Origin of the sequence: Klebsiella sp. PCX, assembly GCF_021869705.1 — a bacterium.
Classification (GTDB): domain Bacteria; phylum Pseudomonadota; class Gammaproteobacteria; order Enterobacterales; family Enterobacteriaceae; genus Klebsiella; species Klebsiella quasipneumoniae.
This window is the reverse complement of the sequence record NZ_CP091527.1, coordinates 3025708-3487080: the sequence shown is the minus strand read 5'-3', so window position 1 is coordinate 3487080 and position 461373 is coordinate 3025708. Positions and strand designations below refer to the sequence as shown.

Genomic DNA, 461373 nt, shown 5'->3' with positions numbered 1-461373 from the left:
CGTTGGGCGCGCGCTGCTGCAGCTGCATCCGAAAAAGGCCCGCGTCAGCGCCAGCCGGATGCAGTTTGCCGACCTCGATCTGCAGCATCTTAGCGAAGCGCAGATGCGCGGCGTACGCGGCAAACGTATCTCTATGATTATGCAGGACCCGAAATATTCGCTTAATCCGGTGGTCTGCGTGGGTAAGCAAATCGCCGAGGCCTGGCTTACTCATCATCCCGGGCGCAAAGATGAGGCGAAAGCCAGGGCGCTGGAGATGCTGGAGGTGGTGCGTATTCGCCAGCCGGAGCGCGTTTATCAGCTTTATCCGCATGAAATATCCGGCGGACAGGGGCAGCGCATCATGATCGCCATGATGCTGATTACCGACCCGGAGCTGATCATTGCCGATGAGCCCACCTCCGCGCTGGACGTGTCGGTGCGCCTGCAGGTGCTGGGCCTGCTGGATGACCTGGTTCAGTCGCGCGGGCTGGGGCTGATTTTTATCAGCCACGATATCAACCTGGTGCGCAGCTTCTGCGACCGGGTGCTGGTGATGTACGCCGGACGGGTAGTGGAGTCCATCGCCGCTAAAGATCTCGATCACGCCCGTCACCCCTACACTCAGGGATTGATTAACTCGCTGCCGGATATGCAGCATCGTCGCCCGATACTGCCGGTGCTGCAGCGTCAGGCCAGCTGGTTAACGGATTAAGGAGCGGATAATGATTGAAGTTCAACATCTCAACCTCGCGTTTGGCGAGGGGGAGAAGCGTAACCAGGTGCTGTATGACGTCAGTTTCCACGTTAAGCCCGGCGAGATCTACGGTCTGGTAGGAGAGTCCGGTTCCGGTAAAACGACGGTGCTCAAGTGCCTGGCGGGGCTGTTTACCCACTGGCAGGGGGAACTGACCATCGATGCTCAGCCCTTAGGGCATGAAATTAGCCGCGAGCGCTGCCGTCAGGTGCAGATGGTATTTCAGGACCCTTACGGATCGCTGCATCCCCGTCACACCATTGGCGATATCCTCGAAGAGCCGCTGCAGATCCATCGTATCAACGACCGCGACCGGCGGATCAATGTGCTGCTGGATAAAGTTGGCCTCAACCGCGCCTTTCGCGAGCGCTATCCGCATCAGCTCTCCGGCGGGCAGCGGCAGCGCGTGGCGATAGCCAGAGCGCTGATTCTTGAGCCTCAGGTGCTGCTGCTGGATGAGCCGACGTCGGCGCTGGATGTGTCGGTGCAGGCTGAGATCCTTAACCTGCTGGCAGAATTGCAGCGGGAGGCTAAGCTCACTTACCTGATGGTCACCCACGATCTTGGGGTTATTGCCCACTTATGCCAGAAAGTGGCGGTGATGCAGTACGGGAAGATCCTCGAAACCCTGACGGTCGATGCGCTGGTCAGCGGCCAGGCGCAGACGGCCTATACGCAGATGCTGGTTAACGCCAGTCGGCAATATACGCGCGAAATGGCGCGTGAGGTGGCGGAATACTAAGCTTTATGGCGCATTGTCTCACGGCAGATGCGCCCATTTTAATAGGTAACTATTTGATGTTATAGGTTTTTTGTGGTTGTGGGTATCGTCTATTAATGTAAGCGCGTTGTTTGGATCGATATCCTGCCTAGGTTTTTCCTGCAGCCGCAGGTGCCGTTTTACCTTAACATTCAGAGGCTCAATCAACGAACCCGGCTGCTGTATACCAGCCGGGCACCGTCTTTGCTTTGCGAAGCCTGATCAGCGCAACAGCGGGCAGTCGGGCGGCAGCCGGCAGCGCAGGGCCGCCGGTAACAGCTCCATACGGAAGGTTTTTCCGCTGAGCGGCTCGCCGTCGAGGTTAAACGTCATCTCATGGGGGGCGGTGATCTCAAACCAGGAGGAGACGCCGTCGACAATATTCGGCGAGTTTTCCGGATTCGCCAGGGTGCTGAAGAGGGCAGGGATCAGCTCTTCGCCGGTGAAAATGCGCAGATGCAGCAGACCATCGTTAATCAACGCCTCCGGACATAGCTGCTGGCCGCCGCCCGCCTGGCGGCCGTTGCCGATGCCGATGACCAGCGCATCGCCCTGCCAGTGAAAGTTTTCCCCGCGGATCTCGCAGCGGTCCGGCTTCAGGGTATCCATGCGCATCAGGCCGTGGATTAAATAAGAGACACCGCCGAGCGCGGCTTTGAGCTTTTCCGGCGTTTCGGTGGTGATCCGGGTGCCGAACCCGCCGGTCGCCATATTAATAAAGCCGGTCTTATCATTAACCCGGGCGATATCTATCGGCACATCGCGACCGACGATCGCCAGCTTGAGGGCGCTGGCCAGATCCTGTGGAATACCGACGCTGGTGGCGAAGTCGTTGGCCGTGCCCAGCGGTAAAATCCCCAGCGCCATGTTGCTGCCGCGCTCCACCAGCCCGGTCGCCACTTCATTAATCGTGCCGTCGCCGCCGCCGGCGATCACCGTTTCAACGTTCAGCTGCAGGGCTTCATCGATAAACCGCGCGGCATCGCCCTTTTCCCAGGTCACGCGGACGTGAATATCAATCCCTTCATCGCGTAACAGGTTAACCGCTTCGCGTAGCTGCGGTTCATTGGCACCTTTGCCGTTAAGGATCAGTAAGCTGGCAGGAAACGTAGACATCATCAAGGGAACCTTTATTGCTCAATGTTGCATAAAGTGTACCGCATGACGCAAGTGAAGGCCGGAAGAGAGGCAAAAAAATAAGCCCGCGTAAGGGAGATTACGCAGGCTAAGGAGGTGGTTCCTGGTACAACTAGCATTTATGGGTTATGTTTTTCAGCGAAATGGATGATACCTGTTTCGATCGAAACGGTATGTGATCCGATTCTAATATCCTTACATCGTGAAAAAATAACGCAAATTAACTAGTTACCGTGCGGGTTTCTGGTTGTCTGACCAGTAAAGTTGCGCATCAGCAGCGCATACTGCAGGGGCAGGTCGTCCGGCACAGGCAACCATACGGTATAGCCGTCGCCCGGGGCCACCGGCATGGCTTCGCCTTTGCCATTTTCCATGTGCTCGAGGGTGAAGTTGACGTTACCCTGCGGAGTCATCAGTTCAAGGCTGTCGCCAACGCTGAACTTATTTTTGACCGCCACTGCCGCCAGCGGGCCGTTCCGCTCCCCGGTGAATTCGCCGACAAACTGCTGGCGTTCGGAGAGGGAGTAGCCATATTCGTAGTTCTGGTAATCGTCATGGGTATGGCGGCGCAGGAAGCCTTCGGTGTACCCGCGATGGGCCAGCCCCTCAAGGGTTTCCAGCAGGCTGGTATCAAACGGTTTGCCGGCGGCGGCATCATCGATCGCCTTGCGGTAAACCTGGGCGGTGCGCGCGCAGTAGTAGAAGGATTTGGTGCGGCCTTCGATCTTCAGCGAGTGAACGCCCATCTGGGTCAGACGCTCAACGTGGGCGATAGCCCGCAGATCTTTCGAGTTCATGATGTAGGTGCCGTGCTCATCTTCGAAGGCGGTCATGTACTCGCCCGGACGTTTGGCTTCCTCGATCATAAAGACTTTATCGGTCGGCGCGCCAATGCCGAGGGTTGGCTCCACGGTCTGCACCGGAATCGGCTCATATTTGTGAACGATATTGCCGACGTCGTCTTCTTTACCTTCCGCCACGTTGTATTCCCAGCGGCAGGCGTTGGTGCAGGTTCCCTGATTCGGGTCGCGCTTGTTGATATACCCGGAGAGCAGGCAGCGGCCGGAGTAGGCCATGCACAGCGCGCCGTGGACGAAAATCTCAATTTCCATCTCCGGCACCTGGCGGCGGATCTCTTCGATTTCATCCAGCGACAGTTCACGCGACAGGATCACGCGGGTGAGGCCCATCTGCTGCCAGAATTTTACCGTCGCCCAGTTGACGGCGTTGGCCTGCACCGAAAGATGGATCGGCATATCCGGAAAGTTTTCCCGCACCAGCATGATTAAACCCGGATCGGACATGATCAGCGCGTCCGGACCCATCTCCACCACCGGCTTCAGATCGCGAATAAACGTTTTCAGCTTGGCGTTATGCGGGGCGATGTTGACCACCACATAGAATTTTTTACCCAACGCGTGGGCTTCATTGATGCCGAGCTGCAGATTTTCGTGATTGAATTCGTTGTTACGCACGCGCAGCGAGTAGCGCGGCTGGCCGGCATAAACGGCATCGGCGCCATAGGCGAAAGCGTAACGCATATTCTTCAGCGTTCCCGCCGGGGAAAGGAGTTCTGGTTTAAACATGGTGTTCTCGTTCTGATGACAGGTCAGATTCGCCGCACCGGGTGCGGCGAGTTGGGGAGTGTCCCCACATTAAGGGCGGGCATTGTAGCGCCGCGGCGAAGGGGAGTAAATATCAGATGGGTATCTTTCAGTATGGCTAATTTGTTTGCCATTTTGAACCTGGGCAGTGCTCACACTGACAGCACTCATAACGCCTGGTGGGATAGACGCTACGGAGTTTCCCGGGTTGCGGCGTAAACGCCTTACCCGGGTTACGGATTGCAGACGGCGGTGGACTTGTAGCCCGGCTAAGCGCAGCGCGAGCCGGGAAAGGCTCACTACGCCAGCCGGCAGGCGTCGGCTTCCCAGCGGTAGCCAACCCCGTACACGGCGCGGATAAACGACTGTTCGGCGTCCAGCGCCTCCAGCTTGCGCCGCAGGTTCTTGATGTGGCTGTCGATGGTGCGGTCGGTGACTACCCGATAGTCGTCATACAGATGGTTGAGTAGCTGTTCGCGGGAGAACACTTTGCCCGGCTCCTGGGAGAGGGTTTTCAGCAGCCGAAACTCGGCGGGGGTGAGGTCCAGCAGCTTGTCGCGCCACGAGGCCTGAAAACGGCCCTCGTCGACAATCAGCGGACTCTGCGCGTCCAGCGCCTGCAGGTCGCGCTGCGGCTTGCAGCGGCGGAGAATGGTTTTCACCCGGGCGACCACTTCCCGCGGGCTGTAAGGCTTGCAGATATAGTCGTCGGCGCCAATCTCCAGCCCCAGCAGGCGGTCGATCTCTTCGATTTTCGCCGTCACCATCACCACCGGAACGTCGGAGAAGCGGCGAATTTCGCGGCACAGCGTCAGGCCGTCGGTACCGGGCAGCATCAGATCCAGCAGGATCAGGTGCGGCGGAGTCTGCCGAACGTAGGGCAGGACCCTGTCGCCATGGTTAATCAGCGTAGGCGCATAGCCGGCGGCCTGCAGATAATCAATCAGCAGCTGGCCGAGCTTGGGTTCATCTTCCACGATAAGAATGCGCGGGGTGTTTTCATCTACAGGCAATTCAGTCATACGTCTCTCGGTAAATCATGTTCCAGAGGTAACTCAACTTTAATGCTAACCCCGCCAAAAGGCGAATGGTCGGCACGCAGGGTGCCGCCGTGGGCCGCTACGATATTGAGGCAAATCGCCAGCCCAAGGCCGGAGCCGCCGCTGGCGCGGTTGCGCGATCCTTCTGCCCGGTAAAAGCGCTCGCACAGGCGGGCCAGCTGCTCATCGCTGACCCCGGGGGCGCTGTCGGCGAAGTCGATCACCAGCATCCGTCCGCTGCGGCGGGCGGTGATGTGCAGGCTGCCGCCGCTGTCGGTATAGCGCAGGCTGTTTTCCAGCAGATTGTTAAAGAGCTGCATCAGGCGGTCGCGGTCGCCGAAGATCATCGCCTGCTCCGGGAGCGACACCTGGATGCTCAGCTGCCGGCCGGCGAAGCGCTCGCGAAAAGCGCCTGCAGCCACCTCCAGCAGGGTGATGATATCCAGCGAGGTTTTCTGGTAGGCCAGCGCTCCCTCATCGGACATCGACAGCTGATGGAGATCGTCTACCAGCTTGGTGAGGGTGGCCACTTCAGCCTGCAGAGAGGGAATGGATTCAGGGGTAAAACGCCGGACCCCGTCCTGAATCGCCTCCAGCTCGCCGCGCAGCACCGCCAGCGGGGTACGCAGTTCATGGGAGATATCGGCCATCAGGTCGCGACGCATCTGCTGGTTGCGCTCCAGGGTGCTGGCGAGCTGGTTAAAATCCTGCGCCAGGCGGCCGAGCTCATCGCCGCCGGTCACCGTCACGCGGGTGGAAAAGTCGCCCGCCGCCAGCTTATGGGTGCCTTCCACCAGCCGTTTCACCGGCGCCAGCAGGCCGCGGGCCAGCGGGAAGGTGGCCAGCGCGGCAAGCAGGGTGGCGAGGGCGACAATCAGCCAGCTGGTGCGCTTCTGCTGCCGGTCGAAGTTAATGTCGGTATTGCGGGTTAGCCGCTCCACCGGCGAGGCGATCACTCTGCCTACCTCCACGCCGTTGACCATAATGCTGCGCTGGCTGCCGTCCTCCGGCACGCGCTCGCGGGGGCCCACCAGCACCCGGCCAGACTGATCGACCACCCAGAACATGGTGCGCCAGCCGTGGGGCGGCATTTCCGGCCTCGGGCGCGGGCCGTCAGGGGGACCATCCGGCGGCGGCCCATCGGGACCGGCGTCCATCGCCCCCGGCTTCATGGCGTGCCCCGGCGGCGAGCGGTCGTCATTATCCCGTTCGAAGGTGCGCAGCAGCTGGAAGATAAAGCGGTCATTGTTGCGCAGAAACGCCCAGCTGCCGTGCTGGGCATACTGCTCGCTCAGCGCGTCGCTAAGCATGGTTAACCGCTGCTCATTGCCGCGCTTGATGTAATCGATAAACCCGCGTTCGAAACTGATGCGCACCGCCCAGTGCATGCTGATCAGCAGCACGATGCAGGTGGCGAAAATAGCGAGGAACAGCTTGCCGGTAATGCCCGGGCGCCAAAATTTCACGATCCACTCCTGTTGCGTCGACGGATGACGGTATTGCTGCCGACGTCATCCGGTACCCGGGAAAAGATGAGCGCCGGCAGGGCGATGATCGCCGCCATGCTCAGATAGGTATAGAGAAAGACCTGATGGGTGCCGGCGGCGTCGAGGCTCAGATGCTGCTGGCCGTACAGCCCCAGCAGCAGCCCGGCGATGGTCACGCCAATACTCATCGACAGCTGCATCACCATCGACAGCAGGCTGTTGCCGCTGCTGGCCAGATCGTCCGGGAGATCTTTCAGGGTCAGGGTATTCATCGACGAGAAGCGGCTGGCGTTGATCATCCCCTGCAGAAACAGGATCAGCGGCAGCGCGTAATACCAGCCCGCCAGGGCGCAAAACATAAACAGCAGGCTGACCGCCGCCAGCCCCAGAGTGCTGGCGACCAGCACCCGACGGTAGCCGAAGCGGTTGACCACCTGGACCACGATCCGCTTCATCCCCATGCTGCCGAGCACCATCGGGATCATCATCAGCCCGGCGTGGAAGGGGCTAAAACCGAGGCCGATCTGCAGAAACACCGGGGTCATAAACGGCAGCATGCCGCTGCCGATGCGCCCGGCGAAGCTGCCGCCGAGGCCAAGGGAGAAGGTGCGGTTGCGAAACAGGTTAAGGCTGAACAGCGCCCGGGCGTTACCGCGGGCGTGCCACAGGTAGAGCAGCAGGGCGGCGAGGCCAACGGCCACCAGTCCCGCCAGCCAGGCGGGGGAAATGCCGAGCCCTTTCTGGCCATCCAGCGCCAGTGTCAGGGTCGCCATCCCGGCCGCCAGCAGCACAAAGCCGGCGAGATCGAAGCGTCGGGTCTGCATGGTGTAGTTGGGCATCAGGCAGAGGGTGGCGATGGCGCCGACGATCCCCACCGGGATGTTAATGAGGAAGATCCAGTGCCAGGAGGCGTACTCCACCAGTACCCCGCCCAGCGCCGGGCCGAGCAGCGGGCCGATCTGGCCCGGCAGGGTAACGAAGGTCATCGCCGCCATGTACTGATCGCGCGGGACGATCTTCATCACCGTCAGGCGGCCGACCGGCACCATCATCGCGCCGCCGATACCCTGCAGCACCCGCGCCATCACCAGCTGGTCAAGGGTGCTGGCCCGGGCGCAAAACAGCGATCCAGCGGTAAACAGCACGATGGCGGTAAAGAAAATATTGCGCACCCCGACCCGGTCGGCCAGCCAGCCGCTGGCCGGCAGCATCACCGCCACCGTCAGGACATAGGAGACGATGATCATATGCATATGCAGCGGACTCTCCCCGAGGCTTTTGGCCATCGAGGGGAGGGCGGTGTTGACGATGGTGGTGTCCAGCGACTGCATAAAGAAGCCGAACGCCACTATCCATAGCTGCCAGCGCACGCTGGCCGGGAGGTCTGTCATCTTATTCGCTTACCGGTTGAGTGGAATGACGCGAAAAACGCAGCCGCAAACGGTCAAAGAAAAGATAGACCACCGGCGTGGTGTAGAGCGTTAACAGCTGGCTCATCACCAGACCGCCGACGATAGTGATCCCCAGCGGCTGGCGCAGTTCGGAGCCGTCGCCGCCGGAGAGCACCAGCGGCAGGGCGCCGAACAGCGCGGCGAGGGTGGTCATCATAATCGGCCGGAAACGCAGCAGGCAGGCCTGGAAAATCGCCTCTTCCGGCGTCAGGTTGCCGGTGCGCTGCGCCTCAAGGGCAAAATCAACCATCATGATGGCGTTTTTCTTCACGATGCCAATTAATAACATGATCCCGATAAGGGCGATTAGGCTGAACGGGGCATCGAATATCTCCAGCGCCAGCAGCGCGCCCACCCCGGCGGAGGGTAGCGTCGAAAGGATGGTCAACGGATGTACATAGCTCTCGTAGAGCATCCCCAGCACGATATAGACCGTGGCAATGGCCGCGAGGATCAGGATCACCTGCGCGTTCATGGTCTGCTGGAACACCTGAGCGGTACCGGCAAAGGAGCCACGTACGGTGGACGGCACCCCGAGCTGGGTCATCGCGCGGTTAATCGCCTCGCTGGCTTCCGACAGCGAGCGGCCGGTGGGCAGGTTAAAGGAGATTGTGGACGCCGCCGACAGCCCCTGGTGGTTCACCGACAGCGGGGCGTTGGCCGGCTGCCATTTGGCGAAGTAGGCCAGCGGGATCGGCTTGCCCTCGCTGTTGATGACAAACATCTTATCCAGGGCGCTGACGTCCTGGGTGTAGGCCGGATCCACCTCCATCACCACCTTGTACTGGTTAAGCGGCTGGTAGATGGTGGAGATCTGCCGCTGGCCGAAGGCGTTGTTCAGCAGGTTGTTGGCGTCCTGAACGCTGATGCCGAGTCGCGACATGGTATCCCGGTCATAGACCAGGTCCATTTCGGCGCCATTGTCCTGCTGATCCGAGTTGACGTCCGCCAGCTCAGGCAGCGCCGCCAGCGCTTTGCGGATCTTCGGCTCCCACTCGCGCAGCGCCGACAGGTCATCGGACAGCAGGGTGTACTGATAGCTAGCGTTCGACTGCCGGCCACCGACGCGGATATCCTGCACCGCCATCAGGAACAGGTTAGCCCCGGGCTCGTTGGCCAGCTTTTTGCGCAGCCGGTCGATCACCTGCTGCGCCGTCTCGTGGCGCTGGTCGCGCGGCTTGAGGGTGATAAACATCATCCCGCTGTTGACCCGCGAGCCGCCGGTAAATCCGGTGACGTTATCCACCGCCGGATCTTCGCGAATGATTTTCATAAAGTCCTGCAGCTTGCCGCGCATCGCCTGGAAGGAGATGCTCTGGTCGGCCTGAATGCCGCCCATCAGCACGCCGGTGTCCTGCTCCGGGAAGAAGGTTTTCGGGATCGAGATATAGAGCCAGACGCTGAGGGCGATGGTGCCCAGCACCACCAGGCCGGTCAGGCGGCTGTGCTTCAGCACCCATTTTAACGATTTACCATAGCCGCCCTGTACGGCCACCAGCAGGCGGCCAAAGCCGCGGTTGCGCGTCGGCTGGTGGGGTTTGCCGCTTTTCAGCAGCCAGCCGCACATCATCGGCGTCAGGGTGAGGGAGACCGCCAGCGAGATGCCGATCGCCACCGACAGGGTGACGGCGAACTCGCGCAGCAGGCGGCCGGGCAGGCCGCCCATCAGCAGCAGCGGCAGGAACACCGCCACCAGCGACAGGCTCATCGACAGCACGGTAAAGCCGACTTCGCGGCTCCCCTGCAGCGCCGCCTGCAGCGGTTTCATCCCCGCCTCCAGATGGCGGGAGATATTCTCCAGCACCACGATAGCGTCATCCACCACGAAGCCGGTGGCGATGGTCAGGGCCATCAGCGACAGGTTATTGAGGCTGAAGCCGCACAAATACATCGCGGCGAAGGTGCCGATTAAGGATACCGGGACGGCGACGGCCGGGATCAGCGTGGCGCGCCCCGAGCGCAGGAACAGGAACACCACCAGGATCACCAGCGCCACCGAAATCACCAGCGTCTGCTCCACCTCCTCCAGCGAGGCGCGGATGGTCGGCGAGCGGTCCTGGGCGATCTGCAGGTCGATAGCCGCCGGAATGGTCTGCTGCAGCTCCGGCAGGCGGGCGCGGATGCTGTCCACCGTCTGGATAATATTGGCTTCCGGCAGTTTGCGGATCATCAGCAGGATCGCCGGTTTGGCGTTGGTCATCCCGGCGTTGCGTACGTCCTGCACCGAATCTGAGACGGTGGCGACATCCCCCAGCCGCACCGCGGCGCCATTCTGGTAGTGGACGATCAGCGGCTGATAGTCGGCGGCGGTCTTCAGCTCATCGTTGGTATGCACCTGCCAGCGGTGGGCGCTGTCCTCCAGCGCCCCCTGCGGCTTGCGCACGTTGGCGTCGCTGATGGCGGTGCGCACCGCGTCCAGCGACACGCCCTGGTTGAACAGCGCCTGCGGGTTGAGGTCGACGCGCACCGCCGGCAGGGAGCTGCCGCCGACGTCGACATCGCCGACGCCGTCAATCTGCGCGATGGTCTGCGCCAGCTGGGTGGAGGCGAAATCATACAGCTCACCCTGGGAGTAGGTGTCGGAGGTCAGCGTCAGGATCATGATCGGCGCATCCGACGGGTTGGCTTTGCGGTAGGTCGGCCGGCTGGGCATCCCGCTCGGCAGCAGGCTTTGCGCGGCGTTGATCGCTGCCTGGACATCGCGCGCCGCGCCGTTGATATCGCGGTCGAAGTTAAACTCGAGAATGATGCGGGTGCTGCCGAGTGAACTGGAGGAGGTCATCTCATTGACCCCGGCAATCCGCCCCAGGGAGCGCTCCAGCGGGGTGGCCACCGACGAGGCCATGGTCTCCGGCGAGGCCCCCGGCAGCGAGGCGCTGACCATAATCACCGGGAAATCGACCTGCGGCAGCGGGGCCACCGGCAGCAGCCGGAAGCCGAGAATGCCGCACAGGGTGATGGCCAGCGAGATGAGGATCGTCGCCACCGGGCGGTAAATGAAGAGGGCGAAAAACTTCACTTACGCCTCCTCTTCCTGACGCGGGAAGCGGCGCTTCAGGTGCAGCGACAGGCGGTCGAACAGCAGATAGATCACCGGGGTGGTGAACAGGGTCAGCACCTGGCTGAGCATCAGGCCGCCAACCATGCCGATCCCCAACGGACGCCGCAGCTCCGCGCCGACGCCGGTGCTCAGCATCAGCGGCAGGGCGCCGAGCAGGGCGGCGAGGGTGGTCATCAGGATCGGTCGGAAGCGGAGCAGACAGGCCTGGTAGATCGCCTCCCGCGGCGGCATGCCCTGCTCGCGCTCGGCGGCCAGCGCGAAGTCGATCATCATGATGGCGTTCTTCTTCACGATGCCGATCAGCAGAATGATGCCGATGATGGCGATCACGTCCAGCTCGCTGCCCGCCAGCCACAGCGCCAGCAGCGCCCCGACCCCGGCCGTGGGCAGAGTGGAGAGAATGGTGATCGGATGGATAAAGCTCTCATATAGCACCCCCAGGACGATATACATCGCCACCACCGCGGCCACGACCAGCCAGACGGTGCTGCCCAGCGCCGACTGGAAGGCCAGCGAGCTGCCCTGGAACTGAGTGCGAATATCGCTCGGGAAATCCAGCGACTGTTCGGCGGTGAGGATTGCCTCTACCGCTTCGCCCAGCGAGTAGTTGTCCGGAACGTTAAACGAGATGGTGGTCACCGGGAACTGATCGAGGTGGTTCACCGACAGCGGGGTAAAGCGCTGCTCCACCGTGGCGATGGCGGTCAGCGGCACGATGCCGCCGTCGCTGCTGGTCAGGCGGATATTATCCAGCGCCGCCAGGCCCGGGGTCGCCTCGGTATCCTGCTCTAGCACCACGCGATACTGATTCGCCTGGGTGTAAATGGTGGAGATCAGCCGCTGGCCGAAGGCGTTGTACAGCGCGTTATCGACATCGGCCATCGAGATGCCGAGGCGGCTGGCGCTGTCGCGATCCACCTTGATATAGGCGGCCAGGCCTTTGTCCTGCCAGTCGCTGCTGACGTCGGCCAGCTGCGGCTGAGCCTGCAGGCGACTGAGCAGCGGCGGCACCCACGTGCTCAGCGCCTCGAGAGAGTTCGCCTGCAGAGTGAACTGGTACTGGGTGCGGCTCACCGTGGTGTCGATGGTCAGATCCTGGGTCGGCTGTAGATAGAGCGCCACGCCCGGGACACCGGCCACCGCCTGCTGCAGACGGCTAATCACCGTCTGGACGCGGTCGTCGCGTTCATCCAGCGGCTTGAGGTTGATCTGCAGGCGGGCGCTGTTCAGCGCCGGGTTGGTGCCGTCAACGCCGACGAACGAGGTCAGGCTCTCCACCGCCGGATCCTTGAGAATAATGTCGGAAACCTGCTGCTGGCGCTGGGCCATACTGGCGAAGGAGACCGACTGCGGCGCCTGGAGGGTGCCCTGGATAATGCCGTTATCCTGGATCGGGAAAAAGCCTTTCGGGATAAAGACCCACAGGAGGATCGACAGCGCCAGGGTGCTCAGGGCGACGCTGAGCGTCAGCCAAGGATGGTTCAGCACCCGGCTCAGCCAGCGGCCATAGACGGCGATCACCCGGTCGAAGAAGCGCTCGCTGGCCCGCGAGAAGCGGTTCTGCTTACGCAGCGATTCGTGGCTTAACATGCGGGCGCACATCATCGGCGTCAGGGTCAGGGAGACCACCGCCGAGATCAGGATGGCGACGGCAAGGGTAACGGCGAATTCGCGGAACAGGCGGCCAACGATATCGCCCATAAACAGCAGCGGGATCAGCACCGCGATCAGCGAGAAGGTGAGGGAGATAATGGTGAAGCCGATTTCTCCCGCGCCTTTCAGCGCAGCGGCCAGCGGCTTCTCGCCTTTCTCGATATAGCGCGAGATGTTCTCGATCACCACGATGGCGTCATCCACCACAAAGCCGGTGGCGATGGTCAGGGCCATCAGCGTCAGGTTGTTGATCGAGAAGTCGAGGAACACCATCACCGCGAAGGTGCCCACCAGCGACAGCGGCACCGCGACGCCGGGAATAATGGTCGCTGGCACGTTGCGCAGGAACAGGTAAATGATCATCACCACCAGGGCGATGGCCAGCATCAGCTCAAACTGGGTGTCGCGCACCGAGGCGCGAATGTTGGTGGTCCGGTCAGAGAGAACCTGCACCTTCACCGATTTCGGCAGGCTCTCGGTGAGCTGCGGCAGCATCTGGCGAATGCTGTCGGCGGTGTCGATGATGTTGGCCCCCGGCTGGCGCTGGACGTTCATCACGATCGCCCGCTGCTGGTTGGCCCACGCCCCGAGCCAGCTGTTTTCGGCCCCTTGTTCGACGCTGGCGACATCGCCGAGCCGGATCGGCGCCCCGTTCTGATAAGCGATAATCAGGCGGCGGTAATCCTCAGCGGACTGCATCTGATCGTTAGCGGAAAGCGTTACCGCGCGGGCCGGGCCGTCGAGGCTGCCTTTCGCCGAGTTAACGTTGGCGCTGGTGATGGCGGTGCGCACGGTTTCGCTGGTCAGGCCGAGGGCGGCGATGGCCTGGGCGTTAAGCTTCACCCGCACCGCCGGGCGCTGGCCGCCGGCGAGGGTCACCAGACCGACGCCGGAAACCTGAGAGATCTTCTGCGCCACCCGCGTCTCCACCATATCCTCTACCTGGGTCATCGGGATCGCGGAGGAGGTAACGGCGAGGGTCATGATCGGCGGATCCGCCGGGTTCACCTTGCTGTAGACCGGCGGGTTGGGCAGATCGTTCGGCAGCAGGTTGGTGGCGGCGTTGATGGCCGCCTGCACTTCCTGCTCGGCAACGTCCAGCGGCAGGGTCAGCTGGAACTGGAGCGTGACGACCGAGGCGCCGCCGGAACTTTGCGATGACATCTGCTTAAGCCCGGACATCTGGCCGAACTGGCGTTCCAGCGGGGCGGTGATGGCGGAGGTCACCACGTCCGGGCTGGCGCCCGGATAGAGGGTGACTACCTGAATGGTCGGGTAATCCACCTCCGGTAACGCGGAGACCGGCAGAAAGCGGTAGCCGATGATCCCGGCTAACAGGATCGCCACCATCAGCAGAGTGGTGGCCACCGGACGCATAATAAACAGCCGGGACGGGCCGCCGGTGCGGCCTGGGGGTAACACCTGCATCAGGAACGCGCTCCGTGTTTACCGCTCTGGCGCGGGGCGGGCTGCGCCTGCTCGCTGCCGCTGGCGGTGACAACTTCCACTTTCGCCCCTTCGGTCAGGCGGTCAATCCCGTCGGTGACCACGCGATCCCCGGCGGAAAGCCCGGCGCTGATGACCACTTTCTGGCTGTCCTGGATCCCCGGGGTGACGCTGTGTTTGCTGACCTTATTCTCATCGTTCAGCACCCATACAAAATGCCCTTCGTTGCCCATCTGCAGAGCGGCGGCAGGGATGACTACCGCGTTCTGCTGGGTGTCCACCAGCAGGCGGGCGTTAACGAACTGGTTGGGGAACAGGGCGTCGTCCAGATTGCTGAAGCGCGCCTTCAGCTTGATGGTCCCGGTGGTCGCATCGATCTGGTTGTCGAGGCTCAGCAGCTCCCCGACGCTGATTTTCTGCTTATTGGTACGGTCCCAGGCTTCGACGCTGAGCGCTTTACCCGCTTTCTGCGCCTGCACCACCGTGGCGATGCTGTTTTCCGGCAGGGTAAAGACCACGTCGATCGGATGCGTCTGGGTGAGAACCACAATCCCGGTGGTATCCCCGCTGGAAATTTGGTTGCCGATATCCACCTGCTTTAAGCCGACGCGGCCGTCGATCGGCGCGGTAATGCGCGTCCAGTCGAGCTGCAGCTGGGCGCTGGCGACGGCTGCTTCATCGGCTTTTACGGTGCCAGCGGATTCCACCACCAGCGACTGCTGGGTGTCGAGCTCCTGGCGGGAGACGAGATTGGTTTTCACCAGCTGCTGGTAACGGGCGAGATCGCGGCGGGCATTCGCCAGAGTGGCGTTATCTTTCGCCAGCTGACCCTGCGCCTGGGCGAGGGCGACTTTAAACTGGCTGGGATCGATCTGCGCCAGCAGATCGCCGGCTTTGACCTGCTGACCCTCCTGGAAGTGAAGGCTAAGCAGCTGGCCGTCGACCCGGCTGCGCACGGTGACGGTATTGGCTGCCGTCACGGTACCCAGCCCGGTGAGATAGCGCGGGACCGCTTGTTCGGTCGCGGTGGCGGCCTGCACCGGCGCCAGCGCGCCGCCAAAGCGGCCATGGCGCGCGCCACCCGGCCCCTGCGGACCCTGCCCGGCGGCGGGCGTCCCGCTGCCGCTCGTTCCACGATCGTGCCAGAACCAGTAGGCGGCCCCGGCGATAATCACTACCGCCAGCGCGGCGCCCCAACGACGTATGTTACTGCCTTTCATTAGTTTACGGTCTCATCCTGAAGCGTTTCGCTGAATGATACTAGTTTAGTGAGGGAAGGGGCCGTAAAAATGGAGGAATTATGAAAAGAAGGTTGAGAAATGTCTGGATAACGGCCGCGACGCCGGGCGTTCTCGCCGCTGATTTCCGGTGTGATATCAACTTTTAGTTTAAAAAAGCAAAAAATAGTTGTATCCGCGGGGGCTTTAATTAGATTTATGCGGTGAATAAATCAGTGCATTCTCATAATAATAAAATATGCACTTAAAAATCAACGTGTTAAATAATCAGGGGTCATTGCTGTGGCAAACGCAAACAAACTCACGCTCTTCATCGTCGTTTTTATGCTGATGGGGATCCTCTCCGGCGCGGCTATCCATGCCTACGCGACGCCGACTACTATCTCCGCCTGGGCAGACAACATCACGCTGCTGACCGATCTGTTTCTGCGCTTAATCAAAATGGTTATCGCGCCCTTGGTGTTCAGCACCCTGACGGTCGGGATCATGCGCCTCGGCGAGACGGCGACCATCGGCCGGGTGGGCGGTAAGGCGATGGTGTGGTTTATCACTTCATCGGTATTATCCATTCTCGTCGGGCTGGTGATCGTCACCTTCCAGCACCCGGGCGCCGGGCTGAACCTGACGGTACCGAAAGAGGCGGTGGATACCGGCCTGGCGGTCAGCGGCATGACCCTGAAAGGGTTCCTGTCGCATACCATCCCTACCAGCATCACCGAGGCGATGGCCAACAACGAGATCCTGCAGATCGTGGTGTTCTCGATGTTCTTTGGCATCGCCGGCGCGTCGCTGGGCGAGAAGTTTAATGCTCCGCTGGTGGCGGCCCTTAACGTGGTGTCGCACATTATGCTGAAGGTGACCGGCTATGTGATGTACGTTGCGCCGCTGGCCATCTTCGCCGCCATCTCGTCGGTGATTGCCTCGCAGGGGTTGGGGATTTTACTCAACTACGCTTCGTTCATCGGCGGTTATTACCTGGCGGTGCTGTTGACCAGCGCGGTGCTGATTGCCGTCGGCTATATGGTGCTGAAGAAAGAGGTCTTCCGTCTGCTGAACATGCTGAAAGATCCGGTGCTGGTAGCCTTTACCACCAGCAGCTCGGAAGCTGCCTATCCGAAGACCCTCGAACGGCTGGTGAAGTTTGGTTGTTCGCGCAATATCGTCTCGTTCGTTCTGCCGATTGGCTACTCGTTTAACCTCGTCGGCTCGATGGTCTACTGCTCCTTCGCCGCGATGTTTATCGCCCAGGCCTATAACGTGCCGCTGAGCTTCAGCGAGATTACGGTCATGATGTTGACCCTGATGCTGGCCTCGAAAGGCATCGCCGGGGTACCGCGCTCGGCGCTGGTGGTGCTGGCGGCCACTATCCCCAGCTTCCATATCCCGGTTGCCGGGATCCTGCTGCTGATGGGCATCGACCATTTCCTCGATATGGGGCGCTCCGCCATCAACGTACTGGGTAACGGCATCGCCACCGCTATGCTGTCGAAAAACGAAGGTCTGCTGACCGACGAGGAAGCGCAGCCGGACTGGCAAGTGGAGAAAGTGGAAGCCTGATCCTGCCGCGCCCTCGCGCAGAGGGCGCCATTTCACACCGAAAAAAAGACCCCTGACAGGCACGTCAGGGGCAATGTGACGAAGTATCAGTTTTCCTCGTAAATAGTCTTTTTTCTTATATAAAGGCGCGCGGTAACGTCTTTATACCGAGGAAGCGTCAGAGTTTAACGTTATGTCTGGCAGCGCTGGCGCTTTTTTAGCATCCTGTGGCTATTTTCGGATTTACGACAATATCGCCAGGCGAATATCTTATTCTCTTCTGCTCGCTATTTACCTACCAGCGCTCTCGTAACAGATTCATAAACTGGAAAAAGTCATGGTTATTATTCAGACTGTATTTTTCCATAATCTTATTTTTATGATAGGCGGCGGTACGGGGACTGACGCGCTGCAGGGCGGCGATTTTACTCATATCCATCCCTTCGAGAATACCGTGCACCACGGCGGTCTGCGAGCGCGACAGCACGCGGTGCGGGCAGCTGGCGCAGCTGAGTTCCCGACCCGCGGCGTCGGTGGCTGACGGGCTCATACAATGCTGGAGCTCGCTTTTAATGATCGTCAGCAGTTGCGGAATACTGGCGGTTTTTAGCGAAACAAAAATAACCCCTTTCAGGCAGTTAATCATGAAATCATCTTCCGGCAACTGGTCGTAGCTGTGGAGGATAATCAGCGAACTGCCTTTTTTCCTGTTTTTAATCAGCGTATTGCACAGGTAGATTTCGCCGGGGATCACTTCGCAAATGATGATGTCTTCCCCTGACAGGTCATTATTACGCCAGGAAAAACGCGCCCGTATTTCGCCCTGCGTGAGGTCATTGACCATAGCCATCAGCGATTCACGGACAAAGGTATTGCGGGTGTTGATGGTGACATTAATGTTTCTCATGGCGTTATTTCCTTACGCAAAAACATAACGCCATGCTGTGACACATCCTCCGGGCGTATGCGGTGTGTTGACTGTATTAAAGTACCTACAATATGTTTTTATTATTCTACAGTGAATTATTTACGACGCATTGAACGCTTATCGTTAAAGGTAAATTTCTGCCGTCTCCTGTCTTTCAGATAGGAAATAAAACTGTATACAGAGATGCTGAAGAAAAAAATGCATAGCAATAAAACTAACCACGTTTGCATGGCCATTGTTTATACCTTGTTTGTGTTGCATGGTGTCAGAATTTGCCGCGAACGGCTAATACGTTTTGTTATATGCTTTTCTGTCCGATGAAAATCATACGACATCATCCTGATGTAGTAGCACTATAAGAAAGTTCTTAAGGTCATCGTCAGTCTCATTCCTCTCATTTCTCTCAGAAAATGAGAAAAATTAACACTTGCGAGTCATTCATATCCCGCGCGGCCGCCGACATGCCCCGTCGTTCAGGAGATAAAGGCCAGCCCCTTACCAAAGATTGCGCGTACGGGCAGATGGATCCCCTGCTGGCGAGCCTTGTGGCGCAGGCGGCTAACCACCACGTCGATACGGTGCAGGTCAGGCTCGCTTTCATGGGCAAACAGGCAAGCATGAAGCTCCAGTTTGCTACACACTTCGTTGCGATTGCGCATTAAGAGTTCCACCAGGCGATATTCCTGCTGGGTTAATTCCAGCGTCCGCGCGTCTGGGGAGATCAGTTTATCCTCATGCAGACGCCACAGTCCGGTGGCGGGAGCGGGGGCGGCGCTGGCCATCTCTGGCTGCTGGGGGGCCGGCCGATCCTGCTGCAGGCGGGCGCCGAGGGCGGTCAGGGTCTCCGCGAGATGGGCGAAGTTAACCGGCTTGATCAGATAGGCATCGGCCCCGAGGCTCAGCGCCTGCAGTTTATCCTGCTGTTGGCCGCGGGCGCTGACCACCACCAGACCGTAGTGCCCCAGCTCGTGCAGGTAGCTCAGCACGCTGAAGCCATCCTCGCCGGGCAGACCGATATCAATCAGCACGATGTCCACCGGATGGCTGTGCAGTTGCCGCCAGAAGGCCTCAGCGCTCCGCGTCCCCCATACCTCGAAGCCGCGATAGCCCAACCAGGCCAGCAGTTCATCCAGCAGATCGGGGTTATCTTCAATTATCGCCAGCCGTAAAGCCATGCGTCGTTCTCCTCTTAAGCAACCGTGGGGAGGGTGAGAATAAAGGTGCAGCCGTCCGGGCCATGCTCGGCCAGCCACAGTTTGCCATCATGAGCCTGCACGATCTGACGCGCAACATACAGTCCGAGACCGGTGCCGCCCGGCACCGGCGACGTATGTTCCCCGCGGCGATAGCGCTCAAAGATCAGTTCCGCCTGTCCGGCGGGGAGCCCAGGACCGTAGTCGCGAATGCGCAGCTCTGTTTGCCCGGCATCAGCGTGAATATCGATGGTGATTTCGCCCGGCGGCGAATACTTGACCGCGTTATCCAGCAGGTTAGCGATGGCGATGCACAGCAGGCCGGCATCGGCCTGCAGCTGGGGGCTTTCCACCGCGCCGTGATGGCGGATGTTCAGGTAGTGATCATGGGAGATGGCCACCACCGAGGCGGCCATGTTGATCACCGCCAGCAGGGCGGTCTGCTGGCGGTCGACGTGCAGATCGTGGGAGGCGAGGCGCGCGTCGGCGAGGCAGTTATCGGTGAGCTGTACCAGACGGGTGGCGGCGCGGCCGATGCGATCGAAGCGCGCCTCCTGGCTGGCGGAAGCTGCCGAGAGGCGGAGATTCTCCAGCGCCGCCTGGATCACCGCCAGCGGGGTGCGGAATTCGTGCGCCACCATGCCCATAAACTGCCGCTGGTGGAAGCTGGCCTCGCGCTCAATCTGCAGCTCGCGCGCCAGGCGCTGCTTCTGCTCCAGCTGGCGGTTTTCAGCCCGCACCCGCAGGATGGCAATGATCAGCACCGTAATAATGTGGACGATCAGCGCGTACTGCCAGAGGGAATAGATCGCCATATGGAATGGAATAATCCCATGGATCGACAGCTGCACCAACACCGCGGCGGCGACATAGAACGGCGGCAGGAGCCCCAGCAGGAGGGTGTTGCGGTCGATAGCTTTTTTGCGCCACAGCCACCAGGAGGTGAACAGCAGCACCGGGGTGATAATGATAAAGATCACTCCTTCAATCTGCATCGCGAGGCCGTAAAAACCCAGCGGAATACTGACCTGCAGCAGCAGGTTGAGCACCACAGCGGCGATCAGCAGCCGGTAAAGCCGCGGCATATTTTTCTTTAAATCGAATATCTCACTGTGCAGCCAGAGGGCGGTGGCATAGCTGAACAGCGAGAGGCTACTGATCATAAAATCCTGGAAGGGCAGCGCGGCGTGGCCGAAGAACCACTCCGGGAAGCCGTGCAGGGCAGCCACCAGCGGATAATTGAGCGAGAAGAAGCAGATGCCCCATAGCAGACGCCGGCGCAGGGCCAGGGCCAGCCACAGCGCCACGCCGCTGGCGACCGCCGCGAGACCAAAATAGAAGCTCCAGAAGGCGGTGTCGGCGGCGGCCCGTTGCACGTAGGCCTGCGGCGAAGAGAGCGAGGCCAGCAGGATCAGAGTGCTGGTGCTCTGCAGGCGAAAGACTATCTCATAGCCGGCGGCGGTCGGCGGCGGAGGGAGGATCAGCACGCTTTCCCGATAGTGAAGATCGCTCTCGCGGGCCGGGTCGCGGTCGCCAAAGGTACGCGCTGTCCACGGGGCATCGCTACCCAACGGCCGGTAATAGAGAGTCAGGTGGTCGACGAAAGAGGGGCCAATCTGCAGCCAGCGCGACTCGCCGGCAAACCAATCACCCGGCAGCTCGCTGCGCAGCCACAGGGTTTTGCGTGAATAGCCGAAGGAGGGGATTTGCCGGGTGGTGGCGAGCTGGTCCACGGGCAGGTCGGCAAAGCGATCGATGGTCATCTGGCCGCTGTCGTCCGCGTACCATTCGACGGGGATATCCGTCCCCAGTTGTCGGGGCGCCGCCTGCGCCTGCGGAGCGATCAGCAGCAAGAGCAATCCACAGCTGACCAGCCAGCCTGCCAGGAATCGCGGCCGGCAACGCCGGACCGCTGCGAAGATCGCAGACACCCTTTTCAATCACGCCCCCTTGCGGCATGGAAAGATTACTGACCGCAGACGACTGGCTACGGTATGGATAATACGCCCCCGGAAGCGGAGGAAAGTGGACTGGCCTGTCCGGAAGAACAGGCCATTTTGCGTGGGAGACCAGGAATATTCCAGCGTAATCTGCAGCGCCACGATCAGGACAGACCTGCTGCGCGGCAGCGCCGGGGGGGACTAGCGGAAAACCACCTGCGCCCAGCGGGCCAGCCCGGCGGTTACCGAGCCAAAATCATCGCCACCGGCCAGCGGAATACCGGGCAGCCGGGCCGCCAGCGCCTTTTTGATCAGCGGCGAGCGGGCGCTACCGCCGGTAAGATAGATCACATCCGGGGTGGTCTGGCTGCTGTCGAGGGCGAGCTGCACCTGCTCCATAATGCGGGCCAGAGGCTGATCCAGCGCCGCTTCCAGACCCTGCTGAGCGATATCGGTAGCCAGCTCGTCCTGAATAAACGGCAGCGCGGTCTCAACGCGGGCGGCGCTGGAGAGGGCGATTTTGCTCTCTTCGGCGCTGCGCACCAGGCGATAGCTCAGACGCTGACGCCAGACCTTCAGCAGCAGGGCCACCTTATCGGCATCCCGGGCGCTGCGCAGCAGATCGTTCAGCAGTCGGCCATTGGCGGTACTGTAGAAATCGCTCTGCGCCGGGACGTCGTTGATCGCCACCGCATTCCACCACGGGAGGATCGGCAGCGCGGTGCCTTTCTCCGTTTCGCCGCCCATGCCGAGAAGGGGCATCAGGCATTTAAAGGCCAGGGCAATGTCGAGGTCGTTACCGCCGACGCGGCAGCCGCTGTGGCCGAGCAGGCTCTGCTGGCGGTCGGCGCGCTCCCGCCACTGCGGACCCATCAGCAGCAGAGAACAGTCGGTGGTGCCGCCGCCGATATCGACGACCAGCACCCTCTTCTCTTCATTGAGGGTAGCTTCGAAATCCAGGCCGGCGGCCACCGGTTCAAACTGGAAGACCACGTCGCGGAAACCGGCGCGGAGGGCTGCCCGCTCAAGGATCCCCTGCGCCTGGGCGTTGGCGTCGTCGCCGCCGAGGCCCTGGAAGTTAATCGGTCGGCCAATCACCGCCTGGTCAATCTGCTCGGGCAGCTGGCTTTCCGCCTGCAGTTTGATGTGCAGCATCATGGCGCAGACCAGGTCTTCAAACAGGGCCACCTGCTGCGGCTTGAGGCCGCTGGCGCCGAGGAAGGACTTTGGCGATTTAACGAAGTAGACCTCTTGCGGATCTTCAACATATTGATGCAGTGAGGCGAGGCCGAACTGCACGCTGTTGCGCAGCACCTCGATGTCTTCGTCGCGGTTGGCGGCAATCGCCCGGCGCAGCAGCGCCTGGTTTTCGTCGCTGTGGGTAGGCACATCGTGATGGCGATAGAGCCACTCACTGACCGCTTCGCGCGTCGGCGCGCAGAGCATCGAGGGCAATAGGGCGCTGCCGTTTTCCAGCGTCAACAGCTGGGGCTTGTTTTCCCGCATCACGGCCACCGAACAGTTGGCGGTGCCGTAGTCAAAACCAATAAACATCGTCTGCAAAATCCCCATGCCGGTGAAGAAGGGGGGCGACTTTAGCGGATCGCCGTCATGCCGACAACCGGAATTTAAAAGCAAGGCGCTGACGGTGAAGGGCGACTATCATTGAAACGCTATATAAAGGAGAGCTTATGGTGTTGTTACCCTGGACCCCGCCTTACGACTGGGCGTGGATGGTTGGTTTTCTGCAGGCGCGTGCGGTCGCTGGCGTCGAGCGTTTTCATGACGGCGGCTACAGCCGCAGCTTTCGCGTAGCAGGCCACGGCGGGCTGATTCATCTGGCGCCGGACGAGGAGGCGCAGGGCCTGCGGGTGACGCTCTCCCCGGGGCTGCAGCCGGTGGCTGAGATCTGCTATGCGCGAATTGGCCAGCTGTTCGATCTGGCCTGCGACCCGCAGCAGGTCGCTCGCACGCTTGGCGACCTGGCGCAGGCGCGACCGGGGCTGCGCCTGCCCGGGGCGCTGGACGCTTTCGAACAGGCGGTGCGCGCGGTGCTCGGCCAGCTGGTGAGCGTGGCGATGGCCGCCCGGCTCACCGGCAAAGTGGTGGCCGGCTGGGGCGAACCGCTGGCGGACGCCCCCGGCTATGTCTTATTCCCGACGCCGGAGGCGCTCTCCCGGGCCGATCCGCAGGGGCTGAAGGCGCTGGGGATGCCGCTTCGCCGCGCGGAGGCGCTGATCCACCTCTCCCGGGCGGCGCTCAGCGGCGAGCTGCCCCTGACGGCACCGGCGGATATCGACGCCGGGCTGCGTCAGCTGCAGACTCTGCCCGGGATTGGCCGCTGGACGGCAAACTACTTTGCCCTGCGCGGCTGGCAGGCGAAGGATATCTTTTTGCCGGACGACTACCTGATTAAACAGCGCTTTCCGGGAATGACGCCAGCCGCCATCGCCCGCTATGCCCGCCGCTGGCAGCCGATGCGATCTTATGCGCTGTTGCATATCTGGTATACCGATGACTGGGCGCCGGCGGCGGAATAGCCGTCCGGGGCGCATACCACTGGTATCGGGACGCTGAAATCCCTATAATTGCCGCGTTTGGCGGTCCGCCGCCACCCTCCATCTCTATCCAGGTTAATCAGGTCGCAAAAATTTATGACTGATATGTCCCATCAGTGCGTCATTGTAGGTATCGCCGGCGCATCGGCTTCTGGCAAAAGTCTTATTGCCAGTACTCTCTATCGCGAATTGCGTGAACAAGTTGGCGACGAACATATTGGCGTCATTCCGGAAGACAGCTATTACAAAGATCAAAGTCATCTGTCGATGGAAGAGCGCGTCAAAACCAACTATGACCACCCGAGCTCAATGGACCACAGTCTGTTGTTCCAGCACCTGCAGATGCTGAAAAGCGGCCAGCCGATTGAACTGCCGGTCTACAGCTACGTCGAGCATACCCGCACGCCGAACACCATTCACGTCGAGCCGAAGAAGGTGATTATTCTTGAAGGGATCCTGCTGCTGACCGACGCGCGTCTGCGTAACGAGCTCAACTTCTCTATTTTCGTCGACACCCCGCTCGATATTTGCCTGATGCGCCGCATTAAGCGCGACGTAAACGAGCGCGGCCGCTCCATGGACTCGGTGATGGCCCAGTATCAGAAAACCGTGCGCCCGATGTTCCTGCAGTTTATTGAACCGTCGAAGCAGTATGCCGACATCATCGTGCCGCGCGGCGGCAAAAACCGCATCGCGATTGATATTCTGAAGGCCAAAATCAGTCAGTTCTTTGAATAACCTGGCCGAATTGTGTAACGTGCAAAGAGTAGCCCTGTTGCCCTCTCCGCCGCGAAGCGTGCGGGAAGCAGCCTTATAAGGAGAAAGCCCATGCGTCTGTGTGACCGAGATATCGAAGCCTGGTTGGATGAAGGGCGACTGGCCATCAATCCGCGCCCGCCCATTGAGCGGATTAATGGCGCGACGGTTGATGTACGGCTGGGTAATAAATTCCGCACCTTCCGCGGCCACACGGCGCCGTTTATCGATTTAAGCGGCCCGAAGGCCGAGGTCAGCGCCGCGCTGGACCGCGTGATGAGCGAAGAGATCGTTCTGCCGGAAGGGGAGGCCTTTTTCCTGCATCCGGGCGAACTGGCGCTGGCGGTGACCTACGAGTCGGTCACCCTGCCTGCCGACCTTGTGGGCTGGCTCGACGGTCGCTCCTCGCTGGCGCGCCTGGGGCTGATGGTGCACGTGACCGCGCACCGCATCGACCCGGGCTGGTCCGGCTGCATCGTGCTTGAGTTCTACAACTCCGGCAAACTGCCGCTGGCGCTGCGCCCGGGGATGCCCATCGGCGCGCTGAGCTTTGAACCCTTATCGGGCCCGGCGGCGCGGCCATATAACCGCCGTGAAGACGCCAAATATCGCGACCAACAGGGCGCGGTGGCGAGCCGAATCGACAAGGATTGATAACGTCAACGGGGTGTTGCTGAGGGTGCCATGAGACGAATACTGACAACGCTGATGATCCTGCTGGCGGTCATTGTCGCCGGGCTTACCTCGTTGGTATTGCTGGTCAATCCCAACGATTTTCGCGCCTATATGGTGCATCAGGTGGCAGAGCGCAGCGGTTATCAGCTTGAACTCGATGGCCCGTTGCGCTGGCACGTCTGGCCGCAGCTCAGCATTCTCAGCGGACGCATGACGCTGACCGCCCGAGGCGCCGAAGAGCCGGTGATCCGCGCCGACAACATGCGCCTCGACGTGGCGCTGTTGCCGCTGCTTTCGCACCAGCTGCAGGTGAAGCAGGTGATGCTCAAGGGGGCGGTGATCCAGCTGACCCCGAAAACCGAGGCGGTTCGCGACAGCGCCGCGCCGGTGGTGCCGCATGACAACACCCTGCCGCTGGCTCCGGAGGACCGCGGATGGTCGTACGACGTGCGCCAGCTGCAGGTGGCCGACAGCGTGCTCTTCTTCCAGCATGAGAACGGCGAGCAGGTGACCGTGCGCGACATCCGCCTGCAGATGGAGCAGGATGAGAACCACCGGGCCACCGTCGATTTCTCCGGCCGCGTCAACCGCGACCAGCGCGACCTGGCGCTGAGCTTCTCCGCCACCGTGCAGGGTGGCGACTATCCGCACTCGTTAAAAGCCGACTTTAGCCAGCTCAGCTGGCAGCTGCGCGGCGCCGAGCTGCCCCCCGACGGCATCAATGGTCAGGGGAGCCTGCAGGCCAGCTGGCAGGAAGATAGCAAGACGCTGCGCTTTGATAATCTGAACCTGATGGCCAGCGGCAGCACCCTCACCGGCAACGGCAGCGTGGTGCTGGGAGACCGCCCGGACTGGTCATTGGATCTGCATGCCACCACCCTGAATCTCGACAGTCTGCTGGCATCCTCTTCGCCGGCGATCGACAGCAGCGCCAGCCAGCAGGGCCAGAGCCAGACGCGACCGCTGCGTCCGGTGATCGCCGACAGCGATGAGCGCGAAGATTATCAGAGCCTGCGCGGTTTTAACGGCCGGATGGCCCTGAGCGCCGACCAGCTGCAGTGGCGCGGCCTGAACTTCACCCAGGTGCAGAGCGAAATCAGCAATCAGCAGGGGCTGCTGACGGTCAGCAAAATGCAGGGCACCCTCGACGGCGGCCAGCTCTCCCTCCCCGGGACCCTTGATGCCCGCGGCGACACGCCGCAGGCGACGTTCCAGCCGGCGCTGCAGAACGTGGAGATTGGTTCGCTGATCAAAGCCTTCAACTATTCATTAAGCCTGACCGGCAAGCTGTCACTGACCGGCGAGTTTTCCGGAACGCGCATTGACGCAGATGATTTCCGCCGTCACTGGCAGGGCCAGGCGCAGCTCCAGATGACCGATACCCGAACCGAAGGACTTAACTTCCAGCAGCTGGTGCAACAGGCCGTGGAGCGCAGCACCAACGTGCGGGCGCAGGAAAACTATGACAATGCCACCCGCCTGGATGCCGTGAGCAGCCAGCTGACGCTGGATAACGGGCTGGTGACGCTGAACCGCCTGCAGGGGCAGTCCGATGTGATGGCGATGACCGGCGAAGGTCAGCTCGATCTGCAGAAAGAGAACTGCGATATGCGCTTTAACGTGCGCGTGCTCGGCGGCTGGAAAGGCGAGGGCAAACTTATCGACCGCCTGAAACAGACCGCCATCCCGCTGCGCATCTATGGCGACTGGCAGTCGCTGAGCTACAGCCTGCAGGTCGACCAGATCCTGCGCAAACAGCTGCAGGATGAAGCGAAGCAGCGCCTCAACGACTGGGTCGAACGTAATAAAGGCAGCAAAGAGAGCAAAGACGCCAAAAAGCTGCTCGATAAGCTGTAATCGTCCAGACCATCAGCCCGGGACTTCCGGGCTGTGTCATTGCCGTCAAAGGGTGATGTCATATTGGTGCCGGGCGGCGGCTACGCCTGACTCGGCCAGGGTTGTGCGATAGGGGGAATTCCCCGGTTTGTGTCGCCCTCCCGTAGGCCTGATAAGCGAAGCGCCATCAGGCAGTGTGGCGGCTGTAGAGCATCAATTCCCTGTGATGTGAGCATGTCGTCAAAGTGTGATGTCACGTTAATGTCGGGCGGCGGCTACGCCTGATCCGGCCAGGATTGTGCGGTGGGGGAGTCCCCCGGTTTGTGTCGCCATTCCGTAGGCCTGATAAGCGAAGCGCCATCAGGCAATAAACAGGGTACCTGGCTATCAATTCTACGGCCCGGGATACCCCGGGCCGTTATTTATCCCTTAGGATTACACCTCATAATCCAGCTCATCCTGCTTTACCGGCGGGACGATCTGCACCTTTTGCACCCGATGGCTGTCGACCTGAAGCGTGCTCAGGGTATAACCGTCAATCTCAATGGTTTCCCCCACCTGCGGCACATGCTGCAGATACTCCATCAGCAGACCGGCAACGGTGTGGTACTCACGCTTATCATCCAGCGGCAGCGGAACGTACTGCACCAGATCCTCCAGCGGCATATGGCCGTTAACTGTCCACGAACCGTCCTGATGATGCTGAATATCATGTCGGGCGTCGATCTCCTCCACCTCGTTGGGCAGATTGCCGGCGATAGTCTCCATCACGTCGCTCAGGGTCACAATCCCCTCGACGGAGCCAAACTCGTCCACCACAAAGGCAAAGTGGGTGCGGGCCTGACGGAACTGCTCGAGCGCGGAGAGGAGCGGCAGCCCCTCAGGAAAGACCAGCGGTTGGCGCACCAGCGCCTGCAGATCCAGCGGCTCCTGGCGCAGGGACTGCTGGAGCAGGTCGATAACATGCACCACTCCCAGCAGGTCTTCATTATCTTTCCCGCCGGTCACCACCAGGCGGGTATGCTGATTTTTTTCCACCAGGCTGCGGATCTCTTCCTCCGGCGCACTGAGGTTGATGCGCTCGATATCATGGCGGGAGGTCATAATACTGCTGACGCTGCGCTGATTCAGGTTCAGCACCCGCTCAATCATCAAGCGTTCCTGCGGATTAAACAGTGGATGATGATCCTGATCGGCGACTAGTGACGCTGTGTCAGCATCCAGTTCAGCTTTTTCTTTCTGACCGCTCAGCAGGCTCATCACCGCCTCGGTGGTGCGCTGACGCAGCGTCATATTGGCGGAAAGAAAGCGACGGCGGTTAAACAGCGCCAGCTGGTTAAGGGCTTCAATCATCACCGAGAAGCCAATTGCCGCATATAAATAGCCTTTCGGAATAATAAAGCTGAAGCCTTCAGCAATCAGGCTGAAGCCGATCATCAGCAGGAAGCTAAGACAGAGGATCACGATGGTTGGATGGCTGTTAACAAAGCGCGTCAGCGCCTTGCTGGCCATCAGCATCAGGCTGATGGCGATAACCACGGCGGCCATCATCACCGCCAGGTGATCGACCATGCCGACGGCGGTGATCACCGAGTCGAGGGAGAAAATGGCGTCGAGCACCACGATCTGCGCCACCACGGCCCAGAATTTCGCCCCTTTGCGCTGGGTGGGGTTATCGCTGTCTTTCCCCTCCAGCCGCTCATTAAGCTCAACGGTCGCTTTGAACAGCAGGAATAAGCCGCCAAACAGCATGATTAAATCGCGGGCGCTAAAGCTGAAGTCGCGAAAAGCAATTAACGGTTTGGTCAGGGTGACCAGCCAGGAGATAGAGGCCAGCAGCAGGAGACGCATGACCATCGCCAGCATCAGACCAGTGATCCGCGCGCGGTCGCGCTGGGCGGGCGGGAGCTTTTCGGCGAGGATAGCGATAAAGACCAGGTTATCGATGCCCAACACCAGTTCGATAACCACCAGCGTGACGAGACCTGCCCAGATTGACGGATCGGCAATCCATTCCATATGTATTAAAACCTGTACGACTGCGGTATGTGTTACCACGATCATGGATAAGATGAGTCTAAAATGCAATAACGACGCGGATATCGCCCTGCCATGGATGGATATATTTCCAGCACATAAAGCGAACCGATAAGAATTATGTTCCGGTAAAGAACAGTGAAAAAATAACACCATGGCGACTGCTCTGGAATAAGCGAGACGGTATAAGAACTTTTCGGCTGCGTATCAGCGAGGGCGGTAAAAGGGCTTCATCCCACGGTTCGTTACGGCGAGCATTGATGCGCACAGGAGAAACGAAGCGCGAAGCCCGCTCACAAAACCGGCAAAATTCATATTATGAAGTGAGCGCAGAATAGGGCAGATCGCAGCTCATAGACGCGGAATTGCGGTAATATGTCACCATATCTGGCTGTTTATGCTGAAATATATTGTCTGGCGAAATTTATTATCTATATCTATTCTTTCCGGGCACAGGCGCGGCGTGGCGGGTCCGGCGCCCCGGAAAGCCCGCCTGGCGCGCCTCTCCGCCACATGGCGCGGTGCAGGAAACGAGCCGCTGAATAACCTGAACGAAAATAAGATTATTCTCAGCTCTAACTGTTGGTAAATGGAAGTTGTGTGTATTCTTTTACGTGACAGTGAATTTAAGAATTTGGCGGGCAGATGCCCGGGCAGTATCCGTGTATTATCAGTTTCAATGGATTTGTGACATGTACAATTTTGCATAACTGCGTGTTTTGCAACCAAACAGGTGAAGATGAATATGGCGAATTTGAAAGCGGTTATTCCGGTCGCAGGACTAGGCATGCATATGCTGCCGGCCACAAAGGCAATTCCAAAGGAGATGCTGCCGATCGTTGATAAGCCAATGATTCAGTACATCGTTGATGAAATCGTCGCCGCCGGGATCAAAGAGATTGTCCTGGTGACGCACTCCTCGAAGAACGCGGTGGAAAACCACTTCGACACCTCCTACGAGCTGGAAGCCCTGCTTGAGCAGCGCGTGAAGCGCCAGCTGCTGGCGGAAGTCCAGGCCATTTGCCCGCCGGGCGTAACTATCATGAACGTGCGCCAGGCGCAGCCGCTAGGTCTCGGCCACTCCATCCTCTGCGCCCGCCCGGTAGTCGGAGACAACCCGTTTGTCGTGGTGCTGCCGGATATCATCCTCGACGGCGGCACTGCGGACCCGCTGCGCTATAACCTAGCCGCCATGGTCGCCCGCTTTAACGAGACCGGCCGCAGCCAGGTGCTGGCAAAACGCATGCCGGGGGATCTCTCCGAATATTCCGTGATTCAGACCAAAGAGCCGATGGTGGCGGAAGGGCAGGTAGCGCGTATCGTTGAGTTTATTGAAAAACCGGACGAGCCGCAGACCCTGGACTCCGACCTGATGGCGGTGGGCCGCTACGTGCTGTCGGCGGATATCTGGGCCGAACTGGAGCGTACCGAACCGGGTGCCTGGGGCCGTATCCAGCTGACCGACGCCATTGCCGAACTGGCGAAAAAGCAGTCTGTTGACGCGATGCTGATGACCGGCGAAAGTTATGACTGCGGTAAGAAAATGGGCTACATGCAGGCCTTCGTCACCTACGGAATGCGTAACCTGAAAGAAGGTGCCAAATTCCGCGAAAGCATTAAAAAACTGCTGGCCTGACCGCTGGCGTAAAGATGAGCGGCAGGGCAGAACCTTTCGCCACGCCGCTCATAACGTTATGCAGAAATTATTCATAACGTGAATGTTATAACGATTGTAAAGAAACGTATGGCTTCGGAGACTTCTGGTAGTTTGTCTCTGGCCTCTGTGGTGCAATGGTCGGAGTAGCGGCAATAATGCTTTGCGAATAGTCACTTAGTGCGACAATTCCTAAAGTGCAGGGTAAGCGGTTAACGTCAGCCAAAAATAAAACTTGACTGCGATCATGTTTCCGCTTTAAACATCTCACTTGCATGCATAAAAATGTGAAATGAATTGGCATGCGAGCTGGTACAGACATTACGGATAATCCCTGAGCACGGCAGTGGACATCATCGAAGGATCACAGGTATATGAACTGGCAACTCATCTCATTTTTTGGCGATAGCACCGTTTTGCTGCCCAGCGCAGCGGCGCTGTTTATTGTCCTGATGCTGCGTAAAACGTCGCGGTTGCTGGCGTGGCAGTGGAGTTTGCTGTTCGGCATCACCGGCGCTATCGTCTGCGCCTCTAAACTGGCCTTTATGGGCTGGGGGCTGGGTATTCGCGAGCTGGATTACACCGGCTTCAGCGGCCACTCAGCGCTCTCCGCAGCCTTCTGGCCTATCTTCTTATGGCTGCTCAGCGCCCGTTTTTCGGCGGGTGTGCAAAGAGCAGCGGTCGCCACCGGCTATGTTTTAGCCGCAGTGGTGGGGTATTCACGGCTGGTCATCCATGCGCATTCCGTCTCGGAAGTGATAGCTGGCCTGCTGCTGGGCGCTGCCGGCAGCGCTTTGTTCCTGCTGCTGCAAAAACGTACCGCCCGTGCGGATAGCGTGAATATTTCCTGGGGCGGCGCTGTGTGCCTGGTGATGGTCCCGCTTATCCTGTTGCATAGCGGCAATAAGGCGCCAACTCAGTCCCTGCTGGGGCAAATTGCTATTGCGGTAGGCCCGCTGGATAAACCCTTTACCCGCAACGACCTGTACAAGCAGGTCTGGTAATTGCCATTTGTTTTACAGGGGAAATTAAGTTTTTGCTGGTTAATTAGTCAAATAAGAAAATAATCTACTATATGCCGGGCTATTGATAATTCATATTTATGAAATAATGAAGTGCTACTACATTGCTATTGCATATTTGCCTGGATATAGCCGTGTTCAGACGTTTCTTAAATGCGATGAGAAAGAACCTGGAGCACGTCTGCTGAATATTCCGTTACCAGGAAACTATTAGAAATTGTAGTTGACTTAGACGCCATCATCTGATTTTTGAACGACGCGACATTAACGTAAAAGATCTTGTTTTACAGATGGTTAGCTTCATGCTTGATAGGTTAGCAACAACGGGACACTGTCTGGCCGTTTAACTTAGTGAATAATCTTAAGTGTTGACCGCTTATTTTTGCCAATAAAAGAGCAGGCGGTATTAAATGGCAGATATTCGGTAACAAGACTCCCAATTGTGACCGAAATCCCGTAAACTTAACGCCGCAAAAAATAAAGGCCTGACCAATTATTCATCCACAGGTCGATAAAATAAGTCGTTCAGGTAGTCAGTGCGCTGGTAGCTGTGAAGCCAGGGGCGGTAGCGTCGCTGAAGCCGCTTGCTGCTGTACAAAGGCTCCTGTTCAACGGCTGTAAAAATCGACCTAGTAAGGATGAATACCCTCATCAGATATCTATCCATCTTCCACGGATATCCTCAGAAGTTGGTCAGGAGCGGCTGCTAATATCACCTGGACATTAATTTTCCCATCTCATCGATAGCCTGTAGGGTAAAATTCGCCTACATTGTGAGCTGGATGGATGTGATAATGGTTACGAGCAGCTTAGGGTAACTGGTACTTGCCTCGCCGGTGTTGCACAGTGAAGTCAGCTGGTGCCGCGAGCGCTTTCTATCTTGCTATTCCCCTCATTCTCATTGAGATACGACAGCGGGGCTGAAAATGGATCTTGTACAATGATAAAAATTGCGCGCATTGCCGTGACGTTGGGTTTGCTTTCCTCCCTGGGTGCCCAGGCTTACGCGGCCGGGTTAGTGGTAAATGATAACGATCTGCGTAACGACCTTGCCTGGCTTTCCGATCGCGGGGTCATCCATCTAAGCCTGTCGACCTGGCCGCTGAGTCAGGAAGAGATCGCCCGGGCGCTAAAAAAAGCTAAACCGTCCTATTCTTCTGAGCAAGTGGTTCTGGCTCGTATCAACCAGCGACTGTCTGCTTTAAAAGCCGATTTCCGGGTCACCGGCTACACCTCGACCGACCAGCCGGGCACCCCGCAGGGGTTTGGCCAGACGCAGCCAGCAGATAACTCGTTAGGCCTGGCGTTTAACAACAGCGGTGAGTGGTGGGATGTCCACCTGCAGGGTAACGTCGAAGGGGGAGAGCGGATCAGCAACGGATCGCGCTTCAACGCCAACGGCGCCTATGGCGCGGTGAAGTTCTGGAACCAGTGGCTCTCCTTTGGCCAGGTACCGCAGTGGTGGGGGCCGGGCTATGAAGGAAGCCTGATTCGTGGGGATGCCATGCGGCCGATGACCGGCTTTTTGATGCAGAGAGCCGAACAGGCCGCACCAGAGACCTGGTGGCTACGCTGGGTGGGCCCATGGCAGTACCAGATCTCTGCCAGCCAGATGAATCAGTACACTGCTGTCCCACATACTAAAATTATCGGCGGGCGCTTCACCTTCTCACCTTTCCAGTCTTTAGAGTTAGGCGCATCGCGTATTATGCAGTGGGGTGGGGAAGGCCGACCGGAATCCTTCAGCAGCTTCTGGGATGGCTTTACCGGGAAAGACAATACCGGAACGGATAACGAGCCGGGCAACCAGCTTGCCGGATTTGACTTTAAATTCAAACTCGAGCCGACTCTTGGCTGGCCGGTGAGTTTCTACGGACAGATGATCGGTGAGGATGAATCTGGTTACCTGCCATCGGCAAATATGTTCCTCGGTGGGGTCGAAGGACACCACGGCTGGGGTAAGGATGCAGTGAACTGGTATCTGGAAGCGCATGATACTCGTACAAATATGAGCCGGACAGGTTATAGCTACAATCATCACATTTATAAAGATGGTTATTATCAACAGGGCTACCCGCTTGGAGATGCCATGGGGGGGGATGGGCAGTTATTAGCTGGAAAAGTTGAATTAGTGACAGAGAGCGGCCAAAGATGGAGTTCTCGTTTAGTGTATTCAAAAGTAAATCCAGATAACCAATCATTTAATAAAGTCTTCCCGCATTCCGATACTTTGAAAGGCATTCAGCTGGGCTGGAGTGGTGATGTTTACAAGTCTGTTCGTCTGAATACCTCCCTGTGGTACACCAACGCTAACAACAGCGACAGCGATGACGTTGGGGCCAGTGCAGGGATAGAAATACCATTTAGTTTATAAGGCTGAATGCTGAAAATAGGGGAGAGAGGGTGGAAACGCTGCAGGACGCAGTCAAGATTACTCTCTCCACAAGCCGGCAGGGAAGCAATGGCGATGACAGCGGCTCAGGAATTGGCAAATTTTGATTTACTGATGATGTGACATTATGAAGAAAAAAATTGTTAGATTTTCGGCATTAGCGTTAGCGATTGGGTTTTTATCAGGTTGTACCATTATCCCTGGTCAGGGATTAAACAGTCTGCGTAAGAACGTAGTTGAACTACCAGACAGTGACTATGATTTGGATAAATTGGTCAATGTTTATCCGATGACGCCGGGGCTTATTGATCAACTCCGCCCTGCAACTGTTTTGGCACAGCCTAATCCTCAATTAGAGGATTTAATAAGAAATTATGAATACCGCATTGGAATAGGGGATGTTCTGATGGTAACAGTTTGGGATCACCCTGAGCTGACTACTCCAGCAGGGCAGTACCGTAGCGCAAGTGATACAGGTAACTGGGTTAATTCCGATGGTACGATTTTCTATCCTTACATCGGTAAAGTTCATGTGGCAGGTAAAACGCTAAGTCAAGTTCGTCAAGATATTGCAAGTAGACTAACAACTTATATCGAGAGTCCACAGGTTGATGTAAGTGTTGCGGCATTTAGGTCTCAAAAAACATATGTAACTGGTGAAGTTATAAAATCAGGACAGCAACCAATAACGAATATACCTCTCACAGTTATGGATGCTATTAATGCTGCAGGTGGTCTTGCTCCTGATGCTGACTGGCGCAATGTAGTTTTAACTCATAATGGTAAAGACACAAAAGTGTCTTTATATGCCCTTATGCAAAAGGGCGACTTAACTCAGAATCATCTTTTATATCCTGGAGATATACTTTTTGTTCCACGTAACGATGATCTGAAGGTTTTTGTAATGGGTGAAGTTGGTAAGCAAAGCACGCTTAAAATGGATCGTAGCGGCATGACTCTTGCTGAAGCAATTGGTAACGCAGAAGGTATGTCACAAGCCTTCAGTGATGCCACTGGCGTATTTGTTATCAGGCAATTAAAACAAAGTCAAGATGGTAAAATTGCGAATATTTATCAACTTAATGCACAGGATGCATCAGCTATGGTGTTAGGCACAGAGTTTCAACTTCAGCCTTATGACATAGTTTATGTCACCTCCGCTCCAATTGTACGTTGGAATCGTGTCATTTCTCAATTGGTTCCAACAATAACGGGCGTTCATGATTTGACTGAAACGGGTAAATTTATTAGAACCTGGTGAAATTAATGTTTGATTCGATTTTAATAGTATGCACGGGAAATATATGTCGCTCACCGATAGGTGAACGGTACCTAAGAGCCTTATTACCTGAAAAAAAAATTGATTCAGCGGGTACTGGAGCTTTGATAGATCATGAGGCTGATCCAATGGCCGTTAAAATCGCAGAGAAGCATGGCCTTTCTCTAAGCGGGCATAACGGAAAACAATTTACACCCCAATTAGCTAGGAACTATGATTTGATATTGGTTATGGAAAAAAACCATATTGAACAAATTGGTAGATTAGCGCCTGAAGCCAGAGGGAAAACCATGCTATTTGGTCATTGGATAGAGCAAAGAGACATCCCCGATCCCTATCGTAAAAGTGAAGAAGCATTTGCTTCAGTATTCCAACTCATCGAGCAGGCAGGTAAATGCTGGGCCGAAAAACTAGGTGTTTAACTTAGGAATTTTTTCATGTCATCAATTAAAAATAAGCCAGAAGTAAAAGACTCAGAAGATTTTGATATTGGCCGTTTGCTAGGCGAAATTATAGATCATCGCAAATTAATTATTTCCATAACTTCTCTTTTTGCGTTTACTGGGTTGTTATATATACTCTTATCAACTCCTGTATATCAAGCAGATGCATTAATACAGGTCGAGCAGAAACAAGCAAATGCTATTTTGGGTAATTTAAGTCAGATTTTACCTGATAGCCAGCCTCAATCAGCTCCAGAAATAGCGTTGCTGCAGTCGCGAATGATCTTAGGAAAAACGGTTGATGATCTTAATCTCCAGATAAGAGTTGAACAAGAGCATTTTCCAATTATTGGGAAGGGATTGTCACGGTTACTTGGACAAAAGGATGGCACATTAAATATCTCCATATTTTCTCCGGTTGACCAAACAGAAGATATACAAAAGTTTAAATTAACGGTTGAGGAAAATGGAAGTTATGTTATATATGGGGAAAATGTAGAATTAAAAGGTAAGGTTGGTGAAACCTTAGATGAAAATGGTTTTACAGTAAAATTAAGCTCTATACAAGCAGAGCCTGGTACCACATTTACTGTAACTTATGTTTCAAAGTTAAAGGCGATTTCTGATATTCAAGAGTCTTTAACAATTAATGATCAAGGTAAAGATACCGGAATATTAGCTATATCATTAAATGGAACGAACCCTTTCCTAATTAAGGATATTATTAATAGTATAAGCCAAAACTATTTAGCTCAGAATATTGCACGACAAGCAGCCCAAGATGCAAAGAGTCTGGATTTCTTAAACCAGCAACTTCCTAAAGTACGTAGTGATTTAGACGAAGCAGAAAGTAAATTAAATGATTATCGAAGAAAAAATGATTCAGTTGATTTATCTTTAGAAGCTAAGGCTGTATTAGATCAGATAGTAAATGTCGACAATCAATTAAATGAATTGACTTTCAGAGAGTCTGAGATTTCACAGTTATATACCAAAGAACATCCTACTTATAAGGCTCTTTTAGAAAAGAGAAAAACCTTACAGGAAGAAAAAGGTAAACTTAATAAACGAGTTTCAGCAATGCCTGAAACCCAGCAGGAGATATTACGTCTTAGTCGAGATGTTGAATCAGGACGCGCGGTTTACATGCAGTTGCTTAATCGGCAACAGGAACTCAATATCTCTAAGTCTAGCGCTATAGGGAACGTTAGGATTATTGATAATGCTGTAACTCAGCCTAAACCCGTGAAACCCAAAAAAGTTATCACACTGCTGGCAAGTATAATTTTAGGATTATTTGTTGCCGTCGGAGTAGTTCTTTTAAGAGTATTTTTAAGACGGGGCATTGAAACACCTGAGCAACTAGAGGAACTAGGTATAAATGTTTATGCCAGCATTCCAGTATCAGAAACATTCTCGCTCAAAAAAACGGTGAAGAAATCTAAGAGAAATAGCTACAGTGATGCTGAAATATTTCTGGCTTTAGAAAACCCCGCAGACTTAGCTATCGAGGCAATTCGTGGGCTTCGTACTAGCCTCCATTTTGCGATGATGGAAGCTAGGAATAATATATTGATGATTTCTGGTGCAAGCCCGAATGCAGGTAAAACATTCGTAAGTACAAATTTGGCAGCTGTAATTTCACAGACGGGAAAAAAAGTTTTGCTTATTGATACTGACATGCGTAAGGGGTATACGCATAAGTTATTTAATATCAATAACGATCATGGGTTATCAGATTTTCTTTCTGGAAAGAACGATATTAACAAAACTATAAAAACTATCGATGTTGCAGGTTTTGATTTTATACCTAGGGGAATTGTACCACCCAATCCTGCAGAATTGCTTATGCATAAACGATTCGGTGAGTTATTGAAATGGGCTAATGAAAACTATGATCTTGTAATATTAGATACACCTCCTATTTTAGCAGTGACTGATGCCGCAATAATAGGTAATTATAGCGGAACCACTTTGCTTGTCGCTAGATTTGAGCTTAATTCACCAAAAGAAATTGAAGTGAGTATTAAACGTTTTGAGCAAAGCGGAGTACACATTAAAGGTTGTATTCTTAATGGTATGGTCAAAAAAGCTAGCAGTTATTATAGCTATGGCTATAGCCATTATGGGTACTCTTATACCGATAAAAAATAATGGAATGCCGGAATATCCGGCTTTTCAAAATTAAACGGCTTAGGTAAAAATGAAAGCTTATATTGCTATTCCTACATATAATGGTGGTTCAGTCTGGGAAGAATCAGCGAAAAATATCAGCCTATATACTCCTAAAGATACATTGGTACAGGTTATAGACTCTTCAAGTAGAGATAATACTGTTGATATAGCGCTGAATTATGGATTTCAGGTATTAAAGATTGATCCCGCTAATTTCAACCATGGTGGAACACGAAATTTAGCTGTAGAATTACATAAACATGAATTTGATATTGTTATCTTTTTAACTCAAGATGCTATTCCAGAATCAAACTTTTTTGAAAATATAATCTCTGAGTTCCATGATCCATGTGTAGCATGTGCTTTTGGGCGCCAACTACCGCATAAAGATGCAACAGCTATTGCTAAGCATGCGCGTTATTTTAATTATTCGGATAAAAAGTATATCTCTTCTAAAGATAAAATATCTGAAATGGGGATTAAAACAGTATTCTCGTCCAATTCATTTAGTGCTTATAGAATATCAGCATTTATGAATCTAGGTGGGTTTCCTGATAATACTATATTAAGCGAAGATATGTACTTTGCAGCGAAGGCTATAATGGAAGGTTACAAGCTGGCGTATTGTCCTGATGCGACAGTTCGTCATTCTCATAACTATAATAGTATAGAAGAATTCAAAAGGTATTTCGATATTGGTGTGTTTCATACTGATGAATCGTGGATAAGAGATAATTTTGGCGGTGCAGGTGGAGAAGGGCTTCGTTTTATCAGGTCTGAATTTAATTATCTTATTAAAAACAAACCCACTGAAATATTATCTGCTGGCGTCCATAACTTCGCCAAAATTGTAGGGTATAAACTAGGGCAAAACTATAAAAAAATACCGAAAAAATATCTAAAGAATTTGAGTATGCATAAACGATACTGGAGTTAGAACCCTGTTAGGGAATTCTACGCAGAATACCACTTAAAATAAATGATAAGTGAAATTTATGACAAGATTACCTCATCACGTGCGAGCCAAAACAAATGCGTCATTGATATCCATGGTTCAACGTTTTTCAGACATTATAATAATTTTGTTTGGGCTATATTTAGTATTTTATTTAAATGGTAAAGATTATGGATATAATCAAATTTTAGCGAGCATGATTGTTCTTGTCTTATATCAAATGACAGGAGGAATAACAGATTTTTACCGTTCATGGCGTGGAGTAAAATTCTCATCAGAGTTTATTTTAGTTCTTAAAAATTGGACAGTAAGTATTTTATTATCATTAGGAGTTCTTTCATATCTCAATGGATTATGGCTTCCCTTTCAGATTTTTATAGAGTGGTTCATTTTAGTATGCGTTTGCTTGCTTTTTTCACGAATGTCAATACGAGCAGGGGCACGTATAATCAGACATTTAGGTTATAATACAAGAAATGTTGCTATTGCTGGTTCTATGCCTGTCGGTTTAAATCTTGCAAAGAGTTTTATTGAGGAACCATGGTTGGGATTTAAGGTAGTTGGAATTTATGATACCAAAACCTTAGTCGAAGAAGCTGAAGAGTACGGTATTGAATATAAAGGTGATTTTGATGCTTTAGTTCAAGATGCGAGAGCTGGCCACTTGGACCGTATATATATTGCAATGAGCATGAGTGAAGAAGCGAAAATGAGAGGGTTAATCAAATCACTTACTGATACAACATGCTCGGTAATTTTAATACCCGATATTTTCACTTTTAATATATTGCAATCTCGTACAGAAGAGGTCAATGGCGTACCAGTTGTTCCATTATTTGACACCCCTCTTAATGGAATTAATATGGTATTTAAGAGAATGGAGGATATTATTTTATCTTTATTTATTTTACTATTAATTTCGCCATTGCTAATTATTATCTCCTTAGCTGTTAAAATTACATCACCTGGACCAGTCATATTTAGACAGACGCGCTATGGAATGGACGGCAAGCCTATCAAGGTATGGAAGTTTCGTTCAATGGTTGTTATGGAAAACGATACAGAAGTTAAACAGGCAACAAAGGATGATGTTAGAGTTACAGCTGTTGGGAAATTCTTGAGGAGAACTTCTTTAGATGAGTTACCTCAGTTTTTCAATGTGCTGTTTGGGGAGATGTCTATTGTTGGTCCAAGGCCACATGCAGTATCGCACAATGAGCAATACCGAAGCTTAATTGAGGGGTATATGCTTAGACATAAAGTTAAACCAGGAATTACTGGTTGGGCTCAAATTAATGGATGGCGTGGAGAAACTGATACACTAGATAAGATGGAGAAAAGGATTGAGTTTGACTTAGAATATATACGGTCATGGAGTGTATGGCTTGATCTAAAAATCATTATCATGACTATTTTTAAAGGTTTTGTTAATAAATCTGCATATTGATTATATATATCATTACTGGTTTTTAATTCAGAAAAACGATAAATATTCAGTCCATGAATGTATTAATATCGATTGAGTTTAGGGATTAATAGAATGCATACGCAAAAAGAAGATTATATTAAAAACAACATTGTCGTTTACACGGCTCTTTTTGGTGACTACGATGAATTAATCGAAATTCCTGAGGGAATGCATAAGTGTGATTTTATTTGTTTTACTGACCAAGAAATTAAAAATAATAAAGGTTGGAAAGTTATTAAGATAGAAAATAGTAGTGATAGTAATGTCTTGCAAAATAGGAAGTATAAAATTTTACCCCATGTTTATTTGTCTGAGTATGTATATAGTGTATATATCGATTCAAACATTCGATTATTAAGAAGTCCTGAATCTTTAGTAATAAAGTATCTGCAAGATGTTGATATTGCACTTCCAAAACATTTTGAAAGAGACTGCATATATACTGAAAGTGAAATGTGTATATCTAGCGGGAAGGCTATCAAAAAAGAAGTAGAGCTATTGATTAATGAAATAAAAAGTGCTGGTTTTCCAGAGAAATATGGATTGGCTGAAAATAATATAATTATGCGCCGACATAATTCAGAGCGTGTAATTAAACTCATGGAGTCATGGTGGGATATTTTTTCTAAAAACGGATATCCAAAAAGAGATCAGCTTTCATTAATGTATTTATTATGGTTGTTGAAAATAGAATATAAATATATGGATGAGTCATCTCGGAATAATAATTCTTTTTTCAGATTTAAAATGCACAAAAATGCGAGCAACATGCCCATTATAAAAAAAGTTGCATTTTATGTAAGCTCAACGAGGGATCAGAATATGTTGCATAGATTGGCTTTCGAAATAATAAGTATATTGTCAAACATTAAGAAAAAAATCAACTGAACTAGGATTGAAAATGCGGAAGCTACCATGGTACCTCAGTATTTACTTGCTTATAATGTTGACTATCGTTCTATCATGTGTTGTAGGCTTCAAAAATTTTTATATTTGGCGAGATGTCGATACATATTGGGCTTATTATGATTTTGCATATTTCTACAATGTTAGTTATATTTTTTCAAATGTTCAGGACCCAATATTTACTATACTAATTAAACCTTTTGTTCATAGCGGGAGAAACGAAGGTTTTCATTTATTTCTGATTGTTATAGCATTTGTAACTATTGCTCTGAAATTAATTTCAATGTATAAAAGATGCCAGAACTTTTATATTTTTTTGTTGTTGTATTGCTCTTATTTACTATTTCTTCATGATTATGTCCAGATACGAGTTGCATTGGCTCTTGGGGTTTTTGTTCTGGCTTTGTACTGCGCTGATAGTAAAATAATTAAGGCATTATTGTTTGTAGTTGCATGCTTGATACATTTGTCATGTATATTGCTTGTATTATTTTATTATGCATTTAGAATTCTAGGCCCTAAAAAAATTATAAAATTATTGCCTTTTGCTTTAATTATACCGTCCATTGTATTTTCAGGCGTTATTCCCGTAGAACGAATAACAACTTATATAAATATGTTAGGAAATGAAAAGAAATTCGATCAAATAAACTTGCTTTCAACTTTACCAATCCTGCAAATAATAGGATTGTTGATTATTTATTTTTCGAAATCAATAAAAGATTTATCGAATAAGTTCGAATTTAGTATATCTGCACTTGGGGTTATTCTCTTTTATTCACTACATATGATACCTGTTTTTGCGTTCAGATTTTTTGAAATGACTAATTTGTTTTTTATCATTCTTTTATCTGATGGATTTAAAAAATCATTATATCTGAAGTTGGTGTTCGCACTTTATATATTGATTGGTTTGAAAAATAGTTTTTATGGCGAATCTTCATTGTTTAATTTAATTTAATTCAATTTAGCGGGATACTTTGTGAATACCTTAAAATTATCAATTTGTGTAGTTACCTATGAATCGTTAGATATGGTTAAAAAATTCCATACTGAGCTTACAAGAAGCTTAGAGGGATATTCTGAATGGGAGGTTTTATACTTTGATAATTCTAAGTCAGATGAGGTAATTAACTATATAAAATCAGTTAAAACGGATAACGTTACAATCGATTTTGATAAAAGAAACATGGGCTTTTCATATGGAAATAACAGGTTAATTATTAATTGTAAATATGATAATGTGCTGCTTTTAAATCCTGATGTTTTTGATATAACAAATAGCTTTTGGAGCGAATTAAAGTCAAATTACGATAAACAAGATGTATTATTTATTAAGCTTTTGAATGAGGATGGAACATTTCAGGACTGTATTGGTAAATATGCATCATTTTCAAGAGCCTTTGGGGCGAAGGTTAATTATGAAGCAATTAATAAAACTACGCCAATTGAAATGGGGATAATGGCTTTCATGTTAACTTCGAAAAAAGTGCTTGCCCATGTTGGTTTGCTAGACTGCGATTATCCTCTTTATGCTGAAGATATGGATTGGTGTTATAGAGCTAAGAGATTAGGTTACTCAATAATGTATAATCCATGTCTTGTCTTAACCCATACTGGAGGTGGGTCTTCTAGAACTCGTTGGCGTAATAACAAAACACAGCTAAAGAAATATTATGCTGAGGAAATTTTCATTAAAAAACATTATAAGGGATTACATAGGACTGCCATGCTGGTACTCAATTTTGTAAAAAAAATTAATAATAAAATGAGATCTTTTAAATGAGTCAAAATGTTATTTTTCCAATGTTATCCATTTCAAATCATGGTGGTGTAAGAATTTTATTGCAGATAGCAAATAGCATTGCTAATAAAGGTGGTCGTACTAAAATCATATGTCCTAAGGGTACATATGATACTAGGTATAATATTTCTGATAAGGTTGAAATAATTGAAATAGGGCCTGCGATATCTAATAAAATTTGTCGTTGGTTTTACTTTACAATCCTTTTTCCATTTTACGTTAAAAATAACGACACTGTATTTGCTAATTTTTTTGTTACTTTTTATGCTTCGCTTCTTTCCCGAATATTATATAAAAAAATTAAAATCGTATATTTCATTCAAGATATAGAATATGAGTTTTTCAGAGGATTGATTAAAAAAATTGCAAGAAAATTATGCGAGTTTTCGTATACTTATAAAAAAGCAGATATTGTCGCTGCAAACAGATATTTATATGATCAGTTATTAGTTAAAAACGATGCTATTAAATTATTCAATGTTTGGATTGATGAGAAATTTATCACAACTGCTTCTGTTGAAACGCACAGACAATACGACTTGATATATTTTCTTAGACAAGACCCCAGGAAAAGAATTGATAGATTTGATGAGATGCTACCTTTCCTTCATAAAAATAATATTTCTGTTTTATGTGTTACTCAATCTCTTGACTTAGCTGAAAGATACTCTTCGCAACTTTCTGTTTTTATTCCAGAAAATGATCAAGAACTTATTTCATTAATAGATAAATGTAAGCTCTATCTTCTAACTAGTTCGCAAGAGGGGTTTTCATTACCTCCACTGGAATGTATGGCTCGCGGTGTAATCCCTGTTGTTTTTAAATGTGGCGGGCCTGAAATATACATTGAAGATGGCTTGAATGGTTTTATAGTCAATTCAATTGATGAAGCTTCTAAGAGAATTTTTGAGCTGGTCAATAGTTATGATTCCTTATGTGAAATTAAAGATAAAGCGGTCAGAACAGCTAGAAAAATATCTTTTTCAGAAGAGGTAGATGCCTTAGCTAATAGAGTAATACAAATGTAATAGGAGGGTTATATGAAAAGACGTTCTTTTTTAGGTGGCGGTTTTTTATATCCGCTACTAAGTTTTTTTTTTCGGGTGAAGTGTTATCTAAAAATATCAAAAATGATAGTAAGCAAAAAAATATCACTAGTATTAGAAAAGTTTCCTCCGTGGCTGAGTTGCGTAAGACAGAACCAAACTATGCATCTGAAATAATTTTTGTATCAGGATATTATGAAGACACTCCTTTTCAAGGAGGTGGGTATTTTTTATATGATATAAATAATACCAATTTAGATGATAGCGGTATTAATATCCGAACAAGATCTGGAAGTTGCTGGCGACGAACTGATGATTTTTCCTCAGGTCTCAATGCTCAGATATTTGGTGTATTAGATACTGGGGAAGACATAACTGAACAGTTAAATAATGCAACTAAATATGCATTAATAAACAATATAGAATTAGTTTTGCCTAGGGGTTATCTCAGAGTAGATGGTGTCTGGAAATGTAATGGTGAAGGATTTCGTTGTAGAGGTCAAGGATCAAATAACACTTTCGTTTTCGGTACCAATGTATCAGCAAATTCTCCAATTTTTTTGATAAAAAATAAAAATTGGGATATTAATTCTGATCCAGCTCTTTGTCGATTACATGGGTTGAAGCTTAGCGATTTCTGCTTTACTGGAAAAATAGAAGGAAATAAAGAGCAATCATCTTGCCGCGATGCACTTTCTTTGCATGGAATTGGCTTTGATTTTGAACTATCATCATTAAATTTTTATAATATTGGCTGTCGAGCGATTGTTGCAGAAGATTTATGGGATGGGGATATTCATAATTGCAAGTTTCATGAATGTGGACAGTGCTTACTATGGGAGACTGATGATGATTATTATCAGGCACTCGTTTTTAAAAGAAAATATGATAGTTGCAATGCAATAAGAATTACCAATTGCCATTTCGAACACCTTAAAAGAGGTGCGATATACATTGAAGATTATTGTTATTCTTTTTTTCTTACAAATAATAAGTTTGAAGCGATTAATCAAGATCAGAGATATAAAGAAGAATACCCTATATATATAGGTAATAATCATAGATGCTTTACTATGTCTGGTGGATTTATCACGCTCACACAACAAAATAAAAACATGCACTATATAAGAGGTGGAGGTGATATAATTCGTATTGATAATGTATCTTTTATTGCTCCTCAAAACAAAGACGGTGCTGCTGTACTTAATCTTTCAACTGGTAGATTTAAAGTTGGTGCTATAATTTCATCCCACTTTGACATAAGAGGTGACTTACAAGTAGAACCATTGCTCATCAAAGGCGATGCCGATTTTAGGGGCTCAACTATAAAATGCTTTCGACCCTTAAGAAATTTAGAAAAAAACGAGCGAATGATAAATAATGCATCATTTATATATGATATAAATTAAAATTTGATTTTAGATGATTACTTCTTAAGGCCTTTTATGAAGAAATATGTTTATAATGCGACTTGGATTTTTGCAGAAAAAATAGCTCGGGTTATAATTACATTTATAACCTTTGCATTTATTTCTAGACAGCTTGGCCCCGCTGATACAGGTATTCTAAGTTTTAGTCAAAGTCTAGTTATAATGTTATTGTGCGTAACAAATTTAGGGCTCGATAGCATTTTAATTAGCGAGTTTTCAAATGATAAATCAGAGCGTCTTAACGAAAATAAAAATGAAGATTTTATTTATTCAACAGTTATGATTGCTAAATTTTTCATTTCTTTTGTCTGTGTGATTGTATGCTTATTGATATTACTTATAGCAAATATATCATTTAATAATAAGCTGATTTTTGTATTATCTCTTATATCACTTGTGTTTCAGTCAAACAGCACTTTCTATGCATATTTTCAGGCTAAATCAAAAGCGCTTCTCTTGGCTAAGTTCAGTTTTATTGCAATAATTATTTCAACAATTTTTAAAGTTATACTTTTGATTTTACATGCAAATGTTTATTGGTTTTCTTTTTCTTTTTCTTTTGATGTTATCGTTCTTTTTTATTTGCTGTTGATTGGAATGAGGAATCAAGATAAATATATTTCATTTTCTGATTTTAGACGAGATGTTTTATTTGCCTTGTTAAAAAAATCTTACCCAATAATCCTTTCATCTTTATTGGTGGTTTTATATACGCGATTAGACCAAGTCATGATTTTGAAAATGATGGGTTCTGAGTCGCTCGGAATATTCAGCGTCGCCGTTAAGATTTCGGAGTCTTATTCCTTCATACCCGTAGCGGTCGTTACAGCCTTTTTTCCATTGATAATAAATAACAAGAACAATAACAGCGATATCAGAACCTATTTTGACCTTGTTTTTGCTAGCGCTTTTTTTTCTGCGTTGCTTGTAATACTTTTTTCATGGCTTTTTTTAGAGGATATCTTTGGGCCTGCTTATACCGGAAGTTTCTCAGTACTTTCAATAACTGTATTTTCCACAGTGTTTGCAGTAATGGGGGCGGCAAGCACTAATTATTTAGTAGTCATAAATCTTACTTATATGCGATTAATTCGTGCTGTTGCGGGGTTGATAGTTAATTTCATTTTAAATATCATCTTGATCCCTCGCATTGGTATCGTTGGCGCAGCTTACGCATCTTTATTTAGTCAGTTTTTTTCTGGATTTTTAGCAAACGGACTTAATAAAAGAACATGGTTATGTTTTAAGCTACAATTTTTGTCAGTAGTTACCCTTGGTATTCCCGGGATTGTAAGCCTACTTAAGAAAACAATGAAGGAGAGAAAAAGTGAGTCAATTAATTAAAAATCATATAAAAAAGACTAATTATTTGTATGCTTTGTTGGTTTTTATTCACGGGAAGGTTTTTTTTAATATTAAATCTCTGGCTAGATATTTTAATGATCGTTATTTTTCGTTAACTTACTATAATAGTTTATCTCTTGTTCGAGCTTGTCATATAACAGTAGGTATAAAGTATCTTTTTTTAAAAAGAACATTAATCCCTCATCCTGTTGGTATTGTAATAGGTAAAAATGTAGTTCTTGGGAGTGGTTGCACAATATATCAAAATGTTACAATTGGTGTTCGAAATAATAATGAAGAAAAATATCCTGTCTTAGGTGATAATGTTATAGTGTACGCCAATGCATGCATTATTGGTGATATAAAAGTAGGCAATAATGTTATTATTGGATCGGGCAGTTTGGTCAACAAAGATATTCCAGACAATGCTATTGTTAAAGGTAGTCCAGCTGTCGTGATCAGATTCCAATAATGTTTTTTTAACAAAAAACCATTAACTTTAAACATAGTTACGTTTTTGTCTTTTCTTATTTTTTATCTCCTAATTAATTTCACTATACCTTTTGTTTGTTTTAAACTAAAATGTATTTTCAGAATATAAACTGTGATTTTCTCGCAGTGTTTACACCTGACAGGAGTATGTAATGTCCAAGCAACAGATCGGGGTTGTCGGTATGGCTGTGATGGGGCGTAACCTTGCCCTTAACATCGAAAGCCGTGGTTATACCGTCTCCGTTTTCAACCGCTCCCGTGAAAAGACCGAGGAAGTAATTGCCGAAAATCCAGGCAAGAAACTGGTTCCTTACTACACAGTACAGGAGTTTGTTGAATCCCTCGAAACACCACGTCGTATTCTGTTGATGGTGAAGGCCGGGGCTGGCACCGACAGCGCCATCGATTCCCTGAAGCCTTACCTTGACAAAGGCGACATCATCATTGATGGCGGCAACACCTTCTTCCAGGACACCATCCGTCGTAACCGTGAACTGTCTGCCGAAGGTTTCAACTTTATCGGTACCGGTGTTTCCGGTGGTGAAGAGGGGGCTTTGAAAGGACCTTCCATCATGCCTGGTGGCCAAAAAGAAGCCTATGAGCTGGTTGCACCAATTCTGAAGCAGATCGCAGCGGTTGCTGAAGACGGTGAGCCGTGTGTGACCTATATCGGTGCTGATGGCGCAGGCCATTATGTGAAAATGGTTCATAACGGCATCGAGTATGGCGACATGCAGCTGATTGCTGAAGCTTATGCGCTGTTGAAAGGCGGTCTGGCTCTTTCCAACGAAGAGCTGGCGCAAACTTTCACTGAATGGAACGAAGGCGAGCTGAGCAGCTACCTGATCGACATTACCAAAGATATCTTCACCAAGAAGGATGAAGAGGGTAATTACCTAGTCGATGTCATTCTTGATGAAGCAGCAAACAAAGGTACCGGTAAATGGACCAGCCAGAGCTCACTGGATCTCGGCGAACCACTGTCCCTTATCACCGAGTCCGTGTTTGCTCGCTATATTTCTTCGCTTAAAGACCAGCGTGTAGCTGCGTCGAAAGTGCTGAGTGGTCCGCAGGCTCAGCCGGCCGGTGATAAAGCTGAGTTTATCGAAAAAGTTCGTCGCGCGTTGTACCTCGGTAAAATTGTTTCCTATGCTCAGGGCTTCTCACAGCTGCGTGCTGCTTCAGATGAGTACAACTGGGCTCTGAACTACGGCGAGATCGCTAAGATTTTCCGCGCTGGTTGCATCATTCGTGCGCAGTTCCTGCAGAAGATCACCGATGCTTATGCACAAAACGCTGGTATTGCTAACCTCCTGCTGGCGCCATACTTCAAACAGATCGCTGATGACTATCAGCAAGCGCTGCGTGATGTTGTAGCTTATGCCGTGCAGAATGGTATTCCGGTACCAACGTTCTCAGCCGCCATTGCCTACTACGACAGCTACCGTTCCGCTGTTCTGCCCGCTAACCTGATTCAGGCTCAGCGTGATTACTTTGGTGCGCACACCTATAAGCGTACTGATAAGGAAGGCGTTTTCCATACTGAGTGGTTAGATTAATATTTATCTTGTTAGACCTCCTGAAATTTATTGGAGGTCTAATGTCAAAGTACATATATAATCAAGTTTTATTCTGACAAATAGCGGAAATTTAAGAGTTTCGCTATTTGTTTTTAAAGTGTTCCTTCGATATTATCCCCATAAAATTACATCTCAAACATTTTAATATGAAGATGTATGCAATTATTTTCTTTTTGCATGAGTAATCAAAGGTAAATAAAATATGAAGATTCTTGTCACCGGTGGCGCAGGCTTTATCGGCTCTGCCGTGGTTCGTCATATCATTGAAAATACCCAGGACGAAGTCCGTGTGATGGACTGCCTGACCTATGCCGGCAACCTCGAATCCCTAGCACCGGTGGCCGGGAACGAACGCTATTCGTTTTCCCAGACTGATATCACGGATGCCGCTGCCGTGGCAGCCCAGTTCAGCGAGTTCCGCCCGGATATCGTGATGCACCTGGCGGCAGAAAGCCATGTAGACCGTTCCATTGATGGCCCGGCTGCTTTTATCCAGACCAACGTGATCGGCACCTTCACTCTTCTGGAGGCGGCCCGTCACTACTGGTCCGGGCTTGGAGAAGCGCAGAAAAAAGCTTTCCGCTTCCATCATATCTCCACCGATGAAGTGTACGGAGACCTGCACGGCACCGATGACCTGTTCACCGAAGAAACCCCGTACGCGCCGAGCAGCCCGTACTCCGCCTCCAAAGCGGGCAGCGACCATTTGGTTCGCGCCTGGAACCGCACGTACGGCCTGCCGGTGGTGGTGACCAACTGTTCCAACAACTATGGTCCGTATCACTTCCCGGAGAAACTAATCCCGCTGACTATCCTTAATGCCCTGGCGGGTAAACCGCTGCCGGTATATGGCAACGGGGAGCAGATCCGTGACTGGCTGTATGTTGAAGACCATGCCCGTGCGCTGTACAAAGTGGCGACCGAAGGCAAGAGCGGCGAGACCTACAATATCGGCGGTCATAACGAGCGTAAAAATATCGATGTGGTGCGCACCATCTGCGCCATTCTCGACAAGGTAGTGGCGCAGAAGCCGGGTAACATCACTCATTTCGCAGACCTGATCACTTTTGTCACCGACCGTCCTGGACATGACCTACGTTATGCCATTGATGCCGCGAAAATTCAGCGCGATCTGGGCTGGGTACCACAGGAGACCTTCGAGAGCGGGATTGAAAAAACCGTGCACTGGTATCTGAACAACCAGACCTGGTGGCAGCGCGTGCTGGACGGCTCCTACGCCGGCGAGCGTCTGGGCCTAAATAACTGATATCTGACAAATTAAGGAATAGATTTATGAAAGGTATTGTTCTGGCCGGCGGCTCCGGCACGCGTTTATATCCGATCACCCAGGGCGTCTCCAAGCAGCTGCTGCCTATCTACGATAAGCCGATGATTTTCTACCCGGTGTCTGTCCTGATGCTGGCGGGCATTCGCGATATTCTTATCATCTCCACGCCGGACGATATGCCTTCCTTCCAGCGCCTGCTGGGTGACGGGTCGCAGTTCGGGGTGAACTTCAGCTACGCCGTCCAGCCGTCACCAGACGGCCTGGCGCAGGCCTTTATCATTGGCGAGAAGTTTATCGGCAACGATGCCTGCGCCCTGGTGCTGGGAGATAATATCTACTTTGGCCAGAGCTTCGGTAAAAAGCTGGAAGCGGCGGCGGCGAAGACCTCCGGTGCCACGGTATTTGGTTATCAGGTGCTGGATCCGGAGCGCTTCGGGGTGGTGGAGTTCGATGAGAACTTTAAGGCGCTGTCCATCGAGGAGAAACCGCTGAAGCCGAAATCCGACTGGGCGGTGACCGGGCTCTACTTTTACGACAACAACGTGGTGGAGATGGCGAAGGACGTGAAGCCTTCTGAGCGCGGTGAGCTGGAGATCACCACTCTGAATCAAATGTATCTGGAGCAAGGTGATCTGCATGTTGAACTGCTGGGGCGCGGTTTTGCCTGGCTGGACACGGGCACCCACGACAGCCTGATGGACGCATCACAGTTTATTCACACCATTGAGAAGCGCCAGGGGATGAAGGTCGCCTGCCTGGAAGAGATTGGTTACCGCAATCAGTGGCTGTCGGCGGAAGGGGTGGCGGCTCAGGCCGAACGCCTGAAGAAAACCGAGTACGGTGCTTATCTGAAGCGCCTGCTGAACGAGCGTTAATGCCCTCTCCGTCAACGACAGGATACAGAGAATGAAGATTTTACTGATTGGCAAGAATGGCCAGGTGGGCTGGGAGCTGCAGCGTTCACTGTCCACCCTCGGCGACGTGGTCGCGGTGGACTATTTTGACAAAGAGCTGTGCGGCGACCTGACGAATCTGGAAGGCATCGCGCAGACCGTGCGTACCGTCCGCCCGGATGTTGTGGTCAATGCAGCCGCGCACACGGCGGTGGACAAGGCAGAAAGCGAGCGGGAGCTCTCCGACCTGCTGAACGACAAAGGGGTGGCGGTGCTGGCGGCAGAGTCGGCGAAGCTGGGTGCCCTGATGGTGCATTATTCCACAGACTATGTGTTCGACGGTGCCGGCAGCCATTATCGCCGGGAAGATGAAGCGACTGGCCCGTTGAACGTCTACGGTGAAACCAAGCGCGCCGGTGAGCTGGCGCTGGAGCAGGGCAACCCGCGTCATCTGATTTTCCGTACCAGCTGGGTGTATGCCACCCGCGGCGCCAACTTTGCCAAAACCATGCTCCGCCTGGCGGGTGAGAAAGAGACGCTCTCCATCATTGACGACCAGCACGGGGCGCCCACCGGCGCTGAGCTGCTGGCAGACTGCACGGCGACGGCAATCCGTGAAACGCTGCGTAATCCGGCCCTGGCCGGTACCTATCATCTGGTGGCCAGCGGCGAGACCAGCTGGTGCGACTACGCCCGCTATGTGTTTGAGGTGGCGAAAGCCCACGGGGCAGAGCTGGCGGTTCAGGAAGTGAAGGGCATTCCGACGACGGCCTATCCGACGCCGGCGAAGCGTCCGCTCAACTCGCGCCTGTCGAATGAAAAATTTCAGCAGGCATTTGGGGTGACTCTCCCGGACTGGCGTCAGGGTGTGGCTCGCGTGGTAACAGAAGTCCTGGGCAAATAAACGGGTAGCAAAAGATGAACATTATTAAAACAGATATTCCTGACGTGCTGATTTTTGAACCGCGCGTGTTTGGTGATGCGCGAGGCTTCTTCTTTGAGAGCTTCAGCAGCAAGGTGTTTAATGAGGCGGTGGGCCGCCAGGTGGAATTCGTCCAGGACAACCACTCCCAGTCCCAGAAAGGCGTATTGCGCGGGCTGCACTATCAGCTGGATCCGCACGCCCAGGGCAAACTGGTCCGCTGTGTGGAAGGCGAGGTATTTGACGTGGCGGTGGATATCCGTCGTTCATCGCCAACCTTTGGCAAATGGGTGGGAGTGGTGCTCAGCGCAGAGAATAAACGTCAGTTGTGGATCCCGGAAGGGTTCGCCCACGGTTTTATGGCGCTGAGCGAAACTGTGCAGTTTGTCTACAAGGCGACGAATTACTACGCGCCGCAGTCAGAACGGAGCATCATCTGGAACGATCCGGAGATAGGGATTGACTGGCCGGCGCTGAGCGACTGCGCACTGTCGCTGTCGGAGAAAGATCTACAGGCACATACTCTGGCCACCGCAGAAGTATATAAATAATTAGGTTGTTTTTTCCTCAAATGGCGGGTTCCAGATGGAACTCGTCATGTTTATTCGTTAACAAGCCGGGTCAACCGGCTGACTTGACTAACCTTCTTTCTAAGCGTAAAACCGCCCACAGCATTATTTAATTTTGTGGCTATCCGCCATTATCCAGTTAACTGATTAAAGTGTAATCTCATGAAAATTACTATTTCCGGTACAGGTTATGTTGGTTTATCGAACGGTATCCTGATTGCGCAAAACCACGAAGTAGTGGCCCTGGATATCGTACAGGCCAAAGTGGATATGCTTAACCAGAAGATCTCTCCGATTGTCGATAAAGAGATTCAGGAATATCTGGCAGAAAAACCGTTAAATTTCCGTGCCACTACGGATAAGCACGACGCATACCGTAATGCCGACTACGTGATCATTGCCACGCCGACCGATTACGATCCCAAAACTAACTACTTCAACACCTCTACGGTGGAAGCGGTTATTCGCGATGTCACAGAGATCAACCCGAATGCGGTGATGATCATTAAATCGACCATCCCGGTGGGGTTCACCCGCGACATCAAAGAACGTTTAGGGATTGATAATGTTATTTTCTCCCCTGAGTTCCTGCGTGAAGGCCGTGCGCTGTACGACAACCTGCACCCGTCGCGTATTGTCATCGGTGAGCGCTCTGCGCGTGCCGAACGTTTCGCAGACCTGCTGAAGGAAGGCGCGATCAAGCAGGATATCCCGACTCTGTTTACCGATTCCACCGAAGCGGAAGCGATCAAACTGTTCGCTAACACCTATCTGGCGCTGCGTGTTGCCTATTTCAACGAACTCGATAGCTATGCTGAAAGCCAGGGGCTGAACAGCAAGCAGATTATCGAAGGGGTATGCCTGGATCCGCGTATCGGCAACCACTATAACAACCCGTCCTTTGGCTACGGCGGCTACTGCTTGCCGAAAGATACCAAGCAGCTGCTCGCGAACTACGAATCGGTCCCGAACAATATCATTGCCGCTATAGTGGATGCCAACCGTACCCGTAAGGACTTTATTTCTGATTCCATCCTCGCTCGTAAGCCGAAAGTGGTGGGTGTATATCGCCTGATCATGAAGAGCGGGTCAGACAACTTCCGTGCCTCTTCTATCCAGGGCATCATGAAACGCATCAAGGCGAAAGGTATTCCGGTTATTATCTATGAACCGGTGATGCAGGAAGATGAGTTCTTCAACTCACGCGTCGTGCGCGACCTGGATGCCTTCAAACAAGAGGCAGATGTGATAATTTCCAATCGTATGGCCGAAGAACTTGCTGATGTCGCGGACAAGGTTTATACCCGCGATCTGTTTGGTAATGATTAGGATTTTAACCTTTGGCTGGATGAGTATATCTCCAGCCAAATTTTATATGAAATTGGATTTCATTGATGTTAATTAACTTATGGAAATGGTTATCCAGATAGTTATTTACGGTTAGTGAGTTTTTTCTGGTGATATAAACTTATTTTGTAAAACATCAATGCTGCCAATCGAGTATTTCTTAGGAGTTTAAATATGAAATTTTTAGTCACTGGTGCGGCTGGTTTTATTGGGTTTCATGTCAGCAAACGCCTTTTGAATGATGGGCATCAAGTTGTTGGGATTGATAACATTAATGATTATTATGATGTAAAGTTAAAAGAATCTCGTCTTGAACAATTAGAATCTCCCGCTTTTACTTTCTATAAGTTAGATCTCGCTGACCGTGATGGTATGGCTAAACTGTTCGAAACAGAGCAGTTTGAACGTGTTATCCATCTTGCGGCTCAAGCAGGTGTGCGTTATTCTCTCGAAAATCCATATGCTTACGCAGACTCCAATTTAACGGGCTACCTGAATATTTTGGAAGGTTGCCGTCACAATAAAGTACAACATCTATTATATGCTTCATCTAGTTCTGTCTACGGTCTAAACCGTAAAATGCCATTCTCAACAGATGATTCAGTCGACCACCCCGTTTCGTTGTATGCTGCAACAAAAAAAGCCAATGAGCTGATGGCACATACTTATTCCCACCTGTACAGCATCCCGACGACAGGGCTGCGCTTCTTTACGGTCTATGGTCCCTGGGGACGTCCGGACATGGCGTTATTCAAATTCACTAAAGCGATGCTGGAAGGGAAAAGCATTGATGTTTATAACTACGGTAAAATGAAGCGTGATTTTACCTATATAGATGATATTGTCGAAGCTATTGTTCGTATCCAGGATGTAATCCCTCAGCCTGATCCTGAATGGACAGTCGAGGAAGGATCTCCGGCTACCAGCTCCGCGCCATATCGGGTCTACAACATTGGTAACAGCTCACCGGTGGAACTGATGGATTATATCAATGCATTGGAGCAGGCATTGGGATTGGAAGCGAAGAAGAATATGATGCCTATCCAGCCGGGTGATGTGTTGAATACCAGTGCCGAAACACAAGCTCTCTATAAAACTATTGGTTTTAAACCGGAAACGCCAGTACAGCAAGGTGTTAAAAACTTTGTAGATTGGTATAAAGAGTACTATCAATATAACTAGTTTATTGGAAGTGGGGGATAGAAACGTTTTCGCGTCTCCTTCATGCCGGCATCAAGTAGCGGATGTATCATTTCCAACCGTATGGCGGAAGAGCTGGCGGATGTCGCAGAAAAGGTTTATACCCGCGATCTGTTTGGTAACGATTAATCCTGCCTGTCTGACACTGGCGGCTCCCTGCCGCCAGTGTGCTTCTTTATCTCCCCGCTCTATCCCTCACTGCGCGTATTTCTCGCACATTCAGATTAACCTCAATAAATTGTGATGGACATTACGATCCTGCTCAAAAGCCGTTGCGGGTCGAAAACAGGTCCGATAAGTTAAACTTACCTTGTGAAGAGCTACCGTCACTGTGATGTAGATGCCGGAGATAAGCGCCGGGAGGTAAAACAAAGCCTGCAACGCAGGCTTTTGTTATTTATGCCCTGGGGAAATATGAGGAACAGGGCGTGAGTAATGTTATTTTTTCTTGCCTTAAGGCCACGCCAAAACGCAGAATGAACGGTCATTCTGTCATATCATTTTTTTATCTCTTAATATTATCTTAATCTAATTGCAATATGGAGTGGGCCTTACCACTTGCGTTTATTAAACGTCAGTTTCGTTTTCTTTCTGTCTTTCAGATATGAAATTAAAAAGAAAACCGACACAGCAAGTAGTATGGCAGCCACCACTAAGAAAAACAGGTTTTCCATAATATCTACCACAGCTTTAGTTGGTTGAATCATTAGCAAGTTAAGCAATATATCAGCGTGGAAGGTGCTGTATTGCGATCTCTAACATATCCTGTTCTTAAGAAAATTCCTACAGAAAGTAATGTCTTTTATTTATCAGGAGAAAATGCTGAAGAAGCCATTAAAAATAGTATTGAAAAGGGTGACTGCAGATAACCTGGCTTAAAGTTGTTGGCTTTTTCGCTGGCGGGTAGATGAAACTGGTTTCAGCACCGTCGTTAAAACCAGTAAAAATTATTCTTTAGCACAAAAAAGTATAGCCTGTGCCAGGCTCGGGTAAAGAAATGAATGATCAATGAAGAGAATACGGGAGGTTTATCCATTGCCGCAATCAGCTGATCGCGGCAGGGCAGAGACAGGTTAGATCTGATAGTAATCCTTATACCACTCGACGAAGTTCTTCACGCCTTCCTTCACTGACTTCTGTGGCTTGAAACCCACCAGGTCATTCAGCGGCTGGGTGTCTGCGCTGGTCTCCAGCACATCGCCCGGCTGAATCGGCATCATATTTTTCTTTGCTTCCATCCCCAGCGCCTCTTCCAGAGCGGTGATGTAGTCCATCAGTTCCACTGGCGAGCTGTTGCCAATATTTATAGACCTGATACGGCGCGGAACTGGTGGCCGGGGAACCGCTCTCAACGGTCCAGTCAGCATTAGCCTGTGGGATCACATCCTGAACGCGCACCACCTCATTTGACCGTTAGCTGTCGAATAATAACCTTGTGACTGGTCAGCGGCTTAGCGATTCGTGGCGATACCATGAAGGCAGTCAATACCCTCAGGCACGGCGTAATTTTGTTTAAAGTTATATTTTTGGTCGGCGGATCATTTAGCAAATGGGCAAAATTCTCGTCGAATTTGCATTTTTTGTCTTAAATATCAATTGCTTAATGATTATCTTTTTGTTTAACAAATGTTTGAGATGTGTATTATTTGAGTAATCCATTAATCAGTAGGCTTTTTTATTTTTATTCCCTGCGACCAGCGCTATAATCTGCGGACGATTTTCTTAGTGGAATGTGCATTGTAGAGCATGAGTCGTTTATCCCACCTGTCGGAACGTAGCGCCGTCGCCATGTGCAAAGGGCAACCAGGCCCGCAAGCGCGTTGTCTCCTCAGCGGCGAAGACGATGTCTCTTCTCATCTTTCCCTTTATCGTGAACGCCCCTCTATGACGGTTACTGGCATCGGTAAACCGCCGGTTTCGTTTTCCTCGGTGGCGGCAAGCGCGTGCGTTTTGCCCTGCGTAAATGAGAAAGTCCTGATGGTTAACCCGGCGGCAAATGCGGAAAGTGTGGTGCGTTTGGCGGCCAGGTGAGGGAAGATGCATGTTAAAAGCAGAGATATGCCTGAAGGTATATCTCTGCTTTTAGGTTTTCAGGACACCCGTTCCGTCAGGCTGGCTTTTCAGACCGCTGAGTGAACGTTCTGCCGACAACCTGAAGCGAAAGAGGGTGGCGTTTAGCCTGAAGCACGGGAGCAGTACGCATTTTGGTTGCGACAGCCAATGGCGGTAGCGTGCCTGAAAAAGGCCATTCCACCCGACGGTCGATTGATTGATAGTAAAATAAAGCAATTATTTATTTAAGGATTTCATTATGTTACTTCCTGTAATTATGGCTGGTGGTACCGGCAGTCGTCTCTGGCCGATGTCTCGCGAGCTTTACCCGAAACAGTTCCTCCGTCTGTTCGGGCAGAACTCCATGCTGCAGGAAACCATCACCCGACTCTCGGGCCTTGAAATCCATGAACCGATGGTCATCTGTAACGAAGAGCACCGCTTCCTGGTGGCCGAACAGCTGCGCCAGCTCAACAAGCTGTCCAACAACATTATTCTCGAGCCGGTCGGGCGCAACACCGCCCCGGCCATCGCCCTGGCGGCCCTCCAGGCCACCCGCCACGGCGACGACCCGCTGATGCTGGTCCTCGCCGCCGACCATATCATCAATAACCAGCCGGTCTTCCACGACGCCATCCGCGTCGCCGAGCAGTATGCCGATGAAGGCCATCTGGTCACCTTCGGTATCGTGCCGAACGCCCCGGAAACCGGCTACGGCTATATCCAGCGCGGCGTGGCCCTCACCGACAGCGCCCACACCCCGTACCAGGTGGCCCGTTTCGTGGAGAAGCCGGACCGCGAGCGCGCCGAGGCCTACCTCGCCTCCGGGGAGTACTACTGGAACAGCGGCATGTTTATGTTCCGCGCCAAAAAATACCTCTCCGAGCTGGCCAAATTCCGCCCGGATATCCTCGAAGCCTGCCAGGCCGCGGTCAATGCCGCCGACAACGGCAGCGACTTCATCAGCATTCCGCATGACATTTTCTGCGAGTGCCCGGATGAGTCTGTGGACTACGCGGTGATGGAGAAAACCGCCGACGCGGTGGTGGTCGGTCTCGATGCCGACTGGAGCGACGTCGGCTCCTGGTCCGCCCTGTGGGAGGTCAGCCCGAAAGATGAGCAGGGTAACGTCCTCAGCGGTGACGCGTGGGTGCACAACAGCGAAAACTGCTACATCAACAGCGACGAGAAGCTGGTGGCGGCCATCGGCGTGGAGAACCTGGTGATTGTCAGCACCAAGGACGCCGTGCTGGTGATGAACCGCGAGCGTTCCCAGGACGTGAAGAAGGCGGTCGAGTTCCTCAAGCAGAACCAGCGCAGCGAATACAAGCGCCACCGCGAGATTTACCGTCCCTGGGGCCGCTGCGACGTGGTGGTCCAGACCCCGCGCTTCAACGTCAACCGCATTACCGTGAAACCGGGTGGCGCCTTCTCGATGCAGATGCACCACCACCGTGCCGAGCACTGGGTCATTCTCGCCGGCACCGGCCAGGTGACGGTCAACGGCAAGCAGTTCCTGCTGACCGAGAACCAGTCCACCTTTATTCCGATTGGCGCCGAGCACAGCCTGGAAAACCCGGGCCGTATTCCGCTGGAAGTGCTGGAGATCCAGTCGGGGTCGTACCTCGGCGAGGACGACATTATTCGTATTAAAGACCAGTATGGTCGTTGCTAATTTTTTCGGGACAAAACGCAGAATGACACAGTTAACATGCTTTAAGGCTTATGACATCCGTGGTGAACTGGGCGAGGAGCTGAACGAGGATATCGCCTACCGTATCGGCCGCGCCTACGGCGAATTTCTGAAACCCGGGAAGATAGTGGTGGGGGGCGATGTACGCCTCACCAGCGAGTCGCTGAAGCTGGCGCTGGCCCGCGGGCTGATGGACGCCGGCACCGACGTGCTGGACATCGGCCTGAGCGGCACGGAAGAGATTTACTTCGCCACCTTCCACCTCGGGGTGGACGGCGGCATCGAGGTGACGGCCAGCCATAACCCGATGAACTACAACGGCATGAAGCTGGTGCGCGAGAACGCGAAGCCCATCAGCGGCGACACCGGCCTGCGTGACATCCAGCGCCTGGCGGAGGAAAACCAGTTCCCGCCGGTGGACCCGGCGCGTCGCGGCACCCTGCGCCAGATATCGGTGCTGAAGGAGTACGTCGACCACCTGATGGGCTACGTGGACCTGGCGAACTTCACCCGTCCGCTGAAGCTGGTGGTGAACTCCGGCAACGGGGCGGCGGGGCACGTGATTGATGAGGTGGAGAAACGCTTCGCGGCGGCCGGGGCGCCGGTGACCTTTATCAAGGTGCATCACCAGCCGGACGGCCATTTCCCGAACGGTATCCCGAACCCGCTGCTGCCGGAGTGCCGCCAGGACACCGCCGACGCGGTGCGTGCGCATCAGGCAGACATGGGCATCGCCTTTGACGGCGACTTCGACCGCTGCTTCCTGTTCGATGACGAGGCGTCGTTTATCGAGGGGTACTATATTGTCGGCCTGCTGGCGGAAGCGTTCCTGCAGAAGCAGCCGGGGGCGAAAATCATTCACGACCCGCGCCTGACGTGGAACACGGTGGACATCGTGACCCGCAGCGGCGGGCAGCCGGTGATGTCGAAGACCGGGCATGCGTTCATCAAGGAGCGGATGCGCCAGGAAGATGCCATCTACGGCGGGGAGATGAGCGCGCACCACTACTTCCGCGACTTCGCCTACTGCGACAGCGGGATGATCCCGTGGCTGCTGGTGGCGGAGCTGCTGTGTCTGAAGAACAGTTCGCTGAAATCGCTGGTGGCGGACCGCCAGGCGGCATTCCCGGCGTCGGGGGAGATCAACCGCAAGCTGGGTAATGCGGCGGAGGCGATCGCGCGCATCCGGGCGCAGTATGAGCCGGCGGCCGCCCACATCGACACAACGGACGGTATCAGTATTGAATACCCTGAGTGGCGCTTTAACCTGCGCACGTCCAATACCGAGCCGGTGGTGCGTCTGAACGTGGAGTCCAGAGCGGATGTAGCGCTTATGAATGAAAAAACGACCGAGCTGTTACACCTGTTAAGCGGGGAATAAGGTGAGAGATTTACTAACGACGATTTATCGTTATCGGGGATTTATCTGGAGCAGTGTTAAGCGTGACTTTCAGGCACGCTATCAAACCAGTATGCTGGGCGCATTATGGCTCGTTTTACAACCGCTCTCTATGATTCTGGTCTATACTTTGGTTTTTTCCGAGGTAATGAAAGCCAGAATGCCCGATAATACGGGGCCGTTTGCCTACAGTATTTATCTCTGCTCCGGGGTGCTGACCTGGGGATTATTTACAGAGATGCTGGATAAAGGTCAGAGCGTATTCATTAATAATGCTAATCTGATTAAGAAACTCAGTTTTCCGAAAATCTGTCTGCCGATCATCGTGACGTTATCGGCGGTACTTAATTTCGCGATTATCTTTAGTCTGTTTCTTATTTTTATCATTGTCACAGGTAACTTCCCTGGCTGGCTCTTTCTCTCGGTAATACCAGTACTGCTTTTGCAGATCCTGTTTGCCGGTGGGCTGGGAATGATCCTTGGTGTGATGAACGTCTTTTTCAGGGACGTGGGACAATTGGTTGGGGTTGCACTGCAATTCTGGTTTTGGTTCACCCCTATTGTTTATGTACTAAATTCATTGCCAGCATGGGCAAAAAATCTGCTGCTGTATAACCCAATGACGCGGGTGATGCAATCTTATCAGTCCATCTTTGCCTATCATCAGGCTCCTAACTGGTATTCGCTATGGCCAGTATTGGCTCTCGCCATTATTTTCTGCGTCATCGGTTTCAGGATGTTCCGCAAACATGCGGCGGATATGGTGGATGAATTATAATGAGTTACATCAGAGTAAAGAATGTCGGTAAGGCGTATCGCCAGTATCACTCAAAGACAGGGAGACTAATCGAATGGTTATCTCCACTGAATACCAAACGCCATAATTTGAAATGGATCCTCAGCGATATTAATTTCGAAGTCGCTCCGGGAGAGGCTGTCGGTATTATCGGTATCAACGGTGCGGGTAAGAGTACCCTACTTAAACTCATTACCGGGACGTCCAGGCCTACGACCGGAGAAATTGAAATCTCCGGTCGTGTCGCTGCATTACTCGAACTGGGGATGGGGTTTCACTCTGATTTCACGGGTCGGCAGAATGTTTATATGTCTGGGCAACTGCTGGGATTATCCTCAGAGAAAATAACTGAACTGATGCCGCAAATTGAAGAATTTGCGGAGATTGGGGACTATATTGATCAACCTGTGCGTGTCTATTCCAGTGGTATGCAGGTTCGATTAGCTTTTAGCGTAGCGACGGCTATCCGTCCCGATGTGCTAATTATTGATGAAGCATTATCTGTTGGGGATGCTTATTTTCAGCATAAAAGCTTTGAGCGTATCCGAAAATTTCGTCAGGAAGGGACCACGCTGTTGCTGGTATCCCATGATAAACAGGCGATCCAAAGCATTTGCGATCGGGCCATTTTGTTGAATAAAGGCCACATTGAGATGGAAGGCGAACCTGAAGCAGTGATGGATTATTACAATGCGCTTCTGGCCGATAAGCAGAATCAGTCCATTAAACAAGTTGAGCACAATGGTAAAAAGCAAACTGTTTCAGGCACTGGTGAAGTGACTATCTCTGAGGTTCATCTTCTCGATGAACAGGGCAATGTGACTGAATTTGCCTCAGTAGGGCATCGTGTTAGCTTGCAGGTCAACGTTGAGGTCAAGGACGATATTCCTGAGCTTGTCGTCGGATATATGATTAAGGATCGACTAGGGCAGCCGATTTTTGGGACCAATACGCATCATCTCAAACAGACTCTCACTTCCCTGAAAAAAGGAGAAAAGCGCTCGTTCTTATTCTCTTTCGATGCGAGATTGGGGGTTGGTTCCTATTCTGTCGCTGTCGCGTTGCATACTTCCAGTACGCACCTCGGCAAAAACTATGAATGGCGCGATCTGGCCGTGGTATTCAACGTCGTTAACACGGAACAACAAGAGTTTGTCGGCGTGTCCTGGTTGCCACCTGAACTGGAGATTTCTTAATGGGTTCGTCGTTTTATCGTTCATTTGAAGAACGACACAGAGGTTCGGTTGAAGATATCAAGAGCCGCCTGAGTTTTTATTTGCCTTTTCTGTCACGTCTTAAGGAAATTTATCCTGATGGCGTGATTGCGGATATTGGTTGCGGGCGTGGCGAATGGCTGGAGATCCTGACTGAAAATGGCATTGCGAACATCGGCGTCGATCTCGATGATGGCATGCTGGCGCGCGCAAAGGAAGCCGGACTGAACGTGCAGAAAATGGATTGTCTGCAGTTTCTACAAAATCAGGCGGATCAGAGCCTGATTGCGTTGACAGGTTTTCATATTGCTGAACATTTGCCTTTTGAGGTACTGCAGCAGCTCGTCATGCATACCTTGCGGGTGCTGAAACCTGGCGGTTTACTGATCCTCGAAACGCCGAACCCTGAGAATGTAAGTGTCGGCACCTGTTCATTTTATATGGATCCCACGCATAATCACCCTCTGCCGCCGCCACTGCTTGAGTTTTTACCTATTCATTATGGTTTTAAGCGGGCAATTACCGTTCGTCTTCAGGAAAAAGAGGCTCTTAAATCTCCGGATGCTGCCGTCAATTTGATCGATGTACTAAAAGGGGTTAGCCCAGACTACAGCATCATTGCTCAGAAAGCCGCGCCTGAAGGTATTCTTGAAGGCTTTGAAACCCTGTTTACTCAACAGTATGGTCTGACGCTGGATGCCCTGAGCAACCGTTACGATGAGATTTTGCGCGAACAGTTTTCGTCCTATGCCTCACAGCTGGAGACGTTGAACCATACCTATACGCGCCAGATAAGCAAAATGTCGGACACTATTCAGACGTTGCAAGGTCAGATCGACGAACTGAGCCATATCATCGGTCAGAATCATCAGCTTCATCAGCAAATGGCGGACTTACATAACAGTCGTTCATGGCGTATCACTCAACCACTACGCTGGTTGTCTTTGCAACGTCAATTATTACGTCAGGAAGGGGCAAAAGTGAGAGCCCGTAGGGCGGCGAAAAAAATATTGCGCAAAGGAATGGCGCTCTCGCTGGTCTTTTTCCATCGCTATCCTAAGTCAAAGGTTTATCTGTTTAAGGTTTTGAGAAAAACAGGCTGCTACACATTGCTACAACGTTTGTTCCAGCGGGTCATGCTGGTGCACTCTGACACGATGATGATGCAGTCCAGAAGATATGATGTGGGTACTGAAGAAATGACAAGCCGCGCGTTGAGTATTTATAACGATTTAAAAAATAAAAATACGGAGAAATAACGATGCGTATTGTCATTGATTTACAAGGCGCGCAGACGGAAAGCCGCTTTCGTGGCATTGGTCGTTATAGTATCGCTATCGCCAGAGCCATAATCAGAAATAACAGCCAGCATGAGATTTTCATCGCGCTATCTGCCATGCTGGATGAGTCAATTGCGGATGTTAAGGCGCAATTTGCCGATCTCTTGCCGGCTGAAAATATTGTCGTCTGGCATGCCGCAGGCCCTGTGCGTGCGATGGACCAAGGTAATGAATGGCGTCGGGAGAGCGCGGAACTGATTCGGGAAGCATTTCTTGAATCATTGCGTCCAGATGTCGTTTTCATTACGAGCTTGTTTGAAGGTCATGTCGACGATGCGGCCACATCGGTACACAAATTTAGTCGTCAGTATAAAGTAGCCGTACTGCACCACGATCTTATCCCCCTGGTGCAGGCGGAAACCTATCTTCTGGACGATGTATTCAAACCCTACTATTTACAGAAAGTTGAATGGTTAAAAAACGCTGACCTTTTATTGACGAACTCAGCGTATACCGCCCAGGAAGCGATCGAGCATCTGCATTTGCAGGGCGATCATGTACAGAATATTGCAGCCGCAGCTGATCCTCAGTTTTGTATGGCGGAGGTGACAACGAGAGAAAAAGAGACGGTCCTTGGCCATTACGATATTCAGCGCGAGTTCGTGTTGTATGCGCCCGGAGGATTTGACTCAAGGAAAAACTTTAAACGTTTAATTGAGGCCTATGCCGGGCTCAGTGATGCCTTACGTCGCAGTCATCAACTGGTTATCGTCAGTAAGCTTTCCATTGGCGATCGTCAGTATTTGGAATCCCTGGCATCAGGTAATGGTTTACAGCAGGGCGAACTTGTGCTGACTGGTTATGTGCCGGAAAATGAGCTGATCCAGCTCTATCGCCTGTGTAAGCTGTTCATCTTTGCTTCGTTACATGAAGGTTTTGGATTGCCTGTTCTGGAAGCCATGTCGTGTGGTGCGCCGGCCATTGGCTCAAATGTCACCAGTATTCCTGAAGTCATCGGTAATCCTGAGGCATTATTCGACCCGTATTCTGTCTCTTCCATTCGGGATAAGATGGCGCAATGTTTGACTGATGATTCCTTCCTGGCACGTCTGAAAGAAATGGCGCAGCAGCAAGCGGGTAATTTTTCTTGGGATAAAGCTGCGGTGACTGCTCTGGAAGCTTTCGAGAAGATTGCGACAGAAGATACAGGTATTGCGCAGATGTTGCCTGAGGCATTGATTCAGAAGATCCTTGCAATCTCTCATGGACAACCAGATGAGCGCGATCTGCGCTTGTGCGCAACGGCCATTGATTACAATCTGAAGACGGCAGAACTTTATCAAATTGACGATAAGGCGATGACCTGGCGTGTGGAAGGCCCATTCGATAGTTCATATAGTCTGGCGCTAGTCAACCGGGAATTTGCCCGGGCACTCTCAGCCGATAGTGTAGAAGTACTATTGCACTCCACTGAAGGGCCGGGCGATTTTGCGCCGGATGCCTCGTTTATGGCACAGCCGGAAAATAGCGATCTTCTGGCATTTTATAATCAATGTCGTACCCGCAAGAGTAACGAAAAGATAGATATTCTTAGCAGAAATATCTATCCACCGCGGGTTGCCGATATGGATGCCAAAGTAAAACTCCTTCATTGCTATGCCTGGGAAGAAACGGGTTTTCCACAGCCGTGGATTAATGAATTTAACCGGGAACTTGACGGCGTGCTGTGTACTTCAGAACATGTCCGTAAGGTATTGATTGACAACGGCTTGAATGTGCCTGCATTTGTTGTAGGCAACGGCTGCGATCATTGGCTCACCACAGCAGCTGAAACGGCAAAAGATGTGGATGAGGGAACCTTCCGTTTCCTGCATGTCTCTTCCTGCTTCCCACGAAAAGGGGTGCAGGCAATGCTTCAGGCTTGGGGCAGGGCGTTCACTCGTCGTGACAATGTTATCTTGATCATCAAGACTTTTAACAATCCACACAATGAAATTGACGCGTGGCTGGCACACGCCCAGGCTCAATTCGCGGAATATCCCAAAGTTGAAGTGATCAAAGAGGATATGTCTGCCAGCCAGCTTAAGGGGCTTTATGAAAGCTGCGATGTTCTGGTTGCTCCAGGTTGCGCCGAAGGCTTTGGCTTACCTATCGCTGAAGCAATGCTGAGTGGGCTACCGGCCATCGTCACCAACTGGAGCGGGCAACTTGATTTTGTTAATTCACAAAATTCATGGCTGGTTGATTATCAGTTTACCCGGGTAAAAACACACTTTGGTCTGTTTTCCTCAACCTGGGCCAGTGTGGACATTGACAACTTAACGGATGCGTTAAAAGCCGCAGCCTCGACCGATAAATCGGTGCTGCGTGGCATGGCCGATTCTGGACGCGAGCTTATTCTGCAGCAGTTTACATGGAAAGCAGTGGCCGATCGTTCTTGGCAGGCGGTCAAGACCCTGCGTGCGCATATTGATATTGCTCAGCATCGGGCGCGTATTGGCTGGTTGACGACCTGGAACACGAAATGTGGGATCGCAACCTATTCCCAACATCTGGTGGAGAGTGCACCGCATGGCGCGGATGTTGTTTTTGCTCCTCAGGTCAGTGCTGAAGATCTTGTATGTGCAGACGAAGAGTTTGTACTGCGGAACTGGATTGTAGGTAAAGAGAGCAACTATCTGGAAAACCTCCAGCCACAAATTGATGCTCTGCGACTCAATGTCATCGTGATCCAGTTCAATTATGGATTCTTCAATCATCGCGAACTGTCGGCCTTTATTCGTCGCCAGCATGATGCTGGTCGTTCAGTTGTCATGACGATGCATTCAACTGTGGATCCGTTGGAAAAAGAGCCGACCTGGAATTTCCGTCTTGCCGAAATGGCGGAGGCGCTGGCGCTTTGCGACCGGTTGTTGGTGCATTCTATTGCCGATATGAACCGCCTTAAAGATTTAGGCTTAACTGAGAATGTTGCTTTATTCCCGCACGGTGTAATCAACTACTCCGCAGCGAGCGTCGCGCGTCAACAGCAGGCTTTACCGTTGATTGCGAGCTATGGCTTCTGCTTACCGCATAAGGGCCTGATGGAGCTGGTCGAATCCGTCCATCGTCTCAAGCAAGCCGGTAAGCCGGTTCGTTTACGCCTGGTGAACGCGGAGTATCCGGTTGGAGAGTCACGCGATCTGGTGGCTGAGCTCAAAGCAGCAGCTCAGCGGCTAGGTGTTACCGATCTCATTGAGATGCATAATGATTTCCTGCCGGACGCAGATAGTCTGCGGCTGCTCTCGGAAGCTGACCTTCTGATTTTTGCTTATCAGAATACCGGGGAGTCTGCTAGCGGGGCGGTACGTTATGGTATGGCGACGCAAAAACCTGTCGCGGTAACGCCTCTGGCGATATTTGATGACCTGGACGATGCAGTCTTTAAATTTGATGGATGCAGCGTCGATGATATCAGTCAGGGGATTGACCGGATCCTGCATTCCATCCGTGAACAGGACGCTTGGGCGACCAGGACTCAACAACGTGCCGATGCATGGCGGGAACAACATGATTATCATGCTGTTTCACGCCGTCTGGTTAATATGTGTCAAGGCTTAGCTAAAGCTAAATACTTTAAATAAAAATATCCCTCTTGTATTTTTGCCTTTGAATACAAGGGGGATAGATGATGATGTGTCATTTATAATGAAAATTATTTTTGCTACTGAGCCAATTAAATATCCGTTAACGGGCATCGGTCGGTATTCCCTGGAACTGGTTAAGCGGCTGGCGGTTGCTCGTGAAATCGAAGAGCTGAAGCTGTTTCACGGCGCGTCGTTTATCGACCAGATCCCCCAGGTTGAGAATAAAAGCGATACCAAAGCCAGCAATCATGGTCGTCTGTCGGCGTTACTGCGCCGCCAGCCGCTGCTGATTGAGGCGTATCGCCTGCTGCATCCGCGGCGCCAGGCGTGGGCATTGCGCGATTACAAAGACTACATTTACCATGGCCCTAACTTCTATCTGCCGCATCGCCTGGAACGCGCCGTAACCACGTTTCATGACATCTCTATATTTACCTGCCCGGAATATCATCCAAAAGATCGGGTTCGCTATATGGAGAAGTCCCTGCACGAGAGCCTGGATTCGGCAAAGCTGATCCTGACCGTCTCTGACTTCTCGCGCAGTGAAATCATCCGCCTGTTCAACTATCCGGCGGAGCGGATCGTCACCACCAAGCTGGCCTGCAGCAGCGACTATATTCCGCGCAGCCCGGCGGAGTGCCTGCCGGTCCTGCAGAAATATCAGCTGGCGTGGCAGGGCTATGCGTTGTATATCGGCACCATGGAGCCGCGTAAAAATATCCGCGGTCTGCTGCAGGCCTATCAGCTGCTGCCGATGGAGACCCGCATGCGCTACCCGCTGATCCTCAGCGGTTATCGCGGATGGGAAGACGATGTGCTGTGGCAGTTAGTCGAGCGCGGTACGCGAGAAGGGTGGATCCGTTACCTGGGCTATGTCCCGGATGAAGACCTGCCTTATCTGTACGCGGCGGCCAGAACCTTTGTTTATCCCTCCTTCTACGAGGGATTCGGTTTACCTATTCTTGAAGCGATGTCTTGCGGTGTGCCGGTAGTATGTTCCAATGTCACTTCTTTGCCTGAGGTGGTTGGCGATGCCGGCCTCGTTGCCGATCCTAATGATGTAGACGCGATTAGCGCGCATATTTTGCAGAGCCTGCAGGATGATAGCTGGCGGGAAATCGCCACCGCGCGCGGTCTTGCCCAGGCGAAACAGTTTTCGTGGGAGAACTGTACGACCCAGACCATTAACGCCTATAAATTACTCTAAGGGTGTCAGTTGAGAGTTCTACACGTCTATAAGACCTACTATCCCGATACCTACGGCGGTATTGAGCAGGTCATTTATCAGCTCAGTCAGGGCTGCGCCCGCCGGGGAATCGCAGCCGATGTTTTTACTTTTAGCCCGGACAAAGAGACAGGACCTGTCGCCTACGAAGACCATAGGGTCATTTATAATAAGCAGCTTTTTGAAATTGCCTCCACGCCGTTTTCGCTGAAAGCGTTAACGCGTTTTAAGCAGATTAAAGATGACTACGACATCATCAACTACCATTTTCCGTTTCCATTCATGGATATGTTGCATCTCTCGGCGCGGCCTGACGCCAGAACAGTGGTGACCTATCACTCGGATATTGTGAAACAAAAACGGTTAATGAAGCTGTACCAGCCGCTGCAGGAGCGATTTCTCGCCAGCGTCGACTGCATCGTCGCCTCGTCGCCCAACTACGTGGCCTCCAGCCAGACCCTGAAAAAATATCAGGATAAAACGGTGGTGATCCCGTTTGGTCTGGAGCAGCATGACGTGCAGCACGATCCGCAGCGGGTGGCGCACTGGCGGGAAACCGTCGGCGATAACTTCTTCCTCTTCGTCGGCGCTTTCCGCTACTACAAAGGGCTGCACATTCTGCTGGATGCCGCCGAGCGTAGCCGGCTGCCGGTGGTGATCGTCGGGGGCGGGCCGCTGGAGGCGGAAGTGCGTCGTGAAGCGCAGCAGCGCGGGCTGAGCAATGTGGTGTTTACCGGCATGCTCAACGACGAAGATAAATACATTCTCTTCCAGCTCTGCCGTGGCGTGGTCTTCCCCTCGCATCTGCGCTCCGAGGCGTTTGGCATTACGTTACTGGAAGGCGCGCGCTTCGCCAGGCCGCTGATCTCCTGCGAGATCGGCACCGGGACCTCGTTCATTAACCAGGACAAAGTGAATGGCTGCGTGATCCCGCCGAATGACAGTCAGGCGCTGGTGGAGGCGATGAATGAGCTCTGGCAAAACGATGAAACCGCCAGCCGCTATGGCGAAAACTCGCGTCGTCGTTTTGAAGAGATGTTTACTGCCGACCATATGATTGACGCTTACGTCAATCTCTACACTACTCTGCTGGAAAGCAAATCCTGAGGCTAGCTACCCCCGCCGTTGCGGCGGGGGTCAACGCGTTAGTGACGACTCTTCAGATTATCAATCACTTCCCCGAGATCCAGCCCCTGGTCCTGCAGCAGCACCAGCAGGTGATACATCAGGTCTGACGCCTCATTCTTCAGCTCGAAGCGGTCGTTCACCGTGGCGGCCAGCGCGGTCTCCACGCCTTCTTCTCCCACTTTCTGCGCGATGCGCTTGGTGCCGCTGGCATACAGCTTCGCCGTGTAGGAGCTCTCCGGGTCGGCGTGCTTACGCTCGGCCAGCAGCTGCTCCAGCTGATACAGGAACAGCCACTGGTGGCCGGCGTCGCCGAAGCAGCTGGTGGTGCCTTTGTGGCAGGTCGGCCCAATCGGGTTCACCAGCACCAGCAGCGTATCGTTGTCGCAGTCCGGTGTGATGCTCACCACGTTGAGGACATTTCCCGAGGTTTCACCCTTGGTCCACAGCCGCTGTTTGGTGCGTGAGTAAAAGGTGACCTTGCCGGTGGCTTCGGTTTTCTCCAGCGCGTCCTTGTTCATGTAGCCCAGCATCAGCACTTCGCCGGATACGGCGTGCTGCACGATGGCCGGCATCATGCCGTCCGTTTTTTCCCAGTCCAGCTGTTCAGTCAACATACCCTTATCTCCACGCCCTGTGCCGCCAGGTACGCTTTCAGTTCGCCAATATTAATAATCTGTTTGTGGAATACCGAGGCCGCCAGCGCGCCGTCAACGTCGGCGTCGCGGAAGGCTTCGAGGAAGTGTTCCATGGTGCCTGCGCCGCCGGAGGCGATCAGCGGCACATGGCACACCGCGCGGACCTTCGCCAGCTGCTGCAGGTCGTAGCCGTTGCGCACCCCGTCCTGGTTCATCATATTGAGGACGATCTCGCCCGCGCCACGCTTCTGTACTTCCTCCACCCAGTCTAGGGTTTCCCACTGCGTCACCCGGGTGCGGCTCTCGTCGCCGGTGTACTGATTAACGTGATACTTGCCGGTCTGTGCATCAAACCAGGTATCGATCCCCACCACGATGCACTGCACGCCAAAGCGGTCTGCAAGGCGGGTGATTAGCGTCGGGTCGGCGAGAGCAGGGGAGTTAATCGAGATCTTATCGGCGCCGAAGGAGAGGATCTGCGCCGCGTCTTCCAGCGACTTGATCCCGCCCGCCACGCAGAAAGGAATATCGATTACTTCCGCCACCCGCGACACCCAGCTCTTGTCGACCACCCGGCCGTCGCTGGAGGCGGTGATATCATAGAACACCAGCTCGTCGGCGCCTTCGTCGGCATAGCGCTTAGCCAGCGGGACGATATCGCCGATGATCTCGTGATTACGGAACTGCACGCCTTTCACTACCTGGCCGTCGCGGACGTCGAGGCAGGGGATTATCCGTTTTGCCAGCATTGAATGGCCTCCGTTACGTTGAATTTGCCTTCCAGCAGCGCGCGACCGACAATCACGCCGCGCACCCCGGTGCCGCGCAGGGCGGCAATATCATTGAGATCGCCGATGCCGCCGGACGACTGAAACGCCACCTGCGGGTAGCGGGCGCAGACCTCCTCGTACAGCGAGACGTTGGAGCCCGCCAGCGTGCCGTCGCGGGAGATATCGGTGCACAGCACATGCTGCAGGCCGACCGGCAGATAGCTCTCCACCAGCTCCTCCAGGGTCACGCCGGAGTTTTCCTGCCAGCCGCTGACCGCCACCTGCTTATTGCCGTCGGCGTCGATACGCACGTCGAGGGCCAGCACCAGCCGCTCAGGGCCAAAGCGTTTAAACCAGCCTTTCACTTCCTCCGGGGATTTCACCGCAGTGGAGCCGACCACCACGCGGGCGACGCCGGCTTCAAGCAGGGCCGCGACATCCGCCTCGGTCCGCACGCCGCCGCCGACCTGCACCGGGACGTCAACGCCGGCGACCAGCGATTTCAGCAGCGGGATCTGGCGCTTCGCCGGATCCTTCGCCCCGGTCAGGTCGACCAGGTGCAGGACTTCCGCTCCCTGAGCGGCATAGGACTGCAGGCGCGGCAGCGGATCGCTGCCATAGTCGCGCTGCTGGCCATAATCGCCCTGGTGGAGACGAACGACGGTGCCGTCGATTAAATCTAAAGCAGGAATAATCATCACATCTCCAGGAAGTTTTTCAGCAGCTGCGCCCCGGCGCTCCCGGAGCGCTCCGGATGGAACTGCACGCCAAAGAAGTTATCTTTCTGCACCGCGGCGGTGAACGCCTCGCCGTAATTGCACTGGGCGATGGTGTACGGGTTGACCGGCATGGCGTAGCTGTGCACGAAGTAGAAGTAAGCCCCTTCTTCAATGCCGCGGAACAGACGATCGCCTGCTTTGGCATACACCCGGTTCCAGCCCATGTGCGGCAGCGGCAGGCCGTAGTCGGTCATCTTCGGCACCTCTTCCTCGATAATGCCCAGCAGATCGACGCCGTTGTTCTCTTCACTGCGCTTGCCGAGCAGCTGCATGCCCAGGCAAATCCCCAGCACCGGCTGGGTACAGGCTTTGATCAGGTCGATCAGTTCGCGGTCGCGCAGCTGGTCCATCGCCGCCTGGGCGGTGCCGACGCCGGGAAGAAACAGTTTATCGGCACGCAATACCACCTCCGGGTCGCGGCTGACCACCGGCTCATAGCCGTGGCGGCCAATCGCCGATTTCACCGAATTGAGGTTGGCGCACCCGGTATCAAGGATCACCACATTCATTACAGCACCCCTTTGGAAGACGGCAGGGCATCGCCCTGGACGCGGATCGCCTGGCGCAGCGTACGGCCAAAGGCTTTGAACAGGCTCTCCACGCGGTGGTGATCGTTCTTGCCCTTGGTTTTCAGGTGCAGCGTCACCGCCATGGTGTAAGAGAGCGAGCGGAAGAAGTGTTCCACCATCTCGGTGCTCAGATCGCCGACGCGCTGATAGGTGAAGTCCGCCTTATACTCCAGGTGCGGACGGCCGGAGATATCCAGCGCGCAGCGGGCGAGACACTCGTCCATCGGCAGCACGAAGCCGAAGCGGTTGATGCCGCGCTTGTCGCCAAGCGCCAGCTTCAGGGCTTCGCCGAGGGCCAGGCCGGTATCTTCCACCGTGTGGTGATCGTCGATGTACAGATCGCCGCCGACGTTGACCTCCATGCGGAAGCCGCCATGGGTGGCGATTTGGTCGAGCATATGGTCAAAAAAGCCGACGCCGGTGTGGATCTTGCTGCCGCCTTCGCGGTCCAGCCACACTTTTACATCCACCTGGGTCTCTTTGGTGATGCGCTCGACGTGGGCATAGCGGTCACGGCGGGTCAGCTGCTCGCAGATGGTCGGCCAGTTCAGCGTCTCGCGGTCATAGCGCAGACCGATAATCCCCATGTTATCCGCCAGCTCAAGGTCGGTGGCCCTGTCGCCAATCACATAGCTGTGGGCTTTATCCAGTACGCCCTCTTCCAGCCACGGCAGCACCAGCTGGGTTTTCGGCTTGCGGCAGGCGCAGTTGTCGCCCGGGAAGTGCGGACAAATCAGCACTTCTTCAAAGTTAACGCTCTGCGAGGCGAAGATCTGCATCATCAGGTTGTGCGGGCCATCAAACGCCTCCTGCGGCAGGCTGTCGGTGCCCAGACCATCCTGGTTGGTGATCATCACCAGCTTATAGCCTTCCTGCTGCAGCTTCAGCAGCGCCGGGATCACCTGCGGCTCAAACGCCAGCTTGTCGAAACGGTCCACCTGGAAATCCACCGGCGGTTCGGAAATCAGGGTGCCGTCACGGTCAATAAAGAGATACTTCTGGGTCATACATTCTCCGCAGTCAAGGCGTCAATCACGCGCTGGCTCTCGGCACGGGTACCGATAGTGATACGCAAACAGCCGCTCAATGAAGGTTGTTTATTCTGGTCACGTAAGATAATGCCCTGATCCCACAAAGATTTAAACACTGCGCTGGAGGCGGTTATCCGCGCCAGGACGTAGTTGGTTTCGGAATCGAAGACCTGCTCCACGCAGGCGATGCCGCGCAGCTGTTCCACCAGGTAGCGGCGCTCGTCGAGGATCTGCGCCACGCGCTGACGCATCGCGGCGATCCCTTCCGCGCTCAGGGCCTGGGCGGCGATATCGGCCACCGGCGTGGAGAGCGGGTACGGGGCGATCACTTTCAGCAGCACGTTAATCACCTCGGCGTTGGCGAGGGTGAAGCCGCAGCGCAGGCCGGCGAGGGCGAAGGCTTTGGACAGCGTGCGCAGCACCACCAGGTGCGGATAGTCGCTGAGCCAGCCGGCCAGCGTCGCCTGCGGGCAGAATTCAATATAGGCTTCGTCGGCCACCACGATAGCTTTGCCGCGGGTCATCTCCAGCAGGTCGCGCATCGACTGCGGGTCGATAATCTGCCCGGTCGGGTTGTTCGGGCTGCAGACGAAGACCACCTTCACCCCGTCCAGCTGCGCCTCGATGCCCGGCAGGTCGAGCTGCCAGTCGGCCAGCGTCGGCACGGTGCGGCACTCGACGCCGATGGTCTCGGCGCTGACGCTGTACATGCCGTAGGTCGGCGGGCAGTAGAGCACGGCGTCTTCGCCTGGCTCGCAGAAGGCGCGGATCAGCAGCTCAATGCCTTCGTCGGCGCCGCGGCTGACCAGCACCTGCTCCGGTTTAACCTCGGCGTAGCGGGCGTAGCTCTCAATCACCGCCTTCGGCTGCGGCTCCGGATAGCGGTTCAGCGTCTGCTCGGTCAGCTGAAAGGCCACGGCGGTGGGGAATTCGTTAGCGTTCAGCCAGACGTCGCCTTTCCCGCCCAGGCGGCGAGCGGATTGATACGGGGTCAGCGCGCGAACGTTGGCGCGGGCTAAATCTTCAATGCTCATGCTTGCTCCTTCAGGGCGGCAACGCGCAGCGTTACGGCGTTTTTGTGGGCGTCAAGGCGTTCGGCGGCGGCCAGAATCTCAATCGTCGAGGCGAGGGCGGCAAAGCCGTCGCGCGACAGCTCCTGCACGGTCATCCGTTTCTGGAAGTCGGCCAGGCCGAGGCTCGAACAGGTGGCGGTATAGCCATAGGTCGGCAGGACGTGGTTGGTGCCCGAGGCATAGTCGCCCGCGGATTCCGGCGACCAGTCGCCAAGGAAAACCGAGCCGGCGCTGGTGATGCTGTCCACCAGCTCACGGGCCTGGCGGGTCTGAATGATCAGGTGCTCCGGGCCGTACTGGTTGGAGATGGCCACGCACTGCGCCAGGTCGCGGGCCACGATGATCCGGCTGGCGGAGAGCGCCACGCGGGCGGTTTCGGCGCGCGGCAGGGCGGCCAGCTGGCGCTCCACGGCCTCGGCGACGCGGTTGCCCATCCCGGCGTCCGGGGTCAGGAGGATCACCTGCGAGTCCGGGCCGTGTTCCGCCTGCGACAGCAGGTCGGAGGCGACAAAGTCCGGATTGGCGCCGCTGTCGGCGATCACCAGCACTTCCGACGGGCCGGCCGGCATGTCGATGGCCGCGCCGTCCAGACGCTGGCTGACCTGGCGTTTGGCCTCCGTGACGTAAGCGTTACCCGGGCCAAAGATTTTATCCACCTTCGGCACCGACTCGGTACCGAGGGCGAGGGCGGCGATGGCCTGCGCGCCGCCGACGTTAAAGATGGTTTTCACGCCGCACAGCTGCGCGGCGTAGAGGATCTCATCGGCGATAGGCGGCGGCGAGCAGAGCACCACCTGCTGACAGCCGGCGATGCGCGCCGGCGTCGCCAGCATCAGCACCGTGGAGAACAGCGGCGCCGAGCCGCCGGGAATGTACAGCCCGACGGAGGCGATAGGGCGGGTGACCTGCTGGCAGCGCACCCCCGGCAGCGTTTCGACATCCACCGCCTGCAGCTTTTGCGCGTTGTGGAAGGTCTCGATGTTTTGCACCGCCACCGCCATCGCCTGCTTCAGCTCGTCGCTGAGGCGCTCGCCGGCGGCGGCGATCTCCGCCTCGCTCACCTGCAGCGCGGCGACGGTGGTTTTATCAAACTTCGCGCTGTATTCGCGCAGCGCCGCGTCGCCGTTGGCTTTGACGTTATCGAGGATCTCCGCCACCGTTTTACTGATGCTGTCGGAGGCGGAAATCGCCGGGCGCGTTAAGAGTTGTTGCTGTTGGTCTGCGCTACAGCCGTTCCAGTCGATGATTGTGTTGAAGCTCATGATTGTTTTCCCCTGTGTGTCCCGTGACCGGCTGGCCGATTACTCCATCATCTTCTCAATCGGCAGCACCAGAATGGAGCTGGCGCCCAGCGCCTTCAGTTTTTCCATGGTCTCCCAGAACAGGGTTTCGCTGCTGACCATGTGCATCGCCACGCGCTGCTTGTCGCCCGCCAGCGGCAGAATGGTCGGCCGTTCGGCGCCCGGCAGCAGGGCAACCACTTCCTCAAGGCGTTCGGTCGGGGCGTGCATCATGATGTATTTCGACTCGCGGGCCTGGATCACGCCCTGAATACGGGTCAGCAGGCGGTCAATCAGCTGCTGTTTGGCGTCGGCCATTTCGCCGTCGCGCTGGATCAGGCAGGCTTTGGAGCGGTAGATCACTTCCACTTCGCGCAGGCCGTTGGCTTCCAGGGTGGCGCCGGTGGAGACGAGGTCGCAAATGGCGTCGGCGAGGCCGGCGCGCGGCGCCACTTCCACGGAGCCGTTCAGCAGACAGGATTTAAAGGAGATACCTTTTTGATCGAGGTAGCGCTTCAGCAGGTGCGGGTAAGAGGTGGCGATACGTTTGCCGTCCAGCGCCGCCGGGCCGTTCCAGGCTTCATCCACCGGGGTCGCCAGCGACAGGCGGCAGCCGCCGAAGTCCAGACGACGCAGGGTGAAGTAGCGCGGGTCTTCGCCCTGGGCGCGGCGGCTGAGCAGCTCTTCTTCCAGCACGTTTTCGCCGATAATCCCGAGGTCGACAACACCGTCCATCACCAGGCCCGGGATATCGTCATCACGCACGCGCAGAATGTCGATTGGCATATTTTCCGCCAGCGCAATCAGACGCTGGGTGTGCAAATTGACTTTAATGCCGCAGCGGCTGAGTAATTCGCGTGAATCTTCGCTTAAACGGCCTGATTTCTGAATAGCTATGCGTAAACGGGTGTTGTCTAACATTGTTCTTTTCCTCTGAATACCTGTCTGAATCTGTCCGAATTTGGTCCAAAAAAAAGCCCCCGGAAGTGAATCTTCCGGGGGCTCTCTGCGCGTTCATGCACCACTGGAAGATCCAAATGTCTTCCAGCACACATCGCCTGAAAGACTAGTCAGGATGATGGTGATGATGGTGGTGTTTAAATTGAACGCGGTTCATAAAATTCTCTGTGAATGACTATGCATTTGATGTCCTTTAACCTAAACCACTTCCGCCGCAGAAAGCAAGGGCTTTTTTCTATCATTAATTCATTTCACATTGAGCGAAGAAATTGTCAGTTGCCGCTGGCTGGCGTAGCCTGTAATCAGCACAGCGAAAGAGTCAGGAGCCTGGGATGAAAAAGGTCGCGATAGTCGGTTTGGGATGGCTGGGGATGCCGCTGGCGCTGTCGTTGACGGCGCGAGGCTGGCAGGTCACCGGCAGTAAAACCACGCAGGATGGCGTGGAGGCGGCGCGGATGTGCGGGATCGACAGCTATCCGCTGCGCCTGGAGCCGCAGCTGGTCTGTGATACCGAGGACCTCGACGCGCTGATGAACGTCGATGCGCTGGTGATCACGCTGCCGGCCCGGCGGACCGGCGCGGGGGAAGGGTTTTATCTGCAGGCGGTGCAGGAGATCGTCGATACCGCGCTGGCGTACCATATTCCGCGGATCGTCTTCACCAGCTCCACCTCGGTGTATGGCAACGTCAACGGCACGGTGAAAGAGAACTCCCCGCGCCTGCCGGAGACCGCCAGCGGGCAGGTGCTCAAGGAGCTGGAAGACTGGCTGCACAACCTGCCGGGGACGTCGGTGGATATTCTGCGCCTGGCCGGGCTGGTGGGGCCGTCCCGACATCCGGGACGTTTTTTCGCCGGCAAGTCGGCGCCGGATGGCCAGCATGTGGTCAATCTGGTGCATTTGCAGGATGTGGTGGCCGCCATCGAACTGCTGCTGCAGGCTCCGAAGGGCGGGCACATCTATAATCTATGTGCGCCCCGCCATCCGGCGCGCGGCCTCTTTTATCCGCAGATGGCCCGCGAGCTGGGGCTGCCGCCGCCGGTGTTCAGTGACAGCCCGGACGGCGGCCAGGGCAAGATTGTGGATGGCAATCGAATCTGCAATGAGCTGGGGTTTGAATACCAGTACCCCGATCCGCTGGTGATGCCGATGGAGTGATTCGCCAGCGGTGATTCGCATACCGTAAGGGGGTAGCGATGAAACCACTGCTGGATGTCCTCGTGATCCTCGACGCACTGGAAAAAGAGGGGAGCTTTGCCGCGGCGTCGGCAAGGCTCTTTAAAACGCCCTCGGCGCTGAGCTACACCATTCACCGGCTGGAAAGCGATCTCAATATTCAGCTGCTCGACCGCAGCGGTCACCGCGCGCGCTTTACCCCCACCGGACAGATGCTGCTGGAGAAAGGACGGGAAGTGCTGCATATTGCCCGCGAACTGGAGATCCGGGCGGTTAAGCTGCAGCAGGGGTGGGAGCATACCCTCCGCCTGGCGGTGGACAGCACTTTTCCCGTGGCGCAACTCTCGCCGCTGATCGCCGCATTTTATCAACAGCAGCCGCTGACCCGGCTGCACTTCACGCTGAACCCCTCGCTGCTGGACTGGCGGCCGCTGACTGAAGGGCAGGCCGATCTCCTGCTGGGGGCGCTCGGCGAGCCGCCGCCGCTGAGCGGCTATGATTATCTTCCCCTTGGCGAGCTGGATCTGGAGCTGGTGGTCTCCCCGCAGCATCCTCTGGCGGAGCGTCGCGCCCCGTTGAGCTGGCGAACTCTGCGTCGTTACCGCGCGGTCGCCACCGGCGAGGGCGGGGCGCTGCTCGGCGATCAGGAGACCCTGACGGTATGTGACGTTACGGGGCAGCTGGCGCTGCTGCGAATGGGGCTGGGGTGGGGCTGCCTGCCGCGTTACCAGGTGCAGGGGCTGCTGGAGAGCGGCGAACTGGTCAGCTTGACCGTGCGCGGGCAGTCGCCTCGTCAGCACGCGTGGATCGGCTGGAATGACGCTACCTGCGGTTTGGCTGGCAAATGGTGGCGGGAAACGCTATTAGCAAATAGTGCTATTTTTACAATTTATCATATGGAAACCGTATAGATATTAGCACGTTAAAAAATATGCTTACGCAATGAACTTCATAACATCTTGTCAACGCCGTTGAATTTGTTGCAAAATATGCGGCCTGAAAACCAGAGACTAGCCGACGCTTTTTTTTAAAGTGTCGGTTATTTTTTTGGTCGAAAGACACATCATTCAATACCAAGAGGCCGGGCTTCGTACCGGATAGATATTTACTAAAAACCGACAGTCGTTGTCGCTGAGGAATAGAAAGAAATGGGGCAATTTTTTGCTTACGCGCTGGCGTTCACCGTAAAAGGGGATAACTATGTCGCATAACGCTACTCCAAATACCTCTCGCGTGGAATTACGTAAAACGCTTACGCTAGTTCCGGTTGTAATGATGGGCCTGGCCTATATGCAGCCGATGACGCTGTTCGATACGTTTGGTATCGTCTCTGGTATGACCGACGGTCACGTGCCGACGGCCTACGCCTTTGCGTTAATCGCTATCCTGTTTACTGCGCTGAGCTACGGCAAGCTGGTACGTCGTTACCCGTCCGCCGGCTCGGCGTATACCTATGCGCAGAAATCCATCAGCCCGACCGTTGGCTTTATGGTGGGTTGGTCCTCGCTGCTCGACTACCTGTTCGCGCCGATGATCAACATTCTGCTGGCGAAAATCTATTTTGAAGCGCTGGTGCCTTCGATTCCGTCGTGGGTGTTTGTTATCGCGCTGGTCGCCTTTATGACCGCCTTTAACTTGCGCAGCATTAAATCCGTGGCCAACTTCAACACCGTGATCGTGGTGCTGCAGGTGGTGCTGATTGCCGTCATTCTCGGCATGGTGATTTATGGCGTGTTTGAAGGCGAAGGCGCCGGTACGCTGGCCAGCAGCCGTCCGTTCTGGTCCGGTGACGCGCACGTGATCCCGATGATTACCGGGGCGACGATCCTGTGCTTCTCGTTTACCGGCTTCGACGGCATCAGCAACCTGTCTGAAGAGACCAAAGATGCAGAGCGCGTCATTCCGCGCGCGATCTTCCTGACCGCGCTGATCGGCGGCCTGATCTTCATCTTTGCCACCTACTTCCTGCAGCTGTACTTCCCGGATATCTCGCGCTTTAAAGATCCGGATGCGTCACAGCCGGAAATTATGCTCTACGTGGCAGGTAAAGCCTTCCAGGTGGGCGCGCTGATCTTCTCCACCATCACCGTACTGGCTTCCGGTATGGCGGCGCACGCTGGCGTGGCGCGTCTGATGTACGTGATGGGTCGTGACGGCGTATTCCCGAAAAGCTTCTTCGGCTACGTCCACCCGACCTGGCGCACCCCGGCGATGAACATCATCCTGGTCGGCGCTATTGCCCTGCTGGCGATTAACTTCGACCTGGTGATGGCGACGGCGCTGATTAACTTTGGTGCGCTGGTGGCGTTTACCTTTGTTAACCTGTCGGTAATTTCGCAGTTCTGGATCCGTGAGAAACGCAACAAGACGCTGAAAGACCACTTCCAGTATCTGTTCCTGCCGATGTGCGGCGCCCTGACCGTCGGCGCGCTGTGGGTCAACCTGGAAGAGAGCTCGATGATTCTGGGCCTGATCTGGGCCGGTATCGGTCTGGTCTATCTGGCCTGCGTGACCAAAAGCTTCCGCAACCCGGTGCCGCAGTACGAAGACGTGGCGTAAGGCGTAGCGTGATCTGAATGAGAAAAGCCGGAGGGAAACCTCCGGCTTTTTTTCGTTTGGCCCGGTGCTATATCTTTTGCCCGGCGGCGCTGCGCTTGCCGGGTCTGGGGGATATAAGCTGACGGCAGGTCTTTGCAGGACGGGTCAGGCGCAGTGGCTACCCGGCACAAAAGCGGCTCCGTGCCCGCTGTCCTTGCCCGGCAATATGTTGGCCACGGAAACGACTGCCGGACGGTTCCCTCTCCCCCCGGGAGAGGTTAGGGTGAGGGAAAGCACTGCTGGGAAGTCTTTTATGTTATCTGTGGCTTCAGCGGGCATTGCGCTCCCGGTAAGTCTTCTGCGTTATGTCTCTCATGGCGCAGGGAGCGCACAGGGGGCGGCCAGTCGCCGCCGCCCCCTGTACCCCCGGGCTCCGGCCAGCAAAATCGCCGCTACGCGGTACCTTCGACTTATCCCTGCAGGCTTCGGGTCGGGCCGAGGCAGCGTCCATGCAAAACACGGCCCTCAGCCCGCATCCATGCGGGCTGCCCCGGCCTTCCGGGAACGTCTCAGCGATTTTGAGGCCGCCAGCACCGGCAGTTTCAGTCACGCAAGTGGGTAAATCAAGGACAGGTCGCACGAACCCTGTAGGCCGGGTAAGGCGCCAGCCGCCACCCGGCACAAAAGCGGCTCCGCGCCCGCTGTCCTTGCCCGGCGGCGCTGCGCTTGCCGGGCCTACGGTGTTGAATAACCTTCTGATATATAAATGGCTTTGTAGGCCGGGTCAGGCGCAGCCGCCACCCGGCACAAAAGCGGCTCCGCGGCCGCTACCCTTGCCCGGCGGCGCTGCGCTTGCCGGGCCTACGGTAATGAATAACCTTCTGATATATAAATGGCTTTGTAGGCCGGGTAAGCGAAGCGCCACCCGGCAGATATTCGCGTAAAGCGGTAAAACAGAAGCAGTATTGGGTTAGCGGTCAGGACACCTGCGGGTTGTTTATTGCGGCGGCGGTTCGAAGCAGAGGCTGCGCTCCAGGCACTCGTCGCAGCTCGGCGAGCGGCAGACGATCTCCCCCTGCGACTGCAGGCAGCGTTGGCGATAAAAGAACTTTTTCCAGCGCATATGGTGAACGTTCTGCGCCACCAGCTGCGGAAAGCAGTCGCGCATCAGCCGGCCCAGTTCCGCCCGCGAATCCAGACCCAGATCCTCCCACAGATGATTAAACGCCAGCGCCGCCCCGGCGACGATCGGCGCCATCGGTTCGGCTCCCGGCGCCATCCACTCCGCCAGCCACCGCGCCAGCTGGCGGCGCTCTTCGTCGCGGGTGGCATTCAGCTCCGTCATCAGCCGGCGGCGGCTCAGCGCCTCGCTGTCCAGCGGCGTCGCCATCTCGCCCAACCGCTGCTGCAGGGCCAGCCACGCCTCGACGCTCAGACCCATCCGCAGCGGAAAGCAGCCTTTTCCGGCGTGATACAGTTGCCACAGGCGGGTCAACCAGTCGACCGGCGCCATCAGGCGACCCCCTGACGCAGACGCGATGCCGCCAGGCTCTGTCGCCGCCGCTGCCACCAGGCGGGCAGCACCTCGGCGACCGACCGCCACGCGCCGTCCACCTGCGGCTCAATGCCCTGTCGCTCGAGCTGTTGCCATGGCGTATGGCCGATACGCACGCAGAACACCGCTTTCACGTCGGCGAGCAGCGCGAGGAGCGCCGCCAGTCTGGCCTCGTTCTCCTGCGGTTCGCACTCCCCCGCGCCGCGGCAATATTTCGGCGTAAAGCGCTCGCCTACCAGCACCATGCCGGCGGCCGACAGGCTGTAGATCGAGAAGCGGTCGGCATGGCCAAAATGACAATCAATCACCTCGCCGCGGCTGGAGGCTACCGCCACCAGACAGGCGTCATCCGCCTCCGACTCTCCCCGGGTGGCGAGGCTGGCATGAAGTTCGGCGCGTTGGTGGAGGATGGGCAGCCAGTCGGGGAGGCTGTCCGGGTCCGGAAGCTGGGTAAACTGCTGGCTGCGATCTTCGCCCAGCATGCCGATGGCGTCGGCGCGGCACTGGTGGCAGTGGGTCATCTGCGGCATCGCGGCCCCGCACTGGCTGCGGATCGCGGCGAGCATCCCGGCGTCTGGCTCTGGCTGGCCGTTGAGGCCAAAGACCGTGCCGTGCTCCGGTCTGGCAATCAGCGGCATAATATTGTGAATAAACGCGCCGCTTTCCCGCAAACAACGGCTGACCTCGGCCATGCCGCTGTCGTTGATCCCCGGGATCAGCACCGAGTTTATCTTGACCAGCACCCCGGCGTTGGTTAGCCTGCGGACCCCCTCCAGCTGGCGGGCTATCAGGATCTCCCCGGCTTCCCGCCCGCGGTAGCGTTCGCCGTCGAGCCACAGCCAGGCGTAGATTTGCCCGGCGATCTCGGCATCCAGAGTGTTGATGGTCACCGTAACGTGATCCACGCCGACCTCCAGCAGGCGATCCACCGCGTCGGGCAGCATCAGCCCGTTGGTCGACAGGCATAATTTCAGGTCCGGAAGCTGGTCGCGGACCAGCTCCAGGGTGCGGAAGGTGCGGGTCATATTGGCCAGCGGATCGCCGGGCCCGGCAATGCCAACCACCGACAGCTGCGGGATGGCCTGGGCCACCTGGCGCACTTTCAGCACCGCCTGCTCGGGGGTCAGCAGCGTCGAAGACACCCCGGGGCGGGATTCATTGCTGCAGTCGAATTTACGGTTGCAGTAGTTGCACTGCAGATTGCAGGCCGGGGCGACCGGGAGATGCATCCGGGCGAAACGGTGGTGCCCGCTGCGGGAGTAGCAGGGGTGCGCGGCGACCTTGTCGGCCACCCGCGGCGCTAGCGCGCTGGCGTCCGCCGACTGACAGGCGTTGCCGCCGGAAAAAGAAGAGCAGGAAGTCATGGTCGTACCTTCTTGGTTGGGCGATACCTTCCTGCTGCAAAGGGCATACCAGAGAGGTTTTTTTTATCTTTCTGAAAAGAAAGGTGTTATTCCGCATCCCTGCGGCAAAATATTGTCGTGTTCCCGCCGCACGGGCGACAATGTCCTGAACCTGACACCGCGGCCTACAGACGCGGCAGGGTGATATCCATGATCTGGATCCGGTAGGCGACCTGGCGCGGCGTCATCCCCAGCAGCCGCGCCGCCTTGGCCTGCACCCAGCCGGCTTTTTCCAGCGCGGCGATCAGCCGCTGGCGTTCATCCAGGCTGTTGTCCAGCCAGCTGTCTTCCGCTGGCCCGCTGGCGGGCAGGGCTTTGGCCGGACGTTCCTGGTGGGTGAAGAGGATCACGTCGCGATCGATCAGGCCGCTCTCGGACATCACCGCCGATCGTTCGAGGCAGTTCTCCAGTTCGCGGACGTTGCCCGGCCAGCTGTACTCCATCAGCAGGCGGATCGCCCCCTCGCTGATCCGCAGCGTGCGCCCCTGATGCTGGCCAATTTTGCGCACCAGAAAGTGCGCCAGCTCGGCGATGTCCTCCTGACGCTCGCGCAGCGGGGGCAGGGCGATGGGCATCACATTCAGGCGATAGTAAAGATCCTCGCGGAAGTGGCCCAGCCGGACCTCCTCCTCCAGGTGGCGGTTGGTGGCAGCGATGATGCGGACATTCACCCGCAGGGTCTCATCGCCGCCGACCCGCTCCATCTCCCCCTCCTGGAGGATGCGCAGCAGCTTAGCCTGGAATGAGGCGCTGCTTTCGCCAATCTCGTCGAGAAACAGGGTGCCACCATCCGCCAGCTCAAAACGCCCCTTACGCTGGCGCACCGCCCCGGTAAAGGCGCCTTTTTCATGGCCGAACAGTTCGCTTTCCAGCAGGTTGTCCGGCAGCGCCGCGCAGTTAAATTTGACGAAGGCGGCGCCAGCCCGCGGCGAATGGTGGTGGATGGCATTGGCGATCAGCTCCTTCCCGGTGCCGCTTTCGCCGCGCACCAGCACGGTGGTGTCCCAGCGCGAAACCTGGCGGATCACCTCCACGATCTGGCGCATCGCCGGGCTCTTGCCGACCATATTGTCAAGGCCCACCCCGCGCGACGACGAGCAGGCCGGCGGCCGTTCCACCTTCGGCGGCTGGCGGCCCGGCAGGGTGGCGGAGGCCGGGAGGATCATCAACCGGATGGTCTGGGCGATGAGGTTGGCGACGGTTTCGAGAAAGCGGGTGCAGGCCGGCAGCCGCTCTTCCTGGCGCGCCATCGGCTGGGCCGCCAGCACTCCCATGGGCCGGGCGTTGGGCCCCATCAGCGGCACGGCGATAAACGGCAGGTCATAATCGTAGAGGCTCAGACGGTCGAGAAAACGCTGATCGTCGGCGACCCGCGGCAGCACCAGCGACTGCCCCTGGGCCAGCACCGTCCCCACCAGCCCCTCGCCGGGACGATAGCGGATCTGCGCGCTGCCGGGGAGGGTCTGCTGCTCGGTTTGCTGCAGCGCTTCGATACTGAGGATCTCCTGCTCGCTGTCGTAAAGACAGATCATCCCGTGCTGCATAAAGGCATCGTTGTGCAATACGCTGAGCACCTCCTGTAGCGTTTTGCTGGCCTCGGTGGCGCGGCTCAGCACCACGCTTATCCGCTGCATGGCGGTGAACTGCTGAGAGAGGTCGAAGCGTCTGACGGTGGTGTCCGGGTCGGATTCGGGGATCATGCTTCACCTCCGTTCAGGGTGTTAAACAACGGGAAACGCAGGGTCAGGCAGGTGCCGCCCTGCGGCCGGGAAGCCAGCTCGATGGCCCCGCGATGGTGCGCCACCAGGGTCTGGATCAGCCGCAGCTCCATGCCTTTGCCCGGCGAATTCAGCGCGTCGGGGGAGTGGGCGTAGCGCACCTGCAGCAGCGGCACGTTGTCGGTCAGGTACAGCGCCAGCCAGCCGTCGTTTTCCTCGGCATAGAGCTGCATCGCCAGCGGGACGGAAGGCAGCTCGGCGGCGAGGGCCAGGGTGCGGTCGAGCCACAGGCTTAAGCACGCCAGCAGCTGAGTGCGCTGGCCAAAGCCGATCAGATGCGGTGAGGCCATGTCCAGCTGTAGCCCCTCGGGATCGAAGCGGGTGCGGTAGAGGGCGCACAGGTCGTCGAAAAAGGGCTGCAGCGGCCAGACGGCGGGGCTTTCGAGTTCCAGCGACGGGCGACAGCGCTGGAGCCGGGCCATCGCCTCTTCCCCTTCTCGCCAGGCGGCCTCCAGCGCCACGTTGCCGCTGCTCTCGCCGTTCAGCCGACGGGCCGCCGCCAGCATGTTAATCGGGCAGTTCAGCTGGATCAGCGCGGCGTCCAGCGACTCGCGGATCGCCGCCAGCAGCTTGCCGGCGGTCATTTGCTGCTTCAGCCGGTCGAGGCGGCCCTGCTCCTGCTGCTGGCGCTGCTGGGTACAGTCGGCGATCACCACCAGGCTTCGCGCCAGGGCGCTGTCGATAAAGTAGCGGCTGGCCTCTTCGCTGACGCCGGGCAGCGGCCAGCAGGTCACCGACAGCCAGCGCGCGGCCCCGCGGATAGCCACCGGCAGGATCTGTTCCACGCCGGGCGTCATTCGGCCAGGGGAGACCTGCAGCTCGGTGAGCAGCTCCCGGCCGCCGCAGTCGGCGCAGAAGGTTTTATAGGCGAGGTTGTCCATCACCACCCGATCCTGCTCGTCCACCACCACCACGGCGGCGGGAATATTATTCAGCACCGCCTCCATCAGGGTCATATGGTTGCGCAGCCGCTGCTCCAGGGTATAGCTGACGCTGATATCCCGCTGCATCGCCAGATAGTGCTCCAGTTCCCCCTGCGGACTGAGCACCGGAGTGATGTCAATCTCCACCAGGTACAGGCCGCCGTCACGCCGCTGGTTAATCAACTGGCCGCGCCACGGCTGACGCTGGAGCAGGGTGTGCCACATCTCCTGATAGATCTCGCGCGGCGTCTGGCTGCTGGCCAGCAGGCGCGGGTTCTGATTTAACAATTGCGCCAGCGAATAGCCGGTCTGGCGGCAAAACGCCGGGTTGGCGTAGATGATCCTGGCGCTGGCGTCGGTGAGGGAGATCGCCACCGAGGCCTGTTCCACCATGGTAAAAAACAGCCCCGGATGTTGTTGAGTCAGCGCGCCGGCGATGGCTTCCGGCGCGGCGTTATCGAGCATCATATTCAGGGTCATCGTAAACTCCTGTGTCGCAGTTATGACAAATTGTCCGACACCGTGCGCGGATCGCGGCGGGCTGAGCCGAACCCGTATAACCATGCAAACTGTGCGCCCTTATCGAAACGACCGAACGAAACATTGATCCGACAGGGGGAAAATCCGCTGATTTTTACCTTTAGGCCCGCCGGGGGCGCCTTTCGCGGGCGCTGCTGCGGCGGGAAGCGATCCTGATGGGGCAGGGATGGGCCGTCACGGTGCAGGGCAACCTGGCACAGCCTTCGCAATACCCCTGCGGTTATCCCTATTTCCGACACCATTCCGACAGGAGCGTACTATGGCCAACATTGGCATTTTCTTTGGCACCGATACCGGTAAAACCCGCAAAATCGCGAAAATGATCCACAAGCAATTAGGGGAGGCCGCCGCCGCCCCGGTCAATATTAACCGCGCCACGCTGGCGGACCTGCTGGCCTACCCGGCGCTGCTGCTGGGCACGCCGACGCTTGGCGACGGCCAGCTGCCGGGCCTTGAGGCCGGGGGCGAGAGCGAGTCGTGGGCGGAATTTCTTCAGACCCTCGGCGACGTCAGCCTGCAGGGGAAAACGGTGGCGCTGTTTGGCCTCGGCGATCAGCGCGGCTATCCCGATAACTTCGCCAGCGGGCTGCGGCCGCTGTACGACGCCCTGCGCGCCCGCGGGGCGACGATGATCGGCAGCTGGCCGAACGAGGGGTATGAGTTCAGCGCCTCATCGGCGCTGGAGGGGGAGCGGTTTGTCGGGCTGGTGCTGGACCAGGATAACCAGTTCGACGAAACCGAAACGCGCCTGGCTACTTGGCTTGAGGAGATTAAACCGCACCTGCTGTAAACGCTGGCGGGTGGCCTGTCGGCTACCCGCACAGCCCCGGCTGGCGCGCTAACATCTCAGCCAGCCACTGGCGCTGGTGGCGGCGCTGGCTCTGTTGACTAAGGTAATCGCGGGCGCTTTCCAGCGCCTGCTCAGGCGTCATCGGCGCGGCGGGGCGGATGGCTTCGCACCATACCAGGTGCCAGCCCAGCTCGCTGGCCACCGGCGCGCTCAGCGCGTTTTCCGTCAGCGCGAACAGGGCCTCCTCCAGCTGCGGATAAAGCAACCCCCGGCCGATCCACCCCAGCAGTCCGCCGTCGAGGGCGCTTGGACAGTGGGAGTGTCGCTGGGCCAGCGGCGCAAACGCCTCGCGGGAGGCCGCGATTTGCCCATGAAGCGCCTGGATGCGCGAGTAAACCGCCTGGTCGTCGCCATCGACGGTGAGCAGCAGATGGCGGGTCAACCGCTGTTCCGGGCGGATAAACTGCGCCTGATGCCGCAGATACCAGGCCTGCACCGTGGCGGGATCCGGCTGCGGCGCCTGGCTGGCAATCCCGGCGAAGGCGGTTTCCAGCCGGGCATGATGCAGGACGATCGCCGCCCGCTCCGGCGGCGTAAACCCGCCCTCATCCAGCCAGGCGCCCAGCGAAGCGGCGAGGCCTTCCCGTAGCGCGGCGGGGATCGCCTCCGCCGCAATCTGGCCGACCAGCGCCTGCTCCACGCTGGCCTGACGCTGCCAGGCCGCCTCGAAGGCCTCCCGGTCCGCCGCGGCGATGGCCGCCGGTTCGCAGTTCCAGCGGCTCTGCGCCAGCCGCCGCCGGCCAAATCGTTGCCATGGCTGCATTATTCTTCCTCCTCTGCCAGGGCCAGCGCGGTCACCGGCACCTGGAACCAGCGGCCGCCGAAGTCGACGATATAGCCGTCGCCGCGCTCGCCCCGATCGGTGGCTTCAATGCGCCCCTGCTGACCGACGTTGACCACCACTTCGCCCTGCAACGTCAGCGCCGTCTGGCAGGTGACGTTATCGCCATACTGCAGATTCCCCGCCAGCCAGGGCCGATCGCCGGCAATCAGCTCCTGTTCGCGGCAGCCGACAACCCGGTCACAGTCCGGGAAGTGGATCTGGTAGATGATCTGGTCCTGCAAGAACACCCCCCAGTCGCGGACATAGCCGATGCTGCCCCGGCGCACCAGCAGGGCGCCGGATGGCAGGCCCGCATAGGTGCCATCGTTGCGGATGGCGCGCACGACGCGGACCGCTTCGCTAAAGGTGAATGTGGGTCTCATGGCCTGTTCTCCTCGAACTGTTGCTGATAACTCTCCGCCAGCAGCCGGCGCGCCAGCAGCCAGTGCGCGCGCGGGTTCTCCTCCAGCTGGTTGAGCAGAGGCACTTCCGCCTTCAGCTTACGGTGAAAGGCGGCCAGCACCGGCAGGCTGCAATGGGCCAGACGCTCGGGCTGGAAGGGAACGGCGAAAAACTGAAAGAAGGCGTCGGCGGAGCGCAGGTCGTCTACGCCGGGGATCTGATAAAACCACTCCATGCTTACCCCCTGGCCTGCAGCGTTTCGGCGCCGCAGAGCGCGTGAAAGATTGCCGCCAGCTCATCATCCCGCGGGCTGCGTTTGCCGTTTTCGGCAAAGCGACGGAGCGCTGGCAGCAGCTGGTCAATCTGCGCTGATGTCAGGTGATAGCCCATCCGGTCGAAGACGCCGTTAACCGCCTGGCGACCAGAGTGTTTGCCCAGCACCAGCCGATAGCCGCGGCCCAGCAGGGCGGGGTCGATCGCCTGATAGCTCTCGCTGTCGCGCAGCAGCGCCGCGACGTGCACGCCGGACTCATGGGTAAAGACCAGCTCGCCCACCAGCGGTTGCTGGGGATCGACAGGGCGACGGGTGGCGAGGGCCACCTGTTCGCACAGCGCCGGCAGGGCGGTGAAACGCACCCCGGTCTCGACGCCCAGGCAGCGCTCCAGTCCGAGCGCCACCGTTTCCAGCGCCGCGTTGCCCGCCCGTTCGCCCAGGCCCAGCACGGTGGTGTTCACGCTGGTGGCCCCGGCGCGTACCGCCGCGAGGGTGTTGGCGGTGGCCAGCCCGAGATCGTTATGGGCGTGCATCTCAAGTTCGCCGGGCCAGACGTTACGCAGGGCGGCGATCTGCGCCGCGGTAGTGAACGGTTCGAGGATACCGACGGTATCGGCATAGCGCAGACGGGTGGCTCCCGCCTCCCGGGCCAGGCGGGCAATGTCCTGCAGCGTCGCGTCGCTGGCTCGCGAGGCGTCCTCACAGCCAATGCAGACCTTCAGGCCAAGGGTGTGGGCGAGGTGGATCAGGGCCGCCAGCCGCTCCAGCAGCAGCGGTAAGCTCTCGCGCAGTTTGTATTGCCGCAGCTTGTCGGAGGCGGGAATGGAGATATCCACCCAGTCCATGCCCAGCTCGGCGCTCTGGCGAATTTCGCCGGCCTGCATTCGGCACCAGGTCATCAGCGTGGCGCCCGGGAGCTGACGGCGCACCAGCCGGATACGGGCGCACTCCTCCTCGCCCATCGCCGGGGTGCCGACCTCCAGCGCCTCGATCCCCGCCGCGTACAGCGCCTCGGCGATGGCGATTTTTTCGCTGGCCTGGAAGGCCACGCCGGGACTCTGTTCGCCATCGCGCAGGGTGGTGTCATTGATCAGTATGCGTCCCATTTTCGTCTCTCCGTCTTAACCATAGACCGGCGTGAAGGCGCCATCCTGCAGGTGCGGCTGGCCGTTCCGCCAGTAGGGCGACAGGGCGCGCAGCCGGTCGATAATGGGCGGCAGGGCGGCGATGACGTAGTCGATCTCTTTTTCCCGGGTGTAGCGCGAGAGGGAGAAGCGAACGGTGCCGTGGGCCGCGGTGTAGGGGATATTCATCGCCCGCATGACGTGCGACGGCTCCAGCGAGCCGGAGGTGCAGGCGCTGCCGCTGGAGGCGGCGATCCCGGCCTGATTCATCAGCAGCAGGATCGCCTCGCCTTCAATGCACTCGAAGGCCAGATTAAGCGTGCCGGGCACCCGCGGCTGGCTGCCGCCCATCACCGTTACCGCCGGGATAGTGGCCTGGAGATGGTGTGCAAGGCGATCGCGCAGCTGGCTAATCTGCGCCATGCCCGGGAGATGGACCTGCGCCAGCTCGCTGGCGGCACCCATCCCGACAATGCCGCTGATATTTTCCGTACCGGCCCGCCGGCCATGCGCCTGGTGGCCGCCGCGCAGCAGCGGGCGAAACCGCGTTCCCCGCCGCAGCCAGAGGCAGCCCACCCCTTTGGGGCCGTGGAATTTATGCGCCGAGCAGGAGAGCATATCGATCCGCGTCTGGCTGAGCGCCATCGGGATTTTGCCCACCACCTGCACGGCGTCGCAGTGAAACAGCGCGCCCTGCTCATGGGCCAGCTCCGCCAGCTCGGGCACCGGGAACATGACGCCGGTTTCGTTATTGGCCCACATAATGCTGACCAGCGCCACGCGCGGGCTAAGCGCCGCCCGAAACTGCGCCATATCGAGGGCCCCCTGCCGATCCACGGCGATACGGTGGATCAGGTATCCCTGGCGCTCCAGCTGTTCGCACACCGCCAGGGTGGCGGGATGTTCGACCACGCTGGTGATGATCTCGCGCCGCTCCGGCATCAGGGCCACCGCCGAGGCGATGGCGGTGGTGGTGGCCTCGGTGGCGCAGGAGGTAAAGATGATCTCGCTGGGGTAGTCGGCTCCGAGCAGGGCGGCCACCTGTTGGTGCGCCCGTTCAAGGGCGGCCTGCGCCGGCAGACCAAAATCGTGTATCGACGAAGGGTTGCCGTAAAAGTCGGTCAAAAAGGGCATCATCGCGTCGAGAACCATCGGGTCGAGACGGGTGGTGGCGTTGTTATCGAGATAAACAGGTTTCATCGTATCCCCCTTGGGTTAGTTAACCGCGGCCGGGGCCGCCACCACGTCCATGTAACTTCCGGTACGCTCCATCAGCTTCTGCTGCAGCCAGGCGAGGGTCATGTCGGTCATCATGCAGCCGCTGCAGCTGCCGGAGAGGCTGACGGTCACCTGGCGCGGGGTGACGCTCACCAGCGTCATGTCGCCGCCGTCGGCCTGAATGTGCGGGCGCAGCTCGTTGATGGTATCGACCACGCTTTGCCAGTGCGCATCCTGGGTCGTCTCCGCCGGCAGGGGGGCGGGCGGCTGTTGGGCGAGGATCGCCGCCAGCGCCAGCTCAATTTTTTCATGGCAGGCGGTACAGCCCCCGCCGGCCTTGGTGTAGTTGATCACTTCCTCGAGGGTGGTCAGGCCGTTGTTCACCACGGCCCGGCGAATATGCCCTTCGTCGACGCCGAAGCATTTACAGATCAGCTTGCCCTCCTCATGCTCCTCCTCAAGGCTTTCGCCGCGAAAATGGGCGATGGCCGCACGCAGCGCCTCCTGGCCCATCACCGAGCAGTGCATTTTCTCCGGCGGCAGACCGTCGAGGTAGTCGGCGATCTGCTGGTTGGTGATCTGCCCGGCTTCGGTCAGGGTGTGGCCGAAAATCAGCTCCGTCAGCGCGGAAGAGGAGGCGATGGCGCTGCCGCAACCGAAGGTCTGGAAGCCGGCCTCCTCGATGATCTCGGTGTGCGGATCAACCCGCAGCATCAGGCGCAGCGCATCGCCGCAGCTTAATGAACCCACATCGCCCACCGCGTTGGCGTTGTCGACCACGCGCGCGTTGCGGGGATGAAAAAAATGGTCTTTCACTTTCTCGGAGTAGTTCCACATGCTGTCAGCTCCAGGGATGATGACGAAAACGCCGGGGCGCGGTGCACCGCAGACTGGCGGTGGTACTGTTCCCCAAGCAATTGCAGTACCAACGCATAAAAACCTTATTTATTAATTACCTGGCTGAATCAGCTCCCCCGACAGAGCCGACACTGTTGTGGCGTTTTGTGGGCTTTGTCACATAAACGACAGGCTCAGGGCTGCGGGTCGGGCTCCTCCCGCCATGTCTGCTCCTCCAGCAGGCGGTTAAAGCGCTGCGGGTCGCGTTGCCGCGCGCTGCGGCGCTGCGCTTTTTCATACCAGGAGAGCTGGATCTCCTGCAGTAAGCCGAGGATGGTGGTCTGGTCGGGAACCCGTTCGGCGCGGACGCCCACCTGCAGCAGCTGGCGAAAAACCGCCTCGCCAATCGCCACGCAGAACAGGGTGACGCAATCCTCCAGGGCGTGGACACGCTCGGCTATCTTCTCGGTCTGATGGCCGCTGACGACCGGGAACTCCACCACCCGCAGCAGGGTGACCCGATCCGCCTTGACGCCGTAGACCACCAGCCGCGGCGTGGCGCCAAAATGCTGATCGACGTGGCGGTAATCGGAGCTGGCGAAGGCGACTTTCATCGACCACTCGTCGGCGTGGACCATCTCAAACTGTCGGTTAATGGGCGGCATAAGCGTCTCCTGAAGCCGGCTGGGGGTCGGCGCCCTGGCGAAGCGGCGAGCGGTAGAGGGCGGTGTGGTGATGGCGGTCGCGCAGCAGATTGGCCAGCTCAAACAGCGTGTCGCGCATGCCGGCGTACCCCTGGCGGACCCGGCGAAACTCGCCGAGTCGGTCGAAGATGGGAAAGCCGACGCGGATCAGCGGCAGGGCAAACTGCTCCGCCAGATCGCGGGCGTGCGAGTTAGCCACCAGCAGATCGGCGGGTTGGTGGCTCAGCAGCTGCTGGAGATCCTCAAGATCCCCCGGCACCACCTGCTCGACCGGCAGCTGGCGCAGGCTGGGGTGGCTGGTGGGGGCAACCAGCGGGCCGGGCTGGATCCCCTGGCTGCGGGCGAAATCACACCATGCCGCCAGCAGGTCGCCCTCCGCGGCCATCGCCATGCGCTGGCCCTGCAGCCACATATGACAATCGATCATCGCATCCTGCAGCTGGCCGCGCTGGCGCTCAATCCAGGCCGGTACGCGGCGTCCGGACAGCTTCGCCAGCTGATGGATAAAGGTATCGCAGTGGTCGAGAGTCATCAGGTGCGGCAGGGCGATCACGTCCCCCCGGCTGCGCTGGCTCAGGAGGGATGCCGCCCGCTGCATTGACACGCCGATGGCGAAGCTGCCCAGACTCTGGCCCATCTGCGCAATCTGGCGCAGCGAGGCGCCGCCCTGGGTCAGGGGCGTAAAATCCCCCTGACCGAGGTGGCCATCCATCGACAGCGAGAGGTCCGGCAGGACCACCGGCTGCAGGCCAAAGGCCTCCACGCAGCGGCTCAGCCATTCGATATCCCCTGGCGAACAGAGATGGCTGACCAGCAGGTTGACCCGCCGGGGGCGCTGCCCCGGCCGCGGCGTCGGCGCCACCCACTGCTCGATGATGCTCTCGATCACCGCGCTGTAGCCGTTTTCCATAGAGCCAAAAAAATCCGGGGTGTTGACGGTGAGGATCGCCACCCCGTTATGGCGGGGATGCGCCTCGCGAAACTGGCGCACCACCCGGGCGATATCGCTGCCCTGCGCTTCCGCCAGACCGGTGCTGAGCAGCACGATGGCCTGCGGACTGTGGCGCTGGCAGAGGGTGTCGAGCGCGGTGAAGATATTGCCGTCGGCCCCCATGATCGTGGCGGTCGGATCCATGGCCGTCGACTGCAGCGGCACCGGGTCATGAAAATGCTGAATAAAGAAAACCTTGGCGAAGGCGCTGCAGCCCTGGGCGCCGTGGACCAGCGGGATGGCCTGGGCCAGCCCGAGGCTGGCGAGGATCGCCCCGAGCGGTTGCCCGGTTTTAATCGGGCTCACCGCCAGCGGTTTTTCGCTACGGATAAGGTCTGCCATGGTGTTCTCCTAGCGCCACGGGGCGCGGGCATGCGTTTGCGGCCAGACGGGGCTGGCGAGGGTCAGACAAAGCTGGCGGGCGAGGGTGATGATGCCCTGGTAGCCAGCGTAGGCGTGCTCCCGCTCCTGATTGATATCGAGAAACGGCAGCCGGGCTTTCCAGGCGGTGTACATATTGCGTCCGCCGGCGATCATCAGATCCGCCTGATAGCGGTACACCACGTCGAGCAGGGTGCGGGCGTTGCCCTCCTCAAGCATCACCGCCTCGTCGCCCATCAGCTCCCGGATCCGCTGTTTATCCTCCTCGGTGGATTTCCGCGTGCCGGTGGCCACCACGGTCATGCCGAGATCCTGCAGGGCCGAGACCACCGACCAGGATTTCACGCCGCCGGTGTAGAGCAGCACCTTGCGCCCGCGGAGCTGCTCGCGCCACGGCGCCAGCGCCTGCTCCGCCGCTCGCTCCTCGCGGGCGATCAGCGCCTCGGTGCGGCGGCACAGGTCGTCATCCCCCAGCAGCGCCGCCAGCTGGCGCAGGGCGTCGGAGGTGGCGCGGATCCCGTAGAAGCTGCCTTCAAACCACGGCGTGCCGTAGCGCAGCTCCAGCCCCCGGGCGACGTTGATCAGCGCCCGCGAGCAGACCAGCATATTGGCCTGCGCCCGGTGCAGGGTCTGGATCTCGGCAAAGCGGCCGTCGCCGGAGAGGCTGCCGAGGACGCGGATCCCCAGCTCGTCGAGCAGCGGCTGGACCTGCCAGAACTCGCCGGCGATATTGAATTCGCCAATCAGGCCGATATCGTGGCGCTGGGCCGGGGCAAAGGGCGTGTTGTCCGGCCACGGGGCGGGTTCGCGCTGGCCAATCACCTGCCTGAGCATCACATCGCCCGCCATCCGGTTGCCAAGATTTTTGCTGCCGTAGAAGCCGGCGGCGTCAATGGCGATGACCGGCACGCCGGTGGCGGTCTGCGCGGCCTGGCATACCGCCTCGATGTCATCGCCCTCCATCGCCGGTACGCAGGTGTTGTAGATAAAGACCGCCGCCGGATGATAGCGGTCGACGATGTGACGCACGGCGTGGAACAGGCGGCGTTCGCCGCGGCCCATAATCACATCCTGTTCGTTGAGATCGGTGGTAAAGCCGAGCCGGTTGAGGGCCGGGCCGGCGCTGATGCTGCCGCGGTTATCCCACGAGCTGCCCGCGCAGCCGATGGGGCCGTGCACCAGGTGCGCGACGTCGGCGATGGGCAGGAGCGTTATCTGCGCGCCGTCGAAGGCGCAGCCGCCGGCGGTGGCGCCGGGCTTAGGGGCGCTGCAGCCGGATTTTTGCTTCTGGTTGTGCTCGCAGGCGGATTCGTCCAGCAGCGCCAGAATTTCCTTTCCCTTCATAGTGACCTCGTTGACGGTGGGAGACCGGAGAGGTGATGCAATTCGCGCTCCAGGGAGAGGGGGATTGATTTTTAAGGAAAAAGGGTTGTGGGTTTTGCGACAAAGGCAACAATCGGACAAGGGGGGCATGATTTATCGCGCTGATAACTGGATTTACCGCGACAGTATTGCTGCAGACTGGTGAATGGCGGGAAAGGTCGATAAGGTGGACTATTCCGTTCACCGACCTTCCTCTCTATTTCATCGCGCCCTCTGCGGGTGAACGGCATGGGGGGCGTTTCGCCCGCCCCCCATGACCCCCCGCATGGCGCTGAAAATTGCCGCTGCGCGGTCCGCTCCACTCCGGCTTCATCTGGCGGAACGGGCGGACTCGACATCCCTGTCTCGACCGCCCTCTGGCCGCCGTCCTGGCGGCCAGTCCTGGATGCGCGCCTGCGTTCTCGCCAATTTTCCTGATGCGCCCAACCCCCCGCTGTCACTTTTGTCCCTGTCCTGCGGCGCTTGCCTTGCTGAAAGAAAGGATGTCCCTGCAGGGGTAAAAAAAGGCCCGCGGGGTCGGCGGGCAACAAGCACAACACAACGATTAAAAAACACGTTCCTCCAGAGGGTTATCCCGGTTGAGGCGCTTCGCCAGCCACGGCGGCAGCCGACCGGCCAGCATCGCGCTCACCGCGGCGCACTGAGCCTGAATCGTCGTGCCCGGCGGCGCTTTCATCGGATGGATCTGATGGCGGATCAACCTCGCGGCGGCAGGCCCGCCAATCTCCTGACAAAACAGCAGATGGCAATCCTCCAGTAGCCTGGCGCGCATCTCGCTGGCGTCAGACGCCGCCGAAGGGGAGGCATAGCGGCGCAGATCTGCCAGCCAGCCGCCCTGGTCATCGAAGGCATAGATAAAAAACAGCCGGTTCTGGCCAAAATGACCATTGATGGTCAGGCCATCCTGCGAGCAAAAAGCGACCCGCAGCTGCGGCGTTCGCTGAGGGTGGCGGGCGATGCGTAAATGGCCGGGCAGCGCCCCCTGAAGGCAGGCGATGACCCGCGCCCAGCGGGCCGGGGACATCACCGCCGTCGCCGAAGGAAAGCTGGCGGCCAGCTGGGGCTGCGTCAGGGTGGTTAAGCGTGCCGGGGTCAAGGTCTCGCCGCACTCCTGCGCCAGCCAGTCGACGACTTGCACCGGCTGCAGCTCCGGCAGCGTCTGGAACAGCGCCAGCAGACGCCAGAAAAGGGTATCGTTATCGGACATTTCCAGCTCCTTATAGCAGCGTGCTGCGGGTGGCGCGCAGGCTTATCGGGAAGACTGGTCGACCCGGCTGCGGATTGACGTAGTAGCGACGTCCCCCTTCAAGGGCAATCGCGCCGCCCCAGCGGTCGGTCTCGTCATGTTCGACCTGGAGCACCCGAGCCTCCAGATCCTGTTTGGCGATATAGGCATACAGCGCCTCGCCGCGCTCACGGAAAATCACGATGGGCATACTCCCTCCTGGCCCCGCCTGCGGCGGGGCGCCTGATGGTTAACGAACGAGGTCGAAGCTGTAATCGGTTTTGCCCAGCTGGCTGGTGTCGTGGTCCAGTTTTTCCAGCACGGCGTTCACCAGCGTCGTGACGATGTTCATCGCGCCTTCATAGCCCCAGGTGGTCTGGCGGTGCAGATGATGGCGGTCGAACAGCGGAAAGCCGAGACGGATCAGCGGCACTTCGAAGGCTTCGCCCTTCGCCAGAGTATCGCGCTGGATAAACTTGCCGTAGGAGTTACCGATCATAAAGTCCGGCTGGCGGGTGAACATCAGCGACCGGAAGTGCCACAGGTCGCAGTTGATGAACACTTCGCTGTCCTGGCCGTACGGCGAGGCATCGAGCATTTTCTTCATCGCTTTTTGCCAGCGTTTATTGGCGTTATGGCTGAGGATCACCGTCGGCTCGCAGCCCAGCTCCAGCAGGAAGCGCGTCAGGCCCATCACGAAATCCGGATCGCCATAGAGGCCGAATTTTTTGCCGTGCAGCCAGGTGTGGGAGTCCAGCATCATGTCCACCAGCCGGCCGCGCTCCAGGGTCAGGGCGTCGGCGATCGGTTTGCCGGTTAGCTGACTAACGGTCATGAGCAGCGCGTCGGTAGCGGCCAGACCCAACGGAACGGCCACCTCCGTCGCGGGCTGATTCCACATCTCCTGAACCACCTTTTTGCTTTTCACCAGCTGCCACGGCTGCAGCAGCAGGGTGTCAATGGCGTCCGGCGCGGTTTTGATCTCCTGCTGGCTGGTGCCGCCGGCGTACATCCGGTAATGGCCGTCGGCGGGGGTGTCGAGCACCTCGGATGGGTCGGAGAGCAGGCTGCACGGGACATCCATCTGCGCCATCATCCGCTTCAGCACGCGGAAGTTGCCGAGATAGGTCTCAAATCCGGTCACCAGATTGAGCTTTTGCTGTTTGCCCGGCTGCCCGGCGTAGTCAGCGGTAAAGGTCTTCGCGAACCCTTCGAACATATTGTCCCAGCCGGTGACATGGCTGCCGATAAAGCTGGGGGTATGGGCGTAAGGAATGGCGATGCTGTCGTCAACAAATCCCTCTTTTTTGGCGTTGGCGATAAACGCCTGCAGATCGTCGCCGATCACCTCGGCCATGCAGGTGGTGGAGACGGCGATAATCTCGGGTTTATACAACGCGCTGGCATTCTGCAGGCCCAGATTCATGTTGTTGTTGCCGCCGAACACCGCCGCGTCCTCGGTCATGGAGTCGGAGACGCAGGCCACCGGCTCTTTAAAATGGCGGTTAAAGTAGGTGCGAAAATAGGCGACGCAGCCCTGGGAACCGTGCACGTAGGGCAGGGTGCCGGCGAACCCCAGCGCGCAGAGTACGGCGCCGAGCGGCTGGCAGGCTTTGGCCGGGTCGACGGTCAGTGCCTCGCGCTGGAAGTTCAGCGCTTCATACTCGGCGGTGGTGGTCCAGGCAAACACCTCCTGTACACGCTGTGCGTCGTGCGCCTCTTCAAGGCTCTTTTTATTCTGGAACAGGGTCTGGTATTCATCCTGTTCAAACAGCGGATAACAGCTGTGAATTTTATCGATCGTTTGGCTCATGGTGTTCTCCTCCCGCGCCACAAATCGGTGGACTGACGGGACAGTGAAGGGGCAATCACGCAGACTTCAGCCACGGGGCAGTCAGTTCGTTCCACGCCGGATTGTTCAGGGTCATATCCATATCGCGGGCAAAGATGGCGAAGCCGTCATAGCCGTGATAGGGGCCGGAATAGTCCCAGGAGTGCATCTGGCGGAACGGCACCCCCATTTTCTGGAAGATATATTTCTCTTTGATCCCGGAGCCGATGAGGTCGGGCTTCAGCGCTTTGACGAAGGCCTCCAGCTCATAGCTGCTGGCATCGTCAAACAGCAGAGTGCCCTCTTTCAGGTCCGGCAGGGTGCGGTCGTAATCATCGTTATGGGCAAACTCGTAGCCGGCGGCGATGATCTCCATCCCGAGATCCTCATAGGCGCCGATGACGTGGCGCGGCCGCAGCCCCCCCATGTACAGCAGCACTTTGCGCCCCTCCAGCCGCGGGCGATATTTGGCGATGATGGCCGCCATCTGCCCCTCATATTTGGCGATCACCGCTTCCGCATTGGCGCGAATGGTGTCATCAAATTGATCGGCGATCTTGCGCAGTGATTCGGCGATTTTGGTCGGGCCGAAGAAGTTATATTCCATCCACGGGATCTGATGTTTCTCCTCCATATGGCGGGCGATATAGTTCATCGAGCGGTAGCAGTGGACGAGGTTGAGCTTAACGAACGGGGTGTTCTCCATCTCCACCAGGGTGCCGTCGCCGGACCACTGCGCCACTACCCGCAGCCCCATCTCTTCCAGCAGAATGCGCGAGGCCCAGGCGTCGCCGCCGATGTTGTAATCGCCAATGATGGCAACATCGTACGGGGTGCTGGCAAACGGCTGCCCTTCGCGATTGTTCAGCACCCAGTCGCGCACCACGTCGTTGGCGATATGGTGGCCCAGCGACTGCGATACGCCGCGAAAGCCTTCGCAGCGCACCGGGATCACCGGTTTATCCAGCGCCTTGCTGCTGGCGTTGGCCACGGCGCTGATGTCATCGCCGATGAGGCCCACCGGGCACTCCGACTGGATGGTGATCCCTTTGGTCAGCGGGAACAGCAGCTCCATCTCTTCAATCAGTTTGCTCAGCTTTTTATCGCCGCCGAAGACAATATCGCGCTCCTGAAAATCAGAGGTGAAGTTCAGGGTGCCGAAGCTGTCGACACCGCTGACGCCGGTATAGTAGTTGCGCCGTCCGGCGCGCGAGTACTGGCCGCAGCCGATGGGGCCGTGCGAGATATGGGCCATGTCTTTGATTGGCCCAAACACCACCCCTTTCGAGCCCGCATAGGCGCAGCCGCGCACGGTCATCACCCCGGGCTGCGATTTACGGTTCGAGATAATGCACTTGCCGACGCTCTCCATCTGCGGATCGCTGATCATCATGTGCTTTCTGCGCTCTTTGCGCGCGGTTTCGGGAAACACCTCCAGGACTTCCTGGATGAGCGCAAGGTTACGTTCGCCTGTTGCGTTGGTCATGGTGAGGATCCTGTACTCAGGCCGCGTTTTCTTCAGCGGCGGTTTTACCAATGATGCTGGTGTCTTCTTCTTCCATGATGCCGAACTCCATCAGCAGCGACTCCAGCTCGTCCATGGTGCAGGGGGTCGGCACCACTTTTTTGGTGTTATTGACGATCTTCTGCGCCAGTTGACGATATTCGTTGGCCTGCTGACAGGTCGGGTCGTACTCGATCACCGTCATCCGGCGGATCTCCGCGCGCTGCACAATGTTGTCGCGGGGAACGAAGTGGATCATCTGGGTGCCAAGCTTCTCCGCCAGGGCGATGATCAGCTCATCTTCGCGGTCGGTTTTACGCGAGTTACAGATCAGGCCGCCGAGGCGTACCTTGCCGGATTTGGCGTACTTCACGATCCCTTTGGAGATATTGTTGGCGGCATACATCGCCATCATCTCGCCGGAGCAGACGATGTAGATCTCCTGGGCTTTGTTTTCGCGGATCGGCATAGCGAAGCCGCCGCAGACCACATCGCCGAGGACGTCATAGAAGACGAAATCCAGATCTTCTTCATAGGCGCCTTCTTCTTCGAGGAAGTTGATGGCGGTGATCACCCCGCGTCCGGCACAGCCGACGCCTGGCTCCGGGCCGCCGGATTCGGCGCAACGGACATCGCCATAGCCGATTTGCAGCACGTCTTCGAGCTCCAGATCCTCGACCGAGCCCACTTCCGCCGCCATCTCCATAATGGTGTTCTGGGCTTTCGCATGGAGGATCAGACGGGTGGAGTCCGCCTTCGGATCGCAGCCGACGATCATCACTTTCTTACCCATCTCGGCGAGAGCCGCGACGAGATTCTGGGTGGTGGTGGATTTACCGATACCGCCTTTACCGTAGATAGCGCATTGACGCATGGTCATGGTGAGTTCTCCTGTTGTTGAGTGTTTGCCAGCAGAGAAGTGCAGGGAACATACCAGCTGTAATTTTTTATTTATGCGTTTGATAAGTAAGTATTTTTTGTAAACCGGCCGCGCAGGGGGCCTGCGCAAACGGCACAATAACGCCACCAAATGTGCGAAACAGAACAATTTCCCGCCACCGGCCCGGCGCGGCGCTTTGTCGCCTGTTCAACAGCTTGTCGCGCCCTGTGTCTTATTCCCCGCAATTGCGCCGGACGGATCTGCGCCTTTCTTCCCTTAACCTGTTGAATTAATAAGCGACAGGCGGTAATTCGCGAGCTGGCACAGGCTGTGCTTGAAGAGGAAACAGGGTTTGCCGCGGGCTGTCGCGGTAAAGAGAACGCTCACCTTCGAGGATTGAACGATGTCCGGAAACATGAAAACAATGGATGGCAACGCGGCGGCGGCCTGGATCTCCTACGCCTTTACCGACGTGGCGGCCATCTATCCCATCACCCCCTCCACGCCGATGGCGGAAAATGTCGATGAATGGGCCGCTAAGGGGAAAAAGAACCTTTTTGGTCGGCCGGTGCGCCTGATGGAGATGCAGTCTGAAGCCGGCGCCGCCGGGGCGGTGCACGGCGCGCTGCAGGCGGGGGCGCTTACCACTACCTACACCGCGTCGCAGGGGCTGCTGCTGATGATCCCCAATTTATACAAAATCGCCGGGGAGCTGCTGCCGGGCGTCTTTCACGTCAGCGCCCGGGCGCTGGCGACCAATTCGCTGAATATTTTTGGCGACCATCAGGACGTGATGGCGGTGCGCCAGACCGGCTGCGCCATGCTGGTGGAGAATAACGTTCAGCAGGTGATGGACCTGTCGGCGGTGGCGCATCTGGCGGCGATCGCCGGGCGGATACCGTTTATCAACTTCTTCGACGGCTTTCGTACTTCGCACGAAATACAGAAGATCGAGGTGCTGGCGTATGAGCAACTGGCGACGCTGCTGGACCGCCCGGCGCTGGAGCGCTTTCGTCGTCAGGCGCTGCACCCGGATCACCCGGTGATCCGCGGCACCGCGCAAAACCCGGATATCTACTTCCAGGAGCGGGAGGCCGGTAACCGCTTCTACCTCGCGCTGCCCGATCTGGTGGAAAGCTATATGGCGAAGATCACCGCGCTTACCGGGCGGGAATATCACCTGTTTAATTACCACGGCGCGCCGGACGCCGAGCGGGTGATTATCGCCATGGGCTCAGTGTGCGACACCGTCCAGGAGGTGGTGGAGACGCTCAATGCGGCGGGGGAGAAGGTGGGGCTGCTCAGCGTCCATCTCTATCGGCCGTTCTCGCTGGCGCACTTCTTCGCCCAACTGCCCGCCAGCGTGCAGCGCATTGCCGTCCTTGACCGCACCAAAGAGCCGGGGGCGCAGGCGGAACCGCTGTGCCTCGACGTCAAAAACGCCTTCTATCAGCGCGACGATGCGCCGCTGATCGTCGGCGGCCGCTACGCGCTCGGCGGTAAGGACGTGCTGCCCAACGATATCGCCGCGGTGTTTGATAACCTCAGGCAGCCGCTGCCGAAGGACGGCTTTACCCTGGGCATTGTCGATGATGTCACTTTTACCTCGCTGCCCGCCCGGCAGGAACCGCTGGCGGTCTCCCATGCCGGGATCACTGCCTGCAAATTCTGGGGCATGGGCTCGGATGGTACCGTCGGGGCGAACAAAAGCGCCATCAAGATCATCGGCGATAACACGCCGCTCTACGCTCAGGCCTACTTTTCCTACGACTCGAAAAAGTCCGGGGGGATCACCGTCTCACACCTGCGCTTTGGCGATCGGCCGATCACCTCGCCCTACCTGATCCACCGGGCCGATTTTATCGCCTGCTCTCAGCAATCCTATGTCGACCGCTACGACCTGCTGGAGGGGCTGAAGCCGGGGGGCACTTTTCTGCTCAACTGCAGCTGGTCCGAGGCGGAGCTGGAGCAGCACCTGCCGGTCAGCGTCCGGCGCTATCTGGCGCAGGAAAAGATCGACTTTTATACCCTCAACGCGGTGGACATCGCCCGCGAGCTGGGCCTCGGCGGGCGCTTTAACATGCTGATGCAGGCGGCGTTCTTTAAGCTGACGGCCATTATCGATCCGCAAACCGCGGCGGACTATCTCAAGCAGGCGGTGGAGAAAAGCTATGGCAGCAAAGGGGCGAGCGTCATTGAGATGAACCAGCGGGCTATCGAGCTGGGGATGGCGGCGCTGCGTCGGGTGACGGTTCCCGCCCACTGGGCGACCCTCGAGGCGCCGGCGCCGCAGGCGACAACCCTGATGCCGGACTTTATCCGCGATATTCTGCAGCCCATGAACCGCCAGCGCGGCGACCTGCTGCCGGTGAGCGCCTTCGCCGGGATGGAAGACGGCACCTTTCCCTCCGGCACCGCCGCCTGGGAGAAGCGCGGCATTGCCCTGGAGGTGCCGGTCTGGCAGCCCGACGGCTGCACCCAGTGTAACCAGTGCGCTTTCGTCTGCCCGCATGCGGCGATCCGCCCGGCGTTGCTGAGCGCTGAAGAGCAGGACGCGGCGCCCGCCGGGCTGCTGAGCAAACCGGCCCAGGGGGCCAAAGACTACCACTATCATCTGGCTATCTCGCCGCTGGACTGCTCCGGCTGCGGCAACTGTGTGGAGAGCTGCCCGTCGCGCGGCAAGGCGCTGCAGATGGTCTCCCTCGACAGCCAGCGCGCGATGGCCCCGGTCTGGGATTACGCCCTGGGGCTGGCGCCAAAAGACAACCCGTTTCGCAAAACGACGGTCAAAGGCAGCCAGTTCGAAACGCCGCTGCTGGAGTTTTCCGGCGCCTGCGCGGGCTGCGGCGAAACCCCTTATGCCCGGCTGATCACCCAGCTGTTTGGCGACCGGATGCTGATCGCCAACGCCACGGGCTGTTCTTCGATTTGGGGCGCCAGCGCGCCTTCAATGCCCTATACCACCAACCACCGCGGCCACGGGCCGGCCTGGGCAAACTCGCTGTTCGAGGATAACGCCGAGTTCGGGCTTGGCATGATGCTTGGCGGCCAGGCGATCCGCCAACAGATCGCCGAGGAGATGACCCGCGCCCTGGCCCTGCCGGTCAGCGACGCGCTTCACGCCGCGATGCGGCAGTGGCTGGCGCAGCAGGATGAGGGGGAGGGGACCCGCGAACGCGCGGACCGCCTCAGTGCGTTGCTGGCGGCGGAAAAAGAGGGGGTTCCGCTGCTTGAGCAGCTCTGGCAGAACCGTGACTATTTCGTCCGGCGTTCGCAGTGGATCTTCGGCGGCGATGGCTGGGCCTACGATATCGGCTTCGGCGGCCTCGATCATGTGCTGGCCAGCGGGGAAGACGTCAATATTCTGGTGTTTGATACCGAGGTCTACTCCAACACCGGCGGCCAGTCGTCCAAGTCGACCCCGGTGGCGGCGATCGCCAAATTTGCCGCGCAGGGGAAACGCACGCGGAAAAAAGATCTCGGCATGATGGCGATGAGCTACGGCAATGTTTACGTCGCCCAGATCGCCATGGGCGCCGATAAAGATCAGACCCTGCGGGCCATCGCCGAGGCCGAAGCCTGGCCGGGGCCGTCGCTGGTGATCGCCTACGCCGCCTGTATCAACCACGGTCTGAAAGCCGGGATGCGCTGCAGTCAGCGCGAGGCGAAGCAGGCGGTGGAGGCGGGATACTGGCACCTGTGGCGCTATCATCCGCAGCGCGAAGCCGAGGGCAAAACGCCGTTTATACTGGACTCCGAAGAGCCGGAAGAGAGCTTCCGCGACTTTTTGCTCGGCGAGGTGCGCTATGCCGCGCTGCACAAAACCACACCGGATCTGGCGGACGCCCTGTTCCGGCAAACGGAGGACGATGCCCGGGCCCGTTTCAGACAGTATCAGCGGCTGGCGGGGGAGGAGTAGGCTGTCGGTTAGCGATTCACGGCTGCTGCATCACGTTCAGCAGCGTATCCAGCAGGCCGGGAAAACGGGCGTCCAGATCTTCCCGGCGCAGCGAAATCATATTCTCCCGTCCCTGAGGCCGCTGCCAGATCACACCGCTGTCGCGCAGGACGCGCCAGTGGTGGGTCATGGTGGACTTGGCCACCTCTTGCTGACGCAGCGCGTTGCAGCTCTGCTCGCTGCCGTCGGCCAGCGTGCGGATGATCTCCAGTCGCAGCGGGTTGCCGAGCGCGGAAAGGACATTTTCCAGGCGAATTTGTTCTCGTTCGGGGTGATTGGCGATCATAATAATCCTGTGTCGGCGGTGGCGCGGCGCATGGCGGTCGCAGCCCGTATCGGCGGCTGGCGGCTACTATACCCAAACTCCAGGTCTGATGCCACGCGCGCCGCCGCAACCTGACCAATCATAATAATAGTCAAAATAGTTCGAATATACTCGTACAATTGTACTATCATAAGCGGCAGTGAAATGAACTGCGGATCATTCCGACCGCAGACTGACAGTCAAAACGACTAAGGACGCATCATGCCCCGACCCATCCCCCTCGAACGTTATCGCAACATCGGTATCTCCGCGCATATCGATGCCGGTAAAACCACCACCACCGAGCGCATCCTGTTTTACACCGGGATGAGCCATAAGCTGGGTGAAGTACACGATGGCGCGGCAACCACCGACTGGATGGCCCAGGAGCAGGAGCGCGGGATCACTATTACCTCGGCGGCGGTGAGCTGCTTCTGGCCGGGTATGGACCGCAGCTTCGAGCCGCACCGGATCAATATCATCGACACCCCGGGGCACGTGGATTTCACCATTGAGGTGGAACGTTCCATGCGCGTGCTCGACGGCGCAGTGATGGTGTATGACTCCGTCGGCGGAGTGCAGCCCCAGTCGGAGACCGTCTGGCGCCAGGCGAATAAATACCATGTCCCGCGGCTGGCCTTCGTCAACAAGATGGACCGCCCCGGGGCGGATTTCTTCCGCGTGGTGCAGATGATGATCGACCGCCTGAAGGCCAACCCGGTGCCGATTGTCATCCCCATTGGCGCCGAAGAGCATTTCACCGGCGTCGTCGACCTGGTGAAAATGCGTGCCATCCTGTGGGATGACGCCACTCAGGGCATGACCTTCAGCTACGGGCCGGTCCCTGACGATCTGCTGGCGACTGCCCGCGAGTGGCGGGAGAAAATGGTCTCGGCGGCGGCGGAGGCCAGCGACGCGCTGATGGACAAATACCTCGAAACCGGCGAGCTGGACGAGGCGGAGATCGTCGCCGGTCTGCGCCAGCGCACGGTGAAGGGTGAAATCCAGGCGGTGCTCTGCGGGAGCGCCTTTAAAAACAAAGGCGTGCAGCGCATGCTCGACGCGGTGGTGGAGCTGATGCCGTCGCCGCTGGATATTCCGGCGATACAGGGCGTGGATGAGAAAGGCCAGCCGGCGGAACGCCATCCGAGCGACGAAGAGCCGCTGTCGGCGCTGGCGTTCAAACTGATGACCGACCCCTACGTCGGCCAGCTGACCTTTATCCGCGTCTACTCCGGGACGCTGAAGAAAGGCGATGCGGTGTGGAACTCGGTGAAGGGCAAGAAAGAGCGCATCGGGCGTATCGTGCTGATGCAGGCCAACGATCGCCATGAAGTTGACGAACTGCACGCCGGGGATATCGCGGCCTGCGTTGGGCTGAAGGATGTGACCACCGGTGATACGCTATGCGATCCGGATGCGATTATTACCCTTGAGCGCATGGAGTTTCCGGAGCCGGTGATTTCGCTGGCGATTGAGCCGAAGACCAAAGCGGACCAGGAAAAAATGGGCATCGCGCTGCAGCGGCTGGCGGCGGAAGATCCGTCGTTCCGTCTGCATACCGATGAAGAGTCCGGCCAGACGATTATCTCCGGCATGGGCGAGCTGCATCTGGAGATCATTGTCGACCGGATGAAGCGCGAGTTTGGCGTTGAGGCCAACATTGGTCGTCCGCAGGTCACCTACCGCGAAACCCTGCGCAAGAAAGTGACGGACGTGGAAGGCAAATTTGTGCGCCAGTCCGGCGGTAAAGGACAGTACGGGCACGTCGTGCTGACCCTGGAGCCGCTGGAGCCGGGCAGCGGTTTCGTCTTCGAGGACGCCACCAAAGGCGGGGTAGTGCCGCGCGAGTACATCCCTTCCGTGGAGAAAGGGCTGCGCGAAGCGATGGGCACCGGCGTGCTGGCGGGCTATCCGGTGGTTGACGTGAAAGCGACCCTGACCTTCGGGTCGTACCACGACGTGGACTCCTCGGAAATGGCGTTCCGCATGGCGGCGATCTTCGGCTTCCGGGAAGGGGCGCGCAAAGCGGACCCGGTGATCCTTGAGCCGGTGATGCACGTGGAGGTGGAGACGCCGGAAGAGTACGCCGGGAATATCATGGGCGATCTCTCTTCCCGTCGCGGGATGGTGCAGGGGATGGAAGAGCGCTTCGGCAGCCAGATCATCCGCGCCGATGTGCCGCTGGCGGAGATGTTTGGTTATTCCACCACGCTGCGCTCGATGTCTCAGGGACGAGCAACCTACAGCATGGAGTTCCACCACTACGCGGAAGCGCCGCGCAACGTAGCGGATGAAATCATCGCCAGCCGTGCGAAAAGTTAAGCCAGTCATCCCGGGTAGCGGCTAGCGCCTTACCCGGGCTACTCTGGTACCAGCGTCCAGGCCCGGTAAGGCGAAGCCGCCACCGGGCAAAAAGGTAAGCACGAACTGGGGAGGCAATGCCCGGCGGCGCTGCGCTTGCGCGGGCCTACGGTCAGGCGTCCTCCCCGGTCATCGTTTGTAGCCCGGGTAAGGCGTTAGCCGCAACCCGGGCATATCTGCCAATCAGACGATATCCTGAGCGTACTGCCACAACGCCTTCAGCTGCGCCAGCTTCTCTTTATCATCCGCATACTGCTGATACAGCATCTGCAGCTCATCGGCATAGGCCTGCAAAAACTCAGGCGTAAATACCTGACGACGGTGCTCTAACCAGCGCTGCTGCTCATGTTCATCGAGCGTGCCGGGGAAGTTGCGCGCCCGGTAGTTAAACAGCAGGCGTTCGATGCGCTTGTCGGCGAAGGTGATATCCAGCGCCGGCAGATTGCGCGGTTCGGTTTCCAGCACGATTTTCATCGCCGCGCGGTCGGCATCGCTAAAGAACCCATTGTAAAGCTGGGCGTCGACGTTTTCGGACGGCACGAACGGCTCGGCTTCGGCATACACCGCCACCACTTTCTCCCGCACCTGCGGATTCGCCCGCAGCAGCTGGGCATTCTCCAGACAGCGTTGAATGGAGATCCCCAGCCGGTCGGCATCCTGCGGGCGCAGGGTATTGGCCTGGGCCAGCACCGGACATTTGTTCAAATGCACCAGCTTAATCGGCGCCGCCGGAAGATCGCCAAGCTCGGCGCGCGGGGTGTAAAGCCGCTCGCGCAGGGCGTCGGCATCCAGTTCCAGCAGCGGCGCCATATCCCCCGCCAGATCGACCATGATCACCGCATTGCGGTTTTCCGGATGCCAGGCCAGGGGCGCCACCAGGCTGGTGTTGCCGCGCGCGGCGCCGAACATGCCGGAGACATGCACCAGCGGCTTCATCTGCGGCACGTCGATGAGCGTCGCCAGCTTGCGCTTATTGCGGTGGCTGTAGAGATAGTCAAACAGCCGCGGCTGCCGGTTTTTCACCAGCTTCGCCATGGCGATGGTGGCGTAAACGTCGGCCATCGCGTCATGGGCGTTCTGGTGTTCAATACCGTTGGCGACGGTCAGATGTTCAAGCCGGAAGCTAGGCAGACCCTCGTCATTCTCCGGCCAGGCGATCCCTTCCGGACGCAGGGCATAGCAGGCGCGCATCACGTCGAGCAGATCCCAGCGCGAGTTATCGTGCTGCCAGCTCCAGGCATAAGGGTCATAGAAGTTGCGATAGAAGATATTCCGCGTCACTTCGTCGTCAAAGCGCACGTTGTTATAGCCGACGATGCAGGTCTGCGGCACCGTGAACAGATCGTGGATGCGGCGGGCAAACGCGGCCTCGTTATCCCCTTTGGCCAGCGCTTCCTGCGGGGTGATCCCGGTGATCATCACCGCCTGCGGCTGCGGCAGATAATCGTCAGCGGGCTTGCAGTAAAACACCTCGGGCTCGCCGAGCACGTTTAACTCCGCGTCGGTGCGGATGGCGGCGAACTGCGCCGGCCGGTCGAGGGAAGGGCTGGTGCCGAAGGTTTCATAATCGTGGAATAAAAATCCGGGCTGGTTGACGCTATCTTGCATAGTCTGTTCATTATCCGTGGTGGCGTGCGACCGGTATGGTAAACGATTTGCCCGGTCATCAGAAGGGTAACGGCAAGCAACTTCCTCTGCTGTGTCATATTTTCTTGCAATTAAACCCTGATATGAAACGCGAAGTTCCGTAAAAAGGACGGCGGATCTGTAAATCTAGAGGATATGCCGTTGAAAGGCCGTTTGTTTATTGCTGTATCTTTGCTCGCTTCGAGCGTTTCCTGCGCATTTGCCGTCGACTTACCTGCTACGGTCGCGCCGCCTTCCATTCAGGCTGGCTCCTGGGTGCTGATGGATTACACCACCGGTCAGGTGCTGACCGCGGGTAACGAACATCAGCTGCGTAATCCTGCCAGCCTGACCAAACTGATGACCGGCTACGTGGTCGATCGTGCCATCGACAGCCATCGTATCACCTTTGACGATATCGTCACCGTAGGTAAAGACGCCTGGGCGAAGGGCAACCCGGTGTTCGACGGGTCATCCCTGATGTTCTTAAAGCCAGGGGACCGCGTCAGCGTCCGCGACCTCAGCCGTGGGCTGATTGTCGACTCCGGCAACGACGCCTGCGTCGCGCTGGCCGACTATGTCGCCGGCGGTCAGCCGCAGTTTGTCGCCCTGATGAATCAGTATGTCGAAAAACTGCATCTGCAGGACACCCATTTCGAAACCGTCCACGGCCTCGATGCCCCGGGCCAGCACAGTTCGGCCTATGACCTGGCGGTGCTGTCGCGGGCGATTATCCATGGCGAGCCTGACGTCTACCACATGTACAGCCAGAAAAGCCTGACGTGGAACGGCATTACTCAGCAAAACCGTAACGGTCTGCTGTGGGATAAAACCATGAACGTCGATGGCCTGAAAACCGGCCACACATCGGGCGCCGGGTTCAACCTGATCGCCTCGGCGGTGGACGGTCAGCGCCGGCTGATCGCCGTGGTGATGGGGGCCGACAGCCCGAAAGGCCGCGAGCAGCAGGCCGCTAAACTGCTGCACTGGGGGCAGCAGAACTTCGACACCGTGCAGGTGCTGCAGAAGGGGCAGAAGGTCGGCACTGAGCGCATCTGGTACGGCGATAAAGAGCAGATTAAGCTCGGCACCGATCAAGATTTCTGGTTAGCGCTGCCGAAGGCGGAAGTATCGCGGATTAAGGCGAAATATGTGCTGGATAAAAAGGATCTGGAGGCGCCGATCGCCGCCAACCAGCGGGTCGGCGAGATTTCGCTGTATGACGGCGACAAGGTCGTGGGCCACTATCCGCTGGTCACCCTCGAAAGCATTAATAAAGGCGGGGTATTCTCGCGAATGAGCGATTACCTGCACCACGAGCTGTAACCATGATAACCGCCTCTTTGCAGGCGGTTTTTTTTCGGCTACCGCCCGGCAGACGCGGCGACAAAATCGCCGTTTTTTTCATCAGCCGCAATGGCGACTCTGTGAATTCGCGCACATACTGAGGGGGGATCTCCTGCTAGATTAACTGTACATTTATACAGTAATATATTCACGAAGGAGGCAAGATGAACTACAGCGTCACCACCCTCGGCAAGAAAACCATTGCCGGTTTCCATCTGGTCGGGCCCTGGGATCAAACCGTCAAGCAGGGGTTTGAGCAACTGATGATGTGGGTTGAGAACCATCAGGTGCCCGCCCGCGAGTGGCTTGCCGTCTACTACGATAACCCGGAGGACGTGCCAGCGGAAAAACTACGCTGCGCCACCGTGGTCGCCGTTGACGAGGATTACGTCATTCCCGCCAACAGCGAAGGGGTGATACTGGCGGCGATTGCCGGCGGGGATTACGCCTGCGCCCGCGCGCGAGTGGTGGATTACGATTTTGCTACCCCGTGGATGCAGTTTTTCGACAGTCTGCTGCAGAGCACAACGCATCGCGTGGCCCCCAGGCCCTGTTTTGAGATCTATCTCAACGATGGCAACCATGACGGCTACTGGGATATCGACATGTATGTCCCCGTTGAGCGCGTTGCGTCGTAGCGGTTTACCCCTGTTCCGGACAAGGATTTTTACATTCCCGGCATGCTCCGGGCGAAAAAGCAGTTACAATTGGCCTTTTCGTTTTGCCGGAGAGGGTTGTGCGCGCTGATAAATCACTCAAGCCATTTGAGATCCGCTTGTATCGCCATTATCGGGTGGTGCATGGTGTGCGGATTGCGCTGGCCTTTGTGCTCACCTTTTTGCTGGTGCGGCTGCTGAACGTGCCCGAGGGGACCTGGCCTCTTATTACCCTGGTGGTGGTGATGGGGCCGATCTCCTTCTGGGGCAACGTCGTGCCGCGGGCGTTTCAGCGCATCGGCGGCACGATCCTCGGCTCGGCGCTGGGGCTGGTGGCGCTGAAGCTTGAGCTTATCTCCCTGCCGCTGATGGTCCTCTGGTGCGCGGCGGCAATGTTCCTCTGCGGCTGGCTGGCGCTGGGCAAGAAACCCTATCAGGCGCTGCTGATCGGCATTACCCTGTCGGTGGTGGTCGGGGCGCCGCCCGGCGATATGCATACCGCGCTGTGGCGAAGCGGCGACGTGATCTTCGGCTCGCTGCTGGCAATGTTGTTTACCGGTATCTGGCCGCAGCGGGCGTTTATCCACTGGCGTATCCAGATGGCCAGCTACGTCACCAACTTCAACCGCCTCTACCAGGCCGGCTTCTCGCCAAATCTGGTGGATCGGCCGCGGCTGGAAAAACATCTTCAGCAGGCGCTCAACGACGTCGTCAAAATGCGCGGGCTGATCACTCCCGCCAGCAAAGAGACGCATATCCAGAAGGCGATCTTCGAGGCTATCCAGACCGTCAGCCGCAACCTCGTGTGCATGCTGGAGCTGCAGATCAACGCCTGGTGGGCAACCCGTCCGGGTCACTTCGTGATGCTCAATGCGCACACCCTGCGCGAGACGCAGCAGATGACCCAGCAGACGCTGTTGGCCATCGCCCACGCGCTGTACGAAGGAAACCCTCAGCCTGTGCGCGCCAACAATGAAAAGCTGAATGAGATTGTCCTCGAACTGCGCCAGCTGATGAAAGAGCAGGGGGACGACAGCCTGGCGGAAACCCCGATCCATGGCTATGTTTGGCTCTCTATTGAACTGGCACGCCAGCTGGAGCTGCTGTCGCATCTGATCTGCCGCGCATTGCGCAAATAAGCACCAGATGCGCCGGGTAACTGCATGGGTTGTTTCGATTCAGCAGCGTTTAGGGTTATGATAAACGCAAAGGAAAAAACATTGTCATCAGCGACTGCTAGCAGTTATGTTAGCCCTATAACGCAGTCGCTTTACGAATCCGAATCTCAATTATTAGGGGTGTAAAAATGGAAACAACTAAGCCTTCTTTCCAGGACGTACTGGAGTTTGTTCGTCTGTACCGTCGTAAGAACAAACTGCAGCGTGAAATTCAGGACGTTGAGAAAAAGATCCGTGATAACCAGAAGCGCGTTCTGCTGCTGGACAACCTCAGCGACTACATCAAGCCGGGCATGAGCGTGGAAGCCATCCAGGGCATCATCGCCAGCATGAAGAGCGATTACGAAGACCGCGTTGACGACTACATCATCAAGAATGCCGAGCTGTCCAAAGAGCGTCGTGACATCTCCAAAAAACTGAAAGTGATGGGCGAAGCCAAAGTCGAAGGCTAATGCCTGCTGTCCGGCGGCGGTCAGCGTCGCCGGACTGTTCAGCACTACCATCTCCTGTCTCTTTTTCTGCGAAAACTTTGTCCCGGCAACTGCCTCTCCTCACCGACTCTTTGCTATACTGCCCCGCGAAAACGTATTGATATCGGAAAGGTTTCTCTCATCCTGGCCGGGCATCTGACGCAGCGGCGTCAGGGCGATATCTCAACACCTCTCACCTCTCCGACGATCGATTCGCCAGAAGACAAACTCAGGTGCTGACCGGGCGCGACAGAACTCTTCCGCTGCTTTCGCCGACAGGAGTCAACCCCACGTGATTAAGTCATTCTTTGCTGCACTCTCGTTTATCAGCCGTCTGCCGGTCCCGGCGCGGTTATCCCAGGGCCTGGAGATCGAACAGTACCAGCGCAGTATCGTTACCTTCCCGCTGGTCGGTTTACTGCTCGGCGCCATCGCCGGCGCGGTGGTGTACCTCCTGCAGCCATGGTGCGGCGTCCCGCTGGCGGCGCTGTTCGGCGCGCTGGCGCTGGCGCTGCTCACCGGCGGATTTCACCTTGACGGGCTGGCCGATACCTGCGACGGCATCTTCTCCGCCCGCACCCGCGATCGGATGCTGGAGATCATGCGCGACAGCCGGCTGGGGACCCACGGCGGGCTGGCGCTGATTTTTGTGCTGGTGGCCAAGGTGCTGGTGGTCGGCGAACTGCTGCTGCGCGATGTCAACCCCATCGCAGCGCTGGCGGCGGCCTGCGCCGTCGGTCGCGGGATGGCGGTACTGCTGATGTATCGCCATCGCTATGCGCGGGAAAAAGGGTTGGGCAATCTGTTTATTGGCAAGATTAGCCTGCAGCAGACGCTAACGACGTTGGCGATAGCGATCGCGCTGGCCACCGCCCTGCTGGGGCTGCAGGGGCTGCGCGCCGCGCTGATCGCCCTGGTGCTGATCGGGGGGCTGGGGTGGGCGCTGAAGCGCACCCTCGGCGGGCAGACCGGGGATACCCTCGGAGCGGCGATCGAGCTGGGCGAAGTATGCTTTTTACTGGCGCTACTGTAAGGCCTGGCATCCACGGTGAGGAACAGAATGGAAACACTTTCGGCGTTACTGGCTGCCATTCCGCAGCCCGATGTGGCGGGCATGGCGCGCGCGCAGCAGCATATTGATGGCCTGTTAAAGCCGCCCGGCAGCCTTGGCCGTCTGGAGAGCCTGGCGGTGCAGCTGGCCGGTCTGCCGGGGCTGCAGGGGCAGCTGGCGCTGAGCGATAAAGCCATCGTGGTCATGTGCGCCGACCATGGCGTCTGGCATGAAGGCGTGACCCCTTCGCCGCAGGCGGTGACGGCCATTCATGCCGGCAATATGGTGCGGGGCAACACCGGGGTCTGCGTGCTGGCGGCGCAGGCAGGGGTGAGAGTGGAGGTGGTGGATGTCGGCATCGACGCCGAGCCGCTTCCGGGCCTGATCAACCTCAAGGTGGCCCGCGGTAGCGGGAATATCGGCCGGGCGGCGGCGATGAGCCGTCAGCAGGCGGAGACGGTGCTGCTGGCCAGCATGCGTTTCACCCGCCAGCTTGCCGCCGACGGAGTGAAAGTCTTTGGCGTGGGAGAGCTGGGGATGGCCAATACCACTCCGGCGGCAGCGACGATCAGCGTCCTGACCGGCAGCGACCCCGACGCGGTGGTGGGCTGCGGGGCTAATCTGCCGCTGGCGCAGCGGGGCCATAAGGTGGCGGTGGTGCGCCAGGCGATCGCTCATAACCAGCCGAACCCGGCGGACGGGCTGGACGTGCTGGCGAAGGTGGGCGGTTTTGATCTGGTGGGTATGACCGGGGTGATCCTCGGGGCGGCCTCCTGCGGCCTGCCGGTGGTGCTGGATGGCTTCCTCTCCTACGCTTCGGCTCTGGCGGCCTGCCGCATGGCCCCGGCGGCGCATCCGTATCTTATCCCTTCGCACCTGTCGGCGGAGAAAGGGGCGCGGATCGCCCTCGACGCGCTGGGTCTGCGCCCGTATCTCGATATGGACATGCGCCTGGGGGAGGGCAGCGGCGCGGCGCTGGCCATGCACCTGCTGGATGCCGCCAGCGCGATGTACCACCAGATGGGGACCCTGGCGCAGAGCAACATTGTGCTGCCCGATAGCGCGCCAGCGTCCTGATGATAAAGCGCATCGTCTCGAGGATGGGGGACGGTGCGCCGGGTTTACAGCGCCTGCTGCCAGACCGCCTGCGGCAGCAGGTAAACCTGCGCCGGGGCGCGCATACCGTCGCTGACAATATGGCCGATACCGCTGGCCATCACCGCCAGGGTGACGTCAAAGGCGTTCAGGCTGTCGCCGAAGCCGGCGGTCAGGTTGAGCATCGAGCCATTGGCCATCAGGTAGACGGTTTTGTCAGCCATGCGGTAGGCGTTGATATACGGCATCACCTCTTCCTGAGGGTACTGGCGCAGGTATTCGCCATCGATCTCTTCCGCCACGTGGCCGACGTTAAGGATAAACACTCCCGCTTTCGCCCGGTCCAGAGCCTGGCGATTAACCACGTTTTTACCGCCGGTCGCCGTGGCGACCACGTCCGCCGAGGCGATAGCCTCCTGGAGATCGACCACGTGCCAGCCGTCATAGGCCGCCTGCAGTCGACGGGCAGGATCGATCTCCGCCACCATCACCTGGCCGCCAAAAGCTTTTGCCGCCGCCGCGACGCCCTGGCCAACCAGGCCGTAGCCGATGACCAGCACTTTTTTCTCATGCAGGGTGAGATGAGTGGTCTGGAAGAAGGTATGCCAGGCGGTGAGTCCGACCATATGGCGGTTATGCAGCCCCTCTTTGACCGGCAGATCGTCCCAGTTAAAGATCGGATAGCCGGGCTGAATATCCCCCAGCCGATTGACGCCGGAGCCGGTGGCTTCCAGACCCGCCACGATGTTGCCGAACTCGCCGCGCTGGTGGAGGAGGGTGGTGATATCGGCTCCCATTTCGCACAGGTGAGTCGGCTGCCAGGCGATCGCTTTTTCCCATGACTGTTGCCAGTCGGCATCGCTCATATTGCGCCAGGCGCAGGCCTCGGCGCCACGCTCCACCAGCCAGGCCACCACGTCGTCCTGCACGGTGGTGGGGTTACAGGTGGTTAAAAAGACCTGAGCGCCCTTGTCGAGGATCCCCTGCACCAGCGGGATCATTTTCATGTCGAGGTGCATACAGCAGGCCAGGCGGACGCCGCTGAGGTCGGGCAGGGCGGCGACCTGGCGCAGGGTACGCGGCATATTCTGGCTGGCCCATGCCACTTCTTTCGCTAAAGAGATTTTATTATTCACTGGGTTATGACCTTCAGTTCGCAAAGGGGTATCCCCCTGACAGAAAAGGGATTCTATCAGTCCGGGCGAGAATTCACAGCCCTGTGCCGCCTGGAAATCGCCGCCCGTGCAATCCCCTGCGAAATACAGGGTTGTTAATGAAAGGTTAAAAAAAGAAAATAAAATATAAGTTATTCCTATGATCTGAGCGATAAAGCGATGTTGAGTGTCATTCCCGCGGGCCTGTTTTCACGGCTGCGGATTTTCCTTGGGCGGTTGAAGCCGCATGCGCTGCCGGTGGCTCGACGGCATATTGTGCTGGGATCCATCGGCGCCGGCACCGGCCTGGCGGTGACCAGCATGTTCAGCCACTGGCTGCTGGGCGAAGTTAACCTGTGGTTTATTGCCCCCATGGGCGCCTCGGCGGTACTCCTGTTTGGCGTGCCGAGCAGTCCGCTGGCGCAGCCGTGGTCGATTGTCGGCGGCAATGTGCTGTCGGCGCTGATCGGCGTCACGGTGGGTATGCTGGTGCCCGACCCGGCGCTGGCCTGCGGGCTGGCGGCGGCGCTGGCCATCGCCGGAATGTATTTTCTGCGCTGCCTGCATCCTCCCGGCGGCGCGGTGGCCCTGACGGCGATCCTCGGCGGCGCCGGGGTGCACAGCGAAGGCTATCACTTTGTGCTGACGCCGGTGCTGCTCAACTCCCTGATGCTGGCGCTGCTGGCCATCGTGTTTAACAATCTGGTTGGCCGCCGCTACCCCCATCCGCTGGCGGCAGAGGAGGTCAAATCCCGGACGGTGCCGCTGGGCATTTCGGTTACCCGGGAAGATATTCACGCCGCGCTGCTGGAAGGACAGTTCCTCGATATTGACGAAGACGATGTCCAGGAACTGCTGGAAAATATCGAACAGCAGGCGTGCCAGCGCATCGCGGCGGCTGGCCGCCGCTGACAGCGCTCTCCCGGCCGCGGGTTAAAGATCGCCGGTAAGATACTGGGCGACCCCGCGGCCAAAGCTCCAGTCGCCTTTCTGGTTGCTGATAATCGACACCATCAGATCATCGCCGCTCAGGCCGCAGTGTTCCGCCAGCTCCTCCTGCAATATGGCGAAGAAGCGCTGCTTCTGCGCGTCGCTGCGCGGGCTGGTATAGACCCGCACCACCACCAGATCCCGCGTGCGGGTCAGTCCGAGACCGGTATCTTCAATCACCATATGATGGGCCTTGTTTTCGTGAACAATCTGGTAGCGGTCGCGTTCCGGTACCTCGAAGGCGCGCAGCACGGCGCGATGAGCGGCATCCAGCAGGGTTCTGATCTCCTGTTCTGTACGGCCTTCAATCAGGTCAAATGTCAGTAATGGCATGCAGGTGTTCCTTATGGTTAGGCAATAATCGCGGTCTGATAAAGATGCTAGCCGATGCCGTCGCGGGCAAAAACCGCTATAGTCGAATACATTGTTTTTACTGGTGAACAATCAACATGAGTGAGAGTCGTCCGGAGAGTTACTGGGCCCATCTGTACTGGCTGACGGTGCTGGAAGAGCAGAAAAGCTATACCCGGGCCGCGGAAAAGCTGGGGATCAGCAAGTCGGCCATCAGCCAGAAAATCAGCGAGCTGGAGCGGGTGACCGGTAAAACGCTGGTCCATCGCACCACCCGCAGCGTCAGCCTCAGCGACGACGGGCTGCGGCTGGTGGCGGAGCTCAATGAGCCGTTTGGCCAGCTGCGGGATATTTTCACCGGCGCTTGCGATGAGGGCGGGCCGCTGCGGGGGACGCTGCGCCTGACCGCGCCGGTGGCTTTTTCCCGTCAACAGCTGGTGCCGGCGATCGCGCCGTTTTTGCATCAGCATCCCCAGCTGCATCTGCAGCTGGAGGTGACCGATCGGCTGGTCTCTCTCGGCAGCGAAGGGTTCGACCTCGCCATCCGCCACTGTCGGCGCGAGGCGCTCCCGGACACCCACGTCGCCTGGCCGCTGTGCCACACCGCGACGCTGATCGTCGCTTCCGCCGACTATATTCGCCGCCATGGCCGCCCGGAGACGCCTGACGATCTGCGTCATCACCAGTGCCTGACCTATCCCCGTGGGCCCCAGCGCCCGCAGTGGACGTTTGCCTCCCGCCAGACGCCCGATGAACGGGTGACCATCAACGTGCAGGGGCCGTTCGCCACCAACAACAGCGAGTCGCTGCGCGATGCGGTGCTGGCGGGGTTGGGGGTGGCGCTGCTGCCGGATTTTAGCGCCCGGGAGGCTATCGGCCGCGGGCAGGTGCAGGAGCTGCTGCCGGTGTGGCAGCCGGTGGAGGTGTTCGCCGATCGGCTGTACGTCATCCGGCCCTATACTCCGCGGGTGTCGCGCGCGGTGGAGACATTCAGCCGCTACCTGAAAGCGACCTTCAGCGAGCCGCGTCCAGCTCCCGCGCCAGCGCTTCGCTGAATCGGGGGAGCAGATGGCGCTCGCCGGGAAGCAACTGCGCCAGGGTGACGGTTTTGTCGGCGCGGTAGACCCGCTCGCTGCCGAGCTGCGCTTCGAAGGCGTTCGCCGCCTGATGCGCCGCGCTAAGGTCGGCGTCAATAAGGATCACCGCATGGGCCAGCACCACATGGCCGCCGCTCGCCGTCAGCGGCCGCCAGTACTGGGCGGTACCGACAATCTTACGCGCCGCCTCTCCCTCCCCGCAGGCGAGGTTATACCGGCCATCGCAAAAGGAACCGCTCACCGCCCGGGGGTGGCTGGCAACGCCGAAGCGCGCGAGGGTGCGCTGAAGCACAGCGCACAGCGAGTGATAGATGGGTTCGGCGGCTTCGCCGAGCGGCTGCTGCACCGGCCAGGCGAGGCTGAGGTTGATAATCCCCGGCCCCTGGGGCACCAGACCGCCCCCGGAGCGGCGGAGCCATACCGGCCAGCCCCGCGCGGCAAAATGCGCGCTGACCGCCGGCAGGTCCGCAAACTGACGATAGCTCCCCGGCACCACGAATCCCTGCGGCGCCTGCCAGAGCTGGGCGACGGCTTCGCCGGCGCAGGCTTTGGCAAACAGCGGCTGTTCTGCCAGGGTGGGGTCCTCGCAAAACTGCAGCGCCAGCGAGGCGGGGGTAAAGCGGCGTGGCCAGCAGTCGGCCAGAGGCAATAAAGACATGCATTCTCCTTACCGGAGGGCGCGGGTCGCGCCCTCCGAAGGCTGGTCAGTCGACGGTACGTTTTTTCATCAGCAGCGCGGTGAGTGCTGACAGCAGGCATCCCGCGGTCAGATAGAGGGCCACGCTGTGCCAGGCTCCCCCGGAGAAGGTGACCAGCGCCGCGGCGATAAACGGCGTAAAGCCGCCGCCGACTACGCTCGCTACCTGGTAGCCGACGCCGGCGCCGCTATAGCGATAGCTGGCGCCGAACAGCTCGGTAAACATCGGCTGCTGGACGCAGACCACCATATCATGAGCGATATTGGCCAGCATCAGGGCGAAGAACAGGATCCAGAAAACGGACTGACTCTCCAGCGCCATAAAGAACGGGAAACCGCTCAGCGTGCCGATTAGCGCCCCGGTAATGTAGATCCGCCGACGGCCAAAACGGTCCGCCAGCCAGGCGAAGCAGGGGATAGTCAGACAGCTGAGGCCGCCCACCAGCAGGCCGATGTTGAGGAACAGCTCGCGCGGCAGGCCGAGGTTTTGCGTTGAGTAATTGAGGGCGAAGGCGGTAACGATATACATGGTCAGCAGTTCGCACAACCGCAGGGCAATAATCAGTAAAAACGCCCCGGGATGGCGAAGCAGGGCTTCCACCACCGGCAGCCGCTTTTTCACCTGCGGCGCGTTGGTCTGGCGCTGTTGGGCCTCAAACTCCTGCGATTCGGCCATACCGTTACGGATCCACAGCGCAATCAGGACCAGCGCCACGCTGAACAGGAAGGGTAAGCGCCAGCCCCAGCTGAGAAACTGCTCATCGGTGGTCAGGCTGCTGATCAGCGATACCAGCCCGGTGGAGAGCAGCAGGCCGACGCCGTAGCCCACCTGCACGCCGCTGCTGTAAAAGGCTTTTTTTCCCTTCGGCGCGTTCTCCACCGAGAGCAGCGCCGCGCCGCCCCATTCGCCGCCGACGGCAAAGCCCTGAACCGCCCGCAGAAACACCAGCAGCACCGGCGCCCACCAGCCGATCTGGCTGAACGACGGGAGCAGGCCGATGCAGGCGGTGGCGATACCCATCATCCAGACGGTCATCATCAGCATCCGCTTGCGCCCGAGACGGTCGCCGAAGTGGCCAAAGATAATCCCGCCCAGCGGGCGAAAAAGAAACCCGACGCCGAAGGTGGCAAATGCGGCAAGGGTGCCCATCGCCGGGCTGATTTGCGGGAAAAATTCGCGGTTGAACACCAGCGCGGCGGTAATGCCATAGAGAAGAAAATCGTACCAGTCGACCACGGCGCCGGCAAAGCTGCCCCATGCCGCCCGCCGGGCCCGATGCAGCGAATCCGGCGCCTCGTCGGGCTGCACGCTTATTGTTGAATCCATACCCTGTCCTGTCAGTCACATATTCGTTGTTATTGGAATGAGACGCTTTTAGCATTGCGTCTGCTCTGAGACTACCGCGCGGCGGCCGTGGAGGAAAGTAGTTTGCCTGCTAAGCGGAGAACTGGTGCAAAAATAAGCGGCCGGAAAGGCGGGCGAAATCACACCCTTTACTAAACATTCTGGCAATTTGCCAGCCAGCTTATACTTTTAATTAAATCAACGGATAACAAAGAGGAGCACCTTTTAAGAATTGACGTAAATGGTTTACACTTAACATGTCTCCTTCTCTGGAATGGTGAGTTAAATGCGTCTACTTCTTGCAGTTTTATTTTGTTCTGTCATGTTGCCTTCTGCTTATGCTGAAAAACTGCCTGCGCCGACAGGAAAACCTGTACTGACCATTTCCGGGAAAATCGGGAATACGAACGTCGGTGACAAGGCGGTTTTTGATCTCGCGATGCTGGAAAAACTGGGTATGAAGACGGTGGAAACTACCACCCCCTGGTACACCGGGAAGGTCCGTTTTGATGGCATTCCCCTTAATAAACTCATGGATTTAGTCGGTGCTAAAGGCCAATCCGTCCGCGTGCTGGCGCTCAACGACTACACCACCCTTATCCCGATGGACGATTTTTATAAATTCCCGGTCATTATGGCGTTAAAAATGAACGGCGAATATATGCGCGTTCGGGATAAAGGCCCGTTATTTATCGTCTACCCTTACGACAGCAGTGCTGAATTACAGAACCAGATCTATTATTCCCGATCGGCCTGGCAAGTTTCTAAGATTATTATAGAGTAAGGGTTGGATCTTGAATCGAATACTCACGGCTATTATTTTGTCGTTGTTTATTGTTACTGGATATATTACTTATCTGGTGCATGAGCGACAAAGTGAGTTGCAAAAATTTACCCGCTATACGGACTCGTGGTCAATGTCGCAGATGGTATCGGAATATATGCGACTGGAGTCTCGTCTGGCGGGCATGGCGATTGGGGCCGAAGGGGCGGACCACGATGAGGTGCGCCTGCGCCTCGAGATCATGATGAGCCAGATCGAACTTCTGCAGCAGGGCGATCTGGGTCGCTTTATTAATAAAAGCGAACAGCGGAAGGCGGTGGTCGCCACGCTGATCCGCAATCTCCATTTGCTTGATAAACAAGTTGACACCATGACGCCGGCGCAGGTTAAAGCGATCCTGCCGGTGTTAAGCGAGCTGGATGGTCCTCTGACCTCAATGGCGGCCGCCACGCTGACGCAAGATATTAATATCGTTAATATCACCCATGATAAAATTCAGCATCTCTATTATATCTACTCGGTGATCTCCATTTTGCTGATCGCCATGTGTATTACCCTCGGGCTGCTGATGCTGCGGCAGAATAATAACCTGCGGCGCGCCCACGTTCATATGAAAACCCTGGCCAACGATCTGCAGGCCTCGAAAGAGAAGCTGCAGGTGCAGAACCGTCGTCTGCAGTACGATGCCTACCATGATTCGCTGACCGGTATGCCAAACCGTCTCTCTTTCTGGCAGCGTCTGCAGGAGATCGTCAATCAGGTGCGTCCCTATAACGGATGCGCCGTGGTGATGCTTTTTGACCTCGACAGCTTTAAGGATGTAAACGATACCCTCGGCCATGACGCCGGCGATAAGCTGCTGCAGGATCTGGCCAGCCGCCTCTCTTTTTTCCGTAAAACCTCTGAGACGCTGTATCGCCTCGGCGGCGATGAGTTCGCGATGCTCTCTTACGATCTGACCGAAGAGATGGCCCTTGAGCGGGCCAATGTTATCCGGGAGAAGATCAGCCAGCCCTATCAGATCTACGATGCGCAGATTAATATCGACGCCTGCATCGGGATCGTGATCTCTGATGGCGAAAGCCGGACCGATTATCTGTACAAGTGCGCCGACCTCGCGCTGTATGAGGCGAAAAAAGAGGGCAGCGGCCATGTACAAATCTTCCGGCCGGGGATGCTGCAGCGTCTGCAGGAGAATAAATCGTTTGAAGACGATCTGCTGCAGGCCCTGTCCCATGACGAATTCAAAGTCTACTACCAGCCGATCGCCGATACCGTCACGCGCGAAATCTACGGCTACGAAGCGCTGGTTCGCTGGTTCCATCCGGTGCGCGGCGCCGTGCCGCCGACGGTGTTTATCCCGGTGGCAGAGAAAATCGGCCTTATCAATGCCCTCGGCGAGTGGGTGCTGAAAACCGCCTGTGCCGAAGCGGCCAGCTGGGCGACGCCGCTCAAGGTCTCGGTCAACGTTTCGCCGATTCAGCTGATGAACACCTCGCTGACCGACACCATTATCAGCGTATTGCAGCAGACTGGCCTCGACCCGCGACGGTTGGATCTGGAGATCACCGAGTCGGACGTGTTCAATGAGAACACCCGTTCGCTGGAAATTCTCAGCCAGCTGCGCGAGCAGGGCATTCAAATCTCCATCGATGACTTCGGTACCGGCTATTCTTCGTTGTCACGTTTAAGCTACTTCCCGTTCGACAAAATCAAAATCGACCGCTCGTTTGTTATTAATATTCCGGAGCAAAAAGACGATCTGGATATCGTGCGCCTGATTATCAGCATGGGAAAGAGCCTGCATATGCGTATTGTGGCTGAAGGCGTGGAGACCGAAGAGCAGTTGGCCTCGCTACAGGCGCTGGGCTGCGACCTGGTGCAGGGCTATTTAATCGGCAAACCGAGTCCGCTGCGCTAATTTAAATGTAAACGGCTTAACATAATTATTGCGGGGTGATTTCAGGACACTGTAATCGCCTTTTTTATTTTATCAAAGCGTTAATCCCTGAGGGGTATAAAAAGGAGTAGAGGTAAAATTCACCAGCAAAATAATATCCTTCCCCTTTGAAAGAGGTATATGATATGCATCGTATCGATTATTTCTGACCGTATCCTGTGCGACGGTAAAGTGAGGCGCAATCATGCAGCGAATTATTATTCCCACCCATTACGTTCATACCCGCAGCACGCCGCTGTGGACAAAGGAGACCGCTCCGGCCTCTATCTGGCGCCGCCATCTGGACGCTGGCACCCGCCAGGGGGTCTATCCCCGGCTGTCGGTGATGCAGGGGGCGATCCGCTATCTCGGCTATGCCGATGAGAGCAGCCCCGAGCCGGTTGAAACCCTGACCATTGAAGCCGGCCAGTTTGGCGTTTTTCCGCCGGAAAAATGGCACTGCATTGAGGCCCTGTCGGAGGACACGGTATTTAATGTCGACTTCTATGTTGATCCGAATATTCTCATCGAGGGCTAAAAGCATGAACAGTGAAAATAAAGGTTATACCTTAGCGGTAGAGAATGGCCGCCTTCAGCGGAAACAAGAAAAAATATTCCTCAAACCGATGGTATTGTATATTCCGCAGCAGGCGGTGGAGGCCGTTAATGGGCTGCTGAGCGATCTGCCGGACGACAATTTAGAGGGGGAGTTTGTGCTGACGGTCATCAATAACAATAACGGCGTCTCGGTCGATAAAAGCTTTTCCTCGCTGGCGGCGCTGCGCGACCCGCTCACCGCGGCCGATGCGGTGAAGGAGCTGATCAATATCGTCCGCGGCTATGAGTCCGACGAAGAGACCAACGTTTGCGGCTGGTAAGGCCGCTATCCCGCTGCCGGCTGGCCGCTGTCGCCCGAGGCCATCTGCCCCACCAGCCACTCCCGCAGCGCGATAATATCCCCCCGCTGCGCTGCCGCCTCGGTGGTGACCAGGTAGTAGCTGGCGCCCGGTAACGCGCTGCTGAATGGCGCGGATAACACTCCGCGCTGCAGCAGATCCCGCGCCAGCAGTTCGCTGGCGATCACCGCCCCCTGGCCAGCCACCGCCGCCTGCAGGGCATGGGTTTCATCGCTAAATGTTAACCCCGCGTCAATATTCAGCGTCGGCGGTCCATAGCGGCGACGCCAGTTCTCCCAGCTCGGCGAATCCGCCGGTACGTGCCGGTTGGCGACGTGAAACAGTGTTACTTCCGCCAGATCGTCAGGCCGACTGAGGGCCAGCGTCGGGCTGGCGACCACGATAAAGCGATCCTCATGCAGCAGCGTACAGCACAGATCCGGCTCGGGCGTTTCGCGATAGCGAATCGCGGCGTCCACCGTGCCCAGATGCAGATCCACCCGTTCGACGCTGGTGTGCAGACGCAGGTCGATAGCAGGAAAGCGGGCGGTGAAGTCCGCCAGCCGTGGCACCAGCCAGTGGGTGAGAAAATTGGAGGTGGTGGTGACGGTTAAGGATGGCGGCTGGCGGGCCTGGGCAATCTGCACAACGGCCTGCTCCAGGGCGCTGAAGGCGCGCTGGGTGGCGGCGTAGAGGATCTCGCCGTCGGCGGTCAGGCTGACGCCCTGCGCGCTGCGCTCGCAGACCCGGCACTCCAGGACTGATTCCAGCAGTTTAATCTGATGGCTGACCGCCGTCGCGCTGACGCCGAGCGCCCCGGCGGCCAGTTTAAAACTACGCTGGCGGGCGACGGCGTGAAATGCGCGCAGGGCGCCCAGCGGCGGCAGGCGGGGTGTTCTCATGGCTGAGTTTTTCTCATCTATGGCTGAAAACTATGCGTTTGTGTGTCCCTGTATAGTGGCGATAGGCTACGGGCATGTAAAGACGATGACATGAGTTATTTTCATGTCGTTTGCGGTGTCAGGAGCTGAATATGCACGTTTTACACCACCATGCCGCCGCGGACGCGGCGGGAACCATCGACCCGCGCGGCCGCGCCATCGCTCTCAGCGTGGTCTTCGCCGCCGGGGCCTTGCTGTTAATCATGGCCCCCGTTATCGGGGCGAGCGGCACGCTGGGTCTGCTGGCGCTCCTGAGCGCGGCCTTCGGCGCCGGATGGGGATTCGCGCGCGCGCAGCCCAGGCTCTATCGGGCGCCCCTGGCGGCGACGCGCTGGGCTTTCCTGCTGTCGGCGGCCGGCTGGCTGCTGGCGCTGGTGGCGTGGTATGGCGGCCAGGCCTGGCCGGCGCTGCTCCCCGGCGTGACGTTCGGCAGCGCGGGGGCGGCTGTCGCCTGGCGCGTTGCCGCGGGACGGGCGGCACTGTCGGGTAGCCGCATCAGCGGCGCCACGGCGCTGAGCGTGGCTGTCGCCATCGCGGCGACGCTGCTGACCTGGCACACCGCCGGGGCAGGACGCGGCGGCGTGTGCTTTGCCTTCGCCGTGCTGCTGGACTGGGCGCTGCTCGGCGCGCTGATTGTGCGGATCCGTCAGCAGGAGAGTGCGGCGTAGCCGCTGGCGCTTGCTGGGCTTGAGCGAGCCGATCAAGCGAGACGGGATAAGTCGTCCGGCGGGGTGATAAATTTCTTCTACACTGTTACTGGCATCACATTCCTGCGCGGCTGGCATCTCAGCCGGCCGCCGTCGGCATTCAGCCCAGGCACGGGCCTGCAGGCTGGTTATCCTGAGAGAGGAGTCTGTAACATGGCATTTGTCACCACCCAAGACGGCGTCAATATTTACTTCAAAGACTGGGGTCCAAAGGAAGCTCAGCCGATTGTTTTCCATCACGGCTGGCCGTTAAGCGCCGACGACTGGGATAACCAGATGTTGTTTTTCCTTGCCGAAGGTTTTCGGGTCATCGCTATCGACCGCCGGGGCCATGGCCGCTCCGATCAGGTCAGCGAGGGGCATGATATGGACCATTATGCGGCAGACGTCTCGGCGGTAGTGGAGCATCTGGATCTGCACAATGCGGTCCATGTTGGACACTCTACCGGCGGTGGCCAGGTCGCCCGCTACGTGGCCCGCTACGGTCAGCCGCAGGGGCGGGTGGCGAAGGCGGTGCTCATCAGCGCCGTCCCGCCCCTGATGGTTAAGACCGAACAGAATCCTGGCGGCACGCCGATCGAGGTGTTTGACGGTTTCCGCAAAGCGCTGGCGGCTAACCGCGCCCAGTTCTATCTCGACGTCGCCTCTGGCCCGTTCTATGGCTTCAATCGTGACGGGGCGGAGGTGTCGCAGGGGACGATCCAGAACTGGTGGCGACAGGGGATGATCGGTAGCGCCAAAGCCCATTATGAAGGCATCAAGGCGTTTTCAGAAACCGACCAGACCGAAGATCTTAAGTCGATTACGCTGCCGGTGCTGGTTATGCAGGGGGATGACGATCAGGTCGTTCCCTATAAAAATGCCGCTATCCTGCAGGACCAGCTGCTGCCCAACAGCCAGCTGATCATTTATCCTGGCTTCCCGCACGGGATGCACACTTCTCACGCCGATACCATCAACGCCGACCTGCTGGCGTTTATCCGCGCCTGATCTTCCCTTTCGCCGGGCGGAAAGCCGTCAATGGCCTTCCGCCAGCGCCCTGGCCGCCAGTCGCCGGGGCGCGCCGGTTGACGAGCAGGGGAAATCTGCTTAACTCATGGGATACCTGACGACTATTTTTCCCCTGGCAGGATAAAACACCGGGTTTCCAGCGGGAATCCCGGTGGAATTCTGCGCAAGAGACAAGAGAGAGACAATGAAATTAGCCGGACTTCATCCCGACGAGCAGCGTCGCCTGCAATCGCTTCGCTCTTCCGGGCTGTTGAATAGCGGAAAAGAAGAACGCTTTGATCGCCTGACCAGGCTTGCCCGTTCGCTGTATAACCTGCCGGTGGCCTCCATCAGCCTGGTAGGGGAAGATCTGCTGCACATCAAATCCTGTGCCGGTCTGGATGTGGACACGGTGCCGAGAGATATTTCATTTTGCGCCCATACCATTTTGCAAACCGACCCGCTTATCGTTAACGACATGCAGCAGGACGAGCGTTTTCACGACAATCCGCTGGTGATTCAGGCGCCGTTTATCCGCTTTTACGCCGGGTACCCGGTTCAGCTGCCGGATGGCGCGACGGTGGGGTCTTTTTGTCTGATGGACCATCAGCCGCGTTCGTTCTCCGCGCATGAAATACAGATCTTAAGCGATCTGGCGGCGATCGTGGAGGATGAGTTCAAGGTGCTGGATGCGGCAACCTCCGATGAGCTGACGGGACTGTTTAACCGCCGGGGATTCCTCACCCTCGCCGAGTATGCCCTGCTGACGGCCCAGCGCCGCCATGAGCCGGTGAGCCTGGCGTTTGTCGACCTCGATCGCTTTAAGCACATCAACGATACCTGGGGGCATGAAGAGGGCGATCGCGCGCTGATCGCCATCGCCGATTTGATGAAAAGCGCCTTCCGTGAATCCGATATCCTCGCCAGGCAGGGAGGCGATGAGTTTATTATTCTGTTCGCCAATACCAGCCGCCACGATGCCGCGGCGGCAATGGAGACGCTCAGCCACAACGTAGCGCGTTTCAATCAACAGGCGGCTCACCCCTGGCAGCTGGCGTTCTCCTGGGGCTGCGTCGAGTACGATCCCGCCAGCCATCCCAGTCTCAACGCGCTGGTGGCCACCGCCGACCGCCTGATGTATCAGGCGAAGCAGAAACAGGGGCGCGAACGCCGTTAATCCTTTGCCGCGGCGGCATTGAGCAGGTACTGCTGCGCCTGCTGCCGCTTCTGCGCATAGTCACCGAGTAGCGCCTGCTGCGATTTCCCAGCGTTGTCGTAAAACAGGCCGCCTTCGTCGGCGATAAAGCGATAATGCTGTTCCAGCTGGCCTATCACCCAGTCGATACGTTGCAGGGTGAGCAAGGTGCAGGACTGGCCATGCAGGTCGTCTTCAATATCCAGCACATGGGAGCGGAAGGCTTCCAGGGCGAACAAGCGGCGCAGCGCGGCAGGGTCAGCCAGCGCCGTCTCCCAGCGCGTCGTTATCTGCTGAAAATGAGCCTGCACCTGCGGGGCTGCCCGCCGGGCGCGAAGCCAGACCAGCTTGCGCCGGTAGCTTTCGACGGCCAGCCGCTTCATCTCGCGATACTGCGCCAGCTGCTGTTCGGCATCGGGCACCCGGGTCATCAGCCAGCTAAAAAAGAAGCGGGTCTCAAAGCGCTCGACAAAGTGAAACAGGGGATCGGCCAGACCGTTGCTGTTGAATTCTTTCAGCGGGTCGAAGGGATACATATAGCCAAAATCGAACAGCCACAGCTGCTCCTCCCGGTCCACCAACAGGTTCCCGCTACAGAGATCCCACTCCATCAGCCCCTGCTCCTCGCAGGCTTCCAGCGTGGTGAACAGCTGGGCGATCAGCGGCGGGGTCAGCTGGTGAATCGGCTCGCCATCGATCCAGGGGGAGAGCAGGATGCCGAGGCGATAGTCGGCATACAGCGTTGGGACGATGTGGGTGAAGCGCGGTGCGGTATTTGGGTCATCCTTCAGCCGTTGCAACGCCTGCCGGCGCTGTACCTCATTCAAAAACGACAGCTGGCCGTTAAGGTTGGCAACGCCGGCGACGGCACGTCGTTTCTTTAAATTATACTCTTTACCGGCGATGCGCAGCCGGTAAACCTCGCCGGTCAGACCCGAACCGTATACCTGCACCACATAGGGGGAATCCGGACCCAGCGCGGCGAGGGTCTCCGGCGGCAGTGGACAGTGGTTGACGTCGCCGACGGTAAGCGGCTGACCGCTGCGGTCAAACGCCTGCTGCTGCTGTTGTCTGAGGTTCATGGCGCCTCCTTATAAGACATGGGACAGAGTGATTCATTCACGCTATCTCACCCGCAAGCGTCAGCAAAATCATCCTACCGCCGGGCGCTTTTTCAGGCTGAGCGGCGGCGTGTTCATGGAGGATACCTGGGGCGTAGGGCGGCGGTAGCGAAAGGCAAGCGTCTGAAACGCATACCTGTCGCCGTTGTCAATGAGGTGCTTGCCGGGCTGGATGCGATTCTGCGTTAAGGCCAGAGACGCAGAAAAGCAAAAAGCCTGCTCGAAAGCAGGCTTTTTTAAATTTGGCTCCTCTGACTGGACTCGAACCAGTGACATACGGATTAACAGTCCGCCGTTCTACCGACTGAACTACAGAGGAATCGTGTGGAGTCGTATCTTAGCGGCGAAAAATCTTTTGTCAAACATCAATTCGTCCGTTCAGGTGCAACTGCCGCTTCCATCAACAATTTGTTGTCATTTCCGACAATTATTACGGAAAAATACTTTGCAGGATATCCATTTCTCGATCATCATTTGAAATGTTGTTTCAACATCTCTCACTAAGGTCTCTCTTGAACGTCACCTCCGCCGTACGCCAGGCAGTCGAACGGACATCCTGGTTTAAAAAACGTCAGCGTTATCGTGTGCTGTACTGGCGCGAAATCAGCCCCCTCGCTGTGCCCATTCTGCTGGAAAATGCCTGCGTATTGTTGATGGGGGTGTTGAGCACCTTCCTTGTCAGCTGGCTGGGAAAAGAGGCCATGGCCGGGGTGGGTCTGGCCGATAGCTTTAACATGGTGATCATGTCGTTCTTTGCCGCCATCGATCTGGGTACCACGGTGGTGGTGGCCTTTAGCCTTGGCAAGCGAGATCGGCGGCGGGCGAGAGCGGCCGCGCGCCAGTCGCTGGCCATTATGACCCTGTTTTCCATTGTGCTGGCGGGGGTGATCCACGCCTTTGGTCAGGAAATTATTAATTTTGTCGCCGGCGATGCCACCCCGCAGGTCAAGGACCTGGCGCTGACCTATCTCGAGCTGACGGTGCTGAGCTATCCGGCGGCGGCGATTGCGCTGATCGGCAGCGGGGCGCTGCGCGGGGCCGGTACCACTAAAATCCCGCTGTTGATCAACGGCGGGATGAACATCCTCAATATCCTAATCAGCAGCGTGCTCATCTATGGCCTCTTCTCCTGGCCGGGGCTGGGCTTTGTCGGCGCCGGTCTCGGGCTGACCATTGCCCGCTATATTGGCGCCATCGCCACTATCTGGGTGCTGATGGTGGGCCTCAATCCCGCGCTGCGGCTGTCGCTGAAAGGCTACTTCAAACCCTTTAACTTCGCCATTATCTGGGAAGTGATGGGGATCGGCATCCCGGCCAGTATCGAATCGGTTCTCTTCAATGGCGGTAAGCTGCTGACCCAGATGTTCGTCGCCGGGATGGGCACCAACGTTATCGCCGGCAACTTCATTGCTTTTTCGGTGGCGTCGCTGATTAACCTGCCGGGCAACGCCCTCGGCTCCGCCTCGACGATCATCACCGGCAAGCGGCTGGGGAAAGGGCAGATTGGTCAGGCGGAATTCCAGGCCTGGCATGTGTTCTGGCTGTCGACCATTATTCTGACGCTGATTGCCTGGGGCAGCGCCCCGTTCGCGGGCTTTATCGCCTCTTTCTATACCCATGAAGAGGATGTAAAAGAGGTGGTGAAGCAGCTGCTGTGGCTCAACGCCCTGTTTATGCCGATCTGGTCGCTGTCGTGGACTTTACCCTGCGCCTTCAAAGGCGCCCGTGACGTACGCTATACCATGTGGGTGTCGATGCTCGGTATGTGGGGCTGTCGGGTGGTGGCGGGCTATACGCTGGGCATCGTGCTGGGGATGGGGGTGATCGGCGTCTGGTTAGGGATGGTGCTCGACTGGGCCGTGCGCGGCGCGCTGTTTTACTTCCGCATGGTGAGCGGCCGCTGGCTGTGGAAGTACCCGCGGGTGAAGGCCTCAACGCCGGAAACCTGATCCGTTTGCCGGATAAACGCCATTTTTTGCGCAAAGTGAGGAATTATTCGGCAAACGATTCATTTTATTAAAAACAGGCTTTACAGCGTCCGGCGTCATCGTTAATATGCGCCCCGTTCACACGATTCCTCTGTAGTTCAGTCGGTAGAACGGCGGACTGTTAATCCGTATGTCACTGGTTCGAGTCCAGTCAGAGGAGCCAAATTTAAAAAAGCCTGCTTTCGAGCAGGCTTTTTGCTTTTCTGTCTGCCTGTTTCCTTGCGGACGAAAAATCTGGATTCACCGCCGGGACGTTTGTTTCGCTCACCCGAGCGCTGACGCTCCCCTGCGGGGAACGCCAGCGTTTTCCTCTTTATTCCCACGTCACCGGTTAGCGGAACGGCGGTTCGTTGAAGGTGCGTAGCTTACGCGAGTGCATGTGATCCCCCTCGGCGCGCAGCAGATCGATGGCCCGGATGCCGATCTGCAGATGCTCAGAGATGGCCCCCTCATAGAAGCGGTTGGCCTGACCGGGGAGCTTGATCTCACCGTGCAGCGGTTTGTCCGAGACGCAGAGCAGCGTGCCGTAGGGGACGCGAAAGCGATAGCCCTGGGCGGCGATGGTCGCGCTCTCCATATCGATAGCCACCGCCCGGCTGAGATTAAAGCGCAGCGCCGAAGCGGAATAGCGCAGCTCCCAGTTACGGTCGTCGGTGGTGACCACCGTCCCGGTACGCAGCCGCTGCTTCACCTCCTCGCCCGGCATCCCGCTCACCTGCTTGGTGGCGTCGTACAGGGCGCGCTGCACTTCGGCAATGCTGGGGATGGGGATATCCGGCGGCAGCACCGCATCCAGTACATGGTCGTCGCGCAGATAGGCGTGGGCCAGCACATAGTCGCCGATGGCCTGGCTTTCGCGCAGGCCGCCGCAGTGGCCGATCATCAGCCAGACATCCGGGCGCAGCACCGCCAGGTGGTCGCAGATGGTTTTGGCGTTGGCCGGGCCGACGCCAATGTTAATCAGGGTGATCCCTTTGCCGTCGTGGGTGATCAGATGCCAGGCCGGCATCTGGTGCTTCTTCCACGCCAGATCGGAAATGGCCTGCTCCGGCGCTTCGGTTTCGGCGGTGATCCAGATCCCGCCGGCGCAGGAGAGAGCGATATAGGGGCTGTCGGGATCGAGGATCTGGCTGCAGCCCCAGCTGACGAACTCATCCACGTAGCGGGTATAGTTGGTGAACAGCACGTAGGGCTGGAAGTGTTCCGCCGGCGTGCCGGTATAGTGCCGCAGACGCGCCAGCGAAAAATCGACGCGGCGGGCGTCAAAGTGCGACAGCGGATAGAACTCGGTAGGATGGAACAGGCCGTCTGCGGTCTCATCGCCAATCTGCGACAGCTCGGTGGTAGGGAAATAGCGCGTCAGACCGGCGCTCATCGAGCGGTCGAGTGTCAGGGTGGAACCATCTATCACGTAAGGATAGGGGATCTCATGCTGCGACAGCTCGACGCTGATATGCGCGCCATAGTCCTGATACAGCAGGGTCAGCTGTTCCAGCAAATAGTGGCGGAACAGTTTCGGATTCGTGATGGTGGTGGTATAGCACCCGGCATGGGTGAAACGTCCCCAGGCGCGCGTTTTGAGGGCTTTATGATCGGCGCCGTCCCAGGAGACCGAGAGCTGCGGGTAGACAAAAAGACCTTCCGCGCGGGCTTCGGTATCGGGGAGCGTATTATGGTCGATATAGTCGCCGATGGCTTTGCGTAATGCCGTGACCGAGGCTTCATAGCGCGCTTCCAGCTCGGCAAGCGCTTGTTCCGGGGTCAGACTGGCGGCCTTGTTATTCATGATTCGCTCCTTGTTTCAGGTCTGCTGACATTCCCGATAGTATGTCACAGCGTGAAAAGGGCGAAGGGGAATTTATCTGTCAGATGCGAAGAGACCCAGATCATCTCTGGCAAAGGGGTCGGACCCGATTTATTTGCCGGCGTTTGCCCAGCGCTCACTGCTATAATGGGTTGCTTTGAGGATCTTCAACGTCTGTGTCGGGTTATTATTCAGACAATAACGCGCATCGGCCAGCGGAGTAAGTTTATCGCCTTCCTGCAGGTCAAGGCGACAGGCTTCAATTTCAGCAATCATCGCTAATGTACCGCTCTGAAGCACGACGCAGCAGGGGCTGGTCATTGAATTTTTTCTCACTTTTTTTACCCACCACTCCATCTATATCTTCCTGTCCTGATCACATCCCTGCCGATAATTCATGTTTCCTGAAGGCCTGACAATAAGATTATCCCCTTGGTTTATACAGTGTTTAAAAATAGGCGACCTAACGTTGATCTCAGCGGTAGGCTTTTTTTCGCTGAACATGAATGATCTGCCGGGTTTAATTTGCCGGAGCCGATGACTATGCTGAGAAGCAGACAGTGAAAATAGCCTGTCAGGAATAGGGCAGCTGAGTTCGGCTATGCGAAAAATAATAGAGAGAGCGTCATGAAGCATCTTTTACGCCACTGGCGAACGTCAGGCGCCGTTATTGGCTCACTGTTAAAAAAAGGGATCGTTGCGGTGCTGGCGCTGCTGGTGGTGTTTCTCGCCGGACGGATCTATGAGTCCCAGCGCGGCCCCGCGCTGCATTCCTGGCATACCTGGCATGGCAACGAGATGACGGCCAAAGAGATCGACCAGGCGACCTTTGCCCAGTATCTGGCGCGGGAGAAAACGATTTTCGCCGATCTTCAGCGCGAGGTGACAGAGGCCTTGCCGGAAGAAGATAAAACCCCAGTCAACCGCTTTTATCGCCATAGCCGGGTCTGGCCGGGACAGTTTACGCAGGACTGGAACCGCTCTTTTGTACTATTGCCGCAGGGCAAACCGCGCGGCAGCGTGGTGCTGCTCCATGGCCTGACCGATTCGCCCTACAGCGTGCGCTATCTGGCGCAACTCTGGCGGCAGCGGGGCTATGTGGCGGTGGCGCCGCGTTTGCCGGGCCATGGCACCGCGCCGGGGGCGTTAACCGCCGTTGACTGGGAGACCTGGCTGGCGGCAACGCGTCTGGCGGTGCGCGAAGCGACGCGCCTGGCCGGGGCGGACGTGCCGCTGCATCTGGTCGGCTACTCTAACGGCGGCGCGCTGGCGCTCAAGTATGCCCTCGATAGCCTGGAGGACAGCCATTTACGCCAGCCGCAGCAGATTATCCTGCTGTCGCCGATGATCGGCGTGACGGCGTTTGCCCGTTTTGCCGGTCTCGCCGGGCTGCCGTCCATCTTCCCGGCGTTTGCCCGTGCGGCCTGGCTAAACGTGGCGCCTGAATTTAACCCGTTCAAGTACAACTCTTTTCCGGTAAAAGCGGCGAGACAGTCCTGGCTGTTAAGCCAGGCGCTGCAGCAGCAGATTATTCGCGCGTCCCGTCAGGGGGAGCTGAAAGCGCTGCCGCCAGTCCTCACCTTTCAGTCGGTGATGGATTCCACCGTCAGCACCCGGGCGGTGGTGGAGTCCCTGTATCGCTACCTGCCGGACAACGGCAGTGAGCTGGTGGTGTTCGACATAAACCAGGCGGCGGATCTCCGGGTCCTGTTCCGTCCCGCGCTCTATGCGGCGGTGAATACGCTGCTGCCGCCGGCGCCGAGGGCCTATACCACCACGGTGGTGACCAACGCGACGGCGCATACGCTGCAGACCGTCGCCCGCACTACGCTGGCGCAGGAACGGGAAGAGCATCGTTATCCTCTACACCTTGCCTGGCCGGCGGATATGTACTCCCTGTCGCATGTGGCGGTGCCGTTTCCCCTGAGCGACTCGCTGTATGGCCGCGAGCCGGACGAGAAGAACCGCTACGGCATTAGCCTGGGCACCATTTCACTGCGTGGAGAAACCGGAACGCTGAGCGTGGGGCTGGAGACGTTAATGCGCGTCACCTCTAATCCTTTCTTTCCGTGGATGCTGGCGCGCGTCGATGAGCATATCGCCTGCGGCGAGCAAGCGGCGGTAGTGGCCTGCCTGAAGGCGCAGGCCAGCGCGCAGGCGTTAAAAGAGGCTCAGGTGCAGGACGGTGCGCAGCAGAATGCCGACGATCGCCGCGGGAACCACGAAGCGAAACAGGCGGACAAACCGTGAGCTGATGCCGAGGAAAATACCGATTCCGGGCAGATCGAAGGTCTGGATCAGCAGGCCTGCCGAGGCGTTGACCTGGCTGACGGTGACTTTGCCCTGCTGGATCAGCTCGGAAATGACGCCAAAGTAAGCGGTGCCTCCGGCGACGCACTTCACCAGCGCCGGCAGCACAAAGTTCTGCGGAATGTGCAGCCAGCCGAGCACCGGTTTCAGCAGCTGCTGCAGCAGGTCGATGGCGCCAGCGCCCTGCAGCAGTCCGACGATGGTTAACGACAGGATCAGCATCGGCACCGCGCCGAGCGCCAGGCGGATGGCGTCGGAGCCGGCGCTATTGATCACCGCCAGAATGCCCTGACTGTTCTGCTCGGCGTTGGGCAGCGCTTCCGCGCGAGGATTCTCGGCGACTGATAAGCGCCGTCCGGTGACGTGCCAGGCGACTGCTGCCGCGCACAGGCCGCCGACCACTGAGATAACGATCGAGGCCAGCCAGTGGAGGCCGAAAGGGGTGAGGGGATAGAAGACGTTGCCTTGCCCCATGGCGAAGACCATGGCCAGCGTGGCGGCCATTTGCCGGTCAGAAACGCCGCGTTTGTCCATAATGGACAGCGTGGCCAGCGGGGCGGCGAAGCTGACAAAGTTAATCTGGATCAGGGCGAAGGCGCTCATCCCGGTTAAGCCGAAGGGCTTCAGCAATGGCGCAACCCAGCGCACAATCACATCGAGGATGCCGCGGACCTCCAGATATTTCATGATAATCAGCATGATCACCATGATCGGCAACAGCGTATACAGCGCGACGTCAACGGACGATTTGCCCGCCGCCATAATGATGCTTATGACATCCATTTACGTTCTTTACCACTCGCAAAGCCATTCGTTCGCGTCATCATAATCCCGTGGGGAAGGAAATGATATGTCAGGATCGCCCGGGGGACCGGCGCCATGGGGCGCCGGGAGGAGAGAATTACTGGCCGATGTTGACCAGCGTGCGGCCATGAATATTGTTGCTGAGGAAATCTGCGGCATACGCTGGCGCCTGCTCCAGCGTGATTTCGGTGGCTGTCTGCTGGTAGTAGCCCTCCGGCAGCAGCTGGGCCAGACGCTGCCAGACCGCGTCACGTTCTGCGGTGGGCACCATCACCGAATCCACCCCCTGCAGACGCACATTGCGCAGAATAAACGGCATTACGGTGGTCGGCAGATCGAAGCCCCCGGCCAGACCGCAGGCGGCGACGCAGCCGCGATATTGCGTTTGCGCCAGCACTTTAGCCAGCATCGTGCCGCCAACGGTATCCACCGCGCCCGCCCACAGCTGTTTCTCCAGCGGGCGGGTCTCTGCGAAGTCGCTGCGCGGCAGGATGGCGTCGGCGCCGAGCTGGCGAAGGTAATCGTGCGTCGACTCGCGGCCCGATACTGCTGTCACCCGGTAGCCGAGCGCTTTCAGCAGTACCACGGCGGTGCTGCCGACCCCGCCGCTGGCGCCGGTGACCAGGATATCACCGCTTTCCGGGGTGATGCCCGCACTGACGAGGGCATCGACGCACAGCATTGCGGTAAAGCCGGCGGTGCCGATGATCATCGCCTGGCGCGCGCTGAGTGCCTCCGGCAGGGCAACCAGCCAGTCGCCTTTGACACAGGCCTCGGTGGCCAGACCGCCCCAGTGGTTTTCGCCCACGCCCCAGCCGGTGAGGATCACGGCCTGGCCGGGAACAAAGCGCGGATCGCGGCTTTCACTTACCCTGCCGGCAAAATCAATCCCCGGCACCATCGGGAACTGGCGGATGATTTTGCCTTTGCCGGTGATCGCCAGGGCATCTTTATAGTTGAGACTCGACCAGTCGATGGCGACCCGCACGTCGCCTTCGGCAAGGGCGGGCAGGTCAATCGCTTTGACGGCGGCCACGGTGCGGTTGTCAATCTGGTCCAGAACTAATGCTTTCATGACTGAGTATTCCTCGTCTGAAGGGAGTTATCGGCGCTATCGCCGTCCTGTGCAGGTGTTATTGTCATCATATTGTGCGCAAAGAAATCCCAGTACTGGTTAAGGGGAGCGGCGGACTGGACCAGCCTGGCGCGCATCACCGCGCCTTCCCAGCCGATCCAGAACACCTGGGCCAGCGCCTCCGGTGAGGTGTCGCTGGCAATCGCCCCGGCAGCCTGCGCCTCGTGCAGGCAGCGGGCCACGCGCGCCTCCCATGCCGCCAGGATGGCCTGCAACCGCTGTGTAAATGCCTCGGGCAACAGCGGAGCTTCCTGCAGCAGGTTGCCTACCAGACAGCCGCGACGAAACTGGTATTTCTCCATTCCCTGACCGGCATCTCGCACGAAGGCCGCCATCCGTTCCAGCGGCGGCACGGCGTCGTCCAGCAGGAATTTATCTAATTTATGCGCAAAGTAGTCGCCATAGGCGGCAAGCACGGCGAGGCCAAAGGCCTCCTTGCTTTTGAAACAGTGGTAAAACGACCCCTTTGGCACGGCGATATTCTTGATTACCGCATCAATCCCCGCCGCGAGATAGCCCGTTTCGGTCAGCACCTCCAGGCCCGAGCGAATCAGCGCCTGGCGGGTGTCGACAAACTGCCGATTGGCCTTTGGCGGTCGGCCGCGGCGGGGCTTCATGTTGGCGGAGATAGCGGGATTCATCATTTAGACCGTGTGGTTTAATTGTTTGTCAGGGTACCCCCAATCCTGGTATGGGGCAAGCAATGTATGGCAGCGAAGGGCGGGATTTCGAGGCATTCGGCTTATGAAGGCGACGCGGATTATCCATAATGGCTAATGCATGGATATCGGGCCGTTACGACAGAGAATATCAATCCGCTGAGGCTATTCCGCTGACCATATATCTCTCTGGTCGCCACGGAATGATAAGGATGAATGGTAGAGATTATATTGCCGGGCTGACGATGATTTGCAGACCATGGCGGATTGACAATGCCGGCATGATAAAACACATTGTCCCCCCTGAACGGGCGCCGGTTGCCACCTCAGTTTAAATAAACACGCCGCCAGACAGGAAAGCCTGTCCTTTATTATCGGCGTCTGGATAAATAACCCGCCGCTGAAACCACACCTGCGAAAAAGGAATAACAGCCTGATGTACAGAATGAATATTGCCGTCAAAGGAGGGGAGGAATGTCGCTAATCGCTATTGTGCTGGTCTTTATCATGGCCATCGTGGTGACGGTGTTCATTTCCCATCTTCTGCCCGTTAAAGTGCCGCTGCCGTTGATCCAGATTGCGGCGGGCGCCGCGCTGGCCGCCGGTGGTTTTCAGGTCGATTTCGATCCGCACATCTTTTTGCTGTTGTTTATCCCGCCGCTGCTTTTCCTCGATGGCTGGCGGATCCCGAAAGACGCGTTTTTCCGCGATATGAAGCCTATTCTGTCGCTGGCGATAGGCCTGGTGATGGTGACTATCCTCGGTATTGGCCTGTTTATTCACTGGCTTATTCCGGCGATTACCGTGGCGGCGGGGTTCGCCCTGGCGGCGATTCTGTCACCCACCGATCCGGTGGCGGTATCGGCAATGACCGCCAGCTCGCCGCTGCCTTCCCGGATGGCGCATATCCTCGAAGGGGAGTCGCTGTTAAACGATGCTTCGGGTCTCGTCGCTTTTAATTTCGCCATCGCCGCGGTGCTGACCGGCAGCTTCTCACCGGGAGAGGCGGTGATGAAGTTTTTCCTGATGGCGTTCGGGGGCATCCTCAGTGGGCTCGTGGTGGTGTGGGTCACCGGCAAATGTAATAACTTTCTGGTGCGGCGCACCCGCGAGGAGCCGGCCATCCAGATCCTGATCAGCCTGCTCATCCCCTTCGCCGCCTACCTGCTGGCCGAGGCGTTCCATGTCTCCGGCATTCTTGCCGCCGTCGCCGCCGGCATTGCGATGCACTATGAGCAGCTGTCGGGGCCACGGCTTCCCGCGACGCGCATGAAAAGCAGCGCGGTGTGGTCCATGCTGCAGACTACCCTCAATGGGATGATCTTCCTGATGCTGGGCGAGCAGTTGCCCCGCATGCTCAGGACGTTGCCGGCGGTAGCCAGCCAGGCCGGCGTCCCTTCGCCCTGGTATCTGCTGCTGTACGCCGTGGCCATCACTCTCGCGCTCGGTCTGATGCGTTTCGCCTGGGTATGGCTGTCGATGACGCTGACCATTTTTCGCCGTAAACGCCGGGGCAAGGCCATCACCGTCCGTCCGCGATTCAGCATCCTCGCCGTCATGGCGCTGGCGGGGGTTAAAGGCTCCGTGACGCTCGCCGGTATTCTGACGCTGCCGGCGGTGCTGGCGGATGGTTCACCATTCCCGGGCCGCGAACTGCTGATCTTTCTCTCAATGGCGGTGATCCTGATGTCGCTGGTGGTGGCGGCTATCGGTCTGCCGTTCATGACCCGCTATCTTGCCGATGATTTACCCCATGACACCGGCAAGGACGATATTGGCGCCGTCATGACCGAAGTGGCCATCAACCGGCTAAATGCGCTACTCGACGAGCCGGTGGAGGATCCCACTGAGCAGGCCCTGCGGGCGGATGCCGGTAATATGCTACTGGAAACCTACCAGCGTCGGCTTCACTATAACGACAATGACGAAGGGCAGGACGTCGGGCTGGAGCTGGCGAAGCGCGCCAGGCTGGAGAAATATATGCAAAGAGAGGTCATTATCGCCCAGCGTCAGGAGCTGTTCCGGCTGCGTCGCGCCCACAACATTAGCGATATCACCTTTTATGAGGTGCTGCGGGAGATAGACCTGAAGGAAGAGAGTTTGCGCTAGGGGCGCCATTGCTGGAGGGGAGCCTTCGCCCTCCGGCCGCGCAGCTGGCGCGGAAAAGCAAAAAGCCTGCTCGAAAGCAGGCTTTTTTAAATTTGGCTCCTCTGACTGGACTCGAACCAGTGACATACGGATTAACAGTCCGCCGTTCTACCGACTGAACTACAGAGGAATCGTGTGAACGGGGCGCATATTAACGATGCCACCCGGCCTTGTCAAAGCCTGATTCAAAGAATTGCGTTCGACTGCTGACAATTTCAGCAACCCTCACTCGTGCGCTGTTTTTTTCAGCAGATTGCACCGTTGTAGTGCGAATGTACCCCTAATGGGGCATACCACAATCTGCTTACCGGGCAAATAAAAACCGGATTGCTATCACTATCCCTTATAACACCGCCTGTGGCGGGCAGCGGCAGCGGAAATGAAAAGCTGGCAAGCAAATTGCAAAACCAGTTTCATCATACTTCCAGCGTTGACGCTGGCGTTCCTTACAGGAGGCAAAATGAACTTAAGACGACTGAAATATTTTGTGAAAATCGTCGATATCGGCAGTCTGACCCAGGCCGCTGAAGTCTTGCACATCGCCCAACCGGCCCTCAGCCAGCAGGTTGCGACCCTGGAAGGTGAAATGGACCAGCAGCTGCTGATACGCACTAAGCGAGGGGTCACGCCAACGGAAGCCGGTAAAATCCTGTATACCCATGCGCGGACCATCCTGCGCCAGTGTGAGCAGGCGCAGCTGGCGGTCAATAACGTCGGTCAGACGCTGCGTGGCCAGGTCTCGATCGGCCTGGCGCCGGGCACGGCGGCCTCTGCCATTACTATGCCGTTGCTGCAGACGGTGCGTAATGAACTGCCCGAGGTGATGGTCTATCTGCAGGAGAGCAGCGGCACGGCGCTGAATGACAAGCTGCTGGCGGGCCAGCTGGATATGGCGGTGCTGTATGAGCGTTCGCCGGTGGCCGGCATCGTCAGCCAGCCGCTGCTGAAAGAAGATCTCTACCTGGTCGGTACTCGCGATTGCCCGGGGCAGAGCGTGGACCTCACGGCGGTGGCGGAGATGAACCTGTTTCTGCCGCGCGACTACAGCGCTGTACGGGCGCGGGTCACCGAAGCGTTCACCCTGCGTCGGCTGTCGGCGAAAATTATCGGCGAGATTGAATCCATTACCACCCTGACCGCGGCCATCGCCAGCGGCATGGGGGCGACGGTCCTGCCGGAATCCGCTGCCCGCTCCCTGTGCGGCGCGGCGAACGGCTGGATGGCGCGGATTAGCACGCCGTCAATGAGCCTGTCGCTGTCGCTGAACATGTCGGCGCGCGGCGGTTTGTCGCCGCAGGCGCAGGCGGTGAAGGAGATCCTGCTGTCTCTGGTGAGCCGTCCATCGCTGGAGAACCGCGAACTGCAGCTGGTGAGTTAGGCTATATTCTCTTAAAGAATAAGTTGCTGGTTTTTATTATTTGTTACCCGGGACAACAGACTTTAACAATAGCAGATACGTTAAGTCCATTGGCCCGGAGGAAAGGGTGAACTTCCAGCAACTGAAAATTATCCGTGAGGCGGCCCGTCAGGATTACAACCTGACGGAAGTCGCGAATATGCTCTATACCTCGCAGTCAGGCGTCAGCCGCCATATCCGGGAACTGGAAGAGGAACTGGGGATTGAGATCTTTATCCGTCGCGGCAAACGCCTGTTAGGCATGACCGAGCCGGGTAAAGCGCTGTTATCCATTGCGGAGCGGATCCTCAATGAAGCCAGCAACGTCCGGCGGCTGGCGGATCTCTTTACTAACGATGCCTCCGGCGTCTTAACCATCGCCACCACTCACACCCAGGCGCGCTACAGCCTGCCCCCGGTGATTAAAGCCTTCCGCGAGCTGTTCTCCGACGTTCGCGTCGAGCTGGTGCAGGGCACCCCGCAGGAAATTGAAGCGCTGCTGCATAACGGCGGGGCGGATATCGGCATCGCCAGCGAGCGTCTGAGCAACGACCCGACGCTGGCGGCTTTCCCCTGGTTTCGTTGGCATCATAGCCTGCTGGTACCCAAAGACCATCCCCTGACCCAGGTGTCTCCTCTGACGCTGGAGGCGATTGCCCGCTGGCCGTTAATCACCTATCGCCAGGGGATCACCGGCCGTTCGCGGATCGATGAGGCCTTCAACCGCAAAGGGCTGATGCCGGATATTGTGCTGAGCGCCCAGGATTCCGATGTCATCAAGACCTACGTCGAGCTGGGGCTGGGCGTCGGGCTGGTCGCCGAGCAGTCCGGGGATGCCCGCGAAGCGGACACCTTTACGCGCCTCGATACCCGCCATCTGTTTGATGCCAATACCGTGTGGCTGGGACTGAAGCGGGGCCAGCTGCAGCGTAATTACGTCTGGCGCTTTATCGAATTGTGCAATGCCGGACTGTCGCTGGATGAGATCAAGCGCCAGGCGATGGAGCCGGAAGAGGCCGCTATCGACTATCAGATTTAAGGAAATGCTGGCCAGCGGATCGGGGAGAGGAAATACCGCTATAATTCACACACGAGAGTCGCGACTGAGGAAGGGAAAATGACGATGCGGCGTGTGAAATTACTTTGTTCGGCGCTGATGCTGCTCGCCAGCCACAGCGCGCTGGCCGTTAGCTATCCGCTGCCGCCGGAGGGGAGCCGTCTGGTGGGCAGCGCATTTACCATTGCCGTGCCGGAGAACAACACTCAACCACTGGAAAGTTTTGCCGCCCAGTACGGCCAGGGGTTGAGCAATATGCTGGAGGCTAACCCCGGCGTCGATGTCTATTTGCCGCACTCCGGTTCGACGCTGACCATTCCGCAACAGCTGATCCTGCCTGACACCGTGCGGGAGGGGATCGTCATCAACGTCGCCGAGATGCGTCTCTATTATTACCCGCCGCTGGGCAATAGCGTGGAAGTCCTGCCAATCGGCATTGGTCAGGCGGGACGTGAAACGCCGCGTAACTGGGTGACGGCGGTAGAGCGCAAGCAGGAGGGACCCACCTGGGTACCGACCGCCAATACCCGCCGCGAGTATGCGAAAGAGGGCAAAACGCTGCCGGCGATGGTGCCGCCCGGGCCCGATAATCCGATGGGGCTGTATGCGATCTATATCGGCAGGCTGTACGCCATCCACGGCACCAATGCCAACTTTGGTATCGGGCTGCGCGTCAGCCAGGGATGCATCCGCCTGCGTAATGACGACATTAAATTCCTGTTTGATAACGTGCCGGTTGGGACGCGCGTCCAGCTCATCGATCAGCCGGTGAAGTACAGCGTGGAGCCGGACGGCAGTCACTGGCTGGAGGTGCACGAGCCGCTGTCGCGCAACCGCGCGGAGTTTGAATCCGACAGAAAAGTCCCGTTGCCGATGACCTCGGCGCTGCGCGAGTTTACTCAGGGGCCGGGAGTGAGTCCTTCGCAGGCCGAGCAAACCCTGCAGCGCCGCTCCGGCATGCCGGTGAATATCAGCGCCACAGCGGCGCAGGGAAGTTTGTAGCGGTGGAAAAAGTTAAGCCTTGATGCGGGATGGCGGCCCGGCGGGGCCCGAAAAGCAAAAAGCCTGCTTAAAAGCAGGCTTTTTAAATTTGGCTCCTCTGACTGGACTCGAACCAGTGACATACGGATTAACAGTCCGCCGTTCTACCGACTGAACTACAGAGGAATCGTGTGAACGAGGCGCATACTACTGGCCCGGCATTTTTGTGTCAACACTAAAATTAACTTGCTGATTCAAATGGCTAAATTTAGCTCAACACGTTGTTTTAGTGAACAGTGCGCCGATCGTCTTCGTCCTGCAGGCCATTCTCCCGTCTGCGCGCCAGCGGATCCTGGCGGTAAAAATGGCAAAAACGCTGCCACAGGGCCGGGAAGCGGGGCGCGAACAGTTCAGGCGCGCTGAAAAAATATTCCGATAGGACGGCAAAGCACTCAGCGGGATCGGTGGCGGCATAGGCGTCAATGCTGGCTGCGCTTTCCCCCACCAGATCTATCTCATCCTGAATGTTGTTCATCGCCGCGTGGAGATCGTGCTCCCAGCCGGCGACTTCGCGCAGTGGGATCAGCGGTACCCCGCTGGCCCGATCGCCATTCCGCGTATCGAGCTTATGCGCTACCTCATGCACCACAAGGTTAAAGCCTGACGCATCAAAGGAGTCCTGAATATCCAGCCAGTTCAGCACCACGGGACCCTGCTGCCAGCTTTGCCCCGATTGCACCACCCGCTGGTTGTGGACCAGGCCAATATCATCCTCCCATTCATCATCCACGACAAACGGGGCAGGGTAGATCAGCACTTCATGAAAACCGTCCAGCCACTCTATCCCCAGCTCAAGTACCGGCAGGCAAAAGAGCATAGCTATCCGCGCCTGATGCAGCGGAGTCAGCTCCAGTCCCTGAAGCGCTACCAGACGTTTTTGCTGTAGGAAACGGCCAGCCATCTGCGTCAGCTTATGCTGCTCAGCGGGCGAAAGGTGGGCTAAAACCGGAATGGCAAGCGCTTGCTCCCAGGGCATCTCTGCGTTGCCGGACTCATCATCTGCTTTCCAGGGCCATTTAAACATCATATTGCTCGCAAAGTCGTCACTTGAACACGATTACCGAAACGGGAGCTATTAAAATGCCAAAGATCCTGGCATTATAGCAACCACAACAGCGGAGAGATGCCGGAGCGGCTGAACGGACCGGTCTCGAAAACCGGAGTAGGGGCAACTCTACCGGGGGTTCAAATCCCCCTCTCTCCGCCACTATTCTTTCTCTGACCATTCCCCTTCAATAACACCGTTAGCTTCAGGTATAACGCCTGCGCTGGGGTATCGCCATCATCATCGTCCTGGTTTCAGCGTAAAGACGCGGTACTTTGCCTTGTCCTTGTGTGGTCTTACCGCCGCAATTTGCCCGAACGAGCTTAAACGCATCATAAAGAGGGAAGGTACGCCTGGAAAGCGGCAATGTCGAAAAGAGTGATCTCAACGGAGCGGGAACAAGAAAAAGCCCGCTGAGCGCGGGCTTAGATGGGGATCAGAACTGGTAAACCAGACCGAGGGCCACGATATCATCGGTCGAGATACCGTTGTTGCTGTAGAAGCGGTCGTCTTCGTCCAGCAGATTGATTTTATAATCCACATAGGTGGACATATTTTTATTGAAGTAGTAGGTCATGCCGATGTCGACATACTTGACCAGATCCTTGTCGCCGAAGCGAGAAGAGGAGTAGAGATCTTTACCCTTTGATTGCAGATAGGCCACAGACGGACGCAGCGGTAAATTATACTCATCGAACTGGTACTGGGCGACGACTTCAAAGTTCTGCGTCTTGTTGGCAATAGCGCCGTTGCCGTAGAAGGTCATGTTGCGGGTTTCCGCATACATGGCGGCCAGATAGATGTTGTTGGCGTCATATTTGGCGCCGACGGTCCAGGCGTCGGCTTTATCACCGTTGGCATAAATATGGCTGCTACGTGCTGCCGCCAGCTGGTTATGGGTACGGTCGGAAGATGAGTAGGCGGCCCCGAAGCTGATGCCCATATCGAGATCGTAGTAGCTGGAGATACCAAACCCGTCGCCATTTTCCCGCGCCAGTTTACGAGCACCACCGTTGTTAGTGCCTTCGCCAGAACCGGCGTTTTCATTATTACCCTGATACTGCAGGGCGAAATGCAGGCCGTCGACGAGGCCGAAGAAATCGCTGTTACGGTAGGTGGCCACCCCGTTGGTGCGGCCGGTCATGTAAACGTCGGTCTGGGTGTAGGTATCGCCGCCGAATTCTGGCAGCATATCAGTCCAGGATTCGATGTCGTACACCACGCCGTAATTACGGCCATAGTCCAGTGAGCCATAGTCAGCAAACTTCAGACCGGCGAAGGCCAGACGGGTCCAGGAATTCGCTCCTTCATTTTCGCTGGTATTGGCCTTGATATTGTATTCCCACTGACCGTAGCCGGTTAACTCGGAAGCGATCTGCGTTTCGCCTTTGATGCCAAAGCGTGCATAGGTCTGATCGCCGTCCTCTGAAGTGTCGTCTGAGAAATAGTGCAGGCCGGCGACTTTCCCGTAAAGGTCCAGTTTGTTGCCGTTGTTGTTATAGATTTCCGCGGCATTAACGGCATTGGCCATTAATAATGCCGGAACCATGAGAGCCAGTACTTTTCTTTTCATTATATATTCCCTTTTAATAATAATTTCTGTGAATTATGACAATCCCTCCGGAATGACTATCAGATACTAACGACCAGGTTCATTTTTATTTAAAATAAAATATGTAAATAAATAATGTAAGATATTGCAAAATATTTCCAAACGGTTCGTTATATTAAATTTAAATGAATCTTCTTTTATTATTATTTTATTATATAGCAATGGGTTATGTTGCTTTGTCGCGGCCTCGGTTAACCAAATGAAATTATTTGTATAAATTTACGGCGAGAGGGTTATTCAGCATTTAAATATAATTTATGAGTAAAACTCGCCGGGGGAGATAAGTACAATACGCGGCATGGTTGATGTCGTTAATGTTTAATCCTGTGGGTAAGTAATAAAGAACAAACCCTTGGGTATTTCCATTGGCAGCATAAGAGATAAGTAGGTGCAGAAGACAAGGATGAAACTGCTGCCTGTGGCGCAGGTTGGCGGTATAATGTGATGCGTGTCACGTTTTGGGTGGCAGTAGTATGATTTGTCACGGAGAAGAATGAGATGGAAGAGCAGGCAAAACGCAGCCCGGGCGGCAAACTCGCGCTCTGGGCGTTGTATGCCTTTTGCGGATATTGTGTCTGGGTCATTGTGCGTTACTGGTGGGTGGTAGGGAAAATTCACAGCGTTCCCGGCGCCAGCGCGGAGTGCGACTTTGGCACAATGGCAGGGAAATGGCTTGGCGCCCTGTTGGGGATGCTGGTGCTCGCCGGCATTGGCGCGATCCTTGGTGCTGTCGTCTGGTATACACGGCCCGCCAGAAGCAGGCGGGATCATCGGTCGTAAAGTTGCTATGCTCGAGGCTGACCTTCAGATAAGGAACGCCTATGAACCTGGTAGACTGGCAGCAACGATTTGAGCACTGGATACTGACGCACCACGCCCAGGAGGATGCGGCGCACGATCTGTCCCATTTTCGTCGCGTCTGGGCCACCGCCACCCGGCTGGCCGCCGGGGAGGTGGAAGTCGACAGGCTGGTGCTTCTCACGGCCTGCTATTTTCATGACATTGTCAGTCTGCCTAAAAATCATCCGGAGCGAAGCCGCTCCTCGATGATGGCTGCCGAGAAAACCCTGGCGATTTTGCAGTCGTCGTTTACCGATTTTCCCGCAGACCGCTATGCGGCGGTCAGCCATGCTATTGAGGCGCACAGCTTTAGCGCGGCGATCCCGCCGCGCACGCTGGAGGCGAAAATCGTCCAGGACGCCGACCGTCTCGAGTCGCTTGGGGCGATTGGCCTGGCGCGGGTCTTCGCCGTCGCCGGCGCCCTGAACACCATTCTGTTTGATGCCGACGATCCTTTCGCCGACCGGCGAGCGCTGGATGACAGAAAATATGCCCTCGACCATTTCCAGTGCAAACTCCTGCGCCTGCCGGAAACCATGCAGACCGCCGCAGGAAGGGCTATGGCGCAGCATAATGCGCGCTTCCTCGTTGAGTTTATGGCCAAGATCAGCGCGGAGCTGAAGGGGGAGCCTATGACGCTGGATGAGGCGGTTTTACGCCGCTTTGCACCGCAGCCGTCAACCGACCAGTGATTTATGGTACTCTCTGCAAAAATCGTCCGCGCTGGTTGAGGATATGCCACAAAAGTTAATCAAGGAAAACAGGTCGTTGTCATTGACGGAGCAGGCCGGTGAAGAGGCTCAGGCGCTGCTGCGTCAGCTGATGACGATCTACGATGTGAAAACGCTGGTCGCCGAGCTGGTTAGCGTCGGGGAGCAGCACTGGAGCGCGGCGATCCTCAAGCGCGTGGCGGCCCTCGGCCGCGCGGCGGGGCGTTTGCGTCCGCAGGAGGTCGCTCATCTGGCGACGCTGCTGCCGTCGCCGCCGGCCCATCATCCACACTATGGGTTCCGCTTTGTCGATCTGTTTGCCGGTATCGGCGGGATCCGCAGCGGTTTTGAAGCCATCGGCGGGCAGTGCGTCTTTACCAGCGAGTGGAATAAGCATGCGGTGCGCACCTATAAGGCCAACTGGTATTGCGATCCGCAGCAACACCGTTTCAATGAAGATATCCGCGATATCACCCTCAGCCATCGCCCCGACGTTAGCGATGACGAGGCGGCGCAGCATATCCGCGAGACTATCCCGCAGCATGATGTGCTGCTGGCCGGCTTTCCCTGCCAGCCTTTCTCACTCGCCGGCGTATCGAAAAAAAATGCCATGGGTCGCGCCCACGGCTTTGCCTGCGAAACCCAGGGGACGCTGTTTTTTGATGTGGTGAGAATTATCGCCGCCCGTCAGCCGGCGATCTTTGTGCTGGAGAATGTTAAAAATCTCAAAAGTCACGATCAGGGACGCACCTTCCGCATCATCATGCAGACACTGGATGAGCTGGGGTATGAGGTCGCTGACGCCGGGCATAGCGGGCCGGACGATCCGAAAGTGATCGACGGGCGCCATTTCTTACCACAGCACCGGGAGCGCATCGTGCTGGTAGGCTTCCGTCGCGATCTGCACCTGCACGAAGGGTTTACGCTGCGCGATATCGCGGCGCTTTACCCGGCGGTTCGGCCAACATTTGGCGAGCTGCTGGAGCCGACGGTGGATGCCAAATTTATCCTCACGCCGGTACTGTGGAAATATCTTTATCGCTATGCGCGCAAGCATCAGGCGCGGGGCAATGGCTTTGGTTATGGCCTGGTGGACCCCGCCAATCCCCACAGCGTGGCCCGGACGCTTTCCGCCCGCTACTATAAAGATGGCGCCGAAATTCTCGTCGATCGCGGCTGGGACCGGCCGCTGGGCGAGACGCATTTTGACGATCCGCAGAATCAACAGCGGCGTCCTCGTCGGCTGACGCCGCGGGAGTGCGCCCGATTGATGGGCTTCGAATCGCCTCAGGGGGCGCGTTTCCGCATCCCGGTGTCGGATACCCAGGCCTATCGTCAGTTCGGCAACTCGGTGGTGGTTCCGGTCTTCGCCGCGGTGGCGAAGCTCCTGGCCCCGCGCATCGCTCAGGCGGTGGCGCTTCGCGAAGCGGATGATAACGATGGCGGATGTTCACGATAAAGCCACACGCAGTAAAAATATGCGGGCTATCGCCACGCGCGATACGGCGATCGAAAAGCGGATAGCGGCGCTGTTGACTCAGGCGGGATTCACCTTTATTGCTCAGGATCGCGAGCTGCCGGGGCGCCCCGATTTCGCTTTACCCGACTACCGTTGCGTCATCTTTACCCACGGCTGTTTCTGGCACCACCATGACTGTTACCTGTTTAAGGTGCCGGCCACCCGGACGGCGTTCTGGCTGGACAAGATCGCCGGCAACGTAGCGCGCGATGCCCGTGACCGGCAAAAGCTGGCCGCGCAGGGCTGGCGGGTGCTTATCGTCTGGGAGTGCGCCCTGCGCGGTCGCCTGAAGCTGAATGACGAGGCGCTCACCGAGCGTCTGGAAGAGTGGATCTGCGGCGCCGGACACGACGCGCAGATCGACACCCAGGGGATCCGCGAACTGGCGCTTATTTCGACGCCTTACAAGGAGTAACTTCGCTGCGAACCGGGAAGAGATATTTGCCCAGCGTCACCAGCACGACGGCGAAAATAATCACCGCCAGCGCCAGCCACTCGATCAGTGACAGGCTTTCGCCACCGAATCCGGTGCCAAGGAGAACCGCTACCACCGGGTTGACATAGGCGTAGCTGGTGGCCACCGCCGGGGTGACATTGCGGATCAAAAACATGTAGGCGTTGATGGCAATCAGCGAGCCAAAGATAGCCAGATAGGCTACGGCGGCGATCCCGGACCACGACGGAACGCGGGTTAAGGTTTCACCGCTCAGCCATGAGGCGGCCAGCAGGACGATCCCGGCGGCGAGCATCTCGATTGCCCCCGCCATCATGCCGGTCGGCAGCACGATCCGCGAGCCGTAAACCGAGCCGAAGGCCCAGCTCAGAGAGCCAATCAGAATCAGCAGTGCGCCCCAGGGGTTGCCGTTCAGGTTGCCCCCGCTGTTAAGCATCACAATACCCGCGAGGCCAATGGCAATCCCCAGCCACTCCAGCTTCCGAGTGGCGATGCCGAAAAAGCGGCTGAAGCACAGGGTGAACAGCGGAACGGTGGCGACCATCACCGCGGCGATCCCGGAGGGAACGTGCTGATGTTCGGCCAGGGTGACAAAGCCGTTGCCGACGGCCAGCAGCAAAACCCCGATCAGCGCGGCATTAAGCAACGGCCTGCGGGCCGGCAGTTTATGGCCGGTGGCCAACAGCCATCCCAGCAGCAGCACGCCGGCAGAGAGAAAGCGAATTCCGGCCATCATCAGCGGCGGCCAGCTGGCGACGCCGACGGCGATGGCGAAATAGGTAGAGCCCCAAATGATATACAGCGCAAACAGCGCCCCGATAAGCGGTAACAGCTGACGGGTAGACATACTTCCTCACGACGGTGCAGAGATAGAAAGGGGACATATAGTAAACGTGAAAACTATCCTGCTGGCGAGCGCTTAATTTGCGCCAGGTTGTTAAATTTATATTGACTAATTGTACCTTGGGCAGCGGCCGTTTTTTAACGCATACTCGAGGGAGACATTGATGAAAAGAGAAGGAAAATCATTTTGGCAGGAAGTAGTCTTTTAACATTACTTGATGATATCGCCACGCTGCTGGACGATATCTCCATGATGGGCAAGCTGGCGGCGAAAAAAACGGCGGGGGTGCTGGGCGACGATCTTTCCCTGAATGCCCAACAGGTGACCGGCGTGCGGGCAAATCGTGAGCTGCCCGTGGTCTGGGGTGTGGCGAAAGGGTCGTTCGTCAATAAAATCATCCTCGTGCCGCTGGCCCTGCTGATCAGCGCCTTTATTCCCTGGGCGATCACGCCGCTGCTGATGGTGGGTGGCGCGTTTCTCTGTTTTGAAGGGGTGGAGAAGGTGCTCCACAGTCTGGAAGCGCGTAAGCACAAGGAGGACCCAGCGCAACGGCAGCAGCGTCTTCAGGCGTTGGCGGATCGTGACCCGCTGGCCTTTGAGCGTGACAAAGTAAAAGGGGCGATTCGCACCGACTTTATTTTGTCCGCGGAAATTGTCGCCATCACCCTCGGCATTGTCGCGGAAGCGCCGCTGCTGAATCAGATCCTCATTCTCTCAGGGATCGCGATTCTGGTCACCGTCGGGGTCTATGGCCTGGTGGGGGTGATCGTCAAGCTGGATGACATGGGTTACTGGCTGGCGGAGAAACGCAGTACGCTGGCGCAGTGGCTGGGCAAAGGGTTATTGGCCGTGGCTCCCTGGCTGATGAAACTGCTCTCTGTCGTCGGGACGCTGGCCATGTTCCTCGTTGGCGGCGGGATTGTGGTCCACGGTATTGCGCCGCTGCACCATGCCATTGAGCACTGGAGCGCGGGCCTGGGCGGCATGTTGGCCGCCTTGCTGCCGATGGTGGTCAATCTGGTGCTGGGTTTTATCATCGGTGCGGTGGTACTGGCCGGCGTCAAGGCGGTGAGCCGCCTGCGTGGCGCGGCGAAGTAGTCAGGTGCGGCGCAGCGGATTGGCGCCGCGTGGTCTACGCTAAAAAGCGCGTCCGGTATCGACAGAAACCGCGTGCGCTGACAACGTCAGGTTTGCGCAACGTACTACGAGAGAAAGATGGATAAGCCACTGCGGTTGAAGTTGAAAAAGCGCTACTTCCTGACTCGCCCGGCACATGTGGTTAACGTTTGTTTTATCGTGGTGCTATTTTTCTCCACGCTGTTGATCTGGCGTGAAATCAACGTCCTGGAAGAGGCCTACGTGGCGAACCAGCGCAATAATCTGGCTAACGTCGCGCATGAAATGGATGGGCTGCTGCAGTTTAACATCGACAGGATGATGTTTTTTCGCCACGGTATGCAGTCCGCACTTGAACGCCCCCTCGACGTCGATGTGTTGCACGAGGCCAGCCAGCGCTATCTGAACCAGCGCCATCAGGAGATTTGGCGGGTGGCGCTCCCGAACCGCCGGACGCTGCCGGTGTTTGGCGTCTCGGAGAGCGTCGTCAGGGAGCACCCGCTGCTCTTGCCGGACGATCCGCTGGTGGTCAATGAACTGATGGCGACGCTGGAGCTGGGTTATCTGTTAAATCTGACGCAGCATGACCGCGATTTTGCCGAGCGGATGCAATATATCTCCCGCAGCGGCTTTTTCACCTCGACCCTGCCGCTGCGCGATGAATCGCAGGTGAAGACGCACTATTCGCGCGCTATCAGCGCCCTCTGGTTTACCCGGCAGACCCAGCGGAACAATCCGTACCGCGGCGTTATCTGGCAAACCTTTCCTGACGATGACCCACAGCTGGAAGAGCAGGTGGTTACCGCCTCGATACCGCTGGATTTTGCCGGTTACTGGCGCGGCGTGCTGGCGATGGATTTCTCAGTCAGCGAAATAAAAGCATTTTTAATCAGCGCGATGAAGGGCGGGCAGGAGGGGGAATACCAGCTTTATGACAGCCATCTTAGCCTGCTGACCTCCTCTGCGCCGGGGAATGTCCTGACGCTGCTGTCGCCGCGCGAGCAGGAGCTGCTCAGCCGCGCGTTTGCCCATGATAACCAGGGCGGCCTGCGTCTGCTGACGCGCTATATCAGTTGGGCCAAACTACGGAATTTTGACGGCGTGCTGCTGCGGATCCACACCCTGCGGGAAGGCGTACGCGGCAACTTTGGCACCATCACCATCGCCCTGACCCTGATGTGGATCCTCTTCACCTTGATGCTGCTGCTCTCCTGGCTGGTGATCCGCCGTATGGTCCGCAATATGAGCGTCCTCCAGACCTCTCTGGAGTGGCAGGCCTGGCACGATGCCTTAACCCGCCTGCTCAATCGCGGGGCGCTGTTTGAAAAGGCGATGGCGCTCGCCAGCGCCTGCCAGCGCAGCGGACTACCGCTGGCGGTGATCCAGCTCGATCTGGATCACTTTAAGAGCATTAACGATCGCTATGGTCATCAGGCGGGTGACAGGGTGCTGTCGATGGTGGCCAGTACCCTTGCCGGCACTGTGCGGGAAGGCGATTTGCTGGGCCGCGTGGGGGGAGAGGAGTTTTGTGTCGTGCTGCCGAATACCACGCTGCAGGAAGCGGCGGCGATAGCGGAGCGGCTACGCCTGCGTATTCATGGCCGGGAGGTCTTTTTGCATAACAACGTGACGCTGCGGGTCAGCGCGTCGTTAGGGGTAAGCGCCAGCGAAGAGCAGGGAGAGTATCACTTTGAAGCGCTGCAGTCGGTCGCCGATGGTCGACTGTATCTGGCCAAGCAGAATGGCCGCAACCAGGTCTGTTTTCGCAGCGAAGCGTGAGTAAAACGTTTCGCTCGCGCCAGCGGATTTGAGATTTATCTTAAAGTAATGTCTGGCGATCGTACTATCGGATGAAACCGGTTTGCGGCTAAGCCTTCTCGCATCAGCCTTGCAGCCCTTTCTGCTGCGAAGCGCCGACTTTCTCAATATTTTGCGTCATGAATATCGCTTGTCATGCAAAATAATTGAGGATAATGTTTCAACGCATCGGATTTCCCGGTGTAACGAATTTTCAAGTGCTTCTTGCATTAGCAAGTTTGATCCCGACTCCTGCGAGTCGGGATTTTTTTCGCCCATCACTAGCGGTTGGCTTCACTGGCGCTGAAATCATGAATATCGAGTTCAAATGCCTCCGCCAGTTCGCGCCAGGTATGCGCCCCGCGGCCATCAATACTGGCGCGCTGAGGGTCATCGAGGATGCGGTGGACTTCGCTTTCGCTGATCTCATTAATCGCCGCCAGTAGAGCATCAACGTTGACATCAACGTCGTTCCCGGTCTGGTCTGTCAATCGGTTCTTCATCATTACCCCCCTCGCTGAGCGTCGCTCAAGCCTTTTTAAGTATAGTCGGTCTAAAAAAACGCCAGTCACCGGCCGCGACGCTGCGAGCGGCGTGGTTTTGTTCTACACTGGCTGAAAATAGAGAGGAGATGGATTATGCAGGTGAACGATCGTGTCACGGTGAAGACCGACGGTGGCCCACGTCGATCGGGCGTAGTGCTGGCAATTGAGTCGTTTAGCGAAGGGACGATGTATCTGGTTTCGCTGGAAGACTATCCCCTGGGGATCTGGTTTTTCAATGAAATAGGGCACCCGGATGGGATCTTCGTGGAAAAAGAAATCTCGTAAAACCGAACTGGCGGGACCACCGCCAGTTTGTTTCAGCGTAGATTCACCTGAATACCACTGGTAATGTTTTCGGTCAGCCGAACGATGTGGTAAATCACCTGCTTATTATGCGTCTGTATTTTCTTTTTAATATTACCTTTGTGCGATGATACCGTTTTCGCTTTGATGTTCATTTGCGTTGAAATTTGCGAAGTACCATGCCCGGCCATCCACATTTGCAGCATATTTGATTCTGTTTTGCTTAGCGACAACGTCGGTAAATTCAACTGCCCCAGGCTCGTGTTCTTGTATTTAAGATAATTAACCAGAATGACATCAAGGTCTTTTGGGGTGATCGATTTTGAACTGATTAGCAGATTCTTACGTACCCGCAGATAGCGGTCAAAATGGATGTTCGCCAGCGACATAAAAATCACAAACAGCGTCGCCGGATTTTGCGTGATGATCTGGCGAATAATGTTATTACTTTCATCATCATGCACAAAGCAATCTTCATTCAGAAACACCACCGCCGGGCAACATGACGCACAGTGCCTGTGCAGATCCTCAGCGCAGTTGACCTCAACGATTTCCTGTTTTTTAATTCCCCGACTGGTCAGATATCCCGTAAGTCCTAACCGGGTATAACTGCACAAATCCATAATCATCGTTGACATGACCCATCCTCAATCAACACGTAACGATATACACTTCGCACTGGCTGTGCGAAGCAGTCCTTGCGGGCGGTAATAATAGTAGGTTTAAGAAAGAACCCATTAGTTCCATTAAACTATTCCGCATCTCTGCATATAATTTGCCAGGAAAACTCTTAAAGTAAAGTCGAGAACCGGTAGTGTGAGCGAATTAAAAACAAAAAGTGCCCGTGGCTGCTATGGTTAGGCGCCAAAGATTCTTTTACTTTCAGAATTTCCTTATTTCATATGAAGGTCGCGATGCCTGGCCGTGTTTTACCCGGCTTCTCCGTCCGCTGCGGGGGTGGAAGGCTTAACGCTTTAATGCCACAATACTTTTTTATCAGCTTGTGGGATGAATGATGAAACAGTTAGTTTTTGCTGGCATGGTGGTGGCGCTGGCCGGATGCGTGCAGGTTGATCGTTACGAAGACGTTGTTAAAGCCCCCGCGCCGGCAGGCCTGGAAGGCTACTGGCAGACGAAAGGGCCGCAGAGTGAGATGATGAGTCCGGACGCCATCGCCAGCCTGATCGTCACCAAAGATGGGGACACCTTCGACTGCCGCCAGTGGCAGCGCGTGATCGCCCAGCCGGGGAAACTGATGAACCGCGATAGCGATATCTACAACGTGACCGCTTCCCTGGATATCTACCCGATCGAGCGCGAGGGCAACACCCTTTCCTACGATCGTATGACGTTGACCCGCGTTGAACGTCTCACCCCGGAGTGCGAGAAAGCGTGGGCTAAAGCGCGTGCCACCGCTCCAGTCAGCGCGCCGACCACCGCGCACTAAGATTCCGGCGGGCCACCGCTGGCCCGTCCGGCGTCAGATGACTACAGCACCGCCTCCAGCACCCACACGCTGACGCTTCCTCCGTTACAGGTAAAGGTGGCGCAGCCTTCGCCGTCGGTTTCGACAATCTCTTCCCGATTGCCCAGGAAATCCCGCCAGCGTTTGTTGCCATAATTCTCGCCCAGCGTCAGGGTCTTTTCTCCCTCATCACCATTGGACATCACCACCACGCAGCCGGGATCCTCGTCCGTGCCGCTGCGGCTGAAGGCAATGCAGTTGGGGTGATCGAACCAGAGAGTCTGCACGCCGTGGGCAAAACGCTGACGGGCGTCGATCAGCTCGTGGAGTTGTTCGATAACGGGCATTTCTATGGCGTAGGTTTGTCCGTCGCCGCCGGTATCCTCATAGGAGGCGCCGAAGAGATCGGCATAGAAGACCGAGGGTACGCCATTTTCACGCAACAGGATCAGCGCATAGGCCAGCGGTTTAAACCATGGCTCAACAGGCGCCTCGAGCGCCTGCAGCGGCTGGGTATCATGGTTGGTGACCAGGGTGACGGCATGGAAGGGGTCGGCTTCCACCAGCGTCCCGCTGAAAATCTGGCTCATGTCGTAATCGCGCCCCTGGCGGGACGCTTCATGAAATTTCATCTGCAGCGGGGCGTCAAACAGCATCGTCTTGCCCTCGACCAGATCGATATACTGCTGGAGCTTTTCCACTTCATGGGACCAGTATTCCGCAACAATAAACAGCGGCTGCGGGGCTACCTCCTGAACATGCTCGATCCACGCTTTGTAAAACCATGCGGGGATATGCTTCACAGCGTCAAGACGAAAACCGTCGCAACCGGTTTGCTCCATCACCCAGCGCGCCCAGTATTTGATCTCTTCGGTGACGGCGTGATTACGAAAATCGATATTGGCGCCCATCAGGTAGTCGAAGTTGCCAAGCTCGTCATCGACCTGTTCATTCCAGCCTTCGCCGGTGTAGTCGTTGACGATTTTAAATACACCGTCTTCCGTCGGATTCTCGATGTGGTCAATGCCGCTAAAGCACTTGTAGTCCCAGACAAACTGCGAATACTGTCCGGCGCGCACCGGGAAGGTATAGCGAGTCCATGCCTCGCACTCGATGATCGTCTCGTCAATTTGCGTGCGATCCTGCTCATCAACGCGCTGCACGCGCAGGGCCTCTTTTTCATCGGCGCCCATTTTATGGTTCACCACCACGTCCAGCAGCACGGCGATGTCGTGCTCCTTCAGGGCGTTGATTGCCGCCAGCAGCTGGGTCTTATCGCCATATTTGGTGGCGACAGAGCCCTTTTGATCAAACTCGCCGAGGTCGAAGAGATCGTAGGTGTCATAGCCGACGGAATAGCCGCCCGAGGCGCCTTTGTAGGCGGGGGGCAACCAGACCATATTGATGCCGATTTCGTTAAGACTGGGGGCCAGCGCTTCGACTTCACGCCACAGTTCGCCGCCGGCGGGGTAGTACCAGTGAAAACATTGCAACAAGGTGGGGTTTTTCATCTTCCATGCTCCTGACGTCAACAGGCTGACCTTTGCAGTATGGGAGATATCCCGCAAAACGGGTGAGGAAAGCCCTGAATTTCGCTATACCCTAAAGCGGATCATATATAATAAATTTGCATAAGATGTAGCGTAACGATGTTGGTGTCGGGCCGTTAAGCGCTTTACACTACAGGAAAATCCTAACCTTCGGGGTATCTATGAAATTAGCACTTCTGGGTCGTCAGGCGCTGATGGGCGCGATGGCCGTTGTTTTGATGGCTGGCGTTAGCGTGAAAACTTTTGCGGCGGAAAACCTGCTCAATCAGATTAAAGAGCGCGGCACCCTGCGCGTGGGCCTCGAAGGCACCTATCCTCCTTTTAGCTTCCAGGGCGATGACGGTAAGCTGACCGGCTTTGAAGTGGAGTTCGCCAACGAGCTGGCGAAACATCTGGGCGTGAAGGCTGACCTCAAACCGACCAAGTGGGACGGTATGCTGGCCTCGCTGGATTCCAAGCGCATTGACGTGGTGATTAACCAGGTCACTATCTCTGATGAACGTAAGAAAAAATACGATTTCTCCACCCCGTACACCATCTCCGGTGTGCAGGCGCTGGTGAAGAAAGGCAACGAAGGCGCGATTAAAACCGCAGCGGATCTGAAAGGCAAGAAAGTGGGCGTCGGGCTGGGCACAAACTATGAAGAGTGGCTACGTCAGAACGTCCAGGGCGTGGATGTCCGCACCTATGATGACGATCCGACCAAATACCAGGATCTGCGCGTAGGCCGTATTGACGCCATTCTGGTTGACCGTCTGGCGGCGCTGGATCTGGTGAAGAAAACTAACAACACGCTGGCGGTAACCGGCGAAGCGTTCTCCCGTCAGGAAGCTGGCGTTGCACTACGCAAAGGCAACGATGACCTGCTGAAAGCGGTAGATGGCGCGATCGCGGATATGCAGAAAGATGGCAGCCTGAAGGCCCTGTCAGAGAAATGGTTTGGCGCTGACGTGACAAAATAAAGGCCAGCGGTGAAAAAAGGCGCTCCTGGAAGCGCCTTTTTTTATTTAGCGCGTAACTGTGTGCATAATGAAGCATAACTGAGTCAGGAGGGGCCATGTCACTGCAAAATTTAACCCGCTTTCCGCGTCTGGAATTGATCGGCGCGCCGACGCCGCTGGAGTATCTGCCGCGTCTGTCCGATCACCTCGGGCGCGAAATATTTATCAAACGTGATGATACGACGCCGTTGGCGATGGGGGGAAACAAACTGCGCAAGCTGGAGTTTCTCGCCGCCGATGCGCTGCGCGAAGGGGCGGATACTTTAATTACCGCCGGCGCGATCCAGTCTAACCATGTGCGCCAGACGGCGGCGGTCGCCGCCAAACTGGGCCTGCACTGCGTGGCGCTGCTGGAAAATCCCATCGGCACCCGTGCGGAGAACTATCTGAGCAATGGCAACCGCCTGCTGCTGGATCTGTTTAATACCCAGGTTGAGATGTGCGATGCCCTGACCGATCCCGCTGCGCAGCTCGACGAGCTGGCGACCCGTATCGAAGCGCAGGGGTACCGCCCGTATGTCATTCCGGTCGGCGGTTCAAACGCCCTTGGGGCGCTAGGCTATGTGGAAAGCGCGCTGGAAATCGCCCAGCAGTGCGAAGACGCGGTGGAGATTTCGTCGGTGGTGGTCGCCTCCGGGAGCGCCGGCACCCATGCCGGACTGGCGGTCGGCCTTGAACAGCTGATGCCGCAGGCGGAACTGATTGGGGTGACGGTGTCGCGCGCTGTTGCCGACCAGCTGCCGAAAGTGGTAGCGCTGCAGCAGGCCGTGGCCAACAGCCTTGAGCTGCAGGCGAAAGCCGACATCATCCTGTGGGACGATTACTTTGCCCCAGGCTACGGGACGCCAAATGAGGAAGGAATGGCCGCCGTGAAGCTGCTGGCGCAACTGGAAGGTATTTTGCTCGACCCGGTTTATACCGGCAAAGCGATGGCCGGACTTATCGATGGCATTACGCAGAAACGCTTTAAGGATGAAGGGCCGATTTTGTTCGTCCATACCGGCGGAGCGCCGGCGCTGTTTGCCTATCATCCTCACCTCTAATACAGAAACCACAGCATGCAAGAAAGTATTCAACTGGTCATCGATTCTGCGCCTTTTCTGCTGAAAGGCGCCGTCTTTACGCTGCAGCTGAGCATTGGCGGGATGTTTTTCGGCCTGGTGCTGGGCTTTATCCTGGCGCTGATGCGCATGTCGACCCTCTGGCCGGTAAAATGGCTGGCGCGCATGTATATCTCCATTTTTCGCGGGACACCGCTTATCGCCCAGCTGTTCATGATCTACTACGGCTTGCCGCAGTTTGGCATTGAGCTTGACCCGATCCCGGCGGCGATGATCGGCTTATCGCTGAACACGGCGGCCTACGCGGCGGAAACCCTGCGCGCGGCCATCGCCTCGATTGACAAAGGGCAATGGGAAGCGGCGGCCAGTATCGGTATGACCCCCTGGCAGACGATGCGTCGGGCTATTTTACCCCAGGCGGCGCGGGTCGCTTTGCCGCCGCTCTCTAACAGTTTTATCAGCCTGGTAAAAGATACCTCGCTGGCGGCGACGATCCAGGTGCCGGAGCTGTTCCGTCAGGCGCAGCTTATCACCTCGCGTACGCTGGAGGTCTTCACCATGTATCTGGCCGCCTCTCTGATCTACTGGGTGATGGCGACGGTACTCTCCTCGCTGCAGAACTATTTTGAAAACCAGCTGAACCGCCAGGAGCGTGATCCGAAATGAGTGCGATTGAAGTAAAAAGCCTGGTGAAAAAATTCCATGGCCAGACGGTGCTCCACGGTATCGACCTGGAGGTGCAGGAAGGCGAAGTGGTGGCAATCATCGGCCCCAGCGGCTCGGGTAAAACCACCCTGCTGCGCAGCATTAATCTGCTGGAGCAACCGGAGAGCGGCACTATCCGCGTCGGCGATGTGACGATCGACGCTGGTCGCAGCCTCGGGCCGCAAAAAGGGCTTATCCGTCGGCTGCGCCAGCACGTTGGCTTTGTCTTCCAGAACTTCAACCTGTTTCCCCACCGGACGGTGCTGGAGAACATCATTGAAGGGCCGGTCATCGTAAAAGGTGAAGACAAGCAGGAGTCGATGGCGCGGGCGCGCGATCTACTGGCGAAAGTGGGCCTCAGCGGCAAAGAGAACAGCTATCCGCGCCGCCTCTCTGGCGGGCAGCAGCAGCGGGTCGCGATTGCCCGCGCGCTGGCCATGCGTCCGGACGTGATCCTGTTTGATGAACCGACCTCGGCTCTCGATCCCGAGCTGGTAGGGGAGGTGCTCAATACCATCCGCCAGCTGGCGCAGGAGAAACGTACCATGGTTATCGTGACCCATGAAATGAGCTTCGCTCGCGACGTTGCCGATCGGGCGATTTTTATGGATCAGGGACGCATCGTTGAACAAGGCGAGGCCAAAGCGCTGTTCGCCTCGCCTCAGCAGCCGCGAACCCGCCAGTTCCTCGAAAAATTCCTGATGCAATAGAGCAGGCGCAGGCGCGGCGGCTCGCCTTCGTGTGAGCCGCCGCAATGAGCCCAATTCCACGCTGGGGCAACACCCCATCGTCACGTCTTTGTGCTATTTACTCCCCTGGCCGTATACACCGCTTCCCATCCCCCCTTGTAGGGTGTAGAAAATGAAGGGAGGGGCCTTAGTTTCAGCGCAGCTAACTGGGAAAAGGCAAGTCTTCAGGCTAATAAATGCGACAGCTACGATATTTTATACATATAAATAAGATTTATGTGTTAGTTTTCTGTATTTATAATAATGATTATCAATCAGGAGTTATTTGCACAGCTATGAGGGACAATGATTTTTTCAGCTGGCGGCGGGATATGCTGCATCAATTTCAGTCCATGGCCGCCGCTCAGGAGGTTTATAATCTCCTGCAACGAGAAACAGAAACGCTGGAATATGATTTCTATACGCTTTGTGTGCGTCACCCGGTGCCTTTCACTCGCCCCCGCGTCACGTTTCAGTCGACCTATCCCCGCGCATGGATGTCTCATTACCAGGCAGAGAATTATTTCGCCATAGATCCCGTATTACGCCCGGAGAATTTTATGCGTGGCCATCTGCCGTGGGAAGATGGGTTGTTTCGCGATGCGCAGGCGTTATGGGACGGCGCGCGCGACCATGGTCTGCAAAAAGGGGTGACACAGTGCCTGACGTTGCCAAATCATGCTCAGGGTTTTCTCTCCGTCTCCGCGAACAACCGTTTGCCGAACGCTTATGCTGAAGATGAGCTGGAGCTGCGCTTGCGAACGCTGACGGAGCTGAGCCTGCTGACGCTCTTGCGTCTTGAAGATGAGATGGTGATGCCGCCGGAGATGAAATTCAGCCGGCGCGAACTGGAGATCCTCAAATGGACCGCGGAAGGAAAGACCTCTGCGGAGGTGGCGATGATTCTCTCGATTTCGGAAAATACGGTCAATTTCCATCAGAAGAATATGCAACGGAAATTTAACGCGCCGAATAAAACGCAAATTGCCTGTTACGCTGTGGCGACAGGGTTAATCTGAAGGCGCCTGCCGTTCTGCGTGCCAGACGTGATACCGGCTGTCAGTCATACTTTCAGCCGGTACAGGATTACTGCCGATAAGCTTGTTTAATTTGCTTAACGGTGCTGGAGAATACGGCGGCCTGAGCCTCATCTTCCATCTGCGCGATCTGCTTTTCCATTTTAATAATCACGCGACCAGCATCTGCCTGGCCCATCGCCTGCAGCATCAGCGTCATCATCGCTTTCAGGCAGGAGACTTCCTGCGCCAGTTCCTGATTATTTTCTGCAGTGGAAAAATCTGGTGTGCTCATCGATATCCTCGTTTACTCGCTGCGCTATTGCGCTCTACTCAATGTGAAGGCCGCGCAGTATACCACAAGCGACAGAAAAAAAAGGAGTGCTTAATTTCTGTTCTCTCATCTGAGCTGTGAATGGTTTTATGCTTCAGATAAGACGTAATAGCCATCGTCAGGCCAATAATTGCCACTATCTATTTAGTACGTTAATAATTGTTACATATTTAGCTTCGTATTTATGCGCTACGTAATCTGTTGTGTTTTTTGTGCCTTCTGTATGGGGATTGTTAAAAAATAAGACTCGTGCAACCGACTGTTCGCAATGACTTTCCACTGAGTGTGCACAGACATTGCCATAAATGAGAGCCAAATCGAGGCGAGGGCATTTTTTTGCCTTTTAAAATAGCAATAAAACCCGGTAATATGTGGGAGATAAAGTATCAGTAGCGTTATCCCTCATTCTGGAGATTATTCCTTTGATCAACGTTCTTCTTGTTGATGACCACGAACTGGTGCGCGCAGGGATACGACGCATTCTGGAAGATATAAAAGGGATTAAAGTCGCTGGCGAAGCCTGCTGCGGCGAAGACGCCGTCAAGTGGTGCCGGGCTAATTCCGCCGATGTCGTCCTGATGGACATGAACATGCCCGGGATCGGGGGTCTGGAAGCGACGCGCAAAATTGCGCGCTCGGTAGCGGGCACGAAAGTGATCATGTTGACCGTGCATACTGAGAATCCCTTACCTGCCAAGGTCATGCAGGCGGGGGCGGCAGGTTATCTCAGTAAGGGCGCCGCGCCACAGGAAGTGGTGAATGCGATTCGCTGCGTCGCGTCAGGGCAACGTTATATTGCCTCTGATATTGCTCAGCAAATGGCGTTAAGTCAGATTGAACCGGAAAAAACAGAATCGCCGTTTGCCAGTTTGTCTGAACGCGAATTGCAGATTATGCTGATGATCACCAAAGGTCAGAAGGTGAATGAGATCTCAGAGCAGCTGAATCTGAGTCCAAAAACGGTTAACAGCTATCGCTATCGGATGTTCAGCAAATTGAACATTCATGGCGATGTCGAGCTGACCCACCTGGCAATTCGCCATGGCCTGTGTAATGCGGAGTCGTTAGCAAGCCAGTGAGTGATGTTTTTGACGCAAAAGCTTTCCTGAAAACGGTAACTAGCCAGCCCGGTGTGTATCGGATGTATGATGCTGGCGGAACCGTCATCTATGTTGGCAAAGCCAAAGATTTGAAAAAGCGGCTCAGCAGCTACTTCCGCAGCAACCTCGCGTCGCGTAAAACGGAAGCGCTGGTGGCGCTGATCGCGCAAATCGACGTGACCGTCACCCATACCGAGACGGAAGCGCTGCTGCTTGAGCACAACTATATCAAGCTGTACCAGCCGCGGTACAACGTGCTGTTGCGCGACGATAAGTCGTATCCTTTTATTTTCCTCAGTGGCGATACCCATCCGCGTCTGGCGATGCATCGTGGCGCCAAACATGCGAAGGGCGAGTATTTTGGTCCTTTTCCCAACGGCTATGCCGTGCGCGAGACCCTGGCGCTGCTGCAGAAGATCTTTCCCATCCGTCAGTGTGAAAACAGCGTCTACCGCAATCGCTCCCGTCCCTGTCTACAGTATCAGATTGGCCGCTGCCTCGGGCCGTGCGTGGCGGGGCTGGTCAGTGAAGACGAGTATGCACAGCAGGTGGAGTATGTGCGGCTGTTTCTTGCCGGCAAAGATGACCAGGTGCTGACTCAGCTCATCGCGCGGATGGAGAAGGCGAGCCAGAACCTTGAGTTTGAAGAGGCGGCGCGCATTCGCGACCAGATTCAGGCCGTCCGCCGCGTGACTGAGAAACAGTTTGTCTCTAACACCGGCGACGATCTTGACGTGATCGGGGTTGCCTTCGATGCCGGCATGGCTTGCGTCCATGTACTGTTTATCCGCCAGGGTAAAGTACTGGGCAGCCGCAGCTACTTCCCGAAAGTGCCTGGCGGCACCGAGCTGGGCGAGGTCGTCGAGACCTTTGTCGGCCAGTTCTATCTGCAGGGCAGCCAGATGCGCACGCTGCCGGGGGAAATTTTGCTCGACTTTAACCTCGGAGATAAGACGCTGCTGGCCGAGTCGCTGTCAGAACTGGCGGGGCGTCGAATCCATGTGCAGACCAGGCCGCGCGGCGACCGGGCTCGTTATCTTAAGCTGGCGCGCACCAATGCCGCGACGGCGTTAACCACCAAATTGTCTCAGCAATCGACCATTCATCAGCGTCTGCAGGCGCTGGCCTCCGTGCTGGAGCTGCCGGCGGTGAAGCGGATGGAGTGCTTTGATATCAGCCACACCATGGGCGAACAGACCGTCGCCTCCTGCGTGGTATTTGACAGCAATGGTCCGCTGCGCGCGGAGTACCGGCGATACAATATCGCCGGCATCACCCCGGGCGATGACTATGCGGCGATGAATCAGGTCCTGCGCCGTCGCTATGGCAAAGCGATTGATGACAACAAGATTCCTGATGTGATCCTGATAGACGGCGGCAAGGGGCAGCTGGCGCAGGCGAAAGCGGTATTTGCGGAGCTGGACGTCCCCTGGGATAAACATCATCCGCTGCTGCTGGGCGTGGCGAAAGGTAGCGATCGTAAAGCCGGCCTGGAAACGTTATTCTTTGAGCCGGAAGGCGAGGGGTTTAGCCTGCCACCGGATTCGCCGGCTCTGCACGTGATCCAGCATATCCGCGATGAATCGCATGATCATGCAATCTCCGGCCATCGCAAAAAACGGGCGAAAGTGAAGAACACCAGCTCGCTTGAGACTATCGAGGGGGTGGGGCCGAAGCGTCGCCAGATGCTGCTGAAGTACATGGGTGGACTGCAGGGGCTGCAGCAGGCCAGCGTCGAAGAAATTGCCAAAGTACCGGGCATCTCTCACGCTCTGGCAGAAAAGATCTTCTACTCGTTGAAACATTAGGGGCTCTGTAGCAACATAGGGCTAATTTTTACTTACAACAGATAGTTACCCGTCACTATGCAATTTAATATCCCTACGTTGCTTACTCTGTTCCGCGTCATCCTGATCCCGTTCTTTGTGCTGGCGTTTTATCTGCCCTTTAGCTGGGCGCCGTTTGCCTGCGCGCTGATTTTCTTTGTTGCCGCTGTGACCGACTGGTTTGATGGTTTCCTCGCCCGTCGCTGGAACCAGAGTACCCGGTTCGGCGCCTTCCTCGATCCGGTGGCCGATAAAGTCATGGTGGCTATCGCCATGGTGCTGGTCGCTGAGCACTATCACACCTGGTGGGTCACGCTGCCGGCGGCGACGATGATTGCCCGGGAAATTATTATCTCCGCGCTGCGCGAGTGGATGGCGGAGTTGGGAAAACGCAGCAGCGTGGCGGTCTCGTGGATTGGCAAAGTAAAAACCACCGCGCAGATGACCGCCCTGGTGTGGATGCTGTGGCGTCCTTATCCGTGGGTGGAATGGGCAGGGATCGCGCTTTTCCTCGTGGCGGCGGTGCTGACGCTGTGGTCGATGCTGCAATATTTGAACGCGGCGCGCGGCGATTTGCTTGATCAGTGATCGTTTCGCCGTTATTTTCAGCAAACGATGCAAAGTTGCGAAAAATACCGTTGACTCACCGCGAGAGATAAGTAGAATGCAACGCATCGAACGGCGGCACAGTCTTCCAGACGATAACAAAATCAAGTGATTAGCAAATAACTTGATGATGCGGGAATAGCTCAGTTGGTAGAGCACGACCTTGCCAAGGTCGGGGTCGCGAGTTCGAGTCTCGTTTCCCGCTCCAAATTAATAGCATCGGCATAGGCGGGTGCTTCAGTATCAAAGGCGCGTTAGCAAAGCGGTTATGTAGCGGATTGCAAATCCGTCTAGTCCGGTTCGACTCCGGAACGCGCCTCCACTTTATATCCCGAGCCCGGATGGTGGAATCGGTAGACACAAGGGATTTAAAATCCCTCGGCGTTCGCGCTGTGTGGGTTCAAGTCCCACTCCGGGTACCATTGGGAAATATAGAATAATCAAAGCAATAAGCAGTGTCGTGAAACCACCTACGGGTGGTTTTTTTGTTCCAAAACCACCCATTTCATAATATCACTTCATAATATTTTTCCTTTCCACCTGTCCATCTACAACCGGAACTACCGCAATTTTTCTGTCATACCGGGCAGTTTGCTCAACGTTCTTATGCCCTGATATTGCCTGTTTCTCGTACAGATTACCCTGGAGGTCAGATATCCCTTTTGCTTTGAGATCGTGGAACGTGAAGTCAAAGGAAAGGTGAGGGTACTGTTCCTGCGCCTCAATTTTTGCTTTTCTCCAGCGGCTGTTAAAGCCGTCTCGTGTGTATTTTCCGCCTGCTGGCTGGTGGATGACATACAGACTGCTCATGCCAGCGTTAAGAGGTAAATTTTTTGCCAACTCAAGTGCAGCGTTCAAGCGCGGGCTCCATGCTTTTATCTGAGCAACAGACGTTTTACTTTGCTTTATCAGGATACCTTCTTCCATAAATTGGCTTTTTTTCATCTCCAGTACATCGTTTTGTCTGGCACAGCAGAGGTAAGCGAGTTCCATTGCGACTTTCACAATGTCTGGCGCTACAGAGTACAGCGCCTGGTATTCCTCATTGGTTATGTAGCGATCTCGGCTAACTTCTTTATACTGGCGGACACCCTTTGTGGGGTTCCCTTTAACGAACCCGCGTTCATAAGCCCAGCGATACACGCGAGACATGAAAGCTTTTTCTCTGTTAGCTTGTGTCCTGCTTTTTATTCCCCGCTTGTCCATGTAACGCCGGACATGTTCAGGTTTGATAGCGTCCGGCGGCATTTTCCCAAATACATCAATAATTTTTTTTGAGTACTTTCTATAGTCCTTTTGGGTTTCCAGAGCCAGCTCGAAAAATTCACCAGATTTAAAGAAGCGTTCGATAAGTCCTTCCATCATGGAGTCGTCCGGGCGATCGTTCATTAGCGCTTCCCATGCACTCCATACCTGAGCTTGTGTACTGGTTTTGTCGCAGAGGCGAATGTTGCCGCCTCCTTTAGGATGATATTCATATGCTGATCTCCCGAGGTAAACCCTCGGTGGCATCCAGGCATCGTCTTTATTTTTTCTTGGGCGTGGCATTAATCAAGTGCTCCAAAGTTGGGCTGCAGCGAATTATCGACGTTGTTCTGTCGTAATCTCTGAGCTAAAGGATTATTGAAATGCGCCCAGGTAGTGCGTGGTCTTCCGTCTCGCCCTTCAACAAAGAAAATCCCGGCATCACGTAAACACTGTGATTGCTTTGAGGGGATCTTGTATCCAGTAATTCGTTCGAGGTCTGCGTTTGAAATGATCTCGTTATCAAGATTCATAGTGTATCTCCACAAGTCCGGCTGCAACCGGCTTAACTTCTACAATTCTTTTCTCCGGGCCAGTCGTCACTCGATAGGCTTGATGGTGTCGAGCAGCAGCCGGCGGCGCGTATTTTCTGCAAAATGACGGCATCCGGTCGCTTTGTGGTAAAACTCGTTTTTGCCAACGACCCACATCCGCTCTGTCTGATGCAGTTTTTTAACCTTCGGACCGTCTTTGGTGATCACGGTACCGGTATGGGTTTTTATGATTGTCATACGGACTCCCCAAGTACCCAACGGAGTGCGCTTGCATACTCACCTTCGGCAGATTCCAGGGCTTTAGTAATTTCTTTGCGGGTTTTCAGACGCGGCTTTTGCTCGCCGAGAATCTTACGCTGACGCCGGGCTTTTTCATGGCCGGTTGTGCCAGCTGTCGCCAGCTCGATTGCTGACACTTTTGCACGCTGTTCTTCAGGTGGGAGCGCACCAAGCTGACGCGCCTGGGTAACGGTGACCGTTCCGGACTCCACTGCATCGCGAACAGCCTGGGTGGCATCCAGCAGTGACAGCGTTGCGCGTACGGTCTGAACGCTGCAGCCAAACAACACCGCAATGTCGTCCTCATCGAGCCCGCGGTCGAGCGCGTCTGACATTTTTTTAGCCCGGCCCAGCGGCGTATCGGGTCGGCGAATTTCGTTTTCGCTGACCATATATTTAGCCATCTGATTTGCCGAACCACGCTTAACGACTCCGGGAACAAGCAGTGGGTCTTTGCCCTCTTTCAAAAGAAGCTTATTTGCCTCCAGCGTATGTTTAACGCGCTGACGGCCTGCAACTACGCAGGTGAGTCCAATTTCAGGGTCTTTCCAGACAATAATCGGCTCCAGTACACCCAGCTCCTTGATGTTCAGTACCATCCCTTCGTCGATCGGCAGGTTGATACGTTCATCGTAGAGAAGATGGGTTTTGTCGGTAACAAGATGCAGCTTTTCCGGTTCGAACATCAGAACGTTGGTTTTGCCGTTGGCGCCGTATACAAGCTTTGAGTCTTTAGCCATCAGAGAGCCTCCACGTTACGGAAGCTGGTGGGGCAAATTGCTTTCAAATCGCGCATTGCTTCGAGGACATGCAGATTTGTGCGTTTCTTGGTATGTCGCTCAGTAATACGATCACACTCCTTCGCCCATGATTTGACTTCGATGAGAAGAGCGTCTCGTTCGACACGAACCTGGCGAAGAGCTACGTTCGAAACATCGAGGATAGCCGCCAGTTCTTTGACGATCGTTCCCTGAGCTGGTGGCATATCTCTGGCAATTTCGTATGCCTCTTTAATTAGTTGATTTGCTGTCTTAGCCATCTCTTATTCTCCATCTGACGCGCTGCAAAGCGTGAATTTAGGGTGCAGCAACCCAACCCATGAAAGTGGGTGAATAGCTGGTTAGAATTTCTTGCTGATGGGTTAGCCGCCACTGCAATGGCGGCACGTTAGTTCTCCACACAACTGGAAGCGCACTCCTTCAGTTACAAACCGATCCCCACCGGAAGAAGAGGAATGCGCTTCCGTGTTGTGTGCTATTCACCTATTCCTTACGACATTAATGTAGGATAACTTACCTTTTGGTGTCAATGCCGTTTGTAGGAAAACTTACATTAAGGTGTAAAAAAAACCGGCTTTGATGCCGGTTTCATTGTTCTTCAAAAATCAGAGGTCCGTGACAACCTGCCTGACAACACCAACGATCTTACAGTTGCCATTAACTTCCATCACACGATAGTTCGGATTAAGAGGAACCAAATATTTTATAGGTCCATCAATTACAAATTTTTTCAGCGTTGCCTCTGCTGAGCCCATCACTTGGGCAACGACAATCTTACCGTTTACTTCGTAAATACTGCCGTAGTCTGGGTCAACAACAACGATTGAGCCCTCAGGTATGCTTGGGGCACCGTTAGGGTTAGTCATTGAATCACCACGTACTTTCAGAGCGAATCCTTCATCACAAAGATTTGCGGTTGTGTAAATCCATTCTGAAACATCATTTTCGGTAACTGGCGCGCCGCTTTCGGTCCATTCACCAGCCTGAACCCAAGATAAGACTGGAATCCTTTTCACGCCAAAACGTTCGGTAGGCTTATAGGTTGGTGCCTCCGATACAGGATCTCCAATACCATGAATTATCCATTGAGGATTCGTTTTTAACGCAGCAGCAAGCGCCTGAAGGTTAGAACCCCCTGGCTCATAATCTCCTGACTCCCACCCAGTAACAGTCACACGGTTAACGCCCACTAATTTGGCTAAGACCGCTTGGGTTAGTTTCAGCTCTTTACGTCTTGCACGGATGCGTTCATTCATTTTCATGTAGGCAATCCTACCATTTTGTAATGTAGGAATCCTTGACCTTTGAGTGTAAGATATCCTACCATTTGTTTGTCTGCTTCCCTTACATATGAGGAAAAAATGAAAAAAGTTGACGTGATTACTTACTTTGGCTCCGTCGGTAATGTGGCAAAAGCGCTGGGTATATCTCATGCCTCTGTATCCGGTTGGGGGGAGGTCATTCCAAAAGGGCGAGCATTTGAAATCCAAGCTCTAACAGAAATGAAGCTGAAAGTTAACCCGGAGTTGTATTTAAAGGCTAATCAAACAGCAGCTTAACCGTTACTACTAATTGTAAGCAAAAAGGGTAGGTATGAACTTGAAAGAAGTCGTGAAAGGTATGTGCAAATCATATCCGGGTGGCCGCGAAGCAATGGCTGGCGCCTTGGGTATGACCGTGACGCAGTTCAACAACAACCTCTACGAGAAAAACGGCTGTCGATTTTTTGAAGTATCGGAGCTGGAAGCGATGGAAGACATTTCCAACACGTCGCTGCTGGCAGACTACTTCGCCCGCCGTCGTGGCGCCCTGCTGGTGGATGTGCCGCACCTGGAAGAACTCGATCGCGTGGACCTGTTTAGTCGTGCAATGCGTACCTCTGCTGCCAGGGGACAGGTTGATCAGATTATCGAACAGGCGCTTGAAGATGGCGTTATTGAAAGGCATGAGGCCGAAGAAATCATGGTGCATCACCGCCGCCATCTGGCAGCTCGGGAAGAAGAGATTGCCGCAATTATCACGTTATTTTCACGCAAAAAGAAGTGACGCCAGCGAGTTGCAGCTCCTGGCGTCGTGGCGTGTCGTTATCAGTGGAGATTACTAACGCATGAACAGTCTACCAACACAGTACCGCAGGTCGCAACTTGTGGCGCGGCCGGTCCCTGGAGGAGAGGGGCCGGTGCAGTTCGTGTATGGGGTAAGAGTACCCGGTGGGATAGAACCTGTCTGCTACCAGTTTGCTCAATGGGCGGTAGATGACTTTAGAAGTCAGGCGGAAAGCGTATGCGAGAACTTAACCGATGGTTCAGAGATCACTACGGCGTCCCGGTCAGGGTCATACGCTGGGAGCCCCAAACACAGCGCGTTATATACCTGCGCGAAGGGTATCAGCATGAGTGTTTCAGCCCACTTGAACAGTTCAAACGAAAATTCAGGGAAATAGAGGGGTCTTATGAGCCTGTTAATGCCATCAAGGCCGATAGTCATTAATCCCGACCTTGCGTACAGCATTGGCCTGAATGAAGCCATTGCGCTGCAGCAGGTTAACTACTGGCTGCAGGAAACTAACTCAGGGCTGGAGCGTGACGGCGTACGCTGGATCTACAACACAACAGAGCAATGGCTGGAACAATTCCCGTTCTGGTCTGAGTCCACTCTGAAGCGCACCTTCACCCGGCTGAAGAGCCTGGGCGTGCTTAAAGTTGAGCAGCTTAACAAGTCGCAGCGTGACATGACGAACTACTACACGATCAACTACGAGAGCGAGCTTTTAGATGAGGTCAAAGTGACCAAATCGAAGAAGTCAAAATGCGCCGTTCCATCAGTTCAAAATGACACGATGGAAGAGGTCAATGTTAAACGCTCCACTAGGTCAAAACGAACCGCTGTCATCAGGTCAAATTGGCACGATGATCTTACAGAGAATACAACAGAGAGTACTACAGAGATTACAGGTAAAGACTCTTGTCCGGTTGCGCTGCAACCAGACCAGACCGATCCGGCTGCACTCGTTCTGGATCATTTTAATCGAGTAACTAATTCGACCTATGGCAAGGGGGGACGAACCAAAACGACGCTGGGTTATATCCGGGGACGGCTGGCCGAAGATTACAGCCCTGAAGACCTGATGCTGGTGGTTGACTACCTGAACGAGAAATGGGCTCAGGATCCGAAGATGAGCGACTACCTGCGGCCCAAAACGCTGTTTGCTCCCGAGAACTGCGTCGAGTATTTCGACAAGGCCAAAAAATGGGAAGCAGCCGGGCGCCCAGCCTGGACTGGCGGAAAGTGGGTTAAACAAGACACGGCGTTCAAGTCCAGTTATTCCGACGTGGATTATTCAGTGCCAGCGGGGTTCCGTTCATGAGCAAGCCATTTCTGAAATGGGCTGGTGGAAAGTATACCCAGCTGGCTGACCTGTTCGTGCATATCCCGGCAGGGAAACGCCTGATAGAGCCATTCGTTGGTGGTGGGGCGGTATTCCTGAACAGCGATAAGCACGCAGATTACCTGCTGGCGGACGTTAACCCGGACCTGATTAATCTGTATCAGATGTTAGCGGTGGTGCCGGATGAAGTGGAATTAAAGGCCCGCTGGATGTTTGAGCACATGCGGTCATCAGATGGCTATGAGCTGATCCGTTCAGAGTTCAACGCTCAGACGCTGGATGCTACTGAACGCGCAGCTGCATTCCTGTATCTCAACCGGCATTGCTTCAATGGCCTGATGCGCTACAACCAGGCGAATAAGTTCAATGTGGGGTGGGGGGGGTACAAGGCTCCGTATTATCCGCTGGGCGAAATGAAATCCTTCGCCGCTATGGCGCATAACTGCGTCTTCATGACTGCTGACTATCGCCGAACTATCAGCCTGGCTGGGAAAGGGGATGTGGTTTACTGCGATCCGCCTTACGAACCGATGCCAGGAACAACCGGATTCACCGCCTACGCCGCTGGTGGTTTTAACTGGGAGAGCCAGGTAGACCTGGCGAAGCAATGTGTATCTGCTTTTCACCGTGGAGCTCATGTAGTGATTTCAAACTCATCCGCCCCGAAGGTTCTCGACCTGTACCGGGAGCATGGTTTTAACCTGGAGTTCATCAAAGCGCGCCGTTCGATCTCCTGCAAAAGCAGTACGCGGGAAGTCGCAAAAGATGTCGTGGCTATCCTGTGAGTTACCTGCCGTGGAGAAAATGACATGAGAGCATTACTGACTCCTGAAATTGCCCCACGCATGGGCATTGTTCTGCTTCGCCCTGGCGCCGATCTAATGCCGATGTTCAGGAGAGGGCGGGTACTGATTGAGCCTGCACCGGAAAAATACAGTGACTACGAAACCGGCGCCATCCCTCCCGCCACGCAGCCACTGGCAGAAGACCTGGTATTGAAACAAATTTTCGAAAGCAAAGACGTCATTCTGCGCGCGGGTGGTATCAGCGCGCTGGAGGCTGAGCTGGAGCGTCGTTTTGAATGCCAGTACCCGTATGGTTCGTGGCATAGCGATAATTTTACTCTGTTCCGGCATGAGCCTGGCAGTATCCGCCTTTGCTGGGCCTGCGATAACCTGGTGCGTGATCAGTACACAGAGACGCTTGCAGGCATTGCGCGTGAGAACCTGGTATCCTGGTTGATAACGGTCATCCGCGCTCAGCTGGGGTTCAACGAAGACCATCAACTGACGATACCGGAATTGTGCTGGTGGCTGGTGATAAACAATCTGGCGCACGTCATCCCTGAATCGCTGGCCCGGAAAGCCCTGCGATTGCCGGAAACAAAGCATCAACCGGTGATGAAGGAGAGCGATATAGTGCCGGAGCCAGCGGCGAGCGAAGTGGTGCAGAAAAAGATTCTCGGTCTTCGCGTAGATCCTGAAACGCCGGAATCTTTCATGCTGCGACCAAAGCGCCGCCGCTGGGTTAACGATAGCTGGACTCGCTGGGTTAAGTCCCAGCAGTGTGTCTGTTGTAACAAACCAGCAGATGATCCCCACCACCTGATAGGCCACGGACAAGGTGGAATGGGAACGAAAGCGCACGACCTGTTTGTGTTGCCGCTTTGCAGAGCGCATCACGACGAGTTGCACGCTGACACCGTGGCATTTGAGGAGAAGCACGGCTCACAGCTGGAGCTGCTGTTTCGATTTCTGGATCGTTCGCTGGCAATTGGCGTAGTAGCATGAAAAGTGGAGAAAACATGCGTGATATTCAAATGGTATTAGAGCGTTGGGGGGCTTGGGCCGCGAGCGATAGTTCAGGCGTGGATTACTCACCAATCGCTGCTGGTTTCAAAGGGCTTCTTCCTCAAACAAGTAAATCGCGCCTTTCATGCACTGACGACGACGCCCTGATTATCGAAGGGTGTTTGGCTCGGCTTCAAAAACGAAAACCCTATGAGCATTCACTATTGGTTGCACATTATTTGTATGGCATCTCGAAGCGGAAGATAGCAAAGGCACGAAAGAAGGATGAAAAACTGATTCGTATAGAGATACAGATGGCAGAGGGGTTTATAGAGGGTTGTCTAGCTATTCTAAATGTTAGTTTAGATATGGATTAATATCTGGGTTTGGATAAGCAGGTGTGCTTGCACCTGCTTAATATTATATATGGGGCAATATCCAGTTGATTTTTCTCCAAGTACTTGCAAATGAAACTATAGATACGATTAGAGTCGAGAAACCATATAAGGTAAGGGTGAAATCAAGTCTTACCGAGGTAATGATGATTTTTTCATTTATAAACATTGCGATCAACGGGAAAATACATGCTAATATTAAGGTGACGCCCGTAGATAACAGGTTACGAATAATTTTAGGTAAAATTTTATTTTGTTTTAAAGCAAAAATAATTCCATCAGTGCTTGAACTTGCAGAACTAAAGATGGAAATGGCGGCCAATACAAACCCAAACAAAATGCCTGCCACCGTAGATAATACTCCGGCTGTACTTAAGATATCAGAGTGAGCCATAGGTGCTAGGTATTTCCCAAGCACCCAAGCTAACAGCCCACTGATAACTATGTTAATTAAAACTTTAATAAGCATAATCATCATCCATAAAAATAAGATCAGATTTCATATTGCCTTAAATACTGACTATGTTCAATTTTAGCACTGATCAAGGCAGTACGCACATCAGTTTCTTTTGCGTAGCCATCTTTTGTATTAACGTTTTTTTCACTGATCAGAACTTGATCGAGAAGACTCCTTGAGCGAGTATTTTTAGGTTCGGTAACATTAGCTTTACGTAATAAATGAGGAACTTTTTCTAGTAATTCCTTTATTCCGCTTTTTACTTCATCGCTGAGATATCCACGGACTAATTTACGTTGCGATGCTCTACCTCTGAGCGATAGTTTTAAATGTGAACCGCCCATCCCAGCCATCATTTCAATCATACTCTTGGAAAATGAATTCGAAAGGTCATAATCCGTTGCGCTAAAATTACGCGGAGCGGCGAGTGTAATTTCACAGCTACGTAAAGTGCTTCCTGTCTCAAGTAGTTCTTTTACGCTTTCTTTTTTCCAAATTGCCTCAAACGCTACAGGTTTGTTTACTTCAGAAAAATTGAATAAAAGAAATGCTAAATCGGAATCTTTAGGCCCTAAATGATTTTGAGATAAAACAAGAATATCTTTCTTATAGTAGTAAATAAAATAAGTGCGTTCGACTATATATTTTTTATCATCCAATGGAATATTGTGTTCGTCCCAATTTTCATCACCAATATAAGGTAAGTGGAAACCATCACGAGAGCATGATAGATAACCAAAATAGAACTCTGCCTGTGAGTCTTTTTCTAAGAATACAATCTTTAATTTTTTCTTATTGAACTCAGCTGTATAAGAGTTTTGCGAAGGTGTAACAACGGTTGTATACATTTTGTCAAATGCAAGTTGTGCATTTGATGTAGTTGACTTCGTTCCTGAAGAGCTTTGGAAGAAACCGATACGCATCTTTTTTTGTTTGGTTAGTGGCGCGGAGGTGGCTGTAGTAGTCATTAAAAGTACCCTTTATTATCCTTTTGAATCAATGTGTTGTGATTCATGAATGATCCTAGGTTCGTTGCATATGCGTAATCTATCAAAAAAAACTTACGCGGTCCGCATTTTCTCGTTTACTGTGTTAAGAGTGGTCACTTCGACACACAGCTTAATCATCAGAACCTCGTCAAACTGCGGGACTGTTGCATCTCAGGCCTAGGCTTGAGCCTCCAGAACTCATTTGTCACCTGAGCCTGAGACTTATACTATCTCTTTCCAGGAACCCGTTAAGCCGGATGTGGATACATTGAAAGGGTCCAGGTTCCACAATAGCCAGCTTGAGCTATTAGAGTTGCGCGCAAGTAGTTTGGTGATATGCCGCTAGGTAACCTTGCTGCGTTCTGTGGTTAAGGCTGGGAGGTTTTTTAGCATCGGCAGTTATGTTTCTGACATTGACGCTTCAAATGTTTGGATCATAAATTATCGATGTGGTGAATCCCCCTATGCGGAGGGGCGGCCAGTCAGTTACAGAAACCTGTAAATGCAGCGCGGGCCATGCCGGCTGGGGCATGCTCACCGGGAGGCACCCGGCACCACACTGCCACTAAACATATTTAAGATTTATGGCAGGTTTACTTTTGCGGTTGCCCTTCTATGTTTATAGAACGTAACGGCAAAAGTGAATGCTTCTTGGTAAATCGGTAGCTCGGACTATTAGGAGTGCCTTCGTTTCGTTACTACCTAGAATGCCTACTTTCTGCCCGCCTTCAGGCGGGCTTTTTTACGCCATCAATAGGGCGCTTCAGAAAGAAAAGGTAAACATCATTTGAAGGCTGCGCTTTGCGTGGCCTTTCTTATTTCAGGCTCACGGGAATCATCATCGATACGGCTCGTTGTTAAATCAGCCCGATGAGCCTGACCCCTACACGCACAAAGCACCCCGTTAACCCGGAGGTGGAGTATGTATCGAATGGACAAGCTAACAACAGGTATTGCCTACGGAACGTCCGCAGGTAACGCGGGGTTCTGGATGTTGCAATTGCTCGACAAAGTATCCCCATCTCAGTGGGCCGCGATCGGTGTTCTGGGAAGTCTGGTATTTGGCTTGCTGACATACCTGACGAATCTGTATTTCAAAATTAAAGAAGACCGGCGAAAAGCTGTGCGAGGTGAATAATGTCTCCGACACTACGTAAAAGTGTTCTTGCGGCAGTCGGCGGCGGGGCCCTGGCGATTGCCTCTGCACTCATCACTGGCCCTATGGGTAATGATGGGCTTGAGGGAGTGCGATACGACCCTTATCAGGATGTGGTAGGTGTCTGGACGGTTTGTTACGGCCACACAGGTAAAGACATCATGCTCGGCAAAACCTATACCGAGGCAGAGTGTCGGGCGCTACTAAATAAAGACCTGAATACCGTCGCCAGGCAGATCAACCCTTACATCAAAAAACCGATCCCAGAAACAATGCGTGGGGCTCTGTACTCATTCGCCTATAACGTCGGAGCCGGGAACTTCCAGACCTCTACTCTGCTTCGCAAAATCAACCAGGGTGACCAGAAAGGTGCGTGTGATCAGCTGCGCCGCTGGACCTATGCCAAAGGTAAGCAGTGGAAAGGACTTATTACCCGGAGGGAAATTGAGCGTGAAGTGTGTTTATGGGAGCAAAGATGAGTCGCTTAACCGCCGTTATCATCGCAATAGCAATCCTGCTAATGTCCTGTGCCATTTCATGGCGTATGGGATGGAGTTCCCACGCTGACCACATCAATGCTCAGGCTGCGAAGAAGAGAGAGAAGGCCGAGAATGCCATTAAGCCTGTAGAGGAAAAGGCCGCTACTGCTAACGAAGCGGGTAAGGTCATCTACAAAACAATAACCCGCGACGTGGTGAAATATGTTCAGTCTCCGAATCGTACTGTGTGTAGGTTTGATGATGCTGCTGTGCAGTTGCGTCAGCGCGCCATCGATGCTGCCAACTCCATCCCCGGATTTGATGAGTCCGCCGTGCAAAGCAAGTGACGCAGGGAATGACAGCGATGAAGATTTACAGTCTGATGTAGAAACCGCTCAATGCCTGCGCCAGCTCCGTTTGGATAAGTATCGCTGGCAGGCGTACTATCGGGCGGTGAGTAAGTAACAGGCATAGCACATGAAATAAGTGGCCTTAAGTGAACAAAAAATCTGAAAACAAGACATTCAAGCTTTCAGCATCGAAATGTTTGTATCTAATTCAGGGAGTGTCATGCACTATAGGATCTCAAACCACTCTTAACTAAGTAGCCACTCATGACAGTAAACTTACTACCACAACTACCATGCGGTTATCGTTACGGCATTGAGCGCTCGATCCGGCCCCAGACTGGTGCGGAATTTTTTCCGCCACAAGGGTGTGTTATCAAATCTGTTAACTTTGGGGATGGTGTGGTTATTTGTGTGCCCATCCAATGGTACATTAAACAATTAGATTTATGGGTCACTGTCTAAGGAACCATCGAATAATATGTTAGTTACCAGCCTCGTTAGGGCGAACTGATAATTGCTCTCAAAAGACCAGCATAGAAGCCTGTTGCTCTGGTTGAATGTTCCGGCAAGTTGAAAATGATTGGTTCAATGAGCTCTTTCGATATTTAAATGCTATCGATAACTTAAATGAAGCTATCATCACGTTATCACTGCCAGCCAACACCGAAACGGCAGTGGTCAGTTAAAAAGCAGAAAAGCCTCTCTTGGGTGGCTCCTGAGAGATTTTAGTTTTCTAACTGGTACTAACCAAAGGTCGCATATCTATGCGGCCTTTTTTTTAGCCGGTTTCATGGCTTGAGGACATCCTGGACGAGAATATGTGACAAAACCAATCAGGGGAAACAGGAATGCCCTGTAAGCGGATTCACGAATCAATGAGAACGTCTATCCCCAGAAAGGGATAAGATGCCATTTATCCCTTTCTGGGGGTAAAAACCGTATGGCCTCGCATCTGCGGGGCTTTTTTATTCGCAAAGGTAAGACGATGAAGAGCCTAAAAATTGAATACGTAGACGGGAAGCTGGTGGCCCTCGAACGGGATGGTAAATCCTACATGGATTTGCCGGTAAGCGCGGTTCACTTCACACACAGTATGAAAACTAACCCGTATCTCAAGGTAGAGATTGAGGCTGGTGGTGAGCCATATGTCCCGGCAGAACCGGTGCAGCCACCAGCGGCCGCCGAAAAAACGGTGACAGTGAAGGAAGGAGAGCTTATGCCTCCTGATGATAGTGCCCCCAGGGCAGAACGCCGTTCCCGTCATCGCAACCGTAACCGTAACAGGAGCCAGTAATGTTTAACCGTAATGATCTAACCCTCACACTGTTCTATGCATCCAGCACGAGTGATGAGGGGAGTAAAGTCGCAATGTTTACTGTGCAGGTAATCAATACAGACATGGTGGCTGTGCAGAGCAATACGCTGCAATGCATTACTGACAAGTCTGGTAAGAAGGGTTATTCCGTTGGTGAACAAACGATAAGTGATGGCTCAGATCCACTGCTGATTGCCCTCGAAAACTACTGGCGAGTGAATACCGAGGCCGTCGTTAATGGATTGATGGCAGATGTGAGCGACTTTATCGCGGGTAACGTCAGCCAGTCCTCTACATACCTTGGATTCAGTGGTTTGAAGATCTTCAACAATGTGCCGTTGGCGGAGCGTATCCCTGAAAGTGTATTGCAGGCCGACGGTGGCGCATCTGCAGGCTGAGTATTCACAGAGGCTGTTCAATGAGCGGCCTCGATAATTGCCCAGCAATTACAAACGATAATCATTATCTAATGGGTCCTCCCGGCGGGGTGGCCTTCCACGGGGCGGCGCGCTCGCGGGAATCGGCTGGTTTTCTGGATCCATGGTCATCATCATCATTTGCGCAGGTTCTTGATTTTATTGAACCGTGTTTTGCAATGATGTCGAATTGGTTAAAAAGTGCTCATCATCATGGATCAGGAAATCGCTTCTCTGAAGCTGAATATCAATCAGCTGGCGGGCATAACCAATGTCCACCGTCAGACGGTGGCCGCCAGACTGAAAAATGTCGAGCCGGCGCCGGGCAGCAACAGCAAACTAAAACTGTATTTAGTTACCGACGTTCTGGCTGAGTTAATGATCCCCACGGTTGCAACAAATCTTGAGGACATGCCGCCGGCTGACAGGCTGGCGCACTGGAAAGCAGAGAATGAGCGGATCAAGTTTGAGCAGGATACGGGGCAACTGATCCCGGCAGATGAAGTTGCCAGGGAGTTTTCAGTAATGGCAAAAGCTGTAGTGATGGTGCTGGAAACCCTCCCTGATGTACTCGAGCGCGATTGTGCGCTTCCACCTGCAGCTGTTTCCCGTGTTCAAAGTGTGATCGACGATTTGCGCGACCAGATGGCCCAGAAGGTCATGGAAGCCGAAGCAGAGGAGGACGAGCCAGAGGAGGACTGATGGCAAAGCGGGCATCCGCCAGGGGGATCCGTCGGGATGTCTCCGGAATTTTACGCGCGCCACGCCGCATGCTGGTTGCCGACGCGGTGGCCGAGTATATGCGTGTACCAATGGGCGCTGGTAACTCGGTCCCGTGGGATCCTAATCTGGCCCCTTATGTTATCGAGCCAATGAATTGCCTGGCGTCACGCGAGTATGATGCTGTGGTGTTTGTCGGCCCGGCACGAACGGGTAAGACGATTGGTCTGATTGATGGCTGGATTGTATACAGCATCGTTTGTGACCCGGCGGATATGCTGGTAATCCAGGTCTCCGAAGAGAAAGCGCGCGAACATTCAAAAAAGCGTCTTGATCGCACATTCCGTTGCAGCCCGCAGGTTAAATCAAGACTGAGTCCGCGTCGTAACGATAACAACGTTCACGATCGTACTTTCCGCGCTGGTAACTATCTGAAACTTGGCTGGCCCTCAGTCAATATTATGTCCTCGTCGGACTATAAATTTGTTGCTCTAACCGACTACGACCGATTCCCGGAGGACATCGACGGGGAAGGGGACGGATTCTCGCTTGCCTCCAAACGTACCACCACATTTATGTCATCGGGGATGACCCTGGTCGAAAGTTCACCGGGCCGCGACATTCTCGATACGAAATGGCGGCAGAGTTCCCCCCATGAAGCACCGCCCACAACGGGCGTGTTGTCGCTGTATAACCGCGGGGACCGCCGGCGGCTTTACTGGCCTTGCCCGCATTGTGGGGAATATTTTCAGCCTGAAGTTGCCAACATGACGGGCTACCGCGACACGACGGACCTGGTCACAGCCAGCGAAGCGGCCTATCTGCAATGCCCGGCCTGCAAAGGAAAAGTGCTTCCTGCGATGAAGCGCGAGCTGAACATGAAAAGCGTCTGGCTACGTGACGGGCAGTCAATTGATCGGGATGGAAACATTACAGGGGAGGGCCGGCGGTCACGCATTGCTTCTTTCTGGATGGAAGGGCCTGCAGCTGCTTACCAGACCTGGTCACAGCTAATTTATAAATATCTGGCGGCTGAACAGGAGTACGAAAAAACCCAAAGCGAAGAGACACTAAAAACGGTCGTTAACACTGACTTTGGTCGCCCTTATCTGCCGCGGGCGAGTACCGAACAGCGTAAAAGCGAATTGCTCGAACAACGGGCCGAGGATGTCCCGAAACGTTGTGTGCCTGATGGTGTTTGTTTCCTGGTGGCAACGGTTGACGTTCAGGGGGGACGTAATCGCCGCTTTGTCGTTCAGGTTACTGGCTACGGAAGCATGGGCGAACGGTGGCTGGTGGACCGTTACAACATTCGCCAGTCACTCCGGTGCGATGCGGACGGTGAAAGCCTGCCAATCGATCCTGCCAGTTACCCGGAGGACTGGGATCTGCTGCTGACTGATGTCTTTTGCAAGACGTGGCGAATGGCATCCGATCCCCGCCTGTGTATGCGCCTGATGGCAATGGCAGTCGATTCCGGCGGTGAAGATGGTGTCACCGATAATGCCTACCGATTCTGGCGTAAATGCCGTCGGGAGGGGATTGGCCGGAATGTTTACCTGTTTAAAGGTGACGGTCATCGACGCGAAAAGCTGATCACTCAATCCCTGCCAGATAACACCGGCCGTTCGGCGCGCCGGGCGAAAGCCGCGGGGGATGTCCCGCTATATCTGCTGCAAACCAATGACCTCAAAGACCGGGTAAACAATGCCTTGTGGCGCGAAACACCGGGGCCGAATTACATCCATTTCCCGAAGTGGCTGGGGAGCTGGTTTTACGACGAACTGACTTACGAGGAGCGTGATTCTGATGGCAAATGGAGCAAGCCGGGTCGCGGCGCCAACGAAGCTTTTGACCTGCTGGTTTACGCTGATGCGCTGGTTATCCTTCGCGGATACGAAAAAATTAAATGGCCTGATGCGCCTGACTGGGCGCGGCGGGAAACGTGGATGGAGAACGTGCCGCCGGAAACTGGCGAAGAAGCACCCCCGGCGCCAGCGCCGGTGCAGACCAAAAAGCGCAAACGCAAAAAAACCGTAACTGATGATGCTAACCCATGGGCCACCTCAGGAGGTTGGTTATGAATAAAAGTGATATTGAGGCCATGATCCAGCGCTATGCCGAAGCGGAGATGGCGGTACTGGATGGCAAATCCATCAAATTTAACGGTCAGGAAATGACTATGGAAAACCTGTCCGAAATCCGTAAAGGGCGGCAGGAGTGGGAGCGGCGTCTTTCTTCCCTGAATAATCAGCGCCGGGGGCGGCCTGGCTACAAACTGGCGAGGTTTTAATGTCTTTACTTGATGATGCGATAGGTGTCATTTCTCCCGGCTGGAAGGCTGCGAGGCTAAGATCCCGCGCCATGATACAGGCATATGAAGCCGTTAAGCCCACCCGTACCCACAAAGCCCGAAGAGAGAATCGTTCCGCTGACCAGCTCAGCAAGATGGGGGCCGTCTCTCTCCGTGAGCAGGCGAGGTGGCTTGATAATAACCACGATTTAGTGATTGGCATTTTCGATAAGCTTGAAGAGCGGGTGGTAGGTAAAAGCGGGATTATCGTGGAGCCGCATCCGAAGCTCAAGAACGGCAAGATTGCTAAAAAGCTGGCGGCGGATATCCGGCAGAAATGGGGGGAATGGTCTATTCGACCGGAAGTGACCCATCAGTTTACCCGCCCCATGCTGGAGCGCCTGATGTTACGCAGCTGGTTGCGCGACGGGGAGGTTTTTGCACAGATCGTCAGCGGCACAGGCAATGGCCTGACGCCTACCGCCGGGGTGCCGTTCTGGCTGGAAGCGCTTGAGGCTGATTTTGTTCCCCAGACCAGCAACGAGTCAGACAAGCTAAATCAGGGGGTATATACCGATAACTGGGGAAGGCCAAAGGGCTATCTGGTCTATAAAAGCCTGCCGGTCTCTGGCAGGCAACTGGAAACGAAACGGGTTGATGCGGAAAACATGCTCCACCTGAAGTTTGTCCGCCGGCTGCATCAGACGCGCGGAACGTCGCTTTTGTCCGGCGTTCTTATGCGTCTCAGTGCTCTGAAAGAGTACGAAGATGCTGAACTGACTGCAGCACGCATCGCCGCCGCCCTTGGGATGTATATCAAAAAAGGGGATGGGCAAAGCTGGGATGAAAACGCCGGTAAGGATGATGATCGTGAGCTGAATATTCAGCCCGGCATTATCTACGACGACCTGCTGCCTGGCGAGGATATCGGCATGGTCAAATCCGACCGCCCGAATCCCAATCTTGAAACCTTCCGCAACGGCCAGCTGCGAGCTGTGTCCGCCGGCAGCCGTCTGAGTTTTTCCAGTACCGCCAGAAACTATAACGGCACTTACAGTGCTCAGCGGCAGGAGCTGGTGGAATCGACAGACGGATATCTCATTCTTCAGGACTGGTTTATTGGCGCCGTGACACGTCCGATGTATCGCGCCTGGCTGAAAATGGCAGTCGCCAGCGGCGAGATCACCTTACCGCGTGGGCTGGATGTTGAGTCCTTATACACCGCGGTGTATTCCGGCCCCGTGATGCCATGGATTGATCCCGTCAAGGAGGCGAATGCCTGGAAGGCTCAAATCCGTGGTGGTGCGGCGACGGAGTCAGACTGGGTTCGCGCCAGCGGACGCCATCCGGATGATGTGAAAGCGCGCCGCAAGGCCGAAATAGACGAAAACCGTGAGCAGGGGCTGGTATTTGATACTGATCCTGCCAATGACAGAGGAGGCACCAGTGCCGATGCCAAAGAAACGGGCGTATCAACGTCCGAAAGCCAGCGTAAAAAGTAATTCATGGTTCCGCATGAAGGCCAGCGCCAACAATGAAGCGGATATCTATATCTATGATGAAATTGGTTATTGGGGAGTAACGGCCAAACAGTTTGTTAGCGATCTTAAAGCGCTGGGTGATATCAGCCACATTAACCTTCACATTAATTCGCCCGGTGGCGATGTCTTTGATGGCATCGCCATTTTTAATGCCCTGAAACATCACGGCGCCGCGATCACCGTTCATATCGACGGCCTGGCTGCCTCCATGGCTTCTGTTATCGCAATGGTGGGTAACCCGGTCATCATGCCGGAAAACACTATGATGATGATCCATAAGCCATGGGGCTTTGCCGGCGGCGATGCCAACGACATGCGCGACTACGCTGATTTGCTGGATAAAGTTGAATCGGTGTTAATCCCCGCCTATGCAGCCAAAACCGGAAAAACCTCTGATGAGATTGCCGCAATGCTGGAAGGCGAAACCTGGCTGGATGGCGCTGAATGCCTTGCCATGGGTTTTGCTGACCAGGTGATCCCATCTCTTCAGGCAATGGCCTGTATCCATTCAAAACGTATTGAGGAATTTGAAAAAATGCCAAGCAGCATTCGTAATATGGTCACCCCGCCGCGTAATTCCACCCAGCGCGAACCGCAGCAGCCGGTACCACAACCTCAGGCACACCAACCTTCCGCCCCTCAGTCTGCAGCTGTGGATGAGAATGCTATCCGGGCGCAGGTTTATGCCGAACAGCGTAACCGTGTGAACGGGATTAATGATCTGTTCGCTATGTTCGGCGGTAAGCACCAGGAGCTGCAAAACCAGTGTATTGCGGACCCAGATTGCACTGTGGAGCAGGCGAAAGATGTGCTGCTGGCTGCCCTGGGCAAGACTGCGACCCCGTCAAACAAAAACGAACAGGCTCACATTTATGCCGGCAACGGCAATTTTGTAGGTGATGGCATCCGCCAGGCGCTGATGGCCCGTGCAGGGTACGAAAATCAGGAACGCGATAACGTGTACAACGGGATGACGCTGCGCGAGTATGCGCGTATGGCGCTTACTGAACGCGGTATCGGCGTCGCGAGTTACAATCCTATGCAGATGGTTGGGCTGGCGTTGACCCACAGTACCTCGGATTTTGGCAATATTCTTCTCGACGTCGCAAACAAGGCACTTCTGCAGGGGTGGGATGAAGCAGCTGAAACCTTTGATCTCTGGACGAAGAAAGGCCAGTTGTCTGACTTTAAAACGGCACACCGTGTGGGAATGGGGGGCTTCAATTCCCTGCGTAAGGTTCGCGAAGGGGCTGAATATAAATATGTGACCACGGGCGATAAAGGTGAAACGATCGCGCTGGCTACCTATGGGGAAATTTTCTCCATCACACGCCAGGCCATCATCAACGATGACCTGAACGCGTTAACTGACGTCCCGGCGAAAATGGGGCGCGCTGCGAAAGCCACTATCGGTGATTTGGTGTATGCGATTCTGCTGGATAATCCGAAACTGTCTGACGGCAAGCCGCTATTCCATGCCGATCATAAAAACCTCTCCTCTGGCGCCATTTCGGTTTCGAGCATTGATGATGCCCGCAAACTGATGCGCCTGCAGAAAGAAGGGGAACGATCGCTGAATATTCGTCCAGCTTACATGCTGGTGCCGGTAGGGCTCGAAACGATTGCCAGTCAGACCATTAAATCAGCAAGCGTTAAGGGCGCAGATATTAACGCCGGGATCATTAACCCTATCCAGAACTTTGCCGAAGTGATTGCTGAAGCACGGCTGGATGACAAGGATCCGAACGCCTGGTACCTGGCCGCTGCGAAAGGCACCGATACCATCGAAGTAGCTTATCTGAATGGTGTTGACACGCCTTACATTGACCAGCAGGAAGGTTTCAATACCGACGGGATCGCCACGAAGGTGCGTATCGATGCGGGTGTTGCTCCGTTAGACTTCCGTGGCCTGGCGAAATCAACTGGCAAGTAATTCTCTGCCAACTCAAATCTCATTAGCCCATCAGGGCTTTTTTTATACCTGAAATCAGCCCTGCGGGGCTGCCAGGAGATGTTATGGCTAAAAACTTTGTGCAGGAAGGAAAGACGATTCATCTGGTTAATGCCGGACAGGAACCGATTCTGAGTGGGGCAGCTGTTGTTGTCGGTGAGCTGATTGCTATCGCGATCACTGATATCCCCGGCGGCGATACTGGCGATGGTCTTACTGAAGGGGTATTCCAGCTGCCGAAGCTGCCCGCTGATGAAATTGAAGCGGGAAAGAAGGTGTATTTCAAGGCGGGCAAGGTACAGCTGGAAGCAACAGACGCAGTTTTTGCTGGGGTTGCCTGGGAAGATGCGGGCGCAAACAGTACCGTCATTGACGTCAAGATCAATGCCTAACCCTTTCGACAAGATGGCGGCCCGGATGGATGCCGCCACCCTCAAAAAAATGGGCAGGGAAGCGGTCATTAACGGCATAAGCGTTGACGTCGTGCCTGCTGAGTTGCTGGAGGAGATGGGCGTACTTTCCGGTGCCGCCACGGTGCTGGTCGTGTTTGCTGCTGGTTATCGGCCAGCCAGAAACGATGCCGTGGAATATGACGGTAAAGACTGGATCGTTACTCGCTATCAGCTTTTTAACGGGAAGCCTCAAATCTGGCTGGAGTGAATCATGTCTCTGAAAGGTCTTGAGCGTGCTATCCAGAATCTGAACAGTCTGAGCCGACTGATGGTACCGACGGCTACCGCGCAGGCGCTTAACCGGGTTGCCGGGCGGACGATTACGCAAGGTAGCCGCAAGGTGGCGAAAGAGGCAACGGTTGGTGATAACCGCAAAAAAGGGTTACCGGTGAGGCTGGTCCGGCAGCGGTCACGTCTTAAGCGCGCGAAACCTGATCGTCTGGTGGCAGCCATTCGTATTAACAGAGGGAACCTGCCTGCAATCAAACTGGGTGCTGCACGGGTGCAGCTTTCGAGGCGAAAAGGCGAAAAACGCGGGCGCGGGAGCGTGCTTCGTGTTGGACCGTACATTTTCAAAAATGCATTTATCCAGCAGCTTGCGAACGGGCGGTGGCAGGTGATGCACCGTCTGGGCAAATCCCGCTATCCGATTGATGTTGTAAAAGTTCCTCTCGAAACCCCGTTAACCCAAAACTTCACCACTATATCAAAGCAGCTTATCGACAGTGACATGCCGAAGGAGCTGTCGTCCGCGCTGAAAAATCAACTGAGGATCCACCTGAAGCGATGAGCAAACACACCGCTATTCGTCTTGCTGTTCTGGACCAGTTAAAGACGTCCATTCCGGACCGCGTGACATGGTTTGACGGACGCCCTGTCTTTCTGGAAGAGCAGGATCTACCGGCGCTCGCAGTCTATCTGACGGATGCCGAATACACGGGAGAAAGCCTGGATGAGGATAGCTGGCAAGCAGTCCTTCATATCGAGGTATTTCTGAAATCCACCACGCCGGATAGCGCGCTGGATGCGTGGATGGAAGAGAAGGTGTATCCGGCCCTCGAAACTATTCCGGCGCTATTCCCCTTAATCGAAACGATGATCCCCATGGGCTACGACTACCAGCGTGATGACGAAATGGCCACCTGGGGATCGGTCGATCTGACCTATACCCTCACTTATTTTAGATAAGGAATTTTATGGCAACTCCTAATCCAATGGCCCCGGTAAAAGGGGCCGGTACCACGCTCTGGCTGTATACCGGAACGGGAAATCCCTACGCTAACCCGCTTTCAGATGCTGACTGGCAACGCCTGGCGAAAATTAAGGAACTGACGCCGGGCGAAATGACGGCGGAGTCCTACGATGACACCTACCTTGACGATGACGACGCAGACTGGACCGCGACTGCACAGGGGGCAAAATCGGCAGGTGATACATCATTAACGCTGGCCTGGAAACCGGGTGAAGAAGGGCAAAAGTCGCTGGTGGCCTGGTTTGTCGACGGCGATGTGCGGGCCTACAAAATTAAATACCCGAATGGCACCGTGGATGTGTTCAAAGGCTGGTGCAGTAGCCTGGGTAAAGCCATCCCCGCGAAGGAAGTGATCACGCGTACCGCCAAAATCACCAATACCGGGAAACCGGAACTGGCGGAAGAAAGCGGCAACCCGCCGATCGCAGTGACCGGGATCAAACTCGATAAGGCAACGGCCAGCGTGGCAGTTGGCGCCACCACAACGCTAAACGTCACCTTCCTGCCTGCCAGCGCGTCGGAACAGTCTTTCCGTGCGGCGACCTCGGATAGCACGAAGGCGACCGTGGCCGTGAGTGGCAAATCTCTGATTGTTACCGGCGTGGCGGCTGGCGCGGCCGACATTATTGTCATGAGCAATGACGGTAATTTTGTGGCGACCTGCAAAACCACCGTGACGGCGTCCTGAGGATAAAGGCATGAGCATGTTTTTGAAGAAAGACGAATTTACCCATAACGGCGCTACGGTGACGATCACCGAATTGTCGGCACTGCAGCGCATTACTTATCTCGAATATCTGGCCGCAGAAGAAAAAGCCTTATCCGCCATTTCTGATGACGTGGATGACCAGACAATGTCCGCCGGGCTGGTCAGCATGAGTATTCGCGCAGGCGCGCGCCTGATTGCGCTCTCGCTCTGGCATAACGATCCGAAGGGGCCTTCTGAAGAGGAACTCCACCAGCAGGTGATGAGTACCTGGCCGGCGGAAGCGATTGGCAAAGCGGAAATGCAGATCAAGCTGCTCTCCGGCATGCTGGCGCCGGTTGCCGAAGAAGAGCAATCCACGGATGAAGATATTGATACCACCGCGCTGGGGGATGAACCTGTTACAGCGGAAAAGCCCTAGCCAGCGAGCTTGATTTTGTCCTGAAGCTGGCGCGTGAGTTCGGGCGACCTGACTGGCGCGCCATGCTTGCTGGCATGACGTCCTCCGAGCTGGGCGACTGGCATCACTTTTACCGGGAGCGTTTTTTTCAGGACGCGCAGCTCGATGCCCACTTCTCCGGGCTGCTTTACACCATTTCAACCTTCTTATACCGGGATCCGGACATCACCCCTGCACACTTCAGCCTGCTGTCTCCCTCCGCTGAGGCTGCAGCGGATAATGTACAGGACGATGAAGCCATGATGCTGGCCGCGGAGGGAATTACAGGAGGCACCAGATATGGCCCAGCAGATTAGCGACCTTGTCATTAACCTGGATGTCGACAGCGCCACATTCACCGAACAGATTGCCAGGATTAAGGGGCAACTATCCGGTGTGGCGAATGAGTCGGAAAAAGTGCAGACGCGCATGCGCAGTGCGGCAGAGGCGCAAATCACCGCGCTGAAAACGACCAGCGATGCCGGTGCCGGCGCCGTGTCCGATATGCAGAGGCGACAGGCGGATGCCGCCGCCGGGCTTCAGAGCGAACTGCAGCGGGTCTCCAAATCGGTCGACGAGACTTACCAGCGCGTAACAGGGTTGAATCAGCGATATCGTGAGAACGACACGCAGGCAGAGGCACTGGCGCGGCGGCAGGATGCGCTTGCGGAGTCGTTCTTCAGGCAGATAGATGGTGTCAGAACACTCAACGGCGAAACACGAACGCTTGCCAGTATCCAGGAACAATTCCGTAAGGCACGCGCGCAGGGAAATATTACCCAGGGCGATTACCTTTCTCTGATCTCCCATACCACGGCCCGGCAGAAAGAGCTCCAGCAGGTTGAGGAAAAAGCGAACCTGGCTCGCGAAAAATTTCTTCGCCAGCTTAAGGCCCTGGTGGTCGAACAAAAACTATCTGGCACTGAGCTGCTGAGAATGAAAGCCGCGCAGGTAGGCGCCAGCGATGCTGCTGAAGTTTATATCTGCAAACTGGAAGCGGCAAAGGTCGCAACGCACAGCCTTGGTCTCGAGAGCGCCGGCGCACGTCGGGAGCTTGGTGTACTGGCTGGAGAGTTATTGCGGGGCAACTTCGGCGCGCTGCGTGGCTCCGGGATAACCCTGGCGAATCAGGCCGGGTGGCTCGAAAAAATGATGACGCTACGCGGACTGGGGATCGCCGGCGTGGTCGGTGGCATAGCGGCATCCGTCGTTCTGCTGGGAAAAGCGTGGTACGAGGGCGGGAAGGAAGCCGAGGAGTTTAACAAACAGCTCATTCTCACCGGGAACTATGCCGGTAAAACCTCGGGACAACTGCAGGCGCTGGCACGGAACATCTCAGGAAATGGAGTCACTCAGCACGCCGCGGCAGCCGTATTAGCGCAGGTTGTGGGAAGCGGGGCATTCGGTGGCGCCGACGTCGAACGGGTTGCCAATGTGGCGGCAAGGCTTCAACAGGCTACCGGCCAGGCGGTAAATGAAACCATTAACCAGTTTAAGCGGCTAAAAGAAGATCCGGTTAATGCGGTCGCAACGCTGAATGAATCTCTGCATTTTCTGACCGCAAGTCAGTTTGAGCAGATTTCAGCTGCTCAGGCAATGGGGGATTCGCAGCGCGCTGCCGAGCTTGCGATGCGCGCCTATTCCGACAGCGTTATCCAGCGTGCGAATGCGATAAAGGAAAATCTGGGGACACTGGAAACCGCGTGGAACTGGGTGAAAAATGCTGCCAGCGGCGCCTGGGATGCCATGATGGGTATTGGTCGGAATCCTGATACGGCCATGAAGCGGCAGGGGGCTTTTGCGGACTGGCAAGCTGCGGAAAAAGAACGCCGGGCGCTGGAAGCCAACTTAAAGGTCGATCCCAACTATTCCGGTAATAACCCCCTCATTAAGGCTGATGCAGAACGTTTGCGTATTGCCACTCAACGTGCTGAGTTGCTGAAACAAACTTATGATGAAGCCGACAAAGCATACGCTAAGGAAGGTTTAGCCGCGGCACGCGAGAAGCTGCGTAACGAACAACAACAGCAAGCCATCAGGAACCAGCAGCAGTTTAATCAACTTCTGGAAGCAGGCCTCAAGCCGGCAGAGAGACGGGCTCGCGCTCAGGCCGAATTTAATAAGCTTGTTGAGAAAAACAAGCAAGATGCGATCGATGGGATTGCGACCCGCTGGACAGCCAGCGATATAGAAAAAATTCGCGCAAGTATTGATGCGAAGTACAAAGACCCTAAAACGCCGAAAGGGAGGCAGTACACAACACCCGCGGGGAGTAAAGCAGAGGAAGGGGCTCAGGCCGAATTACTGACCCTGCAGGCTCAGTTGAAAACCCTCCAGCAGCATACAGACGTCAACGACGTGATCAGTAAGCAACGTCGGGATCTCTGGCAGGCAGAAAATCAGTATGCTGTTTTGCAGGAAGCGGCCGGCCGCCGCCAGCTCTCCGCCCAGGAAAAATCACTGCTGGCCCACAAAAACGAAACCCTGGAATACAAACGTCAGTTGGCAGATCTCGGTGATAAGGTCGCCCGGCAGCAGAAGCTGAATAATCTGGCAGATCAGGCCAATAAATTCGCTCAGCAGCAGAGTGCGATCCGGGCGGGGATCAAGGCTCAGGCCGACGGACTTTCTGGCAGGGAAGCGAACAGAAGAAGCACGCTTGAAAAGCTGAGTGAAACGTATGCTTTCAACCCTGATGCGCAGCGCAAGGTGCTGGAGGAACAGCAAGCCACCTATGAAGCCGAGGACGCATTGCGCGGTAACTGGCTGGCCGGCGCCAAACAGGGCTGGGCTGAGTATCAGGATTCTGCCACTAATGTATTTTCCTCTGTTCAACAAATTTCGCAGGCCACTTTTGGGGGGCTGGCAAATCAGCTGACATTGCTCAATACCACCGGCAAAGCGAGTTTTAAGGAATTCACCACATCCATTCTGAAGATGATCGCTCAGGTCATCGATCAGCTTATTGTGGCCTACACCTTTCAGGCTGCAATGGGGTGGATCAGCGGCGGGAGCAGTTCTTCAAATTCTGGTCAGTCTTTTGCCGTTCCTTTCTATCGTCCCTCTGGCTTTGATGGTGGCGGTTATACCGGGCATGGGGGGAAATACGAGCCCGCTGGGGTTGTCCACCGCGGCGAATTCGTTTTCAACAAGGAGGCAACCAGCCGCATCGGCGTTAGCAACCTTTACCGGATGATGCGCGGTTATGCCTCCGGCGGGTATGTCGGCAACGCTGCCAGTCCGGCGAGTGTGTCCTCTGGTGGTGTGATGGTCAACATGGGCGGCGTCTATATCAGTAGCAGCAACGAACAGCAGTCTACGCAGCGGTCAGCGATTGACAGTAACGGTATCCTCAAGCAACTGAAACCCGCCATTATTAGTGTCGTCAGTGAACAGGCCCAACGGCCCGGAACGCCACTCTGGAAGGCAATAAAAGAAGGGCGTTAATACCTGAAGCCGCTTTGCGGCCTTTTTACTGGCTGAGATAAAGGCTATTTATGACTATTGAAACATTTTCCTGGCGAATTCAGGCCGCCAGTCAGCCCGCAATAACGAGTAAGGATAATATTCGAAAGGCGCAATTTGGCGACGGCTATGCGCAGGTTTCAGGGGAGGGAATAAACCCGGAAACCTTAAATTATGCATTTTCATTTACCGGAGATCTGCAAACAGGCCTGGATATATATAAATTCCTGCGACGGCATAAAACAAAATCCTTTGCGTTTAAACCACCCTATGACGAGCTGGCGCTATGGCGGGTTCAGGCCGACAGCCTGCAAAAAGCCGTTCTGAATAACAGAGTCATGACAGTCACTGCAACATTTGAACAGGCATTCGTACCATGAGTCTTCACGCTGATTATCAGAAACTGGAGCCGGGAGATGAAGTCCGGCTTTTAGAAATTGATGGTAGTGCTTTTAACATGGGGGATGTTTTATATTTCCACGGATATAACATTCCCCATACTGAAGCGGAAATTTTAGCCGCTGGTGGCGATGAATCGAAATTGCCCGCTAAAAGTATCTGGTGGCAGGGAACCGAATATAAAGCGTGGCCGTGTGAATTAGAGGGGATCGAATCCTCGACTTCAGGAAGCGACGCGCAGCCGACACTGAGGGTGGGCAACATTGATGGTTCGATTTCCGCGTTGTGTTTGCATTATGACGATCTGGCGATGGCTCGGGTCATTATCCATGAGACACAAAAGCAGTATCTGGATGCGCGAAACTTCCCTGAAGGTAATGCCACAACGGACCCGACGCAGGAAAAACGTCATCTGTATTTTATCGACACCAAAAGTCTTGAAACCGATGAAACAGTGGAGTTCACGCTTTCCAGCCCGATGGACCTACAGGGGATGATGATTCCGACCCGGCAATATCATTCGGTTTGCACCTGGTGTATTCGCAATAAATACCGAAGTGGCGATGGCTGCGATTATACAGGGACAAAGTATTTCGACAAGAATAACAAGCCGGTTGATGACCCATCGAAAGACGTCTGCAACGGAACACTCACAGCCTGCAAACTGCGTTTTGGTGAGCATAACGAGTTGCCGTTTGGCGGATTTCCTGGCACGTCGCTGATAAGGAGCTGATATGCGCCAGAAAACGATTATGGCGATACAGGCCCATGCTGCCGCTGATTACCCGCGTGAGGCATGCGGCCTGATTGCCCAAAAGGGGCGAGTGGAGCGCTATTTCCCCTGCAGAAATATGGCCAGTGAGTCGAATGATAATTTTGTAATGGCGCCAGATGATTACGCAGCGGTAGAAGACTGGGGGACGATCATCGGCATTGTTCACAGCCATCCTGATGCGACCACTCAACCCAGTGAACTGGATAAGGCGCAGTGCGATGCCACTCTGCTCCCCTGGCATATTATCAGTTGGCCGGAAGGCGATCTGCGTACCATCCACCCACGCGGAGAGTTGCCCCTCCTTGAGCGTCCGTTCGTGCTTGGTCATTATGATTGCTGGGGCCTGGTGATGAGCTATTTTAGGCAAACCCACGGCATCGAGCTGCACGATTACCGCGTCGATTATCCGTGGTGGGAAAAGGAGTATTCGGACAATTTTTATCAGGACTGCTGGTATGAATGCGGGTTCCGGGAGTTTGATGGTCCGCCGCAACCGGGTGATATGGTGATCATGCAGGTGCAGGCGGATAAGTGGAACCATGCCGGGATTCTACTGGAAGGCAACATGCTGTTGCACCACCTTTATGGTCATCTCAGCAAGCGCGTGCCGTATGGTGGATACTGGTTAGACAGGACGATGAAAATCGTCCGATATCGTTCTCTGTGTTAATCTTTTGTGGATTTTTAACTATAAAGCAAAAGGGACACCGAGATGAAAAAAATTGCACTGGCGTTAGTGATCGTGGGAATTACAGGATGCGCGACTAAGCCTGTAACTAATGAGCAGGCAAAAAACATACCTTCTAAACAAATTTTAAATCCATCGCTTTTCACTAAAAAAGAAGGTACGGGCGAAGTCATCATAAAAAGAGATTCGGGCTTTATGGGAAGTGCTTGTATGACTCGAATTTATATTGATGGTAAAGAAATTGCTGATTTGGATACGGCGGAAAAAGCAGTTATTTATCCTGTAATAGGTACTCATATCTTCAGTGCCTGGCCTAAAGGAATGTGTGGTGGGGGTATGAGTGAACAATCAGGAGAAGTTACCGAAGGGAAAACGTTAATGTATCGTGTAGGTTATGGGACCAACGGTGATTTTGGTATATACCCTACAGCTTTTTAATTTTTTACCGGAAAAGCCGCCGTCAGGCGGTTTTTTTAAGAGAAAACATGAAAGAAGTCATGACGCGTATTGAACTAAGTGGAACGCTCGGTAAAAAGTTTGGGGAAACTCATCATCGCCTTATTTCATGCCCCCATGAAGCAGGAATAGCATTGGCGAGTACCATTCCTGGATTTGAAAAATTCATGATTACCAGCGAAGAGCGTGGACTAACCTATGCGGTATTTAAAGGAGAAAAAAACATAGGGGTAGACGACCTAGGATTTCCAATAGCAGGAGAGGTAATTCGGATTGTGCCTATAATTATTGGCAGCAAAAAAGCTGGTTTCCTTCAAACTATTTTAGGCGCGGTTATTGTCGCAGTTGGAGCCATAGCCTCTATCGGATTTGGCCAGGCATGGGGGGCTAATGTAATGATGGCAGGGGCAGCAATGTCGATAGGTGGTGTAGCTCAGATGCTTTCCCCTCAGCCTGGAGGGCTGGCACGAAAAGAATCCCCCGACAATAAAGCCAGCTATGCCTTTGGTAGCGTAACCAATACCGCCTCACAGGGTTATCCTGTTGGTTGGCTATATGGTAAGCGGCGAATTGGCGGGGCGATTATTTCCGCCGGTATCTATGTCGAAGACCAGCAATAAATAATTAGTAAGTTATACCATCCAATTCAGGCCACCTCGCGGTGGCTTTTTTTATGGACGTAATATGGCAAATAACATCATTAAAGGGCGCAAAGGTGGCAGTTCAAGCCAACGTACACCTACAGAACAGCCGGACGATTTACAGTCTGTAGCAAAAGCCAAAATTCTTATCGCATTGGGTGAGGGTGAATTTGCGGGTGGTTTAACCGGGAAAGATATTTATCTCGACGGTACTCCTCTTGAGAATGCCGATGGTTCTCAAAACTTCAGCGGAGTAGCCTGGGAGTTTCGTCCTGGCACGCAGGCGCAGAGTTATATTCAGGGTATTCCCGGTACCGAGAATGAAATTAGCGTAGGGACGGAAGTTTCCAGCCAGACCGCCTGGACCCACACGTTTACGAATACCCAGCTTTCTGCCGTTCGCGTCCGCCTGAAATGGCCCTCCCTGATGAAGCAGGAAGACGACGGCGATGTGGTGGGGAATACCGTTAAATACTCCATCGATTTACAGACGGATGGCGGAGCCTGGCAGACCGTACTCGAGACCGCCGTCTCCGGCAAAACTACTTCCGGGTATGAACGTAGCCACCGCATCGATTTACCGCAGGCAGGCAGCACCTGGACGCTGCGTCTTCGCAAGATATCGCCGGACGCGAACAGCGTGAAAATCGGCGACGTCATGACGCTGCAGAGCTACACCGAGGTTATTGACGCGAAGCTGCGTTACCCACACACCGCGCTGCTGTACATCGAATTCGACTCCAGCCAGTTCAATGGTTCCATCCCGCAAATCTCCTGCGAGCCGCGTGGGCGTGTTATCCGTGTCCCGGATAACTACAACCCGGAAACGCGCGAATATATCGGCACATGGACAGGGGGCTTCAAATGGGCATGGACTGATAACCCGGCATGGATTTATTACGACATTGTTGTCTCTGATCGTTTCGGTCTTGGCGATCGTCTGACCAGCGCGAATATCTCCAAATGGGCGCTCTACCCGATTGCGCAGTATTGTGATCAGTTAGTTCCCGATGGCAGGGGCGGCGATGGCATGGAGCCTCGTTATATCTGCAATGTCTATGTTCAGGAGCGTAACGACGCCTACACCGTACTGCGCGATTTCGCTGCTATTTTCCGGGGGATGACCTGCTGGAGTGGTGAGCAGATTATCGTTCAGGCCGATATGCCGCGTGATGTCGATTTCAACTATACGCGCGCAAATATTCTTGGTAGCCCGCGATATTCCAGTAGCACCAGTAAGGCCCGCTACACCAACGCGCTGGTTTCCTGGTCTGATCCGGATAACGCCTATGCCGATGCGATGGAGCCCGCATTTATCCCGGAACTGGTTTCCCGATACAGTTTTAACCAGCTGGAAGTCACGGCCATTGGTTGTACGCGGCAGAGTGAAGCCCATCGTAAAGGGTTGTGGGGGATCCTGACCAACAATAAGGACCGCATGGTCGAAATTGATGTCGGGCTGGACGGCAGGATCCCGCAGCCGGGTTACATCATTGGGCTGGGCGACGAACGGTTGGCCGGGCGAGTTAATGGTGGTCGTATCAGCGCGGTGAATGGACGCGTAATCACGCTTGATCGTGATATCGATGCAAAAGAGGGCGACCGCCTGCATCTGAACCTGCCATCGGGTATTTCGCAGGCACGGACCATTCAGTCGGTAAACGGTCGTCGGCAGGTGACGGTTACAACGGCATACAGTGAGGCACTAGAGGCGGAGTGCGTCTGGATCGTCGAATATACTGACCTGGTGCCGCAGCAGTACCGCGTCATTGGTGTAAAGGACAACAATAACGGCACGCTCACCATTACCGGCGTGGCACATGACCCGGATAAATTTCCCCGCATCGATACCGGCGCTATTATCGACCAGCGTCCGGTTAGCGTATTGCCGGCGGGCAACCAGTCACCTCCTGACGATATTGTCATCACATCCCGCTCGGTCGTAAATCAGGGGATCAGCGTCGAAACGATGCAGGTCAACTGGTCAGCGGTCAGCGGTGCGATTTCCTATGAGGCGCAGTGGCGACGAAATGAGGGAAACTGGATCAGCGTGCCACGTAACTCAACCACTTCGTTCGAGGTTAGCGGTATTTATGCCGGCCGCTATCTGGTGCGTGTCCGCGCGATCAATGCGGCGGAGATTTCGAGCGGCTGGGCGTATTCCGAAGAGAAGACCCTGACCGGGAAAGTTGGTGAACCGCTGCCGCCGCTGGCGTTAACGACGGCATCACTGACCGCGGGAATTGAGATCCGCTGGGAGTTCCCTGAGGGGGCGGAGGATACCCAGCGCACTGAGCTGCAGTACAGTCCTGATCAGGACGGTAAAGGCGCGCTGCCGCTGACCGATTTAGCGTATCCTGGTAAAAAGTACCAGCAGATGGGGCTGAAGATTGCCACACAGTTCTGGTATCGCGCACGCCTGATCGACCGCCTCGGTAATGCCTCGCCATGGACCGGCTGGGTGCATGGAATGTCCAGCGATAACGTCGATGACTATTACCAGCAACTCGATGATGCGATTAAAGACACGGATACCTACGAAGAGCTAACTGGCGGTATTAAAGAGGTTTCAGACAGCGCGCAGGCTGCTAAGGATGCCGCACAGGCTGCACAGGTGACTGCTGACGGCGCTGTAGCAACCAACAAGCAGCAACAGCAGCAGCTGAACGACCAGCTTGCTGATATCCGGCAGAACGCGAAGGACATCACCGATGCTGCGAACGCTGGCGCCGCTAACGCCGGGGCTATTGCTCAGGAGATCCTCGATCGTAAGGCTGGCGATATAGCCACCGCCAATAAGGCGGCCAGTGACGTCGCGGACGCTATCGCCAAAGCTGAGACTGACGATGCAGCGGTTGCGGCGCAGGCTGCGGCCAATCTGCTGACGGCGAAGAACGAAGTTGAAGCGCAGATCAGCACCACGAACACCACGATGCAGGACGGTTTCGACAGCCTGGCGCAGCAGATGGCCTCCATCTCCGCTGGCACTGGCGAGCAGTTCGACAGTATCGCGATCTGGTACTTCGACAACGGTCCTGAAGGCTGGGCATCGAACGACAACAACACCAACCTGTTGCCGGTCGATCAAGACGGCTGGATCTACCCGGCTGGCGCAACGTCAACGATGCGCTCACCGAACCCGCTGGCGATCGATGCGCGCAGCTACAAGTACATGCGGCTTCGCATGAAGCGCACAGGCAATCCTGCATGGGCTGGCAAACTGTACTGGATCGGAGCTGAGGAAACAGGCTGGACTGACGCCCGTTCACTGACCATCCCGGCACCTGACTTTGACCCGGCAACCGGCGTGACTGTTCTATCGCTTCCCGATCTGCTGTGGGCGACATCCGGCACCCTGCGCCGCCTGCGTCTGGACTTTTCTACCAACCAGGATGCCAATAACTACTACGCCGTTGACTGGTTGGCAGTAGGCCGTCCGACACCTGGCGCTTCGCAGGCGCAGATACAGGATCTCAAGACTGCCATGACCGCTGCGGATTCTGCAGAGGCTGCGGAACGTAACACGCTGGCTGTTCAGCTACGCGGCAACTATGAGGGAACCGACCCGGCGAAGCTGGTAACTGGCATCATTTACAACGAGCGCCAGACACGCGTTACCGCAGAACAGGCGATCGCCAGCGACGTCAACACCCTGCGCACCGACTACAACGCGAACAAGGCGGTAGTAACCCAGCGCCTCGACACGCTGACCAGTGAGAATCAGGCGCAGGCGCAGGCACTCACCCAACTGCAAAGCGGTCTGACCGACGCGAACGGCAGGATCACGGCGAACGCCACCGCCATCACCCAGCTCAAGACTGATGTGACAAACATTGACGGGCGCGTGACGGCGAACAGCCAGCTTATCACCGGGCTTGAGAGCACGCTGAACGGCGACGCTATCGCACTGGCCGCTAACCCGAATAACCTCCTGACGAACACCGGCTTCGAGCGCAAAACGGCAGCGTGGACTGGCTTTAACGCCTATTCCGACGTGTACGCAGCACAGGTGCCTAAATCCGGCTCTATGATCCTTCGCGGGAAGGCTGGCGGCATTGCCTCCATCGGCCAGAACGTCGCCAACGTTCAGAAAGGGCGAACCTATCGCTACGGTGGCTGGGTCAAGCGCTCCGGCGACATGGCGATGAGTCCGAACACCACCGGGAATAACAAGTTCCGGTTAGGCAACGCTGATACTGGTACCGGCCCGCTGTCCGAACTCCTGTACAACGCCACCAACGTCGGCACTAACTGGACGCTGTTCACCAAGGACTTCACCGCTTCCAGCGACATGACGATTTTGTATAGCGTCAACTGGATCCTCACCGCTGGTGAAATCTACTTCGACGACGTCTTTTTCATCGACGTGACAGAAGAAATCAGGAATAACGCCAACGCCAGCGCGATCACCGGGCTGACTACCCGCGTCACCGCCGCAGAGGGTGCCATCACCACCAACAGCCAGGCGATCACCCAGCTCAAAGGCGACGTGAGCACCTTGCAGGGTCAGATGGCGACCAAAGCCGAAGCGAGCGCATTGCAGCAGCTGGCAACCACTGTTACCCAGCAGGGGAATACGCTGGCGTCGCAGGGGCAGGCTATCACCGATTTGCAGAACACTGCGCAGAACGGGAAAGCGAAGTACTGGCTGACCAAGGTCTTCGACATCAAGGTGAGCGGTAGCGGGTACATCCCGAAACTGTCCGACCTGTCTGGCGTTCCGCCGCTGGCCGTGTCTGAGATGGCCGACGCTGCAAAACTGGACTTCCTGACTTACGGCGACTACAAAATCGCGTATGCGAAGTCGCTGGTGTATGTCGCAGCTGACAAGACTATCGCAATTGCTCCTGGCTCACGCATCGTGGACGACACCGCGCGCCTGTACATCAACGGGGCAGAGGTAGCCACCTTCGGTGCTGGGACTATCACCTATAGTTTGGTGCTCAAGAAGGGCTGGAACACGCTGGAATTTGTGGTTGCACAGATCACCGGCCAGTTCTTTATCAACTTCGGGCTCAAACTCTCCGACAACGTTGATCAGCTGTTCAGTGGTGCCGGTCAGCTGGCGGCTGCATCCGCATCGCAGATCCTCTCTTCTCAGGTTGAGCAGACCTCCGGGAAGGTTGACGCGAACAGCGCCGCGATTGTCACGCTGAACAACTCAGTGCAGGACATCAACACCGCGCTGAACAACAAGGCCGATGCGAACGCGTTGCAGTCACTGACCACCCGTGTCACCTCTGCCGAAGGGAAGATCACCGCGCAGGGTAACGCCATAACCCAGCTGACCAGCGACTTGTCGACGGCGAACGGGAAGATCACCGCGAACTCCACGGCGATCACGAACCTGACCACCCGCGTCACCACCGCAGAAGGGAAGATTGATTCACAGGCTGAGTCCATCACTACAATCAACTCCTCTCTCAAGGGGGGGCTGACTCAGGCCGCGAACCTCATCCCGAACCCGACGGTAGACCCGGCATACCCGCAAATGGGGATGACCGTAGTTTCCACTGCATCCGAAGGCGTTCCGGGGGGATGCCCTTACGCGTGGGCGATCAAGTGTCAGTACCGCGATCACGTGCCGGTGATGAATAACATCCCGTGCCGTGAAGGTCAGGTGTTTGAGCTGTCTGTACTGGCTGCATGTGGCACCGGCACCGCGCCGTTCCAGCACTACATCGGGACAGCGTCTAGCGTGGCCTCTGGTATCGGCTCACCGCAGGCGAATGGCGGCCAGATCTCCGCAGCAACCGGCGCACAGTGGACGCGCACCACCTGGCGCTTCAAGGCTAACGCCACGCATGCGGCGAAGGGTTATTTCCGACCGTTCCTGCAAATCGCGCAGACTGGCCCGGACTTCGGCTCTGTCTGGTACGCCACTGACTGGAGCGTTCGGGACGTCACCGCAGCAGCGACCGCAGAAGGCAAGGCAGACGCCAATGCCACAGCGATCACCCAGCTGACCACCCGTATCACCACGGCGGAAGGCTCGATCACGTCTCAGGGCCAGGCCATCACGAAACTGACCAGCGACCTCAACACGCTGACCGGCATCGTCAACACTAAAGCCGACGCTGCGGCGCTGATTGCGCTCACCACCCGGGTCACGACTGCCGAAGGCAAGATTGATTCTCAAGGGACGGCCATTACCCAGCTTACCAACAGCATCATCAACACCGAGTCGGCCATGGATGCCCAAGGCAAGATCCCGGGGAACCTGCTGGCAAACGCCTCGTTTGAACGCGGACAGGTTGCTTTTGATGGGTGGTCGGATCTAGCAGATGTTATTGATGCCACTAACCCGCATTCTGGAGGGAAAATCCTTAGAATGAATGCTGGCGCTGGCGTCAAAATCGGCCAAAGCATTGAGGTTACACAAGGCCGCCGTTACCGCTTCGGGGTGTTCGCAAGACAGAACGCAGGAACCGAGATTCAAGATCCTGCTAACACTAAATTCCGCATTGCTGACGGTTCAGATAACCTGCTGGCCGGTGTCAATTACGGGCCGTTTACCAATATGTGGCAACACGTATCCATGGACTGGACAGCGTCAAAAAACACCGTCGCAAAATTCCAGCTTACTGCGTTTCTTAAAACCGGCGTGATGTACTTTGACGACGTCTATGTGGTCGATATCACCAACGAGACGAACATTAAAGGGAACGCCGACGCGATCACCTCGCTGAACACGAAGGTAACGCAGCAGGGCAACGACATTACGTCGCAGAGCAACGCGATCACCAACCTTACTAACAGCCTCAAGACTAAGCAGTATTCGAACAGCAACCCATGGGTGGACGGGTCGTTTGAATCATACGCAGATGGGCAGACCATCGGCGGGGCCAATGCTGCCGTAACCACTGAATACGCGTTCAGCGGTTCGAAGTCGCTTAAGTGTCGCCGTGCTGACGGTGAAACCGGCAACTCTGATAAGCAGTTCGGCTATGAAACCACCATCCGCGAAAACGCCGTTTATCGCTATGAGTGCTGGGCAATGATGCCGGAAGGCGAGACGCCGCCGGATGGCTGGGGCTGTAACGTCGGGATGATCGTTCGCACCGCAGCAGGCACCGCAGCATGGCCGACAGCTTTTGCCATCAATGAGGCAGCGCTGACCGCTGGCGGCGGACGTGGTAAATGGGTCAAGTTCTCCGGCAAGCTGGCGATTGACGGCAAGCAGAAGACTCGCGGCCGTCTGTGGATCTCCACTCGCGGCACCGCTGGCGGCCCGGGGTATCGTCTGTACATCGACGATCTGGTGATCACCGACGTTACCGACGCGCACGCAGCGCAGACCACCGCCGACGCGAACTCTTCGGCCATCTCCGGCTTGACCAGCCGCGTGAGCACGGCGGAAGGCAAGATCACCGCACAAGCTGACTCGATCACCAAGCTAACCGGCGAAATCAACACCATTAACGGCACGTTGAGCCAGAAGGCCGACGCCAGCGCGGTAAACGCGTTGCAGTCCCGCGTTACCACCGCAGAAGGCAAGATCGAGAGCCAGGGTACAGCCATCACCCAGCTTACGAATGGGCTTGAGGCGTATCGCCGCACCGGTGAAAACCTCGTTCAGAACTTCGACTTCCTGCAAGGCGACACCGCCTACAACGTGCAGAACGCCAGCAAGGTGACTTTCGGCGACTATGGCGACGGCAAGGTGGGCGTGCGCATGGTTCGCACCGACGGCAACTCGCCTGGCATCTTCGCCAACAACAAGAAGCCGATCCCGCAGAACGGGCAGCGCCGCTACCGCTATGTCGTGCGCGCTAAGGGTGTAAGCGGGGCTATGAACCTGCTAATGCGTCGCTGGAACTATAACGGCAGCGTAGAAGGCTCTTATGCAGATAAGAACTTTACTCTTACGACCAGCTGGCAGACTCTGACATGGGAAACCGATCTCAGCCAGGCGACAGGCGTTGATGGGGCGGCTTTTGGTCTCTATTGCCACCCTACAAACGCGGAGATCTGGATCGACTCCTTCAAGGTTTACGACATTACCGAAGAAGTGACGATCAAGGCGAACAGCGACGCGCTAAACACGCTGACCAGCACCGTGACGCAGAACGGGAAAGATATCACAGCGCAGGCGAACGCTCTCACGCAGCTGAAATCCAGCTTGACGAATGACGCAGTAGCACTGGCTACTAATCCCAACAACATGGTTGCAAACTCTGGTTTTGAGCGTGGCACTGATAACTGGAGTGGCTTTAACGCTTACGCGGATATCTATGCGGCTCAATCGCCGAGAACTGGCGCATATATTATGCGCGGGCTTCCTGGCGGTAACGCGGCCGTGTCTCAGGTCATCCTCGGGATCAAGAAAGGCCGCACCTACCGTTACGGCGGATACATGCGCCGCGATTCAAATACGACCATCGGAAACCAAGGTAATAACAAGTTCAGGATCGGCAATGCCGACACCGGCACTGGCCCGATTCATCAGGTCGAATACTCGCAAAGTAACGTAGGGACAAGCTGGACTCTCATTACTGGCGATTGGGTGCCAGCAAGCGATCAAAACATCACTTTCAGCATTAACGTGCTTTTGACTGCCGGTAACTTCTACTTTGACGACATTTTCTTTGTGGACGTCACCGACGAAATCAACAACGCAGCGAACGCGACGGCCATCACCAACCTAACGACTCGCGTTACGTCGGCGGAAGGCAAGATCACGTCGCAGGGTACGGCGATCACTCAACTTACCGCAGACCTCAGCACTGCGAACGGGAAGATCACGGCGAACGCCAACGCCATCACCAGCTTGCAGTCGACAGTTACCCAGCAGGGCAACACCCTGACCACTCAGGGGCAGGCCATCACCAAGCTGAACAGCGACCTTTCCGACCTGTCCGGTGTGGTCGACACGAAGGCCAGTGCGTCAGCCGTATCTCAGCTGACTACCCGCGTTACCAACGCGGAAGGGAAGATCACCGCCAACTCCACGGCGCTGAATAGCATCACTTCCCGCGTTGACGATGCCGAGTCGGCGATTGACGGCCTGAACGAGACGACAGCGGCGAACGGGCTGGCGATGGCTAACGGCTTCCAGCAACTGCGCGCGCAAATCGGTGACAACCAGGCGGCCATCACGCAGACGAACAAGGCAGTGGTGGATCTTGAGTCTGCAACGGCGCAGCAGATCGACACGATCAACGCGTCAATGGATGGCATGAGCGCCACCGTACAGCAGACCTCAACGGCGGTTGCGGATATCAACGGCAAGCTGTCGGCGCAGTGGGGCGTAAAAGTTCAGACTGACACCGGCGGCGGCAACCCGCGCATCGCTGGTATTCAGCTTGGGATCGACGCAAGCGGATCATCTCAGTTCCTGGTTATGGCCGACACCTTCGCCGTGTACACCGGCGGGACGAACAAAACTTACCCGTTCGTGGTTCAGAACGGCGTGGCGTACATGCAGGAAGCGCTGATCCGCGACGGTTCGATCACCAACGCGAAGATCGGCAACGAGATCAAGTCTAACAACTTCGTGGATGGCTCGCAGGGCTGGCGCATCGGCAAAGACGGCAGCTCGCAGTTCAATAATGTGATCGTGCGCGGCAGGGTTGAGGCGAATAGCGGTGTTTTCAAGGGAACGGTGCAAGCTGACGCTTTTATAGGTGATATTGCAGTGGCGAAGGGCTATGACAGCCTGACGCTTCGCCGCAACCAGACCGTGCAGCGTAACGGAGCTTATCAGAATCGCGGTTACAGCATGACTGTCGTACTCGCATGTACGCTGGTTTGTGAGACATACGGCAACGGTAACAATCAGCTCGGGTACACCATTGACGTTACTTTCAACATCGGCGGCCAGCAGGTTACGCGACGCATTTACGTAGACGCCGGGAACATTGTTCTTGGTACTACGGCCTATGAGCTTCGCTTCGCTGCACGCCTTGATGCGGATAACAACAAGGTTAGCTTCTTCATCAAAGCCAGCGGTCGTGATGCAGTGACCGACTACACCGTGTCGGTTGAGAATATCACCGCCACGGCTTTCCGCACCGATAGCAACTCATTCAGCTAATGGAGGCGGCCCCTTCGGGGGCCGATATTAAATGGCAACAATTAGCGACCAACTCGCGGCGGACATTCACAACGCTTTCAGCAAATACTACACAGACCTAGCCAATCAGGATCAGATCTTTTTCGGCGTTGGTGACGTGACAATCACGAAGCAGGACGGCACCACCGCGACCGTGCGATCTTGGAACAAGGTGATTGGCTCACTGGATACCGCAGCACAGCGCGGAGCAGAGAACAACTTCACCGCCGTTCAGACGTTCAGTGCAGGGATGAAGGTTAACGGGAATATTAACTGTACTGCTGACAACGCAATGATCTACCTGGGCAAGAACTCAGATCTTGCGCTGCTGAAAAAGAGTGGTCAGGGCGGGACTATTGCCGTGGGCAGCGGGACGCCGTTTAGGATCCAGCGCACGAACACAGCGACCGTTTCGCCATCATCGACGGTAGAGGACATTCTCGTTATTGGCACGAACAAGCAGGTCACGCTGGCTGGGCCTCTTGCTGCTGGTGGCAGCATTGACAATACATCGAAAGGGAAACTTCTCACGCAGGCAATTGAGCTGTCTATGTCGACACCTTACATTGACTTCCACTACAACAACAGCACTGCGGACTATACCGCGCGCCTCATCCACGACAGGCAGAACCGCCTGAACGCGCAGGTGCAAAGCTTTTGGGTAACGGACGGAAGGATCACTGCATCATCGACCATGCCAGCCAACCCATCCATCGGAACACAACTGACCTCCAACCCGGTACGCTCGTTGATGGCCGGGCGTGGGGCATATGGTGACGTAGACGGCGCTTACGTTCAGATGTACATGGAAGAGCAGGTCGGCAATGAGCATCGCCTGGTGTTGTACGCGGATGGTTTCGGACGCACTGACGCATGGATTTTTCGGGCTGGTGGCACCATCTCCACCGGGAAAGGTGACGTCATGACCACTGGATCAGACGTGCGGCTGAAAGAGGGTTTTACGGAAGCTCCTCAAAATGCGCTGCAGCGCGTTGGAAGGTTAGGGGTGTGCGAGTATCAGATGAAAGGAGAAAACCGGCGACGCAGGGGATTTATCGCGCAGCAGGCTGACACCGTGGACACAACTTACACCTTCATGGGATGTGAACAGGAGATCGATGGGGAAAAGTTTCAGGTAATGAACGTGGACTATGTAGCCATCATTGCTGATCTTGTTTCGTCAGTGCAGGAGCTTAGAAAGCAGCTTTCTGATTTAATGGAAATGAATAAACAAATTAATTGTCACAGTACCGGTGCGCTTAATCAATAGCTATAAAAAGCATTGATCAAATTTCTGAAAAATAATACTGTGCATAAATATAGTTATTGTGAGAGTGAAATTATGCCGCGGAACTCAGATTTCGAAAAGGCCTGGCGTCACGCAATAGTTATTGAGCCAAATGGTCGCCGTGCAGTGACAACCTCCGGGTTTATTCGTGAATTCGCAAAAGTTAACTGGATATGGTCACCTCGCCAAGCTAACGAGTGGATAGAGCATTATGTGACGGCCTTCCGTGATGTCTCAACGCAGGAAGGCGATGAGCGAACGTTCCAGCTATACAACCCGGACTGAGGGGTGTAACCGCGTTTGTTCCGTGTTCAGCATCATTCTATGTAGAGGGGGCCTAACTTTCGATAAACTCTTTTACTCCGGTCTTATCACACGGATTGTTCAACAGATAGAAAATGGATATTTTATCGTGGAATTCTCAGTAAACAAAGAAAGCATGTACCGCACTAATTTAACAGGGCAGCAGAAATGAATTTGTAAAAATTACGGAGAAAGTGCTTGTGCCAAGATATGGTAAGGTGTTGGACGATGTGGCAGTTGCAAATATTTTTCAATAATAGGTTTAAATTCTCCCATGATTCATGTATGGTAAAAAAAATATTGATGAGAAAAAAACATGGACCCATTACTTAATCAAATAGTTATTAGTGGTACAGGCGAAGCGGTAAAAGTCATGACCGAGAAACTCCTCTCTTCTAGATGGCTTAAAGGGACAGAGGAGGCCATTGGGATAATTGAACAATTAGACCAACCTGAAATAAGGTCTAAATATATAGAGAAACATGTGTCTAATGCGCTACGCATGAGAACGCTCCACCAACGAGAACATGATATCTTGCTTGATGATATCTACTTCCCGTTAACAATTGTAAACGTATCAAATAAAGATGAATTCATAGTTGACAATGAGTGCATCATAACACACTCACGGATTTTAAATATTATTGGTATCGCAGGCCAAGGTAAAAGCACCATACTAAGAAAGTTATTTCAAAATGAAATTAGATTAAATAACAGAATCCCTTTTTTTATAGAGTTAAGAAGAATTGAAAAAGGGACATTGATAGAATATTTTAAATCAACACTTGAGTCACTCGGTGTTGATATAAATCGTACCAACAATCATGTTGAATTGCTTCTACAATCCGGAAAGATTGTTTTAATGCTTGATGGGTTCGATGAAGTAAAAGCTAACTCAAGGTACGAAATGCTTTCTCAGATAACAGAGTTGAATATACGATATAATTGCCCCGTTATAGTTACAAGCCGTCCAGAAACTGAAGTGTGCAGAGAGACATCCATTAGTAACCTATTAGTTAAAGAGTTGGACGAGGAAAGTCAACTAGGAATATTAAAAGTATTATCAAATCAATCTGAATTTGTTGAATTATCAAGTGTAATTAGAGACAACCCACAACTCAAAGAAACTCTCAAAACACCCATCTTGATAAACCTTTTATATGTATGCTATCCATATTGGGATGAGTTACCCAGTAACGTTGTTGAGTTTTATAACAAGCTTTACATTACACTTTATCTTAAACATGATAGGATGAAATCTTGGGCTCGTGAACGTAAATCAACGCTTAACACAGATGATTCGCTATGGTGTTTTTCTGCCTTGTGCTATTTTTCGATGAGAGATGAAGTTTTTGAATTTGACACATTATCACTTACCAAATATGCGAAAAAATCCTTAAGCGCTGCTAGTTTCGATGTAAAACAATACGAAGCGTTTGTAGATGATATCATTAATATTACTTGTTTAATTCAGCAGGATGGTTTAGACCGGTATGTATTTCTCCATAAGTCAGTACAGGAATATCATGCCGCTTATACAATAAGCAACCTTCCCAAAGAAATAAAAAAACAATTTTACGATTCGATTACAGAAAACTTATTGTCTAATGATAAATTCGATAATGTTTTGACTTTTTTACATTACATAGATAAAGATGCCTTCCAGAAATATATATCCATCGAATATTTCGAAAGGTTAGGCCTGGCGGCTATTGCAGAAGCTGAACTGAATAAAGTGTGCGATTTTATTATTAGTAAAATAAAAAAAATGTGCCTATATGCTGAGAAAACAGAAAACGAGAAAGTTACATGGCAATTGGTTGCGTTAATCTCTTCAGAGATTGGAGTTGACCTCTTGCCACTGATGAGAGGAGGGCAGCGCCTACATGATGAATTTTTAGATGAATCGATACTCGAAGCCGCGGCTGGAAGTTTTCATATTTCTGAACTCGAAAAGTATGAATATTCCTATGTTGTTAATCCGATAACCAAAAAAAATTCTATAACTCAGTTTAGAGTAAATCTTGCCAGTTTCATGATAGCAAATAATTTACTTTTAGATGTCGCTGAAAGATTAAAGAAAGTTACATCTGAATACTATCATTGTGTTTACGCCCCATTAATTGAAGAGAGGAAAAAGAAGGCTCATGCATTATATAAAGAATTTGAAATAAAGCGCGAGCCCTGAATAAAAGCTACTCTCAAAGGATTTTAGGCAGGATAAATTGGCGCAGCTCATTATTCTGCCTTTTGATTATATGTATTAATTGCTAATTTATTATCCTGTGATTAATGTTATAACCTTGCATTCATATTTATTGCGTCTAGATCCATTGGTAAGTACAACTTGGGTTTTTGTTATGTTCGCTATTGCCACTTTGCGGACAGCTTACTGATTGAAATGTCCGCATGGAGCGGACATTGATATTATTAGAACTTGGATTATCTACAAATTAGACTTATAGGTATTTCTGATATCCCTCTATCTATACTTTGTGAATATTAATCTATGCTATCAAGAAGGTCAAAAATATTGTCTGGCTGCAATGCCCATCTGTACGCAGGGTGTACCTCCCAATCATAGCCGAAATCAGCAAACTTGCTGGAAAGATATCTATTTTGCTCGAAGTATTTTCTGTCTATTGTTCCGTCTGGCAGAACTTTTCTTGCTGTAATGAAACCTATTTTATATAAGAATGCTGCTAATTCTTTTGTTGATAGAGTTTTATTGTTTCTTCCTTTGAATATGCCTTGTTGTTCTATTGATTTTATTTTTTCCAGCAAGGAGTTCGTAGAGTAGTTATAATTCTCTGATGCTTTAAGTTGTCGTTTTGAGGGCTTCATTCCCAGTATTAAGCGTTCGACATCTGGTAATTCAGATACAAATTCATTAATTGTATCTTGTAATCTGCCTTGAGAATATTCATCTAGTATTGCCTGCAAATGTTTCGTCTTAATTATTGGGGATTCATCATCCTGAGCCTGCCTAGCAGCGAGGGTTAAAAGCTTTACTAGGTCTCGAGGTCTTTTTCTAATCAATGACATTAAAATTTTATGCATGGGTGCATTAGACCACTTACCTCTTCCTGTAAATCTATCTTCAATTATATCTGTTAAGTAATTCATCAAGTCTGATTGTTTTTTTTGTAGAAGTTCTTTATCACTTACACCATAATGTCCATTATATGTTGCAACCCTTTTTATCAGAAGTGCAAATATTTCATGGTTTGACCAGTCGAACCAAATAACAGAGCCTTCAGTTTTATCGGTAGACTCATCCGATGTTCTTGAAAGGAAATAAACATCTGATCTCAAGTTTACCCTGAAATACACACCACGATTTTCACTGGAAATATCTCTCACAGCATTAAGTAGTGCGGAGATTCTCTGTATGTCTTCTAATCTTCCTTGCCATCCTCGGTCAAGATCATCTATATAAATTGAAACTTTGTTTGTGTCTAAAAAATTACGTATTGCCTTGGCTTTTATTTCGGAGTTTATCCTGGATAAATCAACTTTATCTTTGATATTGATTGTTTCACTCAAAACATCTAATAGAGTTACACCCGCCCCCAATGCTTTATGTATTATGCTTTTGTCCTCGTCGAATAAACCGAAGTAGGTCATAATCTTATTAGTTATGATTTCGTTTATTCCTAATTTCCAACGAGTAATGAGGGATAAAAAATCCTCATCTTTACCGCCAATACCTGCTATATCATCTGGTTTTATAATGAAAGTTAACCGCCCATTATTTCTTTCATCATCCATGCCAATTTGAAATAAAGCCGACTTACCGATTCCCTTATGCCCAACCAATATTCTTAAAGGAATGTCAACAATGACTTTTGAATAAATTTTTCCTTTAAAATAGTATTCTTTTAGTCGATCTATTTCTTCACTTTCAGCCGCCTCTTGACCAAAAAGGCGTTGTATGTTTAGTTCTGAAAAATCCATCTCCAACCCTCTTCAATAAGTAACTGTTAGTACATTACATAAAATATCAAATACATTACAACATAAATATACTATAACACTAGAATTTTCATAGGCGAAGTATGAAGCCTAAATGTCAGTTGCGATCTTTCTCACAAAAGCTACACCCGTTACGTAACTAATGGCACTTGCCCTGCTGTCTGTATAGAAGGAACCGTCACCACCATAGTCTGTATCATTGAGGAAGGAATTAAGGTGCGAATAAATTTTCCTTATGGAACTCAAGTGTCTAGTCTTAATCTGACTTCGTAGGTGACGAGATACGTTCAGTTTTATCAGAAACTGACACAAAAAAATGAGCGGGTAGTTTTTATTATCTAGCGCTAAAAAATATAATTAACTTTCAGAGATATAATTACCTTAAAAGACTCTACAGCTGGTACAAGCCATTTAACCTCCTTTATAACATAATCCAGTCCAGCAGATTCAGAAAAACGATCATTGTTGTATAAGATGAAGTATTCAATAACAACGGTTTACGCTGTTTGCGCAGGACTTCTACATAATCCAAAGCGAACGTTAGAGGTGAGGTTGTTGCGGAAATTGAGACCTACTATAAAAAACTGCTATGACGAGTTTCCAACAAATTTATGGACAATTCCTTCATAATTAAACTGTTTAATAACCTATAACCATTTGATAACTATAGCTAAGCTAAAAAAGTTTGTTATGAAATTCGATCATAAGCCTTTGATTATGACATTAAAAGCGCACGATTTAAAATCCCTCGGCGTTCGCGCTGTGTGGGTTCAAGTCCCACTCCGGGTACCATTGGGATAAAAGCAGAATAATCAAAGCAATAAGCAGTGTCGTGAAACCACCTACGGGTGGTTTTTTTGTTTTTAAATCCCTCTTCATCACGACATGTCATCCTGTTTCTCTTGTCCATCTTGCGCTACACCCGAATTATTGTCACTGGTTAAGCCTGCGCCTGATGATACGGTATGGCGTTCTGACTCCGGGCAAGGAGAGGCTTGAAGTCAAGGTCTGTGGTTGGCACAGACTTCTGGCATAGAAGCTTACCGTAGTGAAGCAGGTCCGGGTCGCCGTGGATAATCGGCTTAACGGGTGGGGGATAAGGCGTTCGGGACGATCTCGCTCCCCCAGGCCAGCAGGGAGGAAGCGAGTGGGTACAAGACGAGACAGCGGACCGGCGTTGAAACCGTCTCTATAGTTCGAGGTTGAAAGAAAGTACTGTCGATATAAATACCATCTCATCCGTAAGCGAAGGGAATTTGCCGGTAAATTTTTCTTCAGACTCTGGAGTAAAACGATATAGCGAATAATTGTCCCCAGGAGCGATGCTCTCCAGCTGAATATGAGAGGGTTTCCGCAGTGAAAAAGCTAACAGATAGAAGTTCGTCGTGTGCTGAGCCAGTTCAGCGACTAATGCCGGGGGCACCTTTACAAGATTGATCTCTTATCTGCAGCAAATGACAAAAAGCTTGCCATCCGCGCTTTTTAATATGTTCCTGAACCTCTTTACTGCCCGGACGTAATACGCCTAAACGGTTCGAGGGATCGCGATGGGTGAAAATCGTCCCTCAGGCAATCGATGACCATCGCGGGGCAGGAAAAAATCCAGTCAAAAGGCAGAGAGGTGTTTTCAGATTGAATTTTTTCAGTGTCCGCGATGTTAAACAATGGCTTCCTGGCGACACAATGTGCTTTACAGCCAACCGCTCTTGAGTCTCCGTCCCTGATACACAATGTGGCGGGAGACACATATTCTCGAATGCCATTCTGGATGTTGTTAATCCCTTGAACTCGTCACTGTTTATCAGCGATGCGTTAAGAAGTTGTGTTGATTCTGCAAGCGGCTTGTCAGAAGTTGCGTGAGGATCTCCAGGTCGACCCAGTAATATTTTATACGTTGACTTTATTAATCATATTTTTAGATATTTTTCCTGGTTGTCATCTGCCATTTTTTATCCATTTGAAGCCGTAGTGGTACCTTATTTAATTGCTGCTTATATATAACAACATCAATCATGCGGTCTTATGGCAAATTGATTCAAGATTGGCAATGCAGCAAAAAATAGCGACTGCAGGGAACGGCGTCGTTGAATATCCTCGGCAGAAACTGGTGGCTATCGATGCCTGGGCTGACAGCGGCAATATCGCGAATAGGAACGCCACGTAGTGGGGAACCACTCCATTGTCACCGGCAATCGCTCATTTGTCCCAGGACAAAACGATCTCTCCCTGCTACTATCGTCCGGACACTTCTCCCAGCCTGCCGGAGGCATCATGTTCACAGGGCTTTGCGCATTTCCGTTGACGCCGCTGCATCAGCAAAATATCGATGAAAAAGCGTTTATTCGTATTCTTGCTCGTCTTACCGATGCCGGAGTCGACTCCCTGGGCATCTTAGGCTCAACCGGCAGCTACGCTTATCTCAGTCGTGAGCAGCGCAAGCGGGTCGTGCAGGTGGCAAAGGCGCATGCCGGGCCGACCCCGATGATGGTCGGCGTCGGCGCCATCGCCACCAGCGAGGTGCTGCGGCTGGTGGAGGATGCTCAGCAGGCCGGGGCGGATGCATTGCTCCTGCCGATGATGTCCTATCAGCCGCTGTTTGCGGAGGAGATCTATGCTTTTTACGAGGAGGTCTGCCGGCATGCCTCGGTGCCGGTTTGCCTGTATGACAATCCCCGTACCACCCATGTGACGTTATCGGATGAGCTGCAGGGGCGTATTGCCGCCTTACCGGCCATCGCCTCGATTAAAATTCCCGGTCTGCCCGCGCCACAGGCCAGCGAACGGGTGGCGGCGCTGCGTCGTCATCTGCCTTGCGGCGTCACGCTTGGCGTGAGCGGTGACGTCCGGGCGACAGCGGGCTTGCAGGCCGGCTGTGAGGTCTGGTACTCGGTCTGCGGCGGACTCTTTCCCCGGATCTCACTGGCGCTGGTAAAAGCCATCCGTCACGGCGACGCGGAACAGGTGGCGGCACTGAATAAGGAACTGGCGCCCCTCTGGCGGTGCTTTGACCGCTACGGCGGCAGCCTGCGGGTGGTCGCCGCCGCTGCGGCCATTCTGGGATTGTGCGACCCTGACTCGCTTCCCCGCCCCTTGCTGCCGTTAGGGGAGGAGGCCTGTCGCGACGTGGCGGCGGCGCTGCAAGGGCTGGCCTGATTGTGTCGGGTCAGCGCAGGCGCAATGGGCGCTGCCGGGTGGCTTTCTGCCGGCATTTCGGCTACTGTAGGCCCGATTTTTACCATGCGAGCCTGTGAATGAATACCGGACCCTTAAACGAAAACGAACTGGAATGGCTGGACGAGACGCTGGCGAAATACGCCACCGAAGGCGCTATTCTGGATGTCTCTGAACTGGATGGCCTGCTGACGGCGATCCTCTCGGCGCCCACCGCTATTGAACCCGCCCAGTGGCTGTTGGCGATCTGGGGTGGCGCAGATAATGTGCCACGCTGGGCCAACGACCGCGAGCGCGATCGCTTTGTCAATCTGACGCTGCAGCATATGAGCGATATCGCCGAACGGCTTGAGTCTTATCCCGATCAGTTCGAACCGCTGTTCGGCACCCGCGAAGCGGAAGGTCAGGAGCTAACCATCGTTGAAGAGTGGTGTTTTGGCTATCTGCGCGGCGTGGCGCTGAGCGACTGGTCGACGCTACCCGCTGAACTTCAGCCTGAGCTGGAGGCGATTGCGCTTCACGGTAGCGAAGAACAGTTTTCCGCGCTGGATAATCTGACGGCGGATGAATTTATCGCCAGTATCGAGCGTATCACCCCGGCGGCGCTGGCGCTTTACCAGTACTGGATGGCGAATCCGCAGCCGGAGGTGGTCCCGCAGCCGGTAAGAAATGAGACGAAAGTCGGACGTAACGATCCCTGCCCGTGCGGCAGCGGTAAAAAGTATAAGCAGTGTTGCTTAGCGAAATGAAAAAGGGGCCGGCTGGCCCCTTCTTTTATCCCACCGCCGGTAACAGCCCGGCGACGATGCAGAACTGGATCGCCACGATGCCGATCCCGCACAGCAGGACCAGCCACAGCGCCGGGGCGCCGCCGGCCACCCGCCAGGCGGCCTGCGGATGCAGTCGGCGACTCTTCATGACCAGCATGGCCGGTAACATCAGGGCCAGAACGGCCAACGCCACCCCGGCGTAGCCCAGGGCCATGACGAAGCCGCGGGGATAGAACAGGGCGAACGCCAGCGGCGGCAAAAAGGTGATCATCCCGCTCTGCAGACGCCCGCTGACGTTGTTTTTGCGCTGAAACATATCGGCCAGATAATCAAACAGCCCGAGCGAGACGCCGAGGAAGGAGGTCGCCAGCGCAAGGTCGGCAAACAGGTGTACTGCCAGCTCCACGTGCGGTGACGCTACCACTTCGCGGATCGCCTCCAGCAGACCGTTCAGACCGGCATGTTGCGCCAGCAGGGCGGTAAAGGCTGGGGCGTCAATACTGCCCAGCGTCGCCAGCTGCCAGAAAATATAGGCCACCAGCGGAATAAAACTGCCGATAATAAACACCCGACGCAGTTTACGGATATCGCCCCCCAGATAGCTGACGATGCTCGGCACGCTGCCGTGAAAGCCGAAGGAGGTAAAGATCACCGGAATGGCCGACAGCGCCAGGCCTTGCTCAACCGGCAGCGTGAGGAGATTCACCTGATGAATGTGCGGCATCAGCAGGGCCAGCATAATCACCAGGAAGACGATTTTGGCGCTAAACAGGAAGCGATTGAACAGGTCGACCAGCGCGGTGCCAATGCACACCACCGCCCCGCCGAGCAGGGTGAAGATCAGTACGCCTGCGGCCGGCGGCAGCTGCCAGTCCAGCCACTGGTTGAGGCTGGAAGCGAGTAATTCGCCGGCGCCACTGATGTAGGCCGCCGTGAGGGCGTATAACAGAAACAGCATGCACAACCCGGTGATCCACTGTCCGTAACGGCCCAGATAGCGCGCCGCCAGAGAACCGAGCCCCATATCGGCAGGGACATGCTGGTAGACTTCCAGCAGCAAAAGGGCGGTATAGCACATCAATGCCCACAGGGTGAAAAGTAAACCCAGCGTGACGGTAAACCCGACGCCTGCGGCGGCCAATGGCATTGCCAACATTCCTGCACCGATTGTGGTGCCGGCTACGATTAAAATACTGCCCAGAGTGCGGTTCTTCACGCTTTTCGCTATCCCTACAGCAAATCACAATAATTTATGCCGCGCAGAGTAGGGGATATTGCGTCTTTCGTCAAATCAGGGTTACAAGCAGTGTAATAAAAACTTTACGAATTCGAAAGGGCGAAAGCCTGCGCTGGCGCAAGGCGCGGGCCGCCGGTCTGGCCTAAGCTGACGTTTTTTTCCGGAGGGGTTATGTCTTCTATACATGGTCATGAAGTGCTGCAGATGATGCTGGCGTCGGGGGAGTGCTGGACGGCAGCTTCGCTGGAGGTGGCCATACACCGTCGCTTTGGCGCAGAGGCGCGCTTTCACACCTGTTCGGCGGAAAATCTGAGCGCTGCGGAGCTGGTGGCGTTTTTAGAGCAAAAAGGTAAATTTATTGCCAGAGCGACAGGGTTTACCACCGCAGAAAATAAGATTTGCCAGCATTAAAAATGCCGCGACGGAGAAGCGTCGCGGCGCGAGCAATTAATTCTGCGTATCGAGAGTGGCCAGCTCTTTGTCGATAAAGTACAGACCTTCACCGCTTTTCCCGGCGAGGGTCAGTTTGTCAATTACCGATTTAAATAATTTCTCTTCTTCATGCTGTTCGGCGACATACCACTGCAGGAAATTAAAGGTCGGGTAATCCTGACTGGTCATAGCCGCGTGCGCCAGTTCATTAATTTTTTGCGTGATCAGCTGCTCGTGCTCATAGGTCTGGCGGAACAGTTCATCCAGTGACGCATACTCGGCAAACGGGGAGGCGATGGCGTTGATGCGCGGCAGGCTGCCGGTGTCGGTCAGGTAGTCGAACAGGCGCTGCATATGGGTCATCTCTTCCTGGGCATGGCGACGCAGGAAGGCCGCAGCCCCTTCAAAACTATGGTAACTGCACCAGGCGCTCATCTGCTGATAAAGAAGAGAAGAATAAAGTTCAAGATTCATCTGTTCATTCAGTTTGTCGATCATTTCCGTTTTCAGCATCGTCGCGCTCCTGGAATTAAAAAATAGATGTTATCGGCTGCCACTATAATTTGTTATTTAATTATTTGCAAAAAGTAAATTTAAAAAGAATTTATTTAAAATGCTAATGGGAATAACACGCATTGGCAATTTAATAATAAATGAGAATGGTTTTAATTTATTATTAGTTTTTTGCGGAGGCGAAACGACGCCCTCTGCGGGTTGCCAGGTAGGGAGCGCCAGGCGGAGTGGTCCTGATGAGGGGCGACACGCTAACCTGAGCGGCAGAGGCGGTGAAAGTGTGAAGCGCTGCGTAATTTTTAAAACAACTTTTCATAAAATTTGAAAGTTTGTTTTCCAGGTAGTAGAGTGCAGTCAACGCCAATGACATTCTGCGGGCAGGCCCGCACAGCATTCAGGAGAGTAAACCATGAAGATTGCACTGATGATGGAGAACAGCCAGGCGAACAAAAACGCCATCATCCTCAAGGAGCTTAACGCGGTTGCCGACGAAAAAGGATTTCCGGTCTTTAACGTCGGTATGAGCGATGAGAACGATCATCATCTGACCTATATTCACCTCGGGATCATGGCCAGCATCCTGCTGAATTCGAAGGCGGTTGACTTCGTGGTCACCGGCTGCGGTACCGGCCAGGGAGCACTGATGTCGCTGAACATCCATCCTGGCGTGGTCTGCGGCTACTGTATCGACCCGGCGGACGCGTTCCTGTTTGCCCAGATCAACAACGGTAACGCGCTGTCGCTGCCGTTTGCCAAAGGTTTCGGGTGGGGCGCCGAGCTGAATGTGCGCTTTATCTTTGAAAAAGCCTTTACCGGTCGTAACGGGGAAGGCTATCCGCCGGAGCGCAAAGAACCGCAGGTGCGTAATGCCGGGATCCTCAACCAGGTCAAAGCGGCGGTAGTCAAAGAAAATTATCTCGACACCCTGCGCGCCATCGATCCGGAGCTGGTGAAAACTGCGGTCTCTGGCCCTCGCTTCCAGCAATGCTTCTTCGAAAACTGCCAGGATAAAGCGATCGAAGCGTTCGTCCGTCAGATCGTCGGGTAATCGTTATCAGGGCCAGCGCCGCTGGCCCTTCCATCATTCAGGTTTTCTTCGCCGACACGCTGCTGCCTGCCGTTTTAGCCAGATGCAGGCTGTCGATCATCCCCACCAGACAGATCACCGCGATAAACACAAATGCCAGGCGAAAGCTGATCCCCGGCACGGCGGAAAGGTGCAGCCAGTCGCCGACCTGTTCCCCCAGGCGAATGCCGATCGCCCCAAGCGTGATCCCCAGCCCCACCGCCAGCTGCGACGCGGTACTGAACAGGGTATTGGCATCGCTCATCTGCGCGGCGGGGACATCGGCAAAGGCCAGCGTGCTCACGCCCGTGAACTGGACAGAGCGAAACACCCCGCCGAGATAAAGGATCAGCATGATCGCCCAGACCGGGGTTTGTGGCGTGAGCAGCGCGCAGGCCAGCAGCGAACAGACGTTCAGCGCGCCGTTGATCAACAGCAGGCGACGAAAGCCCAGCCAGCGGATCAGCGGCGTGGTGGCGGGTTTAATGGTTAAATTGCCGACAAATACCGCCAGCACCAGCAGGCCGGAGTGAAAAGGATCCATACCGAACCCCACCTGGAACAGCAGGGGGAGCAGAAAGGGCACTGCGCTGATGGAGGCCCGGAACAGCGAGCCGCCGTACATCGTCACCCGGAACGTCGGCACCTGCAACGCCGTCAGACGAACCATTGGCGCTGTCGCCCGGCGGAAGTGGCGGACAGCATACGCCAGACAGCCGAAGCCCAGCGCGGCGAGGGCCAGCGTCGGCCAGAACTGCGGCTGACGATCGCCGAGCCGTTCCATCGCCGTGACCAGGCTAACCATCGCCACCGCGGTCGTGATAAATCCTGTCATATCGAAGGCGCGCCGCTCCGTTTCGCGGATATCAGGAATGATGCGCAGCGACAGGATAATCGCCGCAACGCCCAGCGGGACATTGATAAAGAAGATCCAGTGCCAGCTGGCGTATCGGGTAATAAAGCCTCCCAAAGGCGGGCCGATAATGGGGGCCACCAGCGCAGGCCAGGTGAGGGTGGCGATGGCTTTAATCAGCAGGTGTTTCGGCGTGGTGCGCAGTACCGCCAGACGGCCGACGGGGACCATCAGCGCGCCGCCGATCCCCTGCAGGATACGCATGGCGACAAAGGTATGCACGTCGCTGGAGAGGCCGCAAAAGATCGAGGCAAGGGTAAAAATGGCCAGAGCGAGGGTGAAGATAGCCCGGGCGCCGAAGCGATCGGCGATCCAGCCGCTGGCCGGGATCAGCACCGCGAGGGTTATCAGATAGGCGCTGATGCCGATATTAAGCTCGACGGCGGTGACGCCAAAATCTCTCGCCATGTCGGGCAGGGCGGTAGCGATCACCGTCCCGTCGAGAAACTCCATAAAAAAGGCGCCAGCCACCAGCAGCGCCGGGGCTGAAAAGGCACGTTCGTTACCGGAAGAGATCGCGGTGTTCATGTTGTCGCTGCCATCAAGAGGATCCTCGGCAAAGCGGCAGCAGAGGCGCCGCCAGCCACTCGGGTGGTGAAAAAAACCTGCCGCGGCAGGTTTTATTATCGTTATCGATTTAGGGTACTATTACGCTCCTGAAAAAAGGAGTAATTAATGTCTCAATATCTTACCGAACACGACGAGCTGGTTTCCGATGTGGTTGCCTGCCAGCTGGTTATCAAGCAGATCCTCGACGTGATTGACGTCATCGCGCCGGTGGAAGTGCGTGAAAAAATGACCAGTCAGCTGAAAGCCATCGACTTCGCCAGTCACCCGGCTTCTGCCGACCCGGTGACGCTTCGCGCGGTGCAAAAAGCGATTGCCCTGATTGAGCTGAAGTTTACCCCGCAGGAAGAAACGCATTAATAACCGGCCCCGCGGATTACCGCCGGGGCCTTTTTCTTTAATGAGAAACCACGGTCTGCACTGGCGCAGGCTCAGCGGTTTTAAACAATTTGCTGTTGCCCCAGCACTCTTCGTAGCGATGGCCAACCAGATCCTCAACGATTGCCCGCACCTCCGGCGCAATATCACTGATTTTACCGCCAGCTTTAATCCGCGCGACTTCCTGCAGAACCACCAGATGGGCTTTACGGTCCAGTTTCATCTGCTTACTGAAGACGATGGCGGCCAGGGCTAAGGCGACGACACCGACGCAGAATACCACCGCGATGGCGGTCACGGCGCTTTCCGGTTGGCTGTGCGCTTTTGACTGGAAACCGTAAAAGCTCAGGATGGCCCCCATCGAAAACACCACAATCGAGCGCAGAATTTTCCCTGAGAAGGTCATGGCGCCGGCATAGATGCCTTCCCGGCGGCGTCCGGTGTAGATTTCGTCGACATCGGCGAGGAAGGTGTAAACGGTCCAGGGAATATAGTAAACCCCGCCGGTCCCCAGGCCGAACAGCACGGTAATACCGAACATCAGCACTGTCGCCAGGCCTGACGGCAGATGGAAGAACCACAGCGAGGTATACAGCAGGACTGCGAAAATCACGATCCCCAGCGCGAGGATATAGGGTTTGCTAAAGCCCTTTTTCACACACAGGCCGATAAACAGCGCGGTGGAGATCAGCTGCAGAATCGAGTTCAGGCTGTTCAGCCCGGCCACCATTGCCGGATCGTGCTGCAGAACGAATATCACGAAATAGGTGAAGATGGAGGCAAACAGCCATTCCGCGCCAAACCCGCACAGGTACATACCGAGATGTTTGCGGAACACGCGCAGATAAAAGGTGGAACGCATGTCTTTCGCCAGCGACAGCAGGGTGCTCAGCAGCCCCTTTTTCGCGCTGGTATCCACGGCTTCCGCACGCTCGCGCTCCCAGCTGCACAGCCACAGGCAGGTAATCGCGACGATCAGGATCGCGCCATAGGTCAGCCCGGTGAGGAAGAAAGGGGTGGCGGAATCTTTGCCGTACAGCAGAATGAACTGTCCGGGAATAAACGCGGCGAGGAAGTTGGCCAGCTTGCCGAAGATGGCTTTATAGCCGGTGAGCTTTGAGCGTAGCGAGAAATCATCGGTCATCTCTGTCGCCAGCGTCTCATAGGGCACCATGATGGAGGTATAGATGATCTCAAACACCACATAGGTACACAGGTAGTACCAGAAACTCAGGCCCTCTACCCATAGCAGCGGGTAGAACAGCATCAGAGGAATGCCGATCAGCAAAAAGAAGCGCCGACGTCCAAAGCGCTTGCCTAACCGCGTTTTGCCAAAATTATCCGTCAGATAGCCCATCAGCGGGTTGCTGATGGCGTCGATGATGCTGGCGACGGAGAAGATAAATGAGGCCTCGATCAGCGTCAGGCCGCAAAAGGTCGTATAAAAATAGAGTAGCCATGCTCCGCTTATCGCCAGTGCGCCACTCCCTAACAGGTTACCGCCGCCGTAGGCTAACTGATGGCGTAACAAGATCGGTCTTCCCTGCAGCCCTTCAGAGGCTGAAGCCGTGTATCTAGCCATAAAAAATAAACCTCGTGTTTTATATTTTTGAAACAGTGTTTTTATATTTCTTTATGACTCAACAAAAAGTGACCGCGCTCACTAATCCCCCCTAAGGGGTAACGGTGACGAGGGAATGGGATCGAGTTAAAACTTTTTTATTCGTTTGAGGAATAAATAGCAGGGGAGAATAGCAAGAACGGATTAATAAACAGGGCGGGGCAGCGCGAACGCGCTCCCCCTGACCGGGCGAGAAAGGCCCGGCGCGTCTGATTAGTGGGGGTTCTGTGACGCTCCGACGAGGGTCATCAGACGGCGATCGGTCTGTTCCATACCTATCCCGGCTTTGTCGGCATTGCGAATTTCCTCGAGCACGCTTTGCAGCAGCAGCCCATCCTGCTGCTGCTCTTCCGCCAGGCGGGTCAGAAAACGCCAGGTGTTGTCATCGCTCTGCGCTTTGGCTTCCTCGGCGAGACCGCTCAGCATACTGCTCCGCTGGCGGTAATCGACCAGGGTTTGGGTAAAGAGATCTTCCAGCGAGGTACATTCGGGATTACAGGCGCGGTCGGGATTGACTATCGGCCAGCTGCCGGCTTTTTTCAGATAGTCAAATACGCGCATGGTGAGGGTGATGCTGCATTGCGCGCGGTTGCGCAGAAATGTCGCGGCGCCGTCGAAGCGATGCCGGGCACACCACTCGCTTAAGTTCAGGTAAACGTTAGAGGCGTGGAACTCAAGGTTCATCTGGGTGTTTAGCTTTTGTGCCATTCCTGGAACTGCCATAAAAATATCCTTATTAACCGGGAAGGGGTTACTGGTGCGCGTCAGCGGTTCCTGGAGCAAACAACAGGATAAAAGAGTGACGCGCTGCACTGTTGCAGAATAATAAAACTCTACACATTCCGTATGAGTCGGGTAATTTTTCCACTTGCCGACAATTTAAGAATACTCGCTGAATGCGATTAAGAAAACTCTCAAGATGGATAATTTACGTTTTGTTACACCATTATTCCTGCATGACGACATGCAGTGGGATTGCGGCTCAGGCTGGGGCGTGGGTGCGGTGTGTCAGGTATAAGTTATAGATATTTGACTACGAGATTCATCGTATAACTCAAAGCTATAAGTTATTTCAGAGGGCAATGTTTCGTTGTGATGATAATTATTTTTATTTTTTGTTGCAGGCTTTTCTATGCAGCGGGAATATCTTTTATCAATTCGGAATAAATTACGCAAAAGATCCGTTTTATCGCGATATAAAACGGCCGACGCTGGACTGGCGGCGCGCGTCTGTTGCACAACAGCGCCGGCGGGCAGTCGACCGCCGCTGCGACCCCCTTAGCCGCTGGTTATAACAGTGCCGTAACCCTCTGTTAAACACCCACTGACATCACAAGGATAAGCCTGCTGGTGGTATAGATGATCCTGCTATTCACTGGTTAAATTGTATGACAATTATGTCTTTTTTTATGTCTTTTTTTGCTAAATCTATGTACGCAATTACTGTAATTCCGCGATGTGATAATGCTCTCGTATGGAGAAATAATTTCCGGGTATTACTACTCTAACAACGGCAGTAGGGGATGCGATTTTTCTAATGCCTTGTTTTGATGCTGATAAAAAAGTTAATTCCGATTTTTCCCTACATGAAAGCGAATTAAAGCTGGAGTTTACCATGCACAAATTTACTAAAGCGCTGGCGGCCATTGGTCTCGCAGCGGTTATGTCACAATCAGCTATGGCGGAAAACCTTAAATTAGGTTTTCTGGTGAAACAGCCGGAAGAGCCATGGTTCCAGACCGAGTGGAAATTTGCTGATAAAGCAGGAAAAGATTTAGGCTTTGACGTCATTAAAATAGCGGTACCGGATGGTGAGAAAACCCTGAACGCCATCGATAGCCTGGCGGCCAGCGGCGCGAAGGGCTTTGTCATCTGTACCCCCGATCCTAAGCTCGGCTCGGCGATAGTCGCTAAAGCACGCGGCTATGACATGAAGGTGATTACCGTCGATGACCAGTTCGTCAACGCCAAAGGTAAACCGATGGAGAGCGTGCCGCTGGTGATGATGGCGGCCAGCGAAATTGGCGCCCGCCAGGGACAGGAGCTGTATAAAGAAATGCAGAAACGCGGCTGGGATGTCAAAGACACTGCGGTGATGGCCATCACCGCCGATGAGCTGGACACCGCCCGTCGTCGCACCACCGGCTCCATCGATGCCCTGAAGGCGGCCGGCTTCCCGGAAGCGCAAATCTACCGCGTTCCGACAAAATCTAACGATATCCCGGGGGCGTTTGACGCCGGTAACTCAATGCTGGTCCAGCACCCGCAGGTGAAACACTGGCTGATCGTTGGGATGAACGATAACACTGTGCTTGGCGGCGTGCGTGCCACTGAAGGGCAGGGCTTTAAAGCGCCGGATGTGATTGGTATTGGCATCAACGGCGTGGATGCTGTCAACGAACTGTCGAAGGCGCAGGCGACCGGCTTCTATGGCTCCCTGCTGCCAAGCCCGGACATCCATGGCTATAAAACCAGTGAAATGCTCTACAACTGGGTCACCAAGGGCGTTGAGCCGCCGAAGTTCACTGCGGTGACCGATGTGGTGCTGATTACCCGCGATAACTTCAAAGAAGAGCTGGCGAAAAAAGGGCTGTAACAGCCCGGTTGAACTGGCCCCCGCCGCGGCGGGGGCTGAGTGCAGAAGAGCGGAGTCGTTATGCAACAGTCTACCCCTTATCTCTCATTTCGCGGCATCACCATGACGTTCCCTGGCGTAAAGGCCTTGTCCGATATCAGTTTTGACTGCTACCCAGGACAGATCCACGCGCTGATGGGCGAAAATGGCGCAGGCAAATCGACGCTGTTGAAAATTCTCAGCGGTAACTACATCCCCACCGCTGGCCACCTGCAGATCGGCGGCCAGCAGATGGCGTTCACTAATACGATGGCGGCGCTCAACGCCGGCGTGGCGATTATCTATCAGGAGCTGCATCTGATCCCGGAGATGACCGTCGCGGAAAATATCTATCTTGGCCAGCTGCCGCACAAAGGCGGCATCGTCAACCGCTCGCTGCTCAACTATGAGGCCCGTCTGCAGCTGGAGCATCTGGGGCTGGATATCGACCCGGAGACGCCGCTGAAGTATCTCTCCATTGGCCAGTGGCAGATGGTGGAGATTGCCAAAGCGCTGGCGCGTAACGCCAAGATTATCGCCTTCGATGAACCGACCAGCTCGCTCTCCGCCCGGGAGATCGACAACCTGTTTCGCGTTATCCGCGAGCTACGGGAGGAGGGGCGGGTCATCATCTATGTCTCACACCGGATGGAAGAAATTTTTGCCCTCAGCGATGCCATCACCGTCTTTAAGGATGGTCGCTACGTCTGCACCTTTGACGATATGTCGAGCGTCAGCCACGACGCGCTGGTCCAGGCGATGGTCGGGCGCAATCTGGGTGATATTTACGGCTGGAATCCTCGTCCCTATGGCGAAGAGCGGCTGCGTCTGGAGGAGGTCAAAGCCCCGGGCGTGCGCACGCCGGTCAGCCTCTCGGTGCGCAGTGGCGAAATCGTCGGCCTGTTCGGGCTGGTGGGCGCCGGGCGCAGCGAACTGATGAAAGGTCTGTTCGGCGGGACGCGGATCACCGGCGGTCAGGTGTATATCGATGGCCAGCCCGTCGACATCCGCAAACCGGCCCAGGCCATCCAGGCCGGGATGATGCTGTGTCCGGAAGATCGTAAAGCGGAGGGGATTATTCCGGTTCACTCCGTGCGCGACAATATCAATATCAGCGCCCGGCGCAAGCATATCCACGCCGGCTGCCTGATCAACAACGCCTGGGAGGCGGACAACGCCGATCAGCATATCCAGTCGCTGAACATTAAAACGCCGGGCCCGGAACAGCTGATCATGAACCTGTCTGGCGGCAACCAGCAGAAAGCGATCCTTGGCCGCTGGCTGTCGGAAGAGATGAAGGTGATCCTGCTCGATGAGCCCACCCGCGGCATCGATGTCGGCGCCAAACATGAAATTTACAACGTGATATATGGCCTCGCCGCCGCCGGTGTCGCCGTGGTATTTGCCTCCAGCGACCTGCCGGAAGTGCTGGGCGTCGCCGACCGCATCGTGGTGATGCGTGAAGGGCAAGTCGCCGGCGAACTGCTGCATGAAGAAGCCAATGAACAGCAGGCGTTAAGCCTTGCGATGCCAAAAGTGAGTCAGGCTGTCGCCTGAGTAAGGAGTAAATGATGTCATCAGTGACTACGTCCGGCGCTACCCGCTCTGCCTTTAGCTTCGCCCGTATCTGGGATCAGTTTGGCATGCTGGTGGTGTTTGCGGTGCTGTTTATCGGCTGCGTAATTTTTGTGCCTAACTTTGCCTCATTCGTCAATATGAAGGGGCTGGGGCTGGCGATCTCGATGTCCGGGATGGTGGCCTGCGGCATGCTCTTCTGCCTGGCCTCCGGCGATTTCGACCTGTCGGTGGCGTCGGTTATCGCCTGTGCCGGGGTCACTACCGCGGTGGTGATTAACCTGAGCGAAAGCCTGTGGCTGGGGATTGCCGCCGGTCTGCTGCTGGGGGCAGTCAGTGGCCTGGTCAACGGCTTTGTCATTGCCCGTCTGAAGATAAACGCCCTGATCACCACGCTGGCCACTATGCAGATTGTCCGCGGCCTGGCCTACATTATCTCCGACGGTAAAGCGGTGGGGATCGAAGATGAGCGCTTCTTCACCCTCGGTTACGCCAACTGGTTTGGTCTGCCGGCGCCGATCTGGCTGACGGTCGCCTGCCTGGTGGTTTTCGGATTATTACTAAACAAAACCACCTTTGGCCGTAATACGCTGGCTATAGGCGGCAATGAAGAGGCGGCGCGTCTGGCCGGTGTTCCGGTGGTGCGCACCAAGATTATTATCTTTGTGCTCTCCGGTCTGGTGTCGGCCGCGGCGGGGATTATCCTGGCGTCGCGAATGACCAGCGGCCAGCCGATGACTTCGATTGGCTATGAGCTGATTGTTATTTCGGCCTGTGTGCTGGGCGGGGTGTCGCTGAAGGGCGGGATCGGCAAGATCTCCTACGTGGTGGCCGGGATCCTGATCCTCGGGACCGTGGAAAATGCGATGAACCTGCTTAACATCTCGCCGTTCTCGCAATACGTCGTGCGCGGGGTCATCCTGCTGGCGGCGGTGATCTTTGACCGTTACAAACAAAAAGCCAAACGTGCGGCCTGATTTCAGGCATAACTTTTAAGTCTACAGAGTAATTGCCGCCAGCGCCCGTTTCGCTGGCGGTATCTATCAAAAATGGCGAGGTTGGTCACACTGTCTATACTTACATGGCTAACATATAATTAACAACCAGCTTCGGCTGGCCATGATAAGGAGGAAACAGGGTGGATAACCAGATATCTGTACCGCCTGCGCTAACCGGAAACTACGCTTTTTTCTTTGACCTCGACGGTACTCTTGCCGATATCCAGCCGCACCCCGATCAGGTGGTGATACCCGACAACACGCTGCAGGCGCTCAACGCGCTGGCCCGGCAGCAGGGCGGGGCGGTGGCATTGATTTCAGGGCGCTCAATGGCTGAACTTGACGCGCTGACCCATCCCTGGCGGCTACCGCTGGCCGGCGTTCACGGGGCCGAGCGCCGTGATATCAATGGTAAAACCTATATTGTCTCTCTGCCGTCGGCCCTGCGGGATGAAATCGCGGCTGAGCTGAGCTCGGCACTGCAGGCGCTCCCCGGGTGCGAGCTGGAGAGTAAAGAGATGGCCTTCGCGCTGCACTACCGTCAGGCCCCGCAGCAGCAGACCGCGGTGCTGGAGCTGGCGCAGCGCATTGTTCAGCGCTACCCGCTGCTGGCGCTGCAGCTTGGCAAGTGCGTGGTGGAGATTAAACCCCGCGGTGTCAACAAAGGGGAGGCGATCACTGCCTTCATGCAGGAAGCGCCGTTTGCCGGTCGCGAACCGGTTTTTGTCGGCGATGATTTGACCGACGAGGCGGGATTCAGCGTGGTGAATCAACTGCAGGGAATGTCGATAAAAGTTGGCGCCGGGGAAACTCAGGCGCACTGGCGGTTGGCGGATGCCGCCGCCGTAAGGACGTGGTTGCAACATCTGGCGTATGACGCGCAAACCGAAAGGAGGGATGACCATGAGTCGTTTAGTCGTAGTCTCTAACCGTATCGCCTTACCGGACGATAAAAAATCGAGCGCTGGCGGTCTGGCCGTCGGCATCCTGGGGGCACTGAAAGCGGCAGGGGGTCTGTGGTTTGGCTGGAGCGGCGAAATTGGCGATGACCAGCAGCCGCTGAAGCAGGTCTCCCGCGGAAATATTTCATGGGCATCGTTCAACCTTAACGAACGTGACCATGATGAATACTACAACCAGTTCTCTAACGCCGTGCTGTGGCCGGCCTTCCACTATCGTCTTGATCTGGTCAGCTTCCAGCGCGAAGCCTGGGAGGGATATCAGCGAGTTAACGCCATGCTGGCGGACAAGCTTCTACCGCTGATCGAGCCAGATGATACGTTGTGGATCCATGATTACCATCTGCTGCCCTTCGCCAGCGAACTGCGCAAGCGCGGGGTCAACAACCGCATCGGCTTCTTCTTGCATATTCCTTTCCCGACGCCGGAGATTTTTAATGCGCTACCGCCGCACGCTGAGCTGCTGGAGCAACTGTGCGACTACGATCTGTTGGGCTTCCAGACTGAAAGCGACAGAACCGCCTTTCTCGACAGCATTGCCATGCAGACCCGACTCTCCGACCTCGGAGACAAACGCTATCAGGCGTGGGGTAAAGCGTTTAGCACCGAGGTTTATCCGATAGGGATCGATCCGGACGAGATTACGCGCAACGCCAAAGGTCCGCTGCCGCCGAAGCTGGTCCAGCTGAAAAACGAGCTCAAAAACGTGAAGAATATCTTCTCAGTGGAGCGCCTTGACTACTCGAAAGGGTTGCCGGAGCGGTTCCTCGCCTATGAGACGCTGCTCGAAAAGTATCCTCAGCATCACGGTAAGATCCGTTATACCCAGATCGCGCCGACGTCCCGCGGCGATGTGCAGGCCTATCAGGATATCCGCCACCAGCTGGAAACCGCAGCCGGACGCATCAATGGCCAGTTCGGCCAGCTTGGCTGGACTCCGCTTTACTATCTGAACCAGCATTTTGACCGTAAGCTGCTGATGAAGGTCTTCCGCTACTCTGACGTTGGGCTGGTGACGCCGCTGCGCGATGGCATGAACCTGGTGGCGAAGGAATACGTGGCGGCGCAAGATCCGGATAACCCTGGCGTACTGGTCCTGTCGCAGTTTGCCGGCGCGGCGCAGGAGCTGAACAGCGCCCTGATCGTCAATCCCTACGATCGCGACGAGGTTGCCGCCGCGCTGGATCGCGCCCTAAGCATGCCGCTGGCGGAACGTATTGCCCGTCATTCCGCGATGCTGGATGTGATCAGAGAAAATGATATTCATAACTGGCAGGCGCGCTTTGTCGACGATCTGCAGCATATTTCGCCGCGCAGCGAGGAGAGCCGCCTGCGGGGGAAGATAGCCACGTTCCCTAAACTGGCCTAGTTCAGGAAAAGGGCTAACCGGCGTTAGCCCTTTTCAAGGGAAACCAGCAGGACATCGACGCCGCAGCTGCCGACGATATTTTTCGCCGAGCAGGTGGCGCGCGAAAAAAGGGAATGATTATGATTGCCGCAGATCACCAGATCGACCTGGTGTGACCGGCAGAAGTCCTTAATATGATGGCCCAGTTCGCCGCAGGCGATGGTCATTTTTTCTATCGGGTAGTCCGCGTGACGCGCCAGCTCGTTGAGAAAATCACGCGTCTCTTCCTGCATCACCTCGCGCAGATTTTCCATCATCGGCGCGGCGAACTGGTTATACAGCTCCGGATCCGTGGCGAGGGTGATAAAGCTCACTTTCGCGTTCACGGGGCGGGCAATTGACACCGCTTTTGTAATTAATACCTGACTCTCCGGCGTTGGCGCGACGGCAACCAGCAGATGTGAATAAGGCATCTGGCCTCCTTGAGATACGCGGAATAACCCTTTCTTTCCTTCTTTACTCCTGTTTACCCTGCTACGCAAGGGCCGCTCCCGTGATTTGCGACGCTCTTCGCCAGTCCGTGTTTCCCCGACAAGATCACATAAATGAACCTAATTTTTTATTTAAAAGAAATGCTGTTTTATAAATGAGTGAAGTTGAGACATCGTCTCTTTGTCATTTTGCCATCGGCGGTTCTTCCGTGGCAAAAACACAAAGGTAACGTCGTTTCACTGCTTTTAGTGTAGCCAGGTACCCACTCCCTTCCGGTGGCAAATCCGGAAAGATTGTCGGCGTTCTCTTAAAAAAAGACACAGGATCACGGCGATGAAAACACGAAAGATTGGACTGGCTAACTACCTGGCCTACGGCGCGGGCGATTTCCTCGGCGCCGGCACCACGGCGCTAACCGCCGCATGGCTGCTCTACTTTTACACCACCTTCTGCGGACTCTCCCCGATAGAAGCCACGCTTATATTCGCTTCCGCCCGCGTACTGGATGCGGTGGTGAGCCCGCTGATGGGCTTTCTCACCGATAACTTCGGCACCACCTGGCTCGGCAAGCGCTTCGGCCGCAGAAAATTCTTTATTCTGCTCGGCATCCCCTGCGTATTCAGCTACTCGGCGATGTGGGTCGGCGAGATGGGATTCTGGTACTACCTGGTCACCTATCTGCTGTTTGATATGGTCTACACCATGATTCTGGTGCCCTACGAGACGCTGGTGCCGGAGATGACCGATGACTTTAAACAGAAAACCAAATTCTCCGGCGCGCGCATCTCAATGGCGCAAATGTCGGCGATTTTAGCCTCCTTTCTGCCGGGGATCCTCCTTACCTGGCTCGGCAAAGACAATGCCAGCTCGTTCTTTTATGCCAGTCTGGTGTTCTCGGTCCTGTGCGCGGTGATGCTGACCTTCGTCTGGTGTTTCACCTGGGAGCGGCCGCGTGAGGCCTGGTCAGAGGCGGCGCTGCGGGCGGAAGCGGAAAAACAGAACCTCACTCTCGCCCAGAGCCTCAATCGCCTGGTGATTGAGCTGAGCTCTACGCTGCGGATAAAAATTTTCCGCCAGCACCTCGGCATGTATCTGGGGGGCTATATCGCCCAGGACGTCTTCAATGCCGTGTTTACCTACTACGTGGTCTTTGTTCTGATGCAGGAAGCTTCTGTCGCCTCGAATCTGCTGGGGACGATGGCGATTTTCCAGTTTATTGCCGTGATCGCCATGATCCCGCTGTGCATTCGCTTTGGCCCCGCGCCGTCGTACCGCATGGTGGTGGTCCTCTTTGGCCTGAGTTCGCTCTCCTATGCGCTGCTCTATTACGCCGGACTGAGCGACGTCTATTCATTATTGTTGCTCATCTCTGCTGTCGCCGGACTGGGACGCGGCGGGATTAACTACGTGCCGTGGAATACCTACACCTATATTGCCGACGTCGACGAAGCGATCACCGGCCAGCGCCGGGAGGGGATTTTTGCCGGCATCATGACCCTGACCCGCAAAGCCTCGCAGGCGGGGGCGGTGATGCTGGTGGGCATCATTATGCAACTGTCGGGGTTTGTCTCCGGGCAAAAAATACAGCCTGAAGGGGTCAGCCATACCATTCTGCTGATCCTCAGCGTCGGTACATTGGTGGTGTTAGCCTGCGGCTTCCTCGTTTCACTGCGCTTCAAACTCAATCTGCACACCCACAGCGTCCTGCGCAGCGAAACCCTCAGAATGCGCGAAAGCGGTCACGCCCGGCCGGAGCTGACCAGTGCGGAACACCGCGCGGTGGTCGAGATGCTGGCGGGGATGCCCTACGACTGCCTGTGGGGGAATAACAATATTGGCTATCTGAATCGTCATAAACCTGCTGCCCCGGCGCTCACCCAGGGCGGCGCTTTGAATTCGACATATACCCGAGGTTAACAACATGAAAGTTTGGCCGGTCAAACATAGCCCATTACTCTGTCAGCCTGAGCGTTTTATCGCCCGCAGCGAACTGCAGGCGCTGATCCGCAACGTGACGCAAAACCTGGTGAATATTAAGGATGAGAGCGGGCAATTTTTACTGCGCCTGGATGACGGGCGCGTTATTGATACCAAAGGCTGGGCCGGCTGGGAGTGGACCCACGGCGTAGGGCTGTACGGCATCTATCAGTATTATCAGCAAACCGGCGATATCGAGATGCGCGATATCATCGACCGCTGGTTTGCCGACCGCTTCGCCGAGGGGGCAACGACCAAAAACGTCAACACCATGGCGCCGTTCCTGACCCTGGCTTATCGCTTTGAAGAGACCGGATGTAAGGCGTATCTGCCGTGGCTGGAGAGCTGGGCGGAGTGGGCGATGTATGAGATGCCGCGTACCGAGCAGGGCGGTATGCAGCACATCACCCTGGCGGAAGAGAACCACCAGCAAATGTGGGATGACACGCTGATGATGACCGTGTTGCCGTTAGCCAAAATAGGCAAGCTGCTTCACCGTCCGCATTATGTGGAGGAGGCGACCTATCAGTTCCTGCTTCATGTGCAAAACCTGATGGACCGGGAAACCGGACTGTGGTTTCACGGCTGGAGCTATGACGGTCGGCATAACTTTGCCCGGGCGCGCTGGGCACGGGGCAACAGCTGGCTAACCATGGTGATCCCGGATTTTCTTGAGTTAGTGGATCTTCCAGAAGGGAATGCGGTACGGCGCTATCTGACCGAGGTGCTGAACGCGCAAATTGCCGCTTTAGCGAAATGCCAGGATGACAGCGGCCTGTGGCATACCCTGCTGGACGACCCGCACTCTTATCCTGAGGCTTCGGCGACCGCCGGCTTTGCCTACGGCATACTTAAAGCGGTGCGCAAGCGATATGTCGGGCAGCACTATGCCGGAGTGGCAGAAAAAGCGATTCGCGGAATTGTGCAGAATATATCGCCGCAGGGGGAGCTGCTGCAGACTTCCTTTGGCACCGGAATGGGGTCAGACCTCGATTTCTATCGCCAGATCCCACTCACCTCGATGCCCTACGGCCAGGCGATGGCGATCCTCTGTCTGACCGAGTATCTGCGCAAGTATTTCTGAGCAAGAGAGCCCGCTGGCGCGGCGCCTGAAAAAATTAACCCGGCTTTCGCCGGGTTGGTTTTACATACGCTCGACGGTTTCGATACCGAGGGTATCAAGACCCAGCTTGAGGGTTTTCGCCGTCAGCAGCGCCAGCTTCAGGCGGCTGTTGCGGGTCGCTTCGCTCTCCGCGCTGAGGATCGGGCAGTGCTCGTAGAAACCGGAGAACAGGCCTGCCAGATCGTAGAGGTAGGCGCACATCACGTGCGGCGTCCCTTCGCGAGCGACCACGGAGAGGGTCTCTTCAAACTGCAGCAGGCGCGCGGCCAGCTGGGCTTCGCGATCTTCTGCAATCACCACCGGTGCGTCGGTGAGGGCGTTTTCATCAATGCCGGCTTTGCGGAACACGGAGAGCACGCGGGTATAGGCATACTGCATATACGGCGCGGTGTTGCCTTCGAACGCCAGCATATTATCCCAGTCGAAAACGTAGTCGGTGGTGCGGTTTTTCGACAGGTCGGCATATTTCACCGCGCCGATACCCACCACTTTCGCCAGATTTTCCAGCTCATCAGCGGACATCTCCGGGTTCTTCTCGGCCACCAGGCGACGCGCGCGCTCCAGCGCTTCGTCCAGCAGATCCGCCAGCTTCACGGTGCCGCCGGCGCGGGTTTTAAACGGCTTGCCATCTTTACCCAGCATCATGCCGAACATATGGTGCTCCAGCGGCACGGAGTCCGGCACATAGCCTGCCTTGCGCACGATGGTCCACGCCTGCATCAGGTGCTGGTGCTGACGGGAGTCGATGTAGTAGAGCACGCGGTCGGCGTGCAGCGTTTCATAGCGATACTTCGCACAGGCGATATCGGTGGTGGTATAGAGGTAGCCGCCATCCTTTTTCTGGATGATGACGCCCATCGGTTCGCCTTCCTTGTTTTTATACTCATCAAGGAACACCACGGTGGCGCCTTCGCTCTCAACGGCCAGCCCTTTGGCTTTCAGATCGGCGACGATCCCCGGCAGCATCGGGTTGTACAGGCTTTCGCCCATCACGTCATCGCGGGTCAGCGTCACATTCAGGCGATCGTAGGTGATCTGGTTCTGCGACATGGTGATGTCGACCAGCTTACGCCACATCTGCAGGAAGTACTCATCGCCGCCCTGCAGCTTAACCACGTAGCTGCGTGCGCGCTCGGCGAAGGCTTCGTCTTCGTCGTAGTGTTTTTTCGCTTCGCGATAGAAACCTTCGAGGTCGGCCAGGGCCATCTCACCGGCGTTTTCCTGCTGCTGTTTTTCCAGATACGCGATCAGCATGCCGAACTGGGTGCCCCAGTCGCCGACGTGGTTGGCGCGGATCACCTTATGGCCAAGAAACTCCAGGGTACGGACCGAGGCATCGCCAATGATGGTCGAACGCAGATGGCCGACGTGCATCTCTTTCGCCACGTTCGGCGCCGAGTAGTCGACGACGATGGTCTGTACCTGCGGCGTGGCGACGCCCAGGCGTTCGGACTGCAGCGCGCGGTTGACGTTGTCCGCCAGGAACGCGGGGTCAAGGAAAATATTGATAAAGCCCGGCCCGGCGATTTCAACCTTGCTGGCAATGCCGTTGAGGTCAAGATGAGACAGTACCTGCTCTGCAAGTTGTCGCGGCGCCATGCCCAGTTTTTTGGCGACAGCCATCACGCCGTTGGCCTGATAGTCACCGAACTGAACTTTTGCTGACTGGCGGACCTGAGGTTCGCAATCGGCAGGCGCGCCTGCCGCGATCAGGGCCTGGCTGACTTTTTCTGAGAGAAGAGCCTGAATATTCACCGGAATACCTTACGTGTAATGCGCCAGCCCCCGAGGGAGGCGGCGCCGGAATGTGGACAAATTAGGGCGGGAGTATACTGCATTTGTCCCCGTCCGTCAGCATCGCGCGCGGCCCGGCGGCGTGGGCAATCCATCGCCGGTCAGTCACGTATCGGCAGGGTGGCGGTTGGTCAGCGGCCGGAAACACGGTAGATTAGCCTTTTTATTATTGACGAACCTAATTGACGAGCAAACCCATGGCGAACTGGCAGCAGATTGAACAACTGGCCGATATTACGGCGGATCTCCCGCGATTTTCCGATGCGCTGCAGCGCTTCGCTGCGCGAGTGGGACTGGAGATCGGCGGACTCGACGCCGACCATATCTCCCTGCGCTGTCATCAGAACGCTACCGCGGAGCGCTGGCGCAGCGGTCTGGCGCAGTGCGGCACTCTGCTGTCGGAGAATATAATCAACGGCCGGCCTATCTGCCTGTTTAAACTGGCGGAGCCGGTCTGCGTGGCGCACTGGCGCTTCCATATCGTTGAGCTGCCGTGGCCGGGTGAAAAGCGCTATCCCCATGAAGGCTGGGAGCATATCGAAATTGTCCTGCCCGGCGATCCGGCTACCTTAAATGCCCGCGCTCTGGCGCTGCTGGCCGATGACGGACTCAGCCAGCCGGGGATCGTCGTCAAAACCAGCTCGCCGAAAGGGGAACACGAGCGCCTGCCTAATCCCACCCTGGCGGTCACCGACGGCAGCGTGACGGTCAAATTTCATCCGTGGTCTATTGAACAAATCGTCGCCAGCGAGCAAGCCGATACGTAACAGTGTGAAGCTGCGCGGCGTCTGCCGCGTGAAATCATGACATGCTAAGAAAGTTGTCTGGATCAGGGAGTGAGGAATGGCGGTACTGGAAGTTTGTTGTTACAGCATGGCGTGCGCCAGGGAAGCTGAGCGCTGCGGCGCCGATCGTATTGAACTCTGCGCCGCGCCGCAGGAAGGGGGATTAACCCCCTCTTACGGGGTGCTGGTCTCGGTCCGCGAGGCGATTACTCTCCCGGTGCATCCGATTATCCGCCCGCGTGGCGGCGACTTCTGCTATACCGAAGAGGAGTTCGCCGCGATGCTTAGCGACATCCGCATGGTGCGGGAGCTCGGCTTTCCCGGGCTGGTGACCGGCGTACTGGATGTCGATGGTCAGGTCGATATCCCGCGGATGAAAAAAATAATGGCTGCGGCCGGGCCGCTGGCGGTGACCTTTCATCGCGCGTTCGATCTGTGCGCCGACCCGCGTCAGGCCTGGAAGACGCTGGGTGAGCTGGGGGTTAAACGTATCCTGACTTCCGGTCAGCAATCCTCGGCGGAGAAAGGTATTTCATTAATTACGGAACTTATTGCCGCAGGGGATACTCCAATCATTATGGCCGGTGCGGGAGTGCGCGCCGCGAACCTGCCGCTGTTTCTGCAGGCGGGGGTGAAAGAGGTTCATAGCTCTGCAGGCCAGTGGTTGCCATCGGAAATGCGTTTTCGTCATCCAGGCGTTTCGATGTCAGCCGATCCCGATGCAGACGAATACAGACGCTACGCCGTGAATGGCGCAGCGGTGGCGGAGATGAAAAAGATAATTTCCGCTAACAGAAGTTAAACGGTTTTTGCTGCACATCATGTCGCCCAATATGATGATTGCCCGTACCAGGCCCCTGCCCATTAAACAGGGGCCTTTTTTTATCTCGCTTTTTTCGCCAGCGACTGCTGGGTTTCCGGTTTAGTGGCGATAATCACCGCGCGCAGCGGCGCCGGATAGCCTTCCACGGTTTTGCGCTGATCCTGCGGGTCGAGGAAATCGGCCAGCGATTCGCTGGTCATCCATTCTGTGCGCCGCTGCTCCTCCGTCGAGGTGACGCAGGCGTCGACGATGCGCACATCGATAAATCCGCACTTCTCCAGCCACATTTTCAGGGCCGCCGCCGAGGGGATAAAATAGACGTTGCGCATCTGCGCATAACGGTCGCCCGGAACCAGCACCGTATTTTCATCCCCTTCGACCACCAGCGTCTCCAGCACCAGCTCGCCTCCCGGCGCCAGCTGATCTTTCAGCTGCCACAGATGATCCAGCGGCGAGCGGCGGTGGTAGAGCACGCCCATCGAGAACACGGTGTCGAAGGCCTCCAGCGCCGGCAACTGCTCGATGCCCAGCGGCAGGAGATGCGCCCGCTGGTCGTTGCCGAGGAGCTTACGTACCGCTTCAAACTGACACAGGAACAGCTGGGTGGGATCGATGCCGACCGCCAGATGCGCGCCGGCGCCGATCATCCGCCATATGTGATAGCCGCTGCCGCAGCCCACGTCGAGGATGGTTCGTCCGCTAAGATCGGACAGGTGCGGCAGGACGCGCTCCCATTTCCAGTCGGAGCGCCATTCGGTATCGATGTTGATGCCGTACAGCGAATAAGGCCCTTTGCGCCATGGCATCAGGTTTTTCAGCAGATTTTCTATCCGCAGCCGATGGCCTTCGCTGAGCGGCGTTTCGCTTTCGGCGGTGACGCTGTGCAGGAGGTCCAGACGCCAGGGCGTTAATTCCGGAAGAAACTCAACGGCGCGCTCCCATTCGCGAAACTTGCCGTGCAGGGCCTCGCGCTGCCAGGCGGCTACCTGGGCAGGCAGCGTCTCCAGCCAGTGAGACAGCGGGCTTTTGGCGATCAGCTGATAGAAGTTACTGAAGTCGATCATGCCTGCTCCCCGGATTTTACTGCCACCAGCGAGCCAAAGTTAAAGCACTGGAACCACAGTTCGGCATGTTCGAACCCAGCCTGACGCAGGCGTTTTTTATGGGTTTCCACAGAGTCGGTCAGCATTACATTTTCCAGCATGCTGCGTTTTTGACTGATCTCCAGCTCGCTGTAGCCGTTCGCGCGCTTAAAGTCATGATGCATATTGAACAGCAGCTCGCCGACGTGGGCGTCTTCGAAGCTAAATTTCTCCGAGAGCACCAGCGCGCCGCCGGGATTCAGCCCCTGATAGACTTTATTGAGGATCGCCTGGCGATCGCCCGGCTCAAGGAACTGAATGGTAAAGTTCAGGATCACCAGCGAGGCGTTTTCAATGGCCACATCGCGGATATCCCCTTCAATCACCTCGACCGGCGTCGGTGCTTTATAGGCGTCAATATGGCGACGGCAGCGCTCCACCATCGCCGGGGAGTTATCGATGGCGATAATGCGGCAGCCCGGGTGGCTAATATTGCGGCGCACGGAAAGAGTGGCGGCGCCCAGCGAACAGCCAAGATCGTAAACCTGGGTGTGGGGCTGAACGAAGCGCTCGGCCAGCATGCCGATCATCGAGATGATATTGGAGTAGCCAGGCACAGAACGCTGGATCATATCGGGGAAGACTTCAGCAACCCGTTCATCAAAGGTCCAGTCGCCGAGGCTGGCAATCGGCGCGGAAAAAAGCGTATCGCGGTGAGACATAACGTTAAACCCGAAAAAACGAAAACGGCGTATTGTGCGCTAACGGAGGGAGAAAACCAACTCCCAGGGCATATACCAGAGATTGGCCAGCACCATCAGCAACAACGCGCACCAGGTGGCGCTCATGCCGGAGCGGCGCCAGTGGTAGACACGGTGATGAAAACCCCAGGAGTGCATCAGTCGTCCGAGGATCAATAAAATGCCGCAAACGTGCACCATCCAGGTCTGGGCGCCGTTCATCTCCATAAATAACAGCAAAATGAGGCCAATCGGCACATATTCGACGGCATTGCCGTGAACGCGGATGGCGACCTGCAGCTCGCTGAAGCCGCCGTCGCCATAGCCTACATGGTATTGGGTGCGCAAACGCACCACGTCAAATGAGAACTTCACTAACAATAACGCACCTAAAACGGCATACAGCGCGCTGACCATACGAAAACTCCCTTTAACTCTGGCAGATGGCTCCGGATATGATAGCAGGATATCAGAAAAGAGAAGATTGCTGCGGAATCGACGGCGCATTTCCTAGCGCCGGCAGGGCAGCGCGCAGATCGCCCCACAGGGTATCCACCAGCGCCGGCACGTAAGCAATGTCGGGGGTATGGAGGAACAGCCACGGCGTCCCCGACTGATGCCATTTCGGCAGCGTCTGCAGCCAGACGCGAAACAGTTCCCGATTATGGACCATATCGTCGCCGCCAATAAAGCGCACCATTGGCTGCCGGGCGGTCATCACTGCATGCACCGGCACCTTCGGTTTCTTTTGTTGCGCGTCGATCATCGCCGGACTGGTGGCCGCGGCGCTGTGGACCGGGCGGCTGTCGAGGATCACGCGGTTGACGTTGCGCTGGTGCAGCCCGCGGTTGAGCTGCTGTTCCGCTTCCCCTTTGGCGAAGAACTCGGGGTGACGAACTTCGACGCCGTAGGTGAAATCCTTCGGTAGCCCATCGAGAAAGTGCCATAGCGCGGGCAGATCGCGAGGACCAAAGGTCGCCGGCAGCTGCAGCCAGTACTGGCCGATGCGCGAGGCCAGCGGCGCCAGGCGGGTGAAGAATTCACTACTTAACTCGTCGCAATGGCGCAGGGCGGCCTGGTGCGAGATAGTCGCCGGGAATTTAAAGCAGAAGCGGAAGTCATCGTGGGTCTGCTCGTACCAGCGGGCGACAATCTCCGGCTTGGGCAGCGCATACAGGGTGGTGTTGCCCTCGACGCAATTGAAGTGGCGGGCGTACTCTTCAAGGCTGGTGATGCCAAGGCGCACCCATTTCGGGTGCGACCACTGGGGAAGCCCAATATAAATCATAACGCGGCGAGGATCTCCTCGGTGCTGCGCACGCGGCCGATGCGCGGGAAAATATGCGTCATGCTGCCCTGATGCTGTTCGGCGGAGGCGGCGCTGCAGGCATCTTCGGCGATGACCAGGTTAAAGCCCAGCTCCCAGGCGTTGCGGGCGGTGGATTCGACACCGATGTTGGTGGAGATGCCGCAGAGAATAATGGTGTCGATACCGCGGCGGCGCAGCTGAAGCTCAAGGTCGGTGCCATAGAACGCGCCCCACTGGCGTTTGGTCACTTCGATATCGCGCTCTTGTTTACCCAGCGCGGCCGGATAGGTCCACCAGTTCTCAGGCAGCGTATGCGCCCCGGCCTGAGCGTCGACAGGCTGTTTCAGCGCTTCGGCGAAATCGGCCGACCAGCCGACGCGGACCATGATCACCGGCGAACCCTGTTGCCGGCATTTGTCTGCCAGGCGAGCGGCGCGCGCCACCACCTCGTCAGCCCGATGTGGGCCGCCGGCGAAAGGCAGAATGCCTTCCTGCAGATCGATCACCACCAGCGCCGTGTTTTTCGCATTGAGTTCTAACATGGTATCCCCGTATCTTCATCTGTTGTCAGGCGGCTACAATACCTTTGCGGCTTCAGCAAAAGGGTAACAAATTTTGTTAATTTATGTGAGTGTGGACGTTAAGCGCGCAGCAAAGCAGCGTACATCGTGCGTCGGACTTATCGAACGACAGAATTTCCAGTATAATAGCCGCCTTTTTTCATTCAGTTGTGACATCAGCTAAAGCTGCGACCTCGTCGCCTGCAGGGCAGACGACAATCCGCCGACGGCTAAGTTAAGGGATATCTCATGCGTACAGAATATTGCGGACAGCTTCGACAGTCCCACGTTGGGCAGCAGGTGACTCTGTGTGGTTGGGTCAACCGCCGTCGCGATCTCGGTAGCCTCATTTTTATCGATATGCGCGACCGCGAAGGCATCGTTCAGGTGTTTTTCGATCCGGATCGTGCGGATGCGTTGAAGTTAGCCTCTGAACTGCGTAATGAGTTCTGCATTCAGGTCACTGGCACCGTTCGCGCGCGTGAAGAGAAAAACATCAACGCGGACATGGCCACCGGCGCTATCGAAGTGCTGGCTTCCGATCTGACGATCATTAACCGCTCAGAATCGCTGCCGCTGGACTCCAATCACGTCAACACCGAAGAAGCGCGTCTGAAATACCGCTACCTCGACCTGCGTCGTCCGGAAATGGCGCAGCGTCTGAAGACCCGCGCGAAAATCACCAGCTTTGTGCGCCGCTTTATGGATGACCATGGCTTCCTCGACATCGAAACCCCGATGCTGACCAAAGCCACCCCGGAAGGCGCCCGCGATTACCTCGTGCCTTCCCGCGTGCATAAAGGCAAATTCTACGCGCTGCCGCAGTCGCCGCAGCTGTTTAAACAGCTGCTGATGATGTCCGGCTTCGACCGCTACTATCAGATCGTCAAATGCTTCCGCGATGAAGACCTGCGTGCCGACCGTCAGCCTGAATTTACCCAGATCGACGTGGAAACCTCCTTTATGACCGCGCCGCAGGTGCGTGAGATCATGGAAGCGATGGTGCGTCAGCTGTGGCTGGAGATTAAAGGCGTCGACCTGGGCGATTTCCCGATCATGACCTTCGCCGAAGCCGAACGTCGCTACGGTTCCGATAAACCGGATCTGCGTAACCCGATGGAGCTGGTGGACGTCGCCGACCTGCTGAAATCGGTGGAGTTCGCGGTCTTTGCCGGCCCGGCCAACGATCCGAAAGGGCGCGTGGCGGCGCTGCGCGTTCCGGGCGGGGCTTCTCTGACCCGCAAGCTGATTGACGAATACGGCAACTTTGTGAAGATCTACGGCGCGAAGGGGCTGGCCTATATTAAAGTGACCGAGCGTGCCAAAGGCATGGACGGGATCAACAGCCCGGTGGCCAAATTCCTCACCGCTGAAATCGTGGAAGCGATCCTTGACCGCACCGGTGCGCAGGACGGAGACATGATCTTCTTCGGCGCCGATAATAAGAAAGTGGTGGCCGACGCGCTGGGCGCGCTGCGTCTGAAGCTGGGTAAAGACCTGAGCCTGACTGACGAGAGCAAATGGGCGCCGCTGTGGGTGATCGACTTCCCGATGTTCGAAGACGACGGCGAAGGCGGCCTGACGGCGATGCACCATCCGTTCACCTCGCCGAAAGATATGACGGCGGACGAGCTGAAAGCCGCGCCGGAAGAGGCCGTGGCCAACGCCTACGATATGGTGATTAACGGTTATGAAGTCGGCGGCGGTTCGGTGCGTATCCACCGCGGCGACATGCAGCAGACGGTATTTGGTATTCTGGGCATTAACGAGCAAGAGCAGCGTGAGAAATTCGGCTTCCTGCTCGATGCGCTGAAATACGGTACCCCGCCGCATGCGGGCCTGGCGTTCGGTCTTGACCGTCTGACCATGCTGCTGACCGGTACCGATAACATCCGCGACGTTATCGCTTTCCCGAAAACCACCGCGGCCGCCTGCCTGATGACCGAAGCGCCAAGCTTCGCCAATCCGGCGGCGCTCGGTGAACTGGGTATTCAGGTTGTGGAGAAAGAGGCAAAAGCGTCTCTGGAGAACAAGTAATATGTCATTTAAGCTGCCCGTTTCGGTGCTGGTGGTGATTTACGCCGAAGATACGAAACGGGTGCTGATGTTGCAGCGGCGCGACGATCCCGCGTTCTGGCAGTCGGTCACCGGCAGCCTGGAAGCAGGAGAGACCGCGCTGCAGGCTGCCGCGCGTGAAGTAAAGGAAGAGGTCGCCATTGACGTTGCCTGCGAGCAACTGACCTTAATCGACTGTCAGCGCACGGTGGAGTTTGAGATCTTTTCTCATTTGCGTCATCGCTATGCGCCGGGAGTGGAGCGAAATACGGAATTCTGGTTCTGTCTTGCGCTGCCTCATGAGCGGGAAATTACCTTTACCGAACATCTGGCCTACCGCTGGGTCAGCGCGACGGAAGCCGCTGCGCTGACCAAGTCGTGGAGCAACCGGCAGGCGATTGAAGAATTTGTAATTAACGCCGCCTGAAAGGGCGCGCTTTTTGGAGAGTTTTTTATGGCAGGTCATAGTAAATGGGCCAACACCAAACACCGCAAAGCGGCACAGGATGCCAAGCGCGGTAAAATCTTTACGAAAATCATTCGCGAACTGGTTACCGCAGCGCGTCTGGGCGGCGGCGATCCGGCGTCCAACCCGCGTCTGCGTGCGGCGGTGGATAAAGCGCTGTCTAACAACATGACCCGCGACACCCTGAACCGCGCCATCGCGCGCGGCGTCGGCGGCGATGAAGACGCGAACATGGAAACCATCATTTACGAAGGCTATGGCCCTGGCGGCACCGCGGTGATGGTGGAATGTCTGTCCGACAACCGTAACCGTACCGTTGCGGAAGTGCGTCACGCCTTCACTAAAACCGGTGGTAACCTCGGCACCGACGGTTCTGTCTCCTACCTGTTCAGCAAAAAAGGCGTCATCTCCTTCGAGAAAGGCGATGAAGACACTATCATGGAAGCGGCGCTGGAAGCTGGCGCTGAAGACGTGGTGACCTATGACGACGGCGCGATCGACGTCTACACCGCATGGGAAGAGATGGGCGCCGTGCGCGACGCCCTGGAAGCCGCTGGCCTGAAAGCCGACGCTGCTGAAGTCTCGATGATCCCGTCCACCAAAGCGGATATGGATGCCGAGACGGCGCCGAAGCTGCTGCGTCTGATCGATATGCTCGAAGACTGCGACGACGTGCAGGAAGTGTACCATAACGGCGAGATCTCCGACGAGGTCGCAGCCACCCTGTGATGCAGCCGCATCCACGGTTCACCGGAGGCGCGTGATGGCTATTATTCTCGGCATTGACCCGGGGTCGCGCGTTACCGGTTATGGCGTGATCCGTCAGGTCGGCCGGCAGCTGAGCTACCTTGGCAGCGGCTGTATCCGCACCAAAGTGGACGATCTGCCGTCGCGGCTGAAGCTGATCTACGCCGGGGTGACGGAGATCATCACCCAGTTCCAGCCCGACTTTTTCGCCATTGAGCAGGTCTTTATGGCCAAGAATGCCGACTCGGCGTTAAAGCTCGGGCAGGCGCGCGGGGTGGCGATCGTGGCGGCAACCAATCAGTCGCTACCGGTGTTTGAATACGCCGCCCGCCAGGTTAAGCAGACGGTTGTCGGCATTGGCAGCGCTGAAAAGAGTCAGGTCCAGCACATGGTGCGCACCTTGCTCAAGCTGCCTGCCAATCCGCAGGCGGATGCGGCGGATGCGCTGGCGATCGCCATCACCCATTGCCATGTCAGCCAGAATGCCGCTCAGATCAGCGAGACCCGGCTCAATCTGGCGCGAGGGCGCTTACGATAATCGCAAATCAGGCTGGATATCTATCCAGCCTTTTTTTATGATACCGCCAGATACTTAGACCATAACGCAGGAGCCCCACGTGATAGGCAGACTCAGAGGCATCATTCTCGAAAAACAACCCCCGCTGGTGTTGCTGGAAACGGCGGGCGTCGGCTATGAAGTGCACATGCCAATGACCTGCTTTTATGAGCTGCCGGAGGCCGGGCAGGAGGCGATTGTCTTCACCCACTTTGTGGTGCGTGAAGATGCCCAGCTGCTGTATGGGTTTAACAATAAACAGGAGCGTACCCTGTTTAAAGAGTTGATTAAAACCAACGGCGTAGGGCCAAAGCTGGCGCTGGCGATCCTCTCCGGCATGTCGGCGCAGCAGTTCGTCAACGCCGTTGAGCGGGAAGAGGTCGCCTCGCTGGTGAAGCTGCCGGGGATTGGTAAAAAAACCGCTGAACGCCTGATCGTCGAGATGAAAGACCGCTTCAAAGGGCTTCACGGCGATCTGTTCACCCCGGCGGCCGATCTGGTGCTAACCTCGCCGGCAGGCCCGACGGCGGACGATGCCGAGCAGGAAGCGGTTGCCGCGCTGGTCGCGCTGGGCTATAAACCGCAGGAGGCCAGCCGGATGGTCAGCAAGATCGCGCGTCCGGACGCCAACAGTGAAACGCTAATCCGCGAAGCGCTGCGCGCCGCGTTGTGAGGTAAGGGATGATTGAAGCAGACCGGCTGGTATCGGCAGACAGCAGCGGCTTCGAAGAGGCCGCTGACCGCGCCATCCGCCCAAAATTGCTGGCAGAGTATGTCGGCCAGCCGCAGGTGCGTTCGCAGATGGAGATCTTTATCCAGGCGGCGAAGCTGCGCGGCGACGCCCTCGATCACCTGCTGATTTTTGGCCCGCCAGGGTTGGGGAAAACCACCCTGGCCAATATCGTCGCCAATGAAATGGGGGTGAATCTGCGTACCACCTCCGGCCCGGTGCTGGAGAAAGCGGGCGATCTCGCCGCGATGCTCACCAACCTCGAACCGCACGATGTGCTGTTTATCGATGAGATCCATCGCCTCTCGCCGGTGGTGGAAGAGGTGCTCTATCCGGCAATGGAAGACTACCAGCTGGATATCATGATTGGCGAAGGGCCGGCGGCGCGCTCGATTAAAATCGACCTGCCGCCGTTTACCCTGATTGGCGCCACCACCCGGGCCGGTTCGTTGACCTCGCCGCTGCGCGACCGCTTTGGCATCGTGCAGCGTCTGGAGTTCTATCAGATCCCCGATCTGCAGCATATTGTCAGCCGCAGCGCCCGCCATATGGGGCTGGAGATGAGCGACGAGGGCGCGCTGGAAGTGGCCCGCCGTTCACGCGGCACGCCGCGTATTGCCAACCGTCTGCTGCGCCGGGTGCGTGACTTCGCGGAAGTGCGCCACGACGGCACCATCTCCGCCGACATTGCCGCCCAGGCGCTGGATATGCTCAACGTCGATGCGGAAGGGTTCGACTATATGGACCGCAAGCTGCTGCTGGCGGTGATAGATAAGTTCTTCGGCGGGCCGGTGGGGCTGGATAACCTCGCCGCCGCGATTGGCGAAGAGCGGGAAACCATTGAAGATGTGCTGGAGCCCTACTTAATTCAGCAGGGTTTTCTACAGCGTACGCCGCGGGGAAGAATGGCGACGGTGCGCGCCTGGAACCATTTCGGGATTACGCCGCCGGAAATGCCGTAGCGCGTTGTGGTTGAGCCGTTCATGGTGAAGCCCGGTCAGCAGCGCGACCGGGCTTTTTCACTTTTAGCTGGCGGCTTTTTTCGTCATGCTGAGAATAAACAGCACCGCAGCGCACAGCACCACCGACGGCCCGGCCGGCGTGTCGTAGAAAGCCGAGAAGGTTAACCCGCCGGTGACGGCCAGCATGCCAACGCCCACCGCCACGGCGGCCATCTGCTCCGGCGTGCGGGCAAAACGGCGGGCGGTAGCGGCCGGGATAATCAGCAGAGAAGTGATGATCAGCGCCCCGACGAACTTCATCGCCACGCCGATAGTCAGGGCGGTGACCAGCATCAACAGCAGCTTGACCCGCTGCAGCTTCACGCCATCGACAAACGCCAGGTCCGGACTGATGGTCATCGCCAGCAGATTCCGCCACTGCCAGAGCAGAATGCCAATCACAATCACCACGCCAATAGCAATGGCGATCAGATCCTGCGGCGTGACCGCCAGCAGATCGCCGAACAGGTACGCCATCAAATCGACGCGGACGTTAGACATCAGACTGACCACCACCAGCCCAAGGGACAGCGCGCTGTGCGCCATGATGCCCAGCAGGGTATCAATCGCCAGATGCGGCCGTTTTTCCAGCCATACCAGCCCGCCGGCCAGCAGCAGGGTCACGGCGATCACCGCATAAAACGGATTGACGTTAAGCAGTAAACCGAAAGCGACACCGAGTAGCGACGCATGCGCCAGCGTATCGCCGAAATAGGACATGCGGCGCCAGACCACAAAGGAGCCCAGCGGGCCGGCGGCGCAGGCCAGCATCATCCCGGCCAGCCAGCCAGGTAAGAGAAGTTCAATCATTAGCGGCTGTTTCCCCGACGCAATACAATTCGCCCCTGAAGATCGTGGCGGTGATTATGGTGATGGCGGTAGATCCCCAGCTGTTCCGCGCCGCGCGGGCCGAACATGGAGATAAACTCCGGATGCATCGAGACGACTTCCGGTGCGCCAGAGCAGCAGATATGCTGGTTCAGGCACAATACCTCGTCGGTTTTGGCCATCACCAGATGCAGGTCGTGGGAGACCATCAGCACCGCGCAGTCCAGCTCATGGCGCAGCTGGTCGATAAGATCGTAGAGCGCCACCTGGCCATTGACGTCGACGCCCTGGGTCGGTTCATCCAGCACCAGCAGCTGCGGACGATTGAGCAGGGCGCGGGCCAGCAGCACGCGCTGGGTTTCGCCGCCGGAAAGTTTTTGCATCGGCGCGTCGATCAGATGCCCGGCCTGCACGCGCTTCAGCGCCGGCAGGATGTCGTCTTTGCGGGTGCCCGGACGTAAACGCAGGAAGCGGCTGACGGTCAGCGGCAGCGTGGCGTCCAGATGCAGTTTCTGCGGTACATAGCCGATCCGCAGGCGTTCTTCGCGCTTGATAACACCCTCTGTCGGTGCTACCAGCCCGAGAACCACCCGCACGAGCGTCGATTTACCGGCGCCGTTGGGCCCCAGCAGGGTTAATATTTTGCCTGGCGTGAGAGCCAGCGAGATGTCAGACAGCACGCGGCGTTGGCCAAAGGCCACCGAGACATTTTCCAGCGTTACAAGGTTTGTCATAATCATTTAGGGGTTGCACAAGCTAGTGAATGTTATAATATCACATCACACTCACTCGTTTCGATGACTAGACGCATTATGTTACATAAAAATACGCTTCTTTGCGCTGGACTTGGCGCTGTTTTTTTGTTCGCACAGGTACCGCAGGCCAGCGCCGCCGTGGTGACTTCCATGAAACCGCTGGGCTTTATCGCAGCAGCCATCGCAGATGGGGTCACCGACACCCAGGTGCTGCTGCCCGATGGTGCCTCTGAGCATGATTATTCCCTGCGTCCTTCCGATGTAAAACGCTTACAGAACGCAGACTTAGTGGTGTGGATCGGTCCGGAAATGGAAGCCTTTATGGATAAGTCGACGCAAAGCATTGCGGCGAATAAAAAGGTGACCATCGCTGAGCTGGATGGGGTCAAACCGCTGCTGATCGCTGGCGCTGACGATGATGACGATCATCATGGTCATGACCATGGCGCAGCGGAAAAAAGTGACGGCGATCACCATCACGGTATCTACAATATGCATCTGTGGTTATCCCCAGAGATAGCGCGGCTTTCGGCGGTTGCAATCCACGATAAATTATTGGAACTTATGCCGCAGAGTCGAGCCAAACTCGACAGCAACCTACAGCAGTTCGAGGCCGCGCTGGCGGCGACCGACAAGCAGGTTAGCAATGAGCTGGCACCGCTGAAAGGAAAGGGCTATTTCGTTTTTCATGACGCCTACGGTTACTTTGAAAAACACTACGGTTTAACCTCGCTGGGGCATTTTACCGTCAACCCTGAAATACAGCCTGGTGCGCAGCGTTTACACGAAATCAGAACACAACTGGTTGAGCAGAAAGCCACTTGCGTTTTTGCTGAGCCACAGTTCAGGCCAGCGGTTATCGAAGCTGTTGCCCGGGGCACGTCTGTGCGCATGGGGACCCTGGATCCACTGGGTAGCGGAATTAAGCTGGGTAAAGCGAGTTACCCGCAATTCCTCACCCAACTGGCGAATCAGTATTCGAGCTGCCTGAAAGGAGATTAACGAGGAAGTGAATACGTGCAACAGATAGCCCGCGCTGTCACTCAGGCATTTAACAATCTGCCACGACCTCATCGCGTTATGCTGGGGTCGCTTAGCGTTCTTACCTTAGCGGTCGCCGTCTGGCGACCCTACATTTACCACCCGGAATCCGCCCCCATCGTCAGAACCATTGAGCTGGAAAAAAGCGAGATCCGCTCCCTGCTGCCGGAAGCCTCCGAGCCGATCGATCAGGCCCCGCAGGAAGAAGAAGCCATTCCTCAGGATGAACTCGACGAAAAAGCCGATAGCGATGCCGGCGGGCACGAATACGTGGTGTCGACCGGCGATACCCTCAGCAGCATCCTGAATCAGTACGGTATCGATATGGGTGATATCGCCCAGCTCTCCTCCGCCGATAAAGAGCTGCGTAATCTGAAGATTGGCCAGCAGCTCTCCTGGACCCTGACCGCCGACGGCGATCTGCAGAGTCTGACCTGGGAGATGTCCCGCCGCGAAACCCGCACCTACACCCGCGTGGATAACGGCTTTAAAATGAGCAGCGAGCTGCAGAAAGGCGACTGGGTCAACAGCGTGCTGAAGGGCACCGTCGGCGCCAGCTTTGTCTCAAGCGCGCGCGATGCCGGGCTGACCAGCACGGAAATCAGCGCGGTGATCAAGGCCATGCAGTGGCAGATGGATTTCCGTAAGCTGAAGAAAGGCGATGAGTTCTCGGTATTGATGTCCCGCGAAATGCTTGACGGCAAACGCGAGCAAAGCCAGCTGCTCGGCGTGCGTCTGCGCTCCGACGGTAAGGACTACTTTGCCATCCGTGCCGAAGACGGTAAATTCTACGACCGCAACGGGACAGGGCTGGCGAAAGGCTTTATGCGCTTCCCGACAGCGCGTCAGTTCCGCGTCTCCTCTAATTTTAACCCGCGTCGTCTGAATCCGGTCACCGGGCGCGTCGCGCCGCACCGTGGCGTCGATTTTGCGATGCCGCAGGGAACGCCGGTGCTGGCAGTGGGCGATGGCGAAGTGGTGGTGGCCAAGCGCAGCGGCGCCGCCGGGTATTACGTGGCGATCCGCCACGGCCGTACCTATACCACTCGCTACATGCACCTGCGTAAACTGCTGGTGAAGCCGGGGCAGAAAGTGAAGCGCGGCGATCGTATTGCGCTATCGGGGAATACCGGACGCTCTACCGGGCCGCACCTGCACTACGAAGTGTGGATCAACCAGCAGGCGGTCAACCCGCTGACGGCGAAACTGCCGCGTACCGAAGGGCTGAGCGGTTCCGACCGTACCGATTATCTGGCGCAGGTCAAAGAGGTCGTTCCGCAGCTGCGGTTTGACTAACCACCGGTCAGTGGAAAGCCGGTGCCCCAGGGCGCCGGCTTTTTCTTTTGTAGGATACCAAACGTCTCGCTACACTATCCCATTATCTTGATTAAGCAGTCGATCTGCGGATTGGGCATGGAAACGAAAAAAAATAATATTGAGTTTATCCCTAAGTTTGAAAAATCTTTTTTACTGCCGCGCTACTGGGGCGCCTGGCTGGGTGTTTTTGCCTTCGCCGGTATTGCGCTGACGCCGCCATCCTTCCGCGATCCGCTCCTCGGCAAACTCGGTCGTCTGGTCGGGCGTCTGGCGAAAAGCTCGCGCCGCCGGGCGCAGATTAATTTGCTGTATTGCTTCCCGGAAAAAAGCGAGCACGAGCGGGAAGCGATCATCGACGCCATGTACGCCTCGGCGCCGCAGGCGATGGTGATGATGGCCGAGCTGGGTCTGCGCGATCCGCAGAAAATTCTCGCCCGCGTCGACTGGCAGGGTAAAGCGATCATCGACGAGCTGCAGCGCAATAACGAGAAGGTGATTTTCCTCGTCCCGCATGCATGGGGCGTGGATATCCCGGCGATGCTGATGGCCTCCGGCGGGCAGAAGATGGCGGCGATGTTCCACAACCAGGGCAACCCGGTCTTCGATTACGTGTGGAATACCGTGCGTCGTCGTTTTGGCGGACGGATGCATGCGCGCAACGACGGGATCAAACCGTTTATTCAGTCGGTGCGCCAGGGCTACTGGGGCTACTATTTGCCCGATCAGGATCACGGCGCCGAGCACAGCGAGTTTGTGGATTTCTTCGCTACTTATAAGGCCACCCTGCCGGCGATTGGCCGCTTAATGAAGGTATGCCGCGCCCGCGTCGTTCCGCTGTTCCCGGTCTACGATGGCAAGACGCATCGCCTGACGGTGCTGGTGCGCCCGCCGATGGACGATCTGCTGGACGCTGACGATACAACAATCGCCCGGCGGATGAACGAAGAGGTGGAGGTGTTTGTTACGCCGCACACCGAGCAGTACACCTGGATCCTGAAGCTGCTGAAGACGCGCAAGCCGGGTGAAATCGAGCCCTACAAACGCAAAGAGCTGTACCCTAAGAAGTAGACTGCAAGCGCGCCAGTGGGCATTCCAGGCTCACTGGCTATATTGCGTCAGCAACATCACGCTCTCGGCCACAAGCCGGTAGCGATACTCCGGGCGGCCGGTGATGCCGTAGTGATTGCTGGTGAAGAGCACGTTGATCTGCTCCAGCCAGATCAGGTATTTGCGGCACGATACTCGGGAGATCTGCAGCGCCGCCGCCAGCTCATTGGTTGAAAAATCCCGCGCCTGATGCGCGATTATCCACCGGCACACCAGGCGAAGCGTTTGCGGCGTCAGCCCTTTCGGCAAGCGGCGGGGACCGTCCTGTTGCAGAACCCCGCGGCGTAGCAGGGTGTCGATATCCGCCTGGGCGTAGCAGGATTTCGCTTGCTTCGCATCGCGTTTATTGCGCCAGGTCCGCAGCGCCTCCTCAAAGCGCGACAACTGAAACGGTTTAATCAGGTAATCAACCACGCCATAGCGCAGTGCCGTCTGGACGGTGAGCGCATCGGCAGCGGACGTCATCATGATGACGTCAATATTCCGCCCATCAGCGCGAAGCGCTGGCAGCAGGTCCAGGCCACTCTCCTGGTGCATATAGACATCCAGCAGCAGCAGATCGACCTGCGCCAGATGGCTTAGCATCGCTTTGGCGTCGGCGATCGTCGCCGCTACTCCACAGCAGTGAAAATCAGCTACCCGGCTGATAAATAACTGGTTCAGTTCGGCCACCATGGGATCATCATCGGCAATCAGCACATTGAACATGAGTGGTTCCCCCGAGTGGCGGGAAGCCTGCCGGCTTCCCGCGAGATGAGCGATCACAATGACGAACGTTTATACGCGGTGTAGCGCGCTCGCCAGAAGGTTTTATCGATATTCGCCGCCAGTTGCACCTCGTCAATCTGCGGCGCTACGCCGTCCTGCTGAGCCGCGCGGGCGACATCAGCGGCAATGGCCCGGGAAATCATTTCGATCTCTTCTACCGGCGGCAGCAACCCGCCGGTTTCGCGGGTCGCCAGAGGCGAGTGGGCGGCCAGCGTTTTACTGCAGGTGATAAGCATTGCTTCGGTGACGCGCTCGGCTTTACTGGCAAGGATCCCCAGCCCCAGACCGGGGAAAATATAGGCGTTATTGCACTGGGCGATGTCGTAGGTTTTGCCGTCATAGAAGACGGGGTCGAACGGGCTGCCGGTGGCGATAAGCGCGCTACCCCGAGTCCACTCCAGCAGATCCTTCGGCTGGGCCTCGGCCCGGGAAGTGGGGTTAGAGAGCGGCATAATAATCGGACGCGGGCAGTGCCGATGCATCTCTTTCACTATCTCTTCGCTAAACAGCCCCGGCTGGCCTGACACGCCGATCAGCACGGTAGGGTGGACGTTGCGTACGACATCCATCAGCGACAGCTGGGCCGCCTCGGTATCCCAGTGGGCGATACTGGCTCGGGGGGTGACCAGCTCGCGCTGAAAATCGAGCAGATTAGGCATCTGATCAGTCAGCAGACCAAAGCGGTCAACCATAAAGATGCGGCGGCGTGCTTCCGTCTCTGAGAGCCCATCATCCACCATCAGCGCAATGATTTTTTCCGCAATGCCGCATCCGGCCGAACCGCCGCCAAGGAAAACCACCCGCTGATCGCGGAGCGGCGTCCCGGCGGCGGCAGCGGCGGCGATCAGCGTCCCCGATGTCACGGCGGCGGTTCCCTGAATATCATCGTTAAAACAGCAAAGCTGGTGTCGATAGCGGTTGAGCAGTCGCGTGGCATTTTTTTGGGCAAAATCTTCAAACTGGAGCAAGACATTCGGCCAGCGCTGTTGAACGGCATGGACAAACATGTCCATAAACTCCAGGTATTGCTCGTCGCTGATGCGCGGATGTCGCCAGCCCATATAAAGCGGATCTTCCAGATGCTGCGGATTGTTGGTACCGACATCTAACATAATGGGCAGCGTTGATGCCGGATGAATACCCCCGCAGGCGGTATATAACGAGAGTTTGCCGATGGGGATCCCCATCCCGCCAATCCCCTGGTCGCCCAGCCCCAGAATACGCTCGCCATCGGTCACCACGATGACTTTGATATCGTTGCGGGAAAATCCCTGCAGCATCTCGTCAATATGGTGACGATTGGGCCAGGAGATGAACAGGCCGCGTCCTCGGCGATATATTTCTGAAAAATGTTCGCATGCTTCACCCACCGTCGGGGTATAAATAATCGACAGCGTCTCTTTCATATGGCTGCGCAGCAGGTTATAGAATAACGTCTCGTTGGTGTCCTGAATATTTCTGAGATAAATATGGCGCGAAATATTTTTTTTGAACTGGCAAAACTGGCCCCATGCGCGCTCGGTTTGTTCTTCAATGGTTTCCACATTGTGCGGTAACAGTCCCTGAAGATTAAAAGCTGTGCGTTCGCTTTCCGTAAACGCGAGGCCTTTATTTAATAACGGGTTTTCCAGCAGGACGGCACCATTATAGGGGGTGTATAAGGTTTCTGTGGCTAACATGACATGACTCCTGAATATCAAATTAAAACATTGCCTGATGTCTAGGTATTTTATTTCCGTGATTACGAAATGAGATAAATCATGACGCCTTCGGTGACCACGCCGATGGCGGTGCCCAGCAAAATAGAAGATGAGGCGGGTTCAATATAGGTATCGCTGCGCAGGGCAAACATCCCTGCCGCGATAGCGGAAGGCGTCGCGCCGATGATAATAACCTGTTGCATCAGGGTATGACTGAGCCCAAAGGCTAGCCCGGCCAGCGCCATCATGGCCGGCTGGATCAGGTTTTTAATACTGATGTTGGTGCAGGTTTGAATATTGACCGTCGGACGTTCACCGTAAAACAGCAGCCCAAGGGCGAAGAGTGACAGACCGCCGGCGATTTTACCCACCATTTCAACGGGTACGCTGAGCAGATGCGGCAGCTGGATCCCGGCCAGGCTGAGCAGTACGCCGGAAATGGGGATCCAGACAATGGGGTTTCTCACGGCTTTCAGCAGGTTTTGCAGGATCAACTGCCCGGCGTGGAGCTGGGGAGCCCCAGCGTCTCCGGGCTGGTCTCCCATGCGGATCAGGATGATGGTCAGAGGGATCATCAACACGCTGGTCACCAGGTTTCCGATAAGCACCCCGAGAAAGCCCTCCGGACCTATCAGCACCGCCAGCACGGGGGCGCCGAAGTAGGCCATATCAGGGAAGGCGCAAACCAGCGACTGAATCGCGCTAGTTTTAATATCATGACGAAAAACATAGCGCGAGATCAGTAGCGTAAGAAAATACGACCCCATTAGACCGATAACCAGCACCGCCATAAAGGTGAAGTTTTTTATTTTATCCGGGCTGGTATGTAATGCGCCGATAAAAAGATGAAAAGGAAGCGCAAAGCGGATAACTACCGTGGCGAGAACGGATGCGTCCTCACGGCGAGTATAGCCGAGTTTGCCGCTAAGCCATCCGAGCAGCATGATAAATACCAACGGGAAAAGAGATTGCAAGAGCAGTGAAGGCATAAAATGTCCTGACATATATTATCGGTTTGTTGTGCTGCCAATCTAACGATCCCCTAATATTTAAAAGGTGATAGCCATCACAGTCATCTGGCTTTAAATAATTTCGCCTTGGCTACTTTACTTACAAATAGGGAAAAGAGGATTAAATCATGGGGTTGCATTAACAGGAATAATTATTTTAGCGGGCGATAACTTTAGCTTCGTGATAATAAATTAAATTACTTAAAATAAACTTTATGGCTCAGTCACAAAGCCGACAGCGTTAATACGGTTGTCGTTTTTAGTTTTAAAGTCCTGTGTTACCGTTTCGGTGTATTTAGTTGATACGGCGTTTAGCGCTTTTGAATTCATAGTGCTGCGCAATTTTAATATTGCATCCTGACCCTACGTGACCTCTTTATTATTCAGGTAAAAATATGAAAATTAATTCACTCAACCAACCGATAGATAAAACATTGCCGAACGGGCAAGCGACTCGACTTTTCACCAATATCGAAGTCGGCGCTGTGCCGTTAACGCTGTTTATCGGTATCGCCGCGATAGTGGCGCTCTCCGCGGGCGCGGGGTTGTTGCCAAAAAACATGATTGGCGGACTGGCGGTCATCATGACCCTGGGGTTCGCGCTGGCGAAAATTGGCCGCATGGTGCCGGTGTTAAAAGATATTGGCGGTCCGGCGATTTTGTGTTTGATGATGCCCTCAGTGCTGGTCTACTTTGGCGTGTTTGAAGCGCATACGCTCGATACCGTGCATTTGCTGATGAAGGAGGCCAATCTCCTCTATTTCGTCATCGCCTGCCTGGTGGTCGGCAGTATCCTGGGAATGAACCGCACGATTCTGATCCAGGGGATGGTGCGCATGTTTGTCCCGCTGGTGGTTGGGACCGGCGCGGCAATCGCCACCGGCCTGCTGGTGGGCAGCTTATTCGGCTACAGTCTGTATCACACCTTCTTCTTTATCATTGTGCCGATTATCGGCGGCGGCATTGGCGAAGGGATCCTGCCGTTGTCGCTGGCTTATTCGGCGATCCTCGGGCAGACGCCTGATGTCTACGTGGCCCAGCTGGCGCCGGCGGCGGTGGTGGGTAACATCTTCGCCATTATCTGCGCCGGCTTTCTGGCCCGCATGGGCGCCCGTCGCCCGGCGCTGTCCGGCAACGGGCTACTGATCCGCAGCCATGAAGATAACAGCGTCTTTGCGCAGAATCAGAGTACGCAGCCGACCGATTTTCAGCTCATGGGCGCCGGGTTGCTGATGATTTGCGCCTTTTTCATTGTCGGCGGCTTGCTGGAGAAGGTGGTGCATATTCCGGGGCCGGTGCTGATGATTCTGGCGGCGGTATTCTGCAAATATACCAAAGTTATCCCGGCGGCGATGGAGCTGGGGGCGCACAGCTGCTACAAGTTCGTCTCCGCCGCGCTGGTGTGGCCGCTGATGATCGGCCTGGGCATGCTGTATGTACCGCTGGAGAGCGTGGTATCGGTCTTCTCCGTTGGCTACGTCGTGGTGTGCGGCTCAATTGTCATTGCCATGGCGCTGAGCGGGTTCTTTATCGCTTCACGTCTAAATATGTATCCTGTGGAAGCCGCCATTGTCACCAGCTGCCACAGCGGGTTAGGCGGAACGGGGGATGTGGCCATTCTCTCGGCCTCAAACCGCATGGGATTGATGCCGTTTGCACAGATTGCGACGCGTATCGGCGGGGCGTCGACGGTGATCGCCGCGACGCTATTACTGAGCTGGATGGTGTAGCCTGCCGGAGGGCAAAAAAAACCTGCCAGCCGTATCGCTGGCAGGTAGACACCGAGGCTTACTCGACGGTGAGGATACGCGTGGTGTTGGTGCTGCCGATGGTGCTCATCACGTCACCCTGGGTAACAACCACCAGATCGCCGGAGACCAGGTAGCCTTTGTCCCGCAGCAGATTGACGGCATCGTGCGCAGCGGCCACCCCGTCATTCTGGCTGTCGAAGAACACCGGCGTCACCCCGCGGTAGAGGGCGGTCAGGTTCAGGGTGCGCTCGTGGCGGGACAGAGCGAAAATTGGCAGACCGGAGCTGATGCGCGAGGTCATCAGCGCGGTGCGGCCTGATTCGGTCATGGTGATGATAGCCGTGATGCCTTTCAGGTGGTTGGCGGCATACATCGCCGACATGGCAATCGCTTCTTCCACGTTGTCGAACTGGACGTCCAGACGGTGTTTGGAGACGTTGAGGCTCGGGATTTTTTCGGCGCCCAGACACACGCGCGCCATCGCGGCCACGGTTTCCGACGGGTATTGACCGGCAGCGGTTTCCGCGGAGAGCATCACGGCATCGGTACCATCCAGCACGGCGTTGGCCACGTCCATGACTTCCGCACGGGTCGGCATCGGGTTGGTGATCATCGACTCCATCATCTGGGTGGCGGTAATGACGGAACGGTTCAGCTGACGCGCACGACGAATCAGCGCTTTCTGGATGCCCACCAGCTCCGGATCGCCGATTTCGACGCCAAGGTCACCGCGGGCAACCATCACCACATCGGAGGCGAGGATCACGTCGTCCATGGCGTCCTGATCGCAGACGGCTTCCGCACGCTCGACTTTGGCGACGATTTTCGCATCACAGCCGGCATCGCGCGCCAGGCGACGGGCGTAGTTCAGGTCTTCGCCGCAGCGCGGGAAGGAGACGGCGAGATAGTCGACGCCGATTTTAGCGGCGGTGACGATATCGGCCTTGTCTTTGTCGGTCAGCGCTTCGGCAGACAGGCCGCCGCCGAGCTTGTTGATCCCTTTGTTATTGGACAGCGGGCCACCAACGGTCACTTCAGTGAAGACTTTCATCCCCTGAACTTCGAGGACTTTCAGCTGCACACGACCATCGTCGAGCAGCAGGATATCGCCAGGCACGACGTCCGCCGGCAGGCCTTTATAGTCGATTCCGACTTTCTCTTTATCGCCTTCGCCCTTGCCGAGGTTGGCATCGAGCAGGAATTTGTCGCCGACGTTGAGGAAAATTTTGCCTTCTTTGAAGGTCGATACGCGAATTTTTGGTCCCTGGAGGTCGCCGAGGATGGCCACGTGACGGCCCAGTTTTGCCGCAATCTCACGCACTTTATCGGCACGGAGCTGATGATCTTCCGGGGTGCCGTGAGAGAAGTTCATACGCACTACGTTTGCGCCCGCGGCGATAACTTTTTCCAGGTTGTTATCGCGGTCAGTTGCCGGGCCTAAGGTAGTAACGATTTTGGTTCTGCGAAGCCTTCTGGACATGTAATACTCCGTTGACTGATACAACTTTGGTGTTGCGTGAACATGGATTCGGTAGCGCCAGCCTGCAACGTCGCACAGCCGGATCGTTATCGAAGGTGTAATGGGGTACTGCTTGTTAACAACTTTTATTGATTATCACTGGGTACGAACGGTTCTTTATCAAAACGCGATTCCTTCAGCGCTTCCTTGACCCTCTTCAAGTTATCTCTGAATTTTGCCCCCCGGCGCAGGGTAAAGCCTGTCGCCAGCACGTCAATGACGGTCAACTGGGCCAGACGCGAGACCATCGGCATATAGATGTCGGTATCTTCCGGCACATCCAGGGTAATGGCCAGCGTGGCTTCCCGGGCCAGCGGCGAGCCGGGGGAGGTGAGAGCGATCACCATGGCATCGTTTTCACGCGCCAGCTGCGCCAGCTCTACCAGGCTCTTGGTTCTTCCGGTATGTGAGATAATCACCACCACATCATCGTCATCGCAATTCATACAACTCATGCGTTGCAGGACAATGTCGTCGGAATAGATGACCGGCACGTTAAAGCGGAAAAATTTGTTCATCGCGTCATGAGCGACCGCCGCCGAGGAGCCGAGGCCGAAAAAGGCGATTTTTTTTGCCTGAGTCAGCAGATCCACCGCACGATTCACCGCCGACATGTCGAGAGAATGGTGGACCTGATCTAAACTCGCCATGGCCGATTCAAATATTTTTCCCGTGTATGACTCAACGCTGTCGTCTTCATCAACATTGCGGTTAACATAGAGCGTGCCGTGCGCAAGGCTCTGGGCGAGATGCAGTTTGAAGTCAGGAAAGCCGCGGGTTTCGAGACTACGGCAGAAGCGATTGACGGTCGGTTCGCTCACTCCGGCCTCAAGGGCGAGGGCGGCGATGCTCGAATGAATGGCCTGCGCGGGGGTGGCAAGGATCACTTCCGCCACTTTGCGTTCAGATTTGCTAAGGTGTTCCAGTCGGGACTGGATTTTTTCCAGCATGTTCATTAGTAACAGGGCGCTCATCAATGGAAACGATTTCATTAATGGGTGAAATCATCGGGCGTTTTAGCAAGAATATACCCCTCCGCAAGCGCAAGCGGTGAGGAATGACGGGAAAAAATGTTGTTTTTTTTCATTACATGATCAGAGTCGTATTTTACTGACCTGAAACAGGTACAAACAACGAACAATATCAGCCAAATGCCTAAATCATCGCCGAATGTTTTCACCCTGTGCGGTTTTCCCGCTGCAAACGGAGGGGAAGGCTTTCGGGAAACAGGTAAACACAGTACAGTGCAGTGTAAGAAAATTACAAATATAGCCTGGCAAAAGCACCAGACTATCAACTGAGGAGAATGACATGGCGGTAACGCAAACGGCCCAGGCATGCGACCTGGTCATTTTCGGCGCGAAGGGCGACCTGGCGCGGCGTAAATTGTTGCCTTCCCTGTATCAGCTTGAAAAGGCGGGCCAGATCCACGCCGACACCCGGATCATTGGCGTCGGCCGTGCCGACTGGGATAAAGCGGCTTACACCAAAGTGGTGCGCGAAGCGCTGGAAACCTTCATGAAGGAAAAAATTGATGAAGGTTTGTGGGATTCCCTGAGCGGCCGCCTGGAGTTCTGTAATCTTGACGTCAATGACACCAGCGGCTTCACCCGCCTGGGTGACATGCTGGACCAAAAAAATCGCGTCACCATCAACTATTTCGCCATGCCGCCGAGCACCTTTGGCGCCATCTGTAAAGGTCTGGGCGAAGCGAAGCTCAATGCCAAGCCTGCGCGCGTGGTTATGGAAAAACCGCTGGGCACCTCGCTGGAAACCTCGCGGGAAATCAACGATCAGGTCGGCGAGTTTTTTGAAGAGTGCCAGGTCTACCGTATCGACCACTACCTCGGAAAAGAGACAGTCCTCAACCTGCTGGCGCTGCGCTTTGCCAACTCTCTGTTCGTCAATAACTGGGACTGCCGTACCATCGATCATGTGGAAATCACCGTCGCGGAAGAGGTAGGCATTGAAGGGCGCTGGGGGTACTTCGACCAGGCCGGACAGATGCGCGACATGATCCAGAACCACCTGCTGCAGATCCTGTGCATGATTGCCATGTCGCCGCCGTCCGATCTCAGCGCCGACAGCATCCGTGATGAAAAGGTCAAGGTGCTGAAATCCCTGCGCCGTATTGACCGCTCCAATGTGCGCGAGAAAACCGTTCGCGGCCAGTACACCGCCGGCTTTGCCCAGGGCAAAAAAGTGCCAGGCTACCTCGAAGAAGAGGGGGCGAACAAAACCAGCAACACCGAAACCTTCGTGGCGATCCGCGTTGATATCGATAACTGGCGCTGGGCTGGCGTACCGTTCTATCTGCGTACCGGCAAACGTCTGCCGACCAAATGTTCCGAAGTGGTGGTTTACTTCAAAACGCCGGAGCTGAACCTGTTTAAAGAGACCTGGCAGGAGCTGCCGCAGAACAAGCTGACCATTCGTCTGCAGCCGGACGAAGGGGTGGATATCCAGGTCCTGAACAAAGTGCCGGGCCTCGACCATAAGCACAACCTGCAGATCACCAAGCTGGATCTGAGCTACTCCGAAACCTTCAACCAGACGCATCTGGCCGATGCCTATGAACGTCTGCTGCTGGAGACCATGCGCGGTATCCAGGCGCTGTTCGTCCGCCGCGATGAAGTGGAAGAGGCATGGAAGTGGGTGGACTCCATCACCGAAGCCTGGGCGGCCGACCGCGATGCGCCGAAACCGTATCAGGCCGGGACCTGGGGACCGGTGGCCTCGGTGGCCATGATCACCCGCGATGGACGCTCGTGGAACGAGTTTGAGTAAGCTCGCGATCTTATCCGTCAGGGTTATTTTACCGGTAACATGATCTGACGCAGAAAGTCGCACGCTTTTTAATCTTTTAAGCCCCGTGAGGATTCACCCACGGGGCTTTTTTTATTACACTGCCTTCAGACATTTTGCCCCTGAGCGCTGGTGTTGGTGGCTTCGGACACCAAAACACGTCATCTCACAGCGGCCGGACAGATAAAATTTTGAGGAGCCTTTATGAATTCGACAATGTTACGGGTAACAAATCGCATTATCGAACGGTCGCGTGATACCCGCGCGGCTTACCTCGCAAGGATTAACCAGGCCAAAACCGACACCGTGCATCGTGCGCAACTGGCCTGCGGCAATCTGGCTCACGGTTTCGCGGCCTGTCAGGCCGACGACAAAGCCTCTCTGAAAAGCATGTTGCGCAACAACATCGCCATCATCACCTCCTACAACGATATGTTGTCCGCGCACCAGCCCTATGAACACTACCCGGATATCATTCGCAAAGCGCTGCACAGCGCCAATGCGGTCGGTCAGGTGGCCGGCGGCGTGCCGGCGATGTGCGATGGCGTGACCCAGGGACAGGACGGCATGGAGCTCTCTCTCCTGAGTCGCGAAGTGATCGCCATGTCCGCGGCCATCGGCCTGTCGCATAACATGTTCGATGGCGCTCTGTACCTCGGCGTGTGTGATAAAATTGTGCCCGGACTGACCATGGCCGCGCTCTCATTCGGCCACCTGCCGTCGGTCTTTATTCCCTCCGGTCCGATGGCCAGCGGCCTGCCTAATAAAGAAAAGGTTCGCATTCGCCAGCTGTACGCGGAGGGCAAAGTTGACCGCATGGCACTGCTGGAGTCCGAAGCCGCTTCTTACCACGCGCCGGGAACCTGTACGTTCTACGGTACGGCGAACACCAACCAGATGGTGGTGGAGTTTATGGGCATGCAGTTGCCGGGCTCGTCCTTTGTCCATCCGGATGCTCCGCTGCGGGAAGCGCTGACCGCCGCCGCCGCGCGCCAGGTCACCCGCATGACCGGCAATGGCAACGAGTGGATGCCGTTGGGCAAAATGTTTGACGAAAAAGTGGTGGTCAACGGCATTGTGGCGCTGCTGGCGACCGGCGGCTCCACCAACCACACTATGCACCTGGTGGCGATGGCCCGCGCGGCGGGCATTATCATTAACTGGGATGATTTCTCCGACCTGTCAGACGTGGTACCGCTGCTGGCGCGCCTCTACCCCAACGGTCCGGCGGATATCAACCATTTCCAGGCAGCGGGCGGCGTTCCGGTTCTGGTGCGCGAGCTGCTGAAAGGCGGCCTGCTACATGAGGACGTTCACACCGTCGCTGGCTTCGGTCTGTCGCGCTACACCCTCGAGCCGTGGCTCAACAACGGCGAGCTGGACTGGCGGGAAGGGGCGACGGCGCCGCTTGACGATCAGGTCATCGCGACATTCGAGAAACCGTTCTCACGTCACGGCGGCACCAAGGTGCTGAGCGGTAACCTGGGACGCGCGGTCATGAAAACCTCGGCAGTCCCGGCTGAGAACCAGGTGATCGAAGCGCCGGCGGTGGTGTTCGAGAGCCAGCACGACGTGTTGCCGGCCTTCGAAGCGGGTCTGCTGGACAAAGACTGCGTGGTGGTGGTCCGTCATCAGGGGCCAAAAGCGAACGGGATGCCAGAATTACATAAACTTATGCCGCCACTTGGTGTATTATTGGACCGCCGTTTCAAAATAGCGCTGGTGACCGATGGCCGACTCTCTGGCGCCTCCGGTAAAGTCCCGTCAGCCATCCACGTCACGCCTGAAGCCTATGACGGCGGGTTGCTGGCGAAAGTGCGCGATGGCGACCTTATTCGCGTGAACGGGCAGACGGGGGAACTGACGCTGCTGGTGGACGATGCCGAACTGGCGGCGCGTCAGCCGCATATCCCTGACCTCAGCGCGTCGCGCGTAGGAACCGGTCGGGAGATGTTTGGGGCGCTGCGTGAGAAGCTCTCTGGCGCGGAGCAGGGCGCAACCTGCATCACTTTTTAAGACGATTTAATTTGTAGATCTGGCGAGAGAAAATCCTGATGAAAAACTGGAAAACAACAGCAGAAGCAATCCTCACCTCCGGTCCGGTTGTCCCGGTTATCGTAGTGAAAAAGCTGGAACACGCGGTACCGATGGCGAAAGCGCTGGTCGCGGGCGGCGTGCGCGTGCTGGAAGTGACTCTGCGCACCGAGTGCGCCCTGGAGGCGATCCGCGCAATTGCTAAAGAAGTGCCGGATGCGATTGTCGGCGCGGGCACGGTTACCAACGTCGAGCAGCTGAAAGCGGTAACGGAAGCCGGCGCGCAGTTCGCTATCAGCCCGGGGCTGACCGAATCTCTGCTGAAAGCGGCGACCGAAGACGGCACTATTCCGCTGATCCCAGGGATCAGCACCGTCTCCGAGCTGATGCTGGGCATGCAGTACGGTCTGAAAGAGTTTAAATTCTTCCCGGCAGAAGCCAACGGCGGCGTGAAAGCGCTGCAGGCGATTGCTGGTCCGTTCGGTCACATTCGTTTCTGCCCGACCGGCGGTATCTCCCCGGCTAACTACCGTGATTACCTGGCGCTGAACAGCGTGCTGTGCATCGGGGGCTCCTGGCTGGTGCCGGCCGACGCCCTGGAAGCTGGCGACTACGATCGCATCACCACCCTGGCGCGTGAAGCGGTGGAAGGCGCGAAGTAAACCGCGCCTCAAGGTCAACAACCCGGTCAGCGGCAACGCGACCGGGTTTTTTTGTCTTTACCCCTCGACGATAACCGCCGCGGCGGCGGTTTTAGCCCGCGTCACAGCCTCTTCCACCGAATCGGCGACGGCGAGGGTCACCCCCAGACGACGGGTGCCGTCAATCTCCGGCTTGCCGAACAGACGCAGCTGCAGGCCAGCTCCGACGGCCGACTGCAGCTGGCCGAAGCTGACGTTCTGACTGGTCAGCTGCGGAAGGATCACCGCGGAAGCGGCCGGACCATACTGGCGGATAGCGCCGACGGGCAATCCAAGAAAGGCGCGAACGTGCAGGGCGAATTCCGAGAGATCCTGCGAAATAAGCGTCACCATTCCGGTGTCGTGCGGGCGCGGGGAGACTTCGCTGAAGATCACCTCGTCGCCGCAAACGAACAGCTCCACGCCGAACAGGCCATAACCTCCCAGCGCGAGCACCACCTTGCGGGCGATATCCTGCGCGCGTTCAAGGGCCAGGTCGCTCATCTGCTGCGGCTGCCAGGACTCGCGGTAGTCGCCGTCTTCCTGACGATGGCCGACCGGGGCGCAGAAATGCACGCCATCGACGGCGCTGACGGTGAGCAGGGTGATTTCAAAGTCGAAATTCACCACCCCTTCGACGATCACCCGCCCGGCGCCGGCGCGGCCGCCCTGCTGGGCGTAGCGCCAGGCTTCGCTGAGCTGGTCAGACGAGCGGATAAAGCTCTGGCCTTTACCGGAGGAGCTCATCACCGGCTTGACGATGCACGGCAAGCCGATCTCCGCTACCGCCGCGCGGAAGGCTTCTTCACTGTCGGCGAAACGGTAGCTGGAGGTGGGGAGCTGCAGCTCTTCGGCCGCCAGACGGCGTATGCCTTCGCGGTTCATGGTGAGCTTCGCTGCCCGCGCCGTGGGGACCACTTTTTGCCCGGCCTGCTCCAGTTCGACCAGGGTATCGGTGGCGATAGCTTCGATCTCCGGCACGATGTAATCGGGTTTTTCCTGTTCGATCAGCGCGCGCAGGCTCTCGCCGTGCAGCATATTGATGACGTGGGCGCGGTGGGCGACCTGCATCGCCGGGGCGTTGGGGTATCGGTCGACGGCGATAGTTTCAATGCCCAGACGCTGACATTCGATGGCGACTTCTTTACCCAGCTCGCCGGAGCCTAACAGCATAACTTTGGTAGCTGCCGGGCGCAGCGCGGTGCCTAATACAGTCATAACTCTCTTCCGCAGTAAAAAAAGATGCGGTCGATTATAAACGAAAACGTTTGCGTCTGTCTTTATGCGCGTGAGTTGAGTCCGGAAGGGAAATTTGCTATACTGTATAAAAATACAGTACTAAGAGGCTGCAGCATGGCGGTTGAAATTAAATATGTAGTGATCCGCGAAGGTGAGGAAAAAATGTCTTTTGCCAGCAAAAAAGAGGCCGACGCTTACGACAAAATGCTCGATCTGGCAGAGGTGCTGAATGACTGGCTGGTAGCATCGCCGCTGGAAATGGACGATGCCCAGCGCGATACCATGGCGATGTGGCTGGCGGAGCGTAAAGAGGCGCTGCAGCATATTCTGCGCGCCGGCAGACTGCCGGAGCAGGATGCGACTGTGCACGATGCGCCCGCGCCGTCAACGGACGCTGAGGCTTCCCCGGCGGAAGAGGCCGCCGCGCCGGCTGCCAAAACGCGGAAAGCCAAAGCGGCCTGATGGCTGGCGGTCAGCCGCTGATGGGCTGATGGGCTGATGGGCTGATGGGTTGATGGGCTGGTCGGTCGGTCGGCTGGACCCGGTGCCGCCGCCGCGCGCACCTTTGCGCATCTTTAGCCATGTCTAACATTTCCTGACATCGCGTCGTTTAGGCTGATAACAGTGTTTGTCACCTGAGAGGAAAACCATGGCTAACTGGCTAAATCAACTGCAGTCGCTGCTCGGACAGCAGGGCGCGTCGCCGTCCGGCGAGTCGTCAAAAGGGAGCGCCCTGCTGCCCGGCGCCATCGGCGGGCTGGCGGGGCTGCTGGTGGCCAGCAAATCGTCACGCAAGCTGCTGGCGAAATATGGCACCAGCGCGCTGCTGGCTGGCGGTGGGGCGGTGGCGGGTACCGTATTGTGGAACAAGTATCAGCAGAAAATGCGCGCTCAGAACACGCCCGCTCCGACACCCGAGACGGCTGCGGCGCCGACGGAGGTCGATCCGCGCAGCGTGCGGTTGATCACCGCCCTGGTGTTTGCCGCCAAAAGCGATGGTCATATCGACGATCACGAGCGGGCGAGGATTGAAGCCCAGCTTCGGGAGGCCAATATTGACGTGCAGGCCCGGGTGCTGATTGACCAGGCGCTGGCTCAGCCGCTGGATCCGCAGCGTCTCGCCGAGGGCATCGTTGACCCGCAGGAGGCGCTGGAGATCTACTACGTCAGCTGCGCGGTGATTGATATCGACCACTTTATGGAGCGCAGCTATCTCAACGCCCTGGGTGAGGCTCTGGCGTTGCCAAAAGATGTCCGGGCCGACATCGAACAGGACATCCAGTCACAAAAACAGGCGCTAAGCGTTTAAATTATCACGTTTCGCTTGCATCGCCCGCGTCTTTTGCCACCCTTATAGACACGTCATCATTCAGGCGCCACCCTGCGGCCTGAATGCTCTTGTGTCACGAAAAAGCAGCAGAAGAATAACATGCCACCTAAAGCCAAACGGATCCCTCACGCCATGACCTTGCATGGCGATACACGCATCGATAACTATTACTGGCTGCGCGACGATGAACGCGCGCGGCCTGATGTGCTGGAATATCTGCACGCGGAAAACGCCTACGGCAAGCAAGTGATGGATTCGCAGCTCAGCCTGCAGGAGCGTCTGCTGAAAGAGATTATCGACCGCATTCCGCAGCGTGAAGTCTCTGCCCCCTATAGTAAAAACGGCTTTCGCTACCGGCAGGTGTATGAGCCGGGCTGCGAATACGCTATCTACCAGCGACAGTCGGTGCTGAAAGAAGAGTGGGACGAGTGGGAGATCCTGCTTGATGCCAACCAGCGGGCGGCAAAGAGCGAGTTTTACACCCTGGGCGGGCTGGGTATTGCGCCCAACAACCAGTTGATGGCGGTGGCGGAAGATTATCTCTCCCGTCGCCAGTACGGTCTGCGTTTTTGCGACCTCAGCAACGGCGAGTGGTATCCGGAGACCCTGGAAAATGTCACCTCCGGCTTTGCCTGGAGCAATGATTCACGCTTTGTGTGGTACGTGCGTAAACATCCCACCACGCTGCTTCCTTATCAGGTCTGGCGCCACACCGTCGGGACGCCGGCGCAGAGCGACGTGCTGGTCTACGAGGAAAAAGATGAGACCTTCTACGTCAGCGTGCATAAAACCACATCCCAGCAGTTCGTGGTGATTTATCTCTCCAGCGCCACCACCAGCGAAGTACTGCTGCTCAACGCCGAACTGCCAGACGCTGAGCCGGTCTGCTTCCTGCCGCGGCGTAAAGATCATGAATATAGCCTCGATCACTATCAGCACGCCTTCTATCTGCGATCCAACCGGGACGGGAAGAATTTTGGTCTCTATCGTACCGTGCTACGCGATGAAGATCAGTGGACCACGCTGATCCCGCCGCGTCACGACGTGATGCTTGAAGGATTTACCCTGTTTACCGACTGGCTGGTCGTCGAGGAGCGTCAGCGCGGCCTGACCAGTCTGCGGCAGATTAACCGCAAGACCCGGGAGGTGGTGGGGATCGCCTTTGACGATCCGGCCTATGTCACCTGGCTTGCCTATAATCCGGAGCCCGAAACGTCGCGCCTGCGCTACGGCTACTCCTCGATGACCACGCCCGACACCCTGTTTGAACTGGATATGGATACCGGCGAACGACGGGTGATCAAGCAGCAGGAGGTAAAGGGGCTGGACACACGCTGCTATCAGAGCGAGCACCTGTGGGTGACCGCCCGCGATGGCGTCGAAGTCCCGGTCTCGCTGGTCTACCATCGCGACCATTTTCGTAAAGGGAGCAATCCGCTGCTGGTCTATGGCTATGGCTCGTATGGCGAGAGTATCGATGCCGATTTCAGCGCCAGTCGGCTGAGCCTGCTCAACCGCGGCTTTGTCTACGCCATCGCCCACGTCCGCGGCGGCGGCGAGCTGGGTCAGCAGTGGTATGAGGACGGTAAATTCCTGTGTAAGAAAAATACCTTTAACGACTATCTCGACGTCTGCGACGCGCTGCTGGCTCAGGGGTACGGCGACCCGCGGCTCTGCTATGGCATGGGCGGCAGCGCCGGCGGGATGCTGATGGGGGTGGCCGTTAACGAGCGTCCAGAGCTGTTCCACGGCGTGATAGCCCAGGTGCCGTTCGTCGACGTGGTAACCACGATGCTGGATGAGACCATTCCGCTGACGACCGGCGAATTTGAAGAGTGGGGGAACCCGCAGGATGAAACCTATTACCACTACATGAAAAGCTACAGCCCCTACGACGGCGTGAAGGCGCAGGCGTATCCGCATATGCTGGTGACCACCGGGCTGCACGATTCCCAGGTGCAATACTGGGAGCCGGCGAAGTGGGTGGCAAAACTGCGTGAACTGAAAACCGACGATAACCTGCTGCTGCTTTGCACCGATATGGACTCCGGGCATGGCGGAAAATCCGGGCGCTTTAAAAGCTATGAGGGGGTGGCGCTGGAGTACGCCTTTTTCATCGCCCTGGCGCAGGGGACACTGCCGGGGAAAGCGGCAGTGTAGGGGCTATTCCCCAAGGTAATGCTTGAGCGTGAGGCGCAGTTCGGGGCTCATGCGGTCGAGATTGTTGAATAACCAGCGCAGATAGCCTGGATCGTTTTCAGCAATCTCGGCGACGGCTTTACCGCGATATTTGCCGAAGGTAAAGGTGGTGAGCAGCGCCGGCCGACCTGTGATATCGGCCATTTCGTCAGGCGTCCAGCCGGAAACGTTGATGATATCCAGCAGCAGCGCAGCGGTGATATAGCAGTCATACAGCGCCCGGTGGTGATGCAGCCCCGGCGGCGTGGCCACGTTCAGCTTACGTGATTTATAGAGCCCCATATTACTGTATTTGATCCCCGGCCACAGCCGGCGGGCCAGCTTCATCGTACAGATCCACTCGCCATGCATCTCCGGTAGCACCCGACGATCGAAGCTGGCGTTATGCGCGATGTACCACGGGCTGCCATGATAGTGCGGAATAATCTCCTCAATCCACGGCTTATCGGCGACCATCTCTTCGGTAATCCGGTGGATAGCCATCGCCTGCGGGCTGATGGGGCGGTCAGGACGCACCAGATGACTCATGGGATTGGTGATTTGCCCGTCGACAATGTCGACCGAGGCGATTTCAACAATGCCCCCCTGCAGTCCGCAGGTTTCGGTATCAATGACGCGCAGCATGGCTCGCTCCAGAGCAAAACAATAAGCGTAAAGTATTTGGTCGGGCTTGCCAACCGACGGCGAGGGGGCAAGTAGGCATTATTTCTGTTTCGGCTCCCAGGGCAGGCGGGACAGTGAAACGGAGGCCAGCCGATGGGCGATCAGCCGTTCGCGGAACCAGTCGCGCAGATGGGCGGGCTGTTCACGCTCGACCAAATCAGCGACCACCGGCATATTATACCGCTCTTTAAAGGCGACGCCGGCGGCGGCGAGATCGACGTTAACTTTATCCATCTCATCTTGCGAAATTTTGGCCAGATTTCTTTCCATCATACACTCCACTCTGCTTGTAAACCCGGTCAGGGCCTGACGCCCGGCTCGACTCTGCCATTATACAGGGTTATTCTCTGTGCTACAGACATAACAAAAGGGAATGACGAATATGCGACTTCTTGCTGGACGCGCATTGCGCCTCTCCGTTGCGTTTGCCGGGCTATTAACCGCGGCGGGCGCGCTCGCCCACGCTCACCTGCAGCAGCAGATCCCCGCCGCCGGAGCGCAGCTGGCGGCCTCCCCGCAGACGTTGACGCTCAGTTTCTCCGAAGGCATTGAACCCGCGTTCAGCGGCGTGACCGTCACCGGTCCACAGCAGCATGCGGTAGCCACCGGCAAACTGACCCGCAGCGCCGACAACCCCGCCCAGGTCACCGTGCCTGTAGCGGAAACCTTGCCGCCGGGAGAATACACTGTGGCTTGGCATGTGGTCTCAGTGGATGGCCATAAAACCAAAGGGCAATACACCTTTAGCGTGAAGTAAGCGATGCTGACCGGGCTCTACATTACTCTGCGCTTTGGGCACTTTATCACCCTGATGCTGGCTTTTGGCTGCGTGCTGTATGGCGCCTGGTGGGCGCCGGTGCCGCTGCGACGCGTACTGATGCTGCGCTTCTATCCGCTGCTGCGCCCGCTGCTGCTGATCGGCGCCCTCTCTACCCTGGCGCTGTATCTGCTGCAGGGGGGATTGATGGGCGACGGCTGGGCAGATGTCTGGCAACCCGCCGTCTGGCAGGCGGTGGCGGGCACCCGCTTCGGCGGGGTGTGGATCTGGCAGATCCTGCTGGCGTGGATCGCCCTCGCCGTAGTGTGGATCCGTCCCCGACATGGCGCTCGCCAGCTGGTGGCCCTGCTGGCGGCCCAGCTGCTGCTTTCCGCTGGGGTAGGGCATGCCGCCATGCATGATGGTTTACTCGGCGCCCTGCAGCGTACTAATCATGCTGTCCACCTCTTCTGCGTTGCCAGCTGGTTCGGCGGCCTGTTGCCCTTTATCTATTGCCTGCGCCTTGCGCAGGGGCGCTGGCGGCAGGCCGCGGTCTATACCATGGCGCGCTTTTCACGTTACGGGCATCTGGCCGTCGCCGGCACCCTTGCCAGCGGGGCGATCAATGCGCTGTTGATCCAGGGAGGGATGATTGGCGCATCGCCCTGGGGACGTCTGCTGTTGATCAAATGTGCGCTGGTGGCCGGGATGGTGGTAATTGCGTTAGTGAACAGGTATGTTCTGGTACCGCGCATGTCGGCAAGCGGTTCGCGGGCGGAAAGTCTGATCCTGCGAACCACGCAGGCTGAGATAGGGCTGGGCGCGCTGGCGCTGCTGGCCGTCAGTCTGTTTGCCACCTGGGAACCTTATTGAATTAACTGGCAAAATCATGAAAAAAATTGTTCTGACCATGTTGTTACTGGCAAGCTCCGGCGCTGCACTGGCGGCGCCGCAAATTATCACCGTGAGCCGCTTTGAGGTAGGGAAGGAGAGCTGGGCGTTCAACCGTGAAGAGGTGATGTTGACCTGTCGTCCGGGCAATGCCCTTTACGCTATCAACCCGAGCACTCTGGTCCAGTATCCGCTCAATGAGGTGGCTGAGCAGCAGGTCAAAGCCGGCAAAACCACCGCCCAGCCGATCTCAGTGATCCAGATCGACGATCCGCAGCATCCTGGGCAAAAAATGAGCCTCGCGCCGTTTATCGAGCGCGCGCAGAAGCTCTGCTAGATTTTCGCGCTATCTCGCTGTAATAGCATAAAAAAAACCGCCCTTGCCGGACAACGGCAGTGGCGGTTTTTTTGCTGGCAGCGCCCACTTTTCCAGGAATTATTCGGCCACATTGGCCGCAGACTGGAAAAGCTGACGCGTTAAACTATTCTTATAGTGCAAGGCGACTTAGCCTGCATTAATGCCAACTTTTAGCGCACGGCTCTCTCCCAAGAGCCATTTCCCTGGACCGAATACAGGAATCGTATTCGGTCTCTTTTTATCTTAATCTGTCTGCTTTCGCGATCACCAGCGACATCCTGTCAGTCAATTCAGTCAATCACCAGGCTGGCCTCTGGATGTCCCGTTATAGCACACCGTTTTTAGCATACACAATTCATTTACACACAAATTGCATCCTGCGGAAGAACGGTATGGGGAAGGCGGAACCGTAAGCGAGGGGAGAGGAAAAGAAAAAACCTGCACCTAAACAGGCCCGGCGTGCAGGTTAACTGGCGGGCCAACATCGGAAGGCTGCTAGTATACATATTTGTATGATAAATAGAATAAACAAAACCTTATTGATTTGGCAATTCATGCGATTAGCCGTCCGCGCCCCACGAAAGGGCGGGAAATAATATTGAGAGGCGTAGTTCCGAGCGTCCGGTATTATTCCGGAACGCTGAAGGTGGGAAATATCTGACTTTCCAGATAGCAGAGTAAAAGCCAAATTTCATCGCTGAAAATAAACCATATGCTGCCCAGCAGGACGACCGCGAGAATAATCAGCAGGAAAATTTCGGTTTTACTCATCATGCTAACGACTATCCAGTGGTCTGCGGGGACCATGATAGTAGCGAAATAAGAACATAATAAGCAAACGCCGCGTGACGGGGCGAGTTCACTGGTCGTGAAATTACTCGCCCGGCAGTGGCTGCGTCAATATTGCCACCTGCTCCGCCAGCTGATCCAGCAGCTGGAATCGACGCCGGTATTCGGCCCGTTTTTTACTGGCGATGCTCTCCAGCGGTTTTCTTTCCAGACGCAGCGGTAGCTGCCAGCGCCAGTGGCTTTCCGGCTTGCCGTCGATGGATTGCCAGAATTCGTCGTAGCTGGCGTGGAAATGGCGCCCCTTGCTCAGGCGATAGCGCAGGGCGCGAAACACATGGCCATTATCGCTAACGCCGTAAATCGCTGCGATATGGCTGCGAGCGGCCAGCAGCCAGATAAACTCCAGCAGCAGGCGCTTCGGGAACAGACCGTAGCAGGCGCGGGTCGCCTGCTTGATCACCTCGTGAGAAACGTGGCGTCGCGGTCCCTGCAAGCCGCCGATGATCAGCTGCCAGGCTTCGCCATCCCAGGTCACGCTGAAGGTGGCGCTGGCCAGCAGGGTATGATCGCTGTCGCGCAGCCACAGGGTGGTTTCACCCTCACGCTCGGCCTTCCCGGCCGAAGAGGCCGAGAGGGAAAACTGGCGCTCATCCTTTCCATTGAGCGTCAGCAACGGGACCTCGCACACCGCGGTCATGGCATGCGCCAGCCGGGAACCGCGCAGGGTATCGACGTAGCGATAATGGCTTATTACCGCCATCGCCCGCTGCCAGGCGTTGAGATCGCGCGTTAGATATTGACGGTGCACTTTCCCCGGCAGCGTCGCCTGCGCCGCCAGCAGCTGGTTAAAATCGTCACGAGCGCTCAGCGCCTCCAGCATCGCTTTAGTCGGGCTATAAAATAATGCCGTGCGCAGTAGAAATTTAAAGCGGTAATTTTTCTGCCGCCATATAGGTGCGGGTGTTAATCTACCCATCACCAGATCGGCAATGAGATGCGAGCGCGGCGTAAGCACGCTGGATGAATGCAGGCTATTGTCTGTCACGATAAACACCTCGTTGTTATTTCCTGCTATTTTAAAACGAGGCGCTGATAAGCTTAATCCTCTGGCCGACTATATTTGCCGTTTGTTTAAAATCGATTGAGGTGTAAATAAAAAACAGCGGCTATAAGCTGGAATTACCTATAATTACAGCAGAGAGGTAATTATATGTATCAGCGTATTAATGGCAGAGACTGGCGTAATATCTGGCTGATGGGCGATCTGCATGGCTGCTTTGCGCTGCTGATGGCGCGCCTGCGCCGACTGCGCTTTGATCCCTGGGCCGATCTGCTGATCTCGGTGGGCGATCTGATCGATCGCGGGCCGCAAAGCGCTGACTGTCTCGGCCTGTTGCGCAGCCGCTGGTTCCGGGCCGTGCGCGGGAATCATGAGCAGATGGCGCTCGAGGCGCTGGAGAGCGGAGATATGACGCTCTGGCAGATGAACGGCGGCGACTGGTACGCCCGGAGCAACGTGCGGCAGCGGGCTGACGTCGATCGCCTGCTGGCGCGCTGTCAGCGGCTGCCGTTGATTATTGAAGTGGAGTGCGCAAAAGCGCGGCATGTGATCGCCCATGCCGATTATCCGGCGCCGGTCTATCGCTGGCAGCAGCCGGTGGATCCCCAGCGGGTCCTGTGGAGCCGCCATCGTCTGAGTGAACATCTGGCGGGGCGTCATGGCGCTATCGCCGGGGCTGACCATTTCTGGTTTGGCCATACGCCGCTTCGCGCGCGTTATGACTACGACAATCAACACTATATTGACACCGGCGCTGTGTTCGGCGGCACGCTGACGCTGGTGGCGCTGCAGTCGGCAGACTAAAAGTCACTGTATTCGCTGGCGGGTTGCCAGAAGCCGTCAATAAAATCTTCTATCGGGTAGCAGCCGCCGTGGCGGATCCGCTGATCTTCCATCGCCACCAGGCACTGCGTTTCCTCGCGGTAGACGTCAACCACAATGTCCTCGCAGCCGCCATCCAGATAGCAAATAAACAACACTAAGGCAAACATCCTGGCCTCATGTTCGGGGGGACATACTGTTTAGTGTAGGGGATGACGGCGGGACGGGGAAATAAATAACCCGTCTCAGGCGACGGGTTCATTGGCGTCAGGCAAGGCGCATGACCCAGGCATCGGACTGGCGGTCGTAATGTTTACGGTAGAGGACGGAATGTTCACCATTGAGAATCGCGGGAACGCTGGTGTCGGCATCCCAGGCGTCAAGCTGCATACATAAATCTGGATCGGATTTGCAGGGAATGCTTAACGTTCGCTCACCCTGATGTTCACCATGCAGTTCGGCATCGTCTATCTCAAACGCGCCGATGCGGACATTGGTTTTACTCATCGCTTCACCCCATTTTTTCAGCTGAGTTGTGGTACGACCAGTTGCGGTCGTCATTTTTCAGCGTAGTCAATGGGGGGAAAACCGCCAGTCAAAAAGTGCGTATTTTTTGCGCGGCGTCACACCTTGCCGGCAAAAAGTTTCCCATCGCGTACCAGCTCGCGCGGGTAACTGTTCTTCAGACGGGAGCCGACGCGCTTGGCCAGGCCCAGCGGCACGCCCTGGAAGGTGACAATGGCTTCATCCTGCGCTGGCGGGGTTTGCGGATAGACGTCGCGTCCGCGATACCATTCCTCCGCTTCCTCCAGCGTCAGCTCGAAGGCGCGCTGCGGCGCGGCAAAGGCAATAACCGCCTCATGCTGCCAGCGGTAACCCTTATTGTGCAGTTCCGCCAGACGCACGCCAATGCGCGAAAACCGCACCTGACCAAACAGAGGCTCCATAGACTGCGGAAATAGCCACAGCTCTTTATCCCGTTGCCACAGCGTGTGGCTCGCGTCCCATTCCAGCCCGACAGCGCGGGCGGCGGCGGTCGCCGCGGCGGCCTCCCGGCCCTTCAGCGGCGCAAACGGGAACTTGCCGACCTTGTAGCCCGGCGCCGGGAGCGGATCGATAGCCGCCGTCTTGCGCAAGCGGGCGACAAAGAAGCCTTCACAATCGTAGATCTGCGGGAAAACATGCAGAAATCCCTCGGCGGTTAAGGCATCGGCCGCGCCGGGAAACAGCTCTCCCAGCGGCTGGATCGCCACCGCCTGCGGGTAGCGGGACAGCAGCCAGTGAATGACGGACTGATTTTCTTCGCGGTTCAGGGTGCAGGTCGAATAGACCAGCGTCCCGCCGGGGCGCAGGGCATGGAAAGCGCTGTCGATAAGCTCGCGCTGGGTGGCGGCGATGTCGAGGTTGCTCTCCGGCGACCAGTTTTTCAGCGCGTCCGCATCTTTGCGTACCACCCCTTCGCCGGAGCAGGGGGCATCAAGCAGAACGGCGTCGAAGGCTTCGGGCAATGCCGCGCCGAACACCCGGCCGTCGAAATGGGTCAGGGCGACGTTGCTGATGCCGCAGCGGCTGATGTTGGCATGCAGCACTTTCACCCGGCTGGCGGAGAACTCATTCGCCAGGATGCCGCCCGCATTGCCCATCCGGGCGGCGATCTGGGTGGTTTTCGACCCCGGAGCGGCAGCAACGTCCATGACTCGTTCAGGCTGCGGGTTATCGGCGAACAGGGCGGCGACCGGCAGCATTGAGCTTGCTTCCTGTATATAGAACAGACCGCTGAGATGTTCGGCGGTGCTGCCCAGCGGCAGCGCGTCGTCGTCGTCCCGCTCGATCCAGAATCCCTCCTCGCACCAGGGGACCGGCGTCAGCTGCCAACCATAGGGGGCGACCAGAGAGAGAAAATCATCGACGCTGATTTTCAGCGTATTGACGCGAATACTTCGGCGTAGCGGGCGCTGACAGGCGGCGATAAATTCGTCGAAAGAGAGGTGCGCCGGCATCGCCGCGCGCATTTGAGCGAGAAACGCTTCAGGGAAATAGACAGTATTTTCGGCCACAGGCAGCGCACCACAGAAAAAAAGGGTGCGCAGTTTAGCACAAACGCCCCGGTGCAGGACACCGGGGCGTGAGGTTTGTGTCTGCCCGCGCCCGGCGTTTGCCGGGGCGGGAGAAGGGGAGGCGAGGATTACTGCGGCAGGGCGGTGCCCCACTCCCGCCACTCTTTCGGCTCGCTCTCCAGCAGCAGGAAGTGCTTGCCGTCCTGGGCCTTCGGCGCCAGCGGCGTACCCGGCGGCGTGGCAAAGGCGATCCCGCCGCGGATAAACTGATTGAAGGTCCCGGTTTTCACCACGCCGCCAACCAGGCCGAAGTCGAGGCTGTAACCCGAGGCCAGCCAGAACACCGAGTTATTGCGCACCAGGTACTGGTAGCGCTTGCTGATGCGCATCTTAACCATGACCCGGTCAGACATCGATCCCAGCGACAGACCGGTCACCGTCCCGACTTCCAGGCCGCGGAACAGCACCGGCGTACCGATGCCGAGCGATCCGGCCTCCGGTGCTTCCACCACGATATTCAGGCCGTCGATATAGCGCGAGTCGCTGATCGTCGTATCCTGGATCTCAAAGTCGCGGCGCGCCGGGCCGCGTCCGGGCTCAACGTTAATATAGGACTGGAACAGGGTGTCGAGATGCTCCACGCCCGCGGCGGAGATCTGCGGGGTGATCACCGAGAAGCGGGTCCCGGCGCGGGCAAACGTGCCGACGTATTCCGGATAAAGCACGGCTTTCGCCTGCACCTCGTTTTTGGCGGTGATCAGCTCCAGCGACTGGATCTGACCGATATCGATGCCGAGATAGCGAATCGGCATCCCGGCCGCCATCTTCCCGGCGTCGAACGCATGCAGGGTGATCTGGCCGCCCACGGCGCGCGCCGCCGTTTCAGAAGCGTAAAGGATACGTTTGTTATTCAGCCGCACATTGGCGCTGCTGCCGTTGAGGTTATCGAAACTGATCGCCCCTTTTATGGCGCGGGCCAGCGGCGAGGCCTGAACGGTGAGTCCGTTGCCGTCAAGTTTAACCTTCGCACCCCCTTCCGCCCAGAAGACGCTGTTGTTGGTCAGCAGGTAGCGGTATTCCGGCTTGATATGCAGATCGATATCGAAAGCGTCTTTGCGCGGTTTCACGGCGATGATCTCGCCGACGGCGAATTTACGATACAGCACCACCGAGCCAGCCTGAACGTCAGGCAGCGTCTCAGCGGAGAGGCTCAGGGTGGTGGTCGGCACTTCGCTCAGGCTGTTTTCCTGCGCCTTTTCGAGGTTGGCGTACAGCGGATAGCTGCTCTGCATTTCGCCTTTTTCACCCGGGATCACCCGGATCCCGCCGTTCACCCATTCGCTGGCGCTGGCGCCCAGCACCTGCACGCCATCAAGTCCCACTTTGACGTCCAGACGACTGTTCACCACAAACTTGCTGTCGCCGCGAATCAGATCGCGGTATTCCGGGGCAATCGCCACCTGGAAGGTTACCCCTTTGGCCGTCAGCTTGCGCTCCAGCACCTGGCCGACTTTCACTCCGTGAAGCACCAGCGGCTGGCCGCCGTCGATCCCGTAGCTCTCCGGCGCCGAAAGGGTGACGGTGGCGACATTGGGCTCCTCCAGCAGCGCTTTATCCGCTGGCATGACGGAGAAGTGATTACGCGGCTCGCCTTCGCCGGGCACCAGCTCAAAGGTATTGCCGGTGAGCAGGGCGCTGACGCTGGGGTTATCGAGGGAGATCTTCGGCTTCTTCATCTGAATCAACGTTTTCTCCCGCAGCAGGGTCACCACGCTTGGATCGACGGTCATCTCGCCAGTGACTTTGCCGCCGGGGTTAAGATTCAGTTTGCTTAACTGGCCCACTTCCAGCCCCTGATACATCAGCGGCGTCGAGCCCGCTTTCAGGCCGTCGCCGTCAGGCAGGTCAAGGGTCACCACCACCCCGCGCTGGCTGTGCGCCAGGTCTTCATACAGATGATAGTCATCGTTTTGCGACGCGACCTGCGAATCGGCAGGGGAGTCAAAGGCGATGGCACCGTTCACCAGCGCGGAAAGGTTCTCCAGCTGCACTTTGGCCCCGCTCAGGCCGACATCGGCTTTGATCCCAGAGACGTTCCAGAAACGGCTGCCTTTTTTCACCAGGTTGGTGAACCGGCGCTCGATCAGCACATCAATGGTGACCCCCTGATTATTATCATTCAGCGTGAAGTCATACACCCGCCCGACCGGGATCTTACGGAAGTAGACCAGCGAGCCGCTGCTCAGAGAGCCAAGGTCGGGCGCCTGCAGGTGGATCATCAGCTCGCCGTTGTTGATACGGTATTTTGGCTGAGTGTCGAGGGCGACGAAGTGATCTTCGGGTTCGCCCTTGCCCGGCATCATGCCGATATAGTTCCCGCCCACCAGCGCATCGAGGCCCGACACGCCGGCCAGAGAGGCTTTCGGCGTGACCAGCCAGAACTGCGTATCTTTGCGCAGCGCCTCTTTCATATCGCGCTTGATGCTGGCGGAAACTTCAATCTTGCTCAGGTCTTTACTGAGACTAATATCCTGGACGGTACCGACTTCCACCCCCTGATAGCGGATAGGCGTCCGCCCCGGCACGATGCCGTTAGCAGACTGGAAATCGATAGTAATCGTCGATCCGCGGTCGTCAAAGCTGGTCCAGATGAGCCAGGCGGCAATCAGCAGCGCGATGACCGGCAACAGCCAGAATGGCGAGATACGACGTTTGGTTTTTATTCTGGCTTCAGTCTGCGAAGCGGGCGTTTCCTGACTCATGTGCGTCCCAAAGTAAGCGGCTGTCCAGCCATTCAACTGCAAGAATAGTTAAAATTACCGCGCCGCCAAAGTAAACCGCGGCCGGCCCCATCGTAAAGGCGAGGAGCTGATCGCGATTAATGAGCGACATGGTGAGTGAGATAACAAACAGATCCAGCATCGACCAGCGGCCAATCCAGGTTATCAGCCGCAGCAGCAGGATGCGGGTGCGCAGCCCCTGCTCGCACTTGAATTGTATGCTGAGCAGCAGGGTAAATAACACTATAACTTTGGTGAATGGCACCAAAATACTGGCGATAAACACCACGCCGGCGATGGCGATATTGCTGCTGGCGAGGGAGATGATCCCGGAGAGGATGGTGTCTTCCTGGCGCGCGCCGTTGACGTAGATGATAGAGATCGGCAGCAGGTTGGCCGGTAGGAGGAAAACCAGCGAGGCAATCAGCGCCGCCCAGCTGCGCTGCAGGCTCTGCGGCCGGCGATGGTGCAGCGGCGTGTGGCAGCGTCGGCAGCGGCCGCGGGCGTCGCGGTAGCCGGTGTAGTGGCAGCCGGTGCACACCTGCAGATTGTTATCGGCGCGGGTCGCCGGCCGTTCGGGATAGAAGCGCTCCCATAGCTCTTCGACGTTCATATGGATAAGCGTCAGGATGCTCAGCAGCGTCAGGGAGATAAACGCCACCAGGCCGATGCCGGGCTGCAGAAAGGCGTAATCCTGCACCTTGATGGAGGCGACGCCGATGCCCACCAGATAGATATCCAGCATCACCCACTCCTTGAGCTTATCGAGCATCAGCAGCACCGGGCGCAGGTTCATCCCCAGCACGTTGCCCAGCCACAGATAGCTAATCGAGACCACCAGCAGTACCGGGGCGACCACCGCGCAAAACAGCACCATCGCGGCGGTAAGCGGGTCGCCCTGCGCGGTCATCTGCCAAATCCCCTGCAGGACGTTGGCGTCAATGCGAACCCCCAGCAGGTGAAGGCGCAGTAGGGGTTCGGACCAGGCAAAGGGCATTAACAGCAGCATGGCCAGGGCCATGCTGCCCAGACGGGTCAGCGACCAGTCGCGGCCATCGCGCACCTTCGCGTTACAGCGTGGACACCAGGCGCTTTGGTTGCGTTTGAGCACCGGTAAGCGGAACAGCATGTCACACTGCGTACAGCGCTGATAATGCGCATAGGGAAGCGGCGTGCTGACGGCATGCACGACCATCTTATTCGCAGGCTTAAGGGTGGGTGTTTTTATCGGCATTTATTACGTACAGGAATGAATGTATCTCACTATCTTAACCTATGAATGAATTCATCTTGAGCCCAAGCGCATTTAATGCTTATTTTAGTAGGCTGTACGTATCAGGCAGTAAGACAACCAAGTGAAGATATAATGAGCAAAACAGAATTTTACGCGGATTTGAACCGCGATTTCCAGGCATTAATGGCAGGTGAAACCAGTTTTCTGGCGATGATCGCTAATACCAGCGCGCTGCTGTTTGAACGACTGGGCGAGGTCAACTGGGCCGGTTTCTATCTTCTGGAAGGCGATACCCTGGTGCTGGGGCCGTTCCAGGGCAAACTGGCCTGCGTCCGGATCCCGGTTGGGCGCGGCGTATGCGGCGCGGCGGTGGCGCAAGCCCAGGTGCAGCGCGTCGAGGACGTCCACGCCTTTGACGGCCACATTGCCTGCGATGCCGCCAGTAATTCGGAAATTGTCTTCCCCCTGCGCGTGAACGACCAGATTATCGGCGTGCTGGATATCGACAGTCCGGCTTACGGCCGCTTCACTGCTGAAGATGAGCAGGGGTTGCGCACGCTGGTCGAGCATCTGGAAAAACTTATCGCGGCCACTGATTATCAAAAAATCTTTACCCGTGTCGTGGGATAATCAACGGATAACGTAGCATTTAGCGAGGACGTCATTATAATGTCGCCTGTTCATGCCTGCGGCTTGTTGGCTACGTCCGTTGTAATCAGGAAATTTCATGGAAAATCAACCTAAGTTGAATAGCAGTAAAGAAGTTATCGCCTTTCTGGCCGAACGTTTCCCTCAGTGCTTCAGCGCTGAAGGCGAAGCGCGCCCCCTGAAAATCGGAATTTTTCAGGATCTCGTTGAGCGAGTGGGTGGTGAGATGAATCTCAGCAAAACCCAGCTTCGCGCTGCATTACGTCTCTATACCTCGAGCTGGCGCTATCTCTACGGCGTAAAAGCCGGCGCTATCCGCGTTGACCTGGACGGCAACCCGTGCGGCGAACTGGAAGAGCAGCACATTGCCCATGCGCGTCAGCAGCTGGAAGAAGCGAAAGCTCGCGTTCAGGCGCAGCGCGCTGCCCAGCAGGCGAAAAAACGCGAGGCCGCTGCCGCTGCAGGCCAGCCGGATGAAGGCGTTCGCCGCGAGCGTAAACCGCGTCCTCAGCAGCCGCGTCGTAAAGAGGGCGCTGAACAGCGTAAACCGCGTCCTGTTGCGGCCAAAGCTCCGCGTGAAGAGCGTCTTACTCCGGTATCGGATGTTTCCGTTCTGACCGTCGGCCAGGCGCTGAAGGTAAAAGCAGGCAATAACGCAATGGACGCCACCGTTCTGGAAATCACCAAAGATGGCGTTCGTGTACAGCTGACTTCTGGTATGTCAATGATTGTACGCGCAGAACACCTGGTGTTCTGAAACGGAGGCCGGGCCAGGCATGAACACATTTTTTAAAATCACCGCGCTTGCGGGCCTGCTGGCAATAGCAGGCCATGCTTTCGCTGTTGATGAAATAACCCGTGCAGATCAAATCCCCGTGCTGAAAGAAGAGCCGCAGCACGCGACGGTGAGCGAGCGCGTGACGTCGCGCTTTACCCGCTCTCACTACCGTCAGTTCGATCTCGACAACGCCTTCTCGGCAAAAATTTTTGACCGTTATCTGAACCTGCTGGACTACAGCCATAATGTGCTGCTGGCCAGCGATGTGGCGAAGTTCGCGGCGAAAAAAAACCAAATCGGCGACGAACTGCGCACCGGGAAACTGGATGTCTTCTACGACCTCTACAACCTGGCGCAGCAGCGCCGCTTCGAGCGCTATCAGTATGCTTTGAAGGTGCTGGAACGTCCAATGGACTTTACCGGCAACGACAATTTCAACCTTGACCGCTCCAAAGCGCCGTGGCCGAAAGACGAGGCCGAGCTGAACAAGCTGTGGGACGCCAAGGTTAAATTTGACCAGTTAAGCCTGAAGCTGGCGGGAAAAGACGATAAAGAGATCCGCGACACCTTAACCCGTCGCTACAAGTTCGCTATCCGTCGTCTGGCGCAAACCAACAGCGAGGATGTCTTCTCGCTGGCGATGACCGCCTTCGCCCGCGAAATCGACCCGCACACCAACTATCTGTCGCCGCGCAATACCGAGCAGTTCAACACCGAGATGAGTCTCTCACTCGAAGGGATCGGCGCTGTGCTGCAGATGGATGATGACTACACGGTGATTAATTCGCTGGTGGCCGGTGGTCCGGCTGCGAAGAGCAAAGCGATCAGCGTCGGCGACCGCATCGTCGGCGTCGGCCAGACCGGGAAGTCGATGGTCGATGTCATTGGCTGGCGTCTGGATGACGTCGTGGCGCTAATTAAAGGGCCGAAGGGCAGCAAGGTTCGCCTTGAGATCCTGCCGGCCGGCAAAGGGGCCAAGACGCGTATCGTCACCCTGACCCGCGAGCGCATCCGTCTGGAAGATCGCGCGGTGAAGATGTCGGTGAAAACCGTTGGTAAAGAAAAAGTCGGCGTGCTGGATATCCCGGGCTTTTACGTTGGCCTGACCGATGACGTGAAGGTGCAGCTGCAGAAGCTGGAAAAACAGAACGTCAGTAGCATCGTTATCGATCTGCGCAGCAACGGCGGCGGGGCGCTGACCGAAGCGGTATCGCTGTCGGGGCTGTTTATTCCGTCCGGCCCGGTGGTGCAGGTGCGGGATAACAATGGCAAGGTGCGCGAAGACAGCGATAACGATGGCGTAGTCTATTACAAAGGGCCGCTGGTGGTGCTGGTTGACCGCTTTAGCGCCTCGGCGTCTGAGATCTTTGCCGCCGCAATGCAGGATTATGGCCGCGCGCTGATCGTTGGCGAGCCGACCTTCGGCAAAGGTACCGTACAGCAGTATCGCTCGTTGAATCGTATCTACGATCAGATGCTGCGTCCGGACTGGCCGGCGTTAGGTTCCGTGCAGTACACTATCCAGAAGTTCTACCGCATTAACGGCGGCAGTACTCAGCGCAAAGGCGTTACGCCGGATATCATGATGCCAACCGGCAATGAAGATCGCGAAACCGGCGAGCAGTATGAAGACAACGCGCTGCCGTGGGATAGCATCAACGCGGCCACCTACGTGAAGTCCGGGGATCTGACCCCATTTGGACCGGAACTGCTCAAGCGCCACGACGAGCGTATTGCCCAGGATCCTGAGTTCCAGTACATCATGAAGGATATTGCCCGTTATAACGCGATGAAGGACAAACGTAACATCGTCTCTCTGAACTACGCTCAGCGTGAAAAAGAGAACGAAGAGGATGATGCGATTCGTCTGGCGCGGATTAACGATCGCCTGAAACGCGAAGGCAAACCGCCGCTGAAAAAACTGGACGATTTGCCGAAGGATTACCAGGAGCCGGATCCGTATCTTGATGAGACGGTCCATATCGCGGTAGACCTCGCCCATCTCGAAAAAGCGCGTCCGGCGGTGGAACCGCCGGCCAGCCAATAAGTCGCCAACGGGCACCCTGAGAGGTGCCCGTTTTTTTTATGCCCTTTGTCATCGCCATTCAGCTCATCTAACAAAATGTCAACCTGCTCTGCCGCTGTCAGCAAGATGCTACAAAATGTAAAGTTGTGTTTTTATCGTGACTTAGCGGGGGCTGATGGTTGAAAATTGCAGCCTGACCCATACGATGTGGGTAATCGCATAGTGCGTTTTGTTAAATTGAGGTAAAAAGAAAATTATGATGCGAATCGCGCTTTTCCTGCTGACGAACCTGGCAGTGATGGTCGTGTTCGGGCTGGTGTTAAGCCTCACGGGGATCCAATCCAGCAGCATGACCGGTCTGTTGATTATGGCCCTGCTGTTCGGCTTCGGTGGTTCTATCGTTTCGCTGATGATGTCGAAATGGATGGCGCTGAAGTCTGTGGGTGGGGAAGTGATCGAGCAGCCGCGCAACGAAACGGAACGCTGGCTGATGAACACCGTTGCGCAGCAGGCGCAGCAGGCGGGCATTGCCATGCCGCAGGTGGCTATCTATCACGCCCCTGACATCAACGCCTTCGCTACCGGTGCGCGTCGCGACGCCTCGCTGGTCGCTGTCAGTACCGGGCTGTTGCAAAACATGAGCCGTGATGAAGCGGAAGCGGTCATCGCCCATGAAATCAGCCACATCGCCAATGGCGATATGGTCACCATGACTCTGATTCAGGGGGTGGTGAACACCTTCGTTATCTTTATCTCCCGCGTTATCGCGCAGATTGCGGCCGGCTTCCTCGGCGGCAACCGGGAAGATGAAGGCGAGAGCAGCAATGGTAATCCGCTGATCTACTTCGCCGTCGCCACGGTGCTGGAGCTGGTGTTCGGTATTCTGGCCAGCATTATCACCATGTGGTTCTCTCGTTATCGCGAATTCCATGCTGATGCCGGCTCGGCGCGTCTGGTGGGCCGCGAGAAGATGATTGCCGCCCTGCAGCGCCTGAAAACCAGCTATGAGCCGCAGGAAGCCAGCAGCATGATGGCGTTCTGCATCAACGGTAAAGCGAAGTCCATGAGCGAGCTGTTTATGACCCACCCGCCGCTGGACAAGCGTATTGAAGCGCTGCGTAGCGGAGAATATCTGAAATAGTCCGTCAATCTGACGCTGAAAATAAAAATCCGCAGCCCGAAGGCTGCGGATTTTTTTTGTCCTTAATCGTCAGGCTGCGCGCGGCTGAGTGACGCGCAGACCGCTAATCAGCGCAGCGACGGTCGCCAGGATGCCGGCCAGCAGCAGGGCGGTGTGGGTGCCGCTGTTGCCGAGCAGGTTGAATAAAAGGGCCACCAGCGCGGCGCCGGTGCTCTGGCCGAGCAGGCGAGCGGTACCCAGCATGCCGCTGGCGCCGCCGCTGCGATGGCTCGGGGCCGAGGCGACAATGGTGTGGTTGTTTGGCGACTGGAACAGCCCGAAGCCGGCGCCGCACAGCGCCATACGCCAGATAATATCCAGATCGCTGGGCGACGCCGGAAGCAGCGCCAGGCCGAACAGGCCGCAGGCCATAACCAGCAGCCCAATGGCCCCCAGCAACCCCGCATGGCATTTTTCAATTAAATAACCGGCCAGCGGCGCCATCACCATCGTTGCCAGCGGCCACGGCGTCAGCAGCAGGCCGGTCTCCACTTCGCTGCGCCCGATCATTGTTTGCAGGAAGAAGGGCAGAGAGACCATCGCCAGCATCTGCGCGCAGAAAGAGCAGATGGAGGTGCAGATAGAGAGGGAGAAGAGCGGGATGCGCAGCAGATCGACCGGCAGCAGCGGGACGGGCTTCGTGAGCTGACGGCGAACGAAGAAAAAGCCCACCACCAGCATAGCGGCGACCTCCGCCAGCACCAGCTGAGTGGACTGGCCCTGGGCGAAACCGCTCAGGGCGGTGATCAACAGCCCGAAGGTCAGCGCGTTCATGATGGCGCTCGGCAAATCGAAGCGGACGATTTTGCTGCGCGCGCTGTTGGGCGGCAGAAAGCGCATCGCCAGGAGTAAGGCGACGATGCCGAGAGGCACGTTAATTAAAAACAGCCATTGCCATGAGGCGAGGGAGAGGATCGCAGCGGCGATCGTCGGGCCTGCTGCTGAAGAGACGGCGACGACAAAGGAGTTGATACCCATGCCGCGACCGAGAAAGCGTTGCGGATAAATCAGGCGGATCAAGGCGGTGTTAACGCTCATCAGCGCGGCGCCGCCCAGCCCCTGGGCGACGCGAGCGAAAGTCAGCATTTCGAGGCTGCGCGAGAGGGCGCAGGCTAGTGAGGTAAAGATAAACACCACCAGGCCTATCTTATAGATACGGCGATAGCCGACCATGTCGCCGAGGAAAGAGAGCGGCAGCAGGGCGATAACAATGGCAATTTGGTAGGCGTTAACGATCCAGATTGAAGCCGCCGGCGAGGCGTTAAGATCGCTGGCGATGGTCGGCAGCGCGACGTTGGCGATGGCCCCGTCGAGCACGGCCATGGTCAGCCCAAGCACAATGGTCAGAATGGCGCCATAGCGCTGCGGCAGCGGCACGCCATCGGAAGAGTTTTTATCCATGGTGAAAATGAGTCTTAAATGAAACGGTTTTTTGAATGATGAGTTTAGCATTGATTATTCCGCCGTATGTCGCAGATTTGTAACGAAGTGGCAGAAGAATGATTGCGGCGCAGAGGCGGCGAATTTATAATAAAAACCGGTTCTAAATTTTATAAAACAGTTACGACGAGGTGATAAATGGCAGGTGCAGATTTGGATAAACAGCCAGATTCTGTCTCTTCGGTATTGAAGGTTTTCGGCATCCTGCAGGCGCTGGGTGAAGAGCGTGAAATTGGCATTACCGAACTGTCCCAGCGCGTCATGATGTCGAAAAGCACCGTTTATCGCTTTTTACAGACCATGAAATCACTGGGCTATGTGGCGCAGGAGGGAGAGTCTGAGAAATACTCCCTCACGCTCAAACTGTTCGAGCTGGGGGCGCGCGCGCTGCAGAACGTCGACCTGGTGCGCAGCGCTGATATTCAGATGCGGGAACTCTCCCGACTGACGAAAGAGACGATCCATCTCGGCGCGCTGGATGAAGACAGTATTGTTTACATTCACAAGATTGATTCGATGTATAACCTGCGGATGTACTCTCGTATCGGCCGTCGCAATCCGTTGTACAGCACCGCGATTGGCAAGGTACTGCTGGCGTGGCGCGATCGCAGCGAAGTGGAGCAGATCCTTGACGGCGTGGAGTATAAACGCAGCACCGAGCGGACCATCACCAGTACCGCTGAGTTGCTGAAGGTGCTGGATGGCGTTCGCGAGCAGGGATACGGCGAAGATAACGAAGAGCAGGAAGAGGGGCTGCGCTGCATTGGGGTACCGGTATTCGACCGTTTCGGCGTAGTCATCGCCGGGTTGAGCATCTCTTTCCCGACCTTACGGTTCTCTGAAGAACGTTTGCATGAATATGTGGCGATGCTGCACCAGGCGGCGCGCAAGATTTCTGAACAGATGGGCTACAACGACTACCCCTTCTGACCGCGCTGAAGCATTCGGCGACCGCGGCGCTATCGTCGCGGTCGCCGGTTCGATCTTAGCCGTTATCTACGACGGTTGCGCTTTTACGCAGCAGCGGGCAGCTGCTGACGCCGATCACGCCGCTATCGGAATGCACATAAAGTGCGGTACTGACCCCACGGGCGGTGAGATATTGACACTTCAGGCCCAGGCCGCCGACGTTTTCTTCACTGTGGAATAATACCCCGTAGCCGCTTAATAATACGCCAATCCATAAGATAGCCACGACCACAATAGTACGAATGATTAATCGCATTAATGCCTCATTATTTGTATGATCCTTGCCGTGATTTTGACACGAACACGTTTTGAAACAAGTCGATGATTCCTAAACTTGCCTTTCGTATTACAGTTAGCCGCGGTTTAAGAAGGCCGTGTTATCCTGGCGACATAAAGTACTGATGCGGAGAGTGGAGTGAAAAAATTACGGTGGGTTTTACTGATAGTCATCATAGCAGGCTGCCTGTTGCTGTGGACTCAGATGCTTAACGTAATGTGCGACCAGGATGTTCAGTTTTTCAGCGGCATTTGCACTATCAATAAATTTATCCCGTGGTAAGACATTTTTCTGACGACTGATTTCCTTCTGCGCCGCGGGTGGTAGAATGAACGCCTTCTCTTTGAGGTGGTGAAATGAGTGAGTTACTAAATCCTGGGATCTTAAATCTGGCATCGCTGGCCGTGTCTGTGGCGCTGCTGCTTGTCGGTCTGTTGTTATGGTTCTTCGTCAACCGCGCCAGCTCGCGGGCGAATGAGCAGATAGAACTGCTGCAGGCTCTGCTGGATCAGCAAAAGCGGCAGAATGCGCTGCTACGTCGCTTGTGCGAAGCCAGTGCGCCGGAAAAAGAGGACGTGGTCGAGCCGACCGTCGCCGGTAAGGCGAAAGGGGAGGATGAGTTTATCCGCCTGGTGGCAGAGCGCTAAGTACCTCGACAGGTGTGCATCATATGATGCGCACCTGCATGATAGCGGTCGGTAATATCTTATTCTTATTCCATTATTCCTTTCTCAATGCACTATCCTCTTTTATACACGCTGTAAATAAAGTGATCCCCGCCGCGTTTATTGTCGGATAACGTGACGCTGTCATCTTTTTTTCATTATTAAGGTGCAGAATTAGCACTATTTTTAGCGAGACGACTGAAAGGATTTATTATCACTACACTGGCCTGGCTTTAGCGATTTTTCGTCTGGGGTTATAACGAATTTTGCGCATCAATATTCATCACGGCTCGTCAGTCGCCCGTATACTGGCAGTTCGTATACGGACATACCTGGACGAAGCGAAGTTGTTGAGCTATGGTAAAAAAGTTGCAGTTACAAGGCAGCGCTCCGGCGTTATTGATAAACGCCATAGCGCCTTGCCAGGGGCGGCAAAGACGCATAAATGTGCAGGCGATCAAAGGATTACCTTATAATTTGTGCGAACGATCGAGACACGTTTAAAAATGGCTTGCCATTATTTACGTAGTGTGTGATAACACCTTTCGGGTTAAACGAGGTACAGTTCTGTTTATGTGTGGCATTTTCAGTAAAGAAGTCCTGAGTAAACACGTTGTCGTTGAATACCGCTTCTCTGCCGAACCTTAAATTAGTGCCTCATGCAGTTATGTGTCAGTTTTATCTATGTAAACGCCAGCAGGCGAAGAAAACAGTCTAAGGAATTTTGCAAATGGCAAAGATTAAAGGTCAAGTTAAGTGGTTCAACGAGTCTAAAGGTTTTGGTTTCATTACTCCGGCTGATGGCAGCAAAGACGTGTTCGTACACTTCTCCGCTATCCAGGGTAACGGCTTCAAAACTCTGGCTGAAGGCCAGAACGTTGAGTTCGAAATTCAGGACGGCCAGAAAGGTCCGGCTGCAGTTAACGTAACTGCTATCTGATACAAGACCACTCTTCTTGTATAAAAGCCTCGCCTGTGCGGGGCTTTTGCGTTTTTATTGCAAAGCATGTCATTTTTCCCTCTCTCGTCGCGTCTTGTTGCAAATACTCAACTTTATTAGCATTGTGTAGCAGTCTGTTTTGCTAATTTTCTGTTAAATCAGTTGGTTGCAAAACAATGCCGGAGCTATGGTGCTAAACAAAAAAATGAAGTCCGCCGCCAGCTTTACCCCGATTCGCTTCGGGTTACTCTGTGTGGCCATACTCGGTTGTCTGGGACTGCTATTGGCCCGCGTGGGCTGGCTGCAGATTGTTTCCCCCGATAATCTGGTAAAACAAGAGGATATGCGTTCTCTGCGCGAAGAGCCCGTTGCGGTTGAGCGGGGGATGATCACCGACCGGGAAGGACGACCGCTGGCGGTGAGCGTTCCGGTTAGCGCGATCTGGATCGATCCGCAGACCACCATGGAGAAAGGCGGCGTCGGCTACGGGCCCCGCTGGCAGGCGATGGCCGAAGCGCTGCATCTCAACCTCGGGGAACTGGCCCAGCGGGTACAGAGCCATCCTCACGCCCGCTTTCTCTATCTGGCGCGGCAGATCAATCCCGAGCAGGCGGAGTGGATTGATAAACTGCATCTGCCTGGCGTCTACCTGCGTGATGAATCGCGGCGTTTCTATCCGGCAGGCCACGTGGCTGCCAATCTGCTGGGCTTTACCAATGTCGATAATCAGGGCATCGAAGGGGTGGAGAAAAGCTTCAACGCCCAGTTGACCGGTAAACCCGGGCGACGTCTGGTGCGTAAAGATAAACATGGCAATGTGATTGAGAATATTACCGAAGTACCGCCGGTGCCGGCGCATAATCTGCAGTTGAGTATCGATGAGCGCCTGCAGACGGTAACGGAAGATGCCCTCGACAACGCTGTTCGCTGGAATAAAGCCGAGTCAGGGGCAGCGGTGCTGATCAAAATCGATACCGGCGAGATCCTGGCGATGGCCAGCTATCCCGACTTCAATCCAAACAATCGTGATGCCGCAACGCTGGATGATTTTCGCAATCGGGCCATCAGCGATACCTTCGAGCCGGGGTCGACCGTCAAACCGCTGGTGATCATGACCGCGCTGCAGCAGGGGATTGTCCAGCCGGACAGCGTTGTGGACACCCATCCGTTTGTCCTTGACGGCCACCGTATCCGCGATGTCGGCTATTATCCGGAGCTGAGCCTGACCGGGATCCTGCAGAAATCCAGCGATACCGGTGTGTCGCATCTCTCGCTGGCCATGCCGGTGCAGCATCTGATTGACACCTATACGGCTTTCGGTTTCGGCGAGCCGACGGGGCTGGGGTTGACCGGGGAAAGCGCCGGGCTGATGCCGCATCGTCGCTACTGGGGGCAACTGGATCGCGCCACCTTCGCTTTCGGCTATGGTTTGATGGTGACCCCGCTCCAGCTGGCGCACGTTTATGCCACCATCGGCGGCTTCGGCATTGAACGACCGTTGTCGATCACCCGCATCGACCCGCCAGTGATTGGCACGCGCGTAATGCCGGAGAATATTGTCCACAGCGTGGAGCATATGATGGAGAGCGTGGCGCTCCCGGGCGGAGGCGGCACCAAGGCGGCGGTGCGCGACTACCGGGTGGCGGTAAAAACGGGGACGGCGAAGAAGATCGGTCCGGACGGCAAATATATTGATAAATATGTGGCCTATACCGCCGGCGTGGCGCCCGCCAGCCGTCCGCAGTTCGCGCTGGTGGTAGTGATGAACGATCCGAGCAATGGCTCGTATTACGGCGGGGCCGTTTCCGCCCCGGTATTCAGCCAGATTATGGGCGACGTCCTGCGGCTGGAGAACGTCATGCCGGACGGTATGCCGCAAGGCGCGGAGAATCTGATCGTCATGCACGACAGCCACCCGCTGGCACCGGCGCTGTAACAGTGGTCTGCAAGGGCGAATAGCGCTACACTTTCGCCCTTTCAGCGACACCGGAGCCGTCATGTCATACAGTTGCCCCCTTTGCCACGCGCCGCTCAGCCGTAGCGACAACCACTATTCCTGCCCGCAGCGGCACCAGTTCGATCTGGCGAAAGAGGGGTACGTCAATCTGCTACCGGTGCAGTTCAAACGGTCGCGCGATCCCGGCGACAGCGCTGAGATGATGCAGGCCCGTCGGGCGTTCCTCGACGCCGGGCATTATCAGCCGCTGCGGGACGCTATCGCTGAGCGATTGCGGCACGCTGCCCCTCAGGCGTTACTGGATATCGGCTGTGGCGAAGGATATTACACCCACGCGTTTGCCGCCATCGCCAGCCGCAGCTGGGGGCTGGACGTATCGAAGCCGGCAATCCGCGCGGCGGCAAAACGCTATCCGCAGGTGAGTTTTTGCGTCGCCTCCAGCCAGCGTCTGCCGTTCTCCGATAACAGCTTCGATGCGGTAGTGCGCATTTACGCCCCCTGCAACGCCGGTGAGCTGGCGCGAGTGGTGCGGCCTGGCGGGTGGGTGATCACCGCCACGCCGGGACCCCGCCATTTGCTGGAGCTGAAAGGGCTGATTTACGATGAGATCCGCCTGCATGAGCTGAAGACGGAAGCGATGCCGGGGTTCCGCCTGGATGCGCAGCAGCAGCTGGCTTATCCGATGACCCTGACGGGCAGTGAAGCGCAGGCCCTGCTGCAGATGACGCCTTTCGCGTGGCGGGCCAACGCCGACGTGCATGACGCGCTGCGTCAGCAGGCAACCTTTGGCTGTCAGACCGATTTTATGATCCATTGCTGGCAGCGCGAGGAGTAAAGCTTAACCGGCGAAATGGCTCCAGAGGATTTCGCTGCCGATGCCAATCAGCACGATACCGCCGAGAATTTCGGCCCGTTTGCCCAGCAGCGGGCCGATAAAGCGACCTACCATGATCCCCAGCGTCGACATGATAAAGGTGGCGCAGCCGATCGCCAGCGCGGTGGTGACAATGCTGACCTGCAGGAAGGCCAGGCCGACGCCGACCGCCATGGCGTCAAGGCTGGTGGCGAAGGCGGTGGTGACCAGCAGCCAGAAGCCATGCCGGCGAGGCGCCTCGCACGCCTCGTCGCTGTCGCCGCGAAACCCCTCGATGATCATCCGCCCGCCGAGAAACACCAGCAGAATAAAGGCAATCCAGTGGTTCCATTCGAGAACAAACTGGCTGGCCAGCATGCCCAGTCCCCAGCCGACCAGCGGCGTCAGGGTTTCAATAGCGCCAAAAATCAGCCCGGTGCGCACTGCTTCTGAGAATTTGGGTTTGTGCAGGGTGGCGCCTTTGCCAATAGAGGCCGCGAAGGCGTCCATAGACATGCCGAAAGCGAGAAGAAGGGTTGCGGATAAATTCATGTGCCTGTCCTGACCGGGGATAATCCATATGACACATCGCTGCCCCCAGTAAATATACGCGGAGCCGCTCAATGGCTGAGCAATACGTACAGCAGTGATGTATCTATGGTCTCGCCTGATTGAATCACTTCAACCCGTACGTGCCACGTTTTGCAACGAGTATGTTGACACGTACATTTCCTGGCGGGCAGGAAATCGGCTACTCCCCAACGACGGGCGCAACCTTAACATATTTTTAGAATATAAAACAATAACAGAAGAGGGCTATTTTAATAACCAAATGATAACGATTTTCATTTGAATTTATAAGTAAATAAATAGTTAATGAAAAACAGAAGAGCAGGTGGGGAAATATAGCCATGGCTATATAATCCCCCAGACGAAATCGGAAAAAACATAGCGCTGGCTATATTTATAACTCATTGAGTTGAAACAAGAAGTTTGTATATCTTCTCCAGATCGTCGATATTTCGTACGCGAATCAGCAGCCGCCGTTGCTCTAATTGCATCACCAGCACGCCGTCTTCGGATAAATTCATCTCTTTAATTCGCTGATATTCTATCCACACGTTGGCGAAGAAAAAGCCGCGCGGTTTGAAAATGATTTTCGGCGTACGGATCCAGAATAAATAGAGTCCCATCAGCGCCAGCGCAGACAATAGCCAGGTGGTGATTGGGGTGCCGTGCTGGGTGATGTTGTTATAGATTAGAATGGCGATGAGGCCGACAAAGATCAGGCCGTCAACGCGGCTGCGGCGAAGCAGGGGAATGGCCAGCAGCACCGGGCCGTTGCGCCTCGGCATAATAAACTGGTCATACACCGCGTAGGCCAGTAGCGCAAGGATGAACAGGATGATCACCAGGTCCGTGAATGTCATTGCTTTGCGTTCCTCCTGATAAAAAAAAGCCGGGGGCTAGCCCCCGGCGTACAACCTGGAAATTACAGACCCAGCAGGCCGACAGCGTAGCCTGCGATACCGATGACGAAGAAGCCAACGATGATCCACAGCGGGTTAACTTTCTTACGCAGCAGCCACATACAGGCGAAGGTCAGCAGCAGCGGTACCAGGCCCGGCATCAGCTGGTCGAGGATCGTCTGCACCGTGGTGACATGAACCTGTCCGTCAGAGCCGGTGATTTTTGACACCACCATCGGAATATTCACGTGCGTCCACTTGTTAACCAGCGCCCCCATGACAAACAGGCCGAGGATTGACGCCCCCTCAGTCAGTTTCTGCAGGAAGCCGCCGCCCATATCTTTAACGATGTCCACGCCTTTGCGGTAACCATAGGCGACGCCATAGTAGCGGGTCAGCAGACGCACTGCGTTGAACAGGATAAAGAACAGCAGAGGACCGAGCAGGCTACCGCTCATCGCGATCCCAGCGCCTAAGGCCGCGAACACCGGACGCACAGTGCCCCAGAAGATCGGGTCGCCGACGCCGGCCAGCGGTCCCATCAGACCGACTTTGATGCCGTTGATAGCGCCATCGTCAATCTCTGCGCCATTGGCGCGCTGCTCTTCCATCGCCAGCGTTACGCCCAGTACCGGAGCGGCAACGTAAGGATGGGTATTGAAGAACTCAAGGTGACGCTTAATCGCCTGCTTACGCGCATCGTTATTCTCCGGGTACAGACGACGAATCGCCGGAACCATAGAGAAGCAGAAGCCCAGCGCCTGCATACGTTCGAAGTTCCATGAACCCTGGAACAGGTTAGAACGAATGAACACGCCACGAATATCACTCTGAGTGAGTTTTTTCTCGGTGGTATTTTTAGTCATATCAACCATTTCGCTCACCTGTTAGTCCAGTTCGTTATCGAGATCGTTGTTACCAGCCGCCTGAGCCGGGGCACCGGCGACGCGGTTATATTTCGGGCTCAGCTGGATGTAGAGGATTGCCATGACCGCGCCAATCACGCCCAGGGCCACCAGGTTGAAGTTGGTGAAGGCGGCGGTGACGAAGCCGAGGTAGAAGAACGGCATCAGGTAGCCCGCGCGCATCATATTGATGACCATCGCGTAACCAACCACCACGATCATGCCGCCGGCAATGTTCAGGCCGCTGGTGACCACTTCAGGGATTGCGTTCAGCAGGCCCTGGACTTCGCTGGTACCGACGGAAATGGCCACGATGACGGCCGGGATAGCGATACGCATCGCTTGCAGGAACAGGGACGAGACGTGCAGCCACGATAGGGCGGTCAGGTTGCCATTCTCCGCCGCTTTATCCGCCGCGTGCTGGAAGGCTACGGTGATAGTACGCACGATGATGGTCAGCACCTGGCCTGCAGCCGCCAGCGGGATAGCCAGCGCGATGCCGGCGCCGATGCTCTGATGGCCGGCAATAACCAGAACGGTGGAAATAATGGACGCCAGCGCGGCATCAGGGGCAACCGCCGCACCGATGTTCATCCAGCCCAGGGCGATCATTTCCAGCGTACCGCCGATAATAATACCGGTTTTCATATCGCCGAGAACGGCGCCGATCAGCGTACAGGCGACCAGAGGACGGTGGAACTGAAATTCATCAAGCACCGACTCCATACCCGCAATACACGCGACGATGAACACCAGCACAATCTGAAGAAGGGTAATCTCCATTGTACTTCTCCTGTTGATTAAGTCTTAAAGTGAAAACTGGGGCGCGATCGTCCGGGTTATTTATCGACCTTGGCGATCAGATCCATCATTTTCAGTTTCGGGTCGGTGGACACTTTACGTGCCTCCAGCTCGATACCGCGTGCGTTCAGCTTGTTAAACGCCTCAATATCTTTGGCATCGACCGAAATCGCGTTGTTAACCTGGGTTTTGCCCTGGCGGAACGCCATACCGCCGATGTTGACGCTGGTGATTTTCACGCCGCCCTCGACGACGCGCTCAACGTCGGTCGGGTTAGTAAACAGCAGCATGACGCGCTGTCCGGCGTACATCGGGTTGTTGTAGACGCGGATCATTTTGGCGACGTCCACCACGTGGGCGGTGACGCCCGGCGGCGCAACCTGGGTCAACAGGGTTTTGCGCACGGTATCCGCGGCGACTTCGTCGCTGACGACGATGATGCGGGTGACGTTGGTCTCTTTGGTCCAACGGGTGGCGACCTGACCATGGATCAGGCGATCGTCGATACGCGCGAGGCCAATCACCATGTAGTCATTCGGGCCCATCGGTTTGGCCGGTGCGGCGGCTTTTGGCGCCGCGGCTGGAGCGGGCGCAGGGGCCGCTTTTTCCACCGGTTTGGCCTTCAGCGCTTTCACGCCTTCGCTGCCGGTCTCTACCGCTAAGGCGACCAGCTCATCAAAGGAAGGATCGTCATCGCGGGCCATGAAGGTTTCCACCAGCATCGGGATGTTGACGCCGGCGATAACTTCGTAGTGCTCTTTATCGACGACAATGCGGCTCGCAGCGTTGAACGGGCTGCCTCCCCATGTATCGACGAGAAACAGCACGCCTTTACTGGTATCCAGTTTTGCCAACTGGGCATTGTATTTCTCGATCAGCGTTTCGGCGTTTTCACCCGGAACGAAATCGATCCAGCCAACGTTTTCCTGCTCGCCCAACAGCATCTCTGCTGTTTTCAGCAGCTGTTCTGCAGCCCAACCATGTGTGCCTATTACAATAGCAATCGTCACTTGCTACCTCCTTTATTATCGTGAATGCATCATCTGCTTTGATACATCCTGAATCACTCTTGAGGACAAAATCGATTCAGTTAGGGTGTAAGATAGAAAATAGTTACTACCGCGAATTATTTTAGACAGTGAAAAAATAATTAATGTGATGAAGATCCGTTAATCAGGCATCGCCTGCTAATAATTTTGCAGCGCAAAAAATAGCCTTAGTTATTGCAAATTCAGGTAAATCTTTTCCAATTTCGCTCTATATTTTGCTATGTTTAACTTCCGTTTAATTACTCAGGAGTATAGGGCATAGCCCGCAGTATGGACCGTCATCGACGTCTTTTCACTTTCTGGCACCTGGTTGCCACCTCCACGCATCACGCTTATCTTTCAGCATCTATTGTCGCGTCCGTGCATGACATGGCGATGACTGACCTTGCCGCTAACCGGAGTCGCACATGGAATTGTTAATGGATCCCTCAATCTGGGCCGGCCTGTTGACGCTTATCGTTCTGGAAATTGTGCTCGGTATTGATAACCTGGTGTTTATTGCCATCCTGGCGGACAAACTGCCGCCGAAGCAGCGTGATAAAGCGCGACTGATCGGCCTGTCGCTGGCGCTGGTGATGCGCCTGGGGCTGCTGTCGGTGATCTCCTGGATGGTGACGCTGACGAAGCCGCTGATTACTATCGCCGATTTCTCCTTTTCCGGGCGTGACCTCATCATGCTGCTTGGCGGGATCTTCTTGCTGTTCAAGGCGACAACTGAGCTGCATGAACGGCTGGAAAACCGCCAGCACGATGCCGGTCACGGGAAAGGCTATGCCAGTTTCTGGGTGGTGGTACTGCAGATCGTAGTGCTGGATGCCGTCTTCTCACTGGACGCGGTGATCACCGCGGTCGGGATGGTGAACCATCTGCCGGTGATGATGGCAGCGGTCGTGATCGCGATGATCATGATGCTGCTGGCCTCCAAGCCGTTGACGCGCTTTGTCAACCAGCACCCGACGGTGGTGGTGCTCTGTCTGAGCTTCCTGTTGATGATCGGCCTGAGTCTGGTGGCGGAAGGGTTTGGCTTCCATATTCCGAAAGGGTACCTTTACGCGGCGATCGGTTTCTCGATCATCATTGAGTTCTTTAACCAGGTGGCGCGCCGCAACTTTGTACGTCACCAGTCGACGTTGCCGCTGCGCGCCCGTACCGCGGATGCGATCTTGCGTCTGATGGGCGGCCGTAATAAACAGGCCTCCGTCAACCACGACGCTGACAGCCCGGCGGCGGTGCCGGTACCGGAAGGCGCCTTTGCGGAAGAAGAGCGCTACATGATTAACGGCGTGCTGACCCTGGCTCAGCGCTCTCTGCGCAGCATCATGACGCCGCGCGGGGAAATCAGCTGGGTCGACGCCGAGCAGAGTGAAGATGAAATTCGCCGTCAGCTGCTTTCGTCGCCGCACAGTCTGTTCCCGGTCTGCCGCGGAGAACTGGATGAAATCATTGGTATCGTGCGGGCGAAGGAGATGCTGGTGGCTCTGGAGTCGGGCGAAAACGTCGCGGCGCTGGCCTCCGCCTCCCCGGCGATTGTGGTACCTGAAACGCTGGATCCGATCAATCTGCTCGGCGTCCTGCGCCGCGCCCGCGGCAGTTTCGTCATCGTGACCAATGAATTTGGCGTGGTGCAGGGATTGGTGACCCCGCTGGACGTTCTGGAAGCGATCGCCGGAGAATTCCCGGACGCCGATGAGACGCCGGAGATCGTTATCGATGGCGACGGCTGGCTTATTAAGGGGTCGACCGACCTGCATGCGTTGCAGCAGGCGCTGGGGCTGGATCCGCTGATCAATGACGATGAGGATATTGCTACGGTTGCCGGTCTGGTGATCTCCGCCAATGGCCATATCCCGCGCATTGGCGACGTGGTGTCATTGCCGCCGCTGCATTTCACCGTGGTGGAAGCGAATGACTACCGGGTCGATCTGGTTCGCGCGGTGGTCACCCGTCCGCCGAGTGACGAAGAAGAGTAATCGTCCTGCGCGCCGGTCCCCGTGGGGGCCGGCGAGTTATTCTGTTGCCTCTCGACTGGCCAGCCACGCCGGGAATGCCTCCACCGGCATCGGCCGGGCATAATAAAACCCCTGTAGCACATCGACACCGTGGTCTCTGAGGTAGCTTTCCTGTTCCTGCGTCTCCACCCCTTCGGCAACGGTAATAATATTCAGCCGGTTGGCGAGGGCGATAATGATATCGGTCACCGTGGCATTGACGCTGTCTATCCCCACCGAGCTGGTAAACGAACGGTCAATCTTCAGCACGTCCGGGCGCAGTGTTTCCAGCCACGACAGGGAGCTGTTGCCGGTGCCAAAGTCATCGATCGCCAGCTGGACGCCTTTCTGGTGCAGATCTTCGGCCATGTGCTGGTCGCCATCCTGCAGGACATCGCGTTCGGTCAGCTCGACCACCAGCTGCTGTACCGGGTTCATGCTGAACCAGTAATTATGCAGGTCATGCAGCAGTAAGCCGTTGGCAAAGTGGCGGGCAGCGACGTTAATCGCGATATGAAACTGGCGGTCGCGGGGAAAAGCATCCAGACGGCGGGCGGTTTCGGCAATCACATAGCGGGTGAGGGGGATGATCAGATTGTCCCCTTCGGCGATGGGAATAAACACCTCCGGCGAAATCGCACCGCGGCGAGGGTTGTTCCAGCGCAGCAGGATCTCCACCCCGCAGCAGCGGCCGCTGCGCGCATCCTGCAGCGGCTGGCACCAGAGGGCAAACTCCCGGGCGGAAATACCGAGGCTTATCTCCCGCGAGAAGCTCATTCTGCCGGCGGTGGCCAGCCAGGCGATGCCGGTCATCAACAGGCTGAAGATCAGCGCCAGCGGCAGCTCGCCGGGCAGCTCCTCAAGCGCAATCGCCGAGGCGCCAGGGCCATTGATATTGACGATAAACGGAAACTCGGTAGAGCGCTGGCGATAAATCACCGTTCCCGGCGGGGTATGCGCTTTCTCGAGAAGCCCATGGCTGCTGCTAAAATAACGATCGCCAACCTGCAGGCTGACGTCGCTTATCAGGGATGATTTTTCGTTGAGAATTAAGGTCCCCAGCAGCTCGATATTGACAATCAGCATCACGCCGTCCACGCCTCTCTCCGAGGCTGGATACCACTGTATCAGCACCGGTGAGCCTTTGAGCAAGGAGCTGTCATTCGAAAAGAGCAGCAGAGGACGGGGTGCAGGAAGCGCAGGCTGCAGGCGATGTAAATCCGCCTGTCGCGGCCCAAAAATACTCGAACAGTAAACGATACCTGACGTCACGAGCGCGACGGAACGAACGGTCTGCAACGAGGCCGCGATTTTACGCAGCGACAGATGGATATCCGGGCAGGGGTGACCCACCAGAGGAAGCAGAGTGGTTCGCTGCGCGCTCAGCGGACGCAGGATGTTATCCAGCGCCGCCACCCGTTGGTTGGCGGCCATGCGAATATAGCCTTCATTTTCGCTACGCTGCGAAATAAATCGGATAGCTAAGGTGGCGCCCAGGGTCACCAGGGCTACCAGCAGGCAGACAATAATGCGTTTGCGACGATAGGCCGTAATGACTTTTTGTGCAGTCTGCATGTGCGACACCCTGTCGACAGGACGAGTGGTTAAGCGTGGCTTATTTAATAGAGCAATTGTAGTGGCAGAATATCGTCAGGTATAGAAAAAAGAAATGCGCCACAGAGGGCGCATCAGGAAGGCAGGGGGCTTTCAGTTCCCCTCGCTTCACGCCTGCGCACCGGGAGGGGGCAGGCGAAAGCCAACACTTTAGTCACACTGAACTTTAATCGCCAGTCCGCCGCGCGAAGTTTCGCGGTACTTGGCGTTCATGTCTTTGCCGGTTTCGTACATGGTCTCGATCACTTTATCGAGCGAGACGCGCGGTTCGCTGGTGCGGCGCATTGCCATCCGCGCGGCGTTGATCGCTTTCACGGAGGCGATGGCGTTACGTTCAATGCACGGCACCTGTACCTGGCCGGCGACCGGGTCGCAGGTCAGTCCGAGGTTGTGTTCCATGCCGATCTCCGCCGCCACGCAGACCTGTTCCGGGCTGGCGCCGAGCAGTTCGGCCAGACCCGCCGCCGCCATCGAGCAGGCGACGCCCACTTCGCCCTGACAGCCGACTTCGGCGCCGGAAATGGAGGCATTCATCTTGTACAGCGCGCCAATCGCACCGCAGGCCATAAAGTAGCGGATATAGATCTCCGGGCTGACGGATTCGATAAAGTGATCGTAATAAGCGAGTACCGCCGGAACGATGCCGCAGGCGCCGTTGGTCGGCGCGGTCACCACGCGACCGCCGGCGGCGTTCTCTTCATTGACCGCCAGCGCGAACATGTTGACCCAGTCAACGACGTTCATCGGATCGCTGGAGAGCTTATCGCTGGCCACCAGCAGACGACGCAGCGCCGAAGCGCGACGCGGTACGCGCAGCGGGCCAGGCAGCACGCCTTCGGTGTTCATGCCGCGGTCGATACAGGCGCGCATGGTCTGCCAGACATTAGCGAAATAGTCCTCGATCTCTTTTTTGCTGTGCAGCGCCAGCTCGTTCTGCATCACCATCCCGGAGAGCGACAGGCCGGTCTCCTTGCAGTAGGCCAGCATTTCCTGCGCCGATTTAAACGGGTAGGGCACCTGCAGTTCGTTGGCGTTCTCTTTGCCGAAGTGCTCTTCATCGACGATAAAGCCGCCGCCAATCGAGTAATAGGTCTTGCAGTAGATCTCTTTCTCGCCGGCCCAGGCATGAATGGTCATGCCGTTTTCGTGCAGCGGCAGATTGTCGCTGCGAAAACGCATGCCGTCATCCGCCGGGAAGTCGACTTCGTGCTGACCGTTGGCCAGCAGCAGACGGCCGCGTGTCTCGACGTCACGGATAAATGCCGGTATCGCGTCTATATCGACCGTATCGGGCTGATTGCCCGCCAGTCCCATGATAATGGCGATGTCCGTATGGTGGCCTTTGCCGGTTAATGACAGCGAACCGTAGACGTCAACCGCCACGCGGGTCACTGCATTAAGCAATCCTTTTTCGACCAGGTCATCGACGAACTGTTTACCGGCCTTCATCGGGCCAACAGTGTGGGAAGATGAGGGACCAATCCCCACCTTGAACATGTCGAATAGACTAATCACGATAATACTCCTGACAGGGTTACCGCGGGTGCGGTAACGATGTAATAACTGCGCATAGTGTAAGAGGGAAGCGCCCTGTCAGTTCAACTATTCACATGAATTAAACTAATGGATAACCGCGATTTTACTAATAGTGAGAGCGCCCTCTCATAATCAGTATAGCTAAGGGCGCGCGCCTATCTGCAGCGCCAGCTCGCGAATGATCCCGGCGGTCATTCCCCAGACAAAATAATGCTGGTACCAGGAGAGCCAGACGCGGTGGTCGTTGCCCCGGCGGTGGATATCGAGCGGATGGTAGCGCCCGAGGCGCAGGGCTTCGGCGAGCGGCATTTCAAAAACCGCGGAGACCTCGTCCTGGCTGGCGTGATAGTGCAGATCCGGCGGAATAATGCCCACCACCGGCGTCACCTGGAAGCCGGTGACACTGTCCACCGGCGGCAGAACGCCAATCACCTCAACCTTCTCTGGCGGGATCGCCACCTCTTCCTGGGCTTCGCGCAGAGCGGCGGCGATAAGCGTCGCATCGGTATTATCTACCGCCCCGCCGGGAAAGGCGACCTGGCCGGCGTGCTTGCGCAGCAACGGCGAACGCTGGGTCAACAGCAGGCCAGGCTGCGGCCGGCGTACGATCGGCACCAGCACCGCCGCCTGCCGCTGGTTTAGCGCCTGTGGCGAAGGCTGTGGACGCAGCAGCTGAAAGCGGGACAGAAAGTCATCCAGATTGAGGGCGCGGTCCGCCATGGTCTAGTTCTCCAGTTGGTGCAGGATACGATTAACTTTATCAAAAGTTTCCTGATATTCTGCGGCTTCCTCACTATCCGCCACAATCCCGCCGCCGGCGGAACAGTACAGTTGCCCCTGCCAGGCCGTTAGGGTGCGAATGGTGATGCTGGTATCCATATTGCCGCAATAGCTCAGATAGCCGATGCTCCCGCACCAGGCGTTACGTCGCTGGGGTTCCAGTTCATCAATAATCTCCATCGCCCGGACCTTCGGCGCGCCGGTGATCGACCCTCCCGGGAAGGCGGCGCGCAGCAGATCGCTGGCGTGCAGCGTCGCCGGCAGGCGGGCGGTGATGGTACTGACCAGATGATGGACCGCCGGGAAGGGCTCCACCACGAACAGCTCGGGGACCCGCACGCTGCCCGGGACGGCGACGCGGCCGATGTCGTTGCGCATCAGGTCGACAATCATTAAATTCTCGGCGCGATCTTTCGGCGAGTTCGCCAGCTTCTCCGCCTGCTGCGCATCCGCCAGCGGCGAATCGAGCCGCGGCAGGGTGCCCTTAATCGGGCGCGTCTGGATTTCCCCCTGGCGGAGCTGAATAAATCGCTCCGGCGACAGGCTTAAAATCGCCCCTTCCGCAAGGCGGATGAAGGCGCTAAAGGGGGCGCGGTTGGCGGCGTTCAACTGGCGGAAAGCCTGCCATTCATTCCCGACGTAGCGGGCCTGAAAACGCTGGGCGAGATTGACCTGATAGCAGTCACCGCTGCGCAGATAGGCCTGCACCTGACGAAATTTCTCGCCGTATTGCTGGCGGCTCATATTTGACTGCCAGGCAGAGGTCAGGGTGAAGGTTTCACCTGGCGCCGGCGTTTGCGCCTCCAGCCACTGCAGACGCTGCTGCGGGTCGTCATAGCTGAGCAGCGACACCTGCTGGCGCTGATGGTCGACGATCAGCGCCCAGTCATAAATCCCCACCGCCAGATCCGGCAGCGCGATATCGGCCTGCGCCACAGTGGGAAGTCGCTCAAAACGGCGGCCCAGATCGTAACCGAACAGCCCCAGCGCGCCGCCAAGAAACGGCAAATCCTCATGGGGCTGCGGCGTGAACGGCTGACGATCCAGCTGCTGCTGGAGTAGTTGCAGCGGATCGTCCGCCGAGACAAAAGTGGTCTCGCCGTCATCGACCCAGGTCTGTTCACCGCGCGTCAGCAGCGTGGCGCGCGGGGCCGCCACCAGGATATCAAAACGGTTATGCGGATGGTCGGCAAAGCCGGAATGTAGCAGCATCGCCCAGGGCAGGGCGCTTAACGGCGTAAAATAGTGTTCGGCGGCATCCGGGCGCCAGGGCAGGGTAATAATCGCGGGGGACAACATCTTTCTCGATCCTGAACGTTACCGTCCCTCTGGCGTAGGCGGGGACGGCGTGAAATAATTACGCCCCACAATGTAGCAGGAGTACAAGATGTTTGCAGGTTTACCTTCGCTGAGCCACGAGCAACAGCAAAAAGCGGTCGAACGTATCCAGGAACTGATGGCCCAGGGGATGAGCAGCGGCCAGGCGATTGCCCTGGTGGCGGAAGAGCTACGCGCGACGCATACCGGCGAACGGATCGTCGCGCGCTTTGAAGATGAAGACGAAGACGAGTAATTACACCGCGGCGATAATTTTGATTTCAACCTTATACTGCGGGTTCATCAGCGTTGCTTCCACCGTGCAGCGCACCGGGGCGTGACCGGCTACCACCCAGGCGTCCCACGCTTTATTCATCGCCGCAAAGTCGCTTTTGTCGGCGAGGAAAATGGTGGCGTCAAGAATGCGCGACTTGTCGCTGCCCTGTTTTTCCAGCACCGCGTCAATCTGCGCCAGGGTGTTGGCGGTCTGCTCGAAGGCATCGGCATCAAGATTCGCCGGCACGCCGGTGTAGTAAAGGGTCTGATTGTGGATCACTACATCTGACCAGCGGGCTTCGGCATCAATACGCGTAATTGTCATTTCTCATTCCTCTCTGAGCATTCCATTTAGCTGCGGCAAGACTGCCATAATGTTCCGCTCGCGTCACTACCCGGACTGGCGAAACGCCGCCCTCCCTGACATAATCACTGTCCAAATAACCAGGGGGCAATGTGATCGACGATTTTGCAGCAGACGGCCAGCTAGCCAAAGCCATACCGGGATTTAAACCGCGCGAGCCGCAGCGCCAGATGGCGGTGGCGGTCAGCGAAGCGATTGAGGCCTCCCGGCCGCTGGTGGTGGAAGCGGGGACCGGAACCGGTAAAACCTACGCTTACCTGGCGCCAGCGCTGCGGGCGAAAAAAAAGGTGATTATCTCCACAGGGTCGAAAGCGCTGCAGGATCAGCTCTACAGCCGCGATCTGCCCACCGTCGCAAAAGCGCTCAAATTCACCGGCAAACTGGCGCTGCTCAAAGGGCGCTCCAACTACCTGTGCCTAGAACGCCTGGAACAGCAGGCGCTGGCGGGCGGCGATCTGCCGGTGCAAACCCTCAGCGACGTGATCCTCCTGCGCTCCTGGTCGAACCAAACTCAGGATGGCGATATCAGCACCTGCGCCAGCGTGGCGGAAGATTCCCAGGCCTGGCCGCTGGTCACCAGTACCAACGATAACTGCCTCGGCAGCGACTGCCCGCTGTATAAAGATTGCTTCGTGGTGAAGGCGCGTAAAAAAGCGATGGACGCCGACGTAGTGGTCGTCAACCATCACCTGTTCCTTGCCGATATGGTGGTCAAAGAGAGCGGCTTTGCCGAACTGATCCCCGAGGCGGAGGTGATGATCTTCGACGAAGCCCATCAGCTGCCGGATATCGCCAGCCAGTACTTTGGCCAGTCGCTCTCCAGCCGCCAGCTGCTGGATCTGGCGAAAGACATCACTATTGCCTATCGCACCGAACTGAAAGACACTCAACAGCTGCAAAAATGCGCCGACCGCCTGGCGCAAAGCGCCCAGGATTTCCGCCTGCAGCTGGGGGACCCTGGCTACCGCGGCAACCTGCGCGAACTGCTGGCGGACAGCCACATTCAGCGGGCGCTGCTGCTGCTCGATGATGCGCTTGAACTGTGTTACGACGTCGCCAAACTCTCGCTGGGGCGCTCGGCGCTGCTCGATGCCGCCTTTGAGCGCGCCACCCTTTATCGCGGGCGCCTGAAGCGGCTGAAAGAGATCAATCAGCCGGGCTACAGTTACTGGTATGAGTGCACTTCGCGCCACTTTACCCTTGCGCTGACGCCGTTGACCGTGGCCGAGAAGTTTAAAGAGGTGATGGCGCAGAAGTCGGGGAGCTGGATCTTTACCTCGGCGACGCTGTCGGTAAACGACGATCTGCACCATTTCACCGCCCGGCTGGGGATCGACGAGGCGCAGACACTGCTGCTGCCGAGCCCCTTTGACTATCAGCATCAGGCGCTGCTCTGCGTGCCGCGTAACCTACCGCTGCCGAACCAGCCCGGCGCGGCGCGCCATCTGGCGGCGATGCTCAAGCCGCTGATCGAGGCTAACGACGGTCGCTGCTTTATGCTGTGCACTTCGCACGCCATGATGCGCGATCTGGCGGAGCAGTTCCGCGCCACCATGACTCTGCCGGTGCTGCTGCAGGGCGAGACCAGTAAAGGCCAGCTTCTGCAGCAGTTCGTCAGCGCCGGCAATGCCCTGCTGGTGGCCACCAGCAGCTTCTGGGAAGGGGTCGACGTGCGTGGCGACGCGCTGTCGCTGGTGATCATTGATAAGCTGCCGTTTACCTCGCCGGACGATCCGTTGCTGAAAGCGCGGATGGAAGATTGCCGGCTGCGCGGCGGCGATCCGTTCGATGAAGTGCAGCTCCCGGACGCGGTGATCACCCTTAAGCAGGGGGTGGGCCGCCTGATCCGCGATATCGACGATCGCGGGGTGCTGGTGATCTGCGACAACCGGCTGGTGATGCGCCCCTACGGCGCGGTCTTTCTGGCCAGTCTGCCGCCGGCGCCGCGAACCCGCGATATCCGCCGGGCGGTGCGCTTCCTCGCCGTGCCGCCGGCGAGGTAATCCGCCCTGAAATGTGTTAAGCTGCGCGCCATTTTGTTAATTAGCGGTTCCCACTAGACTTCGGGCGGTGTGGCGACGGGTTGTCCGTCTGCCGGAAAACAGGCTGCCTGAAGGCCTGAACTATGTAACGAGAGCGTGACCACCCATGCGAATTTTGGCTATCGATACCGCCACAGAAGCCTGCTCCGCAGCGCTGTGGAATGATGGCACCCTTAGTGCTCATTTCGAAATTTGTCCCCGCGAACATACCCAACGTATCCTGCCGCTGGTGCAGGAGGTCCTCGCCGAGAGCGGCACCACCCTGACCGAGCTGGACGCGCTGGCCTTTGGCCGCGGTCCTGGCAGCTTTACCGGCGTACGCATTGGCATCGGTATCGCTCAGGGGCTGGCGCTGGGCGCGGAGCTGCCGATGATCGGTGTTTCCACACTGGCCACCATGGCGCAGGGCGCGTGGCGCAAAACCGGCGCCACCCGCGTGCTGGCGGCGATTGACGCCCGGATGGGGGAAGTCTACTGGGCCGAGTATCAGCGCGACGAGCAGGGCGTCTGGCACGGCGAAGAGACGGAAGCGGTGCTCAAACCGGACGCGGTGGCCGAACGGCTGGCACAGCTTTCCGGCGAATGGGCCACCGTCGGCACCGGCTGGCAGGCGTGGCCGGATCTGGCGAAAGAGAGCGGACTGATCTTAAGCAGCGGCGAAATTGAACTGCCGGCGGCAGAGGATATGCTGCCGTTAGCCTGTTATCTGCTGGCGGCAGGGAAAACCGTGGCCGTGGAGAAAGCGGAGCCGGTTTATTTGCGTAACGAGGTGGCGTGGAAGAAACTTCCGGGCCGCGAGTGAATCTCAGTAACAAGAAGACTGAGAAAAGGAGTCGCATCATGGCGGGTCAAAAACAGGGCGTTCGCTGGCTGCTGGCCGCGGCGGTTGCCGTTGCGCTGAGCGGCTGCGTATCGGTGCCGGATGCCATCAAAGGCACCAGCCCCACGCCGCAGCAGGATTTAGTGCGGGTGATGAATGCCCCGCAGCTGTACGTCGGTCAGGAAGCGCGCTTTGGCGGCAAGGTGGTCAACGTGCAGAACCAGCAGGGTAAAACCCGCTTAGAAATCGCTACCGTGCCGCTGGACAGCGGTGCGCGACCGGAACTGGGCGAACCCTCGCGCGGGCGGATCTATGCCGATGTTAATGGCTTCCTCGATCCGGTGGACTTCCGCGGTCAGCTGGTGACCGTGGTCGGGCCGATTGCCGGGGTGGTCGAAGGCAAAGTAGGCAGCACGCCCTACAAATTTATGCTGATGAACGCCACCGGCTACAAACGCTGGAACGTGGTGCAGCAGGTGGTGATGCCCCCGCAGCCGATCGACCCGTGGATGCTGGGTCCGCGCCCCTGGGGTTACGGCTATGGCGGATGGGGGTGGTACAACCCCGGCCCAGCTGAGGTCAGAAACGTTGTAACCGAATGATTTTGTTGTTTTTGTTAGTTCAAAGAAACAGCGGCCGGTCCGCTGTTTCTTTGTTTTCAGTCGAATAAGAAAAAAAATAGTGACGCGCTTCGCAACCTGCTCATTGCCTAATTAATAAACTGGTACGCTGAGTTAATATAATGTTAACAAAATGTATTTTTCAGGGGCTGTGATGACGACGAATAACTATTTCAGAGGTGATGCAGTGAAAAAGGTTTGGCTAAACCGTTATCCCGCAGATGTTCCGGCGGAGATAAATCCTGACCGCTATCAATCCCTGGTTGAACTGTTTGAACATGCCACCACCCGCTACGCCGACCAACCGGCGTTTATCAATATGGGTGAAGTGATGACCTATCGTAAGCTGGAAGAGCGCAGTCGCGCCTTCGCCGCTTACCTTCAGGAGGGCTTAGGACTACAGAAGGGCGACCGGGTGGCCCTGATGATGCCTAACCTGCTGCAGTATCCGGTGGCCCTGTTTGGCATCCTGCGCGCCGGGATGATCGTGGTTAACGTCAACCCCTTATATACCCCGCGTGAACTGGAGCATCAGCTCAACGACAGCGGCGCGGCGGCGATCGTCATCGTCTCCAACTTTGCCCATACCCTGGAAAAAGTGGTGGCGAAGACTCAGGTGAAACATGTGATCCTGACGCGCATGGGCGACCAGCTCTCCACCGCCAAAGGCACGCTGGTGAACTTTGTGGTTAAGTACATCAAGCGCCTGGTGCCGAAGTACCATCTACCGGATGCCATCTCGTTTCGCAGCGCGCTGCAGCACGGCTATCGCATGCAGTACGTGAAGCCGGAGATCGTTGCGGAAGATCTGGCGTTTCTACAGTACACCGGGGGCACCACCGGGGTGGCTAAAGGGGCGATGCTGACCCACCGCAACATGCTGGCCAACCTTGAGCAGGTCAATGCCACCTACGGCCCGCTGCTGCATCGCGGCAAAGAGTTTGTGGTCACCGCGCTGCCGCTGTATCACATTTTCGCCCTCACCATGAACTGCCTGCTGTTTATCGAGCTGGGCGGGCAGAATCTGCTGATCACCAACCCGCGCGATATCCCCGGGCTGGTGAAGGAGCTGGCGAAATATCCGTTTACCGCCATGACCGGGGTCAATACCCTGTTCAACGCCTTGCTGAACAACAAAGAGTTCCAGCAGCTTGATTTCTCCTCGCTGCACCTCTCCGCCGGCGGCGGTATGCCGGTGCAGCAGGCGGTGGCTGAGCGCTGGGTGAAACTGACCGGACAATATCTGCTGGAGGGCTACGGCCTGACCGAGTGTTCGCCGCTGGTCAGCGTCAACCCGCACGACATCGACTACCACAGCGGCAGCATTGGCCTGCCGGTGCCCTCCACTGAAGCCAAACTGGTGGACGACGACGATAACGAAGTGGCGCCGGGTCAGCCGGGCGAGCTCTGTATCAAGGGGCCGCAGGTGATGCTGGGCTACTGGCAGCGTCCTGACGCGACGGATGAGATTATTAAAGACGGCTGGTTGCACACCGGGGACATCGCGGTGATGGATGAAGAGGGATTCCTGCGCATCGTTGACCGGAAAAAAGATATGATCCTGGTGTCGGGTTTTAACGTCTATCCGAATGAAATCGAAGATGTGGTCATGCAGCACAGCGGCGTGCTTGAGGTGGCGGCCATCGGCGTGCCGTCCGGCAGCAGCGGCGAAGCGGTGAAGATCTTCGTGGTGAAGAAAGATGCCGCGTTAACCGAAGAAGCGCTGATTACGTTCTGCCGTCGCCATTTGACCGGTTACAAGGTACCGAAGCTGGTGGAATTCCGTGACGAACTGCCGAAATCCAACGTCGGGAAAATTTTGCGGCGAGAACTGCGTGACGAAGCGCGCGCTAAAGTGGACAATAAAGGCTAAGTAACGAATGAGTCGCCAGACGCCGGCTACGCCGGCGTTTTTTATGGGCGCAAGTTAAGAGAGTATGCTTTGAACTATCAGATGATCACCACCGACGATGGCCTGCGCGCTGTCTGCGAAGCGGCAAGCGCCGCCTCCGCCGTCGCTCTGGATACGGAATTTGTCCGTACCCGTACCTATTACCCGCAGCTGGGCCTGCTGCAGCTGTTCGACGGCCGCCAGGTCTCTCTGATCGATCCCTTAACGATTACCGACTGGGCGCCGATGCGCGACCTGCTGCTCAACCCGGATGTGACCAAATACCTGCATGCCGGCAGCGAAGATTTAGAAGTCTTTCTCAACGCGTTCAACCTGATGCCGCAGCCGCTGATCGACACCCAGATCCTGGCAGCCTTCTGCGGTCGGCCGATGTCCTGGGGCTTCGCCTCGATGGTGGAAGAGTATTCCGGGGTTGCGCTGGACAAAAGCGAATCCCGCACCGACTGGCTGGCGCGTCCGCTAACCGAGCGTCAGTGTGAATATGCCGCGGCCGACGTCTGGTACCTGTTGCCGATCGCCAGCCAATTAATGGCGGAGACCGATCGCGCGGGCTGGCTATCGGCGGCACTGGACGAATGCCGCCTGATGCAGCAGCGTCGCCAGGAGGTGGTCGACCCGGCCGAGGCCTGGCGCGATATCGGCAACGCCTGGCAGTTGCGTACCCGCCAGCTGGGCTGCCTGCAGCTGCTGGCGGAGTGGCGCCTGCGCAAAGCGCGGGAGCGCGACCTGGCGGTGAACTTTGTGGTGCGGGAAGAGCATCTGTGGAGCGTGGCGCGCTATATGCCCACCAGCCTCGGCGAGCTCGACAGCCTCGGGTTGTCCGGTAGCGAAATTCGCTTTCATGGCAAAACGCTGATTAGCCTGGTCGAGAAAGCACAGGCGCTGCCGGAGTCGGCCCTGCCGGCGCCGCTGCAGAATCTGATCGACATGCCGGGCTACCGCAAAGCCTTTAAAGATATTAAAGCGCTGGTGCAGGAAGTGAGCGCTGAGAAGGGCGTAAGCGCGGAGCTGCTGGCGTCGCGTCGGCAGATCAACCAGCTGTTGAACTGGCACTGGCAGCTGAAAACGCAGGCCGCTGAGCCTGAGCTGATTTCCGGTTGGCGTGGTGAGCTGATGGCCGAACGGCTGAAGAGGCTGTTAAGCGACTATCCGCGCTAGCGGACGGTCTGGTTCAGGCCATAAAAAAACCGGCGGCGCGTGGCGTAGCCGGTTTTTTTTCGGGATGGAACAGCAGGTCAGGGTTTCGACTCTTCCGTTTCGGGTAGGGTCACGTTCAGCTCAAGAATGGAAATATCACCGTCCCGCTGCTCCAGTTGCACGCTGACCATCTCCGGGTCGATCTGCACGTATTTACAGATCACTTCCAAGATATCTTTGCGCAACTGCGGCAGGTAATGCGGCTCCGCGTCCCCGCGGCGGCGCTCGGCGACGATGATTTGCAGGCGTTCTTTCGCAATATTAGCCGTGTTCTTTTTTCGCGAGAGAAAAAAGTCGAGTAAAGCCATAATTTATCCTCCGAACAGGCGTTTGAGGAATCCTTTCTTCTCTTCTTCAATGAAGCGGAAAGGGCGTTCTTCTCCGAGCAGACGTTCAACGGTATCGGCATAGGCTTTGCCTGCGTCCGACGCGGCATCGAGGATCACAGGCTCACCCTGGTTGGATGCGCGCAGGACTGACTGGTCTTCCGGGATCACGCCCACCAGGTTGATGCGCAGAATCTCCAGCACGTCTTCCATGCTCAGCATATCGCCTTTATTGACGCGGCCTGGATTGTAGCGGGTCAGTAGCAGGTGCTCTTTGATCGGCTCTTCGCCATTTTCCGCACGACGGGATTTGGAGGCGAGAATGCCAAGGATACGGTCGGAGTCGCGAACGGAGGAGACTTCCGGGTTGGTAGTGATAATGGCTTCGTCAGCGAAATAGAGCGCCATCAGCGCACCGGTCTCAATGCCTGCCGGGGAGTCACAGACGATGAAATCGAACTCCATCTTCTTCAGTTCTTCGAGAACTTTGTCGACGCCTTCGCGGGTCAGGGCGTCTTTATCCCGGGTCTGGGACGCCGGAAGAATGTAGAGGTTTTCCGTGCGCTTATCTTTGATCAGCGCCTGGTTCAATGTGGCATCGCCCTGGATGACGTTGACGAAATCATAAACGACGCGACGTTCGCAGCCCATAATCAGGTCGAGGTTACGCAGGCCGATGTCGAAGTCGATAACGACGGTTTTCTTTCCCTTCTGGGCCAAACCTGTAGCGATGGCCGCGCTGGAGGTGGTCTTGCCAACGCCCCCTTTACCCGAAGTCACAACAATAATGCGTGCCATAGAAATTCCTTGTTAAAAAGGGATTAATTTAACGGTTGAATTGTCAAAGCGCTTTCGCCTAAACGCAGGCGTGCCGCTTTGCCATAAAATTCGGCCGGGATGTTATCGCTCAGCCAATATTCCCCGGCGATGGAGACCAGCTCCGCCGCAAGGTGGGTACAAAATATCTGGGCGTCTCTGTCGCCACCGGCGCCTGCCAATGCGCGTCCTCGCATCATGCCATATACATGGATATTGCCGTCAGCGATAAGTTCCGCACCGGCACTCACATGATTTGTAACAATAAGATCACAGTGTGGCGCATAAATGCGCTGACCGGAACGTACCGGCTGATCAATCAAACGCGTTTTTGTGATCTGACTAGCAACTGGCGGCGGCGGGGCGGGTTCGGACGGTGCCGGACGAGGGGCTTTTTCTTTCCCTTCGGTTAATAACGGGATCCCGGCGCGGTCGATTTCGGTTTTCAGGCGCGGGATTTTGCATCCGCTGACGCCCATAATGCGTAAACCGGTCGCGGCGATAGCCTCGTTGACGGCGCGCCATTCGACACTCTCCTCGACGCTGGCGATATTCACCACCACCGGAGCATGGCGTAAAAAGGCGGGAGCCTGGGCGATTTTGTCTTCTAACGCCTGACGAATAACCTCGGGATTTGCATCGTGCAAATGAACGACAGATAACGTGAAGCTACTGCCTTTAAGTTCGATTGGCGTATTTGACATCCTGGCCTTACTCAATTTGCTGTTTATCGACCGCCGAAGTGCGGTGATATTCCGAAGACTAAAAGGCATGTTATAGTCACTGATATATTGAGGCAAGTGACCACGGGTCTAATTCCGAGTAAAACTATGTTTTGTGTGATCTATCGAAGTACTAAACGTGAACAAACCTATTTATACGTCGAAAAAAAGGACGATTTCTCACGCGTTCCTGACGAGCTCATGCGCGGTTTCGGCACGCCGCAAATGGCGATGCTGCTGCCGCTTGATGGGCGCAAAAAACTGGTTAACGCCGACCTTGAAAAAGTGAAACAGGCGCTAAGCGAACAGGGCTATTACCTGCAACTTCCTCCGCCATCTGAAAATCTACTAAAGAAACACCTGGCGGAACAGGGGAAACAATCCGATTAACCCACGAGGGAAAATAATGTACCAACATCATAACTGGCAGGGAGCGCTCCTGGATTATCCGGTGAGCAAAGTGGTTTGCGTCGGCAGCAATTATGCAAAGCACATCAAGGAAATGGGCAGTGCGACGCCGGAAGAGCCGGTGCTGTTTATTAAACCTGAGAGCGCGCTGTGCGATCTCCGTCAGCCGTTGGTGCTTCCTGAGGGGCTGGGTTCGGTGCATCATGAAGTGGAGCTGGCGGTGCTGATCGGCGGTACGCTGCGTCAGGCGACGGAAGAGCATGTGCTGAAAGGGATTGCCGGCTATGGCGTCGCGCTGGATCTCACCCTGCGCGACCTGCAAGCTAAAATGAAAAAGGCCGGGCAGCCGTGGGAGAAGGCCAAAGGCTTCGATAACGCCTGTCCGATCTCCGGCTTTATTCCGGCGGCCGAGTTCCACGGCGACCCGCAGAATACGCCGTTAAGTCTGAAGATTAACGGCGAAGTGCGCCAGCAGGGCACTACCGCCGACATGATCCATAAGATTGTGCCACTGATCGCCTATATGTCGCGCTTCTTTACCCTCAAAGCCGGCGACGTGATCCTCACCGGCACCCCGGAAGGGGTGGGACCGCTGTACAGCGGCGACGAGCTGGAGGTCGGTTTCAACGGCCTGTCGCTCACCACCCGCGTACTGTAAGCGCGGTTTGCCGCCTTTTGGGGCGGCAAAACTTGCATCGTCGTGCCAGACTGGTTATAAGGTGCACCCTTAACTGGCAACGACGGACATTCCGATGAGCGAACAACCTTTCTGGCAACAAAAAACCCTGGATGACATGACCGACGCGGAGTGGGAATCGTTGTGCGACGGCTGCGGCCAGTGCTGCCTGCATAAGCTGATGGATGAAGATACCGATGAGATCTACTTCACCAACGTCGCCTGCCGTCAGCTCAATATCAAAACCTGCCAGTGCCGTAACTACGAGCGTCGCTTCGAATATGAGCCGGACTGCATCAAGCTCACTCGTGAAAATCTGCCGACCTTCGAATGGCTGCCGCCGACCTGCGCCTATCGCCTGCTGGCGGAAGGCAAACCTCTGCCGGCCTGGCACCCGCTGCTGACCGGCTCAAAAGCGGCGATGCACGGCGAACGCATCTCCGTCCGCCATATAGCGGTGCCCGAGTCCACCGTTGTCGACTGGCAGGACCATATCCTCAATCTGCCTGACAGGGCGCGGTAAGCCCGTCACGCTTTCTTCGCGTGAAACAGCCCGTTTTCACCGTCGGTTTCTTCCGCCACCCAGAAGTGAATATTGAAGCGGGCATCGTCGCTGAGTTCGACGCGGTGCCAGTACTGCGGCGGACTGGTGGCAAACTGCCCGGCATGAATCACGACTTTTTTCTCCGGCTCCGTCGCCTGTTCATTGGCAAAACCGTAATAGGTGACCGTACCTTCCATGACGCACAACTGACCGAAGACACCGGCCGCGGTGTTGTGGTGGCTCAGCAGGGCGGCGGGGACGTTCTCTTTGGTAAAGAACGGCGTGGAGCGTTTAACTTTCCAGTCTGCGGGGATCAGTAATGATGACATGTGAGCTCCTGTGGGGTTATAAAAGATGTATTTAATATGCGCCTTTTGGTGTGTGTGGTCAACCACGGACAGGAAACGATTCAGTGATGAACGGCAGGCACAAAAAAACGCCCCGTAGGGCGTTTCAGTGTGCGGTACTCACTGCGGCTTAGCGGCCAAACAGATCGCGCTTTTTGGCTTTAAAAGGCTGAGCAACGATCACCAGGATAGCGACCACCAGATAAGCCGCGAAAATCCCCACCAGCCATTGCGGCATCTCCAGCGACAGGAACTGCCACTGGCGTACCGAACAGTCGCCGGACGCGACAAACACCTGCGGCAACCATTTATCCAGCGGCAGCCAGCTCGGGAAACGGGCGGCGAAATCGCAGGTCTGGAACGGCGATGGGTGCAGCTGAATCATCGTATGTTCCCACGCCAGCTGTAGCCCACGTACCGCGCTGTACAGCCAAATCAGCATGGCGACATAGCGCAGCGGCGTTTTAGGGGCGATAGCGCCCACCAGCCCCGCGCCCATGATGCCAAACAGGGCGCAGCGTTCATAAATGCACATCACGCACGGCTGCAGCAGCATCACGTGCTGGAACCACAGCGCGACGAGTTCGAGAATGAACGCGGTCAATGCCATCAGCAGCCAGGCGCCGCGTCCCCGCGAGCACTGGTTTAAATATTGCAACATAATCATTTCCCTGGAAGATGCTAAATCATGGCAGTGTAAACGAAAACCGTACCGACGCCAGCGGCCCGGCGGAAAATATTACGTAACTGGTTATTGAATCGCCCGGGCGAACCCGGGTGACGCGTGGATCACGGCAGGGTGGGGGTAACCAGCCAGCCGTGAGCCAGCAACCATTCGGTGACCGGCATCAGGGTGAACTCGACGCACAGCAGGCCGACCAGCGTCAGTACGAGGGTGTAGGGCAGGGCCATCCACACCATGCGGCCATAGGAGAGCCGGATAAGCGGCGCCAGCGCGGAGGTCAGCAGGAACAGGAATGCCGCCTGGCCGTTCGGGGTGGCCACTGACGGCAGGTTGGTGCCGGTGTTGATTGCCACCGCCAGCATCTCAAACTGCTTCAGGCTGATGGCGCCATGCTCGAGGGCGGTTTTCGCTTCGTTGATGTAGACCGTGCCGACAAAAACGTTATCCGAGATGGACGACAGCAGGCCGTTAAACAGATAAAACAGCGACAGCTGCGCGTGCGGAGAGGCCTGCAGAACAAACTCGATGACCGGCGTGAACAGCTGCTGGTCGATGATCACCGCCACTACGGCAAAGAACACCGTGAGCAGCGCGGTGAAGGGCAACGCCTCGGTAAACGCTTTGCCAATCGCGTGCTCATCGGTCACCCCGGTAAAGGTGGTGGCGAGGATGATCACCGACAGGCCAATCAGGCCGACCTCAGCCAGGTGAAAAGCGAGGGCGACGATCAGCCAAACGCCAATGAGCGCCTGGGCAATCAGCCGTAGCCGCTCCTGACGACTGCGCTGGGCGCGGCTGCGATCGTCAAACTCCTGCAGCACCTTGCGCACCGTCGGCGGCAGCGGTTCGCCGTAGCCAAACAGGCGATACTTTTCCACCAGCAGACAGGTTAACAGACCGCAGACCATCACCGGCAGGGTGACGGGCGCCATGCGGAGAAAGAACTCGCCAAAATGCCAGCCCGCCGCTTTGGCGATAATCAGGTTTTGCGGTTCGCCGACCATGGTCATGACGCCGCCGAGCGCGGTCCCGACGCCGGCGTGCATCATCAGGCTGCGTAGAAAGCCGCGGAACTGCTCCAGCACCTCGCGGTAGTGCTGCTCGATATGGCTGTCGTCGAGCAGGTCGCTATCGTCCGGGCGCGCCGAGGCGACGCGGTGATAGATGCCGTAGAACCCGACGGCGACGCTTATCACCACCGCCACCACCGTCAGCGCATCGAGAAAGGCGGAGAGGAAGGCAGCGGCCAGGCAGAAGGCCAGCGACAGCAGCATCTTGCTGCGGATCCCTAACAGCAGGCGCGTAAAGACAAACAGCAGCAGCTGCTTCATAAAGTAGATGCCCGCCACCATAAACATCAGCAGAAGCAGCACTTCCAGGTTGCTGGCGATCTCTTCTCGCACGTGCGCTGGGCTGGTCATACCGATCAGCAGCGCCTCGATAGCCAGCAGGCCACCCGGCAGCAGCGGATAGCACTTCAGCGCCATGGCGAGGGTAAAGATAAACTCAACCACCAGCAGCCAGCCGGCGACAAATGGCGCCACGGCGAACACCAGCGGATTGATAATTAAGAAAATGATTAATGCCAGCTTGTACCAGTCAGGCGACTGGCCAAGAAAATTGCGCCACAGCGCGCGGCCATAAGAAATTTCCACGACAGAATCCTTCCCCGTCAATTAGTGCATGATTTTGTGCGTAACTATTGGCAAGAGTACCAGTTGAGCAAAATGAGAAGCAACTTTCTTCGCAGCGCGGCGGCGGTTACGGGAGATAAGGAAAAGCGTAAAGTAAAAACGGAAAATGAAACGGCGATCCCTTTTTAATTCACTTGCGATGCTATCTGCGCTATAGCGGCTCTGGTATGATGAGTGCAATTGCAACAATGTGTAATGGAAATATTATTATGGTCATTAAGGCGCAGAGCCCTGCGGGTTTCGCGGAAGAGTATATCATTGAGAGCATCTGGAATAACCGCTTCCCACCTGGATCGATTCTCCCCGCTGAACGCGAGCTTTCTGAGCTGATCGGTGTCACCCGCACCACGCTGCGCGAAGTGTTGCAGCGTCTGGCGCGTGACGGCTGGTTGACCATTCAGCACGGCAAACCCACCAAAGTGAACAACTTCTGGGAGACCTCCGGGCTGAATATCCTTGAAACACTGGCGCGTCTCGATCACGACAGCGTCCCCCAGTTGATTGATAACCTGCTCTCCGTGCGCACCAATATTTCCACGATTTTTATTCGCACCGCGTTCCGTCAGCATCCGGATAAAGCGCTGGCGGTGCTGGACAGCGCCCGGGAAGTGGAAGATCACGCCGACGCCTTCGCCGATCTCGATTACAACATTTTCCGCGGTCTGGCTTTCGCCTCCGGCAACCCGATTTATGGCCTGATCCTCAACGGCATGAAGGGGCTATATACCCGCATCGGCCGCCACTACTTCTCCAGCCCGGAAGCGCGCAGCCTGGCGCTGGGCTTTTATCATCAGCTGGCGAAGGTGTGCGAAGGCGGCCTGCACGATCAGGTGTATGAGCTGGTTCGTCGCTACGGCCATGACAGCGGCGAGATCTGGCACCGGATGCAGAAATCGCTGCCCGGCGATTTAGCCATGAATGTGCGTTAAGCCGGCTATTCGCGATCGATAAACAAAATAAGGGGGCCGATGGCCCCCTTCGTCGTTTTAACGTCCCGCAATGCTATAGCGCGTTTGGCCGCGCCGGGCAGCGGTCCAGCAGCTCAATGCTGCCGTCGGCATTCTGCTGCTCCAGCAGCACATCGAACCCCCACAGACGATGCACATGTTTCAGCACTTCGCGCCGCCCTTTGTCCAGTGGGACGCGGTTGTGCGGCACATAGCGCAACGTCAGCGAGCGGTCGCCGCGCAGGTCAACGTTCCACACCTGGATATTCGGCTCGAGATTGCTGAGGTTATATTGCGCCGAGAGCTTGTTGCGGATTTCGCGATAGCCCTCTTCGTTGTGGATCGCCGAGATCTCGAGATAATTGTTGTGATCGTCGTCGAGCACGGTAAAGAAGCGGAAATCGCGCATGATCTTCGGCGACAGGAACTGGCTGATAAAGCTCTCATCCTTGAAGTCGCGCATGGCGAAATGCAGCGTTTCCAGCCAGTCGGAACCAGCGATATCCGGGAACCAGTACTTGTCCTCTTCGGTAGGCGACTGGCAGATGCGCTTGATGTCCTGGAACATGGCGAACCCCAGCGCGTAGGGGTTAATCCCGCTGTACCACGGACTGTTGTACGGCGGCTGGAACACCACGTTCGTGTGGCTGTGGAGAAACTCCAGCATAAAGCGTTCGGTCACTTTCCCTTCATCATAGAGATGGTTGAGGATGGTATAGTGCCAGAAGGTGGCCCACCCCTCGTTCATCACCTGGGTCTGTTTCTGCGGGTAGAAATACTGGCTGACTTTACGCACGATGCGCAGGATCTCGCGCTGCCACGATTCCAGCAGCGGGGCGTTCTTCTCCATAAAGTACAGCAGGTTCTCCTGCGGTTCGGAAGGGTAGCGGCGGGCGGACTCAATCGCCTTCTCCTCTTCGCGCTTCGGCAGGGTACGCCACAGCATATTCACCTGGCTCTGCAGATACTCTTCCCGGCTTTTCTGCCGCGCCTTCTCCTCCTGCAGCGAGATTTTTTGCGGACGTTTATAGCGGTCGACGCCGTAGTTCATCAGCGCGTGGCAGGAGTCGAGCAGTTTCTCCACTTCGTCGACGCCATAGCGCTCTTCGCACTCGGTAATGTATTTGCGGGCGAAAATCAGGTAGTCGATGATTGAGCTGGCGTCGGTCCAGCTGCGAAACAGGTAATTGTTTTTGAAGAACGAGTTATGCCCGTAGCAGGCGTGCGCCATCACCAGCGCCTGCATGGTGATGGTATTTTCTTCCATCAGATAGGCGATACAGGGATTGGAATTGATGACGATCTCATACGCCAGGCCCTGCTGGCCGTGCTTATAGGCCTGCTCGGTCTCAATGAATTTTTTGCCGAACGACCAGTGCGGATAGTTGATGGGCATGCCGACGCTGGAGTAGGCATCCATCATCTGTTCGGAAGTAATGACTTCGATCTGGTGCGGGTAGGTGTCAAGACGATAGAGCTTAGCGACCCGGTCCACTTCGGCCAGGTAGGTCTCCAGTAACTCGAACGTCCAGTCGGGTCCATCGCTTAAACGGGTGGTGTCCCTGTTCATGGAGTCAATCGTAGCCATTAGCGCGCCCTCGTTGTTGTTGGTTTTCTCTGAACGGAAAACCTCTAAACAAGCATAGAACACCGCACAGCAAACTGTGTTGTCAGCCAATCGCTTTTCTTCGCGATTTCCCCATCTCAAAGCCGTTTTTTGCGCTTATTTGCAGAATTAAATGCTGGGTAAAAATAAAGCGCAGCATGAGATCGTAAATCTTACAGCTCAGGACTGGTGCGGTTTGCTGTGAGTTAAGTCACCATAAATAAAGCGTATGTTGAATAATATTTTCAACTGAGTTATCAATTTGTAATTAGATGATTGTTCTTTAACTGTTACGGAGTTGCTATGCGTGTCGTCATACTGGGAAGTGGGGTGGTTGGGGTAGCCAGCGCGTGGTATTTGAGTCAGGCGGGTCATGAGGTGACGGTCATCGACCGTCAGCCCGGTCCGGCAGAGGAGACCAGCGCGGCCAACGCCGGGCAGATATCTCCCGGCTATGCGGCGCCGTGGGCGGCGCCGGGAGTGCCGCTGAAGGCGATCAAATGGATGTTCCAGCGCCATGCGCCGCTGGCGATCGGCCTTGACGGCACATCGTTCCAGCTGAAGTGGATGTGGCAGATGCTGCGCAACTGCGACACCCGCCACTATATGGAGAACAAAGGCCGGATGGTGCGCCTGGCGGAGTACAGCCGCGACTGCCTGAAGGCGCTGCGCGACACCACCGGCATTCAGTATGAAGGGCGTCAGGGCGGGACGCTGCAGCTGTTCCGTACCGCCAAACAGTATGAAAACGCCACCCGCGACATCGCGGTGCTGGAGGACGCCGGCGTGCCCTATCAGTTGCTGGAGGCGAAGCGGCTGGCGGAAGTGGAGCCCGCGCTGGCGGAGGTTAGCCACAAACTGACCGGCGGTCTGCGTCTGCCAAACGATGAAACCGGCGACTGCCAGCTGTTTACCACCCGTCTGGCGGCGATGGCGGAACAGGCCGGGGTCACCTTCCGCTTTAACACCGCGGTGGACGCCCTGCTGCAGGAGGGCGATCGCATTGCCGGGGTGAAATGCGGCGATGAGATTATCAAGGGCGACGCCTATGTCATGGCCTTTGGCTCTTACTCGACGGCGATGCTCAAGGGGCTGGTGGATATTCCTGTCTACCCGCTGAAAGGCTATTCGTTAACCATCCCGATTGCCCAGGAAGACGGCGCGCCGGTTTCCACTATCCTTGATGAGACCTATAAAATCGCCATCACCCGTTTCGATCAGCGCATTCGCGTCGGCGGTATGGCCGAGATCGTCGGTTTTAATAAAGCGCTGCTGCAGCCGCGTCGCGAAACCCTGGAGATGGTGGTGCGCGATCTGTTCCCGCGCGGCGGCCACGTTGAGCAGGCCACCTTCTGGACCGGCCTGCGGCCGATGACGCCGGACGGCACGCCGGTGGTCGGGCGCACGGCGTTTAAAAACCTGTGGCTCAACACCGGCCACGGCACGCTTGGCTGGACCATGGCCTGCGGCTCCGGGCAGCTTATCAGCGATCTGATCTCCGGCCGCACGCCGGCGATCCCTTACGACGATCTGGCTGTCGCCCGCTATAGCCCCGGGTTTACCCCGGCGCGTCCGCAGCATCTGCATGGCGCACACAACTAAGGAGCTTGCATGACCCGTCCGGTAGTGGCCAGTATCGACTTGCTGGCCTTGCGGCAGAATTTACAGATAGTGCGTCGCGCGGCCCCCGGGTCGCGCCTGTGGGCGGTGGTCAAAGCAAATGCTTATGGCCATGGCGTGGCGCGGGTATGGAGTGCGTTAAGTGCGGCGGATGGTTTCGCCTTGCTCAACCTGGAAGAGGCGATCCTGCTGCGCGAGCAGGGCTGGAAAGGGCCGATCCTGTTGCTGGAGGGCTTCTTCCATGCCGATGAGCTGGCGGTGCTGGATCAATATCGCTTAACCACCAGCGTCCACAGCAACTGGCAGATTAAGGCGCTGCAGCAGGCGAAGCTGCGCGCGCCGCTGGATATCTATCTCAAGGTGAACAGCGGTATGAACCGGCTGGGCTTTATGCCGGAGCGGGTGCATACCGTCTGGCAGCAGCTGCGGGCGATAAGCAACGTCGGCGAGATGACGCTGATGTCGCACTTCGCGGAGGCGGAGAACCCGCAGGGGATTGTTGAGCCGATGCGCCGGATCGAACAGGCGGCGGAGGGGCTGGATTGCCCACGCTCGCTGGCCAACTCGGCGGCGACGCTCTGGCATCCGGAAGCGCATTTTGACTGGGTTCGTCCCGGCATCGTGCTGTATGGCGCATCGCCTTCCGGGCAGTGGCAGGATATCGCGAACACCGGCCTGAAGCCGGTGATGACCCTGCGCAGCGAAATCATCGCCGTGCAGAACCTGCGCCCCGGCGAAGCGATTGGCTATGGCGGCCTGTATCGCACCACCCAGGAGCAGCGGATCGGCATCGTCGCCTGCGGCTATGCCGACGGCTACCCACGGGTAGCGCCGAGCGGCACGCCGGTGCTGGTGGACGGCGTACGCACCACCACCGTCGGGCGCGTGTCGATGGATATGTTGGCGGTCGATTTAACGCCCTGTCCGCAGGCCGGGATCGGCGCGCCGGTCGAACTGTGGGGCAAAGAGATTAAAATCGACGACGTGGCGGCCAGCTGCGGCACCGTCGGCTATGAGCTGATGTGCGCCCTGGCGCCGCGGGTGCCGGTTGTGACCCTGTAACCTGTTCCGGGGCGGATCACTCCGCCTCGTCTTCCGCGACCCGTACCCCTACCTTCAGCACGTGATCGTTCTCTTTTTCCGCGACTGTCCATACCATCCCGGCGAACTCCACCTGGTCGCCCACCACCGGCGCGGCGCCCAGCAGCTGCTGCACCACTTCCCCCAGCGACTGCTGATGTTCGCGGAACTCCTCTCCGCCGTCGAGGCCGTAGATTTGCGCCACATCGGCGAAGCGGGCCTCGGCATCAAGTATAAAGTCGCCGAAAAAACGCTGATCGAGCGCCACCGGCGGCGACTGGCTGAACATTTTGCCCAGCGCCGGCAGGTCGTGCTCGCGGCCAATGACGCACAGGATATCGCCTTCCCGCAGGCGGGTGCTGCCGGTGGGGTGCAGCAGGGCATTGTTGCGAAACAGGGCGGCAATCCGCGTCTCCGGCGGCATATGCAGGTCGCGCAGCGCCGCGCCGATGCACCATTTATCGGCGCCCAGCTGGTAGACAAACTGCTCCCACGGGTTTTCCGGGTGAATATCCAGCCCGACGCGGGAGATGGGCCAGCTGACGGGCGGCACCACCACTTTGGCTTTTTTCGCCGCCCACGATAGCGATGTGCCCTGGAGCAGAAGCGACACCAGCACCACGAAGAAGGCGACATTGAAGAACAGGCGGGCGTTGTCCAGGCCGGCCATCATCGGGAACACCGCGAGAATAATCGGCACCGCGCCGCGCAGGCCGACCCAGCTGATAAATACCCGTTCGCGGAGGTTGAACCCGCGGAACGGCAGCAGACCGGCAAATACCGACAGCGGACGGGCAATGAAAATCATCCACATCGACAGCAACAGCGCCGGGATAGCGATCGGCAGCAGGTCGGAGGGCGTCACCAGCAGGCCCAGCACCAGGAACATGGCGATTTGCGCCAGCCACGCCAGACCGTCGAAGTTCTGCAGGATACCGTGCCGGTTGCGGATAGGCCGGTTGCCCAGCAGAAAGCCGCAGAGATAGACGGCGAGGATACCGCTGCCGTCGAGGGTAGTGGTGACGGCGAAAATCATGATCCCGCCGCTCAGCGCCAGCAGCGGATAGAGCCCGGCGGGCAGCACGATGCGGTTGATCATCTGCAGCAGCAGGTAGCCGCCGCCGAGGCCGATGGCGATCCCGAGACCGAACTGTTGAATGATATGCACGGCGAACATCCAGCTGAGGCCGGTCTGGTGCTGCTGGATCATTTCGATCAGGGTGATGGTCAGGAAGACCGCCATCGGGTCGTTACTGCCTGACTCAATCTCCAGCGTCGAGCCGACGCGCTCGTTGAGCCCCTTGCCGCCGAGCAGCGAGAAGACCGCCGCGGCGTCGGTGGAGCCGACAATGGCGCCGATCAGCAGGCCTTCGATCATATCCAGTTTGAACAGCCAGGCCGCCATCATCCCGGTCAGCGCCGAGGTGATCAGCACCCCGACCGTCGCCAGCGACAGTGCTGGCCACAGCGCGACGCGAAAGGAGCTGGCCTGGGTGCGCATCCCGCCGTCCAGCAGGATCACCGCCAGCGCCAGGTTACTCACCATGTAGGCGAAGGGGTAGTTGTCGAAGGGGATGCCGCCGATGCCGTCAATGCCTGCCAGCATCCCGATGGCCAGAAAGATGACCAGAATCGGGATGCCAAGGCGCGAAGAAAAGGAGCTCAATAAGATACTGCAGGTTACTAAAACAGAACCCAGAATAAACAGACTAATGACCGCAGCGGCGTCCAATGTTCACGTACTCCCTGACTGGCGTGAAAAAATGGCTAAAAGTGACACTATTTTAACAATTCGCAGGGAATCCGCCTATGCGTCTGGGAAATTTATTCTGCCAGCACCGGGTGGCCGCTGATTGTCAGGGTGGTGGCTGATGGCTGGTTGACCAGCCGCGCGCGCGCGCCCAGCGGCAGGGTCACCGTGCGCTGCTCGTGGCCAAACTCCAGTCCGCTTATCAGCGGTACAGAGAGCTGCTGGCGCAGATAATCAAACACCTGCGGCAGGTCATATCCCACGTCATAGTCGTTCGGCGCGCCGCCGGTGAAGCTGCCGAAGATCACCGCCTTCTGCGCCGCCAGTACGCCGCTGTGCAACAGCTGAAGCAGCATGCGTTCGACGCGGAACGGGTGCTCATTGATATCCTCCACCACCAGAATGCCGTCGCGGATCGCCGGCAGCCACGGGGTACCGATAAGCGAAGTCAGCATCGCCAGATTCCCGCCCCACAGGGTGCCTTCCACCCGGCAGTTCGGCCCTTCGCCCGGCCATTCGAGGGTGAATTCAGGCTGGCGCAGCGCCTGCCAGAAATGCTGTTCGGTAAACGGATCGAGGGTCTCCGCGCCGAAGTTCCCTGCGAGCATCGGCCCGCTGAAGGTGACGACGTTGCCCATGGCCAGCAGGCCCGACTGGATGACGGTGAAATCGCTGTGGCCGCAAATCAGCAACGGGTCACGCTGCTGGCGGGCAATCAGCCCCTGCCAGTCGATATGCGGCAGCAGGCGGCTGGCGCCGTAGCCGCCGCGCACCGCGAGAACGATCCGGTTGCGGCCCGGCAACTGGGCAAGCTGGTTAATATCGGCCAGCCGTTCATGTTCAGTTCCGGCGAAACGCTGCTGCCGACGGGGAATGACCTGCTGGTGGGCCACCTCGTGCCCGGCCTGCTGCAGACGCTCGACGCCGCGGGCCGCCGCCTGCTGGTTGATGCAATAACCGGATGGCGCGACCAGATAAAACTGAGACATGATAATTCCTTGCTATGAATGAAAGGGTTATGATGCCGCCTGGAATGGCGATTGTCATCTCCAGGTGGCTAACTTCAATCCGCACCCGTCATCCATCAGGCTGTCGGCGGGCGGGGGACGTACCGCTGCCGTCGTTCTGCAGCATGATGGCGTTTGGGTAGATAAGGATAGATGTGTGAAATTGAGATGGTTGCTTATTTTAGTCGTTTTTCTGGCCGGTTGTAGTTCGAAACATGATTACACCAATCCACCGTGGAACCCCGAGGTCCCGGTGAAGCGGGCGATGCAGTGGATGCCGATCAGTGAAAAAGCCGGCGCCGCCTGGGGCGTGGATCCGCAGCTGATCACGGCGATCATTGCCATCGAGTCGGGCGGTAACCCTGCGGTAGTGAGTAAATCCGGCGCCGTCGGGCTGATGCAGCTTAAGCCGTCGACCTCCGGACGCGATGTTTACCGGCGGATGGGCTGGCGCGGCGAGCCGTCGGTCAGTGAGCTGAAAAACCCGGAACGGAATATCTCGATGGGGGCCGCCTATCTGAGCATGCTGGAGAATGGTCCGCTGGCGGGGATCAAAGACCCGCAGGTGATGCGCTATGCGGTGGTGGTCTCCTATGCCAACGGCGCTGGCGCGCTGCTGCGCACCTTCTCGTCAAACCGGCAGGACGCCATCGAGGAGATTAACGACCTCGACGCCGATGAGTTCTTCGAGCATGTGGCGAAAAAACACCCGGCTCCGCAGGCGCCGCGCTATATCTGGAAGCTGCAGAAAGCGCTGGACGCCATGTAACCTTACCTTCGCCCCGCCGGCCTGGCGGGGTCCTAATCCTCTGTGCGCAGCGACGTGATAACGCTAATCGGCGCTATTAACGCTTTATATTCCCGGTAGCGCTCGGGAAGCGATTCCACGCCGTTTACCGCCACGCAGAGCATGGCCGTCGCGTCATCCTCCTGCGCGCCTTTATACGCTAACGTTTCTCGTAACGCATTGATGCAGGCATGGGCGTCATGATGCGAAATGCCGTTGATATCGAGACGAATGGTTTTGCTAATGGCCTCTATCCATAATCCGCCCCACAGAACGCAACCCGAGGGCATGAGCAGGCAACTGAAGATGCTGTAAGCGGTGAGGTCGAGCCAGATAAAGGTCTTACTGGCAACGATAACGCCGAGGGCGACCGAAGGGATGCTGATGGCCAGCATATTCCATCCGCGGCGCAGCGGACTTAAGGCTAAACCCGCACTTGCTATCTGTTCCTGCCAGAGGTTACGTCCGGCGATACTCAGGCAGCAGGGCAGATCTTCATGACACGGCTTTCGCACCGCAAAATGGTCAAATAGTATGCTTTCAATGACGTTCATTTCGTGGTTTGCATAGCGTCCGTTAGCCAAAACCTGCCCGGGCTCCGGGATCCACAGATGCTTATTACTGAGTAAGCTGAACATTGCCAGTTGAATCACCCGGGTCCCTTCTCCGGTCAGCCACGCCAGCAACCAGGGGCTAACCTCTATCGCGTGCGGCTGGGGCTGAGCCGCTGGCCGCGACAGGATAATCATTATACCAATAGCAATATAGATACCCGGGACGATAAGTATAAAACCGCCAAGAAACAGCAGTGGATGCAGATGCATTATAAAATTCCACATACCATCCCCTCGTTAATCCAGCCTCTGCAGACAAAAGGGATACTTAATAAGGTTGATGATTTTTACATATTCACCATATCTTTCGGGAAGCAGGGCGGTTTTACCGATCGCCACGCAATAATCGGCGTTTTCATCGGTCAGGGTATCTGCGTCAGCAATAAGCGTCTCCTTCAGGGTATCAATATAGTGATGAAAGATATTAACGGCGATCCCTTCCCGGTCCAGCCGGGTGGCATTTAAGGTGATGCATAACAGCCACAGCCACCACAGGCCGGAAACCATCCCCATTGTCAGCCAGCTGAACACGCTGGAGTGAATTATCGCCTGATTATCAAAAAGCGTTTTCCAGGCGAGCGCGGCGATCAATAGCAGGGAGGGCGCGGCAATCAATATCATATTCCACGTTTGGTGCGTCGGGCTGAGCCGCAGCCCTTGGCAGTGAGGATCGGTGGCCCAGTGGTTCTTTTCGGCGACGTGCAGAGAAAGCGGCAGATCCTGGTCACTGGATTTTGGCGTAGCGAAATGGTCAAACAGTATTTTTTCCACACAGGTCATTTTGCATTCTGCGTACTGCTGATTGGCGCAGAGTTGAATATTGTCCGCAGAATGGATGAGAGTGACATAGCTTTTTCTTAACAGCCTGAACATGGCCAGCTGAATGACGCTGGTGGCGCTATTACGTAGCCAGGCTAAAAAAGAGGGTGAGATAGAATAGGGCGCCGGAACGGCTGTGGTATTTTCAGTAGGGCGGGTCTTCGCAATAATTATATTTACCAGAATATATATCACTGTGGTGGATAATATATGGTAACCCATAAATGATAACGGATGTAAATTGGCGAGATAGCTAATGACAGGGTTCACTTTTATTCCTTGTGAGCGTCCTAACCTGTTTTCGCCAGCATATTAAGTCCTCTCATCACAGGGGGGCAAGTGAAATAATGGCCTGGCATCTTTAAGTTAATATTAGCCATCAAAGCGTGACGTCACCTGTTAACGAAAGCCTCCGCCGTCACGGGCGGAGGCTTATCTTTACGCTGTCAGTTAAAAGTCGTAGCCCACGGTGGCCATGACGCTGCGCTCTGCTCCCCAGTAGCAGTTGCCGGTGCCGTAGCAGCCGGAAACGTATTCACGATTGCCGATATTGTTGGCGTTGACCTGCACATAAGCGCCTTTCAGCCCCGGCGACCAGACGCCGAGGTCAGCCCGCATCATGGCGTCCATCAGCGTGACCGACGGCAGCCGCGCGGTGTTGGCATCATCCGCCCACTGTTTACCAATGTAGCGGACGCCGGCGCCCAGCGAGATCCCCGCCGGAAACTGATAGCGCGCCCAGAAGGAGGCCATCTGATCCGGGGTCAGCTGCGGCGTGTTGTTGTCGGTACCGTCCTTAGTGTCCTGGAAGCGCAGACGATTCCAGGTATACGAGGCGAGGGTGCTCAGCTGCGGGGTGATCTGGTGATGCGCTTCCAGCTCAACCCCCTGGGAATGGACCTTACCCGCCGGAATATAGGTGGCGGTGGCGATGTTGGGGTCGCGGGTGGCGACATCCTTTTGCATCAGATCGTAAATCGCGATGCTATAGAGGTCGCTGCTGCCCGGCGGCTGGAACTTCAGGCCGGCTTCGACCTGTTCGGCGGTGGTCGGTTTCAACGGTTTGCCGTCAGCGCCGGGCAGCATCGCCGGGGTAATCGCCTGGCTGTAGCTCAGGTAGGGCGAAAGACCGTTGTCCAGGGCGTACAACAGCGAGGCGCGGCCGCTGATATGGTCGTCTGAACGGCGGTTTGAGGTGCCCAGGGTATCGCTGACCTGCTGGGAAACGATACGGTCATAGCGGGCGGAAACATCCACATGCCAGCGGTCCCAGACCATCTCATCCTGCAGATACAGCCCGGTCTGGTAATAACGGCGATTATTATCATCGCTGTAGGTCACGGTATGCCCGGTCTGGGCGGTATAGCCGGTAAACGGGTTAAGGGGCGCCGCGCCGCCGGCGCCGGTCCACAGATCGTTGCGAAAGCGATGGTATTCAGCGCCGAGGATCAGGGTATGCGCCAGATCGCCAGTATTGAAATCGGCGCGCAGGCGGTTATCGATTGACCAGCCGTCCAGCGAACCGCGCGAGCCGCTGTAGCCGCGAGCCAGCATGTCGCTGTCATCTATCCAGCCGACCTGGTAGACCTGATCGAGGGAGACGTTGGTGTGGGTGTAGCTTCCCGCGGAATAGACCGACCAGACATCGGTGAACTGGTGGTCAAACTCATAGCTGTAGATCTGCTGGCGGCGCTGATAGCCATCTCCCGGATCGCCCTCGTTGGTGCTGGTGGAGAGCTTACGGCCATTGTGCGCGTAGCGGGTGCCGTCCAGCGGCAAAGAGCCATGATAGCCACCGGAAGGATCTTTTTGCAGATAGGCGCGTAGCAGCAGCGAGGTATCGCTGTCCGGCTGCCACAGCAGGGAAGGTGAAATGGCGTAGCGCTCTTCGCGGGTATGGTCATACTGCGTGTCGCTGCTGCGGGTCATACCGATCAGCCGCCATGCCCACTGCTCATTGATGGCGTCGGTGTAATCGAAGGCCGCGCCTTTGGTATTTTGCGTCCCGCCAGTCAGGCGGACGTGGCCCTGCTGACTGAACTGCGGGCGCTTGGAGGTCAGGTTGACCACGCCGCCCGGCACGCTCTGCCCGTAGAGCGCGGAGGAGGGGCCGCGGATTACATCGACGCGTTCGATAAACCACGGGTCGATCTGCACCACGTTATGGCTGCCGCCGTCGCTCATCAGACGCATGCCGTCGAGGAACAGGTTATCGACGTCGCCGCCGTGGTAGCCGCGCAGGGAGATGGCGTCAAACCGGGTGGCGCCGCCGCCGAAGCTGGAGTAGACCCCCGGGGTATATTCCAGCGCCTGGCTGATGGTATTCGCGCCCTGATCCGCCATCTGCTGGCGGGTGACAACCGACACCGACTGGGCGGTGGTGATTAACGGCTGGTCGGTTTTTGTCGCCCCGAGCGAGGTGCTGGCGCTATAGCCCTCAGTCGGCGCGCTGGCGGATGCCGGCGGGCTGGCCGTTACCACCACCGTCTCTTCGGCCTGCGCGGTGAAGGGAAGTGCGACCGCGAGGGCGTACAGCAGCCCCGGGCGTTTGCGAGAAATAGCCACGTTCATAAGATCATCCTGAACCTGCGCGGTTTGGTACTCCTGTACGCCGCCGCGGGAAAAACGAATCTGTCATTATTCGTTAAAAAGTAATGCGAATTATTATTGTTTGTATTTATGCGATCAAGCGAAAAGGTGATCTGTTCAGCGCGAGGGGATGGAGAAGGGTTTCCCGCGAGCCGCAGAATGGGCCTGCGCGGGACGGTAGTGACCAGGGAGACCGCTTCCCCCTACCGATTTTGGTAGGGGGCGGCAAAGCGTCAGGAGCCGGTCTTTTGCGGTTCCGCAGGGGCGGGGTCGTTAGCCGCGGGCGCCGCAACAGGTTTGTCCTGCGGTGAAGGCGTTGTCGCCGGACGGGTAGCAGGCAGCGCATCGCAGGGTTTCTCCTGCGGGCAGATCAGATCCAGCATCTTAAGGGTGACGCCGTTGGTCCAGCCAAAGCCGTCCTGCAGTGGATATTCCCCACCGCCGCCCCCGGTGCCGGTTGAGCTTACGTCATACTTCTCCACCAGCTTTTGCTTGCTGTCATAGGTATGCTGCACGTTGGTCAGGAAGCGCCAGGTGACCTCCATGGCGATCTTCTGCTGACCATAGTTTTGCAGCCCCTCGACGGCCACCCACTGCAGCGGCGCCCAGCCGTTGGGGGCGTCCCACTGCTGGCCGCTGTTGACGGTGGTGGTGGTCAGCCCGCCGGGTTTGAGCAGCCGCGACTCGGCGGCGGCCGCCACTTTCGTCGCTCGCTCGCGCGACGCGGCATTGACGTACAGCGGGAACAGCGCCGCGGCGGTCAGCTGATTGCGCACCTTGTGGGTTTTCAGATCGTAATCGGCGTACCACCCCTCTTTTTCATTCCACAGGTATTTCTCGATAGCCTGCTGGCGGGCGTTGGCCAGCGCGTCGTACCGGGTAGCGCCGGCGCTGTCCCCCGCTGCTTTACTGGCGCGGGCGAGGGTTTTCTCCAGATGGAACATCAGGGCATTGAGATCGACCGGGATAATCGAGGTGGTGCGAATGGTGGCGAGCTGCTGCGGATTGTCCATCCAGCGGGAGCTGAAATCCCAGCCGGAAGCGGCGGCGGAGCGCAGGTCGCGATAGATCTCGGTGGCCGGACGATTCGGGTTGCTTTTGGCGGTTTTGACGTCGTCAAGCCAGGACTCGGGACGTGGGGTGTCGTTATCGTCCCAGTAGCGGTTGAGCAGCGCGCCATCCGCCATCCGCACTGCCCGTTTGTCGGCGCTGCCGGGTGCCAGCGCGTCCGCCCCGGCCATCCAGTAGCGATACTCTTTCTCCAGCTGCGGCTGGTAGGTTTTCAGCACCTGGTCGCCATCGTGCGTCGCCAGCAGGCTTACCATAAAGGAGAAGAAGGGGGGCTGCGAACGGCTGAGGTAATAGGTGCGGTTACCGTTGGGGATATGGCCCCAGGTGTCAATTTCCGCAGCGAAGTTGGCGACCATATCTTCGACTTTATCCCAGTGACCGCTTTCGGCAAGACCCAGCATGGTGAAATAGCTGTCCCAGTAATAGACTTCGCGAAAGCGTCCTCCGGGGACCACGTAGGGCTTAGGCAGCGGCAGCAGCGAGTCCCACTTTTCCACCTCGACGGTGCTGCGGGTCAGGACCGGCCACAGGCCGTCGATATGCTGACGCAGGGTTTGCCCTTTGGGCGGCACATAGGCGTCGTTCTCTTTCGGCAGCGTGAAGTTCAGCTCAACGAAGTGGCGCAGGTCGAAGCTGGCCTGGTTTTTTTGCATCCGGTAATCGGCAAGGATCATCAGCGGATCGCTGTTAGGGATCGCGTCGGCGAAGGTTTTTTGATCGGCAAAGAGCTTTGCGCTCTGGACATCATTGAACAACGGGCCCAGCAGAATATCCGGCGAGGGTGGCGGCGCGGTTTTGCCGTCTTCCGCCTGGACATTCAGGCTCATCAGGGCGAGCAGGGCGCCGCCGATCGCCAGGCGCAGGGAACAGGGCAAAGCAGCGGGACGATGTGCATCAGTACTCGTCATGGGGAGTTCTCCTTATCATTATCGACTGCGGGCCACGACGTTTGGCCATCCAAAAACCTTAGACGAATATCTGCCGCTGCGCGTGTCAGGGGTAACATTTTGCGCGAAAACAGAGGATTTACCTGCCTGGTTTTCTGCTACAACCGCCGGCAACGCGATTAGTCTTACAGACAAGCCAACGCGCCCGGGCCACTGGCCACGGCGCGCTGGAGGCGAATACCAGCGGATCGAGAAGGGCTGTGAGGCCCGGCCTGCGGCACACTGGCTGACGGCGCTGGCGTCCACCATGGCGCAAAAATCGTCGCCCTGCCTCACGACGGTGCAACCGCAGCCGGGCGCAGGCGGCCATTGTGGCGATTTTTTGCACAATCAGACGGCGGGTCAGAACCGATTTGCACAACGCCGCGGCGGCGGATGACCTGGCATAATTAATGCTTATCTCTTATCGGGATTACCACAAAGTGAGTACAACCGGAGGAGACGGCCATGATAAAAATAACGCTTCCTGACGGGCATTATTATGACGAGATGCTGACCGCCCAGGGTGAGCAGCGGCCGCACTATAATGCCTGGTGGCAATGGTTTCGCAACACCGATCAATTCTCTATCCGGCAGAAAAAAGCGCAAGCGGAACTGCTTTTTCACCGTATCGGCATCACCTTTAACGTGTACGGCGAGGATGAGGGAACCGAGCGGCTGATCCCGTTTGATAGCGTGCCGCGGATCATACCCGCCGGGGAGTGGCAGCGCATTGACCGCGGCATTCGCCAGCGGGTGAAAGCGCTGAACGCTTTCCTCTATGACATCTATCATGAACAGAATATCCTGCGTGCGGGGCTGATACCGGCCGAGCAGGTGCTGGCCAACGAGCAGTATCAACCGTGCATGCAGGGCATCAACCTGCCAAACAACACCTATGCCCATATCACCGGCGTCGATATGGTGCGCAATAACGACGGTCAGTATTACGTGCTGGAGGATAATCTGCGCACGCCGTCCGGCGTCTCCTACATGCTCGAAAACCGTAAGATGATGATGCGCCTCTATCCGGAGATGTTCGAGCAGCATCACATTGCGCCGGTGGAGCGCTACCCGAGCTACCTCCTGCAGACCCTGCGCGAAAGTTCGCTGGTGGATGATCCCTGCGTCGTGGTGATGACCCCGGGTCGCTTCAACAGCGCCTACTTCGAGCACAGCTTCCTGGCGCAGCAGATGGGGGTCGAGCTGGTGGAAAGCGCCGATCTGTTTATTAAAAACGGCGCGGTGTATATGCGCACCACTGAGGGGCCGCGGCGGGTGGATGTGATTTATCGCCGCATCGACGATGCCTGGCTCGACCCGCTGGCCTTCCGCGCCGATTCGATGCTCGGCGTCCCGGGGCTGCTGTCCGTCTACCGCGCCGGCGGCGTAGTGCTGGCCAACGCCATCGGCACCGGGGTGGCTGACGACAAATCGATCTATCCGTACGTCCCGGAGATGATCCGCTTTTACCTCGGCGAACAGCCGATCCTCAGCAATATCCCCACCTGGCAGTGTCGGAAAGCGGAGGATCTGCGCTACGTGCTGAGCAATCTGGAGCTGATGGTGGTCAAGGAGGTCCATGGCGCCGGGGGCTACGGCATGCTGGTCGGCCCGCGTTCCACCAAAGAGGAGAGGGAGGCCTTCCGCCAGCGCCTTCTGGCCAATCCGGCCAACTATATCGCCCAGGATACCCTTGCGCTGTCGACCTGCCCAACCTTCGTTGATGAAGGGCTGTCGCCACGGCATATCGATTTACGCCCCTATGTGCTTTCCGGACAGGAGATGCGGCTGGTGCCCGGCGGCCTGACCCGCGTGGCGCTGACCGAAGGGTCGCTGGTGGTCAACTCGTCGCAGGGCGGCGGAACCAAGGATACCTGGGTGATGGAGGATGACGCATCATGCTAAGTCGTACGGCGAGTGAACTGTTCTGGATGGCCCGCTACCTTGAGCGGGCGGAGAGCTACGCCCGGGTGCTGGACGTGACCTGGAAATTATCAATGATCCCCCGCCACAGCCAGCAGTCGCGGGATCTGGCGCTACCGCTGAATTTGTCAATGACCCACGAGCTGTTTCAGGCGCGCCATGCCCGCTTTACCATGAGCAATCTACTCAACTTTTTTGCCCTCGATGGCAACAACCCCTGCAGTATTTACAGCTGCGTGGAGATGGCGTGGAACAACGCGCACGCTGTGCGCGGCAGTCTGTCGGCCGAAGTGTGGGAGAGCATCAATGCCACCCGCATCGAACTGCGGACCCTCCGCCAGCAGGGGCTGGGCGAACTGGGGAGCGACGGCTTTTTCGAGTGGGTGAAAGAGCGGGTGCATCTGTTTCGCGGAGCGGTGATAGGCACGCTGCTGCGCAACGACGCCCTGAGTTTTATCGGTATCGGCACGCTGATCGAGCGCGCGTTCGCCACCACCCAGCTGCTGCTAATTAAGGATCAACAGCTGACCAACGATCCGGACCCGGTGCGCGAATACTACCGGCTGGATACCCTGCTCAATGCGGTCAGCGCCCGCGAAGCTTACAACAGCCTCTACCGCCAGCCGGTCAGTCGCGAAACGGTGATGGAGCTGCTGATCCTGCGTAACGATATTCCACGTTCGCTGCGCGCCAGCATTGCCGACCTGGTGGGCGAACTGGAGAAGATCGCCAACGATCGCTCTTATCAGCCGCTGCGCCTCGCCCATCAGCTCAACGTTGACCTGCGCTTCAGCACCCGTGACGACCTGGCGCAGGCGGACCTGCAGACCACGCTTAACGGACTGCTGGCGAGAATTAACGCCCTGTCCGACAGCATCAGACAAACCTATCTGGAGGCCTTATGAAACTGGTCATCGATCATCTCACCCGCTATGGCTACGATGAAGAAGTGAAGTTTTCCACCCAGTATCTGCGCCTGACCCCGCGCAGCACCGGACGGCAGACGATCACCGCCTGGACGCTGACCCTGCCGGACGGCGCGGCGGTGACCACGACCGACGGCTGGGGTAATGTGCTGCATGTGCTGACGCTGGATAACCCGCATAAAGAGATCACCATCCGCGCCAGCGGGATTGTCGATATCGCCGACGAGGGGGAAGAGACGCGTGATGAAGAGGCCGAGCTGCTGTCGCCGCTGGTTTTTCTGCGCAGTACGCCGCTGACCCGCGCCGATACGGCGATCCGTGAGTTCGCCCAGCGCCTCTATCGTCCCGATGCGGCGGAAGAGAGTTTGAATCAACTGATGGCGGATCTGCTGTTAAGAATGCCATACTCCCCCGGCGCGACCCAGGTCCAGGACTCCGCTGCCGACGCCTTCGCCCGGGCGAAGGGCGTGTGCCAGGATCATACCCATGTTTTTCTCGCCTGCTGCCGGGCGCTGGAGATCCCGGCGCGCTACGTCAGCGGCTATGTCTACAGCGATAATGCCCAGCATGTCGCGATGCATGCCTGGGCGGAAGTGTGGCTCGACGGCCGTTGGCTGTCGTTTGATATCACCAATAATACCCGTCGCCTGAATCAGCATCTGCGGCTGGCGACTGGGCTGGATTATCTCGACGCCTGCCCGGTACGGGGCACCCGGCTGGGCGGCGGCGGGGAGATTATGTTAACCAACGCTGAAGTGCGCGAACACAGCCAGCAGGCGCAGCAGCAATAATACGGGAATAACCGCAATGACCTACTGTGTGGCCATGTGCCTGGCGGATGGACTGGTGTTTGCTTCCGACTCCCGCACCAACGCGGGCGTCGACCATATTGCCACTTTTAAAAAGCTGCACGTTTTCCATCAGGAAGGGGAACGGGTGCTGGTGCTGCAATCCGCCGGCAACCTGGCCACCACCCAGAGCGTGATAAGCCTGCTCAGCGCGCGGATCCGTACCCAGCAGGAGCCGAACCTGATGCAGGTGACTTCCCTCTACGACGCCGCCATGCTGATCGGTAAAACGCTGCTGGAGGTGATCCAGCGCGACAGCAGCAACCAGCAAAACTGCAGTAATACTAACTTCAACTGCAACCTGTTGCTTGGCGGCCAGATCGCCGGCGAAACCCATCGTCTGTTCCATATTTATCCGGAGGGCAACTTTATTGAAGCCACCCGCGACACGCCTTATTTCCAGATTGGCGAAAGCAAGTACGGCAAGCCGATCATCGATCGGGTGCTGACCATCGATACGCCGCTGGAGCAGGCGATGTGCTGCGCCTTGATCTCCATTGACTCGACGCTGCGCAGTAATCTGTCCGTTGGCCTGCCGCTGGATACGCTGCTCTACCGCAGCGGCAGCCTGAGCAGCGCCGGGCAGCATCGCATCACCGACAGCGATCCCTACTTCAACCGCATCCGCAAGGCGTGGTCCGAGGGGCTGTTGCACACCTTCCAGACTCTGCCGGCCTGGACGCCAGCAGAGCGGGAAGGGGAGTAGCCCTGGAATACGACCTCGCCCGGAGCCCGGCCACACGGATGATGACCGGCTCCCTTCGCCCTTAACGCGTCTCCGCCAGCCGCTCGCCGCTGGCGGCATCAAACAGATGCAGGCTCTCGCAGCGGAGAGTCAGCCCCAGCGTCTGCTGCGCCGCGACCGCCACCCTGCCGGCAACCTGCACATGCACCGGAAAACCCTGCCAGTCGAGATGAAGCAGGGTGGACTCCCCCGTCACCTCCATAATGTTTACCGTTGCCAGCGCGCCATGCGCATCCGGCAGAATATCCTGCGGGCGCAGGCCGACAATCAACGGGGCATCGCCCTGGTTCGCCACCGCCTGATGCCAGCGTTCGGCCAGCGGAAACCACAGCGCGCCGCAGGCGACGCCGGGCTGGCCATTGCGCACGTCTCGCTGACCGGGCAGGAGGTTCATCGGCGGGGAGCCGATAAAGCGGGCGACGAAGGTGTTGCATGGCTGGTCGTAAATGGCCAGCGGCGCCCCCTGCTGGACGATCTGCCCGTCGCGCATCACCACAATCTGATCGGCCAGAGTCATTGCCTCCACCTGATCATGGGTGACATAGATCATGGTGGTATTGATGCGCTGGTGCAGGGATTTGATCTCCGCGCGTAGCTCCATCCGCAGCTGAGCGTCAAGGTTCGACAGCGGCTCATCGAACAGGAAAACCTGCGGGTTCCTGACCATTGCCCGGCCCATCGCCACCCGCTGGCGCTGGCCGCCGGAGAGCGCACGCGGATAGCGAGCCAGCAGTTTATCAATCCCCAGCAGGCTGGCGACCTGCTGCACTTTGCTTTTCTGTAACTGCTTATCCACCTTTTTCACCTGCATATGAAAGGCGAGATTTTCCGCCACCGTCAGGTGGGGGTAAAGCGCATAGCTCTGAAAGACCATCGCCACATCGCGGTCGGCGGGATCCAGATCGTTGACCGGCCGCTGGTTCATCAGAATGGTGCCGCCGGAAAGCGTTTCGAGACCGGCCAGCAGGCGCAGCAGGGTCGACTTGCCACAGCCGGAAGGGCCCACCAGCACGGTAAAGCTGCCGTCGGGGATGGTGAGGTCCAGCGGCTGGAGCACCGTCTGTTTCCCGTATCGCTTGGCGACATCGATCAGTTCAACACTGGCCATCGGTGGCCTCCTCAAGGTGATGTTGCAGGGTATGCCAGTCGGGATAGCGGCGCGGGGAGGTGCCGATCGCCTGCGCGGCGACGGTATTTCCCCAGCGCAGCGCTTCTGGCACCGGTTTACCGCTTAGCAGCGCGGCAAGAAAGCCCGCGTTAAAGCTGTCGCCAGCGCCGATGGTATCGATGACGGTGACGGGCCGGGTTGGCGCATGGTGATGGCTGTCGGTCGTCCAGCAGTCCGCGCCGTCAGCGCCGCGCTTCACCACGCACCCGCCGCTGCCGCTGAGCCGTGCCGCAAGGGCTGCGGCGGCTTCGGCGAGGGTCGGGCGGGCGGCCAGCTGCTGGGTTTCAACGTCGTTGAGCAAAAGCCAGTCGCAGTCGCCCAGCCAGCGGTCGACCTCATGACGCAGCGGGTCGCTCCAGCCCTGGGGCGGCCAGCCGGTATCGACGGCAAGGGTAAACCCGCGCTGGCGGAGCGTGGCGAGCAGCTGCGGATAGTCGGACAGCAGCCTGGTACAGAGAAAGGTGCCGCAGAGCAACACGATATCGCCCTCGCCAGCGGCGGCAGGCAACTGGTCCAGCACATCCCCGGCGGTCAGGCGGGTAATGTGTCCGTGGTTGCTGAGGAACGAGCGCTCTTTGTTGGGATGGGTGACCGCCACCGTCAGCGAGGTTTCACAGGGATACTGCGGCCAGCGCGCGCTATCGCCGGGAAACTGTGCCGCCAGCCACGGGGTAAACGCGTCGTCGCCCTGACAGCCGACCGCGCAGTGCGGCAGCTGCATGGCGGCGGCGGCCAGCGCGCAGTTGCCAGCAGAGCCGCCGGGCCGCAGAGCGCTGTGCTCGAGCATCATCTCAGTTCCCTGCGCGGGCCAGTGGGGCAGGGTTCCCATCACTAAATCAATATTGTAATTGCCCACGATATAGAGCACAGGTGTCCTGGTGTTATCCATAGTTATCCTTTACTTCCCCCGTTGGTGAGGCCACTGACCAGCGATTTTTGCAACCAGATTGCAATCAGCAGCGGAGGGACTGAGGCGAGTATGCCTACCGCCGCCACCAGTCCGTCATCGGTGGCGCGGCCGGCGGTGAAGCCGGCGATGGTCACCGGCAGCGTTTGGGCGGCGAGGTTGCTGGTAAACAGTAGCGCATAGAAAAACTCATCCCACGCCAGCAGCCAACCGAACAGCGCGGCGGCGCCAAGCATCGGTTTCGCCAGCGGCAGGGTGATGCGCAGCAAGACTTGCCAGATGCGCAGACCGTCAAGCCGTGCCGCCTGTTCGATATCCTGCGGTAGGGTATCGAACTGGTTTTTTACCATCCACGTCAGAAACGGCACGATCAGCGAGCAATAGACCAGCACCAGTCCGCTGCGGGTGTTGAGCAGGCCAAAGTGTTCGAGAATAAAATAGAGCGGCAGCACAAAGGCTACGGGCGGCACCATATAGATGCCGAGGCCGGCGTACAGCCAGCCGTCGCGTCCGGGGTAGCGAGAAAAGCTGAAGGCGGCGGGGATCGCCAGCAACAACGAGACCAGCGTCGCGCCAGCGGCCACCAGCACGCTGTTGCCCAGCGCGGGGAGAAACAGCGCCCCGGGTTCGCCAGGGGCCAGCGACAGCAGATGGCCATAGCGGCTAAAGTCCCACTGCCGCGGGATCCACGCCAGCGGGACGCGGGTGAGGTCCGCGGTGGTGCTGACGCTCATCAAAAATAGCCACAGCATCGGGGCGAGGATCGAGACCGCCACCGCCAGCGCCGCCATGTAACGCAGCACGATGTACCCTTTACGCTTCATCATCAATACTCCGGCGCCGCTGACGCAGCAGCAAAAACAGATACAGGGCGATCAGTACGGCGCACATCAGGCTCATCAGCATGGCGTAGGCCGCGCCGCTGCCGGCGTGCAGATAGCTGAATGACTCCTGATAGACAAAAAAGCTCAGCGTTTTGGTACTGTCCAGCGGGCCGCCGCGGGTCATAACATAGATAATGTCGAACACTTTGAAGGCATCAATGGTGCGTAGCACCAGCGCGACGCCAAGGGGGCCCACAATGGCCGGAAAGGTAATGGCGCGAAAGCGCCGCCAGGCGGAGGCGCCGTCGAGCCGCGCCGCCTCGTACAGATCGTCGGGGACGGACTGCAGCGCGGCCAGCACCAGCAGAGTGACCAGCGGGTAGTTTTTCCAGATATCCGCCAGCATCACCGCGTGCAGCGCAGAATCCGGCGAGCCCAGCCAACTGCGATAGCTGTCAATCAGCCCCAGCTGGCTGAGCAGGGCGTTAACGCTGCCGTAGTCGGGATTAAAGTTAAGCCGCCACATCATGGCGTTGACGATCGTCGGCAACGCCCACGGCAGGATCACCAGCACCCGCAGGACATTGCGCCCGACAAAACGCTGATTCAACAACAGCGCCACCAGTACGCCGATCGCCCCCTCAATCGCCACCGAGACCACGGTGAAATAGAGCGTTCGCGCGAAGGCGGCGCGAAAGTCCGGGTCGGTCAGGGCATAAAGATAATTATCCAGCCAGACGTAGTGGGTCGCCTCGCCGCTTCCCGCCAGCGCAGTATCAGTGAAACTCAGCCACAGGGTGCGCGCCAGCGGCCACGCAGTGAGGATAAACATCGCGATAAGCATGGGCGCTAACAGCACCCATGCCTGACGATGCTCGCGTCGTTGCAGACTCAGCATCACGCCTCCTTAACGCAGACGGGCCGCGCTGGTGTCGACCGCCTTGAGGGCGACGTCGGGCGTGGCTTTACCCTGCAGTACCGATTGAAGCTGCTGTTGCAGGGTGTTTGACAGGCGCGAGTAATCTGCCGTTTCGGGGCGAGAGAGCATCACGTTCAACGACTTGTCGGCGGCGGCGATCAGGCTCTCCTGGCCTTTGGCAACGGCAGGATCCTGGTACGAGGCTTTCCATACCGGCAGGCTCAGTTTGGCATACTTGTCCTGTACCGGCTGGGAGGTTAGGTAGTGAATATACTGCCAGGCCTCTTCCGAATGCTGACTGGCTTTGGCGATGCCCAGCCCCATTGAACCGTTGACAGCGCCGGGTTTATCCGGGGTATCGCCTGGGGCGGGGACAATGCCAACATCACCTGCGACTTTACTCTGTTTCGGATCGTTGGCCATGTTGTACATATAGGTCCAGTTGAGCGCAAAGGCGGCGTCGCCATTGGAGAAAGCCTTACGCACATCTTCCTCAAGGTATTCACGTGATGCCGGGTTGCTCAGCCCCTGATCGAGCGAGGTTTTCATCAGCGTGACCGCTTTCAGCGAGGCGGGCGTCGAAAAATCGAGCTTGCCGTTCTGGTAGAAGCTCCCGCCGAAGCCGGAGACGAGGGTGGTGTAATCACAGACCAGCGCTTCCGCTTGCGACCAGCTCCACACCAGCGGATATTTAACGATCCCTTTGTCCTTAAGCACTTTAGCGTCGTCCATCACCTGCTGCCAGCTGACTGGCGGCGTTTTGATCCCTGCTTTGTCCAGCATGGCTTTGTTGTAGTACAGATATTTGGTGTCGAGGATCCACGGCATGCCGAGGGTTTTGCCTTGATACACCACGGTATTCATCGCCCCGGGGAAAATCTTCTCACGCTCGTCTGGGGCAATTCGTGAAGAGACATCCTGCAGCAGATCGAAGCGGCTAAACTCCGCCGGCCAGATCGCGTCGAACAGCACCACGTCGTAGCCGTTACCCCCCGCGCCGCGGGCGGCGACGATCTTGTCGTGCAGCGCTTCGTAGGGAACGAATTCGAGGTTGACCTTCACATCAGGATGTTGCTTTTCGAAATCGCTGGTCATCGCGCGAATGTCGTTTTCGCTATAGGCCGCCTGGGTCATAAACAGGGCATTAATCTGGGTCGCTGCGCTGACGCTCCCACTGATAACGAGCATCGCCAGCAGACAGGCGTTGACCCGTAGTGCGCTGTGGTATTTCATCTTTGCTCTCCGCTGTGCTGTACTGAAAGGGGTTATGATTTATTAAATCAATTTGATTGATTTAATCAGGGCGACACTATCGGCAACATCTCCCGAGTGGCCCTGGGACTAAGCGTAGCAAAGGGTATGCCATCGCGAAGGCTCGCCTGCGCGGGTCGTTGTCAGATCTGTGATGCCGGCTAAAATTTCACCAGTCCAGCCTGGAAGGGAAACGATGAAAACATCAGGTACAAACCTTGAACATGCCCGGGTGCATAACCGCCGGGTGATCATTGAGGCGGTGCGTTTACATGGCGAGCTGACCCGCGCCGAGCTGGCGCGGCTGACCGCGCTGACCCCGCAGACCGTGTCGAATATTGTGGCGGAGCTGGAGCAGATGGATCTCCTGACCAGCCACCAACCGCGGCGCGCCAGCGGCCGGGGACAGCCAGCGGTGCCGGTGAGCCTCAATCCCGCCAGCGCCTGGTCGATTGGCATCCATCTTGATCATCAGACGCTGATTGTGGTGCTGGTGGATCTGACTGGCGAGGTCCATTTTCGCCGACTCATTCTGGTGCAAAAGCCCCAGCCTGGTGCGACCTTTGCCCGCCTCGCTGAGGTGCTGGATGAGATCCGTGCGCTGCCGGCGCTGGACTGGTCGCGGGTGCTGGGGATGGGGGTTGTGATGCCGGGGCCCTTTGGCGTGGAAGGGATTTCGTCGACGGGACCCACGACGCTTAACGGCTGGGAAGGGGTAGACGTAGCAGCGGAGCTCGGGCGACTGAGCGGCCTGCCGGTGACCCTCGAAAACGACGCCACGGTGGCCGCCATTGGCGAACGCTTTCACGGCGTGGCGCGGCAGCTCAACTCCTTTGTCTATCTCTACATAGGCACTGGTCTGGGCGCCGGAATTTTTACCGATGGTCATGTGTATACCGGCCATGCTCATAACGCCGGCGAGGTCGGGCATATTGTGGTCGCGCCGAATGGTCGCCCTTGCTATTGCGGGAATGAGGGATGTCTTGAGCGCTATGTTTCCCTGCAGGCGGCCTATGAGTTTTGCGGCCTCGATCCCTATCGCGCCCTGCCGGAGGATCTGCTGTCGGTGGACGCTGCGCTTTTCGACCAGTGGATCACCAGCATCCTGGCGCCGTTGCGTCAGGCGATCAATTTGCTGGAGTGCGTCTTCGATGCCGAGACGGTAGTGGTGGGCGGCATGATGCCCGCCCCGCTGCTGGAGAGAGTGCTGGCGCGTCTGCCGCCGCTGTATCAGTCCGTCCGCGGGCGTTACCTGCCGGCCCAGCGTGTCAAAATGGGGATGACCGGCACCGATACCGCCGCGCTGGGCGCCGCTGCGCTGCCGATCTTTGACGAATTTAATCCGCAGTTTCAGGTGTTGATGAAAGCGGTAAATACAAACGCGCTTTTTGGCAAAGCTAAGTAAATTAAATACTTTGTTATTTAACGTGTTATCTCACATCTTCGGAGGGAATGAGGCAACACGGCAAGGTATCGGAAGTGACGGAAAAGAAGACGGCTGTCTATGTGGATGACCAACAGCGCATCCTGATCCGCCAGCTGGCGCGCAGCTGGCTGTGGCGCAGCGAGCTGCCGACCTGGCTGCTGTTGGTGACGGTTTACGGCGGCTGGTTTGCCTGCGTGGCGGGCTGGCGGACGCTGGGCCTGTTTCCGGCCACGCTGCTGCTGATCTGGTTTACCGCCTGGTATATGTCCTTACAGCATGAGCTGATCCATGGGCATCCCACCCGGCTGGCATGGTTTAACCAGCTGCTGGGGACGCTGCCGCTGGCGGTCTGGTATCCCTATGGCGTCTATCGCGACAGCCATCTGGCGCACCATCGCAACCATCTGCTGACGCACCCCGAGGATGATCCCGAATCGTACTACGTGACCGCGGAAAGCTGGCAGCGCTTCTCAGCCTGGCAACGCCGCCTTATCCACCTGCGCAATACCTTCTGGGGGCGTCTGCTGCTGGCGCCGCTGATGGATATCGTTCACACCCTGCGCAGCGCGCTTCGGGCTTTCCGCGAGGGCGACCACCGCGCCATCGCCATGTGGAGCCTGCATCTGTTGCTGCTGACGGGCCTGCTGGCCTGGATGGCGGCGCAGGGTTTATCCCCGCTGTGGTTTGTGCTGGCGGTGAGCTACCCGGCGCTGGCCCTGACCAAAGTGCGCTCTTTTCTCGAACACCGGGCCGCGGATGACCCGCTGGCCCGCTCGGTGATCAACGAGGCCGGGCTCCCCTGGCGAGTGCTGTTCCTCAATCTCAACTACCATGCGGTGCATCATGACCTGCCAGGGGTTCCCTGGTACGCTTTACGTCAGCTGTATCTGCATCGCCAGACGGCCTATCTGCAGCGTAATCAGGGGTTCCTGGTGCGTGGGTACGGTGAGTGGCGACGCCATTTTAGCCGCCGGGCGGTGGCGGTGAACGCCCATCCGGGCTTTGGCGAGCAGGCGCAGGCGGGAGGAGAACATGGCTGAACGCATGACCTTTCCGATGTATGCCATCCACCGTCAACAGACCCAGGCTCTGTGGCAGGCGGTACAGTCGCTGCTGGCCGAACGCGGCGTGATGGTGGCGGGGGACCCGCCGGCGGATGACCCCGAGGATCTGCTGGCCCACTGGCGTCAGCCGAGGCTGTTGCTGAGTCAGACCTGTGGCTATCCGCTGGTGACCCAGCTGCCGGAGGTGCAGACGGTGGGCTGCTTCCACTACGCCGCGCCCGGTTGCGAAGGGCGCCGCTACCGCAGCCTGCTGGTGGTCCGCGAAGCGGATAGTCACCGGATGCTGGCGGACTTTTTTGGCCGCCGGGCCGTGTGCAATGCCGAGCACTCGCAGTCCGGCTACAACGTGCTGCGCAAAATGGTCGCGCCGCTCTCGCGGGAGGGGCGATTTTTTTCGGCTGTGGTGTTTAGCGGCAGCCATCGGCAATCGCTGCGCGAGCTGCAGCAGGAAAACGCCGATATCGCCGCCATCGACTGTGTGACCTACGCTCTGCTGCAGCGACATCAGCCGCAGGCCCTGGCAGGACTGGTGGCGATCGGCTGGAGCCCGGACGCGCCAGGGCTGCCGCTGATCACTGCCAGCGCCACCCCGGCTTCGACGCTGAACAGCCTGCGCGAGGCGCTCCAGCAGTTAGTGAGCGATGCGCGCTATCGTTCCCTGTGCGACGCCTTGCTGATCTGCGGCTATAGCGATATGTCGCGGGAGGCCTATGCTCCGCTGCTGGCGTGGCGGGATGAGGCCGCGGCGCAGGGAGTCAGCCAGCTATAGGTAAAATGCCCCGGCCAGCGATCTGCGCCGGGGCGGGTCATGGCAGACTACGGCGTCGGCGGTAACGCGGGGCGGGAAGGGGCGGTGAAGCGGTTTGCCACCGCCGGCAGACCGAGCTTTTCACGCAGGGTGCCGGGCGGATAGCGGTCACGCATGACGCCGTTACGCTGCAGAAGCGGCACCACCTGGTCAACAAAGCGGTCAAAGTCTCCCGGCAGCAGCGGGAACATCAGGTTGAACCCATCGGCGGCGCCCGCCTGCCAGGTCTCCGTTAAGGTGGCGGCAATCTCCTCGGCGCTGCCCAGCAGCAGCCAGCTATCAGAACTCTGTAATAACAACTTCCCCAACTCCAGCAGAGTGAGCCGCGGATCGTACTGGCGGATAAGCTTCAGCGCGGTACGGATGCCGTCAAAGCTCTCTTCATCAGGGAGCGGCGGCAGGGGCTGGTCCCTCGGCAGGGCGCTGAGATCCATTCGAAGATAAGAGGAGAGCAGATCGATAGCCATCTGGTCGCTCATCAGCTGTTCGTTAAGCTGCTGGCGGGCCGCCTTCTCCTCGTCGGAGTTCACCACCACCGGCAGGACCCCGGCGATGATTTTGAAATGGGCCGGATCGCGCCCGTGCTGGCGCAGCCGTTGATTCATCTCTTCGCGATAGGCCAGCCCCTCGGCGATCGAGTGAATAAACACGAAGTGCATATCGGACCAGGCGGCGGCCAGCGCTTTCCCTGCTTCCGAAGAGCCGGCCTGCACCAGCAGTGGATGGCCCTGCGGCGGGCGAGGGACGTTGAGCGGGCCGCGCACGCGAAAGTACTCGCCCTGATACTCGAGATGATGCACCTTGTCGGCATCGGCAAATAATCCGCGCGCTTTATCGAAGATCGCCGCGCCATCTTCCCAGGAATCCCACAGGCGAGTGACCACGTCGATGAATTCATTGGCCCGCTGGTAGCGCGTGCCGTGGCGGGGAAGCTGCTCCAGACCGAAGTTTGCTGCTTCTTCTTCCAGCCACGACGTGACCACATTCCAGCTTGCCCGGCCATTGCTGAGCAAATCCAGCGAGGCAAAGTAGCGAGCCAGGTTATAGGGTTCGTTATAGGAAGTGGACGCGGTGGCCATCAGGCCGATATGCTCCGTCACCGCGGCGAGGGCGGAGAGCAGCGTCAGGGGTTCAAGCCGGGCGTTGGCGTAGTGGGTCAGGCCGCTGGGCACCGTATCCCACACCGCGATATGGTCGGCGACAAAGATAGCGTCGAGGGTCGCCGCTTCGGCCTTGCGCGCCAGACTGGCGTAATAGTTGAGGGTAAATATGTCCGCTTCAGGCGCGTCAGGGTGACGCCAGGAGAAACGGTAATCCCCCTGTGGGTTATAAAAGAACAGGTTCAGGATCATGTGTCGGGTAGACATAGCGTGGACTCGCGGCTGAACGCCATCCGTGGCGGAGTGAAGGTCAGTGTTGGGATAGGTTGGCATTAACCCACTGTTCGGCGACGGCCGCTGGATCTTTATGCTGAAGATCTACCTGCTGGTTGAGGGCAATCAGTGTGGCATTGTCCAGTTTGCCGGAGACTTCATTGAGCACGGCGCCGATCTCCGGCGTCAGACTGGCTTTGCGCACCAGCGGCACCACGTTCTGACTCGGTTGCTCATGTTTATTATCTTCCAGAACCACCCATTTCTCCTTCGCCAGATTGCCCTGGGTGGAGACGACCGTCGCGACGTCGATTTTGCCCGAATTGAGCGCCAGCCGGGTCAGCGGCCCGCCCATGTCCAGCGATTTCACCGCTTTGAACTCAAGACCATAGACGCGTTTCAGCCCCGGCAGGCCCAGGGCGCGTACCGCCAGCTCCGGCGGTCCGCCGATCACCAGCTGCGGGGCGACGGGCTTCAGGTCGGAGAGGGTGCGCAGATGGTATTTCTCCGCGGTCTCGGAACGTACCGCCCAGGCGGTGATCGAGGTGGCCGGGGCCGGGTTCAACAGAGTGAAATCGGCAGGCAGGACCTGAGCCAACTCAGCGCTGACGTCCTGCTGGCTGGTGGCCTCGGTTTTGCCGTTATAGAAATTGAGCAGGGCGCCAAGATATTCCGGAACGATATCGATCTCACCGCTCTGCAGCGCCGGAATAATAATTTCCCGGTTGCCGAGGTTGAGACGGGTGTTGGCCTCGATATGATTTTTCTTTAGCGCGCTGGCGTAGATGTTGGCGAGAATGGAACTTTCGGTAAAGTTGGCCCCGCCCACCGTGACGCTGGCGGCATAGGTGTAAACGCTCAGGCTGAACAGCCCGGCGGCCAGCAACGAGAGACGAAATCGACGGGCGGTGACGGCCTTGCCAAATAATTGCTTCATAATACCTCTTTTATTTTCAGGTTAATCAGCGCCAGGCGCTGGGGTCATGTCAGTGTCACGCTAATAAGGCGCGGCAATACGGCGATGAACCAGGCGGCCGGCGCAGCGGGCGAAAAGCAGTTCGCCACCTATCGCCAGCAGGGAAACCACCAGCGAGCCGCCGATCACCTGCGGGATATCCCGTTGCCCGAGTCCGTCGATCAGAAATCGTCCCAACCCGCCCAGACCGGCATAGGCTGCGACCACCGCCGTGGCGATAAGCTGAACCAGCGCGGTGCGCACTCCGGCGAGGATCAGCGGCGCCGCCAGCGGGATCCGCAACTGCCACAGGCTTTGCCAGGGGGTCATGCCCAGCGCGATGGCCGCATCGCACAGCGGGCGGTCGGCGTGATAAATCCCCACCCAGGTGTTAGTGAGAATCGGCGGAATAGAAAGCGCGATAAGCGCTGCCAGCACCGGGATATCGTTAAAGCCAAAAACGATGATGCATAATAAAATCAGCCCTAACGAAGGGATGGCGCGGCCAAGATTAAACAGGTTGATCACCACGAAGGCGCCTTTGCGCCAGTAGCCAAGGGCGATACCAAGCGGCAGGGCAATGGCGCAGGCCACGGCCATGCTGACCAGCACGTAATAAAGGTGTTGGCCCAGGCGCAGCAGGATGCCCTCGTCGCCCAGCCAGTGCTCCGGCTGGGTCAACCAGTGAAAGGTGGCGAGAAGCAGTGTCATCATTTCGTCCACGGCGTTAGCCAGTCGCCGAGACGGGCGATCAGCCCGTCAAAGACCAGCGACAGCAGCAGGCTCAGGACCAGGCTGACGATAATCGGCGTCAGAAAGTCCTGATTAAAACCCGCCAGCAGCAGCTGTCCCAGCCCGCCCTGGCCGATCAGCGCGGTGACGGTGACCAGGCCGACCAGCGTTACCGAGGCAATGCGCAGCCCGGCAAACAAGGAGGGCAGCAGCAGCCACAGCTCGATATCGAAGAAGCGGAATCCCCGGGTGTAGCCGAGCGCCCGCGCCGACTCCAGCGCCGCCTGTGGCAGCTTTTCTATGCCGGCCAGCATGTTGCGCAACAGGATCAGCAACGAGTACAGCGTCAGGCCAATCAGCGAGGTAGTCAGCGACAGCCCGGTAAACGGCAGCAATAAAATAAATAGCGCCAGCGAGGGAATGGTAAACAGCACGCCGCAAAGGGTGATGAGCGGCTGCGCCGTCGCGGGCCAGCGCAGGGTAATGGCTAACAGGCCGCCGGTGAGCAGGGAGCCGAAAAGTAGCGCCAGCAGGACCATCCGCGCATGCTGCCAGAGGAGATCGCCGATCATCGCGCGGTTATCGATAACCCAGCCCCAGTCAATCATGAGGTCTCACTCCCACCGCGCCGTCGAGCACTTGCTGCAGCAGGGCGTGAGACACCGCCCCCTGGTATTGTCCTTCGCCATCCACATGCACCAGCACGCCGGTCGCCACGTCGAGCAGCGCGCTATAGGCAAAACGCAGGCTGTGGCTGCTGGCGAGCGGGCGCTCCACCGGCAGGGTGAGACCCCGCAGCGGATCAAACCAGTGCAGCGGGCGTCGCTGGCGGTCAAGCACCAGGCGCAGCGGGCTGGCCAGCGGTGGATGGGCGCTGGCGATCGGCGTTAGCGCTTCGTCGAGCAGGGGGACATCGTGACGCGGCAGCTGGCCGACCTGTATCATGCCCAGCCGCTTCAGATTGGGTTCCGGACCAATAAAGCGGCGCACGAACTCGCTTGCCGGGTGGGCCAGAATACGGTCGGGGGTATCAAACTGCGCCAGCAAGCCGCCTTCCTGGAAAATGGCGATTTTATCGCCGAGACGGATCGCTTCATTGATGTCGTGGGTCACCAGTACAATGGTTTTCTGCAGCCGCTGCTGCAACAGCAACAGCTCGTCCTGGAGGCGTTCACGGACCACCGGGTCGATGGCGGCGAAGGGCTCATCCATCAGTAAAATCGGCGGATCGGCGGCGATGGCGCGGGCGATGGCTACGCGTCCCTGCTGGCCGCCGGAGAGCTGATGCGGATAGCGGTGCAGCAGATGGCTGTCGAGCGACATCAGCGCCACCAGTTCGTCAATGCGCGCGCGGATCCGCGCTTTGCTCCAGCCCGCCAGCCGCGGTACGGTGGCGATATTTTGCGCCACGGTACGATGGGGAAAGAGCGCGGCGCTTTGCATCACGAAGCCGATCTGGCGGCGGACCTGGATAATATCAGCGTCAGCGAGGCGGACGCCCTGAATATAGACGTCGCCGCTGTCGGGAATATCCAGCTGATTAATCATGCGCAGGATAGTCGTTTTTCCGCAGCCGCTCGGGCCGACGAAGGTGCAGAATTCGCCATGATCAATATCCAGACTGAGGTCGCGAATGGCCGGCTGGGCGCTGCCTGGATAGGTTTTGCAAAGATGCGTTAATTTAATCATGGTGGAATTCAACACTCTGAATAATAAAGTCCTGACCCGGATAAAGTAGCGCCGGGATCCTGGCTCAAACTACAGAGCGCCTGCGGGGAGGGCAAATACGTTATTTGCATTTGCATAGTGAAAAGCTGGTTAATCAGTTGCGGTGGAAGAAAAGCCGGAAGGTTGTTTTATGGATTTGTGATCGGCAACACAAATGACTCTCAAGCGGCCACCGTAAAAGATAAATTACCAGGGTTGATTTTAATCAAAGTATGACCGCCTGCGATAGGGCGGAAAAAGCCGCACCGTCCGCCGCACAAGAAAAACCAGATTGTGAATATAATGTTTCTTTGATGTAAATATTGCCTGTGCCCTTTTCCCGCTCGCCGCAGATAAAATGTGATGCCAAACCGACTTGTCGCTAAATAAGGGCGTTGATTACGTCTGCTTTTTATTCTTTACAGCATTAATTTAATTTTCGGCTTTCTTTTCACCCTGACAGTGTTGGTCAAATAGCGTGCAAAAGGCGTATTTTTTATCGCCATTTTGCCGTCGATGTTATTGCCATCAATTATTTTTATCCCCGCATTCGGGCACGGCAAAAGACGTGCAAATAGCGTTCATGATGCTTTTAATGTATTGATTTTAATTTATTTATTCTGACTTGTGACTCTTGCTCATCCGCCGCGGCGGAGCCTTTGTGAGAGCTCTCACATAACCCGGTGATCGCGATTTGTTACACTTTCCGCCGTCAACAAAGGAATGAAAGCGAGACGTGATGAATACTTTTTCTCTGCCTAAAACTCAGCATCTGGTGGTTTTCCAGGAAGTGATCCGCAGCGGGTCAATCGGGGCTGGAGCAAAAGCGTTAGGACTCACTCAGCCGGCGGTCAGTAAAATCATTGGCGACATGGAAAGCTATTTTGGCAGCGAGTTAATCGTTCGGCGAAATACCGGCGTCTCGCTCACCGAGGCCGGGCAGGTATTTCTTAACTGGTCAGAGACAATCACCCGTGAAATGAAAAATATGGTCAATGAAATGAATGCCCTGACCAACAGCACGGTAGTGGATGTCTCCTTTGGTTTCCCCTCGCTGGTGGGGTTTACCTTTATGTCGGAGATGGTGCATCAGTTCAAAATGACCTTCCCCAAGGCGCGGGTCTCAATGTATGAGGCGCAGCTCTCCGCCTTTTTGCCGGCAATCCGCGACGGCCGCCTCGACTTCGCCATCGGGACGCTGAGCGATGAGATGAAGCTGCAGGACCTGCACGTCGAGCCGCTGTTTGAGTCTGAGTTTGTGTTGGTGGCGAACCGGGCGCGGATCGGCAACGGCACCGTCCGCCTGGCCTCGCTCCAGCACGAGCAGTGGGTGCTGCCGGAGACCAATATGGGTTACTACAGCGAACTGCTGACCACCCTGCAGCGCAGCGGCATCCGCCGCGAAAATATCGTCAATACCGATTCGGTGGTGACGATCTATAACCTGGTGCTCAATGCCGATTTTCTGACGGTCATTCCCTGCGACATGACCACGCCGTTCGGCTCGAGCCAGTTTGTCACCATCCCCATTAAAGAGGCCTTGCCGGTGGCGCGCTATGCGGCGGTGTGGTCGAAAAATTACCGGCTGAAAACCGCGGCGGCGTCGCTGGTGGAGATGGCGAAACAGTATTCATCGGGGCAGGGCAACCGCCACTGGCAGCCAATAGAAATTGCCTGACTGATAGTTATTAAATAACCCAACACCCATCCTCGCTGTTATCAGCAGGATGACGCCCGGTTATTGACTTTATCTTAAGAAACAGAGGCCATCATGCATATTACCTACGATCTTCCGGTATCGATTAACGATATTCTCGAAGCGAAACAACGCCTGGCAGGAAAGATATATAAAACGGGTATGCCGCGCTCGAATTATTTTAGCGAACGCTGCAAGGGGGAAATATTTCTTAAATTCGAAAATATGCAGCGCACGGGCTCATTTAAAATTCGCGGCGCCTTTAATAAGCTCAGCGGGTTAACCGCGGCGGAAAAACGCAAAGGGGTGGTGGCCTGCTCAGCGGGCAACCACGCCCAGGGCGTCTCGCTCTCCTGCGCCATGCTCGGCATTGACGGGAAAGTGGTGATGCCGAAAGGGGCGCCGAAATCGAAAGTCGCCGCCACCTGCGATTATTCGGCGGAGGTGGTGCTGCATGGCGATAATTTTAACGATACCCTCGCCAAAGCCAGCGATATTGTTGAACTTGAAGGCCGTATTTTTATTCCCCCCTATGACGACCCGCAGGTTATTGCCGGGCAGGGCACCATCGGTCTCGAAATATTAGAAGATCTGTATGACGTGGATAATGTCATCGTGCCGATTGGCGGCGGTGGCTTAATTGCCGGCATCGCGATTGCGATTAAATCCATTAACCCGACGATCCGTATTATCGGCGTGCAGTCGGAGAATGTTCACGGTATGGCCGCCTCCTGGTACGCCGGAGAGATCACCAGCCATCGCCACGCCGGCACTTTAGCCGATGGCTGCGATGTCGCCCGCCCGGGGAAACTGACCTATGAAATCGCCCGCCAGCTGGTGGATGACATCGTCCTCGTCAGTGAGGACGACATTCGCCAGAGCATGGTCGCCTTAATTCAGCGCAATAAAGTGATCACCGAAGGGGCCGGGGCCTTGGCCTGCGCCGCGTTATTAAGCGGCAAATTAGACAGCTATATCCAGAACCGCAAAACGGTCAGCCTGATTTCCGGCGGCAATATCGATCTCTCGCGGGTCTCGCAAATTACGGGTTTTGTTGACGCTTAATTCAATACAGAAGTGAGGACAGGATATGAGTACGACTGAGAGCATTGCATCCAGCCAGACAAGCCTTTCGTCCTGGCGTAAATCTGACACCACCTGGACCCTGGGCCTGTTTGGCACCGCTATCGGCGCCGGGGTACTGTTTTTCCCCATCCGCGCCGGCTTCGGCGGGCTGATCCCGATCCTGGTGATGCTGGTGCTGGCCTATCCCATTGCCTTCTATTGCCATCGGGCGCTGGCGCGGCTGTGCCTGTCGGGGGCTAACCCCTCCGGCAATATCACCGAAACGGTGGAAGAGCATTTTGGCAAAACCGGCGGGGTGGTGATCACCTTTCTGTACTTCTTCGCCATCTGCCCGCTGCTGTGGATTTATGGCGTCACGATCACCAATACCTTCATGACCTTCTGGGAGAACCAGCTACAGATGCCGGCCCTCAACCGCGGGGTGGTGGCGCTGCTCCTGCTGCTGCTGATGGCGTTTGTCATCTGGTTTGGTAAAGACCTGATGGTCAAGGTGATGAGCTATCTGGTGTGGCCGTTTATCGCCAGCCTGGTGGTGATCTCCCTGTCTCTGATCCCTTACTGGAATAGCGCGGTGATTGACCAGGTGAACCTCAGCGATATCGCCTTAACCGGTCATGACGGCATTCTGGTGACAGTATGGCTGGGCATCTCCATTATGGTGTTCTCCTTCAACTTCTCGCCGATCGTCTCCTCGTTTGTGGTCTCCAAACGCGAAGAGTATGAAGCGCAGTTTGGCCGGGAGTACACCGAACAAAAATGTTCGCAGATTATCTCCCGGGCCAGCATGCTGATGGTGGCGGTGGTGATGTTCTTCGCCTTCAGCTGCCTGTTTACCCTCTCGCCGCAGAACATGGCGGACGCCAAGGCGCAGAATATCCCGGTGCTCTCCTATCTGGCGAATCACTTTGCCTCGATGTCGGGCACTAAATCCACCTTTGCCACCCTGCTGGAATATGGCGCGTCGATTATCGCCCTGGTGGCCATCTTCAAATCGTTCTTCGGCCACTATCTCGGCACCCTCGAGGGGCTGAACGGGCTGATCCTGCGCTTCGGCTATAAAGGGGATAAAACCCGCGTCTCCAGCGGCAAGCTCAATACCCTGAGCATGGTGTTCATCATGGGCTCGACCTGGGTGGTGGCGTATGCCAACCCCAATATCCTCGACCTGATTGAGGCCATGGGCGCGCCGATTATCGCCTCGCTGCTGTGTCTGCTGCCGATGTACGCCATTCGTAAAGCGCCTTCGCTGGCCAAATACCGTGGCCGTCTCGACAACCTCTTTGTGACCGCTATTGGTCTGCTGACCATCCTCAACATCGTTTACAAACTGTTCTAATCCGGCTCAGGCCACGCGGAGTACAACATGACTGAATTTCCGGTAGTTCTGGTGATCAACTGCGGCTCGTCGTCGATCAAATTTTCCGTGCTGGACGCCGCCAGCTGCGACTGCCTGCTCAACGGCGTGGCCGAGGGCATCAACGCAGACCAGGCGTCTCTCTCGCTTAACGGCGGCAAACCGGTGGCGCTGGCGCCGCGCGGCTACGAAGGCGCCCTCCAGGCGATTGCCGGGGCATTAGCCCAACGCGACCTCATCGGCAGCGTGGCCCTGATTGGCCACCGCGTCGCCCACGGCGGCGACCTCTTCACCGAGTCGGTCATTATCAGCGAGGAGGTTATCGACAATATTCGCCAGGTGTCGTCCCTGGCCCCCCTGCATAACTACGCCAGCCTCAGCGGCATCGCCTCGGCGCAGCGGCTGTTCCCGGAGGTGATGCAGGTGGCGGTCTTTGATACCAGCTTTCACCAGACCCTGGCCCCGGAAGCCTTTCTCTATGGTCTGCCGTGGGAGTATTACCAGAACCTCGGGGTGCGCCGCTATGGCTTCCACGGCACCTCGCACCGCTATGTCTCCCGGCGCGCCCTGGCGCTGCTCGGGTTGCCGGAGCAGGAGAGTGGTCTGGTGATCGCCCACCTGGGCAATGGCGCCTCGGTCTGCGCAGTGCGCAACGGCCGCAGCGTAGACACCTCGATGGGGATGACGCCGCTGGAGGGGCTGATGATGGGCACCCGCAGCGGCGATGTCGACTTCGGCGCCATGGCGTGGATTGCCGCGGAAACCCGGCAGACCCTCAGTGACCTGGAGCGGGTGGCCAACACCGCCTCCGGCCTGCTGGGGATCTCCGGCCTTTCCTCCGACCTGCGGGTGCTGGAGCAGGCCTGGCATGAGGGCCATGCCCGCGCCCGCCTGGCGATCAAAACCTTCGTCCATCGCATCGCCCGCCATATCGCCGGCCACGCCGCCGCGCTGCAGCGTCTCGACGGCATTATTTTTACCGGCGGGATTGGCGAAAACTCGGTGCTAATCCGCCGGCTGGTAAGCGAGCGGCTGGCGGTCTTTGGCCTTGAGATGGACGCCGCCCGCAACCAGCAGCCCAATTCGGACGGTGAGCGTCTGATCTCCGCCGACGGCAGCCGGGTGCGCTGTGCGGTTATCCCCACCAATGAAGAGCGCATGATTGCCCTCGATGCGATCCGCTTAGGCCGGATCCACACCGCGGCGGCGCTGGCCTGATTTTTTTATTCTGTAGAGAGACGATGTTCATGAAAGTAGATATCGACACCCACGACGCACAATACGCCGACGCCTGGCAGGGCTTTCGCGGTACGGCGTGGCAAACGCAGATTAACGTTCGCGACTTTATTCAGCATAACTACACCCCTTACGAGGGCGATGAGTCTTTCCTCGCCGACGCGACGCCGGCCACCACCGCCCTCTGGGAGCAAGTGATGGCCGGGATCCGCGTCGAGAACGCCACCCATGCGCCGGTGGATTTCGACACCAATGTCGCTACCTCCATCACCGCCCACGCGGCGGGCTATATCAACCAGCCGCTGGAAAAGATCGTCGGCCTGCAAACGGACCAGCCGCTGAAGCGCGCTCTGCATCCCTTTGGCGGCATCAATATGATCAAAAGCGCCTTCGAGGCCTATGGTCGCGAAATGGATCCTGACTTTGAGTATCAGTTTACGGCGCTGCGCAAGACCCACAATCAGGGCGTTTTTGACGTCTATTCCCCGGATATGCTGCGCTGCCGTAAATCCGGGGTGCTGACCGGGCTGCCGGACGGCTACGGTCGCGGACGGATCATCGGCGATTACCGCCGCGTGGCGCTGTACGGCATTCGCTTTCTGGTCCGCGAACGTGAGCTGCAGTTTGCCGACCTGCAGCCAGCCCTGGAGCGCGGCGAGGCGCTGGAGGCCACCCTGCGCCTGCGCGAAGAGCTGGCCGAACAGCGGCGCGCGCTGCTGCAGATGGAGGAGATGGCGGCCCGCTACGGCTGCGATATTTCCCACCCGGCGCGCACTGCCCGTGAGGCGGTACAGTGGCTCTACTTCGCCTACCTGGCGACAGTGAAGTCGCAGAACGGCGGCGCCATGTCGCTGGGGCGCACGGCCACCTTCCTCGACATCTATATTGAACGCGATCTGCGCGCCGGCTTACTGAATGAGGAGCAGGCCCAGGAGCTGATTGACCACTTCATCATGAAGATCCGCATGGTGCGTTTCCTGCGCACCCCGGAATTTGATTCGCTGTTCTCCGGGGATCCCATCTGGGCGACGGAAGTGCTGGGCGGCATGGGGCTGGATGGTCGCACCCTGGTCAGCAAAACCACCTTCCGCTATCTGCATACCCTGCACACCATGGGCCCGGCGCCGGAGCCCAACCTGACCGTGCTCTGGTCGCAGGCGCTGCCGGTGGCGTTTAAAAAATACGCCGCCCGGGTCTCTATCGCCACCTCGTCGCTGCAGTATGAGAACGACGATCTGATGCGCAGCGATTTCCACAGCGACGACTACGCCATCGCCTGCTGCGTCAGCCCGATGGTCATCGGCAAGCAGATGCAGTTCTTCGGCGCCCGCGCCAATTTGGCCAAAACGTTGCTCTACGCAATTAACGGCGGGATGGATGAGAAACTGAAGATCCAGGTGGGGCCGAAAACCGCGCCGCTGCGCGATGAGGTGCTGGACTACGACACCGTGATGGCCAGCCTCGACCACTTTATGGACTGGCTGGCGGTGCAGTACATCAGCGCGCTGAACATCATCCACTGCATGCATGATAAATACAGCTACGAGGCGGCGCTGATGGCCCTCCACGACCGCGACGTTTACCGCACGATGGCCTGTGGCATCGCCGGCCTGTCGGTGGCGGCGGATTCGCTGTCGGCAATAAAGTACGCCCGGGTGAAGCCGGTACGCGACCATCACGGGCTGGCGGTGGACTTTGTCATTGAGGGGGATTATCCGCAGTATGGCAACAACGACGATCGCGTCGATGCCATCGCCTGCGACCTGGTGGAGCGCTTTATGCGCAAAATTCAGGCGCTGCCCACCTGGCGCCAGGCGGTGCCGACCCAGTCGATCCTGACCATCACCTCCAACGTGGTGTACGGGCAGAAAACCGGCAACACGCCGGACGGACGTCGGGCGGGGACGCCGTTCGCCCCGGGGGCCAATCCGATGCATGGCCGCGATCGCAAAGGGGCGGTGGCGTCGCTGACCTCGGTGGCGAAACTGCCGTTTACCTACGCCAAAGATGGCATCTCGTACACCTTCTCCATCGTGCCGGCGGCCCTCGGCAAAGCGCCGTCGGCGCAGGAAAATAACCTGGTGGGGCTGCTGGACGGCTACTTCCATCACGAGGAGACGGTGGAGGGGGGACAGCATCTCAACGTCAATGTGCTGAACCGGGAAAAGCTGCTCGATGCGATAGAACATCCGGAGCAGTATCCGAATCTGACGATCAGGGTCTCTGGCTATGCGGTCCGCTTTAACGCGCTGACCCGCGAGCAGCAGCAGGATGTGATCTCCCGAACGTTCACCAGCCAACTCTGAGCGGCCGCCGGGCCACAGGGGAGCCCTTAACGGGCTCTCCTGTTATCATCTTCACATTACCGCAACAAAATAATCACCACTGTTGATCATATTCGCATTTTTGCACCACGCTGGCGCGCAGCGAGCGCTAACTGCATCTATGTTTAGCTCACGGGCCGGTACGGATACCGCGTTGTCCGGCTCGCCACGTGATGGCAACCAATCTCCTGACCTGAAAGGGAATGCGCCCTTGCCGGATGCGGCACGGGTTGCCGTCGCGTGCGCACCGACCGGGGCGTCCGCTCTCCGGCGCGCCCTCTCTACCTGGCGGGATTTTTGCTTCTTCCACCCTGGCCGTCCTGGCGCTGCGCCTGCGTCGGCACCACACGGTAAGTGATATTTTCTGCGTCATTCCATGACGCCAGGCTCTAAATCGCTGAGGAATATCCGAATGTCTTTGAAACTGAAAACAATGACGCTTCATGTTGTGATAGCAGGTTGTATGAGCATGGCCTTTTACGCCCAGGCTGACGTGAAGATCGGCGTCGCCGGGCCCTTCACCGGCCCCAACGCTACCTACGGCGCCCAGTACTGGAAAGGGGCCTCGCAGGCGGTGGCTGATATCAATGCCGCCGGCGGCATCAAAGGCGAAAAAATTGTGCTGGTGCAGGGGGATGACGCGTGCGAACCGAAACAGGCGGTAGCGGTGGCTAACCGGCTGGTGGACGAAGCGAAAGTCTCCGCCGTGGTGGGGCACTTTTGCTCTTCCTCAACGATGCCAGCCTCCGAGGTGTATGACGAAGCCGGGATCCTGACCATTACCCCCGGCTCCACCAACCCACAGATCACCGAGCGCGGCATGAAGGATCTCTTCCGCATGTGTGGTCGCGACGATCAGCAGGGGGCGATTGCCGCCAACTATATGCTGGACGTGCTGAAGGCGAAGAAAATTGCCGTCATCCATGATAAAGACACCTATGGCCAGGGGCTGGCCGATGCCACCCGCGCAGCGCTGGCGAAGCGGGGCACCAAAGAAGTGTTGTACGAAGGCCTCTCCCGCGGTGAAAAAGACTTTAACGCCCTGGTGACCAAGATCGGCGCCCTCAAGCCGGACGTGGTCTACTTTGGCGGCTGCCACCCTGAGGCCGGCCCGCTGGTGCGCCAGATGCGCGAGCAGGGAGTGCAGGCTAAATTCTTCTCCGGCGACTGTATCGTCACCGAGGAGCTGGTGACGGCCGCCGGCGGGCCGCAGTTCACCAACGGCGTGCTGATGACCTTTGGTCAGGACCCGCGCACCCTCCCGGAAGGCAAAGCGGTGATCGAGAAGTTCCGCGCCAGCGGCTTTGAGCCAGAAGGCTATACCCTCTACGCCTACGCCTCCATTCAGGCTATTGCCGCGGCCTGGAACGCCGTCGGCACCGATAACGCCAAAGCCAGCGACTGGCTGAAGAACCACGACGTCGAGACGGTGATGGGCAAGAAAGCCTGGGATGGCAAAGGCGACCTCAAGGTGTCCGACTACGTGGTCTATCAGTGGGATGACAAGGGCAAATATCACCAGCTCTGATCGGCCACGACCTGAGGACGTTCTGTCCTTTTGACTTGCGAATCGTCACATGACGGCGGTCGACCGGGTACCCATCCCGGCGGCCGTCGGCCTGGCGGCTGGAGGGGCTATGACGGCGTTTTTTCTACAACAACTGATCAATGGGTTGACGCTGGGGGCGGTGTACGGCTTAATCGCCATCGGCTACACCATGGTGTATGGGATCATCGGCATGATCAACTTCGCCCACGGCGAGGTGTATATGGTCTCCGCCTACCTGTGCGCCATCGGCCTGGCGCTGCTCTCTTTCTTCGGGATCCACTCCTTTCCGCTGCTGATTTTCGCCACCCTGGTGTTCACCATCGTGGTCACCGGCGTGTACGGCTGGGCGATCGAGCGCATCGCCTACCGGCCGCTGCGCAACTCGACGCGCCTGGCGCCGCTGATCTCGGCTATCGGGATGTCGCTGATCCTGCAGAACTATGTCCAGCTGAGCCAGGGGCCGAACCAGCAGGGGATCCCGACGCTGCTCAGCGGCGCGCTGCGCATGACGGTGGGCGATGGGGTGGTGCAGATCACCTGGACCAAGGTGTTTATTCTCGTCGCGGCGCTGGCGGGGATGCTGATCCTGACCTGGATTATTCAGTACACCCGGCTGGGGCGCATCTGCCGTGCCACCCAGCAGGACCGGCGCATGGCGGCGATCCTTGGCATCAATACCGACCGGGTGATCTCCCTGGTGTTTGTCATCGGCGCGGCGATGGCCGGCCTGGCCGGGGTGCTGGTGACCATGAACTACGGCACCTTCGACTTCTACATCGGATTTATTATCGGCATCAAAGCCTTCACCGCCGCGGTGTTGGGCGGGATTGGCTCGCTGCCGGGCGCGATGCTGGGCGGACTGCTGCTTGGGGTGGCCGAAGCCCAGTTCGCCGGGCTGGTGAATTCGGATTACAAAGATGTCTTTTCCTTTGCGCTGCTGGTGGCGATCCTGATTTTTCGCCCGCAGGGGCTGCTGGGTCGTCCGCTGGTGGCCAAGGTCTGAGGGGGCTCTATGGGTGAACTGACGCGCCAGCCTGCGCGGGAAATCAAACGCGCGCTGATCGACAGCGTGCTGGCCGGTCTTTGCGCATTAATTGTCTTTGGCCCGATCGTCGGCGTGGTGCTCAAAGGGTATGGCTTTACCCTCGCGCCCGCGCGGGTGGCGATCCTGGTGGCGGTGGTGATGGCCGGCAGGCTGGCGCTCAGCCTGCTGCTGCAGAGCCACAGGGGAAAAGCCTTTATTGCCCGCTTTGAGGGGGCGGATGACGGGGTGTACGTCCGGCCGCCGGGCTACCGCTCGCGGCTGCGCTGGATAATGCCGATGCTGGTGGGCCTGGCCATTGTCTTTCCGTTTCTCGCCACAAAATATCTGCTGACCGTGGCCATCCTTGGGCTGATCTACGTTCTGCTTGGCCTGGGGTTAAATATTGTGGTGGGCCTCGCGGGGCTGCTCGATCTGGGCTATGTGGCGTTTTACGCCATCGGCGCCTACGGCCTGGCGCTGGGCTACCAGTACCTCGGGCTCGGCTTCTGGGCGATGCTGCCGCTGGGGGCGGTGATGGCGGCCCTCGCCGGGGCATTGCTTGGCTTTCCGGTGTTGCGCATGCATGGCGACTACCTGGCTATCGTCACCCTCGGCTTTGGCGAAATTATCCGCCTGGTGCTCAACAACTGGGTGAGCTTCACCGGCGGCCCTAACGGCGTACCGGTGCCGTCCCCTACGCTGTTTGGCCTCGAATTTACCCGCCGGGCTAAGGATGGCGGCATCCCCGTCCATGAGTTCTTCCACGTCAGTTACAACCCCAACCTGAAATTCATCTTTCTCTACGCCGTGCTGTGCCTGGTGGTGATGCTGGTGCTGCTGGTGAAGCATCGCCTGACGCGGATGCCCATCGGCCGCGCCTGGGAGGCGCTGCGCGAGGATGAGATCGCCTGTCGGGCGATGGGGCTCAACCACGTGCTGGTCAAGCTCTCGGCGTTTATGCTCGGCGCGTCGACCGCCGGCATCGCCGGGGTGTTCTTCGCCAGCTATCAGGGATTTGTTAACCCGACGTCGTTCACCTTTTTTGAGTCGGCGCTGATCCTGGCGATTGTGGTGCTGGGAGGAATGGGCTCCACCCTGGGGGTGGTGCTGGCGGCGTTTGTCCTGACGGTCACCCCGGAGCTGCTGCGCGGGTTTGACGAATATCGCGTGCTGCTGTTTGGCGTACTGATGGTGATGATGATGATCTGGCGGCCGCGCGGCCTGGTGCGCACCAGCCGCAGCGGGGTAGCGTGGCGAAAAGGAGTCGCGCCATGACCGACAGCATCTTACGCGTTGAGCATCTGATGATGCATTTCGGCGGCATCAAAGCGCTGAATGACGTCAATCTGGAGGTGGAGCGGGGGTCGATCACCGCCCTGATCGGCCCCAACGGCGCGGGCAAAACCACGGTATTTAACTGCCTGACCGGCTTTTATCGGGCGACGGGGGGGAGCATCGTGCTGCGGGCGCGGGAAAAGGTCACCGATGTCATTCAGGTGCTGGGGCAAAAGCTTCACCCGGACGATTTTCTCCACCCGGCGCAGCTGGGGCGGCGGATCTATTACAAGATGTTCGGCGGCACCCATCTGGTGAACCGCGCCGGCCTGGCGCGTACCTTCCAGAATATTCGCCTGTTCCGCGAGATGTCGGTGATTGAGAACCTGCTGGTGGCCCAGCATACCCAGGTTAACCGCCATCTGCTGGCCGGGATCCTCAATACTCGCGGCTATCGGCAGGCGGAGAGTCAGGCGCTGGATCGCGCTTTTTACTGGCTGGAGGTGGTGGATATGGTGGACTGTGCCAACCGTCTGGCGGGAACGCTTTCCTACGGACAGCAGCGGCGGCTGGAGATCGCCCGCGCCATGTGCACCCGCCCGGAGATGATCTGTCTGGATGAGCCGGCGGCCGGACTCAACCCGGTGGAAACCCAGGCGCTGAGCCGGATTATCCGCTTTCTGCGTCAGCAGCACGGCATCACGGTGCTATTGATCGAACATGATATGGGGATGGTGATGGAGATTTCGGATCATATCATCGTGCTCGACCACGGGGACGTCATCGCCCGCGGCGCGCCGCAGGCGATCCAGGCCAACGCCAGCGTGATTGCCGCCTATCTTGGCGCTGAGGAAGAGGAGACCCGCCGATGAGCCAGCCACTGCTTGCCTTTGATGAGGTGGATGTCTTCTACGGGCCGATCCACGCCCTGAAGCAGGTCTCCCTCACCGTCAACGAGGGGGAGACGGTGGCGCTGATTGGCGCCAACGGCGCCGGTAAATCAACGCTGCTGATGTCGGTCTTCGGCCAGCCGCGCATTGCCGGCGGGGAGATTTTCTATCGCGGGGAGGCGATCAGCCGGAAATCGACCCACTTTATCGCCAGCAACGGCATCGCCCAAGCCCCGGAAGGGCGGCGCATTTTTCCCGATATGACCGTCGAGGAGAATCTGCTGATGGGGACCATTGCCATCGGCAACCGCTATCAGGCCGAGGACAAGGCCCGGATGTACCAGCTGTTCCCCCGGCTGGAAGAGCGGCGGGGACAGCGGGCGATGACCCTCTCCGGCGGCGAGCAGCAGATGCTGGCCATCGCCAGGGCGCTGATGAGCCGGCCGCGCCTGCTGCTGCTGGATGAGCCGAGCCTGGGGCTGGCGCCGCTGGTGGTGAAGCAGATATTTCAGATCCTGCGCGAGCTGACGGCCCAGGGAATGACGCTGTTTCTGGTGGAGCAGAACGCCCGCCATGCCCTCAACCTGTCGGACCGCGCCTATGTGATGGTGAACGGTCAAATCCGCCTGAGCGGTAGCGGCCAGGCGCTGCTCAACGACCCGGAGGTGCGTAAGGCGTACCTGGGGATCAGCGGCTGAGAGAGTTAATCCTGCGCTTCGTTACGGGTTTTAATGTACTGCCAGAAACGTTCGGCGGCCTGGTTAAGCCGCGAGCCGGAGCGGTAGAGCCAGGCGCCGATCGGCAGCGACAGGCTCTCATCGAGGATCGTCAGACGGCCTTCGTCCAGCTCGCGCTGAATAGAGTACTGCGGCAGCCAGCCCACGCCGTCGCCATTGAGGATCATGCGCTTGAGCAGCTCGCTCATGGAAGAGACAAAGGTGAGGGAGAAGGTGATCTCCGGCGTGCGGTCGATGACCTGGTTCACCTGGCGCCCCATATAGCTGTCGTTGGCGTATTTCATCAGCGGCAGCACGCCGCGATGTAAATGAAACAGCGGCCGGCCATGTTCGTCGCAGGGGGAGACCAGGTGCAGGTAGGAATCAAAAATTTTATGATTAATAAACGGATAGTTCATTAATTCTTCATTATAGAAGGAGAGGATAAAATCGCTTTTACCCTCTTTCAGGTTAAATACGGCGTCGTTGACGTTAATCGATTCAACATGAAAAGTCTTATTTTTACGGTCGGTGTAACCGGCGATAATTTCCGGCAGCAATAACACCGACAGCGAAGGCGCGGCGTCGATTCTTATTTTTTGCGTGGTGTTATTTAAGCCTTTAATTCGGCTGATCTGAAAATCCATATCGTCGAGCATATTTCGCGCATAGCCGACAAAAATCTTCCCGCGATTGGTCAACTGCAGGGGGTTGGCGCTGCGATCGAAGATGCTGAATCCGAGGGAAGCCTCGAGCGACTGGATGCGTCGGCTGAACGAGGACTGGGAGATATTGCGGGCTTTGGCCGCCAGGGTAAAGCTGCGTGACTCCTCGAGAGCAATCACATCATACAGCCATTTAACTTCCAGATTTGCCAACACCGATCCAGTCCTCAAAAACGCAATAAAGGCTATGCAATTTTAGCATAGCGCATAGAAACTATGCAATTAACATAATTATCGACAGGTGTTAACATTTTTTGGAAAGTTGAGATTTATGAATGCGTATCGGCGACCCTACATGAGCACGATATGAAATCGCGACTCACGGTTATTTATTGCTTTATTTCATTGCCCCGGAATTATCTTATTCAATAGCGGGCGACGAAGACGAAAGCAATGAATAACCCAGGCCTCTTACCTTAAATAGTTTGTCAGGAGTTCCATGTCACAACAAATTGAATCAGTAAAAATGGCTCTGCAGGAGCTGGGGATTAATGCAAGCGGCGAATTGTTTTACAACCCTGATTACGATTTGCTTATTGCACATGAAACCTCCCCTGAGCTGACCGGCGCGGCCCGCGGCGTGATGACCGACTCTGGTGCTGTGGCAGTGGATACCGGTATCTTCACCGGCCGCTCGCCGCGCGATAAATATATCGTCAGAGACGAGCAGACTCGCGACACCGTATGGTGGGCTGACTCCGGCCTCGGCCGCAATGACAATAAGCCATTATCGCCAGACGTGTGGCGCAGCCTGAAAAGCCTGGTCGCAGGCCAGCTGAGCGGCAAAAAACTGTACATCATCGACGCCTGGTGCGGCGCCAGCCCGGACACCCGCCTTGGCGTGCGCTTCGTTACCGAGGTGGCGTGGCAGGCCCACTTTGTCAAAAACATGTTTATCGTGCCGAGCGCCGACGAGCTGGCCAGCTTTACGCCAGACTTCGTGGTGCTCAACGGCGCCGGCTGCACCAATGCCAACTGGCAGGCGCAGGGCATGAACTCCGAGAACTTCGTCGCCTTTAACCTGAGCGAGCGTATTCAGCTCATCGGCGGCACCTGGTACGGCGGCGAAATGAAAAAAGGGATGTTCTCGGTCATGAACTACCTGCTGCCGCAGAAAGGCATCGCGTCGATGCACTGCTCGGCCAACCGTGGCGAAGCAGGGGACGTCGCGCTGTTCTTCGGCCTCTCCGGTACCGGCAAAACCACGCTGTCCACCGACCCGCATCGTCAGCTGATTGGCGATGACGAGCACGGCTGGGACGATGACGGGGTATTTAACTTCGAAGGCGGCTGCTACGCCAAGACCATTAATCTCGACCCGCAGGCGGAGCCGGAGATTTATGGCGCCATCCGCCGCAATGCGCTGCTGGAAAACGTGGTGGTGCGCGCCGACGGCAGCGTGGATTATGCCGACGGCAGCAAAACCGAGAATACCCGCGTCTCCTATCCGCTGTCGCATATCGACAATATCGTCAAGCCGGTGTCCCGCGCAGGCCATCCGTCGAAGGTCATTTTCCTTGCCGCTGACGCGTTTGGCGTCCTGCCGCCGGTCTCCCGTCTGACCACCGAGCAGATGCAGTACCATTTCCTGTCGGGCTTCACCTCGAAGCTGGCGGGCACCGAGCGTGGCATTACCCAGCCGACGCCGACCTTCTCCGCCTGCTACGGCGCGGCGTTCCTGCTGCTTCACCCGACCCAGTACGCCAGCGTCCTGGCGGCGAAGATGGCGGAATCCGGTGCGGAAGCCTGGCTGGTCAACACCGGCTGGAACGGCGAGGGCAAACGCCTGTCGCTGCGCGATACCCGCAGCATCATTAGCGCAATCCTCAACGGTACCACCGGCCCGCTGCGCGATGAGGCCATCCCGGTATTCAATCTTGCGATCCCGCAGAGCATTCCGGGAGTCGACAGCGCGGTGCTGGATCCGCGTAATGGCTGGAGCTCAGCGGATAAGTGGCAGGAGAAGGCGGAGAGTCTGGCTCAGCTGTTTATGGATAACTTTAAGCAGTACAGCGATACCGAAGCGGGCGCGCGTCTGGCGCTGGCCGGTCCGCAGCTGCAGAATAGCGCGGTCGAAGCCTGATCCGCGGCCAGCAGGTCGACGCCTGGCGCCGACCTGCTGGCGAGCCGCTTTACTCCGCAAAGGCCCGCAGCGCATCGCCCGTGAGGCGATAACGCACCCACTCATCCTGCGGCTGCGCGCCAATGCTCAGATAGAAATCAATCGCCGGCTGGTTCCAGTCGAGTACGCTCCACTCCAGACGCCCGCACTGACGCTGTACAGCATATTGCGCGATGGTTTTCAGTAGCGCTTTCCCGGCGCCGATCCCGCGATAGTCGGGGGTCACGTACAGATCTTCCATATAGATGCCATTGCGGCCAAGCCAGGTGGAGTAGCTGGTGAAGAACACGGCGTAGCCCACCGCTTTGCCCGCCACCTCGCAGATCAGCGCCTCAGTTTTGCTGCTGCTGGCAAACAGCGTCTCTCTGATCTCCTCTGCCGTCGTCACCACCTCTTCGGGGGCTTTCTCGTAGACCGCGAGTTCATAAATCATGTCGTAAATGGCGGTGGCGTCGTCCGGGGTGGCCTGGCGGATCGTGATGCTCATGGGTCGTCCTGTCTGAATGGTATCAAGGAAAGCAACATTGCTGACCCAGAGCATAAGCGGTATTGTGAAAAGAATTAAGTGCAATGAAATCAGCAAATGATGAATATTATGCATCCAGTCCTGCGCCGGATTGACCTCAACCTGCTGCCGGTCTTTGACGCGGTCTATCGCTCCCGCTCGGTGCGCCTGGCGGCGGAAGAGCTGGCGATGAGCACCTCGGCGCTGAGCCATGCGCTTTCCCGGCTGCGCAGCGCCCTCAACGACCCGCTGTTCTATCGCGAAGGCCACCGGATGTGTCCCAGCGTCTATGCCAGCCAGCTGGCGCCCTCTATCGCTTCGGCGCTGAAATTTCTCAATCAGGAGCTGACGCCGCCGGCGGCGTTTGTGCCGAGCGCCAGCACCGACTGCATGCAGATTGCGATCACCGATTTCACCGCATTCTGCGTCTTTCCGACGCTGATGCACCGCCTGCAGCGGGAGGCGCCCGGGCTGCGGTTTGAGCTTCGTTATCTGCCCCATAGCCCGGCGCTGACCGAGCTGCTGGCGGGCGAGGTCGACCTGGCTCTCGGGTTCAACACCCCTGACGAGCCAGCCCATCCCGATCTTGAGGAGATCAACTGGCTGCGGGACGAATATGTGGTCATCAGTCAGGCTGACCGCACGGCGCTGACCCTGGACGCCTATCTTGCGGCCCGTCATCTGGTGGTAACCCCGTGGAATGAGCGGCAGGGGGTGCTGGACTGCGAGCTGGAGCGGCAGGGCTATTCGCGGCAGGTGGCGGTGAAAACGCCCTCGATGCTGAGCGCCCCCTTTATTATTGAGCAGAGCGATCTGATGATGGCGCTGCCCCGGCGGGCGGCGGAGACGATGGCCCGCGCCGCCCGGCTGACCATTTTCCCGCTGCCGTTTCCGGTTCCCCCGTTTGACGTCAAGATTTACGCCCATAAACGCAGCGGGAAACGCGAGGCCACCCGCTGGCTGATCTCCCTGCTGCAGACGCTGGGGAACGTCGCCACGGCGCCGGCGCCCTGAGGCCACATCCGGGTTATTAACCTATCGCCGCTGCGCATCGCGTTAACCGTCCCGGACCGGGCATGTCTTATACCGTCGGGGGCGCAACCGCGTACCCTGGCCTCGGTCACAAAACGGAAAACTCACATTTTCATCTCCACCACCGATGCTGAGGGTACAGAAAGTGTTAAATGATTGTATATAAAAGTAATGTTAATTAGCTAAATGTTATTTATGCGTAAATTGCATCAATGGATGCGTTTATTACGCTTATTTCATACCGGGTTCTGTTTCAGTCTTCAGCAACAGGCGCGCGACAACGCGTGGATAACAAACTGGAGACCTGCATGCATTCGACAACCTCACTGATGAGTACCCGTGATCGGCTCGGCGCCATTCTGCGCGTCACGTCCGGTAACTTTCTCGAACAGTTCGACTTTTTCCTGTTCGGGTTTTATGCCACCTACATCGCACATACCTTTTTTCCGGCCAGCAGTGAATTCGCCTCGCTGATGATGACCTTTGCGGTCTTTGGCGCCGGCTTTCTGATGCGGCCCATCGGCGCCATCGTGCTTGGCGCCTATATCGACAAGGTAGGGCGGCGCAAAGGGCTGATTGTGACCCTGTCGATCATGGCCACCGGCACCTTCCTGATCGTGCTGATCCCCTCTTACCAGACCATTGGCCTGTGGGCGCCGTTGCTGGTGCTGATCGGCCGTCTGCTGCAGGGCTTCTCCGCCGGCGCTGAGCTGGGCGGGGTATCCGTCTATCTGGCCGAGATCGCCACCCCGGGCCGCAAAGGGTTTTACACCAGCTGGCAGTCGGGCAGCCAGCAGGTCGCCATCATGGTGGCGGCCGCGATGGGCTTTGCCCTCAACGCCGTGCTGGAGCAGAGCGCCATCAGCGACTGGGGATGGCGTATTCCGTTCCTTTTCGGCTGCCTGATCGTGCCGTTCATTTTTGTGCTGCGCCGTAAGCTGGAGGAGACCCAGGAGTTTACTGCCCGCCGCCATCACCTGGCGATGCGCCAGGTATTCGCCACCCTGCTGGCGAACTGGCAGGTGGTCATCGCGGGGATGATGATGGTGGCGATGACCACCACCGCGTTCTACCTGATCACTGTATATGCGCCGACCTTTGGCAAAAAAGTGCTGATGCTCAGCGCCTCTGACAGCCTGCTGGTCACGCTGCTGGTGGCGATTTCCAACTTCTTCTGGCTGCCGGTGGGCGGGGCGCTGTCCGACCGCTTTGGCCGCCGACCGGTGCTGATTGCCATGACGCTGCTGGCGCTGGCTACTGCCTGGCCTGCGCTGACCATGCTGGCGAACGCGCCGAGCTTTTTGATGATGCTGAGCGTGCTGCTGTGGCTGTCGTTTATCTACGGCATGTACAACGGGGCGATGATCCCGGCGCTGACCGAAATTATGCCCGCCGAAGTGCGCGTGGCAGGCTTCTCGCTGGCCTATAGCCTGGCGACCGCGGTGTTTGGCGGCTTCACGCCGGTGATCTCCACGGCGCTGATCGAATATACCGGTGATAAAGCCTCCCCTGGCTACTGGATGAGCTTTGCCGCCGTCTGCGGTCTGCTGGCCACCTGCTACCTCTATCGCCGCAGCGCCGTCGCGCTGCAGACGGCACGTTAATCAGGGAGAGGATGATGCGTAAAACGACAGGAACCCTGCTGGCCACGCTGCTGCTGGCCGCCACCGGCGGCAGCGCGCTGTCCGCTGAGGTCACCGTGATGATCTCCGGCGGCTTCAAAGCGGCGCTGGAAAAGCTGGCCCCGGCGTGGGAAAAACAAACTGGCAACCATCTCGTGGTGATCCCCGGCCCGTCAATGGGGAAAACGCCGCAGGCGATCCCTAACCGCCTGGCGCGGGGCGAACACGCGGACGTGGTGATTATGGTCGGCGACGCGCTGACCAGCCTCGAGAAAGCGGGCCGAACGCAGCCGGATTCGCGCCGGGAGCTGGCCGACTCGCCCATCGGCGTGGTGGTGAAAGCGGGAGCGCCGCTGCCGGCCATCCGCAGCGCAGACCAGCTGCGGGCGGCGCTGCTGGCTGCCCCGTCGGTCGCGTACTCCGACAGCGCCAGCGGACGCTATGTCAGCTCGACGCTGTTCCACCGCCTGGGCATTGATGAGGCGATGCAGAGCAAAGCGCAGATGGTGGAGCGTATTCCGGTGGCCTCGGAAGTGGCGAAGGGACGTTATGCGATCGGTTTTCAGCAGGTGAGCGAACTGCTGCCGGTGCCCGGCGTAACCTTCGTCGGCGAACTGCCGGATAACCTGCAGTACATCACCCGCTTTGCCGGGGCGGTGACCGTCAGCGCCGACCACCCGCAGGAAGGAAAGGCGCTGCTGACCTATCTGGCCTCACCGGCGGCGCAGGAGACCATCCACGCCACCGGTATGCGAAGCGTGGCCGCCGCTGCGCCGCTCAGCCAGAAGGATACTGTTCAATAATCAGCTTCTCCAGCTCTGCCGCTACGTAGGACTGAATACGGCCGCTGAGGCGGATCAGGCCTACCGTGCGGGTGACCACCGGATCAGTGAGCGGCACGGCGCGGAGAACGGAATGCTCCCCAGCGGGCATTGACATCGCGGGTACGGCGGCAATGCCGATGCCCGCTTCCACCATCCCCAGCATCGTGGTGACGTGGCGGGTTTCGCAAATGCTTGGCCGCGCCGGCGTCAGATGCGCCAGCTCCCGGTCGAGCAGCGTCCGGTTGCCGGAGACCCGATCGAGGCCAATATAATCCTGTTCAAAATATGCCTGCCAGCTGAGGTGCGTCCTGCCTGCCAGCGGATGGTCATGCCGACAGGCGGCGACATAGCGGTCGTCGGCCAGCGGGGTGAATTCGATGCTGGCCGGCAGGTTTTTGGCAAAGCAGAGCCCAAAGTCAGCCTGTCCGCTGCTGACCGCCTCGATCACATTCCCGACGCTGCTGTCAATCAGCCGGATACGCACCTGGGGATAACGCGCCTGAAAGCTGCGGATGATGTCCGGCATAAAGTAGTAGGCGGCAGAGGGTACCGTCGCCACCGTCACCAGCCCGGTGCGCGCCTTGCTGACCTGGCTGATATCCGCCAGCACCGTCTCGACGTGGGCCAGCAGCTGCTCTGAACGTTCGGCAAAATTCTGTCCATACAGCGTAAGGGTCACGCGGCGGGTGGTGCGCTCGAACAGCCGGTTGCCCAAGGCGGTCTCCAGCTTTTCGATGCGCCGGCTGAGGGCCGACTGCGACAGGCAAATGGATTCTGCGGCCAGCCGAAAGCTGCCATACTCCATCAGGGCGCGAAAGGCATAGAGATCGTTGAAGTCAAAATTTACGGGCATGGCGGCGGCATCCTTATCGGCTGTCTGACGCCTCGCCCCGTCCGGTGAGGGGCGATGGCGACGAAAATCGGCTCGGCAGGTGACTGGGCGCGCGGCTGACCGCACGCCGGGTCGTCAAACCTTGAGCAGTTTTACCGTGGCATCGATATCGATTTCGTCTTCCGAGAAGATCAGGGTTGTCCCCTGAAAGGTGGTGATCGCCAGCTTTTTCACCGAGCGCATCTCTCCCGGCTGCACCGTGGATTTTGGCCGGATGCTGTTCATCAGCAGCCCGACCGACAGCACCGCGTTTTCTTTATCCACGCGGGTCTCGACCGGCTCTTCTTCCCGGTAAACCACATAGGACTTGATGGAGGTCAGCTTCAGCCGCTCGCCGGCGATATAGATATATTTGCTCTCCGGAATGACCTTGACCGCGTAGGCCGACAGCCCTTTATTGTTGGTGGTTGGTTCGAAAGTCACCGCCGCGTCTTTCTTGATGAGATCGGGATTGGCGACCTTAATCACATGAAAATACCGGTTTTCGCCGTTTTCATCTTTGATAAATCCAAAACCTTTATCTTTAAACCACGTTGTGATTGTTCCGTTCATCGCCATTACCGTTCTTACTCGTTGGTTAACTCAAATTTTGCAGCGCGCAGTGTAAAGCACATTGCCTGCGCAGACCATGCCTTTACGATAAGTGTGGGTGATAAATGACACCGCCGCGAGGGCGGATCGTGCGCCAGCGTCGTACCGGCGGACAAAATGGGGTACTATCGCCAGCCACTCCTTCTTCGGGCCGCCTGATGTCCACCATTATCGATACCTTTGTCGCGCCGCCGTGCCGCGACCAGATCACCCTCTTGTATCAGGATGAACACCTGCTGCTGATCAATAAACCGGCCGGGCTGCTGAGCCTGTCAGGCAAAGATCCGCGCAACCTCGACTCTGTCCATCATCGACTGGTCCAGCGCTTTCCGGGCTGTACCCTTGTACACCGCCTTGACTTCGGCACTTCCGGTCTGATGGTGGTCGCCCGCAACAAGGGGATTAACGCTGCGCTGTGCCAACAGTTCAGCCAGCGCACGGTGGGTAAGGTCTATACGGCGCTGCTGTGCGGCCATCTGCCGGAAGACGAGGGGGTCGTGGAGGCGGCGATCGCCAAAGAGCCGGCCCGTTTCCCGCGCATGTCGATCAGTGTCCGGCACGGCAAACCGGCGCGTTCGCGCTACCGGGTCATTGACCGCCTGTACCAGACGCGGGAAGGGGAGAGGGCGCTGGCGCTGACGAGGGTGGCGCTTACCCCGGAGACCGGGCGCACCCATCAGCTGCGGATCCACTGTCAGCTGCTGGGCTATCCGATCCTTGGCTGCGATCTGTATGGCGGCCGGGAATTGCCGGGCACGGAACAGGCTCCGCGGCTGATGCTGCACGCCAGCGAGCTGCGCTTTGTCCATCCCGTCAGCCACGAGCCGATGCATATCCAGCAGGCAAGCTCGTTCTGATCGCCTGCCGCCGGAAGCCCGCGATCACCACATCAGGTCGTCGGGCACCTTAAAGTCGGCGTACGGATCGTCTTCATCCTGTTCATCCTGACTCAGGGCGCTGTGCAACACGATGCTGCTGGCATCGCGCTGGGCAATTTTCTCTGCCACGACCGCCGGAATAATCGCATACTCCCCTTCAGGTTTGTTATCCACCGCCAGGCGGGCAATCGCCAGACGGCCGTTAATCAGCTGGGTTTGGGTGGTCTTGTCGACCATGATTTTTTTGATCAGATTATTATCGGTAAAGTTAAAGCCGATATCGCCCCGGGCGACCGTAATGCGGTTCATCTCAATCAGCTGCTTGACCTGGGCTTTATACTCTTTCGCCAGCATCGCCTGCTTTTGCTGCTCGCTGAGCAGTTTATCGCGCTCCAGCTGGGCTTTTTTATTCTCTTCCACCGCTTCCCGGGCCTCACGGGCCTGCACGCGGGATTTTTTCGCCGTTCTCTGGACTTTGGCCATTTTTTTGCTGCTGACCAGGCCGGCTTTGAGCATCTGCTCTTGTAAGGTAAGTTTTGTCATTTGCGTATCTGAAGCTTAGGAAACATCTGGCAAGTATACCTGCATTGGCGGAAACGACGCCAGACCCGCGGACGTGCTGGGCCGCTGTGGCCAGTAGCGCGATACTGGCGGGGGATTACTCCCGGGGCTGGAGCTGATAAATCCAGGCGCTGACCTGCTGTCCATCGTCGGTGGTCACCTCAACCGACACCCGATCGTACCCCTCCTCAAACTCGTCCAGCATGGGCCAGTGCGCCGCCAGCCGGTCGGACAGGAACAAATAGCCGTTGACCCGCGGGCCGTTGGCGTCGAGGACGATCCCCGGAAAATCAGCGGCAGCGCCCCAGCCGCGCGCGTAAAAGGTGCCAGTGACGTAACCCGGACGCCACTCGCCCCCGATCGTCTCCAGAATATGCGCATTGCTGCGACCGGGACAGAGCGTCCCATAGACAAATAACGGTTTCATTGTTCCTCTCGCGATCGTGACTTCATCCGCCCACAGCGGAAACCCAAAATACGGGGTAATGTAGCGCCTGGCAATGGCCGGGTGTTGATCCGCCACCTCAACCGCCAGCAGTACCTTGACGCTCGCTCCGCCCGCTAATTCTCGCGCTGACAGACATCATGATGACAACACATACAGACCTCCGCTATTAAACCGGTGGCGACCCGCGCACGCTGGCCGATTTTATTGCGCTGCGTGCAGAAATGAACAAGCTCAACCACCCGGCGCGGCCGAATATTAACTGGCCGTATGCCGAGCAGCTTGCCCGCGGAACACCTCACCGGCTGGGCGGAGGGCATGCGGCAGCTGCAACGGCTCGCCGGTCAGCTCAATGCCCTCGACGAGCAGAAGGGGAAGCACCTGACGGTGAGCGAACTGAAAACGGCGGTGTTTGCCATCATGCAGTCGCTTAACCGCGCCGTTCCGCTGGAAGAGCAATTGCGCGAGGTGGCCGCGCTCCCCGTGGGTCAACCCTGGTCTGCCGCCCGCGGCAGCCTCGCCGAACTGCATCTGCAACAGCCGATCGTGGAGAATGCCCTACTGAAGCGAAATCAGCCGGCCTCGCCGCCCGCTGCGCTCCCCGAAACCGGTGAGGCCTTGATGAGTGAGGCGGTAAAATAAAATGTGCGCATGGCAACATTTTCTTTACATCATGATTGCAAGAACCGAACGCCCTTCGTAGTCTGAAAATGATTTAAATATACCGTTTGTGTTTATATTGAAAATTTTATTTCGACCTCTGAGGGCATGCTATGAAGCACTGTAAAATCATCCTGTTAGTAGGCCTTCTGGCCAGTTCCGCTTCGGCATTAGCGGATAAGATCGGCGTCTCGATGGCTTACTTCGATCAAAACTTTCTCACCATTATCCGTCAGTCCATTGAGAAAGAAGCTCAAGCCCGTCACGTCGATGTGCAGTTCGAAGACGCCCGCGGCGACACCGGACGCCAGGCCGATCAGGTGCAGAGCTTCATCGCCTCCGGCGTGGACGCCATCATCGTGGACCCCGTGGACTCCGCCAGCACCCCGCAGCTGACGAAGATGGCGCAGCAGGCCAGAATGCCGCTGGTGTATGTGAACCGGACGCCGGGGGATAAAACGTTACCGCCTGGCGTGGTGTTTGTCGGATCGGACGAGCGGGAGTCCGGTACATTACAGATGGAAGCGCTGGCGAAGCTGGCAAACTACAAAGGCAACGTCGCCATCATGATCGGCAATCTCACCGATGCCGGCGCGCTGCAGCGCACCAAAGACGTAGAGCAGGTGGTGGCCAAATACCCGGCGATGAAAGTGGTGCAGAAACAGCCGGCCAACTATTCCCGCAGCGAGGGAATGGATCTGATGCAGAACTGGGCAGGTAACGGGGAAGAGATTGATATTGTGGCGGCGAACAACGATGAGATGGCGATTGGCGCGGCGATGGCGCTGGAGAAGAGCCAGAAGAAGATGCTGATCGGCGGGATCGACGCCACGCCGGATGGGCTGAAAGCGTTGGCCAGCGATAAGATCCAGGTAACAGTCTTCCAGGATGCCGTTGGTCAGGGCAAAACGGCCTTAGCGGTGGCGCTGAAGCTGATTAAAGGAGAAAAAGTCGAGTCCCATGTCTGGATCCCGTTTGAGTTAGTGACCAAAGAAAATATGCAAACCTATGTGGAAAAGAGTCATTAACGGCAAGGCGGAAGTGTTCGAACTTTGCTGATAAAACCGGGCTGAGAATGTGTCGCCCGGGTAATGAAACCGGAGGATAAGACATGGCAACGGCAAAAAGCGGTTATACGCTGCAGGTGATAAAGGCAGGGCAGCAGGGGCATGTTGAAATGAGGTGGGGGCATCTCGCGGAAGTCGATACGCGCGCGGCGGCGGCGACCATCGCGCAGCATATCGGGCGACCCTCGTCTGCGGCGGATCCGCAGGAGATTAGCCTGTCGCTGACCAATGCCGCCAGCGGCATCTCGGTGGAGCTTCATCACCCGGCCTCAGGGGAAAGCGCCACCCCGGCTTTTATTGAGGACGAGTTAAAAAAGATTGTGCAGATCGTTGATGGCTACGAAGCGGCAGAAGAGACCCATATCGTGGAGTAGCGCGCCGTCTGGCGCACGAAAAAAAATCCACGCCGGAGCGTGGATTTTTTATTACTCGATGGCGGCAGAAATGCCAGCCAGCGGGATCAGACGTTGAACAGGAAGTTCATCACATCGCCATCTTTGACGATGTAATCTTTACCTTCAGCGCGCATTTTACCGGCTTCTTTCGCGCCCTGTTCGCCTTTGTAGGCGATAAAGTCTTCATAAGCGATGGTCTGCGCGCGGATAAAGCCTTTCTCGAAGTCGGTGTGGATCTTACCGGCTGCCTGCGGCGCAGTCGCCCCTACCGGGATGGTCCATGCGCGCACTTCTTTCACCCCAGCGGTGAAGTAGGTCTGCAGGTTCAGCAGGGCGTAACCAGCGCGGATCACGCGGTTCAGACCCGGCTCTTCGAGGCCCAGCTCAGCCATAAACTCGTCACGTTCTTCATCGTCCAGCTCGGCGATGTCCGCTTCAACCGCGGCGCACACCGGCACCACCACAGACCCTTCCTGCTCGGCGATGGCGCGAACCTGATCGAGGTACGGGTTGTTCTCGAAACCGTCTTCATTGACGTTCGCGATGTACATGGTCGGCTTCAGGGTCAGGAAGCTCAGATAGCGGATGGCGTCTTTCTCTTCTTTGGTCAGATCCAGCGCGCGCAGCATACCGGCGTTTTCCAGCTGCGGCAGGCATTTCTCCAGCGCGGCCAGCTCAACTTTCGCGTCTTTATCGCCGCCTTTGGCTTTTTTGGAGACGCGGTGAATCGCGCGTTCGCAGGTATCAAGGTCAGACAGCGCCAGTTCGGTGTTGATAACGTCGATATCTTCCGCCGGGTTCACTTTCCCCGCGACGTGAATGATATTGTCGTTTTCGAAGCAGCGAACCACGTGACCGATAGCTTCGGTTTCGCGGATGTTGGTCAGAAACTGGTTGCCGAGACCTTCGCCTTTGGACGCGCCTTTAACCAGGCCCGCGATATCAACGAACTCCATGGTGGTCGGCAGGATACGCTGCGGTTTGACGATTTCAGCCAGCTTGTCCAGACGCGGATCGGGCATCGGTACGACACCGGTGTTCGGCTCAATGGTACAGAAGGGGAAGTTGGCCGCTTCAATACCCGCTTTGGTGAGCGCATTGAACAGGGTGGATTTGCCGACGTTGGGCAAACCGACGATACCGCATTTGAATCCCATGATTTAAATCACCTTAATCTTTGGATAATCAATCTGTTACAAGGAACAGATTGCAGAAAATTGAATAGCTTTGCCTATTATACACGGTGCGCGGCAAAAATGCCGCACGACAACGGCTTATTGCGCCTTAAAGGCGTGTAAACGGTTGGTCGCTTTGGTGAGACCATCCTTTAACCAGATTTCCGTACAGCGCGCCGCTTCGTCGACGGCATCATCAATCAGTTTCTGCTCGCTGGCCGGCGGTTTGCCGAGCACAAAGCCGACAACCTTGTTTTTATCGCCCGGATGGCCGATCCCGACGCGTAAGCGGTGAAAGTTCGGGTTATTGCCGAGCTTGCTGATGATGTCCTTCAGGCCGTTGTGGCCGCCATGGCCGCCGCCAAGCTTAAATTTCGCCACGCCCGGCGGCAAATCCAGCTCATCATGGGCAACCAGAATTTCGTCCGGGTTGATGCGATAAAAGGTTGCCATCGCGGCCACGGCTTTACCGCTAAGGTTCATAAAGGTGGTGGGCACCAGCAGGCGAACATCCTCGCCCGCCAGGTTGATGCGCGAGGTGTAGCCGAAGAATTTGCTCTCTTCGCGCAGCGGCGCGCGATGGCGATCCGCCAGTAAATCCACATACCAGGCGCCAGCGTTGTGCCGGGTGGCGGCATATTCCGCACCGGGGTTGGCCAGGCCGACAATCAGTTTAATGGTCACGTTTTCTATCCTGCATGGGGCATTCTCTGCCGCGTAGTGTACTGTCTGCGGGCGCGCTTGACAAAATTCTGGCTATAAGACAATACCGGCATTGATGATTTACTCACTAAATCATTAGAATTTGATATGGTTCATAGACTTATTTGTAAATTTTTGTCTATTCGCTGTTCACTAATGTGATCGTGGGCGCACTCCGCAGAAGAGACCTTGTCTATACTACACCTATAAGATTTGGGGACATTCCCTGGCAACCCAAAGTCCGGAGGTGACACATGAAACGCAAAAACGCTTCGTTACTCGGTAACGTACTCATGGGGTTAGGGTTGGTGGTGATGGTTGTGGGGGTGGGTTACTCCATTCTGAACCAGCTTCCGCAGCTTAACCTGCCACAATTCTTTGCGCATGGCGCTATCTTAAGCATCTTCGTCGGTGCTGTGCTCTGGCTGGCCGGAGCCCGTATTGGCGGCCACGAGCAGGTCAGCGACCGCTACTGGTGGGTGCGCCACTACGATAAACGCTGCCGTCGTAACCAGCATCGTCACAGCTAACCGCAACCGCATTTTCCGCATCGGCCTTCCGCGGCCGATGCGTTTTTCTCTGACTCTCGTTATCGCTTCTTCTTTTTCCCGCCATATAACGACCCCCATTCCGACCTGAGCTTCGTGATGCTATGGTTGCCGCCAAAAGTGAATATTAAGCGCGTTTTATGCTTGACCCTGACGTTACGTCAGGCAGCAGAGTAGCGGACCTGGCCACAGAGAGGAGCAGTCATGTTAATTCAGGTGGGAGAGCTGGCGAAGCGCGCCGGACTGACGGTGCGTACGCTGCATCATTATGAACAGACGGGGCTGTTAATGCCTTCGGCCAGAAGCGAGGCGGGCTATCGGCTCTATAACCTGTCAGCGGTTCAGCGCCTGCATATGATAAAGGCGCTGGCGCAGACCGGGCTGACGCTCGCCACCATCAAGGACTATCTCGATCGGCAAACGCTGTCGCTGCCTGAGCTACTGACGCAGCAGATAGAGACGCTGAATGACCAACTGCGTGATGTCGCCAGGCTGCGCGACCGGCTGTTGGCGCTGCGCGAGGCGCTGGCGAGCGGCAATGAACCCGATCTGGAGTCCTGGCTACAGACGCTGGAGTTAATGAAAATGTACGATCGTTGGTTTAGTCAACAGGAGTTAGCCGCGCTGCCGTTTGCGGCACAAGATGAACAGCGCGCCCAGGCGTGGCGCGAGCTAACGGAGGAGGTGCAGACGCTGATGGCGAGCGGCTGCCCGACGGACAGTCCGCAAGCGATGAGTCTGGCGACGCGCTGGATGGAGCGCCTGGAGCAGGATACGGCCGGGCGCCCGGAGTTTCTGACCCGCCTGAACGAGATGCATGCCGCCGAGCCGCAAATGGTTGAACAGACCGGCGTCACCCCGGCCATCATCGCCTTTATCACCGAAGCCTTTGCCGAAAGCAAACTGGCCATCTGGGCGCGTTACCTCGACGACGAGGAGATGGCGTTCACCCGCCGGCACTATTTCGACCGGCTACAGGAGTGGCCTGCGCTGGTGGCGAAGCTGCATCAGGCGTGCCGGGAGGGCGTAGCGCCGGACTCGGCGTCGGGTCAGGCGCTGGCCCGGGCGTGGCTTGAGCTGTTTCAGTCCTACGCCGGTACCCGGCCGCAGACGTTGCAGAAGTTTCGTCGGGCAATGGAGCAGGAGCCGCATTTGATGAAGGGCACCTGGATGACGCCGGCGGTGCTGAGCTGGCTACAACAGGCGACGGGGGCGTTGATGCGGCAGGCGCAGGGGCCTGCCGCCGGGTGATCACAGGTCAGCCAGCGCGGCCTGACGATCGGGGTAGAAGCTCAGGCGGCCTGGCAGCGGCTTGACGCCGGCGCGCGCTAACGTGCGTAGCGGCTGAAACTCGAGGTTAGATACGCGCAATTCACAGCCTTCCGGCAGCTTATTCACAAAGCGCTGGAAGGCATCCAGACCGCCGGCGTCGAGAACCGGCACGGCGTCCCACTTCAGCACCACGATGCGCTTGCCGGCGATCCGGGTCTCCAGATCGTTGAATAAACCTTCGGCGGCGGCAAAGAACAGCGGCCCAATCACCCGCAGCACCAGCACATCGTCTGGCACTTCGACGTTGACCGGCGCCAGATGCGTCATGCGCGCGATACGGCGCATAAACAACAGCGAAGCCAGCACGATCCCGACGCTGATGGCGATCACCATATCAAACAGCACCGTCAGCGACATGCACATCAGCATCACCACGATGTCGTCCTTCGGCGCGTGGCGCAGCAGATTGATGACTTTATGCGCCTCACTCATGTTCCATGCCACCATCAGCAGCAGGGCGGCCATCGCCGACAGCGGCAGCCAGGAGAGCAGCGGGGCGAGGATCAGCAGCGCCATGATCACCAGCAGGGCGTGGATCACGGCGGCAACCGGCGATGTGGCGCCGGCGCGCACGTTCGCCGCCGAGCGGGCAATCGCCGCGGTGGCGGTGATCCCGCCGAAGAACGGCGCAACGATGTTGCCCAGCCCCTGGCCAATCAGCTCGCTGTTGGCTTTATGCTTGGTACCGGTCATACCGTCGAGCACCACCGCGCACAGCAGAGATTCAATCGCGCCGAGCATCGCCATGGAGAAGGCGGCAGGCAGCAGCGCCTGCAGCGAAGCCCAGCTCAGGGTAAAGCTGGAGCCCGGCATATCCCAGGGCAGCACCAGCTGCGGCAGCAGCTGCGGAATGCCGTTGCCCTGAGTGCCGTCCGCCAGCTGATAGTGAAACTGCGAGCCGATCGTCGCCACATCGCCGCCGAGCAAGTTGACCACCAGCATCACCGCGCAGCCGGCCAGCAGCGCGGGGAGGTGGCCCGGCAGACGGATACCCAGCCGCGGCCAGAAGATCAGGGTGCCGAGGGTGACGACGCCGATGGCGGCGTCCCCGACGTTAATGGTCGGCAGGGCCATGGCCAGCGCGGCCACTTTCTGCAGATAATGCTCCGGCACATGGGGCATCTGCAGGCCGAGAAAATCCTTAATCTGCATGGTACCGATAGTGATACCGATCCCGGAGGTGAAGCCGAGGGTGACCGACAGCGGGATATATTCGATCAGGCGGCCAAAGCGCGCCAGGCCGAAAAGAATTAAAAAGATCCCCGACATCAGCGTCGCCACCAGCAGCCCCGCCAGGCCGAACTGCTGGGAAACCGGATAGAGGATCACCACAAAGGCGGCGGTCGGGCCGGAAACGCTAAAGCGCGACCCGCCGGTTAAGGCGATCACAATCCCTGCCACCGCTGAGGTATAGAGGCCGTACTGCGGCGGCACACCGCTGCCAATCGCCAGCGCCATCGCCAGCGGAATCGCAATGATCCCGACGGTGATCCCGGCGATCAGGTCACGCGTGAAGCGGGCGGTGGTGTACTGTTCTTTCCAACAAGCGTCGATGAGGGCGCGGAAAGGCATCACATGTGAGGAAAATAATCTGTTCACAATAATGTTTCATCCATGAGCGCATCATCTGTCAACTAAATGGCAGGTGAAGGAGGCATTGATCATTTCCACGTCATCTTTCGGGATGCCTCTGTGTTGGCTGCGTTCATTTACCCCGGTCACGTACTGCCTGTACGCTCCCGGGGATTCATTCACTTGCCGCCTTGACGCATGCCGAATGATGTTGTGGAAGAATTAAAAATGCAGAGACAAAAAAACCCGCCGCAGCGGGTTTTTGTGCTCGGCTCGATTAATGTTCGAACATAGCAGAGATTGATTCTTCATTGCTGATACGGCGAATAGCTTCAGCCAGCATACCGGAGAGCGTCAGAGTACGCACTTTATCCAGCGCTTTAATTTCTGGTGCCAGCGGAATGGTATCGCAGACGACAAATTCATCGATCACAGAGTTTTTGATGTTCTGGATTGCGTTGCCGGAGAAGATTGGGTGCGTCGCGTAAGCGAATACACGTTTCGCGCCGCGCTCTTTCAGCGCTTCTGCCGCTTTACACAGGGTGCCGCCGGTGTCGATCATATCGTCGACCATCACGCAGTCACGACCAGCGACGTCGCCGATGATATGCATCACCTGGGAGACGTTGGCGCGCGGACGACGCTTGTCGATGATGGCCATATCGGTATCGTTCAGCAGTTTAGCGATAGCGCGAGCACGAACTACGCCGCCGATGTCTGGAGAAACCACGATCGGGTTGTCCAGGTTCAGCTGCAGCATATCTTCCAGCAGGATTGGGCTGCCGAACACGTTATCAACTGGCACATCGAAGAAGCCCTGGATCTGTTCTGCGTGCAGGTCAACGGTCAGCACGCGGTCAACGCCGACGCTGGACAGGAAATCCGCCACCACTTTCGCGGTGATTGGCACACGAGCAGAACGAACACGACGGTCCTGACGAGCATAACCGAAGTAAGGGATAACGGCGGTGATACGACCTGCCGAAGCACGACGCAGAGCATCAACCATAACAACCAGTTCCATCAGGTTGTCATTGGTGGGAGCACAAGTGGACTGGATGATGAAAATATCACCACCGCGTACGTTTTCATTGATTTGTACGCTGACTTCGCCGTCGCTAAAACGACCTACAGCGGCGTCGCCAAGAGAAGTGTACAGGCGGTTGGCAATACGTTGTGCTAGTTCCGGGGTGGCGTTACCAGCAAAAAGCTTCATATCAGGCACGAGAAGAACCTCAGGCATGCGTCCAGTGGTGGATGAATGGGCCAATAATGTGCGGGCTGGCGCCATTCGATCCAGTCGGTGTATTTAAAGAGCACGATGCAACGTCTGGAACAGGGTGACGTTGTCACCGTAACTCAATTTCCCCGGCTGACTCATGATCGTTGCGCCATCACAGCGCAGGAATCAGAGCAGGGCCTGCTTGAGCGGCGAAAGATTGACTCCGCGCGCCACAAAGCCATTTAGCCATGCCGGGGCAGTGTCCAGCACCTGACGGGCAGCGGATTCGGTGTTAAATTCAGCAAACACACAGGCCCCTGTGCCGGTCAGGCGTGACGGCGCATATTCTAACAGCCAGGAAAGCGCGGCATCAACCTCGCGAAAACGTTTTCTTGCGATAAGCTCGCAATCGTTGCTGAATTCACAATTTAATAACGTATTAATTGACCGGCGCGGGGTATTTCGTGGTAGCTCCGGGTCGCGAAAAATGATCGGCGTCGGAATACTGACGCCTGGATGAGCCACCAGGTACCATTTTTCCTCGGGCTCCACCGGCGTGAGAATTTCACCCACTCCCTCGGCAAAGGCGGCATGGCCGCGCACGAAGACCGGCACATCGGCCCCCAGCTGCAGACCAAGGGTCGCCAGCTCATCTTCCGAAAGCCCGCAGCCCCAGAGATGGTTAAGCGCCACCAGCACGGTGGCGGCATTGGACGAGCCGCCCCCCAGGCCGCCGCCCATCGGCAGGCGCTTATCGATACTGATATCGGCGCCGCTGCCCGCCGGCAGGCGGCCGCTTTCGCCGGCTGCGCGCATCAACAGACGCGCGGCGCGAATAATCAGATTTTCTTCATCCGGTACACCGGCCACCGGCGTCAGCAGACGCAGTTCGCCGTCAGCGCGCGGTTCGATGGTCAGCGTATCGCCATAGTCGAGGAACTGAAACAGCGTCTGCAGGGTGTGGTAACCATCGGCCCGCTGGCCGGTGATATATAAGAACAGATTCAATTTTGCAGGTGAGGGCCAGCGGCTCATCATTTCACGATCCAGTTATCCATCTTCAGCTTGATGCGCTGGGCGCCATTGTTTAGCTCGACATTAGACGGCAGGGCTGGCTGGGTATCGGTGGTGTAGCCGCCGTAGGTGACGTGCCAGGTTTTGCCGTTTTGCGTGTAGTTCAGTTCGCGCAGACGGTACCGATCGTCCAGCGAATAGTCGGTGGCGTCACCCGGCAGGCCGATGATCCACTGGCGCAGGCTGTTCAGCGGGATCGGCATCCCGGTCAGGCGGCCAATCATCTCTTCGGCATCGGTGGCGGTATAGGTCTGGCCTTTGTTGTCGATCAGCTGCACGCTGCCCGGCTGGGCGGTCAGCGACAGCTCGGTGCTACCCAGCGGGTTAGTTAACAGCAGGCGATAGCGGTCCTGACCGGTTTGCTGCCAGAAGAAGCGGGCATAGACTTTTTGCTCGTCGGAGAGATAGGCAAACGCCCCGCGGGTCTGGAACTGGTTGAGGCTGCGAACAGCCTGCTGGTGCTGGCGCCACTGCGGCGAATCCGGGCTTTTGCCAGGCCCCTGGGGGGTATGAACAGAACAAGCGGTCAGGACGAGGCTGGCCAGCGGCAGCAGGCGGAACAGTCGATTCATAATGATGACAAATCCTTGATGTCTACAGTGAAATCCGGCGGCAGGGGAACAGCGGGCCGATTTGTGTAGCAGGTTACATTTATAACCCTTAATGCTAGCGTCGCCGGGCGATAGCGTCTACGTTCAAGTTGTCTGAAATCAAAAAATTAACCTTAATGGCGGTCTTGCTTTGGCTATTACTCCAAAAGGGGAGCCTCTCTTTTATTGATTACGCGCATCCTGTATGATGCACTCAGACTAACCTTAGCAACGCTGGTACTACTCCCTCACAATGACCCTTTTAGCTCTTGGCATCAATCACAAAACAGCTCCGGTCGCCCTGCGAGAACGCGTCACGTTTTCGCCGGAAACGCTCGATAAGGCGCTGGAGAGCTTGCTGGCTCAGCCGATGGTGCAGGGTGGAGTGGTGCTGTCGACCTGCAACCGCACGGAACTCTATCTCAGCGTCGAAGAGCAGGATAACCTGCAGGAAGCGCTGATCCGCTGGCTGTGCAATTACCACGGCCTCAATGAAGAAGACCTGCGTAAAAGCCTCTACTGGCACCAGGATAACGACGCCGTCAGCCATCTGATGCGCGTCGCCAGCGGCCTTGATTCGCTGGTGCTGGGCGAACCGCAGATCCTCGGTCAGGTGAAAAAAGCCTTCGCCGATTCCAGCCGCGGCCACCTCAACGTGAGCGAACTGGAGCGGATGTTCCAGAAATCGTTCTCGGTGGCCAAGCGCGTGCGTACCGAAACCGATATCGGCGCCAGCGCCGTTTCCGTCGCCTTCGCCGCCTGTACCCTGGCGCGGCAAATCTTTGAATCCTTGTCGAGCGTGACGGTGCTGCTGGTCGGCGCCGGTGAAACCATCGAACTGGTGGCGCGTCATCTTCGCGAACATCACGTGCGCAAAATGGTGATCGCCAACCGCACTCGTGAACGCGCCCAGGCGCTAGCGGAAGAAGTGGGCGCCGAGGTGATTGCCCTTAGCGATATCGACGAACGGCTGAAAGAGGCCGACATCATTATCAGCTCCACCGCTAGTCCGCTGCCGATCATAGGCAAAGGCATGGTGGAGCGCGCGCTCAAGGCGCGGCGTAACCAGCCGATGCTGCTGGTGGATATCGCCGTCCCGCGCGACGTCGAACCGGAGGTCGGTAAACTGGCTAACGCCTACCTCTACAGCGTCGACGATCTGCAAAACATCATTCAGCATAACTTGGCGCAGCGTAAGGCCGCGGCGGTGCAGGCGGAATCGATCGTCGAGCAGGAGACCAGCGAATTTATGGCCTGGCTGCGCGCGCAGAGCGCTAGCGAGACCATTCGTGAGTACCGTTCGCAGTCTGAGCAGGTCCGTGAGGAGCTGACGGCGAAGGCGCTGGCCGCGCTGGAGCAGGGCGGCGATGCCCAGGAAATTATGCAGGATCTGGCGCGTAAGCTCACCAACCGCCTGATCCACGCGCCAACCAAATCTCTTCAGCAGGCCGCCCGTGACGGGGACGACGAACGCCTGCATATTCTGCGCAACAGCCTCGGGCTGGAATAGCGCACCTTTCTCTTATTTTCAGGACAGGGTGAATTCACGCCTATGAAGTCTTCTATTGTTGCCAAACTGGAAGCGTTGTACGAGCGCCACGAAGAAGTGCAGGCGCTGCTCGGCGATGCCGCGACGATTGCCGATCAGGATAAATTCCGCGCGCTGTCGCGGGAGTATGCTCAACTGAGCGATGTGGCGCGCTGCTATACCGACTGGCGTCAGGTGCAGGAGGATATTGAAACCGCACAGATGATGCTCGACGATCCGGAAATGCGCGAAATGGCGCAGGAAGAGCTGCGGGACGCCAAAGATAAAGGCGAACAGCTGGAGCAACAGCTGCAGGTCCTGCTCCTGCCGAAAGATCCCGATGACGAGCGTAACGCCTTCGTGGAAGTACGCGCCGGGACCGGCGGCGACGAAGCGGCGCTGTTTGCCGGCGATCTGTTCCGCATGTACACCCGTTACGCGGAATCGCGCCGCTGGCAGGTGGAGATCCTCAGCGCCAACGAAGGTGAACACGGCGGCTTTAAAGAGGTGATCGCCAAGATCAGCGGCGACGGCGTCTACGGCCGGCTCAAATTTGAATCCGGCGGTCATCGTGTGCAGCGCGTGCCGGCCACCGAGTCGCAGGGACGTATCCACACCTCCGCCTGTACGGTGGCGGTGATGCCGGAGCTGCCGGAGGCGGAAATGCCGGATATCAACCCGGCGGATCTGCGCATCGATACCTTCCGCTCCTCCGGCGCGGGCGGGCAGCACGTTAACACCACCGACTCGGCGATCCGTATTACCCACCTGCCCACCGGCATCGTGGTGGAGTGTCAGGACGAACGTTCTCAGCATAAAAACAAAGCCAAGGCGCTGTCGGTGCTCGGGGCGCGGATCCGCGCCGCCGAAGTAGCCAAGCGTCAGCAGGCGGAAGCCTCCACGCGCCGCAACCTGCTGGGCAGCGGCGACCGCAGCGATCGCAACCGTACCTACAACTTCCCGCAGGGCCGCGTGACCGACCACCGCATCAACCTGACCCTTTACCGTCTGGATGAGGCGATGGAGGGCAAACTCGACATGCTGATTGAGCCGATTGTCCAGGAACACCAGGCCGATCAGCTGGCGGCGCTGTCCGAGCAGGAATGATGACCTTTCAGGCCTGGCTGCAGCAGGCAATCGCCCGCCTGGCGGAGAGCGACAGTCCGCGACGCGACGCCGAGATCCTGCTGGGACACGTCACCGGCCGGGCGCGCACCTGGATCCTGGCCTTCGGCGAAACGACGCTCTCCGCTGACGAGGCGACGACGCTGGAGGCGCTCCTGCAGCGACGCCAGCGCGGAGAGCCCATCGCCCATCTGGTCGGGCAGCGGGAGTTCTGGTCGCTGCCGCTGTTTGTCTCCCCGGCGACGCTGATCCCCCGCCCGGATACCGAATGTCTGGTAGAGCAGGCGCTGGCGCGTCTGCCCGTCGCGCCGTGCCGTATTCTCGACCTCGGCACCGGGACCGGCGCCATTGCCCTGGCGCTGGCCAGCGAGCGTCCGGACTGTGAGATCACCGCGGTGGACGTCATGCCGGACGCCGTGGCGCTGGCGTTGCGTAATGCCGCCCATCTGGGCATCGCTAACGTGACGATACGGCAAAGCGACTGGTTTGCCGCGCTGGCCGGGCAGCGTTTCGCCATGATCGTCAGCAATCCCCCCTATATCGACGCTGCAGACCCGCATCTCGCCGAGGGCGATGTGCGCTTTGAGCCGCTAACGGCGCTGGTGGCGGGCGATGAGGGGCTGGCCGAACTGGCGCAGATTATCCGCGAGGGGCGGCAGTATCTGCAGCCCGGCGGCTGGATGCTGCTGGAGCATGGCTGGACCCAGGGCGAAGCGGTGCGCGCGCTGTTCCGCGAAGCGGGCTATCTGGACGTCGCGACCTGTCGCGACTATGGCGACAATGAGCGTCTGACCCTCGGACGTTTACCCGACATGGAGAACGTTGGCTGATGAACTTATTCACGGCTGTCCTCTATCTGCACATCGCCAGCGTGGTGGTGTCGGTAGGATTGTTCGTTTTACGTTACTGGTGGATGTATCACCAGAGCCCGCTGCTGAACCAGCGGTGGGTGCGAATTGCGCCGCACTGCAGCGATACGCTGCTGTTTCTCAGCGGTGCGGGATTAATGGCGATAACGCACTACCTGCCGTTCACAGAAGACGGCGCATGGCTGACTGAAAAGCTGTTTGGCGTTATCATTTATATCGCATTAGGTTTTATCGCGCTGGGCCGTCGTCGTCCGCGCAGCCAGCAGAGCCGCTTTATCGCGTTCCTGCTGGCGCTGGTGGTGTTGTTTATCATCATTCAACTCGCCATCACAAGAATACCGATACTGGGGTAGGTCATGGGGTCATTAGCGGATTTCGAATTTAACAAAGCGCCATTGTGTGATGGCATGGTCCTCATTTCTGAACAGGTTCGCGACGATTTTCCGACGCGTTTTGTCGAGGAAGAGCTGCAGCGGCTGCTGCGCCTCGCGCAGGAGGAGATTGCGCCTTCGTGGGACCAGGAACGCCAGATAGAACGCCTGCTGGCGCTGTTTTACGAGGAGTGGGGCTTTGGCGCCTCGCAGGGCGTTTATCGTCTTTCCGACGCGCTTTGGCTGGATAAAGTGCTGGTCAACCGTCAGGGGAGCGCGGTGTCGTTAGGCGCGATCCTGCTGTGGATCGCCCAGCGTCTGGGGCTGCCGGTGGTGCCGGTGATCTTCCCGACCCAGATGCTGCTGCGCGCGGACCCGGAAACCAGCGAAGAGATGTGGCTGATTAATCCGTTCAATGGCGAAACCCTCGACGAACATACTCTGGAGGTATGGCTGAAGGGCAACATCGGGCCGGTGGCGGAACTGTTTAATGAAGATCTCGACGAAGCGGATAACGCCGAGGTGATCCGCAAGCTGCTGGACACCCTGAAGTCGGCGCTGATGGAAGAGCGGCAGATGGAGCTGGCCCTGCGCGCCAGCGAAGCGCTGCTGCAGTTTAACCCGGAAGACCCGTATGAGATCCGCGACCGCGGGCTGATATATGCCCAGCTGGATTGCGATCACGTGGCGCTGCTGGACCTGAGCTATTTTGTCGAGCAATGTCCGGAGGATCCGATTAGCGAGATGATCCGCGCACAAATCAACACGATTTCGCACAAACAAATTACATTGCATTAGTCTGGAACCATTCCGGTTACACCCTGATAAGGCGAACTTATGAAACAAAAAGTGGTTAGCATTGGTGATATCAACGTAGCGAACGACCTGCCGTTCGTGCTGTTCGGCGGGATGAACGTGCTGGAGTCACGCGACCTGGCGATGCGTATCTGCGAACATTACGTCACCGTTACGCAGAAGCTCGGCATCCCCTACGTCTTCAAAGCCTCCTTTGATAAAGCCAACCGTTCCTCCATCCACTCCTATCGTGGGCCGGGTCTGGAAGAAGGGATGAAGATTTTCCAGGAGCTGAAGCAGACCTTTGGCGTGAAAATCATCACCGACGTTCATGAAGCCAGCCAGGCGCAGCCGGTGGCTGACGTCGTGGACGTGATCCAGCTTCCCGCCTTCCTCGCGCGCCAGACGGACCTGGTGGAAGCGATGGCCAAAACCGGGGCGGTGATCAACGTCAAGAAACCGCAGTTCGTCAGCCCGGGCCAGATGGGCAACATCGTCGATAAGTTCATCGAGGGTGGTAACGACAAAGTGATCCTCTGCGACCGCGGCGCTAACTTCGGTTACGACAACCTGGTTGTGGATATGCTTGGCTTCGGCGTGATGAAGAAAGCCTCCAACAACTCACCGGTTATCTTCGACGTCACCCACGCGCTGCAGTGCCGCGACCCGTTTGGCGCTGCCTCCGGCGGTCGCCGTGCGCAGGTGAGCGAGCTGGCCCGCGCCGGTATGGCGGTAGGTATCGCCGGTCTGTTTATCGAAGCGCATCCGGATCCGGACCACGCGAAATGCGACGGTCCGTCCGCGCTGCCGCTGGATAAACTGGAGCCGTTCCTCAAGCAGATGAAAGCGATTGACGATCTGGTGAAAAGCTTCGACGAGCTGGATACCAGCAAGTAAGCCTGACCTCATCAGTTAAAAAGCCTGCCGGCGTCAAAACCGGCAGGCTTTTTTTTCGCCCGGACTCCGCCGGGCGGGGAAGCGAGGTCAGGCGAAAATGGTCATCAGGTAGGCGGCGAAAAGCGCCAGATGGGCCGCGCCGTTCAGCACATTGGTGCGTCCGGTGGAGAAGGAGATATGGCACAGCACCAGCGAGGCGACCATCACCACCATCTCCGGCGCGCCAAGGCCAAAGCGCAGCTCATTGCCGGTCAGGAAGGCGATGAGGGTGACTACCGGGACCGTCAGTGAGATGGTGGCCAGCACGGAGCCGAAGAACAGGTTCATCGCCCGCTGTACCTGATTGTTGAGCACCGCTTTGAGCGCGCCAAGGCCTTCCGGCGACAGGATCAGCAGGGCTACCAGGAAGCCGGTAAAGGCCACCGGGGCGTTCATGCTGGTCAACAGCGTTTCCAGCGGGTTGGCGTTCATTTTCGTGACGGCGATAACCGCCACCAGGTGCACCAGCAGCCAGGCGGTATGCCACCCGCTGCTGTGGGCGGAGGGTTTACCGTGGTGCGGGTCGTCATCGTCGCCGTCGTCTTCATGCTCATAAACAAACAGACTCTGATGGGTTTTGGTCTGAATAAGCAGGAAAACACCGTACATGGCCGCCGAAATCACCGCCACCAGCAGCGATTGCCCGGTGCTAAAGTTCGCGCCCGGCAGCGCCATGGGAAACACCAGCACGATAATCGCCAGCGGAAACAGGGCGATAAGATACTGCTTAATGCCGAACAGATTCATATATTGGGTGGCGAATTTACGCCCGCCCAGCAGCAGGGAAAAACCGACCAGACCGCCGGTGACGATCATAATGATGGAGTAGAGCGTGTCACGCATCAGGGTCGGCGCGGCGTCGCCGGTGGCCATTAACGCCGAGATCAGACTGACCTCAAGGATAACCACCGACAGGCTCAGGATCAGGGAGCCATAGGGTTCGCCCAGGCGGTGGGCGAGGACGTCGGCGTGGCGGACCACGCTGAAGGCGCTGCTTAAAATACCGACCAGCGCGAGGATGTTAATCGCGATAACCACTGGCAGTGACTGGCTGCTGCCCCAGAAAAACAGCACCGCCAGCGCTAGCACCGGAAAGACGAGGGAGGACTCCTTATGGCGGGTTTTTACCGCCTCATGTGCATGGGTCATGAACCATCTCCATTTATGCAGGTGTTATAATTATAAAAACGCAGGGCGATAAAGTAACAGATTTTGCTAAATTGCCGCTGGATTTTTACTTAAATTTACGGGTGTCGAGAGATATCTTGATTAGTTTATTATAATTTGCGATTACTCTATTTTTATTATTAATATTCAGATAATTACTAAAATTCATTTTTAACTCATCATGGGCTTGATAGCCTGCCGCCTGCGTTCCAGACTTAAACTTTATGCTCAAACAGGAGGCCATAATGCCCTATCACAGTAAACAAGAGCTCCCCGACAGCGTTAAGCATGTTCTGCCTGCCCATGCGCAGGAAATTTATAAAGAAGCGTTTAACAGCGCCTGGGATCAATATAAGGATAAAGACGACCGGCGCGATGACGCCAGCCGCGAAGAGACGGCACACAAAGTCGCCTGGGCGGCGGTGAAGAACAGCTACGAGAAAGGCGATGACGATAAGTGGCATAAGAAAAAATAATTGCTGACGCCGCTTTTACGCTTGCCAGCGCCCCGCTGATTGCTTATTGAAAGATAAAGCTGGATAATATTTCAGCAATATTGACGGATGCATGAGACGAACGCCGGGAAGCGGGCAGTGGCGGAGGTAGTAAACAGTGTTAACTCGTGATTTCTTGATGAATGCGGATTGTAAGACAGCGTTTGGCGCTATTGAGGAATCGCTACTCTGGTCGGCAGAACAACGTGCAGCCTCGCTGGCGGCGACGCTGGCCTGCCGCCCGGATGATGGCTCAGTATGGATCTTTGGCTACGGTTCGCTTATCTGGAACCCGGCGCTCAATTATCGCGAGTCCTGCACCGGCACGCTGCCGGGCTGGCACCGCGCGTTTTGCCTGCGGTTGACCGCCGGGCGCGGGAGCGCCTGCCAGCCGGGACGCATGCTGGCTCTGAAAGAGGGCGGCCGGACTACCGGCGTCGCTTATCGTCTGCCGGACGACACGCTGGAAGAAGAGCTGACTCTGCTGTGGAAACGAGAGATGATCACCGGCTGCTATCTGCCCACCTGGTGCAAGCTGGAGCTGGACGACGGGCGAACGGTAAATGCTCTGGTGTTTATTATGGATCCGCGTCATCCGCTGTTTGAGCCGGATACCAGCGCCCAGGTCATCGCTCCGCTGATCGCCCGGGCCAGCGGGCCGCTCGGGACCAACGCCCAGTACCTGTTTTCGCTGGAACAGGCGTTAAGTAAGCTCGGGATGCACGACGCCAGTCTTGATGATCTGGTGGCCAGCGTCCGCGCGCTGTTGGGCGAGAGCCCGACGCCGGGCCTGGCCTGAGCGCGCGGAAAAGAAAAACGCCCGGCATGGCCGGGCGGGTGTTCTGTCAGTGACGGTCAGGCTGGCACGTAGCTGATGGAGTGCTCCAGTGACTGGCTGTGACTGTCGATAAGCACGTTCCAGGTGCCGCTGTAGGGCACCGTCAGATAGGCGCTGTCCCGATCCTGCACGCTCAGAATATCCGCATGGCTGTCGCCAGGGACCTTCGCGCTCATCAGATGAATATGGCAGCGCTCTGAGCACCGCACCACCAGCGTGTCACCGCCAAACAACGTCAAACTTGCTTTTACCATCGCCATTTTTGTACCCCGTTTCTGTCCTGCTACAGCATCCTGCCCACCCAGTCCTCGCGTGATATTGTTCACACTTTGCTCTGTTCATCACACCAAACGGCGCGGGTCGGGATGCTGATTTTGATCAAAAAAAGGGATAAAGATTAAACAAAAATGACGTTGTTCCTGAAAGCATTCAGCTAACGTTTTTTTCGCCTCTTCAGGTGGCGAAACCTGATATTTCCTGCCGTTCGGCACCCCAGATTCAGAAGGTCAGCACTTTATCTGCCGCCAGGGTCCACTGGGCCAGCTCAACGAGAGTGCCAACCTCCACCCCGTCAACTAACGGCAGTGCGCTGACCCCGCGGCCGTCCGCGCAGGTTTTGCACAGCTTCACGGGAACCTGCTGGGCGGTGAGGATCTCCAGCATCTGCTGCACATTATACCCTTCCGCCGGCTTCTGCCCGCGCAGCCCGGCGGTGACCGCGTCGGACATCAGAAACAGCTTGAGATCGAGGTCGGACTGCTGTTCGCGCAGGGCAATGGCCAGGCGCAGGCTGTTGAACAGGGATTCACTGCCGTAGGCGGCGCCGTTGGCGATAATCACAATACGTTGCATACAAACTCCTTCTTAAAGGCACGGTTATTGCTTTACCGCAGTATAAAGCGTTAACCCGGAGGAGGGGTATGAATAATACGACTGGTCACGCGGACGAGGCGACGGCCTGGCTGCAGCTGGCGCGCCGCCTGCAAAAACAACAGCTTCAGCAACTAGCCCGGCTGGGCGAGCTGGCAAGTCAGCTCAGCGCGCTGGTGCATATGCTGCAGTGCGAGCGCGGGGCGTCGAATATTTTTCTTTGCTCGGGCGGCCAGCTGTACGCGGCGGAGTGTCGGGCGGGTGGGGCGCTGGTTGATGAGCGGCTGGCCTTGTTCTATGCCGCCCTCGAACGGGCGCGCGCGGTCGCCGGCAGCGCGCTGTGCTGGCGCATCGCCCGGGCGGTAGGCGATCTGGCGCAGCTCCCGACGCTGCGTGAGCAGGTCAGCCTCCGGCAGGTAGCCGCTGAAGCCGCGACGGAGCAATTCAGCCGTATTATCCGCCATCTGCTGAATATCGTCCCGCAGCTCAATGACAGTATTGACGACCCGCCGGTAGCCGGGCGTATGGTCGCCCTGTACAGCTTTATGCAGGGAAAAGAGCTGGTGGGTCAGGAGCGCGCGCTGGGAGCGTTGGGCTTTACCCGCGGCGAGTTCAGCGACAGCCTGCGCCAGCAGCTGGTGGACCGTATTGACGGTCAGCAGCCCTGCTTCGACAGCTTCCTGGCGCTGGGCAGCCCGGCGACCGTCCAGCTGTTTACTACCCAGAGTCAGGCCGGTCTGGACATAGAGCAGCTGCGGCGGATCGCCTGCACCCGCCAGCCGGCGGCGGACGGTGGGGAAACGGCGCTGCGCTGGTTCGGCCTGCAGACCCAGCGGCTTGAGCAGCTGCGCGAAGTGGAAGAGCAACTGATCGACGATCTGCTGGACGCCACCGACGCGCTGTTAGAAGACGACGCGCCTGGCTGGCTGGCCGGGGAGGAGAGCGATAGCGTGACGCCGCGGCTGGATAAACAGCTGCTGCCGCTGGTGCGCCAGCAGGCCTATGAGCTGCAGCAGCTCTCCAGTCAGCTGGCTTCGCTGAAAGACGCACTCGAGGAACGCAAGCTGATCGAAAAAGCGAAAAGCCTGCTGATGACACACCAGGGAATGCCGGAGGAGCAGGCCTGGCAGACGCTGCGCAAGATGGCCATGGACAAGAATCAGCGGATGGTTGAGATAGCCCGCGCGCTGCTGATGGTGAAGGCGATCTGGCCAGTAACCCCAAAGGAGTAGATGCACAACCGATGGGCATTTGCTGCCTGTCGGCGGTGCACTTTTGCCTGACAAGCCGACCCGGGCGAAAGGAAAAGCCCGCCCGTGCGCCATTGCTAAAGCTGGCATCCTCTTTGCATTAGTTATAGTGAGTGAATAAAAGTCCGGGCGACGAACCAATGGCGGTTCGGGTGTCCGTGGATAAAGGCGTCCTGCAGTGCGTATGCACTGTCGGGCGCTTTTTTTTTGCGCGTGTGGAGCGGATATGAGCGATAAATTTTCAATTTCACGGCGGCGCTTGCTGCAGGCAGGGGCCGCGCTGGGCGGCGCGATGCTGCTGCCGGGCGTGATGCAGGCCGCGTGGGCCGGCGGCTCGGACAGACCGGAGCAGACCACCGTGCGGGTCGGGTTTATTCCGCTGACCGACTGCGCGCCGCTGGCCATCGCCGCGGCGAAGGGGTTTGACAAAAAATATGGCATTACCCTGGCGCCGAGTAAGGAGGCCAGCTGGGCGGCGGTGCGCGACAAGCTGGTGGCCGGTGAACTGGACGCGGCGCATATTCTCTATGGCCTGCTGTACGGACTTGAACTGGGGATCGCCAGCAAGCCGCAGGCGATGGCCAATCTGATGACCCTCAACCGCAATGGTCAGGCCATCACCCTCTCCAGCGAACTGCAGGAGAAAGGGGTGACCGACCTCGGCGGTCTGAAGCGGCTGATCGACCGCAGCGCGCCGGGCAGCTACACCTTCGCCCATACCTTTCCCACCGGCACCCATGCTATGTGGCTCTACTACTGGCTGGCGAGCGCCGGCATCGATCCCTTTAACGATGTGCGCACCGTCGTGGTGCCGCCGCCGCAGATGGTGATGAACATGCGCATCGGCAATATGAGCGGCTTTTGCGTCGGCGAGCCGTGGAACGCCCGCGCCATAAACGACCGTATCGGCTTCACCGCGGCCACTTCCCAGGATATCTGGCCCGAGCATCCGGAAAAGGTGCTGGGCGCCCGTCGCGACTGGGTGGAACGCCAGCCGAACACCGCCCGCGCGCTGGTGGCGGCCCTGATGGAGGCGCAGCGCTGGATCGCCGCCTCGGCGGAGAACACCCGGGAGACGGCCCGCCTGCTCGCCAGGCGCGGCTGGCTCAATACCAAAGAGCAGTACCTCACCGGCCGGATGCTTGGGGAGTATGACAACGGCCTCGGCCGCCGCTGGCAGGATCCCCATCCGATGCGCTTTTACGCCGAGGGCGAGGTGAGCTTCCCCTGGCTGTCGGACGGGATGTGGTTCCTCACCCAGTTTCGTCGCTGGGGGCTGCTGAAACAGGCTCCGGATTATCTCGCGGTGGCGTCGCGCATTAATCGCATCGACGTCTGGCAGGCTGCCGCCCAGGCGGTAGGGGGGATCAGCGCGCCGGCAGCCACGATGCGCAGCAGCACACTGATGGACGGTACGGTCTGGAACGGGTCCGACCCGGAAGGCTACGCCCGCCATTTCGCTATTCAACGTAAGGGGGCATGAGATGAAGCAGGCACAACGTAAGCAACCGGTCGTCAGCGTGGAGAACGCGCCTGGCGAAGTGATTCTCCTGCCGCCGGTGCAGGTCCGGCGCACCACGCCAACCGTCACGCGCTGGCTGCGTGAGCTCATCCAGCGCCTGCTGCCCCCGCTGCTGGGGCTGGGGGTGCTGCTGCTGGCCTGGCAGCTGGCGGCGATGCACAGCAAAGGCTTTCCCACGCCGCTGAGCACGCTGGACTCGGCGCTGACCCTGTTTGCCGATCCGTTCTATCAGGACGGGCCGAATGACATGGGCATCGGCTGGAACGTGCTGGCTTCCCTGCAGCGCGTGGCGGTGGGCTTCGGCCTGGCGGCGCTGGCGGGCATTCCGCTGGGGTTTTTGATCGGCCGTTCGCTGTTCTTCGCCCGCATGTTTAATCCGCTGATTGCTCTGCTGCGCCCGGTCAGCCCGCTGGCCTGGCTGCCGATTGGCCTGCTGCTGTTCCAGAAGGCGGAGCCGGCTTCCAGCTGGACCATTTTTATCTGCTCCATCTGGCCGATGGTGATCAACACCGCGGAAGGCGTGCGGCGGATCCCGCAGGACTATCTCAACGTCGCCCGCGTCCTCCAGCTCTCGGAGTGGACGGTGATGCGCAAAATCCTCTTTCCGGCGGTGCTGCCGGCGGTGCTTACCGGCGTGCGCCTCTCCATCGGCATCGCCTGGCTGGTGATCGTGGCGGCGGAAATGCTCACCGGCGGGCTGGGGATCGGCTTCTGGATCTGGAACGAGTGGAACAACCTCAATGTGGAAAACATCATCATCGCCATCGTCATTATCGGCGTCGTCGGCCTGCTGCTGGAGCAGGGTCTGATGCTGCTCGCCCGCCGCTTTAGCTGGCAGGAAAAATAAGGAGCCAACATGAAACCATTAATTCAGGTGCAGGCCGTCAGCCAGCGCTTCAACACCGCCAGCGGCGAGTTCCTGGCGCTGCAGAATGTCTCCTTCGATATCGTCGAAGGGGAGACCATTAGCCTGATCGGCCACTCGGGTTGCGGAAAATCGACTCTGCTAAACCTGATCGCCGGGATCACCACCCCTACCGAGGGCGGACTACTGTGTGATAACCGGGAAATTGCCGGTCCCGGGCCGGAGCGGGCGGTGGTTTTCCAGAACCACTCACTGCTGCCGTGGCTGAGCTGTTTCGACAATGTGGCGCTGGCGGTGGATCAGGTGTTCCGTCGCACCATGAGCAAGCATGAGCGTCGGGAGTGGATTGAACACAATCTCGCGCGCGTGCAGATGGGTCATGCGCTGCATAAACGGCCCGGGGAGATCTCCGGCGGCATGAAGCAGCGGGTGGGTATCGCCCGGGCGCTGGCGATGAAGCCGAAAGTGCTGCTGCTTGATGAGCCCTTCGGCGCTCTGGACGCGCTGACTCGCGCCCACCTCCAGGACACGGTGATGCAGATTCAGCAGGAGCTCAATACCACCATCGTCATGATCACCCACGACGTTGATGAAGCGGTGCTGCTCTCCGACCGGGTGCTGATGATGACCAACGGCCCGGCAGCGACGGTCGGCGAGATCCTCGCGGTCGATCTGCCGCGTCCGCGCCACCGCGTTCAGCTGGCGGACGACAGCCGGTATCACCATCTGCGCCAGCAGATCCTCCATTTCCTGTATGAAAAACAGCCGAAAGCGGCGTAAGGAGGCGGTCATGACGCGGCGACTGGTGGTGATCGGTAACGGCATGGCGGCCACCCGTCTGGTGCAGCGGCTGGTTGAGCGCGACCCTGCGCGGTTTGCCATTACCGTCGTCGGCGACGAGCCGCACCCGGCCTATAACCGCATCCAGCTCTCGCCGCTGCTGGCTGGCGAAAAAACAGCGGCGCAGCTCCCGTTGCTGCCGGCGGAGTGGTACACCCGGCACGGGGTGTGCCTGCGGTCTGGCGAGGCGGTGGATGAAGTCGATGTTGTGCAACGGCGGCTGCGCATCGCGGAGACCTGGCTGCCGTGGGATGAGCTGGTGTTCGCCACCGGTTCGCGGCCCTTTATCCCGCCGCTGCCGGGCATTGATCGTCCGCAGGTTATGCCCTTCCGCACCCTGGCGGACGTGGAACGTATTCTGGCGATACCCGGCCCGGCGGTGGTGATTGGCGGTGGGGTGCTGGGGGTGGAAGCGGCGGCGGCGCTGCGTCGCCACGGCGGGGAGGTCACTCTCCTGCATCGCGGCGGTGAATTAATGGCGCCGCTGACCGACGCTTTTGCCGCCGATGAGCTCAGGCAGCAGCTTGAAGCGCGCGGCATTCGCTGTGTGCTGGAGTGCCGGATCGCCGCCATCGACGCCGACGGCGTGCGGCTGGCGGATGGGCGGGTATTCCGCGCCAACAGAGTGGTGCTGGCGACCGGCGTGCAGCCCAACAGCCGTCTGGCGGCGCAGTCCGGTGTGCTGTGCCAGCGGGGGATCGTGGTTGACCGCCAGATGGCCGCCTCGCTGCCGGGGATCAGCGCCATTGGCGAATGTTGCGAAATTGACGGCCAGACCTGGGGGCTGGTGGCTCCCTGCCTGCGCCAGGCCGAAGTGCTGGCGGATCGCCTGTGCGGCGTCCCCGGCGCGGGCTTTGTCTGGCAGGACGCCGGCACCCGGCTGAAGGTCACCGGCATTGAACTCTTTAGCGCTGGCGAGCAGCAGGCCGGCGAACAGGATGACATTTTTACCAGCTGGGACCCCATCGACCGCCACTATCGTCGCCTGCTGCTGCGCGACGGCCGCCTGCGCGGCGTGCTGCTGATGGGCGATTGCACTGCCGCCGCCGCGCTCACCGCGCGCCTGGAAAGCGACGAGCCCGCCACCGCGGACTGGCTTTTTGACCCTTCTTCAACGCAGCCGCAGGCTGCAGGAATAATGACGATGACGAAACCTGTATTAGTGCTGGTGGGACATGGCATGGTCGGCCACCATTTTCTGGAACAATGCGTGAGCCGCAACCTGCATGAGCAATATCGTATCGTGGTGTTTGGCGAAGAGCGTTACGCCGCCTACGACCGGGTGCACCTCTCCGAATATTTCGCCGGACGCAGCGCCGAATCGCTGTCGCTGGTGGCCGATGATTTCTTTCACCGGCACGGCATCGAACTCCGCCTCGGCAAGGCGGTGGCGACGATCGACCGCGACGCGCGGCTGGTGCGGGACGCCGAGGGACATGAAACCCACTGGGATAAACTGGTGCTGGCGACCGGCTCCTATCCCTTTGTTCCGCCTGTCCCTGGCAGCGATCTCGACGGGTGCTTTGTCTATCGCACCCTTGACGATCTCGACCGCATCGCCGCCCATGCCGCCGCGGCGAAGCGCGGGGTGGTGATCGGTGGCGGCCTGCTCGGGCTGGAGGCCGCCAACGCCCTGAAACAGCTGGGGCTGGAGACGCACGTGGTGGAGTTTGCCCCGAACCTGATGGCCGTCCAGCTGGATAACGGCGGGGCGGCGATGCTGCGGGAGAAGATCGTCGCCCTCGGCGTGGGGGTACATACCAGCAAAGCCACCACCGCCATCGTGAGCGAGGCCGACGGCCTGCGGCTGAACTTTGCCGACGGTGGCACGCTGTTGACCGACATGGTGGTCTTCTCGGCGGGGATCCGCCCGCAGGACGCGCTGGCCCGCGGCTGCGCGCTGCAGGTCGGCGAGCGCGGGGGGATTGGCATTGATGGCCAGTGCCGCACCTCTGACCCGGACGTGCTGGCGATAGGCGAATGCGCCCTGTGGGACAATAAAATTTACGGTCTGGTGGCGCCGGGCTATCAGATGGCGCGCATCGCCGCGGCCACTCTCGCAGGAGAGGACGCCTGCTTTAGCGGTGCCGACATGAGCACCAAACTGAAGCTGCTGGGGGTTGACGTGGCCTCGTTTGGCGATGCGCAGGGGCGCACGCCGGGCTGTCAGAGCTATCAATGGACCGACGGTCCGCAGCAGATTTACAAAAAAATCGTCGTCAGTCAGGACGGCAAAGCCCTGCTTGGCGGCGTGCTGGTGGGGGACGCCAGCGACTATGCCACGCTGCTGCAGATGATGCTGAACGGCATGGCGCTGCCGCCGCGTTCGGAGAGTCTGATCCTCCCGGTGCTGGAGGGAGCCGCGCCGAAGGCGCTCGGCGTCGCGGCGCTGCCGGACAGCGCGCCGATCTGCTCCTGCCATAACGTCAGCAAAGGCGATATCTGCCAGGCGGTGAACAATGGCGCGGGGGATATGGCGGCGATAAAAAGCTGCACCAGAGCGGCCACCGGCTGCGGCGGCTGCAGCGCGCTGGTGAAACAGGTGATGGAGTACCAGCTGGCGGCGCAGGGCGTCGAAGTGAAAAAAGACGTCTGCGAGCATTTCCCGTGGTCGCGCCAGGAGATCTACCACCTGGTGCGGGTCAACCATATCCATACCTTCGAGCAGCTGATTAGCCGCTACGGCCAGGGGCACGGCTGCGAGGTTTGTAAACCGCTGGTGGCCTCGGTGCTGGCCTCCTGCTGGAACGAATACCTGCTGAAGCCGGCGCACCTGCCGCTGCAGGATACCAACGATCGCTATTTCGCCAACATTCAGAAGGACGGAACCTATTCGGTGGTGCCGCGGATGGCGGCGGGGGAAGTGACGCCGGACGGGCTGATCGCCATCGGGCAGATCGCCAAACGTTATCAGCTCTACAGCAAAGTGACCGGCGGCCAGCGCATCGACCTGTTTGGCGCGCGGCTGGAACAGCTGCCGGCTATCTGGCGCGAGCTGGCCGACGCCGGGTTTGAAACCGGCCACGCCTATGGCAAGTCGCTGCGCACGGTGAAGTCCTGCGTCGGCGCAACCTGGTGTCGCTACGGCGTGCAGGACTCCACCGGGCTCGCGGTGCGGCTTGAGCATCGCTATAAAGGGCTACGCGCCCCGCACAAGATCAAGATGGCGGTCTCTGGCTGCACCCGCGAGTGCGCCGAAGCCCAGGGCAAAGATATAGGAGTGATTGCCACCGACAAAGGCTGGAATCTGTACGTCTGCGGCAACGGTGGAATGAAACCGCGTCACGCCGACCTGTTTGCCAGCGATCTCGACGAAGCGACGCTGATCCGCAGCATCGATCGTCTGCTGATGTTCTATATCCGTACCGCCGACCGCCTGCAGCGCACCAGCACCTGGATGGACAACCTGGAGGGCGGCGTCGCCTACCTGCGGCAGGTGGTGCTGGAGGATAGCCTCGGCATTGGCGAGGAGCTGGAGCAGGAGATGGCCCGCATCGTCGACAGCTACCAGTGCGAGTGGCAGACCACCCTCAACGATCCTCAGCGTCTGGCGCTGTTCCGCTCCTTCGTTAATAGCGACCAGCCCGACGAGGCGGTGCAGCGCCACGAGCTGCGCGGTCAGCCGCAGCCGCTGCCTGCTGAAGCGTTGCCCGAAGGCGAACTCCCATCCCGCCCGTGGCAGGCGATTTGCGACCTTGACGCCATTCCGGCGCAGGCGGGGATTGGCGCCCGGTTAGGGGAGCGGCAGATCGCCCTGTTCCGCTTCGGCGATCGTGTGTATGCCCTGGATAACCGCGAGCCGGGCAGCGCGGCCAACGTGCTGTCGCGGGGGCTGCTAGGGGACGTCGGCGGGGAACCGGTGGTGATCTCCCCGCTGTACAAACAGCGGATTCGCCTGCGCGACGGCTGGCCGTGCGACGGCGGTGAACAGGCGGTGCGCGCCTGGCCGGTGAAAGTGGAAAACGGCAAAGTGTGGGTGGGCAGCCAGCAGCTGCTGGCGCGAGCGGAGGCCTCCTGATGAAGACCATCCGAACGACCTGTCCCTACTGCGGCGTAGGCTGTGGGGTGCTGGCGAGCGTAGATGACGCGGGGCGGGTGAGCGTGCGCGGCGACGACCAGCACCCGGCCAACCTCGGCCGTCTGTGCGTCAAAGGGGCTGCCCTCGGGGAGACCACGGGCCTGGCGGGGCGGCTATTGGCGCCGGAGGTGGACGGCCAGAAGGTGACCTGGCCTCAGGCGCTGGCGGAGACCGCTTCTCGCCTGCAACAGGTTATCGACCAGCACGGCCCGCAGGCGGTGGCCTTCTACGCCTCCGGCCAGCTGTTAACCGAGGATTACTATGCCGCCAACAAGCTGATGAAGGGGTTTATCGGCGCGGCGAACATCGACACCAATTCGCGGCTATGCATGTCGTCGGCGGTGACCGGCTACAAGCGGGCCTTTGGCGCCGACGTGGTGCCCTGTAGCTATGAGGATGTGGAAAACAGCGATCTGGTGGTGCTGGTCGGCTCAAACGCTGCCTGGGCGCATCCGGTGCTGTACCAGCGTCTGGCGCAGGCGAAGCGGGACAATCCCCGGTTGCAGATCGTGGCGATCGATCCCCGACGCACCGCCACCTGCGAGATCGCCGATCGCCATCTGGCGCTGGCGCCGGGAAGCGACGGCGGGCTGTTCGTGGGGTTGCTTAACGCCCTGGCGCAGGCTGGAGCCTGCGTCGACGGTTTTCGCGATGGCGCGCAGGCGCTGGCCGAAGCGAGTGGCTGGGACGTGGCGAAAGTAGCTGATTTTTGCGGCCTGGCTGCCGATGAGGTGGCGGGTTTCTATCGCGATTTTATCGCCGCCCCGCGGGCCATCACCCTCTACACCATGGGAATTAACCAGTCAGCCAGCGGCAGCGACAAATGTAATGCCATCATCAACGTCCATCTGGCTAGCGGAAAGTATGGCCGCCGCGGCTGCGGCCCCTTTTCGCTGACCGGTCAACCCAACGCCATGGGTGGGCGCGAAGTCGGCGGGCTGGCGACGATGCTGGCGGCGCACATGGATTTTGTGCCGGCTGATCTGCAGCGGCTGGCCCGCTTTTGGGGAACCGAGCGGCTGGCGCAGACCCCGGGGTTGACTGCCGTGGAGCTGTTTGCCGCCATCGGCCGCGGCGAGGTGAAAGCGGTCTGGATCATGGGCACCAATCCGGTGGTGTCCCTCCCCGACAGCCACGCGGTGAGCCAGGCGCTGGCCGGCTGTCCGCTGGTGATCGTCTCGGATGTTGCCGCTGAGACGGATACCGGACATTTCGCCCACATCCGTTTTCCGGCGCTGGCCTGGGGCGAGAAAAATGGCACGGTCACCAACTCGGAGCGGCGCATCTCCCGTCAGCGCAGCTTTCTGCCGCCGCCGGGAGAGGCGAAAGCGGACTGGTGGATCATCGCCAGAGTGGGGCAGGCGCTGGGATATCGCGAGGCGTTTGCCTGGCAGCATCCGCATGACGTTTTCCGCGAGCATGCGGCGCTGTCCGGTTTCGAAAACGACGGCCAGCGGGCGTTTGATATCGGCGCGCTGGCGGATCTCAGCCGCGAGGCGTGGGACGCCATGGCGCCGGTCCGCTGGCCAGTCAGCCGCCGCCGCGCCGACCTGGCTGTCACGCGCGGCTGGCATCGCGATGGCCGGTTGCGAATGGTGCCGGTGACGCCTCAGCCGACCCGGGCGGCAACCGATGTCTTTTATCCGCTGATCCTCAACAGCGGGCGGATCCGCGATCAGTGGCACACCATGACCCGCACCGGTGCCGTGCCGCGGCTGATGCAGCATATCGCGGAGCCGGTGGTGGAGGTGGCGCCGCAGGACGCCGTTCGTTACCAGCTTGTCGCCGAGGGGCTGGCGCGGATCTGGTCGCGCCATGGGGTGATGGTGGCGAAAGTGGCGATCAGCGAAGGCCAGCGCCCCGGCTCGCTGTTTGTCCCCATGCACTGGAACAATCAGTTCGCCCGCCAGGGGCGGGTGAATAACCTGCTGGCCGCCGTCACGGACCCGCATTCCGCCCAGCCGGAGAGTAAACAGGCGGCGGTGGCCATTGCCGCCTGGCAGCCTGCCTGGCACAGCGAACTGTTTTGTCGCGAACCGCTGCCATTTCCTGCGGCCTGGCACTGGCGGCGGCGGGCGGCGACAGGAGTGCTGCACTACTCGCTGGCCGGGGAGGCGTCAGCCCGCCAGTGGCTCAGGGTCTGGTGCGAGCAGCGCGGCTGGCAGCTGCAGATAGCAGACGGCGGCGCAGTGTGGAACCTGCTGGCGTGGCATCAGGGGAGGCTGATGCTGGGCTGGTGGAGCGATGCGCACGAGCCGGCGGTGGATAGCGCAGGAGTAAGCGCCGCCTTCGCCACGCCGCCGTCCGATGCCGCCCGGCGCCATGCGCTGCTCAGCGGCCGACCGGACGCCGCCGCCGCGCCGCCGGGGCGGATTGTCTGCAGCTGCTTTGGGGTCGGCGAGCGGGCGATCGGCGAGGCCATCGCCAGCGGCTGCGCCAGCGTCGGGGCTTTGGGCACCAGGCTGAAGTGCGGGACCAACTGCGGCTCCTGCGTGCCGGAGCTCAACGCGCTGCTGGCGACGCAACCGGCCCGCGCCGGGGCCTAACGGCGCGGCGATATCTTCTGTGGTTGGGCGACAGATTGCCCAACCGGTTTCAGCATATTCCTGGAATTGTCCGCAAGGCTGCGGGAGAGGGGAAAAAACGATAAACTAAAACCATCTTCCAATTTTTTCTGCGAGCCCGCGCAAAACCAGTTGATGCCTGTGTCGTACCGTTTGCTGCCATCCCTGATCTTTCTCCTGCTGCTGCCGGGCGTTCCCGTCTGGGCGCTGACCGCCAGTCACACCACTCTTACTCCCCAGGAAGAACCTTCCTTGCCCGATTTGGGGATCGCCCCGCAGGTCGATGACGACGCCAGACACTTTGCCGAAGTGGCTAAGAAGTTCGGCGAGGCCAGCATGAGCGATAACGGACTGACGGCGGGCGAACAGGCGCAGATGTTCGCCATCAACAAACTCGGCAATGAAGTGAGCCACCAGCTGGAGAGCTGGCTCTCGCCATGGGGCAACGCCAATGTCGACCTGCTGGTCGATAAAGAGGGGAAGTTCACTGGCAGTAAAGGGAGCTGGTTCGTGCCGTTGCAGGATAACGATCGCTACCTGACGTGGAACCAGTATTCGGTAACCCGGCGCGAGAACGATCTGGTGGGCAACATTGGGCTTGGCCAGCGCTGGCGGGTCGGCGGCTGGCTGCTGGGCTATAACTCGTTTTATGACAAGGTGCTGAGCGAAAGCCTGGCTCGCGGCAGCGTCGGCGCCGAGGCGTGGGGAGAATATCTCCGCCTGTCGGCGAACTACTACCATCCGCTGGGCGACTGGCAGCTGCGGGAGAATCAAACCCAGGAGCAGCGGATGGCCGCAGGGTATGACGTTACCGCCCAGGCGCGACTGCCGTTTTATGAGCACATCAACACCAGCGTCAGCGTCGAACAGTACTTCGGCGACAGCGTCGATCTGTTTCATACCGGCACTGGCTACCATAACCCGGTGGCCGTCTCCGTCGGGCTCAATTACACCCCGGTCCCGCTGGTCACCGTGACCGCCAAGCATAAGCAAGGGGAAAATGGCGTCAGCCAGAATAACGTTGGCCTGAAGCTCAACTACCGCTTTGGTGTGCCGCTCAAGCAGCAGCTGGCGGCGGACGAGGTGGCGTTCAGCAACTCGCTGCGCGGCAGCCGCTTCGACAGCCCGGAGCGGGATAATCTGCCGGTAGTGGAGTATCGGCAGCGCAAAAATCTGACGGTCTATCTGGCCACGCCGCCCTGGGATCTACAGTCCGGGGAGACGGTGCAGCTGAAGCTGCAGATCCATAGTCTGCACGGTATCAAGTCGCTGCACTGGCAGGGCGACACCCAGGCGCTCAGCCTGACGCCGCCGGTGGATGCCCGCAGTCCCGATGGCTGGAGCGTGATTATGCCGGTGTGGAACAGTGAACCGGGCGCCGCGAACCGCTGGCGCCTGTCGGTGGTGGTAGAGGATAAACAGGGGCAGCGCGTCTCATCCAATGAGATCGCCCTGGCGCTGACCGAGCCGCTGGTCAAGTTCACCACGCCAGGCGTCTCCTGGACGGACTCGCCTTAAAAAATTCGCTCCTGGTGGACCCATACCGCGGCTTCCACCCGGGATTTGAGCTTCATTTTCTTCAGCATGTGCTTGACGTGCACTTTGACGGTGCTTTCGGTGATATCCAGCCGGCGGGCGATCATTTTGTTCGGCAGCCCCTGGGCGATCAGCTTGAGGATGTCGCGCTCGCGCGGGGTCAGCTGGCTGATGTCGCGATCGGAGGTGGCGCGGTTGGCGCGCAGGCTGGCGGCCAGCACCGGGGTTAACGCTTCGCTTAATACCATTTCTCCGGCGGCCGCCTGCTGCAGCGCTTTCAGCAGATCTTCCGGCTCCATGTCTTTCAGCAGATAGCCATCGGCGCCGCGCTTGAGGGCGGTAACAACGTCCTCTTCATGGTTAGAGACGCTGAAGACCACCACCCGCCCAGACAGCGATTTCTCACGCAGTTTGTCCAGCGTTTCCAGGCCGTTCATGCCCGGCATATTGAGGTCCAGCAGGATCAGATCCGGATCCAGCGACTCCGCCAGCTCGATACCTTGCGCGCCATTGCTGGCTTCGCCAATCACCTGGATGTCCGGCGCCATGCTAATCAATTGTTTCACGCCGGTGCGCAGCATCGGATGGTCGTCAATGAGAAGGATGGTTGCCCGTTCCTGTTGACTCATGGGGGTCTCCTTATTGGATGGAAAACGTTTTTTCCGGGATAAACGTGACGATCACTTCGGTCCCGCCGGTTTCCCGGCGCCGAACCTGACAGTCGCCGCGCAGGCTTTGCGCGCGATCCCGCATAATAATTAAACCGTAATGGTTACTCCGCTCGGCGTGGTCCGGCACGCCGCGGCCGTTATCCGCCACCACCAGACGGACCTGGTTATCGCGTTGTGACACCGTCACGGTCACTTCCGTCGCGCAGGCATGCTTCAGGGCGTTGCTTAACGCTTCGCGGGCGATCTGCAGCAGGTGTATGGCCTGATGCGACGGCACAAAGCGCGGCGGAAGCTGATAATCAAGCTGCACCGTAAAGCCGAAGTGGGCGCTGTACTCCTGACAGCTGGCCTCCAGCGCCGGGCGCAGGCCCGGCTCGGTCAACTGCAGGCGGAAGGTGGTTAACAGCTCCCGCAGTTGGGCCCACGAGGTATTCAGCTCGTTACGAATTTGCCCCAGCAGCTGGCGGCTCTCCGCCGGCAAAGCGTCGCCCTGCATCTGCAGACAGCTAACCTGCATCTTCATACAGGATAGCGACTGGGCTATGGAGTCATGCAGCTCGCGAGCGATAGTGGCCCGCTCTTCCATGACGATCAGCTGCTGCTGTTTCTCCTGATGGCGGTCCAGCGCCAGGGTGCTGGTCAGTTGTTCAACCAACGTATCCACCAGCTGCTGCTGATCGTGGCTGAGATGACGGCCAACCGGCAGCGTCGCCAGCAGGATGCCGTACTGATTATGCGCATCTGACAGCCGCCACTTCAGCGTCGTGCCGCCATCCGGTAGCGGCGGCAGGTTGCGTGGGCAGAGGTAGCAGCCCATGTCATCACATTCATTATCCGAGTGGCAGGTAAACTCCTGATGGTTGTCTTCATCTTCCAGATCGTAGACCCGCACCTCGATATCGCGCAGCAGCGTCAGACCCTGCAGACCGTTCAGCACCGGCGAAATGCGTTCGCAGAGCGGGGCGTTGGCGTGCAGCCGGCGGTTGGCCTGCCATAAGAAGGCGAGGATCTCGTTCTTCTGTTCCAGCCCGGCGGTCTTCTCCTGCACCCGGCGCTCCAGCACGGCGTAGCTTTCCGCCAGCTCTTCCGACATGTTATTTAGCGCCATGCCAAGAGTCGCCATTTCGTTGCGCCCGCTGATGTGCGCCCGCTGGGTGAAATCACGCTGGCTCACCGCTCGCGCCATGCTCAGCAGCTGTTTCCATGGCCGCAGCAGCCGCGCGCGTAGCCAGATGATGGTGAAGATCAGCAGTAGCGCCATGCCGATGGCGAGGAGGCGATGGATCCAGACTACCCGTTCGATACGCTGCTCGGTGGTATGGTCGAATGCGGTCACCAGCTGGTCGATACGATCGACAAAGTCGGCGACATCCTGGGCGACCTCCGCCTGGTTGACCGCGCGCTGCATGCCGGGAGCCAGCGACAGCTGCCAGTACTGCTGCAGGGCCTGCAGCTGGCGCTCCTGTCCGTCGCGGCGGGCGGAGTTTTGCAGCTCCGGACTGAAGACGGTGGCGGTCATATCATCGACCAGCTTTTGATCGTGTTCATTCAGCGGGATCGCCGCCAGCAGCCGGTAGCTCTGCATGCGTAATGATCCGGCTTTGTTAATGGCGTGCGCGCTGCCCTGTACGCCGTTGACCAGGCGCGCGGAGATCGCCATGCCGGCGACGCCTGTAAGGGTGGCAAGCAGGACGATCAACGCCAGTTGATTGACCAGCGTCAGCGGGGTAAAAAGACGTTTTAACATGGAATGCGTGGCTCCTGACCGGTCGTGTCTCCGGGAGTGGCGCTTATTCTCGACTATCCCCTGGAGTATACCCATACCCCCAAAGAGTTACTCCTTAATTGTCGGTGGTAGGCACCGTTGGGAGAGGGGTTATACGCATCCCGGCAGCCGTGTGAAAAACCACACTTTTTTTCCCACCATTCTCTACTCACTTCGGAGCATGGTCTATTTTTGCACAAATTAGTCCGCGCTTTTCCTTTGATTTATATCAACTTACCGCCCCGGGCAACCCCTAAGGTAGCGGCAGGAAATATGAATAATCAGAGGTATCTATGAGTCAATCTTCCCTCCCGGAGAAGGCTAATCGCTCGGTCATTACCGACTGGCGGCCTGAAGATCCTGAATTCTGGCAACAGCGCGGCCACCATGTGGCGAGCCGCAATTTATGGATCTCCGTTCCCTGTCTGTTACTGGCGTTCTGCGTATGGATGTTGTTCAGCGCCGTTGCCGTTAACCTCAACAAAGTGGGCTTTCAGTTTACGACCGATCAGCTGTTTATGCTGACCGCGCTGCCGGCGCTCTCCGGCGCGTTGTTGCGCGTGCCTTACGCCTTTATGGTGCCGCTGTTCGGCGGCCGTCGCTGGACGGCGTTCAGCACCGGGATCATGATTGTGCCGTGCGTGTGGCTGGGCTTTGCGGTCCAGGATACTTCCACGCCGTTTAGCGTCTTCGTCATCATCTCTCTGCTGTGCGGCTTCGCCGGGGCCAACTTCGCCTCCAGTATGGCCAACATCAGTTTTTTCTTCCCGAAAGCGAAGCAGGGCGGGGCGCTGGGCGTCAACGGCGGCCTCGGCAATATGGGCGTCAGCGTGATGCAGCTGGTCGCACCGCTGGTGGTGTCGGTCTCGGTGTTTGCCATTTTTGGCGGGACCGGCAGCCAGCAGCCGGACGGCTCGATGCTGTATCTGGAAAACGCCGCGTGGATCTGGGTACCTTTCCTGATTATCTTCACCCTGGCGGCGTGGTTCTTTATGAACGACCTGTCCGCTTCCAAAGCCTCGCTGAGCGAACAGCTGCCGGTGCTTAAACGTCTGCATCTGTGGATCATGGCGCTGCTCTATCTGGCGACCTTCGGCTCCTTTATCGGTTTCTCCGCCGGTTTTGCCATGCTGTCGAAAACCCAGTTCCCGGACGTGCAGATCCTGCACTACGCCTTCTTCGGTCCGTTTATTGGCGCGCTGGCGCGTTCGATGGGCGGGGCGATCTCCGACCGTCTCGGCGGTACCCGCGTGACGCTGGTGAACTTCGTGGTGATGGCTGTATTCTGCGCGCTGCTGTTCCTGACGCTGCCGACCAATGGCCAGGGCGGCAACTTCATCGCCTTCTTTGCAGTGTTTATGGTGCTGTTCCTTACCGCCGGGCTGGGCAGCGCCTCCACCTTCCAGATGATCTCCGTGATCTTCCGTAAGCTGACCATGGACCGGGTGAAGGCCCAGGGCGGCAGCGAAGCCCAGGCGATGCGCGAGGCGGCGACCGATACCGCGGCGGCGCTGGGCTTTATCTCCGCCATTGGCGCCATCGGCGGCTTCTTTATTCCGAAGGCGTTCGGAATCTCGCTGGATCTGACCGGCTCGCCGGCCGGCGCGATGAAAGTGTTCCTGATCTTCTATATTGCCTGCGTAATCATCACCTGGGCGGTATACGGCCGTAAGCGTCAGTAATTCGCCATAGTCGTATCGCTTCATAAAGGCGCACTCCTGAGGGAGGCGCCTTTTTTACTGGCTTAATTAGTTACAACATACTATTGGGCTTTTTTATTCATTTTGGCCACTGAGCCGGGAAGGGATGGCTTACCAGCGTCACCGCTCTACCCCTTAATACCTCCCTGGTGAACAATTCCGCGCCCGGTGAGCCATTTTCCGATAAAAAACCTTAAAAAACAGAAAATTAAAAAACTGAGTTTTGTACCACCTTGGTGGTAATTGCCAATTTGCGGCACGTTAACAAGCCAGTCCGTATTGATCGCTATCAATTCCCGCCCGCTTTCATAGCGTTACCTTCGCTGCAAATCCAGCAATGTCGATTTATCAGAGAGCCGTCAGGCTCCATATCAGGAGAAACCCGATGAGTAAATTCCTGGACCGGTTTCGCTACTTCAAACAGAAGGGTGAAACCTTTGCCGATGGGCACGGCCAGCTTCTAAACACCAACCGGGACTGGGAGGATGGATACCGTCAACGTTGGCAGCATGACAAAATTGTGCGTTCCACTCACGGTGTTAACTGCACCGGTTCATGCAGCTGGAAGATTTATGTCAAAAACGGGCTGGTGACCTGGGAAACCCAGCAAACGGACTATCCGCGCACCCGTCCGGACCTGCCAAACCACGAACCGCGCGGCTGCCCGCGCGGCGCCAGCTACTCCTGGTATCTGTACAGCGCGAACCGCCTGAAATACCCGCTGATGCGCAAACGCCTGATGAAGATGTGGCGGGAGGCGAAGGTTCAGCATAGCGATCCGGTCGCGGCATGGGCCTCGATTATCGAAGACGCCGACAAAGCCAAAAGCTTCAAACAGGCTCGCGGTCGCGGCGGGTTTGTCCGCTCCTCATGGCAGGAAGTGAACGAGCTGATTGCCGCCTCCAACGTCTATACCGTGAAAACTTACGGTCCGGACCGCGTGGCCGGCTTCTCGCCGATCCCGGCGATGTCGATGGTCTCCTACGCCTCCGGCGCCCGTTACCTGTCGCTGATCGGCGGCACTTGCCTGAGCTTCTACGACTGGTACTGCGACCTGCCGCCGGCCTCGCCGATGACCTGGGGCGAGCAGACCGATGTGCCGGAATCCGCCGACTGGTACAACTCCAGCTATATCATCGCCTGGGGCTCCAACGTGCCGCAGACCCGTACCCCGGATGCGCACTTCTTTACCGAAGTTCGCTATAAAGGGACTAAAACCGTGGCCATCACTCCGGACTACGCCGAAATCGCCAAGCTCTGCGATCTGTGGCTGGCGCCGAAGCAGGGTACCGATGCCGCGATGGCGCTGGCGATGGGTCACGTGATGCTGCGTGAGTTCCATCTTGATAAGCCGAGCCAGTATTTCACCGATTACGTGCGTCGCTACACCGACATGCCGATGCTGGTGATGCTTGAGGAGCGCGACGGCTATTACGCCGCCGGCCGCACGATGCGCGCGTCCGACCTCGTAGATTCCCTTGGTCAGGAAAAGAATCCGGAATGGAAGACCGTCGCCTTTGACGAGAAAGGCGATCTCACCGTGCCGAACGGTTCCCTCGGATTCCGCTGGGGCGATAAAGGCAAATGGAACCTCGAACAGCGCGATGGCAAAACCGGCGAAGAGATTGAGCTGCGTCTGAGTCTGCTCGGCAGCCATGACGAGGTGGCGGACGTTGGCTTCCCGTACTTCGGCGGCGAAGGTTCTGAGCACTTCAACAAAGTCGCTCTTGAAAACATTCTACTGCACAAACTGCCGGTCAAACGCCTGCAGCTGGCCGACGGCTCCAGCGCGCTGGTGACCACCGTGTACGATCTGACCATGGCCAACTATGGCCTGGAGCGCGGTCTGAACGATGACAACTGCGCCGCCAGCTATGATGAAGTGAAAGCCTACACCCCGGCCTGGGCGGAGAAAATTACCGGTGTCTCCCGCGCGCATATCATCCGTACCGCCCGCGAGTTTGCCGATAACGCCGATAAAACCCATGGTCGCTCGATGATTATCGTCGGGGCGGGTCTCAACCACTGGTTCCACCTCGACATGAACTACCGCGGTCTGATCAACATGCTGATCTTCTGCGGCTGCGTCGGCCAGAGCGGTGGCGGTTGGGCGCACTATGTGGGCCAGGAAAAACTGCGTCCACAGACCGGCTGGCAGCCGCTGGCGTTCGCCCTTGACTGGCAGCGTCCGGCACGCCATATGAACAGCACCTCGTACTTTTACAACCACTCCAGCCAGTGGCGCTATGAAACCGTGACCGCGCAGGAGCTGCTGTCGCCGATGGCGGATAAATCCCGCTACAGCGGCCATCTGATCGACTTCAACGTCCGCGCCGAGCGGATGGGCTGGCTGCCGTCGGCGCCGCAGCTGGGCGTTAACCCGCTGCGCATCGCCGATGAGGCGAAAAAAGCCGGCATGACGCCGGTGGATTACACCGTCAAATCCCTGAAAGAGGGATCGATTCGCTTTGCGGCGGAGCAGCCGGAAAACGGTAAAAACCATCCGCGTAACCTGTTTATCTGGCGTTCCAACCTGCTGGGCTCCTCCGGTAAAGGCCATGAGTACATGCTCAAGTACCTGCTGGGTACGGAGAACGGCATTCAGGGTAAAGACCTTGGCAAGCAGGGCGGCGTGAAGCCGGAAGAAGTCGAATGGCGAGATAACGGCCTCGACGGCAAGCTGGATCTCGTGGTGACTCTCGACTTCCGTCTGTCGAGCACCTGTCTCTACTCAGACATCGTGCTGCCGACCGCCACCTGGTATGAAAAAGACGACATGAATACCTCGGATATGCATCCGTTTATTCATCCGCTGTCGGCGGCCGTTGACCCGGCCTGGGAATCGAAGAGCGACTGGGATATCTATAAAGGTATCGCGAAGAAATTCTCTGAACTGTGCGTGGGTCACCTCGGTAAAGAAACCGACGTCGTTACGCTGCCGATCCAGCATGATTCCGCCGCGGAAATGGCGCAGCCGCTGGACGTCAAAGACTGGAAGAAGGGCGAATGTGACCTGATTCCGGGGAAAACCGCACCGCATATTATTCCGGTCGAGCGTGATTATCCGGCGACTTACGAGCGCTTCACCTCTATTGGCCCGCTGCTGGAAACCATCGGCAACGGCGGGAAAGGCATCGCCTGGAATACCCAGAGCGAAATGGACCTGCTGCGTAAGCTCAACTACACCAAGGCGGAAGGCCCGGCGAAAGGTCAGCCGAAGCTGGAGACGGCCATTGACGCCGCGGAGATGATCCTCACCCTGGCACCGGAAACGAACGGTCAGGTGGCGGTGAAGGCGTGGAAAGCGCTGAGCGAGATCACCGGCCGTGAGCACGCGCACCTGGCGCTGAACAAAGAAGACGAGAAGATCCGTTTCCGCGACATTCAGGCGCAGCCGCGGAAAATTATCTCCAGCCCGACCTGGTCAGGTCTGGAAGACGAACACGTCTCCTATAACGCCGGATACACCAACGTTCACGAGCTGATCCCATGGCGTACCCTGTCCGGTCGTCAGTCGCTGTATCAGGATCACCAGTGGATGCGCGACTTTGGCGAAAGCCTGCTGGTTTATCGTCCGCCGATTGACACCCGCTCGGTGAAAGCGGTGATGGGCGAGAAGTCCAACGGCAACCCGGAGAAGGCGCTGAACTTCCTGACCCCGCACCAGAAATGGGGTATCCACTCGACCTACAGCGATAACCTGCTGATGCTGACCCTGTCACGCGGCGGACCGATCGTCTGGATGAGCGAGGCGGATGCGAAAGATCTGGGGATCGAAGATAACGACTGGATCGAAGTGTTCAACGCCAACGGCGCCCTGACGGCGCGCGCCGTGGTGAGCCAGCGCGTACCGGCCGGGATGACCATGATGTATCACGCACAGGAACGCATCGTGAACCTGCCTGGCTCTGAAGTTACCGGCCAGCGCGGCGGGATCCACAACTCGGTTACCCGTATTACGCCGAAACCGACCCATATGATCGGCGGCTATGGCCATCTGGCCTATGGCTTTAACTACTACGGCACCGTCGGCTCCAACCGCGATGAGTTTGTGGTGGTACGTAAGATGAAGAACATTAACTGGTTAGACGGCGAAGGCAATGACCAGGTACAGGAGAGCGTAAAATGAAAATTCGTTCACAAGTCGGCATGGTGCTGAATCTCGATAAGTGCATCGGCTGCCACACCTGCTCGGTCACCTGTAAAAACGTCTGGACCAGCCGGGAAGGGATGGAGTACGCCTGGTTCAATAACGTGGAGAGTAAGCCTGGCGTCGGTTTTCCGAACGACTGGGAAAACCAGGAGAAATGGAAGGGCGGCTGGATCCGCAAAATCAACGGCAAGCTGCAGCCGCGCATGGGCAACCGCGCGATGTTGTTAGGTAAAATCTTCGCGAACCCGCATCTGCCGGGCATCGATGATTACTACGAGCCGTTCGATTACGACTACCAGAACCTGCATAACGCCCCGGAGAGTAAACATCAGCCGATCGCCCGTCCGCGCTCGCTGATCACCGGCCAGCGGATGGACAAGATCACCAGCGGTCCGAACTGGGAAGAGATCCTCGGCGGCGAGTTTGAAAAGCGCGCCAAAGACCAGAACTTCGACAACATGCAGAAGGCGATGTACGGCCAGTTCGAGAACACCTTCATGATGTATCTGCCGCGCCTGTGCGAGCACTGCCTGAACCCGGCGTGCGTCGCGACCTGCCCAAGCGGCGCCATCTATAAGCGTGAAGAAGACGGCATCGTGCTCATCGACCAGGACAAGTGCCGCGGCTGGCGGATGTGCATCACCGGCTGCCCGTACAAGAAAATCTACTTCAACTGGAAGAGCGGAAAGTCCGAAAAGTGCATCTTCTGCTACCCGCGTATTGAATCCGGAATGCCGACGGTATGCTCCGAAACCTGCGTGGGCCGAATCCGCTATCTCGGCGTCCTGTTGTATGACGCGGATGCGATCGAAAATGCCGCCAGCACCGATAACGAGAAAGATCTCTATCAGCGTCAACTGGACGTGTTCCTCGATCCGAACGACCCGAAAGTGATTGAGCAGGCGCTGAAAGATGGCGTACCGCAGGGGGTGATTGAAGCCGCGCAGCAGTCGCCTGTCTGGAAAATGGCGATGGACTGGAAGCTGGCCCTGCCGCTGCACCCGGAATATCGCACCCTGCCGATGGTCTGGTACGTGCCGCCGCTGTCGCCGATTCAGTCCGCCGCCGATGCCGGCGAACTCGGCAGCAATGGGATCCTGCCGGACGTGGAAAGCCTGCGTATTCCGGTGCAGTATCTGGCGAACCTGCTGACCTCCGGCGATACCCAACCGGTCCTGTTGGCCCTGAAGCGGATGCTGGCGATGCGTCACTATAAGCGGGCGGAAACCGTTGACGGCGTTGTCGATACCCGCGCGCTGGATGAGGTGGGCTTAAGCGAAGCGCAGGCTCAGGAGATGTACCGCTACCTGGCGATCGCTAACTACGAAGATCGTTTCGTGGTGCCAAGCAGCCATCGTGAACAGGCGCGGGAAGCGTTCCCGGAGAAAAACGGCTGCGGCTTTAGCTTTGGTGACGGCTGCCACGGCTCTGACAGCCAGTTCAACCTGTTCAACAGCCGTCGCATCGACGCCATCGACGTGACCAGCAAAACGGAGCCGCACGCATGATTGAACTTGTGATTGTGTCGCGCCTGCTCGAATACCCTGACGCTGCCTTATGGCAGCATCAGCAGGAGATGTTCGAGGCGCTTGCGTCATCAGAGAAACTCAGCAAAGAGGATGCTCACGCGCTGGGCGTTTTTCTGCGCGATCTGCTGACTCAGGATCCGCTGGATGCCCAGGCGGCCTATAGCGAACTGTTTGACCGCGGCCGGGCCACCTCGCTGCTGCTGTTTGAACACGTGCACGGCGAATCCCGCGATCGCGGGCAGGCGATGGTTGATCTGATGGCGCAGTATGAGCGCCACGGTCTGCTGCTCGATAGCCATGAGTTGCCGGATCATCTGCCGTTGTATCTGGAGTATCTGGCGCAGCTGCCGGAAGAGGAAGCGCTTGGCGGCCTGCGGGACGTTGCGCCGATCCTCGGCCTGCTCAGCGCGCGGCTGCAGCAGCGCGAGAGCCGCTATGCGGTGCTGTTCGAACTGCTGCTGAAGCTGGCAAACACTCAGGTCGACAGCCAGAAGGTGGCGGAGAAGATTGCCGACGAAGCCCGCGACGATACGCCGCAGGCGCTGGACGCGGTCTGGGAAGAAGAACAGGTGAAATTCTTTGCCGACCAGAGCTGCGGCGAGTCGGAGATTTCCGCTCACCAGCGTCGTTTTGCCGGAGCCGTGGCCCCGCAATATCTGAATATCTCTAACGGAGGACAGCAATAATGCACTTCCTGAATATGTTCTTCTTTGACATTTATCCGTACATTGCGGGTTCAGTGTTCCTGATCGGCAGTTGGCTGCGCTACGACTACGGTCAGTACACCTGGCGCGCCGCCTCCAGCCAGATGCTGGACCGTAAGGGAATGAACCTGGCGTCGAACCTGTTCCATATCGGCATCCTCGGCATTTTCGCCGGCCACTTCCTCGGCATGCTGACCCCGCACTGGATGTATGAATCCTTCCTGCCGATCGACGTCAAGCAGAAGATGGCGATGATCGCCGGCGGCGCCTGCGGCGTGATGACCCTGGTGGGCGGTTTACTGCTGCTTAAGCGTCGTCTGCTCAGCCCACGCGTGCGTGCCACCACCACCGGCGCGGATATTCTGATCCTCTCCCTGCTGATGGTGCAGTGTGCGCTGGGTCTACTGACGATCCCATTCTCTGCCCAGCATATGGACGGCAGCGAAATGATGAAGCTGGTCGGCTGGGCGCAGTCGGTGGTCACCTTCCACGGCGGTGCGTCGCAGCACCTGGATGGCGTGGCGTTTATCTTCCGCGTCCACCTGGTGCTGGGGATGACCCTGTTCCTGCTGTTCCCATTCTCTCGCCTGGTTCATATCTGGAGCGCGCCGGTAGAGTACCTGACGCGCAAATACCAGATTGTCCGCGCCCGTCGCTAACTGGCCCGCGACCGCTGACTGACCCCGCCCTGGCGGGGTTTTTTTTCGCCCCAGCCGAGGTTATTACCGGCGGCGGCAAACAGAATAAGCATCCCGCCGAGCAACTGCACAGGGGTTAACGCATGATGGAAGACCAGATAGTCGACCCCCATCGCCACCAACGGATAAATAAAGGAGAGCGAACCGGTAATGGGCGTCGGCAGCTTCTGTATCGCGCTATATAAAAGCTGATACATGATCCCGGTATGGACGATGCCGAGGATCAGCAGATAGCGCCAGGGGAAGCTGGCAGAAAAGTCGGGCATTTGCACCAGCGGCAGCAGCATCACGACGCCGACGAGCATCTGAATAAAGGCAATATGCTGAGCAGGGAGCGGATGCAGTTTGCGGGCGATGATGGCGGTCAGGGCATAGAAAAATGCCGCGCCTAATGCCAGCAAAACGCCGGCCGTGAGACTTTCGCCGTGCGTCGGGGCAAGCTCGCTTGACAGCAGGATCACCACGCCGCCGAAGGCCAGCAGTAACCATCCCCATTTTACGGCGCTGACCCGTTCCCCCAACACCATGCCCATCAGCACCAGCATAAACGGCTGGGTGTTGTAGACCACCGTGGCCATGCCAATTGAAATACGCGAGTAGGCGGCAAACAGCAGCAGCCAGTTGATGACCAGCGCGATGCCGCCAAGTACCGCGAGGGCGAGGGTGAAGCGCGTGAGACGACTGAAGGGCTGGCGGCTGAGAACGATAAACAGCAGCAGGGTGAGCGCGCCAATCAGGCAGCGCCAGAACACCACATCAATTACCGGCAAACCAGAGAGCAGCACGAACGCGCCGATCGAGCCAGAAATTATCATCGCCAGGCTCATTTGCCAGACGCCGCGGGTAATTTGCATATTTCACCTCCAGAAGTTTTCCAGTATTGTGCGAAAAATCCTGACAGCCTGACATGGCTGAATTAAGGCAAACAGGGGGAAATCCCTTTCATAATTAGGTAAAAAACATGAATGACGTACTTGATGAAATTGACCGGGCGATCCTTACTTGCCTGACTCAGGATGCCAGAGTCTCGTTGAAGGTATTGAGCGCGCGGGTGGGGCTGACCTCGCCGAGCATCGCCGAGCGGGTGAAGCGCCTGGAGGAGCGGGGCGTGATTCAGGGCTATGGGGCGCGGGTGAATCTCGCCGCGCTGGGCTACAGCCTGCAGGCGCTGGTGCGGGTTCGGCCGCTGCCTGGTCTACTGCAGAAGGTGGATAAATATATCCAGGCGATGCCGGAGTGCATCGAAAGTGACAAAGTGACCGGAGAGGATTGTTTCGTGATGCGACTGGTGGTGCGTGATATTGCCCAGCTGGATACGCTACTGGACGGCCTGGCCGAATTTGCGCAGTGCAATACCTCGGTGGTGAAAAGTTCGCCGGTGAAGAGGCGACTGCCCCCGCTGTGAGTTTTCCCGGAGGCGGTGCGGCGCACCTGACCGGACTACCAGACGGCACACCTGTAGCCTCGCTAAGCGAAGCGCGAGCGAGGAGATAGCAGAACAGGTGGCTGACGAGAGTGCAACAGCGGTGGGGGAAGGATGACTCGGCGCTAAAGCACCTCGCCCTTCGGGCCGTTGCCTGCGGCAACGTTCTCTCGCTACGCTCGAGTCGAACCTTAGTCGAAGCTTCTCATCCTTCCCCGTAGGGCAGAATATAGAGTATCGCAGATGGAGTAAGCTGGGGATGACATGAAGAGATGGTGGTGGGGGAAGGATAACTCGGCGCTAAAGCGCCTCGCCCTTCGGACCGTTGCCTGCGGCAACGTTCTCTCGCTTCGCTCGAGTCGAACCTTAGTCGAAGCTTCTCATCCTTTCCCGTGGGGCAGAATATAGAGTATCGCAGATGGAGTAAGCTGGGGATGACATGAAGAGATGGTGGTGGGGGAAGGATTCGAACCTTCGAAGTCGATGACGGCAGATTTACAGTCTGCTCCCTTTGGCCGCTCGGGAACCCCACCAGGGGTAAAATCACATTGTAGGCTATTCAGCACATTGAATGGTGGTGGGGGAAGGATTCGAACCTTCGAAGTCGATGACGGCAGATTTACAGTCTGCTCCCTTTGGCCGCTCGGGAACCCCACCACGGGGTAATGCTTAGTACTGGCCTGCTTCCTTCTCGGGAAGCGGGGCGCATCATACCAAATGATGCGCCCCTGTAAAGCATTCCTTTGACAAAAATAAACTGGTTGCCTGATTTTTACCCGTAACGCCGTAAAGCTAACCAATTCATTTCTCAGTCGATTAAAGAATAATCGTCCGGTTGCCGTAGACGAAGACGCGCTGCGCCAGTACCTGATACAGCGCCCGGCTCAATACGTTTTTTTCGACATCGCGCCCGGCACGCATCATATCTTCTGCGGTATAAGTATGATCGACGTGAATGACGTCCTGCATAATGATGGGGCCTTCGTCCAGATTATCATTCACGTAGTGGGCGGTGGCGCCGATGATCTTCACGCCACGCTCATAGGCCTGATGATACGGACGCGCGCCGATAAACGCCGGCAGGAACGAGTGGTGAATGTTAATGATCTTGTTCGGGAAACGGGCGACAAATTCCGGCGTAAGCACGCGCATATACTTGGCCAGCACCACGTAATCCGGCTCGTGGGCGGCAATCGCGTCGCCCATCTGTTTGTCGTGCTCTTCGCGGCTCAGCCCTTCATGGCTGACCAGTTCAAACGGGATGCCAAAACGTTCCACCAGCGGGCGCAGGGTGTCATGGTTACCAATAACCGCGGCAATATCGACATCCAGCCCGCCGTAATTGGCTTTCATCAGCAGATCGCCGAGGCAGTGGGCCTCTTTCGTCACCAGAATCACCACCCGGCGGCGGCCTGCCGGATTGAGTTCACGAATCGAGCCTTCCGGCAGGGCGCTGTCCAGATCGGCCAGTAGAATAGCGTCGTTGAAAATGCCTTCCAGTTCGGTGCGCATAAAGAAACGACCGGTGCGGTGGTCAACAAATTCGTTGTTCTGCACAATGTTAAGTTCGTGCTTGTAGCAGATATTGGTGATACGCGCGATGAGGCCTTTCTGATCAGGGCAAATAGTGCGTAGTACTTTACGTTGTAATGAATGCATCGCGAGGAAAATCCTGTAGTGTTTGCAAGCGCTGCGGCAGCGTTACTGGCCGCAGCATTTTTTAAATTTTTTACCTGAACCGCAAGGGCAGGGGTCGTTACGGCCAATCAGCGGTCGTGTCCCGTCGATATAGTACCACTGTCCATTTTCTTTTAAGAATCTGGAACGTTCAATAATGGCGCCCGGGCGGTTATTGTCATTAAAGCGGGCGATAAAGCTGACAAAGCCTTCATTTGCGGCTCGTCCTTCATCGCTGGCGAACAGGGTTAAGCCCAGCCATTCTGTGTGGGCAAAGCCTTTCTCCAGTTCGGCGCGAAACTGCCGCGCCTGACAGGACGGATGCCAGGTTTTGATCAGATAGTCGGCATCTTTCATGACGAACGCGCTGTAACGTGAGCGCATAAGCTGTGACGGGCCTGGCGCAAGCTCAGCGCCGGACAGATATCGCTGGCAACATGAGCTATACTCCAGTGCGCTGCCACAGTGGCATAATTGCGACAAAACAGCCTCCATGGAAGAATGAGTAACGGCGCTTCTACGCCAAAGGGCTTTATGTTAACTGAGCCGTGACAATGTTGCCACGCTCAGAGTGGAAGGATAGTTATCAGTACTAATGAGAAAGCTTAAAATTGGTCTGGCGTTAGGTGCGGGTGCCGCCCGCGGATGGTCGCATATTGGCGTCATCAACGCCCTCCAGCAGGCCGGCATTGAGATTGATATCGTGGCCGGTTGCTCTATCGGTTCGCTGGTAGGGGCGGCGTATGCCTGTAACCGGCTCCCGGCGCTTGAGTCCTGGGTCTGCTCTTTCAGCAACTGGGACGTTCTGAAACTGATGGACCTCTCCTGGCGCCGCGGTGGACTGTTGCGGGGTGAAAAGGTATTCAATCATTATCGCCGCATCATGCCCGTGACCGATATCGAACACTGCGAACGGCGATTTGCCGCCGTCGCGACAAATTTAAGCACTGGCAGGGAGCTGTGGTTTACCGAAGGCGATCTGCATTTAGCGATTCGAGCCTCCTGCAGTATGCCGGGGTTAATGTCGCCGGTAAGGCATAATGGTTACTGGCTGGTCGATGGCGCGGTGGTCAATCCGGTTCCCGTGTCGCTTACGCGGGCAATGGGGGCCGATATCGTGATTGCCGTGGATCTGCAACATGATGCCCACCTTATGCAGCAGGATTTATTCTCCCTCGAAACGCCGCGGCGCGAAGCCGAAGCGAAGGAGGGGCCATGGCATACTCGTCTGCGCGCACGCTTGACGCAAATGAGTTCCCGCCGGACGGCCGTGACGCCGACGGCGATGGAGATCATGACCACTTCTATCCAGGTCCTGGAGAATCGTCTTAAACGCAATCGTATGGCGGGCGACCCGCCGGATATCCTGTTGCAACCGTACTGTCCACAAATCTCGACGCTTGATTTCCATCGCGCCGGCGAGGCGATTACCGCAGGGCAGCTGGCGGTAGAAAAGAAAATGGATGAATTATTACCCTTAGTGCGTACCGCGATTTGACGCACGAGTACCTGACTTAAGCAAATTCTGACAGGCGATAGTGAGAATAGCGTGCCACTATTGAATTATCGTCAGCCAGGGGAGATATCATGACGCAGCCATTGGCGGGAAAACAGATTCTGATAGTTGAAGACGAACCCGTTTTCCGCTCACTCTTGCATGGATGGCTGACCTCGCTGGGAGCAACGACCTTCCAGGCGGAAGATGGCAAGGATGCCCTGCATAAAATGACGGAGGTGCATCCGGACCTGATGATTTGCGACATTTCGATGCCGAGAATGAACGGTCTGGAGCTGGTGGAGACGTTGCGTAATCGCGGCGAGCAGCTACCGATCCTGATGATTTCCGCTACCGAAAACATGGCCGATATAGCCAAAGCGTTGCGGCTTGGCGTTCAGGACGTGTTGTTAAAGCCAGTAAAAGATTTCAATCGCCTGCGTGAAACCGTTTATGCGTGCCTCTATCCTGCGATGTTCAGTTCACGTGTGGAAGAGGAAGAGCGTCTATTTGAGGACTGGGACGCGCTGGTCAGTAATCCTACCGCCGCCTCACGATTACTGCAGGAATTACAGCCGCCGGTGCAACAGGAAATGTCGCACTGCCGCATTCATTATCGCCAGCTGGTGTCGGCGGATAAACCCGGTCTGGTACTCGATATCGCGCCGCTCTCGGACAATGATTTGGCCTTCTATTGTCTGGATGTCACACGAGCAGGAGATAATGGCGTACTGGCAGCTTTATTATTGCGCGCGTTGTTCAATGGCTTGTTACAGGAGCAACTGGCGCATCAGGGACAACGGCTTCCAGAAATGGGGAGTCTGCTAAAACAGGTGAATCAGCTGCTGCGTCAGGCAAACCTTCCCGGTCAGTTTCCTTTGTTAGTGGGGTATTACCACAGCGGACTGAAAAATTTAATTCTGGTGTCGGCGGGGCTCAATGGCACGCTGAATACCGGTGAGCATCAAATTCAGATTAGTAATGGCGTTCCTTTGGGAACGTTGGGTGATGCTTACCTTAACCAAATTAGCCAGCGTTGTACCTCATGGCAGTGCCAAATTTGGGGGGCTGGAGGGCGTTTACGCTTAATGTTGTCTGCGGAATGAGCAATTACGGTTATATCTAAGCAGACGGGATTACCCGTTGCCCTTTAGCGGTGGTAACATCGAGCAGTTTTATGCGTAAAAGTCCTAATTCGAGGCTATCGGAAGCTTTTCAGACCAGTGAATACGCGGTTGACTGATATACTCGACACGTTATTTGTAACGAGAAGTTTAAAAAACAAACAGTCCAGGAGATTTCAATGGCTGCCCTTAATTCTAAAGTCAGAAAAGCGGTTATCCCGGTTGCGGGATTAGGCACCAGGATGCTGCCGGCCACCAAAGCGATTCCAAAAGAAATGCTGCCGCTGGTAGATAAGCCGTTAATTCAGTACGTTGTTAATGAATGTATCGCTGCAGGAATTACTGAAATTGTTCTGGTAACGCACTCGTCCAAAAACTCTATCGAAAACCATTTCGATACCAGTTTTGAGCTGGAAGCGATGCTGGAAAAACGCGTAAAACGCCAGCTGCTGGAAGAAGTGCAGTCTATTTGCCCGCCGCACGTAACCATTATGCAAGTTCGTCAGGGCCTGGCGAAAGGTCTGGGGCACGCGGTACTTTGCGCCCATCCGGTAGTGGGTGATGAGCCGGTCGCGGTTATTCTGCCAGACGTTATTCTGGATGAATATGAATCCGATCTGAGCCGCGATAACCTCGCGGAGATGATTTCTCGTTTCGATGAGACCGGCGCCAGCCAGATTATGGTTGAGCCTGTCGAGGACGTGACCGCCTATGGCGTGGTTGACTGCAAAGGTGAATCTCTGCAGCCGGGCGAAAGCGTACCGATGGTGGGTGTGGTAGAGAAGCCGAAAGCTGACGTTGCGCCGTCCAACCTGGCGGTGGTGGGGCGCTATGTCCTCAGCGCCGATATCTGGCCGCTGCTGGCGAAGACTCCTCCGGGTGCCGGTGATGAAATTCAGCTGACTGACGCGATTGATATGCTGATCGAAAAAGAGACAGTCGAAGCATATCACATGAAAGGCAAGAGCCATGACTGCGGTAATAAGCTTGGCTACATGCAGGCGTTCGTCGAATATGGTATTCGCCACAAAACGCTGGGCGACGATTTTAAAGCCTGGCTGGAAACCGCGGTTGCGAAGTAATCCGCCGCGCTGCTGAAAGCACAAAACCGGGAGCTGCAGATGCGCTCCCGGTTTTTTATATCAGCCCCGAGGGCAAAAAAAATCCCGCCGCAGCGGGATTTTTTATATCAAAACAACGGAGATTAGATCAGGAAATCGTCCAGTGATTTACCTTGCTCATCCATTGCTTTTTTGATCACCGCCGGGGTACGGCCCTGGCCGGTCCAGGTTTTGGTTTCGCCGTTTTCGTCGACATAGCTGTATTTAGCCGGACGTGCAGCACGCTTGGTTTTGGTACCGGCTTTAACGGCTGCCATGGTGCTCAGCAGTTCATTCGGATCAATACCGTCAGCAATCAGCATTTCACGGTATTGCTGCAGCTTACGCGTACGTTCTTCAATTTCTGCTGCGGCGGCGTTTTCTTCTTCACGGCGCTCGTTAACAACGACTTCTAATTTTTCCAGCATTTCTTCGAGCGTTTCCAGGGTGCATTCTCTTGCCTGCGCACGAAGAGTACGGATGTTGTTCAAAATTTTAAGTGCTTCGCTCATTGTAGTAATCTCAAACTTATATTGTGGGGTGGTTTGTTGAACTAATAATAGAGCGATAAAATGCGTTGTGCAATAGGGGGGAATGTAAGGAATTCAAAATTACTGGTTATTTGTCGCGAGAATTAATTAATTTAAGTTAAAATTCCCGTGCCGCTTCACATCTTTCATCCTTATAGCGATGAGGAGAAGGTAAGCTAAAACCCTGAGACGGTATGCTTTTTCTGAGGTACGGTGAGAAAAATTATCCTTTACATGGGTAAATAACCCTCGTCAGTATTAGCGCATTTTTGGTTACGAGACTTAATATAAAACAACGTGCGGCCCAGCTTATAGCCCCATAGTTAACCGCCCTATAAGCACGAAAAGACAATGGTTACCCCGCCAGTAGCGTAACGGGGCGCACAAATAATGGCCCTGTAAATTCAATTCATCCTCTTAATCCTTTGGCTTTGCAGGCTCTTCGGCTGCGATACAATACCCCTGCTAAATGGGCGGCTGTACGCATAAAATATGGTATAATCGCCGCCGCGATAAAACACTTTGATTGGGGTCACGCAGCCGATGGCACAACTTTATTTCTACTACTCTGCAATGAATGCAGGTAAGTCGACCGCTCTGTTGCAATCTTCGTACAATTACCAGGAGCGGGGGATGCGTACCGTCGTTTATACCGCTGAGATTGATGACCGCTTTGGCGCCGGAAAAGTTAGCTCGCGTATCGGTCTCTCATCGCCGGCCCGTTTGTATAATCCACAGACGTCGCTATATAACGATATTGCCGCAGAGCACAAGTTAAAACCGATTCACTGCGTGCTGGTGGATGAAAGCCAGTTTCTGACGCGCGAGCAGGTTCATGAGCTGTCTGAAGTTGTCGATACGCTGGACATTCCGGTGCTTTGCTATGGCCTGCGGACAGACTTTCGCGGTGAGCTCTTCACCGGTAGCCAGTATTTGCTGGCCTGGTCAGATAAGCTGGTGGAGCTAAAAACCATCTGTTTCTGCGGACGAAAGGCTAGCATGGTGCTGCGCCTCGATCAGGAGGGGCGTCCTTATAATGAGGGCGAGCAGGTCGTCATCGGCGGTAATGAACGATACGTTTCAGTCTGTCGTAAGCATTATAAAGAAGCGCTGAGCGTCGGCTCGTTAACCCAGGTACAAAACCTGCACCGCCCCTGCTAATACGCGCAGAAGCTCGTCCAGGCGCCTGTAGGCGCCTTTTTTATTGCCTGCGCTCCGTTGGGTTAGCAGGGTTAAAGCATGGCTGACGGCAGGCAAAAAAAAGCCCCGTCAGATGACGGGGCTTGCAGAAAGTTTATGCTTGTTGATTAAGCGGATTTTTTCGCTTTTTTCTCAGCTTTCACTGGTGCCGCTTCGGCTTTCGCGGCGGCTTCGCCTTCGACGAACTCGCGACCGTAGTAGGTATCCAGCAGGATCTGTTTCAGTTCGGAGATCAGCGGGTAGCGCGGGTTAGCGCCGGTGCACTGGTCATCGAATGCATCTTCAGACAGCTTATCAACATGGGCCAGGAAGTCAGCTTCCTGAACGCCAGCTTCGCGGATAGATTTCGGAATACCCAGCTCAGCTTTCACGCTTTCCAGCCATGCCAGCAGTTTCTCGATTTTCGCTGCGGTGCGGTCGCCCGGTGCGGAGAGACCCAGGTGATCGGCGATTTCAGCGTAGCGACGACGAGCCTGCGGACGGTCGTACTGGCTGAACGCGGTCTGCTTGGTCGGGTTGTCATTCGCGTTGTAGCGGATAACGTTGCAGATCAGCAGGGCGTTGGCCAGACCGTGCGGGATATGGAACTGGGAACCCAGTTTGTGCGCCATGGAGTGGCACACGCCGAGGAAGGCGTTAGCAAACGCAATACCGGCGATGGTAGCGGCACTGTGTACGCGCTCGCGGGCAACCGGGTTCTTGGAACCTTCGTGGTAGGACGCCGGCAGGTACTCTTTCAGCAGCTTCAGCGCCTGCAGAGCCTGGCCGTCAGAGAACTCAGAAGCCAGAACGGAAACGTAAGCTTCCAGGGCGTGGGTCACTGCATCCAGACCACCGAACGCACACAGCGATTTCGGCATATCCATCACCAGGTTGGCATCGACGATGGCCATATCCGGGGTCAGCGCGTAGTCCGCCAGCGGATATTTCTGACCTGTCGCGTCGTCGGTCACAACGGCGAACGGCGTAACTTCAGAACCGGTACCGGAGGTGGTAGTGATCGCCACCATCTTGGCTTTAACGCCCATTTTCGGGAACTTGTAGATACGTTTACGGATATCCATAAAGCGCAGGGCCAGTTCTTCGAAGTGGGTTTCCGGATGTTCGTACATGACCCACATGATTTTCGCCGCATCCATCGGGGAACCGCCGCCCAGCGCGATGATCACGTCTGGTTTGAAGGAGTTCGCCAGTTCAGCACCTTTACGTACGATGGTCAGCGTCGGGTCAGCTTCAACTTCGAAGAAGACTTCAGTTTCCACACCCGCAGCTTTCAGTACGGAGGTGATCTGATCGGCATAACCGTTGTTGAACAGGAAGCGGTCAGTCACGATCAGCGCGCGTTTGTGACCATCAGTAATCACTTCATCCAGTGCGATAGGCAGGGAGCCACGACGGAAGTAGATAGATTTCGGAAGTTTGTGCCACAACATGTTTTCAGCTCGCTTAGCAACGGTTTTCTTGTTGATCAGGTGTTTCGGACCAACGTTTTCAGAGATGGAGTTACCACCCCAGGAACCACAACCCAGAGTCAGGGAAGGAGCGAGTTTGAAGTTGTACAGGTCACCGATACCACCCTGAGAAGCCGGGGTGTTGATCAGGATACGCGCCGTTTTCATCATCTGGCCGAAGTAAGCCACGCGAGCCGGCTGGTTATCCTGGTCGGTGTACAGGCAAGAGGTATGACCGATACCGCCCATGGCGACCAGTTTTTCTGCTTTGGTCACGGCGTCTTCGAAATCTTTCGCACGGTACATCGCCAGCGTCGGAGACAGTTTTTCGTGAGCAAACGGCTCGCTTTCGTCAACGTCGGTGACTTCGCCAATCAGGATTTTAGTCGTGGCCGGTACGGTGAAGCCTGCCAGTTCAGCGATTTTCGCTGCAGGCTGACCAACGATAGCGGCGTTCAGCGCGCCATTTTTCAGGATAATGTCCTGAACGGCTTTCAGCTCTTTACCCTGCAGCAGGTAGCCGCCGTGGCTGGCGAAACGTTCGCGAACCGCGTCATAAACGGAATCAACCACCACAACGGACTGCTCAGAAGCACAGATAACGCCGTTATCGAAGGTTTTAGACATCAGAACGGAAGCAACGGCGCGTTTGATGTCAGCCGTTTCATCAATCACCACCGGGGTGTTACCGGCACCTACGCCGATAGCAGGTTTACCGGAGCTGTATGCTGCTTTCACCATGCCTGGACCACCGGTTGCAAGGATCAGGTTGATATCCGGGTGGTGCATCAGGGCGTTAGACAGCTCAACAGACGGCTGATCGATCCAACCAATCAGGTCTTTCGGTGCGCCGGCAGCGATGGCAGCCTGCAGGACAATGTCAGCCGCTTTGTTAGTGGCTTCTTTAGCACGCGGGTGCGGAGAGAAAATGATGGCGTTACGCGTCTTCAGGCTGATGAGCGATTTGAAGATGGCTGTTGAAGTCGGGTTCGTGGTCGGAACGATACCGCAGATGATGCCGATAGGTTCAGCGATAGTGATGGTACCAAAAGTGTCGTCTTCTGACAGGACGCCACAGGTTTTTTCGTCTTTATAAGCGTTGTAGATGTATTCGGAAGCGAAGTGGTTTTTGATCACTTTGTCTTCAACGATGCCCATGCCGGATTCGGCAACGGCCATTTTGGCGAGAGGGATTCGAGCATCTGCAGCGGCCAGCGCGGCGGCGCGGAAGATTTTGTCGACTTGTTCTTGAGTGAAACTGGCATATTCACGCTGGGCTTTCTTGACACGCTCAACAAGCGCGTTCAGTTCAGCGATATTAGTAACAGCCATAATGCTCTCCTGATAATGTTAAACTTTTTTAGTAAATCAGTCGCTCGATTCGACATTATAGACAGGCTGTAAACAGCTTGCATGTAAATGTTTATGTAGGAAAATCAGGACGCTGTTTTACCGATTTACTAAAAAAGCTTTATCTTTTTAACTTTCAGGTACTGCTGCCTTCCACTCTGTTGGTGTCATCAAGATTACTCACTTCTGAGTACAAATTACGTGATTTAGATCAAGTATTGGCACTGCTGATACCTTTCAGCTGACTGCTTTTTGACCGGTTCGATCAAGTGTAATGGGAGGGTTTTGAAATTAAAAAAACGATTAGCATTAAAACTACAAATAGCTAACATTCGATACATATCACCGGGTTATGCATATTTATAATGAATATTGCATGCAAAAAGCGTATGTTTCGCGCAGTTATTTTATGCTGTTAACAGTCAACCGCCAATTTTGATGATGCTGCGGAGCCCATTGTGACTCAATCACTGTTCGATTTTTCTGCATATTTCAAGTTTTTCATCGGCTTATTTGCTCTGGTTAACCCGGTGGGCATTATTCCTGTGTTCATTAGTATGACCAGCTACCAACCGGCAGCAGTGCGCAATAAGACCAACCTGACCGCCAACCTGTCGGTGGCGATCATCCTCCTGACGTCATTGTTTCTCGGCGATGGCATTCTGCAGATTTTTGGTATCTCCATTGATTCATTCCGTATCGCCGGCGGCATCCTGGTGGTGACCATCGCGATGTCGATGATCAGCGGTAAGCTCGGTGAAGATAAGCAGAACAAGCAGGAGAAGTCGGAGACGGCGGTGCGGGAGAGCATCGGCGTGGTTCCTCTCGCGCTACCGCTGATGGCCGGACCGGGGGCAATCAGTTCCACTATCGTGTGGGGTACGCGGTATCACTCCTGGGTGCACCTCGTCGGTTTTTCACTGGCGATTGCCGTCTTTGCCCTCTGCTGCTGGGGGATTTTCCGCATGGCGCCGTGGCTGGTGCGTCTGCTAGGGCAGACAGGGATCAACGTTATCACCCGTATTATGGGCCTGCTGCTGATGGCCCTTGGCATTGAGTTTATTGTGACGGGGATTAAAGCGCTCTTTCCGGGGCTGCTGAGTTAGCTGGTTGCCACGCAGGCGGGTAGGTTCCCTTCTCGCCTGCGCGATTATTAGCAAAACCTATTAGCCAGCGCGTAACCGGCGGTAGGAATAACATTTTGCGATATCGCTATTAATTCCATAATTTTCATTAATATATGAAATATTTCTCTTAACATTCCCCTCACGTCTCCCCATCCTGTGATGTTATTTTCTTCACATCATTCTCTGGTACTTGCTGTCGGATCATCGAAATGATATTAGTAATTTTAACAAGGCTGTAGATGAATGTGCTAAAAAGTAATCTATTGTTAAATTTTTGTACAAAAAATCATCTTGCGGTCGTTGATCAGTATGTTGGCTGGTGAAAGTGTCATAACTAAATGATTAATAATGATATTTTTCTATCGGCGTTTTGTGGCAACCGCGAGTAACGCTGGCAAAGCCGGCAATAAAAGAGAATCCGGTAACATATTTGCAAATTGCATTGGCGGAGGTGTTTACCTTTTGGTACTTTCCGCCGTTATCGTCTGCTGAATTATGTGCGTAAATGAGAATCATTTTTAATGATCTCGCTATGCCGGAACTGCCCCCCAGCGAGGGGGAACGAATCGACGTTAAGACTGCCGTTCGAGCGGTCGTAATAAATAAGTCGGTGATAGCAATCTGCCAATCGCAAACACTCCTGCGCTGGACAGATCCCCTAAACGGGAAAAAAACAGGCTGGTTAAAAAACCAGTAATTATAATGACTGGAGTTACAACACAATGACCATCATCACTAAAAAACGTTTGATCGCCGCAGGAGTGCTATCCGCACTCATGGCCGGCAATATGGCTATGGCAGCGGATGTCCCGGCCGGTGTGCAGCTTTCGGATAAGCAAACGCTGGTGCGAAATAGCGGCGCCGAACCGCAATCGCTGGACCCGAATAAAATCGAAGGGGTGCCTGAGGCGAATATTAGCCGCGACCTGTTCGAAGGCTTGCTGAATACCTCGCCGAAAGATGGCCACCCGATCCCTGGCGTGGCAGAGAGCTGGGATAATAAAGATTTCAAAGTCTGGACTTTCCATCTGCGTAAAGATGCGAAATGGTCTAACGGCGAGCCGGTGACCGCCCAGGACTTCGTTTATAGCTGGCAGCGTCTGGTGGATCCGAAAACCGCGTCTCCTTATGCCAGCTATCCGCAGTATGGTCATATCGTGAACGTCGACGAAATCATTGACGGCAAGAAAGCTCCGAGCGAACTGGGCGTAAAAGCCATTGACGACCACACGCTGGAAGTCACCCTCAGCGAGCCAGTACCCTATTTTTATAAACTGCTGGTTAACCCGGCGATGTCTCCTGTCTACAAACCAGCGATTGAAAAATTTGGCGAGAAGTGGACGCAGCCTGGCAATATCGTCACCAATGGCGCGTACACCCTGAAAGACTGGGTGGTCAACGAACGTATCGTCATGGAGCGCAACCCGCATTACTGGGATAATGCCAAAACCGTTATTAACACTGTCACCTGGCTGCCGACCTCTTCTGAAGTGACCTATGTTAACCGTTACCGCAGCGGTGAGCTGGATATGACCTATAACCAGCTGCCGATCGAGCTCTTCCAGAAACTGAAAAAAGAGATCCCGAACGAGCTGCACGTTGACCCGTATCTGTGTACTTATTACTACGAAATTAACAACCAGAAAGCACCGTTCACCGACGTGCGCGTACGTACCGCGCTGAAGCTGGGTCTGGACCGCGACATTATTGCCAATAAGGTAAAAGGACAGGGCGATCTGCCGGCCTACGGCTACACCCCGCCGTATACCGATGGCGCGAAACTGACCGAGCCGGAATGGTTTACCTGGTCGCAGGAAAAACGGAATGAAGAAGCGAAAAAACTGCTGGCCGAAGCCGGCTATAGCGCCGATAAACCGTTGACCTTCAACCTGCTGTATAACACCTCTGATTTGCACAAGAAGCTGGCGATTGCCGCCGCCTCGCTGTGGCGTAAAAACCTGGGCATTGACGTGAAGTTAGTCAACCAGGAGTGGAAAACGTTCCTCGATACCCGTCATCAGGGTACCTATGACGTGGCGCGTGCAGGCTGGTGCGCCGACTATAACGAGCCAACCTCATTCCTGAATACCATGCTTTCAGACAGCTCAATGAACACTGCGCACTATAAGAGCCCGGCGTTCGATAAGATTATGGCTGAATCCGTGAAAGCATCCGATGAAGCGCAGCGCACTGCAGCCTATGCGAAAGCAGAGCAGCAGCTGGACAAAGACAGCGCGATCGTACCGGTCTATTACTACGTTAACGCCCGCCTGGTGAAACCGTGGGTCGGTGGCTACACCGGTAAAGACCCGATGGATAACGTCTATACCAAAGACCTTTACGTTATCAAACATTAATGGCAATACGTGGAGCGGGCCTGTGCTCGCTCCATCGTGTCTTATTTGAGAGCAGTGCAAAGGCACACGCCAGAAGGTACGGGCAATGTTAAAATTTATCTTACGTCGCTGTCTGGAAGCGATTCCGACGCTATTCATTCTTATTACCATTTCATTCTTCATGATGCGTCTGGCTCCGGGAAGTCCTTTTACCGGGGAACGCACGCTACCGCCGGAAGTCATGGCGAATATTGAAGCAAAATACCATTTAAACGACCCCATCATGACGCAGTACTTCAATTACCTGAAGCAGCTGGCGCATGGCGATTTTGGTCCCTCCTTTAAATACAAAGATTATTCGGTCAACGATCTGGTGGCGGCCAGCTTCCCGGTTTCGGCGAAACTGGGCTTCGCTGCCTTTTTGCTGGCGGTAGTGATCGGCGTCGCTGCGGGCGTTATTGCCGCTTTGAAGCAGAATACCCGCTGGGACTATGCGGTGATGGGGGTAGCCATGACCGGCGTGGTTATTCCGAGCTTTGTGGTGGCGCCTCTGCTGGTGATGATCTTTGCTATTACCCTGCACTGGCTGCCGGGCGGCGGCTGGAACGGCGGGGCGTTGAAATTTATGATCCTGCCGATGGTGGCGCTTTCCCTGGCCTATATCGCCAGCATCGCGCGAATTACCCGCGGCTCAATGATTGAAGTGCTGCACTCTAACTTTATCCGCACCGCGCGGGCGAAGGGGCTGCCGATGCGCCGCATTATTTTGCGCCATGCGCTGAAGCCGGCGCTGCTGCCGGTGCTCTCCTATATGGGGCCGGCTTTCGTGGGCATCATTACGGGCTCAATGGTCATTGAAACCATTTACGGCCTGCCGGGGATTGGCCAGCTGTTCGTTAACGGGGCGCTTAACCGCGACTACTCGCTGGTGCTCAGCCTGACGATCCTCGTGGGTGCCCTGACTATTCTGTTCAACGCCATCGTTGACGTGCTTTACGCCGTTATCGATCCGAAGATTCGCTACTGAAGCCGGAGTTCGCCATGATGTTAAGTAAGAAAAATAGCGAGGCGCTGGAAAACTTCAGTGAGAAGCTGGAAGTGGAGGGGCGTAGCCTCTGGCAGGATGCGCGTCGCCGCTTTATGCATAACCGCGCCGCGGTCACCAGCTTGATTATGCTGGTGCTCATTGCGCTGTTCGTGACCTTCGCGCCGATGGTGTCGTCATTCTCCTATTTCGATACCGACTGGGGCATGATGTCCAATGCCCCGGACATGGCCTCTGGCCACTACTTTGGGACCGACTCCTCCGGTCGCGATCTGCTGGTGCGCGTGGCGATCGGCGGGCGTATTTCGCTGATGGTTGGGGTGGCGGCGGCGCTGGTGGCGGTGATCCTCGGCACGCTGTATGGTTCGCTTTCCGGGTATCTCGGCGGCAAAGTGGATTCGGTGATGATGCGTCTGCTGGAGATCCTCAACTCCTTCCCGTTTATGTTCTTCGTTATCCTGCTGGTGACCTTTTTTGGTCAGAATATCCTGTTGATTTTTGTCGCTATCGGCATGGTCTCCTGGCTGGACATGGCCCGTATCGTACGCGGACAGACCTTGAGCCTGAAGCGCAAAGAGTTTATTGAGGCGGCGCAGGTCGGCGGGGTCTCCACAGCGAGCATCGTGCTGCGCCATATCGTTCCTAATGTGCTGGGTGTGGTGGTGGTGTACGCCTCGCTGCTGGTCCCCAGTATGATCCTCTTTGAATCCTTCCTCAGCTTCCTGGGGTTGGGGACGCAGGAGCCGCTCAGCAGCTGGGGGGCATTGCTCAGCGATGGCGCCAACTCAATGGAGGTCTCGCCCTGGCTGTTGCTGTTCCCGGCGGGTTTCCTGGTGGTGACCCTGTTCTGTTTCAACTTTATCGGCGATGGTCTGCGTGATGCCCTCGACCCGAAAGACCGCTAAGGAGCGCTGCCATGACCATGATTGAAACGGCAAAAGCGCCGCAAGCGCAGAGTCACAGCGGCCTGCTGCTGGACGTGAAAGATCTTCGCGTCACCTTTAAAACGCCGGATGGCGATGTCACCGCCGTCAATGATCTGAACTTCACCCTCCAGGCGGGCGAAACGCTCGGTATTGTCGGGGAGTCCGGCTCCGGTAAATCGCAGACCGCCTTCGCCCTGATGGGGCTGCTGGCGGCCAACGGTCGCATCGGTGGTTCCGCCACCTTTAACGGTCGGCAAATCCTCAATTTGCCCGAGCGTGAGCTGAACAAACTGCGCGCCGAGCAAATCTCGATGATTTTCCAGGATCCGATGACCTCTCTGAACCCATATATGCGGGTGGGAGAGCAGTTAATGGAAGTCCTGATGCTGCATAAGGGGCTGAGCAAAGCCGAAGCATTTGAGGAGTCGGTCAAAATGCTCGACGCGGTGAAAATGCCGGAAGCGCGCAAGCGCATGAAGATGTTCCCGCACGAGTTCTCCGGCGGGATGCGCCAGCGCGTGATGATTGCCATGGCGCTACTGTGCCGGCCGCGGCTGCTGATTGCCGATGAGCCGACCACCGCCCTGGACGTCACTGTGCAGGCGCAGATCATGACGTTACTGAATGAGCTGAAACGCGAATTTAATACGGCCATCATTATGATCACCCATGACCTCGGAGTCGTGGCGGGGATCTGCGATAAAGTGCTGGTGATGTATGCGGGCCGCACCATGGAGTACGGTCAGGCGCGCGATGTCTTTTATCAGCCGTCGCACCCATACTCTATTGGGCTGTTGAATGCGGTTCCTCGTCTGGATGCCGAAGGCGATGCGTTATTGACCATTCCGGGCAACCCGCCGAACCTGCTGCGTTTGCCGAAAGGCTGCCCATTCCAGCCGCGCTGTCCGCATGCAATGGAACAGTGCAGCAGCGCGCCGCCGCTGGAGTCTTTCGCGCCAGGTCGCCTGCGCGCCTGCTTTAAACCGGTGGGGGATCTGCTATGAACGCCGTAACTGAACAACGAAAAGTCCTGCTCGAAATTGCCGACCTGAAGGTGCATTTCGATATTAAAGATGGCAAACAGTGGTTCTGGCAGCCGTCGAAAACGCTGAAAGCCGTAGATGGCGTGACGCTGCGTCTCTATGAAGGCGAGACCCTCGGCGTGGTGGGGGAGTCAGGCTGCGGTAAATCGACTTTCGCCCGCGCCATCATTGGCCTGGTGAAGGCCACCGATGGCAAAGTGGCCTGGTTGGGTAAAGATCTGCTGGGCATGAAGCAGGAAGAGTGGCGCGACGTGCGCAGCGATATCCAGATGATCTTCCAGGATCCGCTGGCCTCGCTGAACCCGCGTATGACCATCGGAGAAATCATCGCTGAACCGCTGCGTACCTATCATCCGAAGATGCCGCGTCAGGAAGTGCGCGACCGCGTGAAGGCGATGATGATGAAGGTAGGATTGCTGCCGAACCTGATCAACCGCTATCCGCACGAGTTTTCCGGCGGCCAGTGCCAGCGTATCGGCATCGCCCGGGCGCTGATCCTCGAGCCGAAGCTGATTATCTGCGATGAGCCGGTGTCCGCACTTGACGTGTCCATCCAGGCCCAGGTGGTCAACCTGCTGCAGCAGCTGCAGCGTGAAATGGGACTGTCGCTGATATTTATCGCCCACGATCTGGCGGTAGTTAAGCACATCTCCGATCGCGTACTGGTGATGTATCTGGGCCATGCGGTGGAGCTGGGAACCTACGATGAGGTGTACCATAATCCGCTGCATCCCTATACCAAAGCGCTGATGTCGGCGGTGCCGATCCCCGATCCGGACCTCGAAAAAACGAAAACCATCCAACTGCTGGAGGGCGAATTACCCTCGCCGATTAATCCGCCTTCGGGCTGTGTCTTCCGCACCCGCTGTCCGCTCGCTGGACCGGAGTGCGCCAAAACCCGTCCGGTGCTGGAAGGCAGCTTCCGCCATGCGGTTTCCTGCCTTAAGGTAGACCCGTTATAATCTCAGGGGCTGACGCAGGTCAGTCCTTTTTTTTGCGAGGTTAACGAAGTGGGTATGCTTTCTGCCGCTCGCCTGCGGCTTTATCATTTGCTTTTCGATCAGAACCGACGTTCCGGCCGCCGCTTCGAAGGTCTGTGCGGACTTTTCGCATTGCTCAGCGTGGTGGTGATATTTGTCGAGTCGGGGCTGGGCACGCAATATCATCTGACATTAGATGAATGGCATATTTTCGTCTGGCTGGAGCTGCTGGTGACCGCGGTCTTTACCCTGGAGTATCTGCTGCGTATTGCGACATGGCCCAATCCGCTCCACTACATTTTCAGCTTCTGGGGGTTTATTGACTTAGCGACCATCCTGCCGCTGTACGTGATGTGGCTGTGGCCGGAAATTAGCCTCAATTATGTCTTTGCCTGGCGGGCAATGCGGGCGATCCGCGCGTTGCGTATTCTCAAACTGTTGCGCTTTATGCCTTCGCTCAATGTGTTCTGGCGGGCGATTGTCAGCGCGCGCCATCAGCTGATCCTGTTCTATTCGTTTATCGCCATTGTGATGGTGATTTTCGGCTCGTTAATGTACCTGATAGAAGGGCCAGAGTATGGTTTTACCACGCTCAACGCTTCGGTCTATTGGGCCATTGTAACCATCACTACCGTCGGCTACGGGGATATCACGCCGCATACACCGCTGGGCCGCATCCTGGCCTCCATTCTCATCCTGATCGGATACTCCATTATTGCCATTCCGACCGGGCTTATCACCACCCATATGACCAGCGCCCTGAACCGGCGGCGTCAGCAGCGGGTATGCCCGCAGTGCCAGCAGGGCCACCATGACGATAACGCCCGGTTTTGTCACGCCTGTGGCCATGCGTTACCGCAGTAAACCCTCGGCATAAAAAAAGCCTGCCGGGAGGAACGCGGCAGGCTTTTCACTGGCTAGTCAGCGTTATTCACGCCACAGAATATGACACAGCTTATGATCTTTCTCGCGGCACAGCAGTACGCGGGCGAAGATATCATTGATTTCCCCGCCGTCGGTATCCGCCAGGCCAATCACCACTTCGGCGAAGAAATCCGGGTTCAGATCGTAATCCACATGCTCTTCCCAGTCTGCAGACGGGTCGAACAGCTCGGCGCCGCCGCGCTCCTCAAACTGCAGGTTAAACAGAATGATGTCCGCCGGGTCGAGGTTATCGGCCGCCAGTTCGAGGAAGATGTCGTATGCCTGCTCAAGCGTTTCGTCTTCGGTCAGACGGTTGTTTAAATCCATATCCATGATTGCTACTCATTCGGTATCTGATGGGCACGTTTTACAGCAACGGGCTGAAGAAGTAAAACAGTCGCTCGGCGATCCGCTGCCACAGCGGACGTTTTAACCAGCGACGGGCGTCCAGCAGGCGCGAGCGCGAGATATAGTCATCCTGGACCGCCGCCAGATCGCTGCCGAAGCCGGCGTCATCGATGACCAGCGTGATTTCAAAATTGAGCCACAGGCTGCGCATATCCAGATTCACGGTACCCACCAGACTCAGTTCGCCATCGACCAGCACGCTCTTGGTATGCAACAGGCCGCCTTCGAACTGGTAAATCTTCACCCCTGCTGCCAGCAGCTCGGTGAAAAAGGCCCGGCTGGCCCAGCCCACCAGCAGCGAATCGTTCTTGCGCGGTAAAATAATACTCACGTCCACGCCGCGCTGGGCAGCGGTACAGATCGCGTGCAGCAGGTCGTCGCTGGGTACGAAGTAGGGCGTGGTCATGATCAAATGCTCTTTCGCCGCGTAGGCGGCGGTGAGCAGCGCCTGATGGATCAGATCTTCCGGAAAGCCCGGGCCGGAGGCGATCGTGTGGATGGTATGTCCACTGGCCTCTTCAAACGGCATGATATTGACGTCCGGCGGCGGCGGCAGAATACGCTTTCCGGTCTCGATCTCCCAGTCACAGGAGTAGACGATGCCCATCGAGGTCGCCACCGGGCCTTCCATGCGCGCCATCAGGTCAATCCACTGTCCGACCCCTGAGTCCTGTTTAAAGTAGCGGGGATCAACCATATTCATGCTGCCGGTGTAGGCGATATAGTTATCGATCATCACCATTTTGCGATGCTGACGCAGGTCCATCCGGCGCAGAAACACACGCATCAGATTGACCTTGAGAGCCTCGACCACTTCAATGCCGGCGTTACGCATCATTGCCGCCCATGGGCTGCGGAAAAAAGCCACACTGCCCGCGGAGTCGAGCATCAACCGGCAGTGAACCCCGCGACGGGCGGCGGCCATCAGCGATTCGGCGACGCTGTCGGCCATGCCGCCTGGCTGCCAGATATAGAAGACCATCTCAATATTATGGCGAGCCAGTTGAATATCGCGGATCAGGGCCTGCATGACGTCGTCAGATTCCGTCAGCAGCTGCAGCTGGTTGCCTTTTACGCCGCCAATGCCCTGGCGCCGTTCGCACAGCTTGAACAGGGACTCGGCCACCGGGCTGTTATCTTCGGCGAAGATATGTTTGCAGGCTTTGAGGTCGTTTAACCATTTGGCCGTGGAAGGCCACATCGCCCTCGCGCGTTCTGCCCGCCGCTTGCCAAGATGCAGCTCGCCAAAGGAGAGATAGGCGATGATCCCCACCAGCGGCAGAATATAAATGATCAATAACCAGGCCATCGCGGACGGCACAGCGCGGCGTTTCATTAGAATTCGTAATGTTACACCGGCGATCAACAGCCAGTACCCCAGAATGACCAGCCAGTTCACCACCGTGTAAAAGGTTGTCATAGATGTAAAATCCTTTTGAATGACGTTATGTGATGAGTTTACGCATCAGTATTTTTCTGGCAAATAAAAACGCAGCGAAAGCGGTGGTCAGCCGCAGGCAGAGGTTTATAATGGGGGCTGTTTTCACTCGTAGAGTCGTTGCAATGAAGCGTAGTAGAACGGAAGTAGGGCGCTGGCGCATGCTGAGACAGGTGAATCGCCGTAAAGCGCGCTGGCTGGAAGCCCAATCACGCCGCAATATGCGGATCCTCGCCATCAGAAAGGGGCTGGTAAAACGGCAGCGTCATGCTCTGCTGTTTATTTTCCCCGACTGTTAAGCGAGCAGGCTAACGGCACCGTGCGCGGTGCCGTTGTCGTTTTCTCAGCCCTGCGCCGAACTCCCTTTTAACATCGCCAGGTGGCCTAATAAAATATCTATGCGATGTCTGTCAGGGTATGACGGGGAATTACCGACAGAACTCCTTATTCTGCGACAGACATAAACCGCCCTGCAGAAGCCTGAACAGGGCGCGGGGTTGCCGATCGTTTTTCAATTTCATGCTAACTATCGGGGTGACCACTCTGATTAAAATGCACCGCTTTTGTGGGTGTAAATTTATTTGGCATAGGCTTCCGTAGATAACGTGATGGTCACGTTATCACTCACCGCCGGAACATATTTATCAAGCTTGAAGTCTGAACGTTTTATTACCCCAGTGGCATCAAAACCAATGGCCTCTTTTTTCACCATCGGATGCATGTCCTGCTTGTTCAGGGTGGCATGCAATACTACCGGTTTGGTGATGCCTTTAATGGTCAGGTTACCTTCAACATCATATTTATTGCCGCCTTTACTTTCCACCCGGGTGCTCTGAAAGGTTGCCTCAGGATACGTTTTGACATCGAAGTACTCTTTGCCTAAAAACTCATCCGTTAACGCTTTGACATGCGTATCAATGGTTTTGACTGGCAGCGTGACGTGCACAGAGGATTTCTCTGGGTTGTCTTTGTCAAAAGAGAGTTTCCCTGAAACATCAGAGATATAGGCGGTAGGGTTAGAGAAACCAAAATGGTTCCAGGCAATAACAACCGAAGTATGCTGTGGATCCAGGCTATATTCTGTCGCAGCGGCCTGTGATACAGGAATATATAAGGCAAACAGAGAAAATAATGCGGTTTTTTTCAGGGTATTCATACAAAAATCCTCATAAGCGTCAGGTGCATAAATGGTAGCCCAAAAAAATGCAGGGCTTATTGAAAACATTTGTTATTCCCGTTCAAATATTTTAACCAACCAATAATAACCCTACAATCACTCCGCGTGAATTTTACCTAACGAAATTAATAGGCATTAAAAAGTCCTCTGCAATGTAAATCTGGTCACGTGATCTTTATACGTTCATCCCTACGGGATGTGCCCGGATCAGCGCATTTTTTATTTCCGGTTGCTTTCCAGTCACCGCGATCCTGAATGCAGCAAGATAGGCGATATTTGGTCCTATGCTAGCTGAACCGGATATGCATGCTTATTTACTCCAGACGTTAATATCTGTTGCTGAGAATCCTTCTCTCTTTATCGAGCTTCTTTCAACTGTATTTAAGATTTACCGGGCGATGTCGGGATGCGCTGGCATGCAAAGCAAGCGATAGATCCATGCAAGATCTCTGTCACAGACTTATTCAATATATTAGCCATTCAATATCATGCCCGGCGTCGACGTTTGGTCGGCATTTTCTGTTGCCGCAAAAGGCGAGGTGATGGTCGATGATGTCCTCGCTGGGGAAGAGATGTGCTCATCTTCCAGGCATCTCAGGCGGATAACAGCCAGCGCTTTCGTGCGGTTAAAAAGGGCGGCATTTTAATGTTGTGTAGCAAAATGCGCCCTTTCATCTGATGGCCTGGTGTGTTTTTGCGGTTAACCAGAAAAATAGCAGGGGATTTTTTTCAAAATACTTTTTTGTACGGCTTAACAGAGACCTGGCGGTAGACGCCAGCTGCAATGTACGGATCGTCATTGGCCCAGGCCTGAGCCGCTTCCAGCGATTCAAACTCAGCGATTACCGTTGAGCCGCTGAATCCAGCTGCGCCCGGTTCGTTGCTGTCAACGGCCGGCATTGGTCCGGCGGTAAGCAACCGACCTTCATCATGTAAAAGTTGTAGACGCGCAAGATGCGCGGGGCGAACCGAGAGCCGCTTTTCCAGAGAATCGGCGATATCTTCAGCGTAGATAACGTAAAGCACGGCAAAGCTCCTTATCAATAAACAGGCGAATTACGTTAAGTTAAACGACGATGGACTGCAATGCAAAGATGCGCCCCGGCGCCGAATGCCCTGCCGACGCGGCTTTTTTCCGCAAATGCTGGCAAAAATTGACTCAGGTTAAGACGGCTTATTGAATATGATTGCTATTTGCATTTAAAATCGGAGCATCATTTTTCAACAGAAACGACTATGAGCGCAATGACCCTTGATTTACCTCGCCGCTTCCCGTGGCCAACGCTGCTGTCCGTGGCTATCCACGGTGCCGTTGTGGCGGGGCTGCTTTATACCTCGGTACATCAGGTTATTGAACAGCCTTCCCCGACGCAGCCGATAGAGATCACCATGGTGGCGCCGGCCGATCTTGAGCCGCCCCCGGCGGCGCAACCCGTCGTGCAGCCCGTTGTTGAACCCGAACCGGAGCCGGAACCTGAGGTGGTCCCTGAGCCGCCGAAAGAGGCGCCGGTGGTGATCCATAAACCGGAACCTAAGCCGAAGCCCAAACCTAAACCTAAACCGAAGCCCAAGCCGGAGAAAAAGGTTGAACAGCCGAAGCGGGACGTCAAGCCGGCAGCGGAGCCGCGTCCGGCTTCACCGTTTGAAAACAACAATACGACGCCAGCGCGCACCGCGCCGAGCACCTCCACCGCAGCGGCCAAACCCACCGTCACTGCCCCGAGCGGCCCGCGGGCCATCAGCCGTGTCCAGCCGACCTATCCGGCGCGCGCTCAGGCGCTGCGCATTGAAGGGACGGTGCGGGTGAAGTTTGACGTTACGCCAGATGGCCGAATTGATAATTTGCAGATCCTCTCCGCCCAGCCGGCGAATATGTTCGAGCGCGAGGTGAAAAGCGCGATGCGCAGATGGCGTTACGAGCAGGCAAGACCGGGAACCGGCGTGACGATGACCATTAAATTCCGCCTCAACGGCGTCGAGATTAACTGATAATGCAGGGCGGCGGACCGGTGAGGTCCGCCGTAAACCTTGTCTAACGCGTTTTTTCCATCAGGACATCGTCCAGCGCCTGCTGGACTGTCACCAGGTGCTGGCCACCGAACAATATCGCCCGGTTCAGCAGGGTATAAAGCTGGTAAATCGGCTGACGCTCGAGAAAACCAGCCGGTAGCGGCGAGACGGACTGATAGCCGTCATAGATCTGCGGGGGTTGTTCCGGGTGCATCGGCAGCATTGCTAAATCACACTCGCGGTCGCCCCAGTAGCAGGCCGGGTCGAAGATGTAGGGGCCATCCGGCCCTAAGGCGCAGTTGCCGGACCACAGGTCCCCGTGCAGCAGCGAAGGTTGCGGCTGATGGTTGGCCAGCCGCTGCTGTACCACATCGACTAAGGTATCGATATCGCCAAAGTGCAACCCTTTCTCCGCCGCCAGCTCCAGCTGCCAGCCGATACGCTGCTCGGCAAAAAACACCGACCAGCGACGCTGCCAGGCGTTGGGCTGCGGCGTGGTGGAAAGATCGTTATCAAAATCCAGACCGAACTGCGGCTGATCGCTCCACCGATGCAGGTGGGCTAACTGCTGGCCAAGCAGGAAAGCGTTATGCGCATCCAGCGGACGGGGAGGGAGGTATTCCATGACCACGAAGCTGTAGTCGCGATCGCTGCCGACGGCAAAGACCTGCGGTACGCGAACGGTTTTGCTTCGCGACAGCAGCTCCAGCTGATCGGCCTCGGCGGTGAAGATAGGCAGGAGTTCCCGTTCGTCGCATTTCACGAAGTAATCTTTGCCGCCGAAGCGCAAATGCCAGGCGGAATGGATCTCTCCGCCGGGCAGCTCGGTTTTCAGTTCGATTTCAGCGTCTTCGGTATGCCAATCGCGTAAAAGAGTACTGATTGCTTGCCACATGCTGTCTCTCCCCATGTTTTCCACCATATCATAAGGTTAGCGCATTACTACCGGGTAAACCTGGAACTGACGCACAACTGACGCTTTCCGTTGCGCTAAACGCATTTATTGAGCTTTTAACCACTCGGCGAATGTGCTGACGGCGATTTCTGCCGGACGGCCAAGGGCCGATTCCGCCAGGCCGGCGCTGAGAGCTTTCACTTCCTCGGCTGTTTGGGCGCTCAGCAGGCCAAAGGTATTGGTGCCCAGCTCATGGGGCGTGCCCTCTTCATCATTGAGCGTTAGTACAAACCCGGCACGGGTAAAATGGTTGCTGACCTCATTGATCTCCGTCAGCGCCTGCTCATGGAAGGTTACGCTGACGACCCAGGCGGTAATTTCATTGCTCATCTCGACACCCCGTTGTTATGTATGGCCTTTCCAGCATAGACCATCCTGCAAATCTCGCGGCTCCCCTCCGCCGGCGCGGAGGGGCAGGGGAAATCAACGTCCGCAGAGATAATCGTAGATTTTTTGCGTATTGGCCTGCGAACAGAGGCGGGTACCCTGGTTGATGGTCGCGGCACTACCGGCGGCGACGCCAAAGCGTACCATGTCTTCGAGGCTGGCGTTTTCCGCCAGACGCAAGGTCATGGCGCCCACCATGCTGTCGCCGGCGCCGACGGTGCTCTGGCTTTTCATTGGCGGCGGCACCACCTGAACGCTGCCGCTGGCGTCAACCCCTAACGCCCCCTGCGGACCGAGGGAGACCACCACCCGGCGCACTTTACCGGACTGGATCAACGACTGAGCGGCAAGGCGGACGTCATCAGGCTGGCTCAGATCGCGCTGCACGAGGGCGCTGAGCTCTTTCTGGTTTGGCTTCACTAATTCAATATTGCCGACGTCCAGCGCGGCGGCCAGCGCATCGCCGGAGCTGTCGATAATGCAACGCAGGCCTTGCTGTTGCGCATTTTTAACCAGCTGCATCAGATTTTCGACGCTGATACCTGGCGGCAGGCTGCCGCTGATCACCAGCAGTGAGCCGGGGTCGATGGTCAGGACTTTTTCTTCCAGGCGGCGGAATTCATCGTCTGTCAGCGCGGCGCCGGGCATCACAAAGCGATACTGTTCGCCGCTGGCGGCCACGTGAACGTGCAGGTTCTGTCGCGTCCAGTCGCGGGTTTCGACGGTCTCGATCGGCACCTGCTCATCGGCCAGCAGGGCGGCAAGGTGCTCGCCGGTGGCGCCGCCAATCGGGAAAATGGCGGTGGCTTTGCCGCCGAGAAAGGTCACGGCGCGGGCGACGTTGATCCCGCCGCCGCCGGGTTCAAATACCGGCGCGCTGCAGCGGAGTTTCCCTTCCGGGTAGATCTGCGGGGTCTGGGTGGCGCTATCCAGCGAGGGGGCCAGCGTGAGCGTATAAATTTTGGTCATTCCTTCTCCTCCTTAATACGGCGACTGTGCTTTATTTAAGCATGGCACGATGATTCAGGGAGGGAAAGTGCTGTCCCTGAGAGATTTGCAAAGAAGCCTGTATTTTCATTATGAAATAAAGATTGTTTCCGGAGCTGTCTTATTCAAAAAACGAAAGAGTAAGTGATTGCTATGTTATTCGTGCTTTTTTATAATTTGCTACCTTTCTTAGGACCAGCACTCCGCGATCCTCGCGAAAGTTTCCGGGACCCACAGGTCTCTTTTATGTTGTACGGACGCTAAATTCAATGAGCCGGCATGGTTAGGCCTGTTCATCATTTGTACTGTCCTAAAAAAATGTATTTTAGAGAGTTATAATGAAGCTTTTAAAGACAGTACCCGCAGCGGTCATGCTGGCGGGGGGGCTTTTTGCGTCTGTTGGCGCAATGGCCGATGATTCTGTATTTACCGTCATGGATGACCCTTCCGCTGCCAAAAAACCGTTCGAAGGGGTGGTCAACGCAGGTTACCTGGCGCAGTCCGGCAACACCAAGAACTCCTCAATGACGGCTGATTCCACCCTGACCTGGTATGGCAACACCACCGCCTGGTCCCTGTGGGGCAACGCCAGCAACACCTCGTCCAACGATGAGCGCTCCTCAGAGAAATATGCAGTCGGTGGTCGTAGTCGCTATAACCTGACCGATATGAACTACGTCTTTGGGCAGGGCAGTTGGCTAACCGACCGTTATAACGGCTATCAGCAGCGCGATGTCCTGACGGCGGGCTATGGTCGTCAAATCCTCAACGGACCGGTGCACAGCCTGCGGTTTGAATTTGGTCCTGGCGTCCGCTATGACGAATACACCGACGGGGATACCGACACTCAACCGCTGGGCTACGCCTCCGGAACCTGGGCCTGGCAGATGACCGATAACGCCAAATTTACCCAAGGGGTATCGGTATTTGGCGCCGAGGACACCACGGTCAACTCAGAGAGTGCGTTAAACGTGGCGATTAACGCCCACTTTGCGTTGAAAGTGGCGTACAACGTCACCTGGAACTCGGAGCCGCCGGCGTCTGCGCCGGAGCATACCGATCGCCGGACCTCGCTCTCCCTCGGGTATAAAATGTAATATTTTCAGGCCGGGTTTCCCGGCCTGATCGTTTTAGATTTAGCAATAAGTGACATTATTTTTTCTGGCAATTCGTTTTAGTTTTTATAAAAAGAAACTGGCCTCCATTTTTTCTCCATTATTCTCCATTTGCTGACAAATATTCATTCTATTTGACACGAAAAGCTAAATATTCGACGGACAAATATGTGATCTGGATCTATACTAACAGCCACTGACCGAATGGAGACATTGTTCGGTCCGTCTTCCGTAATAAGAGAATAAACATCATGAAAAAAAGCCAATTTACCATCGCAGCCCTGGCGCTGTGCGTGCTTTCCTTTGGCGCATCGGCCGCCACGCCAGTTCCGCCGTCGGGTAACCAGGACCATACGCAGGTAGGTATCGCCAAAGCTACCGACGTTGAGGCCGGATCGAATATTGCCCCCGGTTCCCGTAGCACCGGACAATCCATGAGCGATGCCTTTAATGTGCATACGCTGGTGGCAGGCGAGTGGTCTTAATATCGCAGGCTACTGCTTCACGGGCAGTCTATTAAGCCGGGTAAAGTGGTACCGGTTTAACGACCCGCGCTAAACATCACGCAGGCAATATCAACGCGTCTCTTTTAGTTTGTCCGCATAATATCGTCCGGCTTCGCTGGTGATTATTATCGCCCCTTCCTGGCGGATATTCTTCTTTTATCCGCGCCGCTCTTGTTTTCTCCGCATTCCGCCATCATTTATGCTATTGCGGCTTTAATCACGTACCAATGATGTGTAAACTACTCCCCGGTGTTATCAGCAGGCGGCAGCAGGCGGGAACGATCGCTCCGGTCGTGCTCCTCTTTTCGCAGAGTGAAGCGGGAACTGCGCCTTAACCTGATGATAATGATGATTATATTGTTTTGTATGTGCTCTTTCGTGTGGGGCACCACTGCAAATAAGGACATAAAATGCCTGTAATTACGCTTCCTGATGGCAGCCAACGCCATTTTGATCACGCCGTCAGCCCGATGGACGTCGCGCTGGATATCGGCCCAGGCCTGGCGAAAGCCACCATCGCCGGGCGGGTAAACGGTGAACTGGTAGACGCCTGCGACCCGATCGAAACCGATTCCACCCTCTCTATTATCACGGCTAAAGATGAAGAAGGGCTGGAGATCATTCGTCACTCCTGCGCGCACCTGTTAGGCCATGCTATCAAACAGCTGTGGCCCAACACCAAAATGGCTATCGGTCCGGTTGTTGATAATGGCTTCTACTATGACGTAGACCTCGACCACACCCTGACTCAGGAAGATATCGACGCGCTCGAAAAACGTATGCATGAGCTCGCCGAGAAAAACTACGATGTCATCAAGAAGAAAGTGAGCTGGCACGAAGCGCGTGAAACCTTCGTGAAGCGCGGCGAAAGCTATAAAGTTTCTATTCTTGACGAAAACATTGCTCATGATGACAAGCCTGGCCTGTATCATCATGAAGAATATATCGATATGTGCCGCGGTCCGCACGTGCCGAACATGCGTTTCTGCCATCACTTCAAGCTGATGAAAACCGCAGGCGCGTACTGGCGCGGCGACAGCAACAACAAGATGCTGCAGCGCATTTATGGTACCGCGTGGGCCGATAAGAAAGCCCTGAACGCCTACCTGCAGCGCCTGGAAGAGGCCGCGAAGCGCGACCACCGTAAAATCGGCAAGCAGCTCGACCTGTACCACATGCAGGAAGAAGCGCCGGGTATGGTCTTCTGGCATAACGACGGCTGGACTATCTTCCGTGAACTGGAAACCTTCGTGCGCTCCAAGCTCAAAGAGTACCAGTACCAGGAAGTGAAAGGTCCGTTCATGATGGACCGCGTGCTGTGGGAAAAAACCGGCCACTGGGACAACTACAAAGATGCGATGTTCACCACCTCTTCTGAGAACCGTGAATACTGCATTAAGCCGATGAACTGCCCGGGCCACGTGCAGATCTTCAACCAGGGGCTGAAATCCTACCGTGACCTGCCGCTGCGTATGGCGGAGTTCGGTAGCTGCCACCGCAACGAACCTTCAGGCGCGTTGCACGGTCTGATGCGCGTTCGTGGCTTTACCCAGGATGATGCGCATATCTTCTGTACTGAAGATCAGGTTCGCGATGAAGTGAACGCCTGTATTCGTATGGTCTACGATATGTACAGCACCTTTGGCTTCGAGAAGATCGTTGTCAAACTGTCGACTCGCCCGGAAAAACGTATCGGCAGCGACGAGACCTGGGATCGCGCGGAAGCGGATCTGGCGGTGGCGCTGGAAGAAAATAATATCCCATTTGAATATCAACTGGGTGAAGGGGCGTTCTACGGCCCGAAAATTGAATTTACCCTGTATGACTGCCTCGATCGTGCATGGCAGTGCGGTACGGTACAGCTGGACTTCTCTCTGCCGCAGCGTTTAAGCGCCTCCTATGTGGGCGAAAACAACGAGCGTCAGGTGCCGGTCATGATCCACCGTGCGATTCTCGGTTCTCTGGAGCGCTTCATTGGCATCCTGACCGAAGAGTTCGCTGGCTTCTTCCCAACTTGGATTGCGCCAGTGCAGGTGGTGGTCATGAATATCACCGATTCTCAGGCTGAATACGTTAACGAATTGACGCGTAAACTACAAAATGCGGGCATTCGTGTAAAAGCAGACTTGAGAAATGAGAAGATTGGCTTTAAAATCCGCGAGCACACTTTACGTCGTGTCCCGTATATGTTGGTCTGTGGCGACAAAGAAGTCGAAGCCGGCAAAGTGGCCGTGCGCACCCGTCGCGGGAAAGACCTCGGCAGCATGGACGTAAATGAAGTGATCGAGAAGCTGCAACAAGAGATTCGCAGCCGCAGTCTTCAACAACTGGAGGAATAAGGTATTAAAGGCGGAAAACGAGTTCAAACGGCACGTCCGAATCGTATCAATGGCGAGATTCGCGCCCAGGAAGTTCGCTTAACAGGTCTGGAAGGTGAGCAGCTGGGTATTGTGAGTCTGAGAGAAGCTATCGAAAAGGCTGAAGAGGCTGGAGTAGATTTAGTTGAAATCAGCCCTAACGCCGAGCCGCCAGTTTGTCGTATCATGGACTACGGCAAGTTCCTTTATGAAAAGAGTAAGTCTTCTAAGGAACAGAAGAAGAAGCAGAAAGTTATCCAGGTTAAGGAAATTAAATTCCGCCCTGGTACTGATGAAGGTGACTATCAGGTAAAACTCCGCAGCCTGATTCGCTTTCTCGAAGATGGCGATAAGGCCAAGATCACGCTGCGTTTCCGCGGTCGTGAGATGGCCCACCAGCAGATCGGTATGGAAGTGCTTAACCGCGTGAAAGACGATCTGGTTGAACTGGCAGTAGTCGAATCCTTCCCAACGAAGATCGAAGGCCGCCAGATGATCATGGTGCTCGCTCCTAAGAAGAAACAGTAAGGCCATCAAGAAACATTTCCGGTGGGCTTCGGCTCACTGGTTTTGTTCGCCTTTGTTTCGTTTATTAACAATGCGAAGTGGAAGTTATTAAAATGCCAAAAATTAAGACCGTACGCGGTGCTGCTAAGCGCTTCAAAAAAACCGGTAAAGGTGGTTTTAAGCACAAGCACGCTAACCTGCGTCACATTCTGACTAAAAAAGCTACCAAGCGTAAACGTCACCTGCGTCCGAAAGCCATGGTTTCCAAAGGCGATCTGGGCCTGGTTATCGCGTGCCTGCCGTACGCATAAGTCGTTAACGTTTAACTTTTTTAACTTAGAATAGATACAGGAGAGCACACATGGCTCGCGTAAAACGTGGTGTAATTGCACGTGCACGTCACAAGAAAATTTTGAAACAAGCTAAAGGCTACTACGGTGCGCGTTCTCGCGTATACCGCGTTGCCTTCCAGGCTGTTATCAAAGCTGGTCAGTACGCTTACCGTGACCGTCGTCAACGTAAACGTCAGTTCCGTCAACTGTGGATTGCACGTATCAACGCAGCAGCACGTCAGAACGGTATTTCTTACAGCAAATTCATCAATGGCCTGAAAAAAGCCTCTGTTGAAATCGACCGTAAGATCCTGGCTGACATCGCCGTATTCGACAAAGTAGCGTTCACCGCTCTGGTCGAAAAAGCGAAAGCAGCTCTGGCATAAGCCAGTTGAAAGAGGGAGCTTGTCTCCCTCTTTTCGTTTCAACACCATCAATACATTGACTTTTATCGGCGCAGGCTTTTCAATACAGGTCTGACGTTTCTTACCAGACAAGGTAATGCAAGCATGAATGCTGCTATTTTCCGCTTCTTTTTTTACTTTAGCACCTGAACTCAGGAGGCTAGCGCGTGAAAGAAGAAACGGAAAACAGCGCCAGAAAGCCTCCCCTGTGGAGGCTTTTTTCGTATATGGATTCGGAATATTAATTTCACTATAACCGGTGTCTGCACCGACATAATGAGGAAAACCATGTCACATCTCGCAGAGCTGGTTGCCAGTGCCAAGGCAGCCATTAACGAGGCATCAGATGTTGCTGCGCTGGACAACGTCCGCGTGGAATACCTGGGTAAGAAAGGGCATCTGACCCTGCAAATGACCACCCTGCGTGAGTTGCCGCCGGAAGAGCGTCCGGCAGCCGGTGCGGTCATCAACGAAGCGAAAGAGCAGGTACAGCAGGCGCTGAATGCGCGCAAAGCCGAACTGGAAGGGGCGGCGCTGAATGCTCGTCTGGCTGCAGAGACCATCGACGTCTCGCTGCCGGGTCGCCGCATTGAAAATGGCGGCCTGCATCCGGTCACCCGCACCATCGACCGTATTGAAAGTTTCTTCGGTGAGCTCGGCTTTACCGTGGCGACGGGCCCGGAAATCGAAGACGATTACCACAACTTCGATGCGCTGAATATCCCGGGTCACCATCCGGCGCGCGCTGACCACGACACTTTCTGGTTCGATGCCACTCGCCTGCTGCGCACCCAGACCTCCGGCGTGCAGATCCGCACCATGGAAAACCAGCAGCCGCCGATCCGTATTATCGCGCCGGGACGCGTCTATCGTAACGACTACGATCAGACCCACACCCCGATGTTCCACCAGATGGAAGGTCTGATCGTTGATAAAAACATCAGCTTCACCAACCTGAAAGGAACCCTGCACGATTTCCTGAACAACTTCTTTGAAGAAGATCTGCAGGTACGCTTCCGTCCGTCTTACTTCCCCTTCACCGAACCGTCCGCGGAAGTCGACGTGATGGGTAAAAACGGCAAATGGCTGGAAGTGCTGGGCTGCGGGATGGTGCACCCGAACGTGCTGCGCAACGTGGGTATCGATCCGGAAGTGTATTCCGGCTTCGCCTTCGGCATGGGCATGGAGCGTCTGACCATGCTGCGCTATGGCGTCACCGATCTGCGCGCGTTCTTCGAAAACGATCTGCGTTTCCTCAAACAGTTTAAATAAGGGCAGGACAGAACAATGAAATTCAGTGAACTGTGGTTACGCGAGTGGGTTAACCCGGCGATCGACAGCGAAGCGCTTTCCGATCAGATCACCATGGCGGGCCTCGAAGTGGACGGCGTTGAGCCGGTTGCCGGCAGCTTCAACGGCGTCGTTGTTGGTGAAGTCGTGGAGTGCGGTCAGCACCCGAACGCCGACAAACTGCGCGTCACTAAAGTCAACGTCGGCGGCGAACGCCTACTGGACATCGTCTGCGGCGCGCCAAACTGCCGTCAGGGGCTGAAAGTCGCCGTGGCGACCATCGGCGCCGTGCTGCCGGGCGATTTTAAAATCAAGGCTGCGAAGCTGCGCGGCGAACCGTCAGAAGGGATGCTGTGCTCCTTCTCCGAGCTGGGCATTTCCGACGATCATAGCGGAATTATCGAGCTGCCGGCGGATGCGCCGATCGGTACCGATATTCGCGAATACCTTAAGCTAGACGATAACACCATCGAGATCAGCGTCACCCCGAACCGCGCCGACTGCCTGGGCATCATCGGCGTCGCGCGCGACGTGGCCGTGCTGAACAAGGCGCCGCTGAACGCGCCGGAAATCACCCCGGTTGCCGCCACCATTGACGATGTGCTGCCGATTCAGGTTGACGCCCCGCAGGCGTGCCCGCGCTATCTGGGCCGCGTGGTGAAAGGCATCAACGTCAAAGCGCCGACGCCGCTGTGGATGAAAGAGAAACTGCGCCGCTGCGGGATCCGCTCCATCGACGCGGTGGTTGACGTAACCAACTATGTGCTGCTTGAGCTGGGCCAGCCGATGCACGCCTTTGACCGTGACCGTATCGAAGGCGGGATCGTGGTGCGTATGGCGAAAGAGGGCGAAACCCTGGTCCTGCTTGATGGCTCCGAAGCGAAGCTCGACAGCGATACCCTGGTCATTGCTGACCACAACAAAGCGCTGGCAATGGGCGGGATCTTCGGCGGGGAGCACTCCGGCGTTAACGACGAAACCCAGAACGTGCTGCTGGAGTGTGCCTTCTTCAGCCCGCTGTCTATCACCGGCCGCGCGCGCCGTCACGGCCTGCACACCGATGCCTCTCATCGCTATGAGCGCGGCGTCGATCCGGCCCTGCAGTATAAAGCGCTGGAGCGCGCCACGCGTCTGCTGATCGACCTCTGCGGCGGCGAAGCCGGCCCGGTGATCGACGTGACCAACGAAGAGACTCTGCCAAAACGCGCCACCATCACTCTGCGTCGTAGCAAACTGGATCGCCTGATTGGCCACCATATCGACGACGCGCAGGTCACCGACATTCTGCAGCGCCTCGGCTGCGAAGTGACGGTGGGCGAAGGCGAATGGCAGGCGGTGGCGCCGAGCTGGCGTTTCGACATGGAGATCGAAGAGGATCTGGTCGAGGAAGTGGCTCGCGTTTATGGCTACAACAACATTCCTGATGAGCCGGTGCAGGCGGGTCTGATCATGGGTACCCACCGTGAAGCCGATCTGTCGCTGAAGCGCGTGAAAACGCTGCTGAATGACAAAGGCTATCAGGAAGTGATCACCTACAGCTTCGTCGACCCGAAAGTCCAGCAGCTGATCCACGCCGGTGAAGAGGCGCTGATCCTGCCAAGCCCGATCTCCAGCGAAATGTCGGCGATGCGCCTGTCGCTGTGGACTGGCCTGCTGGGGACCGTGGTCTACAACCAGAACCGTCAGCAGAGCCGGGTACGCATCTTTGAGAGTGGTCTGCGCTTTGTGCCGGACACCAATGCGCCGCTGGGCATTCGTCAGGATGTGATGCTGGCCGGGGCCATCTGCGGCAACCGCTACGAAGAGCACTGGACACTGGCGAAAGAGACGGTCGATTTCTATGATCTGAAAGGCGATCTGGAAGCCGTTCTGGATTTAACCGGAAAATTAGCGGATATCGAATTCCGTGCTGAAGCGACCACCGCGCTGCATCCGGGGCAGTCCGCAGCGATTTATCTTAAAGGTGAACGCATTGGTTTCATTGGGGTTGTTCATCCTGAGCTGGAACGTAAACTGGATCTGAACGGTCGCACTCTGGTGTTTGAACTGGAGTGGAACAAGCTCGCAGACCGCGTGGTGCCTCAGGCGCGCGATATTTCCCGCTTCCCGGCGAACCGTCGCGACATCGCGGTGCTGGTCGCGGAAAACGTGGCTGCCGCCGATGTTTTAGCCGAATGTAAGAAAGTTGGCGTAAATCAGGTAGTTGGCGTAAACTTATTTGACGTGTACCGTGGTAAAGGTGTGGCGGAAGGGTATAAGAGCCTTGCGATTAGCCTGATCCTGCAGGATACCAGCCGTACACTCGAAGAAGAGGAGATTGCCGCTACCGTTGCCAGATGTGTAGAGGCATTAAAAGAGCGATTCCAGGCATCATTGAGGGATTGAACCTATGGCGCTTACAAAAGCTGAAATGTCAGAATATCTGTTTGATAAGCTTGGGCTTAGCAAGCGGGATGCCAAAGAACTGGTCGAGTTGTTTTTCGAAGAGATCCGTCGTGCTCTGGAAAACGGAGAACAGGTCAAACTCTCCGGGTTCGGCAACTTCGATTTGCGGGATAAAAACCAACGCCCGGGACGTAACCCGAAGACGGGGGAGGATATTCCCATTACAGCCCGGCGCGTGGTGACCTTCAGACCCGGTCAGAAGCTGAAAAGCCGTGTCGAAAACGCGTCGCCTAAAGACAAATAATCTGAACTAATTAAAAAGGCCGCATCGCGGCCTTTTTCTTTTCTGTCGAAACTTACGCTTTAACGGCAGTGAGCATGATCTCCACCAGGATTTCTGGTCGCGCCATCTCCGCCTGCACGGCCGCTCGCGCCGGGCTATGGCCGTCCGGCATCCACTCCACCCACGCCTCATTGAACGCAGCAAAGTCACGTTCGATATTTTTCAGCCAGATCTGCGCGGAGAGAATGTGCCGCTTATCGCTCCCGGACTCTGCCAGCAGGGCGTCGATCTTCTCCAGCACTTCGCGGGTCTGCAAGGTGATCTCCTCCTCGTTGCTTTTCGGCGTCTGTCCGGAGAGGAACAGCAGATTGCCATACTCAACGCTGGCGGAAAGACGAGGTTGTGGATGATTGCGAATAATTGTCATGCGGTTTGTTTCCATGTGAGACCTTCTAAAGAAATGTCTGGCATCTGATTGTCGATTAACGCGCCCAGCACCACCGCGCTGCCGGCGGCGAGGGTAAAGCCGAGGCTTCCCTGGCCGAGGTTCATCCACAGGTTGGGGTAGCCGGCGCGTCCCAGCAGCGGTGGGCCGGCTGGCGTTGAGGGGCGCATGCCGGTCCAGGCTTCGGCCTTGTCCAACCCCTCGAGTTCGGGAAAGCTACGGGCGACGATGCTCTTCAGCGCCTGAATGCGGCTTTCGCGCAGTTCGTCGCCGTCGTAGCCGATGTCCACCATCGCTGCGATGCGCAACTGCTGGCCAAGGCGGGCATAGACAATTTTGTGCCCATAGTCGGTAACGCTGATGTCCGGCGCAATGCCCGTCTGTTGGGGATAGGGAAGGGTCAGGCTATACCCCTTCAGGGCGCAGAGCGGCACGCGAACGCCCAGATGTCCCAGCAGCGGGCCGCTGCCGTTTCCGGCGGCGACGACATACTCATCGCCGGTGATGCTCCCGCGGCTGGTCTCCAGGGCGCTGACGCGTCCGCCGCGCTTAGTGAGCTGCAGCACCTCACAGTGGGTCAGCAGGCTGAAGCGGCTGCTGGCGGTGAGCTTGTCGAGCAGCGCAAGGCAAAACTGATGGCAATCCGCCGTTTCATCCCCCGGCGAATAAATGCCGCCCTGTAGCGAAGGGCTGATATGTTTTAGCGCCGGCTCCAGCCGCAGGCAGGCTTCAGCATTCAGCACCTGCTGATATTGAGGATCTATCCCTTTTGCCGCTTTAGTAAAATCGTATTCCCGGCGATGGATAATTAATTTTCCGCTGCGTCGCCAGTGAAAATCGGCAAGCCTATCCTCTTCCCGCCACGACTGCATAACCTGCCGGCTGAGCAGCGACAGACGCAATATATGGTCGCCGTTTATTTTATTGGTCTGGCTATTACAGGCGCGCAGGAACTGCAGCAGCCAGCGCCACTGCTGAAAAGAGATATTGAGACGCATATTGAGCGGCGAATCGGCTTTACCCATCCATTTCATCCCCTGCAGGGGAACGCCGCTGTCGGCAAGGGGAGCGACGTAGCGGTAACTTAATTGTCCGCCGTTGGCAAAACTGGTGGCGCTGGCCGGTTCGCCATTGCGCTCCAGTAATTGCACCTGATGGCCGCGCTTAATCAGTTCCCAGGCCGTGGCCAGACCGACCACGCCGCCGCCGATAATGACAATGCGTTTGTTCATAACCCGATATATCCACCGCTGATCAATTTATCGGGTTATGTCAAAGCATTTACCCCAGCGGCGCAATTGACTTTTTATGGTCAGGGTATAACCGCAGGTTAATCTCCTTGAGCTGCTGGCGCAGGCGCTGGCAGAGAAAATCGACGAACTTTTGCGCCATCGGGCTCATGGAAACGTCGGCCCGCCGTAACAGGCAGAGGTTAATCGCGATCGGCGGCGTAATGGGATGGATCATCTCGGGAGAAAGGTTGTGCTGGGCGGAAAAGATATCGGTAATGCTGCAGCCCATGCCGCGCTTCACGAACTCGGTGGCCATATAGTAGGTCTGGACGTTTAGCCGGGTAGTGGAAAAGTCGCGACGGGTGGCGATGGCGGCGGAGAGCGAGTGCGGCCCCGGCGAGATCCACCGCTGCTGGTCGATCTCGCTGATGTCCACCGCACCCTGACGATAATGACGGTCGATATATACCAGCGGCACTTCGGCTATCAGGGTGGTAAGGATCTCTCCCTGCTGCACCGGCTGCAGCGTCAGCGCTAAATCTATCTCGCGTAAATCCAGTTTTCTAACCAGCGTCTCGGTGTGTTCTGTGGTGAGCGTCATTACCAGGTTGCTGTTTTGTTGATAAAAATCGGTCACCAGCTCCGGTACCAGGCTTAACCCCAGGCTCGGCAGGCAGCCTAAGGTGATTTTAGCGCGCGGATCGCGGGCCAGGTTATCGGCCAGCAGGCGCAGGTTATCGAGGTCCTGATAAATAGTCTGCGCTTTTTCGAAAAGTGTGATCGCCTCGCTGGTCGGCAGCAGCTTGCCGCGCACCCGCTGAAAGAGGGTAAAGCCCAGCTTCAGCTCGGCGCTTTTTAACGCTTTGCTGGCCGCTGGCTGGGAGATATTGAGCGATTCCGCAGCCCGCGACAGAGAGCCGCAGGTCATGACGGCATAGAAGATTTCCAGATGACGCAGTTTCATGAACAGTTAACTCAGGGTTATAGCCTACCGATAAAAAGTCATTTTCTACTAACACTAAGTTAACATAAATTTAATCACCAATCAGCGCATTGGTTACATATTGTGCTGCTGGCCCCGCCTGATGGCGGAATAAAACGCTCTCAGAATCGTTTCCTTTGTACCCCACCAGACCCTCAGGCCGCGGCCAATAATGAAAAAGAGGGAGGATATTTTCTGAGCAGGCCCCAATACACCACCTGACCTTTACGGTCGGATTGATTGGCATTAAGGAGTGTTATGAGTGACTCAACGCTCGCAGGCAATACGCCTGTCAGACGAAATATCACGCGAAAAAACGTTATTACCGGTCTGTTATTGCTGCTGTTCGTGTTGATTGCGCTGTGGTGCCACGGTCGACCGGGCAGCGAGCTTGGCCTGCTGGGATTTACGCCGCTGGTGGCGTTAGCGATATTATCGCTGATCGGCGTCGATATTGTGCTGGCGGTCATCTCCTCGATTATTATCGCCATGATCATGACCTCAACCGGTCTGCCGGAAATGGGCGTGATGTTGGCGAAATCCACCGGGTCATTTATTGCCACCGTCGGGCTTATCATTATGCTCGGCGCCGGCGTGGGGGAGGTAGCCACCCGTACCGGCGCGGCGGTTGAGCTGGTGAAATTCGTGGTCCACCGTATTGGGCTGTCGAGCCAGACGCGGGTCAAGTTCGGCATTGTGGTGTCATCGATTTTAATTTGCGGTTCGCTGGGCACCATGGCCGGTGGCAACGCGATTATTGTCGCAGTGATTATCCCCGTAGCGGCGGCGGTACGCTTAACGCCGCCGACGGTGGCCGCGCTGATGATGACCGCCGGTTCCGTTGGACTCTTTACCGGGCCTTTCACCCCCAGCACCGTGACGATCCTCAGCCTTGGCGGACTGAGCTATCCGGATTATCTGCTGTATGTCGGCCTGCCGATGAGCGCCGTCACCCTGTTAGCCGGCTGGATCATGGCGGGACGGATCCAGAAGATGACCGAAGGCAAACTGTGCTATGAGGTCGATCTCTCGGAAAAGCCGCAAGAGGAACTTAACGCCGCGCAGCAGCGCCGGCGTAAATTAAGCGCGCTGGCTTTCGCCGCGACCATCATCGTGATGGCGGTAGTTGGAGTGGTGATTAAAGCCGGCTTTAGCTTTGCAATTATCGTCATGCTGCTGGTGGCGCTGATGACCGGGCTGGTGGGCGGCCTGCGGCCGACGCAGATCCTGCAGGCCCTCTATCACGGCTGCGGTCGTCTGGTGTGGATGTTTATTCTCTACTGGCTGTACAACCCGATCCTTGAGCTGATGGATGGCCTGCACGCCTATCAGGGGCTGCTGGAGTATACCCAGCCGTTGCTGGAGGGGATCTCCCCGGCCTGGCTGTGCTTTAGCATCTTCGCGTTCAATATTATCGGCCATGTGCCTGGCGCGGCGGTGGCCCAGATGACCTTTACTCATAAAATCTTTGGCCCAATGCTGATGGCCGCCGGCGTGCCGCCGCAGGGGACCACCGCGGTGCTGCTGGCCTCGTCTCAGGTGGACTGGTTCGGGCCGTTCCCCTCATCGGACATGTTCGGCCAGATGGGGCTGGCACAGTCTACTCATCTGAAATACATGCTCTATAACGGCTGGGCAATCGTGGTGGCGAACATCATTCTCTTCGCGCTGCTGTTTCAGATCCTGGTGTAAAGCGGGATGGTCGACGCGGGGGAGCCTCCTCCGCGTCGACGTTTGGCTGTGAGGTTTTCCTTTTCTCACCGCGACAGCCACCGTAAAATCAGCCTCTTGTTCCCAGTGCGTAATGGAATCTATGCTGACTCTCGCCCATCTCCAACAGCGCCGCAGCCGGCGTTGGCTCTTTGGTTTAACGCTGTTGCTGCTGGTCACCCTGCTGATCAGTCTGTGCGCGGGGGATCAATGGATCCCGCCCGGCGAGTGGTTCAGCGCCAAGGGGCATCTGTTTATCTGGCAGATCCGCCTGCCGCGGACCCTGGCGGTGCTGCTGGTGGGGGCGGCGCTGGCGCTCTCCGGGGCGATAATGCAGGCGCTGTTTGAAAATCCGCTGGCGGAACCGGGTCTGCTGGGCGTCTCCAACGGCGCGGGCGTCGGGCTGATTGCCGCCGTCCTGTTGGGCAAAGGCCTGTTACCAGGCTGGGCGCTTGGGCTGTGCGCGATCCTCGGCGCGCTGCTGATCACCTTTATTCTGCTGCGTTTCGCCCGCCGCCATCTTTCCACCAGCCGTCTGCTGCTGGCGGGGGTGGCGCTGGGCATCATCTGCAGCGCCCTGATGACCTGGGCGGTGTACTTCTCCACCTCTTTTGACCTGCGGCAGCTGATGTACTGGATGATGGGCGGGTTTGGCGGCGTCGACTGGCAGCAGCTGTGGCTGATGATAGCCCTCCTGCCGGTGCTCTGCTGGGTCTGTCTGCAGTCACAACCCCTGAATTTACTGGCGCTGGGCGAAGTCTCCGCCCGTCAGCTCGGGCTGCCGCTGTGGCTGTGGCGCAAGCTGCTGGTGGTGGCGACCGGCTGGATGGTCGGCGTGAGCGTGGCGCTGGCGGGGTCGATTGGCTTTATCGGCCTGGTGATCCCACACATTCTGCGGCTGTGCGGCTTGAGCGATCACCGGGTGTTGCTCCCGGCCTGCATGCTGGCGGGTGCAAGCGCTTTGCTGGGGGCGGATATTATCGCCCGGCTGGCGCTTTCCGCCGCTGAGCTGCCGATTGGCGTGGTGACGGCGACGCTGGGCGCGCCGGTCTTTATCTGGTTGCTGCTGCGCTCGCGGTGACGGGGATAGCGCGACGCCGTCTGCAGGGACGGCGCCGGCTCGGGCTTACCAGCCTTTGATCGCGTCGCCTTTGTAGACTTCCTTCGCTTTTTCCGCGACTTCACTGGTCTGGAAGGCGGCTTTCAGTTCCTGAATTTTCTTGCTGTCCTTGTTATCCTCGCGGGCGACGATCGCATTCACGTAAGGGGAATCCGGTCCCTCCATGAACAGGCCGTCGCGGGCGGCCGACAGGCCAGCCTGGGCGGAGAAGTTGGTGTTAATGATTGACAGGCTGACGTTCGGGTCATCCAGAGTACGAGTCAGCTGCGGGGTATCCACCTCCACAATTTTCAGCTGTTTTGGGTTGTCGATGATATCCAGCGTGGTGGGTAAATAGCCGACGCCCGGTTTCAGCTTGAGCAGTCCCTGCGCCTGCAGCAGCAGCAGGCTGCGGCCCAGGGTGGTGGTTTCATTAGAGATGGTCACTGTCGCCCCCTCAGGGAGCTCGCTGATATTTTTGATGCGATGTGAATAGGCGGCGATAGGGAAGACAAAGGTTTTACCCACCACCGCGAATTTATAGCCGCGCTCTTTCGACTGCGCCTCAAGGTAAGGCAGGGTCTGGAAGGCGTTGGCATCCACATCTTTGTTGTTCAGCGCTTCGTTAGGCAGCACGTAATCATTGAAGGAGACCACTTCGACGTCGAGGTGATATTTATCCTTCGCTACCTGCTCCACTACTTTCCAGATGGCTTCGTCCGGCCCGGTATTGATAGCGACTTTCACTTTATTATCTTCATCCGGAGAGCAGGCGCTCAGCAGGGCGACAGAGGCGGCGATTAACGCCAGGCTAAACAACTTCTTCATCAATAAAACTCTCTTAAATTAACAAGTAACAAAACCATATTACATTCATGGAACACTGTACACGGAAATGGTTGCCTGCCCAATTGAGAGGATTTCATGTTGCCGACGGGCAGCGAAGCGCTGTTACATCATGCGACAACTCGCGGGGATTGGCAGTAGAATGGCGGGCGCTGAATCCGCTACAGTAGATAGGGATCACCTTCACCGGAAACCGGTTTATCCATTGAGGACAGGCTATGCAACATGACATTCTGAATACCGAAGTGACGACCATTGATGGCGAGAAAACCACCCTGGCATCCTTTGCCGGCAAGGTACTGCTGATCGTCAATGTGGCCTCCAAATGCGGCCTGACGCCGCAGTACGAGCAACTGGAGGACCTGCAAAAGCAGTTTGCCGGCGAGGGCTTCAGCGTCCTGGGCTTCCCCTGCAACCAGTTCCTCGGCCAGGAGCCGGGCAGTGAAGAAGAGATTAAGACCTTCTGCAGCACCACCTACGGCGTCACCTTCCCGCTGTTCAGCAAGATTGACGTCAACGGCGAACATCGCGCGCCGCTCTATCAAAAGCTGGTTGCCGCCGCGCCGAAGGCGGTGGCCCCGGAAGGCAGCGGTTTTTATGAGCGGATGGCCAGCAAGGGCCGGGCGCCGCTGTACGTGGACGACATTCTGTGGAATTTCGAAAAATTCCTCGTCGATCGCCAGGGCAACGTCATTCAGCGCTTCTCTCCGGACATGACGCCGGACGATCCGCAGCTGGTGGCGGCGATTAAAGGAGCGCTGGCGAAATAATGTCGTTTCTGATGCAGCTACAGGATGTAGAAGCGGCGGGGCGTTTGGCCCCGTTTTCTGCGGCCTTTCGCGCCGGGGAGATCGTCCACCTGGTGGGGCCTAACGGCGCAGGGAAGAGCACGCTGCTGGCCCGCATGGCGGGACTGTCCGACGGCCCCGGTACGATTCATTTTAACGGACGACGGCTTGACGAGTGGCCGGCGACGGAGCTGGCGCGCCGTCGCGGATATCTGTGTCAACACCAGACCCCGCCGTTCGCCATGCCGGTGTGGCACTACCTGGCGCTGCATATGCAGCAGCAGGGTGATAGCGCCCGTCTGAGCGATATCGCGGCCCGGCTTGGTCTGGACAATAAGCTGGGCCGTCCGGTCAATCAGCTGTCGGGCGGCGAGTGGCAGCGCGTGCGGCTGGCGGCAGTGATCCTGCAGATCGATCCCTTAAGCAATCCCGTGGGTCAACTGCTGCTGCTGGATGAGCCGATGAACAGTCTGGATGTGGCCCAGCAGGCGGCGCTGGATCGGCTGTTACGCGAGCTAAGCGCGGCGGGAATTGCGGTGGTGATGAGCAGTCACGATCTCAACCACACTTTGCGCCATGCCGGACAGAGCTGGCTGCTCTGCCAGGGGGAAGCCATCGCCTGCGGGGAGACCGCCGAGGTGCTGAATGAGGAAAATTTAACCGCCGCCTATGCGATCCCGTTCCAGCGCGTGGAGGTGGCCGGTCATATTATGCTCATCGCGTCACAGTAGCACGCAGTTATCTTGTCACTATATTGATAAACAAGCTAAATTATTGCGATAAAGAGACTAGGGACAGAGGGATCATCTGAAATGCGCTTCTGGTTCATGTTGGCGGCGGCGTTAATTTTAGCCGGCTGCAGCAGCCATCGGGCACCGCCGCCGAATCCTCGGCTGGCTGACTCCATTACGGTGGTGGCGAATCTGAACGAGCAGCTGCGCAGCTGGCGCGGCGCACCGTATCGCTACGGCGGCATGACGCCGCGCGGCGTCGACTGCTCCGGCTTTGTGGTGCGCACGTTTCGCGATAAATTTGCCCTCCAGCTGCCGCGCGAAACCCGCGAGCAGGCGGAAATCGGTACCCGGATTGATAAGCGCGATCTGCTGCCTGGCGATCTGGTGTTCTTCAAAACCGGCTCAGGCGAAAGCGGCCTGCACGTCGGCATCTACGATACCGATAACCAGTTTATACATGCCTCCACCAGTCAGGGCGTCACCCGTTCCTCGCTGGATAACGTCTACTGGAACAAAAAGTTCTGGCAGGCGCGGCGTATCTGACGTCATTCAGCGGCCTGAGGGAAGCGAGCGCTTCCCTTTTTTATGCCGATAACCCTGCACTCCACCCGTGTTAATCCGCTGTTCCAGGCACTACACTGGAGAGAGGAGGAACCATGACCCTTTCTTTTACCACCCACTGGCGGGATGAACTGCCGGACTTTTACACTTCCCTGTCACCAACGCCGCTGGATAACGCCCGACTCATCTGGCGCAACGCCCCGCTGGCGCAACAGCTGGGCGTCCCTGACGCGCTGTTTGCGCCTGAAAACGGGGCCGGCGTCTGGGGCGGGGAAGCGCTGCTCCCGGGCATGTCCCCGCTGGCGCAGGTATACAGCGGCCATCAGTTTGGCGCCTGGGCCGGCCAGCTGGGCGACGGCCGCGGGATCCTGCTCGGCGAGCAGCAGCTGGCGGATGGCCGTCGTTACGACTGGCATCTGAAAGGCGCCGGCCTGACCCCCTATTCGCGGATGGGGGACGGCCGCGCCGTGCTGCGCTCGACGATCCGGGAGAGTCTGGCGTCAGAGGCGATGCACGCCCTGGGGATCCCGACGACGCGCGCCCTGGCGATGGTGACCAGCGATACGCCGGTCTACCGCGAGCGCGTGGAGCCTGGCGCGATGCTGATGCGGGTGGCCGAGAGCCATGTCCGCTTTGGCCATTTCGAACATTTTTACTATCGTCGCGAGCCGCAGAAGGTCCAGCAGCTGGCCGACTATGTCATTCGCCACCACTGGCCGCAGCTGCAGGATGAGGCGGACAAGTACCTGTTATGGTTCCGTGACGTTGTCACGCGTACCGCGCAGACCATCGCCAGCTGGCAAACCGTGGGCTTTGCCCATGGGGTGATGAATACCGACAACATGTCGATTCTCGGTTTGACCATCGACTACGGCCCGTATGGCTTCCTTGACGATTTTCAGCCGGACTTCATCTGCAACCACTCCGACTATCAGGGGCGCTACAGTTTTGAAAACCAGCCGGCGGTGGGGCTGTGGAATCTGCAGCGTCTGGCCCAGTCGCTGTCGCCGTTTATCAGCGCCGAAGCGCTGAATGCGACGCTGGATGAGTATCAGCACGCCTTGCTGACCGCCTATGGCCAGCGGATGCGCGACAAGCTTGGCCTGTTCAGCCAGCAGAAAGGGGATAACGACCTGCTCGACGGTCTGTTTGCCCTGATGATCCGCGAGAGAAGCGACTATACCCGAACGTTCCGCCTGCTGAGCCACAGCGAACAGCTCAGCGCCGCCTCGCCGCTGCGCGACGAGTTTATCGACCGTGCGGCTTTCGACAGCTGGTTCGCCGGATATCGCGCGCGGCTGCGTGATGAACAGGTGGGGGATGCCCAGCGCCAGCAGCGGATGCAGGGGGTCAACCCGGCGCTGGTATTACGTAACTGGCTTGCGCAGCGGGCGATCGAGCAGGCTGAGGCTGGCGATATGGGGGAGCTGGAGCGTCTGCATGCCGCGCTGGCCGATCCTTTCACCGATCGCGAGGACGACTACGTCCGCCGGCCGCCGGACTGGGGGAAACGTCTGGAAGTCAGCTGCTCGAGCTAACTCGCCTCGCCCCGCGCACCGCGGGGCGACTATTTGGTCAGGATCAACTTCCCGGCGTGGGTCTGGCGCAGCAGATAGCGCTGGCCGCCATGCTCAATGACTACCCGTCCTTCGCTGCCTAACAGAACCCGACTGCTGATCTGTCTGTCCGTCGCCACGGGATAGGGGGCATTGTCTTTTGGTTTTTCAGCTGTGGCAGAGTTATCCATACGCGTCATAGCTCTCAAAATAAAAATCAAAGCAACAATGATAATCATTATCAATAATGTTGTTTTTGACGGCAAGCGTTATTTATCGTGTTACCGAATTTGGTAGGGAATGTCAGAAGGGGTTCGCCCACCGCATGCGCGGCGGGCGGAGCGGTCACAGACGGGTGGCCGTGGCGGCCGCCAGCTCACTCAATAAACGTTCGCTGTCTTCCCAGCTCAGGCAGGGATCGGTGATCGACTGGCCCCAGGCCAGCGGCTGGCCGGGAACCACTTTCTGGGTCCCTTCCTGCAGGAAGCTCTCCGCCATAATGCCGGCGATGGCGGTAGAGCCCGTGCGAATTTGCTGACAGATATCGGCGCACACCTCCAGCTGACGGCGATGCTGCTTCTGGCAGTTGCCATGGCTGAAGTCGACCACCAGCTGCTCCGGCAGATCGAATTCCCGCAGCGCCTCGCCGGCGGCGGCGATGTCCTCGGCGTGATAGTTCGGCCGTTTGCCGCCGCGCATAATGATATGCCCGAACGGGTTGCCGCTGGTCTGGTAAATCGTCATCTGCCCCTGCTTGTCCGGGGAGAGG

General features: G+C 56.8%; 419 protein-coding genes, 10 tRNA genes, 2 other RNA genes, 9 pseudogenes and 2 other annotated features (2 of these 442 cut by a window edge). Of the genes and pseudogenes, 258 read left to right on the top strand and 182 right to left on the bottom strand.

The window, feature by feature from the left end; genetic code table 11:
- Positions 1–694: the 3' portion of an ABC transporter ATP-binding protein gene (locus GQR96_RS16605; protein WP_004175147.1), read on the top strand. It extends 170 nt beyond the left edge of the window; the window shows 694 of its 864 coding nt (coding positions 171–864); the start codon falls outside the window, past its left edge; its stop codon occupies positions 692–694.
- 10 nt (positions 695–704) lie between these two features.
- Entirely contained in the window at positions 705–1478 is a 774-nt protein-coding gene (locus GQR96_RS16600; RefSeq protein ID WP_004180550.1) for an ABC transporter ATP-binding protein, read from the top strand.
- A 240-nt stretch (positions 1479–1718) separates the two neighbouring features.
- On the opposite strand, the gene yegS is transcribed toward GQR96_RS16600, so the two are convergent.
- The 8 genes from yegS to GQR96_RS16560 all read right to left on the bottom strand — a co-directional run bounded on the left by yegS (position 1719) and on the right by GQR96_RS16560 (position 15595).
- Positions 1719–2615, bottom strand: coding sequence for a lipid kinase YegS (gene yegS, locus GQR96_RS16595; protein ID WP_074384518.1), 897 nt, complete (start codon positions 2613–2615; stop codon positions 1719–1721).
- 242 nt (positions 2616–2857) lie between these two features.
- On the bottom strand, positions 2858–4219 hold the full coding sequence (gene yegQ / locus GQR96_RS16590; RefSeq protein ID WP_004201559.1) for a prephenate-dependent tRNA uridine(34) hydroxylase TrhP: 1362 nt from the start codon (positions 4217–4219) through the stop codon (positions 2858–2860).
- 317 nt (positions 4220–4536) lie between these two features.
- A complete protein-coding gene (baeR, locus tag GQR96_RS16585; protein WP_048325120.1) occupies positions 4537–5259 on the bottom strand; it encodes an envelope stress response regulator BaeR in 723 nt (240 codons plus the stop codon).
- Positions 5256–6743, bottom strand: a complete 1488-nt coding sequence (gene baeS, locus GQR96_RS16580) for an envelope stress sensor histidine kinase BaeS (RefSeq protein WP_048325118.1) — start codon at positions 6741–6743, stop codon at positions 5256–5258. The genes baeR and baeS overlap by 4 nt, the downstream gene beginning before the upstream one ends.
- Complete coding sequence (locus GQR96_RS16575) at positions 6740–8155, bottom strand: MFS transporter (RefSeq protein ID WP_049093679.1); 1416 nt, start codon at positions 8153–8155, stop codon at positions 6740–6742. Before GQR96_RS16575 ends, baeS begins: the two co-directional genes overlap by 4 nt.
- A gap of 1 nt (position 8156) precedes the next feature.
- Positions 8157–11234 carry a multidrug efflux RND transporter permease subunit MdtC gene (gene mdtC / locus GQR96_RS16570; protein ID WP_004201555.1) on the bottom strand — a complete coding sequence of 1026 codons (3078 nt, stop codon included), beginning with the start codon at positions 11232–11234 and terminating at the stop codon, positions 8157–8159.
- Positions 11235–14357 (bottom strand): MdtB/MuxB family multidrug efflux RND transporter permease subunit, encoded by a 3123-nt coding sequence (locus GQR96_RS16565; RefSeq protein WP_069135510.1) that lies wholly within the window; start codon positions 14355–14357, stop codon positions 11235–11237. It abuts the gene before it with no gap.
- The gene (locus GQR96_RS16560; protein ID WP_004201552.1) at positions 14357–15595 is read right to left on the bottom strand and encodes an MdtA/MuxA family multidrug efflux RND transporter periplasmic adaptor subunit; all 1239 of its coding nucleotides are present in this window, start codon (positions 15593–15595) and stop codon (positions 14357–14359) included. Before GQR96_RS16560 ends, GQR96_RS16565 begins: the two co-directional genes overlap by 1 nt.
- Before the next feature lie 300 nt (positions 15596–15895).
- Here GQR96_RS16560 and GQR96_RS16555 point away from each other — a divergent pair, with 300 nt between their 5' ends.
- The gene (locus GQR96_RS16555) at positions 15896–17170 is read left to right on the top strand and encodes a dicarboxylate/amino acid:cation symporter (protein ID WP_032456376.1); all 1275 of its coding nucleotides are present in this window, start codon (positions 15896–15898) and stop codon (positions 17168–17170) included.
- 274 nt (positions 17171–17444) lie between these two features.
- Here GQR96_RS16555 and GQR96_RS16550 read toward each other — a convergent pair whose 3' ends face one another.
- From GQR96_RS16550 to yegD, 5 genes are all read right to left on the bottom strand, one after another.
- The gene (locus tag GQR96_RS16550; RefSeq protein ID WP_004201550.1) at positions 17445–18056 is read right to left on the bottom strand and encodes a helix-turn-helix transcriptional regulator; all 612 of its coding nucleotides are present in this window, start codon (positions 18054–18056) and stop codon (positions 17445–17447) included.
- 116 nt (positions 18057–18172) lie between these two features.
- The gene (locus tag GQR96_RS16545) at positions 18173–18313 is read right to left on the bottom strand and encodes a small membrane protein (RefSeq protein WP_004146563.1); all 141 of its coding nucleotides are present in this window, start codon (positions 18311–18313) and stop codon (positions 18173–18175) included.
- A gap of 237 nt (positions 18314–18550) precedes the next feature.
- Entirely contained in the window at positions 18551–19252 is a 702-nt protein-coding gene (locus GQR96_RS16540) for a response regulator transcription factor (protein WP_032456375.1), read from the bottom strand.
- Between the two features lie 14 nt (positions 19253–19266).
- Positions 19267–21123, bottom strand: a complete 1857-nt coding sequence (locus GQR96_RS16535) for a sensor histidine kinase (RefSeq protein ID WP_069734089.1) — start codon at positions 21121–21123, stop codon at positions 19267–19269.
- 288 nt (positions 21124–21411) lie between these two features.
- Positions 21412–22764 (bottom strand): molecular chaperone, encoded by a 1353-nt coding sequence (yegD, locus tag GQR96_RS16530; RefSeq protein WP_065697572.1) that lies wholly within the window; start codon positions 22762–22764, stop codon positions 21412–21414.
- A gap of 137 nt (positions 22765–22901) precedes the next feature.
- Between yegD and alkA the strand changes: the two genes are divergently transcribed.
- The 4 genes from alkA (at position 22902) to asmA (ending at position 27056) form a co-directional block, all read left to right on the top strand.
- Complete coding sequence (gene alkA / locus GQR96_RS16525; RefSeq protein ID WP_069135512.1) at positions 22902–23750, top strand: DNA-3-methyladenine glycosylase 2; 849 nt, start codon at positions 22902–22904, stop codon at positions 23748–23750.
- A 114-nt stretch (positions 23751–23864) separates the two neighbouring features.
- The gene (udk, locus tag GQR96_RS16520; protein WP_002912442.1) at positions 23865–24506 is read left to right on the top strand and encodes a uridine kinase; all 642 of its coding nucleotides are present in this window, start codon (positions 23865–23867) and stop codon (positions 24504–24506) included.
- Positions 24507–24596: 90 nt separating this feature from the next.
- Positions 24597–25178 carry a dCTP deaminase gene (gene dcd, locus GQR96_RS16515; protein WP_069135513.1) on the top strand — a complete coding sequence of 194 codons (582 nt, stop codon included), beginning with the start codon at positions 24597–24599 and terminating at the stop codon, positions 25176–25178.
- Positions 25179–25208: 30 nt separating this feature from the next.
- A complete protein-coding gene (asmA, locus tag GQR96_RS16510; protein ID WP_069135514.1) occupies positions 25209–27056 on the top strand; it encodes an outer membrane assembly protein AsmA in 1848 nt (615 codons plus the stop codon).
- 414 nt (positions 27057–27470) lie between these two features.
- On the opposite strand, the gene GQR96_RS16505 is transcribed toward asmA, so the two are convergent.
- A complete protein-coding gene (locus GQR96_RS16505; RefSeq protein ID WP_069135515.1) occupies positions 27471–29054 on the bottom strand; it encodes a TerC family protein in 1584 nt (527 codons plus the stop codon).
- A 757-nt stretch (positions 29055–29811) separates the two neighbouring features.
- On the opposite strand from GQR96_RS16505, the pseudogene galF reads away from it, so the two are divergent.
- Together galF and GQR96_RS16495 are read left to right on the top strand one after the other, a co-directional pair.
- Positions 29812–30785, top strand: a pseudogene (gene galF / locus GQR96_RS16500) (GalU regulator GalF).
- A gap of 315 nt (positions 30786–31100) precedes the next feature.
- A complete protein-coding gene (locus tag GQR96_RS16495; protein ID WP_069734090.1) occupies positions 31101–31730 on the top strand; it encodes a phosphatase PAP2 family protein in 630 nt (209 codons plus the stop codon).
- 543 nt (positions 31731–32273) lie between these two features.
- On the opposite strand, the pseudogene GQR96_RS16490 reads toward GQR96_RS16495, so the two are convergent.
- A pseudogene (locus tag GQR96_RS16490) lies at positions 32274–32400 on the bottom strand (hypothetical protein).
- A gap of 288 nt (positions 32401–32688) precedes the next feature.
- On the opposite strand from GQR96_RS16490, the gene GQR96_RS16485 reads away from it, so the two are divergent.
- From GQR96_RS16485 to GQR96_RS16395, 19 genes are all read left to right on the top strand, one after another.
- Positions 32689–34122 (top strand): capsule assembly Wzi family protein, encoded by a 1434-nt coding sequence (locus GQR96_RS16485; protein WP_069734091.1) that lies wholly within the window; start codon positions 32689–32691, stop codon positions 34120–34122.
- 145 nt (positions 34123–34267) lie between these two features.
- Positions 34268–35401 (top strand): polysaccharide export protein, encoded by a 1134-nt coding sequence (locus GQR96_RS16480; RefSeq protein WP_069734092.1) that lies wholly within the window; start codon positions 34268–34270, stop codon positions 35399–35401.
- Positions 35402–35406: 5 nt separating this feature from the next.
- Complete coding sequence (locus tag GQR96_RS16475) at positions 35407–35841, top strand: arsenate reductase/protein-tyrosine-phosphatase family protein (protein WP_069734093.1); 435 nt, start codon at positions 35407–35409, stop codon at positions 35839–35841.
- A 15-nt stretch (positions 35842–35856) separates the two neighbouring features.
- Positions 35857–38016 (top strand): polysaccharide biosynthesis tyrosine autokinase, encoded by a 2160-nt coding sequence (locus tag GQR96_RS16470; protein WP_069734094.1) that lies wholly within the window; start codon positions 35857–35859, stop codon positions 38014–38016.
- Positions 38017–38065: 49 nt separating this feature from the next.
- Positions 38066–38974 carry a glycosyltransferase family 2 protein gene (locus GQR96_RS16465; protein WP_069734095.1) on the top strand — a complete coding sequence of 303 codons (909 nt, stop codon included), beginning with the start codon at positions 38066–38068 and terminating at the stop codon, positions 38972–38974.
- A gap of 58 nt (positions 38975–39032) precedes the next feature.
- Positions 39033–40439, top strand: a complete 1407-nt coding sequence (gene wcaJ / locus GQR96_RS16460) for an undecaprenyl-phosphate glucose phosphotransferase (RefSeq protein ID WP_085845949.1) — start codon at positions 39033–39035, stop codon at positions 40437–40439.
- 93 nt (positions 40440–40532) lie between these two features.
- Positions 40533–41348 carry a glycosyltransferase domain-containing protein gene (locus GQR96_RS16455; protein WP_069734097.1) on the top strand — a complete coding sequence of 272 codons (816 nt, stop codon included), beginning with the start codon at positions 40533–40535 and terminating at the stop codon, positions 41346–41348.
- Positions 41349–42348: 1000 nt separating this feature from the next.
- Positions 42349–43152 carry a glycosyltransferase family 2 protein gene (locus tag GQR96_RS16450; RefSeq protein WP_135728744.1) on the top strand — a complete coding sequence of 268 codons (804 nt, stop codon included), beginning with the start codon at positions 42349–42351 and terminating at the stop codon, positions 43150–43152.
- Positions 43149–44198, top strand: a complete 1050-nt coding sequence (locus GQR96_RS16445) for a glycosyltransferase (protein ID WP_069734100.1) — start codon at positions 43149–43151, stop codon at positions 44196–44198. Before GQR96_RS16450 ends, GQR96_RS16445 begins: the two co-directional genes overlap by 4 nt.
- An 80-nt stretch (positions 44199–44278) precedes the next feature.
- Positions 44279–45625: a hypothetical protein gene (locus GQR96_RS16440; protein WP_175936591.1), complete on the top strand. Its 1347-nt coding sequence runs from the start codon at positions 44279–44281 to the stop codon at positions 45623–45625.
- Between the two features lie 36 nt (positions 45626–45661).
- The gene (locus tag GQR96_RS16435; protein ID WP_069734101.1) at positions 45662–46990 is read left to right on the top strand and encodes a flippase; all 1329 of its coding nucleotides are present in this window, start codon (positions 45662–45664) and stop codon (positions 46988–46990) included.
- Positions 46974–47462 carry a serine O-acetyltransferase gene (locus tag GQR96_RS16430; protein ID WP_225498212.1) on the top strand — a complete coding sequence of 163 codons (489 nt, stop codon included), beginning with the start codon at positions 46974–46976 and terminating at the stop codon, positions 47460–47462. Before GQR96_RS16435 ends, GQR96_RS16430 begins: the two co-directional genes overlap by 17 nt.
- A gap of 172 nt (positions 47463–47634) precedes the next feature.
- Complete coding sequence (gene gndA, locus GQR96_RS16425; protein ID WP_069734102.1) at positions 47635–49041, top strand: NADP-dependent phosphogluconate dehydrogenase; 1407 nt, start codon at positions 47635–47637, stop codon at positions 49039–49041.
- 223 nt (positions 49042–49264) lie between these two features.
- Positions 49265–50329 carry a dTDP-glucose 4,6-dehydratase gene (rfbB, locus tag GQR96_RS16420; protein ID WP_069734103.1) on the top strand — a complete coding sequence of 355 codons (1065 nt, stop codon included), beginning with the start codon at positions 49265–49267 and terminating at the stop codon, positions 50327–50329.
- A gap of 26 nt (positions 50330–50355) precedes the next feature.
- Complete coding sequence (gene rfbA, locus GQR96_RS16415) at positions 50356–51225, top strand: glucose-1-phosphate thymidylyltransferase RfbA (protein WP_000676431.1); 870 nt, start codon at positions 50356–50358, stop codon at positions 51223–51225.
- A gap of 31 nt (positions 51226–51256) precedes the next feature.
- On the top strand, positions 51257–52147 hold the full coding sequence (rfbD, locus tag GQR96_RS16410) for a dTDP-4-dehydrorhamnose reductase (protein WP_069734104.1): 891 nt from the start codon (positions 51257–51259) through the stop codon (positions 52145–52147).
- Positions 52148–52161: 14 nt separating this feature from the next.
- On the top strand, positions 52162–52716 hold the full coding sequence (gene rfbC, locus GQR96_RS16405; RefSeq protein WP_069734105.1) for a dTDP-4-dehydrorhamnose 3,5-epimerase: 555 nt from the start codon (positions 52162–52164) through the stop codon (positions 52714–52716).
- Positions 52717–52896: 180 nt separating this feature from the next.
- Complete coding sequence (gene ugd, locus GQR96_RS16400; RefSeq protein WP_064157342.1) at positions 52897–54063, top strand: UDP-glucose 6-dehydrogenase; 1167 nt, start codon at positions 52897–52899, stop codon at positions 54061–54063.
- A gap of 192 nt (positions 54064–54255) precedes the next feature.
- Positions 54256–55263, top strand: coding sequence for an NAD-dependent epimerase (locus GQR96_RS16395; protein ID WP_057216171.1), 1008 nt, complete (start codon positions 54256–54258; stop codon positions 55261–55263).
- 569 nt (positions 55264–55832) lie between these two features.
- Here GQR96_RS16395 and GQR96_RS16390 read toward each other — a convergent pair.
- A complete protein-coding gene (locus tag GQR96_RS16390; protein WP_000429184.1) occupies positions 55833–55955 on the bottom strand; it encodes a small membrane protein in 123 nt (40 codons plus the stop codon).
- Positions 55956–56354: 399 nt separating this feature from the next.
- Positions 56355–56682: pseudogene (locus GQR96_RS16385) on the bottom strand (protein CapI); the annotation flags it as partial.
- Positions 56683–57592: 910 nt separating this feature from the next.
- Here GQR96_RS16385 and GQR96_RS16380 point away from each other — a divergent pair.
- From GQR96_RS16380 to wbdC, 8 genes are all read left to right on the top strand, one after another.
- On the top strand, positions 57593–59008 hold the full coding sequence (locus tag GQR96_RS16380) for a mannose-1-phosphate guanylyltransferase/mannose-6-phosphate isomerase (RefSeq protein WP_004180506.1): 1416 nt from the start codon (positions 57593–57595) through the stop codon (positions 59006–59008).
- 22 nt (positions 59009–59030) lie between these two features.
- Positions 59031–60407, top strand: coding sequence for an O9 family phosphomannomutase RfbK (rfbK, locus tag GQR96_RS16375; RefSeq protein WP_024622796.1), 1377 nt, complete (start codon positions 59031–59033; stop codon positions 60405–60407).
- Between the two features lies 1 nt (position 60408).
- Positions 60409–61203, top strand: coding sequence for an O8 family O-antigen export ABC transporter permease subunit (wzm, locus tag GQR96_RS16370; protein ID WP_019704354.1), 795 nt, complete (start codon positions 60409–60411; stop codon positions 61201–61203).
- Positions 61203–62417 carry an O8 family O-antigen export ABC transporter ATP-binding subunit gene (gene wzt / locus GQR96_RS16365; RefSeq protein WP_065877358.1) on the top strand — a complete coding sequence of 405 codons (1215 nt, stop codon included), beginning with the start codon at positions 61203–61205 and terminating at the stop codon, positions 62415–62417. The genes wzm and wzt overlap by 1 nt, the downstream gene beginning before the upstream one ends.
- A complete protein-coding gene (locus GQR96_RS16360; protein ID WP_065877360.1) occupies positions 62417–63694 on the top strand; it encodes a class I SAM-dependent methyltransferase in 1278 nt (425 codons plus the stop codon). The genes wzt and GQR96_RS16360 overlap by 1 nt, the downstream gene beginning before the upstream one ends.
- A gap of 2 nt (positions 63695–63696) precedes the next feature.
- Positions 63697–67338: a glycosyltransferase gene (locus GQR96_RS16355; protein ID WP_065877362.1), complete on the top strand. Its 3642-nt coding sequence runs from the start codon at positions 63697–63699 to the stop codon at positions 67336–67338.
- Positions 67339–67402: 64 nt separating this feature from the next.
- Positions 67403–68548, top strand: a complete 1146-nt coding sequence (locus GQR96_RS16350; protein ID WP_064146019.1) for a glycosyltransferase family 4 protein — start codon at positions 67403–67405, stop codon at positions 68546–68548.
- 9 nt (positions 68549–68557) lie between these two features.
- The gene (gene wbdC / locus GQR96_RS16345) at positions 68558–69673 is read left to right on the top strand and encodes an N-acetyl-alpha-D-glucosaminyl-diphospho-ditrans,octacis-undecaprenol 3-alpha-mannosyltransferase WbdC (protein ID WP_065877364.1); all 1116 of its coding nucleotides are present in this window, start codon (positions 68558–68560) and stop codon (positions 69671–69673) included.
- 38 nt (positions 69674–69711) lie between these two features.
- Here the strand turns inward: wbdC and hisIE are convergent, their stop codons facing one another.
- The 9 genes from hisIE to hisL all read right to left on the bottom strand — a co-directional run bounded on the left by hisIE (position 69712) and on the right by hisL (position 76948).
- Positions 69712–70308 carry a bifunctional phosphoribosyl-AMP cyclohydrolase/phosphoribosyl-ATP diphosphatase HisIE gene (hisIE, locus tag GQR96_RS16340; RefSeq protein ID WP_004203593.1) on the bottom strand — a complete coding sequence of 199 codons (597 nt, stop codon included), beginning with the start codon at positions 70306–70308 and terminating at the stop codon, positions 69712–69714.
- Positions 70302–71078, bottom strand: a complete 777-nt coding sequence (gene hisF / locus GQR96_RS16335; protein ID WP_017899707.1) for an imidazole glycerol phosphate synthase subunit HisF — start codon at positions 71076–71078, stop codon at positions 70302–70304. Before hisF ends, hisIE begins: the two co-directional genes overlap by 7 nt.
- Positions 71060–71797, bottom strand: a complete 738-nt coding sequence (hisA, locus tag GQR96_RS16330; RefSeq protein WP_004200373.1) for a 1-(5-phosphoribosyl)-5-[(5-phosphoribosylamino)methylideneamino]imidazole-4-carboxamide isomerase — start codon at positions 71795–71797, stop codon at positions 71060–71062. Before hisA ends, hisF begins: the two co-directional genes overlap by 19 nt.
- Positions 71797–72387: an imidazole glycerol phosphate synthase subunit HisH gene (gene hisH, locus GQR96_RS16325; RefSeq protein ID WP_032456356.1), complete on the bottom strand. Its 591-nt coding sequence runs from the start codon at positions 72385–72387 to the stop codon at positions 71797–71799. The genes hisA and hisH overlap by 1 nt, the downstream gene beginning before the upstream one ends.
- Complete coding sequence (gene hisB / locus GQR96_RS16320; RefSeq protein ID WP_065877366.1) at positions 72387–73454, bottom strand: bifunctional histidinol-phosphatase/imidazoleglycerol-phosphate dehydratase HisB; 1068 nt, start codon at positions 73452–73454, stop codon at positions 72387–72389. The genes hisH and hisB overlap by 1 nt, the downstream gene beginning before the upstream one ends.
- Positions 73451–74512 (bottom strand): histidinol-phosphate transaminase, encoded by a 1062-nt coding sequence (gene hisC, locus GQR96_RS16315; protein ID WP_004203588.1) that lies wholly within the window; start codon positions 74510–74512, stop codon positions 73451–73453. Before hisC ends, hisB begins: the two co-directional genes overlap by 4 nt.
- On the bottom strand, positions 74509–75813 hold the full coding sequence (gene hisD / locus GQR96_RS16310) for a histidinol dehydrogenase (protein WP_065877368.1): 1305 nt from the start codon (positions 75811–75813) through the stop codon (positions 74509–74511). The genes hisC and hisD overlap by 4 nt, the downstream gene beginning before the upstream one ends.
- Positions 75814–75852: 39 nt before the next feature.
- Positions 75853–76752, bottom strand: a complete 900-nt coding sequence (hisG, locus tag GQR96_RS16305) for an ATP phosphoribosyltransferase (RefSeq protein WP_002912152.1) — start codon at positions 76750–76752, stop codon at positions 75853–75855.
- A gap of 47 nt (positions 76753–76799) precedes the next feature.
- Positions 76800–76922 (bottom strand) — a sequence feature (His leader region).
- Complete coding sequence (hisL, locus tag GQR96_RS16300; protein WP_004899375.1) at positions 76898–76948, bottom strand: his operon leader peptide; 51 nt, start codon at positions 76946–76948, stop codon at positions 76898–76900. It overlaps the preceding feature by 25 nt.
- A gap of 175 nt (positions 76949–77123) precedes the next feature.
- On the opposite strand from hisL, the gene GQR96_RS16295 reads away from it, so the two are divergent.
- The 3 genes from GQR96_RS16295 to plaP all read left to right on the top strand — a co-directional run bounded on the left by GQR96_RS16295 (position 77124) and on the right by plaP (position 80525).
- Complete coding sequence (locus GQR96_RS16295) at positions 77124–77948, top strand: SDR family oxidoreductase (RefSeq protein ID WP_004203585.1); 825 nt, start codon at positions 77124–77126, stop codon at positions 77946–77948.
- Positions 77949–77986: 38 nt separating this feature from the next.
- A complete protein-coding gene (locus GQR96_RS16290; protein WP_032456354.1) occupies positions 77987–78877 on the top strand; it encodes a LysR family transcriptional regulator in 891 nt (296 codons plus the stop codon).
- Between the two features lie 289 nt (positions 78878–79166).
- On the top strand, positions 79167–80525 hold the full coding sequence (plaP, locus tag GQR96_RS16285; protein WP_004148994.1) for a putrescine/proton symporter PlaP: 1359 nt from the start codon (positions 79167–79169) through the stop codon (positions 80523–80525).
- Between the two features lie 976 nt (positions 80526–81501).
- On the opposite strand, the gene GQR96_RS16280 is transcribed toward plaP, so the two are convergent.
- From GQR96_RS16280 to nifL, 4 genes are all read right to left on the bottom strand, one after another.
- On the bottom strand, positions 81502–82017 hold the full coding sequence (locus GQR96_RS16280) for a nitrogen fixation protein NifQ (RefSeq protein WP_062914136.1): 516 nt from the start codon (positions 82015–82017) through the stop codon (positions 81502–81504).
- Positions 82017–83423 (bottom strand): nitrogenase cofactor biosynthesis protein NifB, encoded by a 1407-nt coding sequence (gene nifB / locus GQR96_RS16275; protein WP_049003992.1) that lies wholly within the window; start codon positions 83421–83423, stop codon positions 82017–82019. The genes GQR96_RS16280 and nifB overlap by 1 nt, the downstream gene beginning before the upstream one ends.
- 164 nt (positions 83424–83587) lie before the next feature.
- Entirely contained in the window at positions 83588–85162 is a 1575-nt protein-coding gene (gene nifA, locus GQR96_RS16270) for a nif-specific transcriptional activator NifA (protein ID WP_004203574.1), read from the bottom strand.
- A complete protein-coding gene (nifL, locus tag GQR96_RS16265) occupies positions 85159–86643 on the bottom strand; it encodes a nitrogen fixation negative regulator NifL (RefSeq protein ID WP_065877370.1) in 1485 nt (494 codons plus the stop codon). The genes nifA and nifL overlap by 4 nt, the downstream gene beginning before the upstream one ends.
- Before the next feature lie 319 nt (positions 86644–86962).
- On the opposite strand from nifL, the gene GQR96_RS16260 reads away from it, so the two are divergent.
- Positions 86963–87493 (top strand): flavodoxin, encoded by a 531-nt coding sequence (locus GQR96_RS16260; RefSeq protein WP_032456835.1) that lies wholly within the window; start codon positions 86963–86965, stop codon positions 87491–87493.
- Positions 87494–87515: 22 nt separating this feature from the next.
- Here GQR96_RS16260 and nifM read toward each other — a convergent pair whose 3' ends face one another.
- The 14 genes from nifM to nifH all read right to left on the bottom strand — a co-directional run bounded on the left by nifM (position 87516) and on the right by nifH (position 101130).
- Entirely contained in the window at positions 87516–88316 is an 801-nt protein-coding gene (gene nifM / locus GQR96_RS16255; RefSeq protein WP_065877372.1) for a nitrogen fixation protein NifM, read from the bottom strand.
- Positions 88316–88759 (bottom strand): nitrogen fixation protein NifZ, encoded by a 444-nt coding sequence (locus tag GQR96_RS16250; protein ID WP_004203569.1) that lies wholly within the window; start codon positions 88757–88759, stop codon positions 88316–88318. Before GQR96_RS16250 ends, nifM begins: the two co-directional genes overlap by 1 nt.
- Positions 88756–89013, bottom strand: a complete 258-nt coding sequence (locus tag GQR96_RS16245) for a nitrogenase-stabilizing/protective protein NifW (protein WP_065877373.1) — start codon at positions 89011–89013, stop codon at positions 88756–88758. Before GQR96_RS16245 ends, GQR96_RS16250 begins: the two co-directional genes overlap by 4 nt.
- A gap of 2 nt (positions 89014–89015) precedes the next feature.
- Positions 89016–90158 carry a homocitrate synthase gene (nifV, locus tag GQR96_RS16240; protein WP_065877375.1) on the bottom strand — a complete coding sequence of 381 codons (1143 nt, stop codon included), beginning with the start codon at positions 90156–90158 and terminating at the stop codon, positions 89016–89018.
- A 15-nt stretch (positions 90159–90173) separates the two neighbouring features.
- Positions 90174–91376 carry a cysteine desulfurase NifS gene (gene nifS / locus GQR96_RS16235; RefSeq protein ID WP_032456832.1) on the bottom strand — a complete coding sequence of 401 codons (1203 nt, stop codon included), beginning with the start codon at positions 91374–91376 and terminating at the stop codon, positions 90174–90176.
- A gap of 15 nt (positions 91377–91391) precedes the next feature.
- The gene (gene nifU / locus GQR96_RS16230; RefSeq protein ID WP_236948514.1) at positions 91392–92231 is read right to left on the bottom strand and encodes a Fe-S cluster assembly protein NifU; all 840 of its coding nucleotides are present in this window, start codon (positions 92229–92231) and stop codon (positions 91392–91394) included.
- A gap of 194 nt (positions 92232–92425) precedes the next feature.
- Positions 92426–92896: a NifB/NifX family molybdenum-iron cluster-binding protein gene (locus tag GQR96_RS16225; RefSeq protein ID WP_065877377.1), complete on the bottom strand. Its 471-nt coding sequence runs from the start codon at positions 92894–92896 to the stop codon at positions 92426–92428.
- Positions 92883–94268, bottom strand: a complete 1386-nt coding sequence (nifN, locus tag GQR96_RS16220; protein ID WP_065877379.1) for a nitrogenase iron-molybdenum cofactor biosynthesis protein NifN — start codon at positions 94266–94268, stop codon at positions 92883–92885. Before nifN ends, GQR96_RS16225 begins: the two co-directional genes overlap by 14 nt.
- A gap of 9 nt (positions 94269–94277) precedes the next feature.
- A complete protein-coding gene (nifE, locus tag GQR96_RS16215) occupies positions 94278–95651 on the bottom strand; it encodes a nitrogenase iron-molybdenum cofactor biosynthesis protein NifE (RefSeq protein ID WP_065877381.1) in 1374 nt (457 codons plus the stop codon).
- Positions 95652–96234: 583 nt separating this feature from the next.
- Positions 96235–96897 (bottom strand): NifB/NifX family molybdenum-iron cluster-binding protein, encoded by a 663-nt coding sequence (locus tag GQR96_RS16210; RefSeq protein ID WP_004203559.1) that lies wholly within the window; start codon positions 96895–96897, stop codon positions 96235–96237.
- 10 nt (positions 96898–96907) lie between these two features.
- A complete protein-coding gene (nifT, locus tag GQR96_RS16205; RefSeq protein ID WP_004203557.1) occupies positions 96908–97126 on the bottom strand; it encodes a putative nitrogen fixation protein NifT in 219 nt (72 codons plus the stop codon).
- A gap of 39 nt (positions 97127–97165) precedes the next feature.
- On the bottom strand, positions 97166–98728 hold the full coding sequence (gene nifK, locus GQR96_RS16200) for a nitrogenase molybdenum-iron protein subunit beta (protein WP_065877383.1): 1563 nt from the start codon (positions 98726–98728) through the stop codon (positions 97166–97168).
- 55 nt (positions 98729–98783) lie between these two features.
- The gene (gene nifD, locus GQR96_RS16195; RefSeq protein ID WP_032456353.1) at positions 98784–100232 is read right to left on the bottom strand and encodes a nitrogenase molybdenum-iron protein alpha chain; all 1449 of its coding nucleotides are present in this window, start codon (positions 100230–100232) and stop codon (positions 98784–98786) included.
- A gap of 16 nt (positions 100233–100248) precedes the next feature.
- Positions 100249–101130, bottom strand: coding sequence for a nitrogenase iron protein (nifH, locus tag GQR96_RS16190; protein ID WP_004203553.1), 882 nt, complete (start codon positions 101128–101130; stop codon positions 100249–100251).
- Positions 101131–101533: 403 nt separating this feature from the next.
- Here nifH and nifJ point away from each other — a divergent pair, with 403 nt between their 5' ends.
- The gene (gene nifJ / locus GQR96_RS16185; RefSeq protein WP_065877385.1) at positions 101534–105049 is read left to right on the top strand and encodes a pyruvate:ferredoxin (flavodoxin) oxidoreductase; all 3516 of its coding nucleotides are present in this window, start codon (positions 101534–101536) and stop codon (positions 105047–105049) included.
- Between the two features lie 16 nt (positions 105050–105065).
- Here nifJ and GQR96_RS16180 read toward each other — a convergent pair whose 3' ends face one another.
- Positions 105066–105374 (bottom strand): ArsR/SmtB family transcription factor, encoded by a 309-nt coding sequence (locus GQR96_RS16180; protein WP_065877387.1) that lies wholly within the window; start codon positions 105372–105374, stop codon positions 105066–105068.
- 240 nt (positions 105375–105614) lie between these two features.
- Here GQR96_RS16180 and fusA point away from each other — a divergent pair, with 240 nt between their 5' ends.
- The gene (fusA, locus tag GQR96_RS16175; protein WP_065877389.1) at positions 105615–107717 is read left to right on the top strand and encodes an elongation factor G; all 2103 of its coding nucleotides are present in this window, start codon (positions 105615–105617) and stop codon (positions 107715–107717) included.
- A gap of 222 nt (positions 107718–107939) precedes the next feature.
- Here the strand turns inward: fusA and sbcB are convergent, their stop codons facing one another.
- Positions 107940–109364, bottom strand: a complete 1425-nt coding sequence (gene sbcB, locus GQR96_RS16170; RefSeq protein WP_049093790.1) for an exodeoxyribonuclease I — start codon at positions 109362–109364, stop codon at positions 107940–107942.
- Between the two features lie 180 nt (positions 109365–109544).
- Here sbcB and dacD point away from each other — a divergent pair, with 180 nt between their 5' ends.
- From dacD to cobT, 6 genes are all read left to right on the top strand, one after another.
- On the top strand, positions 109545–110708 hold the full coding sequence (dacD, locus tag GQR96_RS16165) for a serine-type D-Ala-D-Ala carboxypeptidase DacD (protein ID WP_065877807.1): 1164 nt from the start codon (positions 109545–109547) through the stop codon (positions 110706–110708).
- Positions 110709–110893: 185 nt separating this feature from the next.
- On the top strand, positions 110894–111367 hold the full coding sequence (gene sbmC, locus GQR96_RS16160) for a DNA gyrase inhibitor SbmC (RefSeq protein WP_017899697.1): 474 nt from the start codon (positions 110894–110896) through the stop codon (positions 111365–111367).
- A gap of 98 nt (positions 111368–111465) precedes the next feature.
- Complete coding sequence (locus tag GQR96_RS16155; protein WP_004203544.1) at positions 111466–112524, top strand: FUSC family protein; 1059 nt, start codon at positions 111466–111468, stop codon at positions 112522–112524.
- A gap of 167 nt (positions 112525–112691) precedes the next feature.
- Positions 112692–113015, top strand: coding sequence for a DUF496 family protein (locus GQR96_RS16150; protein WP_002911883.1), 324 nt, complete (start codon positions 112692–112694; stop codon positions 113013–113015).
- A 310-nt stretch (positions 113016–113325) separates the two neighbouring features.
- The gene (cobS, locus tag GQR96_RS16145; protein WP_065877391.1) at positions 113326–114066 is read left to right on the top strand and encodes an adenosylcobinamide-GDP ribazoletransferase; all 741 of its coding nucleotides are present in this window, start codon (positions 113326–113328) and stop codon (positions 114064–114066) included.
- Between the two features lie 27 nt (positions 114067–114093).
- Entirely contained in the window at positions 114094–115161 is a 1068-nt protein-coding gene (gene cobT / locus GQR96_RS16140; RefSeq protein WP_065877394.1) for a nicotinate-nucleotide--dimethylbenzimidazole phosphoribosyltransferase, read from the top strand.
- Positions 115162–115205: 44 nt separating this feature from the next.
- On the opposite strand, the gene GQR96_RS16135 is transcribed toward cobT, so the two are convergent.
- Positions 115206–116315, bottom strand: coding sequence for an adenosylhomocysteinase (locus tag GQR96_RS16135; RefSeq protein ID WP_004203536.1), 1110 nt, complete (start codon positions 116313–116315; stop codon positions 115206–115208).
- Between the two features lie 198 nt (positions 116316–116513).
- Here GQR96_RS16135 and GQR96_RS16130 point away from each other — a divergent pair, with 198 nt between their 5' ends.
- Positions 116514–117245 carry an HPP family protein gene (locus tag GQR96_RS16130; protein ID WP_065877396.1) on the top strand — a complete coding sequence of 244 codons (732 nt, stop codon included), beginning with the start codon at positions 116514–116516 and terminating at the stop codon, positions 117243–117245.
- 21 nt (positions 117246–117266) lie between these two features.
- On the opposite strand, the gene GQR96_RS16125 is transcribed toward GQR96_RS16130, so the two are convergent.
- A complete protein-coding gene (locus tag GQR96_RS16125) occupies positions 117267–117656 on the bottom strand; it encodes a tautomerase family protein (protein ID WP_004203532.1) in 390 nt (129 codons plus the stop codon).
- A gap of 116 nt (positions 117657–117772) precedes the next feature.
- On the opposite strand from GQR96_RS16125, the gene GQR96_RS16120 reads away from it, so the two are divergent.
- Positions 117773–118729, top strand: coding sequence for a LysR family transcriptional regulator (locus GQR96_RS16120; protein ID WP_065877398.1), 957 nt, complete (start codon positions 117773–117775; stop codon positions 118727–118729).
- Here GQR96_RS16120 and GQR96_RS16115 read toward each other — a convergent pair.
- Positions 118689–119429 carry a lipoyl protein ligase domain-containing protein gene (locus GQR96_RS16115; RefSeq protein WP_065877400.1) on the bottom strand — a complete coding sequence of 247 codons (741 nt, stop codon included), beginning with the start codon at positions 119427–119429 and terminating at the stop codon, positions 118689–118691. The two genes, GQR96_RS16120 and GQR96_RS16115, sit on opposite strands and share 41 nt — an antisense overlap.
- A gap of 46 nt (positions 119430–119475) precedes the next feature.
- On the bottom strand, positions 119476–120795 hold the full coding sequence (gene shiA / locus GQR96_RS16110) for a shikimate transporter (RefSeq protein WP_060656093.1): 1320 nt from the start codon (positions 120793–120795) through the stop codon (positions 119476–119478).
- Positions 120796–121135: 340 nt separating this feature from the next.
- Between shiA and GQR96_RS16105 the strand changes: the two genes are divergently transcribed.
- From GQR96_RS16105 to GQR96_RS16090, 4 genes are all read left to right on the top strand, one after another.
- On the top strand, positions 121136–121597 hold the full coding sequence (locus GQR96_RS16105) for a putative pterin-binding protein (protein WP_023318660.1): 462 nt from the start codon (positions 121136–121138) through the stop codon (positions 121595–121597).
- 10 nt (positions 121598–121607) lie between these two features.
- A complete protein-coding gene (locus tag GQR96_RS16100; protein ID WP_032425933.1) occupies positions 121608–123518 on the top strand; it encodes a putative bifunctional diguanylate cyclase/phosphodiesterase in 1911 nt (636 codons plus the stop codon).
- Between the two features lie 223 nt (positions 123519–123741).
- Positions 123742–124074, top strand: a complete 333-nt coding sequence (locus GQR96_RS16095; protein ID WP_004203524.1) for a TehB family protein — start codon at positions 123742–123744, stop codon at positions 124072–124074.
- Positions 124075–124078: 4 nt separating this feature from the next.
- The gene (locus GQR96_RS16090) at positions 124079–124414 is read left to right on the top strand and encodes a DUF1869 domain-containing protein (RefSeq protein WP_065877402.1); all 336 of its coding nucleotides are present in this window, start codon (positions 124079–124081) and stop codon (positions 124412–124414) included.
- Between the two features lie 5 nt (positions 124415–124419).
- On the opposite strand, the gene GQR96_RS16085 is transcribed toward GQR96_RS16090, so the two are convergent.
- Positions 124420–125334 carry a LysR substrate-binding domain-containing protein gene (locus GQR96_RS16085; RefSeq protein ID WP_004203519.1) on the bottom strand — a complete coding sequence of 305 codons (915 nt, stop codon included), beginning with the start codon at positions 125332–125334 and terminating at the stop codon, positions 124420–124422.
- A 131-nt stretch (positions 125335–125465) separates the two neighbouring features.
- Between GQR96_RS16085 and GQR96_RS16080 the strand changes: the two genes are divergently transcribed.
- The 3 genes from GQR96_RS16080 (at position 125466) to GQR96_RS16070 (ending at position 128247) form a co-directional block, all read left to right on the top strand.
- Entirely contained in the window at positions 125466–126041 is a 576-nt protein-coding gene (locus GQR96_RS16080) for a hypothetical protein (protein ID WP_048325036.1), read from the top strand.
- 192 nt (positions 126042–126233) lie between these two features.
- Positions 126234–127070, top strand: coding sequence for an alpha/beta fold hydrolase (locus GQR96_RS16075; protein WP_004203515.1), 837 nt, complete (start codon positions 126234–126236; stop codon positions 127068–127070).
- 205 nt (positions 127071–127275) lie between these two features.
- Complete coding sequence (locus GQR96_RS16070) at positions 127276–128247, top strand: sensor domain-containing diguanylate cyclase (RefSeq protein ID WP_004203513.1); 972 nt, start codon at positions 127276–127278, stop codon at positions 128245–128247.
- On the opposite strand, the gene GQR96_RS16065 is transcribed toward GQR96_RS16070, so the two are convergent.
- Positions 128244–129347 carry an AarF/UbiB family protein gene (locus GQR96_RS16065; protein ID WP_065877404.1) on the bottom strand — a complete coding sequence of 368 codons (1104 nt, stop codon included), beginning with the start codon at positions 129345–129347 and terminating at the stop codon, positions 128244–128246. The genes GQR96_RS16070 and GQR96_RS16065 overlap by 4 nt on opposite strands.
- 282 nt (positions 129348–129629) lie before the next feature.
- Positions 129630–129705, bottom strand: a tRNA-Asn gene (locus GQR96_RS16060).
- Positions 129706–129898: 193 nt separating this feature from the next.
- Between GQR96_RS16060 and GQR96_RS16055 the strand changes: the two genes are divergently transcribed.
- Both GQR96_RS16055 and GQR96_RS16050 read left to right on the top strand, forming a co-directional pair.
- Positions 129899–131335, top strand: coding sequence for an EmmdR/YeeO family multidrug/toxin efflux MATE transporter (locus GQR96_RS16055; RefSeq protein WP_032456343.1), 1437 nt, complete (start codon positions 129899–129901; stop codon positions 131333–131335).
- 126 nt (positions 131336–131461) lie between these two features.
- Positions 131462–131537, top strand: a tRNA-Asn gene (locus GQR96_RS16050).
- Positions 131538–131705: 168 nt separating this feature from the next.
- On the opposite strand, the gene GQR96_RS16045 is transcribed toward GQR96_RS16050, so the two are convergent.
- Positions 131706–133160 carry an AMP nucleosidase gene (locus tag GQR96_RS16045; RefSeq protein ID WP_004203506.1) on the bottom strand — a complete coding sequence of 485 codons (1455 nt, stop codon included), beginning with the start codon at positions 133158–133160 and terminating at the stop codon, positions 131706–131708.
- 129 nt (positions 133161–133289) lie between these two features.
- Positions 133290–133535 (bottom strand): signal transduction protein PmrD, encoded by a 246-nt coding sequence (gene pmrD / locus GQR96_RS16040; RefSeq protein WP_023318654.1) that lies wholly within the window; start codon positions 133533–133535, stop codon positions 133290–133292.
- Between the two features lie 270 nt (positions 133536–133805).
- Between pmrD and GQR96_RS16035 the strand changes: the two genes are divergently transcribed.
- Positions 133806–135428 carry an alpha/beta hydrolase gene (locus tag GQR96_RS16035; RefSeq protein WP_049092399.1) on the top strand — a complete coding sequence of 541 codons (1623 nt, stop codon included), beginning with the start codon at positions 133806–133808 and terminating at the stop codon, positions 135426–135428.
- On the opposite strand, the gene GQR96_RS16030 is transcribed toward GQR96_RS16035, so the two are convergent.
- The 3 genes and pseudogenes from GQR96_RS16030 to GQR96_RS16020 form a co-directional block, all read right to left on the bottom strand.
- Positions 135339–136271 carry a nucleoside recognition domain-containing protein gene (locus GQR96_RS16030; RefSeq protein ID WP_004203502.1) on the bottom strand — a complete coding sequence of 311 codons (933 nt, stop codon included), beginning with the start codon at positions 136269–136271 and terminating at the stop codon, positions 135339–135341. The genes GQR96_RS16035 and GQR96_RS16030 overlap by 90 nt on opposite strands.
- Before the next feature lie 118 nt (positions 136272–136389).
- A complete protein-coding gene (locus GQR96_RS16025) occupies positions 136390–137304 on the bottom strand; it encodes an MDR family oxidoreductase (protein WP_227502981.1) in 915 nt (304 codons plus the stop codon).
- Positions 137243–138068: pseudogene (locus GQR96_RS16020) on the bottom strand (TetR/AcrR family transcriptional regulator). The gene GQR96_RS16025 and the pseudogene GQR96_RS16020 overlap by 62 nt, the downstream one beginning before the upstream one ends.
- 492 nt (positions 138069–138560) lie before the next feature.
- On the opposite strand from GQR96_RS16020, the gene GQR96_RS16015 reads away from it, so the two are divergent.
- Entirely contained in the window at positions 138561–140195 is a 1635-nt protein-coding gene (locus GQR96_RS16015) for a Na+/H+ antiporter (protein WP_004203499.1), read from the top strand.
- Positions 140196–140288: 93 nt separating this feature from the next.
- On the opposite strand, the gene GQR96_RS16010 is transcribed toward GQR96_RS16015, so the two are convergent.
- A tRNA-Asn gene (locus tag GQR96_RS16010) sits at positions 140289–140364 on the bottom strand.
- A 330-nt stretch (positions 140365–140694) separates the two neighbouring features.
- Between GQR96_RS16010 and nac the strand changes: the two genes are divergently transcribed.
- From nac to ldtA, 3 genes are all read left to right on the top strand, one after another.
- A complete protein-coding gene (gene nac, locus GQR96_RS16005) occupies positions 140695–141612 on the top strand; it encodes a nitrogen assimilation transcriptional regulator NAC (protein ID WP_004203498.1) in 918 nt (305 codons plus the stop codon).
- A gap of 106 nt (positions 141613–141718) precedes the next feature.
- The gene (gene cbl / locus GQR96_RS16000; RefSeq protein WP_004180456.1) at positions 141719–142669 is read left to right on the top strand and encodes an HTH-type transcriptional regulator Cbl; all 951 of its coding nucleotides are present in this window, start codon (positions 141719–141721) and stop codon (positions 142667–142669) included.
- Between the two features lie 78 nt (positions 142670–142747).
- Positions 142748–143689, top strand: coding sequence for a L,D-transpeptidase (gene ldtA / locus GQR96_RS15995; protein WP_064757110.1), 942 nt, complete (start codon positions 142748–142750; stop codon positions 143687–143689).
- A gap of 89 nt (positions 143690–143778) precedes the next feature.
- Here the strand turns inward: ldtA and GQR96_RS15990 are convergent.
- Both GQR96_RS15990 and mtfA read right to left on the bottom strand, forming a co-directional pair.
- Positions 143779–143854 (bottom strand) — tRNA-Asn (locus GQR96_RS15990).
- Between the two features lie 100 nt (positions 143855–143954).
- Complete coding sequence (gene mtfA / locus GQR96_RS15985; RefSeq protein WP_072140495.1) at positions 143955–144755, bottom strand: DgsA anti-repressor MtfA; 801 nt, start codon at positions 144753–144755, stop codon at positions 143955–143957.
- Between the two features lie 90 nt (positions 144756–144845).
- On the opposite strand from mtfA, the gene GQR96_RS15980 reads away from it, so the two are divergent.
- Positions 144846–144935: transfer RNA gene (locus tag GQR96_RS15980), tRNA-Ser, on the top strand.
- Between the two features lie 274 nt (positions 144936–145209).
- Here GQR96_RS15980 and ompC read toward each other — a convergent pair.
- A complete protein-coding gene (gene ompC, locus GQR96_RS15975; protein WP_017900242.1) occupies positions 145210–146346 on the bottom strand; it encodes a porin OmpC in 1137 nt (378 codons plus the stop codon).
- Between the two features lie 537 nt (positions 146347–146883).
- Between ompC and drpB the strand changes: the two genes are divergently transcribed.
- From drpB to GQR96_RS15955, 4 genes are all read left to right on the top strand, one after another.
- On the top strand, positions 146884–147165 hold the full coding sequence (drpB, locus tag GQR96_RS15970) for a cell division protein DrpB (RefSeq protein ID WP_065877409.1): 282 nt from the start codon (positions 146884–146886) through the stop codon (positions 147163–147165).
- A 41-nt stretch (positions 147166–147206) separates the two neighbouring features.
- A complete protein-coding gene (locus GQR96_RS15965) occupies positions 147207–147917 on the top strand; it encodes a phosphohydrolase (protein WP_017900240.1) in 711 nt (236 codons plus the stop codon).
- Between the two features lie 76 nt (positions 147918–147993).
- Entirely contained in the window at positions 147994–149394 is a 1401-nt protein-coding gene (locus GQR96_RS15960) for a DNA cytosine methyltransferase (protein ID WP_074384503.1), read from the top strand.
- On the top strand, positions 149375–149869 hold the full coding sequence (locus GQR96_RS15955; RefSeq protein WP_023318645.1) for a very short patch repair endonuclease: 495 nt from the start codon (positions 149375–149377) through the stop codon (positions 149867–149869). The genes GQR96_RS15960 and GQR96_RS15955 overlap by 20 nt, the downstream gene beginning before the upstream one ends.
- On the opposite strand, the gene yedA is transcribed toward GQR96_RS15955, so the two are convergent.
- Positions 149844–150755: a drug/metabolite exporter YedA gene (yedA, locus tag GQR96_RS15950; RefSeq protein WP_023318644.1), complete on the bottom strand. Its 912-nt coding sequence runs from the start codon at positions 150753–150755 to the stop codon at positions 149844–149846. The genes GQR96_RS15955 and yedA overlap by 26 nt on opposite strands.
- A 183-nt stretch (positions 150756–150938) precedes the next feature.
- On the opposite strand from yedA, the gene GQR96_RS15945 reads away from it, so the two are divergent.
- Together GQR96_RS15945 and dgcQ are read left to right on the top strand one after the other, a co-directional pair.
- Positions 150939–151850 carry a DUF808 domain-containing protein gene (locus tag GQR96_RS15945; RefSeq protein ID WP_023318643.1) on the top strand — a complete coding sequence of 304 codons (912 nt, stop codon included), beginning with the start codon at positions 150939–150941 and terminating at the stop codon, positions 151848–151850.
- A gap of 117 nt (positions 151851–151967) precedes the next feature.
- On the top strand, positions 151968–153647 hold the full coding sequence (gene dgcQ, locus GQR96_RS15940) for a cellulose biosynthesis regulator diguanylate cyclase DgcQ (RefSeq protein WP_065877412.1): 1680 nt from the start codon (positions 151968–151970) through the stop codon (positions 153645–153647).
- Positions 153648–153946: 299 nt separating this feature from the next.
- Here dgcQ and yodD read toward each other — a convergent pair whose 3' ends face one another.
- Positions 153947–154168 (bottom strand): YodD family peroxide/acid resistance protein, encoded by a 222-nt coding sequence (yodD, locus tag GQR96_RS15935; RefSeq protein ID WP_004203478.1) that lies wholly within the window; start codon positions 154166–154168, stop codon positions 153947–153949.
- Between the two features lie 135 nt (positions 154169–154303).
- Here yodD and dsrB point away from each other — a divergent pair, with 135 nt between their 5' ends.
- A complete protein-coding gene (dsrB, locus tag GQR96_RS15930) occupies positions 154304–154495 on the top strand; it encodes a protein DsrB (RefSeq protein WP_004203477.1) in 192 nt (63 codons plus the stop codon).
- Positions 154496–154527: 32 nt separating this feature from the next.
- On the opposite strand, the gene rcsA is transcribed toward dsrB, so the two are convergent.
- Complete coding sequence (gene rcsA / locus GQR96_RS15925; protein WP_004203475.1) at positions 154528–155151, bottom strand: transcriptional regulator RcsA; 624 nt, start codon at positions 155149–155151, stop codon at positions 154528–154530.
- 374 nt (positions 155152–155525) lie between these two features.
- Between rcsA and yedD the strand changes: the two genes are divergently transcribed.
- A complete protein-coding gene (gene yedD, locus GQR96_RS15920; protein WP_072140493.1) occupies positions 155526–155960 on the top strand; it encodes a lipoprotein YedD in 435 nt (144 codons plus the stop codon).
- Positions 155961–156001: 41 nt separating this feature from the next.
- Here yedD and amyA read toward each other — a convergent pair whose 3' ends face one another.
- Positions 156002–157489, bottom strand: a complete 1488-nt coding sequence (gene amyA / locus GQR96_RS15915; RefSeq protein WP_004203469.1) for an alpha-amylase — start codon at positions 157487–157489, stop codon at positions 156002–156004.
- A gap of 200 nt (positions 157490–157689) precedes the next feature.
- Here amyA and tcyJ point away from each other — a divergent pair, with 200 nt between their 5' ends.
- The 5 genes from tcyJ (at position 157690) to sdiA (ending at position 162042) form a co-directional block, all read left to right on the top strand.
- Positions 157690–158490 carry a cystine ABC transporter substrate-binding protein gene (gene tcyJ, locus GQR96_RS15910; RefSeq protein WP_004203468.1) on the top strand — a complete coding sequence of 267 codons (801 nt, stop codon included), beginning with the start codon at positions 157690–157692 and terminating at the stop codon, positions 158488–158490.
- Positions 158491–158585: 95 nt separating this feature from the next.
- Positions 158586–159572, top strand: coding sequence for a D-cysteine desulfhydrase (dcyD, locus tag GQR96_RS15905; RefSeq protein ID WP_004203467.1), 987 nt, complete (start codon positions 158586–158588; stop codon positions 159570–159572).
- Positions 159573–159587: 15 nt separating this feature from the next.
- The gene (tcyL, locus tag GQR96_RS15900; protein WP_004203466.1) at positions 159588–160256 is read left to right on the top strand and encodes a cystine ABC transporter permease; all 669 of its coding nucleotides are present in this window, start codon (positions 159588–159590) and stop codon (positions 160254–160256) included.
- Positions 160253–161005: an L-cystine ABC transporter ATP-binding protein TcyN gene (tcyN, locus tag GQR96_RS15895; RefSeq protein WP_004203465.1), complete on the top strand. Its 753-nt coding sequence runs from the start codon at positions 160253–160255 to the stop codon at positions 161003–161005. The genes tcyL and tcyN overlap by 4 nt, the downstream gene beginning before the upstream one ends.
- A gap of 314 nt (positions 161006–161319) precedes the next feature.
- The gene (sdiA, locus tag GQR96_RS15890; protein ID WP_004203458.1) at positions 161320–162042 is read left to right on the top strand and encodes a transcriptional regulator SdiA; all 723 of its coding nucleotides are present in this window, start codon (positions 161320–161322) and stop codon (positions 162040–162042) included.
- A 67-nt stretch (positions 162043–162109) separates the two neighbouring features.
- Here the strand turns inward: sdiA and GQR96_RS15885 are convergent, their stop codons facing one another.
- The gene (locus tag GQR96_RS15885) at positions 162110–162334 is read right to left on the bottom strand and encodes a DUF2594 family protein (RefSeq protein ID WP_004203457.1); all 225 of its coding nucleotides are present in this window, start codon (positions 162332–162334) and stop codon (positions 162110–162112) included.
- Between the two features lie 461 nt (positions 162335–162795).
- Between GQR96_RS15885 and uvrY the strand changes: the two genes are divergently transcribed.
- The 6 genes from uvrY (at position 162796) to GQR96_RS15855 (ending at position 166327) form a co-directional block, all read left to right on the top strand.
- Positions 162796–163452: a UvrY/SirA/GacA family response regulator transcription factor gene (uvrY, locus tag GQR96_RS15880; protein WP_002911539.1), complete on the top strand. Its 657-nt coding sequence runs from the start codon at positions 162796–162798 to the stop codon at positions 163450–163452.
- The gene (uvrC, locus tag GQR96_RS15875; RefSeq protein WP_004203456.1) at positions 163449–165281 is read left to right on the top strand and encodes an excinuclease ABC subunit UvrC; all 1833 of its coding nucleotides are present in this window, start codon (positions 163449–163451) and stop codon (positions 165279–165281) included. The genes uvrY and uvrC overlap by 4 nt, the downstream gene beginning before the upstream one ends.
- 57 nt (positions 165282–165338) lie before the next feature.
- A complete protein-coding gene (gene pgsA, locus GQR96_RS15870) occupies positions 165339–165887 on the top strand; it encodes a CDP-diacylglycerol--glycerol-3-phosphate 3-phosphatidyltransferase (RefSeq protein ID WP_004141115.1) in 549 nt (182 codons plus the stop codon).
- Positions 165888–166037: 150 nt separating this feature from the next.
- A tRNA-Gly gene (locus GQR96_RS15865) sits at positions 166038–166113 on the top strand.
- A 40-nt stretch (positions 166114–166153) separates the two neighbouring features.
- Positions 166154–166227 (top strand) — tRNA-Cys (locus GQR96_RS15860).
- Between the two features lie 13 nt (positions 166228–166240).
- A tRNA-Leu gene (locus GQR96_RS15855) sits at positions 166241–166327 on the top strand.
- 91 nt (positions 166328–166418) lie between these two features.
- On the opposite strand, the gene GQR96_RS15850 is transcribed toward GQR96_RS15855, so the two are convergent.
- The 6 genes from GQR96_RS15850 to GQR96_RS15825 all read right to left on the bottom strand — a co-directional run bounded on the left by GQR96_RS15850 (position 166419) and on the right by GQR96_RS15825 (position 170024).
- A complete protein-coding gene (locus tag GQR96_RS15850; protein WP_040188681.1) occupies positions 166419–167453 on the bottom strand; it encodes a tyrosine-type recombinase/integrase in 1035 nt (344 codons plus the stop codon).
- Positions 167453–167683: a DUF4224 domain-containing protein gene (locus tag GQR96_RS15845; protein ID WP_071839062.1), complete on the bottom strand. Its 231-nt coding sequence runs from the start codon at positions 167681–167683 to the stop codon at positions 167453–167455. The genes GQR96_RS15850 and GQR96_RS15845 overlap by 1 nt, the downstream gene beginning before the upstream one ends.
- A 66-nt stretch (positions 167684–167749) precedes the next feature.
- Positions 167750–167941, bottom strand: coding sequence for a hypothetical protein (locus tag GQR96_RS15840; protein ID WP_040188683.1), 192 nt, complete (start codon positions 167939–167941; stop codon positions 167750–167752).
- Positions 167938–168723 (bottom strand): ParB/RepB/Spo0J family partition protein, encoded by a 786-nt coding sequence (locus tag GQR96_RS15835; protein ID WP_040188684.1) that lies wholly within the window; start codon positions 168721–168723, stop codon positions 167938–167940. Before GQR96_RS15835 ends, GQR96_RS15840 begins: the two co-directional genes overlap by 4 nt.
- Positions 168723–169022, bottom strand: a complete 300-nt coding sequence (locus GQR96_RS15830) for a hypothetical protein (RefSeq protein ID WP_102040313.1) — start codon at positions 169020–169022, stop codon at positions 168723–168725. The genes GQR96_RS15835 and GQR96_RS15830 overlap by 1 nt, the downstream gene beginning before the upstream one ends.
- A gap of 345 nt (positions 169023–169367) precedes the next feature.
- Positions 169368–170024 carry a LexA family protein gene (locus GQR96_RS15825; RefSeq protein WP_040188688.1) on the bottom strand — a complete coding sequence of 219 codons (657 nt, stop codon included), beginning with the start codon at positions 170022–170024 and terminating at the stop codon, positions 169368–169370.
- 99 nt (positions 170025–170123) lie between these two features.
- Here GQR96_RS15825 and GQR96_RS15820 point away from each other — a divergent pair, with 99 nt between their 5' ends.
- From GQR96_RS15820 to GQR96_RS15790, 7 genes are all read left to right on the top strand, one after another.
- A complete protein-coding gene (locus tag GQR96_RS15820) occupies positions 170124–170321 on the top strand; it encodes a Cro/CI family transcriptional regulator (protein WP_040188689.1) in 198 nt (65 codons plus the stop codon).
- A 34-nt stretch (positions 170322–170355) separates the two neighbouring features.
- Positions 170356–170808 carry a YmfL family putative regulatory protein gene (locus tag GQR96_RS15815; protein WP_040188690.1) on the top strand — a complete coding sequence of 151 codons (453 nt, stop codon included), beginning with the start codon at positions 170356–170358 and terminating at the stop codon, positions 170806–170808.
- A 237-nt stretch (positions 170809–171045) separates the two neighbouring features.
- The gene (locus GQR96_RS15810; protein WP_072040503.1) at positions 171046–171252 is read left to right on the top strand and encodes a DUF4222 domain-containing protein; all 207 of its coding nucleotides are present in this window, start codon (positions 171046–171048) and stop codon (positions 171250–171252) included.
- Positions 171215–172129: a conserved phage C-terminal domain-containing protein gene (locus GQR96_RS15805; RefSeq protein WP_040188691.1), complete on the top strand. Its 915-nt coding sequence runs from the start codon at positions 171215–171217 to the stop codon at positions 172127–172129. The genes GQR96_RS15810 and GQR96_RS15805 overlap by 38 nt, the downstream gene beginning before the upstream one ends.
- The gene (locus GQR96_RS15800) at positions 172126–172935 is read left to right on the top strand and encodes a DNA adenine methylase (protein WP_102040314.1); all 810 of its coding nucleotides are present in this window, start codon (positions 172126–172128) and stop codon (positions 172933–172935) included. The genes GQR96_RS15805 and GQR96_RS15800 overlap by 4 nt, the downstream gene beginning before the upstream one ends.
- Positions 172936–172959: 24 nt before the next feature.
- Positions 172960–173940, top strand: a complete 981-nt coding sequence (locus tag GQR96_RS15795; protein WP_102040315.1) for a DUF968 domain-containing protein — start codon at positions 172960–172962, stop codon at positions 173938–173940.
- 14 nt (positions 173941–173954) lie between these two features.
- On the top strand, positions 173955–174317 hold the full coding sequence (locus GQR96_RS15790; protein WP_032413444.1) for an antiterminator Q family protein: 363 nt from the start codon (positions 173955–173957) through the stop codon (positions 174315–174317).
- Positions 174318–174360: 43 nt separating this feature from the next.
- Here GQR96_RS15790 and GQR96_RS15785 read toward each other — a convergent pair whose 3' ends face one another.
- Together GQR96_RS15785 and GQR96_RS15780 are read right to left on the bottom strand one after the other, a co-directional pair.
- Complete coding sequence (locus GQR96_RS15785) at positions 174361–174804, bottom strand: hypothetical protein (protein WP_158236790.1); 444 nt, start codon at positions 174802–174804, stop codon at positions 174361–174363.
- 23 nt (positions 174805–174827) lie between these two features.
- Entirely contained in the window at positions 174828–175760 is a 933-nt protein-coding gene (locus GQR96_RS15780) for a DUF6731 family protein (protein WP_065888618.1), read from the bottom strand.
- 943 nt (positions 175761–176703) lie between these two features.
- Here GQR96_RS15780 and GQR96_RS15775 point away from each other — a divergent pair.
- The 27 genes from GQR96_RS15775 (at position 176704) to GQR96_RS15645 (ending at position 209108) form a co-directional block, all read left to right on the top strand.
- Positions 176704–176919: a class II holin family protein gene (locus tag GQR96_RS15775; RefSeq protein WP_017880269.1), complete on the top strand. Its 216-nt coding sequence runs from the start codon at positions 176704–176706 to the stop codon at positions 176917–176919.
- Entirely contained in the window at positions 176919–177416 is a 498-nt protein-coding gene (locus tag GQR96_RS15770) for a lysozyme (protein ID WP_048289200.1), read from the top strand. The genes GQR96_RS15775 and GQR96_RS15770 overlap by 1 nt, the downstream gene beginning before the upstream one ends.
- Positions 177413–177763, top strand: a complete 351-nt coding sequence (locus GQR96_RS15765; protein ID WP_016160650.1) for a hypothetical protein — start codon at positions 177413–177415, stop codon at positions 177761–177763. Before GQR96_RS15770 ends, GQR96_RS15765 begins: the two co-directional genes overlap by 4 nt.
- A 988-nt stretch (positions 177764–178751) precedes the next feature.
- On the top strand, positions 178752–179060 hold the full coding sequence (locus tag GQR96_RS15760) for a hypothetical protein (RefSeq protein ID WP_101987311.1): 309 nt from the start codon (positions 178752–178754) through the stop codon (positions 179058–179060).
- Positions 179060–179479 (top strand): hypothetical protein, encoded by a 420-nt coding sequence (locus GQR96_RS15755; RefSeq protein ID WP_165455545.1) that lies wholly within the window; start codon positions 179060–179062, stop codon positions 179477–179479. The genes GQR96_RS15760 and GQR96_RS15755 overlap by 1 nt, the downstream gene beginning before the upstream one ends.
- Before the next feature lie 231 nt (positions 179480–179710).
- Entirely contained in the window at positions 179711–180199 is a 489-nt protein-coding gene (locus GQR96_RS15750) for a DUF1441 family protein (protein ID WP_048324916.1), read from the top strand.
- On the top strand, positions 180199–182301 hold the full coding sequence (locus GQR96_RS15745; protein ID WP_102040316.1) for a phage terminase large subunit family protein: 2103 nt from the start codon (positions 180199–180201) through the stop codon (positions 182299–182301). The genes GQR96_RS15750 and GQR96_RS15745 overlap by 1 nt, the downstream gene beginning before the upstream one ends.
- Positions 182298–182510: a hypothetical protein gene (locus GQR96_RS15740; protein ID WP_020315048.1), complete on the top strand. Its 213-nt coding sequence runs from the start codon at positions 182298–182300 to the stop codon at positions 182508–182510. Before GQR96_RS15745 ends, GQR96_RS15740 begins: the two co-directional genes overlap by 4 nt.
- Entirely contained in the window at positions 182510–184012 is a 1503-nt protein-coding gene (locus GQR96_RS15735) for a phage portal protein (RefSeq protein ID WP_032422410.1), read from the top strand. Before GQR96_RS15740 ends, GQR96_RS15735 begins: the two co-directional genes overlap by 1 nt.
- Positions 183963–185984, top strand: a complete 2022-nt coding sequence (locus GQR96_RS15730) for a ClpP-like prohead protease/major capsid protein fusion protein (protein WP_075647421.1) — start codon at positions 183963–183965, stop codon at positions 185982–185984. Before GQR96_RS15735 ends, GQR96_RS15730 begins: the two co-directional genes overlap by 50 nt.
- Before the next feature lie 83 nt (positions 185985–186067).
- On the top strand, positions 186068–186394 hold the full coding sequence (locus GQR96_RS15725) for a DUF2190 family protein (RefSeq protein ID WP_075647422.1): 327 nt from the start codon (positions 186068–186070) through the stop codon (positions 186392–186394).
- A gap of 25 nt (positions 186395–186419) precedes the next feature.
- Positions 186420–186662 carry a DNA breaking-rejoining protein gene (locus GQR96_RS15720; RefSeq protein WP_232586069.1) on the top strand — a complete coding sequence of 81 codons (243 nt, stop codon included), beginning with the start codon at positions 186420–186422 and terminating at the stop codon, positions 186660–186662.
- A 3-nt stretch (positions 186663–186665) separates the two neighbouring features.
- Positions 186666–187244 carry a phage tail protein gene (locus GQR96_RS15715; protein ID WP_075647424.1) on the top strand — a complete coding sequence of 193 codons (579 nt, stop codon included), beginning with the start codon at positions 186666–186668 and terminating at the stop codon, positions 187242–187244.
- Positions 187241–187642 (top strand): phage minor tail U family protein, encoded by a 402-nt coding sequence (locus GQR96_RS15710; protein ID WP_016530350.1) that lies wholly within the window; start codon positions 187241–187243, stop codon positions 187640–187642. Before GQR96_RS15715 ends, GQR96_RS15710 begins: the two co-directional genes overlap by 4 nt.
- A gap of 8 nt (positions 187643–187650) precedes the next feature.
- On the top strand, positions 187651–188394 hold the full coding sequence (locus GQR96_RS15705; protein WP_020315046.1) for a phage tail protein: 744 nt from the start codon (positions 187651–187653) through the stop codon (positions 188392–188394).
- 10 nt (positions 188395–188404) lie between these two features.
- Positions 188405–188833 carry a phage tail assembly chaperone G gene (locus GQR96_RS15700; protein WP_074186499.1) on the top strand — a complete coding sequence of 143 codons (429 nt, stop codon included), beginning with the start codon at positions 188405–188407 and terminating at the stop codon, positions 188831–188833.
- A 62-nt stretch (positions 188834–188895) separates the two neighbouring features.
- The gene (locus tag GQR96_RS15695) at positions 188896–189168 is read left to right on the top strand and encodes a phage tail assembly protein T (protein WP_048324899.1); all 273 of its coding nucleotides are present in this window, start codon (positions 188896–188898) and stop codon (positions 189166–189168) included.
- Positions 189152–192298 carry a phage tail tape measure protein gene (locus GQR96_RS15690; RefSeq protein WP_102040317.1) on the top strand — a complete coding sequence of 1049 codons (3147 nt, stop codon included), beginning with the start codon at positions 189152–189154 and terminating at the stop codon, positions 192296–192298. The genes GQR96_RS15695 and GQR96_RS15690 overlap by 17 nt, the downstream gene beginning before the upstream one ends.
- 50 nt (positions 192299–192348) lie before the next feature.
- Positions 192349–192696, top strand: coding sequence for a phage tail protein (locus GQR96_RS15685; RefSeq protein ID WP_020315047.1), 348 nt, complete (start codon positions 192349–192351; stop codon positions 192694–192696).
- The gene (locus GQR96_RS15680; protein ID WP_102040318.1) at positions 192693–193448 is read left to right on the top strand and encodes a phage minor tail protein L; all 756 of its coding nucleotides are present in this window, start codon (positions 192693–192695) and stop codon (positions 193446–193448) included. The genes GQR96_RS15685 and GQR96_RS15680 overlap by 4 nt, the downstream gene beginning before the upstream one ends.
- A 1-nt stretch (position 193449) precedes the next feature.
- Positions 193450–194160, top strand: coding sequence for a C40 family peptidase (locus GQR96_RS15675; RefSeq protein WP_064149692.1), 711 nt, complete (start codon positions 193450–193452; stop codon positions 194158–194160).
- A gap of 42 nt (positions 194161–194202) precedes the next feature.
- A complete protein-coding gene (locus GQR96_RS15670; protein ID WP_074186500.1) occupies positions 194203–194616 on the top strand; it encodes a hypothetical protein in 414 nt (137 codons plus the stop codon).
- A gap of 47 nt (positions 194617–194663) precedes the next feature.
- Positions 194664–195254, top strand: a complete 591-nt coding sequence (locus GQR96_RS15665; RefSeq protein WP_102040319.1) for a tail assembly protein — start codon at positions 194664–194666, stop codon at positions 195252–195254.
- A gap of 64 nt (positions 195255–195318) precedes the next feature.
- Positions 195319–205311, top strand: a complete 9993-nt coding sequence (locus tag GQR96_RS15660) for a TipJ family phage tail tip protein (protein WP_225557331.1) — start codon at positions 195319–195321, stop codon at positions 205309–205311.
- Positions 205312–205342: 31 nt separating this feature from the next.
- On the top strand, positions 205343–206599 hold the full coding sequence (locus GQR96_RS15655; RefSeq protein ID WP_102040320.1) for a tail fiber domain-containing protein: 1257 nt from the start codon (positions 205343–205345) through the stop codon (positions 206597–206599).
- A 72-nt stretch (positions 206600–206671) separates the two neighbouring features.
- A complete protein-coding gene (locus tag GQR96_RS15650; RefSeq protein WP_072040506.1) occupies positions 206672–206902 on the top strand; it encodes a DNA polymerase V in 231 nt (76 codons plus the stop codon).
- A 334-nt stretch (positions 206903–207236) separates the two neighbouring features.
- Entirely contained in the window at positions 207237–209108 is a 1872-nt protein-coding gene (locus tag GQR96_RS15645; RefSeq protein ID WP_102040321.1) for an NACHT domain-containing protein, read from the top strand.
- A gap of 314 nt (positions 209109–209422) precedes the next feature.
- Here GQR96_RS15645 and GQR96_RS15640 read toward each other — a convergent pair whose 3' ends face one another.
- Positions 209423–210877 (bottom strand): P-loop ATPase, Sll1717 family, encoded by a 1455-nt coding sequence (locus GQR96_RS15640; protein ID WP_040188715.1) that lies wholly within the window; start codon positions 210875–210877, stop codon positions 209423–209425.
- Positions 210878–213166: 2289 nt separating this feature from the next.
- On the opposite strand from GQR96_RS15640, the gene GQR96_RS15630 reads away from it, so the two are divergent.
- Positions 213167–214048, top strand: coding sequence for a dihydrodipicolinate synthase family protein (locus GQR96_RS15630; protein ID WP_049116942.1), 882 nt, complete (start codon positions 213167–213169; stop codon positions 214046–214048).
- 98 nt (positions 214049–214146) lie between these two features.
- On the top strand, positions 214147–214815 hold the full coding sequence (locus tag GQR96_RS15625) for a YecA/YgfB family protein (protein WP_004203454.1): 669 nt from the start codon (positions 214147–214149) through the stop codon (positions 214813–214815).
- A 25-nt stretch (positions 214816–214840) separates the two neighbouring features.
- On the opposite strand, the gene tyrP is transcribed toward GQR96_RS15625, so the two are convergent.
- The gene (gene tyrP / locus GQR96_RS15620) at positions 214841–216052 is read right to left on the bottom strand and encodes a tyrosine transporter TyrP (protein WP_004203453.1); all 1212 of its coding nucleotides are present in this window, start codon (positions 216050–216052) and stop codon (positions 214841–214843) included.
- A 192-nt stretch (positions 216053–216244) separates the two neighbouring features.
- On the opposite strand from tyrP, the gene GQR96_RS15615 reads away from it, so the two are divergent.
- Positions 216245–216484, top strand: a complete 240-nt coding sequence (locus tag GQR96_RS15615; RefSeq protein WP_069734107.1) for a YecH family metal-binding protein — start codon at positions 216245–216247, stop codon at positions 216482–216484.
- Positions 216485–216520: 36 nt separating this feature from the next.
- Here the strand turns inward: GQR96_RS15615 and ftnA are convergent, their stop codons facing one another.
- A complete protein-coding gene (ftnA, locus tag GQR96_RS15610) occupies positions 216521–217018 on the bottom strand; it encodes a non-heme ferritin (protein ID WP_004203451.1) in 498 nt (165 codons plus the stop codon).
- Between the two features lie 57 nt (positions 217019–217075).
- Entirely contained in the window at positions 217076–217285 is a 210-nt protein-coding gene (locus GQR96_RS24810; RefSeq protein WP_032425948.1) for a hypothetical protein, read from the bottom strand.
- Positions 217286–217427: 142 nt separating this feature from the next.
- Here GQR96_RS24810 and GQR96_RS15605 point away from each other — a divergent pair, with 142 nt between their 5' ends.
- On the top strand, positions 217428–218066 hold the full coding sequence (locus GQR96_RS15605; protein WP_004203450.1) for an RpiB/LacA/LacB family sugar-phosphate isomerase: 639 nt from the start codon (positions 217428–217430) through the stop codon (positions 218064–218066).
- A 37-nt stretch (positions 218067–218103) separates the two neighbouring features.
- Here GQR96_RS15605 and GQR96_RS15600 read toward each other — a convergent pair whose 3' ends face one another.
- A complete protein-coding gene (locus tag GQR96_RS15600) occupies positions 218104–219525 on the bottom strand; it encodes an MFS transporter (RefSeq protein WP_064183804.1) in 1422 nt (473 codons plus the stop codon).
- Between the two features lie 147 nt (positions 219526–219672).
- Between GQR96_RS15600 and GQR96_RS15595 the strand changes: the two genes are divergently transcribed.
- A complete protein-coding gene (locus GQR96_RS15595; RefSeq protein WP_065904485.1) occupies positions 219673–219924 on the top strand; it encodes a DUF2766 family protein in 252 nt (83 codons plus the stop codon).
- 37 nt (positions 219925–219961) lie between these two features.
- Here the strand turns inward: GQR96_RS15595 and GQR96_RS15590 are convergent, their stop codons facing one another.
- Positions 219962–221473: an MFS transporter gene (locus GQR96_RS15590; protein WP_004203444.1), complete on the bottom strand. Its 1512-nt coding sequence runs from the start codon at positions 221471–221473 to the stop codon at positions 219962–219964.
- A 65-nt stretch (positions 221474–221538) separates the two neighbouring features.
- On the opposite strand from GQR96_RS15590, the pseudogene GQR96_RS15585 reads away from it, so the two are divergent.
- Positions 221539–221673 (top strand): annotated as a pseudogene (locus GQR96_RS15585) (succinate dehydrogenase).
- 103 nt (positions 221674–221776) lie between these two features.
- Here GQR96_RS15585 and GQR96_RS15580 read toward each other — a convergent pair.
- A complete protein-coding gene (locus GQR96_RS15580) occupies positions 221777–222286 on the bottom strand; it encodes a non-heme ferritin-like protein (protein ID WP_032425947.1) in 510 nt (169 codons plus the stop codon).
- An 892-nt stretch (positions 222287–223178) separates the two neighbouring features.
- Here GQR96_RS15580 and GQR96_RS15575 point away from each other — a divergent pair.
- The 5 genes from GQR96_RS15575 (at position 223179) to otsA (ending at position 229078) form a co-directional block, all read left to right on the top strand.
- Positions 223179–224159, top strand: coding sequence for an arabinose ABC transporter substrate-binding protein (locus GQR96_RS15575; RefSeq protein WP_048295835.1), 981 nt, complete (start codon positions 223179–223181; stop codon positions 224157–224159).
- Positions 224160–224219: 60 nt separating this feature from the next.
- The gene (gene araG, locus GQR96_RS15570; protein ID WP_048324862.1) at positions 224220–225734 is read left to right on the top strand and encodes an L-arabinose ABC transporter ATP-binding protein AraG; all 1515 of its coding nucleotides are present in this window, start codon (positions 224220–224222) and stop codon (positions 225732–225734) included.
- 14 nt (positions 225735–225748) lie between these two features.
- A complete protein-coding gene (gene araH, locus GQR96_RS15565) occupies positions 225749–226729 on the top strand; it encodes an L-arabinose ABC transporter permease AraH (RefSeq protein WP_004203438.1) in 981 nt (326 codons plus the stop codon).
- 161 nt (positions 226730–226890) lie between these two features.
- Positions 226891–227679, top strand: coding sequence for a trehalose-phosphatase (gene otsB, locus GQR96_RS15560; RefSeq protein WP_004203436.1), 789 nt, complete (start codon positions 226891–226893; stop codon positions 227677–227679).
- On the top strand, positions 227654–229078 hold the full coding sequence (gene otsA / locus GQR96_RS15555; protein WP_004203435.1) for an alpha,alpha-trehalose-phosphate synthase: 1425 nt from the start codon (positions 227654–227656) through the stop codon (positions 229076–229078). The genes otsB and otsA overlap by 26 nt, the downstream gene beginning before the upstream one ends.
- Positions 229079–229101: 23 nt before the next feature.
- Here the strand turns inward: otsA and uspC are convergent, their stop codons facing one another.
- Complete coding sequence (gene uspC / locus GQR96_RS15550; protein ID WP_032456326.1) at positions 229102–229530, bottom strand: universal stress protein UspC; 429 nt, start codon at positions 229528–229530, stop codon at positions 229102–229104.
- A gap of 352 nt (positions 229531–229882) precedes the next feature.
- On the opposite strand from uspC, the gene GQR96_RS15545 reads away from it, so the two are divergent.
- On the top strand, positions 229883–231466 hold the full coding sequence (locus GQR96_RS15545; protein WP_017900226.1) for an MFS transporter: 1584 nt from the start codon (positions 229883–229885) through the stop codon (positions 231464–231466).
- Positions 231467–231470: 4 nt separating this feature from the next.
- On the top strand, positions 231471–232610 hold the full coding sequence (locus tag GQR96_RS15540; protein ID WP_004203430.1) for a beta-galactosidase BglB: 1140 nt from the start codon (positions 231471–231473) through the stop codon (positions 232608–232610).
- A 60-nt stretch (positions 232611–232670) separates the two neighbouring features.
- On the opposite strand, the gene argS is transcribed toward GQR96_RS15540, so the two are convergent.
- On the bottom strand, positions 232671–234404 hold the full coding sequence (gene argS / locus GQR96_RS15535) for an arginine--tRNA ligase (protein WP_004203428.1): 1734 nt from the start codon (positions 234402–234404) through the stop codon (positions 232671–232673).
- Positions 234405–234640: 236 nt separating this feature from the next.
- Here argS and GQR96_RS15530 point away from each other — a divergent pair, with 236 nt between their 5' ends.
- Together GQR96_RS15530 and cutC are read left to right on the top strand one after the other, a co-directional pair.
- Entirely contained in the window at positions 234641–235210 is a 570-nt protein-coding gene (locus GQR96_RS15530; protein ID WP_017900224.1) for a VOC family protein, read from the top strand.
- Between the two features lie 76 nt (positions 235211–235286).
- Complete coding sequence (cutC, locus tag GQR96_RS15525; RefSeq protein WP_023318626.1) at positions 235287–236030, top strand: copper homeostasis protein CutC; 744 nt, start codon at positions 235287–235289, stop codon at positions 236028–236030.
- 80 nt (positions 236031–236110) lie between these two features.
- On the opposite strand, the gene cmoB is transcribed toward cutC, so the two are convergent.
- From cmoB to GQR96_RS15500, 5 genes are read right to left on the bottom strand one after another with little or no spacing between them, the layout of a single operon-like run.
- Entirely contained in the window at positions 236111–237115 is a 1005-nt protein-coding gene (cmoB, locus tag GQR96_RS15520; protein WP_065904488.1) for a tRNA 5-methoxyuridine(34)/uridine 5-oxyacetic acid(34) synthase CmoB, read from the bottom strand.
- Positions 237112–237855 (bottom strand): carboxy-S-adenosyl-L-methionine synthase CmoA, encoded by a 744-nt coding sequence (gene cmoA / locus GQR96_RS15515; protein ID WP_004203422.1) that lies wholly within the window; start codon positions 237853–237855, stop codon positions 237112–237114. Before cmoA ends, cmoB begins: the two co-directional genes overlap by 4 nt.
- Positions 237856–237894: 39 nt before the next feature.
- Positions 237895–238290, bottom strand: coding sequence for an MAPEG family protein (locus GQR96_RS15510; RefSeq protein WP_004203421.1), 396 nt, complete (start codon positions 238288–238290; stop codon positions 237895–237897).
- Positions 238291–238342: 52 nt separating this feature from the next.
- The gene (locus GQR96_RS15505) at positions 238343–239161 is read right to left on the bottom strand and encodes a DUF72 domain-containing protein (RefSeq protein ID WP_065904490.1); all 819 of its coding nucleotides are present in this window, start codon (positions 239159–239161) and stop codon (positions 238343–238345) included.
- On the bottom strand, positions 239158–239724 hold the full coding sequence (locus tag GQR96_RS15500) for a hydrolase (RefSeq protein WP_022066254.1): 567 nt from the start codon (positions 239722–239724) through the stop codon (positions 239158–239160). Before GQR96_RS15500 ends, GQR96_RS15505 begins: the two co-directional genes overlap by 4 nt.
- Positions 239725–239991: 267 nt before the next feature.
- Here GQR96_RS15500 and aspS point away from each other — a divergent pair, with 267 nt between their 5' ends.
- From aspS to ruvB, 6 genes are all read left to right on the top strand, one after another.
- Positions 239992–241779, top strand: coding sequence for an aspartate--tRNA ligase (aspS, locus tag GQR96_RS15495; RefSeq protein ID WP_004203416.1), 1788 nt, complete (start codon positions 239992–239994; stop codon positions 241777–241779).
- A 1-nt stretch (position 241780) separates the two neighbouring features.
- On the top strand, positions 241781–242224 hold the full coding sequence (nudB, locus tag GQR96_RS15490) for a dihydroneopterin triphosphate diphosphatase (RefSeq protein ID WP_002911477.1): 444 nt from the start codon (positions 241781–241783) through the stop codon (positions 242222–242224).
- Positions 242225–242251: 27 nt separating this feature from the next.
- Positions 242252–242992 (top strand): YebC/PmpR family DNA-binding transcriptional regulator, encoded by a 741-nt coding sequence (locus GQR96_RS15485; protein ID WP_002911459.1) that lies wholly within the window; start codon positions 242252–242254, stop codon positions 242990–242992.
- Positions 242993–243026: 34 nt separating this feature from the next.
- The gene (gene ruvC / locus GQR96_RS15480; RefSeq protein ID WP_004203412.1) at positions 243027–243548 is read left to right on the top strand and encodes a crossover junction endodeoxyribonuclease RuvC; all 522 of its coding nucleotides are present in this window, start codon (positions 243027–243029) and stop codon (positions 243546–243548) included.
- A gap of 79 nt (positions 243549–243627) precedes the next feature.
- Complete coding sequence (ruvA, locus tag GQR96_RS15475) at positions 243628–244239, top strand: Holliday junction branch migration protein RuvA (RefSeq protein WP_002911454.1); 612 nt, start codon at positions 243628–243630, stop codon at positions 244237–244239.
- A gap of 8 nt (positions 244240–244247) precedes the next feature.
- On the top strand, positions 244248–245258 hold the full coding sequence (ruvB, locus tag GQR96_RS15470; protein ID WP_004148860.1) for a Holliday junction branch migration DNA helicase RuvB: 1011 nt from the start codon (positions 244248–244250) through the stop codon (positions 245256–245258).
- 63 nt (positions 245259–245321) lie between these two features.
- Here the strand turns inward: ruvB and znuB are convergent, their stop codons facing one another.
- Complete coding sequence (znuB, locus tag GQR96_RS15465) at positions 245322–246107, bottom strand: zinc ABC transporter permease subunit ZnuB (RefSeq protein WP_004212745.1); 786 nt, start codon at positions 246105–246107, stop codon at positions 245322–245324.
- Entirely contained in the window at positions 246107–246859 is a 753-nt protein-coding gene (gene znuC / locus GQR96_RS15460) for a zinc ABC transporter ATP-binding protein ZnuC (protein ID WP_004203406.1), read from the bottom strand. The genes znuB and znuC overlap by 1 nt, the downstream gene beginning before the upstream one ends.
- A 78-nt stretch (positions 246860–246937) precedes the next feature.
- Here znuC and znuA point away from each other — a divergent pair, with 78 nt between their 5' ends.
- The 3 genes from znuA to lpxM all read left to right on the top strand — a co-directional run bounded on the left by znuA (position 246938) and on the right by lpxM (position 250306).
- Positions 246938–247882 (top strand): zinc ABC transporter substrate-binding protein ZnuA, encoded by a 945-nt coding sequence (znuA, locus tag GQR96_RS15455; RefSeq protein WP_004203405.1) that lies wholly within the window; start codon positions 246938–246940, stop codon positions 247880–247882.
- A 15-nt stretch (positions 247883–247897) separates the two neighbouring features.
- Positions 247898–249217: a murein DD-endopeptidase MepM gene (mepM, locus tag GQR96_RS15450; protein WP_004203403.1), complete on the top strand. Its 1320-nt coding sequence runs from the start codon at positions 247898–247900 to the stop codon at positions 249215–249217.
- 117 nt (positions 249218–249334) lie between these two features.
- A complete protein-coding gene (lpxM, locus tag GQR96_RS15445) occupies positions 249335–250306 on the top strand; it encodes a lauroyl-Kdo(2)-lipid IV(A) myristoyltransferase (RefSeq protein WP_017900217.1) in 972 nt (323 codons plus the stop codon).
- Positions 250307–250336: 30 nt separating this feature from the next.
- Here the strand turns inward: lpxM and dcuR are convergent, their stop codons facing one another.
- The 3 genes from dcuR to GQR96_RS15430 all read right to left on the bottom strand — a co-directional run bounded on the left by dcuR (position 250337) and on the right by GQR96_RS15430 (position 253802).
- Positions 250337–251053: a two-component system response regulator DcuR gene (dcuR, locus tag GQR96_RS15440; protein ID WP_065904499.1), complete on the bottom strand. Its 717-nt coding sequence runs from the start codon at positions 251051–251053 to the stop codon at positions 250337–250339.
- A gap of 53 nt (positions 251054–251106) precedes the next feature.
- Entirely contained in the window at positions 251107–252792 is a 1686-nt protein-coding gene (locus GQR96_RS15435) for an NAD-dependent malic enzyme (RefSeq protein WP_065904500.1), read from the bottom strand.
- Positions 252793–252854: 62 nt separating this feature from the next.
- Positions 252855–253802 (bottom strand): AEC family transporter, encoded by a 948-nt coding sequence (locus GQR96_RS15430; RefSeq protein WP_004203397.1) that lies wholly within the window; start codon positions 253800–253802, stop codon positions 252855–252857.
- 416 nt (positions 253803–254218) lie between these two features.
- Here GQR96_RS15430 and GQR96_RS15425 point away from each other — a divergent pair, with 416 nt between their 5' ends.
- The gene (locus tag GQR96_RS15425; protein ID WP_065904501.1) at positions 254219–255553 is read left to right on the top strand and encodes a 2-hydroxycarboxylate transporter family protein; all 1335 of its coding nucleotides are present in this window, start codon (positions 254219–254221) and stop codon (positions 255551–255553) included.
- Between the two features lie 58 nt (positions 255554–255611).
- Here GQR96_RS15425 and pyk read toward each other — a convergent pair whose 3' ends face one another.
- Together pyk and GQR96_RS15415 are read right to left on the bottom strand one after the other, a co-directional pair.
- On the bottom strand, positions 255612–257054 hold the full coding sequence (pyk, locus tag GQR96_RS15420) for a pyruvate kinase (protein WP_002911440.1): 1443 nt from the start codon (positions 257052–257054) through the stop codon (positions 255612–255614).
- 125 nt (positions 257055–257179) lie between these two features.
- Entirely contained in the window at positions 257180–258085 is a 906-nt protein-coding gene (locus tag GQR96_RS15415) for a MurR/RpiR family transcriptional regulator (protein WP_072096624.1), read from the bottom strand.
- Between the two features lie 159 nt (positions 258086–258244).
- Here GQR96_RS15415 and GQR96_RS15410 point away from each other — a divergent pair, with 159 nt between their 5' ends.
- The 4 genes from GQR96_RS15410 to GQR96_RS15395 all read left to right on the top strand — a co-directional run bounded on the left by GQR96_RS15410 (position 258245) and on the right by GQR96_RS15395 (position 262594).
- The gene (locus GQR96_RS15410) at positions 258245–258394 is read left to right on the top strand and encodes a hypothetical protein (protein ID WP_032425929.1); all 150 of its coding nucleotides are present in this window, start codon (positions 258245–258247) and stop codon (positions 258392–258394) included.
- 10 nt (positions 258395–258404) lie between these two features.
- On the top strand, positions 258405–259880 hold the full coding sequence (gene zwf / locus GQR96_RS15405) for a glucose-6-phosphate dehydrogenase (RefSeq protein WP_004203394.1): 1476 nt from the start codon (positions 258405–258407) through the stop codon (positions 259878–259880).
- A 222-nt stretch (positions 259881–260102) separates the two neighbouring features.
- Positions 260103–261914: a phosphogluconate dehydratase gene (edd, locus tag GQR96_RS15400; RefSeq protein ID WP_004203393.1), complete on the top strand. Its 1812-nt coding sequence runs from the start codon at positions 260103–260105 to the stop codon at positions 261912–261914.
- 38 nt (positions 261915–261952) lie between these two features.
- Complete coding sequence (locus GQR96_RS15395) at positions 261953–262594, top strand: bifunctional 4-hydroxy-2-oxoglutarate aldolase/2-dehydro-3-deoxy-phosphogluconate aldolase (protein ID WP_002911423.1); 642 nt, start codon at positions 261953–261955, stop codon at positions 262592–262594.
- A 57-nt stretch (positions 262595–262651) separates the two neighbouring features.
- On the opposite strand, the gene purT is transcribed toward GQR96_RS15395, so the two are convergent.
- The gene (gene purT / locus GQR96_RS15390; protein ID WP_064189396.1) at positions 262652–263830 is read right to left on the bottom strand and encodes a formate-dependent phosphoribosylglycinamide formyltransferase; all 1179 of its coding nucleotides are present in this window, start codon (positions 263828–263830) and stop codon (positions 262652–262654) included.
- 135 nt (positions 263831–263965) lie between these two features.
- Between purT and GQR96_RS15385 the strand changes: the two genes are divergently transcribed.
- The 3 genes from GQR96_RS15385 to ptrB all read left to right on the top strand — a co-directional run bounded on the left by GQR96_RS15385 (position 263966) and on the right by ptrB (position 267341).
- Positions 263966–264313, top strand: coding sequence for a YebG family protein (locus GQR96_RS15385; protein WP_017900213.1), 348 nt, complete (start codon positions 263966–263968; stop codon positions 264311–264313).
- Between the two features lie 187 nt (positions 264314–264500).
- Entirely contained in the window at positions 264501–265160 is a 660-nt protein-coding gene (locus GQR96_RS15380; RefSeq protein ID WP_004203389.1) for a tellurite resistance TerB family protein, read from the top strand.
- Between the two features lie 120 nt (positions 265161–265280).
- Positions 265281–267341, top strand: a complete 2061-nt coding sequence (gene ptrB, locus GQR96_RS15375; RefSeq protein ID WP_065904503.1) for an oligopeptidase B — start codon at positions 265281–265283, stop codon at positions 267339–267341.
- Between the two features lie 3 nt (positions 267342–267344).
- On the opposite strand, the gene exoX is transcribed toward ptrB, so the two are convergent.
- Together exoX and GQR96_RS15365 are read right to left on the bottom strand one after the other, a co-directional pair.
- Positions 267345–268004 (bottom strand): exodeoxyribonuclease X, encoded by a 660-nt coding sequence (gene exoX / locus GQR96_RS15370; RefSeq protein WP_065904507.1) that lies wholly within the window; start codon positions 268002–268004, stop codon positions 267345–267347.
- 78 nt (positions 268005–268082) lie between these two features.
- Positions 268083–268313 carry a DNA polymerase III subunit theta gene (locus tag GQR96_RS15365; protein ID WP_002911406.1) on the bottom strand — a complete coding sequence of 77 codons (231 nt, stop codon included), beginning with the start codon at positions 268311–268313 and terminating at the stop codon, positions 268083–268085.
- Positions 268314–268425: 112 nt separating this feature from the next.
- On the opposite strand from GQR96_RS15365, the gene yobA reads away from it, so the two are divergent.
- The 3 genes from yobA to GQR96_RS15350 are packed head-to-tail and all read left to right on the top strand — an operon-like array spanning position 268426 to position 270028.
- Positions 268426–268800, top strand: a complete 375-nt coding sequence (yobA, locus tag GQR96_RS15360; RefSeq protein ID WP_004203386.1) for a CopC domain-containing protein YobA — start codon at positions 268426–268428, stop codon at positions 268798–268800.
- A 3-nt stretch (positions 268801–268803) separates the two neighbouring features.
- A complete protein-coding gene (gene copD, locus GQR96_RS15355; protein WP_004203385.1) occupies positions 268804–269673 on the top strand; it encodes a copper homeostasis membrane protein CopD in 870 nt (289 codons plus the stop codon).
- Positions 269674–269689: 16 nt separating this feature from the next.
- Entirely contained in the window at positions 269690–270028 is a 339-nt protein-coding gene (locus GQR96_RS15350) for a YebY family protein (protein WP_002911404.1), read from the top strand.
- A 648-nt stretch (positions 270029–270676) separates the two neighbouring features.
- Here GQR96_RS15350 and GQR96_RS15345 read toward each other — a convergent pair.
- Both GQR96_RS15345 and GQR96_RS15340 read right to left on the bottom strand, forming a co-directional pair.
- Positions 270677–270820 carry an Ecr family regulatory small membrane protein gene (locus tag GQR96_RS15345; protein WP_032425946.1) on the bottom strand — a complete coding sequence of 48 codons (144 nt, stop codon included), beginning with the start codon at positions 270818–270820 and terminating at the stop codon, positions 270677–270679.
- A gap of 103 nt (positions 270821–270923) precedes the next feature.
- Positions 270924–271892, bottom strand: a complete 969-nt coding sequence (locus GQR96_RS15340; protein ID WP_065904512.1) for a VirK/YbjX family protein — start codon at positions 271890–271892, stop codon at positions 270924–270926.
- Between the two features lie 156 nt (positions 271893–272048).
- Between GQR96_RS15340 and pphA the strand changes: the two genes are divergently transcribed.
- Positions 272049–272702 carry a protein-serine/threonine phosphatase gene (gene pphA, locus GQR96_RS15335; RefSeq protein WP_004203382.1) on the top strand — a complete coding sequence of 218 codons (654 nt, stop codon included), beginning with the start codon at positions 272049–272051 and terminating at the stop codon, positions 272700–272702.
- Here the strand turns inward: pphA and GQR96_RS15330 are convergent.
- The 5 genes from GQR96_RS15330 to yebS form a co-directional block, all read right to left on the bottom strand.
- A complete protein-coding gene (locus tag GQR96_RS15330; RefSeq protein WP_002911395.1) occupies positions 272699–272890 on the bottom strand; it encodes a YdfD/YebW family protein in 192 nt (63 codons plus the stop codon). The two genes, pphA and GQR96_RS15330, sit on opposite strands and share 4 nt — an antisense overlap.
- 97 nt (positions 272891–272987) lie before the next feature.
- Positions 272988–273227 carry a YebV family protein gene (locus GQR96_RS15325; RefSeq protein ID WP_002911393.1) on the bottom strand — a complete coding sequence of 80 codons (240 nt, stop codon included), beginning with the start codon at positions 273225–273227 and terminating at the stop codon, positions 272988–272990.
- A gap of 116 nt (positions 273228–273343) precedes the next feature.
- Complete coding sequence (gene rsmF, locus GQR96_RS15320; protein ID WP_017900211.1) at positions 273344–274777, bottom strand: 16S rRNA (cytosine(1407)-C(5))-methyltransferase RsmF; 1434 nt, start codon at positions 274775–274777, stop codon at positions 273344–273346.
- Positions 274778–274905: 128 nt separating this feature from the next.
- Positions 274906–277539 carry a PqiB family protein gene (locus GQR96_RS15315; protein WP_065904514.1) on the bottom strand — a complete coding sequence of 878 codons (2634 nt, stop codon included), beginning with the start codon at positions 277537–277539 and terminating at the stop codon, positions 274906–274908.
- Complete coding sequence (gene yebS, locus GQR96_RS15310; protein ID WP_004203379.1) at positions 277508–278791, bottom strand: membrane integrity lipid transport subunit YebS; 1284 nt, start codon at positions 278789–278791, stop codon at positions 277508–277510. The genes GQR96_RS15315 and yebS overlap by 32 nt, the downstream gene beginning before the upstream one ends.
- 132 nt (positions 278792–278923) lie before the next feature.
- Here yebS and GQR96_RS15305 point away from each other — a divergent pair.
- From GQR96_RS15305 to htpX, 4 genes and pseudogenes are all read left to right on the top strand, one after another.
- Positions 278924–279437: pseudogene (locus GQR96_RS15305) on the top strand (GAF domain-containing protein).
- A gap of 81 nt (positions 279438–279518) precedes the next feature.
- A complete protein-coding gene (gene proQ, locus GQR96_RS15300) occupies positions 279519–280196 on the top strand; it encodes an RNA chaperone ProQ (RefSeq protein WP_004203375.1) in 678 nt (225 codons plus the stop codon).
- Positions 280197–280215: 19 nt separating this feature from the next.
- On the top strand, positions 280216–282264 hold the full coding sequence (gene prc / locus GQR96_RS15295; protein ID WP_069734108.1) for a carboxy terminal-processing peptidase: 2049 nt from the start codon (positions 280216–280218) through the stop codon (positions 282262–282264).
- 235 nt (positions 282265–282499) lie between these two features.
- On the top strand, positions 282500–283384 hold the full coding sequence (gene htpX, locus GQR96_RS15290) for a protease HtpX (protein ID WP_004203371.1): 885 nt from the start codon (positions 282500–282502) through the stop codon (positions 283382–283384).
- 69 nt (positions 283385–283453) lie between these two features.
- Here htpX and GQR96_RS15285 read toward each other — a convergent pair whose 3' ends face one another.
- Positions 283454–284824 (bottom strand): MFS transporter, encoded by a 1371-nt coding sequence (locus tag GQR96_RS15285; protein ID WP_069734234.1) that lies wholly within the window; start codon positions 284822–284824, stop codon positions 283454–283456.
- 177 nt (positions 284825–285001) lie between these two features.
- Between GQR96_RS15285 and kdgR the strand changes: the two genes are divergently transcribed.
- Positions 285002–285793 (top strand): DNA-binding transcriptional regulator KdgR, encoded by a 792-nt coding sequence (kdgR, locus tag GQR96_RS15280; RefSeq protein ID WP_004203369.1) that lies wholly within the window; start codon positions 285002–285004, stop codon positions 285791–285793.
- A gap of 55 nt (positions 285794–285848) precedes the next feature.
- Here kdgR and GQR96_RS15275 read toward each other — a convergent pair whose 3' ends face one another.
- Entirely contained in the window at positions 285849–286088 is a 240-nt protein-coding gene (locus GQR96_RS15275; RefSeq protein ID WP_004203368.1) for a YobH family protein, read from the bottom strand.
- Positions 286089–286247: 159 nt separating this feature from the next.
- On the opposite strand from GQR96_RS15275, the gene mgrB reads away from it, so the two are divergent.
- The 6 genes and pseudogenes from mgrB (at position 286248) to rlmA (ending at position 290506) form a co-directional block, all read left to right on the top strand.
- Positions 286248–286391, top strand: a complete 144-nt coding sequence (gene mgrB, locus GQR96_RS15270) for a PhoP/PhoQ regulatory lipoprotein MgrB (RefSeq protein WP_002911375.1) — start codon at positions 286248–286250, stop codon at positions 286389–286391.
- A gap of 74 nt (positions 286392–286465) precedes the next feature.
- The gene (locus GQR96_RS15265) at positions 286466–286756 is read left to right on the top strand and encodes a YebO family protein (RefSeq protein WP_004203366.1); all 291 of its coding nucleotides are present in this window, start codon (positions 286466–286468) and stop codon (positions 286754–286756) included.
- Between the two features lie 591 nt (positions 286757–287347).
- Positions 287348–287419: pseudogene (locus GQR96_RS15260) on the top strand (DUF2627 domain-containing protein); the annotation flags it as partial.
- 85 nt (positions 287420–287504) lie between these two features.
- Complete coding sequence (gene cspE / locus GQR96_RS15255) at positions 287505–287714, top strand: transcription antiterminator/RNA stability regulator CspE (RefSeq protein ID WP_001062678.1); 210 nt, start codon at positions 287505–287507, stop codon at positions 287712–287714.
- Positions 287715–287901: 187 nt separating this feature from the next.
- The gene (gene ftsI, locus GQR96_RS15250; protein ID WP_004203364.1) at positions 287902–289650 is read left to right on the top strand and encodes a peptidoglycan glycosyltransferase FtsI; all 1749 of its coding nucleotides are present in this window, start codon (positions 287902–287904) and stop codon (positions 289648–289650) included.
- A 61-nt stretch (positions 289651–289711) separates the two neighbouring features.
- Positions 289712–290506 (top strand): 23S rRNA (guanine(745)-N(1))-methyltransferase, encoded by a 795-nt coding sequence (rlmA, locus tag GQR96_RS15245; RefSeq protein ID WP_069734109.1) that lies wholly within the window; start codon positions 289712–289714, stop codon positions 290504–290506.
- 3 nt (positions 290507–290509) lie between these two features.
- Here rlmA and mntP read toward each other — a convergent pair whose 3' ends face one another.
- The 5 genes from mntP to manX form a co-directional block, all read right to left on the bottom strand.
- Entirely contained in the window at positions 290510–291076 is a 567-nt protein-coding gene (mntP, locus tag GQR96_RS15240; protein ID WP_017900206.1) for a manganese efflux pump MntP, read from the bottom strand.
- A gap of 419 nt (positions 291077–291495) precedes the next feature.
- Positions 291496–291954: a DUF986 family protein gene (locus GQR96_RS15235; protein WP_004203361.1), complete on the bottom strand. Its 459-nt coding sequence runs from the start codon at positions 291952–291954 to the stop codon at positions 291496–291498.
- A 62-nt stretch (positions 291955–292016) separates the two neighbouring features.
- Entirely contained in the window at positions 292017–292868 is an 852-nt protein-coding gene (locus GQR96_RS15230) for a PTS mannose transporter subunit IID (RefSeq protein ID WP_004145526.1), read from the bottom strand.
- Positions 292869–292880: 12 nt separating this feature from the next.
- Entirely contained in the window at positions 292881–293681 is an 801-nt protein-coding gene (locus GQR96_RS15225; protein WP_004203359.1) for a PTS mannose/fructose/sorbose transporter subunit IIC, read from the bottom strand.
- A gap of 56 nt (positions 293682–293737) precedes the next feature.
- The gene (manX, locus tag GQR96_RS15220) at positions 293738–294709 is read right to left on the bottom strand and encodes a PTS mannose transporter subunit IIAB (RefSeq protein ID WP_004203357.1); all 972 of its coding nucleotides are present in this window, start codon (positions 294707–294709) and stop codon (positions 293738–293740) included.
- Between the two features lie 446 nt (positions 294710–295155).
- Between manX and yoaE the strand changes: the two genes are divergently transcribed.
- A complete protein-coding gene (gene yoaE, locus GQR96_RS15215; protein ID WP_004203354.1) occupies positions 295156–296718 on the top strand; it encodes a CNNM family cation transport protein YoaE in 1563 nt (520 codons plus the stop codon).
- Between the two features lie 36 nt (positions 296719–296754).
- Here yoaE and GQR96_RS15210 read toward each other — a convergent pair whose 3' ends face one another.
- The 4 genes from GQR96_RS15210 to pabB form a co-directional block, all read right to left on the bottom strand.
- Positions 296755–298311, bottom strand: coding sequence for an EAL domain-containing protein (locus GQR96_RS15210; protein WP_017900205.1), 1557 nt, complete (start codon positions 298309–298311; stop codon positions 296755–296757).
- A 189-nt stretch (positions 298312–298500) separates the two neighbouring features.
- The gene (gene sdaA, locus GQR96_RS15205) at positions 298501–299865 is read right to left on the bottom strand and encodes an L-serine ammonia-lyase (RefSeq protein WP_004203344.1); all 1365 of its coding nucleotides are present in this window, start codon (positions 299863–299865) and stop codon (positions 298501–298503) included.
- A 162-nt stretch (positions 299866–300027) separates the two neighbouring features.
- Positions 300028–300606: a CoA pyrophosphatase gene (locus tag GQR96_RS15200; protein WP_004203342.1), complete on the bottom strand. Its 579-nt coding sequence runs from the start codon at positions 300604–300606 to the stop codon at positions 300028–300030.
- 3 nt (positions 300607–300609) lie between these two features.
- Positions 300610–301965 (bottom strand): aminodeoxychorismate synthase component 1, encoded by a 1356-nt coding sequence (gene pabB / locus GQR96_RS15195; RefSeq protein WP_069734110.1) that lies wholly within the window; start codon positions 301963–301965, stop codon positions 300610–300612.
- A gap of 88 nt (positions 301966–302053) precedes the next feature.
- Between pabB and GQR96_RS15190 the strand changes: the two genes are divergently transcribed.
- A complete protein-coding gene (locus tag GQR96_RS15190; RefSeq protein ID WP_004203339.1) occupies positions 302054–302239 on the top strand; it encodes a YoaH family protein in 186 nt (61 codons plus the stop codon).
- Here GQR96_RS15190 and GQR96_RS15185 read toward each other — a convergent pair whose 3' ends face one another.
- Positions 302240–302584 carry a RidA family protein gene (locus tag GQR96_RS15185; RefSeq protein WP_002910910.1) on the bottom strand — a complete coding sequence of 115 codons (345 nt, stop codon included), beginning with the start codon at positions 302582–302584 and terminating at the stop codon, positions 302240–302242.
- A gap of 131 nt (positions 302585–302715) precedes the next feature.
- Between GQR96_RS15185 and GQR96_RS15180 the strand changes: the two genes are divergently transcribed.
- The 5 genes from GQR96_RS15180 to rnd all read left to right on the top strand — a co-directional run bounded on the left by GQR96_RS15180 (position 302716) and on the right by rnd (position 309175).
- Positions 302716–304626 carry an ATP-dependent DNA helicase gene (locus GQR96_RS15180; protein WP_004175456.1) on the top strand — a complete coding sequence of 637 codons (1911 nt, stop codon included), beginning with the start codon at positions 302716–302718 and terminating at the stop codon, positions 304624–304626.
- 145 nt (positions 304627–304771) lie between these two features.
- On the top strand, positions 304772–305467 hold the full coding sequence (gene tsaB / locus GQR96_RS15175; protein ID WP_065904524.1) for a tRNA (adenosine(37)-N6)-threonylcarbamoyltransferase complex dimerization subunit type 1 TsaB: 696 nt from the start codon (positions 304772–304774) through the stop codon (positions 305465–305467).
- Between the two features lie 38 nt (positions 305468–305505).
- A complete protein-coding gene (locus tag GQR96_RS15170; RefSeq protein ID WP_032456304.1) occupies positions 305506–306087 on the top strand; it encodes a Slp family lipoprotein in 582 nt (193 codons plus the stop codon).
- A gap of 205 nt (positions 306088–306292) precedes the next feature.
- A complete protein-coding gene (gene fadD, locus GQR96_RS15165; protein ID WP_025999236.1) occupies positions 306293–307978 on the top strand; it encodes a long-chain-fatty-acid--CoA ligase FadD in 1686 nt (561 codons plus the stop codon).
- 81 nt (positions 307979–308059) lie between these two features.
- A complete protein-coding gene (gene rnd, locus GQR96_RS15160; RefSeq protein ID WP_072140568.1) occupies positions 308060–309175 on the top strand; it encodes a ribonuclease D in 1116 nt (371 codons plus the stop codon).
- 77 nt (positions 309176–309252) lie between these two features.
- Here the strand turns inward: rnd and minE are convergent, their stop codons facing one another.
- From minE to minC, 3 genes are read right to left on the bottom strand one after another with little or no spacing between them, the layout of a single operon-like run.
- On the bottom strand, positions 309253–309522 hold the full coding sequence (minE, locus tag GQR96_RS15155; protein ID WP_004103270.1) for a cell division topological specificity factor MinE: 270 nt from the start codon (positions 309520–309522) through the stop codon (positions 309253–309255).
- A 3-nt stretch (positions 309523–309525) separates the two neighbouring features.
- Positions 309526–310338 (bottom strand): septum site-determining protein MinD, encoded by an 813-nt coding sequence (gene minD / locus GQR96_RS15150; protein WP_002910900.1) that lies wholly within the window; start codon positions 310336–310338, stop codon positions 309526–309528.
- Positions 310339–310361: 23 nt separating this feature from the next.
- Positions 310362–311060, bottom strand: coding sequence for a septum site-determining protein MinC (gene minC / locus GQR96_RS15145; RefSeq protein ID WP_004203323.1), 699 nt, complete (start codon positions 311058–311060; stop codon positions 310362–310364).
- Positions 311061–311186: 126 nt separating this feature from the next.
- On the opposite strand from minC, the gene GQR96_RS15140 reads away from it, so the two are divergent.
- The 3 genes from GQR96_RS15140 to GQR96_RS15130 all read left to right on the top strand — a co-directional run bounded on the left by GQR96_RS15140 (position 311187) and on the right by GQR96_RS15130 (position 312685).
- Positions 311187–311468, top strand: a complete 282-nt coding sequence (locus GQR96_RS15140) for a YcgL domain-containing protein (RefSeq protein ID WP_004203320.1) — start codon at positions 311187–311189, stop codon at positions 311466–311468.
- A 16-nt stretch (positions 311469–311484) separates the two neighbouring features.
- Positions 311485–312144, top strand: a complete 660-nt coding sequence (locus GQR96_RS15135) for a fumarylacetoacetate hydrolase family protein (RefSeq protein ID WP_065904526.1) — start codon at positions 311485–311487, stop codon at positions 312142–312144.
- A gap of 94 nt (positions 312145–312238) precedes the next feature.
- A complete protein-coding gene (locus GQR96_RS15130) occupies positions 312239–312685 on the top strand; it encodes a YcgN family cysteine cluster protein (protein WP_017900197.1) in 447 nt (148 codons plus the stop codon).
- A 5-nt stretch (positions 312686–312690) separates the two neighbouring features.
- Here GQR96_RS15130 and GQR96_RS15125 read toward each other — a convergent pair whose 3' ends face one another.
- The 3 genes from GQR96_RS15125 to nhaB all read right to left on the bottom strand — a co-directional run bounded on the left by GQR96_RS15125 (position 312691) and on the right by nhaB (position 315393).
- Positions 312691–313035, bottom strand: coding sequence for a TehB family protein (locus GQR96_RS15125; protein WP_002910895.1), 345 nt, complete (start codon positions 313033–313035; stop codon positions 312691–312693).
- Between the two features lie 148 nt (positions 313036–313183).
- On the bottom strand, positions 313184–313714 hold the full coding sequence (dsbB, locus tag GQR96_RS15120; RefSeq protein WP_004203315.1) for a disulfide bond formation protein DsbB: 531 nt from the start codon (positions 313712–313714) through the stop codon (positions 313184–313186).
- Between the two features lie 128 nt (positions 313715–313842).
- Positions 313843–315393, bottom strand: coding sequence for a sodium/proton antiporter NhaB (gene nhaB, locus GQR96_RS15115; RefSeq protein WP_004203313.1), 1551 nt, complete (start codon positions 315391–315393; stop codon positions 313843–313845).
- Positions 315394–315641: 248 nt separating this feature from the next.
- Between nhaB and fadR the strand changes: the two genes are divergently transcribed.
- The gene (gene fadR / locus GQR96_RS15110; RefSeq protein ID WP_004203311.1) at positions 315642–316361 is read left to right on the top strand and encodes a fatty acid metabolism transcriptional regulator FadR; all 720 of its coding nucleotides are present in this window, start codon (positions 315642–315644) and stop codon (positions 316359–316361) included.
- Positions 316362–316434: 73 nt separating this feature from the next.
- On the opposite strand, the gene GQR96_RS15105 is transcribed toward fadR, so the two are convergent.
- The gene (locus tag GQR96_RS15105; protein WP_004203310.1) at positions 316435–317967 is read right to left on the bottom strand and encodes a SpoVR family protein; all 1533 of its coding nucleotides are present in this window, start codon (positions 317965–317967) and stop codon (positions 316435–316437) included.
- A gap of 76 nt (positions 317968–318043) precedes the next feature.
- Here GQR96_RS15105 and GQR96_RS15100 point away from each other — a divergent pair.
- The 3 genes and pseudogenes from GQR96_RS15100 to dadX all read left to right on the top strand — a co-directional run bounded on the left by GQR96_RS15100 (position 318044) and on the right by dadX (position 320667).
- Positions 318044–318190 (top strand): annotated as a pseudogene (locus GQR96_RS15100) (hypothetical protein).
- A 98-nt stretch (positions 318191–318288) separates the two neighbouring features.
- Positions 318289–319587: a D-amino acid dehydrogenase gene (locus GQR96_RS15095; protein WP_023318600.1), complete on the top strand. Its 1299-nt coding sequence runs from the start codon at positions 318289–318291 to the stop codon at positions 319585–319587.
- Positions 319588–319596: 9 nt separating this feature from the next.
- A complete protein-coding gene (dadX, locus tag GQR96_RS15090) occupies positions 319597–320667 on the top strand; it encodes a catabolic alanine racemase DadX (RefSeq protein WP_004203306.1) in 1071 nt (356 codons plus the stop codon).
- A gap of 16 nt (positions 320668–320683) precedes the next feature.
- Here the strand turns inward: dadX and GQR96_RS15085 are convergent, their stop codons facing one another.
- Together GQR96_RS15085 and ldcA are read right to left on the bottom strand one after the other, a co-directional pair.
- Positions 320684–322417 carry a potassium/proton antiporter gene (locus tag GQR96_RS15085; protein WP_004203303.1) on the bottom strand — a complete coding sequence of 578 codons (1734 nt, stop codon included), beginning with the start codon at positions 322415–322417 and terminating at the stop codon, positions 320684–320686.
- 92 nt (positions 322418–322509) lie between these two features.
- Complete coding sequence (gene ldcA, locus GQR96_RS15080) at positions 322510–323424, bottom strand: muramoyltetrapeptide carboxypeptidase (protein ID WP_017900195.1); 915 nt, start codon at positions 323422–323424, stop codon at positions 322510–322512.
- Between the two features lie 175 nt (positions 323425–323599).
- Here ldcA and emtA point away from each other — a divergent pair, with 175 nt between their 5' ends.
- Positions 323600–324211, top strand: a complete 612-nt coding sequence (emtA, locus tag GQR96_RS15075) for a membrane-bound lytic murein transglycosylase EmtA (RefSeq protein WP_069734111.1) — start codon at positions 323600–323602, stop codon at positions 324209–324211.
- Positions 324212–324243: 32 nt separating this feature from the next.
- Here the strand turns inward: emtA and GQR96_RS15070 are convergent, their stop codons facing one another.
- From GQR96_RS15070 to GQR96_RS15055, 4 genes are all read right to left on the bottom strand, one after another.
- On the bottom strand, positions 324244–325053 hold the full coding sequence (locus GQR96_RS15070; RefSeq protein WP_227514891.1) for a TIGR04222 domain-containing membrane protein: 810 nt from the start codon (positions 325051–325053) through the stop codon (positions 324244–324246).
- 27 nt (positions 325054–325080) lie between these two features.
- The gene (locus GQR96_RS15065) at positions 325081–325623 is read right to left on the bottom strand and encodes a hypothetical protein (RefSeq protein WP_227502979.1); all 543 of its coding nucleotides are present in this window, start codon (positions 325621–325623) and stop codon (positions 325081–325083) included.
- Between the two features lie 489 nt (positions 325624–326112).
- Positions 326113–328233, bottom strand: a complete 2121-nt coding sequence (locus GQR96_RS15060) for a TonB-dependent siderophore receptor (protein ID WP_069734114.1) — start codon at positions 328231–328233, stop codon at positions 326113–326115.
- A gap of 251 nt (positions 328234–328484) precedes the next feature.
- Positions 328485–330230, bottom strand: a complete 1746-nt coding sequence (locus GQR96_RS15055) for an alpha,alpha-trehalase (protein WP_069734115.1) — start codon at positions 330228–330230, stop codon at positions 328485–328487.
- A 486-nt stretch (positions 330231–330716) separates the two neighbouring features.
- Here GQR96_RS15055 and GQR96_RS15050 point away from each other — a divergent pair, with 486 nt between their 5' ends.
- Genes GQR96_RS15050 through GQR96_RS15035 form a run of 4 tightly spaced genes read left to right on the top strand, consistent with a single transcriptional unit; the run spans position 330717 to position 334654 of the window.
- Positions 330717–332156, top strand: a complete 1440-nt coding sequence (locus tag GQR96_RS15050) for a circularly permuted type 2 ATP-grasp protein (RefSeq protein ID WP_004180417.1) — start codon at positions 330717–330719, stop codon at positions 332154–332156.
- Entirely contained in the window at positions 332150–333079 is a 930-nt protein-coding gene (locus GQR96_RS15045) for an alpha-E domain-containing protein (RefSeq protein WP_002910835.1), read from the top strand. The genes GQR96_RS15050 and GQR96_RS15045 overlap by 7 nt, the downstream gene beginning before the upstream one ends.
- Positions 333076–333891: a transglutaminase family protein gene (locus GQR96_RS15040; RefSeq protein ID WP_004203291.1), complete on the top strand. Its 816-nt coding sequence runs from the start codon at positions 333076–333078 to the stop codon at positions 333889–333891. The genes GQR96_RS15045 and GQR96_RS15040 overlap by 4 nt, the downstream gene beginning before the upstream one ends.
- A gap of 16 nt (positions 333892–333907) precedes the next feature.
- Positions 333908–334654, top strand: a complete 747-nt coding sequence (locus tag GQR96_RS15035) for a proteasome-type protease (RefSeq protein WP_004203290.1) — start codon at positions 333908–333910, stop codon at positions 334652–334654.
- 61 nt (positions 334655–334715) lie between these two features.
- On the opposite strand, the gene ugpC is transcribed toward GQR96_RS15035, so the two are convergent.
- Genes ugpC through GQR96_RS15010 form a run of 5 tightly spaced genes read right to left on the bottom strand, consistent with a single transcriptional unit; the run spans position 334716 to position 339744 of the window.
- Positions 334716–335801, bottom strand: a complete 1086-nt coding sequence (gene ugpC, locus GQR96_RS15030) for an ABC transporter ATP-binding protein (protein WP_017900187.1) — start codon at positions 335799–335801, stop codon at positions 334716–334718.
- Entirely contained in the window at positions 335788–336750 is a 963-nt protein-coding gene (locus GQR96_RS15025; protein WP_004203288.1) for a carbohydrate kinase family protein, read from the bottom strand. Before GQR96_RS15025 ends, ugpC begins: the two co-directional genes overlap by 14 nt.
- 2 nt (positions 336751–336752) lie before the next feature.
- On the bottom strand, positions 336753–337592 hold the full coding sequence (locus GQR96_RS15020; protein ID WP_004203287.1) for a carbohydrate ABC transporter permease: 840 nt from the start codon (positions 337590–337592) through the stop codon (positions 336753–336755).
- A complete protein-coding gene (locus GQR96_RS15015) occupies positions 337582–338490 on the bottom strand; it encodes a carbohydrate ABC transporter permease (protein WP_065904532.1) in 909 nt (302 codons plus the stop codon). Before GQR96_RS15015 ends, GQR96_RS15020 begins: the two co-directional genes overlap by 11 nt.
- 9 nt (positions 338491–338499) lie before the next feature.
- Positions 338500–339744 carry an extracellular solute-binding protein gene (locus tag GQR96_RS15010; RefSeq protein ID WP_017899870.1) on the bottom strand — a complete coding sequence of 415 codons (1245 nt, stop codon included), beginning with the start codon at positions 339742–339744 and terminating at the stop codon, positions 338500–338502.
- Positions 339745–339958: 214 nt separating this feature from the next.
- Here GQR96_RS15010 and GQR96_RS15005 point away from each other — a divergent pair, with 214 nt between their 5' ends.
- The 3 genes from GQR96_RS15005 (at position 339959) to GQR96_RS14995 (ending at position 343021) form a co-directional block, all read left to right on the top strand.
- Positions 339959–341167 carry an ROK family transcriptional regulator gene (locus GQR96_RS15005; protein ID WP_004203282.1) on the top strand — a complete coding sequence of 403 codons (1209 nt, stop codon included), beginning with the start codon at positions 339959–339961 and terminating at the stop codon, positions 341165–341167.
- A 74-nt stretch (positions 341168–341241) separates the two neighbouring features.
- Positions 341242–342228: a fatty acid desaturase gene (locus GQR96_RS15000; RefSeq protein WP_074384497.1), complete on the top strand. Its 987-nt coding sequence runs from the start codon at positions 341242–341244 to the stop codon at positions 342226–342228.
- Positions 342221–343021, top strand: a complete 801-nt coding sequence (locus GQR96_RS14995; protein WP_004203279.1) for a phosphate/phosphite/phosphonate ABC transporter substrate-binding protein — start codon at positions 342221–342223, stop codon at positions 343019–343021. Before GQR96_RS15000 ends, GQR96_RS14995 begins: the two co-directional genes overlap by 8 nt.
- 47 nt (positions 343022–343068) lie before the next feature.
- On the opposite strand, the gene GQR96_RS14990 is transcribed toward GQR96_RS14995, so the two are convergent.
- The 6 genes from GQR96_RS14990 to GQR96_RS14965 form a co-directional block, all read right to left on the bottom strand.
- Positions 343069–344412: an LLM class flavin-dependent oxidoreductase gene (locus GQR96_RS14990; RefSeq protein ID WP_223171748.1), complete on the bottom strand. Its 1344-nt coding sequence runs from the start codon at positions 344410–344412 to the stop codon at positions 343069–343071.
- 58 nt (positions 344413–344470) lie between these two features.
- Complete coding sequence (locus tag GQR96_RS14985; RefSeq protein WP_065904536.1) at positions 344471–345370, bottom strand: ABC transporter substrate-binding protein; 900 nt, start codon at positions 345368–345370, stop codon at positions 344471–344473.
- A 60-nt stretch (positions 345371–345430) separates the two neighbouring features.
- Positions 345431–346099: an ABC transporter permease gene (locus tag GQR96_RS14980; RefSeq protein ID WP_065904537.1), complete on the bottom strand. Its 669-nt coding sequence runs from the start codon at positions 346097–346099 to the stop codon at positions 345431–345433.
- Positions 346099–346728, bottom strand: a complete 630-nt coding sequence (locus tag GQR96_RS14975) for an ABC transporter permease (RefSeq protein WP_004203268.1) — start codon at positions 346726–346728, stop codon at positions 346099–346101. Before GQR96_RS14975 ends, GQR96_RS14980 begins: the two co-directional genes overlap by 1 nt.
- A complete protein-coding gene (locus tag GQR96_RS14970) occupies positions 346721–347809 on the bottom strand; it encodes an ATP-binding cassette domain-containing protein (RefSeq protein ID WP_065904538.1) in 1089 nt (362 codons plus the stop codon). Before GQR96_RS14970 ends, GQR96_RS14975 begins: the two co-directional genes overlap by 8 nt.
- A gap of 437 nt (positions 347810–348246) precedes the next feature.
- On the bottom strand, positions 348247–348390 hold the full coding sequence (locus GQR96_RS14965; RefSeq protein ID WP_043520518.1) for a hypothetical protein: 144 nt from the start codon (positions 348388–348390) through the stop codon (positions 348247–348249).
- A 176-nt stretch (positions 348391–348566) separates the two neighbouring features.
- On the opposite strand from GQR96_RS14965, the gene tdcA reads away from it, so the two are divergent.
- From tdcA to pflB, 5 genes are all read left to right on the top strand, one after another.
- A complete protein-coding gene (gene tdcA, locus GQR96_RS14960; RefSeq protein ID WP_004203266.1) occupies positions 348567–349505 on the top strand; it encodes a transcriptional regulator TdcA in 939 nt (312 codons plus the stop codon).
- Positions 349506–349598: 93 nt separating this feature from the next.
- Positions 349599–350588, top strand: a complete 990-nt coding sequence (gene tdcB / locus GQR96_RS14955; protein WP_004203265.1) for a bifunctional threonine ammonia-lyase/L-serine ammonia-lyase TdcB — start codon at positions 349599–349601, stop codon at positions 350586–350588.
- Positions 350589–350613: 25 nt separating this feature from the next.
- A complete protein-coding gene (gene tdcC, locus GQR96_RS14950; RefSeq protein WP_004203264.1) occupies positions 350614–351945 on the top strand; it encodes a threonine/serine transporter TdcC in 1332 nt (443 codons plus the stop codon).
- A 27-nt stretch (positions 351946–351972) separates the two neighbouring features.
- Positions 351973–353181 (top strand): propionate kinase, encoded by a 1209-nt coding sequence (gene tdcD, locus GQR96_RS14945; protein ID WP_017899865.1) that lies wholly within the window; start codon positions 351973–351975, stop codon positions 353179–353181.
- A 29-nt stretch (positions 353182–353210) separates the two neighbouring features.
- Complete coding sequence (pflB, locus tag GQR96_RS14940; RefSeq protein ID WP_069734116.1) at positions 353211–355505, top strand: formate C-acetyltransferase; 2295 nt, start codon at positions 353211–353213, stop codon at positions 355503–355505.
- A 51-nt stretch (positions 355506–355556) separates the two neighbouring features.
- On the opposite strand, the gene GQR96_RS14935 is transcribed toward pflB, so the two are convergent.
- Positions 355557–355703: a hypothetical protein gene (locus GQR96_RS14935; RefSeq protein WP_032425919.1), complete on the bottom strand. Its 147-nt coding sequence runs from the start codon at positions 355701–355703 to the stop codon at positions 355557–355559.
- A 289-nt stretch (positions 355704–355992) separates the two neighbouring features.
- Here GQR96_RS14935 and GQR96_RS14930 point away from each other — a divergent pair, with 289 nt between their 5' ends.
- From GQR96_RS14930 to GQR96_RS14910, 5 genes are all read left to right on the top strand, one after another.
- Entirely contained in the window at positions 355993–357051 is a 1059-nt protein-coding gene (locus GQR96_RS14930; RefSeq protein ID WP_025999207.1) for a branched-chain amino acid ABC transporter substrate-binding protein, read from the top strand.
- Positions 357052–357160: 109 nt separating this feature from the next.
- Positions 357161–358075, top strand: a complete 915-nt coding sequence (locus tag GQR96_RS14925; protein ID WP_017899862.1) for an ABC transporter permease subunit — start codon at positions 357161–357163, stop codon at positions 358073–358075.
- A gap of 9 nt (positions 358076–358084) precedes the next feature.
- On the top strand, positions 358085–359371 hold the full coding sequence (gene livM, locus GQR96_RS14920; RefSeq protein WP_236948513.1) for a high-affinity branched-chain amino acid ABC transporter permease LivM: 1287 nt from the start codon (positions 358085–358087) through the stop codon (positions 359369–359371).
- Positions 359368–360243: an ABC transporter ATP-binding protein gene (locus GQR96_RS14915; RefSeq protein ID WP_004203255.1), complete on the top strand. Its 876-nt coding sequence runs from the start codon at positions 359368–359370 to the stop codon at positions 360241–360243. Before livM ends, GQR96_RS14915 begins: the two co-directional genes overlap by 4 nt.
- Positions 360240–360959, top strand: a complete 720-nt coding sequence (locus GQR96_RS14910; protein ID WP_032456283.1) for an ABC transporter ATP-binding protein — start codon at positions 360240–360242, stop codon at positions 360957–360959. Before GQR96_RS14915 ends, GQR96_RS14910 begins: the two co-directional genes overlap by 4 nt.
- 5 nt (positions 360960–360964) lie before the next feature.
- On the opposite strand, the gene GQR96_RS14905 is transcribed toward GQR96_RS14910, so the two are convergent.
- Positions 360965–361858 carry a LysR substrate-binding domain-containing protein gene (locus GQR96_RS14905; RefSeq protein ID WP_069135313.1) on the bottom strand — a complete coding sequence of 298 codons (894 nt, stop codon included), beginning with the start codon at positions 361856–361858 and terminating at the stop codon, positions 360965–360967.
- Between the two features lie 283 nt (positions 361859–362141).
- Here GQR96_RS14905 and pckA point away from each other — a divergent pair, with 283 nt between their 5' ends.
- Positions 362142–363785 carry a phosphoenolpyruvate carboxykinase (ATP) gene (gene pckA / locus GQR96_RS14900; RefSeq protein WP_053810212.1) on the top strand — a complete coding sequence of 548 codons (1644 nt, stop codon included), beginning with the start codon at positions 362142–362144 and terminating at the stop codon, positions 363783–363785.
- Positions 363786–363834: 49 nt separating this feature from the next.
- Here pckA and GQR96_RS14895 read toward each other — a convergent pair whose 3' ends face one another.
- Positions 363835–364311 (bottom strand): GNAT family N-acetyltransferase, encoded by a 477-nt coding sequence (locus GQR96_RS14895; RefSeq protein ID WP_004203250.1) that lies wholly within the window; start codon positions 364309–364311, stop codon positions 363835–363837.
- Between the two features lie 99 nt (positions 364312–364410).
- Between GQR96_RS14895 and GQR96_RS14890 the strand changes: the two genes are divergently transcribed.
- From GQR96_RS14890 to GQR96_RS14880, 3 genes are all read left to right on the top strand, one after another.
- Complete coding sequence (locus tag GQR96_RS14890) at positions 364411–365343, top strand: LysR family transcriptional regulator (protein ID WP_064177966.1); 933 nt, start codon at positions 364411–364413, stop codon at positions 365341–365343.
- 326 nt (positions 365344–365669) lie between these two features.
- The gene (locus tag GQR96_RS14885) at positions 365670–366965 is read left to right on the top strand and encodes an MFS transporter (RefSeq protein WP_023318579.1); all 1296 of its coding nucleotides are present in this window, start codon (positions 365670–365672) and stop codon (positions 366963–366965) included.
- Between the two features lie 11 nt (positions 366966–366976).
- Positions 366977–367786 carry a substrate-binding domain-containing protein gene (locus GQR96_RS14880; protein ID WP_074186501.1) on the top strand — a complete coding sequence of 270 codons (810 nt, stop codon included), beginning with the start codon at positions 366977–366979 and terminating at the stop codon, positions 367784–367786.
- Here the strand turns inward: GQR96_RS14880 and GQR96_RS14875 are convergent.
- Together GQR96_RS14875 and GQR96_RS14870 are read right to left on the bottom strand one after the other, a co-directional pair.
- Positions 367761–368660: an L-proline-binding transcription factor PsrA gene (locus GQR96_RS14875; RefSeq protein ID WP_017899856.1), complete on the bottom strand. Its 900-nt coding sequence runs from the start codon at positions 368658–368660 to the stop codon at positions 367761–367763. The genes GQR96_RS14880 and GQR96_RS14875 overlap by 26 nt on opposite strands.
- A gap of 114 nt (positions 368661–368774) precedes the next feature.
- On the bottom strand, positions 368775–369257 hold the full coding sequence (locus GQR96_RS14870; protein WP_004203243.1) for a cold-shock protein: 483 nt from the start codon (positions 369255–369257) through the stop codon (positions 368775–368777).
- 191 nt (positions 369258–369448) lie between these two features.
- Between GQR96_RS14870 and GQR96_RS14865 the strand changes: the two genes are divergently transcribed.
- The gene (locus tag GQR96_RS14865; protein WP_069135364.1) at positions 369449–370147 is read left to right on the top strand and encodes an RluA family pseudouridine synthase; all 699 of its coding nucleotides are present in this window, start codon (positions 369449–369451) and stop codon (positions 370145–370147) included.
- A 24-nt stretch (positions 370148–370171) separates the two neighbouring features.
- Here GQR96_RS14865 and GQR96_RS14860 read toward each other — a convergent pair whose 3' ends face one another.
- Positions 370172–370711, bottom strand: coding sequence for a DUF2058 domain-containing protein (locus GQR96_RS14860; protein ID WP_004203232.1), 540 nt, complete (start codon positions 370709–370711; stop codon positions 370172–370174).
- Positions 370712–370826: 115 nt separating this feature from the next.
- Positions 370827–371156, bottom strand: coding sequence for a gamma-glutamylcyclotransferase family protein (locus tag GQR96_RS14855; protein ID WP_004203231.1), 330 nt, complete (start codon positions 371154–371156; stop codon positions 370827–370829).
- 297 nt (positions 371157–371453) lie between these two features.
- On the opposite strand from GQR96_RS14855, the pseudogene GQR96_RS14850 reads away from it, so the two are divergent.
- From GQR96_RS14850 to GQR96_RS14840, 3 genes and pseudogenes are all read left to right on the top strand, one after another.
- Positions 371454–371816: pseudogene (locus GQR96_RS14850) on the top strand (VasL domain-containing protein); the annotation flags it as partial.
- 131 nt (positions 371817–371947) lie between these two features.
- A complete protein-coding gene (locus tag GQR96_RS14845; protein WP_069135365.1) occupies positions 371948–372862 on the top strand; it encodes a sugar ABC transporter substrate-binding protein in 915 nt (304 codons plus the stop codon).
- An 83-nt stretch (positions 372863–372945) separates the two neighbouring features.
- Positions 372946–373275 carry a DUF1869 domain-containing protein gene (locus tag GQR96_RS14840; RefSeq protein ID WP_057215950.1) on the top strand — a complete coding sequence of 110 codons (330 nt, stop codon included), beginning with the start codon at positions 372946–372948 and terminating at the stop codon, positions 373273–373275.
- An 86-nt stretch (positions 373276–373361) separates the two neighbouring features.
- Here the strand turns inward: GQR96_RS14840 and ychF are convergent, their stop codons facing one another.
- Positions 373362–374453: a redox-regulated ATPase YchF gene (gene ychF, locus GQR96_RS14835; protein WP_004203224.1), complete on the bottom strand. Its 1092-nt coding sequence runs from the start codon at positions 374451–374453 to the stop codon at positions 373362–373364.
- Positions 374454–374570: 117 nt separating this feature from the next.
- Positions 374571–375155, bottom strand: a complete 585-nt coding sequence (gene pth, locus GQR96_RS14830; protein WP_004180389.1) for an aminoacyl-tRNA hydrolase — start codon at positions 375153–375155, stop codon at positions 374571–374573.
- A 272-nt stretch (positions 375156–375427) separates the two neighbouring features.
- Between pth and ychH the strand changes: the two genes are divergently transcribed.
- Complete coding sequence (gene ychH, locus GQR96_RS14825) at positions 375428–375703, top strand: stress-induced protein YchH (RefSeq protein WP_002910437.1); 276 nt, start codon at positions 375428–375430, stop codon at positions 375701–375703.
- A gap of 222 nt (positions 375704–375925) precedes the next feature.
- Positions 375926–376972 (top strand): MerR family transcriptional regulator, encoded by a 1047-nt coding sequence (locus GQR96_RS14820; protein WP_065904551.1) that lies wholly within the window; start codon positions 375926–375928, stop codon positions 376970–376972.
- On the opposite strand, the gene dauA is transcribed toward GQR96_RS14820, so the two are convergent.
- The 4 genes from dauA to lolB all read right to left on the bottom strand — a co-directional run bounded on the left by dauA (position 376973) and on the right by lolB (position 381493).
- Positions 376973–378652, bottom strand: coding sequence for a C4-dicarboxylic acid transporter DauA (gene dauA, locus GQR96_RS14815; RefSeq protein WP_004203219.1), 1680 nt, complete (start codon positions 378650–378652; stop codon positions 376973–376975).
- Positions 378653–378902: 250 nt separating this feature from the next.
- Positions 378903–379850 (bottom strand): ribose-phosphate diphosphokinase, encoded by a 948-nt coding sequence (gene prs / locus GQR96_RS14810; protein ID WP_002910407.1) that lies wholly within the window; start codon positions 379848–379850, stop codon positions 378903–378905.
- A 183-nt stretch (positions 379851–380033) separates the two neighbouring features.
- Positions 380034–380882, bottom strand: a complete 849-nt coding sequence (ispE, locus tag GQR96_RS14805; RefSeq protein WP_072140567.1) for a 4-(cytidine 5'-diphospho)-2-C-methyl-D-erythritol kinase — start codon at positions 380880–380882, stop codon at positions 380034–380036.
- Entirely contained in the window at positions 380882–381493 is a 612-nt protein-coding gene (gene lolB / locus GQR96_RS14800; RefSeq protein WP_004203216.1) for a lipoprotein insertase outer membrane protein LolB, read from the bottom strand. Before lolB ends, ispE begins: the two co-directional genes overlap by 1 nt.
- Positions 381494–381764: 271 nt before the next feature.
- Here lolB and hemA point away from each other — a divergent pair, with 271 nt between their 5' ends.
- Genes hemA through kdsA form a run of 6 tightly spaced genes read left to right on the top strand, consistent with a single transcriptional unit; the run spans position 381765 to position 387096 of the window.
- Positions 381765–383021 carry a glutamyl-tRNA reductase gene (hemA, locus tag GQR96_RS14795; RefSeq protein ID WP_002910404.1) on the top strand — a complete coding sequence of 419 codons (1257 nt, stop codon included), beginning with the start codon at positions 381765–381767 and terminating at the stop codon, positions 383019–383021.
- A 42-nt stretch (positions 383022–383063) separates the two neighbouring features.
- The gene (prfA, locus tag GQR96_RS14790) at positions 383064–384146 is read left to right on the top strand and encodes a peptide chain release factor 1 (RefSeq protein ID WP_004203214.1); all 1083 of its coding nucleotides are present in this window, start codon (positions 383064–383066) and stop codon (positions 384144–384146) included.
- Positions 384146–384994 (top strand): peptide chain release factor N(5)-glutamine methyltransferase, encoded by an 849-nt coding sequence (prmC, locus tag GQR96_RS14785; protein ID WP_065904553.1) that lies wholly within the window; start codon positions 384146–384148, stop codon positions 384992–384994. Before prfA ends, prmC begins: the two co-directional genes overlap by 1 nt.
- On the top strand, positions 384994–385386 hold the full coding sequence (sirB2, locus tag GQR96_RS14780) for an invasion regulator SirB2 (protein ID WP_008804389.1): 393 nt from the start codon (positions 384994–384996) through the stop codon (positions 385384–385386). Before prmC ends, sirB2 begins: the two co-directional genes overlap by 1 nt.
- Positions 385387–385389: 3 nt before the next feature.
- On the top strand, positions 385390–386202 hold the full coding sequence (gene sirB1, locus GQR96_RS14775) for an invasion regulator SirB1 (protein ID WP_017899847.1): 813 nt from the start codon (positions 385390–385392) through the stop codon (positions 386200–386202).
- Between the two features lie 39 nt (positions 386203–386241).
- Positions 386242–387096, top strand: a complete 855-nt coding sequence (gene kdsA, locus GQR96_RS14770; RefSeq protein ID WP_002910393.1) for a 3-deoxy-8-phosphooctulonate synthase — start codon at positions 386242–386244, stop codon at positions 387094–387096.
- Positions 387097–387183: 87 nt separating this feature from the next.
- Here the strand turns inward: kdsA and chaA are convergent, their stop codons facing one another.
- Positions 387184–388284 (bottom strand): sodium-potassium/proton antiporter ChaA, encoded by a 1101-nt coding sequence (gene chaA, locus GQR96_RS14765; protein WP_004203207.1) that lies wholly within the window; start codon positions 388282–388284, stop codon positions 387184–387186.
- Between the two features lie 263 nt (positions 388285–388547).
- Here chaA and chaB point away from each other — a divergent pair, with 263 nt between their 5' ends.
- Entirely contained in the window at positions 388548–388778 is a 231-nt protein-coding gene (gene chaB, locus GQR96_RS14760) for a putative cation transport regulator ChaB (RefSeq protein ID WP_004203206.1), read from the top strand.
- Between the two features lie 136 nt (positions 388779–388914).
- Positions 388915–389595, top strand: coding sequence for a gamma-glutamylcyclotransferase (locus tag GQR96_RS14755; protein WP_004203203.1), 681 nt, complete (start codon positions 388915–388917; stop codon positions 389593–389595).
- A gap of 56 nt (positions 389596–389651) precedes the next feature.
- Here the strand turns inward: GQR96_RS14755 and GQR96_RS14750 are convergent, their stop codons facing one another.
- Both GQR96_RS14750 and GQR96_RS14745 read right to left on the bottom strand, forming a co-directional pair.
- On the bottom strand, positions 389652–389894 hold the full coding sequence (locus GQR96_RS14750) for a DUF1883 domain-containing protein (protein ID WP_002910387.1): 243 nt from the start codon (positions 389892–389894) through the stop codon (positions 389652–389654).
- A gap of 238 nt (positions 389895–390132) precedes the next feature.
- Entirely contained in the window at positions 390133–390486 is a 354-nt protein-coding gene (locus GQR96_RS14745) for a DsrE/DsrF/TusD sulfur relay family protein (protein ID WP_002910380.1), read from the bottom strand.
- 68 nt (positions 390487–390554) lie between these two features.
- Here GQR96_RS14745 and nasR point away from each other — a divergent pair, with 68 nt between their 5' ends.
- The 7 genes from nasR to GQR96_RS14710 all read left to right on the top strand — a co-directional run bounded on the left by nasR (position 390555) and on the right by GQR96_RS14710 (position 403141).
- On the top strand, positions 390555–391736 hold the full coding sequence (gene nasR, locus GQR96_RS14740) for a nitrate regulatory protein NasR (protein ID WP_065904556.1): 1182 nt from the start codon (positions 390555–390557) through the stop codon (positions 391734–391736).
- Positions 391737–391980: 244 nt separating this feature from the next.
- Positions 391981–393237 carry a CmpA/NrtA family ABC transporter substrate-binding protein gene (locus GQR96_RS14735; protein ID WP_065904558.1) on the top strand — a complete coding sequence of 419 codons (1257 nt, stop codon included), beginning with the start codon at positions 391981–391983 and terminating at the stop codon, positions 393235–393237.
- 1 nt (position 393238) lies between these two features.
- Positions 393239–394123: a nitrate ABC transporter permease gene (gene ntrB / locus GQR96_RS14730; protein WP_004203197.1), complete on the top strand. Its 885-nt coding sequence runs from the start codon at positions 393239–393241 to the stop codon at positions 394121–394123.
- Between the two features lie 9 nt (positions 394124–394132).
- Positions 394133–394921 carry an ABC transporter ATP-binding protein gene (locus GQR96_RS14725; protein WP_004203195.1) on the top strand — a complete coding sequence of 263 codons (789 nt, stop codon included), beginning with the start codon at positions 394133–394135 and terminating at the stop codon, positions 394919–394921.
- 10 nt (positions 394922–394931) lie between these two features.
- Positions 394932–398999, top strand: a complete 4068-nt coding sequence (gene nirB, locus GQR96_RS14720) for a nitrite reductase large subunit NirB (protein ID WP_077268244.1) — start codon at positions 394932–394934, stop codon at positions 398997–398999.
- A complete protein-coding gene (locus GQR96_RS14715) occupies positions 398999–401605 on the top strand; it encodes a nitrate reductase (RefSeq protein ID WP_049003799.1) in 2607 nt (868 codons plus the stop codon). Before nirB ends, GQR96_RS14715 begins: the two co-directional genes overlap by 1 nt.
- A 153-nt stretch (positions 401606–401758) precedes the next feature.
- On the top strand, positions 401759–403141 hold the full coding sequence (locus GQR96_RS14710; protein WP_004203189.1) for a YchO/YchP family invasin: 1383 nt from the start codon (positions 401759–401761) through the stop codon (positions 403139–403141).
- Here the strand turns inward: GQR96_RS14710 and narL are convergent.
- Both narL and narX read right to left on the bottom strand, forming a co-directional pair.
- On the bottom strand, positions 403138–403788 hold the full coding sequence (narL, locus tag GQR96_RS14705) for a two-component system response regulator NarL (protein WP_002910198.1): 651 nt from the start codon (positions 403786–403788) through the stop codon (positions 403138–403140). The genes GQR96_RS14710 and narL overlap by 4 nt on opposite strands.
- A gap of 10 nt (positions 403789–403798) precedes the next feature.
- Positions 403799–405577, bottom strand: a complete 1779-nt coding sequence (narX, locus tag GQR96_RS14700; RefSeq protein WP_065904560.1) for a nitrate/nitrite two-component system sensor histidine kinase NarX — start codon at positions 405575–405577, stop codon at positions 403799–403801.
- 311 nt (positions 405578–405888) lie between these two features.
- Between narX and GQR96_RS14695 the strand changes: the two genes are divergently transcribed.
- From GQR96_RS14695 to narI, 5 genes are all read left to right on the top strand, one after another.
- Positions 405889–407277, top strand: a complete 1389-nt coding sequence (locus GQR96_RS14695) for a NarK family nitrate/nitrite MFS transporter (RefSeq protein ID WP_004203185.1) — start codon at positions 405889–405891, stop codon at positions 407275–407277.
- Positions 407278–407680: 403 nt separating this feature from the next.
- Positions 407681–411424 (top strand): nitrate reductase subunit alpha, encoded by a 3744-nt coding sequence (locus GQR96_RS14690; RefSeq protein ID WP_065904562.1) that lies wholly within the window; start codon positions 407681–407683, stop codon positions 411422–411424.
- Positions 411421–412956: a nitrate reductase subunit beta gene (narH, locus tag GQR96_RS14685; RefSeq protein WP_065904564.1), complete on the top strand. Its 1536-nt coding sequence runs from the start codon at positions 411421–411423 to the stop codon at positions 412954–412956. The genes GQR96_RS14690 and narH overlap by 4 nt, the downstream gene beginning before the upstream one ends.
- Positions 412953–413663: a nitrate reductase molybdenum cofactor assembly chaperone gene (gene narJ, locus GQR96_RS14680; RefSeq protein WP_065904566.1), complete on the top strand. Its 711-nt coding sequence runs from the start codon at positions 412953–412955 to the stop codon at positions 413661–413663. The genes narH and narJ overlap by 4 nt, the downstream gene beginning before the upstream one ends.
- Positions 413663–414340 (top strand): respiratory nitrate reductase subunit gamma, encoded by a 678-nt coding sequence (gene narI / locus GQR96_RS14675; RefSeq protein ID WP_002910189.1) that lies wholly within the window; start codon positions 413663–413665, stop codon positions 414338–414340. The genes narJ and narI overlap by 1 nt, the downstream gene beginning before the upstream one ends.
- Here narI and GQR96_RS14670 read toward each other — a convergent pair.
- Positions 414337–415233: a DMT family transporter gene (locus tag GQR96_RS14670; RefSeq protein WP_065904568.1), complete on the bottom strand. Its 897-nt coding sequence runs from the start codon at positions 415231–415233 to the stop codon at positions 414337–414339. The genes narI and GQR96_RS14670 overlap by 4 nt on opposite strands.
- Positions 415234–415340: 107 nt before the next feature.
- On the opposite strand from GQR96_RS14670, the gene GQR96_RS14665 reads away from it, so the two are divergent.
- On the top strand, positions 415341–415784 hold the full coding sequence (locus GQR96_RS14665; protein WP_004203179.1) for an Lrp/AsnC family transcriptional regulator: 444 nt from the start codon (positions 415341–415343) through the stop codon (positions 415782–415784).
- A gap of 116 nt (positions 415785–415900) precedes the next feature.
- On the opposite strand, the gene GQR96_RS14660 is transcribed toward GQR96_RS14665, so the two are convergent.
- The 6 genes from GQR96_RS14660 to GQR96_RS14635 all read right to left on the bottom strand — a co-directional run bounded on the left by GQR96_RS14660 (position 415901) and on the right by GQR96_RS14635 (position 417962).
- Positions 415901–416032, bottom strand: a non-coding RNA gene (locus tag GQR96_RS14660) — RtT sRNA.
- Positions 416033–416075: 43 nt separating this feature from the next.
- Positions 416076–416208, bottom strand: a non-coding RNA gene (locus GQR96_RS14655) — RtT sRNA.
- Positions 416209–416250: 42 nt separating this feature from the next.
- Positions 416251–416335 (bottom strand) — tRNA-Tyr (locus tag GQR96_RS14650).
- A gap of 39 nt (positions 416336–416374) precedes the next feature.
- A tRNA-Tyr gene (locus GQR96_RS14645) sits at positions 416375–416459 on the bottom strand.
- Positions 416460–416618: 159 nt separating this feature from the next.
- Positions 416619–417461: a formyltetrahydrofolate deformylase gene (gene purU, locus GQR96_RS14640; RefSeq protein ID WP_004203178.1), complete on the bottom strand. Its 843-nt coding sequence runs from the start codon at positions 417459–417461 to the stop codon at positions 416619–416621.
- A gap of 42 nt (positions 417462–417503) precedes the next feature.
- On the bottom strand, positions 417504–417962 hold the full coding sequence (locus GQR96_RS14635) for a YchJ family protein (protein ID WP_065904570.1): 459 nt from the start codon (positions 417960–417962) through the stop codon (positions 417504–417506).
- 112 nt (positions 417963–418074) lie between these two features.
- On the opposite strand from GQR96_RS14635, the gene rssA reads away from it, so the two are divergent.
- The 3 genes from rssA (at position 418075) to galU (ending at position 421180) form a co-directional block, all read left to right on the top strand.
- Positions 418075–418977: a patatin-like phospholipase RssA gene (rssA, locus tag GQR96_RS14630; protein WP_065904572.1), complete on the top strand. Its 903-nt coding sequence runs from the start codon at positions 418075–418077 to the stop codon at positions 418975–418977.
- An 89-nt stretch (positions 418978–419066) separates the two neighbouring features.
- The gene (gene rssB, locus GQR96_RS14625) at positions 419067–420080 is read left to right on the top strand and encodes a two-component system response regulator RssB (RefSeq protein WP_017900771.1); all 1014 of its coding nucleotides are present in this window, start codon (positions 419067–419069) and stop codon (positions 420078–420080) included.
- A 197-nt stretch (positions 420081–420277) separates the two neighbouring features.
- Positions 420278–421180, top strand: a complete 903-nt coding sequence (gene galU / locus GQR96_RS14620; protein ID WP_048324758.1) for a UTP--glucose-1-phosphate uridylyltransferase GalU — start codon at positions 420278–420280, stop codon at positions 421178–421180.
- A 122-nt stretch (positions 421181–421302) separates the two neighbouring features.
- On the opposite strand, the gene hns is transcribed toward galU, so the two are convergent.
- Positions 421303–421710 carry a histone-like nucleoid-structuring protein H-NS gene (gene hns / locus GQR96_RS14615; protein WP_002910103.1) on the bottom strand — a complete coding sequence of 136 codons (408 nt, stop codon included), beginning with the start codon at positions 421708–421710 and terminating at the stop codon, positions 421303–421305.
- Between the two features lie 561 nt (positions 421711–422271).
- Here hns and tdk point away from each other — a divergent pair.
- Positions 422272–422889: a thymidine kinase gene (tdk, locus tag GQR96_RS14610; protein ID WP_025999297.1), complete on the top strand. Its 618-nt coding sequence runs from the start codon at positions 422272–422274 to the stop codon at positions 422887–422889.
- Positions 422890–423035: 146 nt separating this feature from the next.
- Here the strand turns inward: tdk and adhE are convergent, their stop codons facing one another.
- Positions 423036–425711 (bottom strand): bifunctional acetaldehyde-CoA/alcohol dehydrogenase, encoded by a 2676-nt coding sequence (gene adhE / locus GQR96_RS14605; protein ID WP_004203165.1) that lies wholly within the window; start codon positions 425709–425711, stop codon positions 423036–423038.
- A 77-nt stretch (positions 425712–425788) separates the two neighbouring features.
- On the opposite strand from adhE, the gene GQR96_RS14600 reads away from it, so the two are divergent.
- The 8 genes from GQR96_RS14600 (at position 425789) to GQR96_RS14565 (ending at position 434050) form a co-directional block, all read left to right on the top strand.
- Positions 425789–425974, top strand: a complete 186-nt coding sequence (locus GQR96_RS14600) for a hypothetical protein (RefSeq protein ID WP_032425908.1) — start codon at positions 425789–425791, stop codon at positions 425972–425974.
- 213 nt (positions 425975–426187) lie between these two features.
- Positions 426188–426835: a YchE family NAAT transporter gene (locus tag GQR96_RS14595; protein ID WP_002910095.1), complete on the top strand. Its 648-nt coding sequence runs from the start codon at positions 426188–426190 to the stop codon at positions 426833–426835.
- A 743-nt stretch (positions 426836–427578) separates the two neighbouring features.
- Positions 427579–429213: an oligopeptide ABC transporter substrate-binding protein OppA gene (gene oppA / locus GQR96_RS14590; protein WP_004203164.1), complete on the top strand. Its 1635-nt coding sequence runs from the start codon at positions 427579–427581 to the stop codon at positions 429211–429213.
- Positions 429214–429298: 85 nt separating this feature from the next.
- Positions 429299–430219: an oligopeptide ABC transporter permease OppB gene (gene oppB / locus GQR96_RS14585; RefSeq protein WP_002910089.1), complete on the top strand. Its 921-nt coding sequence runs from the start codon at positions 429299–429301 to the stop codon at positions 430217–430219.
- A 14-nt stretch (positions 430220–430233) separates the two neighbouring features.
- Positions 430234–431142 carry an oligopeptide ABC transporter permease OppC gene (gene oppC / locus GQR96_RS14580; RefSeq protein ID WP_004145396.1) on the top strand — a complete coding sequence of 303 codons (909 nt, stop codon included), beginning with the start codon at positions 430234–430236 and terminating at the stop codon, positions 431140–431142.
- Between the two features lie 11 nt (positions 431143–431153).
- Positions 431154–432167 carry an ABC transporter ATP-binding protein gene (locus GQR96_RS14575; RefSeq protein ID WP_004151853.1) on the top strand — a complete coding sequence of 338 codons (1014 nt, stop codon included), beginning with the start codon at positions 431154–431156 and terminating at the stop codon, positions 432165–432167.
- Entirely contained in the window at positions 432164–433168 is a 1005-nt protein-coding gene (oppF, locus tag GQR96_RS14570; protein ID WP_002910083.1) for a murein tripeptide/oligopeptide ABC transporter ATP-binding protein OppF, read from the top strand. The genes GQR96_RS14575 and oppF overlap by 4 nt, the downstream gene beginning before the upstream one ends.
- Positions 433169–433222: 54 nt before the next feature.
- Complete coding sequence (locus tag GQR96_RS14565) at positions 433223–434050, top strand: ion transporter (RefSeq protein WP_004203160.1); 828 nt, start codon at positions 433223–433225, stop codon at positions 434048–434050.
- 63 nt (positions 434051–434113) lie between these two features.
- Here the strand turns inward: GQR96_RS14565 and GQR96_RS14560 are convergent, their stop codons facing one another.
- Entirely contained in the window at positions 434114–434443 is a 330-nt protein-coding gene (locus GQR96_RS14560) for an HI1450 family dsDNA-mimic protein (protein WP_002910079.1), read from the bottom strand.
- A gap of 34 nt (positions 434444–434477) precedes the next feature.
- Positions 434478–435938 carry a cardiolipin synthase gene (cls, locus tag GQR96_RS14555; protein WP_004203158.1) on the bottom strand — a complete coding sequence of 487 codons (1461 nt, stop codon included), beginning with the start codon at positions 435936–435938 and terminating at the stop codon, positions 434478–434480.
- Between the two features lie 143 nt (positions 435939–436081).
- Here cls and GQR96_RS14550 point away from each other — a divergent pair, with 143 nt between their 5' ends.
- Positions 436082–436255: a YciY family protein gene (locus tag GQR96_RS14550; RefSeq protein ID WP_023290120.1), complete on the top strand. Its 174-nt coding sequence runs from the start codon at positions 436082–436084 to the stop codon at positions 436253–436255.
- 278 nt (positions 436256–436533) lie between these two features.
- On the opposite strand, the gene GQR96_RS14545 is transcribed toward GQR96_RS14550, so the two are convergent.
- The gene (locus tag GQR96_RS14545) at positions 436534–437181 is read right to left on the bottom strand and encodes a YceI family protein (protein WP_072140483.1); all 648 of its coding nucleotides are present in this window, start codon (positions 437179–437181) and stop codon (positions 436534–436536) included.
- Between the two features lie 681 nt (positions 437182–437862).
- Positions 437863–438159: a YciI family protein gene (locus GQR96_RS14540; RefSeq protein WP_002910042.1), complete on the bottom strand. Its 297-nt coding sequence runs from the start codon at positions 438157–438159 to the stop codon at positions 437863–437865.
- A gap of 210 nt (positions 438160–438369) precedes the next feature.
- Here GQR96_RS14540 and tonB point away from each other — a divergent pair, with 210 nt between their 5' ends.
- Positions 438370–439122, top strand: coding sequence for a TonB system transport protein TonB (gene tonB, locus GQR96_RS14535; RefSeq protein WP_065904576.1), 753 nt, complete (start codon positions 438370–438372; stop codon positions 439120–439122).
- A 43-nt stretch (positions 439123–439165) separates the two neighbouring features.
- Here tonB and GQR96_RS14530 read toward each other — a convergent pair whose 3' ends face one another.
- The 3 genes from GQR96_RS14530 to pfkB form a co-directional block, all read right to left on the bottom strand.
- Entirely contained in the window at positions 439166–440038 is an 873-nt protein-coding gene (locus tag GQR96_RS14530; RefSeq protein WP_004203150.1) for a fructosamine kinase family protein, read from the bottom strand.
- Between the two features lie 105 nt (positions 440039–440143).
- The gene (gene ghoS / locus GQR96_RS14525; RefSeq protein ID WP_064149766.1) at positions 440144–440428 is read right to left on the bottom strand and encodes a type V toxin-antitoxin system endoribonuclease antitoxin GhoS; all 285 of its coding nucleotides are present in this window, start codon (positions 440426–440428) and stop codon (positions 440144–440146) included.
- Positions 440429–440521: 93 nt separating this feature from the next.
- Positions 440522–441454 carry a 6-phosphofructokinase II gene (gene pfkB, locus GQR96_RS14520; RefSeq protein WP_004203145.1) on the bottom strand — a complete coding sequence of 311 codons (933 nt, stop codon included), beginning with the start codon at positions 441452–441454 and terminating at the stop codon, positions 440522–440524.
- 356 nt (positions 441455–441810) lie between these two features.
- Between pfkB and GQR96_RS14515 the strand changes: the two genes are divergently transcribed.
- From GQR96_RS14515 to ihfA, 10 genes are all read left to right on the top strand, one after another.
- Positions 441811–442569 carry a DUF481 domain-containing protein gene (locus GQR96_RS14515; RefSeq protein WP_004203142.1) on the top strand — a complete coding sequence of 253 codons (759 nt, stop codon included), beginning with the start codon at positions 441811–441813 and terminating at the stop codon, positions 442567–442569.
- A gap of 269 nt (positions 442570–442838) precedes the next feature.
- Positions 442839–443072 (top strand): YdgH/BhsA/McbA family protein, encoded by a 234-nt coding sequence (locus GQR96_RS14510; protein WP_004203141.1) that lies wholly within the window; start codon positions 442839–442841, stop codon positions 443070–443072.
- Between the two features lie 431 nt (positions 443073–443503).
- Positions 443504–445432 carry a threonine--tRNA ligase gene (gene thrS, locus GQR96_RS14505; protein ID WP_017900777.1) on the top strand — a complete coding sequence of 643 codons (1929 nt, stop codon included), beginning with the start codon at positions 443504–443506 and terminating at the stop codon, positions 445430–445432.
- 3 nt (positions 445433–445435) lie between these two features.
- Entirely contained in the window at positions 445436–445978 is a 543-nt protein-coding gene (infC, locus tag GQR96_RS14500; protein WP_004189469.1) for a translation initiation factor IF-3, read from the top strand.
- Positions 445979–446070: 92 nt separating this feature from the next.
- Complete coding sequence (gene rpmI / locus GQR96_RS14495; protein WP_001124225.1) at positions 446071–446268, top strand: 50S ribosomal protein L35; 198 nt, start codon at positions 446071–446073, stop codon at positions 446266–446268.
- A 50-nt stretch (positions 446269–446318) separates the two neighbouring features.
- A complete protein-coding gene (gene rplT, locus GQR96_RS14490) occupies positions 446319–446675 on the top strand; it encodes a 50S ribosomal protein L20 (RefSeq protein WP_000124850.1) in 357 nt (118 codons plus the stop codon).
- Positions 446676–446793: 118 nt separating this feature from the next.
- Positions 446794–446918, top strand: a sequence feature (Phe leader region).
- On the top strand, positions 446799–446843 hold the full coding sequence (gene pheM, locus GQR96_RS14485; protein ID WP_001386830.1) for a pheST operon leader peptide PheM: 45 nt from the start codon (positions 446799–446801) through the stop codon (positions 446841–446843). It overlaps the preceding feature by 45 nt.
- 63 nt (positions 446919–446981) lie before the next feature.
- On the top strand, positions 446982–447965 hold the full coding sequence (gene pheS, locus GQR96_RS14480; protein WP_002909105.1) for a phenylalanine--tRNA ligase subunit alpha: 984 nt from the start codon (positions 446982–446984) through the stop codon (positions 447963–447965).
- Positions 447966–447980: 15 nt separating this feature from the next.
- Complete coding sequence (gene pheT / locus GQR96_RS14475; RefSeq protein ID WP_017900778.1) at positions 447981–450368, top strand: phenylalanine--tRNA ligase subunit beta; 2388 nt, start codon at positions 447981–447983, stop codon at positions 450366–450368.
- A 4-nt stretch (positions 450369–450372) separates the two neighbouring features.
- The gene (ihfA, locus tag GQR96_RS14470) at positions 450373–450672 is read left to right on the top strand and encodes an integration host factor subunit alpha (protein WP_002909098.1); all 300 of its coding nucleotides are present in this window, start codon (positions 450373–450375) and stop codon (positions 450670–450672) included.
- Positions 450673–450724: 52 nt separating this feature from the next.
- On the opposite strand, the gene GQR96_RS14465 is transcribed toward ihfA, so the two are convergent.
- The 3 genes from GQR96_RS14465 to GQR96_RS14455 are packed head-to-tail and all read right to left on the bottom strand — an operon-like array spanning position 450725 to position 453292.
- On the bottom strand, positions 450725–451078 hold the full coding sequence (locus GQR96_RS14465; RefSeq protein ID WP_004203134.1) for a RidA family protein: 354 nt from the start codon (positions 451076–451078) through the stop codon (positions 450725–450727).
- Positions 451075–452340, bottom strand: a complete 1266-nt coding sequence (locus tag GQR96_RS14460) for a D-amino acid dehydrogenase (protein ID WP_322966467.1) — start codon at positions 452338–452340, stop codon at positions 451075–451077. Before GQR96_RS14460 ends, GQR96_RS14465 begins: the two co-directional genes overlap by 4 nt.
- Before the next feature lie 37 nt (positions 452341–452377).
- Positions 452378–453292: an HTH-type transcriptional regulator AdmX gene (locus GQR96_RS14455; protein WP_065904581.1), complete on the bottom strand. Its 915-nt coding sequence runs from the start codon at positions 453290–453292 to the stop codon at positions 452378–452380.
- 276 nt (positions 453293–453568) lie between these two features.
- Between GQR96_RS14455 and GQR96_RS14450 the strand changes: the two genes are divergently transcribed.
- Together GQR96_RS14450 and btuC are read left to right on the top strand one after the other, a co-directional pair.
- A complete protein-coding gene (locus GQR96_RS14450; protein WP_004203129.1) occupies positions 453569–455002 on the top strand; it encodes a hypothetical protein in 1434 nt (477 codons plus the stop codon).
- A gap of 121 nt (positions 455003–455123) precedes the next feature.
- Positions 455124–456101, top strand: coding sequence for a vitamin B12 ABC transporter permease BtuC (btuC, locus tag GQR96_RS14445; RefSeq protein WP_069135813.1), 978 nt, complete (start codon positions 455124–455126; stop codon positions 456099–456101).
- Between the two features lie 45 nt (positions 456102–456146).
- Here the strand turns inward: btuC and GQR96_RS14440 are convergent, their stop codons facing one another.
- Entirely contained in the window at positions 456147–456947 is an 801-nt protein-coding gene (locus GQR96_RS14440; protein ID WP_004203125.1) for a MetQ/NlpA family ABC transporter substrate-binding protein, read from the bottom strand.
- Between the two features lie 236 nt (positions 456948–457183).
- Here GQR96_RS14440 and GQR96_RS14435 point away from each other — a divergent pair, with 236 nt between their 5' ends.
- The 4 genes from GQR96_RS14435 to selO all read left to right on the top strand — a co-directional run bounded on the left by GQR96_RS14435 (position 457184) and on the right by selO (position 460586).
- Positions 457184–457735: a glutathione peroxidase gene (locus GQR96_RS14435; RefSeq protein WP_004203124.1), complete on the top strand. Its 552-nt coding sequence runs from the start codon at positions 457184–457186 to the stop codon at positions 457733–457735.
- Positions 457735–458484 carry a vitamin B12 ABC transporter ATP-binding protein BtuD gene (btuD, locus tag GQR96_RS14430; protein ID WP_017900780.1) on the top strand — a complete coding sequence of 250 codons (750 nt, stop codon included), beginning with the start codon at positions 457735–457737 and terminating at the stop codon, positions 458482–458484. Before GQR96_RS14435 ends, btuD begins: the two co-directional genes overlap by 1 nt.
- Positions 458485–458565: 81 nt before the next feature.
- Positions 458566–459030 carry an NlpC/P60 family protein gene (locus GQR96_RS14425; RefSeq protein WP_002909082.1) on the top strand — a complete coding sequence of 155 codons (465 nt, stop codon included), beginning with the start codon at positions 458566–458568 and terminating at the stop codon, positions 459028–459030.
- A 113-nt stretch (positions 459031–459143) separates the two neighbouring features.
- Entirely contained in the window at positions 459144–460586 is a 1443-nt protein-coding gene (gene selO / locus GQR96_RS14420) for a protein adenylyltransferase SelO (protein ID WP_017900781.1), read from the top strand.
- 29 nt (positions 460587–460615) lie between these two features.
- Here the strand turns inward: selO and hemP are convergent, their stop codons facing one another.
- Entirely contained in the window at positions 460616–460795 is a 180-nt protein-coding gene (gene hemP / locus GQR96_RS14415; protein WP_236948512.1) for a hemin uptake protein HemP, read from the bottom strand.
- A gap of 154 nt (positions 460796–460949) precedes the next feature.
- Positions 460950–461373: the 3' end of a 3-deoxy-7-phosphoheptulonate synthase AroH gene (gene aroH, locus GQR96_RS14410; RefSeq protein ID WP_069135816.1), read on the bottom strand. 623 nt of this gene lie beyond the right edge of the window; only the last 424 of its 1047 coding nucleotides appear in the window; the start codon falls outside the window, past its right edge — the gene reads right to left on this strand; it ends in the stop codon at positions 460950–460952.

What these genes read in the sequence shown, in the direction of transcription:
- GQR96_RS16600 (WP_004180550.1), top strand. Translation starts at nt 705, where the DNA reads ATGATTGAAGTTCAACATCTCAACCTCGCGTTTGGCGAGGGGGAGAAG.
- yegS (WP_074384518.1), bottom strand. Translation starts at nt 2,615, where the DNA reads ATGATGTCTACGTTTCCTGCCAGCTTACTGATCCTTAACGGCAAAGGT.
- yegQ (WP_004201559.1), bottom strand. Translation starts at nt 4,219, where the DNA reads ATGTTTAAACCAGAACTCCTTTCCCCGGCGGGAACGCTGAAGAATATG.
- baeR (WP_048325120.1), bottom strand. Translation starts at nt 5,259, where the DNA reads ATGACTGAATTGCCTGTAGATGAAAACACCCCGCGCATTCTTATCGTG.
- GQR96_RS16575 (WP_049093679.1), bottom strand. Translation starts at nt 8,155, where the DNA reads ATGACAGACCTCCCGGCCAGCGTGCGCTGGCAGCTATGGATAGTGGCG.
- GQR96_RS16565 (WP_069135510.1), bottom strand. Translation starts at nt 14,357, where the DNA reads ATGCAGGTGTTACCCCCAGGCCGCACCGGCGGCCCGTCCCGGCTGTTT.
- GQR96_RS16560 (WP_004201552.1), bottom strand. Translation starts at nt 15,595, where the DNA reads ATGAAAGGCAGTAACATACGTCGTTGGGGCGCCGCGCTGGCGGTAGTG.
- GQR96_RS16550 (WP_004201550.1), bottom strand. Translation starts at nt 18,056, where the DNA reads ATGAGAAACATTAATGTCACCATCAACACCCGCAATACCTTTGTCCGT.
- GQR96_RS16545 (WP_004146563.1), bottom strand. Translation starts at nt 18,313, where the DNA reads ATGGCCATGCAAACGTGGTTAGTTTTATTGCTATGCATTTTTTTCTTC.
- GQR96_RS16540 (WP_032456375.1), bottom strand. Translation starts at nt 19,252, where the DNA reads ATGGCTTTACGGCTGGCGATAATTGAAGATAACCCCGATCTGCTGGAT.
- yegD (WP_065697572.1), bottom strand. Translation starts at nt 22,764, where the DNA reads ATGTTTATTGGTTTTGACTACGGCACCGCCAACTGTTCGGTGGCCGTG.
- alkA (WP_069135512.1), top strand. Translation starts at nt 22,902, where the DNA reads ATGGTGTTGTTACCCTGGACCCCGCCTTACGACTGGGCGTGGATGGTT.
- udk (WP_002912442.1), top strand. Translation starts at nt 23,865, where the DNA reads ATGACTGATATGTCCCATCAGTGCGTCATTGTAGGTATCGCCGGCGCA.
- dcd (WP_069135513.1), top strand. Translation starts at nt 24,597, where the DNA reads ATGCGTCTGTGTGACCGAGATATCGAAGCCTGGTTGGATGAAGGGCGA.
- asmA (WP_069135514.1), top strand. Translation starts at nt 25,209, where the DNA reads ATGAGACGAATACTGACAACGCTGATGATCCTGCTGGCGGTCATTGTC.
- GQR96_RS16505 (WP_069135515.1), bottom strand. Translation starts at nt 29,054, where the DNA reads ATGGAATGGATTGCCGATCCGTCAATCTGGGCAGGTCTCGTCACGCTG.
- GQR96_RS16495 (WP_069734090.1), top strand. Translation starts at nt 31,101, where the DNA reads ATGAACTGGCAACTCATCTCATTTTTTGGCGATAGCACCGTTTTGCTG.
- GQR96_RS16485 (WP_069734091.1), top strand. Translation starts at nt 32,689, where the DNA reads ATGATAAAAATTGCGCGCATTGCCGTGACGTTGGGTTTGCTTTCCTCC.
- GQR96_RS16480 (WP_069734092.1), top strand. Translation starts at nt 34,268, where the DNA reads ATGAAGAAAAAAATTGTTAGATTTTCGGCATTAGCGTTAGCGATTGGG.
- GQR96_RS16475 (WP_069734093.1), top strand. Translation starts at nt 35,407, where the DNA reads ATGTTTGATTCGATTTTAATAGTATGCACGGGAAATATATGTCGCTCA.
- GQR96_RS16470 (WP_069734094.1), top strand. Translation starts at nt 35,857, where the DNA reads ATGTCATCAATTAAAAATAAGCCAGAAGTAAAAGACTCAGAAGATTTT.
- GQR96_RS16465 (WP_069734095.1), top strand. Translation starts at nt 38,066, where the DNA reads ATGAAAGCTTATATTGCTATTCCTACATATAATGGTGGTTCAGTCTGG.
- wcaJ (WP_085845949.1), top strand. Translation starts at nt 39,033, where the DNA reads ATGACAAGATTACCTCATCACGTGCGAGCCAAAACAAATGCGTCATTG.
- GQR96_RS16455 (WP_069734097.1), top strand. Translation starts at nt 40,533, where the DNA reads ATGCATACGCAAAAAGAAGATTATATTAAAAACAACATTGTCGTTTAC.
- GQR96_RS16445 (WP_069734100.1), top strand. Translation starts at nt 43,149, where the DNA reads ATGAGTCAAAATGTTATTTTTCCAATGTTATCCATTTCAAATCATGGT.
- GQR96_RS16435 (WP_069734101.1), top strand. Translation starts at nt 45,662, where the DNA reads ATGAAGAAATATGTTTATAATGCGACTTGGATTTTTGCAGAAAAAATA.
- gndA (WP_069734102.1), top strand. Translation starts at nt 47,635, where the DNA reads ATGTCCAAGCAACAGATCGGGGTTGTCGGTATGGCTGTGATGGGGCGT.
- rfbB (WP_069734103.1), top strand. Translation starts at nt 49,265, where the DNA reads ATGAAGATTCTTGTCACCGGTGGCGCAGGCTTTATCGGCTCTGCCGTG.
- rfbA (WP_000676431.1), top strand. Translation starts at nt 50,356, where the DNA reads ATGAAAGGTATTGTTCTGGCCGGCGGCTCCGGCACGCGTTTATATCCG.
- rfbD (WP_069734104.1), top strand. Translation starts at nt 51,257, where the DNA reads ATGAAGATTTTACTGATTGGCAAGAATGGCCAGGTGGGCTGGGAGCTG.
- rfbC (WP_069734105.1), top strand. Translation starts at nt 52,162, where the DNA reads ATGAACATTATTAAAACAGATATTCCTGACGTGCTGATTTTTGAACCG.
- ugd (WP_064157342.1), top strand. Translation starts at nt 52,897, where the DNA reads ATGAAAATTACTATTTCCGGTACAGGTTATGTTGGTTTATCGAACGGT.
- GQR96_RS16395 (WP_057216171.1), top strand. Translation starts at nt 54,256, where the DNA reads ATGAAATTTTTAGTCACTGGTGCGGCTGGTTTTATTGGGTTTCATGTC.
- GQR96_RS16390 (WP_000429184.1), bottom strand. Translation starts at nt 55,955, where the DNA reads ATGGAAAACCTGTTTTTCTTAGTGGTGGCTGCCATACTACTTGCTGTG.
- GQR96_RS16380 (WP_004180506.1), top strand. Translation starts at nt 57,593, where the DNA reads ATGTTACTTCCTGTAATTATGGCTGGTGGTACCGGCAGTCGTCTCTGG.
- rfbK (WP_024622796.1), top strand. Translation starts at nt 59,031, where the DNA reads ATGACACAGTTAACATGCTTTAAGGCTTATGACATCCGTGGTGAACTG.
- wzt (WP_065877358.1), top strand. Translation starts at nt 61,203, where the DNA reads ATGAGTTACATCAGAGTAAAGAATGTCGGTAAGGCGTATCGCCAGTAT.
- GQR96_RS16360 (WP_065877360.1), top strand. Translation starts at nt 62,417, where the DNA reads ATGGGTTCGTCGTTTTATCGTTCATTTGAAGAACGACACAGAGGTTCG.
- GQR96_RS16355 (WP_065877362.1), top strand. Translation starts at nt 63,697, where the DNA reads ATGCGTATTGTCATTGATTTACAAGGCGCGCAGACGGAAAGCCGCTTT.
- GQR96_RS16350 (WP_064146019.1), top strand. Translation starts at nt 67,403, where the DNA reads ATGAAAATTATTTTTGCTACTGAGCCAATTAAATATCCGTTAACGGGC.
- hisIE (WP_004203593.1), bottom strand. Translation starts at nt 70,308, where the DNA reads ATGTTGACTGAACAGCTGGACTGGGAAAAAACGGACGGCATGATGCCG.
- hisF (WP_017899707.1), bottom strand. Translation starts at nt 71,078, where the DNA reads ATGCTGGCAAAACGGATAATCCCCTGCCTCGACGTCCGCGACGGCCAG.
- hisA (WP_004200373.1), bottom strand. Translation starts at nt 71,797, where the DNA reads ATGATTATTCCTGCTTTAGATTTAATCGACGGCACCGTCGTTCGTCTC.
- hisH (WP_032456356.1), bottom strand. Translation starts at nt 72,387, where the DNA reads ATGAATGTGGTGATCCTTGATACCGGGTGCGCCAACCTCAATTCGGTG.
- hisB (WP_065877366.1), bottom strand. Translation starts at nt 73,454, where the DNA reads ATGACCCAGAAGTATCTCTTTATTGACCGTGACGGCACCCTGATTTCC.
- hisC (WP_004203588.1), bottom strand. Translation starts at nt 74,512, where the DNA reads ATGAGCATTGAAGATTTAGCCCGCGCCAACGTTCGCGCGCTGACCCCG.
- hisD (WP_065877368.1), bottom strand. Translation starts at nt 75,813, where the DNA reads ATGAGCTTCAACACAATCATCGACTGGAACGGCTGTAGCGCAGACCAA.
- hisG (WP_002912152.1), bottom strand. Translation starts at nt 76,752, where the DNA reads ATGTTAGACAACACCCGTTTACGCATAGCTATTCAGAAATCAGGCCGT.
- GQR96_RS16295 (WP_004203585.1), top strand. Translation starts at nt 77,124, where the DNA reads ATGAAAAAGGTCGCGATAGTCGGTTTGGGATGGCTGGGGATGCCGCTG.
- GQR96_RS16290 (WP_032456354.1), top strand. Translation starts at nt 77,987, where the DNA reads ATGAAACCACTGCTGGATGTCCTCGTGATCCTCGACGCACTGGAAAAA.
- plaP (WP_004148994.1), top strand. Translation starts at nt 79,167, where the DNA reads ATGTCGCATAACGCTACTCCAAATACCTCTCGCGTGGAATTACGTAAA.
- GQR96_RS16280 (WP_062914136.1), bottom strand. Translation starts at nt 82,017, where the DNA reads ATGGCGCCGGTCGACTGGTTGACCCGCCTGTGGCAACTGTATCACGCC.
- nifB (WP_049003992.1), bottom strand. Translation starts at nt 83,423, where the DNA reads ATGACTTCCTGCTCTTCTTTTTCCGGCGGCAACGCCTGTCAGTCGGCG.
- nifA (WP_004203574.1), bottom strand. Translation starts at nt 85,162, where the DNA reads ATGATCCCCGAATCCGACCCGGACACCACCGTCAGACGCTTCGACCTC.
- nifL (WP_065877370.1), bottom strand. Translation starts at nt 86,643, where the DNA reads ATGACCCTGAATATGATGCTCGATAACGCCGCGCCGGAAGCCATCGCC.
- GQR96_RS16260 (WP_032456835.1), top strand. Translation starts at nt 86,963, where the DNA reads ATGGCCAACATTGGCATTTTCTTTGGCACCGATACCGGTAAAACCCGC.
- nifM (WP_065877372.1), bottom strand. Translation starts at nt 88,316, where the DNA reads ATGCAGCCATGGCAACGATTTGGCCGGCGGCGGCTGGCGCAGAGCCGC.
- GQR96_RS16250 (WP_004203569.1), bottom strand. Translation starts at nt 88,759, where the DNA reads ATGAGACCCACATTCACCTTTAGCGAAGCGGTCCGCGTCGTGCGCGCC.
- GQR96_RS16245 (WP_065877373.1), bottom strand. Translation starts at nt 89,013, where the DNA reads ATGGAGTGGTTTTATCAGATCCCCGGCGTAGACGACCTGCGCTCCGCC.
- nifV (WP_065877375.1), bottom strand. Translation starts at nt 90,158, where the DNA reads ATGGGACGCATACTGATCAATGACACCACCCTGCGCGATGGCGAACAG.
- nifS (WP_032456832.1), bottom strand. Translation starts at nt 91,376, where the DNA reads ATGAAACCTGTTTATCTCGATAACAACGCCACCACCCGTCTCGACCCG.
- nifU (WP_236948514.1), bottom strand. Translation starts at nt 92,231, where the DNA reads ATGTGGAACTACTCCGAGAAAGTGAAAGACCATTTTTTTCATCCCCGC.
- GQR96_RS16225 (WP_065877377.1), bottom strand. Translation starts at nt 92,896, where the DNA reads ATGCCGCCCATTAACCGACAGTTTGAGATGGTCCACGCCGACGAGTGG.
- nifN (WP_065877379.1), bottom strand. Translation starts at nt 94,268, where the DNA reads ATGGCAGACCTTATCCGTAGCGAAAAACCGCTGGCGGTGAGCCCGATT.
- nifE (WP_065877381.1), bottom strand. Translation starts at nt 95,651, where the DNA reads ATGAAGGGAAAGGAAATTCTGGCGCTGCTGGACGAATCCGCCTGCGAG.
- GQR96_RS16210 (WP_004203559.1), bottom strand. Translation starts at nt 96,897, where the DNA reads ATGTCCGATAACGATACCCTTTTCTGGCGTCTGCTGGCGCTGTTCCAG.
- nifT (WP_004203557.1), bottom strand. Translation starts at nt 97,126, where the DNA reads ATGCCCATCGTGATTTTCCGTGAGCGCGGCGAGGCGCTGTATGCCTAT.
- nifK (WP_065877383.1), bottom strand. Translation starts at nt 98,728, where the DNA reads ATGAGCCAAACGATCGATAAAATTCACAGCTGTTATCCGCTGTTTGAA.
- nifD (WP_032456353.1), bottom strand. Translation starts at nt 100,232, where the DNA reads ATGACCAACGCAACAGGCGAACGTAACCTTGCGCTCATCCAGGAAGTC.
- nifH (WP_004203553.1), bottom strand. Translation starts at nt 101,130, where the DNA reads ATGACCATGCGTCAATGCGCTATCTACGGTAAAGGCGGTATCGGTAAA.
- nifJ (WP_065877385.1), top strand. Translation starts at nt 101,534, where the DNA reads ATGTCCGGAAACATGAAAACAATGGATGGCAACGCGGCGGCGGCCTGG.
- GQR96_RS16180 (WP_065877387.1), bottom strand. Translation starts at nt 105,374, where the DNA reads ATGATCGCCAATCACCCCGAACGAGAACAAATTCGCCTGGAAAATGTC.
- fusA (WP_065877389.1), top strand. Translation starts at nt 105,615, where the DNA reads ATGCCCCGACCCATCCCCCTCGAACGTTATCGCAACATCGGTATCTCC.
- sbcB (WP_049093790.1), bottom strand. Translation starts at nt 109,364, where the DNA reads ATGCAAGATAGCGTCAACCAGCCCGGATTTTTATTCCACGATTATGAA.
- sbmC (WP_017899697.1), top strand. Translation starts at nt 110,894, where the DNA reads ATGAACTACAGCGTCACCACCCTCGGCAAGAAAACCATTGCCGGTTTC.
- GQR96_RS16150 (WP_002911883.1), top strand. Translation starts at nt 112,692, where the DNA reads ATGGAAACAACTAAGCCTTCTTTCCAGGACGTACTGGAGTTTGTTCGT.
- cobT (WP_065877394.1), top strand. Translation starts at nt 114,094, where the DNA reads ATGGAAACACTTTCGGCGTTACTGGCTGCCATTCCGCAGCCCGATGTG.
- GQR96_RS16130 (WP_065877396.1), top strand. Translation starts at nt 116,514, where the DNA reads ATGTTGAGTGTCATTCCCGCGGGCCTGTTTTCACGGCTGCGGATTTTC.
- GQR96_RS16125 (WP_004203532.1), bottom strand. Translation starts at nt 117,656, where the DNA reads ATGCCATTACTGACATTTGACCTGATTGAAGGCCGTACAGAACAGGAG.
- GQR96_RS16120 (WP_065877398.1), top strand. Translation starts at nt 117,773, where the DNA reads ATGAGTGAGAGTCGTCCGGAGAGTTACTGGGCCCATCTGTACTGGCTG.
- GQR96_RS16115 (WP_065877400.1), bottom strand. Translation starts at nt 119,429, where the DNA reads ATGTCTTTATTGCCTCTGGCCGACTGCTGGCCACGCCGCTTTACCCCC.
- shiA (WP_060656093.1), bottom strand. Translation starts at nt 120,795, where the DNA reads ATGGATTCAACAATAAGCGTGCAGCCCGACGAGGCGCCGGATTCGCTG.
- GQR96_RS16105 (WP_023318660.1), top strand. Translation starts at nt 121,136, where the DNA reads ATGTTGCCTTCTGCTTATGCTGAAAAACTGCCTGCGCCGACAGGAAAA.
- GQR96_RS16095 (WP_004203524.1), top strand. Translation starts at nt 123,742, where the DNA reads ATGCAGCGAATTATTATTCCCACCCATTACGTTCATACCCGCAGCACG.
- GQR96_RS16090 (WP_065877402.1), top strand. Translation starts at nt 124,079, where the DNA reads ATGAACAGTGAAAATAAAGGTTATACCTTAGCGGTAGAGAATGGCCGC.
- GQR96_RS16085 (WP_004203519.1), bottom strand. Translation starts at nt 125,334, where the DNA reads ATGAGAACACCCCGCCTGCCGCCGCTGGGCGCCCTGCGCGCATTTCAC.
- GQR96_RS16080 (WP_048325036.1), top strand. Translation starts at nt 125,466, where the DNA reads ATGCACGTTTTACACCACCATGCCGCCGCGGACGCGGCGGGAACCATC.
- GQR96_RS16075 (WP_004203515.1), top strand. Translation starts at nt 126,234, where the DNA reads ATGGCATTTGTCACCACCCAAGACGGCGTCAATATTTACTTCAAAGAC.
- GQR96_RS16070 (WP_004203513.1), top strand. Translation starts at nt 127,276, where the DNA reads ATGAAATTAGCCGGACTTCATCCCGACGAGCAGCGTCGCCTGCAATCG.
- GQR96_RS16065 (WP_065877404.1), bottom strand. Translation starts at nt 129,347, where the DNA reads ATGAACCTCAGACAACAGCAGCAGCAGGCGTTTGACCGCAGCGGTCAG.
- GQR96_RS16045 (WP_004203506.1), bottom strand. Translation starts at nt 133,160, where the DNA reads ATGAATAACAAGGCCGCCAGTCTGACCCCGGAACAAGCGCTTGCCGAG.
- pmrD (WP_023318654.1), bottom strand. Translation starts at nt 133,535, where the DNA reads ATGGAGTGGTGGGTAAAAAAAGTGAGAAAAAATTCAATGACCAGCCCC.
- GQR96_RS16035 (WP_049092399.1), top strand. Translation starts at nt 133,806, where the DNA reads ATGAAGCATCTTTTACGCCACTGGCGAACGTCAGGCGCCGTTATTGGC.
- GQR96_RS16030 (WP_004203502.1), bottom strand. Translation starts at nt 136,271, where the DNA reads ATGGATGTCATAAGCATCATTATGGCGGCGGGCAAATCGTCCGTTGAC.
- GQR96_RS16015 (WP_004203499.1), top strand. Translation starts at nt 138,561, where the DNA reads ATGTCGCTAATCGCTATTGTGCTGGTCTTTATCATGGCCATCGTGGTG.
- nac (WP_004203498.1), top strand. Translation starts at nt 140,695, where the DNA reads ATGAACTTAAGACGACTGAAATATTTTGTGAAAATCGTCGATATCGGC.
- ldtA (WP_064757110.1), top strand. Translation starts at nt 142,748, where the DNA reads ATGACGATGCGGCGTGTGAAATTACTTTGTTCGGCGCTGATGCTGCTC.
- mtfA (WP_072140495.1), bottom strand. Translation starts at nt 144,755, where the DNA reads ATGATGTTTAAATGGCCCTGGAAAGCAGATGATGAGTCCGGCAACGCA.
- ompC (WP_017900242.1), bottom strand. Translation starts at nt 146,346, where the DNA reads ATGAAAAGAAAAGTACTGGCTCTCATGGTTCCGGCATTATTAATGGCC.
- drpB (WP_065877409.1), top strand. Translation starts at nt 146,884, where the DNA reads ATGGAAGAGCAGGCAAAACGCAGCCCGGGCGGCAAACTCGCGCTCTGG.
- GQR96_RS15965 (WP_017900240.1), top strand. Translation starts at nt 147,207, where the DNA reads ATGAACCTGGTAGACTGGCAGCAACGATTTGAGCACTGGATACTGACG.
- GQR96_RS15955 (WP_023318645.1), top strand. Translation starts at nt 149,375, where the DNA reads ATGGCGGATGTTCACGATAAAGCCACACGCAGTAAAAATATGCGGGCT.
- yedA (WP_023318644.1), bottom strand. Translation starts at nt 150,755, where the DNA reads ATGTCTACCCGTCAGCTGTTACCGCTTATCGGGGCGCTGTTTGCGCTG.
- dgcQ (WP_065877412.1), top strand. Translation starts at nt 151,968, where the DNA reads ATGGATAAGCCACTGCGGTTGAAGTTGAAAAAGCGCTACTTCCTGACT.
- yodD (WP_004203478.1), bottom strand. Translation starts at nt 154,168, where the DNA reads ATGAAGAACCGATTGACAGACCAGACCGGGAACGACGTTGATGTCAAC.
- dsrB (WP_004203477.1), top strand. Translation starts at nt 154,304, where the DNA reads ATGCAGGTGAACGATCGTGTCACGGTGAAGACCGACGGTGGCCCACGT.
- rcsA (WP_004203475.1), bottom strand. Translation starts at nt 155,151, where the DNA reads ATGTCAACGATGATTATGGATTTGTGCAGTTATACCCGGTTAGGACTT.
- yedD (WP_072140493.1), top strand. Translation starts at nt 155,526, where the DNA reads ATGATGAAACAGTTAGTTTTTGCTGGCATGGTGGTGGCGCTGGCCGGA.
- amyA (WP_004203469.1), bottom strand. Translation starts at nt 157,489, where the DNA reads ATGAAAAACCCCACCTTGTTGCAATGTTTTCACTGGTACTACCCCGCC.
- tcyJ (WP_004203468.1), top strand. Translation starts at nt 157,690, where the DNA reads ATGAAATTAGCACTTCTGGGTCGTCAGGCGCTGATGGGCGCGATGGCC.
- dcyD (WP_004203467.1), top strand. Translation starts at nt 158,586, where the DNA reads ATGTCACTGCAAAATTTAACCCGCTTTCCGCGTCTGGAATTGATCGGC.
- tcyL (WP_004203466.1), top strand. Translation starts at nt 159,588, where the DNA reads ATGCAAGAAAGTATTCAACTGGTCATCGATTCTGCGCCTTTTCTGCTG.
- tcyN (WP_004203465.1), top strand. Translation starts at nt 160,253, where the DNA reads ATGAGTGCGATTGAAGTAAAAAGCCTGGTGAAAAAATTCCATGGCCAG.
- sdiA (WP_004203458.1), top strand. Translation starts at nt 161,320, where the DNA reads ATGAGGGACAATGATTTTTTCAGCTGGCGGCGGGATATGCTGCATCAA.
- GQR96_RS15885 (WP_004203457.1), bottom strand. Translation starts at nt 162,334, where the DNA reads ATGAGCACACCAGATTTTTCCACTGCAGAAAATAATCAGGAACTGGCG.
- pgsA (WP_004141115.1), top strand. Translation starts at nt 165,339, where the DNA reads ATGCAATTTAATATCCCTACGTTGCTTACTCTGTTCCGCGTCATCCTG.
- GQR96_RS15850 (WP_040188681.1), bottom strand. Translation starts at nt 167,453, where the DNA reads ATGCCACGCCCAAGAAAAAATAAAGACGATGCCTGGATGCCACCGAGG.
- GQR96_RS15845 (WP_071839062.1), bottom strand. Translation starts at nt 167,683, where the DNA reads ATGAATCTTGATAACGAGATCATTTCAAACGCAGACCTCGAACGAATT.
- GQR96_RS15840 (WP_040188683.1), bottom strand. Translation starts at nt 167,941, where the DNA reads ATGACAATCATAAAAACCCATACCGGTACCGTGATCACCAAAGACGGT.
- GQR96_RS15835 (WP_040188684.1), bottom strand. Translation starts at nt 168,723, where the DNA reads ATGGCTAAAGACTCAAAGCTTGTATACGGCGCCAACGGCAAAACCAAC.
- GQR96_RS15830 (WP_102040313.1), bottom strand. Translation starts at nt 169,022, where the DNA reads ATGGCTAAGACAGCAAATCAACTAATTAAAGAGGCATACGAAATTGCC.
- GQR96_RS15825 (WP_040188688.1), bottom strand. Translation starts at nt 170,024, where the DNA reads ATGAAAATGAATGAACGCATCCGTGCAAGACGTAAAGAGCTGAAACTA.
- GQR96_RS15820 (WP_040188689.1), top strand. Translation starts at nt 170,124, where the DNA reads ATGAAAAAAGTTGACGTGATTACTTACTTTGGCTCCGTCGGTAATGTG.
- GQR96_RS15815 (WP_040188690.1), top strand. Translation starts at nt 170,356, where the DNA reads ATGAACTTGAAAGAAGTCGTGAAAGGTATGTGCAAATCATATCCGGGT.
- GQR96_RS15810 (WP_072040503.1), top strand. Translation starts at nt 171,046, where the DNA reads ATGCGAGAACTTAACCGATGGTTCAGAGATCACTACGGCGTCCCGGTC.
- GQR96_RS15805 (WP_040188691.1), top strand. Translation starts at nt 171,215, where the DNA reads ATGAGCCTGTTAATGCCATCAAGGCCGATAGTCATTAATCCCGACCTT.
- GQR96_RS15800 (WP_102040314.1), top strand. Translation starts at nt 172,126, where the DNA reads ATGAGCAAGCCATTTCTGAAATGGGCTGGTGGAAAGTATACCCAGCTG.
- GQR96_RS15795 (WP_102040315.1), top strand. Translation starts at nt 172,960, where the DNA reads ATGAGAGCATTACTGACTCCTGAAATTGCCCCACGCATGGGCATTGTT.
- GQR96_RS15790 (WP_032413444.1), top strand. Translation starts at nt 173,955, where the DNA reads ATGCGTGATATTCAAATGGTATTAGAGCGTTGGGGGGCTTGGGCCGCG.
- GQR96_RS15785 (WP_158236790.1), bottom strand. Translation starts at nt 174,804, where the DNA reads ATGCTTATTAAAGTTTTAATTAACATAGTTATCAGTGGGCTGTTAGCT.
- GQR96_RS15780 (WP_065888618.1), bottom strand. Translation starts at nt 175,760, where the DNA reads ATGACTACTACAGCCACCTCCGCGCCACTAACCAAACAAAAAAAGATG.
- GQR96_RS15775 (WP_017880269.1), top strand. Translation starts at nt 176,704, where the DNA reads ATGTATCGAATGGACAAGCTAACAACAGGTATTGCCTACGGAACGTCC.
- GQR96_RS15770 (WP_048289200.1), top strand. Translation starts at nt 176,919, where the DNA reads ATGTCTCCGACACTACGTAAAAGTGTTCTTGCGGCAGTCGGCGGCGGG.
- GQR96_RS15765 (WP_016160650.1), top strand. Translation starts at nt 177,413, where the DNA reads ATGAGTCGCTTAACCGCCGTTATCATCGCAATAGCAATCCTGCTAATG.
- GQR96_RS15760 (WP_101987311.1), top strand. Translation starts at nt 178,752, where the DNA reads ATGAAGAGCCTAAAAATTGAATACGTAGACGGGAAGCTGGTGGCCCTC.
- GQR96_RS15755 (WP_165455545.1), top strand. Translation starts at nt 179,060, where the DNA reads ATGTTTAACCGTAATGATCTAACCCTCACACTGTTCTATGCATCCAGC.
- GQR96_RS15750 (WP_048324916.1), top strand. Translation starts at nt 179,711, where the DNA reads ATGGATCAGGAAATCGCTTCTCTGAAGCTGAATATCAATCAGCTGGCG.
- GQR96_RS15745 (WP_102040316.1), top strand. Translation starts at nt 180,199, where the DNA reads ATGGCAAAGCGGGCATCCGCCAGGGGGATCCGTCGGGATGTCTCCGGA.
- GQR96_RS15740 (WP_020315048.1), top strand. Translation starts at nt 182,298, where the DNA reads ATGAATAAAAGTGATATTGAGGCCATGATCCAGCGCTATGCCGAAGCG.
- GQR96_RS15735 (WP_032422410.1), top strand. Translation starts at nt 182,510, where the DNA reads ATGTCTTTACTTGATGATGCGATAGGTGTCATTTCTCCCGGCTGGAAG.
- GQR96_RS15730 (WP_075647421.1), top strand. Translation starts at nt 183,963, where the DNA reads ATGCCAAAGAAACGGGCGTATCAACGTCCGAAAGCCAGCGTAAAAAGT.
- GQR96_RS15725 (WP_075647422.1), top strand. Translation starts at nt 186,068, where the DNA reads ATGGCTAAAAACTTTGTGCAGGAAGGAAAGACGATTCATCTGGTTAAT.
- GQR96_RS15720 (WP_232586069.1), top strand. Translation starts at nt 186,420, where the DNA reads ATGGATGCCGCCACCCTCAAAAAAATGGGCAGGGAAGCGGTCATTAAC.
- GQR96_RS15715 (WP_075647424.1), top strand. Translation starts at nt 186,666, where the DNA reads ATGTCTCTGAAAGGTCTTGAGCGTGCTATCCAGAATCTGAACAGTCTG.
- GQR96_RS15710 (WP_016530350.1), top strand. Translation starts at nt 187,241, where the DNA reads ATGAGCAAACACACCGCTATTCGTCTTGCTGTTCTGGACCAGTTAAAG.
- GQR96_RS15705 (WP_020315046.1), top strand. Translation starts at nt 187,651, where the DNA reads ATGGCAACTCCTAATCCAATGGCCCCGGTAAAAGGGGCCGGTACCACG.
- GQR96_RS15700 (WP_074186499.1), top strand. Translation starts at nt 188,405, where the DNA reads ATGAGCATGTTTTTGAAGAAAGACGAATTTACCCATAACGGCGCTACG.
- GQR96_RS15695 (WP_048324899.1), top strand. Translation starts at nt 188,896, where the DNA reads ATGCTTGCTGGCATGACGTCCTCCGAGCTGGGCGACTGGCATCACTTT.
- GQR96_RS15690 (WP_102040317.1), top strand. Translation starts at nt 189,152, where the DNA reads ATGGCCCAGCAGATTAGCGACCTTGTCATTAACCTGGATGTCGACAGC.
- GQR96_RS15685 (WP_020315047.1), top strand. Translation starts at nt 192,349, where the DNA reads ATGACTATTGAAACATTTTCCTGGCGAATTCAGGCCGCCAGTCAGCCC.
- GQR96_RS15680 (WP_102040318.1), top strand. Translation starts at nt 192,693, where the DNA reads ATGAGTCTTCACGCTGATTATCAGAAACTGGAGCCGGGAGATGAAGTC.
- GQR96_RS15675 (WP_064149692.1), top strand. Translation starts at nt 193,450, where the DNA reads ATGCGCCAGAAAACGATTATGGCGATACAGGCCCATGCTGCCGCTGAT.
- GQR96_RS15670 (WP_074186500.1), top strand. Translation starts at nt 194,203, where the DNA reads ATGAAAAAAATTGCACTGGCGTTAGTGATCGTGGGAATTACAGGATGC.
- GQR96_RS15665 (WP_102040319.1), top strand. Translation starts at nt 194,664, where the DNA reads ATGAAAGAAGTCATGACGCGTATTGAACTAAGTGGAACGCTCGGTAAA.
- GQR96_RS15660 (WP_225557331.1), top strand. Translation starts at nt 195,319, where the DNA reads ATGGCAAATAACATCATTAAAGGGCGCAAAGGTGGCAGTTCAAGCCAA.
- GQR96_RS15655 (WP_102040320.1), top strand. Translation starts at nt 205,343, where the DNA reads ATGGCAACAATTAGCGACCAACTCGCGGCGGACATTCACAACGCTTTC.
- GQR96_RS15650 (WP_072040506.1), top strand. Translation starts at nt 206,672, where the DNA reads ATGCCGCGGAACTCAGATTTCGAAAAGGCCTGGCGTCACGCAATAGTT.
- GQR96_RS15645 (WP_102040321.1), top strand. Translation starts at nt 207,237, where the DNA reads ATGGACCCATTACTTAATCAAATAGTTATTAGTGGTACAGGCGAAGCG.
- GQR96_RS15640 (WP_040188715.1), bottom strand. Translation starts at nt 210,877, where the DNA reads ATGGATTTTTCAGAACTAAACATACAACGCCTTTTTGGTCAAGAGGCG.
- GQR96_RS15630 (WP_049116942.1), top strand. Translation starts at nt 213,167, where the DNA reads ATGTTCACAGGGCTTTGCGCATTTCCGTTGACGCCGCTGCATCAGCAA.
- GQR96_RS15625 (WP_004203454.1), top strand. Translation starts at nt 214,147, where the DNA reads ATGAATACCGGACCCTTAAACGAAAACGAACTGGAATGGCTGGACGAG.
- GQR96_RS15615 (WP_069734107.1), top strand. Translation starts at nt 216,245, where the DNA reads ATGTCTTCTATACATGGTCATGAAGTGCTGCAGATGATGCTGGCGTCG.
- ftnA (WP_004203451.1), bottom strand. Translation starts at nt 217,018, where the DNA reads ATGCTGAAAACGGAAATGATCGACAAACTGAATGAACAGATGAATCTT.
- GQR96_RS15605 (WP_004203450.1), top strand. Translation starts at nt 217,428, where the DNA reads ATGAAGATTGCACTGATGATGGAGAACAGCCAGGCGAACAAAAACGCC.
- GQR96_RS15600 (WP_064183804.1), bottom strand. Translation starts at nt 219,525, where the DNA reads ATGAACACCGCGATCTCTTCCGGTAACGAACGTGCCTTTTCAGCCCCG.
- GQR96_RS15595 (WP_065904485.1), top strand. Translation starts at nt 219,673, where the DNA reads ATGTCTCAATATCTTACCGAACACGACGAGCTGGTTTCCGATGTGGTT.
- GQR96_RS15580 (WP_032425947.1), bottom strand. Translation starts at nt 222,286, where the DNA reads ATGGCAGTTCCAGGAATGGCACAAAAGCTAAACACCCAGATGAACCTT.
- GQR96_RS15575 (WP_048295835.1), top strand. Translation starts at nt 223,179, where the DNA reads ATGCACAAATTTACTAAAGCGCTGGCGGCCATTGGTCTCGCAGCGGTT.
- araG (WP_048324862.1), top strand. Translation starts at nt 224,220, where the DNA reads ATGCAACAGTCTACCCCTTATCTCTCATTTCGCGGCATCACCATGACG.
- araH (WP_004203438.1), top strand. Translation starts at nt 225,749, where the DNA reads ATGTCATCAGTGACTACGTCCGGCGCTACCCGCTCTGCCTTTAGCTTC.
- otsA (WP_004203435.1), top strand. Translation starts at nt 227,654, where the DNA reads ATGAGTCGTTTAGTCGTAGTCTCTAACCGTATCGCCTTACCGGACGAT.
- uspC (WP_032456326.1), bottom strand. Translation starts at nt 229,530, where the DNA reads ATGCCTTATTCACATCTGCTGGTTGCCGTCGCGCCAACGCCGGAGAGT.
- GQR96_RS15545 (WP_017900226.1), top strand. Translation starts at nt 229,883, where the DNA reads ATGAAAACACGAAAGATTGGACTGGCTAACTACCTGGCCTACGGCGCG.
- GQR96_RS15540 (WP_004203430.1), top strand. Translation starts at nt 231,471, where the DNA reads ATGAAAGTTTGGCCGGTCAAACATAGCCCATTACTCTGTCAGCCTGAG.
- GQR96_RS15530 (WP_017900224.1), top strand. Translation starts at nt 234,641, where the DNA reads ATGGCGAACTGGCAGCAGATTGAACAACTGGCCGATATTACGGCGGAT.
- cutC (WP_023318626.1), top strand. Translation starts at nt 235,287, where the DNA reads ATGGCGGTACTGGAAGTTTGTTGTTACAGCATGGCGTGCGCCAGGGAA.
- cmoB (WP_065904488.1), bottom strand. Translation starts at nt 237,115, where the DNA reads ATGATCGACTTCAGTAACTTCTATCAGCTGATCGCCAAAAGCCCGCTG.
- cmoA (WP_004203422.1), bottom strand. Translation starts at nt 237,855, where the DNA reads ATGTCTCACCGCGATACGCTTTTTTCCGCGCCGATTGCCAGCCTCGGC.
- GQR96_RS15510 (WP_004203421.1), bottom strand. Translation starts at nt 238,290, where the DNA reads ATGGTCAGCGCGCTGTATGCCGTTTTAGGTGCGTTATTGTTAGTGAAG.
- GQR96_RS15505 (WP_065904490.1), bottom strand. Translation starts at nt 239,161, where the DNA reads ATGATTTATATTGGGCTTCCCCAGTGGTCGCACCCGAAATGGGTGCGC.
- GQR96_RS15500 (WP_022066254.1), bottom strand. Translation starts at nt 239,724, where the DNA reads ATGTTAGAACTCAATGCGAAAAACACGGCGCTGGTGGTGATCGATCTG.
- aspS (WP_004203416.1), top strand. Translation starts at nt 239,992, where the DNA reads ATGCGTACAGAATATTGCGGACAGCTTCGACAGTCCCACGTTGGGCAG.
- nudB (WP_002911477.1), top strand. Translation starts at nt 241,781, where the DNA reads ATGTCATTTAAGCTGCCCGTTTCGGTGCTGGTGGTGATTTACGCCGAA.
- GQR96_RS15485 (WP_002911459.1), top strand. Translation starts at nt 242,252, where the DNA reads ATGGCAGGTCATAGTAAATGGGCCAACACCAAACACCGCAAAGCGGCA.
- ruvC (WP_004203412.1), top strand. Translation starts at nt 243,027, where the DNA reads ATGGCTATTATTCTCGGCATTGACCCGGGGTCGCGCGTTACCGGTTAT.
- ruvB (WP_004148860.1), top strand. Translation starts at nt 244,248, where the DNA reads ATGATTGAAGCAGACCGGCTGGTATCGGCAGACAGCAGCGGCTTCGAA.
- znuB (WP_004212745.1), bottom strand. Translation starts at nt 246,107, where the DNA reads ATGATTGAACTTCTCTTACCTGGCTGGCTGGCCGGGATGATGCTGGCC.
- znuC (WP_004203406.1), bottom strand. Translation starts at nt 246,859, where the DNA reads ATGACAAACCTTGTAACGCTGGAAAATGTCTCGGTGGCCTTTGGCCAA.
- znuA (WP_004203405.1), top strand. Translation starts at nt 246,938, where the DNA reads ATGTTACATAAAAATACGCTTCTTTGCGCTGGACTTGGCGCTGTTTTT.
- lpxM (WP_017900217.1), top strand. Translation starts at nt 249,335, where the DNA reads ATGGAAACGAAAAAAAATAATATTGAGTTTATCCCTAAGTTTGAAAAA.
- dcuR (WP_065904499.1), bottom strand. Translation starts at nt 251,053, where the DNA reads ATGTTCAATGTGCTGATTGCCGATGATGATCCCATGGTGGCCGAACTG.
- GQR96_RS15435 (WP_065904500.1), bottom strand. Translation starts at nt 252,792, where the DNA reads ATGTTAGCCACAGAAACCTTATACACCCCCTATAATGGTGCCGTCCTG.
- GQR96_RS15430 (WP_004203397.1), bottom strand. Translation starts at nt 253,802, where the DNA reads ATGCCTTCACTGCTCTTGCAATCTCTTTTCCCGTTGGTATTTATCATG.
- GQR96_RS15425 (WP_065904501.1), top strand. Translation starts at nt 254,219, where the DNA reads ATGAAAATTAATTCACTCAACCAACCGATAGATAAAACATTGCCGAAC.
- pyk (WP_002911440.1), bottom strand. Translation starts at nt 257,054, where the DNA reads ATGTCCAGAAGGCTTCGCAGAACCAAAATCGTTACTACCTTAGGCCCG.
- GQR96_RS15415 (WP_072096624.1), bottom strand. Translation starts at nt 258,085, where the DNA reads ATGAAATCGTTTCCATTGATGAGCGCCCTGTTACTAATGAACATGCTG.
- GQR96_RS15410 (WP_032425929.1), top strand. Translation starts at nt 258,245, where the DNA reads ATGCCTAAATCATCGCCGAATGTTTTCACCCTGTGCGGTTTTCCCGCT.
- zwf (WP_004203394.1), top strand. Translation starts at nt 258,405, where the DNA reads ATGGCGGTAACGCAAACGGCCCAGGCATGCGACCTGGTCATTTTCGGC.
- edd (WP_004203393.1), top strand. Translation starts at nt 260,103, where the DNA reads ATGAATTCGACAATGTTACGGGTAACAAATCGCATTATCGAACGGTCG.
- GQR96_RS15395 (WP_002911423.1), top strand. Translation starts at nt 261,953, where the DNA reads ATGAAAAACTGGAAAACAACAGCAGAAGCAATCCTCACCTCCGGTCCG.
- purT (WP_064189396.1), bottom strand. Translation starts at nt 263,830, where the DNA reads ATGACTGTATTAGGCACCGCGCTGCGCCCGGCAGCTACCAAAGTTATG.
- GQR96_RS15385 (WP_017900213.1), top strand. Translation starts at nt 263,966, where the DNA reads ATGGCGGTTGAAATTAAATATGTAGTGATCCGCGAAGGTGAGGAAAAA.
- GQR96_RS15380 (WP_004203389.1), top strand. Translation starts at nt 264,501, where the DNA reads ATGGCTAACTGGCTAAATCAACTGCAGTCGCTGCTCGGACAGCAGGGC.
- ptrB (WP_065904503.1), top strand. Translation starts at nt 265,281, where the DNA reads ATGCCACCTAAAGCCAAACGGATCCCTCACGCCATGACCTTGCATGGC.
- exoX (WP_065904507.1), bottom strand. Translation starts at nt 268,004, where the DNA reads ATGCTGCGCGTCATTGATACCGAAACCTGCGGACTGCAGGGGGGCATT.
- GQR96_RS15365 (WP_002911406.1), bottom strand. Translation starts at nt 268,313, where the DNA reads ATGGAAAGAAATCTGGCCAAAATTTCGCAAGATGAGATGGATAAAGTT.
- yobA (WP_004203386.1), top strand. Translation starts at nt 268,426, where the DNA reads ATGCGACTTCTTGCTGGACGCGCATTGCGCCTCTCCGTTGCGTTTGCC.
- copD (WP_004203385.1), top strand. Translation starts at nt 268,804, where the DNA reads ATGCTGACCGGGCTCTACATTACTCTGCGCTTTGGGCACTTTATCACC.
- GQR96_RS15350 (WP_002911404.1), top strand. Translation starts at nt 269,690, where the DNA reads ATGAAAAAAATTGTTCTGACCATGTTGTTACTGGCAAGCTCCGGCGCT.
- GQR96_RS15345 (WP_032425946.1), bottom strand. Translation starts at nt 270,820, where the DNA reads ATGAGTAAAACCGAAATTTTCCTGCTGATTATTCTCGCGGTCGTCCTG.
- pphA (WP_004203382.1), top strand. Translation starts at nt 272,049, where the DNA reads ATGTATCAGCGTATTAATGGCAGAGACTGGCGTAATATCTGGCTGATG.
- GQR96_RS15330 (WP_002911395.1), bottom strand. Translation starts at nt 272,890, where the DNA reads ATGTTTGCCTTAGTGTTGTTTATTTGCTATCTGGATGGCGGCTGCGAG.
- GQR96_RS15325 (WP_002911393.1), bottom strand. Translation starts at nt 273,227, where the DNA reads ATGAGTAAAACCAATGTCCGCATCGGCGCGTTTGAGATAGACGATGCC.
- GQR96_RS15315 (WP_065904514.1), bottom strand. Translation starts at nt 277,539, where the DNA reads ATGAGTCAGGAAACGCCCGCTTCGCAGACTGAAGCCAGAATAAAAACC.
- yebS (WP_004203379.1), bottom strand. Translation starts at nt 278,791, where the DNA reads ATGCCGATAAAAACACCCACCCTTAAGCCTGCGAATAAGATGGTCGTG.
- proQ (WP_004203375.1), top strand. Translation starts at nt 279,519, where the DNA reads ATGGAAAATCAACCTAAGTTGAATAGCAGTAAAGAAGTTATCGCCTTT.
- prc (WP_069734108.1), top strand. Translation starts at nt 280,216, where the DNA reads ATGAACACATTTTTTAAAATCACCGCGCTTGCGGGCCTGCTGGCAATA.
- htpX (WP_004203371.1), top strand. Translation starts at nt 282,500, where the DNA reads ATGATGCGAATCGCGCTTTTCCTGCTGACGAACCTGGCAGTGATGGTC.
- GQR96_RS15285 (WP_069734234.1), bottom strand. Translation starts at nt 284,824, where the DNA reads ATGGATAAAAACTCTTCCGATGGCGTGCCGCTGCCGCAGCGCTATGGC.
- kdgR (WP_004203369.1), top strand. Translation starts at nt 285,002, where the DNA reads ATGGCAGGTGCAGATTTGGATAAACAGCCAGATTCTGTCTCTTCGGTA.
- GQR96_RS15275 (WP_004203368.1), bottom strand. Translation starts at nt 286,088, where the DNA reads ATGCGATTAATCATTCGTACTATTGTGGTCGTGGCTATCTTATGGATT.
- GQR96_RS15265 (WP_004203366.1), top strand. Translation starts at nt 286,466, where the DNA reads ATGAGTGAGTTACTAAATCCTGGGATCTTAAATCTGGCATCGCTGGCC.
- cspE (WP_001062678.1), top strand. Translation starts at nt 287,505, where the DNA reads ATGGCAAAGATTAAAGGTCAAGTTAAGTGGTTCAACGAGTCTAAAGGT.
- ftsI (WP_004203364.1), top strand. Translation starts at nt 287,902, where the DNA reads ATGGTGCTAAACAAAAAAATGAAGTCCGCCGCCAGCTTTACCCCGATT.
- rlmA (WP_069734109.1), top strand. Translation starts at nt 289,712, where the DNA reads ATGTCATACAGTTGCCCCCTTTGCCACGCGCCGCTCAGCCGTAGCGAC.
- mntP (WP_017900206.1), bottom strand. Translation starts at nt 291,076, where the DNA reads ATGAATTTATCCGCAACCCTTCTTCTCGCTTTCGGCATGTCTATGGAC.
- GQR96_RS15235 (WP_004203361.1), bottom strand. Translation starts at nt 291,954, where the DNA reads ATGACATTCACGGACCTGGTGATCATCCTGTTCATCCTTGCGCTACTG.
- GQR96_RS15230 (WP_004145526.1), bottom strand. Translation starts at nt 292,868, where the DNA reads ATGGTTGATATGACTAAAAATACCACCGAGAAAAAACTCACTCAGAGT.
- GQR96_RS15225 (WP_004203359.1), bottom strand. Translation starts at nt 293,681, where the DNA reads ATGGAGATTACCCTTCTTCAGATTGTGCTGGTGTTCATCGTCGCGTGT.
- yoaE (WP_004203354.1), top strand. Translation starts at nt 295,156, where the DNA reads ATGGAATTGTTAATGGATCCCTCAATCTGGGCCGGCCTGTTGACGCTT.
- GQR96_RS15210 (WP_017900205.1), bottom strand. Translation starts at nt 298,311, where the DNA reads ATGCAGACTGCACAAAAAGTCATTACGGCCTATCGTCGCAAACGCATT.
- GQR96_RS15200 (WP_004203342.1), bottom strand. Translation starts at nt 300,606, where the DNA reads ATGGCGGACCGCGCCCTCAATCTGGATGACTTTCTGTCCCGCTTTCAG.
- pabB (WP_069734110.1), bottom strand. Translation starts at nt 301,965, where the DNA reads ATGTTGTCCCCCGCGATTATTACCCTGCCCTGGCGCCCGGATGCCGCC.
- GQR96_RS15190 (WP_004203339.1), top strand. Translation starts at nt 302,054, where the DNA reads ATGTTTGCAGGTTTACCTTCGCTGAGCCACGAGCAACAGCAAAAAGCG.
- GQR96_RS15185 (WP_002910910.1), bottom strand. Translation starts at nt 302,584, where the DNA reads ATGACAATTACGCGTATTGATGCCGAAGCCCGCTGGTCAGATGTAGTG.
- tsaB (WP_065904524.1), top strand. Translation starts at nt 304,772, where the DNA reads ATGCGAATTTTGGCTATCGATACCGCCACAGAAGCCTGCTCCGCAGCG.
- GQR96_RS15170 (WP_032456304.1), top strand. Translation starts at nt 305,506, where the DNA reads ATGGCGGGTCAAAAACAGGGCGTTCGCTGGCTGCTGGCCGCGGCGGTT.
- rnd (WP_072140568.1), top strand. Translation starts at nt 308,060, where the DNA reads ATGATCACCACCGACGATGGCCTGCGCGCTGTCTGCGAAGCGGCAAGC.
- minE (WP_004103270.1), bottom strand. Translation starts at nt 309,522, where the DNA reads ATGGCTTTACTCGACTTTTTTCTCTCGCGAAAAAAGAACACGGCTAAT.
- minD (WP_002910900.1), bottom strand. Translation starts at nt 310,338, where the DNA reads ATGGCACGCATTATTGTTGTGACTTCGGGTAAAGGGGGCGTTGGCAAG.
- minC (WP_004203323.1), bottom strand. Translation starts at nt 311,060, where the DNA reads ATGTCAAATACGCCAATCGAACTTAAAGGCAGTAGCTTCACGTTATCT.
- GQR96_RS15140 (WP_004203320.1), top strand. Translation starts at nt 311,187, where the DNA reads ATGTTTTGTGTGATCTATCGAAGTACTAAACGTGAACAAACCTATTTA.
- GQR96_RS15135 (WP_065904526.1), top strand. Translation starts at nt 311,485, where the DNA reads ATGTACCAACATCATAACTGGCAGGGAGCGCTCCTGGATTATCCGGTG.
- GQR96_RS15130 (WP_017900197.1), top strand. Translation starts at nt 312,239, where the DNA reads ATGAGCGAACAACCTTTCTGGCAACAAAAAACCCTGGATGACATGACC.
- GQR96_RS15125 (WP_002910895.1), bottom strand. Translation starts at nt 313,035, where the DNA reads ATGTCATCATTACTGATCCCCGCAGACTGGAAAGTTAAACGCTCCACG.
- dsbB (WP_004203315.1), bottom strand. Translation starts at nt 313,714, where the DNA reads ATGTTGCAATATTTAAACCAGTGCTCGCGGGGACGCGGCGCCTGGCTG.
- fadR (WP_004203311.1), top strand. Translation starts at nt 315,642, where the DNA reads ATGGTCATTAAGGCGCAGAGCCCTGCGGGTTTCGCGGAAGAGTATATC.
- GQR96_RS15105 (WP_004203310.1), bottom strand. Translation starts at nt 317,967, where the DNA reads ATGGCTACGATTGACTCCATGAACAGGGACACCACCCGTTTAAGCGAT.
- GQR96_RS15095 (WP_023318600.1), top strand. Translation starts at nt 318,289, where the DNA reads ATGCGTGTCGTCATACTGGGAAGTGGGGTGGTTGGGGTAGCCAGCGCG.
- dadX (WP_004203306.1), top strand. Translation starts at nt 319,597, where the DNA reads ATGACCCGTCCGGTAGTGGCCAGTATCGACTTGCTGGCCTTGCGGCAG.
- ldcA (WP_017900195.1), bottom strand. Translation starts at nt 323,424, where the DNA reads ATGTCTCAGTTTTATCTGGTCGCGCCATCCGGTTATTGCATCAACCAG.
- GQR96_RS15070 (WP_227514891.1), bottom strand. Translation starts at nt 325,053, where the DNA reads ATGCATCTGCATCCACTGCTGTTTCTTGGCGGTTTTATACTTATCGTC.
- GQR96_RS15065 (WP_227502979.1), bottom strand. Translation starts at nt 325,623, where the DNA reads ATGACCTGTGTGGAAAAAATACTGTTTGACCATTTCGCTACGCCAAAA.
- GQR96_RS15060 (WP_069734114.1), bottom strand. Translation starts at nt 328,233, where the DNA reads ATGAACGTGGCTATTTCTCGCAAACGCCCGGGGCTGCTGTACGCCCTC.
- GQR96_RS15055 (WP_069734115.1), bottom strand. Translation starts at nt 330,230, where the DNA reads ATGACGAGTACTGATGCACATCGTCCCGCTGCTTTGCCCTGTTCCCTG.
- GQR96_RS15050 (WP_004180417.1), top strand. Translation starts at nt 330,717, where the DNA reads ATGATAAAAATAACGCTTCCTGACGGGCATTATTATGACGAGATGCTG.
- GQR96_RS15045 (WP_002910835.1), top strand. Translation starts at nt 332,150, where the DNA reads ATGCTAAGTCGTACGGCGAGTGAACTGTTCTGGATGGCCCGCTACCTT.
- GQR96_RS15040 (WP_004203291.1), top strand. Translation starts at nt 333,076, where the DNA reads ATGAAACTGGTCATCGATCATCTCACCCGCTATGGCTACGATGAAGAA.
- GQR96_RS15035 (WP_004203290.1), top strand. Translation starts at nt 333,908, where the DNA reads ATGACCTACTGTGTGGCCATGTGCCTGGCGGATGGACTGGTGTTTGCT.
- ugpC (WP_017900187.1), bottom strand. Translation starts at nt 335,801, where the DNA reads ATGGCCAGTGTTGAACTGATCGATGTCGCCAAGCGATACGGGAAACAG.
- GQR96_RS15025 (WP_004203288.1), bottom strand. Translation starts at nt 336,750, where the DNA reads ATGGATAACACCAGGACACCTGTGCTCTATATCGTGGGCAATTACAAT.
- GQR96_RS15020 (WP_004203287.1), bottom strand. Translation starts at nt 337,592, where the DNA reads ATGAAGCGTAAAGGGTACATCGTGCTGCGTTACATGGCGGCGCTGGCG.
- GQR96_RS15015 (WP_065904532.1), bottom strand. Translation starts at nt 338,490, where the DNA reads ATGCTGAGTCTGCAACGACGCGAGCATCGTCAGGCATGGGTGCTGTTA.
- GQR96_RS15010 (WP_017899870.1), bottom strand. Translation starts at nt 339,744, where the DNA reads ATGAAATACCACAGCGCACTACGGGTCAACGCCTGTCTGCTGGCGATG.
- GQR96_RS15005 (WP_004203282.1), top strand. Translation starts at nt 339,959, where the DNA reads ATGAAAACATCAGGTACAAACCTTGAACATGCCCGGGTGCATAACCGC.
- GQR96_RS14995 (WP_004203279.1), top strand. Translation starts at nt 342,221, where the DNA reads ATGGCTGAACGCATGACCTTTCCGATGTATGCCATCCACCGTCAACAG.
- GQR96_RS14990 (WP_223171748.1), bottom strand. Translation starts at nt 344,412, where the DNA reads ATGATCCTGAACCTGTTCTTTTATAACCCACAGGGGGATTACCGTTTC.
- GQR96_RS14985 (WP_065904536.1), bottom strand. Translation starts at nt 345,370, where the DNA reads ATGAAGCAATTATTTGGCAAGGCCGTCACCGCCCGTCGATTTCGTCTC.
- GQR96_RS14980 (WP_065904537.1), bottom strand. Translation starts at nt 346,099, where the DNA reads ATGACACTGCTTCTCGCCACCTTTCACTGGTTGACCCAGCCGGAGCAC.
- GQR96_RS14975 (WP_004203268.1), bottom strand. Translation starts at nt 346,728, where the DNA reads ATGATTGACTGGGGCTGGGTTATCGATAACCGCGCGATGATCGGCGAT.
- GQR96_RS14970 (WP_065904538.1), bottom strand. Translation starts at nt 347,809, where the DNA reads ATGATTAAATTAACGCATCTTTGCAAAACCTATCCAGGCAGCGCCCAG.
- tdcA (WP_004203266.1), top strand. Translation starts at nt 348,567, where the DNA reads ATGAATACTTTTTCTCTGCCTAAAACTCAGCATCTGGTGGTTTTCCAG.
- tdcB (WP_004203265.1), top strand. Translation starts at nt 349,599, where the DNA reads ATGCATATTACCTACGATCTTCCGGTATCGATTAACGATATTCTCGAA.
- tdcC (WP_004203264.1), top strand. Translation starts at nt 350,614, where the DNA reads ATGAGTACGACTGAGAGCATTGCATCCAGCCAGACAAGCCTTTCGTCC.
- tdcD (WP_017899865.1), top strand. Translation starts at nt 351,973, where the DNA reads ATGACTGAATTTCCGGTAGTTCTGGTGATCAACTGCGGCTCGTCGTCG.
- pflB (WP_069734116.1), top strand. Translation starts at nt 353,211, where the DNA reads ATGAAAGTAGATATCGACACCCACGACGCACAATACGCCGACGCCTGG.
- GQR96_RS14930 (WP_025999207.1), top strand. Translation starts at nt 355,993, where the DNA reads ATGGCCTTTTACGCCCAGGCTGACGTGAAGATCGGCGTCGCCGGGCCC.
- GQR96_RS14925 (WP_017899862.1), top strand. Translation starts at nt 357,161, where the DNA reads ATGACGGCGTTTTTTCTACAACAACTGATCAATGGGTTGACGCTGGGG.
- livM (WP_236948513.1), top strand. Translation starts at nt 358,085, where the DNA reads ATGGGTGAACTGACGCGCCAGCCTGCGCGGGAAATCAAACGCGCGCTG.
- GQR96_RS14915 (WP_004203255.1), top strand. Translation starts at nt 359,368, where the DNA reads ATGACCGACAGCATCTTACGCGTTGAGCATCTGATGATGCATTTCGGC.
- GQR96_RS14910 (WP_032456283.1), top strand. Translation starts at nt 360,240, where the DNA reads ATGAGCCAGCCACTGCTTGCCTTTGATGAGGTGGATGTCTTCTACGGG.
- pckA (WP_053810212.1), top strand. Translation starts at nt 362,142, where the DNA reads ATGTCACAACAAATTGAATCAGTAAAAATGGCTCTGCAGGAGCTGGGG.
- GQR96_RS14895 (WP_004203250.1), bottom strand. Translation starts at nt 364,311, where the DNA reads ATGAGCATCACGATCCGCCAGGCCACCCCGGACGACGCCACCGCCATT.
- GQR96_RS14890 (WP_064177966.1), top strand. Translation starts at nt 364,411, where the DNA reads ATGAATATTATGCATCCAGTCCTGCGCCGGATTGACCTCAACCTGCTG.
- GQR96_RS14885 (WP_023318579.1), top strand. Translation starts at nt 365,670, where the DNA reads ATGCATTCGACAACCTCACTGATGAGTACCCGTGATCGGCTCGGCGCC.
- GQR96_RS14880 (WP_074186501.1), top strand. Translation starts at nt 366,977, where the DNA reads ATGATGCGTAAAACGACAGGAACCCTGCTGGCCACGCTGCTGCTGGCC.
- GQR96_RS14875 (WP_017899856.1), bottom strand. Translation starts at nt 368,660, where the DNA reads ATGCCCGTAAATTTTGACTTCAACGATCTCTATGCCTTTCGCGCCCTG.
- GQR96_RS14870 (WP_004203243.1), bottom strand. Translation starts at nt 369,257, where the DNA reads ATGGCGATGAACGGAACAATCACAACGTGGTTTAAAGATAAAGGTTTT.
- GQR96_RS14865 (WP_069135364.1), top strand. Translation starts at nt 369,449, where the DNA reads ATGTCCACCATTATCGATACCTTTGTCGCGCCGCCGTGCCGCGACCAG.
- GQR96_RS14860 (WP_004203232.1), bottom strand. Translation starts at nt 370,711, where the DNA reads ATGACAAAACTTACCTTACAAGAGCAGATGCTCAAAGCCGGCCTGGTC.
- GQR96_RS14855 (WP_004203231.1), bottom strand. Translation starts at nt 371,156, where the DNA reads ATGAAACCGTTATTTGTCTATGGGACGCTCTGTCCCGGTCGCAGCAAT.
- GQR96_RS14845 (WP_069135365.1), top strand. Translation starts at nt 371,948, where the DNA reads ATGAAGCACTGTAAAATCATCCTGTTAGTAGGCCTTCTGGCCAGTTCC.
- GQR96_RS14840 (WP_057215950.1), top strand. Translation starts at nt 372,946, where the DNA reads ATGGCAACGGCAAAAAGCGGTTATACGCTGCAGGTGATAAAGGCAGGG.
- ychF (WP_004203224.1), bottom strand. Translation starts at nt 374,453, where the DNA reads ATGGGATTCAAATGCGGTATCGTCGGTTTGCCCAACGTCGGCAAATCC.
- ychH (WP_002910437.1), top strand. Translation starts at nt 375,428, where the DNA reads ATGAAACGCAAAAACGCTTCGTTACTCGGTAACGTACTCATGGGGTTA.
- GQR96_RS14820 (WP_065904551.1), top strand. Translation starts at nt 375,926, where the DNA reads ATGTTAATTCAGGTGGGAGAGCTGGCGAAGCGCGCCGGACTGACGGTG.
- ispE (WP_072140567.1), bottom strand. Translation starts at nt 380,882, where the DNA reads ATGAGCCGCTGGCCCTCACCTGCAAAATTGAATCTGTTCTTATATATC.
- lolB (WP_004203216.1), bottom strand. Translation starts at nt 381,493, where the DNA reads ATGAATCGACTGTTCCGCCTGCTGCCGCTGGCCAGCCTCGTCCTGACC.
- hemA (WP_002910404.1), top strand. Translation starts at nt 381,765, where the DNA reads ATGACCCTTTTAGCTCTTGGCATCAATCACAAAACAGCTCCGGTCGCC.
- prfA (WP_004203214.1), top strand. Translation starts at nt 383,064, where the DNA reads ATGAAGTCTTCTATTGTTGCCAAACTGGAAGCGTTGTACGAGCGCCAC.
- prmC (WP_065904553.1), top strand. Translation starts at nt 384,146, where the DNA reads ATGACCTTTCAGGCCTGGCTGCAGCAGGCAATCGCCCGCCTGGCGGAG.
- sirB2 (WP_008804389.1), top strand. Translation starts at nt 384,994, where the DNA reads ATGAACTTATTCACGGCTGTCCTCTATCTGCACATCGCCAGCGTGGTG.
- sirB1 (WP_017899847.1), top strand. Translation starts at nt 385,390, where the DNA reads ATGGGGTCATTAGCGGATTTCGAATTTAACAAAGCGCCATTGTGTGAT.
- kdsA (WP_002910393.1), top strand. Translation starts at nt 386,242, where the DNA reads ATGAAACAAAAAGTGGTTAGCATTGGTGATATCAACGTAGCGAACGAC.
- chaA (WP_004203207.1), bottom strand. Translation starts at nt 388,284, where the DNA reads ATGACCCATGCACATGAGGCGGTAAAAACCCGCCATAAGGAGTCCTCC.
- chaB (WP_004203206.1), top strand. Translation starts at nt 388,548, where the DNA reads ATGCCCTATCACAGTAAACAAGAGCTCCCCGACAGCGTTAAGCATGTT.
- GQR96_RS14750 (WP_002910387.1), bottom strand. Translation starts at nt 389,894, where the DNA reads ATGGCGATGGTAAAAGCAAGTTTGACGTTGTTTGGCGGTGACACGCTG.
- GQR96_RS14745 (WP_002910380.1), bottom strand. Translation starts at nt 390,486, where the DNA reads ATGCAACGTATTGTGATTATCGCCAACGGCGCCGCCTACGGCAGTGAA.
- nasR (WP_065904556.1), top strand. Translation starts at nt 390,555, where the DNA reads ATGAATAATACGACTGGTCACGCGGACGAGGCGACGGCCTGGCTGCAG.
- GQR96_RS14735 (WP_065904558.1), top strand. Translation starts at nt 391,981, where the DNA reads ATGAGCGATAAATTTTCAATTTCACGGCGGCGCTTGCTGCAGGCAGGG.
- ntrB (WP_004203197.1), top strand. Translation starts at nt 393,239, where the DNA reads ATGAAGCAGGCACAACGTAAGCAACCGGTCGTCAGCGTGGAGAACGCG.
- GQR96_RS14725 (WP_004203195.1), top strand. Translation starts at nt 394,133, where the DNA reads ATGAAACCATTAATTCAGGTGCAGGCCGTCAGCCAGCGCTTCAACACC.
- nirB (WP_077268244.1), top strand. Translation starts at nt 394,932, where the DNA reads ATGACGCGGCGACTGGTGGTGATCGGTAACGGCATGGCGGCCACCCGT.
- GQR96_RS14715 (WP_049003799.1), top strand. Translation starts at nt 398,999, where the DNA reads ATGAAGACCATCCGAACGACCTGTCCCTACTGCGGCGTAGGCTGTGGG.
- GQR96_RS14710 (WP_004203189.1), top strand. Translation starts at nt 401,759, where the DNA reads ATGCCTGTGTCGTACCGTTTGCTGCCATCCCTGATCTTTCTCCTGCTG.
- narL (WP_002910198.1), bottom strand. Translation starts at nt 403,788, where the DNA reads ATGAGTCAACAGGAACGGGCAACCATCCTTCTCATTGACGACCATCCG.
- narX (WP_065904560.1), bottom strand. Translation starts at nt 405,577, where the DNA reads ATGTTAAAACGTCTTTTTACCCCGCTGACGCTGGTCAATCAACTGGCG.
- GQR96_RS14695 (WP_004203185.1), top strand. Translation starts at nt 405,889, where the DNA reads ATGAGTCAATCTTCCCTCCCGGAGAAGGCTAATCGCTCGGTCATTACC.
- GQR96_RS14690 (WP_065904562.1), top strand. Translation starts at nt 407,681, where the DNA reads ATGAGTAAATTCCTGGACCGGTTTCGCTACTTCAAACAGAAGGGTGAA.
- narH (WP_065904564.1), top strand. Translation starts at nt 411,421, where the DNA reads ATGAAAATTCGTTCACAAGTCGGCATGGTGCTGAATCTCGATAAGTGC.
- narJ (WP_065904566.1), top strand. Translation starts at nt 412,953, where the DNA reads ATGATTGAACTTGTGATTGTGTCGCGCCTGCTCGAATACCCTGACGCT.
- narI (WP_002910189.1), top strand. Translation starts at nt 413,663, where the DNA reads ATGCACTTCCTGAATATGTTCTTCTTTGACATTTATCCGTACATTGCG.
- GQR96_RS14670 (WP_065904568.1), bottom strand. Translation starts at nt 415,233, where the DNA reads ATGCAAATTACCCGCGGCGTCTGGCAAATGAGCCTGGCGATGATAATT.
- GQR96_RS14665 (WP_004203179.1), top strand. Translation starts at nt 415,341, where the DNA reads ATGAATGACGTACTTGATGAAATTGACCGGGCGATCCTTACTTGCCTG.
- purU (WP_004203178.1), bottom strand. Translation starts at nt 417,461, where the DNA reads ATGCATTCATTACAACGTAAAGTACTACGCACTATTTGCCCTGATCAG.
- rssA (WP_065904572.1), top strand. Translation starts at nt 418,075, where the DNA reads ATGAGAAAGCTTAAAATTGGTCTGGCGTTAGGTGCGGGTGCCGCCCGC.
- rssB (WP_017900771.1), top strand. Translation starts at nt 419,067, where the DNA reads ATGACGCAGCCATTGGCGGGAAAACAGATTCTGATAGTTGAAGACGAA.
- galU (WP_048324758.1), top strand. Translation starts at nt 420,278, where the DNA reads ATGGCTGCCCTTAATTCTAAAGTCAGAAAAGCGGTTATCCCGGTTGCG.
- hns (WP_002910103.1), bottom strand. Translation starts at nt 421,710, where the DNA reads ATGAGCGAAGCACTTAAAATTTTGAACAACATCCGTACTCTTCGTGCG.
- tdk (WP_025999297.1), top strand. Translation starts at nt 422,272, where the DNA reads ATGGCACAACTTTATTTCTACTACTCTGCAATGAATGCAGGTAAGTCG.
- adhE (WP_004203165.1), bottom strand. Translation starts at nt 425,711, where the DNA reads ATGGCTGTTACTAATATCGCTGAACTGAACGCGCTTGTTGAGCGTGTC.
- oppA (WP_004203164.1), top strand. Translation starts at nt 427,579, where the DNA reads ATGACCATCATCACTAAAAAACGTTTGATCGCCGCAGGAGTGCTATCC.
- oppB (WP_002910089.1), top strand. Translation starts at nt 429,299, where the DNA reads ATGTTAAAATTTATCTTACGTCGCTGTCTGGAAGCGATTCCGACGCTA.
- oppC (WP_004145396.1), top strand. Translation starts at nt 430,234, where the DNA reads ATGATGTTAAGTAAGAAAAATAGCGAGGCGCTGGAAAACTTCAGTGAG.
- GQR96_RS14575 (WP_004151853.1), top strand. Translation starts at nt 431,154, where the DNA reads ATGACCATGATTGAAACGGCAAAAGCGCCGCAAGCGCAGAGTCACAGC.
- oppF (WP_002910083.1), top strand. Translation starts at nt 432,164, where the DNA reads ATGAACGCCGTAACTGAACAACGAAAAGTCCTGCTCGAAATTGCCGAC.
- GQR96_RS14565 (WP_004203160.1), top strand. Translation starts at nt 433,223, where the DNA reads ATGCTTTCTGCCGCTCGCCTGCGGCTTTATCATTTGCTTTTCGATCAG.
- GQR96_RS14560 (WP_002910079.1), bottom strand. Translation starts at nt 434,443, where the DNA reads ATGGATATGGATTTAAACAACCGTCTGACCGAAGACGAAACGCTTGAG.
- cls (WP_004203158.1), bottom strand. Translation starts at nt 435,938, where the DNA reads ATGACAACCTTTTACACGGTGGTGAACTGGCTGGTCATTCTGGGGTAC.
- GQR96_RS14550 (WP_023290120.1), top strand. Translation starts at nt 436,082, where the DNA reads ATGAAGCGTAGTAGAACGGAAGTAGGGCGCTGGCGCATGCTGAGACAG.
- GQR96_RS14545 (WP_072140483.1), bottom strand. Translation starts at nt 437,181, where the DNA reads ATGTTTTCAATAAGCCCTGCATTTTTTTGGGCTACCATTTATGCACCT.
- tonB (WP_065904576.1), top strand. Translation starts at nt 438,370, where the DNA reads ATGAGCGCAATGACCCTTGATTTACCTCGCCGCTTCCCGTGGCCAACG.
- GQR96_RS14530 (WP_004203150.1), bottom strand. Translation starts at nt 440,038, where the DNA reads ATGTGGCAAGCAATCAGTACTCTTTTACGCGATTGGCATACCGAAGAC.
- ghoS (WP_064149766.1), bottom strand. Translation starts at nt 440,428, where the DNA reads ATGAGCAATGAAATTACCGCCTGGGTCGTCAGCGTAACCTTCCATGAG.
- pfkB (WP_004203145.1), bottom strand. Translation starts at nt 441,454, where the DNA reads ATGACCAAAATTTATACGCTCACGCTGGCCCCCTCGCTGGATAGCGCC.
- GQR96_RS14515 (WP_004203142.1), top strand. Translation starts at nt 441,811, where the DNA reads ATGAAGCTTTTAAAGACAGTACCCGCAGCGGTCATGCTGGCGGGGGGG.
- GQR96_RS14510 (WP_004203141.1), top strand. Translation starts at nt 442,839, where the DNA reads ATGAAAAAAAGCCAATTTACCATCGCAGCCCTGGCGCTGTGCGTGCTT.
- thrS (WP_017900777.1), top strand. Translation starts at nt 443,504, where the DNA reads ATGCCTGTAATTACGCTTCCTGATGGCAGCCAACGCCATTTTGATCAC.
- rpmI (WP_001124225.1), top strand. Translation starts at nt 446,071, where the DNA reads ATGCCAAAAATTAAGACCGTACGCGGTGCTGCTAAGCGCTTCAAAAAA.
- rplT (WP_000124850.1), top strand. Translation starts at nt 446,319, where the DNA reads ATGGCTCGCGTAAAACGTGGTGTAATTGCACGTGCACGTCACAAGAAA.
- pheS (WP_002909105.1), top strand. Translation starts at nt 446,982, where the DNA reads ATGTCACATCTCGCAGAGCTGGTTGCCAGTGCCAAGGCAGCCATTAAC.
- pheT (WP_017900778.1), top strand. Translation starts at nt 447,981, where the DNA reads ATGAAATTCAGTGAACTGTGGTTACGCGAGTGGGTTAACCCGGCGATC.
- ihfA (WP_002909098.1), top strand. Translation starts at nt 450,373, where the DNA reads ATGGCGCTTACAAAAGCTGAAATGTCAGAATATCTGTTTGATAAGCTT.
- GQR96_RS14465 (WP_004203134.1), bottom strand. Translation starts at nt 451,078, where the DNA reads ATGACAATTATTCGCAATCATCCACAACCTCGTCTTTCCGCCAGCGTT.
- GQR96_RS14455 (WP_065904581.1), bottom strand. Translation starts at nt 453,292, where the DNA reads ATGAAACTGCGTCATCTGGAAATCTTCTATGCCGTCATGACCTGCGGC.
- GQR96_RS14450 (WP_004203129.1), top strand. Translation starts at nt 453,569, where the DNA reads ATGAGTGACTCAACGCTCGCAGGCAATACGCCTGTCAGACGAAATATC.
- btuC (WP_069135813.1), top strand. Translation starts at nt 455,124, where the DNA reads ATGCTGACTCTCGCCCATCTCCAACAGCGCCGCAGCCGGCGTTGGCTC.
- GQR96_RS14440 (WP_004203125.1), bottom strand. Translation starts at nt 456,947, where the DNA reads ATGAAGAAGTTGTTTAGCCTGGCGTTAATCGCCGCCTCTGTCGCCCTG.
- GQR96_RS14435 (WP_004203124.1), top strand. Translation starts at nt 457,184, where the DNA reads ATGCAACATGACATTCTGAATACCGAAGTGACGACCATTGATGGCGAG.
- btuD (WP_017900780.1), top strand. Translation starts at nt 457,735, where the DNA reads ATGTCGTTTCTGATGCAGCTACAGGATGTAGAAGCGGCGGGGCGTTTG.
- GQR96_RS14425 (WP_002909082.1), top strand. Translation starts at nt 458,566, where the DNA reads ATGCGCTTCTGGTTCATGTTGGCGGCGGCGTTAATTTTAGCCGGCTGC.
- selO (WP_017900781.1), top strand. Translation starts at nt 459,144, where the DNA reads ATGACCCTTTCTTTTACCACCCACTGGCGGGATGAACTGCCGGACTTT.
- hemP (WP_236948512.1), bottom strand. Translation starts at nt 460,795, where the DNA reads ATGGATAACTCTGCCACAGCTGAAAAACCAAAAGACAATGCCCCCTAT.